A 408,368-nucleotide genomic window follows, 5' to 3' on the forward strand; every position below is an offset into this window, starting at 1 on the left:
ACCGACTGGGAGGGTGAAGCGGCCGATGTGTTCATCGACGCGATCGAGGACACCCCGTCGGACCTGACCAAGCTCGTCGACTCGTACGAACTCGCCGCGACGGCGTTGTCGGGGTGGGCGGACACGGTCGATGACACCCAGTACCGGGCTGATGGTGCGCTCGCGGACGCGAAGGACGCCTCCGGGGACCTCGCCGCGGCGCAGGACCGGCTCTCCGACGCGCAGTCGAACCTGTCGCACTACCAGTCGGCATCGTCCGACCTGTCGAAGGTCGCGGAGAAGTACCCGGCTGGCTCCGAGGTGCCCGACGGGGTGGACGTGCCGTCGCCGGCGCAGTTGCGGGCGGCGTCCGACAACGCTTCCGTCGCGCAGGGGTCCGTGTCGTCCGCGCAGGGCGACATCGCGGCGGCGCAGTCCCGGATCGACGCAGCGAGGCGGCTCGTCGCGGATGCGAAGGGTGACTGGCAGGACGCGGAGCAGCGGACCGCGACGAAGATCGGTGAAGCGGCTGACGCGGGGCTCGGGAAGCAGTCCACGTGGGACAAGATCTTCGGGTCCGAGGCGTGGGAGACCATCGTCTCCATCGCGAAGGTCGTCGTCGCCGTGGGCGGGATCATCGTCATGATCATCGGCGGGCCACTCGCCTGGATCGTGCTCGGGGCAGCCCTGCTCGTCCTCGCCGACACCCTGTACAAGATGTCGAAGGGCACCGCCGATGGGTGGGACCTCGCCTTCGCGCTGCTCGACTGCATCCCGGGGATGAAGGGGATCACCACCGCGGCGAAGATCGGCGAGGAGTTCGCGAAGGGCGCCTCACTCGCTGCCAAGTTCAGCTCGGCCGGTCGACACGTCGCCTCGGAGAGCCGACAGCTGTTCGCGCCGGGTCTGCACCTCGTCAACAACCTGCGCCACGGTGCAGCCCTCCGCTCGGTCGAGTCGCTCCGCGCCCTCGCCGTGCACGGCGGTTCCGCGGCGGTCGGTGCACTCCGACGTCCGGGCGACGGCTTCATCGCCTCGGTCCGGTCGATGCCGGAGATCGCGAACAAGGCCACGCAGGCGTACTGGGACAACGGCGGGTCCTCCCTCGCCGAGCTCGCGCGGCACTGGCAGGGTGGCAAGGGCGGCTTCCAGAGTGGCTACCTCGGTGTCGACCGCTGGGCGAACGGCGACGCCGACTCGCTCGTCGGGCAGACGCTCCAGATCAGCGGTCCTGGCCACGGCAACTTCTACGTCCCTGACGGCACCATGCACGCCGGCGGCAGCGCCTCGAACTACAGCGAGTCCGTGCAGGTGGGCGTCCAGTCCCACGCCGGTCACGACGGCGTCCCGGCAGGAGCGTCCACGCACCCCGACTACCGCAACACCGGCGACAGCTACCTGGTGAACCAACCGCTGCCACACGCCGAGGGCACCGCGCAGGCGAACACCCAGTTCGGCGGTGGCGGGCAGCACCAGCTCTTCACGGACAAGTCGACGAGCGACCTGGTGAACACCGGCGTGCTCAGCCCGGTCGACCAGGCGGGGAACGTCGTCCCCGACGGGATGAACCAGGTGCTGATGGACCCGGCCACGCGGAGTCCACAGCCGGGGGTCCTCACGACGAACCAGTACGCGAACGCGCTGCACGACCTCGGCTCGCGCGGGCCGGCCGTCGCGGCGGGCATCGTGACGGCGCCGTGGGACATCAGCGAGGCGACGCAGTCCGTCCAGGACCGACTGCGGTGACCCGCAGCGGCGTCACCCGGGCGGGTCACGAGCTCCTGGACCGTTCACCGTCCTGGAACGCCCTGCCCGAGCGCGCCGCGGACGGCCGGTGGACCATCACCGACACCGTCGACCCACTGTGGCCGGAGTACGGCGCGAGCCTGCGACTGCTCAACGCCCTGTCGGACGATGGCCACGAGGTCGAGGATCTCGACGGCACGCTGTTCGAACGCGGGCGACAGGTCGTCGTCCCGCGCGCGGCGCTCGTCCACACGACTTCCGCACCCGCGGTCCTCGAGTCGGTGGCCCTGCCGGACTCGTTCCACGTCGCATCGTTCGCCGTCGACGGCCGGACCGACGCGAACATCGAGGACGGCTGGTGGAACGAGTACGAACCGCGCCGCTTCCGCACGACGTTGAGCCCGGACCGAGCAGCGATCGACCGCCACGAACCCGGGGTGGTGCCGACGACGGTGTCCCGCATCGAGAAGACCGTGGAACCGCTGCCGGCCGATGCCCGCGGAACGTACACCGTGCCGTCGACCGGCCCGTACGAACAGGGTTGGGGCAGACTCGCTCCGATCGTCCGCACGATCGGCGACCTCGGGTACGACGTTCGTCCCGACCTCGGTGCGTACACGACGCTGTCCGGTGTCGTCCGCCCGACGTGGGGCACCGAGATCCGCGGAGCCGACGACTGGGCCGAACTGCTCGCCCGGTTCGTGTTCCCGCAGGGCGTCCAGTCAGAGGTACTCTCCGACGGGTACGCGATCATCCGCGACATCCCCCACCCCGGCGACCCGCTGCACCCGACGTTCGCGCTCGTGTTCACACCCCCGTCGGCGGCACGACCGAGCCTGTTCGCGAGGATCTTCTCCTGATGAGCACCACCACGAACCTCACCTCCGCACAGCGACGCGCCCTGATGGTGCGCTCGCGGTTCGCGTTCGCAGCTGCCGAGGTCGTCGCGCTCCGACACGACGAGCAGGGAATCCCACTCGGCGTCGTCAGCCCCGAGGGCACCCCCCTCGCGCTGGCCTTCACCGATCCCGCAGCGGCCGTCGCCCGCATCCCGGCCGGGGTCGCGGCGACGCCGCTGTCACTGCCGATGTCACGTCTGGTCGCCGGCCTGCCTGCTGACTGGGGTCTCGTGCTCGACATCGACCAGCCCTACCCGCAGGTCGTGCAGCCCGACGAGAGGCAGACGGTCATCGCCGCGGGTGGTCCGTTCCCCGACGGAGCCGAGGTCACGCTCCGCCCGGCACCGTCCGCGTCCCAGGGGTTCTCCGACGCGCTCGCGGAACGAGCTCCGCTCACACCGGGCGTGGTCCGGGTGTGGCTGTTCCGCCACGGTGTCGACATCGTGCCCGAGGACCTCATGGTCGTGGTGGCGACGGCGGACCGTGACGCCGCGTTCGCCTTCTCCGAGATCGTGTTCGAGGTCGCACGCGCGCACGACGTGCCGGTGCCGGTCCTCACCGCCTGGATCGACGAGCTCCCCGTCGAGCACGCCACGTGGGTCCGTCAGCAGCAGCCGCTCGCGCACGTCGAACGGCAGTGAGACCGATACGCCGTGGACGCCCGGCGGTCCTGGTCCAGCGGGTCGGCGTCCCGGTCGAACTGCACGTGGTCGTCGACTCGCGCGGCCGACCGGAACGGGAGCAGCTCGACCACGGTGCCGCGGTGCAGTGGGCCTACAGCGATCCGACCGACCGTCCGACCGACTTCGGTGCCGGGACGCAGCGCATCTCCAGCGACACGCTCCGCCAGCGCGAGGCCACGGGGTCGGTACGGTTCGTCATCGACCCGGCGGGCCCGTCCCGCGCCGGTACGGAGTTCCTCCCACCTCCTCGGCCGCCGGTGCTCGCCACGCTCCGGTCCGTGACATCGACGCCGCTCGGGACGGCCGCCGGCCTCTGGGCCGCGATCATCGCCGACACCGTCTCGCCCGGGCGGTCGCTCATGCTCCGTTCGGGTCGGTGGTCGCTCCCCGTGGTGCTGGCCCGAGACCCCCGGGCGACGGCTGCGGCGATCAGACCCGCCCTCGGCGACCGCCCGCACCCGGCGATCTTCGTGGTGGAACGTTCCGGAGGGCTGCCGCGGCCGTGGCGGGCTGGAGCGCAGGCAGCGATCGAGGCTGCGTTCTTGTCCTCCTGACAAATACCGTGGTACGGTCGAGCCATGGCAGTCGAACTCAGCACCTGGGACGCCCAGGGCAACCAGACGACAGCGACGTTCTCCACCATGCGGTTCCCCGCCGGTGAAGCCCACGTCAAGGTCGCGAACGACACCGCCGAGCCGGGGGGACTCACCGAGATCGCGACCCTGCGCGGCACGAGCGGCGACGACCTGATCATGCTCGGCATGTGGGCGGACGCCGTGCGGCAGCGCGGATCGAGGTCCGTCGCGCTCGTCCCCTACCTGCCCGGAGCCCGGCAAGACCGCGGCTTGCCGTTCGGCGCGAAGGTCTACGCGGATGTCCTCAACGGCTTCCACCTCGACCAGGTCATCGCGTTCGACCCGCACTCGCCGGTCATCGTCGGCCTGGTCGACAACCTGACCGTCATCACGAGCGAGCAGGTCGTCCGTGACGCCGTGGTCGGCGCACCCGAGCACGACGGCGGCGCCCCGTACACCGGCATCATCGCTCCGGACAAGGGCGCGGTCCCCCGTGCAACCGCGGTCGCCGAGGCGTGCGGGCTGCCGCTCTACCGGGCCGAGAAGCACCGCAACCCCGACACCGGCAAGCTCGACGGCTTCACCTGCGAACCCCTGCCCGACACCGGCCGGTTCCTGGTGGTCGACGACATCTGCGACGGCGGCGGCACGTTCATGGGGCTCGCGGGCTCGACGGGCCTGCCCAAGGAACGCCTCGGCCTCTGGGTCTCGCACGGCGTCTTCTCCGGGCGGGCAGCACAGCTCGCCGACCACTTCGGCGAGATCGTCACCACCGACTCGTACCCCGCGCAGAACGCCATCGACGGCCTGCGCACGATCGCACTCACCCCCTACCTGACGGAGCAGATCCGATGACGCAGACCACGAGCACCACGACCACCGCGAACGCCGGAACGACCACGGGGATCGAGCCGCGCATCACCACGGCGAGCCCGATCGCGCCGCTGCTGGCCGTCGACGGCTACAAGCACTCGCACCGGCAGGTCTACCCGGCCGGCACCACCCGCATCCTGATCAACTGGACGAACCGGTCGAACGCGCACATGCCCGAGTCGACGCACGCCGTGGTCTTCGGGCTGCAGGCGTTCATTCAGCGCTCGCTCGTCGAGGCCTGGGCACCGTTCTTCGCGGCGGACGAAGACGAGGTCGTCCGGCTCTTCGACGACGCACTGCAGAGCTACTTCGGCCCGAACCACATCGGCACCGACCACGTCCGGGCCCTGCACCGCCTCGGCTACCTGCCCCTCGAGATCCGTGCGCTGCCCGAGGGCACCCTCGCCCCGATCGGTGTCGCGACCCTCACCGTCGAGAACACGATCGACGAGTTCTACTGGCTGCCCAACTACATCGAGACTGCCCTGTCGGCGTCGATCTGGCACCCGTCGACGGTCGCGACGAAGGCGCTCGAGTACCGCGACCTGATGGAGGACTGGGCCGCCCGCACCGGCGCGGTCCCGGCCGGCATCGACTTCGCCGCGCACGACTTCTCGTTCCGTGGGCAGTCGAGCATCGAGTCGGCCGCAGCGGGTGGCGCGGGCCACCTGCTCTCGTTCCTCGGCACTGACTCGATGCCGTCGCTCGACTTCATCGACCGCTACTACCCGGGCGACAACGGTTGGGTGGCCGCGAGCGTGCCCGCCACCGAGCACAGCGTGATGTGCGTCCGCGGCGCCGACGGCGAGCTGGCGACCTTCGAGCAGATCCTCGACGTGTACCCGACGGGCATCGTCTCGGCGGTCAGCGACGGCTTCGACCTGTTCAAGGTCATCACCGAGACCCTGCCGCAGCTCAAGGACCGCATCACCGGTCGTGACGGCAAGCTCGTCATCCGACCCGACTCGGGCGACCCGGTCGACATCGTCACCGGCACCGTGCACGGTGTCGACCAGGCCGAACTGTTCGCCGCCGACCGCAGCCACGAGCAGAAGGGCGTCGTCGAACTGCTCGACGAGATCTTCGGGCACACCGTGAACGAGCAGGGCTTCAAGGTCCTCGACCAGCACATCGGCGTCATCTACGGCGACAGCATCACGCTCGACCGTGCCCGTCGCATCTACGAGCGCCTGGCCGCCAAGGGGTACTCGAGCGACAACATCGTGCTCGGCATCGGGTCGTACACGTACCAGTACATGACCCGCGACAACCTCGGCAGCGCGGTCAAGGCCACGTGGGCACTCGTCGACGGCGAGCCCGTCGACATCCAGAAGGACCCGAAGACCGGCAGCGGCAAGAAGAGCGCGAAGGGCCGCATCGCCCTGCACCGCGACGAGACCGGCGAGATCCGGCAGACCGACCAGGCCACGGCCGACGACGAGGCGACCAGCCTGCTCCAGCCGGTGTGGGTCGACGGCCGCTTCACGCGCCTCCAGTCCTTCGCCGACGTCCGCCAGACGCTCCGCGACGAGCGTTCGGCTCGTGCCACCCGCCGGGCGGCCACCGCGTGACCGATGCCGCAGCGGCGATCCGCGACCAACCGCTCATCGCGATCGACGTCGTCCCGGTGTCCTTCGTGACGACGGACGGTTTGCGGGTCGCCACCGCGCGTCGGGCGTACGCACCGTACGCCGGACAGGAAGCGCTCCCCGGCGTGCTCCTCGACGGCACCGAGATCCTCGCCGACGGTGCGCGGCGCGCCCTGCGGACCAAGACCGGCGTCGGCCCGGCAGCGGTGCGCCACCTCGCGCAGGTCGGCGCGTTCGACGGACCCGACCGCGATCCACGGAGCTCCGCGATCAGCATCGCGTTCCTCGCGGTCATCGACCCGGCAGCGCACGCCGACGCAACGTGGCACGACGTCGGCGCGCTGCCGCTCGGACTGCCGTTCGACCACGACCGGATCGTCGACTCGGCGCTCGAGCGCGCACGGGTCCTCCTCTGGTCAGACCTGCCGTTCACACGAGCGCTGCTCGGCGATCCGTTCACCACGGCGGACGCCGCTCGGCTGCGGATCGCCCTGACGGGGACCACACCGGATCCGGGCAACCTCAACCGGACGCTCCGTACGAACACCGCGCTTGCCCGGGTCGAGCTCCCAGCGAGTGCGGGACCCCGGGGCGGGCGTCCCCCGGCAGCCTGGACGTGGCAGAACTGAGCACGGTTGGGTGGACCCATGTCCTCTTCCTTGTCCGGTGACGACTCCCTGCACCTGCCCGAGTTCGACGCACCCCCGGCGTCGCCGCTCGACCTCGCGCAGCAGTGGCTGGATGCCGCGGACGAACGCGACGTCTCCGAGCCGAAGTCGATGACCCTCGCCACGGCAGGTGTGGACGGCCGAGTGTCCGCCCGCACGGTCGACGTGAAGCGACTCGACGACCGCGGGCTCGTGTTCGGCACCTCGACGCTGAGCCCGAAGGGTCGTCAGCTCGCCGACAACCCGCACGCGGCACTCCAGGTCTACTGGCGCGAGACCATGCAGCAGCTCCGGTTCGAGGGCCGGGCGGTGCAGCTGTCCGACGACGAATCCGACGCGCTGTTCGCCGACCGGTCGCCGAAGTCCCGCGCCGCCACGGCCATCGCGGACCAGTCCGCCGTGCTCGAACCGCGGACGCTGCAGGACTTGATCGACGACGCCAACGTGCTGCTCGACGAGTCCGACGACGCCGTCCCACGGCCGGCCGGGTGGGTCGCGTGGCGGCTCGAGCCCGACGTGGTGGAGTTCTGGCACGGCAGCCGCGACCGGATGCACCGCCGCTTGCAGTACGTGCTCGCCGACGGCGCCTGGTCGGCCACCCGCCTGCAGCCGTAGTCGAGTCCGCTCCCGGTCAGTCCCGCTGCCACCACGACGGCTTCGCGGACTCGACGGTGATCGTCAGCGACCGGGCGTCGTCGGACTTCCTGGCCACCACGAACACCGTCGCCGTGGGGTCGGTGGTCCGCACGCGCCACACCGGCCATGTGTGCGGACCGAGCTTCGGGTCGTACCAGGGCCCCGGTCCGTTGTCGGTCTCGACCAACACACGTCGAACGCTGGCAGGGTCGAGGTCGGGGACGCCAGCAGCCCGCGCCTGCGTGAGGACACGAGCGACACCGGCATCGACGGCCGTCGTCCGCGCAGCCCGGGCCAGCCGGAGCCGGCGTCGCGTGACCAGGTACCCGAGGGCGATGAGCCCCGCGGCAACCAGCACCGTGCCGACCAGGACCACTGCGGTACCGCGGTCTCTCGGCCGGTCCGCGACGACGACTCCCCCGACGAGGACCGCCCCGCCGAGCAACAGTCCGGCGCCTCGGATGCGCCTGACTAGCCGGAATGCACGGCGCCAGGTCTGATCCGCGTCGACAACGTGCCCGATGTCGACCGTGACCTCGTCCATCGCGCCGCCCCCGCCCGTCTGCACCAGGCCAGTCTCCCGCACCCCGCACCGGCGCCGCTCCGGCTGGTGCGAGGTTGACCACTCCGTGCGCGCTTCTTGCGCTGCACGGAGTGGTCAACCTCGCACCGAGTAGGTCCGCCGTCCGCCGCGCAGCCCCTACCGCCCGATCGGGTTCGCCATCGCCCCCGCCCGGATGAGCGACGACGACTGGTCCGCCAGGTCGACCATCGACAGGGTGTTCCGCAGCTGCAGCCGGTTCAGGCAGGAGTGCTCGAACGTCGGCACCCGCAGGTCCAACGGACGGCGGCGGTCCGGGTGCGCGGCGGCGTGCGCGTCGATGCACTCCCCCACGACCTCCCAGAACCGGCCTTCCGGCAGCACCCCGTCGTCGTCGAGGATCGCCGCGACGAACCGCAGCACCCCGTCGAACACGTCGGTGAACACCGCGAGGGCCGCTTCGTCGTCGGACACCGGGTGCACGATCCGGTCGATGTCGGCGGGCACGGGACGATCGTCGTGGCGCCCGAGCACCGCTGCCTCTTCCCCGATGTCCTTCATGACGGCACGGACAACGGCGCCGTCGCGGACGACGAGCACGAGGTTCTCGCCGTGCGGCATGAACACCAGGTCGTGCACGGTCAGGCAGTGCACGACGGGCAACAGGTACGCGTCGAGCCAGCGCCGCACCCACTCGTCGGCAGGCAGCCCCGACGCCTCGATCAGCGCTGAGACGACGGCATTCCCCGAGGCGTCCCGGTGCAGCAGCGCCGCCATGGTGAGCAGCCGTTCGCCCTCCGCCAGCCGCGGGATCGGGCTCTCCCGCCACAGTGCCGCGAGCATCTTGCGCTGCGGCGACGACACGTCGACCCGGTGGTACGCGTCGCCGGTGTAGCCGATGGCCGCGTGCTCGCGGAGCACCGAGAAGCCGGCGGCAGCCAGCGTCGGGTCCGCGCTGACGAGCGAGTCCACCCAGTCGTTCACGGCCGGAGTGTTCCGCATGTACGCGGGCGACATCCCCCGCAGGAACCCCATGTTCTGCACGGCGAGCGCCGTCTTGACGTACGAGCGGGTCGGGTCCGAGTGGTCGAACGCGGTGCGGATGGACTGCTGGGGCTGGTACTCGTCCGGCCCCTCGCCGAGGTCGACGAGGTCCTGCCGCCCCAGGTCGGGTGCGAACGTCACGGCGATCCGGTGCTGCCACTGCCAGGGGTGCACCGGGATCCACACGTAGTCGTCGGGGTCGAGGCCGCGGGACACGAGCACGGCCCGGAACCCAGCGATGGTCTGCGGGTCGAGCTCGGCCGACCAGTGGTCGCGCTCGGTCCGGTCCGCGGCGAGCGCCAGGTGCGTGTGCTCCCGTCGGGCGGCGAGCCACCGGTACCGGAACCGGCCGCCGACCTCGGGTGCGAAGGCCCGGTACTCATCGAGTCCGAACCCGATCCGCCCGTTCGCGGCGACGAAGGCCGGGTGACCCTCGGTCATCGCTGCCTCGACGTCCTGGAACGAGGCAACGACGGCCTCGACGGACGAGCCCGCAGCGGACCGACCACGCGCGAGCTGCGCGGCGGACGGCCCACCCCTCCGGTGCTTCGCAGCGGCGCTCGCCAGCGTCGACGCGATCTCCTCCAGGTACGTCCCGAGCAGCTCGTCCGGGATCCCGAGCACCTCGTGCAGTTCGAGCACGAAGTCCTGCGCGCTGAGCGACGCCGGCATCCCAGCGCGAGTGCGCGTCAGCGAGGCTTCGTCGATCGACCAGTGTTCGAGCACGTGCTGCCGTGCCCGAAACCGGTAGGTCGAGTCCCCCGCGTCGAGCCGCCACCCCTCCCCGTCCGGCACGGGTGCGATCAGCCGCTCGTGGGTGAACTCGGCGATGGCCTTCGCCACCAGGTGCCGTTCGGCGGGTTCCAGGTGCTCGGGTCGCAGGTGCGCGGCCGGACCGTCGTCGTCGGGCACGCCGATCCGGTCGGTGTCGAGCACCGACAACAGTGCCCGCTTGCCGTCGACGTCGACCTGGCGCAGCGCGCGGAAGCCCACCTCGGCGTTCTTCGCCTGCACCGCGGTGTTCCGCACGTCCGGCTCGACGACGACCCGCCGCGCGCCGAGGACGTCGCGGCAGTGCTCGACGACGGCGCGCATCACGGCGCTCGTCAGTCCGTGCACGCGGCCGCCGGCCGGCACCGGTGCGACGAGCAGGTGCATGCCGACGTCGCCGGGCTCCGCCGCCCACACGTCGGTGAGCAGGACGGCGGCGGGGTCGTAGGTCTCGACCAGGAAGCACGGCTCACCGTCGCGTCGGCCGAGCCACGCAGCCTGCGCCGGGTCCGCCTGCACGCCGGTCAGGTAGTCCCGGACGCCGTCCACGTCGAGGTCGCCCATCTCCCACCACGACGACGCCGGGTGGGCGAGCCACGACTGGACGACGGCGGCGTCGCGTTCCGGGACCACGGGTTCGACGGCCAGGAGGCCCGGAGCAGCTCCGGCAGACACCGTCGCCTCGGGCGCACCGGCCAGTGCAGTGCCCGTCAGATCGGCGCCCGTCACGTGCGCGCTCATGCGGGCACCTCCGTGCGCTCGGTCGCCTGCCGGGCCGGCGCGCGGTGCGCGCCGTCGGGTGGGGTCGTGGACTGACCCGTGGCGGGCAGGCCGAACTCCTGGAAGGCGATCCGGGCCTCCAGGCCGTACACGGGGCGACCCGTGACGGACCGGATGATCGACGCGTTCCGCCACGCACCCATGCCGAGGTCGGGCGCGGTCAGGCCGTGCGTGTGCTCCTCGGCGTTCTGCATCCAGATGCGTCCGCCGAGGGTGTCGACGTGGTGATCGCGCGCGACGGCCAGGCGACCACGGGAGTCACGGGCGACGAGGTGCTCGACGGGGTCGAGGAACCGTGGCGTGCGCGGCGTGTACCCGGTCGCCAGGACCAGCCGCTCGACCTCGTGCTCGTAGGTCTCGTCGAGCTGCTCGTGGCGGAGCGTCAGCCGGTACGTCCCCCGGTCCGCGAGCCACTCGGCGTCGACGACACTCGTCTCGGTGCGCAGGGTCGTCGGGATCGGGCCTCGAGCGCTGATCCGGTACAGCTGGTCGTAGAGCTCGTCGACCAGGTCCGCACTGATGCCCTTGTACAGCCCGCGCTGCTCGCGCCCGAGACGGTCGCGAGCATCCTCGGGCAGGCCGTGGAAGTGGTCCGTGTACTCCGGACTCGTCATCTCGAGTGTGAGCTTCGTGTCCTCCATCGGGAAGAACCGCGGCGACCGGGTGATCCAGTCGAGTCGGTAGCCGTCCTGGCGCAGGTCCTCGAGCAGCTCGCGGTAGACCTCGGCAGCGGACTGCCCGCTGCCGACCACCGCGATCGAGGCGGCACCGCGGAGCGCGTCGCGGTTCGGCAGGAACTCGGCGGAGTGGATCACCGGTCCGGCGATCCCCCGCAGCGGGGCGGGGACCGACGGCTCCGTCCCGATGCCGACCACGACGTGGCGTGCGCGGTACGTCTCGGGACCCTGATCGGTCTCGGCGTGCACCGTGAACACGTCCGTCGCCGGGTCGTGCTCGACCGCCGTGACGGACCGGCCCCACCGGAGCGTGTCGAGCCGGTCGGCGGCCCACCGGCAGTAGGCGTCGTACTCGCTGCGCAGGGGGTGGAAGTCCTCGCGGATGTAGAACGGGTACAGGCGGCCGGTCTCCTTGAGCCACGCGAGGAACGAGAACGGCGAGGTCGGGTCGGCCATCGTCACCAGGTCCGCCATGAAGGGCACCTGGATCGTGGCGTCGTCGAGCATCATGCCGTGGTGCCAGGCGAAGCCGTCGGCGGCGTCGAGGAACACGGCGTCGAGGTCGTCGAGCGGGTCGGTGAGGCAGGCGAGGCCGAGGTTGAACGGGCCGATGCCGATGCCGATCAGGTCGTGGACGGGCTGCTCAACGTGGCTCATCGGATCGCTCCTTCCGGGGTGGTGGTGGTCGCGCGGACCCGTGCTGCCGTCGCGGCGACGTGCTCGAGCGAGGCGCGCATCTGCGCCGGGGTGGTCTCGGGGTTGAGCAGCGTCAGCTTGTTGCAGGGTCGGCCGTCGATCACGGTCTTCGCGATGAGGACCCGGCCCTCGGCGAGCAGCGCCGCACGGATCGGGGCGACGAGCGCGTCGGCCTGCTCGTCGGTCACCCCGGCCGGCTGCCAGCGGAAGAGCACGGTGCTGAGCTGCGTCGGGGCGACGAGCACCAGGTCGGGGTGCTCCTCGACGATCCGGTGGGTGGCGGCGGCGAGGTCGATGACGGCGTCGAACGCGGTGCCGATCGCGTCGGCCCCGGTCGCGCGCAGGGTGGCCCAGAGCTTCAGGGCGTCGAAGCGGCGGGTGGTCTGCAGCGACTTGTCGACCTGGTTCGGCTCGGCAGCGTCCTCGGGGTTGAGGTAGTCGGCGTACCAGGCCGTCCGGCGCAGGTCGGCCGGGTCACGGACGAGCAGTGCGCTCGAGGACACCGGCTGGAAGAAGGACTTGTGCAGATCGGTCGTCACGCTGCGCGCCCGCTCGATGCCGGCGAGCAGGTGCCGACGCGTCGGGGAGACGAGCAGTCCGCAGCCGTACGCGGCGTCGACGTGCAGCCAGACGTCCTCGAGATCACACACGTCGGCGATCGGCTCGATCGGGTCGATGACCCCGCGGTCGGTGGTGCCGGCGGTCGCGACGACCGCGATCGGGGTACGGCCCGCTGCCCGGGTCGCGGCGATCGCCTCCGCGAGGGCTGCCGGCCGCATCCGACCGGCGTGGTCGGTGGCGACGTCGACCACGGCCTCGAGACCGAGGAGTCGTGCCGACTTCGCGATGCTGAAGTGGGTCTCCGCCGTCGTGAACACGGTTCCGGCAACGCCGACCGCTTCGCGCGCCAGCAGCAGCGCCTGCAGGTTGGACTGCGAACCGCCCGAGGTGAACACCCCGTCGCCGGCAGTGAACCCGGCACGACGGGCCAGCCAGTCGACGACGTGGCGTTCGATGTCCGTGCCGATGCGGGACTGGTCCCAGGTGTCGACCGACGGGTTCACCGCGGCGAGGACGGACTCGGCGGCGACCGCGGGCAGTGCGACCGGGCAGTTCAGGTGCGCGAGGTAGCCGGGGTCGTGGAACCACACGGCCTCGCGGACGAACAGGTCGTCGAGTTCGGCGAGCGCCCGTTCCGTCCCGACGGGAGCGGCGTCCAGGTCGACCGCGCGCACCCGGTCGTGGAGCGCTTCCGGGGCGGTCGCGGTCGTCGGGCGGTCGACGGTGGCGAGTCGGTCGGCGAGCTGGTCCACCGTCGACCCGACGGTCGACCGGTAGCGCTCGGCGTTGGCAGTGGTCAGCAGTTCGATGGGTGTCACGTTAGGTAAGGCTAACCTCACCTCGATTTCGGTGTCACCCGAACAGGGGTGGACTCCCAGGTCTCGGGCGTGGCGCGACGTCCTCGTACCCACGACGAACGCACCCCGCCGGGGAACCGGCGGGGTGTACGGACGTTCAGCCAGCTCTGGCTAGAGCTTCTCGATCGGCGCGATCTTGATGAGCAGCTTCTTGCGGCCCGCGGAGTCGAACGCGATCTCGGCGATGCGCTTCGCGCCCTGACCGGTCACCGCCGAGACGGTGCCCTCGCCGAAGTCGACGTGCTTGATCCGGTCGCCAGCGACGAGTTCCATGTCGCCGTTGTCGCGGACCTGGCCGGACACCCGGTTCGCCCACTCGGTCTTCGGGCGGGTCTTCGACGCAGCGGCCGCGCGGTCGTACGAGCCACCGCCCCAGCCGCCACCGCCGCGGTAACCACCGCCACCGCCGCCGCCGATGCCGCCCTCGCGCTTCGCGTTGAGCGCGCGGGGCTGCGTGCCACCACGGCTGTTCGCCATGCCCGGCGACTGCTTCCACTCGATGAGCCCCTCGGGGATCTCCTGCAGGAAGCGCGACGGCATGGCGACGTTGACGTCACCGAACTGGGCGCGGGTCATCGCCAGCGACAGGAACAGGACCTTCTTCGCGCGGGTGATGCCGACGTAGAACAGCCGGCGTTCCTCCGACGGACCACCCGGTTCGTTCGCGGACATCCGGTGCGGCAGCAGGTCTTCCTCGACGCCGGTCAGGAACACGGCCTCGTACTCCAGTCCCTTGGCCGTGTGCAGGGTCATGAGCGACACCGTGCCGGACGAGTCGTCGAGCTCGTCCGCCGCGGCCACCAACGAGACCTCGGTCAGGAAGTCCGTCAGCGTGCCCTCGGGGTTGTTCTTCTGGAACTCGCGCGTCACCGCCACGAGCTCGTCGATGTTGTCGGCCCGGGCGGCGTCCTGCGCGTCGGGCGACTTCCGCAGGTTCTCGAGCAGGTGGGAGCCGTCGAGCAGCTGGGTCAGGGTGTCGACGACCGGCTGCGTCGGGGCCTTCTCGGACACGGAGTCCAGCAGCGCCGCGAACTCGGTGATGGCGTTCCGCACCTTCGGCCCGAAGCCGAGCTCACCCGCGTGCCGCAGGGCATCGCGCATCGTGGTCTCGTGCTCGTCGGCGTAGCGCTGCAGGGTCGTCTCGGTGACGGAGCCGATGCCGCGCTTCGGCACGTTGAGCACACGACGGAGCGCCATCGGGTCGGCGGGGTTCGCCACGGTGATCAGGTACGCCATGGCGTCCTTGATCTCGGCGCGCTCGTAGAACTTCGTGCCGCCGAGCACCCGGTACGGGATCGCGGCGCGGATGAAGATCTCCTCGAGCGCACGGGTCTGCGAGTTCGTCCGGTAGAACACCGCCATGTCGCGGTAGTCCATGCCGTCCTCGCGCAGGCGCTGGATCTCGTCGGCGACGAACTGGGCCTCGTCGTGGCCGGTGTACCCGGTGAAGCCGACGATCTTCTCGCCCGCGCCGACGTCGGTGAACAGGTTCTTCGCCTGACGGTCGAAGTTGTTCGCGATGACGGCGTTCGCGGCGTCGAGGATGGTCTGCGTCGAGCGGTAGTTCTGCTCGAGCAGGATCACCTTGGAGTTCGGGAAGTCGCGCTCGAACTCGACGATGTTGCGGATGTCGGCCCCGCGGAACGCGTAGATCGACTGGTCCGAGTCGCCCACGACGGTCAGGGACGCTCCGGCGATCGACCCGTCGCGCTCGCGCATGCGGGCGACGTGCTGGCCGGAGTCCTCGAGCTTGTCGACCTGCTCGACCGGCACCGGACGCGTGAGCTCGCGGATCAGGGAGTACTGCGCGTGGTTGGTGTCCTGGTACTCGTCGACCAGGATGAAGCGGAAGCGCCGCTGGTAGAGCGCAGCGACCTCGGGGAACGCCCGGAACAGGAAGACGGTCTGGCCGATGAGGTCGTCGAAGTCGAAGGCGTTCGCCCGGCGCAGGTCGTTCGTGTACCGACGGAAGACCTCGGTGAACATGACTTCCTGCGGGTCGTTCACGTTGATGTTGCGCGCGTACGAGTCGATGTCCTGCAGCTCGTTCTTGAGCTTCGAGATCTTCGACGCCGCGGCGCCCACCGTGAGCCCGAGCGTGTCCGCCTCGAGGTCCTTGATGATCCGCTTCAGCAGGGCCTTGGAGTCGGCGGAGTCGTAGATCGTGAACGACTGCGCGAACCCGAACCGCTCCGCCTCGCGCCGGAGGATGCGCACGCACGCCGAGTGGAACGTCGAGATCCACATGCCGTCGGACTCGCCACCCACCAGGGCCCGGACGCGCTCACGCATCTCGGCCGCGGCCTTGTTCGTGAAGGTGATCGCGAGGATCTGCGACGGCCAGGCTTCACGGTTGGCGAGCAGCAGCGCGATGCGGCGCGTGAGGACGCTCGTCTTGCCGGATCCGGCACCGGCCACGATCAGCAGGGACTCGCCGCGGTACTCGACGGCTTCCTTCTGCTGGGGGTTCAGACCCGCGGTGAACGGGTCTTCGTACGCACGGGCACCGGCGCCCGGCTCGGGCGTCGATTCGAAGGGGTCGAGCACGATCGTCATGTTCTGGACAGTCTAAGCGGGACCCCCGACAGCCGACCGGGCGAGGACCGCCAGGTCGGTGTGGTCCGCGAACACCCCGTCGAGGCCGGTCCGAATCACCGAGGTGTACCAGCGCTCCCAGTCGCCGAAGGCCGCGACGTCCCCACCGCGGCGCAGCGGCCCGGGCAGGAACCGGTTCTCCGGTCGGAGCGTCCACGTGTACACCGCGAGGCCCACGGCGTGCGCACGGTCGACGATCGCGCTCCGGACCGGCGTCGGGTCCTCGAGCGCGACGCTGTCCACCCCGGCCATCAGCGTGCCGAGGTCGACGCTGATGCCGTGGAACTCGGTCGCGAACGACGCGAGCGCGTCCTCGGAACGCTCCGCGGCGTAGGTGGGGGCGAGCGATCCGTGGGACGCGACCTCGTCGGCGGCGCTGCCACGGGCCTCCTGGAGGTACACCAGCCGACCACCCGTGTGCCGCTCGCGCAGGTCGCGGAGCACGCCCTTCTCGAAGCTCTCGACCGTGAGCCGCTCGTCACGGCGCCACCCGGCGTCACCGAGCGCGCGGTCGACGAGTTCGCCCATCGGGAAGCCCGCGCGGTCGAAGAACGCCGCGTGCTTGACCTCGGCGACCAGCCCGACCGGACGAGGCGCGGCGTCGAGGATCGCGAGCAGGTCCTCGAGGCGCAGGATCGGCTCCTCGCCGTCGTGCTCGGCCGACCCGGGCCGCAGCGCGGGAAGACGTTCCCGGGTGCGGAGCGTCTGCAGCTCGGCCCAGGTGAAGTCCTCGGTGAACCAGCCGGTCAGGCTCTGGCCGTCGACGGTCTTCGTCGTGCGCAGGTGCCGGAACTCCGGGTGGTCCGCGACGTCGGTGGTGCCGGACACCTCGTTCTCGTGGCGGAGCACGAGCACGCCGTCCTTCGTGGGCACCAGGTCCGGCTCGATCGCGTCGGCACCGAGCTCGATGGCGAGTTCGTACGCGCTCCGCGAGTGCTCGGGGCGGTAGCCGGACGCACCGCGGTGGGCGATCACGAGGGTCATGGCGCGACCCTACTGGGCCAGGGTGACGGCGGACCGTCCTGTGTCGCGGGACACACGCGCCCGGCCGGAGCCCGTGCATCTCAGCATCGGCGCTGACCATCGCTGCATGACCGTCCGATCGCTCTCCACCGCCGTCGAGGCCAGGATCGACCGTGCCGCCCGCCGACTGCTCGACGCCGGGCACCAGCCGCACCGGCCCGTCCGGCTGTTCGTCACCGAGTTCCTGGTGTTCGGCGCGAAGCAGGCGTGGGCGTGCGCGTTCGGGGCGCTGCTGCTCGGTTCGATGGCCGTGGCCTCGCTGACCGTGCCGGGGGCGTTCCGGAACGACGCGCTGACCGTCGTGGCGGTGCTGCTGCAGCTCGGCATGCTCGTGTTCGGGCTCGAGACTGTGCGGGAACTCCGGGTCGTCCTGCTCTTCCACGTCGTCGGCACCGCCATGGAGGTCTTCAAGACGCACATGGGCTCGTGGTCGTACGAACCCGGCGGGCTGTTCGTGATCGCCGGGGTCCCGCTGTTCTCCGGGTTCATGTACGGCGCGGTCGGGTCGTACATGGTCCGTGTGCACCGCCTGTTCGACCTGCGGTTCGACCGGTACCCGCGGCAGTGGTTGCTCGCGGTCGTCGCTGCCGGCGTGTACCTGAACTTCTTCGGGCACCACTTCCTGCCCGACGCCCGCTGGGTCCTGCTCGCACTCGTCGTCCTGCTCTTCGCCCGCACGACCATGCACGTCCGGATCCACCGATCGACGATGCGCATGCCGGTACTCGTCGCCATGGGACTCGTCGCCGTGTTCATCTGGTTCGCCGAGAACGTCGCGACCTGGGCCGGAGCGTGGAGCTACCCCGCGCAGCTCGCCGTCTGGCACCCGGTGGCCCCGACGAAGATCGTGGCCTGGTTCCTGCTCATGACGATCTCGGTCGCGCTCGTCACCTGGCTCTACCCGGCGGTGCCGTCGGGCTCGGCGCTGCCGTCCGGCTCGGCGCGTTGGACGGCGGACTCTCGACGACTTCGAGGCGCGCGCGCAGCGGGTGCCCATAGGCTGCCGTCGTCAGGGCCTCCGGGCCCGCGTCCGCTCGCCGCGAATCCTCAGCCTTCCGCGACCGAGCGCACCTAGGCTGAGAGGACTCATATCTCCTAGGAAGAGGACACCATGGCCTTCAAGCCCGGTTTCGACCAGTCCCCCGCCTTCAACGCCCAGGGACCCAACACCTGGGGCGGGCGTGGCGCTGGTCAGCAGCAGGCCGGCTGGGGACAGACCCCGCAGCAGGCACAGGGCGGGATGACCCCCGAGCAGCTGCAGTACATGTACGACCGCCCGGCGGCATCGACGGTCGACACCGACCGCATGTCGTACGAGGACACCATCGTCAAGACGCTGCTCGCCTTCGGCGTGCTGCTCGTCGGTGCGGTGGCCGGTTGGAACCTGCCCCCGATCGTGTGGATCGTCGGCGCGATCGTCGGGTTCGTCCTGGCGCTCGTGAACACCTTCAAGAAGAAGCCGTCGCCGGGTCTGATCCTGACGTACGCGTTCTTCGAGGGGCTCTTCGTCGGCGGGATCTCGAACTTCTTCGAGTACAACTTCACCCAGACTGGCGGCATCGTCGCCCAGGCCGTGTTCGGCACCCTCGGGGTGTTCGCGGTCACGCTGCTCCTGTTCCTGTCGGGCAAGGTCCGTGCGACCCCGAAGGCCACCCGCTTCTTCCTCATCGCGATCGTCGGGTACATGGCGTTCTCGCTCGTGAACCTCGTCCTGATGTGGACCGGTGTGACCCAGAGCGCCTTCGGCCTCATGGGTGTGACGTTGTTCGGTATCCCGCTCGGCGTCCTCATCGGCATCTTCGTCGTGGTCATGGCGGCGTACTCGCTGATCCTCGACTTCGACCAGATCAAGACCGGTGTCCAGCGTGGCGCCCCGAAGATCTACGCGTGGACCGCGGCGTTCGGCCTCATCGTGACGCTCGTCTGGCTGTACCTCGAGATCCTGCGCATCCTCGCCATCGTCGCGAGCAGCGCGCGCAACTAGTACCACCGCGTACACGAAGGGCCCCGGCGCTGCCGGGGCCCTTCGTCGTTCCCGGGGTGCTGTGGGCGGGAGCGGCGGCAGCGCCAGTGGTCGCAACACCCCGCCGGTCGCCCGGCGAGTGGTCACGAAGTGTCGCCCGGGCCGGGGCCAATCGACAGTTCGTGACCGCTCGGCACCGGGCCCGCGGGGTGTTGTCGCCACTCGACCACCCCCAGCAGCACCCATTCCCCCGGCAGCGCCGCCCCCGGACGCGCGGAGGCCCGGCACGCAGGGCGTGCCGGGCCTCCGGTCGTTCAGGGGAGCGTCACTCCCACTCGATCGTCCCCGGCGGCTTCGACGTGACGTCGAGCACGACCCGGTTGACGTCGGGCACCTCGTTCGTGATGCGGTTCGAGATCTTCGCGAGCACGTCGTACGGCAGGCGCGTCCAGTCGGCGGTCATGGCGTCCTCGGACGAGACCGGACGGAGCACGATCGGGTGCCCGTAGGTCCGGCCGTCACCCTGGACACCCACGGAGCGGACGTCGGCGAGCAGGACGACCGGGCACTGCCAGATCTCCCCGTCGAGGCCCGCTGCGGAGAGTTCCTCGCGCGCGATCTTGTCGGCGGCGCGGAGCAGCTCGAGCCGCTGCTTGTCGACCGAACCCACGATGCGGATGCCGAGCCCCGGTCCGGGGAACGGCTGGCGGCCGACGATGACCTCGGGCAGACCGAGCTCGCGACCGACGGCACGGACCTCGTCCTTGAAGAGCGCACGGAGCGGCTCGACGAGCTCGAAGGTCATGTCCTCGGGCAGGCCGCCCACGTTGTGGTGCGACTTGATGTTCGCGGTACCCGCTCCGCCGCCGGACTCGACGACGTCGGGGTAGAGGGTGCCCTGCACGAGGAACTTGACCTCGCCGTCGTCACCGTCCCCACGCGCCTCGAGCACGAGTGCCTCGGCTGCGGCCTCGAACGTGCGGATGAACTCGCGCCCGATGATCTTGCGCTTCTGCTCGGGGTCGCTCACACCGGCGAGGGCGTCGAGGAACTGCTGCTCGGCGTCGATCGTGATGAGCCGGACACCGGTGGAGGCGACGTAGTCCTCTTCGACCTGCTTGCGCTCGTCGGCACGGAGGAGCCCGTGGTCGACGAAGACGCAGGTGAGCTGGTCACCGACGGCCTTGTGCACGATGGCTGCGGCGACGGCGGAGTCGACACCGCCGGACAGGCCGGCGATCACACGGTTCGACCCGACCTGGGCCTGGATCCGGGCGACCTGCTCGTCGATGACGTTGCTCGAGTTCCAGTCGCCGGGCAGACCGGCGGCGCGGTGCAGGAAGTTCTCGAGGACGGCCTGGCCGTGCTCGGAGTGCTTCACCTCGGGGTGCCACTGCACGCCGTAGAGCTTGCGCTCGTCGGACGCGAAGGCCGCGACGGGGGTCGACGCGCTCGACGCGAGGACCTCGAAGCCCTCGGGGGCCTTCGCCACGGAGTCGCCGTGCGACATCCACGTGACCTGGGACCCGGGCTGCCCGCCGAGCAGGACGCTGTCGGTGCCGCTGACGTCGACGGACGTCGCGCCGTACTCACGCAGGCCGGTGTTCGCGACCTCGCCACCGAGGGCGGTCGCCATGGCCTGGAAGCCGTAGCAGATGCCGAGCACGGGGACGCCGAGGTCGAGGATGTCGCCGTCGAGGGACGGTGCACCTTCTTCGTACACGGACGACGGACCACCGGACAGCACGATGGCTGCGGGGTCCTTCGCGCGGATCTCCTCCGCCGTGATGGAGTGCGGGACGATCTCGCTGTAGACGTTCGCTTCACGGACCCGACGCGCGATGAGCTGCGCGTACTGGGCCCCGAAGTCGACGACGAGGACGGGACGCTGTTCGGTCTCGCTCACCGAGCGGCCTCCTTCTCACGCTGCTGGGCAGCGATCAGCTCGTGGTAGGTGTCCATGGCCTTCTGCTGCATGCGGTGTTCGACCACGAAGGACATGAACGGGATGATGCCACCGAGGGCGATGAGCAGGAAGCGGGAGGGCTTCCAGCGCATGATGCTCCACAGACGGAAGTCCGTGAAGAGGTAGAGGACGTACAGCCAGCCGTGCGCGATGAGGATCGCGATCGACAGGTTGAACGTGCCGGGTGCTTCGCCGGCCGTGCCGTTCGGCACGAAGAACGGGCCGTTGCCGAGCTGCATCTCGAGCTGGAGCGGCGTGTACTTGATGATGACCTCGATCACGAGGGCCAGCAGCAGCACACCGGTGATGTACGCGGAGACGCGGTACCACTTCACCGCACCCGGGATCTTCGGGATGTCGCGGGTTCGGACGGTCAAGGCCATGACGACCAGCCTACCGTCGGTCCGCGAGGGCCCCGTCGACGCTGAGGGCAGCCTCACGCCGCTCCTCTTCCTCGCGCTCCCAGGCGTCCTTCACGAACCGGTACCAGAGGAACACCGCGAAGCCGGCGAAGACGACCCACTCGATCGCGTAGAACAGGTTCAGCCAGTCGAACTGGACCTCGCGCGACGGCGCCCGGTCGGCGATGGTGCCGAGGTCGGCGGCCTGCGCGGTGGCACCGTCGGCGACGACGTACCCGAGGTACATCCGGTCGTCGAACGCCTTCCAGGTGTTCACGAAGCGCGCGGGTGCCACGGCGGAGTACTCCGCCTGCTTGTAGGTGTCCTGGTCGGGCGACTCGGCGGGGTAGTACCGGCCCTGCACCGTGAGCGTCTGCCCGTCCGTCAGGCGGTCACCACCGGCGACCGCAGCCGACCGTTGGTCGGACCACCCGATGACGACCGGGAGGCTCGCCCCACCATCCGAGTCCACCAAGTGCCCGACGGTCTGGTACGTCCCACCCCCGGTGCGGCCGGTCAGGATCGTGGTGTCGCCGGCGACGAACGTGCCGGTGACGGTGACCTTCTGGCCGGCGATGGTCTCGCTCGCGGGTTCTTCCGGGGCGGTGACCGCCTCGAGCGTCTTGCGGGTCTCGGTGGTCGCCGGCAGCGGCTTGCCGTTGGCGATGCTCCGCTCGAGCTGCCACTTGCCCAGCCCGGCGAACACCGCCGCGAGCACGAGCGCCAGCAACAGCAGCGCGATCCACCTCGGTCGTCGGGCAACGGCCCACATCTGTATCAGTACTCCGGATCGCGCTGTCGGACCGGACGCTCAGGGCGCTCGGTGGGGATCTCGACGGGCGACGTGACGGGTTCGTCGGTCGCCTCCGGTGACCCATTCTCCTGCTCGTCCCTGCCAGCGGCCTCCACGAGCGCGAACTCCTCCGCGAACTGGCGGTCCCGCTCGGCACGGCGGACCGCGGCGGCGGACGCTGCCTCGGCCTCCTCGGCCTCTGCTGCCTCGGCGGCGGCAGCCGCAGCGACCGCACGGCGACCACCGAGTCGTCCGCGCAGGCGGGCGAGGCGGGCGGGGCGCACCACGAGGCGGCCGATCCGCTCCGAGTTCACCGCGAGCAGCGGCCCGAGGATCGCCATGACGAGGACGTAGAGGCCCGCGAACGCGGTGATCCGGGCCTCCAGTCCGGCGGCAGCCGAGAGCGTCGCGAGGATCAGCGCGAACTCGCCACGGTTCACCAGGATGACGGCAGTGTTGATCCCCTGTTGGACGTTGAAGCCGTTCATGCGCGCGACGATCTGCCCGGCGACCGCGTTGAGCACGACCGTCATGCCGATCGCACCGAGGACCGGCCAGAGCACCTCGCCGAAGGTCGACAGGTCGAGGCCGAGGCCGAAGTTCACGAAGAAGAACGCGGCGAAGACGTCACGCATCGGCAGGGCGAGCTGTTCGATGCGGTCGCGGTACCGGGTGGCGCCGCAGAGCAGCCCGATGACGAACGCGCCGATGGCGTCGGTCACGCCGAGCAGGTCGCCGATGCCACCGAACATCACGGCGAGCCCGAAGAACAGCACCGTGAAGAGTTCGTCGTCACGCGTCGCGAAGATCTTCGACACCCACTTGCCGGCGAACCGGGCGAGCGTGAACATCACGATGAGGAAGCCGAACGCGAGCGCGAGCTTGCCGACGACGGCCCAGGCGTTGGTGTCGCCGGACAGCACGACGGAGACGATCGCCAGGTAGACGGCGATGAAGACGTCCTCGATGACCGTGACGCCCAGGATCATCGGGGTCTCGTCGTTCGCGAGTCGTCGCAGCTCGATGAGGAGCTTCGTCACGATCGCGCTCGACGAGGTGGCCGTCATGCCAGCGATGATCAGGGCTTCACGGGTGCCCCAGCCGAGCGAGAACCCGAACGCGAACCCGACGCCCATGTTGATGACGACGTAGGTGCCGCCGGACACCAGGAGCTTGCCGGCGTTGCCGTAGAACTCCTCTTGGTCGAACTCCAACCCGAGGTTGAACAGCAGCAGGATGAGCCCGAACGTCGCGATGAGCTCGATCGTGTGCGACTCGACGTTCAGGCCGATCCACGGCGTGTGCGGGCTCGCGATGAGCCCGACGATCATGTAGATCGGGATCGCCGGCAGACCGATGGTCTTGCCGAGCCGCCCGAGCACGTAGGCGATGACGAACAGCACACCGATGGTGAGCAGTTCACCGCCCAGGTGCATGCGCTAGCTCTTCCGCGGGGCCTCGGCCGATGCGGCCGCAAGCTCTCCGCTGCGGTAGAAGGAGAAGGCCTTGGCGACCTTCTCGGGGGAACCGGCGACGACGATGGTGTCACCGGGGAAGACGACGAAGTCCGGCGAGGGTGCCGGGTTGGCGCTGTCGCCACGGACGACGGCCACGACGGTCAGGCCGATGAAGCCGGAGTCGTGCAGGTCGCCGAGCGGCTTGCCGGCGATCGCGTCGTCGTAGTCGACCGAGAACCAGTCGATGGACAGCCCGGGGATCTCGTCGAGCTTGTCGAGGCCCTCGGTGATCCGGGTGCCGCCCAGGAGTTCGGCGAGGGTGTGCGCCTCGTCCTCGCTGAGGCGCAGCGAGACCTTCTCGGACTTGTCCGCGCCGTCGGAGACGTCGGCGAACGAGATGAGGTCGGAGTGACCCGACCGGTGCGTGATGACACCGCACTTGCCACCGTCGTCGGTGTAGAAGCTGTGCAGCACGCCGACTCCGGGGAGTTTGACGCGATGGACGTCGACCATGATGGCTCCCTTTTCGAGTACGCCCATGCTAACCACCGCACGGCCCCGCGCATTCCGGTCGCTACTGTTCTGTGGATGGGGAGAACTCGGATCGTCGTCGGGGTCGTCGGGACGCTGGTCGTCACGCTGTACGCGGGGTTGCTGGCGCTCAACGCGCTCGTGCTCGATCCGCTCGGCGCGGTGCCGGGGCAGTCGCTCGGTGCGATCTACGGTCACCTCGACGCGCAGGGGTACCAGGTGCGGACCGACGTCGTGACAGTACTCGTCATCGCGGCGGTCGGCATCGCGTTGGCGGTCACGGTCCTGATCGTGACGCTGGTCCGGCGGACGACGGCACACGTCGCCGCCGCCTGGCTGCTGGCGATCGTGGCCGCCGGCGCCGTCCAGGTGTTCGGTTCCGGTTTCCAGCTCGGGATGGACGTGGCCGACGGCTACGGCATCGGCGGCGAGGACCACACCATCTGGGCCGGTGTCCTCTACGTCACCAGCCTCGTCGCGCTGCTCGCGATCCCCGTCGTGCTCGTCGCCGGCGAGCGACGCCGTGGCCGCACCGTGTCGGGGACGCTGGCCGTCTGACGGACGCGCCACGGGCCTCCCGTCCGGAGTTCCCGGTCTGGGCCCACGCCGCCGGTTCCGGGGCGACGCGCCAGCGGTGTCACGGCCGTGCCGGTGGGGAGAGGCCCGTGGCCCCGTCCGCAACGCGGGTCGCTACTCCGGCTCGCTCGTCTTCTCCCCCACGACCTGCTCGTCGGACGCCTTCGCGCCCTCCGCGCCGCTGCTGCGGCCGCCGCCCACGACGACGTCGTCCTCGTCGAAACCGAACGCGATGTCCGGTGCCTCGAGCCGCACCCGGTCCGCGCTCTCGTCGTCGGGCTGCAGCTGCGACTCGCGTTCCGCGGCCACACGCTTCAGGTAGTTCGACACCTCGTGCTCGGTGGTCTCCTGGTCCCAGCCGAGCACGTCGGCCATGAGCTTCGCGGCGACCGGGGCCGCCGACTCACCACGGTCCCAGGCCTCGATCGAGATGCGGGTGCGGCGGGCGAGGACGTCCTCCAGGTGCAGGGCCCCCTCGTGCGAGGCGGCGTACACGACCTCGGCACCGATGTAGTCGTCGGCTCCCGGCAGCGGCTCGGCCAGGGCAGGGTCCTGCTCGACGAGCTGCAGCACCTCGGTGGCCAGGGTGCCGTAGCGGTTCAGCAGGTGCTCGATGCGGACCTTGTGCACGTTGAAGCTGCGGGCGGTCCGTGCGCGACGGTTCCACGCGGCCGGGTAGCCCTCGGCCCCGAGCAGTGGGATGTCCTCGGTCGTCGACGCCGGGATCTTGCCGTCCATCGCGGCGACGGCCTCGTCGATGGCGTCCTTGCCCATCACCCGGTAGGTCGTCCACTTGCCGCCGGCGACCACGACGAGCCCGGGCACCGTGTGCGCCACCACGTGCTCGCGGCTCAGCTTCGAGGTCTGGTCGGACTCCCCCGCCAGCAGGGGACGGAGCCCGGCGTAGACGCCCTCGACGTCCTCACGGGTGAGCGGGACGCGGAGCACCTTGTTGACGTGCTCGAGGATGTAGTCGATGTCGGCCGCGGTCGCCGCCGGGTGCGCCTTGTCGAGGTACCAGTCGGTGTCGGTCGTGCCGACCAGCCAGTGCCGGCCCCACGGGATCACGAACAGCACGCTCTTCTCGGTGCGCAGGATCATGCCCATGTTCGACTGGAACCGGTCGCGCGGGATGACGAGGTGCACGCCCTTCGACGCCCGCACCTTGAACTGCCCGCGGGTGCCGATCATCGCCTGGGTGTCGTCCGTCCAGACGCCCGTGGCGTTCACGACCTGCTTCGCGCGGATCTCGAAGCGCTCGCCGGTCTGGATGTCGTGGGCCTGGGCGCCGACCACGCGCTCCCCGACCTTGATGAAGCCCTCGATCCGGATGCGGCTCGCCGCATGGGCGCCGTACGATGCCGCGGTGCGGACGAGCGAGGCGACGTAGCGGGCGTCGTCGACCTGGGCGTCGTAGTAGGTCATGCCGCCGACGAAGGCGTCCTTCTTGAGCGACGGCATGGAACGGAGAACCTGCGTGCGGCTGAGGTGCCGGTGGTGCGGGACCCCGGGCGGACGACCGCCGGACCAACTGAAGGCGTCGTACATCGCCATGCCGATGCCGATGTAGAACCGCTCCCACACGCGGTGGTTGAGCGGGTACAGGAAGCGCACCGGCTTCACCAGGTGCGGGGCGATCCGCTGCAGCAGCAGACCGCGTTCGATGAGGGCCTCGCGCACGAGCCCGAAGTTCAACTGCTCCAGGTAACGGATGCCACCGTGCACGAGCTTCGACGAACGGCTCGACGTGCCGGAGCCCCAGTCACGGGCCTCGACGATGCCGACGGTCAGGCCGCGGGTGACGGCGTCGAGCGCACTGCCCGCACCGACGATGCCGCCGCCCACGACCAGGACGTCGAGTTCCTTCGTCTTGAGGGTCTCGATCGCCGCCGCGCGTTCGTCGGGGCCGAGCTTGGCCGCGGGGTCGAACCCCGCCCCCGGCACGACGTCGCCAGGACGTCCGGCCGAACTGGTCTGCTTCGTGGTGCTGGACTTCGCCATCGTCGCCTCCGGGTCACGGTCGGCGCCGAAGCGTCACCCGCGTCGGTGCGCGGGTGCCACCAGGATCACTGGTGGTACGGCGCCACGACCACTTCTACTCGCTGGAACTCCTTGACGTCGGAGTATCCGGTCGTCGCCATCGAGCGGCGCAGCGCACCGACGAGGTTGGCGCGGCCGTCGAACGTCGGGGTCGGGCCGTTCAGCACGTTCTCGAGCGGGGCGATCGTGCCCACCTCGACCCGGCGGCCGCGGGGCAGCTCCGGGTGGTGCGCCTCGGCACCCCAGTGGAACCCGCCACCCGGTGCCTCGGTGGCACGGGCGAGCGCGGTGCCGAGCATGACGGCGTCCGCACCGACCGCGATCGCCTTGACGACGTCGCCGGCGGTGTCGAGACCGCCGTCGGCGATGACGTGCACGTAGCGGCCACCCGACTCGTCGAGGTAGTCACGACGAGCACCCGCGACGTCGGCGACCGCGGTGGCCATCGGCGCGTGGATGCCCAGCGCGGCACGCGTGGTGGACGCAGCGCCGCCGCCGAAGCCGACGAGGACACCGGCAGCACCCGTGCGCATGAGGTGCAGCGCCGACGTGTACGTCGAGGCACCGCCCACGATCACCGGGACGTCGAGCTCGTAGATGAACTTCTTGAGGTTGAGGGGCTCTTCGTTCTGCGACACGTGCTCGGCCGAGACCGTCGTGCCGCGGATGACGAACAGGTCGACACCGGCGTCGACGACCGTCTTCGAGAACTCCTGCGTGCGCTGCGGGCTGAGCGAGCCGGCGACCGGCACCCCGGCGGCACGGATCTCGGCCAGGCGCGCGGTTATCAGCTCCGGCTTGATCGGCTCGGAGTAGATCTCCTGCATGCGCTTGGTGACGTTGCCGTCGGTGAGCGACTTGATCTCGTCGTAGTAGGGCGTCGGGTCCTCGTAGCGGGTCCACAGCCCCTCGAGGTCGAGGACGCCCAGGATGCCGAGCTTGCCCATCTGGATGACCGTGGCCGGCGAGGACACGGAGTCCATCGGCGCGGAGAGGATCGGCGACGCGAAGGTGAACGCGTCGATCGACCACTGCACGCTGACGTCGCGCGGGTCACGCGTGCGCCTGGAGGGGACCACCGCGATGTCGTCGAACGCGTACGCCCGACGTCCGCGCTTGCCTGCACCGATCTCGACTTCGCTCACCCGGCAAGCCTACCGGGCAGGTCCGGGGGCGTGCACGGACCGGACGGTGCGGACCGGACGGCGGGGCGCGGTCAGCGGGGGCGGCGCGGGGTCCGGCGTCGCTTGCGGAGCACCCGCAGCACGAAGCCGAGCAGGAGCGCGAGCACCACGAGCACGACCAGGAGCGCAGCCGCCACCTTCACGAGCAGCGCCGCACCGACGAACAGCGCGATGAAGACCACCCACACCAGGGCGTCCATCGCGCCCGCCGACAGTCTCTGCACCTGCGGAACGATACCGACCCGGCGGACGCGGGGCGGGCCTCCCGGCAGAACCGGAGCCGGCCACGCACCGGGGCGGGCCAACAGACGACCGCACGCAGGAGCGGGGCCGTGCGGCGCGAAGCGACCACGCACGGCCCCACCCGTCGCGGATACCACCCCCACAGCGGTACCCGCAGTCGACACAGTGCGCTAGCGCCCCGCGTCGACGTCCTTGGCGAGCGTCCCGAGGTACAGCTCGATGACCTTCGGGTCGTCCGCGAGTTCCTTCCCCGTGCCCGAGTACGCGTTCCTCCCCTGGTCGAGCACGTACCCACGATCGCAGATCTGCAGACAGCGTCGCGCGTTCTGCTCCACCATGACGATCGACACACCGGCCTTGTTGATCCGGCGGGTCCGCAGGAACGTCTCGTCCTGCCGCACCGGGGACAGCCCGGCACTCGGCTCGTCGAGCAGCAGCACCTTCGGGTCCATCATCAGCGCACGCGCCATGGCGACCGACTGCCGCTCACCGCCGGACAGGGACCCCGCCCGCTGGCCGCGGCGCTGCGCGAGCACCGGGAACAGGTCGTAGATGACCTCGAGGCGCTCCGCGAACTTGCGGGGCCGCAGGTACAGCCCCATCTGCAGGTTCTCCTCGATGGACAGCGACGGGAACACGTTGTTCGTCTGCGGGACGAAGCCGACGCCGGCCTGCACGAGCTTGTTCGCCTTGAGGTTCGTGATGTCCTCACCCTGCAACGTGACCGACCCCTCGCGGATCGACACGAGACCGAACAGGGCCTTGAGCAGCGTGGACTTGCCCGCGCCGTTCGGCCCGATGATCCCGATCAGCTCACCGGGGTAGCAGTCCAGGTCGCAGCCGTTCAGGATGTTCACCCCCGGCAGGTAGCCGGCGACGAGGTTCTTCGCGCTCAGCACCGGCTCGCGTTCCAGCGTGGCGGTGCTCGCCTTCGGCGCTTCCGGACTGGAGGCGCTGCTCGCGTTCGTGGGGTCGACTGCGTCCGTCATCGGGTCTTCTCCTCTGCTGCTGCGTCCGCCGCGTCTTCTTCCGCGACTTCCTCCGCCAGTTCCTCGAAGGTCTCCTCGGTGAGGAGCGAGTCGTCACCCAGGTCGGTGTCGTGGTGCGCGCCCAGGTACGCGTCGATGACCGCCTGGTCGTCCATCACGGTGTCGGCCGGGCCCTCGGCGACGACCTTGCCCTCGGCCATCACGACCACCCAGTCCGAGATGTGCCGGACCATGTGCATGTCGTGCTCGACGAACAGCACGGTCATGCCGTCGTCGCGCAGGGACTGGATGTGCCCGAGCAGCGACTGGGTCAGCGCGGGGTTCACGCCCGCCATCGGCTCGTCGAGCATGATCATCGTCGGGTCGGACATCAGTGCCCTGGCCATCTCGAGGAGCTTCCGCTGGCCGCCCGACAGCGACCCGGCGTAGTCGTCCGCCTTGTCGTCGAGCTTGAAGCGGGCGAGGAGGTCCTCGGCCTTCGCGGTGATCTCCCGCTCGCGCTTCGCCCACACCGGCTTGATCAGCGCGGCGAAGAAGTTCTCGCCGGGCTGGTCGCGGGCGCCGAGCAGCATGTTCTGCATCACGGTGAGCCGCGACAACGCCTTCGTCAGCTGGAAGGTGCGGACCATGCCGCGGTTGGCGATGTGGGTCGCGCTGGTCTTCTGCAGCGTGGCGCCGTTGAACTGCGTCCTGGCACCGGGGCTGGGCTTGTCGAAGCCGGTCAGCAGGTTGAAGAAGGTCGTCTTGCCGGCGCCGTTCGGGCCGATCAGGGCGGTGATGGAGCCGCGCTGGACCTCGAGGTGGTCGACGTCCACGGCGGTCATGCCGCCGAAGTGCCGGGTGACGCCGTCGACCGTGAGGATCGGGTCGGCCTTCGTGTAGCCGTAGGTCTCAGACACTGAACGTCAGCTCCTTCTTGTTGCCGAGCAGGCCCTGTGGTCGGAACACGATCAGGAGCATGAGCGCGACGCCGACGAGCACGTACGAGAACTGCTCGGCCTGCTGGGCGTTCATGATCGAGTCGGGGATGAAGTCGCCGGCCAGGGTGCGGATGAAGAGCCGGACGACGAAGAACAGCACTGCGCCGAGCACCGGACCGAACACCGTCGCGGCACCGCCGAGGATGAGCGCCGTCCAGATGAAGAACGTCATCGAGCGGCCCATGGCGTCCGGTTGCACCGAACTCGGCAGGACGTAGATGATCCCCGCCAGCGCTCCGAGCGCACCACCGAAGACGAGCGCCTGCATCTTGTACGAGTAGACGTTCTTGCCGAGGGAGCGGACGGCGTCCTCGTCCTCGCGGATCGCCTTCAGGACACGGCCCCAGGGGCTGCGCATGAGCAGGAAGAGCACGAAGGTGAACAGCGCGACGAGGGCCCAGGCGGCGATGCGGATCCACCAGCCGTTGACGCCGTTGTTCGCGTAGGTGAACCAGAGGATGGTCGTGGTGCCGTCCGGCAGCGGGCTCAGGGCGGTGAACGGGTCGCGGTAGCTCGATCCGGTGATGCCGTTGGAGCCACCCGTCGTCGTGGTCAGCAGGCTGGAGCGGCCGACCATGCGGATGATCTCGGCGCCGGAGATCGTCACGATCGCCAGGTAGTCGCCGCGGAGCCGCAACGTGGGAACGCCGAGGATGATCGCGAACACGATGGCGACGAGCAGGGCGATGAGCACGGCCATCACGAACGGCAGCCCGTTCGTGATCGAGATCGCGAAGCCGTAGGCGCCGAGCAGCAGGAACGCCGCCTGCCCCATGTTCACGAGCCCGGTCAGGCCGAAGTGCACGTTCAGTCCGATGGCCGCCAGGGCGAACGCCGCCGTGGTCGGGGCGAGGGCCTCCTGGGTGAGCGAGGACAGCAGGTTGAGGATGTAGTCCATGCGCGTGCTCCCTTAGCCGACCCGCTCGGCGCGGCCGAAGATGCCCTGCGGCCGGAACAGCAGGATGAGGATGAGGATGACGAGGGCGGTGGCGTACTTGAAGTCACCGGGGAGCACGAGGTTCGTGAGCTCGACGACGACGCCGATGATCATCGACCCCACCAGCGCGCCGTAGGCCGTGCCGAGACCACCGAGGGTCACCGAGGCGAACATGAGCAGGAGCAGCTGCAGGCCGGTCTGCCAGTTCACGCCGTTCAGCACAAGGCCGAGCATCACGCCGGACAGGCCGGCGAGACCGGCGGCGAGGGTCCACACGAACCGGATGACCCGGTCGACGTCGATGCCGGACGCCGCGGCGAGCGCCGGGTTGTCCGACACTGCGCGGGTGGCCCGGCCGAAGCGGGTCTTCGCCAGGAACAGGCCGGTGGCGATCAGGACGACCAGCGCGATGCCCATCGCCACGTAGGACTGCACCGTGAGCGTGACCCCGGCGAACCGGACGGTCTCGGGGTTGCCCTGCTGGATTCGGACGGTCGCGGCGCCGAAGAAGTACTGGAACGCGTACTGGGCGGCGATCGACAGACCGATCGTCACGATCATGAGCTGCGTGAGGCTGATCCGCTTGCGCCGCAGTGGCCGCCAGATCCCGGCGTCCTGCAGGTACCCGGTCGCCGCGCACAGCAGCGTGACGACGATGCCGGTCACCCAGATGTTCCAGCCGAGCTGGTTCGCGAACACGTAGGCCAGCAGCCCGCCGAGGGTGACCTGCTCGCCGTGCGAGAAGCTCGACAGCCCCGTCGTGCCGTAGATGAGCGAGAGGCCGATCGACGCCAGCGCGATGAGCAGGCCGAGGCGGATCCCCGAGGCGAACTGCTGCCAGGCCCGCTGCGGGCTGACGCTCGACGAGTCCGTCGTGGTCGTGGCGCCCTTCTGGTCGGACAGCTGGAAGATCTGCCCGACGTTGGCGTTCAGGGTCGCCTGGACCTTGCGTTCCGCGTCCGCCGCGTTCGTCAGGTACTGGCCCTTCGGCAGGGTGTCCTGGTCGACGCTCACGGTGTACTCGCCGGCCTCGTCGACGCTGACCGACCAGCGGCCGTCGGCGTTCGTGGTGGCGGTCTCGGCGAAGCCGCCGGGCCCGTCGACGTCGACGTCGACGTCGTCGGCCGGTTCCCGCTCGGAGTCGGTGATCGTGCCCTGGATGCACCCGTTCGTCGGGCTGACGGTGCAGGCCTGGCTGGTCGCCGGTGCCGACGTGGCACTGAAGGCCGGCAGGGTGACCGCCCAGTCGATCAGGAAGGTCGCCAGGAACGCGGCGACGAGCACGGCCGCCAAGACCGGTCGTCGCCGGGCCTGGCGGAGGCGGAACAGGCGCGGCTGCGCCCGTCCCGGAGGAGTGATGGATCCCACGGAAGAGCCTCTCGTTCGGATGTCGAGTGACGCTATGGGGATTGTGTGACACCCGTGTTTCCAACTCGTTCCCGCTGTGAGTCGTCGCGCAACCGTGACCTGTGTGGAGGAGAGCCGCGATCCGTTCTCCCAGGCGGAACGCGGAATAGCGGGACGGCCCACGCGCGTTACCATGTCCTATCCGGAACCCGCCGTTGCGTTCTCGGTGTCTCGACCACTTCACTCGCCCACGAAGGGGACCCATGGACCAGCCGGATCCGTTCGGATTCATCGGACTCACGTACGACGACGTCATGCTCCTGCCGGGGCACACCGACGTCATCCCGAGCGAGGCGTCCACCGCGTCCCGGCTCACCAGGCGGATCTCCGTCAACGTCCCGCTGCTCTCCGCAGCGATGGACACCGTCACCGAAGCCCGCATGGCCATCGCCATGGCGCGGCAGGGTGGCATCGGGATCCTCCACCGCAACCTCTCCATCGAGGACCAGGCGGCCTACGTCGACAAGGTCAAGCGCTCCGAGTCGGGCATGATCACCAACCCGGTGACCACCACCCCGGACGCCACCGTGGCCGAGGTCGACGCGATCTGCGGGCAATTCCGGGTCTCCGGCCTGCCCGTGGTCGAAGCGGACGGCACCCTCGTCGGCATCATCACCAACCGCGACATGCGGTTCGTGGCGACGTTCGAGCAGTCGACCACCTTCGTGCGCGACGTCATGACCAAGGCGCCGCTGATCACCGCGATGGAGGGCATCGACCCCGAAGAAGCCATCGCGATCTTCGCGCAGCACAAGATCGAGAAGCTCCCGCTGGTGGACGCCGAGGGCAAGCTCCGCGGCCTCATCACCGTCAAGGACTTCGACAAGAGCGAGCAGTACCCGGACGCCACCAAGGACGACGAGGGCCGACTGCGCGTCGGTGCCGCGATCGGCTTCTTCGGCGACGCCTGGCAGCGTGCCGAGGCCCTGCGTGACGCGGGCGTCGACGTGCTCGTGGTCGACACCGCCAACGGCGAGAGCGAAGGCGTGCTCGACATGGTGCGCCGCCTCAAGGCAGACCCGTCCTTCGCGGACATCGACGTCATCGGCGGCAACGTCGCGACGCGTGCCGGTGCGCAGGCGCTCATCGACGCCGGTGTCGACGCCGTCAAGGTGGGCGTCGGACCCGGCTCGATCTGCACCACCCGCGTCGTCGCCGGCGTCGGCGTCCCGCAGGTCACCGCCGTGTACGAGGCGTCCCTCGCCGCGCGCGAGGCCGGCGTGCCGATCATCGCCGACGGTGGCCTGCAGTACTCGGGCGACATCGCCAAGGCCCTGGTGGCCGGTGCCGACACCGTCATGCTCGGTTCGCTGCTGGCCGGCACGGACGAGTCCCCCGGCGACCTGGTCTTCGTGGGCGGCAAGCAGTTCAAGGCGTACCGCGGGATGGGCTCCCTGGGCGCACTGCAGACCCGCGGCAAGAAGACCTCGTACTCGAAGGACCGCTACTTCCAGGCGGACGTCCCCAACGACGACAAGCTGATCCCCGAGGGCATCGAGGGCCAGGTGCCCTACCGCGGCTCGGTCGGCAACGTCGTGTACCAGCTCACCGGTGGACTCCGGCAGTCGATGTTCTACGTCGGAGGCCGGACCGTCCCGGAGCTCAAGGCCCGCGGCAAGTTCGTCCGCATCACGGCTGCCGGGCTCAAGGAGTCGCACCCGCACGACGTCCAGATGGTCGTCGAGGCACCGAACTACCGCAGCTGAGCCGACTGCACCCCGAACGCCCCGCTCCCCACCGGAGCGGGGCGGTCGTCGTCTGCCGGCAGTAGTGTCACGGCATGGTCAGCGCCGTCTCCCACACCACGATCGACTGCCGTGACGCCTTCGCTCTGTCGGAGTGGTGGAAGCAGGTCCTCGGCTACGTCGACATCGCCGACGACCCGAACGGCCCCGGGCACGAGGAGTGCATGATCACCGCTCCCGACGGCTCGCACCAGGTGCTGTTCATCCAGGTGCCCGAGGCGAAGTCCGTGAAGAACCGGATCCACTTCGACCTGCGTCCCACCGACCGCACGCGCGATGCCGAGGTGGAGCGGCTGCGGGGCATCGGTGCGACCGAACTCGCGGACCTCCGACACGACGACGGTGGGTGGGTGGTGTTCGCCGATCCGGAGGGCAACGAGTTCTGCGTGCTGCGTTCCGTGGCTGAACTCGACGGCTGACGCGCGGGCTGCGCGGCTCGCCGATCCCTGATCCTCCGCACAGAAACGATCACGGCTCGGTAACGAAACACTTTCCGTACCGCCCCGTCACACGGGCGAAACACCGGGACCCTACGTTTCTCGACATCCAGTGGAGGCGCCGCGTTCGACCCGAAGCGGCACGGCCTCCGCGCAGAGAAAGGGCTCCACGGATGATCAGAACCACCCGTGCCACCACGGCACTGGCGTTGGCAGGCGCAGCAGCCGTCCTGCTCGCCGCGTGTTCCACCACCAGCAGCGGCGACTCCCCTTCCAGCTCGGCGTCGAGCGATGCGAAGAAGGACCCCGCCGCCAGTTGCAAGGCCCCCGACACCCCCAGCACCGATGCGCTGAAGATCGGCACGATCCTGCCGCTCACCGGTTCGCTGGCGTACCTGAACCCGCCGGCCGAGTCCGGCGTCGGCCTCGCGGTGAAGGACATCAACGCCGCGGGCGGCGTCCTCGACAAGGACGTCACCATCGACCCGGCGACGGACTCGGGCGACAGCAACGACATGACCGTGTCGAGCTCGGCCGCGACGAAGCTCGTGAACGCGAAGGTCCCGGTCGCGATCGGTGCCGAGTCCTCGTCGGTCACGCTCAACGTCATCGACCAGCTCACCAGCAACTGCATCGTCGAGATCTCGCCCGCGAACACCGCGAGCGACCTGTCCGGCTACTCGTCGTACTACTACCGGACCGCTCCGCCGGACTCGGTGCAGGGCTCGGCGCTCGGTCAGCTCGTGACCGGTGACGGCAACGCCAAGGTCGCGTTCCTCGTCTTCAACGACACCTACGGCACGGGCCTCCGCAACTCGGTGCAGTCCGCGGTCGAGGCCTCGGGTGGCCAGGTCGTCTACGGCGGCAAGGGCGAGGGCCAGGAGTTCCCGCCCGGTCAGACCACGTTCTCGTCCGAGGTGACGGCCGCACTCGCAGCCAAGCCGGACGCGATCGTCGTCCTGGCCTTCGACGAGACGAAGTCGATCATCCCGGAGCTCGTCTCGCAGGGGAACACGGCGAAGATCTACATGTCCGACGGCAACACGGCCGACTACTCGAAGGACTTCGACAAGGGCACCCTGACCGGCGCCCAGGGCACCATCCCCGGTGCCTCGCCGAAGGACGACTTCAAGAAGCAGCTGTCCGCCTTCTACAAGGACTCGTCGAACAAGACGCTCGCCGACTACTCGTACGCGGCGGAGTCCTACGACGCCACCGTCCTCGCCGCGCTCGCTGCGGTGAAGGGCAAGGGCACCGACTCGGGCACGATCCAGGCCAACATGGCCGCGGTCTCCGGAGCGGACGGCGGCACCGAGTGCGCCACGTTCAAGGAGTGCGTCGCGCTCCTCGACGACGGCAAGGACATCCACTACACCGGCCCGTCCGGCATCGGTCCGTTCGACGACAACAACGACCCGTCGAGCGCCTACATCGGCATCTACAAGTTCGACGGCGACAACAAGCCCGTCTACCAGAGCGCCATCCAGGGCGCGGTCAAGAAGTAGGGCACCGGCTCCACCTCACGAAAGCGACAGTTCCCTGCGGATCATCCGCAGGGAACTGTCGCTTTCGCGTGTGGGACGGGCGGACGGGAGGCCCGGGGTGCGTCCGTCAGGCGGGCTCGGCCGGAGCAGGTGCGAGCGCTCGGCGACGGGACGCCCGCGCGGCGACGAACGAGTCCGCCGTCAGCACCACGAGCGCCAACCACACGATGCCGAAGCCGAACCAGCGCGCGGGCGGCATCGCCTCGTGCTGCACCACCACACCGACGAGCAACTGCATCACGGGCGCGAGGTACTGCGTCAGCCCGAGGGTCGACAGGCTCACCCGCCGCGCCGACGAGGCGAACAGCAGGAGCGGGACCGCCGTCGCCGGACCCGTGAGCACCGTCACGAGGACGTGCACCCAGCCCTCGCTCGTGAACGTCACGCCGCCGCCGAGCCCCGTCGCGCCGAGCACGACCAGCGCCACGACCGCGATCGGCAGCAGCCACACGGTCTCGATCGTCAGACCACTCAGCGCGTCGACCGTGCCGCCGACCCGCTTCTTCACCAGGCCGTACAGGCCGAACGAGCACGCCAGCACGAGCGAGATCCACGGCACCTGCCCGTAGCCGACGGCGATCACGACGACCGCCACGACGCTGATGCCGACCGCGGCCCACTGCGCCGGCCGCAGGCGTTCGCGGAGCACGACGACGCCGAGCGCGATCGTCACGAGCGGGTTGATGAAGTACCCGAGGGCGGCCTCGACCGTGTGGCCGGTCGTGGTCGCCAGGACGTACACGGTCCAGTTCACCAGGATGAGGACCGCGGCGAGCCCCATCACGGCCATCACCCGGCGCTGCGCCATCAGGGTGCGGGTCCGGAGCCACGAGCGGGTGACGGCGATCGCGACCGCGCAGAACACCAGCCCGAAGACGATCCGCCAGGCGACGATCTCGAACGCGCCGGCCGGGGCCATCGCCGCGAAGAGCAGGGGCATGAGGCCCCAGAGCCCGTACGCGATGATCGCCTGCACCACGCCGACGGATGCCTCGCTGCGGACGGGTCGCGCGGGACTCGGTTCACTCACGGAACCATCCTAGGAACGGCCACCGACGGGCCGGGCGTGCCACGGGCCTCCCGGTCGGAGCACGTGCACGCGACGGACCCGCCGGAAGCCCGCAGACGCACGAACGCCCCGCCGGCCGACAGGCCGAACGGGGCGTTCGCGTGGAGTACTGGACTCAGTTGACGACGACCGCGAGGACGTCGCGGGCCGACAGGACCAGCAGGTCCTCGCCCGAGTACTTGACCTCGGTTCCGCCGTACTTGGAGTAGATGACCTTGTCACCCACGGCGACGTCCAGCGGGACGCGGTTGCCGTTGTCGTCGATGCGACCGGGGCCCACGGCGACGACCTCGCCCTCCTGGGGCTTCTCCTTCGCGGTGTCGGGGATGACCAGACCGGATGCAGTGGTCTGCTCCGCCTCGACCTGGCGGATGACGATGCGATCCTCGAGCGGCTTGATGCTGACGGCCACGGTGACCTCTTCTTTCTCGGTACGGACTCGGTACAGATGAAAACCGGGTTGGCACTACGCACAGGAGAGTGCCAACGCCAACTCTAGGGGGACACTGGCACTCGGTCAATCCGAGTGCCAGCACATCAGGGGAACATCCAGCACCTGGGAGGATCGGGACATGGAAGCCGCCGAACTCGCCGCACTGCTGACCCCCGACGGGATGGCCCTGCTCGACCGTACCCCCGGCGTCTCGGACGGCGGCGAGATCGTCCGGGTGGTGTCGCGGCTCCGTGCCGAGGGGCACGACCCGCAGCTCGTCGCGGCGGTCCTGACCCAGGCAAAGCTCCGGCAGAAGGCCCGTGGCAAGTTCGGCGACTTCGCCGGACGCATGCTCTTCACCGAGGCCGGACTCGAGCAGGCCACCCGCCTGCAGGTCGCCGCGCAGCACGCCGGGCGCTTCGCCGCTGCCGGGCTGACCCGGGTCGCCGACCTCGGGTGCGGGATCGGCGGCGACGCGATGGCGATGGCGGCCCTCGACCTCGACGTCACGGCGGTCGACCGTGACGAGGTCACCGCGGCGGTCGCCACGCACAACCTCGCGGTGTGGCCGAACGCCCGGGTCGAACTGGGCGACGCGGCCTCGTTCGACGTCTCGCGCGTCGACGGCATCTGGATGGACCCCGCACGTCGGACCTCCGGCCACTCCGACACCCGCCGGCTGGCCGACCCGGACGACTGGTCACCCTCGTTGGACACCGTGTTCGCCACCGCGACGACGACGCCGACCGGCGTGAAGCTCGGGCCGGGCATCGACCGCGACCTGATCCCGGACACCGCCGAGGCGCAGTGGACGTCCGTCGACCGCGAGGTCGTCGAGCTCGCGCTGTGGTTCGGACCCCTCGCCCGGCCGGGGATCCGCCGAGCGGCGACCGTCATCGGTGCACACGGCATCGCCGAGATGACCGGCCCGGCAGACTCCGAGGACGCCGAGGTGGGGCCGCTCGGTTCCTACCTGTACGAGCCGGACGGCGCCGTCATCCGCGCACGGCTCATCGGCGACCTCGCCCGCACCCTGGACGGCCACATGCTCTCCGACGGGATCGCGTACGTCACCTCGGACCGTGCCGTGTCGACGCCCTTCGCCCAGGGCTTCCGGGTGCTCGACACCATGCCGCTCGACGTGAAGCGCCTGTCAGCGCGGCTCGCCGCCGACGGCATCGGCACCGTCGAGATCAAGAAGCGCGGCGTCGACGTCGACCCGGCGCAGTTCCGCAAGCGCCTGCGGCTGCGCGGGACCGGTCGTGTGACCCTCGTGCTCACCCGGCTGGAGGGCCGGCACACCGCGATCCTGTGCGAGCGGCTCAGCTGAGGAACGCGCCGGTCCCCGAGTCGTAGCCGTAGTCGGAGTACGAGCTCTGGCCGATCACGCCGAGGAAGATGATGAAGGCGATCCAGATCAGCCAGACGCCGGTCATCACCCAGCCGGCGATGATGCCGGTCAGGGCGAGCCCTCGGCCGGCCTCACCGTTCTGCTTGATCTTGCCGAGCGCGACGTGGCCGAGGATCGCGCCGGCGGGGCCGAGCAGGATCGCGATGAACCACATCGGGACGGCGGCGAGACCGAACACGATCGACAGGATCGCCAGGGTGTTCGTCTTCGGGCGCTGCGCGTAGGGCTGGTAGCCCGTCGCACCGTAGGCACCCGCGGGCGCGTACGGCTGCTGCTGCGGCTGCGCGTAGGGGTTCTGGCCGCCCTGCTGCTGCGCGTACGGGCTCTGCTGACCGTACGGGTTCTGGGCGGCACCGTACGGGTCCTGCGGCGCCTGCGGTGCCGAGTACGGGTTCTGCTGCGGCTGCTGCGGAGCCGCGTACGGGTTCGACGGCTGCGGCTGGCCGTACGGGTTGGACTGCTGGGGCTGGCCGTAGGGGTTCGGCTGCTGCGGTGCCGCGTACGGGTTCGACGGCTGCTGCTGCCCGTACGGGTTGGACTGCTGCGGCTGCTCGGGAGCCGACCGGGCCTGGGGTGCGTCGGGGGCCTGCGGTGCATCCGGTGCGGGCGTCCCCTCGGGCTGCCCGCCGGTCGTACCGCCCGGCGTCGTCTCGCCCGGCTTCGGCCACTCGTTCTGATCGGACACCGTCCACCCCTCTCGGCGCCCGGTCTCTCCGACGCCACGTGAATCCTCCCACAGGCACCCGAGGGCCGACCGGTCGGAGCCCGGACGGTTCAGACCTGGACGGTCGTCACCGGCAACGTCGAGTCGGCCGCGATCCCGAGGTCGCTCGGCGCGTGCCCCTCGGCGACCAGGCGTGCGCCGACGGCAGCGATCATGGCGCCGTTGTCCGTGCACAGGTCGAACGGCGGGATCCGCAGCTGCACCCCCGCAGCGGCGCACCGCTCCTCGGCGACCTGCCGTAGCCGAGCGTTCGCGACCACACCGCCACCGAGCAGGAGCCGGTCCACGCCGGTGGCGCGGCACGCGTTCAGGGCCTTGGTCAGCAGGACGTCGACGACGGCTTCTCGGAAGCTCGCCGCGACGTCGGCCACGGGCACCTCGCGCCCTTCGTCGCGGCAGCGCTCGACCCAGCGGGCGACGGCGGTCTTCAGTCCGGAGAACGAGAAGTCGTACCGGTGCGCGGCCAGGTCCTTCGGCAGCGTCAGGCCGCGGGGGAACCGGATGGCCTTCGGGTCGCCGTCCGCTGCAGCGCGGTCGATCTGCGGCCCGCCGGGGTACGGCAGGCCGAGCAGCCGTGCGACCTTGTCGAACGCTTCACCCGCGGCGTCGTCGATGGTCTCGCCGAGCAGTTCGACGTCGCCGACCAGGTCCTTCACGAGCAGCAGCGAGGTGTGCCCGCCGGACACCAGCAGCGCGATCGTCGGCAGCTCGATGTCGCTGCCGTCCGTGCGCAGGACGTCGGCGCCGACGTGCCCGACCAGGTGGTTCACGCCGTACAGGGGCTTGCCGGTGGCGACGGCGAGCGCCTTCGCGGCACCGACCCCGACCATGAGCGCGCCCGCCAGCCCCGGCCCGGCGGTGACCGCGACGGCGTCGAGTTCGTCGAGGGTGACCCCGGCCCGCTCGAGTGCCTCGTGCAGCGTCGGGGTCATCGCCTCGAGGTGGGCCCGCGCGGCGACCTCGGGCACGACGCCGCCGTACCGGGCGTGCTCGTCCATGCTCGACGCGATGACGTTCGCGAGCAGGGTGCTCCCCCGCACGATGCCCACGCCCGTCTCGTCACAGCTCGTCTCGATGCCGAGTACCAGTGGTTCAGCCACGCTCATCGAGCGCCTCCTGTCCGATCGGGCCGACGGTCGACGCCGTCGGCGTCGGCGCCGCGTCTGCTGCGACCGGCAGCTCCGCCCGCATCACCCACGCGTCGACGCCGTCCGGCTGGTAGTAGCGGGGCCGGGTCGCGATGTGCTCGAACCCGAACGCCGTGTACATCGACTGCGCCACGGGGTTGTCGGCGCGGACCTCGAGGAACACCTCGCGCACACCGCGGCGACGGGCCTCGTCGAGGAGGTCCGTGAAGAGCACCCGCCCGAGTCCCTTGCCGCGCTGCTCGGCTGCGACCGCGATGGTCTGCACGTCGGCGACCGGGTTGCCCGCCAACGAGGACAGTCCGGCGTACCCGACGACCGACGGCGCGGCCGAGTCGTCGACGGTCTCGATGACGACGTAGTACCCGTGCGGCGAGTACAGCTCGCCCGACATCTGCGACGCCGACCAGGCGTCCGTCGGGAACGAGACGTGCTCGAGCCACATGATGTCGTCGAGGTCCTGCGGGTGCGCCCGCCGCAGGCGGAGCCCGTCCGGCACCGTCACTGCTTCACCCGCTTCGGCGCACCCGGCACCGTGACGTCGGGTTCCCGCAGGTAGAGGGGGGTGTCCTGGTCGAACCCCGCGCCGGACCGCAGGCGGTCCGCGGCGAGTGATCCGAGCCTCCAGGCAGGGATGGACAGGGCCGTCACGCGGTCCCAGCCCACCGCTTCGGGCCGGGAGGCACGGATCGCCTCGTCGAGATCGGCCGGCCTGGCGAGACCCGGACCCGCAACGCGCGTGCCGGTCTGGTCGTACGCACTCCAGTAGACCTCGCGCCGGCGGGCGTCCGTCAGGACGACGAACGGTCCGTCCCGTCGGCCGTCGCGCTCGTCGGCCGCGACCGCGTCGTGGCTGACGAGCGGCAGGACGGGCACGCCGACCGCGGCGGCGAAGGTGCGGGCGGCGGCGATCCCGACGCGCAGACCGGTGAACGGGCCGGGGCCCATGCCGGCGACGACGCCCGTGACGTCCGCGCCGGTGATGCCGGCCTCGGCGAGCGCCTCGGCCAGGAACGGGCCGATCACCTCGGCGTGCCGGCGGCTGTCCTCGGTGTCGCGGGTGGCGAGGGGCGTGCCGGTGGCCGGGTCGACGACGGCCACGGACGTTCCGGCGGAGGTGTCGATGGCGAGGAGCACCCGTCCATCGTAGGCGGGGTGGGATCAGGTCTCGTCGAGGCTGCCAGCGACCGCGTTCCAGATCTCGTCGGCACGCCACCGCTCGCGTCCGCCTCGGCCCGAACGCCCCAGCGACCGGAGCCAGCCGTACTCCTCCGCGCGGCGGAGGAGGGACGAGGCCGTCGGCTGCGAGACGTCGAGCGCACGCCGGACGGACGTGACCGTCACGACCGGGTTCCTGAAGACCACGTCGACGAGCCCAGGGAGGGCCGAACGCTCCGTTCGCGAGGCCAGGCGGTACCGCTCGCGGATCTCGACGAGCTTCCGGATCCGTTCGGCGCTGTCGTTCGCCCGGACGGTCACCGCCTCCGCGAAGAACTGGATCCACTCGTCCACCTCCCCGCGCTCCCGGACAGCCTGCAACCGCTCGTAGTACTCCGTGCGGTGCTGTTCGAAGTAGCCCGAGATGTGCAGGATCGGCGCCGGCAGGATGCCGTCCGCGATGAGCGAGAAACCGATCAGGAGCCGGCCGATCCGGCCGTTACCGTCGAGGAACGGGTGGATCGTCTCGAACTGGTAGTGCAGCAGCGCACACTTCACGGTCACCGACATCGTGTCCAACCGTCCGTTCACGAACCGCTCCCAGTCGTCGAGCGTGTCCGGCAGGTGGTCCTGGTGCGGTGGGATGAAGCGTGCGGTTTCGGGCCGAGCGTTCGGTGATCCGATCCAGACCGGCGAGCGGCGGAGCTCTCCAGGAGACTTCTCGTCGCCGCGCACGTCGCGCATGAGGGTCTCGTGCAGCGCGCAGATGAACCGCTGCGTGATCGGCAGGTCCGCGAGGAGGTCGACGCCCTCGCGCGCCGCTCGTAGGTAGTTGTCGACCTCACGAAGGTCGTCGTCCAGGATCTCGTCGTCGTTCTCGACGCTGAGCACATCGCTCAGCGACGCTTTTGTGCCCTCGATCCGCGAGCTCGCAAGGGCTTCCTGTGCCATGGATGGGCCGAGCAGCAGTTCCGGCTCCTGCACGAGCTGCCCGAGCCCGGCCAACCGGCCGATGGCGATGTCGGCGCGTGACACCGCAGCGTTCGTCACGGGCTCGAGGACGAGTTCGCGTGGGAGGGGTGCAGGCAAGAAGTAGGCGTGCGGCCACTCGGACAACGGACGCGTCGTGAGTGTGCCGAACCGATCTGAACGGAAGTCTTCTCGGCGCATCTCCTCATCATAAGCAAAGTACCCTCCGCCCTATAACTTCGGGTCGAACTTCCAAGCACCCGCACGTGGGGAGCGCGGGGACGTTCGATCCGTCATGCTGTCTCGGGAGCGTCGCCCCGGCTCTGCAGATGGATCACTGGACGTCGCGATCCGCCTCAAGCCCCGTGCAGGAGGTCCAACGCCCGACGAGCGAAGGCGAGTCCTTCGCTGTCGTCCGGACACACAGCCTGCACGGCCTCGTCATCCTGATCGGGCTGACGGCGGGTACCGTGCTCGGCGGGGTGACGGGTGCGCTGCTCGCGGTCTCACTCATCGCAGCCGACTCGGGCATTGTGCAGGTCTGGAACGGCGAGGACGCACCGCCCCCCTGGCGGCAGAAGCGTCACGAGACGGTCCCGATGTGCTGAGCCGTCCCGGGGCCGCGGGGCGCAGGAGCCAGGCGCGGCGGCTAGTCGAAACGGACCGTGCTGGTGGGCGACGTCGCGCCCGTACGCGTCGCGGCCTCGTCCGCTGCTTCTCGGAGGTGCCGCAGCCGGGACCGCACACCGCCGTCTTGGCGACGCAGGACGATCGCGACGTCCGCCACGGACATCCCCGCGGCCGTCATCGCCTCGAGCCCAGTGTCCTCCTGCTGCGTCCACGGCGCGTAGGCGGCGGGCCGGTCGAGCCGAGCAGCGTCGACCTGCGGGTTGCCGGTCGGTGCAGCCCGGACCACCAGCGGGGACGGTGCTTCGTCCGTTCCGGACGTCGTGGCGACGGCCGGCGCCGGCGTCGGCGTCGACTGCGGGCCGGTCGCCCGGACGTCCAGGCAGGCGACGGCAGTCACCGGATGGCGTGCCACGACCGCTCCTGCGGGCGACCGGAACACCAACTCGGTGTCGTCACGGTCCACCGTGCCGACCTCCACGTCGCTGAAGCCGCCGGTGTCGAGGACGATGCGCATGGTTCCCCCCGTTCGCGCTCACCAGATCTGCTGCGAGGCTACCGTGCGCCGGCCGGCTCACGGTCGACGACCGCCCGACGGACACCCTCCACCGCCGCGGCGACCGCGCGCTCGCGGGCCTCGGCGTCCTCGGTCTCGGAGTCGTGCACGAACACAGTGGCGCCCCGGCGGGCACCGCAGAAGTCGACGATCCCGTGCTCGACCTGCGTCCGGAGCGCCTCGGCGTACCCGTGCCGTTCGTACACGTCGGCGTCGTCACCTGCGATCGGCACCAGGTGGACGGTGAGCCGTCCGAGCGCCCGACGGATGCCGCCGTGCGGGTCGACGTCGAACGCCCAGCCGTTCACGAACACGCGGTCGATCCACCCCTTGAGCACCGCGGGCACGGACCACCACCAGACCGGGAACACGAGGACGAGGTCGGTGGCGCGGTCGATGCGCTGCTGCTCGGCGACGACGTCGGCCGGCGCGTCCGTACCGGTCCGGTAGGTGTGCCGGTCGGCCAGCGTGAACCGCGGGTCGAACCCCTCGGCCGCCAGGTCGGCGGTCTCGACCGTCCCGGCCGGCAGGGCGTCCTGCAGGCGAGCCGCGAGGTGGTGGGTGAGCGAGTCGGGGTCCGGGTGGGCGGTCACGATGAGCGTCGGCACACCGCATCCTCCCGGAGCCGGCTGGGCGGCACCGGGACGCCCGCTGTCGCCAGGCCGTGCCGGCTCACACTGCGGTCAGGTCGAGGGACCAGGCGACCTCGTGCGCGAACTGCCCGGTCCGCCGGAACGACCGGACCTGGTGCGTGTCGGCCATCACGGCCGCCAGGTCGTCACGGTCGGCGGGGGTGAACCCGAGCGACTGCCAGAACGGACCGGAGCGCCGCGAGAACAGCCACGCCCGTCGCGCGCCCGTGGTCGCGGCGTGGTCGACGGCGAAGCGTGCGAGTCGGGTGCCATGGCCGAGCCCCCGGAGGTGCGGCGCCACCGCCACGCTGCGGACGAGCACGTGGACACCGTCGGCGCTCGTCTCGTACCCGGTGCTGCCGACCACGCGGCCGTCGTCGGCACGGTCGACCCACAGCCGGACGGTCGGCTCGAGACCGGCAGGGTCGAGGCCAGCACGGTCGAGACCAGCGACGGTCAGGTCGGCACCGACGAGGAAGGTGCGGAGGTCGTCGACCGCACCGGTGTCCACGCGCTGCAGAGTCAGAGGTCGACGCCCGTCCAGCGCGGGCCCGTCGCGGTGACGACGACCCGGCGCGGCTCGTCGGTCACGTCGTCGGGATCGACGTCGTCGTCGGCCCCGCGGTCGGCCGCGTCGGCTCCGGTGGCACGGGTGATCTCGACGTCGAGCACGCTGTCACTGATGCCGTCGACCATGCCGCGGCCCCACTCGACCACGACGATCGACGCATCCCAGTCGAGGTCGAGGTCGTCGAGCTCGACGGGGTCGGACAGCCGGTACGCGTCGACGTGCACCAGGTCCGGGCCGACGGTGGTGGGGTGCGTCCGGGCGAGGACGAAGGTCGGGCTCGACACCTGACCACGCGCGCCGAGGGCAGCGCCGAGGCCACGGGTCAGCGTCGTCTTGCCGGCGCCGAGCGGCCCGGTGAGCACGACCAGGTCCCCGGCACGCAGGACCGCGGCCAGCCGCGCCCCGAGCTGGCCCATCGCATCGGTGCCGTCGACGGCGGTGTCCAGCAGGACCCGAGCGGCGCCGGTCACGACTGGTCGCCCCGCAGGTACTCCCCGACGTGTCCCTCGATGTCGTGGCCCTCGTAGAACCGTGGCACGCGGGTCCCGATGCGGCAGACGATCTCCTCGCCGATGGTGCCGAGCGAACGGCCCCAGTCGAGGACGGTCATCTCGTCGTGCTCGCCGGTGCCGAACAGCGTCACGGTGTCGCCGGTCTGCACGTCGTCGTCGCCGACGTCCACCAGGAACTGGTCCATGGCGACACGGCCCGCGATCGGGTAGCGCTTCCCGCCGATCGCCACCTCGATGCGGCCCTGCGCCAGACGGGGGACGCCGTCCGCGTACCCGACGGGCACGAGCGCGAGGGTGGTCTCCGAGGCGGTGCGGTACGTGTAGTCGTACGAGACGCCGGTGTCGACGGGCACCCGCTTGGTCTTCGCGACCGACGCCGTCAGGGTCATCACGGGTTCGAGCCCGAGGTCGGCCGCCGAGACACCGTCCGCGCCGGGGATGCCGAACAGGTTCGCGCCCATCCGGACCATGTCCTTGCGGAACTCCTTGCGCTCCAACCCGGCGAGCGAGGCGGCGACGTGCTCCATCGGGAGGTCGAGTCCGAGGTCGTCGGCCTGCTCCACTGCGGCGTCGAAGAGCGCCACGGCGTCGGCGTCGTCCTGGTCCGAGGACTCCGCCAGGTGCGTGTACGCCGCGACGACCTCGATGCGGCCGGCACGCTGGGCGTCCAGCGCGAGCGACACGAGCGCCGGCCAGGCCGCCGGGGTCGCTCCGTCGCGGTGCAGCCCGGAGTCGAAGCCGAGGTGCACGCGCGCGGGTCGCTGGTCGACGGCGTCGATGACGCGCTGTAGCTCCGGGACGTTCGAGACACCGAGGTCGACGGCGGAGTCGATGGCGTCGCGGAAGTCCAGGGCGGGGTCGTGCTGCCAGGTGAAGAGGTGGACGTCCTCACCGACGCCGATCGACCGCAGACGCAGGGCCGCGGGGACCGTGAGCACCCCGATCCACCGGATGCCGGCGTCCACCGCGGCAAGCGCGATCGGCTCGAGACCGTGGCCGTACGCGTCGGCCTTCATGATCGCCATGACCGCGACGGGGTCCATCCACTCGCGGACCAGGTCGAGGTTCGCGCGGTAGGCGTCCAGGTCGATCCGTGCCTGGCGCAGGGGTGCGGAGCTCACGTCGTCCTCCGGTGCACGCTGTGGCCGACCCGGGCGACCACCTCGTAGTTGATGGTGCCGATCGCGGCGGCCCAGTCCTCGACCGCGGGGTCGCCGTTCGCCGGGTCGCCCCAGAGCACGGCTTCGTCGCCGATGCTGACGTCGGCGTCGCCGATGTCCACGTGCATGGCGTTCATCGCGACCCGGCCGACCACCGGGAACGTGCGGTCGCCGATGCGGACCGACACCCGGTTGCCGAAGTCGCGGTCGAAACCGTCGGCGTACCCGAGACCGATGACGGCGAGGCGGGTGTCGGTCGACGCCCGCCAGGTGTAGCCGTAGGACACGCCCTCGCCGGCGCGGACGTCGACGGTGCGGAGCACGGCAGCGGTCACACGCATCGCCGGACGGAGGCCGAGGTCGGCCGACGTGCGGTCGGTGAACGGGCTCAGGCCGTACAGGGCGAGTCCGACGCGGGACAGGTCGCGGCGCGTCTCCGGCACGGCGATGCTCGCGGCGCTCGCGGCGAGGTGCACCAGGTCGGGCACGATGCCGTTGGCGGCGAGGCCGTCGAGTGCGCGCTGCAGTGCGGCGTCCTGGTCGAGGTCGTCCGTGCGCGACGCGTTCGACAGGTGCGACATCAGCCCTTCGACACGGGTGCGGTTGCCACCACGGGCGAGAGCCCCGGCGGTCGCGAAGAGTTCGGTCCACTCGGATTCGACCGCACCGTTGCGGCTCAGGCCGGTGTCGACGCAGATGTGCACGGCGCCGACCTCGGAGTCGGCAGCGGCGGACAACTGCTCGACGCTCGACACCGCCGGGGTGATGCCGTACTGCGCTGCCCGGCGGAAGTCCTCGTCGGGGGCGTGCAACCACGCGAGGATCCGGACGTCCTCGTCGATGCCGCCCTGACGGAGCGCGACGGCCTCGTCGATGTCCGCGACGCCGAGCCACTCGGCACCGGCGTCGACGAAGGCCCGTGCGGCGTCGAGCGCGCCGTGGCCGTAGGCGTTGGCCTTCACGACCGCGATGACGCCGGCCGGTGCGACCTGCTCGGCGATCGTCGCGTAGTTCTCGATCAGCGCTTCACGATCGACCGTGATGCCGGTGAACGCACTCACTTCGTTGTTCCCTCCAGGACCACGAACGCGGTCGCGATGCCTCCATCATGCGAGAGCGACAGGTGCACGCTCGTCACGCCACGCGCATCCGCCACCTGTCGCGCCTGTTGGTGCAGCGTCAGCGACGGGTTGCGCTGGTCGTCCGACACGACCTCGAGGTCCTGCCAGCTGAGCCCCGCACTGGAGCCGAACGCCTTGATCAGGGCCTCCTTGGCCGCGAACCGCGCAGCGAGCGACGCGATCGGCCGTTGTTCGCCGTCGCGGACCTGCTCGGCCGGGGTGAACAACCGCGCACGCATCGCCGGCGTGCGCGACAGCACCCGTTCGAACCGCTCCAGGTCCACCACGTCGACCCCGATGCCGATGATCATCGTGCGACTACTCGACGGTGACCGACTTCGCGAGGTTGCGCGGCTGGTCGACGTCGAGGCCCTTGGCCGCGGCGAGCTCCATACCGAACATGTGCAGCGGTGCCACGGCGAGCAGCGGCTCGAACAGCGGGGTCGCGAGCGGGATGCGCAGCACCTCGTCGGCGAAGGGCAGCACGGCGGCGTCGCCCTCTTCCGCGATGGCGATCACGCGAGCACCACGGGCGCGGATCTCCTGGATGTTCGAAACGACCTTCGGGTGCAGCGACCGCGGGTCACGCGGCGACGGCACGATGACGAAGACGATCTGTCCGGGCTCGATGAGCGCGATCGGGCCGTGCTTGAGCTCACCTGCGGCGAAGCCCTCGGCGTGGATGTACGCGAGCTCCTTGAGCTTGAGCGCACCCTCGAGCGCGATCGGGTAGCCGACGTGGCGACCGAGGAACAGCACGCTGCGGGTGTCCGCCATCCAGCGCGCCAGGTCCTTGATGCCAGCGGCGTCCTCGATGGTCTGCTGCAGCTTCGGGGCCAGGCCCTCGAGCTCGGCGACCTGCTCGGCGATCTGCTCCGCCGTCATGGTGCCGCGAAGGGTGGCCAGGTGCAGCCCCAGGAGGTACAGCGCGACGCCCTGGGCGATGAAGGCCTTCGTCGACGCGACGGCGACCTCGGGCCCGGCGTGCGTGTAGATCACGGCGTCGGACTCGCGCGGGATCGTCGCGCCCTGGGTGTTGCAGATCGACAGCACCTGCGCGCCCTGCTCGCGGGCGTACTTGACGGCCATGAGCGTGTCCATGGTCTCGCCGGACTGGCTGATCGAGACGACGAGGGTGCGGTCGTTCAGCACCGGGTCGCGGTAGCGGAACTCGTGGGCGAGCTCGACCTCGACCGGGATCCGGGCCCACTGCTCGATGGCGTACTTGCCGAGGATGCCGGCGTACGCAGCGGTGCCGCAGGCGATCACGATGACGCGGTCGACCGTGGCCAGGCGCTCGGCGATCGGGTCGAGGTCGGTCAGGGTGACGGCACCGTCGTGCACGCGGCCGAGGATCGTCTTGGCGACGGCCTCGGGCTCCTCGCTGATCTCCTTCGCCATGAACGAGGACCAGCCGCCCTTGTCGGCCGCGGAGGCGTCCCAGTTCACCTCGAACTCGCTCGGGGTGGCCGGGGTGCCGTCGAAGTGGATGACGTCGACGCGGTCGGGGCGGATCGTGGCGATCTCGTCCTGCCCGATGGCGAGGGCACGCTGCGTGTAGGCGACGAACGCGGCGACGTCCGAGCCCATGAAGTTCTCGCCGTCGCCCAGGCCCACCACGAGCGGGGAGTTGCGACGGGCACCGACGACGACGCCGGGCTGGTCGGCGTGCACGACGAGGAGCGTGAACGCCCCGTCCAGTCGCTGCACGGCCTGCTGCATGGCGGCGGTCAGGTCACCGGTCTCGCGGAACGCCCGACCGACCAGGTGCGCGGCGACCTCGGAGTCGGTCTCGCTGCGGAACTCGATGCCCTCGGCCTGCAGCTCGGCGCGCAGCTCGGAGAAGTTCTCGATGATGCCGTTGTGGATGAGGGCGAGCTTGTCGCCGTCGGCCAGGTGCGGGTGGGCGTTGCCGTCCGTCGGGCCGCCGTGGGTCGCCCAGCGGGTGTGCCCGATGCCCGTGGTGCCGTCCGGGATCGGCGACGACTCGAGCTCGTCGACGAGGGCCTGGAGCTTGCCCGCCTTCTTGGCGGAGACGAGGTCCCCCGCAGGATCGACCACGGCGATGCCCGCCGAGTCGTAGCCGCGGTACTCGAGGCGACGGAGGCCACCGAGGAGGACGTCCTGGCTGCTGTTGCTGCCGACGTAGCCGACGATTCCACACATGGAAGCGATCCTACGGTCTGCCTGAGCGCGGACCCTGCGAAGCGGCAGGGCTGGGGATAACGTTTCGGCCATGGGACGCTTCGACGACATCGCCATCACCACGCTGCACGGTGAGGACACCACATTCGGTTCGTTCGCGGACAAGGCGGTGCTGGTCGTGAACGTGGCGTCGCGGTGCGGTCTCGCTCCGCAGTACGAGCAGCTCGAGGCCCTCCAGAAGCAGTACGGCCCACGCGGCTTCACGGTCCTCGGGTTCCCGAGCAACCAGTTCCTGCAGGAGCTCGGCTCGTCCGAGGCCATCGACGAGTACTGCTCCACCACGTGGGGCGTCACCTTCCCGATGTCCGAGAAGGTCAAGGTGAACGGCAAGAGCGCGCACCCGCTCTACCAGGCGCTCAAGGAGACCCCGGACGCCGACGGCAAGGCCGGACGGGTCAGCTGGAACTTCGAGAAGTTCCTCGTCGCCCCCGACGGCACCGTCTCGCGCTTCCGTCCGACCACGAAGCCGGACGCTCCCGAGGTGATCGCGGCCATCGAGGCCGCCCTGCCCGCCTGACGGTCACCCGTCTGTACGCTCGTCCCCATGCCGATCCCGGAGACCGCCGTCGCGCACCCGACCCCGTTCGTGGAGATCCCGCGGCACGAGTGGTCGCAGCTCGCACCCAAGGAGCACCTGTCGCTCACCGAGACCGAGATCGTGCAGCTGCGCGGGCTCGGCGACCGGTTGGACATGCAGGAGGTGCAGGAGGTCTACCTCCCGCTGTCACGGCTGCTGACGCTCTACGCCGCCGGTGCTCGGAACCTGCACGCCGAGACGAGCCGGTTCCTCGGTGACCGCGCCGGTCGCACGCCGTTCGTCATCGGCGTCGCGGGCTCCGTCGCCGTCGGCAAGTCGACCGTCGCCCGACTGCTCCGCGAGCTGACGAAGCGCTGGCCGGACACCCCGCGGGTCGAGCTGGTGACCACCGACGGCTTCCTGTACCCGAACGCCGAGCTCGAGCGTCGCGGGATCATGGACCGGAAGGGCTTCCCGGAGTCCTACGACCGTCGCTCCCTGCTGCGGTTCGTCAGCCAGGTGAAGAGCGGCGCGACCGAGGTCCGGGCACCGTACTACTCGCACCTGGTCTACGACATCGTGCCGGACGCCGAGATCGTCGTCCGCCAGCCGGACATCCTCATCGTCGAGGGCCTGAACGTGCTCGCCCCGCCGGTGCACGGGCGGCTCGCGCTGTCCGACCTGTTCGACTTCACGATCTACGTCGACGCCAAGACCAAGGACATCGAGGCCTGGTACGTCGACCGGTTCCTGGCCCTGCAGGAAGAGGCGTTCTCGAGCCCGGACTCCTTCTTCCACCGGTTCGCCTCGCTGTCGCGCGACGACGCGGTCCGGACGGCGACCGAGGTCTGGCGGGCGATCAACGAGCCGAACCTGCTCGAGAACGTCCTGCCGACCCGGTCCCGGGCGACCCTGGTGCTGAAGAAGGCCGCCGACCACAAGGTGAACTCGGTCCTGCTCCGCAAGATCTAGCGCGGGCGCGCGCGGGTGCGCGCGGGCTTGCACCCCGGTATGGGTGTCGCGCCCCCAAGAGTCGGGGCGCGACGACCGCAGCGGGGCGCGCGACGCAAGCGGGGCGCGACGCGGTCGCGTGCTCGCCCGATTGCGCCCCGGTACGGGCATCGCGCCCCCAAGAGTCGGGGCGCAACGACCGCAGCGGGGCGCGAACGCGGCGCGCGCGCAGCGCGAAGTCGCGCCCGCCCTACGCGGCGTCGAGCGCCAGGCGCTCCTGCACGACGGCGGCGAGCTCCTCGGCGATGCGCTGGGCGTCGTCCTGGGAGGCAGCCTCGACCATCACGCGCACGACCGGCTCGGTGCCCGACGGACGGAGCAGGACGCGACCGGTGTCACCGAGCGCTGCTGAAGCCGCGGCGACCGCGTCCTGCACGCCCTGGTCGGCGAGCCCGTGGCGGTCGACCCCGCGCACGTTGAGCAGCACCTGCGGGAACACCGTCATGCACGAAGCGAGCTCCTGCAGCGACTTCCCGGTGCGCGCCATCTCGGCGACCAGGTGCAGCCCGGTCAGGATGCCGTCGCCCGTGGTGGCGTACTCGTTGAAGATGATGTGGCCGGACTGCTCGCCACCGATGGAGTAGTCGCCCTCGTTCATCTTCTCGAGCACGTAGCGGTCGCCGACGCCGGCCTCGATCACGGTGATGCCCGCATCCGCCATGGCGCGCTTGAGCCCGAGGTTGGACATGACCGTCGCGACGAGGGTGTCGTCCTTCAGCCGGCCGCGCTCCTGCAACGACAGCGCCAGGATCGCCATGATCTGGTCACCGTCGATGGCGTTGCCCGCGGCGTCCACCGCCAGGCAGCGGTCGGCGTCGCCGTCGTGCGCGATGCCGATGTCCGCGCCGGCAGCCAGGACGGCGCGGGACAGGTTGTCGATGTGGGTCGAGCCGACGCCGTCGTTGATGTTCCAGCCGTCGGGCTCGGCGCCGATGAGCGTCACGCGGGCCCCGGCGTTCACGAACACCTCGGGCGAGACGCCGGCGGCAGCACCGTTGGCGCAGTCGAGCACGACGTGGATGCCGTCGAGCCGGTGCGGCAGCGTGCCGAGCAGGTGGACGACGTAGCGGTCCTCGGCGTCGGCGAACCGGGTGATCCGGCCGACGTCGATGCCGGTGGGGGTCGGCGCGGAGTGGTCGTGCATGGCCGCTTCGATGCGGTCCTCGACCTCGTCCGGCAGCTTGCGACCACCCGTGGCGAAGAACTTGATCCCGTTGTCCGGGGCGGGGTTGTGCGACGCGGAGATCATCACGCCGAAGTCGGCGTCGATGTCCGCGACGAGGAACGCCGCAGCGGGAGTGGGGATGACCCCGGCGTCGAGCACGTCGACGCCGGCGGAAGCGAGCCCGGCCGCGACGGCGGCACCGAGGAACTCGCCGGAGACGCGCGGGTCGCGCGCCAGGACCGCGCGCGGGCGCGGTCGACCGGACGCCCGGCGGGCGTCGGCATGGTGTCCGTGTGTGAGGACGGCCGCGCTCGCCTGGGCAAGACCCAGTGCGAGCGCGGCCGTCAGCTCGCCGTTGGCGAGACCACGAACCCCGTCGGTACCGAACAGACGCGGCATTGCGATCTTCAGCCGGTGACGACTAGCGCTTCGAGAACTGCGAAGCCTTGCGGGCCTTCTTGAGACCGGCCTTCTTGCGCTCGATGACGCGGGCGTCACGGGTGAGGAAGCCGGCCTTCTTGAGGGTCGCGCGGTTGTTCTCGCGGTCGATCTCGTTCAGCGTGCGGGCGATGGCGAGGCGGAGTGCGCCGGCCTGACCCGAGGGGCCGCCACCGGTGATGCGGGCGACGACGTCGTACGAGCCGAGGAGCTCGAGGACCTTGAACGGGTCGTTGATGAGCTGCTGGTGCAGCTTGTTCGGGAAGTAGTCCTCGAGCGAGCGACCGTTCACGACGAACGTGCCGGAGCCCGGAACGAGGCGAACGCGCGCGATGGCCTCCTTGCGGCGCCCGACGGCACCGCCGGAGACGTTGAGGATCTGACGGGGAGCGGCCTCGGCAGCGGCGGGTGCGCTCTCCGTGGTGAAGCTCTCCGGGGTCTGGTCGAGGGAATCAGCGATCTGAGCCATGAGTTTCTCTATGTCCTTGAAGTCGTCGTGGCCGGAACTACTGTGCGACCTGGTCGAAGATGTACGCCTTGGGCTGCTGCGCGGAGTGCGGGTGCTCCGCGCCGGCGTAGACCTTCAGCTTCTTGAGCTGCTCGCGACCGAGGGTGTTCTTCGGCAGCATGCCGCGGATCGCCTTCTCGACGGCGCGGGTGGGGTGCTTCTCGAGCATCTCCGGGTAGGAGGTCGCCGTGAGGCCGCCCGGGTAGCCCGAGTGGCGGTAGTAGACCTTCTTCGCGAGCTTCGACCCGGTCAGGGCGACCTTGTCGGCGTTCACGATGATGACGTAGTCACCCATGTCCATGTGCTGGGCGAAGGTGGCCTTGTGCTTGCCGCGCAGGAGCGCCGCGGCGTGGGTGGCGAGACGGCCGAGGACGACGTCGGTCGCGTCGATGACGATCCAGTCGTGCTGGACGTCTGCCGGCTTCGGTGAGAACGTGCGAGTCACAGGAGTGCTGCTTTCGTGTCGAGGTGAGGAGTCCGTGAATCCCACTCCGGTCGGGGTTCCCCGCGGCAGAAGCCGGCGGAACGCCCGGATGGAGGGCTCATCTGACTGTCCGGCGCGCGTGGCGCACAGACCAAGGTGAGAGCCTAGCCGACGCGGGTCGCGTCGGTCAAACGCAGCTACTGCCGGACGGGAGGCACGTGGCGGCCTGGCCACGGGCCTCCCGTCCGCACTGGGGTCGCGCCCACCCCCGCATGGTGAGCAGCAATGGTCGGGTCGCGCACGGCGAACCCGACCATTCCTGCTCACGAAGTGCGCCCGTGGGGCGTGGGGGCTACTCTGCGGCCGCCGCCTTGCGACGGCGGACGATCAGCACACCCGCGCCCGCGGCGAGCAGCAGGAACGCGATGAGCGCACCGACACCGAGGCCCTCGGCACCCGTGAACGCGAGCTGCCCGTCAGCGGTGATCGTGATCGGGGTCCAGCCGATCAGGCTCCCGTCCGCGGCCGTCACCGCGAGGCGGTGTGCACCAGCGGGGGTGTCCGACGGGATCGTGACGCGCACCGTGCCGTCAGCGCCGACCGTCACTGTGCCGAGCAGCGTCGGCGTCGAGTACAGCCACACGTTCACGACGTCACCCGCGTACTGCGTACCGACGGTCACCGTGATGGTCTCCCCCGCACGAGCCGACGACGGCGCCGAGACGCTCCCGCGGTTCGCGTCGGTCAGACCGGTCTCCGACGGGGCCACCGGCGGCACCGCTCCCGGAGCCGACGGGGTCGGAGCGGGAGTCGGCTTCGACGTGGGCGTCGGGGTCGGGGTCGTGCCGCCGTCACCCGGCGTCGGGGTCGGGGTCGGCACCGGGGTCGGGTCGGTCCCGGGGTCCGTGCCCGGGTCGGTGCCCGCAGCATCGAGGTCGAAGCCCACCAGGATCGGGTCGTGGTCGCTCGCGCGGAACACGTCGTCGGTGTACAGGTCCGACGCGTTGTAGTTGTAGCGGCTGTACTCCAGACCCACCGACTCGACCGAGTTGATGTTCCAGATGTCCACGCCCGTGACCGTCTCGGTGGCGGCCGGGGACGCGAACACGTGGTCGAGCGACCCGCTCAGGCCGGAGAACACGTACGAGTACTCGGTGGCGTCGAGCGCCGGGCCGAGGTCGGTGTAGCCGGCGTCGTCGAGGACGACCACCGGGTCCTCCTTGCTGTAGGCGTTGAAGTCGCCGAGCATGAACACCTTGTCGGTGCCGTACTGCGCCTGCATGTCGGTGGAGAAGGTCACGAGGGCCTTCGCCTGGCGCACCCGGTCGGCGTTCGAGGCGCCCTGGCCGTCACCCTGGTCGGCGTTCTCGCCGGTGCCGGAGCCCTTCGACTTGAAGTGGTTCGCGATCACCAGGAAGTCGTCGTCCGCGGTGCCGCCGACGGGGCGGAACGCGTCCGCGACGGGCTGCCGGGCGTTCGTGAAGGCGTCGTCGAGCAGGATCGTCGACTCGCCGACGGGTTCGACGCGGTCCTGCTTGTAGATGAGCGCGAGGCGGATGACGTCCTCGCTCGCCGGGACGGTCGCGGGCGACTTCGCGTAGGCCCAGGTGTCCTCGCCGGTGGCGGCGTTCAGGGCGTCGACGAGCGTGGCGACCGCGGCGTCCCGGTCCTGGCCGAAGCGCGCCGAGTTCTCGATCTCCTCGAGCGAGACGACGTCGGCACCGAGGCCGTTGATCGCCTTGACGATCTTGACCTGCTGGCGCAGGAAGTCCTCTTCCTCGGCAGCACCGCGGGCGTCGCAGCCGGAGTTCACCGTGACGGGGTCGCCCGCACGGTCGGTGTAGTACGAGCAGCCGGTGAGCTGGTCACCCGTGGTCGGGAAGTAGTTCAGCACGTTGAACCCGGCGAGCTTGAGGTCGCCGCCGACGTCCTGCGGCTTCGCCTGGCGCACGTTCGAGAACGACGCGGGCAGGTCCGCCGCCGGGGTCGCACCGGTGATCGGCGCGGTCGGCTGGAACTTCCACCCGCTGTTGCGGTAGTCGAGGACGACCGGACCCTCGAACGTGGCGGTCGCACCGACGGTGACCGGGCCCTGGGTGAGCCAGGACACCGGGATGCCCTGGTTGGCCTTCGTCAGGAAGTTGGTGCTGGCACCGTCGTCGAGCGTGACCTTGCGCGCGGCGTTGGACGCCGCGGCGGCCGTCGCCTCGGCGCTGCCCGGACGACCGACCTCGGTCGGCTGGACGAGGCGGCCTGCACCGCTGGCGAGCACGACCTCGCCGTACTGGTTCGTCGTGTAGTTGTCGGCGACCGTGAAGGAGCCCTGCGGGGCGATGAGCATGCTCTCGAGCGACTCGCGCTGCGCGTCCGACGACGGGAACGCGACCGCGGCGGGCTGCGGAGCGACGACGGCGTCGCTGAGCTTTTCGAGCGAGGATGCCCCCGACACCGTCAGCTCGGTCAGGCCGAAGTACTCGGAGACCGCACCGGTGACCCGCACGTGGTCGCCCTCGGCCACCAGCCCGGCGGTCGCGGACGAGAAGACGAAGACGGCGTCGGACGCGGTGTGGGTGCCGAAGTCGATCGCGCCGCCGGTCCCCGGGGTCTGGATCGTGTAGCCGTTGAAGCCGCCGGACGCGTACACCGCGGTGACGACACCGTCGGTGGTGACGGTCTTGCCGGCGTAGGGCGAGGTGTCCGTGGCGCCCTGCAGCTGGGCGATGGTCACGGCCTCGGCGGGGGTGCCGGGGTCCGTCGGCTCCGTCGGATCGGTCGGGTCGGTGGGCTCCGTCGGGTCGGTCGGCGCAGCCGTCTCACCCGCGGCGTTCCGCGGGGTCAGGGTCGTCGTCAACGAAAAGTCCGCGCCGTTGTCGTCGGTGTCCGCCGTGCCCTGGCGGACCAGGCCGTTCGGCATGGCGTTCGCACCCTCGACGGTACGCACGGTGCCCTCGTACGTGTTCGAGGCGCCGTAGCCGAGCAGGTCGACGACGCCAGCGGTGCCGGTCGCCACGGGACCCGCGGCGAGCGCCACCGGCGTGGCGGCGTCGGACAGCACGAGCGTGCCCGTGGTTCCGGACGGGTTCAGCGAGGCGGTGTCGTCCGCCGTCGGCAGGTCCGCACCGACCGCGGTGGCCCCACCGTTGCCGGCCATCGACACCAGGAACGTGCCCTCGGCCGGCACCGTCCCCTCGAGCGCGCTCGTCGAGAAGGCGCCGGTGCTCGTCGCCGAGCGGTACTGCAGCGACCAGCCGTCGAGCGGCACCGGGGCGTCGGTCGGGTTGCCGATCTCGATGAACTTCTGGTTGTAGAAGGCGCCGTTGCTGCCCGCCTTCAGGTAGGCCTCCTCGATGACGAGGCCACTCCCCTCGGGGTTCGCGGTCGCTGCGGTGACGGTGACGAGCGGGGCCGCGAGGAGTGTCGCGGCAGCCGTGGCGCACAGCAGAGTGCGCCCGAGGGAGTTGGGCATGCCCGCACGTTACCGACCTGCGGAGTCCCTCAGGTTTCGCGCAGGTGAATGATTGCGTTCGGCAACATCAGGGCCGGGCGTTCACTCCCGCCGCGCCCGCGTCTGCTCCGCCCGCCCCGCGAGCTCCTCGTCGGCCGGGTACCCCACCTCGGTCAGCGTCAGCCCCTTCGCCGGCGCCGTCTTGAACGCGCTCGTCCGCGTCTCGGCGACGCGGAGCTCCTCGAGCCGTTCCGGCCCGAACCGCCCCTCGCCGACGGCGATGGTCGCCCCCACCATCGCGCGCACCATGGAGTGGCAGAACGCATCGGCCTGGAGGCGCGCCACCAGCACGCCGTCCGGCTCGCGGTCCCAGCGGAACTCCTGCAACGTCCGGATGGTCGTCGCGCCCTCGCGCGGCTTGCAGAACGTCGCGAAGTCGTGCAGCCCCAACAGCGTCAGCGCACCGCGCTCCATCGCTGCCGGGTCGAGGCTCGCCCCGTGCCAGACCGTGTGCCCGCGCCGACGTGGATCGCGCGGGGCGTCGGCGTCCGCGATCCGGTACTCGTACCGTCGCCAGAGCGGCGAGAACCGTGCGTCGAACCCGTCCGGCGCGACCGACGCCCGGGTGACGACGACGTCGCCCTCGGGTGCCGCGATGCCGTTCACGCGTTTGACGAGCCCGTCCAGCGGCGAGCGCCCCGTGCCGCGCTTGGCGCTGAGCGCGTCCCACTGCTCGGCGGACAGGTCGAGGTGGGCGACCTGCCCGGTGGCGTGCACGCCGGCGTCGGTGCGTCCGGCGACGGTGAGCAGTGGCGGCTCGCCCCACCGGGTGAAGACGGTGGCGAGGGCGGCCTCGAGCGCGCCCTGCACGGTCCGCAGCCCGGGCTGCCGGGCCCACCCGGAGAACGCGGCCCCGTCGTACGCGATGTCCAGCCGCAGCCGGATCCCGGCAACCTCGCCGCCGCTCTGCGGGCCCGCCGTCTCGTCCACGCGACCACCGTACCGGGGCCGCACCGCGCCTCCCGGCAGCCGGCGGACACCCGTCTGCGCAACCGAAGGCCGCTGCGCCGCTGACGCGCGCTGTCCACCGGTGTCAGCGCCACGTCAGTGCCGCGTGAGCGCCCCGCGGCACCATCGTCCTCGACATCGACGAAAGGACATTTCGATGACCACGACACCGCTCGCGGTGGAGGCCTCCGGCCTCGTGAAGACCTTCGGGACGAACCGCGCAGTGGACGGTGTCGACCTCCGTGTGGAGGCCGGCACGGTCTACGGCGTGCTCGGTCCCAACGGCGCCGGCAAGACCACCACCATCTCCATGCTCGCGACCCTGCTCAAGGCGGACGGCGGCGAGGCCCGGATCTTCGGGCACGACGTCCGGCGCGAGGCGCAGACGGTCCGCACCCTGATCGGGGTGACCGGTCAGTACGCCAGCGTCGACGAGACGCTCAGCGCGACCGAGAACCTGGTGATCTTCGCGCGCCTGCTCGGGCTGTCCCGCGCGGACGCGAAGCGGAAGGCCGTGGAACTGCTCGAACGCTTCGGGCTGACCGAGGCCGCGTCACGCCCGCTCAAGGGCTTCTCCGGTGGCATGCGTCGCCGGCTCGACCTGGCTGCGAGCCTCATCGCGCAGCCGCCGCTGATCTTCCTCGACGAGCCGACGACGGGGCTCGACCCCCGCACCCGTGCGCAGATGTGGGACACCATCCGCGAGCTCGTGGCGACGGGTTCGACGGTGCTGCTGACGACGCAGTACCTGGATGAAGCGGACCAGCTCGCCGACCGCATCGCGGTCATCGACCACGGCAAGGTCGTCGCCGAGGGCACGAGCGACGAGCTGAAGGCCTCGATCGGCAGTTCGTCGCTGCAGCTCCGCCTGACCGATGCGCTCCGGCTCGACGCCGCGCGCACGATCGTCCGGAACACCCTCGGTGTCGACGCGGTGGCCAGCCCCGAGGGCTCGCGTCTCACCGCACCGATGTCGGACCCCGACCGCGTGACGGACCTGCTGGTGTCGTTCCGCGAGGCCGGCATCACCCTCGCCGAGATGAGCGTGCAGAAGCCCACCCTCGACGAGGTCTTCCTGAGCATCACGGGCGCGCCGTCGACCGCCGCTCCCGCTTCGGAACCCGAGCTCGCAGGGAGCATCGCATGACCACCCTCACCACCACCACGGGCACCGCTGCTCCCCGGATCACCCCGCGCCCCGGCGTCGGTGCGACCGGCCTCGGCGCCACCGTCCGGCAGTCGCTCACGATGGCGTACCGCGGGCTGATCAAGGTCCGGCGCACCCCGGAGCAGCTGTTCGACGTCACCCTGATGCCGATCATCTTCACCGTGATGTTCACGTACATCTTCGGTGGTGCGATCGCGGGTGACGTCGCGAGCTACCTGCCGATCATCATCCCCGGCATCCTGGTGCAGACGAACATCACGTCGTCGATCGTCACGGGCGTGCAGCTCCGCGAGGACATGGACAAGGGCGTCTTCGACCGCTTCAAGTCCCTGCCCATCGCCCGGATCGCCCCGCTCGCGGGTGCGCTGCTCGCCGATACCGTCCGGTACGCGATCGCCACGACGATCACCTTCACGGTCGGCATCATCATGGGTCTGCGTCCCGCCGGCGGGTTCGGTGCGGTCGTCCTGGCCGGGTTGCTGGTCATCGTCGTCGCGTGGGCGATCAGCTGGATCTTCGCCTACTTCGGCGTCGTCGCGCGGACGGCGTCGAGCGTCTCCGGCATCTCCAACATGGTGCTGTTCCCGCTGACGTTCCTGTCGAACGCGTTCGTGCCGGCGGACACCCTGCCGGACTGGCTGCGCTGGTTCTCCGAGGTGAACCCGATCTCGCACCTCATCACGGCGGTCCGCGAGCTCGTGAACCACGGCACGGTGGGCGTCGACCTCTGGATCAGCCTGCTCGGCGCAGCGGTCGTGGTCGCGGTGTTCGCGCCACTGACGGTCCGCGCGTACATGCGGAAGGCCTGACGGGCGCCGGTCAGCGCACGCGGAACCGCAGCTCCTCGAGCAGGAGCCGCGCCTCCGAGACGGCCTCGGTCCGGTTCGATCCGGCCGAGGCCGTCTCGGCGTCCGCCAGCACCGCATCGCCGAGGGCGTCGGCCAGCACCGACCGCATCCGTGGGTGCGCGAGCACGCCGAAGTCCTGCCGCGAACCGAGTCGGGTCGCCAGCCCCCAGCAGCGAGCGGCGTGCTCCGGCTGTCCGTCACGAGCGGCGGCGAGCGCCAGGCCGAGCAGGGCGGTCCCGATCACGGGCAGGTCCAGCCACCACGGGTGGACGCGCAGCATCACGAGCGCACCGACGCGCAGGCGTCTCGCGACCGCCACGTCGTCGACCGGGAGGCCCGGCGCGGCTCCGTCGGACCGGTGCACCGCCGCCTCGTCCCGCGCCGCGATCCGCGCCGAGCCCGCCATGAGCGTCCAGTGCGGCGTCTGTTTCCGCAGGGGCAGCACGGAGTCCCAGGCGCGGGCGTACTCCGCCGCAGCGTCGTCGAGGGCTCCTTCCCAGCGCGAGCACTCCGCACCGATGGCCATCGCGAGCACGCCGATCTGCACCCGGTCCTCGTCGAACCCGCCGCGGGCCTCGACCGGACGGTGCTGCAGGTCGTCAGCGACCTGCCGGGCGCGCACGACGTCGCCGGTGCTCGCGGCGCAGAGGCCGACGGTCCAGCCGATCTCGTACAGGTCGTCGTCGGCCCCGAACCGTTCGAGTTGCTCGCGGGCGACCTCGGCGGACCGCAGTGCGTCGGCGTGCCGGCCGGTCTGCGCCAGGAGCTGGGTCATGGTGACGGCGATCGACCCGGTGGTCCAGGCGTCGTCGCTCGACCGCGAGAGCGTCTCGGCGCGGGTCGCGTACCGCAGGGCGACGGCGGACTCCCCGTCGTTCTCGGCGAGCGGCGCGCTGAGCATGTTCGCCAGGCAGGCGACCCCGGGCTCCGGGTCGTCGCGGTAGCGGGCGAGCAGGGCGTACCCGTCGGCCGGTCGCCCCAGGGTGAGGAGCAGCGCTGCCTGGGCGTCGAGCACCGCGAACCCGCTGGTGCCGTCGCGCATCACGCGGCGCAGGGTCGACACGGCCAGGGCTGCGGTGCGCTTGTCGCTGAACGCGGAGGACCCGCCGGTGACGACGAGTCCGAGCACGGTCGCGGCACGGTCCTCGGTCGCCGGTCCGGTACGGCGCAGGACCGGGACGACCTCGGGGCCGAGTGCGACGACCTCACCGTGGGCACCGCGCAGCGACCAGTAGCCGCCGAGGGCCGCGAACAGGTGCGCGACCGCCGCGGTGTCGTCGGCCGCCAGGCTCCAGCGGAGCAGCGTGACGAGGTTGTCGGATTCGCGGGCGACCTCGCGGAACCGCTCGAGCTGGGCGGAACCCGTGATCGTGAGGAGGTTGCGCTCGGCCGCGAACCCACGGCCCCAGCCGATCATGGCCGCACGGACGGCCTCGGTGGCGCCGCGGTTCCCCAGCCGGGCCGCACCGAACTCCCGCACCGTCTCGAGCAGCCGGTACCGCACGGGCTCGCCCTCGTGCTCGACGAGCTGCACGAGCGACTGCTCCACGAGCTCGGCGAGGTCGTCGAGCGCGTCGGCCCGGCGGTCCGGGGCGGCGACGGCCTCGACGGCGTCGACCGCGAGTCCGTCCGGGAAGAGCGCCAGCCGGGTCAACAGGTCCTGGGCCCCGTCGTCGAGCAGGCGCCAGCTCCACTCGATCACGGCGAGCAGGGTGCGGTGCCGCTCCGGGGCGCTCCGGTCGCCGCCGCGCAGCAGCGCGAACCGGTCGTCCAGCCGGCGCTCGATCTCGTCGGCGCTCATCCCCCGGATGCGTGCGGCCGCGAGCTCGATGGCCAGCGGTGACCCGTCGAGCCGCGTGCAGATCCGGCGCACCGCGTCCACCGGCAGCACGGCTCCGGGTCGTGCGGCCCGCGCCCGCTCGGTGAACAGCCGGACGGCTGCCCCGTCGGCCTCGACGGGCAGGGGCGCGAGGGGAGCCACGACCTCGCCGGCGATGGCGAGCGGCGCGCGTGACGTCGTCAGGATCCGCAGCTCGGGCACGGTCGCGAGCAGGTCCGCGGCGAAGGCGGCGACCTCGGCAACCAGGTGTTCGCAGTTGTCCAGGACGAGCACGGTCGGCCCGTCGGCGAGCGCCCGCACGACCCGGGTGCGCAGGTCGGCCGCGACGGCGTCCCGGAGCGACCTGGTGGAACGGAACTCGGCGATCCCGAGCAGCGCGCCGAGGGCCGGCACGATGTCGTCAGCCGTGGCGAGCGGCGCGAGCTCGAACACGACGACGCCCTGTGTCGGCGGCAGGCCGGCGGCGACCGCCTGCGCGAGGCGGGTCTTCCCCAGCCCACCCGCACCGAGGATCGTGACGAGCCGTCCGGCGGACAGCAGGTCCGAGACGGCGGCGAGGTCGGCCTCCCTCCCGACCAAGGTGTTCGGCGCAGCACGCAGGCCGACGCGGCGGACGCTGCCCGTGGCGGGGCCGGACCGACGCAGCAACTCGGCGTTGAGGCGGACCAGATCGGCCGAGGGGTCGGCGCCGAGTTCGTCGGCGAGCCGGTCACGGTGCGCTGCGAAGGCGGCGATGGCCTCGCTCGTGCGGCCGGCCGCGGCGAGGGCACGCATCGAACCGGCGACCGCGACCTCGTCGTAGGGGTTGGCGACGGCCTCTGCTGCCCAGAGTGCGGCGGCCTCGTCGGCGTCGCCCTCGTCGAGCAGTGCACCGCCGAGCGCGCGTCGGAGTGTCCGCCGGAGCGCTGCCGCACGGTCCGCGAGTGCTGCGCCCAGGTCGCCGTCGACGTCGGCGCCCGGTTCACCACGCCAGAGGTCGAGGGCGGCACGGACCGCTGCCGGCTCCGCCTCGCCCACCGCACGCTCGGCGCGGGCGAGGTCGACGTCCTCGGGGTCGCCGCCCAACGCGTACCCGGTGCTCGTCGACACCACGAGGCCGTCCGCCACGCTCCGGCGCAGTCGGGACACGAGTGTCTGCAGCGCTGCACGGGCACCCCGCGGCTGCACGTCCGGCCAGAGGTCGTCGATCAGGGAATCGATGGTCAGGGCGTGGCCGCGCGCGAGCACCAGCGCGGTCAGGAACGCCCGAGCGAGCGCCCCGGGCACCGGCGACTGCCGGCCGTCCGCACCCGTCACCGTGACCGGTCCGAGGACGTTGATTCGGGGCGGGACGGTCACGGTGCGAGTCTACGGAGCGCCGGTGTCACGGGGTCCTCGCGTCAGCCGCGCGGACGGTGGAACGCCGACGGACCCGTGCGGGTGTCGAGGTTGTCCGTCGCACGGCGCTCGGACTCCACGATGCCGCGGAGCGCCACGAGCGCGGACGCCGTCACCGCGACGTGCGACGGGTTCTCGTGCGAGGCGTCGAGCGCCTGCTCGAGTCGCTCGATCGCCTTGTCGCCGTCGTCCTCGGGGGACTCCCCGCGGATCACACAGGCGAGTTGCCGGATCGCCTCGAAGAGCGGTTCGGTGAACGCGGGGTCGGGACGGCCGAGGTTCCCCGACACCGGGCCCGACCGAGCGACGAGTTCGGTGAGGTCGGTCGTGTACCAGGCGACCCGTTCGAGCGCCCGGAAGCGCGCCCCGTCCTGCTGGAGCCGGGCCCGTGACCCGCGGAGCGCTCCGCGGGGGTTGATCTTCCGGCTCTCGTGGGCGACGGACACCCGCGCGCGCACGTCGGCGATCGCACGGTCGAGCTTGTCCTGCTGCCGGTTCCAGGCGTCCTCGTCGCGCTTGCCGCTCTCCAGCACGTGTGCGAGCCCCTCGAGGTGATCGGCCAACACGGCGTTCACCTCGTCGATCCGGCGTTCGGCGTCCCAGAAGTGCAGCGGCGGGAACACCAGGAAGTTCACGAGCAGGCCGACGACCACGCCGACACCCATCTGCACCAGGTACCCGAACGAGTAGCCCTCGGCGTTCGCCCCGCCGACGAGCAGCACGAACAACGCCGCCGTCGAGACCCAGGTGCTGCCCTCGCCGAGCACCCGGAACCCGCCGACGAGTACGCCGATGCCGACCGCCAGGGCCACGGCGAGGATCCCCGGGTCGCCCACGATCATCGTGAAGCCCGCGACGGCGATGCCGAGCAGGATGCCGACGAGCGTCTGGATGCCGTTGCGCAGCCCCGCGTAGACCGTCGTCTGCATCGCGACGATCGCCCCGAGCGGTGCGTAGTACGGGTAGTCGGACGCGACCCCGGGCACGTGCCTGGCGATGAACCAGGCCAGTGCCGCGGCGCCAGCGGCCTTGGCTGCGTGCAGCAGTCGCGGCTGTGTGCCGGACGTACGGCTCCACCGCCACGCGCGGCGACCGACGCCCGCGATGTGTTGGAACTCCATGTGGTGACTCTCCCTGTCGGGCGGACACGCTACGGGGCACGCACTGGGAAGGCGACGGTCCTGCGTTCTCCGGACGTCGGGGGCAGCGGTACCGCTCCCGAACGCGACGAAGCCCCCGCGACCTGGGTCGCGGGGGCTTCGTGGTGACGCGGGGTACTACTTGGTGTCGTCGCTCTTCTCGGCGGCGTCGGCCTCGACCTCGGCGGCAGCCTCGGTCTCGGTCTCCGACTCGACCGGCGCAGACTCCTCGGTGGTCTCGGTCTCCTCGACCGGGGCCTCCTCGGTGGTCTCGTCGGCGGCCGGCTCCTCGACCGGAGCGGCGGCGGCCGGAGCCGCGGTGCGCTTCACCGGGGCGGGCGTGCCCGACACCGGCTCGAGGACGAGCTCGATCGACGCCAGCGGGGCGTTGTCGCCCTTGCGGAAGCCGAGCTTCGTGATGCGGGTGTAACCGCCCTGACGGTCCTCGACCTGCGGGGCGATCTCCGTGAACAGCGTGTGCACGACGGACTTGTCGCGCAGGGTCGCGATGACCCGACGACGAGCGTGCAGGTCGCCGCGCTTCGCGAACGTGATGAGCCGCTCGGCGACCGGACGGAGGCGCTTGGCCTTCGTCTCGGTGGTCGTGATGCGGCCGTGCGTGAAGAGGGCGTTGGCGAGGTTGCTCAGGAGCAGGCGCTCGTGAGCGGGACCGCCACCGAGGCGGGGGCCCTTGGTGGGCTTCGGCATGTCAGTTCTCCAGTGGTGAAAGTGGTGCGCGCGGTGTCAGCGCGCTTGCGCGTGAGCGCGAGATCAGTTGTTGGACTCGTCCTCGTCGTACCCGCTGTAGAAGTGGGCGCCGTCGAATCCGGGGACGGTGTCCTTGAGGGACAGGCCGAGCTCGGTGAGCTTGTCCTTGACCTCGTCCACCGACTTCTGACCGAAGTTGCGGATGTTCATGAGCTGCGTCTCCGACAGGGCGACGAGCTCGGACACCGTGTTGATGCCCTCGCGCTTCAGGCAGTTGTAGCTGCGGACCGACAGGTCGAGGTCCTCGATCGGCGTCTGCAGCTCGTTCGACAGGACAGCGTCGACCGGCGCGGGGCCGATCTCGATGCCCTCTGCGGCCGTGTTGAGCTCGCGAGCGAGCCCGAACAGCTCGACCAGCGTGCGACCGGCCGACGCGATGGCGTCGCGCGGCGTGATCGCCGGCTTCGACTCGACGTCGACGACCAGGCGGTCGAAGTCCGTGCGCTCACCGGCACGCGTCGCCTCGACGCGGTAGGTGACCTTGAGGACCGGCGAGTAGATCGAGTCGATCGGGATCTGACCGGCCTCGGAGAACTCGGAACGGTTCTGCGTGGCCGAGACGTAGCCGCGGCCGCGCTCGATCGTGAGCTCGAGCTCGAACCGCGCGGTGTCGTTCAGGGTCGCGATGACGAGGTCCGGGTTGTGGATCTCGACGCCGGCCGGAGCGGAGATGTCCGCTGCGGTGACCTGACCGGCACCCTGCTTGCGCAGGTACGCGGTGATCGGCTCGTCGTGCTCGCTGGAGACGACGAGGCTCTTGATGTTGAGGATGATCTCGGTGACGTCTTCCTTCACACCGGGAACGGTGCTGAATTCGTGGAGGACACCGTCGATGCGGATGCTGGTGACAGCCGCGCCGGGGATCGAGGAGAGGAGCGTGCGGCGCAGCGAGTTGCCGAGGGTGTAACCGAAGCCCGGCTCGAGCGGCTCGATGACGAAGCGCGAGCGGTGCTCGGAGATCGACTCCTCGGTCAGGGTGGGGCGCTGTGCAATGAGCACTGTGGGATTCCTTTCGGCGAAGTGTCCGCTATATGACACTTGGCGGTACGACGGGGCCGCGTGGGCCCCGACGGGTCTGTTGAGTTGTGATCACGCGCACCGATGTGCGCGATCGAACGACCAGGAATGGCCGCGGGCCCTGCCCGACCCCGTCAGGGGACGAGCAGGGCGCGGCCGGTTGCTCCTCGCGTCAGACGCGACGACGCTTCGGCGGGCGGCAACCGTTGTGCGCCTGCGGAGTGACGTCGTTGATCGAACCGACCTCGAGGCCAGCGGCCTGGAGCGAACGGATCGCGGTCTCGCGGCCCGAACCCGGACCCTTCACGAAGACGTCGACCTTCTTGACGCCGTGCTCCTGCGCCTGACGCGCAGCGGACTCGGCGGCGAGCTGCGCCGCGAACGGCGTCGACTTGCGCGAACCCTTGAAGCCCACGGCACCCGAGGACGCCCAGCTGAGGACGGCACCCGACGGGTCGGTGATGCTGACGATCGTGTTGTTGAACGTGCTCTTGATGTGGGCCTGGCCCACTGCGACGTTCTTCTTCTCCTTGCGGCGCGGCTTGCGCGCGGCAGTCTTGGGGGTAGCCATCGGGGTCTCCTATCGAGCCTTCTTCTTGCCTGCCACGGTGCGCTTCGGTCCCTTGCGGGTACGCGCGTTGGTCTTGGTGCGCTGACCGCGCACCGGGAGACCACGACGGTGGCGAAGACCCTCGTAGCTACCGATCTCGACCTTGCGACGGATGTCGGCTGCCACCTCGCGGCGGAGGTCACCCTCCACCTTGAAGTTGCCCTCGATGAAGTCACGGAGGGCGACGAGCTGGTCGTCGGTCAGGTCCTTGACGCGGATGTCACCGGAGATACCGGTCTCGGCGAGTGCCTGGACCGCGCGGGTACGGCCGACGCCGTAGATGTACGTGAGTGCGATCTCCACGCGCTTCTCGCGCGGGATGTCGACGCCTGCTAGACGTGCCATGTGATGGCTGCTCCTGTTGTCGATGGAGGTGTGGAGCAGTACCGGTGCCCGGGCCTCCGACCCGAGGTGTCCCCCGGTCGTCGTGCGACCGGGTTCTGGTACTGCGTTGTCGATCTTCAGTTGTGGGTCGTGCTCGAGCAGCCTGCTGTCCGAGGGACAGCGTCGGCGCCGGTCACGCGCCGGGGACTAGCCCTGGCGCTGCTTGTGACGCGGGTTGCTCTTGCAGATCACCATGACGCGGCCCTTGCGGCGAATCACTCGGCAGTGCTCGCACATGGGCTTGACGCTGGGGTTGACCTTCATTGTTCTTTCCTCGTGCTCGCTGGCTTCGTGCGCGGCAGGATTGCCGAGCCGTTCCTTTCCAGCTCGCGGATCACTTGTAGCGGTAGACGATCCGGCCGCGGGTCAGGTCGTACGGGCTCAGCTCCACGATCACGCGGTCCTCGGGGAGGATGCGGATGTAGTGCTGGCGCATCTTCCCGGAGATGTGCGCGAGGACCTTGTGTCCGTTCGTCAGCTCAACGCGGAACATCGCGTTGGGCAGAGCTTCGAGCACCGAGCCTTCGATCTCGATGACGCCGTCTTTCTTGGCCATAGCCTCACTGTCGCTTGGTTGTGGAACAGGTGTGATCCCCGAACCGGTCTGCGGGTCGGTCGCCACACCCGAGAGGGCATGACACACCAAAGATCGATCTTATGTGGTAAACCCGCAATTGCCAAGTGCAGGCGCGGCACGCCCCCTCACCTGGGGCTTCCGCTGGCACACCTGAGTGTTCCACAGTGGTTTGACGGCGTGCTCCGGGCCGGAGCTTGTGCCCGGACCGTAGCGTTGCTCCGCAGCCACGTCCGCCGCCCACGTACCCTGCGCGGACCACCGAACGGAGACCACGTGCCCGACGCCACACGACGCCCCTTCGCCGCACACGGCAAGCAGGCCCGCCGTCGCGGCTGGACCACGCTCGTGACCGTCGTGGCCTCGGCGCTGGCCGTCGTGCTCGTGAGCGGGACGAGCGTCGCCGCCATCGCCGGCGCCCAGCTGGCGACCGCACCGCAGACCGTGCAGCTCAGCACCGACGACCAGAGCACCGCGAAGACCGCCGACATCACGGCGATCAAGGGCGGGGCGAACATCCTGCTCATCGGCAGCGACACCCGCGTCGGACAGTTCGACTCCGACGAGGACGTCGAGGGCGCCCGCAACGACGTCACCATGCTCATCCACATCTCCGAGGACCACCAGCAGCTCACCGCGGTCAGCTTCCCCCGCGATCTGATGGTCCCGATCCCGGCCTGCACCAACCCCGCGAGCGGGACGACCTACCCGGCCTCGACCTCCGCCATGTTCAACACGGCGCTCGGCAACGGTGGCGTCTCGTGCGTCGTCGACACCGTCGAGAACCTCACCGGCCTGAGCATCCCCTACGCCGGGCTCATCACCTTCGACGGCGTGATCGAGATGTCGAACGCCCTGGGCGGCGTCGACGTCTGCGTCGCGGAGCCCATCGACGACACCTTCACCGGTCTGCACCTCACCGCCGGCTCGCACAACCTCGAGGGCTCCGACGCCCTCGCGTTCCTGCGCACCCGCCACGGCGTCGGCGACGGCAGCGACCTGGCCCGGATCAGCTCGCAGCAGGTGTTCCTGTCGGCGCTGCTCCGCAAGGTCACCTCCGACGGCACCCTGTCGAACCCCATCACGCTCTACAAGCTCGCCGGCGCGGCCCTGTCGAACATGACGCTGTCCGACGGCCTGGCCCAGACCCGCACCCTCGTCGGCCTTGCCTCCGCACTGCGCGGCATGAGCACCGCCAACATGCTCTTCGTGCAGTACCCCGTCGCCGACGACCCCGACGACAGCGCGCGGGTGATCGTCGACCAGGAGACCGCCCACACGCTCAACGTGGCGCTGCAGAACGACGTGAAGTCCTCGCTGAGCGACTCGAGCACCGGGCGCGCGTCCGAGGAGTCGCCGACAGCCGGGGGCACCGCGACGACCGCGCCGTCGACCGGCACCACGCCGTCCGACACGGCGTCGGCGCCCGCGTCGAGCGGCGCATCGTCGGGGACGTCGTCCGCACCGAGCTCGTCGGCCACGAGCACGGCGACGTCGACCCCGCTGCCCTCGTCGATCACCGGGCAGAGCGCCTCCGAGCAGACCTGCTCCGTCGGCAACTGACCGCACCCCAGACGCCGTCGTCCTGGCACGACACCCCCGAACGCACGAGACGCCGCCGGATCCGACGGCGTCTCGGCGTCTTGCCGGCGTCTCCGCACGACGACGGCGTCTCTCGCGGCCGTGGACGAGGGACCGCCAGGCGCGCGCTGCGGGACGGAGCTGCGCCGAGCCTCCCGGTCGGGGTGTGCGGCCGGCAGTGGCGTGTCGGACTGGAGGCCCGTCCTACGCGATCGGGACGGGCGTCACGCCCAGCGGGGCCAGGCCCGCAGCGCCGCCGTCTGCGGCCGTCAGGACCCACACGCCGTCGGCGTGCACCGCGACGCTGTGCTCCCAGTGCGCGGCATCCCCGCCGTCCATCGTGCGGACGGTCCAGTCGTCGTCGTCCGTCGAGCTGTCGATCGTGCCCGCGGTGACCATCGGCTCGATGGCCACCACCAGGCCGGGCTTCACCGCCGGACCGGCACCGCGGACGCGGTAGTTGAAGACCGGCGGGTCCTCGTGCATGGAGCGACCGATGCCGTGCCCCGTGTAGTCCTCGACGATGCCCCAGGCGCCGGTCTCGTCGATCGCGTCCTCGACCGCGGAACCGACCTCGTGCAGGTTCTTCGCGTGGGCGAGCGCCGCGATGCCGTGCCAGAGCGATCGCTCCGTGGTGTCGCAGAGGGTCTGGCGCGCCGCGGACACCTCGGCGTCACCACCGGGGACGACCGTGGTGAACGCGCTGTCGCCGTTCCAGCCGTCGACCTCGGCACCGGCGTCCACCGACACGATGTCACCGGGAGCGAGCACGCGGTCTCCGGGGATGCCGTGCACGATCTCGTCGTTAACGGACACGCACAGCGTGTGCCGGTAGCCCGGCACGAGCTGGAAGTTCGGGATCCCGCCGCCGGCGCGGATCGTCCGCTCGGCGATCGCGTCGAGCTCACCCGTCGTGATGCCGGGACGGATCGCCGCACGCACGGCGTCGAGCGCCTCGGCGGTCAGCAGCCCGGGTCGCACCATGGCGCGGAGCTCGTCCGGCGTCTTGTAGATCGAGGGCTTGCGGAAGCGGACCACGCCGGGTCAGACGCCCGCGGTGAGCCCGCGAGCCGACAGCGCGGCATGGATGCGGTCGCCGACCTCGTGGATCGCGCCGAGGCCGTCGACGTCGAGGACGAGACCGCGCTCGCCGTAGGCGCCGACGATCGGGGCGGTCTGCTCGGTGTAGACCTGCTGGCGACGACGGATCGTCTCCTCGTTGTCGTCACTGCGGCCCTGCTGCTCGGCACGCTTGAGCAACCGGCCGACGAGCTCGTCCTGGTCGGCGACGAGCTGCACGACCGCGTCGATCCCGGTGCCCTGCTCGGCGAGCAGCGCGTCGAGGTACTCGACCTGCCCGACCGTGCGGGGGTACCCGTCGAGCAGGAACCCCTCGGCTGCGTCGGCCTCGTTCAGGCGCGACTTCACGAGCTCGTTCGTCAAGGAGTCCGGCACGTACTCGCCGGCGTCCATGATCGCATTGGCCTGCACACCGAGCGGCGTGCCCTCTGCGACGTTCTTGCGGAAGATGTCGCCCGTCGAGACCGCCGGGATCCCGAAGGACTCGGCGATCCGCCCGGCCTGGGTGCCCTTCCCCGCTCCGGGGGGTCCGACGATGATGAGACGTGCGCTCAACGGAGAAGCCCTTCGTAGTGACGCTGCTGCAGCTGCGAGTCGATCTGCTTCACGGTCTCGAGACCGACACCCACGATGATCAGGATGCTCGCGCCACCGAACGGGAAGTTCTGGTTCGCGCCGAACAGCGCCAGTGCTGCCAGCGGGATGAGCGCGATGAAACCGAGGTAGAGCGAGCCGGGCAGCGTCACCCGGGTGAGGACGTAGTCGAGGTACTCGGCGGTCGGACGACCGGCACGGATGCCGGGGATGAACCCGCCGTACTTCTTCATGTTGTCGGCGACCTCTTCGGGGTTGAAGGTGATCGCCACGTAGAAGTACGTGAACCCGACGATGAGCAGGAAGTACAGCACCATGTAGAACAGGTTGTCGCCGGAGACGAGGTTGTTCTCGATCCAGGTGACCCACGCCGCGGGCTCGGAGCCGTCCGAGGGCTTGTTGAACTGCGCGACCAGGGCCGGCAGGTACAGCAGCGACGACGCGAAGATGACGGGCACGACGCCGGCCATGTTCACCTTGATCGGGATGTACGTGTTGTTACCGCCGTACGTGCGTCGGCCGACCATGCGCTTGGCGTACTGGACCGGGATCCGCCGCTGCGACTGCTCGACGAACACGACGGCCATCATGATGACCAGTCCGACCAGGATGACGAACAGGAAGAGCTCGAACGACTGCGACTGCTCGATGGCCCACAGCGCCGACGGGAACTGCGCCGCGATCGACGTGAAGATGAGGAGCGACATGCCGTTGCCGATGCCGCGCTCGGTGACGAGCTCGCCCATCCACATGATGAGGCCGGTACCGGCGGTCAGCGTGACGACCATGAGCATGATCGCGTACCAGCTGTCGTTCGAGATGATCGACGAGCAGGAGGACGACGCGTTCGTGCCGAAGAGGGCACCCGAGCGGGCGACCGTGATCAGGGTGGTGGACTGCAGCACGCCCAGCGCGATCGTGAGGTAGCGCGTGTACTGCGTCAGCTTCGCCTGACCGGACTGGCCCTCCTTGTAGAGGGAGTCGAAGTGCGGGATGACCACGCGCAGGAGCTGCACGATGATCGACGACGTGATGTACGGCATGATGCCGAGCGCGAAGACCGAGAGCTTCAGCAGCGCGCCGCCGGAGAACAGGTTGATCAGGTCGTAGAGACCGCCGGACGACGAGGCGCTGGCGAGACAGCTCTGCACGGCCGCGTAGTCGACGAACGGTGCCGGGATGTACGACCCGAGGCGGAACAGCGCGATGATCGCGAGGGTGAAGCCGATCTTCTTGCGAAGATCAGGGGTGCGCATGATGCGCGCGACCGCTCTGAACACGAGGACTCCGAACTTCTGGGACCGGGGCCGTCGATCGCGGCCGTTCCGGTGTCGGTCGGCAGGGCCGACCAGGCTGGCGGATGCCGGCCACTGTCAAGGAAACCGTAACGGCGGCCCGTGCGCAAACGCACGGGCCGCCGACGGGGGTTACTGGGAGACGGTGCCGCCAGCAGCCACGATCTTCTCGGCGGCGGACGCCGAGACCTTGTCGACCGTGACCGTGATCTTCACGGTGATGTCACCCTGACCGAGAACCTTGACCTTCTCGTTCTTGCGGACGGCGCCCTTGGCGACCAGGCCCGCAACGGTGACGTCGCCACCATCGGGGTAGAGCTCCGAGATCTTGTCCAGGTTCACGACCTGGTACTCGACCCGGAACGGGTTCTTGAACCCGCGGAGCTTCGGGGTGCGCATGTGCAGCGGCATCTGCCCACCCTCGAAGCCGACCCGGACCTGGTAGCGGGCCTTCGTGCCCTTGGTACCACGCCCAGCGGTCTTGCCCTTCGAGCCCTCACCGCGACCCACACGGGTGCGGTCCTTCTTGGCGCCCTCTGCGGGGCGGAGGTGGTGCAGCTTCAGCACCTGCACGCGCTCGTTCTTCTCGTCGCTCATGCGTCGACCTCCTCGACCTTCACGAGGTGCGCCACCGTTGCGATGTACCCGCGGTTCTGGGCGTTGTCCTCACGCTCGACCGTACGGCCGATGCGCTTGAGACCCAGGCTGCGGAGCGTGTCGCGCTGGTACTGCTTCTCGCTGATAACGGACTTGATCTGCGTGATCTTCAGCGTCGCCATCACGCACCTGCCTTCTCGGTCGCGGCACGCAGTGCTGCGGCCTCGGCCTGGAGCAGACGAGCCGGGACGACCCGCTCGACGTCGAGGCCACGACGGCTCGCGACGGCGCGGGGCTCCTCGAGCTGCTTCAGAGCCTCGACGGTCGCGTGCACGATGTTGATGGTGTTCGACGAACCGAGCGACTTGCTCAGGACGTCGTGGATGCCGGCGCACTCGAGCACGGCGCGGACGGGACCACCGGCGATGACACCGGTACCCGGGCCAGCCGGACGCAGGAGGACGACGCCAGCAGCGGCTTCACCCTGCACGGGGTGCGGGATGGTGTTGCCGACGCGGGGGACGCGGAAGAAGTTCTTCTTCGCCTCTTCGACACCCTTGGAGATCGCCGTGGGGACCTCCTTGGCCTTGCCGTAGCCGACGCCCACGAGGCCGTTGCCGTCACCCACGACGACGAGCGCCGTGAAGCTGAAGCGACGACCACCCTTGACGACCTTCGACACGCGGTTGATGGTCACCACGCGCTCGAGGAACTGGCTGTCGCCACCGCGGTTGTTGCGGTCGCGGCCCTGCTGACGGTCACGACCGCCACCACGACGGCCGCGGTTGTCAGCCGAGTCGCGGTTGTTCGATGCGGAACCGGCAGCGGTCTCGACGGGACGCTCGGCGACGGCAGGTGCCTCCGCCTCCTTGCCCTTCGCGGCGGTGTCGGTGCCCTCAGCGGCTGCCTCGGTGCCCTCAGCAGTTGCCTCGGTGCCCTCAGCGGTCGCCTCGGTGGTCTCGACGGCGTCCGTGGCCTCGACGGCCTCGGTCTTGGCGTCTTCGTTGGTGTTCGCGTTGTCGCTCACAGGTTCAGCCCTCCTTCACGGGCACCATCGGCGATCGCGGCGACGCGACCGGCGTACTTGCTGCCACCGCGGTCGAAGACCACGGCCTCGACGCCAGCCGACTTCGCGCGCTCGGCGAGGAGCTCACCGACGCGACGGGCCTTGGCGGTCTTGTCGCCGTCGAACGAGCGGAGGTCTGCCTCCATCGTCGAGGCGCTTGCGAGGGTGTGACCCTTCGCGTCGTCGATGACCTGCACGAACACGTGACGCGACGAGCGGGTGACGGCGAGACGGGGACGAGCCTCGGTGCCGGTGATCTTCTTGCGGAGACGGTTGTGACGACGCGCCTTGGCGGCCGCCTTGCTCTTGCCTCGTGTCTTGAGGAGTCCCATGATCACTTACCTGACTTTCCGGCCTTGCGGCGCACGTTCTCGCCGGCGTAACGGACACCCTTGCCCTTGTACGGCTCGGGCTTCCGGAGCTTCCGGATGTTCGCCGCCACTTCGCCGACTGCCTGCTTGTCGATGCCGGCGACCGTGACCTTGTTGTTGCCCTCGACCGCGAAGCTGATGCCCGCGGGCGGCTCGACCGTGATCGAGTGGGAGTACCCGAGCGCGAACTCGAGGTTCGAGCCCTTCGCCTGCACGCGGTAACCGGTGCCGACGACCTCGAGGCCCTTGGTGTAGCCCTGGGTCACGCCGATGATGTTGTTGGCGATGAGGGTACGGGTCAGGCCGTGGAGCGAACGCGACTCGCGCTCGTCGTCCGGACGGGTGACGAGAACCTGGTTCTCCTCGACCTTGGCCTGGATGGGCTCCGCGATGACGAGCGCGAGCTCGCCCTTCGGGCCCTTGACCGCCACGCTCTGACCGTCAACGGAGACGGTCACGCCGGCGGGGATGTCGATGGGAAGACGTCCGATTCGTGACATTGTCGATCACCACACGTAGGCGAGGACTTCCCCACCCACGCCCTTCTGCTCGGCTTCGCGGTCGGTCAGCAGGCCGGACGAGGTCGAGAGGATCGCCACGCCGAGGCCACCGAGGACCTGGGGGATCTCCGTCGACTTCGCGTAGACCCGGAGGCCCGGCTTCGACACGCGCTTGATGCCGGCGATCGAACGCTCGCGCTCGGGGCCGTACTTCAGGTCGATGGTGAGGGTCTGCCCGACTCGGGCGTCCTCCACCTTCCACTCGCTGATGTAGCCCTCACGCTTGAGGATGTCGGCGATGTTCTTCTTGAGCTTGGAGCTCGGGAGCGCGACGGCGTCGTGGTGCGCGGAGTTCGCGTTCCGCAATCTGGTCAGCATGTCTGCGACCGGATCGGTCATCGTCATGATGTTCGTCCATTTCTCGCCTGGTTTCGACACCCGTTCCACGAATGCCGACCTGAGCGATCGAGTGATCCCGGGGCGGTTCCCCAGGATCGGTGTGTTCGTGCGTGCGGGCCGGAGGACGTGAATCCTCCGGCCCGCACCGCCCGAAGTAGTTTAGACCGTCTGCTCGTTGGAGCGGAACGGGAAGCCGAGCTGACGGAGCAGCGCGCGTCCCTCGTCGTCCGTCTTCGCGGTGGTGACGACAGTGATGTCGAAGCCGCGGACACGGTCGATGCGGTCCTGGTCGATCTCGTGGAACACGGACTGCTCCGAGAGACCGAACGTGTAGTTGCCGTTCCCGTCGAACTGCTTGTCGCTGAGACCGCGGAAGTCGCGGATGCGGGGCAGTGCGAGGGAGATCAGGCGGTCGAGGAACTCCCAGGCGCGGTCACCACGGAGGGTGACGTGCGCACCGATCGCCTGACCCTCGCGCAGCTTGAACTGCGCGATGGACTTGCGAGCGATGTTGACCTGGGGCTTCTGACCCGTGATCGCCGTGAGGTCCTTGATGGCCCCCTCGATGATCTTCGAGTCGCGAGCGGCCTCGCCGACACCGGTGTTCACGACGACCTTGACCAGGCCGGGGACCTGGTTGACGTTCGCGTAGCCGAACTGCTCGGTGAGCGTGGCCTTGATCTCGTCCTTGTACTTCTGCTTGAGGCGCGGCTGGGCCTTGGGGGCCTCAGTCGTTGCAGTCGTGTCAGTCATCAGAGCGTTTCACCTGACTTCTTGGCGTAGCGGACACGGACGGTCTTCTTGACCCCGCCCTTCTCCACCTCTTCGGTACGGAAGCCGACGCGGGTCGGCTTCTTCGTCTTCGGGTCGACGAGAGCGACGTTGGACACGTGGATCGAGGCTTCGTGCTTCTCGATGCCACCCGTCTTCGAGCCGCGCTGCGTCTGGCCGACGCGGACGTGCTTCGTGACGAAGTTCACGCCCTCGACGACGACGCGCTGCTTGTCCTTGAGGACCTCGATGACCTTGCCCTGCTTGCCACGGTCGCCGCCACGCTCCTGCGTCGCGCCCGTGATGACCTGGACGAGGTCACCCTTCTTGATGTTCGCCATGGCTTACAGCACCTCCGGCGCGAGCGAGATGATCTTCATGAACTTCTTGTCACGGAGCTCGCGACCGACCGGACCGAAGATGCGCGTGCCGCGCGGGTCGCCGTCGGCCTTGAGGATCACTGCCGCGTTCTCGTCGAACTTGATGTAGGAGCCGTCCTGACGACGAGTCTCCTTCTTGGTGCGAACGATGACCGCCTTGACGACGTCACCCTTCTTCACGTTGCCGCCGGGGATGGCGTCCTTCACCGTGGCGACGATGACGTCACCGAGACCGGCGTAGCGACGACCCGAACCACCGAGCACGCGGATGGTCAAGATCTCCTTGGCACCCGTGTTGTCGGCGATCTTCAGGCGGGATTCCTGCTGAATCACTGCTGTCTCCTATTCCGAAGCAGGCCGAGGCCTACTTGGCCTTCTCGAGGATCTCGACCAGGCGCCAGCGCTTGGAAGCGCTGAGGGGACGGGTCTCGCTGATCACGACGAGGTCGCCGACACCAGCGGTGCCGAGCTCGTCGTGGGCCTTCACCTTGGACGTGCGACGGATGATCTTGCCGTAGAGCGCGTGCTTCACGCGGTCCTCGACCTCGACCACGATGGTCTTGTCCATCTTGTCGCTGGTCACGTAGCCGCGACGCGTCTTGCGGTAGCCGCGAGTGAGGGCGGCGGAGGTCTTCTCTTCGTTCGCCATTACTTCTCCTCGGCGGTCTCGGCCTCGGTCGACTCAGCCGGCTTGTCAGCCTTCTTCGTCGTCTTCTTGGCCTTGGTGGCGGTCTCGACGGGCGCGGGAGTGGCACGGATGCCGAGCTCGCGCTCGCGGAGGACGGTGTAGATGCGAGCGATGTCGCGCTTGACGGCACGGAGACGACCGTGGCTCTCCAGCTGGCCGGTGGCCGACTGGAAGCGGAGGTTGAAGAGTTCCTCCTTGGCCTTCTTCAGCTCGTCAGCGAGACGCTCGTTCTCGAACGTGTCGAGCTCCGTCGGACGGAGCTCCTTGGAACCGATCGCCATTATGCGTCGCCCTCCTCGCGCTTGATGATGCGTGCCTTGAGGGGCAGCTTGTGGATTGCACGGGTCAGCGCCTCACGGGCGATGTCCTCGGTGACGCCGGAGAGCTCGAAGAGCACACGACCCGGCTTGACGTTGGCGACCCACCACTCGGGCGAGCCCTTACCGGAACCCATGCGGGTCTCAGCCGGCTTCTTCGTGAGCGGACGGTCCGGGTAGATGTTGATCCAGACCTTGCCGCCACGCTTGATGTGACGCGTCATGGCGATACGAGCGGACTCGATCTGACGGTTGGTCACGTACGCCGGGGTGAGGGCCTGGATGCCGTAGTCGCCGAAGCTGACCTTGGTACCACCGGTTGCCTGACCCGAACGCTTCGGGTGGTGCTGCTTACGGTGCTTGACTCGACGGGGAATAAGCATGGTTACGCCTCAACTCCTGCGCCGGCCGGCGCGTCCTGCGGGGCCTGCTGCGGGCGGCGGTCACCGCGGTCGCCGCCACGACGGTCGCCGCCACGGTCGCCACGCTCACCGCGCGGGCCGCCACGACGCTCGGGGCGCGACGAACGCTGGTTCGCCTGCTCGCGAGCGAGCTCCTTGTTCGTGATGTCGCCCTTGTAGATCCAGACCTTCACGCCGATGCGGCCGAACGTGGTCCGGGCCTCGTAGAAGCCGTAGTCGATGTTCGCGCGGAGGGTGTGCAGCGGCACACGGCCTTCGCGGTAGAACTCCGAACGGGACATCTCGGCGCCGCCGAGACGGCCCGACACCTGGATGCGGACACCCTTGGCGCCGGCGCGCTGTGCACCCTGCAGGCCCTTGCGCATGGCGCGACGGAACGCGACACGAGCGGAGAGCTGCTCGGCGATGCCCTGCGCGACGAGCTGGGCCTCGGTCTCGGGGTTCTTGACCTCGAGGATGTTCAGCTGGATCTGCTTCTTGGTGAGCTTCTCGAGCTCACCGCGAACGCGCTCCGCCTCGGCGCCGCGGCGGCCGATGACGATGCCCGGACGCGCCGTGTGGATGTCCACGCGGACACGGTCACGGGTGCGCTCGAGCTCGATGCGAGCGACACCGGCGCGGTCGAGGGTCTTCTTCAGGTACTCGCGCACCTTGATGTCCTCGGCCACGTAGTCGGCGTAGCGCTGACCGGCCTTCTTGCTGTCGGTGAACCAGTGCGAGACGTGGTCCGTCGTGATCCCGAGACGGAAGCCGTACGGGTTGACCTTCTGGCCCATTAGTTGCTCGCCTTCTTGCTCGTCGCGGCAGCCTCGGCCTCTTCCGGCGTCGCGAGGACGACCGTGATGTGGCTGGTGCGCTTGTTGATGCGGAAGGCCCGGCCCTGGGCGCGCGGCTGGAACCGCTTCAGGGTCGTTCCCTCGTCGACGAAGACGCGGCTCACGTAGAGGTCGCGCTCGTCGAGGAAGCTGTTCGTCGAGTCAGCCTTCACCCGGGCGTTCGCGATCGCCGAGGCGACCAGCTTGTACACGGGCTCCGAAGCGCCCTGGGGGGCGAACTTCAGGATGGCGAGCGCCTCGTGGGCCTGCTTGCCGCGGATCAGCTCGATGACGCGACGGGCCTTCTGAGGCGTGACGCGGATGTGTCGCACGCGTGCGATCGACTCCACCATTTCGTTCCTCCTCTGCGTCCCCGCGTTAGCGGCGACGGCCCTTCTTGTCGTCCTTCACGTGACCACGGAAGGTGCGGGTCGGCGCGAACTCGCCGAGCTTGTGACCGACCATCGACTCGGTGACGAACACCGGGATGTGCTTGCGGCCGTCGTGCACCGCGATGGTGTGACCGAGCATGTTCGGGACGATCATCGACCGTCGCGACCAGGTACGGATCACGTTCTTGGTGTTGGCCTCGTTCTGCGTGACGACCTTGCGGAGCAGGTGCTCGTCGACGAAGGGGCCCTTCTTCAGACTGCGTGGCATCTTCTGAACTCCTACTTGCGCTTCTTGCCGGCGTTACGGCGACGGACGATGAGCTTGTCGCTCGGCTTGTTCGGCTTGCGCGTGCGACCCTCGGCCTGGCCCCAGGGGCTGACCGGGTGACGACCACCGGAGGTCTTGCCCTCGCCACCACCGTGGGGGTGGTCGACCGGGTTCATCGCGACACCACGCACGGTCGGGCGGACGCCCTTCCAGCGCATGCGGCCGGCCTTGCCCCAGTTGATGTTCGACTGCTCGGCGTTGCCGACCTCGCCGATCGTGGCGCGGCAGCGTGCGTCGACGTTGCGGACCTCGCCCGACGGCAGACGGAGCTGCGCGTAGGGGCCGTCCTTGGCGACGAGACGCACCGAGGCGCCGGCCGAGCGGGCCATCTTCGCGCCGCCACCGGGGCGGAGCTCGATGGCGTGCACGACGGTACCCACGGGGATGTTGCGCAGCGGCAGGTTGTTGCCGGGCTTGATGTCGGCGCCGGGGCCCTGCTCGATGACGTCGCCCTGCTTGAGCTTGTTCGGCGCGATGATGTACCGCTTCGTGCCGTCCACGTAGTGCAGGAGCGCGATGCGCGCAGTGCGGTTGGGGTCGTACTCGATGTGAGCGACCTTGGCGTCCACGCCGTCCTTGTCGGAGCGACGGAAGTCGATCACGCGGTACTGGCGCTTGTGGCCACCACCGATGTGACGCGTGGTGATGCGGCCGGAGCTGTTGCGACCACCGGTCTTCGGCAGCGGACGAAGCAGGGACTTCTCCGGAGTCGAACGGGTGATCTCAGCGAAGTCGGCGACCGACGAGCCGCGACGACCGGGGGTCGTCGGCTTGTAGTTACGAATAGCCATGATTTATCCCTCTGGTCCTCAGCCGACAGCCGTGAAGATGTCGATCGAACCGGACTTGAGCGTCACGATGGCGCGCTTGGTGTCCTTGCGCTTGCCGAGACCGAACTTGGTGCGACGGGTCTTGCCCGGGCGGTTCAGCGTGTTGATGCTCGCGACCTTGACCTCGAAGATCTTCTCGATGGCGAGCTTGATCTCGGTCTTGTTCGAACGGGGGTCCACGATGAACGTGTACTTGCCCTGGTCGATGAGCGCGTAGCTCTTCTCCGAGACGACCGGCGAGATGATGACGTCGCGCGGGTCCTTGTTGAAGCCGCTCATGCGGTGATCTCCTTCGCGGTCTTCGACGCGATGAAGGCGTCGAGGGCGCTCTTGCTGAAGACGACGGCGTCCGACTTGAGGACGTCGTAGGCGTTCAGCTGGCCGTACGAGAGCGCGTGGACGTTCGGCAGGTTGCGGATCGACTTGAGCGTCAGCTCGTCGTTCGACTCGAGCACGATCAGCACGTGCTTGACGGGCGCGACCTTCTCGAGGAGCGTGCGAGCGACCTTGGTCGACGGCACGTCGGCCTCGACGAAGCCGTCGACAGCCGAGATGCGGCCACCGCGGGCGCGGTCCGAGAGCGAGCCGAGCAGCGCTGCGGCGATCATCTTCTTGGGGGTGCGCTGCGAGTAGTCGCGGGGGGTCGGCCCGTGGACGACGCCACCACCGGTGTGCTCGGGAGCACGGACGGAACCCTGACGGGCGCGGCCGGTGCCCTTCTGCTTGAACGGCTTGCGACCGGCACCGCGGACTTCGCCGCGGTTCTTGGTCTTGTGGGTGCCCTGACGCGCGGCTGCGAGCTGCGCGGTGACGACCTGGTGGATCAGCGGGACGTTGGTCTCGACGTCGAAGAGAGCTGCGGGCAGCTCGACGGTGCCGGACTTGACACCCGATGCGTCGAGGACGTCGATCGTGGTTGCGGTCGTGGTGGCCATGATCACTTACCCTTCACGGCGGTGCGGACGAAGACGGAGCGGCCACGAGCACCGGGGACGGCGCCCTTGACGAGCAGCAGACCCTTCTCGGCGTCGACGGCGTGCACCGTGAGGTTGAGGACGGTCACGCGGTCGCCACCCATACGACCGGCCATGCGCATGCCCTTGAAGACACGCGACGGGGTCGAGGAAGCACCGATCGAGCCGGGCTTGCGGTGGTTGCGGTGTGCACCGTGCGAGGCGCCGACGCCGTGGAAGCCGTGGCGCTTCATGACACCGGCGAAGCCCTTGCCCTTGGAGGTACCGACGACGTCGACCTTCTGGCCCGCCGTGAACGTGCCGTCCACGGTGAGCTCCTGGCCGAGCGTGTACTCAGCGGAGTCGTTGGTCCGGATCTCGGTGAGGGTGCGACGCGGGGTCACGCCAGCGGCCTCGAAGTGGCCAGCGGCCGGCTTGTTGACCTTGCGCGGGTCGATGGCACCGGCGGCGATCTGGATCGCCTCGTAGCCGTCGCGCTCAGCGTTGCGGATCTGGGTGACCACGTTCGGGCCGACCTCGATCACGGTGACGGGGATGAACTTGTTGTTCTCGTCCCACACCTGGGTCATCCCGAGCTTCTTGCCGAGGAGGCCCTTGACGGTCTTGGTTGAGTTCGCCATTGGTCAGCCCCCTTACAGCTTGATCTCGATGTTGACGTCTGCCGGCAGGTCGAGTCGCATGAGCGAGTCAACGGCCTTCGGCGTCGGGTCGACGATGTCGATGACCCGCTTGTGCGTGCGCTTCTCGAAGTGCTCGCGCGAGTCCTTGTACTTGTGAGGGGAACGGATCACTGCGATCACGTTCTTCTCGGTGGGGAGTGGCACCGGGCCGACCACGGTTGCACCGGCACGGGTCACCGTGTCGACGATCTTCCGGGCCGACGTGTCGATGACCTCGTGGTCATACGACTTGAGCCGGATGCGGATCTTCTGTCCCGCCATGTGTCTCTTGTCCTCTCTCTGCGCCGCGCACCCGCAGGCCGCCTGACGCCGCTCGGCTCCGCATTGCTGCAGACCGTGCTGTTTTCCTGAACCAACCGGCCGCATCCGCTGGGGATGACCGCTGTTCACCTGTCAACCGCGCGGGCGACCTTGGCCGTCCAGCGTGGGCAATCGACTTCCTCGCACTCCGGGCGCAACAGTGTCGCGTCCGTCATGACCTCGGGGAGTCGTGTTCTGCTGCCTGCGGCCCAACCCAGCCCTGCTGAACAGGGGGGTTGTGCACTGCCAGAGCAGTGATCCTGCGGACTCGCACCCGCGGGGAATTTGGAACCGGACAAGTCTCGCATGTCCCGAGCCCACGTGCAACCCGGGCGTGTCGCGATGTGCCGGGCGTGTCGACACCGGCTCGCTTCCCCGGATCCACGCGGATCGGACGGCCTGGAGGCACGGGTCGCCGCCGCAACGCGGAGCGCCCTCCGGACATGGTCCGGAGGGCGCTCGTGGAGACGGTTACTCGGCCGTCACCGGAGGGACGAACCACGGCGGGAAGACCGCCACGCGCGGCGCGTGGCCGCCGTGGTCGGCGAGCACCGCACGGACCGTCTGACGGGCCTTGTCGTTCGGGACACCGATCACCGCGACGGACGAGAACGGCACGCTCGGCCCCGCGAGGAGCTCGAGTCCGAGCATCTCGGGGTCGGAGAAGTCGGTGCGGCGGATCAGGTTCGTCCCGGCGTCGGGGCCGACGGCGAACCGGACGTCGTCGGCGTCGGCGTCCTGGTCGGCGACGACCACCGAGTCACCGAACGCCGAGACCGGGACGACGAGCACGACGTAGTCCACCGCGCGCGTGCGTCGGGCGGCGTCGGACCACCGCTCCCCGACGGCGCCGGTGCGGAGTTCGTCCCACCGGACGGCATCCGGCGACAGGGTGAACGGCACGTGGCTCGCGATGGTGCTGCCGTCGGGCGCTTCGGCCTCGGCGCGTGCGGCCCGGGTCTCGGGGCTGCTGACGTCGACGGCGGGCTCCGCCTGGTCGGCCGCCAGGATGGCGCCGGACCCGACGATGCCGTCGAGGTTGTCGATGTGGGTCACGTGGTGCGCACGCAGCGACGCGAACACCCGAGCCTCGGGCAGGTCGGCCGACGACGACCGGAGCGACGTCGGTGAGCGCAGCGACGTCCCGGGGCCGGAGGCCGGCGGGTCGACGCGCAGGTTGGTGGTGATGCGGGTCCGCCGTGGCGCCGGAGCGGCTGGGATCGCCGACTCCTCACGCTGCCGGGGCGCGCAGATGTCGCAGAGCTCGGTGGGGAAACCGTGGATGCACTCGTCAGTCACGACTGTTGTGGGTCCTTCCGTGCCGTGTGGGGTGGTCCGGCACGTCGACCAACGCTACGTCATCCGGACGCTCCCGGGGTCATTGTCGGTAGAGCAGTGCCCGGACCTCGGACTCGGCGGCGTGGATCCGGGCCGGATCGATGGTCTCGCCGTGCTCGTAGGCGTCGAGCAGCCGCGGGTCGATGTAGCTCTGCCGGCACACCGTCGGGGTGTTGCCGAGCTCGTCGCTCGCGGCCTTCACGGCATGGGACACCGCACGCTTCCGCTTCGCCTGCGACGACAGCGGACCGGTCTGGGCAAGGTCGACGGCCGCGGCCACCGTGCCGTGCAGGGTGCGGAAGTCCTTCGCCGTGAAGTCGTCACCAGCACGCTCCTTGACGTAGGCGTTGATGTCCTCGGCGGACAACGGCTCCCACTCGTCACCGCGGCGTTCGCGGAACGACAGCAGTCGGGCGTTCGGCCCACGGCGCTTCATGCCGGCGATCACCGTCGCGAGGTCGGCGTCGTGGATCGACGACGACCACTCCTGCCCGCTCTTGCCGGGGAAGTCGAGCTCGATGTCGTCACCGGAGACGTGGGCGTGCGCGCACAGCAGGGTCGACAGTCCGCGGCTGCCGTGCTCGCTGGCGTACCGCTCCGATCCGACCCGCAGCGAGCCCTGGTCGAGCATCCGGAACGCTGCGGCCAGCGCTCGGCGGCGATCGGGTTCCGGTCGTCGGAGGTCCTGCGTGACCCCGCGCCGTGCGACCGGCAGCGACTCCGCGAGGGCGAGCGCCCGGTCGTACTTGATCCGGTCCATCCGTTCGCGCCACGACGGGTGGTACATGTACTGGCGGCGTCCGGCTCCGTCGATGCCGGTCGCGAGGACGTGCCCGTTCTCGTACGGCGAGATCCAGACGTCGTCCCAGGCCGGCGGGATGACGAGGTCCTCGAGCCGCTGACGCACCGCGGCATCGGTGACGGTCGCACCGTCGGGGTCACGGTACGAGAAGCCGCGGCCGCTCCGGACACGGTGGTAGCCACGACCGGAGGTCGTGGAACGGCGCAGACGAGTCACCCGGCCGAGCCAACTCCCCGCTGCCTGGGACGCCGTACGGGGCGGACGGACGCCGTCGTGGCGGGCGTACCCCGGGCCTCCCGTCCGCCGCCCGCCAGGGCCGTGAGCGGCCGACAGTGGCTCCGAGCGCTGCCACGTCGACCGGGGCAACGACACAGCGGGGCCGAGCCCGAAGGCTCGACCCCGCTGCGGCAGGTAACCGGAGTTACTTGAGGATCTTCTCGACCGTACCGGCGCCGACCGTACGACCACCCTCACGGATGGCGAAACGGAGGCCCTCTTCCATGGCGATCGGCTGGATCAGCTCGACGGTCATGGCGACGGTGTCACCGGGCATGACCATCTCGGTGCCCTCGGGCAGCGTGATGACGCCGGTGACGTCCGTGGTGCGGAAGTAGAACTGCGGACGGTAGTTCGCGTAGAACGGGTTGTGACGCCCGCCCTCTTCCTTGGTCAGGATGTAGGAGTTCGCCTGGAACTCGGTGTGCGGCGTGACCGAACCCGGCTTCACGACGACCTGGCCGCGCTCCACGTCCTCGCGCTTGAGGCCACGGATGAGCAGACCGGTGTTGTCACCGGCGACCGCCTGGTCGAGCAGCTTGCGGAACATCTCGATGCCCGTGACCGTGGTCTTCTGCGTCGCGCGGATGCCGACGATCTCGACCTCGGCGTTCAGGTTGAGCGTTCCACGCTCGACACGACCGGTGACGACCGTTCCACGACCGGTGATCGTGAAGACGTCCTCGATCGGCATCAGGAAGGGCTGGTCGGTGGCGCGCACCGGGTCCGGCACGTGCTCGTCGACCTGGGCCATGAGCTCCTGGACCGACTTGACCCACTTCTCGTCGCCCTCGAGCGCCTTGAGCGCCGAGACCTGCACGACGGGGGCGTCCTCGTCGAACTGCTGCGAGCCGAGGAGCTCGCGGACCTCGAGCTCGACGAGCTCCAGGATCTCCTCGTCGTCCACCATGTCGGACTTGTTCAGCGCGACGACGATGTAGGGGACGCCGACCTGGCGGGCGAGCAGCACGTGCTCACGCGTCTGGGGCATCGGGCCGTCGGTGGCGGCGACCACGAGGATCGCGCCGTCCATCTGCGCCGCACCCGTGATCATGTTCTTCACGTAGTCGGCGTGACCGGGGGCGTCGACGTGCGCGTAGTGACGCTTCTCGGTCTGGTACTCGACGTGCGAGATGTTGATCGTGATGCCGCGCTGGCGCTCCTCGGGAGCGTTGTCGATCTGCGCGAAGTCACGGGCCTCGTTGAGGTCCGGGTACTGGTCGTGCAGAACCTTGGTGATCGCCGCCGTGAGCGTGGTCTTGCCGTGGTCGACGTGACCGATGGTTCCGATGTTGACGTGCGGCTTGGTGCGCTCGAACTTGGCCTTGGCCACTGTGGGTCCTCCTCAGGACTCGGAAGCGTCATCCCCGGCCGGCCCTGGATGGGCTCGCGACCGTTGATGCGCGGTGTGTGTCTGTACTTTACTTGGTGGCGAGGGGCCCGTCGCCGGGCACCCCCGCCTGTGGAGAAGCGCTGAGCGCTACTCCCCCGCGTTCTTCGCGATGATCTCCTCGGCGACCTTGGCCGGGACCTGGCTGTAGGTCTCGAAGGTCATCGAGTAGACCGCACGACCAGAGGTCTTCGACCGCAGGTCGCCGACGTAGCCGAACATCTCGGACAGCGGCACGCTCGCGCGGACCACCTTGACGCCCGAGGCGTCCTCCATCGAGGCGATCTGGCCACGACGGGAGTTCAGGTCACCGATGACGTCGCCCATGTACTCCTCAGGAGTACGGACCTCGACGGCCATGATCGGCTCGAGGATCGCGGGACCGGCCTTGCGGGCCGCTTCCTTGTAGGCGATGGAACCGGCGATCTTGAACGCCATCTCGGACGAGTCGACGTCGTGCGCCGCGCCGTCCTTGAGGATGGCCTTCACGCCGACGGTCGGGTAGCCCGCGAGGATGCCGACCTGCATGGCGTCCTGGATACCGGCGTCGACCGAGGGGATGTACTCGCGCGGGACACGGCCACCGGAGGTCGCGTTGACGAACTCGTAGACCTTCTCGCTCGTGACCTCCATCGGCTCGAGCGCGATCTGCACCTTCGCGAACTGACCGGAACCACCGGTCTGCTTCTTGTGGGTGTAGTCGTAGCGCTCGACGATCTTGGTGAGCGTCTCGCGGTAGGCCACCTGGGGCTTGCCGACGCTCGCCTCGACGTGGAACTCGCGCTTCATGCGGTCGACGAGGATGTCGAGGTGGAGCTCGCCCATGCCCTTGATCGTCGTCTGACCGGTCTCGGCGTTGAGCTCGACGCGGAACGTCGGGTCCTCTTCGGCGAGCTTCTGGATGGCCGTGGAGAGCTTCTCCTGGTCAGCCTTCGTGTTCGGCTCGATCGCGACCTCGATGACCGGCTCCGGGAACGTCATCGACTCGAGGACGACCTGGTTGGTCGGGTCGCACAGGGTGTCACCGGTGGTGGTGTCCTTGAGGCCGATGACCGCGTAGATGTGGCCAGCGGTCACGTTGGCGACCGGGTTCTCCTTGTTGGAGTGCATCTGGAAGATCTTCCCGATGCGCTCCTTCTTGCCCTTGGTCGAGTTGATGACCTGTGCGCCGGACTCGATCGAGCCGGAGTACACGCGGACGTAGGTGAGGCGACCGAAGAAGGGGTGCACCGCGACCTTGAACGCGAGAGCCGAGAACGGCTCCGACGCGTCGGGCTTGCGGATGATCTCCTTCTCCTCGTCCTTGACGTCGTGGCCGATCATCGGCGGCACGTCGAGCGGGGACGGGAGGTAGTCGATGACGGCGTCGAGCATCGGCTGGACACCGCGGTTCTTGAACGCGGAACCGCACAGCACCGGGTAGAGCGTGCTGCTCACGGTGAGGGCGCGGATCGCGGCCTTGATCTCGTCGACCGAGAAGTCGGTGTCGCCCTCGAGGTAACGCTCCATGAGGACGTCGTCCGCCTCGGCCACGCGCTCGATGAGCTTCTCGCGGTACTCGGCGGCGCGGTCCTGCAGGTCGGCCGGGATCTCTTCGATCTCGTACTTCGCACCCATCGCGACGTCACCCTTGGCGTCGCCGCGCCAGGTGAGTGCACGCATCTGGACGAGGTCGACGACGCCTTCGAACGAGCTCTCCGAACCGATCGGCAGCTGGAGCACGAGGGGCTCCGCACCGAGGCGGTTGATGATCGTGTCGACGGTGTAGTAGAAGTCCGCGCCGAGCTTGTCCATCTTGTTGACGAAGCAGATGCGCGGGACGTTGTACTTGTCAGCCTGACGCCACACGGTCTCGGACTGGGGCTCGACGCCCTCCTTGCCGTCGAAGACGGCGACCGCACCGTCGAGGACGCGGAGCGAACGCTCCACCTCGACCGTGAAGTCCACGTGACCGGGGGTGTCGATGATGTTGATCTGGTTGTTGTCCCAGAAGCAGGTCGTCGCGGCCGACGTGATCGTGATGCCGCGCTCCTGCTCCTGCGCCATCCAGTCCATCGTGGCAGCGCCGTCGTGGACCTCACCGATCTTGTGCGTGATGCCCGTGTAGAACAGGATGCGCTCGGTCGTCGTGGTCTTGCCGGCATCGATGTGCGCCATGATGCCGATGTTGCGGACCTTGTTCAGGTCGGTGAGCACGTCCTGTGCCACAGGGTTCCTCCGGAAGAGTTGTAGGAGAGGTTGGCGGCCGTCCGGGCGCCGGGGTTCTTGACCACCGGTGCCCGGACGGTGCCGGGACTACCAGCGGTAGTGGGCGAAGGCCTTGTTCGACTCGGCCATCTTGTGCGTGTCCTCGCGGCGCTTGACCGCGGCACCGAGACCGTTCGACGCGTCGAGGATCTCGTTCATGAGACGCTCGGTCATCGTCTTCTCGCGACGGGCCTTGGCGTACGAGGTCAGCCAGCGGAGCGCGAGGGTGTTCGCGCGGTGCGGCTTGACCTCGACCGGGACCTGGTAGGTCGAGCCACCGACGCGGCGGCTGCGGACCTCGAGGGTCGGACGGACGTTGTCGAGCGCCTTCTTGAGCGTGACGACAGCATCCTGCTGGTTCTTGGCAGTGACGCCCTCGAGTGCACCGTAGACGATGCGCTCGGCGAGGCCCTTCTTGCCGTCGAGCAGGATCTTGTTGACGAGCTGGCTGACGATCGGCGCACCGTAGACCGGGTCGGCGACGACGGGACGCTTGGGGGCGGGACCCTTACGAGGCATCTAACTCAACCCTTCTTCGCGCCGTAGCGGCTACGAGCCTGCTTACGGTTCTTCACGGCCTGGGTGTCCAGGGCGCCACGGATGATCTTGTACCGCACACCGGGGAGGTCCTTCACACGACCGCCACGGACGAGCACCATCGAGTGCTCCTGGAGGTTGTGGCCCTCACCGGGGATGTACGCCGTGACCTCGGTGCCGTTCGAGAGCTTCACACGAGCGACCTTGCGCAGTGCGGAGTTCGGCTTCTTCGGGGTGGTGGTGTAGACGCGGGTGCACACACCACGCTGCTGGGGGTTCGCCTTCAGGGCGGGCGCCTTGGTCTTGGTGACCTTCGGCGTACGACCCTTGCGAACCAGCTGCTGAATAGTAGGCAACTGTTCTCCTGGTTCTTCGCTCGTGCTCTCTGGCCGGCGCGATCCGCCGGCTTCCTCGTCCCACGCTGATGACCGCCTGACGGCGGAGGAACCTGCGGGGGGACGGAGTGGTCCGACTGGGCGATCTCGCTCGCCGGACTTTTCGGGCGCGCCCGAGGGCGCACACCCAGAAGAGACTACCCGCGTAACGGGACGAAATCAATCCGGGCCGGCACCACGCCGGACACCGTCATGAGCCGGTGTCCGAGGACCCGTTGCCGACCGCCGACCGGAACGTCGCGCCCGAGCTCGAGAACCCCGTGATGTACCCGCTCGCGTTGACGTTGAGCGGTCCGGCCGTGGCCGTCCCGGTACCGCCCGCGCCGGCGATGTCCGCCGTGAAGGTGGCCCGGCCGAAGGTGGTGGTGGAGACGAGCCAGCCGTTCGTGGTCCAGCTGCCGACGGCGACGGTCGGCCGCGACTCGAGCGTCCACTTCTCGTTCGTGTAGGTGTACGCGGGGTTCTCGCCGTACGCGTAGAAGCTGCACCCGGCCGGTGCGGCGTCGTTCGAGGCGATGCAGCCGTCCACCCAGGCGTCCACGGCCCGCTTCGCCGCCTGGTCGCCCGCGTTCGTGAGCGTCGCGGTCATCTGCACGGGCGTCGAGGTGCTGCCACCGAACCCGCCCACGACGGCGCTGCCACCCGTGGCCTTCGTCCACTTGCCGCCGTCGTACGTGACCGCGTAGGTGCCGGGGAGGGCGCGGAGACCGACGGTGCCGTCCTTCGGGGTCTTCGTCGACGTGCCCGCGACCTGCACCGAGGCGCCGGCCGGACCCCGGACGCTGACGTCGACGCTGCCGAGCTCCGGCGCCTGCAGCTCCCACACCGGGAACACGCCCCAGTCGGTGCCGGTCTTGTCGAGCGTGAAGGTCGCCGCGACGTCACGGCCGGCCTGGCGCAGGTAGGCGCGGACGGTGGCGGTGTCGCCGTCCGTGCGCGTCGCGGCCACCCGGTAACCGGTGACCTTCGCGGTCGCCTTCGCGTACGCGGCGTCGGTGAGGAGCACGTCCGACTTCGTCCGGTCGATGCCCGCTGCGTCGAGGGCGTCGGTGACCTTCCCCGCGGTCAGGTCGTCGAGGAACGCCCGCACGGGGCGGTCGGCCGAGTGGGTGGCCGATCCGATCAGCGACCCGGCGATGCCGCCGACCAGGAGCAGCGACAACGCCGCGATGCCCGCGATGATCCCGACGACCTGGCCGCGGCGGAGCTTCCGGCGCGGAGCGCGCGACGCGGTCGGAGCGTACTGCGCGCCGTGCGCGGTCGTCCCGACCTGCGCCGTCGACCCGGCCTGCGCGTTCTGCGCGGTCGCTGGCGTCTCTTGCGTCCCGCGGATCGACGCCAACGACGGCACGGCTCCCCAACCGTCCTGCTGGTCCGGATCCGGCGTGTGCTGGTCGCTCATCGTTCCCCCGTTGCGTGTGCGTCGTGCCCGGGCAGACTACCGCCCGACGGTGTCGTCACCCGCGACGGTCGGCTCCTGCCGCTGCCCTGCCGTGGGTGTCGAGCCCGTCGTCCGGGCCTGGTGCCGGGCCATGGAGATCCCGCCGATCACCGACAGGAGCGCCACCACGACGGACCCGACCACGAACGGCCCGAGTGCGTAGCCGGCCGGGAAGACGAGGAGCTCGGTCACGTCGCGGCGGATCGCCGCGTACCCGACGGCGCCGACGCCGAGCATCACCAGGTAGGCGGTCGCGGCGGCGACCAGGCCGGTGACACCGGGGTTGCCCTCTCGCGCGCCGACCGCGGTCGCGAGGAACACCACCACTGCGGCGCCGATCACCATGGCCGGGCCGAGGTACGGGGTCGCGTCCGGCTGCGCGATCGCCTCGACGTCAGCGAGGAGCGCTTCGAACCCCGCGACGGCGACGACGAGCGCGATGAAGAGGACGGACGTCATCGTCGCGATCAACCACCGGGACATGAGGTGATCGTATCGCCGACGGGACCGTCAGCGGGTGGCTTCGGTCCGCTCCGCGTGGTCGGCGCCTTCAGGGGAGCCTGCGCTCTCCGCGCTGTCTGCACGCTCCACGTGCCCCTGCGCTGCGGCGACCAGGGCCAGTGCGATCGTCGCGGTGATGATCGGGACGGTCTCGGTCATCGGAGCGACCTGCGTCGTGCTCGTGGTCGGCGCTGCCTGGAGGCCCGGGGCTGCGTCCGCCTCGGAGGGCTCCTCCGGTTCGTGGTCGCGCAGGGCCGGGCCGATGATCGGCAGGACGCCGGTGGTCGACGCCGGCTCGGCGTGCAGCACGGTCGCCTCGGAGGCCGCCGGCTCGCCGCGCTTCGCCGCGCGACGGGCGCGTCCCATCTTCACCAGGACGACCACGGCGACGATCGCCCAGATGCCGTTGACGATGGTGGACGGCACCGCGTGGTGCGCGGCCACGTTGACGGCGACGGCCAGCCCGCCGACGAGGTTGAAGAACTGGTAGACCGGCCCGTTCGGGAGCTTCCCCGTGGAGAAGAGAATGTAACCAGCCAGCACGGTTACAGCGCCGAACCAACCAAGGAATTCCACGATTCCGACCAACACGCGCGACTCCGGGCACGACGGGAACGGCCGGTTCGAGCCGACCGTTCGAGAGGGGGATGAGCAGCCGCGATCACGGCGTCGTGAGCATCGTACGCACACCGACGGGTGTCGCGGAAGAGGGGTCGGCGTGGCGCGTCACACCCCAGTGGGAGGGGGTCGGATCAGCCCTTGGCCGAGGCGCTCGCCTCGGTCGTCAGGACGTACACGTACCCGCCGAAGGTCCACGTCGTCGAGGCGGCTGCGGCCTGGTCGGTGGAGTCCTGCGTGGCCGACGACGAGACGGTGTTGACGAGGAAGAGACGGGCTCCGTCCTGGAGTCCACCGACGAACGCGAGGGCTTGGTCGAAGGACCCGTCGACCGACACGGAGACCGGGATGGCGGAGAAGTTCTCGCCCGAGATCGCCGGGTCGGTGAGCGGCGTGGTGGCCGCGGCGGTGGGTTCAGCCGTCGCCCCTTCCGTCGCCTCGTCGGTCGGGGCTGCGTCAGCGTCCGTGGCGGTACCGGCCGAGACGGGTGCGGTGTAGGCGACCGCGTCCGACGTCGTGATCGCGGAGACCTTGACGCCGGAGGTGGCGGCGACCCCGTCGACCGCTCCGTAGAAGGACGACATGTTCGCCCCCGACGGCACCGAGGCCGTGAGCTTCGCGAGCTCGGCCTTGAGCGCCGGCAGGGACTTTGCGCGGTCCTTGAGCCGGGCCAACTCCGCCGCCGTCGTGCGGTTCGTCGCGTCCACCGAGGTCTGCTCGACCCGGTCGTTCGCGGCCTGAGCGAGTTGCGGCTGCACACCGAGGAAGAACCCGGCGAGCGCCACGACGACCATCGCCACCACGGCGATCAGCATGTTGAGTCGGTTGCGGGTCATCTCACTCGCCCTTGTCCTGGTACTTGCCGTCGTAGGCGGCATCGTCGACGTGGATCGTCATGTTCACCGTGTAGGTGCCGGTCGTCTCGTCGAGGGTGACCGAGTTCGCGGTCGCGTCGACGAAGCCGGTCAGCCCCTTGACGGCGTCGAGCCACTCCGGCACCGACGGCAGGGTCGGGCTCTGGGCGTCGATCGTCAGGGTCGCGACGCGCTGCCCCTGCAAGGGAGTGTCCGCCTGGGCATACGCCTCGAGCGGCGTCGCAGAATCGATGGCGACACCGGTGATCGCGACCCCGGCCGGCAGTGAGGACTTCAGCGACGTCAGGTAGGGCTGCCAGGCGATCTCGGTGGAGCCGCCGACGGACCGTGCGGCCTCGCGCAGCACCGTCCCGGTCTCGGTCTCGCGGACCTCCTTGAACTGCGCCTGCTGTCGCAGGAGGGAGAGCGTCTGGTTCTGCGCGTCCACGAGGTCGTCGTGCGACTGCGTGCTGAGGAGATCGGCGCCGCCGATCGCGATGCCGACGAGGACGGCGACCAGGACGACACCGGCCCACATGCGGCGGACCACCCTGCGCGCTCGGCGATCGGCGAGCACCTCGGTGGGCAGCAGGTCCGCACTGGGACGTCTGCCGATCACGATCTCGTTCGCGTTGCCCCGACTCTGCCGCCTGACACGCTCGGCACTGTCCACCGCCACCCGGGCGGCGGCGCTGTCCGCGTTGCCGCGTCGACGAGCAACCGTGGGCAGCATCGACTTGGTCGTCTGGCTCATGCTGCCTTCCCTCCGGCCGCGAGTCCCCAGGCGACCGCGATGGACGCGCCGTGCGCGTGCAGGTCCTCAGTCCGGACCGACTTCGCGACGGCCGCGTTGGCGAAGGGGGCACCGAACCGGACCGGCGTCCGGGTGAACTCCGACAACGCGACCGCGAATCCGGGAAGGGCCGCTCCCGCACCGCTGAGCAGGATCTCCGCGACGGGCTCCTCCGGGTGGGTGTTCGCGAAGTAGTTGATCGTGTTCCGCAGACTCGCGAGCATCTCGCCCACCGTCTCGCGGACTGCAGCGACGGCGAGCGCGTCGTCGCCCGTCTGCGCGGTGAGCGGGTCCATGCCGAGGTGTCGTTTCACGGCCTCGGCAGCGTTCTCGTTGATGGACATCCGTCCAGCGAGCATCCGCGTGATGTCGTCGCCACCCGTCGGGATGATGCGGACGAACTTCGGAACCCCGTCGGTGACGACCACCACGGTCGTCGTGTTGCCACCGCACTCGACGATGGCCACCGTTCCCCGCCTGCTCGTCGGAGCGAGCACCCGCGCGAGCGCGAACGGGATGAGGTCCACGCCGACCGGGTTGAGGCCAGCGTTCTGGACGGCGCGCACGTTCGCGAGGACCGCGTCCTTCACGGCGGCGACGAGCAGGCCGGTGACGGTGGGGCCGTTCTCCCCGAAGCCCTCACCCGTCGGGTAGAAGTCGAGGATGGCGTCGCCGACCGGCACCGGGAGCATGTCCTGCACCTGGAACGGCAGGGACTCACGGATCTGCGCGATCGGGGCACGTGGCACGGTCAGGTCCCGCGACAGCACACGCTGGTTGCCCATGCCGAGCACGACGTCCTTGGACCGGAAGCGTCCGATCGACCAGAGCTGGCGGAGTGCACCGGCGACGGTGTTGGGCTCGACCACCTCACCCTGACGCGTGGCGCCCTCGGGGACCGGGACCTCGGCGAACCGCACGATGGTCGGCTTCGGCCGATCGGCGTCCTGCACCTCGACCGCGCGGATCGCTGCGGCGCCGATGTCGACTCCGACGATGCTCTTCGGCATTGCTGGTCCTTCCGTGACCGTCTTCGGGTCGGTCTGATGGTGCGGTGCGGCGTCGTGGGTCCGACGTCAGGCGAGCCCGAGCACACCCAGGTACAGGTCCCAGACCGGCGCACCGACGGCGATGCCGAGCCAGGCGCCCGCGAGCATCCAGGGGCCGAACGGGATCCCGCTCCGGCGGCCCGCCCGGCGTACGACCAGGAGGACGATTGCGAAGGTACCGCCGAGCAGGAACGCCCCGAAAGAACCCACTGCGAGGGGTCCCCATCCGAGGTACGCGAGCACGAAGCCGAGGACGCCGGCGAGCTTCACGTCGCCGAGCCCCATCCCGCCGGGCACCGCGACCGCGAGCGCGAGGTAGGCGAACCCGAGGACGACGAGACCGATGAGGCCCCGGAGCGCAGCAGCCCAGTCACCGGAGACCGCCGACGCAGCGAGCAGGAGCAGCGGCAGCACGATGTAGGCCGGCAGCACGATGCGGTTCGGCAGCGTGTGCGTGTCGAGGTCGATCAGTGCCAGCGAGACGCTGGTCGCCATCAGGTAGAGGAACGCTGCGAGCAGCAACACGCCGTGGACGACACCCCGGGTGCCGTCGAGGTCGGCAAGCGGCGACCACGGCGCGAGCGCCGAGAAGATCGTCACCGCGACGAACAGGAGGCCCGTGGCGGTTTCCACGAGCGGGTACCGGGCCGAGATCGGCACACCGCAGTCTCGGCACCGAGCGCGCAGGAGGAGCCACGACAGCACCGGCACGTTGTCGCGTGATCGGATCTCGTGTCCGCAGCCCGGGCACGCGCTCGCCGGCGCAACGACGGACATGCCCGCAGGGACGCGGTACACGACCACGTTCAGGAAGGAGCCGATCGCCAGTCCGAGCAGCCCGACGAGGACGGTGACGAACGGTGCGACGGACGACAGCGCGGTCATGGTCACTTGCCCGTCGGGGTGCCGTCGGCGCGGTATGCCGTGGCGGACTCGGTCTCCGTGGTCACGCCGTAGGTGGTCGAGACGGGCTGCAGGAACTTGGGCGGGGCGGAGGTCTTCAGTCGTCGGTCGTAGGAGTAGGCCTTCGCGTAGCCCGTGGACCAGCTACTGCCGCCCGAGTACGAGGTACGCACCGATCCGCGGAACTGCTGCGCGATGGAACCGTAGATCGTGAGGGTGCCGAGGTTCGCGCCGAACGCGCCGTTCTGGACGTTGAAGGTCCCGAGGTTGCTCGCGATCGCGGCGTCGACCTCGATGTTGGTGGTCGCCGCCAGGTTCGCGGACGATCCGTTCGACGTGGAGCAGGCGCTGCTGGTTCCCGAGGAGCACGAGATGGGGTTGTAGATCGAGACGGCCTTCTGCCCGACGATGCCGAGCATGTCGTCCGAGCTCCGGCCGTTCTGGTAGACGATGCTGCCGGTCACGTACACGAAGTTCTCGGCCGCGAGGGTCATCTGCCCGCCGAACGAACCGGACACGAAGACGTCGCCGTTTCGGCACCCGTAGTACCCGGAGTCACCGAGACTCCCGGTGAACTCGTTGTTCTTCGGGTACCCGAGTCCGTTGCCGTAGTCGGAGGTCGTCGTCGCGTTGCTCCCGCTTCCGCTCTTGACGTTCTGCTGGCAGTACACCGGTGCCCCCGCGGTCACGGTTCCGTTGACCGTCCCGCTCGGCGTCGTGTTGGCGGCCCAGTAGTTCGGATCGCCGCTGACGCTCGGAACCGTCTGCACGTAGACGAGGTTCGCCGGCAGGGTCGGGATCACCGCACCCGAACCCCCGAGCGCCGACACGGATCCGCACAGCGCGTCATTGGTGCTGCCCCCGGTGATCGTGCCGTTCGTCGCCCCGGTCAGCTGGGTCTTCTTCGTCCACGGCGAGACGACTCGCATCTTGCCCCCGGCCAGGAAGGTGATCGAGGTCGGTCCGGTGTAGACGCACCCGGGCTTCGCGACCTTGTCCGGGATGTCGGTCCGGGCCTCTTGCTTCATGTTCGCGTTCGTGCTCGGCATCGGCAGCGTGCCCGCGGTCGTGATCGGGCCGCCGTTGAACTTCGTCGAGGTCTTGCAGGCCGAGCTGATCGCCGTTTCCTTGCTGGTGTAGAAGAAGCCGGCGGCGCCCGTGTCCTGCACGGTCGAGTTGAAGGTCGCGCCGCAGGCGGTGATCACGTCGTTCGTCCGCACCGGGCCGTCGAGTGTGTCTCCGGAGGCGAACTGGACGGCGTTGCAGCTGGTGGTCTGGTTCCAGTTGCTGTCGTTGCGGTGCGCTGACGTGCACCGCGCCGATCCGCCGGTGACGGTCTCGCCCGTGAGGCTCGGGTCCTGCGACTCGTAGTTGGTGAAGTAGAGGTAGTTGACGAACCCGTCGCCGCGCAGGTCGACGACGAGCGTGCGGGTCGCGGTGTCCGCCTTGCCGGTGACCCGCAGTCGCACCTTGCCGGTGTTCGCGTAGTCGGAGTTGTCGACCTCGTACCGGAAGAACTGGTCGGTGCTGCCGACGACCGGGGCCCAGGTCCCGCCCAGTGCGGTCCCGAACGCCTTGTTGGTGCTGTCGAGAGAGTAGGTACTCGTACTCGAGAATGCGGTGCGAACGCCGTAGTTGACGTAGGAGTTGTCCGCGGCGAGGCGGCCCTGGTAGTCGGAGAGGCCTGCGTACGCCGCGGCCATGGCCTTGTTGTAGTCGTCGTCGTTCGACGCCTTCGTCGCACCGCTCGTCGCGGTGGCGACGACGAGCGACAGCACGATCATGAGTACCGCGCCGAGGCCGATGACCGCCGCCAGAGCGACACCGCGTTCGTCGTCGCGTTCGCGCAGGGCGCGGACCAGTCGGATGAGCATCATGACTCCGTCGCTGCGCCGTAGTCGAGGTTGCGCAGGTTGATGGTGGCTTGGAACGTGGTGTCGTTCGCCGTCGTGCCCGATGCGGATGCCACCTTGAGGTTGACGTCGACGGACCGGATGGAGTCGAGGGTGGCGGACGTCGGGCTGATCGTGTCCCCCGACGCGTTGACGTAGCCGAACAGGGCGCTGTTGGCGCCGCTCGTCCGGACGACGTCGGCCAGGACGACGGTCTTCGTCGTGCCGGTGAACGTGCAGTACCCGCTCGCAGGACAGTCTCCACGCTGCAGCTGCATGCGGAGCTTGGTGCCCTGCACGTCGATGGTGACCTTGGTGAGTCCGGCTCGAGACGTCGAGAGATCGACGCCGGAGTAGAACTGCATGCTCGTCGCCGAGGCGCTCTCGAACGCCGCTCGGTTCGTCGTCTTCGTGACCTGCCACCGCGATGCTTCGCGCAGGTAGCGACTCACCTGCGTCATCGAGGTCGTTCCTTGGCGAGTGCTCTCGTTCACTGAGGAGACGGTCCGCTGCGCCTTGAGCATCGACACGAAGAAGCTGCCGACCAGCGTGAGGAGCAGCGACGTGATGAGCATCGCAACGAGGAGTTCGACGAGGGTGATCCCGCGTTGGTCGCGGTGGAGACGGCGGAGCAGCGCGCGCATCAGCCGGCCGGCCGCGGGTCGACCATGACGGCGCCACCGGTGACGACCCCGTTGGTGACCATGGCGGCGTTCTCCGTCTTGAGCGTCAGGGCGTTGGTCGTGGAACCGGCCGACGACCCCGAGTAGAGCCTCCACGTGCCCCACGGCAGCGCAATCGTCGCGGTGTCCGCCTTCAGCACGGGGAACTGCAGGGTCATGCCCACGGCGCACCCCGGGTCACCGTTCACTGGCGTTGTGGTCTTCGCGGTCAGGTACTGGCCAGCGGTGAGCTTGGAGAGTTTGACCGCGCCCATCTGCACTGCGACGGTCGACGTGTTGTTCGCAGGTTCGGACGGCGTTCCGACCTTGCCCTTCGCGTTGGGGGTCGTCCAGGATCCCGGCTCGGGGGCGATGCATGTCGTCGAGGACGCGGAGCCCGACGCATCCACGACGTAGGTGCCGGCAACCGCCCGGTAGCCGACCCCGAAGGGGAACAATGATGCGGACCCAGCCGTGTTCGTCAGTTGTGTCGTCCCCGAGGCCGGGTTGATGAGCGTGGTCGGCATGTTCGTGGGGAGGACCGCACCGACCGATGGTGTGGTCGTGTACCCGAAGGTGTACTTCGCCGCCGCGTCGAAGCTGAACGCAGCCGCTCCGGATGCGCCAGCAGCGACGGTGACCGTCTGCGATGACGGGCTGGCCTGCTGGTTCGTGTCGACGTACCCGGTCCGGGCGACCTTCACCGTGTAGGTGCCGGGTGCGACACCGGAGACGTAGGTGCACCCTTCGGCGTCCGTCGCGGGGACGGTGACGCCGTCCGGACCGGTGATCGTCGGGACGATTCCCGAGACCCCGACGCCGTTCGCGTTCGCCACGCCGATGAGGATCGAGCCCGTGGTGTCCGAGTTGATGTTCGTGAGCGGGGCGATCGCGCTGGACATCGTCACCTGCTGCGAACCAGACGACGACGCGCTCGTCTTCCAACTGACCGTGACGGTGACGGCCTTGTACGACAGCGAGCCGTCACCGGTTCCGCATGCGGTCGCGCTGCCGGAGGAACGCGTCCAGGAGACCTCCCGCGTCAACGCGAACGTCTGGTTGCCGACCGTCGGCGTCGCGGTGCCGCTCTTGATGTCGAAGATGCTGGGGAGGTCGCGGAGGCTGTCGATGTCCTCCATCGCGACCGTCGACGCGACCTCGCGAGCGCGGGTGTCCTTCGAGAGGACGAGCGACGCAGTGATGCCGGCGGCGATCCCGGCGGCGATGACGGCGAAGATGGTCATCGCGACCATCACCTCGATGATCGTGAAGCCGTCCTCGTTGCCACGGGCGGAACGCAGTCGATCGGCGATGCGCGAGATCATGGCGTTCCTTTCCTCGTGTCGGTTGCCGAGACGCCCAGAAGGGCTGCGATCCGGGGACCACAGCCCATCCGGGACTGGTTACGAGGAGGCCTTCGTGAAGACGCCTGCGCTGCACGTACCCTCAGCAACGCCCGACGCGTCGGTGGCGCCGAAGGTCTTCCCGGTGGAAGTGCTCTTCCCCTGGATGCAGAACGCGCTCTTGTCGGTGGTCACCGTGTAGGTCAGGGTCGTGTCAACGCCAGAGGTGCTCCCCGCGGCCTTGTAGTCGCCCGACGTGAGTTGATCCGCGGTCAGAGATGCCGGGAGGGTGCTCGTCGCTCCGTTCGTCATCACAGTGACGACCGCGGTCTTCGCGTTGGAGATGTCGGACTTCACAGCGGAGTTCTTCGCGTTGTTCTGCACGCTGATGTAGACCGGGATGGCGATCGCGGCGAGGATGCCGATGATGATGACGACGACCAGGAGCTCGATGAGGGTGAAGCCCTTCTCGTCGTCCTTGAGGAGACCCTTGCGGCGAGCGTCGAGCTTGCCCATGAGAGCGAAGTACATGATTGTTCCATTCTGCGGGAATGAGGATGAATTGAATTTCGGGGCTTGCTCGGCCGCCGCACATCAGCGTATTGGCGGCGAATCCACCGGGTAATCCCGAGAACGGGGGGCAACCAGGGCGCAAAACACCCCCAGTGCGGGGGATGCGGCAATTGCGCACCTCCCCCGCACTGGGGGTGGAATGACTAGGAGGCGTTCTGGACGACGTTGGTGATCTGGAAGATCGGCATGTAGAGCGCGATGATCATGCCACCCACGACGACACCCAGGAACGCGATCAGCAGCGGCTCGATCAGCGATGTCAGGGCATCAGTGGTCGCCTCGACCTCGGCGTCGTAGAACACCGCGATCTTCTCGAGCATGATCTCGAGCGATCCGGCGTCTTCACCGACAGCGACCATCTGCGTCACCATCGCCGGGAAGACTGCTTCCTTGGACAATGGCTCAGCAATTGATTCGCCTTTTCGCACGGCTTCTGCGACATTGTCGAGCGCGCGTTTCACGACGAAGTTGTTCGAGACCTCGCCGACAATGCGCAATGCCTGCAGGATGGGCACGCCGGCGCCGATCATGTTCGAGAAGTTCCGGGAGAACCGTGCGATGACGATCTTCTTCTGCAGCGGTCCGAACACCGGCAGCCTCAGGGTGATGGGGTCAACGAAGGCGCGGACCCGGTCGGTGTTCTTGTTCGCACGCCACCAGAACCAGAAGGCCGCGATGGCGATCGCGAGCGGGATCGCGATGTACCGCATGGCGTGGGACAGGTACACGAGCATCATCGTCGGCAGTGGGAGCTTGCCGCCGAGCGACGAGAACATGTCCTGGAAGATCGGCACGATGAAGATGAGCATGATCGCGACGGCGAGGAGCGACATCACGAGCACGACCACCGGGTAAGTCATCGCCGACTTGATCGTCGTCCGGAGCTTGTGCTCCTTCTCGAAGTTCGTGGCGATGGAGTCCATGGCCTGGTCGAGGAACCCACCGGTCTCGCCCGCGCGGATCATGTTGATCATGATCGGCGGGAAGTCGACCGGGAACTTCGCCACCGCGTCGGAGAACGAGACGCCGCGCTCGACGTCGTCGCGGACCTTGCCGAGGATGTCCTTGAGCTTCTTGTTCTCGGTCTGGTCGGCGAGGATCGACAGCGCGCGCAGCAGCGAGAGGCCCGAGGTGAGCATCGTCGAGGCCTGCCGCGACATGATCGCGAGGTCCTTGAGCCCGACGCCCTTCTCGAACCCGGGGATCTTGATCTCGGTCTGCAGGCCGGTGCCGGCCTTGGACTCCGTGATCGCGATCGGCGAGACACCCATGCCCCGGAGCCGCTGGACGACCGCTCCTTCGGACGAGGCGTCGAGACGGCCCTTGACGAGCTTGCCGGCACCGTCGCGCCCGCGGTAGTCGAATGCGAGGGACATCAGTAGCCTCCGGAGAACTTGTCGCCGAAGTCGATCCCGCTGGCGGCGATCGCGGCTGCCGAGGAGTCGGATGGGGACTCGACGCGCTGCACCAGCCGGTCGAAGCCCTCTTCGTCGTGCACCTTGTCCATCGCGGCCTTGCGCGAGATCGTGCCGACGTTGACCAGTTCGGCGAGGTCCTGGTCCATGGTGTGCATGCCCAGGTCACGGCCGGCCTGCATGGCGGACGTGATCTGGTAGGTCTTGCCCTCGCGGATCAGGTTGCCGATGGCGGGGGTGATCGTCATGATCTCGGTGGCGACGACCCGGCCGACACCGTTGGCCTTCGGCACCAGGGTCTGGCAGACGACGCCCTGCAGGGTCGCCGCGAGCTGCGTGCGGATCTGGCCCTGCTGGTGTGGCGGGAAGACGTCGATGACACGGTCGATCGTGCCGGGGGCGCTCTGCGTGTGCAGGGTGGCGAACACCAGGTGACCGGTCTCGGCCGCGGTGAGCGCGACCGAGATGGTCTCGAGGTCGCGGAGCTCCCCGATCAGGATGACGTCGGGGTCCTGACGCAGCACGTGCTTCAGCGCGGCGGCGAAGGAGTGCGTGTCGGCACCGACCTCGCGCTGGTTGATGATCGCCTTCTTGTGCTCGTGCATGAACTCGATCGGGTCCTCGACCGTCACGATGTGGTCGGCCCGGCTCTCGTTCACCAGGTCGATCAGGGCGGCGAGGGTCGTGGACTTGCCGGAGCCGGTCGGGCCGGTGACCAGGACGAGTCCGCGAGGCAGGCCGGCGAAGTCGCCGACGTGCTCGGGGATGCCGAGCTGCTTGAGCGTCTTGATCTTGGTGGGGATGATGCGGAAGGCGGCACCCCAGTTGCCACGCTGCTGGTAGAAGTTCACGCGGAAGCGGTACTCCGGCGACAGCGAGTAGGCGAAGTCGAGTTCCTGCTCTTGGTCGAACTGACCGGCCTGTTCGGCCGACAGCATGGTCTTGAGTGCAGCGATCACCTTGCCGCGCGACCACGCGCCGCCGGGCACCGCGGGACGGAGCGAGCCGTCGACGCGGACGGTGGGCGGTGCGTCGGCGGTGACGTGCAGGTCGGACGCGCCCTGGTACACGACCTGGGCGAGCGCGGTGATCAGGTCGGGGTCGGCGACCTCGCGCGCGTGGCGGGAGAACTCGATGTCGCCGCCGATCGTGGCGGCCGGTGCCGGGGCCGCAGGCGCCGTGGGGAGCTGCTGCGTCGGCGCCTCGGCGTAGCCGTAGGTCGCGATCGACGACGGCACGCCGGCGGGCGGCGTCGCCGGAGCGGCGAGCGGCTGCGCGACGGGCACGGCGACGGGCGACCCTGACGGTGCCGGCCATCCGGCGGTGTCGTCGCCGAGGTCGTACACCTGCTCCGGAGGGGCCGACGCTGCGGCGGCAGCCAGACGCGCTGCACGGCGGGAGCCCACCTCGGTGCCGGGGTTGCCCGGGTGCCAGCCGGCGACGGGTTCGTCGCCGGGGATCGTGATGTCGTACACGGAGTCGGTCATCTGCTGCGCTCTCTCGTGACTACGCGACCACGCGCAGGATCTCGTCGACGCTCGTGAGACCGAGCTTGACCTTCTCGAAGCCGTCCTGGCGGAGCGTGAGCATCCCCTGCGCCTGGGCGACACGGCTGATCTCGGCGCTCGAGGCGCGCGAGACGGCGAGGCGCTCGATCTCCTCGGTGACGGTCATGACCTCGTGCAGGGCGATGCGGCCGCGGTACCCGGTGTTCGAGCAGACCGCGCAGCCGATGGGGGCGAAGAACGCCGGGACCTCGTCGCCGGGGCGCAGGAACCCGAGGGTGCGGAGCTGTTCGGCCTCGTACACGGCGGGGGCCTTGCACCGGTCGCACAGCCGTCGCGCCAGACGCTGGGCCACGACGGAGTCCAACGCGGAGCCGACCAGGAAGGGCTCGATGTCCATCTCGGTCAGGCGGGTCACGGCGGAGGGGGCGTCGTTCGTGTGCAGGGTGGAGAGCACGAGGTGTCCGGTGAGGGATGCCTCGATGGCGATCTGGGCGGTCTCGTGGTCGCGGATCTCGCCGAGCAGGACGACGTCGGGGTCCGATCGCAGGATCGAGCGCAGCGCCGAGGCGAAGGTCAGCCCGGCCTTCGGGTTGACCTGCACCTGGTTGATGCCGGCCATCCGGTACTCGACCGGGTCCTCGACCGTGATGACGTTGATCTCGGGCTTCGCGACCGCGTTCAGGGTCGTGTACAGCGTCGTGGACTTGCCGGAGCCGGTGGGCCCGGTGACCAGGATCATGCCGTACGGCTTCGAGTACGACCGCTGGTACGCCTGGAAGTTCTGCTCGAGGAGGTTGAGGTCCTTGAGGGTCAGCGACGTGTTCGTGTTGTCGAGGATCCGCATGACGACCTTCTCGCCCCACACGGTGGGCAGCGTCGCCACGCGGAGGTCGATCTGGCGGCCACCGTGGCGGACCGACATGCGGCCGTCCTGCGGCTTGCGACGCTCGGCGATGTCGATGTCGCTCATGATCTTCAGGCGGCTGATGACGCCGTTCTGGATGTTCTTCGGCGCCGGGGCCATCTCGTGCAGCACACCGTCGATGCGGTAGCGGATCCGGACCTCGTGCTCACCGGGCTCGATGTGGATGTCCGAGGCGTGGTCCTGGATCGCCTGCGACACGAGCAGGTTCACGAAGCGGACGATCGGGACGTCGTCGAGGGCACCGTCGGCCAGATCCACCTGGGCCGAGGAGCTGACCGAGGCTTCTTCTTCCAGCGACGAGGTCAGGTCGTTGAGCTCGTCGTCGGCACGCAGGTAGCGGTCGAGCGCGGTGAGCAGGTCGCGCTCGTCCACCTGGAGCGGCTTGATCGGTCGGCCGGACGCAGCGCGGGCGTCGTCGATCGCGAGCACGTTGGTCGGGTTGACCATCGCGAGGATGAGCAGCTCGCCCTCGAACCCGACGCCGAGGACGCCGTGGCGCCGGCAGAGCGCAGCGGGAAGGATCGAGACCGCGGTGCCGTCGACTGGGTAGTCGGTCAACGGGACGGTGCGGGAGTTGTTCGACGCCGCGCGGGCGGTGATGAACTGCGCCTCGCTCACGACGCCCTGGTCGACCAGGCCGCGGATGGCGCGCTCGTCCAGGTCCTCGTCGCCCGTCATCGAGTCGAGGTGCTCGATCGGCAGGGCGCCGTTCAGGATGAGGATCTCGGACAGGGTCGCCATGAGTCCTGTGCCTCCTTGGACTCGCGCGCGGCGAGACGTGGTCGGGTTGCGCACCACCAGGGATGTGGCGCTCGACCACGCTACTTCTGCGACAGTCGTCGGCCGCAGTCCCAGAAGGAGGGGGCGGAGGGGGTCCGGATGCACCCAGAACTGGGGTCCAGGACCCCCGACGCGACGGTCAGAGCGACGTCGACGCGGTGACGTGGACCTCGCCGGCGACGAACCCGAGTCGCTCGTAGATGCGCCCGGCTCCGCTCGGGTTCTCGGCGTCGACGTGCAGCACCGCCGCGGACAACCCGTCGGCGCGGATCGCCTGCAGCGTGGCATCGAGGACGATCGGGGCGAGCCCCGTCCCCCGAGCTGCACGGACGACGCCGACCCAGTGCACGTACCCGTACGAACGGCCCCGGGCAGCGAACCCGTCGGGCTCCACCTCGACGATCGTGAACGCCACGACCGAGCCGTCGGCACCGACGACGACCCGCGACAGGTCCAGCCGGCTCTTGTCCGAGGTGAGGAACCCCCGCCAGTCCGACGCGACCATCGGCTGGGAACCCCAGTGGTCGCGGAAGGCGTCGTTCTTGGCCGTCCGGAGCGGTTCGATGTCGTCCGCCGTGACGGGCCGCAGGACGAGCCCGTCCCCCAGGACGGGCACTGCGTCGGTGTCCGACGCGCGGTCGTCGAACACGACCTGCATGTCGAGCCACGTGCGCACCGGCGCGAAGCCATGGTGCGCCGCCAGCCGCAGCGCCGAGGACCCCTGCCGCCCACCGACGTCGAGCGTCGCCGGCAGGTCGACGTCGAGCGTCGCCAGGCGCTGCCGGGCCCGGCCGACCTGCCAGGCCAGTACCCGCCGTCCGATCCCCTGCCCGCGCAGGTCGGGGTGGACCGCGCCGTCGAGCACGGCGCGCGCAGCAGTGACGCGGGAGGGGACGTCGATGACGATGCCGTAGGCCTGCACATGCCCTCCAGCATCGACGCCCACCACGGTGTCCCTGGTGACGTCCAGCCCCTCGGTGGACAACGACCGTTCGAGGTCGGCTGTGGAGGGACGAGCGTGCGGGTCGTCCACCGCGGCCGACGCGACCGCGACGGCGTGCATCGCGCCGACGTCGTCGAGCCCGCCCGCCCGGAACGTCAAGCCGCTGATCGGCGTGGGGAACGAGAGGGGTGCCGGGGCCGTGATCCGTTCGCGCAGGGTCGCCATCCCTCCAGCCTGCCAGTTCCGTCGCGCAGCGAGACGCCGCGGAAAGCCCCTCGACGAGCAGGCCCGACCGGGACCATGATGAGTCATGGACATCACGAGCGTGACCGTGGGGCTGCCCGTCACCGACATCGAGGCGTCCTGCCTCTGGTACGGCGCCGTCTTCGAGCGCACCGAACCAGACCTCGAACCCGAGGACGGTGTCGCCGAGTACGAGGTCGGCGGGATCTGGATCCAGCTCTACGAGGACGACTCCGCTGAGGAGAACCCGGTGAGCGTCCGGTTCGGCGTCGACGACGTCGGGGCGCAGCACGCCCGCATCGGCGCACTCGGCATCGACATCGGACCGGTCGAGTGCGTCGACGGCGCCGTGAACTGGTTCGACGTCCGCGATCCCGACGGCAACGTCCTCAGCCTGTTCTCCCTCGTGGACGAGACCGGTCGCGGTTCGGGACGCGACAACGGCGCGGACCGCGCGCTCTAGACGCACCCGCCTGACGGACTGGAGGCCCGTGGCGGCCCCGCCCCGCGCCTCCCGTCCGTCACGTGGTGACGACACGACGAAGGCCCCGCCTCCTTGCGGAGACGGGGCCTTCGTGGGATCACATCAGACTCAGTTGTACGTGCCCGGCGTGAAGTCGTCCGACGAGAAGCTGTCGAAGTCGACGAAGCTCAGGTCGGCGTCCGAGAACGACGAGTCGTCCGCGAAGATGCGGTTGGGGTACCGCTCTGCCTTCGCTTCTTCCGTCGCGTTCACGTCCACGTCGCGGTACCGGCTGAGGCCCGTCCCGGCGGGGATGAGCTTACCGATGATGACGTTCTCCTTGAGGCCGACGAGGTGGTCCTGCTTGCCCTCCATGGCCGCCTGCGTGAGCACGCGGGTGGTCTCCTGGAAGGAAGCGGCGGACAGCCACGACTCGGTCGCGAGGGACGCCTTCGTGATGCCCATGACCTCCTGGCGAGCCGAGGCGGTCTTGCGACCCTCCTGCAGCGCCGCACGGTTGAGCATGTTGTAGCGCGACCGGTCGACGAGCTCACCCGGCAGCAGGTCGGTGTCGCCGTGGTCGACGACGGTGACCTTGCGGAGCATCTGACGGACGATGACCTCGATGTGCTTGTCGTGGATCGGCACACCCTGCGAGCCGTAGACGTCCTGCACACCGTTGACCAGGTGCTTCTGGACCTCTCGGACACCCTTGACCCGGAGGACTTCCTTCGGGTCGACGGTGCCGGCGATGAACTGCTCGCCGAGCTCGACGTGCTGGTTGTCCTCGATGAGGAGCGTCGCACGCTTGAGCACCGGGTAGATGAACGGCTCGTCACCGTTGTCCGGCGTGAGGATGATCCGACGGCCCTTGTCCGTGTCCTCGACGACGACGCGGCCGGGGGCCTCGGCGATCGGGGACGCGCCCTTGGGCGTACGAGCCTCGAAGAGCTCCGTGACACGCGGCAGACCCTGGGTGATGTCGTCGGCCGAGGCCGAACCACCCGTGTGGAAGGTACGCATCGTCAGCTGGGTACCGGGCTCACCGATGGACTGCGCGGCGATGATGCCGACTGCCTCACCGATGTCGACCAGGTTGCCGGTGGCGAGCGAACGGCCGTAGCACTTCGCGCAGACACCGACGGCCGACTCGCAGGTCAGGACCGAGCGCACCTTGATGCTCTCGACACCGGCTGCCAGCAGCTTCTCGAGGAGCACGTCACCGACGTCCTCACGAGCCTCGGCGACGACCGTGCCCTTGGCGTCCACGGCCTCGGTGGCCAGGGTGCGCGAGTACACGGTGTTCTCGACGCGCGGGTCGCGGACCAGCTTGCCGTCCGCGTCCACGGTCGCGATCGGCAGCTCGAGGCCACGCGTCGTACCGCAGTCGTCCTCGCGGATGATGACGTCCTGCGAGACGTCCACGAGACGACGGGTGAGGTATCCGGAGTCCGCGGTACGGAGCGCGGTGTCGGCCAGACCCTTGCGAGCACCGTGGGTGGCGATGAAGTACTCCGCCACGGTCAGGCCCTCGCGGTACGAGTTGATGATCGGGCGGGCGATGATCTCGCCCTTCGGGTTGTTCACCAGACCACGCATACCCGCGATGTTGCGGACCTGCAGCCAGTTACCACGAGCACCCGACGACACCATGCGGTTGATCGTGTTGTCGACGGGGAAGTTGTCCCGCATCTCCTGCGCGATCTCGTTGGTGGCCTCGGTCCAGATCTTGATCAGGTCGGCGCGACGCTCGGAGTCGGTGATCAGACCCTTGTCGAACTCGCCCTGCACCTTGGCGGCCTGGATCTCGTAGCCCGCGATGATCTCCTTCTTGCGAGGAGGCGTCACGACGTCCGACAGGGCGACGGTCACACCGGAGCGCGTGCCCCAGTAGAAGCCGGCGTCCTTGATCCGGTCCAGCGCAGCGGCCGTCTCGGTCTTGGAGTACCGCTCGGCGAGGTCGTTGACGATCGCGGACAGCACACCCTTGTCAGTGACCTTCTGGACGAACGGGTAGTTCGCCGGGAGGGTCTCGTTGAAGAGCGCACGGCCCAGGGTCGTCTCGAGGAGGACGGTGTCACCCTGCTCGTAGCCCTCGGGAGCTTCACCCTCGGCGAAGTGGACACCCGTCATGCGGATCTTCGCCATGGCGTTGAGGTGCAGCGTGTGCTGGTCGTTGGCCAGGATCGCCTCGGCGACCGAGGAGAACGCACGGCCCTCACCAACGGCGCCCTCGCGGACGGTCGTCAGGTGGTGCAGACCGATGATCATGTCCTGTGCGGGCAGGGTCACCGGACGGCCGTCGGACGGCTTCAGGATGTTGTTCGAGGCGAGCATCAGGATGCGGGCCTCGGCCTGGGCCTCCACCGACAGCGGCAGGTGCACGGCCATCTGGTCACCGTCGAAGTCCGCGTTGAACGCAGCACACACGAGCGGGTGGAGCTGGATGGCCTTGCCCTCGACGAGCTGCGGCTCGAACGCCTGGATGCCCAGACGGTGCAGCGTCGGCGCACGGTTCAGCAGCACGGGGCGCTCGCGGATGATCTCCTCGAGCACGTCCCACACCTGCGGACGCGAACGCTCGACCATGCGCTTGGCCGACTTGATGTTCTGCGCGTGCGACAGGTCGATCAGGCGCTTGATCACGAACGGCTTGAAGAGCTCGAGCGCCATCTGCTTGGGCAGACCACACTGGTGCAGCTTCAGCTGCGGGCCGACGATGATGACCGAACGGCCCGAGTAGTCGACGCGCTTGCCGAGCAGGTTCTGGCGGAAACGACCCTGCTTGCCCTTGAGCATGTCGCTCAGGGACTTCAGGGCGCGGTTGCCGGTACCCGTGACCGGACGTCCACGACGACCGTTGTCGAACAGCGCGTCAACGGCTTCCTGCAGCATGCGCTTCTCGTTGTTCACGATGATCTCGGGGGCACCGAGGTCGAGCAGGCGGCGGAGACGGTTGTTGCGGTTGATCACACGACGGTAGAGGTCGTTGAGGTCCGACGTGGCGAAACGGCCACCGTCGAGCTGCACCATCGGGCGCAGCTCCGGCGGGATGACCGGCACGACGCCGAGCACCATCGCTGCCGGCGAGTTGCCGGTGGCGAGGAAGGAGCTGACGACGCGCAGACGCTTGATCGCACGGATCTTCTTCTGGCCCTTGCCCTCGGCGATCTGCAGACGCAGCGCCTCGGCCTCGGCAGCCAGGTCGAACGCCTCGAGCCGGAGCTTGATCGCCTCGGCGCCCATGTAGGCGTCGAAGTAGATCCCGAACCGGTCCTGGAGCTCGTGGAAGACGGCGTCCTCGGGCTTGAGGTCGCCCACCTTGAGGTTGCGGAAGTCCTCCCACACACGCTCGAGACGGGTGATGTCCTCGTCGAACGACTTGCGGACCTGGGACATCTCCTTCTCGGCGGTGTCCTTGGTGCGCCGCTTGACGTCGGCCTTCGCACCCTCTTCCTCAAGGGCTGCGAGGTCGTCCTCGAGCTTCTTGAGGCGGTCGGCGATGATCGAGTCGCGCTGGCCCTCGAGGGTCTTGATCTCGAGACGCATCTCGTTCTCGAGGCCCGGCATGTCCGCGTGACGGCCCTCTTCATCGATGTCGATGATCATGTACGCCGCGAAGTAGATGACCTTCTCGAGGTCCTTCGGCGCCATGTCGAGGAGGTACCCGAGGCGCGACGGGACGCCCTTGAAGTACCAGATGTGCGTGACGGGGGCAGCGAGCTCGATGTGGCCCATGCGCTCACGACGGACCGAGGACTTGGTGACCTCGACGCCGCAGCGCTCGCAGACGATGCCCTTGAACCGGACACGCTTGTACTTGCCGCAGGCGCACTCCCAGTCGCGGGAAGGACCGAAGATCTGCTCGCCGAACAGACCGTCCTTCTCGGGCTTCAGGGTGCGGTAGTTGATGGTCTCCGGCTTCTTGACCTCGCCGTACGACCACTGACGGATGTCCTCGGCGGTCGCGAGGCCGATCCGAATGGCGTCAAAGGAAGTTGCTTCGAGCAATGTTCTTCTCTCTTGCTTGATTCAGGCTTCGATGTACGGGCGGGATCAGATGTCGTCGACGGACGACGACTCGAACCGCGAGGAGATGTTGATGCCCAGCTCCTCCGCAGCGCGGAAGACCTCGTCATCGTTGTCGCGCAGGCTGACCGCCTGGCCGTCGGCCGAGAGGACCTCGACGTTCAGGCAGAGCGACTGCATCTCCTTCATGAGGACCTTGAAGGACTCGGGGATGCCGGGCTCCTGGATGTTCTCGCCCTTGACGATCGCCTCGTAGACCTTCACGCGGCCGAGGATGTCGTCGGACTTGATCGTCAGGAGCTCCTGGAGGGCGTAAGCGGCGCCGTACGCCTCGAGCGCCCACACCTCCATCTCACCGAATCGCTGGCCACCGAACTGCGCCTTACCACCCAGCGGCTGCTGCGTGATCATCGAGTACGGACCCGTCGAACGAGCGTGGATCTTGTCGTCGACCAGGTGGTGCAGCTTGAGGATGTACATGTAGCCGACCGAGACGGGCTCGGGGAACGGCTCGCCGGAGCGACCGTCGAAGAGCTGCGCCTTGCCGGACGAGCCGATCAGGCGCTCGCCGTCGCGATTCGGGAGGGTCGAGTCGAGGAGGCCCTCGATCTCGCGCTCGTACGCACCGTCGAACACCGGGGTGGCGACCTTCGTGCCCGGAGCGGCGCTGTGCGCTGCCTCGGGGAGGGCCGATGCCCACTCCTGGATGCCCTCGACGTTCCAGCCCTGCTTGGCGAGCCAACCGAGGTGGATCTCGAGGACCTGGCCGAAGTTCATGCGGCCGGGGACGCCGAGCGGGTTCAGGACGATGTCGACCGGGGTGCCGTCGGCGAGGAAGGGCATGTCCTCGACCGGGAGGATGGTCGAGATGACGCCCTTGTTGCCGTGACGACCGGCGAGCTTGTCACCCGCGGTGATCTTGCGCTTCTGGGCGATGTAGACGACCACGCGCTGGTTGACACCAGAGCCGAGTTCGTCGTCGCCGTCCTGCGAGTCGAACACCTTGACGCCGATGATCGTGCCCTCTTCACCGTGGGGCACCTTCAGCGAGGTGTCGCGCACTTCGCGCGACTTCTCGTTGAAGATGGCGCGGAGGAGGCGCTCTTCGGCGGAGAGCTCGGTCTCGCCCTTCGGCGTGACCTTGCCGACCAGGATGTCGCCGGGGCGGACCTCGGCACCGATGCGGATGATGCCGCGCTCGTCGAGGTCGGCCAGCAGGTCCGGGCTGACGTTGGGGAGGTCACGGGTGATCTCCTCCTTGCCGAGCTTCGTGTCGCGGGCGTCGACCTCGTACTCCTCGATGTGGATCGAGGAGAGCGTGTCGTCCTTGATGAGGTTCTGCGACAGGATCATCGCGTCCTCGTAGTTGTAGCCCTCCCACGGCATGAACGCGACGAGGAGGTTCTTGCCGAGCGCGAGCTCGCCGTTCTCCGTCGCGGGACCGTCGGCGATGACCTCGCCCTGCTCCACACGCTCGCCGGCCGAGACGACCACGCGGTGGTTGTAGCTCGTGCCCTGGTTGGAGCGGTCGAACTTGCGCAGGTAGAAGGTCTGCGTGCCACCCTCGTCGAGCTGCAGGGTCACGGCGTCTGCCGAGACCTCGGAGACGACACCGGCCTTGTCGGCGGTGACGACGTCACCGGCGTCGATCGCGGTGTAGCCCTCCATGCCCGTACCGACGAGCGGCGACTCGGAACGGAGCAGCGGGACGGCCTGACGCTGCATGTTCGCACCCATGAGGGCGCGGTTCGCGTCGTCGTGCTCGAGGAACGGGATGAGCGAGGTCGCGACCGACACCATCTGGCGCGGCGAGACGTCCATGTAGTCGACTTCGCCCTTGGCGACGAGTTCGACCTCGCCACCCTTCTTGCGGACGAGGACCTTGTCGTCGGCGAAGTGGAACGAGTCGGTCAGCGGCGCGTTGGCCTGCGCGACGACGAACTCGTCCTCTTCCGAGGCGGTCAGGTAGTCGATGGTCTTCGTGACCTCGCCGTCGACGACGCGACGGTAGGGGGTCTCGATGAAGCCGAACGAGTTGATCCGACCGAACGACGCGAGCGAACCGATCAGGCCGATGTTCGGGCCTTCCGGGGTCTCGATCGGGCACATGCGGCCGTAGTGCGACGGGTGGACGTCACGGACCTCGACGCCGGCACGCTCACGGGACAGACCACCCGGGCCGAGGGCCGAGAGACGACGCTTGTGCGTCAGGCCTGCGAGCGGGTTGTTCTGGTCCATGAACTGCGACAGCTGGGACGTTCCGAAGAACTCCTTGATCGCGGCGACGACCGGACGCACGTTGATGAGCGTCTGGGGCGTGATCGCCTCGATGTCCTGCGTGGTCATGCGCTCGCGGACGACGCGCTCCATGCGGGACAGACCCGTGCGGACCTGGTTCTGGATGAGCTCGCCGACGGCGCGGATGCGACGGTTGCCGAAGTGGTCGATGTCGTCCACGTCGAGGCGCAGCTGCACCGGCTCGCCGTCACGCACGCCGTTCAGCGTGGTCTTCTCGGCGTGCAGGGACACGAGGTACTTGATCGTCGCGACGATGTCCTTGACGGTCAGCACCGAGTCGGACAGCGGGGCGTCGATCCCGAGCTTGCGGTTGACCTTGTAACGGCCCACCTTCGCCAGGTCGTAGCGCTTCGAGTTGAAGTAGAAGTTGTCGAGCAGCGCACGCGCGGCCTCGGCAGCGACCTGCTCGCCCGGGCGCAGCTTGCGGTAGATGTCCTTGAGCGCCTCTTCCTTCGTGAGGATGGCGTCCTTCTCGAGGGTCGACTCGATCGAGGCGAAGCCCTGGAACTCCTCCATGATCTCCTCGCTGGTCAGACCCAGCGCCTTGAGGAAGACCGTGACCGACTGCTTGCGCTTGCGGTCGATGCGCACGCCCACCTGGTCGCGCTTGTCGATCTCGAACTCGAGCCACGCACCACGCGAGGGGATGACGCGAGCGGAGTAGATGTCCTTGTCGGACGTCTTCTCCTGCTGGCGCTCGAAGTACACGCCGGGCGAACGGACGAGCTGCGACACGACGACGCGCTCGGTGCCGTTGATGATGAACGTGCCGCGTTCGGTCATGAGCGGGAAGTCGCCCATGAAGACCGTCTGCGTCTTGATCTCACCCGTCATGTGGTTCATGAACTCGGCGTTGACGTACAGCGGAGCGGCGTAGGTCTTGCCGCGCTCCTTGCAGTCGTCGATCGAGTACTTGGGGTCCTCGAGCTCGGGCGCCGTGAACGAGAGCTGCATGGTCTCGCCGAGGTCCTCGATCGGGGAGATCTCCTCGAAGATCTCCTCCAACCCGGAGTGCAGGGCGAGGTCGGTGCGACCCTGCTCCTGTCCCTCTGCGAGACGGGCCTTCCAGACGTCGTTGCCGACGAGCCAGTCGAAGCTCTCCGTCTGGAGTGCGAGCAGATCAGGAACCGTGAGGGTGTCCGTGATCTTGGCGAACGAGAGTCGCGAGTGGTTGCGACCGTTCTTGGGGTTGGTGGATGCGTTGGGCGCAGCAGCCAAGGGTGTGACCTCCGTAGGCCCCGTCGGGCCGATACTGACGAGCAGCATGTAGGTGAGTAGATGATCGCTCGGCGATCCCCGCGAGTTCTTGCCCTGCGACCACGCCGACGCGTGCCTGACGCGGAACGTCGGTGCACGTGTGGGATGATCTCCGTGAGCGGGACCCGCCGCCATATACGGGTCCGGCTGCACCAGGGCGAGTTGAGCTTGTCCAACTCAGAACTCTGCGTCGACCGCAATATGACGACACGGATGCCAGGGAGCGCGAACTGCCATCATAGTTCGCGCCGAGTCGTGCTGTCCAGTCCTGGCTTGACCAGATTCGGCAGTGGCGTGTATAAGCCGCTCCGTGCCCGCGGAATTCCCGGCCCGCAACGGCCCGCGCCCGGCCCGCGACGGCCCGCAACAGGCCTGCGCACCCCGCCCGCGCAGTGGACCCGGCCGTGCGCTCAGCCGAGTCGCTCGCGCTCGACGTGCCCCGCGCCTCCCGGCTGGCCCTGCCGTCCCGGCCAGCGCACGGAAGGCATCCTCGGGTCGACGGGTGCGCACGAAGGTGACGCGACCACGGTCGTCGGTGAGCTCGATCCCGAGTCCGGGGGTGAGGATCAGGGCGCGCACACCGCGACCGATCCGCAGGCCGACGCCGCCGTAGGTGCGGGCGTCCGCCTCGACGAGTCGGACGTCGACGATGCGCCGACGTTCGATGCGCCGTGGCGGCAGCGGCCGGAAGTGCAGCGTGACGTGCGTGTCGGTGACAGCGAACCCGGCCCGCGCGAGCAGCAGCAGCACGCCCGCCACGACGGCGACCAGCGCCGGCACGATGAGCGCGGTCTCCGGCGCGTCGCCGGGCCAGGCGGTCACCGCCGCGGTCAGGCCGAGCCCGCCGAGGAGCAGGACCGCGCCGACGACACGCATCCAGGTGGGCGCCGCCTCGTGGTCGGCGTGGGCCGGACGGGAGGCGCGGGGCACCCGCGTCGTCCGGCTCGCGGTCGTGCGCGTGGTGTCGCGGGTCGTCGGTGCGGCCGGGCGTGCGGTGGGCACGCTCATCGTGTCAGCGGTCATGTCGGGTCTCCTGCGGCTCGGCGGAGTGTTGCATCCCGTATTTTACATGACGGGTGCGATGTGATCACGGCCAGCGCGCGCGGGTGACCGGAAGGGGCACGCGGACGCGCGCCGACGGCGCGCGCGCTCGAGCGGTGGGGGCGCTCGACGGCACGTCGTGGTCACGTCGGGAGGGCGGACGCGCGAGGTGTGGGGCACTGCACGCATCGACGCGGTCCCGCGTGACGACCGGATGAACAGTACGGAACGAGTCTTGGCGTCCGCTGGCCGTCCATGTGTACGCATTCATGTGCCGGGCCGGTCAGAGCGGGACACGCGTGGCCGCGTCAGCGCGAGACGCGCCCGGTGGCGTCAGCGCAGGACGCGCGCGACCGCCTCTGCGCGGGTGGCGACCCCGAGCTTCGCGAACACCTGGTTCACGTACGACTTCACCGTCGGCACCGTCAGGAACAACTCCGCCGCGATCTGCGGGTTCGTCCGGCCGGCCGCGATGCGCTCGAGCACGTCGGCCTCGCGCGGGGTGAGGTCCGGGAACCGGTCACGCAGCGCCGGCACAGCGGGTGTGGACCCCGTCGCCCCGCCGCCGGCGAGCTGCGCCACCAGCCGCGCTCCGACCGTCGCGTCGAACGTCGACTGCCCCGACGCGACCGCCCGGATCGCCGTCGCGATCTCGGTCCGTCCGGCGTCCTTCGTCAGGTACCCGCGCGCACCCGCCCGGAGCGCGGTCACGATCGACTCGTCGTCCGCGTAGGTCGTCAGCACGAGCACCGCCACCTGCGGGTGGTCGGCCACGATGCGCGCGGTCGCCGTCGGCCCGTCGGTGCCCGGCATGCGGAGGTCCATCAGCACGACGTCGGGAGCGTCACGGTCCACCGCTGCGATCGCCTCGGCGCCGTCGGCGGCCTCACCCGTCACCTGCAGGTCCGGCACGAGCGACAGCACCGTCACCAGGCCGTCGCGGACGATCGCCTGATCGTCGACGACGAGGACACGGATGGTCACGAGGCGTCTGCCTCGGTGGTGGCCACGGCGTCCACAGGCAGGTGCAGCGCGACGACGAACTCGTCGTCGGATCGCTCCGCTTCGACCGTCGCACCGCTGCCGAGCTCCTCGACGCGCTCGCGCATCCCGAGCAGGCCCTGGCCGCCGCCGGTGAGCGGGTTGGCCACGACCACGTCCACGGCGTCGCCGTCACGGTTGACGGACAGCGACACGGGGCGGCCGGGGGCGTGCCGGCGGGCGTTGCTGAGGGCCTCACGGACGACCTGGACGACGGCGGCGCGGTGCGCCTCGTCGAGTGCGGCCAGGGTCGTGTCGCCCTGCACCACGATGGTGCCGCCGAACGAGCGGTGGGCGGCGACCAGGGCGGTCAGGTCGGTGCGGTCCGGCACGTGGTCGGTGGACGGCCGGGAGGCGCGGCTCGCGTCCGGCACGTCGGCTCCGGTGGTCCGCGTGGCCTGGTCCAGGGCTGTGGTCCGGTCCGGTGTGGTGGCCCGGTCCGCGGGGGTGGTCGAGTCGGGGACGGCGGCCTCGACCGGGGTCACATCGGGCTCGGCGTCCGTGTCGTCGCGGAGGGCGTGCACGGCTCGGCGCGCCTCGGCGAGGCCGTCCGCCGCCAGGGTCCTGGCCTCGCCGGCACGCTTCGTCGCGTCGTCGACCCGGCCGGCCTCGAGCAGGGCCTCGACCGCGTCGAGCTGCAGCACGAGACCGCCGAGCGAGTGCGCGAGGACGTCGTGGATGTCCCGCGAGGCCCGGGACCGATCGGCGAGGAGCTGCGCCCGCTGCTGGTCCTGCTCGGCCTGCCGCGCGCGCTGCGCCGCGACCCGGAACTGCCGGCGGCTGAACCCGATGAGCACGCCGAGCAGCAGCCCGCCGCTCGTGCCGAGGACGAACTGGACCGAGGCGTGCTCGATCGTGGCGCAGACGGCGATGACCACCATCGCCCCCACCGCCGCCACCGCCGCGAGCCAGACCGGCACCCGAAGGTTCGCGCCGAGCAGGACGATCCCGACGATCACGGGGACGATCATGAGCGAGTCGGTCGCCACCACGGTCAGGGAACCGGCGACGATCATCACCACGCCCGCGACGACGAGCAGCTGCGGCGTCCGGCCGAACTCGCGGAGCGCCCACGCGGCGAGCGCCACCGCGCCGAGCACCCACACCCACGCGGGCGGCTGCAGCTCGAGTCCGTTCTTCACGAACCAGAACCCGACGATCACGATGCCGAGGGCATTGAGTCCCCAGGCGGTTGCCGAACGGGACCGACCTCCGGGGAGGTCGGTCGGGTCCTGTCCGCTCAGCAGGGTCACCGGACCATCATGCCGCGGGTGGTGCGGCCACTGGCGGTCCGGTCGCCGCCGTCTCCGCGCGGGATGCGCTGGTCGATGACGACGGCGCGTGCGGCGCGGTTCAGGGCGAGCACGAGCAGGATCGCACCGGTCGAGGTGAGCAGGTGCGCACCGAGGTGGCCGCCGAGGACGTCGAGGCCGACGCGCACGGCGATGAGCACGATCCAGAGCGACGCCCCGAGCCAGCCCGTGCGGGACTGGATCGTCCGACCCTTGCTGTCCGGGGTGGCGACGGTGCGGAACCGGGTGATGGTGCCCATCGTCAGGCCCACGCCGATCGTGATCAGGGCCTCGATGCCGAGGAACACGACGTCGGTCGTGGTGATCGTCGCCCCCGACTGCGCCAGGACCACCACGCCGACGATCGCCATGATCATCGGCGTGCGCCAGATGCGCGCCGGGTCGAGGTACTGCCAGGTGGCCTGGCGGTACCCGAGGAAGCCGACGAGGGCGACGCCGATCAGGACGTTGACGAGGAGCTGGACCGACATGGTGTGCCTTTCGAGGTGACCCGGCGGGACTTCCCCGACCGATGGATCCAGCCTCGTTCCGGTGCGCTCGCGGGCACACCAACCAGGGGTGGGGGCCCGGGTGGTGATCGCGGTGCCGGTCGGGTGGTGTTCGATTGACCGCATGGCTGATGCGTTCGACGGGTTCCGGATCGGTGCGGGCTACTCGGTGGTCGAGCCGGACCGGCACCGCCCCGGGTCCTTCACGCTCGTGGTGGACGGCACGCCGCAGTCGCACGTCGACCTCGAGGACCCGACCCACCTGGCGTTCGAGTACATCCGGCGGATCGGGCACGCCATCGACCTGCTGCCGTCCGGCCCGGTCACGGCGCTGCACCTCGGCGCCGGTGCCCTGACGCTCCCCCGGTACGTCGCGGTGACCCGGCCGGGCTCCCGCCAGCAGGTCATCGAGCTCGAGCGCGACCTGGTGGACCACGTCCGCGAGGTCCTGCCGTTCCCCCGCGGCGCGTCGATCCGGGTGCGGTACGGCGACGCGCGCGAGGTGCTCGGCAAGCTCCCCTCCGGGCTGCGCGGCACGGTGGACCTGGCGGTGGTGGACGTCTTCGGCGGCTCGCAGATCCCGGCGCACGTGACGAGCATCGAGTTCTACCGCGAGGTCGCCGCGTTCCTGTCGCCGACCGGCATCGTCGCCGTGAACGTGGCCGACGGCGCGGGTCTCGCGTTCGCACGGGGGCAGGCGTCGACGCTGCAGGCCGTGCTGCCGTCGGTCGCAGCGGTGGCGGACACCGGCATGCTCAAGGGGCGTCGGTTCGGGAACATCGTGCTGCTCGGCTCGCCGACCGACCTGCCGATCGCCGAGATGCCGCGGCGGTACTCGTCGGACCCGATGCCGGCGAAGGTCGTGCACGGGGCCGAGTTGCGGGCGTTCATCGCCGGGGCGCCGATCGTCACCGACGCGACGGCCGTGGCGTCACCGGAGCCGAACCGGAGCGTGTTCGGCGCCTGACCCTGCGGTGACGACGGGGCGGCGCGCCAGGCCGTTCCCGGGCACTCGGCGGGTGCGGCTGTCAGGATGGTCTGAACGACCGCGCAGGTGCGCGACCGAGCGATGGGATCCCCTGATGACGAACGACGACCGGAGCAACCAGGACCGGACGGGCGACGGCCAGGCGCCGAGCTGGGGCGAAGCCCCGCAGCAGCAGCCCGCCGCCGACGCACCGCGGTACGGCGAGCGGAGCGACCCGACGCCGCAGTACGGGCAGTCCGCCCCGCAGTACGGCGAGCAGCAGAACCAGTACGGGCAGCAGCAGCAGTACGGGCAGCAGCAGGACCAGTACGGGCAGCAGCAGCAGTACGGCCAGCAGCCGTACGCCGCGGCGCCCGCGAGCTCCGGTTCGCCCGCATGGCAGAGCTACGAGGAACCGAAGGCCAAGAAGAAGACCGTCGGCGTGATCGCGTTCGTGGTCGGCCTCGCCGCCCTGGTCGTCGGAGCCATCGGCGGGTACCTGTTCGGGCAGTCGTTCGGCGCTTCCGACGCCTTCCGCGACTCGATGCAGAACAGCGGAGCGACGCCGAGCGACGCGCAGATCACCGAGCTGATGACCTCGTCGAACGTCATCACGGGCTCCCTCATGTTCTACCTGGGCACGGCACTCGGCCTGTGGGCGATCGTGCAGGGCATCATCGCTGCCGTCACCAAGCGTGGCCGCGGTTGGGGCGTCTTCGCGATCGTCCTCGCCGTCGTCGCGCTCATCGTCTTCGTCGTGGCGGTCGGCGTCGCTGCGGTCGCGGCGAGCGGGATGTCCTGATCCGCTGAGCCCGTCCGGAACGGCCCGTCGTGCTCCGGCACGGCGGGCCGTTCCGCGTTCACCGGCGCGAAGCCTGAGCGCGTCGCACCGGCCGCTCCCGGCAGAGCGCGGCTACCCTCGAACCGATGTCCCTCCCGCCCGACGACCGCCAGCAGCCCGACCCGTCCGACCCGTCCCGTGAACCGCGCCACGCGGCTCCCGTGACGGCCGGGGTCAGCCCGGGCAGCACCTTCGCGCCCATCAGCCTGCGACCGGCGGTCGACGTCGACGCCGTGCACCAGCGTCTGCGCGACCTCGGTCAGAGCCGCAGCACCGAGGCGCTCGCGGAACGAGCCGAGCTGCTCAGGCTGCTCGGCCGCCTCGACGAGTCACTCGTCGTCGCGGAGGAGGTCTTCCGCCTCGCGATGTTCACGGGCGAGCGTCAGGACAAGGTCGCCGCCCGGATCCGGCGCGCGCACATCCTGCACGACCTCGGTCGCCACGAGCGTGCCGCGACCGAGGCCGCCCTGGCCCGCGACACCGCAGCCACCGAGGAGTGGCCGGAGCTCGAGGGCGCCGCCGCCGAGATCGAAGGGTGGTCGCTGTTCGAGAACGACCGCTTCGAAGAGGCCCGCGCCGCACTGTCCCGCGCCTACCAGGCGTTCCGCCAGGCCGGTGCCCCGTCCGAGCGCACCGACGCCCTGCGCACCGCGGTCGAGGCGGCGATGCGTGCCTCGATCACGCACCCCGCCGAACCCGCCGACAAGCCGCGGACGGCCCGCGAGGTCGCCGCCCGCCGTGCTGAGGACGACGAACCGACCATGCGCGTCGCCGAGCCGGTCAAGCAGGTCCCGCCGATCCGCCGCCGGGTGCTCGGGGCGCCGGACGCTGCGCGCACCGAGGCCGACGACATCTGGGGACGGATCGCCGCACGGGCAGCCAAGAAGGGCCAGGCCGACCCCCGCGCCGACCAGTGACCGCACTCGAGACGGTCCGTTCCCGAGCCGAGGCACTCATCTCCGAACACCTCGGCGCGGGCTCGTGGGCCTTCGGGTTCGACCACGCGAAGACCCGCGCAGGACAGTGCGACTTCGCCCGGAAGCGCATCACCGTCAGCCGGCACCTGGCGACACGGTTCTCGGACGACGACGTCGAGCAGGTCCTGCTGCACGAGGTCGCGCACGCCCTCGCCGGAGCACGTGCGGGCCACGGCCCGAAGTGGAAGCGGACCGCGTCCGCCATCGGGTACACGGGTTCGCGGCTGCACGACGGCCCGATCGCCAGCGAGCTCGCACCGTGGATCGGGACCTGCCCCGCCGGACACGAGCACTTCCGCTACCGAACGCCCACCCGCCAGCTCGCCTGTGCCCGGTGCTCCCGCCGGTTCGATCCCCGCAACGCCATCGTCTGGCGGCGCCGGAGCGAGGCTGACACCCCGTCGACGGTGGCCTCGACTACCGCATGAGTCCGTCCGCGCGCGGAGGCGCGCCGGTAACCCGTTAGCCTGGACGGATGCACACGGGGCAGCACATCCGCACGGACGCCGGATCCACCTGGTTCTTCGACGCCGGTCGGATCGCCCTGGACTTCGCGCACACCGGTGGGTTCGCCGACGACCCGGACGGCCGGCGTCCCCGATCGCAGCTCGGCGAGCTGCTCGCGAGCCCGGCGGACCTGGACGAGTGGCTCAGCGACCACACCGAACCGATCGACGTCGGGGCGAGCGCGCGCGAGCTGCAGGACGCACGCGCGCTCCGCGCGGCGATCGCCCGACTCGCCGTCGCCGCGGCCCCCGGCCCGGCGACCACCGCGGCCGAGCGCACCGCCGTCGCGGCGGGCCTGCGTGCCGGGACCGGCCGCACGCGCCCCGCGCCCGACGACATCGACACCGTCAACCTGTTCGCCGCCCTGCCGGACGTGCCCCCGAGCCTCCCGGGTGGCCGCCGACGTGCCGGAGCGAACCGCGTCCGCCTGGCCCAGGCACTGTCCAGCGTCGCGCGCGACGCCGTCGCGCTGTTCACCGAGGTCGGCTTCGACGACGTCGAGGCCGACGGCCGTCCGACGCGTCTGAGCCGCTGCTCGGCGGACGACTGCACGCTGGTCTTCTACGACTCCTCGCGGGGCGGGACGCGTCGCTGGTGTTCGATGCAGCGGTGCGGGAACCGCGCCAAGGTCCGTGCGCACCGCGCTCGGCGCGCGGCGGTCTGACCGCCCTCCAGCCAGCCGACAAAGGCACCGCGAAGAAAAAGATTCGGCGCGCCGAATTCCCTGGCATGCTGGGTCCCGTGACCGACACCGCCGCAGCCAGGACCACTGAGGAACCCACGGGTACCCCGAGGCGCCGCGCCGCCGGCCTCACCCTGCTCGGCCCGGCGTTCGTCGCGGCCATCGCCTACGTCGACCCCGGCAACGTGGCGGCCAACCTCACCGCCGGGGCGAAGTACGGCTACCTGCTCCTCTGGGTCCTGGTCGCCGCGAACGCGAGCGCGGTCGTCGTGCAGTACCTGTCCGCCAAGCTCGGCGTCGTCACGGGCAAGTCCCTGCCGGAGCACCTCGGCCTGCGGATGCGTCGCACCCCGAGGCTGCTGTTCTGGGGGCAGGCCGAGATCGTCGCGGCCGCGACCGACATCGCCGAGGTGATCGGCGGCGCGCTCGCCCTGCACCTGCTCTTCGGCCTGCCGCTCGTCGCCGGCGGGCTCATCACCGGCGTCGTCTCGATGCTGCTGCTGACCCTGCACAGCCGCCGCGGGACCCGCACCTTCGAAGCCGTCGTCACGGCGATGCTCGCGATCCTGACCGTCGGCTTCTGCGCCGGGCTGCTCTTCGCGCAGGTCTCCCCCGCCGAGCTCGTCAGCGGCCTGGTGCCGCGGTTCGAGGGCTCCGAGTCGGTGATGCTCGCGGCGTCGATGCTCGGCGCGACGGTCATGCCGCACGCGGTGTACCTGCACTCCGCGCTGGCCCGCGACCGGCACGGCGACGTCCCCGCCGGCCCCGAGCGCCGCCGCGTGCTCGTCGCGACCCGGTGGGACGTCGGTCTCGCGCTGGTGGTCGCCGGCGGCGTGAACATCTGCATGCTCGTCCTGGCCGCGGCGACCCTGCCCGGCGTCGCCGACACCGACTCGATCCCCGGTGCCCAGCGGGCGATCGCCGACCACGTCGGGCCCGTCGTCGGGGTGCTGTTCGCGGTGGGGTTGCTGGCGTCGGGGCTGGCCTCGACCTCGGTCGGCTGCATGGCCGGCGCCGAGATCATGAAGGGGCTGCTGCACGTCCGGATCCCGCTCGTGGCACGGCGCGTGATCACCCTGGTGCCGGCGATCGTGCTGCTCGCGATCGGTGCCGACGCGACGATGCTGCTCGTGGTGAGCCAGGTCGTGCTGAGCTTCGGGATCGCCTTCGCGATCGTCCCGCTGGTGGTCTACACGTCCCGCCGGAGCGTCATGGGCTCCGACGTGAACGCCGCGACCACCCGCGTGGTGGCGTGGGTGATCGCGGCGGTCATCGTGGCGCTCAACGTCGCGCTGATCGTGCTCACCCTGACGGGATGAGCACCGACCGTGCGCGTCGACGCGGTGCGCGACACGACGTCGGTCGTCACTCGACGACCGTGACGTCCTTCCAGAACGCGACGTAGCCCGAGTAGTCCTTGCCGACCCGGTCGAACGACGACGGGATCGGCGTCGGGTAGGACCACGCACGGTCCTGCAGCGCCTGCCCGTCGACGTTCACCGTGAAGTACTGCGTGTCGCCCTTCCACGGGCAGTGGTACTGGGTGGGGCTCTCGGTGAAGAGCTCGGACTTCACGCTCGACGGCGGGAAGTACCAGTTGCCCTCGATCTTGATGAGGTCCTCTTCCGGGGCCTCCGCGATCACCGTGTCGCCGACGACTGCCTTCATGCGTTGCTCCTTCGCTCGCTGGTGCCGGACGGCCTGGACGGCGCACCGGCCCTGTCCGCCCGAACGCTACGCCCGGCCCCGTGATTCCCGCAGGACGACCAGGTCCGGCCCGACGGCGAGTGCCGCGTGCACGTGTTCGCGTCCGAGGGCGGACGCACTCTCGGACGCCGTGACCAGGTGCTTCACCGCGCGTCGGAGCCCCGTGTACGCCGCGCAGGCGGCGGCGGCCTCCGGCGCGGTGTGGTCGATCCCGACTGCGGCGAGCGCGTCGACGACGGCGCCGGCGGCGAGCAGGTCCTCGACGGCGAAGTCGGGTGCGTCGGGCACGTCGACGGTCTCGCCCGCGGCCTCGGCCGCGTCGTCCAGCGCTCCGGGATGGTGCAGCCCGGCGGCGACGACCGCGACGACGCACCGGTCGCCACGATCGGCTTGGAGGCCCGTCACCCGTTCCGCGATCGCACTCGCGTTGCCGAGGTGGCCGAGCACGACCTCCGGACCGTCCGGCAGCTGGACGGTCGCGTTCCGCAGCGCGCGGCGCTGCGCCGCCGCGTCCGGCGAGCTCGGCAGGACGTCCACCCAGACGACGAGGTGTGCGCCGTGGGCGATGCGTGCCGCACCACCGGTGCCCCACGCGAACCGGACCTGGTACTGCTCCTGGGTGCGTTCTGCCACGTCCGTCACGATAGCCGTCCGGGCGATGCTGTCCCTCTCCACAGGGTGGCCGTCCCGACAGGCTCCACCATGGTCGACGACCGTAGGATGCACTTCCATGGAGATCGCCCCCGCGCCCACCCTGACCGGCGACCGTGTGACGCTCGAGCCCCTCGCGCAGGAGCACGCGGAAGACCTGCGGGCAGCGGTGACGGACGGCGATCTGTGGCGCACCTGGTACACCTCGATCCCGGCTCCCGCCCAGGTCGAGGACGAGATCGACCGGCGTCTCGCCGAGCACGAAGCCGGCCGCATGGTGCCCTTCGCGGTGCGTGACCGTCCGACCGGCCGCGTGGTGGGCTCGACGACCTTCATGAACATCGACGCGGGCAACCGGCACGTCGAGATCGGCAGCACGTTCCTGGCGAAGTCGGCGCAGCGATCGGGCATCAACACCGAGGCGAAGCTGCTGATGCTGTCCCACGCGTTCGAGGCCTGGCAGTGCATCGCGGTGGAGTTCCGCACGCACTGGCACAACCACCAGTCCCGCGCCGCGATCGCCGGTCTGGGCGCGAAGCAGGACGGCGTGCTGCGGAACCACTCGATCGGTCGCGACGGCACGCTCCGCGACACCGTGGTGTTCTCGATCATCGCCTCGGAGTGGCCGGCGGTCCGGCTGTCCCTGGCCGAGCGGCTCCGGCGGCACGACCGCGCCGAGGGCTCGCGTCGCCGGTCCGCCCGGCACGCCTGACCGTCAGAGCGTGTGACGGACCGTCCGGTCACCGAGCGGCTGGACCGGACGTGCGTTCTCGACGTGCGCTGCCTCGAGGTCGGCGAGCTGGTCGGCGCCGAGCTCGATCGGGTCCTCGAGCACGATCCACCGCACCCCCTCGGTGCAGGGCGGCGTGGTGAGCGAGCCCTCGTAGGTCGCGAAGGAGCGCGACGCGGGCAGCATCGCCTCGACGTCCACCGTGCTCTCCCGGCCGGCACCCGCCGTCGCCCCGGCGAGGTAGCTCTCGTAGGCGGGGTTGTGCGCGCCCCGCTCGGCGAGGACCCCGACGACGGTCAGGGCCCCGCGGTCGTCGGCGTGCACGAAGTGGAACTCCGCGTCGGCCGGGTCACCGTCGACGGTGTGCTCCGACCCCGCGTGGAAGTGCATCTGCACCAGGTCGAGGTCCGCGCCGGCGATGGTCGTCGAGGCACCGTCGCCGGCGGTGAACTGCACGGTGTGCCCGTTGTCCGCCGTCAGACCCCGGACGGCGCCCGAGCCCACGAGGTCGAGGTCGGCGCCGCCGCGGGCGGCCGGGAGGTCGATCGGGGACTGCTGGTCGCCGGTGCCGCACGTGCCGTACTCGTCGGTGAGACCACCCCAGTGCTGCGGGGCGCCTGCTCCCTCGTACGACCACGACGTGCCGGCGTCGTGCGCGTCGGCCTCGGGAGGCGTTCCGGCCGCGCAGCCGGCGAGGACGAGGAGGACGGCGGGGGCGGCGAGCAGGGGGAGGCGGGGGTGAGTGGATCGCATGCTGTACACACTCACATACTCGTATTTCACATTTGCCGAGAGCGGTCGTTGGCCGCGAGCGTAGGGTCCTCGGCATGCACGTCGGTATCCGGATCGTCCTCGATGCGCCGGTCGACGCCGTGCGCGATGCCCTGCTGTCCCCGTCCGTGATGGTCGCGGTGACGAAGCCGTTCCTGGTGTACCGCTCGCGCAGTCCCGAGGGGTTCCCCGAGCGGTGGGAACCGGGGCACCCGCACCCGATCACCGCGAGTGCGTTCGGCCTCGTGCCGAGCGGCGACACGCACGTCGACCTCGACCTGTACGAGATCGACGGCGTCCCCGTGCAGCGTGACAACGGCGGCGGTACGAGCGGGCTGTTCGGCCGCATGACGATGCGCCACCGGATGGCGGTCGTGCCGGCTCCTGGCGACCGGACGCTGCTCATCGACCGCCTGACCTACCGGATGCGGCCGTGGCCCCTCGGCGCACTGCTGTGGCCGGGGATGTGGGTCATCTGGCAGTGGCGGGCGTACCGGATGCGTGCGCTCGCGCCCACCTGGCGGACGGATGCTGCCTGACCGAGGCGAGTCGGGCCTCCCGTCCACCGCGGAGCGGGCGTAGCCTCGACCACGTGAGCCAGACGCGCCCCCAGGAGCCGACGACCGACGACCGCGTGCGCAGCACGCTGGCGACCGTGGACTGGCGGCGCATGACGTTCGACCTGTACCGCCGTCTCCGCGCGACGCCCGATCCCCAGACGGCGCACGCACTGTGGCGGGAGACCCGCGACGCGATGTTCGCGGAGCACCCCGCGTCGCCGCTCCTGGACGACGACGCCCGCGACTTCGAGTCGCTGCCCGTGCCGGACTACGACCCCGCCTGGCGGTTCCAGGTGCGCATCGAACCCGCCGAGCCCGCCGAGTTCGACTACGAGACCGGCACCGACGGCACCGTGCACTTCGACCGCCTCGGCGTCGTGACGGTCCCGGGCGTCGGCACGCTCGACGTCTGGTCGCACGGCGGCTACGGGGGCGGGCTGTTCGTCCCCGTGAAGGACTCCAGCGCCGGCAAGGCCCGCGGCACGTACGGCGGCGGACGCTACCTGCTCGACACGATCAAGGGCTCGGACCTGGGCGGCGACGATGCCGACTCGCTCGTGCTGGACTTCAACTTCGCGTACAACCCGTCGTGCGCGTACGACCCGGCGTGGGCGTGCCCGCTCGCGCCTCCCGGCAACACCGTGCCGGTGCCGATCCCGGTCGGCGAGCAGTACGACTTCTAGGGTGGAACGCATGGCAGGACTGGTCGCACTCGACGCCGGCGGACGCGTGCCGCCCTTCGAACAGGTCCGCTCGCAGATCGCGGCACAGATCGGCGCGGGGTACCTCGTCGACGGCGAACGGCTGCCGAGCGTGCGGGGGCTGGCCGACGAACTCGGGCTGGCGGCCGGCACGGTCGCGAAGGCCTACCAGCTGCTCGAGGAGGCCGGGCTCGTGCACACCGCGCGAGGTGCCGGCACCCGGGTGGTGCGGCCGGCCGAGGTGCCCGACGCCGTGGCTGATGCGGCACGTGCGCTGGCAGCCGCTGCCCGCGCGGCGGGTCTGTCGGCGGACCAGGCGGCCACCGCGCTCAAGGACGCCTGGCCCGCGTAGGCGCGGGGCTCTGGGGCGTACCTGGGGCTTCGGGGCGTACCTGGTCGGAAGTTCCGGCCCGGTACGCCCGATTCGACTTTCCATCGCGGGCGTTCTGGGAAGGAACCCGCGCTCAGCAGTGCTCGAAGACGTAGGCGTCGTCGGTCGGCGTGACCAGGTCGCGGTCGCGCAGGATCGTCATCGCCGGGCGGCTCTTCAGCGTGCAGACCGAGCCCCACGAGCGCTCGAGGGTGTCCGCGTACTCGATGTCGATGACCCGCTTGCCGTAGGCCTTCGTGTACGCCGAGCACTCCCGGTACTGCACGCACTCCTCGGCGACGACGAAGTCGAACCCGGTCTGCTTCCGGCCGGAGGCCCCGAGCTGCGGCGTGTTCTTCTGCCCGACGGCCAGGCCGTAACGGTGCCCGGTGTCGACGAGTGACTTCGCCAGCGCGAGGTTGCCGGCGCGCGTGAGCCGCTTCCCGCTCCGGGTCCACGAGTCGAGGTTGTCGAACTCGACCGCGTCGAACCCGCGGTCGCCGCAGCGGGCGATCGACTTCGCGAGCACCTTCGTGATGAGCGCGCGCTTCGCCGCCGTCCGGGTGTCGAGGAGCATCTCGTCCGGCCAGCCCGGGTCGGACACCGGCTTGCCGGCCCGGTCGCGCAGGATCGCCGACGGGTAGGACTTCGTCCACGTGCCGGCGGACTCGGGCTGGGTCTGGAACCCGTTGACGTAGCAGATGTCGTACTTGCCCTTCGCGGGCTTCGCGGTGCTGTCCCGCTCGACGATCGTCACACCGGACGGCGGCGTGTAGGAGCCGCCGAGCTGGTAGTCCGGGCGCCCCGAGGTCGGCAGGTTGCGGTAGCTCGCCGCAGCGCTGGTCGGAGCAGCTTCGGCACAGCCGGCCGTGCCGAGGACGGCCACCAGGGCCATCGCGGTGGTGATCAGGACGGTTCGCGTGCGCACCCGGGAATCCTCGCATGCGCACGGCGAACGGACCGGTCCTGGGTTCTGCGGGGTCGACACGCTATGCTGGTGGTACTCGAGACGCCGATCGTCTCGTGCGTCGTACGGACGCCCCGAACTCCCGACCACGTTCCACTGATCCTCTGGTCGATGATCGAGCACCTCCCGAAGGTGCCCAGGCTTCTCTGCTGCGGCGACTGCGCCAGCCACCTCTGTTGGCGCGCATCCCGCCCGCGCGCTGCCTCAGAGCGCGCCCACAGCCGGTCTCATCCGGCTCGAAAGGTCACCATGACCACCAATGACCTCCGTTTCTCCGACCTGGGCGTCCCCGCGCCGATGGTCGCCGTCCTCGCCGACCAGGGCAAGGAGACCGCGTTCCCGATCCAGGAGGACACGCTCCCCGACTCCCTGCAGGGCAAGGACGTCCTCGGCCGTGGCCGCACCGGCTCCGGCAAGACGATCGCCTTCGCGATCCCGCTCGTCGCCCGTCTCGCCGCCAGCGGCCGCAAGCGCCGCGCCGGCCGCCCCCGTGCCCTGGTGCTCGCCCCCACCCGTGAGCTCGCGACCCAGATCGACGTCGCCCTCGCTCCGCTCGCGAAGGCCATGGGCCTGAACACCACGACCATCTTCGGTGGCGTCGGACAGGGCCGTCAGGTCGACGCCCTGCGCGGCGGCGTGGACGTCGTCGTCGCGTGCCCTGGCCGTCTCGCCGACCTCATGCAGCAGGGCCACGTCAACCTCGGTGACATCGAGGTGACCGTCCTCGACGAGGCCGACCACATGGCCGACATGGGCTTCCTGCCCGGCGTGACCAAGATCATGCAGGCGACGCCCGAGCAGGGGCAGCGTCTGCTGTTCTCCGCCACGCTCGACAACGGCGTGGACAAGCTCGTCAAGAAGTTCCTGCACAACCCGGTGATGCACTCCGTCGACGAGGCGAACAGCCCCGTCGAGGCGATGACCCACCACCTGTTCGAGGTCGCCGACGCCGACGCGAAGAAGCACCTCGTGAGCACCCTCGCCTCGGGCAACGGTCGCCGTATCCTCTTCATGCGCACCAAGCACCACGCCAAGCGCCTCGCCAAGCAGCTCAGCAGCCAGGGGATCCCGGCCGTCGACCTGCAGGGCAACCTGTCGCAGGGCGCCCGTGAGCGGAACCTGGCGAAGTTCTCGTCCGGCGAGGCCCTCGTCCTCGTCGCCACCGACGTCGCCGCCCGTGGTGTGCACGTCGACAACGTCGAGCTCGTCGTGCACGTCGACCCGCCCACCGAGCACAAGGCGTACCTGCACCGCTCGGGCCGTACCGCCCGTGCCGGTTCCTCCGGTGACGTCGTCACGGTGACGATGCCCGCCGAGCGTCGCGACGTCGCGCAGATGATGCGTGCCGCCGCGATCAAGGTCACCCCGCAGCAGGTCACCGCGACCTCCCCGGCGGTCACCACGCTCGTCGGTGAGATCGCCCCGATCCGCCACGTCGCCGAGGACCAGCCCGCGCAGCAGCAGCGTCAGCCGAAGCAGCGCTCCGCCGATTCCGCCGGTGACCGTGGTCGTCGTGGTCGCGGCGGCCGTCCGGGAGGCTCGGGTCAGCCCGCGCGCTCCGGCTCGGCTTCCGAGTCCGCCGGTTCGGCCGGGGGCCGTCAGGGCCGTCCGGCTCGCGGCGCACGTTCCGAGGGCACCGGGCGCTCCGCCGCAGCGGGCGCGGGCTCGACGGGTGGTCGCCGCAGCGGCGGCAGCCGTCGCGCCGGCAGCGACACCGTGCGCGGTGGGTCCTCTGCCGTCTGGTCCTCGGACGGTGGCTACGCCGCGGGCCGTGGAGCCGGCCAGGAGTCGGGCGGGGGCCGTCGTGGCTCGTCGCGCCGTGCCTCCCGTCCGGCCGGCGCTGCCGACCGCCACTGATCTGTCGACCCGGCCCGCGCTGACCAGCGGGGGACAACCTTGGGGGCGCCTGCGAGGCGGACGCCCCCAAAGGCGTAGCTTCTCCTTCACCGGATGCCGCGCAAGCGGCTGACGGGGAAACGTCCGCTGTTGGAAGGAGTGCCTATGGCTGGGATCGAAGACATCAAGAACGCCGCTGAGAAGGCGGCAGGCAAGGTCAAGGAGGCCGTCGGGAACGCGACGGACAACGACCACCTCAAGGCTGAGGGCAAGACCGATCAGGTCAAGGCCGACACCAAGCAGGCGGGTACGAACGTCAAGGACGCCGCTTCCGGCGTCGCCGACAGCCTCAAGAGCGACCGCGACACGAAGTAACAAGCCGGTCAAGCACCGCGCTGCGAAGCCCCCGGATCCGATCGGATCCGGGGGCTTCGTCGTGTTCGGGGGGGGGGCTCCGTCGTGTTCGGGAACCGAGCCGGTCGCTACATGAGCGCGCCGACCGACGCGAGGCCCGCGCGCAGCAGGGCGCCGCGGCCCCCCTCCATGTCGTCGGCGACGCCGTCGGACGCGGCTTCCATCGGGGTCATCCACGTGAGCTCGAGGGCGTCCTGCCGGGGCTCGCACGTGCCGGTGACCGGGACGACGTAGGCCAGCGAGATCGCGTGCTGCCGCTCGTCGGTGTACACCGAGGCGCCGGGCAGCGGGAAGTACTCGGCCACCGTGAACGGTGTCGGGCTCGACGGCAGCTGCGGGAACGCCATCGGGCCGAGGTCCTTCTCGAGGTGACGGAAGAGCGCGGTGCGGATGGACTCGCCGAACATCACGCGACCGGACACCAGGGTGCGGACGATCGAGCCGCTCGGGGCCACACGCAGCAGCACCCCGACCTCGGTCACGACGCCGAGGCCGTCGGTGCGGACGGGGATCGCCTCGACGTAGCAGATGGGGAGTCGACGACGCGCGTTGGCGAGTTCCTCGTCGGACAGCCAGCCGGAGTCGGGGTCGGGGGTTTGCAACGAGGCCATGCACCGTGTCTACCAGGGACGGCGTCGAGTTCGGCGAAAGGCGCGGGACTTGGGGATGGTTAGCGTTGTCCACATGATCGATGCAGACCTGGTGCAGTGGACCCGTCCCGCGGAAGAACGCGCAGGGACACCGCTGCTCGTGACCATGCACGGGGTGGGGTCGAACGAACGCGACCTGCTCGGACTCGCCCCCGCGCTGCCGGCGGCCTGGACGATGGCGTCACTGCGGGCACCGATGCCGTGGGGCCAGGGGTTCAGCTGGTACCCGCTCGGGACGCCGGGCTCCCCCGCACTCGAGCCCGTCGACACCGCCGTCGCCGAGGTACTCGCGTGGGTCGACTCCGTCGCCGCCGACCACCCGCGGATCGGGCTGCTCGGGTTCTCGCAGGGCGGGTCGATGGCGCTGCAGCTGCTGCGCGCACGGCCCGCGGCGTTCGCGTTCGCGGTGTCGCTGTCCGGGTTCGTCGTACCGGGGGTGACGGACTCTCGTGACGAGGCCGTCGCCGCCGTCCGGCCGCGGGTGTTCCTCGGGCACGGCGACCTCGACCCGGTGATCCCGGCGGAGGCCACCGCGCGGACGCAGGCGTGGGCGGCGGCGAACACCACCGTGACGGACCGGGCGTACGAGGGGCTGCCGCACGCGGTGTCGGCAGCGGAGCTGTCGGACGTCGCGGCGTTCATGGGGGTGTAGGCGCGGGGCGCGCTTGGTGCGCGGCGCGGGGCGCGCTTGGTGAGCAGAAAAGGTCGAGTCCAGGCGTGCGGACTCGACCTTTTCTGCTCACGATGCGCGGGGGTTAGCCCCGGCGACGACGGACGGGAGGCACGGTGCGGGCTGGCAACGTGCCTCCCGTTCGTGGGTTCCGACGTCAGTCGGCGAGGATCTGCAGGAGGTCCTTGCGGAGCTGGTCGACCTTGGCGGTGGCGGCCTTGGCCTGGTCCTCCGTCGCGGTCGTCCGGTACATCTGCAGGACGCCCATGGTCTTCCGGAGCGCTTCGAAGAACTCGCGCTGCGCGTCCGGGATCCCGGGGGCCGCGTCGAGTGCCGCTGCGATCTCGTCGGCCTTCGCCTCGGCCTCGGCCTTGCCGGCGTCGGTGAGCTCGAAGAGGGTCTTGCGGCCGTCGCCCGACGAGACCACGAGGTCTTCGTCGACGAGCTGCTGGAGCGTCGGGTAGACCGAGCCGGGGCTCGGCTTCCAGGCGCCGCCGGTGCGCTCGGCGATGGTCTTGATCACGGCGTAGCCGTTCTGCGGCCCCTCGGCCAGCAGGCCGAGGATCGCGAGGCGGACGTCACCGCGGCGGCGGCGTTCGCGCCCGAAGCCGGGTCCGCCGAAGCCGCCGAAGCCGGGGCCGAAGCCCATGCCCGGCCCGAAGCCCGGGCCGAAGCCACGGCCGCCTCGGCCGCCGTGCTCGTGGTCACCGCGGTCGCGGCCGGGGAAGCCGGCGCCGTGGTGCTGCCGCGCGCCGCCGAAACGGGGGCCGCGCGGGTGGTGGTTGCTGTCGTTGTCGTTGTGCATGGGGCGCATGGTGCGCATGGTGCGTCCTTCCTTGTTGCTGAGTCGGCTCGCGATCGGTTCGACGGGTTTCGTCTTCGTCGTATCGCGATGTGTTTACGATAGATCGCTAACTATCGTCTTGTCAAGGGGTACTCCTCGCTCGGCCTGCTGTCGGTGGTGGCGGGCAGGATGGGCGGACCATGACGGACGTCTTCGAGCGCTTCTCCCCCGCGACCGCGGAGTGGTTCCGAGGTGCGTTCGACGCCCCGACACCGGCGCAGGCGGGCGCCTGGGACGCCATCTCGACGGGGCAGCACGCACTCGTCATCGCGCCGACCGGTTCCGGCAAGACCCTGGCCTCGTTCCTGTGGTCGATCGACCGGCTCATCAGCGCGACCGACCGGCCGCCGGCCAAGCAGCGCACACGGGTCCTGTACGTCTCGCCGCTCAAGGCCCTCGGCGTCGACGTCGAGCGGAACCTGCGCAGCCCGCTCGTCGGCATCACGCAGACGGCCAGGCGGCTCGGTACCGAACCACCAGAGGTCACCGTCGGGGTGCGCAGTGGCGACACCCCGTCGTCGGACCGGCAGAAGCTGCTCCGCCAGCCGCCGGACATCCTCATCACGACGCCCGAGTCGCTGTACCTCATGCTCACCTCGCAGGCGCGCGAGACCCTGGTCAACGTCGACACCGTCATCGTGGACGAGGTGCACGCGGTCGCCTCGACCAAGCGCGGAGCGCACCTGGCCGTCTCGCTCGAACGGCTCGACGACCTGCTCGACAAGCCGGTGCAGCGCATCGGGCTGTCCGCCACGGTCCGGCCGCCGGAAGAGGTCGCCCGGTTCCTCGGCGGCCGTGCGCCGGTGACGATCATCGCCCCGCCGGCGCAGAAGACCTTCGACCTGCGCGTGGTCGTGCCGGTCGACGACATGGCCGAGCTCGGTGCTCCGCCGGTCGGTGCGGACGCGTCCGATGCGCCCGCGAACGGCTCGATCTGGCCGCACGTCGAAGAGCGTGTGGTCGACCTCATCGAGGAGCACCGGTCGACGATCGTGTTCGCGAACTCGCGGCGACTGGCCGAGCGACTCACCGCGCGGCTGAACGAGATCCACGAAGAGCGCGTCCTCGCCGCGGCGGCTCCGGCTTCGGCCGCGGAGGGCGATGCGCTGGTGCCGGCGGGTGTCTCGCCGGCCGACGACGGACTGCCGGTGGCGCGGGGTCGCCCACAGTCGCCCGCCCGGACCTCGGCGCATGCGGTCGCACCCCAGGGCACGAAGCGGCCGCCGGCGCAGATGATCGGCGCGTCCGGGCAGACCGGTGGCGGCGGCTCCGACACTGCAGTGCCCGTGCTCGCCCGCGCCCACCACGGCTCGGTGTCGAAGGACCAGCGCGCCATCATCGAGGACGACCTGAAGTCCGGTCGGCTGCGGTGCGTCGTCGCGACGAGTTCGCTCGAGCTCGGGATCGACATGGGCGAGGTCGACCTCGTCGTCCAGGTCGAGGCGCCGCCCTCGGTCGCGAGCGGCCTGCAACGCGTCGGGCGTGCCGGGCACCAGGTGGGCGAGATCTCGCGCGGCGTGCTGTTCCCGAAGCACCGCGCCGACCTCGTCAACAGTGCGGTCACGGTCGAACGGATGATCTCCGGGCAGATCGAGTCGATCTCGGTGCCGGCGAACCCCCTCGACGTCCTGGCGCAGCACACCGTCGCCGCGGGAGCGATCGACACCGTCGACGTCGAGCAGTGGTTCGACCTGGTCCGGCGCAGCGCTCCGTTCAGCGGACTTCCCCGTTCGGCGTTCGACGCCACGCTCGACCTGGTGACCGGGCGGTACCCGAGCGACGAGTTCGCCGAGCTCCGCCCGCGCCTGGTGTGGGACCGCGTGCACGGCACCCTGACCGGACGCCCCGGCGCCCAGCGGCTCGCGGTGACGAGCGGCGGCACGATCCCGGACCGCGGCATGTTCGGCGTGTTCATGGTCGGCGAGAAGGCCTCCCGGGTCGGCGAGCTCGACGAGGAGATGGTCTACGAGTCCCGCGTCGGCGACGTCTTCGCCCTCGGAGCCACGAGCTGGCGGATCGAGGAGATCACCCACGACCGGGTCATCGTGAGCCCGGCGTTCGGACAGCCCGGTCGGGTGCCGTTCTGGAAGGGCGACGGCATCGGCCGCCCCGCCGAACTCGGTCGCGCGACGGGGGCGTTCGTGCGCGAGGTCGAGGGCGCCTCGGACGACGACGCCCGCGCCCGGATCGCCGCCGGCGGCCTCGACGAGCGTGCTGTCACGAACCTGCTGACCTTCCTGCGCGACCAGCGGGCGGCCACCGGCCACGTGCCGAACGACACGACGCTCGTGGTCGAACGCTTCCGCGACGAACTCGGCGACTGGCGGCTCATCCTGCACTCGCCGTACGGCATGCAGGTGCACGCGCCGTGGGCCCTGGCGGTCGCGGCGCGGCTGCGTGAACGCCACGGCATCGACGGCGACGCGATGGCCGCTGACGACGGCATCGTGGTGCGCATCCCCGAGACCGACGCCGAACCGCCGGGTGCCGACCTGTTCGTGTTCGAGCGCGACGACCTCGAGGCGCTCGTCACGGACGAGGTCGGTGGCTCGGCGCTGTTCGCCGCGCGGTTCCGCGAGTGTGCGGCGCGCGCCCTGCTGCTGCCCCGTCGGAACCCCGGGCAGCGATCGCCCCTGTGGCAGCAGCGGCAGCGGGCCTCGCAGCTGCTCGAGGTGGCCCGGAAGTACCCGTCGTTCCCGATCGTGCTCGAGACCGTGCGCGAAGTGCTGCAGGACGTCTACGACGTGCCCGCCCTGCTCGGCATCGCCGACGAGATCGCCGGCCGCCGCATCCGCCTGGTCGAGACCGAGACCGAGACGCCGTCCCCGTTCGCCCGCTCGATCCTGTTCGGGTACGTCGCCGCGTTCATGTACGAGGGCGATTCCCCGCTCGCCGAGCGCCGGGCCGCGGCACTGTCGCTCGACTCGACCCTGCTCGGCGAACTGCTCGGCCGCGCCGAACTGCGGGAGCTGCTCGACCCGGCGGTCATCGCCTCGGTGGAAGAGGACCTGCAGCGGCTGTCGCCGGACCGCCGGGCGCGCGACGCCGAGGGGCTGGTCGACGTGCTGCGGCTCGTCGGCGCGCTCGACCTCGACGAAGCCGTCGACCGGAGCTGGCTGGCGGCGTCGGACGACCGCTCCGCCGCTGCGACCGAGGTGCAGACCGTGCTCACCGCGCTCGAGCGCGACCGCCGTGTCCTGTCGTTCTCACACGCCGGGTCCACCCGCTGGGCCGTCATCGAGGACGCCTCGCGCCTGCGTGACGCCCTCGGGGTCCCGCTGCCGATCGGCGTGCCGACCGCGTTCGTCGAACCCGTCGCCGACCCGCTCGGTGACCTGGTCGGCCGGTACGCCCGGTCGCACGGGCCGTTCTCGGCGCAGGAGGCCGCGGGTCGCCTCGGCCTCGGGGTCGCCGTCGTGCAGGACACCCTGCGCCGTCTGGTCGCCGACCGGCGTGTGGTCGAAGGCGAGTTCCGCCCGGATCGGCAGGGCGCCGAGTGGTGCGACGCCGAGGTCCTGCGCCGGATCCGCACGAAGTCCCTCGCCGCGCTCCGCCACGAGGTCGAGCCGGTGTCGCCGGACACGCTCGCGCGCTTCCTGCCCGCCTGGCAGCACGTGCAGACCCCCGGCACCCGCGGCGGCCTGCGCGGGGTCGACGGGGTCCTGCAGGTGATCGACCAGCTCGCCGGTGTTGCCCTGCCCGCCAGCGCCTGGGAGACCCTGGTGCTGCCCGCGCGGGTGACCGACTACTCCACGAACATGCTCGACGAGCTCACCGCCACCGGCGAGGTCCTGTGGTCCGGCGGCGGGACCCTGCCCGGCAACGACGGGTGGGTGCGCCTGCACCTCGCCGAGACGGCGTCGACGACGCTCGCCGAGCCCTCCGGCGACGAGACCACCGAGCTGCAGCGCGACGTGCTCGGTGCCCTGGCCGGCGGCGGCGCGTACTTCTTCCGCCAGCTCGGGCAGGCCGTCGGCAGCACCGACGACCCGGCCCTGACGACGGCGCTGTGGGACCTCGTCTGGGCCGGACAGATCACGAACGACACGTTCGCTCCGCTCCGCTCGATGCTCGGCGGCAAGGCGAAGAGCAGCAGCGCCCCGCGGGCTCGTGCGTACCGCGGGCGCCGCCGTCCGACGATGCCGACGCAGTCCGGCCCGCCGTCCGTCGGTGGCCGCTGGTCCCTGCTCCCCCTGGCCGAGTCCGACTCGACCGTGCGGGCCGCCGCGACCGCCGAGCAGCTGCTCGAGCGCTACGGGGTCGTCACCCGCGGGGCCGTCCAGGTCGAGGGGGTCCGAGGTGGGTTCGCCGGTGTGTACCGAGTGCTCTCGCGGTTCGAGGAGTCCGGGCGGGCGCGCCGCGGCTACTTCATCGAGGGGCTCGGGGCCGCACAGTTCGCCACGGGTCCGACCATCGACCGGCTGCGGACCTACGCCCGTGACCTCGACGACGACGAACGCGTCGACCCGGACCGGAAGCGCGAGGCACTGACCCTGGCCGCGACCGACCCCGCGAACCCGTACGGCGCATCGCTGCCCTGGCCGTCCGACGACCGCGCGGCGGCCGACACGGACGTCACGGGCGCCGACGTCGCTGCTGTCGCTGCGGCTGCGCAGAAGGCCCCGGCACCGGCCACCACCGGCGCACGCGGCCACCGGCCCGGGCGCAAGGCCGGAGCACTCGTCACCACCGTCGACGGCCGGCTCGCGGTGTACGTCGAGCGCGGCGGCAAGTCGGTGTTGACCTTCACCGACGACCCCGCCGACCTGGCCGTCGCAGCGGCGTCGATCGCGGGCATCGTGCGCACCGGACTGCGGAAGCTCGCGGTCGAGCGCGTCGACGGCGAGTTCGTGCTCGGCACCCCGCTCGGCACCGCGCTGGGCGACGCCGGGTTCACCGCCACCCCGCAGGGACTCCGGCTCCGTGCCTGAGGGCGACACCGTCTACCGGGCAGCCCACCGGCTGCACACGGCGCTCGCGGGCAAGGTCCTGACCCGGAGCGACTTCCGGGTGCCCGCGTTCGCGACCGTCGACCTGGTCGGCCGCACCGTCGACGAGGTCGTGCCCCGTGGCAAGCACCTGCTGCACCGGATCGGGGACCTGACCGTGCACTCGCATCTGAAAATGGAGGGGCGGTGGGACGTCTACGCCCCCGGCGAGCGCTGGCGACGCCCGGCGCACCAGGCACGCGCGATCCTCGACACCGAGGACGTCTCGACCGTCGGGTTCACGCTCGGGGTGCTCGAGGTGATCCCCCGCGACCAGGAGTCCGAGGTCGTCGGACACCTCGGCCCGGACCTGCTCGGGCCCGACTGGGACGCCGACCTGGCACTCGAGAACCTGACGCGGGATCCTGCACGGCCGGTCGGACTGGCGCTCCTCGATCAGCGGGTGCTCGCCGGCCTCGGCAACGTCTACCGCAACGAGCTCTGCTTCCTGCGCGGGGTCCTGCCGACCCGCCCGGTGGCCGAGGTGCACGACGCCGGCCGGACGATCTCCCTGGCGAGCCGGCTCATCCTGGCGAACCGGGACCGCAGCCACCGGGTGACGACGGGGATCGATCGCCCGGGGCGTCGGTTCTGGGTCTACGGACGCGCGGGCAAGCCGTGCCTGCGGTGCGGCACCCGGATCCGGCGAGGGGACCTCGGTGACTCGGAACTCACCCTGCGGGACACCTACTGGTGCCCGCGCTGCCAGACCTGAGCCGCGGGCGCAGCGACGAGCACCGGCACGTGCCTGCTCACCGGGTGACGGGGTGCAGGCGCTCGGCGGCGGTCGACCGCACCGCGTCCGTGATCCGCTCGAGCAAGGGTGACGCCAGGTTCCACCGCTGCCACCACAGGGCGACGTCGGCTCGGCGCGTCGGGGTGAGCTCGAGCAGCTCGCCCCGCGCCAGGGCATCGAGGCACTGCGCTTCGGGCAGCATCCCCCACCCGAAGCCGAGCGAGACCGCCCGTGCGAAGTCGGCCGAGGTCGGGACGAAGTGGCGTGGACCGGAGGGCGCGTGGCCGAGCACCCGGCGGAGGTAGCCCTGCTGCAGGTCGTCGTCACGGTCGTAGTCGACGAGGGGCACCAGGTCGAGGCGGCTCAGCATCCGCCGCTCGGTGTCGGCGTCGGCCAGGTAGCGGTCGACGAACGCCGGCGACGCCACCGCCCGGTACCGGTCGATGCCGAGCGGTACCGACGAGCAGCCCTGCACGGGATCCGCCTCGGCCGTCACGGCACCCATCACCGTGCCGGCGCGCAGCAGCTCGGCGGTGCGGTCCTGGTCCTCGCGGTGCAGGTCGAAGACCACCTCGGTGTCGACACGGACGAGTGCGAGCGCGTCGAGGAACCACGTGCCGAGGGAGTCGGCGTTGACGGCGAGCGGGATCGACGGCACCGCGGTCCCCGATCCGTCGGCATCGGTCTCGCCGAGTGCGCGGGCGGTCTCGTCGTCGAGGAGCCGCACCTGGCGTGCATGCCGGAGCACGACCGCACCGTCGGCCGTCGGGGTGACCGGGGTCGTCCGTTGCAGCAGGACACGGCCGACCTGCTGCTCCATCGACTTGATGCGCTGTGAGACCGCCGACGGGGTGATCGCCAGGGCCCGGGCAGCCGCGTCGAGGGTGCCGTGGTCGACGGCGGCCAACAGGGTCTCGAGGTGCTCGCGCTGGAACCGGACCATGCAGTGCAGCTTACGGCGCTGTAGGAACGTGAGCTGGTCTACAGACGAGGGTGTCCCTAGCGTCGTGGACGTGACCGCACTCATCCCCCTGCTCGCCGGCCTCGGCACCGGACTCGCCCTGATCGTCGCGATCGGTGTGCAGAACACCTACCTGCTCCGGTTGGCGGTCAGCTCGGGCCTGCGGGTGGTGACGGCGGCGGTCGTCGTGTGCGCGGTGTCGGACGCCGTGCTCATCGTCGCCGGGGTGCTCGGCGTCGGGGCCGTGGTCGAGCGGTTCCCGGTGGCGCTCGTCGTCGTGCGGTTCGTCGGGGCCGCGTTCCTCGTGACCTACGGCGTGCTCGCCGCGCGACGGGCACTGCGGCCGTCGAGCGACGCCATACGCGTGGCCGACGAGGCGGCGGACGACGGCGTGCCGGAGCCGGCCGCGGGCAGTGGACCCGAGCGCCCGGGGACGGTGGTGGCGGGGCGGACGCGCACCGTGCCTCCCGGCCAGGCGGTGACCATGCGCACGGCAGTGGCGACCATGCTCGTCTTCACGTGGGCGAACCCGCACGTGTACCTGGACACGCTGGTGTTCCTCGGGTCCGTCGCGAACCAGCAGGGCCCGGACGACCGCTGGCTCTGGACCGTCGGCGCGGTTGCGGCGAGCTGCCTGTGGTTCGGCGCGCTCGGGTTCGGCGGGCGACTGCTCCGACCGCTGTTCGCGAAGCCGCTGACGTGGCGGGTGTTCGACGGTCTGGTCGCCGTCGCGATGCTGGGCTTCGGGGTCCTGTTGGTCGTCGGCGCATAGGACGCCGGAGCCCGCTACTGCTGGCCCTTGCCGACCCGGCTGTTGCGGCGGCTGTAGCCGAAGTAGATCGCGAAGCCGATGACGAGCCAGACGACGAAACGCAGCCAGGTCTCGACCTCGAGGTTCAGCATCAGCCAGAAGCACAGCACCGCCGACAGGATCGGGATCACCGGCGACCACGGCACCCGGAACGAGCGCGGGGCGTCCGGGCGCGACTTGCGGAGCACGATGATGCCGATCGACACCAGCACGAAGGCCGACAGCGTGCCGATGTTGATCATGCCCTCGAGCTTGTCGACCGCCGTGAACCCGGCGAGCAGCGCGACGACGACCCCCGCGACGACCTGCACGCGCACCGGCGTCTGCGTCTTCGGGTTCGTCTTCGAGAACCAGCGCGGCAGCAGACCGTCGCGGCTCATCGCGAAGACGATGCGGGACAGACCGAGCAGCAGCACCATGACGACGGTCGTCAGACCGATCAGGGAGCCGATGGCGATGATGCCGGCAGCCCACGGCAACCCGACGATGTCGAAGGCCGAGGCCAGGGACGGTGCGTCCTCCTGCGCCAGGCGCTGGTAGGAGACCATGCCGGTGATGACGATGCTGACGCCGACGTAGAGCAGCGTCACGATGCCCAGGCCGATGAAGATGCCGCGGGGCAGCGTCTTCTGCGGGTTCTCGGTCTCCTCCGCGCTGGTCGCGACGACGTCGAAGCCGATGAACGCGAAGAACACGAGCGACGCCGCGGCGAGCAGCCCGAAGACGCCGTACTGCGCGGGCTCGGAACCGGTGAACCACGACACGAGCGACTGGGTCCAGACGCTGCCCTCCGCGCCCTTGGCGGGCTCCGACGGCGGGATGAACGGGGTGAAGTTCGCGGCCTTGACGAAGAACGCGCCGGCGACGATGACGAACACCACGATGGCGACCTTGATGATCGTGATGACCGCCGAGACCCGCGACGACAGGCGGGTGCCGAAGGCGAGCAGCACCGTGAAGATACCGACGATCAGGACCGGGCCCCAGGTGAACGGGATCGGGCCGAGCTGGATCGTGCTCGGCAGGGTCACACCGAACACGTCGAACGCGGTGCTGAGGTAGATGCCCCAGTACTTCGCGATGACGGCGCTGGCGGTGAGGGTCTCGAGGATGAGGTCCCAGCCGACGATCCAGGCGAGGAGCTCGCCCATCGTGGCGTAGGTGAACGTGTAGGCGGAGCCGGCGACGGGGATCGTCGAGGCGAACTCGGCGTAGCACATGATCGCCAGGCCACACGTGACGGCGGCGAGCAGGAACGAGATGATGACGCCGGGCCCGGCGAAGTTCGCGGCGGCGTTCGCGCCGACCGAGAAGATGCCGGCGCCGACGGCGACCGCGATGCCCATCGCGGCGATGTCGAACGTCTTCAGGGAGCGTTTCAGGGACCGGCCCTGCTCCTCGGAGTCGGCCAGTGAGGCCTCGATCGACTTGATGCGGAGCTTCGTTGCCATGGGGTGGATCCCGTCATCGACTGGGCGGCGGACCCCGTGACATTACTGGTGTACCACCCCGACACGCAAACAGCGGAGCCGCTGGGCGCATGGGAACCAGGTTCCGGACGCGGAACCAGGGAACGGCGCGGTGCGGTGTCCGGAACCAGGTTCCGTGGGCAGGGCGGGTCGACCGGGAGGCCCGGCTCGGCTCAGGCGGATCGGCGCCAGTCCGCCAGGAACCGCGCTCCGGCCTCGTCGTGGATCACCCCGTCGGGTGCGGTGAGCACCGGGTACGGCGTCGCCGGCACGCCGTCCGAGGGACGGACGTCGACGTGCGCGACCTCGTGGCCGTTCGCGTGCAGCCAGTCCGCCATCGCGTAGTCGCTGCGCGAGTCGCCCATCGTGCGCCAGGCCGTCGGCAGCTCGCCGTCCTGCGCCAGGAGCTCGAGCGACCGCTCGGCGCCCATGTCCTTGCCGCTGCGGTCGGACTCGACGTCGGTCGAGATGATCGTCGGGTCGATCCGCCACTGCACGGCGCCGTCGGCGTCGGGTCGGACGTCGTCGAGACGGCGCACGCCCAGGCCGCGACGCTCGAGGGCCGCCATCGCCTTCGCGTCGAACTCTGGCTGCCGGGCCAGGTACGTGGCGTTCGGCACCTCCACCCGCTGCTCGATCGACACCATGGCGCGCTTCGTCTCGTCGAAGAACACCAGGTCGGCGTACTCGGTGCGGACGAGCTCGCGCATCTCGTCGGCGTAGTCGCGCGGGAGCGCCAGGTCGTCGGCGACGGTGAGCTCGCTCATGCCGCCCTCGTACTGCGGGCCGATCGAGCACCAGACGGCGCCCTTCTCGCAGACGGCGTGCACGCGGCCATCCTCGGCGAGACCACCGGCGAGCAGCGGACCGACCACCTCGCTCCGGATGAAGGCGTCGCTCCGGCCGGTGTTGAAGACGACGGGGATGCCCTCGGCGGCGAGGGCGACGAGGTCCTCGATGATGCTCGGGATCGCGATGGTGCGGGAGACGGGGCTGGCGATGGGCCCGTCGACGTCGAGCAGGAGTCCGAGACGAGGTGCGTTCACCACGCCATCCTCTCGCAGTCAGCTGCTCGGTGAGACGACCCGGACCAGGAACCCGTCGAGCACGGCGCCGATCGCGGCCGGGTCGGGCACGTGACCCTGCCCGGGGACCTCGACGTAGCCCGACCCCGGCACGGCCTCGACGACCGCTCGGGCCGCCTGCCGCATCCACTCGTGGCCGTCGCTGCCCGCGGCGACGAGCACCGGGACACCGACCGCTGCTGCCACCCGCTCCGGGATCGCCAGGCCGTTGAGCACCCGCACGTCGCGGCTGAGCACGTGGGCGTCGACGACGAGCGACCGCCAGAGCGCACCCTTCAGCCGCAGCGCCGAGATCTGCCCCATCGGCACCCCCAGGACGTGCGCGAGGAACGCCCGGACGGCCTGGGCGCGACGGCCGGCGGCGACGTGCTCGTCGAGCAGGTCGGCGAAGACGACGTCGTCGGCGTGCGGGTCGACCGTCGCCCGGTACGGCGGCTCCCACAGCACGGCGGCCCCGAGCGGGACGCCGGCGGCGAGGCCCCGGAGGACCACCCCCGCGCCGACGCAGAGGCCGAGCGCGGCGACGGGTCCGTCCACACTCGCGACGACGGCCGCGAGGTCCTCGACCTCGCGCTCGATCGTCCACGGGGTGGTGTCGCCGCTCGCACCGCGGCCCCGCCGGTCGTACGTGATGACCCGGTAGCGGTCCTGCAGGCCGCCGGTCAGGTGCTCGACGGTGGGGGTGCCGTGGTGGTCGAAGGCGCCACCGACCACGACGAGCGCCGGACCGGTCCCCGCGTCGGACACGGCGATCACCGTGCCGTCGGCGGAGACGACCGTGCGGTCGACGTGCTGGTCCATTGGGGGCCTTCCGAGGGTGGTTCGACGGCGCTGCGTCGGGTCCTCGGGAGGGACCGGGCGGGTCGGTCCTCGAAGCATGGCATCGGAGCGCTCCCACGTCACCACCCGCAACCAGGGGGAGACGACCGATCCGGGTCCGGCTCCGCTCAGCGGTCGCGGTAGATCGCTCGGCGGTGGCCGGCATCGACGACGATCACGATGAGTCGGCCGTCGTCGATCTCGTAGATCAGACGGTAGTCACCTGATCGCACCCGCCAACCGGGTCGGTTCACGAGCTTCCGAGCTGCCGGGGCCGCGGGTGGTCGGCGAGGATCGCGAGGAGTCCCTCGATCCGCCGACGACCGTCGGGCGGGAGCTTGCGGATGACACGTTGCGCGGACGGGATGACCTCGACCGACCAGGTCATCCGAGTCCGAGTTCGCGCTTGAGATCGTCCCACTGCACGTTCTCGCCGCCGATGCGCTTGTTCTCCGCGATGGCAGCGTCGTACGCGACCAGGTCGTCGAGGTCCTCGGCCGCCTCGAGCAGGCGGTCCAGGACATCCGCGTCCACCACCGCCGCGACGCGCTTGTTGCGCCGGGTCAGGTAGACGGGTTCGTGCCGGGCGTCGTCGATGATCGACGCCAGGCGGCCACGTGCTTCGGAGATCGACACTTCGCTCACCTGTACATTCTAGAGCATTTTGTACAACTCAGACGAGCGCCGTCGTGCCGACCGACTCCCGTTCGAGCAACGATCGCTTGACGTCGAGCCCCCATGCGAAGCCCCCGAGCGTGCCGTCCGACCGCAGCACCCGGTGGCACGGTACGAACAGTGCGGGAGCGTTCCGTGCGCACACGCTGGCGGCGGCCCGCACGGCGTCCGGACGGCCCATCGCCCCCGCGAACTCGGTGTAGGTCAGGGTGCCGCCGGCGGGGATGCGGCGGAGCTGCCGCCACCCCTCGGTGAACAGGTCGGTGCCGAACTGCCGCACCGGCACCTGCATGGCGTGCTCGACCTCGCCCGAGTAGAAGGCGTCCACGGCATCAGCGGCGGCGACCGTGCCGTCGACGATGCGACTGGGCCGGTACCGGTCGGCGAGCCGCCCGAGGATCCGGTCGACGGAGTCGGTCCAGCCCGAGGCGAGGACACGGCCCTCGGCGTCCTCGAGCACGGTGAAGGCCCCGTCCGGGGTGTCCAGGGTCTGGATGGTTGCGTCGGTCATCGTTCGTCCTTCCGAGGGTCGTTGTCTGCGTGCCGCGCACGGCCGGTGCCGTGCACCCGCGCGCCGGCGGCCGTCGCGATCGCGCGGTCGATGATCGGTCGCCAGCAGTGCATCGTCAGGTAGCTCCGCCAGGGCGCCACCTGCTCCGACCATAGGGAGAGCTCGCGCGCCGTACCGGGCAGTCCGAGTTCCTGTGCACCGTTGCGCACCGCGAGGTCGCTGTGGAGGAACACGTCGGGGTGGTGCCGGACCCGGAGCGCCACGTAGTCGGCGGTCCACGGCCCGATGCCCTTCACCGCCAGCAGCCGCTCGCGCAGCTCGTCGAGGGACTGTCCGCCGTCGATGACGAGCGACCCGTCGGTGAGCGCCGCGGCGACCCGCAGGATCGTGTCGACCCGGGCGGCCGGACCGCGCAGCACCTCGTGGCCGCGGGCGGCGATGACCTCGGCGGACGGGAACAGCAGGCCGTCCGGCAGGATCGCCGACGGCACGGCGGCACCGAGCGCCGCCACGAGCCGCGTCTGGGCCGTCCGGGCCGCGGCGACGGAGACCTGCTGCCCGATGAGGGTGCGGAACACGATCTCGTGCGCGTCGACGGCACCGGGCAGCCGCAGGCCGGGGACCCGCCGCACGGCCGCGGCCAGCTCGGGCACGGAGCCGAGCACCGCGTCGACGGCGACCGGGTCGGCATCGAGGTCGAAGTACGACCGGACGCGGGCGACGAGCGTCGGCAGGTCGGACAGGTCGGTGACGCGCACCCGCAGGTCGATCCCGGTACCGCGACCGGCGGCCGTGGAACCGGCCGTCCCCGCGACCGCGGCCGACGCGCTGAACCAGCCCGGGCCTCCCGGCAGGTCGAGCAGCCGCCCGTACGAGGTGACCCGACCGGATTCGTCGGTGTCCACCTGCTCCAGGCCCGGCAGGGCGTGCAGCGCGTGCCAGTCGAGGAGCCCCTGCGCGTCGAACGGCGGCCGCGCGGGCAGGTGCACGTGCAGTGCGCCGTCGGACGCGGGCCGGAGCGTCCGCCGGGCGCGCAGCTCGGACGGGGTGACGGCGAAGACCTCGCGGACGGTCTCGTTGAACTGGCGGACGCTCGCGAACCCGGCGGCGAAGGCGACGTCCGCGATGGGCAGGTCTGACGACGTCAGCAGCGTGCGTGCCGTCTGGGCGCGGAGTGCGCGGCTGAGTGCCTTCGGGCCGGCACCGAGCTCGGCCGTCATGATGCGGTTGAGCTGGCGTTCGGAGTAGCCGACCCGTGCGGCGAGGCCCGGGACGCCGTCGCGCTCGACGACGCCGTCGAGGACGAGGCGCATGGCGCGACCGGCGACGTCCTCGCGCAGGTCCCACTCGGGGCTGCCGGGGGTCGCTTCGGGCAGGCAGCGCTTGCAGGCGCGGAAGCCCGCCAGGTGCGCTGCGGCGCTCGTGCGGTAGAAGGTGACGCCGGCCTCGCGGGGCGTGCGTGCCGGGCAGCTCGGTCGGCAGTAGATGCCGGTGGAGTGCACGGCGGTGACGAACTGGCCGTCGAAGCGTGCGTCGCGCGAGGCGACGACGCGGTAGCGCTCGGCATGCAGCTGGTCGGTTCCGGGGATGGTCACGGGCCCAGCCTGACACGCACCACCGACCGCGACTGGCGGAAATCGGACGCCGCGGCGCGCGCGTGGTGCGGGTGGCTGGCGGGCCCGAGGTTCCGAAATCTCGGCATGTCGGCGCTCGATGTGCTCGCCCGTGGAACCTCGGCGCCACACCGACGGCGTGTTGTGGAACCTCGGCGCAGTGCCGACGAGGGCACGGCGTCGACCGGGAGGCCCGGCTAGCGTTGGGCGGGTGACCTCCGGAGACGACGTGGCCGGGTCTGACCACCGGGTCGGCTCCGACGAGCTCGCCGAGCTCGCCGACTCCGTCGACCTGCCGTTCCGGACCGACGTCGAGGTCGCGCTGCTGCTCGTGTCGCGCCGCCACCGCTACGAGGGCAGGCCGGCCGACGGTGCCCTGCCGGTCCGATCGGACGACCCCGACGAGCTGCGCGACCGCATCGAACTGCGCGCGGGACTCGGCATCGTCGGCGACCGCTACTTCGCGGCGCGGGCGCACGTGCACGCCTCGGTGACGGTCATCGGGCTCGAGGGCCTCGAGGAGGTCGGACGATCACTCGGCGTGCCGGTCGATCCCGTGGCGACCCGGCGGAACGTGTTCCTGCGAGGCGCCGACGTCGAGTCACTCCGGGGCGAGCCGTTCTCGCTCCAGAGCCCCGGCAGTGGTGTCGTGCTGTTCCGCGGGTACCGGCCGGCGAACCCGTGCGCCTGGATGGACCGCGAGGTGGCGCCGGGGACGTTCCGGGCGATGCGTGGACGGGGCGGGGTGCGGTGCGACCCCGAGTCCGACGGCGTGCTCACCCTCGGACCCGCGGTGCTCCGGACGACCCGCCCCGTCGCGCTGGGCTGACGGCGGCGCCGTCAGCGGCAGCGCCGGCAGCGGCAGGGCCGTCAGCGGAAGCGCACCGTGCTCACGCTGTCAGCGCGCTCTCGATCGCGTCGACGAAGGCCGGCAGGTCGTCGGGGTTCCGCGAGGTGATGATGCCGCCGTCGACCTGGACCTCCTGGTCGACCCACTCGGCGCCGGCGTTCCGGACGTCGGTCTGCAGCGACGGGAACGAGGTGATCGTCCGTCCGCGCAGCACACCGGCCTCGATGAGGGTCCACGGGCCGTGGCAGATCGCCGCGACGGGCTTGTTCGCCTCGACGAAGGCCGACACCAGGGAGACCGCCGAGTTGTCCTGTCGCAGGGTGTCGGCGTTGATCGTGCCACCGGGGACCACGAGCGCGTCGTACCCGGTCACGTTGACACCGGCGATGGTGGTGTCGGGTTCGAGGGACTTGCCGGGGTCCTTGTCGCCGACGAGGGTCGCGATCGAACCGGAGTCCTGCGCCGCCACGGTCACCGTCGCGCCACGCTCGCGGAGCTGGTCGACGGGCACGACGATCTCGTCCTGCTCCACGCCGTAGTTCGTCGCGATGACGAGGACCTTCTTGCCGTCCAGGGTTGCCATGGTCGCTCCTTCCGCGGCACGGTGGTTCCGGCCGCACGTGCGGCCCGGTTGTTCCGGCCGCACACCCGAGGGTCGTCGGGGAGCGCTGGACGTGCCCGCAGGACGCAGCGGGTCCTCAGCCGCGGATGCGGAAAGCGGACCCTTCGGGCTCGACGGTGATGCCCTCGTACCCCGACACCCGGTAGAGCCCGGCTGTGACGTCCGACTCGTGCGGGCCGACGACGACCGTGGTCGCTCCGGAGGCGATGGCCGACTCGAGGCCTGCGGGGGCGTCCTCGAACGCCACGCAGTCGGTTGCCGCGACACCGAGCAGTGCGGCACCGCGCAGGTACCCGTCGGGGTGCGGCTTGCCGTGCTCGACGTCCTCGGACGGCACGAACGCCGTCGGCATGGTCAGGCCCGCTGCCGCCATCCGGCCGGCGGCCAGGTCGCGCGGTGCACTCGTCACGAGCGCCACCGGCACGCCTGCGTCGAGGAGCCGGTCCACGAAAGCGGCGGCGCCCGGGATCTCGAAGATGCCCTCGCTGCTCGCGCTCTCCTCCGCGACCAGCGCGGCGGCGATGCGGAGCTGTTCGTCGCGGTCCAGTTCGGGCAGGAAGTGCTCGATCGTGCTGATCGCCTGACGGCCGTGCGAGAAGGCCAGGATCTCGGCGGGGTCGATGCCGCGGTCGTGACCGAACCGGGTCCAGGTGGCCTCGACCACCGCGGTCGAGTCGACGAGCGTCCCGTCCATGTCGAAGAGGACCCCGGACGCCACGATGTCGATCACGCGCCCGACCCTAGCCGACGCGGTCGACCGGCACCGAGACTCGGGCGGACGGCTCCGCCCGGACGTACCGGGTCAGCAGCACGTCACCCGCACCGCGGAGCACGTGCGCGGGCCGCATCCGTCGCAGCTCCGGGGAACCGCCGCGGGCGATCCGGGGCCCGGTACCGCCCTCGAGCGAAGGGTCGATCGTCAGGGTCAGCTCGTCGACGGCGTCCGCGGCGATGAGCGACCCGAGGAACGACGGGCCACCCTCGCAGTGGATCGTGACGAGCCCCCGCGCCACCAGTGCGTCGCGGACGAGCGACACGTCGACCGAGTCGGGGTCGGTGTCGGTACTGCAGGGCACGACGTCGGCGACGGACGACAGCGCGACCCCGGCGTCCGACGTCGCCGCAGCCGCGGAGGTCAGGACGACCGCCCGGACCGGGGCCTCGGTGAACACCCGGGATCCGGCGTCCAGTGACAGTGACCGCGACACGATCGCGAACACCGGGTGGTCGGGCAGGCCGTGCGCCCGGCGCCAGGCCACGTCGGCGTCGTGCAGGACCATCGGCCCGTAGCCCTCGTCGCGCACGGTGCCCGCGGCGACGAGCACGACGTCGGCGACCCGGCGGAGCAGGTCGAACACGCGCAGGTCGTCCGGGCCGCCGAGCGACCCCGAGACCCCGGCGGCCGAGGCGGACCCGTCGAGCGTCGCCACGAAGTTCACCCGCAGCCACGGCGCCGAGGCACCCGCCGTGTACAGGTCGATGAGGTCGTCGTCGGACAGGTCCGCGATCGACGGGGGCAGGAGGTTCACGTGTTGTGCCGTGCTTCCACCGGGGCGCGCCAGCCGAGTGTCGCCTCGACCATGCGCATCGCGTCGACGCTCTCGGCGACGTCGTGCATCCGGACGATCCGCGCCCCGAGCATCGCGCTCACGGCCGCGACGGCGAGCGACCCCGCCAGGCGTTCGCCGCGCGGGCGTCCGAGCGACTCCCCCACGAAGTCCTTGTTCGACACCGCCGCGAGCACCGGGTAGCCGAGCGCCACGACCTCGGGCAGGCGCCGGGTGACCTCGAGCGTGTGCACGGTGTTCTTGTTGAGGTCGTGGCCCGGGTCGACGATGATCCGCGACTCCGGGATCCCCGCGGCGAGCGCCCGGTCGACGCGCTCCCGCAGGAACCCGACGACGGACGCGGTGACGTCGTCGTACTGCGGCGGCGCTGCGAGGGGCCGTCGGGGTTCGGCGAGCGAGTGCGTGATGACGATCGTCGCCTCGGAGTCCGCGACGACGGCCGCCATCCGGGGATCGGACAGGCCGGTGGTGTCGTTGACCACACTCGCGCCAGCTGCGATCGCCGCTGCGGCGACCTCGGGGCGGAACGTGTCGACGCTGATGGTGACGTCGGACTCCTGGGCGAGCTGCTCGACGACGGGCACGACGCGGTCGACCTCGTCCGCAGCGGGCAGTTCCGGCCCCGGAGCGAACTTCACGCCGCCGATGTCGACCCAGTCGGCGCCCTGTTCGGCAGCCCGGACGGCGGCGGCGACGGCGCGGTCGAGCTCGAAGGTGGCACCGCGGTCGTGGAACGAGTCGGGCGTGCGGTTCACGATCGCCATCACGGCGATGCGGTGGTCGAAGTCGAACGTTCTGCGTCCGATCGTACGGACCGGCTGCCGCAGGTCCGGCACGACCCAGCCGGGTGCGGTCGATCCTGCCTGGAGGCCCGTGGCGGCCCCCTCAGTCGTCACGCGTCCGCCTCGGGGTCGGGCACACGCCCCGCACCGATGAGCGCGATCGCCTCGGCCCGGCCCGCGGCGTCGGCCAGCGAGCCGTTCGCCGCGACCGTGACCGTCGTCGACCCGGTCTGGCGCTCCCCCCGGGTCGTCACGCACTGGTGCTGCGCGTCGAGGACCACGAGGACCCCCTCGGCACCGAGCCCCTCGGCGATCGTGGCAGCGACCTGCTCGCCCAGCCGTTCCTGCAGCTGCGGACGCGAGGCCACGGCGTCGAGCACCCGCGAGAGCGTTCCGAGCCCGATCAGACGGTCACCCGGCGCGTAGGCCAGGTGCGCGACCCCGAGGAACGGCAGCAGGTGGTGCTCGCAGACGGACCGGAACTTCACGTCGCGGACGATGACGAGTCGGCCGCGTTCACCGTCCTCGGCGTGCACGGTGCCGTCGCGGGCGATGGCCACGGCGTCCGTGCCGATGCCGGCGAAGAACTCGGCGTACGAGTCGGCGACCCGAGCGGGTGTGCGTTCGAGTTCGGGGCGGTCGGGATCCTCGCCGATGCCGAGCAGGAGTTCGCGCACCGCGGCCTCGACGCGGGCACGGTCCATGCGTGACGTCACCGGTCCATCCAACACCAGCCATGGCCGGAGAACGCGAGCCGGCGCACGGCGTGACGTCCCCCGATCACGCGGGTCGGGCCTCCCGGTCGGACATCGGCGCACCCTGCGCGCCCTGTGAGGATCCTGTGACATGCCGGAAACCCAGCAGGCTTTAAACTTGCTCGGTGAGCGCCACGAAGACCGACACCCCACCCCGGAACCGCTTCGCGACCGGCCTCGATCGATACTTCTCCATCACGAAGCGCGGATCCACGATCCCGCGCGAGGTGCGAGGCGGACTCGTCTCGTTCGTGACGATGGCGTACATCGTCATCCTCAACCCGCTGATCCTCGGTGGGTTCAGCGCCGACCAGGCCGCCAAGGACGTCTCCGGCGGCTGGCTCGAGAACGCGCAGGTCGCCGCCGCGACCGGCCTCGTCGCCGGCCTGATGACCATCGCCATGGGCGTCATCGCGAACCTGCCGTTCGGCATCGCCGCGGGCCTCGGGATCAACTCGTTCCTGGCCGTCAGCGTCGTGCAGCAGGTCACCTGGGCCGAGGCGATGGGACTCGTCGTCATCAACGGCGTGATCATCGTGATCCTCGCGTTGACGGGGATCCGGACGATGATCTTCACCGCCGTCCCGGCACAGCTGAAGGCCGCGATCACCGTCGGGATCGGCCTGTTCATCGCCTTCATCGGACTCGTCGACTCCGGCTTCGTGCGCTCGTCCGGGCTCGCGTCCCCGCCCCTGCAGCTCGGCGAGGACGGCTCCGTCGGCGCCCTGCCGACCATCGTGTTCCTGATCGGCCTGGTGATCATCGGCACGCTCATGGCCCGCAAGGTCAAGGGTGCGCTGCTCATCGGCATCGTCGCGACCACGATCATCGCGATCATCCTGCAGGCGATCTTCCAGGTGCCGACCTCGGTCGACTCGAAGACCGGGTGGAACCTCAACGCGCCCGGCCTGCCGAGCGCCCTGTTCGCGTTCCCCGACCTGTCGCTCGTCGGCCACGCCGACCTGTTCGGCGCGTTCAGCCGCATCGGGCCGTTGGCCGCGTCGATGCTCGTCTTCACCCTCGTGTTCACGAACTTCTTCGACGCGATGGGCACCATGACCGGTCTGGCGAAGGCCGCCGGCGTCGCGAAGCCCGACGGCACGTTCCCCCGCCTGAAGTCGGCGCTCGTCGTCGAGGGCGTCGGCGCCATCGCCGGTGGTGGCGCCTCGGTGTCGTCGAACACCGTCTTCATCGACTCCGCCGCCGGCATCGGCGAGGGCGCACGCACCGGCATGGCGTCGGTCGTCACCGGCCTGCTGTTCCTGGCGTCGATGTTCCTCACCCCGCTCACGCAGGTCGTCCCGCTCGAGGTCGCCGCCGCCGGACTCGTCGTCGTCGGTGCCCTGATGGTGGCGCAGGTCGCGGACATCTCCTGGACGGACTTCGGGTCGGCCCTGCCCGCGTTCCTGACGATCGTCGTCATGCCGCTGACCTACTCGATCGCGAACGGCATCGGCGTGGGCTTCATCAGCTGGGTCCTCATCAAGCTGCTGTCCGGCCGGGGCCGCGAGGTGTCGTGGCTGCTCTACGTCGTCGCCGCGGGCTTCCTGCTGTACTTCGCACGAGGGCCGCTGGAGGCGCTGCTCGGCGTCGGCTGAGGCCGGGGGGGGCTGGGCAGGGGCTGGCCGGGCTGGGCAGGGGCTGGTCTGCAAGAGCGACAGTTCCTGTGGGGCCGTCCGAGGGTGGTCCACGAGAGCGACAGTTGTCCGCGAAACATCCGCGGAGAACTGTCGCTTTCGCGTTCGGGCCGGCCGGGAGGCCCGTGCTCAGTCCGGCAGGTCGCCCGGCGTCGCTTCGTGGTGGCGTCGACCGCCGGACCGCCGGTCCTCCTTCATGCCCGCCTCGAACAGGTGGCGGCGCCCCTGCACGAGCTCGTCCCGCGCCGTGCGCTCCAGCTCCTTCGCGAGCGCGTAGTACCCGTCGTCGTAGTCCTCGACGACCTGGAACGTCCAGCGGCCAGCGATGACGTTGCGACCCACGAGCTCGGTGTCGATGCGGTCGGCGAGTTCGGTGTGGCCGGCGTTCCGGAGCTGCTCGACGGCTTCGCCGAGGTTCAGGTCGGCGGTGCCCGTCAGGCGGTGGAAGCCGTAGAGCAGGCCGCGGGCGTGCTCGATGACCTCGACCGCTGCCGACAGTGTGCCGAGTGCCTCGACCGTGGCATCGGAGACCCCCTCGGGGACCTGGTGCTGTCCGTCGGGGCCCTGATCGTCGTTCGTCATGCACCCCGTCTACACGAGGGCGTCCGAGGTCAGGCGCAGTCACTTCGTCTGGTTGGGATGACGCGTGTGGACGTCTGTGATGCAGACGACTCGATCCGCCTCGTCCACCGTGAACCAGATCCGCGCGCCCCGCTTCAGTTCGAGCTGCCGACGTGTCCATTCGCGACCCGAGTGCCGGACGACGCCGAGCGCACCGCGGAGCGCATGGCAGGCCAGGTCTTCGGACAAGGGATCGCTGGTCAACCGCTCCCAGGCTGACACGACTGCGTTCCCCTGTGTCGCCAGGACGTCTCGCCAGCCGTGTTCTGCCGAGCGCGTACCCAGGACGACCGTGAACTCCGTCGTCCGTACCGGACGGGGGACACCGGTGCCGCGACTGACCACGGCTTCACGGCGCGTCGAGGACGATCGGGTGCTCGAGGAGTTCGGGTTCGCCGGTGCTCCAGCCCGCCGCGATCGCCTCGGCACTGCTGCGCCACGCCTGCATCTCGACGAGCAAGGCACGCGGCTGCCTGAGCGAGAACGATCCACGAGCCACGTCGACGATCTCACGTGCGAATCGCTGCTGGTCGTCTCGACTCAGGAGCTTGATCCACGGGTAGGGGATGGCGAGTCGATCGTGGAGCGGCAGCCCCTCGTTGACGGTCACTGCAGCGATCAGCTGCGCAGCGATCTCGAGGACCGCGTCGTCGTCGTCCGAGCGTTCCTTCGTGGTGAGCACGAGCGCTTTTCCATCGCGCCGCGTGACTTCGAGCGGTTCTTCTTCGGCTGCGGCGAACACGTCTTTCGAATGGCGGGAGAGGTCGGACGACTGGACGGCACGACGCGAGCGAGGAGGGGCGGTCAGGGTCATGGATCCAGCGTATTCAGAACGCGTTCTGAACACAACCCGCGGTTGCCCGCCGTTCGATTGCGATCTAGCATTCGAACACACGTTCGAACGAGGAGACCCGATGATGATCACGGAGACGGCCGCCACCGTGTGGTGGTCCGAGGGCGCACCGAGCCGGCTGGTCTGGGGCGGGCGCCGTTGGCGGGTGAGCGACACCCCGACCCGTCTGACCGTGACGCGGGCCGAGCTGCCGACCGCCATCACCCACGCCCCCGAGCGCACGGTCGGCTGGCGCTTCCAGGCCACGGCCGACGACGGGGACACGCTGGTGGTCGACATCGTGCCCGAGGGCAGCGGCTGGGGCGTCGCGCGGACGTGGACGTGAGCGCCGCCCCGGATGCGGACTACGTCGTCACGCGCTCGACCGGTGCCCGCTCCGGAGCCGGTCGTTCCATGAGACGCCAGGCGCCGCCCGTCAGCGGCGCGAGCGTCACGACGGTGTAGAGCACGACGACGGCCCCGAACGTCGCCTGCACACCAACGCCCTCGGCCGCGAACCCGGCGAGCAGTCCGCCGAGCGGGATGCCCGCCCAGGACCCGGCTCCGAGCAGCCCGAACACCCGGGCGCGCATGTGCGCCGGGATGCGCTCGAGCTCGACGGCTCCGAGGATCGGGTTGAGTGATCCGGCGGCGAGGCCCGACAGCGCCGAGGCAGCGAGCATCCACGGCAGCCCGAGGCCGAGCGCCGGCACCAGGAGCGAGGGCCCACCGGCGAGCACGAAGCACACGACGAACGTGATCCGACGGGGGACGCGGTGTGCGACGTACCCGAAGGCCACCGACCCGAGGAACGCCGCACCGCCGAAGGTCCCGGTCACGAAGCCCAGCGCCTGCGCCCCGCCGAGTGTGTCAACGGCGTAGAGCGGGAGCAACGTCGTCGACCGGGCCGCGTCCAGCAGGTTCGTGATCAGCACGAGGGCGATCACGAGCCGGAAGAACGGGTCGCGGACGCAGAACCGGAAGCCCTCGGCGATGTCCCGCCAGTACCCGTTGGTCGGAGCCGCATCAGCGCTCGCACCCGCTGCGTCGTCGCCCGCTGCGTCGTCGCCCGCTGGCCGGACCAGTACCGCAGCGAGCAGCGCTGCGGTACTGAACGCCACCGCGGTGCAGACGAGGGCGGCCATCGGTCCGGCAGCCGCGACGAGCACCCCGCCGAGTGGCGCGCCGATGAGCACCGAGAGTCGCTGGGACGCCTCGAAGTGACCGACCGCGCGCTCCAGCGGGACGCCGGCCGATCGTGCGAGCCCCGGGAGCAGGACCCGGCGTGCGGACTCCCCGGGCAGGTCGAACAGGCCGCTCACGAACACGAGCGCCAGGAGTGCCCAGAACGGCAGCCCCACCGTCCAGGCGAGGATCGGCATCGCCAGGAGGGTCGCACCGCTGACGAGGTCCGACGCCACACTCGAACGGACGAACCCGACCCGTTCGACGAGCGCCCCGCCGAAGGGGCCGCCGAGGACGATCGGTACCGTCGCGGCGAAGGCGGCGATCCCGACGTCCGTCGCCGAGCCGCCCCGGGCCAGGACGGCGAAGGGCACGGCCACGGTCGTGACGACGTTGCCGGTCCGCGAGACGACCTGGACCGCGAGCAGCGCACGCAATCGCGCCCGGGCGTTCACGGTCGCCCCATCCGGTAGCTCTGCGTGACGGCGATGACGCGCTCCGACCCGTCACCCGGCGTGTGCGCATCACTCACGGCCGTCCATCGCTCGACGACGGCACGCAGTTCGGCGCCGAGCCCGGTGAGTTCCTCGGCGGTCAGCCGCAGCACCTCGTCGGAACTGGTCGACGCCGCGACCCACTCACGGCCGAGCACCGGCGCCTGGTCGATGAACCGCCCGTACTCGGCCGCGTACGCATCGGCGACGGTGTGGTCGAGTGCCGTCGTGGCGAGCATCCGTTCCGGGTCGTCGAACGCATCGGCGAGGTCCCACGACGTGTGGTCCGCAGTCGCACGCCACCACCGTTCCCGCCGGTCCGAACCGAGCTCCGGCGCCGGCTCGATGAAGTCCGCGTCGGCCAGACGCTTGCAGTGGTAGCTGATCGTGCCGGGTGCCTCGTCGATCTCGTCGCCGAGCATCGCTGCGGTCTGCGGTCCACCGGAACGCAGGAGCCCGACGATCCGCAGTCGGGTCGGGTGGGCGAGGGCGCGCATGTGGGCGGCGTCGTCGAGTCTGCGCACGGTCATGCTCTGACGGTAGATGCACAACAACTCTTGCGCAATGCTTCTTGTGTAGTTGATCGGCTGAGACGGCTGCCACCGCGCTACGGTTCCGGCATGGCGAAGTGGATCGCGCTGCTGCGCGGAGTGAACGTCAACGGCATCACGATCAAGAACGCCGACCTCGCGGAACTGCTCCGCGGACTCGGCTTCGACGACGTCCGCGCGGTGCTCGCGTCCGGCAACGTGGTGTTCGGCACGGACGCCGACGCGCCGACCCTGAAGGCCACGATCGAGCAGGCACTCCGTGACCGCTTCGGCTACGACGCGTGGATCGTGCTCGTCCGGCACGACGGCCTCGAAGGCATCGTCGAGGGGTTCCCGTTCGACCGGGCCGACGATCGGCACGACTACGTGGTGTTCGGCTCCGACGACGACGCCCTCGACGCGCTGCTCGCCGACCTCGTGCTCGACACCACGGTCGAGCAGGTCGCCCGGGGTGACGGGGTCGTGTACTGGTCGTGCCCGAAGGGGTCGAGCACGGACACCGTGTTCGCGAAGCGGGCCGGGGCAGCACGCTTCAAGCGCACGACCACGACGCGCAACACGAACACGCTCCGGAAGCTCCTGTGACCCGGGGAGCTCTGCACCACGTCGAGCTCCGCACCGCCCACCTCGACACGACGAGCAGGGCATGGGGCTGGCTGCTCGGCGAGCTCGGGTACACGCCGTTCCAGGAGTGGCCAGCGGGCCGGAGCTGGCGACTCGGTGACGTCTACCTCGTTCTCGAGGCCGCACCGCTCGACGGCGCGCACGACCGCCGACGGCCCGGGCTGAGCCACCTCGCGTTCCACGCCGGCGACGCCGGACAGGTCGAGCAGCTGTGGACGGACGCACCGGCGCACGGCTGGACCCGCCTCTACGAGGACCGGCACCCGTACGCCGGCGGTCCAGACCACCGTGCTGCCTTCCTGGAGGACGCCGAACGCTTCAAGGTCGAGCTCGTCGCGAGCTGACCGAGTCGAGCGGGCCCCTGCCGACAGCCGGCGTGACGCCCTAAGCGGTCGTCTCGTCCACGTCGAAGTCGCGCTGGAGCGAGATCGTCGGGATCGAGGCCGTGATCACGGAGCCGTCGGCGCGGAGCGTGCCCTGGATGTCGCTCGTGGTCGGTGCGTGCCCGGACATCCGCGGCCCCTGGTGCGGCAACGGAACAACGGTCGGCTCGCCGGCCTCGATGTCCCACTGCTGGTTGTGCACCCAGGCGGTGAAACCCGTGCCGGACTCGACCGTGAAGGTCATGGCGTCCTGCCCGAGGTCGACCCGGACCCGCGACCCGCGCACGGTCAGACGGTAGGTCAATGAGTCCCAGTGCCGCGGCAGTCGCGGGTTGAACGTCATCCGGCCGCCGTGGTCGCGCATGCCGCCGAACCCGTTGACGAGCGCACCCCAGATGCCACCGGTCGACGCGATGTGCACGCCGTCCGAGGTGTTGCCGTGCAGGTCGGCCAGGTCGACGTAGAGCGCCGTCTGGAAGTACTGGTCGGCGAGGTCGTGGTACCCGACCTCGGCCGCCATGATCGACTGCACGACCGCCGACAGCGTCGAGTCGCCCGTGGTGAGCGCGTCGTAGTAGTCGAAGTCGCGGCGCTTCTCGGCCGCGGTGAACTCGTGCCCCTGCAGGAACAGCGCGAGCACGACGTCGGCCTGCTTGAGCACCTGGAACCGGTAGATGACCAGCGGGTGGTAGTGGAGCAGCAGTGGACGCTTGGACTCGGGGGTGTTCTCGAGGTCCCAGAGTTCCTTGTCGAGGAACTGGGCGTCCTGCGGGTGGATGCCACGGTGCGGGTCGAAGGGGATCTCCATCGACTCGGCGGCGTGCTCCCACTCGACGAGCTCGTCGGGGCGCAGACCGGTGCGCCGGACCATCCGGTCGTACTCTTCGACGTCGTCGGCCGCGAGTTCGCGGCACGCGTTCACCGCGAACCACAGGTTCGCCCGCGCCATGACGTTCGTGTAGAGGTTGTCGTCGACGACGGTCGTGTACTCGTCGGGCCCGGTGACGCCGTCGATGTGGAACTTCTTGTCGCCGTTGGAGCGCCAGAAGCCGAGGTCGGCCCACAGCCGGGCGGTCTCGACGAGCACGTCGATCGCCCCGCGCTTCAGGAACTCGGTGTCACCGGACGCCCGCACGTACTGCATCAGGGCATGGGCGATGTCGGCGTCGATGTGGTACTGCGCGGTGCCGGCGGCGTAGTACGCGCTCGACTCCTCGCCGTTGATCGTGCGCCACGGGAACAGGGCACCCCGCTGGTTCAGCTCGCGTGCCCGCGAGCGTGCGGCGTCGAGCATGTTGTAGCGGAACCGCAGCGCGTTCCGGGCGACGATCGGCGCCGTGTACGACAGGAACGGCAGGACGTAGATCTCCATGTCCCAGAAGTAGTGCCCGCCGTAGCCGGAGCCGGTGACGCCCTTGGCGGCGATGCCGTGCCCGTCGGTGCGGGCCGTGGCCTGTGCGAGCATGAACAGGTTCCACCGGACGGCCTGCTGGATCTCCGGCTGCCCGGCGATCTCGACGTCGCTGCGTGCCCAGTAGTCGTCGAGCCAGACGCGCTGCTTCTCGAACGTCTCGTCGATGTTCTCGGCGTGCGCCCGGTCGAGCGTGCGGTCGCAGCGGTCGGCGAGTTCGCGCACCGGGACACCGCGGGAGGTGTGGTACACCACGTGCTTGACGAGTCGGATCGGCTGCCCGGCACGCGCCTGGACGCGGTAGACGTGCTTCGCCAGGTCGTCATCGATCGACGACGACTCGTCCCAGCTGTTCTCGGTCTCGAGGTGGTGCTCCACACCGACGCAGATCGTCATGCCGGAGCTCGACGCCTGGTACCCGAGCAGCGAACGGGCGCCGGTGCTGCGCTTGAGCTTCGGTTCGAGCACCCGGTCGGTGAAGGCCTCGGCCTTCCGCGGGTCGAAGGCGTTCGCGGCCGCCCGCATCCCGGCGTGGTACTCGTCCTGCACGTCCTGGCGGTTCAGGATCTGGCTGGACAGCAGGATCGAGGCGTCCGCGTCGAGCACGGTGACCTCGTAGTCGATGACGGCGAGGTGCCGATCGGTGAACGACACCAGGCGGCGGGACCGGATCAGCACGCGCTTGCCGGACGGCGTCGACCACTCGGTCTCGCGGAACAGGTAGCCGCCGCGGAACTCGAGGCGCCGCGTGTGGTGGAGGATGTCCGCCTCGGCCAGCACCAGGGGTTCGTCGTCGACGTAGAGCCGGATCACCTTCGCGTCGGGCGCGTTGATGATCGTCTGGCCGGTCTTGGCGAACCCGAAGGCGTCTTCGGCGTGCCGGATCGGCCAGGTCTCGTGGAACCCGTTGATGTACGTGCCGTACTGCACACCGCCGCGGCCCTCGTCGAGGTTGCCGCGCAGGCCGAGGTACCCGTTGCCGACGGCGAAGTTCGTCTCGGCGACGCCCTGCTGGTCAGGGGTGTACTCGGTCTCGACGAGTGCCCACTCGTCGATCGGGTACCGGACGCGGTCGAGCGGGTCCGAGGTGATGGGGTTCATGGTGCTCCGTGGGAAGGGAGGGCGGCGTGGGGACGTCGGTTCGACCGGGAGGCGCGGCTCGCCTCCGGCGCGCTGGCTACGTCGTGCTGGTGGTCGCGTGGGGAAGGTCCGCGACCAGGTCGGCGAGATCCGTCACGACGACGTCGGCACCGTGTTCACGCAGCGCGTCGGCGCCCGCTCCGCGGTCGACTCCGACGACGAGCCCGAAGGCCCCGTTCCGGCCGGCTTCGACACCACTGGTGGCGTCCTCGACCACGACGCACTCGGCGGCGGTCAGTCCGAAGCGCCCGGCGGCGTCCAGGTAGGTGTCGGGGGCGGGCTTGCCCGCCAGGCCGTCCTGGCGGGCGACGAGCCCGTCGACCACGACGGTGAACCGGTCGAGGATGCCGGCGGTCCGCAGCACCGAGACGGCGTTCGCGGAGCTCGAGACGACCGCGACGTGGAAGCCGGCGTCGATCGCGGCGGTGAGGAACCGGAGCGAGCCGGGGTACGGCTCGACGCCGTGTTCGTCCAGCTCGGCGGTGAACTCGGCGTTCTTCCGGTTGCCGAGACCGCACACGGTGTCGTCGTCCGGCCCGTCGTCCGGGGTGCCCTGCGGCAGGTCGATGCCCCGCGACTCGAGCAGCGACCGCACGCCGTCGTACCGCGGCTTGCCGTCGATGTACGCGAAGTAGTCGGCCTGTGTGTACGGCGCGACCCCGTGCGCTTCGAGGTACGGCGTGAAGAGCCGGCTCCAGGCGCGCATGTGCACGTCGGCGGTGGGGGTGAGGACACCGTCCAGGTCGAACAGGAGCGCTCGCGTGTCCGCGAGTCGCGCGGGTGTGCGCCGGGTCGGCGTCGTCATCTGCAGCCCTTCAGGGAACGGGGTTCGTGGACGTTGCTCTCGTCGAGTCTAGGACCGCTCCAGCACGCGTGTTCAGACCGCGCCGTCAGCGCAGGCCAGGGGCCGGCGGCAGGTCGCGCGCCCATTCCTCGATCGCCGAGGAGATCTGCTCGCGGGCGGCCTCGCGGCTGACGGTCGCCGTGCGGTCGCCCGGCTGGTCCCCGTAGGCGCCGAAGTCGGCGTGGTTCGAACCCTGGACCTCGGTCATCGTCGCGGTCGACGGCAACAGGTGCCGGGCCGCGTCGACCTTGTCGGGGGTCGAGAGCCCGTCACGCGAGCCCGAGACGCTCAGCACGTCGATGTACGAGCTGCTGATGTCGTTCGCGCAGTAGCTGCCGAGCAGCAGCAGGCCGTCCGCGTCCTGCGCGAGCTGGCAGGCACGGACCCCGCCCAGCGAGTGCCCGCCGACCGCCCAGGTCGCGACGTCCGGCGCGTGCGCCTCGAAGGTCGAGAGCGGCCGGGTGTCGAAGAACGCGAGGTTGAGCGTCGGCTTCGTGATGACGACCGTCGTGCCGTTCGCGACCACCTGCCGGAAGGTCGCCATGTACGCGTACGGATCGACCTTCGCACCCGGGATGAACACGATGCCCTTGCCGTCGGCCTGCCCCGTGGGCGTCATCACCACGGAGTCACCGGCGTCCTGGACCGACACACGGTCGTCGCGCCAGACCTGCAGCGCAGCGCTCCGGGTGCCCTGCATGACGATGTGCGCCCAGACGAGGAACACCACCACGACCACCAGCAGCACGGCGACGATCCACGCGGTCCACCGCAGTACTCGGTTCATGCGACCACCGTACGACGCATCAGCACCTCGTTCCGACCGTCGGGCAGGGGAGCGCCCGGTTCGTCGAGTGCGGTGAACCCGGCGCGCTCGTAGGTGTGCCGGGCGACGGTGTTGTCGGGCATCACGGAGAGTTCGAGCGCCCCGCCACCGGAGGCCGCTGCCCACTCCGCGATCGTCTCGACCAGGGCACGTGCGACGCCTCGGCCCCGGCTGGCGGGGTCGACCCACATCGAGATGAGTTCGGCTGGCGCACCGGCGTCGGCGCCCGGGACACCGCTCGCCATCCCGACGACGTCGCCCTCGGCGGCGACCGCCAGCAGGTCGAGCGCACCGGGGATCGACAGGCGTGTCCGCCAGCGGTGCTCGGGGGCGTCCGCCCAGTCCTGCAGCGTCGAACCGAACGCGTGCGGGGAGTCGGCGAGCGCCCGCAGCCGGACGGGGCGCCAGGTCTGCCAGTCGTCCGCGGTCACCCGACGCAGCTCGATCGTCACGCCTCGACGGTACCGGCGGAGGTCCCTCGGTGAGCAGAAATGGTCGAGTGCGTGATGCGCACTCGACCATTTCTGCTCACCATCGCGGCGCGGGCGCCGCGGGCGCTACGCCGTGATCGCGGCGCGGATCTCCGCGGCTGCTGCGCCGACGTCCGACGCGCTGTAGATCGCGCTGCCGGCGACGGCGATCCGGGCACCGGCCTCCTGCACCGAGGCGACGGAGGACGCGTTCACGCCGCCGGCGATCGAGAACGGCACACCCGACTCCTTGCCGGCGTCGAGCAGTGTCGAGAACGTGAAGCCCTCTTCCGCCTGCTCGTCGAGCCCGGCGTGCACCTCGACGAACTCGGCGCCGAGGGCGACGACCTCGCGGGCACGGGCGGCCTTGTCGGAGACGCCGATCAGGTCGACGACGATGCCCTTGCCGTGCTTCTTCGCGGCCTTGACGGCGCCGACGATCGTCGAGTCGCCGGCGACACCGAGGACGGTGACCAGGTCGGCACCGGCCGAGAAGGCGATGTCGGCCTCGAGCTCACCGGCGTCCATCGTCTTGAGGTCCGCGAACACGATCTTGTCCGGGTGGGCTTCCTTGATCGCGGTGACGGCGGACAGGCCGGCGCTCTTGATCAGGGGCGTGCCGAGCTCGAGGACGTCGACGTGCGGCGCGGCCGCGGCGGCGAGTTCGAGGGCGGCTTCGGTGGTCAGGGTGTCCATGGCGAACTGGAGCTGCATGTGGATGCCTTTCATTCGAGGTTTGCGTGTCGGGGCCAGAGGTCGTCGGCGGACTGCCCGCCGCGGGACCAGAGCGTGTGGAACAGGGCGTCGCCGACCAGGGCGACGGCCTGCTCGAAGAGGCTGCCGGCGTACTGCGCCGAGGCCGTGCCGGAGCGGTCGGTCTTCGTCGCTGCCGGCAGCACGAGGGTGACGTCCGCGACCTCGGACAACGGGGAGTCGTCGGTGGTCGACAGGGCGACGACGGACGCGCCGACGTCGTGCGCGGTGCGGGCGGCCTGCACGATGCCGGTGGTCGTGCCGGAACCGCTCGCGACGAGGAGCACGTCCCCGGGCCGGATCGCGGGCGTGGTGACCTCTCCGACGACGTGGACGTCGCGACCGAGGTGCATGAGCCGCATCGCGGTCATGCGCAGCGCGAGTCCGGAACGGCCGGCACCGTGCACGAAGACACGGTGGGAGCGGTCGATCAGGTCGAGGGCGCGCTCAGCCGACGCGTCGTCGACGTTCGCGGCGAGGTCGGTGACCTCGCGCACGATCACGTCGAACGCTGCGGGGACGGTGGGTTCTGCCATGTCCACGAGCATGCCGTCGCGCGGCCCGCCGCACCGCTACCCGCGTCGGCAGGCATCCCACCCGATCGGGTGGCCCCGTCCGCACGGGTGGGACAGGTAGGTTCGGCTCCCATGGACGCCATCGCACCCGACCGGGAGGCCCGTGGCGAGCCCGCCAGTCGGCTCGCCGCCTCGGAGCACGCCCGGACCGTCGCCGAGCAGGCGGACCGTCAGGCGCTCACCCTCGAGTCCGTGCTCGCCGTGCTCCGGTCACCTCGGGTGTCCGATGCCGCCGCGCGGGCCGAGGCCGTCGAGATCGCGTCGGCAGCACTCGTCGACCTGCGCACCGAGACCGACCACCAGCGCAGCACCCTGCTGGAGCCGGTCACCGGGGCGTTTTCGCGCCTCCGAGCCGACCTGCGCCCGCTCGTCCGGTTCGGCGACCTCGACGTGCAGTTCGTCGAGCCGCCGACCACCGGCCGCGCACTGCCGGGCGACGTCGCCCACGCGGCCCGCGCCATCGTCCGGACCGCCGTGCTCGCCCTGGTCGACGGTGGTGCGGCCAAGCGGGTCCGCATCCAGTGGGACTGCGACGGCCGGAACCTGCTCATGCAGCTCCGCGACGACGGGTCCGGCACCCTCGACGTGCACGACGACGCCATGCGGCCGATCGCAGAACGGGTCGTCACCCTCGACGGCCGCGTCCAGGTGTCGAGCACGCCGGACTGGGGCTCGGTCCTCGACATCTCGCTGCCCCTCGACCCGTCGCCGACCGAGGTGGACTCGGTCGCGGACGACGACCTCACCCCGCGGGAGCGCGACGTGCTGCGGCTGCTCACGACAGGCATCGGCAACCGCGAGATCGCCGAGGGCCTGGGCATCAGCGTCAACACCGTGAAGTACCACGTGGCGAACCTGCTCCGGAAGCACGGGGCCCGCACCCGTGCCGAGCTCGCCGCCTTCAGTTCCCGGGCGTGACCCCGGAGGGGCTGAAGCGGTAGCCCATGCCGGACTCGGTCACCAGGTACCGCGGGGTCGCCGAGTCGGGCTCGAGCTTCCGCCGCAGCTGCGCCATGTACAGCCGCAGGTACCCCGAGTCGTTGCCGTGCGACGGCCCCCACACCTCGGTCAGGAGCATCTCGCGGGTCATCAGCCGGTCGGGGTTCGTGACGAGCACCTCGAGCAGGCGCCACTCCGTCGGGGTCAGCCGGATCGCGGGACCGCTGGCCGGGGTGACCTGCTTCGCGACGAGGTCCACGACGAGGTCGCCGATCCGGATCGTCGGCGCGCTGTCGACGCCGGCCGGGGCACGGCGTCGTCCGAGGGCTCGCAACCGCGCCAGCAGCTCGTCCATCTGGAACGGCTTCGTCACGTAGTCGTCCGCGCCGGCGTCGAGTGCGTCGACCTTGTCTGACGAGTCGGTCCGGCCGGACAGCACGAGCACCGGCACCTGCGACCACCCCCGGATGCCCTCGAGCACCCCGATCCCGTCGAGTCGGGGCATGCCCAGGTCGAGCAGCACCAGGTCGGGCCGTTCGGTGATGACGGCGTCGATCGCCGCGCGCCCGTCCTTCGCCGTCACGACCTCGTACCCGCGGGCGGCGAGCGTGACGGAGAGCGCTCGGACGAGTTGCGCGTCGTCGTCCGCGATCAGGACCTTCACCGGAGCTCCACTCCCACGTGCCCGGCGATCGGCAGCCGCACCACGACGGTGAGCCCACCACCCGGGGTGTCGTCGACCTCGATCGTGCCGCCCATGCCCTCGGTGAACCCCCGGGCGAGTGCGAGACCGAGTCCGAGGCCCGTCTCGTTGTCGGTGTCGCCGAGCCGCTGGAACGGCTGGAAGACCTCGTCGACCCGGTCCGACGGGATCCCCGGACCGTGGTCGGCGATCCGGAGCTCGACCCCGCCTCCGAAAGCGCTCGCCGCGACGCGCACGCGGGTGCCGTCGGGTGCGTAGCGGACGGCGTTCGCGAGCAGGTTCACGACGACCCGCTGCAGCAGGACGGGGTCGGCGAGCACCGGCGGCAGGTCCGCCGGCAGGTCGAGGTCGACGTCGTCGGGCCCGAGCTCGAGCTCGTCGAGCGCCGGTGCGACCACCGTGTCGAGGGCCAGCGGCCCGGACGCGACCGCGAGCACACCCGCCTGCACACGACTGACGTCCAGCAGGTCTGCCAACAGCACCGCCAACTGACCGAGGCTCTCGTCGGCGGTCGCGAGCAGTGCCTCCCGGTCGGCCCTGGACAGGTCGACGTCCAGCGCACGCAACGACTGGACGGCGGCCGAGGCGGCCGCGATCGGCCGACGCACGTCGTGGCCGACGGCCGCGAGGATCGCGCTGCGGACGCGGTCCGCCGCCGCGATCCGCTCCGCGTCCAGCGCGGTGCGCGTCAACGAGCGGTGTTCGACCGCGGCGTCGAGCTGCTGCTCGACGACGCGCAGCAACCGGCGCTGGGTCGGGTCGTCCGGAGCGCCAGCGAACTCGAGCACGGCACCGGACGGGAGGCTCGTGGACGCGTCCGGCGATTCGCCGAACGTCCCCGACGTGGCCGGTTCCTCGTTCCCCTGCCGGATCCGGACGCCGGCGAACCCGAAGGCCTCGCGGGTGCGGTCGAGCAGGGCCTGCAGGGCGTCGTCGCCGCGGAGGACGCTGCCGGCGATCCCCATCAACAGGCCCGACTCCGCTGCGGCGCGACGGGCAGCACGCGAACGTCTGGCGGACCGGTCGACCACGAAGCTGACGAGCACGGCGCTGATGACGTACATGACCAGGGCGAAGAGGTGCCACGGCTGCTGCACCGTGACCATGTGCAGGGGTTGGACGAAGAAGAAGTCGAGGCTCAGTCCGGACAGCACCGCCGTGAACACCGCCGGCCACATCCCGCCGACGAGCGCCACGACGAGCACCAGCAACTGGTACGCCAGGACGTCCACGGTGATCGCATCGGGGTCGCTGCCGATCGACAGGACCCACGTGAGCAGGGGCCCGACCAGGACCGAGAGCACGAACGCGGCGAGGACCCGTCCGCGCGACAGACTGCCGCCGAGCTTCGGCAGGGCGAAGCCACCACCGGCGCGCTCGTGCGTGACGACGTGCACGTCGATGTCGCCCGACTCACGGATCACCGTGTTGCCGATGCCCGGGCCGGTCAGGGCCGCGGCGAGCCGACTGCGACGGCTGACACCGATGACGATCTGGGTCGCGTCGATCGACCGCGCGAACCGCACGAGGGTCGACGGCACGTCGTCGCCGACCACCTGGTGGTACGTCCCGCCGAGCTGTTCGAGCAGGGTCCGTTGGGCACCGAGCGCCCCCGGGTGCCGCTCGCGCAGGCCGTCGTTCGTCGTCACGTGCACGGCCGCGAGTTCGCCGCCGGCGCTGCGGGCGGCGATGCGGGCACCGCGGCGCAGCAGGGTCTCACCCTCGGGGCCGCCGGTCAGGGCGACCAGCACGCGCTCCCGGGTCTCCCACCGGTGCTCGATGCCGTGCTCGGCGCGGTAGGCCTTGAGCGCGTCGTCGACCTCGTCCGCCAGCCAGAGCAGCGCGATCTCGCGCAACGCCGTCAGGTTCCCGAGCCGGAAGTAGTTCGACAGGGCCGCATCGATCCGGGCAGCCGGGTACACGAGTCCGTCGGAGAGCCGCTCGCGCAGGGCAGCCGGTGCCAGGTCGACGACCTCGATCTGGTCGGCCGCGCGCACCACGGCGTCGGGGACGGTCTCGCGCTGCACGGTGCCGGTGATCTCGCGGACCACGTCGCCGAGGGACTGCATGTGCTGCACGTTGACCGTCGAGATGACGTCGATGCCGGCGGCCCGCAGCGCTTCGACGTCCTGCCAGCGCTTCTCGTTCGCACTGCCGGGAGCGTTCGTGTGCGCGAGTTCGTCGACGAGGGCGACCTCGGGCGCTCGTCGGAGCACCGCGGCGAGGTCCAGGTCGTCGAGCTCCACACCGCGGTGGTCCACGGTGCGGCGCGGGACGACCTCGAGACCGTCGACGAGCGCAGCGGTGGCGGCACGTTCGTGCGTCTCGACCACGGCCACCACGACGTCCCGGCCCTCGTCGAGCAGCCGGCGGCCCTCCTCGAGCATGGTGAACGTCTTGCCGACGCCCGGTGCGGCACCGAGCAGGACCCGTAGCTTGCCGCGCTTCACGTGCTCATCCTCTCGCGTCGAGTTCCGCAGCGGGTGCGAAGCCGGGCGCAGGGCGGGATCGCGCCCCCGTGTGGTCATCGCGCCCCAGTGAGTCGGGGCGCGATGACCACCGCGGGGCGCGATCGATCACGAGGACGCCTTCGCCAGCGCGAGGTTCAGGGCCAGCACGTTCACGACGGGCTCGCCGAGGAACCCGAGCTGACGCGACTCGGTGTGCGATGCGACCAACTGCCGCACCGTGTCCTCGGACACGCCCCGCGCCGCCGCCACCCGCGCGACCTGCTGCGACGCGTACGCGGGGCTGATGTCCGGGTCGAGACCCGAACCCGAGGCGGTGACCGCGTCGGCGGGGACGTCCGCCTCCGAGACCCCGTCGGCCTTCGCCAGTGCCCCACGACGCTCCTTGACGGCCTTGAGCAGGTCGGGGTTGTTCGGGCCGAGGTTCGAGCCACTGGACGCGTTCGCGTCGTAGCCGTCCTCGCCAGCTGCTGACGGCCGCGACTGGAACCAGCGATCAGCCTGCTTGCCGGAGAACGACTGCCCGATGAGCGAGGACCCCACGACGGCGCCCGACGAGTCGGTGACCTCCGAGCCGTTGGCCTGGTCGTGGAACACCCCCTGGCCGACCCCCCAGACGGCGAGCGGGTAGCCGACGCCGAGCACGACGGTGGCGAGCAGGGTGAGGCGGATCGCCACACCAGCGGATCGGACGGTGGAACGTGCAGATGCCATGACTAGAACCCCGGGATGAGACCGACCACGAGGTCGATCAGTTTGATGCCGATGAAGGGGACGATCACGCCGCCGAGCCCGTAGACGAGCAGGTTCCGGCCGAGGATCGACGACGCTGCGGCCGCGCGGTACTTGACGCCACGCAGGGACAGCGGGATGAGCGCCACGATGACGAGCGCGTTGAAGACGACGGCGGACAGGATCGCGGACGACGGGCTGTGCAGCCCCATGATGTTGAGCGCTGCGAGCCCGGGGAACGCCGCCTGGAACATCGCCGGGATGATCGCGAAGTACTTCGCGACGTCGTTCGCGATGGAGAAGGTGGTCAGGGCCCCGCGGGTGATGAGGAGCTGCTTGCCGATCCGGACGACGTCGATGAGCTTGGTCGGGTCGGAGTCGAGGTCGACCATGTTGCCCGCCTCCTTCGCCGCCGTCGTGCCGGTGTTCATCGCGACGCCGACGTCCGCCTGCGCCAGGGCCGGGGCGTCGTTGGTGCCGTCCCCGGTCATCGCGACGAGGTTGCCGCCCTCCTGCTCGCGCTTGATGTACGCGAGCTTGTCCTCCGGGGTGGCCTCGGCCAGGAAGTCGTCGACGCCGGCCTCGTGCGCGATCGCGGCCGCGGTTCGGGGGTTGTCACCGGTGATCATCACCGTGCGGATGCCCATCGACCGGAGCTCGGCGAACCGTGACGCCATGCCGTCCTTGACGACGTCCTTCAGGTGCACGACGCCGAGCAGGGCGACCGCGCCGTCCGAGGAGCGGCGGCCGACGACCAGTGGGGTGCCGCCCTGGTCGGAGATCTCCGCGACGGTGGAGTCGATCGCGGCAACCAAACCGGCGTCGGGGGTGTCTGCCCAGGCCAGTACGGCCGCAGCGGCACCCTTTCGGATCTGCGACCCGTCCGGCAGGTCCAGGCCGGACATGCGCGTCTGCGCCGTGAACGGCACCTCGACGGCGCCGTCCGGCAGAGCCGGCGTGACCCCGGCCTCGGCAGCGAGCGACACGATCGAGCGGCCTTCGGGCGTCGAGTCCGCCGCGCTCGACAGGGCTGCTGCCGCCATCAGCGAGGCCTCGCTCACGCCCGGCACCGGCACCACGCGGGACGCCCGACGGTTGCCGTACGTGATCGTGCCGGTCTTGTCGAGCAGCAGGGTGGTGATGTCGCCGGCGGCCTCGACCGCGCGGCCCGACATCGCGAGCACGTTGTGCTGCACGAGCCGGTCCATGCCGGCGATGCCGATCGCGGAGAGCAGGGCCCCGATGGTGGTCGGGATCAGGCAGACGAGCAGTGCGATCAGGACGGGGACGCTGACCGTGGCACCGACGAGTCCCGCAATGGGCTGCATCGTCAGGCAGACGATCACGAAGACGATCGACAGCGAGGCGAGCAGGATGTTCAGCGCGATCTCGTTCGGCGTCTTCTGCCGGGCCGCACCCTCGACGAGGCGGATCATCCGGTCGATGAAGGTCTCACCCGGGGTCGAGGTGATGCGCACGATGATCCGGTCGGACAGCACGCGGGTGCCGCCGGTGACGGCACTGCGGTCGCCGCCGGACTCGCGGATGACGGGCGCGGACTCCCCCGTGACGGCCGACTCGTCGACGGACGCGATGCCGTCGACGACGTCACCGTCACCCGGGATCACCTCGCCGGCGACGACGACCACCACGTCACCCTTGGCCAGGTCGACCGACGCGACCTCCTCGGTCTCGTTGGCGACGGCTGCGGCGTCGGCCGGGTCGTAGCCGAGCACCCGGCGGGCGCTCGTGGTCGAGCGGGTCTTCCGCAGCGTGTCGGCCTGGGCCTTGCCCCGGCCCTCGGCGACGGACTCCGCCAGGTTCGCGAAGACGACGGTGAGCCAGAGCCACACCGCGATGGCGATGGTGAAGGCGGACGGCTCGACGACGGCGGCCGCCGTCGTCAGGGCTGCGCCGACCTCGACGATGAACATGACGGGGTTCCGCCACATCAGTCGCGGATCGAGTTTCCGCAGGGCTCCCGGGAGGCCCGCCACCAGTTGGCGGGGCCCGAATGCGGACGAGCGGGTGGCCGGCTCCACTGCGGTGCGCGGTTCCGGCTCGGTGGTCACGGTCATGACAGTCCTTCTGCGAGCGGGCCCAGTGCGAGCACCGGGAAGTAGGTGAGTGCGGTGACGATGACGGCGACGCCGCCGAGCAGCCCGATGAACAGCGGGCGGTGGGTGGGCAGGGTGCCGGCGGTCTCGGGCACGCGGTCCTGGGCGGCGAGCGACCCGGCGAGCGCCAGGACGAACACCATCGGCACGAAACGCCCGAGCAGCATCACGACGCCGAGCCCGGAGTTCATCCACGTGGTGTTCGCGGTGAGCCCGCCGAAGGCCGAGCCGTTGTTGTTCGCGCCCGAGGTGAAGGCGTAGAGCAGCTCGGACAGACCGTGGTTGCCGGGGTTGAAGATCGACGTGCCGAGCACCTGTTCCCGGACACCGGGGATCACGAGCGAGAGTCCGGTCGCGAGGAGCACGAGGGTCGGCGTCACCAGGATGTACAGCGCCGCGAAGGTCATCTCCTTGGCGCGGATCTTCTTGCCGAGGTACTCCGGCGTCCGGCCGACGAGCAGCCCGCCGATGAACACCGTGATGACGGCGAGCACGAGCATGCCGTACAGGCCGGAACCGACACCGCCGGGGGTGACCTCGCCGAGCATCATGTTGAGCATCGCCATCATCCCGCCGATCGGCGTGAAGCTGTCGAACATGCCGTTCACCGCACCGGTCGAGGTCGCGGTCGACGTCGTGCCGAACAGGGTGGTGCCGAGGATCCCGAACCGGGTCTCCTTGCCCTCCATCGCGGCACCGGCTGCGTGTGTGGCGAGCCCCCCACCGCTGAGCTCGGCGATCGACATCACCGACAGGGACACGAGGAAGATCGCGCCCATCACGGCGAGGATCGCGTAGCCCTGGCGGTCGTCGCCGACCATCCGGCCGAAGGTGCGCGGCAGCGAGAACGGGATGACGAGCATCAGGAAGACCTCGACCAGGTTCGTCCACGCCTGCGGGTTCTCGAACGGGTGCGCCGAGTTGGCGTTGGAGTAGCCACCGCCGTTCGTGCCGAGTTCCTTGATCGCCTCCTGCGACGCCACGAACCCGTCCGGCAGGTGCTGCGTGCCACCGACCAGCGTGGTGACGTCGGTGCCGCTCCCCCACGACTGGATGACGCCGCCGGCGACGAGCACGATCGCGAAGACGAACGCCCCGGGCAGCAGCAGCCGACCGACGCCGCGGACGACGTCGACCCACACGTTGCCGAGCGTTCCGGACTTGCGCCGGGCGAACCCGCGGACCAGCGCCACGGCGACGGCGAGCCCGACGGCTGCGGACAGGAAGTTCTGCACCGCGAGGCCGGCCATCTGCACGCTGTACCCGACGGTCACCTCGGGTGAGTACGACTGCCAGTTCGTGTTCGCGACGAACGACGCCGCGGTGTTGAACGCGAGCGACGGGCCCACGGCCGGCAGGCCGAGGTCGCCGGGCAGCACGACCTGGACGCGCTGCAGCAGGTAGACGAGCAGGAGCCCGACGACGCTGAAGAGCAGCACGCCGCGCAGGTACACGGGCCAGGACTGTTCGGCGTCCGGGTCGACCCCGATCAGCCGGTAGACCCCGCGCTCGACCCGGTTGTGCCGGACGGGTGTGAAGACCTTCGCCATCCAGTCGCCGAGCGGGCGATAGGCGACGACGAGCAGCAGGACGAGCGTGGCGACCTGGACGATCCCCGCCCAGACGTCCGCGGTGCCCGACGCGCCCACGGCGCCCACTAGAACCGCTCCGGACGCACGAGCGCCCAGACGAGGTACACGACTGCGGCGATGCCGAGGACGGCGGCCGCGATGGTGATGCCGATCACAGCCGTTCCACCCCCTTGGCGATCAGTGCCACCACGCCGAACACGGCGAGGACACCGGCGACGACGAACACGTCGAACACGAGGGACTCCAGAAGGTCTGCGGTGTCCGCGCCGGGCGACGCGGACGGCACCACGTGTGGTGCCTGGACCGATGCTGGATCCTGCACCGGGCCTCCTGGCCGCTCCTAACGGTTTCCTCACGCCGCCCTGGCGGACGCATGCGCCCCGCTAACGCGCGCTCGCCGTCCTACGATCGGAGCATGGTGATCCCTGCTCCCCCGACCCGCCCCGGAACGAGGGCGTCCGCCGTGGCCGGGAGCCTGCTCACCACGGCCGTGGTGTCGATCGGTGCGCTGTGGGCGGTCGTCTTCGGGCCGCTGTGGCTCTTCGGTGAGCAGCGGCAGCTCCTGCTGTGGTTCTGGGCCGTGCCGCTGGCGTTCGTGCCGTGGCTGGCCGCGATCGCGGCGCTCGTCCTCGCACTGGTGGGGTGGTCGCGCGGGCGCGGGCGGAAGCGCGCGGCGCTCGCCGTCTGCTGCGCCGTGGTCGTCCTGCTGGCACCGATCGTGATGGTGTTCGGCCCGGGCAGCGCGCTCGTCGACACGTCGGTCTGAGGCCCGAACGGGTCCGTCTTCAGTCCGCGGTCGAGGCGCTGAGTCGTGCGGACAGCGCACGGACCGAGCAGGCGAGGTCCTCGGGACCCTCGACGACGAAGTCGACCGCGAACCCCGCGAACGCTCCGGCCAGCCCCGGCCAGGACCACGAACCGAGCGTCACCCGAATCCGCGCGTCGGACAGGGGTTCGACGACGGCGTCCTCGGGCAGGTAGTGCGCGATCGTCCGGGCCTCGGCGGCCGTCATGGTGACCGCACCAACGCACGGCCACACGTCGGCCTGCGCCGATCCCTTGAAGCGCGCCGCCACGAAGACCACGGGGTCGCCACCGGGTACGGGCCGTGGGGTGAACGGCACCCGCGTACGCATCCGCGGGGTGATCCGGTCGATGCGATGGGTGCGCCAGTCGTCGCGGTCGAGGTCCCAGTCGAGCAGATACCAGCGGCCGTTCCGCGCGATCACGGCGTGCGCTTCCACCCGGTGCGGGGTCTCGTCCTCGCCGTAGCCGAAGCGGAACACCTCGCGCAGGTGGACGGCCTCGCTCACCGCCACCAGGACGTCCGGGTCGGTCGTGGTGCGGCTCGTCGCGGTCACGGCCTGCACCGCGTCAATGCGCGACCGGAGCCGCGCGGGCATGACCTGCCGGATCGTCGCCAGCGCCCGGGCGGCCGACTCGGCGATGTCCGCGCCCGAGGCGGGGGCGACGGTCAGGGCGAGCGCGATCGCCACGGCCTGGTCGTCGTCGAACAGCAGCGGCGGAAGGTCCGAGCCCGCTGCGAGCCGGTAGCCCCCGGCCGGCCCGCGGAGCGCCTCCACGCGGTACCCGAGCTCGCGGAGCCGGTCGACGTCGCGGCGGACCGTGCGGGGGCTGACCTCGAGGCGTCCGGCGAGCTCGTCGCCCGGCCAGTCACGCTGCACCTGCAACAGCGACAGCAGCACGAGCATGCGCGAGAAGGGTCCGGCCATGTCGATCATTCTCCTCGGAGAAGCGGACACGATCTGACCGCTTTGCCGGTCATCCTCGTTCCATGAGCATCGAAACGACACCCCACCTCAACTTCGACGGCAATGCCCGCGAGGCCCTCGACTTCTACGCATCGGTCTTCGGCGGCGAGGTCACCGCCGCCACGTACGGCCAGATGGGCGCCCTGGACGACCAGGCCTGGGCCGACCGCATCGTCTTCGGGCAGGTCTCCACCGACGCCGGGTTCCGGCTCATGGCCTTCGACGTCTGGCCCGGGCAGCCCTACGACCAGGGATCGAACGCGTTCTACGTGTTCGTGCACGGCGACGACACCGCCGAGATCGAGCGGTACTGGGCCGTGCTGTCCGACGGCGCCGAGATCCGGCAGCCCCTCGCTCCCTCGGCCTGGGCGCCGCTCGCCGGGCAGCTCCGCGACCGGTTCGGCGTGGTCTGGCAGCTCGACGTCGCCCCGGCCGACCGCTAGCTGTAGTTCCCCGTGGCCGCGGTCAGCGCGTCGGCGTCCACGTCGACACGGTGACCGCGGCCGTCACCGTCGCCGGGGCGAACACCGCGTCCGGTGCGACGTGGTGGTGGCTCGGCCCCATGTGCACCACGTCGTGGACGTCCTCGGCGGAGAGGTCCATCGTCCACGTCAGGTCATCGGAGGACCGCAGGACGAACGACGGCGTGAGCGAGTCGAGCAGCCGCCGCTCCTTCTCCGGGTCGACGGAGATCGTCGCCTCGGCCAGCTCCGCCAGGTGGCCGGTCCGCGGGGTCACGACGACCAGCACGCCGTCGGGGTGCAGGACACGGGCGTACTCGGTCTGGTTGCGCGGTGCGAAGACGTCGAGGACGACGGCGGCAGCGTGGTCGACGACCGGGAGGCGCTCGGTCACGTCCCCGACGACGGCTCCGGCACGTTCGTGGACGCGGGCCGCCCGTCGGATCGCGATGGCCGACAGGTCCAGCGCGACCCCGAGCCGCCCGTCCGCACCGTCCGGAACGTCCGCACCGTCCGGAACGTGCGCTGCGTCCAGCGCATGCGCCAGGTAGGTCCCCGGACCGGACCCGACGTCGAGCACGATGCCGGGCGCCGTGGCGTCCGCGACGACGTCGGCGAGCGCCCGCTCGACGGGCGCGTAGTGGCCCCGTCCCAGGAACCGCAGCCGCGCGTCGACCATCTCCGGGGTGTCCGCGGTGAGCGCTCGGCGCTTCGCCGGCAACAACGTCAGGTGCCCCTGCTTGGCCTCGTCGAACCGGTGCCCGGTCGCACAGCCGACCTGGCCGCCGGCGACCCGTCCGAGGGGCTCGGCGCACACGGGGCAGGCGAGCATCGGCAGCAGGTCGTCACGCACCGGCCCAGCGTACGGGGCCTCGCTAGCCTGGCCGGATGTCGCTGCAGCAGCACTTCGGCCTCGACGGACGCACCGCCCTGGTGACGGGAGGCAGTTCCGGCATCGGACGCGCCATCGCCACCGCACTCGCCGACGCGGATGCGCACGTGCTCGTCGCTGCTCGGACTCGGTCAACCATCGACGCGACGGTCGACGACGTCCGCGCCGCTGGAGGATCGGCCGACGGCATCGTCGCGGACCTGTCCTCGCGTGCCGGGGCACACGCCCTCGCCGACGCGGCGGGTGACGTCGACGTCCTCGTGAACTCCGCCGGGATCAACCTCCGGCCGCCGATGGCCGACCTCGACGAGGACACCTGGGACGCCACGATGGCCGTGAACCTCGACGCACCCTTCGTGCTCGGCCAGCGGCTCGCGCCCGGCATGGCCGCTCGCGGCCACGGCCGGATCATCAGCATCAGCTCGCAGCAGGCGCACCGTCCGTTCGCCTCGAGTGGCGCGTACGGGGTCTCCAAGGCCGGCCTGGAGGCACTGGCCCGGTCCCAAGCGGAGGCCTGGTCCGCGCAGGGGGTCACCTCCAACGTCCTCATCCCCGGTTTCGTACGGACGCCGCTCAACGAGCGGCTCGGTTCCGACCCGGCCGCGGTGTCAGCCCTCGCGGCGCGGACGCTGGTCGGCCGGAACGGACTCGCTTCGGACTTCGCCGCCGCTGCCGTGTTCCTCGCCGGCCCTGGTTCGGCGTACGTCACGGGGCAGTCCATCGCGGTCGACGGCGGGTTCTCCGTCCACTGACCTCGAGGTGCGCCGACGACAGGGTGCTGCGCAGCAGTACGGTCAGGACATGGCAGTCATCGAGCAGGCAACGCTCCGCCCCTCCATGGCCGAGGCGCTCGCCGCCTGGCTGCCCGACCAGGCGTGGAGCGGCGTCGTCGCGGGAGCGCCGCTGCAGGTCGTCGGGCAGTTCCGGTTCGACGACCCCGCCGGCGAGGTCGGCGTCGAAGTGCTGCTCGCCCGCACCGAGGACGGCCGGGTCCTGCAGGCGCCACTGACCTACCGGGATGCACCGCTGCCCGGCGCCGACGCGTTCCTGGTCACCGAGATGGACCACTCCGTGCTCGGGCGACGCTGGGTGTACGACGCCGTGGGCGATCCGGTCCACGCCGACGTCCTGCGCCGGGCGATCGTCACCGGCGGGCACGAAGCGGAGCTCGAACTCGCGAACGATGCCGGACGGCGGCCGAAGGACGCCTGGGCCAGCGGCAGCGGCTCCGAACCCGACTCCCCCGATGTCACCTCGGTGCACGCGACCACGACGGGCGCGGTGACGTCGATCGCGACCGACCACGGCACGATCGTCATCGCTCGGGTCGTCGGCACCGCCCTGCCCGAGGGCGAGAAGCTGACCGGTACGTGGACGGACGACTCCGGAGTGCTCGCCGTCCTGCTGCCCGAACGCGCCTGAGGTACTGGCAGGGCCTGCCTGCACCGGGGACCGGCTGGCAGGATCGTGGGCGTGAAGACACTGGAGTTGCCACAGACGGACCTCACCGCATCCGACGTCGTCGTCGGCTTGATGCGGATCAACGACATGAGCGACGATGACATCCGCGCGCTCTACAGCGCCTCGCGTGACGCGGGCGTGAACATGTTCGACCACGCCGCGGTGTACGGCGAGTGGCACGGCTGCGAGGAGCGGTTCGGTGCCGCCGTGACGCTGTCACCGTCGGAGCGTGCCGAGATCGTGCTGCAGACCAAGGTCGGCATCCGTCCGACCCCGAACGGCGCGTACTTCGACTTCTCGTACGAGCACATCCTCGAGTCGGTGGACGAATCGCTCACCGCGCTGCAGACCGACTACGTCGACGTCCTGCTGCTGCACCGTCCCGACGCCCTGGTCGAGCCGGAGGAGGTCGCGAAGGCCTTCGACGAGCTGCACGCCGCCGGCAAGGTGCACCACTTCGGGGTCTCGAACCACACCCCTGGCCAGGTCGACCTGCTCAAGAAGCACGTCCGCCAGCCGCTCGCCTTCAACCAGGTGCAGCTGAGCATCACGCACGCCAACGTCATCTCGCAGGGCCTCACGGCGAACATGGGTGGCCTCGACCAGTCGATCTCCCGCGACAACGACATCCTCAACTACTCGCGGATCAACGACATCACGCTGCAGGCCTGGTCACCGTTCCAGAAGGGGTTCTTCGACGGCGTCTTCCTCGGCGACCGCGAGCAGTACGCCGACCTCAACGACGTCCTCGAGGAGATCGCCGCCGCGCACGGGGTCACCCCGACCGGCATCGCCGTCGCCTGGATCACCCGGCACCCCGCGCACTTCCAGGTCGTCCTCGGCACGACGAACCCGCAGCGCGTCCGCGACTCGGCGGCCGGCTCGGACGTCGAGCTGTCGCGCGAGGAGTGGTACCGGATCTTCACCGCCGCGGGGCACACCGTTCCGTGAGCCCATCGGGCAGGGTGGAGTCGTGCTCCACGACCTCACCCTGCCCGTCCGCCTGTCCGCCCGCGCCGGTTCGGTGGTGGTGCGGAACGCGGTCGACGGCGACCTCGACGCCCTGATGGCGCTGTTGTCCGACGACCCGATCAGTGCCGCCCGCGGCGATGTCGCCGCCCCGGAGGACCGCCCGCAGTACGCCGCGGCCCTTCGATCGATCACCGACGACCCGGCGAACGCGCTGCTGGTCGCCGAGGACGAGTCCGGTCGGCTCGTCGGCACGCTGCAGCTCACCCGGATCCCGGGCATGGCTCGCCGGGGTTCGACGCGACTGCTCGTCGAGGCCGTCCGCGTGAGCAGTGCGCTCCGCTCGGGCGGCATCGGCAGCGCGCTGATGCGCTGGGTGACCGACGTCGCAGCGCCGGACCTCGGGACCCCGCTCGTGCAGCTCACCTCGGACGCCGCCCGGACGGATGCGCACCGGTTCTACGAGCGCCTCGGCTTCACCGCGTCCCATGTCGGCTTCAAGTACCGCGTCCCAGACTCTTCCGCGCGCTGACGTTCTTTCCCAGAGCGCGCGCGATGCAAGACGGTTTCGGGCGTACCTGGTCGAAACTTCCGACCAGGTACGCCCGATTCGACCAGGTACGCCTCAGTCGGCGGAGGCCGGGGTCCCCGAGGACGGGACACGCACGTCGACCGGGGACACCGCGGCGGGGTCGGCGGAGGCGCCACCGACGACGTCGAAGGAGATCCCGAGCATCGCCGGGTCCTCGTCGAGCTCCAGCCCGTCCTCGCGGACCTGGTCCTCCGGGATTGCACGGCCACCGGACGGGTCCCACGAGTTCGCGATCGACATGCCGACGAGCATGCCGGGCGACCTTGAGTGCCGCCTCTGAACCGCCGCAGAAGACCCGATCAGCGGTCGAGGTCAGGCACCGTCCGCCGCGATCAGCTCGAGCTGCGTCAGCGTCAGGTCGGTGCCGGCGGTGAACGTGAACGACGAGCCGCCGCCGATGATCCGGAACACCCGGGTCTGCCCGGGCCAGGTGAACTCGGCGCCGTCGACGGCCGTGACGGTCTCACCGAGGGACACCTGCCACGAGTACGACCCCGGAGTCGCCACCGTCACCGTGTACAGCGACGCGGCGGGGCAGTCCACGTCGAACGAGACCGACTCCCCCGTGGCGACCGCCGTGAGGGTCCGCCCGGTGTCGTCGGTGAGCGCCGAGGCTCCGACGGGCAGCAGGTCGACCGGGGCGTCCCGGTAGCCGTGGACCTCGGAGGCCGACACCGGCCGCGTGTCCGATGCCCAGCCCTGCGGTTCGGACGACAGCGTGAAGACGATGTGCGACGCCGACACCACCACGTGGTGCGGGATGCTGACCGATGTCCAGGGCGAGCCGTCGACCGTCACCGACGCCACGTAGGCACCTGCGGAACCGTCGGCGACCTCGATGACGGTGGGCGTTCCTCCCGGCTGCTGCAGCACCGTCCTGCGGACCGACGGCGGCACGAGCACGTAGGTGCCCGTGGACGGCGCCAGCGGGTAGAGGCCGATCGTCGCGAAGACGTACCAGGCGCTCATCTCGCCGTTGTCCTCGTCGCCGGGGTAGCCCTGGCCGAGGTCGGAGCCGACGAACAGCCGCTCGAGCGATTCGCGCACGATGCGGTGCGCGTCGTCGTGCCGACCGGTGAACATCGGGAAGAACGGGATGTGGTGCGCCGGCTGGTTGGACAGGCCGAGCATGCCCATCCGGACGTCGCGGGCCTCGGTCATCTCGTGGATGGGGAAGCCGTACGCGCCGGAGCGGACGGTCGCGCCGGTCTCAGGCGTCGCGAAGAAGGCGTCGATCGTGGCGTCGAACCGCGCCGGGCCGCCGTGCAGGTCCACGATGCCGGCACCGTCGTGGGGTGCGGTGAAGGCCGTGCCCCACGCGTTCGTCTCGGTGTAGTCGTCGCCCCAGTCGCGCGGGTCGAACTCGGTACCGACCCGCCACGAGCCGTCGGGGTCGCGGCCGATGAAGAAGCCCCGCTCGGAGTCGAACACGTGCCGGTACTGGAGGGATCGCCGGGCGAACCACTCCGCCTCGGCCTCGTACCGGGACAGGTCGGCGGGCGTGCCCGCCCGCGACGCGAGCAGCCCCGCCATCACCGCGAGGCCCCAGTCGTTGATGGCGGCGTCCAGGGTCCAGGACATGCCCTCGGACGTCGCGGTGTCGACGTGGCCGCGGAAGGCGCCCGGGAGGCTCCCCTTGCGTCCGACACGCTCGTCACGCGGCGGGACGGTCGCGTTGCGGACCGCGCTCCGGTACGCCTCGGCGAGGTCGAACCCGGTGACGCCCTTCGCCGCGAGGTCGGCGAAGACGGTGTCGCTCGTGGTGCCCGTCATGCAGTCCTCGGCGCCGGGGGCGCTCCAGCGCGGGGTCCACCCGCCGTCGTGGTGGTGCTCGACGAAGCCCTGCGCGAGCTCGCCGGCGGTCTCCGGGGTGAGGAGTCCGAGGAGCGGCCAGGCGGTGCGGTAGGTGTCCCAGAACCCGTTCGTGGTGGTGAACGATCCCTCGACGACCTCCGGCCCGGGCTCGTCGCGGATCGGGTCGGCGAGGACGGCTCCGTACGGGGAACGGTGGTGCGGCGACCCGGTCAGGGCGGTCTCGCCGGCACGGTTCGGGTAGAGGAAGAGCCGGTACAGGCCGGAGTACAGGCTCACCAGCTGGTCCGGGGTGGCTCCGTCGAACGACAGGGTCGCGAGCTTCTCCGTCCAGAGCGCCTCGGCGCGGGTGCACATGGCGTCGAAGGAGCCGGCGGCGTCGAGGTTCGCGCGGGCGTCCTCGATGGAGACGGTCGAGATGCCGAGCAGGACGTCGACCGCTCCGTCGCCGTCGACGGCTAGCCAGCCGCGCAGCTCGTGCTCGCCGATGCTGGTGTGGTCCGCGGTCACGTGCGGGATCCGGACGTGCACGTGGTGCGGCGGGGTGCCGGGGCGGTCGTCGAGCAGGGCCTCGACCACGGCGGTGCCGTCGGTCACGGTCACGGAGACGTCGGAGACCCACCCGTGGTGGTCGAGCACGATGCTGCGGGTACCGGTGAACCGGAAGCCGAGGGCGAACTCCCCCGCGGTCATCTCGGCCGTCACACCCTGGTCGAGGGCGACCCGGTACCGGTGCGGACCGTCGAGTTCGTCGTCGTGGTCGAAGCCGAGCGCGCGGGCGGCTCGGTCGACGTCGGGGGTGTCGAGCGGCGACGGCATGACCTGGAACACGCCGCGGTCCCCCATCCACGGCGACGGGATGTGGCTCGTCGCGAACGCCTGGATCGCCGGTCGGACCCGCCCGTCGGCGTCGGTGCGCGAGTGCTCCTGGTACGCGTAGGGCCAGCGGTTGCTCGACGCGTCGGTCATCGGCAGGCCGAAGACCCCGCCGTGCGGGATGCCGACGAGCGGCGCGTTGTTGCCGCGGGAGAACCGTGACGAAGCCTGCGTGCCGCGGGTCGTGCGGACGTGGTCGAGCGGCGTGACCGGTGCCGGCCGTGCCGGGGCGATCCGGACGTCGTCGAGCCAGCCGCGCAGGGCTGGACGCGCCCCGTCGGCGTCCGACGGCTGCGGGTCGGAGCCGAGCCGGGCCTCCAGTCGGTCGACGACCAGCCCCGCGAACGGCGTGAGGTCCACCGCGCGACGGTTCCACTGGTCGACCCACTGCTTGCGGGCTGCGTCCTGCGCCTCGGGCGTGAGCGCGTCGCCGTACTGGTCGCGGGTGTGTCCACCGTGCGCGGCCGCGTGCTCGCTCAGTCGCGTGCCATCGGTGAAGACGACGTCCACGGTGAAGGCCGTGGCGTCCCAGAAGTGCGGCAGGTCCGCCTCGGTGGGCTCGGCGGCGCCCTGCGGCAGCGTGCGTTCGGGGAACCAGACCCACGACAGTTCGTCGCCGGGTGCGACCACCCGGCCACCGCCCCCGGGGACGAGCGCCACGACGACACCGTCACCCGCGGGTCGTTCGACCAGCCACCCCTCCGATGATCCGAAGCCGACACCGTTCCGCGCCGCGACGGCCGTCGTCGGCCCACCGCTCCGTTGCAGTTCTCGCACGGGTCCAGCGTATTTGGTCCAGCGTCTGGACGAAAACGCTCGGCGTGTCAGCCCTTGTTCTGCCCGGGCGCGTTCTCCGAGTTGCGCGGACCCGCGTCCGCTGACGTGTCGGTCGTCGTGTCGGTCGTCGTGTCGGCTGCGCCGTCGGCTGGGTCGGCGCCGTCCTGCGGCTCCTGCACCGGGTTCGAGACCGGCGCGCTCGGCTCCGGACCGACGGAAGGCTCCTGGCTGGGCTCGGCGGGCTCGCTCGGCTGTTCAGCGGGCTCGGACGGCTGCTCGGCCGGCTCGGAGGGCTGCTGCTCAGCCGGCTCGCTCGGCTGCTGCTGCTCCTGGCTCGGCTGCTGCTCCTCGCTCGGCTGCTGCTCCTCGCTGGGCTGCTGCTCCGTCGGCGCTGTCGAGTTCGTGTCCGTCGGAGCCGGTGTGCCGTCGTCGTCGCCGTTCAGTGCGAACACTGCGACCCCGATGCCGACCAGCACCAGGACGACCACGACGATCGCCGTGATGATCGGCCCCTTGCGTCGCTTCTCGCGCTGCGCCGGGGCGTCACCGGAGCCCGGACGGACGGGCGGGGCCGCGGGTGGCACGCCGCCACCGCCGGTCGGACCGCCGGTGCCGCGCTGAGCACCGAGGACGGTGGTCGACACATCGTCCGCGGCGTTCGGCTGCTGGGCGTCCATGACGCGGGTCGCGTCGTCCGCGCCCGGCTGTCCACCCGGACGGGAGGCACCACTCGCCGGCATCACGCGGGTCGCGTCGTCCGCGTGCGCGGCCATCGGAGCTGTGGCTGCGGCGGCGGCACCGGCCGCGGCTGCTCCGGCTGCCGCGCCGGCACCGGCTGCCGTCAACGTGCCGGGACCACCGGGCAGGAGCTGCGTGGCGGGCCCGGGCTCGTCGCGGCCCAGGGCGCGGAGTCGTTCGGCTGCCTCCGCCGCGCTCGGGCGCTCGGACGGGTCCTGCGCGGTCATCACGTGCAGGAGCGTGCGCCAGGCCGTCGGCAGGTGCTGGTCGATCTCCGGGCTGCGGGTGAGTCGCGCGGTCGCGGACTCGATCGCGCTGCCCGGGAACGGTGTCCCGCCGGTCAAGCACTCGAGCAGCACCAGCCCGAGCGCGTAGACGTCGGCCTTGCCGGTGATCTCCTGCGCCAGGACCTGCTCCGGCGCGAGGTACGCGGCTGTTCCCATCACGGTGCCCGTCCCCGTCACGCGCGAGGCGTCACGGAGCAGGGCGATGCCGAAGTCGGCGAGCTTGACGTGGCTGCCGTCGCGCTCGAGCAGCACGTTGGCGGGCTTCACGTCGCGGTGGACGATGCCCTGGGCGTGCACGGCGCTCAGCCCGTCGGCCACCTGTGCGCCGACGCGGGCGGCGGTCGTGGGGTCGAGCGGTCCTTCGCGCAGCCGGGTGGCCAGGTCGCTGCCGGGCACGAGCTCCATGACGAGGTACGAGTCCCCGTCCTCGTCGTCGAGGGCGGCGTCGTACAGGGTGACGAGGGCCGGGCTGCGCAGTGTCGCGAGCGTCTGGATCTCCGACTCGGCGCGGGCGCGTTCACCGTGGTCGACCGGTCCGATGCGGAACACCTTGACGGCGACCTCGCGGCCGAGCTGCTCGTCGACCGCCCGGTACACGGACGCCATGCCACCGTGTCCGAGCGTGCCCGTGACGCGGTACCTGCCGCCGAAGACCCGTTCTTCCATGACGGGCAACCTACCGGTAGCGGCTGACGGCCCCGCTCATCCGTCGGGTCTCGGCGCTTGGTGAGCAGAAGGTGTCGAGTCCATTCGACTGACTCGACGTCTTCTGCTCACGAGATGTGCGCGAGGCTTCACTGCCGGTCGTCTCACGCCGCTCAGAGGGGAGTCGTTCAAGTTTTGGAGCAGTAACTGGAACCGGGAACGCGTCGGTTCAAGTCTTCTTGACGATGTCGCCGTCCGGGGTGGGCTCGGCGCCGTGGCGGAGCGCCGTCAGGTACAGCCGGTGCGCCGTGATCACGAGGGCGAGCCAGGCGAGCCCCAGCGCCCACGCCGCGAGGACATCGGTGAGCCAGTGGTGCCCGAGGAACACCCGCGAGGCCCCGACCGACAGCACGAACAGGGTCCCGACGACGATCGTCCACACCCGCGTGACGACCCGCGACTGCCGCAGGAGCAACAGGTACACGATCGTGCCCACGATCACCGTCGCGTTGAGGGTGTGGCCGGACGGGAACGACGGCGAGTGCTCGTACGGCGGCACCGCGTCGGAGAGCGGCGGACGCGCTCGACCGATGAGGTCCTTGCCCGCGATCGTCATCAGCAGCGAGCCGCCACTCGCCGCGACGAGCAGCACCAACGGGGTCCACGCCCGACGCTGGATGGTGAACCCGACCAGGAACCCGAGGGCGACGATGGGCATGCCGATCGTGCCCGCGATGTCGGTCCACCACGTGACCAGGCGATCCCCCACGGGCGACCGGAGGGTGAGTGCCCAGTCGAGCACCGGGCGGTCGAGCACGGCGACGTCGTCGGCTTCGCGGACGGCGTCGTAGACCTCGGAGGCGAGCCAGGTCGCGACGACGGCGATGCCGATCCCGACGGCCAGCGTGAGCAGCAGGAGCGGCATCGCGCCGTACCGGTGGCCGAGCGTGGTCCACCCCTGCGCGGTCGCCCGGCCCGCGCGGGTGCGCCAGCGGGTGAGGTCGACCTCGCCGACGGTGCGGTCGGCGGCGTCCCCGCGTTCGGTGTCCATCCGTCCAGCCTGCCCGAAGCGCCCGGGAACCGCCGAGGCCGCGACTACTGCCTGCTCGCCCGGCGAGACCGCTGGAGGATGACGAGCCCGATGGTCACACCGACCGCGGTCATGAACGGGGTCATGAACCACGCGATGACGATCGGGACGGCCCGCTCCGCCGGCGCCTCGACGTGGAGCATCAACGACAGGGCGACGATCGGCAACGCGATCGTGGCCACCCAGCAGACCACCACCAGCACCGTGAGCAGTACGGCGGCACCCCGGTGGTCTGACCTTCGGTACGGAGTCGTCACGACACCATGCAACCAGGTACCGGTCAGTCCTTCGCCTCGGAGTACGCCCCCACCACCGCGACCGACAGCGGGAACGTCACCGGGAAGTCCTGGAACAACAGCCGACCGGCGTCGACCGCGGCCTCGCGGATCTGCGTCGCCACCCACTCGGCGTGCTCCTCCGGCGCGTGCACCACGATCTCGTCGTGCACGAAGAACACCAGGTGCGGCCCGTCCGTAACCGCCCCGGGGAACCGAGCGGTGAGCCGGGAGCGCAACGACCCCATCCACGCGAGCGCCCACTCGGCCGCGGTCCCCTGCACCACGAAGTTCCGGGTGAACCTCCCCCAGCTCCGCGCCCGGGACTCGACGGCACGCTGCATCGCCGGCGTCCCCTCGACCGTGTAGGCCTGGTTCCTGGCCTCGAACCACGACGACTCCGGAACGGGTGACGTCCGACCGAGCAACGTCGTGACGGCTTCGCCCCGCTCCCCCGCGCGTGCGGCGCGTTCGACCAGGTCGAGCGCACGCGGGAACGCCCGCACCAGGCGCGGGACGAGCCGACCACCCTCGCCCTGAGTGGCGCCGTACATCGCGCCCAGCATGGCCACCTTCGCCTGCTGCCGGGTCTCGACTGCGCCCGAGGCCACGACGCCGTCGTACAGGTCGCGTCCGTCGCCCGCGGAGGCCATCGCCCGGTCGCCGGCCATCGCGGCGAGCACGCGCGGTTCCAGCTGCGCAGCGTCGGCCACGACGAGCTTCCAGCCCGGGTCGGCGATGACGGCCCCGCGGATGCCCTTCGGCAGCTGCATCGCTCCCCCGCCGTCGGCTGCCCAGCGCCCGGTGACGACGCCGCCGACCACGTACTTCGGGTGGAACCGGCCGTCGCGCACCCAGTCGTCGAGCCACGTCCAACCGTTCGCCGTCAGGAGCCGCGCGAGTCGCTTGTACTCGAGCAGCGGTTCGATGACGGGGTGCTCGATCTCCTGCAGCTCCCACTTGCGGGTGCTCGTCACCATGAGCCCGGCACGGCGCAACGACCGCAGGACGTCGGCCGGCGAGTCCGGGTTGAGCGTCGGGTCGTCGAGGCGCTCGCGGACGACGGTGGCGATCTCCTCGAGCCGGCGCGGCCGCACGCCGTACGGGACGCGCGGTCCGAGCGTCTCCTCGAGCAGTCGCTCGTGCACGTCGGCACGCCACGGCAGCCCCGCGTGCAGCATCTCCGCTGCGACGAGGGCTCCGGCGGACTCGGCCGTCGTCAGCAGGCGGAGGGCACCGGGCGACGTCGACCCCGCGACCGCCGCGAGCTGGGCCCGGAACTCGGCGACCGGGTCGACGTCGTCGTCCGGCACCGACGCGGTGAACAGGGCGTCGTCGAAGAGCTGGGCCTGCGTCGGCCGGACGACCCGGGCCTCCGCCACCGGAGCGTCGAGCGCGTCCGCCGGTGCCGCCGCGAGTGCGGAGCCACGCGCGGCCAGCGCTGCGCGGAGGATCCGTCGGCACAACCGCAGGTCGACGCAGCGCCCCACGCGTCCGCCGGCGCCGAGCACGGCCGGGTACCAGCGCGCGGTGTCGTCCCACACCCAGCGCACGCCCGAGGCATCGTGCGCCGCGACGAAGGCCGGCAGGCCCGACTCGTCCACGCGCATCGGCTCACCGTCAGCGGTCCCCGAGTCGGTCAGGGGCGTCGCGAGGACGCCGCCGTCGACGCGGCGGAGGACGAGGTGCACGGAACGATCATGCCGTGCCCCACCGTCACCGGCTGACGGGGTGACGGTTCAGGCGCGCTTCGGACCGCCGGGGCGCACGGCTGCGGTGTCGGCCACGTCGATGCGGACGTCGCCGTCCTCGGCCCGGGACACCTCGACCCGGGGGTCGGCGTCGTGCGCGTCGGACCCGGACATGCGTCGGAAGGTGTCCTGGCGTCGTTCCTCGAACGTCATGTCCACGCCGTCGTCGAGGTGGTCGTGGTCGGGCTTCGTCATGCGCTGCACGGTACGCGCTGACTGCTGCGCGCGATCAGACGACGGGTGCGGTGCCGGTCCGTTCGGTCCAGTGCGCGCCCGCCGCCCACCGGTCGAGCACCGCACGGGGCAGGCGACCGGACGCGTTCGAGGCCCGAGCCGTGGTCAGCGGCACACCGAACACGAACTTCGCCACGCCCTCGTCACCCTCGGCGCCGTCGTGCGGGCCAGGTGGCGCGAGCCGGAACCGTCGGGCGAAGCGCACCAGGTTCGCGTCGGGACCGAGCACCGTGGCCAGACCGGGATCGAGGATCCACGAGCGGCACTGCCACCGGTCGGCGGCGAGCGCCGGTACGAGGGCGCGCAGGACCTCCGGCGCGCGGGCGAAGGACCGGTCGCAGGTGTCCGGATCGAGCGGCCCGGTCTCCGGGACGTGGACGCCCCAGGCCGGCTGGCCGTCGGGCAGGTGGTCGCCGAGTTCGTACTGGAGGCGCCCCACGGCCACCACGCGACCGGTCGCCACCGCGACGAGCCAGTCCGCCCCCGTGCCACGCAGACCGTACCGGTCGAGTTTGCGGTCGACGTCCGCCACGGACGCCTCGGCGAGGCTGCGCGGGAGCCCCCGCGCCTCGAGCGCCGCGGCGTTGCCGGGCACGGCCGCGCGGAGCGCGGCGACCAGCAGGGCGTCCCGCTGGGCGGGCTCCGCGTCGGCCACGGTGGCGGCCAGTGCGGCCGCCACCGTGGCGGAGTCGTCCGGCGACCCCACGGCGGCGGCGAGGACCGCGACGGACGCGGGACGGGCCTCCTGGCCGGGGGTGTCGGCGGTCACTTCAGACCGGACGAGGCGAGCCCGTCCATCACCCGCCGCTGCAGGACGATGAACATGATGAGCACCGGGGCCATGGCCATCAGGCTCGCGGCCATGAGCACCGGGTAGTCGATCGTCCGGTCGCTCGACAGCGTCGCGAGTCCTGCGGCGAGGGGCATGTCCTCGGCATGAGTCGAGACGACGAGCGGCCAGAGCAGCTCGTTCCACGACCACAGCACCGTCGTGATCGCGAGCACGCTGATCGAGGGACGGGCGAGCGGCAGCATGATCCGCCAGAACGTCTGGAACGGGTTCGCGCCGTCCATGCGCGCAGCCTCTTCGAGCTCGGGCGGCATGTTCAGGAACGCCGTCCGCATCAGGAAGGTGCCGAACGCGCTGAACAGGCCCGGCGCGACGATCCCCATCAGGGTGTCGAGCCATCCGAGCCCCTGCACGATCTGGTACTGCGAGATCAGGTAGACCTGCGACGGCACGAGCAGGATCGACAGCACGATCGCGAGCAGGATCGCCCGGCCGCGGAACCGCATGCGGGCGAAGGCGTAGCCGGCGAGCGTGCAGAGCACGATCTGCGCGAGGGTGCGGATGATCGTGACGTACACGGACGTGCCGAGCTGGCTGAGGAACGGCAGACGCTCGAACACCTGCGCGTAGTTCTGCCACTGCAGCTCCCCCGGCCAGAACGTCGGGGTGACGGACTGCACCTGGGCGTTCGTGGACAGCGACATGATGATCTGCCAGACGAACGGGAACGCCATCGCGAAGCCGCCGACGCCGAGGACGACGTGGATCCACCAGTGACTGCCGCCGCGACGACCGGGCCGACGTGCTGCCCGTGGCGGTGTGACGGTTGCGGTCATGCCTGCACCCACTTCCGTTGGACACGGAACTGCACGAGCGTGACGATGCCGATGAGCAGGAAGATCACCATGGCGATCGCGGCCGCGAAGCCCTTGTCGTTGTCGATGAACCCGGCGCTGTAGAAGTAGAAGACGAGCGACATCGTCTTCGGGATCACCGGGTTGGTGCTGCCGAGGATGGCGTAGAGCAGGTCGAACAGCTGGAAGCTCGAGATCGTCGTGACGATGACCACGAAGAAGATGCTCGGGCTGAGCAGCGGGACCGTGACGGAGCGGAACTGCCGCCAGCGGCTCGCGCCGTCGAGCTCGGCCGCCTCGTACAGCTCCGGTGGGATGTCCTTGAGGCCTGCGCCGAGGATGATCATCGAGAACCCGAGGGACGACCACAGGCCGACGAAGCTCACCGCGACGAGCGCGAACCCGGGCGTCGAGATCCAGTACGGACCGTCGATGCCGAACAGTCCGATGAACCAGTTCACGATGCCGTAGTCGCCGTTGAACATGATCCGCCAGACGAGGGCGATCGCGGCCGGCATGGCGACGTAGGGCAGGAAGAAGAGCACCCGGTAGAACTGCGCGAACCGCAGGCCCGGGGTGTTCAGCAGGCTGGCGAGCCACACCGCGATCGGGATGCCGGCCAGCACGATGACCGTGTAGACGATCGTGTTGAGCAGCGACTGGTACAGCTGCGGGTCACCGGCGAGCCGGACGTAGTTCGCGACGCCGCTGAACGTCGCACCGCCGAACACGCCCCAGCTGGTGAAGGAGTACCCGAACGTCTGGATGATCGGCCAGATGTAGAACGTGCCGACGCCGATGAGCAGCGGCAGGACGAACAGCCACGGCCACCAGCCGTCGGTCCGTCGGGCGGCGCGCTTGCCGCCGGCCGTCGGGCCGGGGGCGCCCCGCCCGGACGAACGCGTCGTCCGGGCGGGGGTGGAGGCGGCCTGCGGCCGCTCGGTGTTGATCGTCATCGGCTCGGGACTCACTGTTCCTTGACGAGGGCGGCGTCCATCTTCTGCGCGAGCTGCTTCGCGACGTCCTCGACCGGGGTCGAACCGTCGAAGGCGTTCGGCAGGAGGTTGGTCTCGAGGGTGTTCCACGCGGCGGTGTTCTTCGACACCGGCAGGGGCTTGGCGTAGTCGACGGCGTCGAGGAACACCTGCAGGTCGGCGTCCGGCATCGTCTTCGTGAAGGCGGACTGCGTGCCCTCGTAGGCGGGGATGACGGCGCCCATGTCGCCCTGCTGCTGCTGGGCGGTCTTGCCGGCGAGGTAGACCTGGAGCGCCTGCGCCGCGGCCTTGTTCTTGCTCGCCTCGGACACGACGTTCGAGACACCGTGGATGACGGTCGCCTGCTCCTTGCCCTTCGGCAGGGGGAACACGGCGATGTCCTTCTCCATCGCGGTGCCGGTCAGGGCCGAGCGGAACCAGCTGCCGCCCTGGTACATCGCGAGCTTGCCCGACGTGAACCACTGGTCGGCGGTGGTGTCGGTGAGCTGCTTCATCGACGGCGAAGCGCCCGAGTCGATCAGGTCGGTCCAGAACTGCAGGCCCGCTTCCGATGCCTTCGAGGCGTACTCGGACTTCGTGCCGTCCGCGTTCACGACCGATCCCCCGGCCTGGAAGATCGTGTCGTAGTAGGTCGTCTGGCCGTCCATGCCGCCAGCCGCGCCGTACGCGCCGTCGGCCTCGAGCTTCTTGCTGAGCTCGGCGCCGGTCTTCTGGAAGTCGTCCCAGGTCCAGTCCTTCGACGGCAGGTCCATGCCGGCCTTCTCGAACAGGGCCTTGTTGACCCAGACGCCGATGGTGTCGAAGTCCTTCGGCACGCCGTACTGGGTGTCGTCGTACGTGTACAGGTCGTTCAGCGCGCTCGAGTACTTCGCGGGGTCGATGTCGCCGGCCTTGACCTCGCCGGTGATCGGCGCGAGCTTGCCGTTGGCCGCGTACAGCTGGAAGTTGGGGCCGTTCATCCAGAACAGGTCGGGCAGCGTGTTGCTCGAGCCCTGGGTCTGCAGCTTCGTCCAGTAGTTGGCGAACGGCGTGACGTCGACGCTGACCTTGATGTCCGGGTACTCCTCGTTGAAGCCCTTGAGGTTGGCCTTGATCGCCTTGACCTGGTTCTCGTCCCAGACGGCGTACGTCAGGTTCGCCTTGGTGTCCTTCGCGGCGGCGGTGTAGTCGCCGCCGGAGCTCGACGCCCCGGAGGACGTGGAGCACCCGGCGAGGAGTGCGGCCGCGCCGAGGGCGGCGACGGCGCCGACGAGGATCCGGCGGACGCCGGTTCCTCGGGCGGGGATGTGTGCGGTCATCGGGAGGTCCTTTCGCACGGCCGTCAGGAACCGACGGTCTGGGCGGGGTGGGTGGGGTGCGGAGCGGGTCGTGTGGAGGGTGTGGCGGGCCGGCTGAAGTGCGCGATCGTCTCGGCCGGCAGCGGCGGGACGTCGATGGGGACGGAACCGGTGCGCAGCGAACGGGTCGCCAGGGCACCGGCGGCGACCGCGGCGCGCGCCGCGATCGGGGACAGCTCCGTCGGTTCGCCGAGGGCGACGGACCGCAGGAACTCGGTCATGGTGATCAGGTCGGCGTCGGCGTGGCCGTCCTCGACGCCGTCGATCGGGTACTCGCGGTCCCCCGCGGTGTCCCAGCCACGACGGTGCGTCCAGACCTTCACGACGCCACCGCCGGTGTCGCCGATGTTCTCGAGGCGGCCCTCGGTGCCGATGACCGTGTAGTTCCGCCAGTAGTCCGGGGTGAAGTGGCACTGCTCGTAGCTGGCCTGCACGCCGTTGTCGAGCGTCATCATCACCATCGAGACGTCCTCGACGTCGACGACCGGGTTCAGCCCGGTCTGGGCGAGCGGCGGCCAGTTGTCGTGGGAGAACCAGTCCCCCATCAGCTCGCCGCTGCGGTCCCGTCGGTCGGTGACGTCGCCGTAGACCGACAGCGACCCCATGCCCACGACGCGGCTGGTGTCCCCGCCGCCGAGTGCGTGGATGACGTCCAGGTCGTGGCTGGCCTTCTGCAGGAGCAGGGAGTTGACGTTCGCGCGGTCGGCGTGCCAGTCCTTGAAGTAGTAGTCCCCGCCGTTGCCGACGAAGTGGCGGCACCAGACGGCCTTGACCTCGCCGATCTCGCCGCGGTCGACGATCTCGCGCATCAGGCGGACGACGGCCGCGTGGCGGAAGTTGTGGCCGACGTAGAGCGGGGTGCCCGTCTCGGCGGCGGCGTTGAGGACCGCGTCGGCGTCCTCGACCGTGATGGCGAGGGGCTTCTCGAGGTAGACGGCGATGCCCGCGCGGAGCAGGTCGATCGCGATCTCGGCGTGCGTCCAGTCCGGGGTGGTCACGATCGCGGCGTCGACCTGGTCGGTGAGGTCCCGGTGGTGCTCGACCACCAGCGCATCGGGGTACTCGGCCCGCCCGCGCTCGCGGCCCGCTGCGGTGACGTCCGCCACGGCGACGACCTGCGCCCGCAGTGCCGGGTCCGCGGCGACCGCTTCGGCGACGTGCCGTGCGATGGCGGACCGCTGGCCCATCCCGATCACCGCGACGCGGAGGATCCCGTTGTCAACGCCCATGCTCATCTCGCTCCCTTGCGTGATTGTGACGCCAATGATGCCGAATCGATCATGAATGCACAATAGGCGCTCACGGATCGCTCATGGGTCCACGACGGGAGGGTTTTACACGATCGAAACGTCGCGCCCCGGATCCGGGCGCTCGTCCGTCGGCTCAGTCGGCGACGACGAGCTCCACGCCGGCGCTGGCGAGGTCGGCTGCGAAGGCCGGCGGGACGGGCTGGTCGGTGACCAGGACGTCGATGCGGTCCAACGGGCAGATCCTGGCGAACGTCGACCGCTCGATCTTGGTCGAGTCGGCGACCACGATGACCCGTCGGCCGACCGAGGCGAAGTGCCGGCTGACCTCGGCCTCGCCCTCGTGCATGGTCGTGGCGCCGTACTGCCCGGTGAGCCCGTCCACCCCGAGGACCACGAGGTCGAGCGCGAACTCGTCGAGGGTGTCGCGGACGAGCGGGCCGACGAGCTCGTACGACTGCCGCCGCGCCACCCCGCCGGTGACCACGATCTTGACGTTGGCGCGGACGGACAGCTCGTACCCGACGTTGAGCGCGTTCGTCACGATGGTGATCCCGAACTCACCGTCGGCACGGATGAACCGCTCGCTCTTGCCGAGTTCTCGCGCGACCTCGGTCGTGGTGGTCCCACCGTTCAGCCCGACGGTCTCGCCCGGCTGCACCAGTCGCGCGGCGGCACGGGCGATGGCGGTCTTCGCCTCGGCCTGGCGCGCGATCTTGTACTGCAGGGGCAGTTCGTAGCCGGCCCCGAGCGCCGCGGCTCCGCCGTGCGTGCGCGTGACGAGCCGCTGGTCGGCGAGCGTCGTGAGGTCGCGTCGAGCCGTGGCGGCCGAGATCCCCAGCAGCTCGCCGATCTCGGCGATCGACACGTTGCCGCGTTCGCTCACCAGTTCGAGCAGGGCGTTCAGCCGCTGTTGGGGGGTCATGACGGCCATCCTACGGTGCCATCGCGACTGCTCGGTGATCGGAATTGACGCTTTGGTCTTCCATCGCGCACGATCGCTCGCTACGCTTCCTGATCATCGATCACCCGGATCGAACCGGACCGGAAGGCTCCCATGACCGACACCTTCGTGAGCGCCGAACTGGCCTCCCAGCCGGAGACCTGGCGCGCCGCCGCAGCACTCCTGCCGACCTTCTCGGACGCGCTCCCCCAGCCCGGTGAACGCGTCGCCGTCATCGGCTGCGGCACGAGCTGGTTCATCGCGATGAGCTACGCCGTCGCCCGTGAGCAGGCCGGCCTCGGGGTCACCGACGCCTTCGCCGGCTCCGAGTACCCCGCATCGCGCGAGTACGACCGTGTGCTCACCATCAGCCGCTCGGGCACCACGACCGAGATCGTCGACCTGCTGCAGGCCCTGCCGTCGCAGCGCACCGTCCTGATCACGGCCGTCGCGGACAGTCCCGCCGCGGCCGTCGCCGACGACGTGGTCGCACTGCCCTTCGCCGACGAGCGCTCCGTCGTGCAGACGCGGTTCGCCACCACGGCGCTCGCCCTGCTGCGCGCGTCGATCGGCGACGACGTCGAGGCCCTCGCCGCCCAGGCCGAGATCGCGCTGACCCTGCCGATCGACGACCTGCTCGACGCCGAGCAGGTCTCCTTCGTGGGCCGCGGTGCCGCCGTCGGCCTGACGTTCGAGGCCGCACTCAAGACGCGGGAGGCCGCGCAGTTCTGGGCCGAGTCCTACCCGGCGATGGACTACCGGCACGGGCCGATCGCCATCGCGCAGCCCGGCCGGCTCGTCTGGTCGCTCGGTGCCGCACCGCAGGGGCTGGCTGACGAGGTCGCCGCCACCGGTGCGCGCTTCGTGCAGCACGACCTCGACCCGATCGCCGGCCTCGTCGTCGTGCACCGGTTCGCCGTCGCCCTGGCCGAGGGTCGTGGGCTGGACCCGGACAACCCCCGTTCGCTGACGCGGTCGGTCATCCTCACCTGATGGCGGGCGCAGGCGCGGTGCTCGGGGTCGACGTCGGCGGCACGGGCACCAAGGCCCGGCTGACCGACGCCGACGGACTCGTCCTGGACGAGACCCGGGTCCCGACGCCCCGCGACGATCCGTCGGGGCTCCGACTGGCGGTGGCCGTCGCCGACCTTGCAGTGCGGGCGCTCGACCGCGGTCGGCTCGACGCCGTCGGGCTCGTCACGCCGGGTGTCGTCGACGAAGCCGCCGGCACCGTCGTCCTCGCGGTGAACCTCGGGTGGCGGGACGTGCCGGTCCGCGACCTCGTGCGGGCCGAGCTCGTCCGACGCGGTGTCGACGTTCCGATCGCCTTCGGCCACGACGTCCGCGCCGGTGCCCTCGCCGAGACCCACACCGGTGACACGGCGCTGTCCCGCGGATCGGTCGCGTTCGTACCCGTCGGCACCGGCCTGGCCAGCGCGCTGGTCTTCGACGGCCAGGTCGTGTCCGGGGGCGGATGGGCGGGGGAGATCGGCCAGGTGCTGATCCCGTCCGGACCGCACGCTGGGCGCCGGGTCGAGGAGATCGCATCGGCCGGGGGAGTCGCACGCCGCTCCGGGTCGGCATCAGCGCACGCAGCCATGCTCCGGGTGCGCGACGGCGACCCCGTGGCGACCGCCGTCTGGGACGACTGCGTCGCCGTGCTCGCGGACGCCCTCGCCTGGACGACCGCGGTCGCCGGCTGCCACACCGTCATCGTCGGCGGGGGACTCGCCGAGTCCGGCCCACTGCTGTTCGGGCCGCTCCGCGCGGCGGTTGCCGAGCGGCTCGTCGGGGTCCGCGCACCGGAGATCCTGCCGGCCGCCCACGGCGACGCCGCCGGAGCCATCGGCGCAGGTCTGCTCGCACGGCGGGTGCTCGAGAACGGGGTGCTGCTGTGACCACGCTCGTCCGTGCGCCACGCATCGTGACCGCCGCCCACGACCTGCACGACGGGTGGCTCGTCCTCGGCGACGACGCCACCGTGCTCGCGGTCGGTGCCGGCACACCGCCGCGCGCGGACTCCGCGGTCACCGTCGAGGGCACCGTCGTGCCGGGCTTCGTCGACCTGCACGCCCACGGCGCACTCGGCCACGACTTCGCGACGTGTTCCGCAGCGGACGCCCGAGCGGCGGCCGCGCACCACCGGTCACGGGGGACCACGACCCTCGTCGCCTCGATCGCGACCGGGCGTCCCGACGACACCGTCGCAGCCCTCACGCGCCTGCGACCGCTCACCTCGGACGGCACGCTGGCGGGCCTGCACCTCGAAGGGCCGTGGTTGTCCCCGGCCCGCCGCGGAGCCCACCGGGTGGACCTGCTCCACGCGCCGGACCCGCTCGAGGTCGACGCGTACCTGGCGGCCGCCGACGGCGCGCTGCGGGTCGTGACACTCGCCCCCGAGCTCCCCGGCGCCCTCGACACCGTGGCGCGGTTCGTCGCCGCCGGGGTCGTCGTGGCGATCGGGCACACCGACGCCACCGCCGAGCAGACCCGCCGCGCGATCGACGCCGGTGCCACGCTCGTCACGCACCTGTTCAACGGCATGCCACCGCTGCACCACCGCACGCCGGGGCCGGTCGGGGTCGCCCTGACCGACGACCGCGTCCTGCTCGAGTGCATCGTCGACGGACACCACCTCGACCCGACCACGATCGGGCTCGTCCAGCGGAGTGCACCGGGCCGCCTGGTGCTCGTGTCCGATGCGATGTCGGCGACGGGCTGCCCCGACGGCGACCACACCATCGCCGGGTCCGCGGTCTCGGTCCGCGGCGGTGTCGCGATGCTCGCCGACGGGTCGTCGTTGGCGGGCAGCACGATCACCGTCGCCGACGCGGTCCGTGGGCTGCTGACGAGCGGGGTCGCGGTGCCCGAGGTCGTCGCCGCCTCTGCCACACGTGCGGCTCGGCTGCTCGGTCGGCCGGCGCCGCTCACGGTCGGCGCACCCGCCGATCTCCTCGTGCTCGACCCCGACACCGGTGCGGTGCGGAACCCCCTGCGGACGGCGGTGGTCTCGTGATCGTCGTCGTCACCCCGAACCCGGCCGTCGACGTCACGTACCGGGTCGCCGAACAGCGCATCGGCGAGACCCAGCGGGTCCTCGACGTCGCACGGCACCCGGGTGGCAAGGGCCTGAACGTCGGTCGGGTCCTGGCGGCGACGGGTGTCGCGACGCACGCCGTCCTGCCCCTCGGGGAGACGCCCGGCCGCTGGGTGTCGGACGCGCTCGACGACCTCGGCCTCGGCCACACCGACGTCGTGGTGTCCGGCACGACCCGCACGACCGTCACCGTGGTCGACGACGTCGCCCACCCGACGATGTTCGGTGAGCCCGGCCCGGTGCTCACCGGCACCGAGTGGGACGCCGTCGCCGCAGCGGTCGACGGACTGCTCGGCCGCGCCGACGCCACCGGCCTCGTGGTGTCCGGTTCGCTGCCCGGCGGTGCCGCACCCGACGTCGTCGCGCGCTGGGTCGCCACGGCCCACGAGCACGGCGTCCTGAGCGTCGTGGACTGCTCCGGTGCCGCACTGCTGGCGGCGGCGAGCGCCGGTGCCATCGTCTGCAAGCCCAACCGCGAAGAGCTGCTCGAGGCCACGGGCGCCGCGGACGAACGCACCGCCGCCCTCCGGCTGCTGGAACGCGGTGCGGGCGTCGTCGTGGTCTCCCGCGGTGCGCACGGCATCGCCGCCCACACCACGGACCACGTGCTCGAGGTCCCAGCGGTGCCCGGCGTCTCGGGCAACCCGACCGGGGCGGGCGACGCAGCGACCGCCGGTCTGGTCGGTGCCCTGGTCCGCTCGGGTCACCAGCAGGGCACCGGTGCCCCGTTCACCGACGACACCCTGCTCCGAGCGCTCCGGTCCGCCGCCGCCCACGGCGCCGCCGCCGTCCTGCGCCCGGTGGCCGGCGAGGTCGACCCCGCCGACGTCCACCGCTTCCTGACCCACCCCGACCGAACGAGGACCCCAGCATGATCACCGACCTCGCCCTGACGGGCCTGCTCGACACCGCCCGCACGGCACACCGCGGCGTGGGCGCGTTCAACGTCGTGCTGCTCGAGCACGCCGAGGCCATCGTCACCGGGGCCGAGCGGGCCGGACTGCCCGTCATCCTGCAGATCAGCGAGAACTGCGTCCGGTACCACGGCGGTCTCGCACCGATCACGACCGCGACCCAGGCGATCGCCCGGGCCGCCGACGTCGACGTCCTGGTCCACCTCGACCACATCGAGGACCCGGACCTCGTCGCCGCCGGCATCGACCTGGGCGTCGACTCCGTCATGTACGACGGCTCGCACCTGGACTTCGCGGCGAACGTCGCCGCCACCCTTGACCTCGCGGTCCGGTGTCACGCCGCCGGCGTCGCCATCGAGGCCGAGCTCGGCGAGGTGGGCGGCAAGGACGGCGTGCACGCTCCGGGTGTCCGCACCGACCCCACCGATGCCGCCGCGTTCGTGGCCGACACCGGGGTGGACGCCCTGGCCGTCGCCGTCGGGACCTCGCACGCGATGCAGACCCGCGAAGCCTCGGTCGACCGCGACCTGGTGGAACGCCTGCATGTCGCGGTGCCGGTCCCGTTGGTCCTGCACGGCTCATCGGGGCTGTCCGACGACGAACTGCGCGGGGCGGTGCGCGCCGGCATGACGAAGATCAACATCTCGACGCACCTGAACGGCCTGTTCACCCGTGCCTTGCGCACCGTGCTCGACGAGCGCCCCGATCTGGTCGACCCGCGGAAGTACGTGTCGGCGGGGCGCGAGGCGATCTCCACCGAGACCGCACGACTGCTGACCCTCCTGCACGGCTGAGCGGAAGCAGCGACAGCGCGAGCAGCGCCTGCAGCGACAGGGAGCCCGTTCAGCAGAGCGGGACGTTCACCGCGAGCCCGCCCATCGCGGTCTCCTTGTACTTCGACGACATGTCCGCCCCGGTCTGCCGCATCGTCTCGACGACCTGGTCGAGTGACACGTGGTGCACGCCGTCCCCGCGCAGGGCCATCCGTGCGGCGTTGATCGCCTTGTTCGCCGCGATCGCGTTCCGCTCGATGCACGGGATCTGCACCAGGCCGCCGATGGGGTCGCACGTCAGGCCGAGGTTGTGCTCCATGGCGATCTCGGCAGCGTTCTCGACCTGTTCCGGTGTGCCCCCGAGGACCTCGGCGAGCCCGGCGGCCGCCATCGAGGCAGCGGATCCGACCTCACCCTGGCACCCGACCTCGGCCCCGGAGATCGACGCACGCTCCTTGTAGATCGAGCCGATGGCGCCCGCGGTGAGCAGGAACCGCACCACGGCGTCGTCCCGGTCGGCGGCGGTGATCGCGGGGACGTACGTCAGCGCGTAGTACAGGACCGCGGGGATGATGCCGGCGGCACCGTTGGTGGGTGCGGTGACGACCCGGCCACCGGTGGCGTTCTCCTCGTTCACCGCCATGGCGACGAGGTTCACCCACTCCATGGCGAACAGCGGGTCGTGGTCGGGGTCCTCGCGGGTGAGCTGCTCGTGCCAGGTGCTGGCGCGGCGGCGGACGTCCAGGCCGCCGGGCAGGCAGCCGTCCCGTCGGACGGAGCGCTCGACGCACGAGTCCATGACGGCGTGGATGCCGAGCAGTCCGGTGCGGACGTCGGCGTCGGTCCGGGTGACCGACTCGTTGGCGAGCGCCACTCCGCTGATCGGCAGACCGGCGGCAGCGCAGGCGGCCAGCAGCTCGGCGCCGCTCGAGAACGGGTACGGGACACGGTCGTCGACCGGGATCGCCGCCCCCGCGACCACGGCACCGTCGTCCACGGCACCGCCGTCCTCGCCGTCGCCGTCGCCGTCGCCGTCGCGAGCGATGAAGCCGCCGCCGATCGAGTAGTACGTCTCGTCGGCCAGGTCGGCACCGGCTCCGTCACGGGCTCGCAGCCGCATGGCGTTCGGGTGCCGGGGCAGCATGGTCAGGGGGTGCAGCACGATGTCGGCGAGCCGGAACGGCACGGTCGCCCCACCGTCGAGCCGGAGCAGGCCGTCGCGTTCGAGGGTGTCGAGCGCCGCGGACATCGCGTCCGGGTCGACGGTCTCGGGGTGGGACCCCATCAGGCCGGCGACCACGGCGCCGAGGGTGCCGTGGCCCTGTCCCGTCGACGCCAGTGAGCCGTACAGGTCGACGGTGACGGAGGCGACGGGCAGCCCGGCGACCAGGGACGCGAACTCGGCGCCGGCCCGCATCGGTCCGACGGTGTGCGAGCTCGAGGGACCGACACCCACGCTGAACAGATCGAAGACGGAGACCGGCACGCCGCCACACTAACCCGTCCGGACGGACCGGGTCTTGGGCTGGCCGCGCCGAGTCTCGGGCTGAGCGACAGATCACGGGCTCACGAGCGCGAGAACTGTCGCTCACCGCGAAACTCGGCCTCCAGGATCAGCGCCGGGTGTTGCCCTCCGCCGGCACCACGAACCACAGGACGACGTAGGCGATCCACAGCGGCCCGGGGAACAGGCTCAGGATCACCCAGCCGATGCGGACGAGGGTGCGGGACAAGCCGAAGCGATCGGCGAGGCCGGCGCAGACACCGGCGAGGATGCGGCCGTTGCGGGGACGGGAGAGTGTGCTCATGGGGACGACGCTACGCACCGGCGACGAGCGAGGGCATCCGGGCAGTACCCCGGATCACGGTGGGGACAACCCCCGAACGACCCCCGAACGACCCCTGAACGACCCCCGACGCCGGGCCCCCGACGCCTGATGCCCGACGCCCGTCAGGGGATCAGCACGATCTTCCCGCGGGTGTGCCGCTGCTCCAGCTGCTCGTAGGCGTCCTGCACCCGGTCGAGCGGGTAGGTCGCCGCGATCGGCACCTCGACCTCGCCGTTCGCCACCTGCATCGCCAGGGCGCCGAGGATCTCCGGGTCGGCCGTGTCCGCACTGCCGGAGGCCTTCGCACCGACCTCGGCGGCAGCCTCGAACGCGATGATCGTCTCGATGCGGTCGACCGGCACGCCCAGGGCGATCCCCAGGTGCACGTACTCCGGACCGTACGTGTCGATGACGGCGTCGATGCCGTTGGTGGCGAGCTCGGTGATGCGCTCCTGCAGGCCCTCGCCGTAGGCAACGGGCCGTGCACGCATCGACCGGAGCCACTCGTGGTTCGCCTCGGACGCGATCGCGATCACGTCGATGCCCTCGTTCGTCAGCAGCTGCGTGACGAACCCGCCGACACCACCGGCGGCACCGGACACGACGACGGTCTCGCCGGGTCGTGGGTCGACGGCACGGACGGCTGCGGCAGCGGTCGTGGCGACGATGTCGAGCCCGCCGGCGACGGTCCAGTCGAGCAGCCGCGGCTTCTGCACGACCTGTTCGGCCGGCACCGAGACGTACTCGGCCTGGCTCGCGCGGTCCCACGACCACCCGAGGACCTCTTCGCCCTCGTCGACGCCGTCGACGCCCTCGCCGACGGCCACGACGATGCCGGCGAAGTCGGTGCCCTGACCGGACGGCAGCGCGTCGGAGGACCCGCCGTCGAACAACCCCTGGCGGATCGCCGACTCGCCCGGGTTGATGCCGGCGGCGCGGACCCGGACGAGCACCCGACCGGCAGTGGCCTCGGGGACGGGGACCTCGGCGACGTGCAGCACGGAGCGGTCACCCCACTCGTCGAAGCGGACGGCGCGCATGGTCTCCGGGATCTCAGTCATCGCGTCCGACGGTACCCCGAGCATGACGAACGGTCCGCGTGGACCGCTCCATCGGTACGACGGTGGGAGACTGGCCCCATGCCCATCCTCAACAAGGACATGCAGGTCTGCATGTCGCTCGCGGCCCGGCCGAGCAACATCGGCACCCGGTTCCACAACTTCCTGTACGACGAGCTCGGGCTCAACTTCCTGTACAAGGCGTTCACCACGACCGACCTGCCCGGCGCCGTGGCCGGCATCCGCGCCCTCGGCATCCGTGGCTGCTCGGTGTCGATGCCCTTCAAGGAGGCGATCATCCCGCTCGTCGACCACGTCGAGGAGTCCGCCGCCGCCATCCAGTCGGTGAACACGGTCGTGAACGACGACGGCGTGCTCACCGCATCGAACACCGACTACGAGGCGATCGCCGCGCTGCTCGGGTCGCACGACGTCGACACCGCGTCCCGGGTGCTGCTCCGCGGCTCCGGCGGCATGGCGAAGGCCGTGACCGCGGCGTTCCGCGGTGCCGGCTTCGACCGCCTGACGGTCGTCGCCCGCAACGAGCAGACCGGTACGGCGCTCGCGTCGCAGTACGGGTACGAGTGGATCGCCGAGGAGCGCGAGGCGGGGGAGTCCGACCTGGTGGTCAACGTCACGCCCCTCGGCATGCGGGGCGACCAGCAGGACGCGCTCGCCTTCGCGCAGGACCGGATCGAGGCGGCCCACACGGTCTTCGACGTGGTCGCGTTCCCGTCGGAGACCCCGCTGGTCCGTGCGGGACGGGACGCCGGCAAGCACGTCATCACCGGCGCCGAGGTCATCGCGCTGCAGGCAGCGCGCCAGTTCGAGCGCTACACGGGCGTCGCCCTGACGGACGACCAGGTGGCGCGCGCCAGCGAGTTCTCGCGCGCCGAGTAGTCGACGCGCCCACAGGGCGGACGGGAGGCACGGGGCCAGCTGGCACCGCGCCTCCCGTCCGCCTTTGTGGGAACGTCTCAGGCGTTCGTCGCGCGCCCGACGGCCACCCACCCGAGGCGGCGCAGCGTCTCGTGGTTCCGGACCCAGATGAGCGGCTGCATGAGGAAGTCGGGGACCCAGGCGCCGGGACCGGCGACGGCGTTCTCGACGATCGTCACCTTGCAGCCCTTGCGGTGCGGCTCCACGGTCAGCTCCACGCGGGCCTCACCGATCGGCCACCCCTTCGGCTGGATCACCATGCGGTGCGGCGGATCCCACACCAACGAGGTCGTGACGTCGTCGATGACGAGCGGCCAGGCACCGAAGGAGTGGTGCAGGTGCGTGCCGACCTGCGGCCAACCGGCCTCCTGCTTCCGCATGCGCGAGGCACCGACCACCCAGGTCGTGTAGAGCCAGCCGTCGCCGAGCACGTCGAAGACGTCCTCGGGAGCGCAGTGCAGGATGCGGACGTTCTTCGCCATGGTGATCAGCCTTCCGGGGTGAGGTCGACGTCGTCGGGCAGCCCGAAGGTGTGCCGGAGTGCGCTCTTCGCGGCACGCCAACCGGCCATGCCGTGCACGCCGGGGCCGGGCGCGGACGACTCGGAGCACAGGTACATGCCGCCGCCCATCCGCCACGGGTCGCTGGACAGCACCGGGCGCTTCACGAGCTGCCAGAAGCTCGCAGCACCGGCGGCGATGTCGCCGCCGACGTAGTTCGGGTTGTGGTCCGACATGTGCGCGGCCGTCCGGCTCGACGTGTGCAGGATCGTGTCGCGGAACCCCGGTGCGAACCGTTCGACCTGGCGCGTGATCGCCTCGGTCTGGTCGACGTCGGACCCCGCCGGCACGTGCGCGTAGGCCCAGAAGACGTGCTTGCCCTTCGGCGCCCGGGTCGGGTCGACGACGGTCGGCTCGGAACCGAGCACGTACGGCCGTTCGGCGTGCTGGCCGTGCGCGACCGAGCCCTCCGCCGCGGCAATCTCGGCTCGTGTCCCGCCGATGTGCACCGTGCCGGCCCGGCGCAGCGCCTCGTTCGTCCACGGCACCGGATCGGACAGCGCGAAGTCGACCTTCGCGGCCGCGTTGCCGAACCGGAACCGGCGGAGCGCACCGCGCTTCGGCGTGGGGATCTGCGAGCCGGCGATCCGCAGCATGCCGGGGACACTCGTGTCGAAGAGCACCGCCTTCGCCGGGGTGAGGTCACCGAGCGACCGGACCTCGTGCCCGGTGACGATCCGTCCGCCGTGCGCGACGAGGTCGTCGGCGAGCGCGTCGACGATCGCCTGGCTGCCGCCGATCGGCACGGGCCAGCCGCGTGCGTGTGCGTAGGCGCCGAGCGACAGCGCCGCGGCGGCCGTCGACAGCGAGGGCATGTGCTGGATGGAGTGCGCGGCGACGCCGGAGACCATCGCCGGGGCGGCGTCCTGGCGGAAGCGAGCGTTCCAGGCGCTGCTGCCCTGCTCGAGTGCGCGCAGGCCGAACCGCAGCACCGTGAGTGGGTGCCGCGGCACGTGCAGGAGGGCGTCTGTGGCGAAGTCGGCGACCTGGTCGGCAGCGCGGGCGAGCGGGCCCATCAGGTTCCGGAAGGCCGGGCCGTCCACACCGAGCTCGGTGGCCGTCCGCTCGAGGTCCTGGTACGCGATGCCCGCGCGACCCCCGTCGAGCGGGTGCCCGTACTGCACCTCGGGCAGACGGAGCTCGATGCGCTCCTCCATCCGGAACAGCCGGAAGAACTCGGACTGCAGGGCCATCGGGTGCACCGCCGAGCAGACGTCGTGCAGGAACCCCGGCAGGGTGAGCTCGGCGGTGCGCGCACCACCGCCGATCGTGTCGTTCCGTTCGACCACTTCGACGGACAGGCCCGCACGGGCGAGCGTCACCGCCGCCGCGAGTCCGTTCGGTCCGGCCCCGACGACCACCGCATCAACCATGGTCCGAGCCTAGGGACTCGTGTCTGCGCGTGGTCCCGGTCAGATGACCGAGGCTCCGGATGAGACAGCGATCCGCTTCCGGGCGATGACGGCGTCGATCCGTTGTGCTCCGGCGATGAAGGCCGCAGCATCGTGGTCGACGTACCCCGCGATCGCGACGATGTCATCGCGGATCCGTTCGAGCGGAGCCGCGTGGACGGGCTCGTGGTGCGCGAGACGGTTGCGGAACCGGCGGACGTCATCGAGGCGACGATGCAGTTGCTTTCGGCGCACCTGCCCCAGCCGGGGGAAGGCGTGCACGAGCCGCGGTTGCCACAGCGTCGTCTCGTAGCTCCACAACGGATCTCGCGGGACCCCAGCGTCCGTGAGCCCCACCCAGAACCCGAAGCTCGTGGCCGCGACGATCTGATCCGGTTCGGGGTCGCTCACGCCACGGCGGACGAGTGTCCGGGTGGCATCGGTCACCGCCCGGCGCTCTCGCTCCAGGAGCCGTACCGTTGGGTCGTTCCACCAGTCGTCCCGGCGGGATCGTCGGAGTTGGTCGTGGAGCGCGTTCCGGACGAACACTTCGAGGCACCCGACCGGCCCCCAGAACGCCGCCGCGATCTCACAGTTCCAGGCGTACAGCCGAGATCCGAGGTCGGCACGGCCGCCGTACCGAGCCGCGTACCGGTCGAACCGCGGCGCGCTGAGCAGACGCGGCAACTCCGGCAACGTGGCTGGATCGATCATCGCGCTCCCCCCGAACCGCCCTCTGGAACAGCAATCGCCCCAGGAGTCCGGCGGTGCCGAATGGTCCTGGGGCGTTACCCGATCAGCCTAGCGACGCCCGGGTGATATCTCAAGTACCGCTTCAGGGGCGAGCGACGTCGGGGTCAGCCGGGTCGGAGCCGTCCTCGTCGCCGTCGGCATCGTCGGGCTCGTCGGCGTCGACCGGGGTCGAGCCCACGGGGTGCTCGGCCAGCAACGTCGCGAAGTCCTCTTCGAGCATCTGCTGCAGGCGGTCGTCACGGCCGATCTCGTAGTCGTCGGCCGGACGCTGGGCCCAGCCGAGGCGCCCGACGACCGTGGTGCCGATGTCGTCCCAGGCTCGGGCGCGGGCGGCGAGCACGATGCCGTCAACGAAGTGCTGGTCGTCACGGCGCTTGTCGAGCATCGTCGCGAGTTGCTCGTACGTCGCCTCTCGCGTGCGCAGCTTGAGGTCGTCACCCCGGCGGTAGTCGTGCTGGTGCCGTGAACGGCCCTTCGACTTGCTCGACGTCGACCGGATCTCCCGCATGCGCGCGGCGTCGCCCCGCTGCTCCTCGGCCATGCGGTGGAGCTCCTCGCGCGCGGCCTCGGCGATCAACGCGTGGTCGAAGTACCCCTGGTCGCGCAGCGCGTTCGTGATGATCCGGTTGCCGACCGCGATCGTGACCGCGGCCTTCGCGATGAGGAACCCCTCGTCGACGGCCCGCTTCAGTTCGACCTGGCTGATGGGTCGATCGCGCACGTCGTGGTTGCGTCGTCCGAACAAGGCCATGCTCCGACGATACCGGCGTCCGGTGACCATCCGTCGGCAGGTGGACCCGGATCACGCCCTGGAGGGACGACACGCCCCGAGTGGTTCCGTAGCGTCGGGTGCATGGTCACGTACACGGAGTCCCCCCGCACCGGTCTCGGCACCGCGAGCCTCGTCCTCGGGATCTGCTCGCTGCTCGCCGGTTGGACGTTCGTCGCGCCGATCGTCGGGCTGTGCCTGGGCGTCGCGTCGCGCAGCCGGGAACCGCTCGCCCGTGGTCGCGCGGGCTGGGGGGTCTTCCTGAACCTCATCGCGCTCGCCGTCTGGATCCTGCTGCTCGTGCTGGCGGTCGTCGGCGGTGTGTTCGCGGTCTGGCAGGGCGCGACGCAGGGCTCCTGACGCACGCGCACGCGCATGCGCACGGGGGCGGCGGGGAGTCTCGCCTAGAGCAGCAGGCCGTAGACGGCGACGTCGGCGCGGACGGGCCCGAGCGGCAGCGCGCCCCGCAGAGTGCCCTCGAGGGCGAACCCGAGCCGTTCGGCGAGCGCGCGGCTGCGGACGTTGTCGACGCCGGTCCGGATCTCGAGCCGTGCGGTGCCGCGCGCCCGCGCGACCTCGACCAGCACGCCGGCGGCCCGCCCCGCGACACCGCGGCCCTCGTGTCCGGCGTCCACCCAGTAGCCGAGTGACGCCTGGCCCAGGTACGGGTCGAAGGTCAGCGACGCGACCCCGACGATGCGGTCGTCGGAGCGGATGACGCAGGGGAGCGCGCGGTCCATCGCGAACTGGCCGAGCAGCCGTTCGGTGTGCAGTCCGATGGTCTCGCGGTCCTGCGGATCCCACGCCCAGGGTTCGGCCGCCCGGAGCCGGTCGAGGTTCGCGCACACGAGTTCCAGCACCGGGTCGACCGTCGTCAGGTCGCGCAGCGTCAGCGTGTACCCGTCGCCGAGGTCCCGCCCGAATGCCGCCACCCGTCAGAGACTATGCACGCCGGGCGCTACTCGTACCGGAGCGCCTCGATCGGGTTCTGCCGTGCGGCGCGGCGCGCGGGGAGGGTGCCGGCGAGGAACGCGATGAACATCACGACGAGGATGATCGTCGCCACCGAACTCGGCGCGAACTGCATGATCTGCAGGCCCGGCAGGTCCTTGAGCACCGTGCCCGCGAGCACGTTCGAGATGCCCGTCCCGAGCAGGATCGCGACACCGGCTCCGATCGCGCTGCCGAGGAACCCGATGAAGACCGCCTCGAGCGAGAACAGCGTGTAGACCTTGCCGCCGCCCATGCCCATCGCCTTCATCAGGCCGATCTCGCGGGTGCGTTCCTGCACGCTCATCAGCAGCGTGTTGATGATGCCGAAGCCCGCTGCCACCAGGGCGATGACGGCGAAGGCGTTCAGGACCCCGACGATGCCGCTGATGACGGTCTGGAACTGGCCGAGCTGGTCCTGGATGGTCTGCCCGAGGAACCCGTCGTCCGACAGTGCCTTCTTGACCGTGGTCGCGGAGGCCCCGGAGTCGAGCGTCGCGGTGGCGCTGGCGTACGAGGTCGCGATCGAGTCCGGCTTGCCGATCTCCTGCGCGGCCTGCATCGCGTCGGTGAGCGCGGCGTTCGCCCCGGCTCCGCCGCCGAACAGCGATTCGTTCTGCACACCGACCACCGTCGCGGTGAGGGTGTGCTCCTTGCCCTGGTAGTCGTCCACCGCGAAGGTGAGTTCCTTGCCGACGGCGGCCTTCGCGCTGCCGAGTCCGAGGTTCTCCAGGTAGTTCGTCGGCAGGATCACCTGGTTCGCGTCGGTGTCGTCGTCGAGCTGCTTCCCGCTCGCCAGGTCGGCGTCGAGCTCACCCGCGTTGGCGGTCAGGGAGACGACGTACTTACCGTCGTCGCCGTGCTCGGCGTACTTCGGCGCCAGGGCGACCGCCGGACGGATGCTCTTGATGCCGTCGATCGCACGGATGTCGTCGACGTCGGACTGCGACAGGTACGAGAACGACGCCGGACCGCGGTCGACGCTCTGGCCGGACTCGTCGGGGTCGTACTTCGCCGGCCCGCTGTCGGTCGACGTGGTGTCGACGGCCTTCGTGATGGTCAGGGAACCGGTGTCACCGATCGACGAGACCTGGGTGTCGATGTAGTTGCTGACCCCCGTGCCGATCGCCGAGGTCAGCGTGATCGTGAAGGCGCCGATGAAGATCGCGATGACGGTCAGGGTCGTGCGCAGCTTCGACCGGAAGGTGTTCGAGACCGCGGTGCGGAGCAGGTCGAGGAAGTTCATGCGGAGTGCCTTCCGTGCGTGGCCTGCTGGTCGACGTCGGCACCGGCGGTGGGTGTGCCGTCGGATCCACCGACGATGAGTCCGTCGCGGACGTTGACGCTGCGGTCGCAGCGGGCCGCGAGTTCTTCGTCGTGGGTGACCACGACGAGCGTGATCCCGCGTTCGCGCTGCAGGCCGAAGAGCATGTCCTCGACCACCTGCCCGGTGTTCGTGTCGAGGTTGCCGGTCGGCTCGTCGGCGAAGATGACGCTCGGCTCACCGACCAGCGCGCGTGCGATGACCACGCGCTGCTTCTGCCCGCCGGACAGGTCGTTGGCGTCGTTCTTCGCCTTGTCGGCCAGACCGAGGGAGTCGAGCGCCGCCATGCCGCGTCGCTTCCGCTCGGCTCCGGAGACGCCCGCGATCTTGAGCGGCAGCACGACGTTGTCGAGGACCGAGGTCTTGGGGGTCAGGAAGAACTGCTGGAACACGAACCCGAAGGTGCTGTTGCGCGTGCGGTTCACCTGCCGCGCGCCGAGGGTCGCCGCATCGGTCCCGTCGAGCAGGACCTGCCCGGTCGACGGCTTGTCGAGCAGTGCGAGCAGGTGCATGAGCGTCGACTTGCCCGATCCGGACTTGCCGACGATCGCCAGGCTCTCGCCCTGGTGCACCTGGAGTGACACCCCCTTGAGCGCGTCGAACCGCGTCGGGCCTCGGCCGTAGGTCCTGGCGAGGTCACGGGCCTCGAGCACGGGAGTGGTCATGGCCCCACCGTAGTGTCCGCTGCACGACTGCAAGTTTGCGTTTGCTGTAGATCATGTGACGTTCCGGTTACAGTCGGGCCATGCCCGACACCGCGCCCGCCACCGAGATGGGTCTGCGCGACCGCAAGCGCATCGAGACACGCCACCGCATCGCGGAGGCGGCTCGGTCCCTCGCGCTCGAGCAGGACATCGACCACACCACGATCGAACAGATCGCCGCACGCGCCGAGGTGTCACCGCGCACGTTCTTCAACTACTTCGAGAGCAAGGAGGACGCGGTCCTCGGGCACACCGAGCTCGACCTGGACGCCGAGACCCTGGCAGCGCACCTCGAGACCGTCGCGGGGGAGCCGGCTGCGCAGGCCGTGGTCGACCTGGCGTTCCTGGTGTTCGGCTCGTCGTTCGGCGACGAGCACGAGCGGCTCGCCCGGAAGGAGGTCATCGTGCGCTTCCCGCAGCTCATGCGCCGCCAGGTCAGCCGGATGACGACCGTGGCCGAGGCGATGACGGGTGCGGTGCGCACGATCCTCGAACGCGACCCGGCGTGGGGGCCGGACGCCGCGACCCCGCAGGCCGCCGAGATGCTGCTCGGCATGTGCATGACCGGGCTGCGGAGCTCGGCGCGCCACGAGGGTTCCGACCCGGAAGAGGTCCGCGCCCGCGTCGTCGCGTCGATCCGCGACACGGCTGCGCGCATCGCTGCGGCCTGAGACGCAACCACGGACGGGAGGCCGGGTGCCAGCCGGCACCGGGCCTCCCGTCCGTGACGTGGATGCGTCGAGAGCCGTCACGGCTTCGTGATGAAGCCCTCCTTCACCATCCAGTCGAACGCGACGTCGGCCGGCTCGCGCCCCTCGACGTCGACCTGACGGTTCAGCTCCTGCAGCACCGCATCGGTGAGCTTCGGCGAGATCTGGTCGTAGACGTCGGCGAGCTGCGGGTACTCCTTGAGCGTGGCCGAGTCGAGCACCGGCGCGACGTTGTACGCCGGGAAGAAGCCCTTGTCGTCCTCGAGCACGGTCAGGCCGAGCGACTTGATGCGGCCGTCGGTGGTGAAGACCTCGCCGAAGTTGCACTTGCCGCGGTCGGTGGCCGTGTAGACCGTGCCGGTGTCGAGGATGCTGACGTTGTCGCTGGGGATCCCGTTCTCCCCCGAACCGCCGAGCTCCAAGCCGTACTTCTTGAGCATCGGCTTGAACCCGTCGGCACGCGAGTTGAACTCCGACTCGACGCAGAACGTCCGCTGGTCGACCGGCAGCTTCGCGATGTCGGACAGGGTCTTGATGTCTCCGAGCTCCTTGACCGCCTCGTCCCGCACCGCGAACGCGTAGGTGTTGTTCATCGGCGCCGGGTCGAGCCACGTGAGCCCGTTGCCGGCGTCCTCCTTCTTGACCGCTTCCCACTGCTCGGTCTTGTCCGGGATCCCCTCGGCGTGGCCCATGAAGGTCAGCCAGGCGGTGCCGGTGTACTCGTACGTGAAGTCCGCACCGTGCGAGGTCATCAACTCGCGGACGGCGACGCTGCCCGGCACGTTGGTCTCGTCGGTGACGTCGAACCCGGCGGCCTTCGCGGCGAGCACGGCGATCTTGCCGAGCACGAGCTGCTCGGTGAAGTTCTTCGACGTCACGGTGATGTGGGCGCCGTCCGGCAGGTCGTCGATGCGCTCGATGGTGCCCGGACCGGCCTCGGGGACGAAGGACGTCGCGGGCTGCAGGCCGCAGCCGGCCAGGACGAGCGCGGTGGCACCGGCGAGTGCGACGGCAGCCCCGCGGCGGAGGCGGCGGGTACGGCGGTTCATCGGAGTCCCTTCGGACGTGCGACGGTCTCGACCACACGGCCGAGCCAGTCGATGGAGAGGGCGAGGAGCGCCACGAGCAGCGCACCGGCGACGAGCACCTTCGGCAGGAACAGCGTCACGCCCGTGGTGATGAGGAGACCGAGGCCGCCTGCACCGACGAAGGTGGCCAGGCTCGCGGTGCCGACGAGCAGCACGAGGGCCGTCCGGATGCCGGACAGCATGACCGGCACCGCGAGGGGCAGCTCGACGCGCATCAGGACGCTGAACGCGCTCATGCCCATGCCACGGCCGGCCTCGACGAGGCGCGAGTCGACGCTCTGCACGCCGATCATGGTGTTCCGGAGGACCGGCAGGATCGCGTAGAGCACGAGCGCGACCACGGCGGACCCGCTGTTCAGGCCGAGCCACGCGGCGAGCAGCACGATCAGGCCGACAGCGGGGGCCGCCTGCCCGAAGTTCGCGACGGCGAGCACGTACGGGCTCGCCCGACGCAGCGGTCCGCGCGTGAGGACGATGCCGAGCGGGATACCGATCACGAGCACGAGCACCGTCGCCTGCAGGGTCAGCACGAGGTGCTGCCCGGTCAGGTCGAGGATGTCGGCCGGGTTGAGCGTCGTGCGTTCGGTGGGCGTGAGGTCGGCCGTGGCGAGCCAGACCGCGAACCCGGCGAGCACGACCAGGATCGCGATCGGCTGGAACAGCAGGCCCTTCCAGGACGTGCTGGCGCCGGTGGCGGGTCCGGCGGTGACAGCACTCACAGGTCTTCCCCGGAGGGCGCGATCACGGGCGCGGCCGGCGAGGACGGCAGCGTCTCGATCTGGTTGGTGTTCGTGCCGACCGGCGTGTACGCGCGGTCGTCGGCAGCTGCCGCACGCGACCGGGTGATGGCCTCCATGACGACCTCGACCGTGATGACACCGCGGAACGCCTCGCCACGGCCGGTGACCAGTGCGGCCCCGGCGCTCGAGACGAGCATGGTGTCGAGGGCGTCGTTGAGCGTCGAGGCCTCGCCCACGATGGGCAGCTCCGGGTCGACGCCGTCCGGGATCCGGTCCAGGCGCTCGAGCTGCCGGCGCGACGGCCAGCCGATCGGCCGCTGCCGACGGTCGACCACGACGGCGTGCCCGTGACCTCCGGCCTCCTGCATGCGCTGCAGGACGGCCTTCGCCTCTTCGCCGGGGGAGCAGGTCACCGCGGAGACGACCTCGACGTCGCGGACGCGGTTCAGGGTGAGCTGCTTCAGCCCGGCGCCCGAGCCGATGAAGTTCTCCACGAACTCGTTCGCCGGCTCCGCCAGGATCCGCTCCGGGGTGTCGTACTGCACGATGTGCGCGCCCTCGGTGAAGATGACGATCCAGTCGCCGAGCTTCACGGCCTCGTCGAAGTCGTGGCTGACGATGACGATCGTCTTGTGCAGCTCTTCCTGGATCCGCAGGAGCTCGTCCTGCAGGCGCTGCCGGGTGATCGGGTCGACCGCACCGAACGGCTCGTCCATCAGCAGGACGGGCGGGTCCGCGGCGAGCGCCCGGGCGACGCCGACGCGCTGCTGCTGCCCGCCGGAGAGTTCGCGGGGGTAGCGGTCGCGGTAGGTGGCGGGGTCGAGCGAGACCAGGTCGAGCAGTTCGTCGACGCGCGCCGCGATCTTCTCCTTCGACCAGCCGAGCATCTTCGGCACGATCGCGATGTTCGCCGCGACGGTCATGTGCGGGAAGAGCCCGCCGGCCTGGATCACGTAACCCATCCGGCGGCGGAGCTCGTCGGCGTCGATGCCGGTCACGTCGTCGTCACCGACGACGATGCGGCCCTCGGTGGGCTCGATCAGGCGGTTGATCATCTTGAGGGTCGTCGTCTTGCCGCAGCCGGACGGGCCGACGAGCATGACGATCTTGCCGGCCGGGATCTCGAGGGTGATGCCGTCGACGGCGGGCTTCGACTGCCCGGGGTACCGCTTGGTGACCTCGTCGAGCAGGATGCTGCGGCCGGTGACGTCCCCGTCGGGCGCGGTGGTGGTGGCGGAGTCAGTGCTGGACACGGATACCTCTCGAGATGGTCAGGCGGCCGAGGCCGAGGAGGAGCAGGTCGAGGACGAGGGCGAGCAGGACGACGCCGACCACCCCGACGACCACGGAGTACAGGGCGTTCGCGCCGCCGAGGCGCGAGAGTCCGGAGAAGATGAAGCCGCCGAGCCCGGGGCCGAGGGCGTACGCGGCGATGGCTGCGATGCCCATCACCATCTGGGCGGACACGCGGACGCCGCTCAGGATGATCGGCCAGGCCATCGGCAGTTCGACCTGCACGAGGGTCCGGAACCGGCTCATGCCGATGCCGCGCGCGGACTCGACCACGCTCGGCGGGATCTCGGCGAGGCCGACGACCGCGTTGCGCAGGATGGGCAGGGCGGCGAAGAAGACGACCGTCACGACGGACGGCAGCACGCCGAAGCCGAGCGGGACGATGAGCAGGCCGATGACCGCGAAGGACGGCAGGGTGAGGCCGATGGCGGACACCCCGTTCGCGACGGAGGTCAGGCGGGGACTGCGGTAGACGAGTGTGGCGAGCACCACGGCGATGACCGTGGCGAGCACCGTGCACTGGACCACCAGTGAGAAGTGCTGCCACGACGAGAACCAGATCTGGCTCCATCGCTCCACGACGTACTGGAACACGGGTGGGCGCTCCCCTTCCGGTCGGCCGAACTGCCCACGGGTCGGGGCACAAGCTGCGCCAAAGCTACGCAGGGCACGGACCGGTCGCACGACGAGGTGCAGCGGAGACGATCGTTTCCTGTGCAGGTGACCGGACGAGAACCCCTGGTCAGCGGCCAGTTCGACTGTCGAGCCTGAGAGAACGGTAACGATCGTGAGGGGCCATCGGCTACATGGCCAAGCCCCGCAGGCCGGACCGCTCGGCGATGTCGACGAGCTGCTCGCGCCAGAGGACCCACTCTTCCGGGCTCTTGTCGGCCAGGTTGCCGTCCCCGTCGCCCGCCAGCCCGTCGAGCATCTCGCGCACGATGTCGGCGTGCCCTGCGTGCCGGGCCGTCTCGTACGCCATGTGCACCAGGATGCGGTGGAGCGTGACCTCGCGGAGCTCCTCCGGCCACCAGGGGACGGTGCCGCGGGCGTCGAGGTCGAGCGCTTCGATGGTGGCGTCGGCGTGCGCTGCACTGCGGTGGTGGAAGGCCACGACGTCGTCCAGGGTCTCGTCGAGCGTCGCGTACATGTCCTCGCCGTCCTCCGACTCGAGCCAGGCGGGCGGGTCCGGAAGCGGCCGACCGAACACCTCGCCGAAGTACCCGGCCTGCACACCGGCGACGTGCTTCACCAGCCCGAGCACGTTCGTGCCGGTCGGGGTCACCGGCCAGCGGGCCTGCCGTTCGGCCAGGCCGTCGAGCTTGCCGAGGAGCGCGGCGCGGTGCTTCTGCAGGTACCGGTGCAGCGTCCGCTTCACCGCAGCGGCCGAGGCCAGGGGGTCGGTGTCCGACGACGAACCCTCGTCCGACAGCGCCGAGTTCCCGCTGGACGCGAGGCCGGTGGTCGTCGCGGGGTGGACCTCGGGGACGGCGTCGGGGCTGCTCATGCCCTCGATCGTGCCACCACGACGTCCTGCAGGCGTGCCGATTCCTGCACGGCCACACGCTCCGCGGTGAGCAGCAGCCCGGCCACCTCGGCCGAGGTGCGCGCAGGGGCGTCGTTCCAGCTCGTCAGGTCACGCACGCGGCCCATCCGGACGTCGGGCGCCGGACACCAGAGCACCGGCGCGCCCTCGTCCACGGCGAGCGCGTGCCAGACCAGGTCGAGGGAGTGCTGGACCCGCGGCGAGTGCACGGCGTGCGGCCCGCCAGCGGCCGAGACGACCGCGCCGACCAGGCACGCGGCGACGAGCGGTCGCCCCTGCACGTCCATCGCGGCGGCACTCGTGGCCTTCCGCATCCGGCCGTGCTCGTCGAGGTACGCGAACCAGGCGTGCTGGATCCAGCCGCGTTCGACGACGCCACGCGCGTCGGACAGCAGGTGCTCGAGCTCGCCGAGTTCCTGCAGCCGGGCTTCGACCCGTCGGACGCGTGCTGCGGCGCGGCGCTCGGCGAGGCGGTCGAGGAACCCGCGGAGGCCGGTTCGCTCGGATCGGGTGGGGGCGGGAGAGGCGTCGGTGGCGACGTCGTGCTGGACGCGGAACTCGAGGGTCATGAGGGCCCCTCCGATCGGCTGTGCACGGATGGTGCGGTCACGATAGCCCCGCGGGGTCTCAGCCGTCCAGCACCGCGTCGATGCTGCGCCGCGCGACGCTCCGGAAGGCGCGTTCGTCGGACGTCGCGAGCGCGGAGGCGAGCGCGATCGCCCACCCGCGCGCGCGTCCCCAGGTGCCGTCCGGAGCGGCGACCAGCGTCCGGAACGCGTGGCGGGCCTCCCGGTCGAGCGTCAGCCAGGCGGTGGCGAGGTCGACGGCGGGGTCCCCCGAGGTCACGTCGCCGAAGTCGACGACCGCCGACAGGCGTTCGTCGCCGTCCGGCGTGCGGTCCACGAGCAGGTTGAACGGGTGCAGGTCGCCGTGCACCCAGACGGGAGGCCCGGTGTGCGTCGGCAGCGCCGCCGCGGTCCGCCAGACCGCTGCCAGCTCCACGGCCCGGGGCACGTCCTGCGTGGCGAGTCGCGTCAGGACGGCGTCGCTGCGCGTCGCCAGCGGCACCGCACGGAACGGGTTCGCCGGAGCATCCGCCGGAGCCGGCACGTGCAGCAGTCGCACGAACTCCGCGAGGGCCTCGGCGACCCGCACCCCGGCCGCACGCTCACCGACGGGCGCACCGGGGAGCCACGGGACGACGCTCCACGACCAGGGGTACCCGAGCGCAGGACGACCCACGCGCACCGGAGCCGGCACCGGGACCACCGGTCCGACGCGGGCAGCGATCCCCGGCAGCCACCGCTGCTCGTGCTCGACCAGGCGTGCTGCGAGTTCCCGCCGCGGCAGGCGCACGGCGTACTCGTCGCCGAGCCGCACGATGACGTTGTCCCAGCCGTTCGCGACGACCACGAGCCGGAGGTCCGCCAGGTCGGGGTGCTGGGCGCGCAGCAGGGCCCGGACGAGCGGGACGTCGACGTCGACCTCTGCCGGTGGTGTGGGCACCGGCTCAGGCTAGTGGGCCGGTGGACACATGCCCGCGAACGGGGGCGGGTGCGGAAACCGACCGCTGGGTATCCTCGTGAGGACGGTGACGTGGGTGTTTCCCTGGGGGGACCCGCGTCATTCCGGCGCGATGATGGCGACGAGTCGCGGGACCTCTGGCCGGAGGCGTTCGGTGACGAGCGCGGCGAGCAGCACCGTCCAGAGTTCCCGCAGGCGTTCGTACAGGTCGGTGCGGTCGGCGAGCACGTCCGACACCGTCTGCACGCCCGTGTACGCGGGGATGACCACGCGTCCGACCATGTCCGGGTCCCACCGCGGTTCGACCTCGCCGGCGTCGATCGCCTGGCGGACGGTCTGTGCGATGAGCGCCATCCAGTCGGTGTACGGGTCCTGACGGGGGACGTCGTGCGTCGCGACCTCGGTCGACAGACGGATGCCGGCGCTCACGACGACCTCGGTGACCATCTGGGTCGCCAGTCCCTGTGACATCCACATGAGGGCTTCGAGCGGCGTCCGGCTCCGGGCGACCGCGGCCTCGCCGTAGCGCCGCGAGACCTCGTGCTGCTGCGCGATCACGGCACCGGCGAGGTCGGCCTTCGACGCGAAGTGGAAGTACAGCGCGCCCTTGGTCAGCCCGATCCGCTCGGCGACGCCGTCCATCGACGCGCCGAGGTACCCGCGCTCGTCGAACTCGGCGGCCGCGGCCCCGATGATCGCCGCGCGGGTCTCGAGCGCCCGCTGCTGCCGGGTGCGTCCGTCCTGGGCCATCACCTGCCGATCGTAGTCCGCTCCGAGGCTGCGCACGGCCCGCGTCCGGGCGGGTGCCCTACGGTTGGCCGCCATGGACGGATGGCGGAACCCCGCGCGGTGGGCGCGGACCGGTCGGTGGCTGCTGCTGCCGATCGCGGTGCTCGACTGGGTGGCCCTCGCGCCGCAGACCATCGTCGTGCTCGCGTTCCTGATCGCCGTCGTCGGCCTCGCCGGGATGGCAGCCGCGCTCGTCGTGCACATGCTCGGGCGCTCCCGCGGGGTGATGGCGCTGCTCGGTGTCGTCCTGCTGCTCGGCGGGCTCGTGGTGTTCGGCCTCGACCCGTTCCCTGCATCGTTCCCGCTGATCGACGCGTGGTGGCCCGAGTCGATCACGCAGCCGCAGGTGGTCGGCAGTGCCTACTGGCAGCTCGCCGGCCTCGGCATCGAGCTCGCGGGCTTCGGCCTGCTGGCCACGCTGCTCGTCGTCGCGCTCACCGGTGCACCGCGATCACGGCAGGACCGCTTCCGCTCCTGACCGCGGCGCACGACTGCGGCAGCGACGTCGTCAGCGGACGGTGTTCAACTCCGCCCGAGCACGACCAGCGTCACGTCGTGGGCTGCACCGGCCGGCACCAGGGCGCGGACCCGTTCGACGACCGCGGCCCCGGTCGGCTCGGCAGCGACCAGGGCGGCCAGGTCGTCGAGGTGGCCGATCCCCTCGAGCGCCAGGACGCCCTCGGTGCAGACCACCAGCCGGTCGCCCGCGGCCAGGTCGAGCGTCGCGGGGGACCGCGGCACGGACTCCGGCTGCAGGCCGAGCGGCAGGTCGAGCGAGTGCAGCGCACGGCTGGTGCCGTCGGCGCGGACGAGTACGGCGAGGCCGTGGCCGGCGTCCCCGAAGACGACGTGCCCCGACGTCGGGTCGAGCCGCAGGTGGAAGAGCGAGCCGAGGGCGTCCGCAGCGGACAGGTCGGCGGTGATCTGGGCCTCCAGGCCGCCGATCGCGTCCTGCATGGCGGTCTCGGTGCGTGCGACGACGGCGCCGCGGACCGCGGAGGCCAGCAGGCCGGACGCGCGTCCGGCCGCCGCGACGCTGCCCATGGTGACGTGCAGCGCACCGTCGCTGGCGAGTCGCCAGTCAGCGACGTCCCCGCCGCCGTCCTCGGTCCGGAGCACCAGGGTGTCGAGGTCGTGTCCGGGGACCTCGACGGGTCCGGGGACCAGGCCCTCGAGCACGCGGGTCACCCGATCGCGGTCGATCGCGTGGCCGAGTTCGCGCTCCGCCCACCGTGCGAGGTCACGCAGCAGGTCGAGGTCGGCCGCCGACAGCTCGCGCGGGGTCGCGTCCATGATGCAGAGCGTGCCGACACGGGTGCCGTCGAGCATCGACAACGGTGCTCCGGCGTAGAACCGGATGCCCTGCTCGGTGACCGCTGCCAGGTCGCGGAACCGGGGGTCCAACAGCGCGTCCGGCACCACCATCGGCTCGTTCGTGAGCACCGTCGTCGAGCAGAAGACCTGCTCCGCCGGGGCGCTCCCGCCCTGCCGCCAGCCCTGCGTCGACTGCGCCGTCACGACGTTGCCGTGCACCAGGTTCAGGAACGTCAGCGGGACCCCGAACGCCTCTTGGGTCATGCGGGTGATGCGGTCGAACCGCTCCTCCGGACCACTGCCGAGGACACCGAGTGCCTCGACCACGGCGGTCCGGTGCGCGGCGGGGTCCGGCTGGGTCATGCGCCCTGTCTACCCGCACCCTCCGTCAGGAACCAGTCCCGCGGGTGCTGGTCGGCCGTCAACTCGCGTCGCTCGGACACCGGAGCGGCCCACGCCGCCGCGTTCGACAGCACGCGCTGGATGTCCGGGTGGTGGTAGACGGGGTACTCCTGGTCGCCGGGGGAGAAGTAGAAGACCTTCCCCAGACCGCGGCGGTAGGCGACCCCGGACCGGAAGACCTCGCCGCCGGCGAAGGTCGACAGGAAGACCTCTTCGTCGGGGCGCGGGATGTCGAAGAACTCGCCGTACATCTCCTGCCGGTCGATCACGATCGGGTGCGGCACCCCGTCGGCGATCGGGTGCTCCGGCGCGATCGTCCAGACGAGTTCGCGCTCGCCGTCGTTGCGCCACTTCAGCGAGCAGGTGGTGCCCATCAGGCGCTTGAACGGCTTCGAGTAGTGCCCGGAGTGCAGCACCACCAAGCCCATGCCGGCGTGCACGGCGTCGACGACCAGGTCGACCACGGCGTCACTGACCTCGTCGTGCGCGGCGTGGCCCCACCAGAACAGGACGTCGGTCGTGGCCAGGCGCTCGGCGGTGATGCCGTGCTCGGGCTCCTGCAGCGTCGCGGTGCTCACGGTGGCGTCGGGGTGGTGCTCGCGGAGCGCTGCCGCGATCACGGTGTGCATGCCGTCGGGGTAGTGCCCGATGACCGTCGCGTCACCGCGGGTCTCGTGCACGTTCTCGTTCCAGACGACGATGTTCAGGGGACGGTTCTCGGTCGGCACTGACATGGCTCCAACGCTAGCCTCCCCGGGCGTCGAATCGATACGACCACCGGAGTGTCGGGGGTTTCCCGGGACACGTCCGCGACGATGTGGGCATGACTCCCCGCTCCCTGTTCCGTGCCGCCGCGGTCGCCGAACTCGTGACCTGGACCATGCTCATCGCCGGGATGGTGCTCAAGTACGGCCTGGACGCCGGCGACTGGGGCGTCCGGATCGGCGGCGGGGTGCACGGCTTCGTGTTCCTGGCCTACCTCGTCGTGACGACCGTCGTCGCGGTCAACCAGCGCTGGACCCTCGGGGCACTCGTGCTCGGCTGGGCGAGTGCCGTCGTGCCGTACGCCACGGTGCCGTTCGAGGTCGCGGTCGCCCGACGCGGCATGCTCGAGGGCCCGTGGCGCCGCTCACCCGACGCGCGCTCGGGCTTCTGGGACCGTCTGCTGTTCTTCGTGGTGCGTCGCCCCGCGGTCGCGGTCGTCATCGGGGTCGTGGCGGTCGCTCTGGTCTTCGTGGTGCTGCTTGCGGCGGGCCCGCCCCGCGTGACTTCGTGAGCAGAAATGGTCGGGTTCGTGATGCGGACCCGACCATTTCTGCTCACGATGCGCGGCCCTGGTCGCGACCACGGACGGACGGGAGGCCCGGTGCCAGCTGGCACCGTGCCTCCCGTCCGTCAGGTGCGTGCGTCTAGAGCGCGGCGAGCGTCGCGTTCAACGTGGCGGACGGGCGCATGACCGCGCTCGTCTTGGCGTCGTCCGGGCGGTAGTAGCCGCCGATGTCGGCCGGGTGGCCCTGCACGCCGTTCAGCTCCTCGACGATCTGCTGCTCCTGCGCGTCGAGCTTGCCCGCGATCTCGGCGAACGACGCGGCGAGCTCGGTGTCCGTCGTCTGCGCTGCGAGCTCTTCCGCCCAGTACTTGGCCAGGTAGAAGTGGCTGCCGCGGTTGTCGATGGAGCCGAGCTTGCGGCCCGGGGACTTGTCCTGCTCGAGGAAGGTCCCGGTGGCACGGTCGAGCGTCTCACCGAGGATCTTCGCCCGCTCGTTGCCCGTCACGCCGGCGAGGTGCTCGAGGCTGACCGCCAGGGCCAGGAACTCGCCGAGGCTGTCCCAGCGCAGGTAGTTCTGCTGCACGAGCTGCTGGACGTGCTTCGGGGCGGAGCCGCCGGCACCGGTCTCGAACAGTCCACCGCCACCGAGCAGCGGGACGACGGAGAGCATCTTCGCCGAGGTGCCGAGCTCCATGATCGGGAACAGGTCCGTCAGGTAGTCGCGCAGGACGTTGCCCGTGACGGAGATGGTGTCCTCGCCGCGGCGGATGCGCTCGAGCGAGAAACGCATGGCGTCCTCCGGCGAGAGGATCTCGATCTGCAGGCCCTCGGTGTCGAGCTCGCCCAGGTACTGGCGGACCAGACCGATCAGGTTCGCGTCGTGCGCACGGGTCTCGTCGAGCCAGAACACGGCCGGGGTCTCCGAGGCGCGGGCACGGGTGACGGCGAGCTTGACCCAGTCGCGGATGGCGATGTCCTTGGTCTGGCAGGCGCGCCAGATGTCACCGGGCTCGACGTCGTGCTCGATGACGACGTCACCGGCGGCGTTCGTCACGCGGACGGCACCGGCGCCGGGGACCTCGAAGGTCTTGTCGTGCGAGCCGTACTCCTCGGCCTTCAGCGCCATGAGCCCGACGTTGGGCACGGAGCCCATCGTCGCCGGGTCGAAGGCACCGTTGACGCGGCAGTCGTCGATCACGGTCTGGTAGATGCCGGCGTAGCTCGAGTCCGGGATCACGGCGAGGGTGTCGTGCTCGTCGCCGTCCGGGCCCCACATGTGGCCGGAGGTGCGGATCATCGCGGGCATCGAGGCGTCCACGATGACGTCGCTCGGGACGTGCAGGTTCGTGATGCCCTTGTCCGAGTCGACCATCGCGAGCTCGGGGCCCGCGGCGATGCCGTCGGTGAAGGCCTGCTTGATCTCCGCGCCGTTCGGCAGGGCGTCGAGCCCCGCGAGGATCGAGCCGAGACCGTCGTTCGGGGTGAGACCGGCAGCGGCCAGGTCGGCGCCGAACCGCTCGAACACCGACGGGAAGAACGCCTTGATGACGTGGCCGAAGATGATCGGGTCGGAGACCTTCATCATCGTCGCCTTGAGGTGCACGGAGAACAGGATGTCCTCGGCGGCGGCGCGCTGGATCTGGTCCTGCAGGAATGCCTCGAGCGCGGCGACGTGCAGCACGGTGCCGTCGACGACCTCGCCCTGCACGACCGGGATCGACTGCTTGAGGACCTGGGTCTCGCCGCCCTCGGCGACGAACGTGATCGTCAGGACGTCGTCGGCAGGGGCGATCCAGGACTTCTCGTTCGAGCGGAAGTCGTCGACGCCCATCGTGACGACGTTCGTCTTCGAGTCGCCGCTCCACGCACCCATGCGGTGCGGGTGCTTCCGGGCGTAGTTCTTGACGGACAGGGGAGCGCGGCGGTCGGAGTTGCCCTCGCGCAGCACGGGGTTGACGGCGCTGCCCTGGACGCGGCCGTAGCGGGCGCGGGCGTCGCGCTGCTCGTCCGTCGTGGGCTCGTCCGGGTAGTCGGGCAGGTCGTAGCCCTGCGACTGCAGTTCCTTGATCGCGACCTTGAGCTGCGGGATCGACGCCGAGATGTTCGGCAGCTTGATGATGTTCGCCTCGGGGGTCTTCGCGAGCTCGCCGAGCTCGGCCAGGGCATCGTCCACGCGCTGCTCGTCGGTGAGCCGCTCCGGGAACTGGGCGATGATCCGGCCGGCGAGCGAGATGTCGCGGGTCTCGACGTCGACACCAGCGGTGCCGGCGAAGGCCTGGATGACCGGGAGGAAGGAGTGGGTGGCGAGGAACGGCGCCTCGTCCGTGAGGGTGTAGATGATCTTGGCCATGCTGGCGGGTACTCCCTTGTTCGACCGTCGGTACGTCCACGCTACTCGTGGTGCGGGATGTCTCGACATCAAGATACATGGTCCGGCCTGCGTCCGGCAGGTACTCGGCAGACGTCCTGGAGGCGCACTGTCGGCTCATAGGAACGCTCGGTGGACTGGTCTTCCGCAGTTCCAGAGCCGCAGGAGGGCGATCATGGCGACGACACGTGTGACACCGGAGGACTTCGGGTGGACCGCGGAGGACCTCCGTTCCGCCTACGCCTCGGACGGCAGTGGCCCCTACCGGTACGCGCCGGACGGCTCGGGGCCGTTCTCGTACGACGTCGACGGTTCCGGACCGTGGCTCGTCGGGCCGGAACCGCGCCGGGGACTGGCACGGTTCGCCCCGCGCGACCACGGTGGACGCTCCCGACTCCGCCGCATCGGCACAGCGGTGAGCGCCGGGGCGCTGGCGCTCGTGCTCGCCGTCGGCAGCGTCGCGGTCGTCGCCCACACCGCCCCTCCACACCCGTCCGTGCAGGCGGGCGTCCTCCACAGCCCGGACACCGACGGGACCTGATCGCCCGGACGGCCCCCACCGCACCGCACCGTGCCGGTTTCGTTGTTCGGTGCGAGGATGACCGCCGCGTGCGCGCCTGCTGCGCCGCACCGCGCCACCAACCGCGCACGGGATGACGACGCACGCACCGTGCGGACAGGAAGCACGCGGCCACGCCGCCACGAGCCTCCCGTCCGTCCGGCGGTCGCCCCCACCGCACCGTGCCGGCCCCGCCGCGCGGTGCGAGGATGACCGCCGCGTGCGCGCCTACTGCGCCGCACCGCGCCGCCAACCGCGCACGGGATGACGACGCACGCACCGTGGTGCCACGCTGGGCCGGTGACCGAACTCCTCGTGGTCGGCGTCATCGCCGTCATCGCCATCGCGGGTGCCGCCGTGCTCGGGCCCCGCATCGGGGTCGCGGCACCGCTCGTGCTCGTCGTCGTCGGGATCATCGCGAGCCTGCTGCCGTTCATCCCGGACGCGGAGATCGAGCCGGAGTGGATCCTCGCCGGGGTCCTGCCGCCGCTGTTGTACTCGTCGGCGGTGTCGATGCCGTCGATGAACTTCCGGCGCGAGTTCGGCGCCATCAGCGGTCTGTCCGTCCTGCTCGTCATCGCGTCGAGCCTGGTGCTCGGCCTGTTCTTCGCCTGGGTGGTCCCGGGCCTCGGCTTCTGGTGGGGGATCGCCCTCGGTGCGATCGTGAGTCCCACCGATGCCGTCGCGACGTCGATCGTCAAGCAGACCTCGGTGTCGCGCCGGGCGATCTCGATCCTCGACGGTGAATCGCTGCTCAACGACGCCACCGCGCTGGTGCTCCTGCGGACGGCCATCGTGGCCGCTGCCGCGTCGTTCTCGTTCTGGGGAGCGCTCGGCGACTTCGCGGGCGCCGTGGCCATCGCGGTGGTCATCGGCTGGTTCGTCGGCTGGCTGAACGTGTTCGTGCGCTCCCGGGTGCCGAGCGCAGCGGTGAACACGGCGCTGTCCTTCGCGGTGCCGTTCGTCGCCGCGGTACCGACCGAGCACTTCGGCGGGTCAGGGCTCGTCGCGGCTGTCGTCGCGGGGCTGTTCACCGGGATCGTCGGACCGCGCAAGCTCCCGCCGGGGCACCGACTGTCCGACGCGCAGAACTGGCAGACCATCGAGCTCGTGCTCGAGGGCGCGGTGTTCCTGACGATGGGGCTCGAACTCGCGACGATCCTCCGCGACGTGCAGGAGGACCACTCCGGCATCGGTCCGGCGCTGCTCATCGCCCTCGGCGCCCTCGTGCTGACCGTGCTCGTCCGGACCGCGTACGTCGTGCCGCTCCTGTTCGCGCTGTCGGCGGCCGCCAAGCGCGGTGAGCGGATGCAGGACCGCTTCGCCGAGATGCACGCCGGCGACCGCGACGCGATGAGCGAGGTGATCCGCGAGCACCGACCGGGCAACCGGGCGCCGTCGGAACGCGAACTCGACCGGTTCACGACACGCGTCCGGCGAACCCTGGCGGACATCGCGTACTACACGACGGCACCGCTGGGCTGGCGCGAGGGCACGGCGGTGGTCTGGGCGGGCATGCGCGGCGCGGTGACCGTCGCGGCGGCGCAGACCCTGCCGACGGACACTCCGGAACGGTCGCTCCTGGTGTTCGTCGCGTTCGCGGTGGCCCTGCTCTCGCTCGTCGTACAGGGCAGCACGATCGGCCCGCTGCTCCGTCGGATCGCCGCACCGGCACCGGACACCGCCGCGAAGGACACCGAGGAACGCGGGCGGTTGCTGGAACTCATGCGGACCGCGGCGGAGCAGGTCCCCGGTACCCGCGAAGCCGGCCCCCGGACGCGCGAGGAGCTGGAGGCAGCCGATCCGGCGGAGCTCCGCGCGTGGATGGGCCGCGAGAAGGCCCGGCGGCTCGCCGTGCTCGAGGCACAACGCGCCGCGATCCTCGACGCCCGCGACGACGGCACCTTCGACGCCGAGGTGCTCGAGTCGATGCTGCAGAACCTCGACGCCGAGCAGATCGCCCTCGTGCTCCGTGGAGCACCTGCCCGCTGACGGCAGTCCCGCCGGTCAGGTGCCGATCGAGACGCGGAACACCCGGACGCCGGCCGCCCGGAGTGCTGCGAGGCCGAGCCGCATCCGCATGCTGCGGAACGGCCGCTCGAACCCCGACGGCGCCGATGCGGCATCGATCTGGTGGAGCACCTCGGACGTCAGGGTGCGCTCGACCTTCGGCGCGAGCCGTGTCAGTCCCGAGACCGTCACCACGATCCGGACGGCGTGCGGCACGAGCAGCGGATCGATGAGCTCAGCGGCCGCCTGGGCACGGTGGAACGCGGGGTCGTCACCGGGGCGCCGGATCGCGATGACCGCGAGTTCGGCGTCCCAGGTCTCCTCGGGGTCCGGCAGGTCGTCGACCCCGATGACCCGCATGCGTGCGGCGTCGATGCCCGCGCGCACCGCGGCGGCGCGGAGCACGGGCAGGAGTTCCTGAGTGCCGGCGAGCACGACGTCGGCGGTGCCGAGGTCGACCTGCGCGGGCCGCTCTCGCGGCGATCGGGCCATGGTGCGGGTCCTTCCGTCGCTTTCCCACGACGCTACCGATGTCGGACGGTCGGGGGACGTCGGGGCCCGCGGTGATCAGGTGCCTCCCAGCCTCGCGGTAACGAAAAGATCACGGTGGGGCCTGTACAAAGCGACAGAGTCGTGCAGAATGGTGAGCGGCCATGACGACTGCACCCGAACTCGACCAGCACCCGGAGACCCCGGTGGTGCACCTGTCCCGTCGCGCTGCCCTCGAGGCCGAGCGCGCCGCAGCCCGGAAGCCCCAGCGCCGAGCGGACAAGCCGGAGAAGCCCGCCAAGGTCGCGAAGCCCGTCGGCCGCCGCGCCACCGCAGCCCGCGCGACGACCGAGCACGTCGACACCCGCATCACGCGCGTGGTCCGCCGCCCCGCTGCCACCGTGACGAGCGTCCCGAAGGCCCCACGGGCCTCCCGGTCCGGTCGTGCCGGACGGATCACCCTGACCAGCGCGGCCGCTGCGATCGCGATGTTCGCCGCCTCGGCGATGCCCGCCCACGCCAGCGCCGGCACCTCGATGGCGACCTCGACCATCGCGCCGATCGTGCGCACCCAGGACTACGCGGTCACCCAGGCGGTCACCGCGACCGGACTCGACCGCGACGGGTTCACCGTCGGCGGCGGTACGACGCGCCGGATCGTCACCAGCGGCGGCACGGCCGACACGAGTGGCATCGCGGGCGAGGCCGTCTCGTACGGCGGCGCGGTCCGCTCCCCGTTCCCCGGCCCGGTGCAGATGAGCTCGGGCTTCGGCTACCGCTCGGCACCGTGCGGCGCGTGCTCCTCGCTGCACCAGGGCCTCGACTTCACGCCCGGCATGGGCACGGCCATCGGTGCCGTCGCCGCGGGCACCGTCCGGATCTCGGGCACGTACTTCTCGTACGGCAACGCCGTGATCATCGACCACGAGATCGACGGCCGCCAGGTGTCGACGCTCTACGGGCACATGATCCCGGGGTCGTCGCCGCTCAAGGTCGGCGACCAGGTCGAGGCCGGCGAGTTCATCGGACTCGTGGGTTCCTCCGGCGTCTCGACCGGTGCGCACCTGCACCTCGAGGTCCTGATGGACGGCGTGACCCCGATCGACCCCGAGGCGTGGCTCGAAGCCCGCATCGGCCGCTCGCTGACGACGTAGCCCCCGACACCACCCACCCCGCACGCACCCGGACGCACAGCAGACGTCGAGCGCTGGTGGGGTGACGTCCCAGCTGCCCTGTGCAGACTCACAGGCATGGACGATCACCACAGACCGCCCGCCCGTCGTCGATCCGAGGAAGCTGCCCGCTGATGGGCGCCGACACCTGGATCGCCTTCGGGCTCGTCATCCTCTTCGTGCTCGTCGGCGGGGTCTTCGCCGCCGCCGAGATCGCACTCGTCTCGCTCCGTGAGTCGCAGCTGCAGCAACTCGAACGCCGGGGCTCCCGTGGCCTGCGGGTCGCCGAACTCGGGCGTGACCCGAACCGGTTCCTCGCGGCCGTGCAGATCGGTGTGACCGTCGCCGGGTTCTTCTCCGCCGCGTACGGCGCCTCGTCGATCGCGCCCGACGTCGCGCCCGTGTTCACCGGGCTCGGACTCGGCCAGGGAGCTGCCGAGACGGTGGCTCTCGTGCTGATGACCCTCGTCATCGCCTACCTGTCGCTCGTGTTCGGCGAGCTCGTGCCGAAGCGACTCGCCCTGCAACGGGCCGAGGGCTTCTCGATGCTCGTCGCACCGACCCTCGACCGCTTCGCGACCCTGATGCGCCCGGTGATCTGGGTGCTGTCGGCCTCGACGAACCTGGTCGTCCGCGCACTCGGTGGCGACCCGAACGCCCGCAGCGAGTCGATGAGCACCGAGGAGCTCCGCGGCCTCGTCGACGAGCACACCGGCGTCGACGAGCAGGGCCGCCGGATCGCCCGGAGCGCGCTGGACGCCGGTGACCGGATCCTGCGCGAGTCGATGCGCCCCTGGTACGACGTGTCCACGATCGACGCCGCACTGACCATCGCCGAGGCCACCGACCACGCGATCGAGGTCGGGCACACCCGGTACCTCGTGACCTCCGGCGGACGCGACGAGGTCGACGGCTTCGTGCACCTCCGCGACCTGCTCCGGCCGAGCGACCCGACCGCACCGGTGTCGACCCTGGTACGCCCGGTGCTGGCACTGCCGGAGACGAAGTCGCTGTCGAGCGCGATCGCGGACATGCGGACCGACGGGCACCAGATCGCCCTGGTGGTGGACGAGTACGGCGGCAGCGCGGGCATGGTCACGCTCGAGGCGCTGCTCGAGGACCTCGTCGGCCGTATCCGCGACGAGTACGACGAACCCACGGCCGAGCACGACGGCGTGGACGGGTCCACGGTGCTCGAGGACCTCGTCGCCGACGGCGGTCCGGCGCTGCCCGACGGTGACTACGAGACCGTCGGCGGCCTCGTCCAGGTCCACCTGGACCGCGTACCGGAGGTCGGCGACGTCGTCGCCGCCGGCGGACACCGCCTCGAGGTGACCGCCATGGACGGTCACCGCGTGGCGCGCGTCCGGATCACGGCCGACATAACGCTCTGAACTCCGCGCAGCTGACCTGGAGGCCCGTGGCGGCGCCGCCACGGGCCTCCCGTCCGCCCGGCGGGTACCGCCAGTGCCTGCCGGACGGACAGCGCAGCCACGTACGCTCTCCCCATGGGTATCGACGTGCGCAACGAGATCCGCGACTTCCTGTCCTCCCGGCGAGCGCGGCTCACCCCGGAGCAGGTCGGCATGCCGTCGTTCGGCGGCGGGGTCCGACGCGTCCCCGGGCTGCGGCGGCACGAGGTCGCGATGCTCGCCGGCGTGAGCGTCGACTACTACACGCGGCTCGAGCGTGGATCGCTCAAGGGCGTCTCGGACAGCGTGCTCGAGGGCCTCGCGAGCGCCCTCCAGCTCGACGAGGACGAGCGCGTCCACCTGTGGGACCTCACCCGACTGGCGAACTCCGGCGTCAAGACGATGCACCGCACCGTCCCCACCCGGGTCCGCCCCGGCGTCCAGCGCCTGCTCGACGCCATCACCGGCGCGCCTGCCTGGGTGCGGAACGAACGCGGTGACGTCGTCGCGACGAACGAGCTCGGTCGCGCGCTGTACTCGCCGATGTTCGCCGGCCCGGGGCGCCCCGTGAACACCGCGCGCTTCACGTTCCTCGACCCAGCTGCCCGTGACTTCTTCCCGGACTGGGCGCAGACCGCGAAGGACGCCGTCGCCGTGCTCCGCGCGGCCGCAGTGTCGAACCCGTGCGAGCCCGGTCTCATCACGCTCGTCGGGGAGCTGTCCACGCGCAGCGAGGAGTTCCGCGGCTGGTGGGCCGCGCACGACGTCCGGCTGCAGCGCGCCGGCGGGAAGCGCATCGACCACCCGATCGTCGGCGAGCTCCGGTTGTCGTACGAGGCGCTCGACCTGGTCGCCGACCCCGGCCTGACGTTGTTCACGTACTCGGCGGAGCCGGGCAGCGAGTCCGAGCGGTCGCTGGCCCTGCTCGGCACCTGGGCCGCGACGGAACGGGCCGAGCAGTACGCGGCCCTGCGCGCGGCGGAGTCCGAGTCCGAGTCGGTCGACTGAACCGCTGGTCGGCCCGGCGCACGGTTCGTAGGCTGGGGACGTGACCAGGACGACGGACGGATCAGCGGGGGACGCCGACTACGCCCGCATCGGGCAGGACTACCGGCAGTACCGGCGCCCCGAACCGACGTTCGCCCGGGCGATCGCGAAGGCCCTCGGCGACGCCCGCACCGTCCTCAACGTGGGTGCCGGTGCCGGGTCCTACGAGCCGACCGACCGACAGGTCACCGCGGTCGAACCCTCGGCGTCGATGCGCGCCCAACGACCGGACACCCTGTCGACGGCGATCGACGCCACCGCCGAGGACCTGCCCTTCGACGACGACACGTTCGACGCCGCGATGACGACGTTCTCGGTGCACCAGTGGGGCGACCTCGAGCGCGGGCTGGCCGAGCTGCGCCGGGTGACCCGGGGTCCGATCGTGATCCTGACGTGCGACCCGGCCCGCGTCGAGGACTTCTGGCTCGCCGAGTACGCACCAGAGGTGATGGCGACCGAGGCCCGGCGCTACCCCGCGCTCGACCGCCTCGCCGCCGCACTGGGCGACGACACCGTCACGAACACCCCGCTGCCGATCCCGTTCACGTGCGTCGACGGCTTCTCCGAGGCGTACTACGCCCGGCCGGAGCGCCTGCTCGACCCGGGCGCCCGGAAGGCGAACTCGGCGTGGAGCTTCGTCGACGAGCTCACCGCACGGCGATCGGTGGCCGCCCTCCGTACCGCGCTCGACTCCGGCGAGTGGGACCGGCGGCACGGGGCGCTGCGGATCCGGCCGACCTACGAGGGCGCCCTCGTCCTGGTGACGGCCGTCCCCACCGCTTGACACGTCGACGTAGGCTGGGCGCGTGAGCTTCCAGGAGGTGGTCGGCGCCCGTAGCGCCGGCATCAGGGCGTGAGGCCCCCGGTCGTGCCCGCAGGCACGGCCGCCCTCGTCGAACCCTGACCTCCTTCCGCCCGGTGCGGTGTGCGTCCGCACGCCCCGGGCCCGCTCGAAAGCGATGCACCATGCTCCCCATCACGGAGAAGACCCTCCGCACGTCCTTCGTCAACGCCTCCCGCAAGGAGACGACCGACATCACGCTGCCCGCCGACTTCGAGACGATCGACTGGGACGCGCTCGACTTCCTGGGCTGGCGCGACCCGAAGATCGGTCGGCGTGCGTACGCCGTCGTGCCGACGCTCGAGGGAACGCTCGTCGGCATCGTGTTCCGGCAGGCCGAGGCCTCGTCGCGCTCGCGCGCCCAGTGCTCGTGGTGCCAGGACGTCAAGCTGCCGAACGACGTCGTGTTCTACAGCGCGAAGCGGTCCGGCAAGGCGGGGCGGAACGGCGACACCGTCGGCACGCTCGTCTGCCAGGACTTCCAGTGCTCGCGGAACGTCCGGAGGCTGCCGCCGCCCGCCTACGAGGGCTACGACGTCGAGGCCGCGCGCCTGCGGCGCATCGAGGACCTGCAGCTGCGCGCCGCGTCCTTCGCCACCGACGTCTGAGACGCCGAGGTCTGAGCCACTGGCGTCTCGCGTCCGCAACGCGACGGACGGCGGACGGGAGGCGCGGTGCGGGCCGCCACGGGCCTCCCGTCCGACACAGGCGACCGTTTCAGGGCCGCGGGTCGCGTTGCGGGGGAAACCGCCCGGTAACGCGGGTGAAACGGTCGTTCCGTAGCCTCGGCACATGCACCTCGGCGACCTCGACGACGCGACCGCCCCCGACGCTGCCGCGGTGATCCGGGGATGGGCCGACGTGCCCGCGTGGGTCGACGCCCTGGTGGCCGCGCGCCCGTTCGGCACCGTGTCGGCGCTGCTCGACCGGGCACGTGCCGAGTCGGCGTCGTGGGGTGCGCCGGAGCTCGACCACGCCCTCGCGCAGCACCCGCGGATCGGTGAGCGGACGACCGATGCCTCATCGGCTCGTGAACAGTCGTCGATGCGCACCGCCGGCGACGAGGTGGCCGGCCGGATCGCCGACGGCAACGTCGCGTACGAACAGCGGTTCGGCCGCGTGTTCCTGGTGCGGGCCGCCGGACGGACGCCCGAGGAGCTGCTGGCCGAGCTCGACCGGCGCCTCGCGGGCGACCCGGCGGTCGAGACGCGTGAGGCCGCCGCTGCCCTGGCCGACATCGCCCTGCACCGCATCCGTGCGACCTTCGCCGTGCCGCACCTGACCACGCACGTGCTCGACGCCACCACCGGCACCCCGGCGGTCGGCGTCGGCCTGACGCTCAGCACCGTGGACGGTGACGTCGTCGCGACCGGCTCGACCGATACCGACGGCCGTGCGGCACTCGGCCCCGACGTGCTCGCGCGCACCGACCACGTGCTGCGCTTCGACACCGGCCCGTACTTCGCCGCCGCCGGGGTGCCGACCTTCCACCCGTTCGTGACCGTGGCGTTCCGCGTCACGGGAACCGAGCACCTGCACGTCCCGCTGCTGCTGAGCCCCTTCGCCTACAGCACCTACCGAGGGAGTTGACCGCCATGTCGGAGACCACCGTCCACCTGGGACCGAACAAGTACGGCAAGGCCGAGAACCGCCTGGTCCGCGTGACCCGGCACGGCGACCGGCACGAGATCGCCGACCTGACCGTGACGTCGCAGCTCATCGGCGAGGCGTTCGCCGGGTCGTTCACCAGCGGCGACAACTCCCGGATCGTCGCGACGGACACCCAGAAGAACACCGTGTTCGCCCTGGCGAAGGAGCACGGCGTCGGAGCTCCGGAGGACTTCCTCGCCCTGCTCGCCGACCAGTTCACCAGCGAGTTCGACTGGGTCGAGGGCGGGCTCTGGCAGGCGGAGGTGCACCCGTGGGAACGCATCACGGTCGACGGACAGCCGCACGACCACTCGTTCCGCCGCACCGGCACCGGGACCCGTCTGGCGACGGTGCACGTCGAGGGCGGCGAGCGCCACGTCACCGGCGGCGTCAAGGACCTGGTCGTCCTGAAGTCGACCGGGTCCGAGTTCCACGGGTTCCCGCGGTCGCGGTTCACGACCCTGCCGGAGACGACGGACCGGATCATGGCGACCGAGGTCACGGCGCGGTGGCGGTACCTGCCGTCCGCCGTCGCAGCGGGGATCGACTACGACGCCCTGTACGAGGAGGTCGTCGCCGTGATGCTCGAGCAGTTCGCCACGGTGCACTCGCTCGCCCTGCAGCAGACGCTGTGGGAGATGGGGCGGGCGGCGATCGAACTGCGGCCCGAACTCGCCGAGGTGCGGTTCGCGATGCCGAACAAGCACCACTTCGTCGTGGACCTCTCGCCGTTCGACCTGACGAACGAGAACGAGGTGTTCATCGCGGCCGACCGTCCCTACGGGCTGATCGAGGGGACGGTCGTCCGCGACGGCGTGGCCGAGGCGCCCCGCGCGTGGGAGCACCTGCCCGCCTTCGTCTAGGCCGAGGGCTCCTCGCGCGGCAGCGCGATCGGCGCCGTCGACCGCACCCCGTCGTACGAGCCCACCGCCGGGTCCTCGCCGTACCGCTCGGCCACGGAACGCGACCCGAGCAGCAGGTTGAGCAGGATCGCCGCGACGGCGCCGGCCGAGATCCCCGAGTCGAACACCAGCGTGAACCAGGTCGGGAACTGCCCGTAGATCTCCGGGGCGACGGTCGGCAGCAGCGCGATGCCGAGCGGCAGCGCCACGACGAGGACGTTCCGGTTGTCGAACCGCACCTTCGACAGCGTCCTGATGCCCGACGCCGCGACCATGCCGAACAGCGCGACACCGGCACCGCCGAGCACCGCGTGCGGGATCGCCTCGACCACCGCGGCCACCTTCGGCACCAGGCCGAGCACGACGAGGATGCCGCCGGCCGCCGTCGCCACGTACCGGGAGCGCACGCCGGTCAGTGCGACGAGCCCGACGTTCTGCGCGAACGCCGTGTACGGGAACGTGTTGAACACCCCGCCGACGACGGTGCCGAGTCCGTCCGCGCGCAGACCGTCGGCGAGCGTGCGCTTCGACACCGGGCGGCCGGTGACCTCGCCGACCGCGATCATGTCGCCGGTGGTCTCGGTCATGATCACCAGCCCGACGACGAGCATCGACACGATCGAGGCGAGGTCGAGCGTCGGCAGCCCGAAGTGGAACGGCGTGACGAAGGCGAACCAGCCCGCGTCGCCGATGCCCGACCCGTCGACCATGCCGGGGACGAACAGCGCCACGACCGTGCCGAGCAGCAGTCCGAACAGCACCGAGACCCGGGCGAGACCGCGCGGCGCGAACCGTTCGACCAGGACGATCGCGAGCAGGACCCCGGCGGCGAACGCGACGTCGAGCGGGTCGGCAGCACCGTCCTTGCCGCCGTCGGTGACCCAGCCCGCGGCGACGCTCATGAGCGACAGACCGATGATCAGGATGACCGTGCCGGTGACGATCGGTGGGAACAAGCGGACGAGCTGCGCGAACCACGGTGCGACGACCACCATGAAGACGCCGCAGGCGATCGTCGCCCCGTAGACGGCGGTGATGCCGTGCTCGGTGCCGATCGCGATCATCGGGCCGACGGCGGCGAACGTGACGCCCTGCACGAGCGGCAGCCGGACCCCGAACCGCCAGAAGCCGACGGACTGCACGATCGTGGCGAGGCCCGCGACGAACAGGTCTGCACTGATGAGGAAGGCCAGGTCGGCGCTGTCGAAGCCGAGGGCCCCGCCGACGATGAGCGGGACGGCGATCGCGCCCGCGTACATCGCGAGCACGTGCTGCAGGCCGAGCGGCAGGAGCCTGGCGAGCGGTGGGACGGAGTCGACGCCGTCCTCGGTCGGTGTCGCGCGCGGTGTCTTCGTGGTCGTCATGGCGTCCCCTTCGAGCGGTGGTTTCCCTGTGCTCCGGACGCTATGCACCCCGTGTTTCCCCGGGATGACGGGCGTGGGTCGCGTCGGTCACCGGACCAGCGCCCGAAACGCACGCAGAGACGGCCGGGAGGCCCGTGGCGGATCCGCCACGGGCCTCCCGGCCGTCATCCGGTTGCGTCAGCGACCGATGGTCGACATGTCGGGGTAACGGTCGCCGGTCGGGACCGGGAGCGCCGACAGGCGCGCGACCTGGTCCGCGGTGAGGGTCAGGTCGGCGGCACCGACGTTCTCCTCGAGGCGCGACACGCGCTTCGTGCCCGGGATCGGCACGACGTCGTCGCCCTGGGCGAGCAGCCAGGCGAGGGAGACCTGGGCCGGGGTCGCGTCGGCCTCGGCGGCGATCTCCTTGACGGCGTCGACGATGCGCATGTTCTGCGCGAACGCTTCCTCTTGGAAGCGCGGGTTCGCCAGGCGGAAGTCGTCGGAGTCCAGGTCGGACGGCTTCGTGATCGCACCGGTCAGGAACCCGCGGCCGAGCGGCGAGTACGGCACCAAGCCGATGCCGAGCTCGCGCAGGGTGTCGAGCACGTCGCCCTCGGGGTCCCGCGTCCACAGCGAGTACTCGCTCTGCAGGGCGGTGATCGGGTGGACCGCGTGGGCCTTCCGGATCGTCTCGGGTCCGGCCTCGGACAGGCCGATGTGCCGGATCTTGCCCTCCTGCACGAAGCCGGCGAGCTGGCCGATGACGTCCTCGATCGGGACGGCCGGGTCGACGCGGTGCTGGTAGTACAGGTCGATGTGGTCGGTGCCGAGGCGCCGCAGGGACCCCTCGAGGGCCTCGCGCACGGACTCCGGTGCGGAGCTGATGCCGCGGCCGGTGGCGGGAGTCTCCTCACCGGCGGTGTGGGTGATGAGACCGAACTTCGTCGCGATCACGACGTCGTCGCGGCGGTCGGCGAGGGCCCGGCGGAGCAGGTCCTCGTTCGTGTAGGGGCCGTACGCCTCGGCCGTGTCGAACAGGGTGACGCCGAGGTCGATCGCGCGGTGGATCGTGCGGATCGACTCCGCGTCGTCGGTGCCGGCGCCCGTGTAGAAGGCGCTCATGCCCATGGTGCCGAGGCCGATCGGTCCGACCTCGAGGTCTGCGAGCTTGCGTGTCTGCATGGTGCAGGTCTACTCCGGGTGCACCGCTCGGAGGAAGGCACTGCCCGTGCCGGTCAGACACGGGCACCGTTCGTGTGGATCCTCCAAGGTCCACGCGGGGCAGCGCGGCCTTCTGGTGTGATCGGGGCGTGAACCTGTACTTCCGGCTGTTCCTGTTGCGCCTGCGTGTCCGGCTCCGCCCGACGACGGGTGGACGGCGGCCGTCGCTCTGGGACGAGGCACGCACACCGTTCCGCGTGACCCTGACCGACCTGGACCCGCTGCGGCACGTCAACAACGGGAAGTACCTGTCGATGCTCGACCTCGGGCGGCTCGACCTGATGCTGCGGTCGGGGTTCTGGGGCGCGATCGCGGAGCGCGGCTGGTACCCGGTCGTCTCGGCGCAGACCATCACGTACAAGCGGTCCCTGACGCTCGGGCAGCGGTTCGAGCTCGTGACCCGGGTGCTCGGCGTCGACGACCGGGCCGTGTACCTGGAGCAGACGTTCGTCCGTCGCGGGGCCGTCGTCGCCCGTGCCGTCGTGCAGGCGCGGTTCCTGCGACGCTCCGGCGGGACCGTCCCGATGACGGACCTGCTCGACGCCGTCGGCGGAGCACCGGCTGACCGCGAACTGCCCGCGTGGGTGCACGGGTGGGCGGGTGCCGTCCGGATCAGCAGCGCGGCGTAGACACGGCGGCGGTACGCTCGGGGGACGGGGTGGACGCCCCGGGACGGAAGGGGAACGTCATGGTCGTCATGTGGATCGTCATCGGAGTGGTCGTGGCCATCGCCGCGCTGCTCACCGCGCTCGAGGTGCAGAACCGCCGTCGTGCGAAGCGCCTCGCCCACCTCGAACCCGTCGACCCGACCCTCGGCGCCCGCTCCCTCGCCGACGCCGAGGCAGCGCACTCGATGACCGAGGGCCTCGCGAAGTCCGCACACCCAGGCATCACCGGTGCCAGCGGGGGACTCGCCGGCTCGTGAGCCGCACGTCGACTCGGCGCACTCTGCTCGCGGGGGGCGTCGGACTCGGGCTCGCCGGGGTCCTGGCAGCGTGCAGCCGGCCGAGCCCCGCTCCGTCGAGTTCGCCGCGGCCGACCTCCAGCGGCCCCGCACAGCCGACGAGGACGCCTTCGAGCACGCCGACGCCCGGCGGCCCCGACTCGTGGGACGCCCTCGCCGCCGCCGTCTCCGGCACGGTGCTCCGGTCCGGGTCGAACGGCTGGGACAGCGCCCGCGTGCTCGAGAACCCGCGGTACGACGACGCCGACCCGCAGGGCATCCTGCGCGCCGCCGGCGTGGCCGACGTGCAGGCCGGTCTCGCGTTCGCGCGGAACACCCGCACCCCCGTCGCACTGCGAGCGGGCGGGCACTCGTACACGGGCTGGTCGGCCGGCGGCGCACCCGGGACCGACGTCCCGCGGTCGCTCGTGATCAGCACGCAGGACCTCGACGGCATCGAACTGCACGACGACGACACCGTCACGATCGGCCCGGGTGCGCAGCTCGGGGACGTCTACGCCGCGCTGGCGAAGGCCGGACGGGCGATCGGCGCCGGCTCCTGTCCGACCGTCGGCATCGGCGGGCTCACCCTCGGCGGCGGGGTCGGCGTGCTCGTCCGCTCGTTCGGGCTGACCTGCGACCAGCTCACCGGCGTCACGCTCGTCACTCCGGACGGCGCCGTGCACGAGGTCTCGACGTCCAGCGAACCGGACCTGTTCTGGGCCTGCCGCGGTGGGGGCGGTGGAACCGTCGGCGTCGTGACCGCACTGACGTACAGGACGCAGGCCGCGCCTCCCGTCCTCCTCTTCAGCATCACGTTCGCGTGGTCGGCCGCCGCTGCCGTGGTGCGCGCCTGGCAGGACTGGGCGCCCACCGCCGACCCGAAGCTGTGGTCGACGCTCAAGCTGCTGAACGGCAGTCGGCACACCGCGCCGACGGTCACCGTGACCGGCGTGTGGACCGGATCGAAGACCGGCGCCGACACCTCCGTCGACGGTTTCATCGCCGCCGCCGGCGCGAAGCCCCTCGCCCACACCGGGCAGGTGCTCACCTACGGCGCCGCGATGTCCGCGCTGGCGGGGAAGCCGCAGCGGGTGTCCGAGGCAGCGACGTCGTCGATCGGATCGGCGAAGCTCACCGACGCACAGATCGACGTGCTCGTCGCCCGGGCGGCCGCGGCGGGCGACGTCGACGGCAACCTCGAGGGCGGGGTCGCGCTCGATGCCCTCGGCGGGGTCGTGGCGGACGTCGGCCGGACCGACTCGGCGTTCCCGTGGCGGTCCGCGCTCATGACCGTGCAGTACACCGCGGTCTTCGCCGACGGCGCGGACCCTGCACCGTTCGACGCGTACGTGCGGGGGTTCCGTCGAGCCATGCGGCCGGCGTGGGGCGACGCGGCGTACGCGAACTACTGCGACGCGGCGATCACGGACCCGTCGGCGTACTTCGGGGACAACACCTCGCGCCTGCACCGCATCGCCGAGCAGGCCGATCCGACGGGCGTGCTCGACCAGCCGAACTGGGTCTGACGCACGCACGAGTCTCGGCCCGACGCACGCGAGTCTCGGTGTGGGCGACGGTTCTCGTGGCGCGCACCGCGAGGACTGTCGCCCACGCCGAGTCTCGGGCAGGAGCCGGGGCGGCCGGCCGGCCGCGTCCTACGATGACCGCATGGACATCGTCGACCTGGTGCTGCCGGACGTCGCCGCGTGGCGTGCCTGGCTCGACGCGCACGAGGGCGACGCCGACGGGGTGTGGCTCGTGCTCGCGAAGAAGGGCGTCACCGAGCCGACGACCCTGACCTACGACACCGCCCTCGATGAGGCGCTGTGCTCCGGGTGGATCGACGGGCAGCGGCGTGGGCGGGACGACACGACCTACCGCCAGCGGTTCACCCCGCGGCGGAAGGCCTCACTCTGGTCGCAGCGCAACCTCGGACTCGTCGCGACGCTCATCGCCGACGGCCGGATGCGCGAGCGCGGGCAGGCCGAGATCGACCGGGCGAAGGGCGACGGCCGGTGGGACCGCGCGTACGCCGGGCCGGCGACCGCCACCGTCCCCGAGGACCTGCAGGCGGCGCTCGACGCGTCACCCGCGGCAGCCGCCCTGTTCGCCGAGCTCGACGGCACGAACCGGTACGCCGTGCTGCACCGGATCACGACCGCGCCGAGTGCGACCTCGCGGACGAACCGGCTGACGAAGCTCGTCTCCGGACTGGCACGCGGCGAGACGCCGCACCCGCGTCCGGACCGGTCGGAGCGCCGGGGGACACCGACTCAGGGACCGGCAACGCCTCCGGCGTAGACCGGGGACATGACCACTGACACCGACACCACGAACCGCCCGGCCGCGGCCTCCGGCACCTTCCGCATCGGTGGCGACCTCGAGGTCCACCGCCTCGGCTACGGCACCATGCAGCTCACCGGCCCCGGCGTCTGGGGACCCCCGAAGGACCACGACGAGGCCGTCCGCGTGCTGCAGCGCGCCGTCGAGCTCGGCGTGGACTTCTTCGACACCGCGGACTCGTACGGCCCGTACGTCGCCGAGGAGCTCCTGCACGAGGCGCTCCACCCCTACGGCGACGACGTCGTCATCGCGACGAAGGCCGGACTCACCCGGACCGGCCCGAACGAGTGGCCGCCGGTCGGCCGTCCGGAGTACCTGCGTCAGGAGGCCGAGATGAGCCTCCGCCGTCTGGGCCTCGAGCGCATCGACCTGTTCCAGCTGCACCGCATCGACCCGAAGGTCCCGCTCGAGGACCAGGTCGGCGAGCTGAAGAAGCTGCAGGACGAGGGCAAGATCCGGCACATCGGCCTGTCCGAGGTGTCGGTCGACGACGTCAAGGCTGCCCAGGAGATCGCGACGATCGTCTCCGTGCAGAACCTGTACAACCTGCAGAAGCGCGACGCCGAGGAGCTCCTCGACTGGTCGACCGAGCAGGGCATCGCGTTCATCCCGTGGTTCCCGCTCGCGACCGGCGGGCTGACCGGCGAGGACTCGCCGCTCACCGAGATCGCCGACCGGAAGGGTGCGTCGCCGGCGCAGCTCGCCCTCGCCTGGCTGCTCAAGCGCTCGCCCGTCGTGCTCCCGATCCCCGGCACCTCGAGCGTCTCGCACCTGGAGGACAACCTGCAGGGCGCGACCATCGAGCTGACCGACGACGAGTTCGAGGAGCTGTCGAAGCTGGGTTCCTGACCCGGGGTCGCGGACGCGACCGAACGGCGGACTGGAGGCCCGTGGCGACACCGCCACGGGCCTCCAGTCCGTGTTCTGGTTGCGCATGCATACGCGGTATGGGCATACTCGGTATGTCCATGTTGGACGAGAGACGGGGGAAGTGTCATGAGCGTACGGATGGGCGTACTCGCGCTGCTGGTGGGGGGACCCGGTTACGGGTACCAGCTCCGGGGGGAGTTCGAGCACCGCACCGGCGGGAGCTGGCCGCTGAACATCGGCCAGGTCTACACGACGCTCGACCGCCTGGAACGCGACGGCCTCGTGGCCCGCGGCGACACCGACGACGACGGCCACGTCGTCTACACGGTGACCGACGCGGGTCGCGGGGAAGTGGCGCGCTGGTTCAGCGAGCCGGTGCCCGCCAAGCGCGGGCGTGACGAGCTCGCGATCAAGTTCGCCCTGGCCGTGACGGTGCCCGGCGTCGACGTCGCGCGCCTGGTGCAGGTGCAGCGCGGTGCCGCGATCCGGAACCTGCAGGACCTGACCCGGCTCAAGCGCACGACCGATCCCGCGACGGACCTGGCGTGGTCGCTCGTGCTCGAGTCGATGGTGTTCCAGGCCGAGGCCGAGGTGCGGTGGCTCGACCACGTGGAGTCGACCGTGGCGCGGTACCGGCCGGAGGAGCATCCGGCGGCGGACGCTGGCTCCTCGTCCGCGACCGCTGCCGACACCGCGCGGAGTGCACGGTGAGCGCCGCACCGCTCCTGCAGCTCGACGCCGTCAGCGTGCACTACGGCTCCGGCGCGAAGGCCGTCACGGCGCTGGCCGGCATCGACCTGGCCGTCCAGCGCGGCGAGATGGTCGCCGTCATGGGGACCTCGGGTTCCGGCAAGTCGACGCTGCTCGCCTGCGCCGGCACCCTGCTGCCGCCGACGAGCGGCGAAGTGCTGATCGACGGCGAGTTCGTGTCCGACCGGCCGGCCAAGGAACTCGCGGCCCTCCGCCGTCGCCTCATCGGGTTCGTGTTCCAGGACTTCAACCTGATCCCATCGCTCACCGCGGTCGAGAACGTGGCGCTGCCGCTCGAGCTCGACGGCTGGAAGGCCTCGCAGGCCCGCCGCGCCGCGGAGCTGGCACTCGACAACGTCGAACTCGCACACCGCGGCGACGCCTACCCGGACGACCTGTCCGGCGGGCAGCAGCAGCGCGTCGCGATCGCCCGGGGCGTGGTCGGCGAACGTCGGCTCGTGCTGGCGGACGAACCGACCGGCGCCCTCGACTCGCAGACCGGCGAGGTCGTGCTCCGCATGCTCCGACGGCACGTCGATGCCGGAGCCGGCGCGCTGCTCGTCACCCACGACGCCCGGCACGCTGCCTGGGCGGACCGGATCGTCTTCCTGCGCGACGGTCGCGTGGTCGACGAGACCGTGTACTCGGGCGTGGAGCTCGCCCTGTCGGACCGGACCGCGTCGTGAGCCGGCGTCGGCGTCCGGGTACCGGCCGGACGCCGTTCGCCCTCCGACCGGCGTTCCGTCTGGGGCGTCGACTGGCGTTCGCGAAGGTCGGTCGGGCGGCGCTGATCATCGCGCTCATCGGCATCCCCACCGCCGGGTTCGCCGCGGTGGCGGTCGTCGTGCAGTCGACGCAGCCCACGACCGCGGAGTCGCTGGACTACGACCTCGGCAAGGCAGCCGCGCAGATGCGGGTCTCCGGCCCGGACCTGCCCGGCATGCGGCAGGACCCGGTGCAGTGGCAGTTCACCGATGCGAAGCGGAACAGCCCGGTCACGGAGGCCGACGAGGACCCGCCGTTCGCGAACGTGCTCGCCCACGTGCCGGACGGTGCGCTGTCCATCCCGGTCGGCGGCACGCCCGTCGTGGTGCAGGGACCCAAGGGACCTGTCGGCCTGGCCGCGGTGGAGGGCAGCGTCTGGGACCCGTCGCTCGAGGGCCACTGGCGTGTCCTCGACGGTTCGGCGCCGACCGCGCGCAACCAACTCATGGTCACGCCGGCGACGCTCGACCGGCTCGACGCCCACATCGGTGACACCGTCGACATCACCGATCCCGTCACGAAGCGGTTCACGATCACCGGGACGATGCGCGACCTCGGCTCGGCGCCCAGCGAGCAGGGCGTGTTCCTGCCGTGGGGGACGACCCTGTCGACGACCGAGACCACTGACGACGCGGGTCTGACCGACGTCACCGTCTACCTGCCGTCGGACGCGCCGACCTGGTCGGAGATCCGGCAGCTCAACGCGCACGGCATCGTCGTGCAGTCCCGCCCGGTCGTGCTCGATCCGCCGGATGCCCGCCTGCCCGGCGGCCAGATGAGCTCGTCACTCGGCTGGTACCTCGGCGCGATGGCACTGCTCGGGGTCTTCGCGATGTTCGAGGTCGCGCTGCTCGCCGGGGCCGCGTTCCTGGTCGGCACCCGGGCGGACACCCGTTCGTACGCGATCGTCACGAGCGTCGGCGGGGACAAGCGGTTCGTCCGGACGATCGTCGCCGGGTCCGGCCTCGTGCTCGGGTCCATCGGCGCCGTCCTCGGCGTCGCGGTGGGCACCGGGATCGGCGTCGCGGTGTTCCGCCTGATCGACAACGGCGACGTCGTGTCGTTCCCCGGCTTGCACGTGCCACCGCTCCTGCTGCTCGTGGTCGCGGCCGCCGGCGTCCTCGCCGGGCTGGTCTCCGCACTCGTCGCCGCCCGGGCCGCCACCCGCATCAACGTGCTCGCGGCGCTGCGGGGTTCACTCCGACCCGCGCCCGTCGACCGTCCTGCTCGTCGTCGGCGACGCATCTGGGGGCCGGTGCTCATCATCGCCGGTGCCGTGATGACGCTGGCCTGCGGCGCCGGGGTGCTCATGCTCAACGACCGCCGGGTGCAGGACGACCACTGGGCGTGGGCGGCCGGTGCCGGGGTCGCGCTCGGGCCGTGCCTGATGCAGCTCGGCATCGCGATCTGCTCGCCGTGGCTCCTGGCCCTGGTGTCCCGGATGTCCGCACGCCTGGGCCTGTCGGCTCGGTTGGCCGCCCGCGATGCCCGGCGCAACCCGGTCCGGACGGTGCCGGTGCTCGCCAGTGTGATGAGCGTCGTGTTCGTCGCGTCGGTCGTGATCACGTGGAGTGCGTCGAGCCACGCGCAGTACGTCCGCGGGTACGAGTACACGACGGCGGTCGGGGTCGCGACGTCCGAGGTGCAGCTGTCCAGCGAGGACGGTGCCGCCAGCGGGCACGACGCGGCGTTGACGGCGCACGCGGCGAAGGTCGTGGCGCGGGTGCTCGACCACGACCGGATCCGGGTGCTCGGCGTGGCCGAGGGCTGGGCGGGCGACACCCCGTCGTCCGTGACGATGCCGCACCGGTGGACGGACTTCGACTGCGACGGCTACGACTCCACGTCGTGCTCGTACTACCTCGACACCGCTGACGCGACCGTCCCGCACATCTGGACGGGCACCGTCGACGACTACGCGGTGCTCACCGGACACCGACCGTCTGCTGCCGTGCGGGATGCGCTCGAGGGCGGCAAGGCGGTGTCACTGTGGCCGGAGTACGCCCACGACGGTGCGGTCCGCATCGACACGTTCCACGACCGCACGTGGGAGAGCCCGACGATCACGACGACGACGAAACCGGACGCCAGCGTGTCGATCCCGGCCGTGCTCGACGTGCAGTCGCCGCGGATCCAGGTCGGCGTCTTCATGACGAAGGCGACCGCGGCGCACTACGGGGTGCGCGCCGTCGACGGCATGCTCGTCACGACGCTGCCCGGGGACATCGCGCCCGAGCAGTGGGACGAGCTGAGTTCCGCCTGGCAGAGCTTCGGCGGCGCGGACCGCGCTCGGTGGGACGGCCCGCAGTTCGCCTACGAGGCCGGGCCGGTCGACAACGGCGCGCTCATCCGGGCGATCGTGCTCGCGCTCGCTGCGGCGGTGACGATCGGTGCGACGGCGGTGGCCATCGGGCTCGCGCGGTCCGACGGGCGCCGGGACGACGAGGTGCTCGACGCGATCGGTGCCGCACCACGACTGCGACGGCGGGTGTCGACCTGGCAGGCGGCGATCCTGGCCTCGGTGGGCGCGGTGATCGGCACCCTGCTGGGGCTGCTGCCGATGCGGGCACTCACCCTGCGGTTCACGGAGCCAGCGGTCGGGTCGAACCACATGCCGTTCGTGCCGGACTGGTCGATGCTGGCCGTGCTCGGGATCGGGTTGCCGCTCCTGGTGACGGCCGGGGCATGGCTCACCGCGCACGGCCGACGCCGGGTGGCGGTGCGGCGGGCGCACTGAGGTGTGGGGCGGCGCTGCACGTGGCGCCGCCCCGGTGCAGCCCGGTCAGGCGCCGGGCTGCACCACCATGAGCACGGCGACGACGACCCACACCAGGTTGAACAGGCCGACCAGGGCAGCGAGCTTCCGCGGCGAGCGCTCGGTCCCGTTCCCGCGCAGGACCTCGCGCTGCTCCGGCAGGACCCCGAGCGCGAGGATCCCCGCAGCCACCGCGGTCAGACCGATCGAGACGAGCAGCCACGCCTCGTCGAGTGCCCCGACCTCGAACGCCAGGGCCATGCCGAACGTCGGGACGGCGAGCGAGATGATCGAGTACACGTGGCAGATCCGGTGCAGGACCCTGGCGACCGCTCGGGCCACCTGGTCGCCCGGATCGGCGACGAGCGCGCGAGCCGGCTTCGGGAACATGCTCCCGGCGACCGCGACGGGTCCGAGGGTGAGCAGCGCCGCCACGACGTGCACGGTGAGGAGGACGCTGGACATCGCTTCCAGCCTAGGGCGCGGTACTTCGTGAGCAGAAATGGTCGGGTGGCCGTCGGCGGACTCGACCATTTCTGCTCACGAAGTGGTCACACGTTCGGGATGGGCACCTCGGCCAGTACGACCTCGGCGTCCATCGGGATCGGACCGCGCACCCGGGGGAGACCGTCGACCCACTCGACCGGCACCCCCGCAGCCGCGAGCCCCTCGACGCTCAGGTCGATCCGGAGCAGGGGCAGCGCGAGGTCGCCGTACCGCTCGGTGACGACCTCGGCCACCCGGTCGGGCGTGGTGGCGCGGACGTACCCGCCCGGCTCGAGCGGCACCCCGCGAGTGGACACCTCGTACTCGCCGAACCCGCGGCTCATCTCCCAGTCGTCGGCGATCGCCACGTGACAGACCACATCGGTCATGGACCCTCCTCGGTAATGAAACGGGAGCGTATCATTACCGCTAGGATGGGTCTGTGAACAAGCGTGGACGTCCGACCGCCGACGAGCGGATCGCCCGTGACGAGCGGATCCTCGACGTCGCGACCGACCTGTTCCTGGAGCACGGGTTCGCGGGCGTCGCACTCGACCGCGTCGCCGCCGAGGCCGGGGTCACCAAGCGCACGCTCTACACGGCGTTCGGCGACAAGCCCGCGATCCTCCGAGCGGTCGTCCGGCGGCAGCACCCGTACGCCGCGCAGCCCGCCGCGGACCTCGTGTCCACGGCCACGGCGATCGGCAGCGCGTTGCTCTCGGACCGCGCCGTCGCCCTGCACCGGCTCGTCATCGCCGAGTCGGCGCGATCACCCGAGCTCGCCCGTGAGTTCCACGAGGCCGGCCCGCTCGCCGCGCAGCAGGCCCTGGTCCGCGCCGGAGCCACTCCGGAGACCGCCGCCGAGCTCTTCACCCTGCTGCTCGGGGAGCTCCACCGCGAGCGCCTGCTCGGCCTGGCTCCGGCCCCGACGGCGGCCGCGGTCGCCGCACGCGCCGCGCGTGCCGTCGCGGTGCTCTCGACGTGACCCCAGGGCGGACGGGAGGCCCGTGGCCAGCTGGCACCGGGCCTCCCGTCCGCCACGGAGTGAGCAGAAGGCGACGGGTCACGCGCTCGGACTCGTCGCCTTCTGCTCACTCGATGCGGCGCGAACCGCGCTCAAGCGGGGTCGGGCAGCGCCTCCGCGTACGTGCGGAACTCGCCGCGCTCCGAGTGGATCGCCCACAGACGATCCGCGATGGACTCGCCGGAGTGCTCCGGCTGCCCGTCGTCGATGCCGAACGGGATGATGAGCTGACCGACGTGGACCTGCTCGTCGCGCACGGCGTCGTGCAGGAGCTGGGCGTAGGCGCTCTCGGCAGCGAAGGCGACCGAGGTGCCGGTGACCCGAGCGCCGGGACGCACCGCACTGCCGCCGTTCACGAACAGGATCGTGCCGTGGCCGATCGCGCGCATGCCGGGCAGCACCTGGCGGACCGCGTTGACCGAGCCGTAGACCGAGAACTCGATCGGGCCGACCAGGTCCTCCGCGGTGGTCTCGAGCACCGGGCGCATGTACTCCTTGGCGGGGAGCGGGCTGTACTGCAGCACCTCGATGGGACCGAGCTGCTCGGTCGCACGCTCGAGGGCGCTGCGGAGCGAATCGCCGTCACGGACGTTCGCGGCGAACCCGGCGGCCGTGATGCCCTGCTCGCGCAGCGACGCGGCGAGGCCGTCCAGGCGGTCCTGGTTGCGGGAGACGAGGGCGATCGAGAAGCCCTCGCGGCCGAAGCGTTCGGCGACGGCGAGACCGAGGCCCTTGCCGGCCCCGATGATGGCGATGGTGGTCATGCGGAGTACTCCTCGTCGGTGACGTGCTCGAGCCAGGTGGTGGTGGTCGCCGGGTCGTCGGCGAGGTCGAGCATCGCGAGGTGCTCCATGTAGTCCGTCGGGGTCGCACCGTGCCAGTGCTCCTCACCCGCAGGCGTGTAGACGGTCTGGCCCGGCTGGACCTCGACCACGCCGCCGTCACGGGTGCCCATGCGCGCGACACCCTCGGTGACGTGCAGGGTCTGGCCGTTGGCGTGCGAGTGCCAGGCGGTGCGGGCGCCGGGCAGGAACCGGACCTTCGCGACGGTCATCGACTGGCCGGCTTCCTTCGGGCTGGCGATGGCGTCGAGGTACACGTCGCCGGTGAACTGCGCGGCCGGGTTCTTGACGGTCGGCTGCTTCGGTTGGATCTCCATGGCCCCGACGGTAGGCCGATGTGCGCACCGGAGGGAGGTGCCGGCCGTACCCCTCAGCCGTTTCCCGAACACGACGTGTGTGATCGACGCACGATCCGGGAGGACCACCGTGGACAGCAGCGAACACCCGAACCCGCACCCGAGCCCGAACCCCACCCGAGCCCGACGCGGCTGGTCCGCTGCGGGCATCGCCGCGGTGGCCGCCCTCGCCCTGGGCGGCTGCGCCGATGCCGCACCGGACGACGACCGCGGCTCGTCGGCGAGCGCCCGCGCCACCGCCCCCGCCGACCTGCCCACCGGGCAGATCGCGCTCGACGGCGACACCAGCGACGTGGTCACCGGACTCGAAGCACCGTGGTCGGTCGTCCGCACCGGCGACGACGGCGACGCCCTGGTCAGCGAACGCGACTCCGCGAAGGTCCTCGAGCTGCAGGACGACGGCACGACGCGCGAGGTCGGCACCGTCGACGGCGTCAGCCACGGCGGCGAGGGCGGGCTGCTCGGGCTGGCCCTGCACGACGACGACCTGTTCGTGTACTCGACGGCCGAAGACGGCAACCGGATCCAGCGGTTCGAACTGACGGGCAGCGCCGGGTCGTGGGCGCTCGGCGACGCCACGACGATCATCGACGGACTGCCGTCGAACACGTTCCACGACGGCGGCCGCATCGCGTTCGGCCCCGACGACATGCTCTACGCCAGCGTCGGGGACGCCGGCACGAGCAGTGACGCGCAGGACGAGGACTCGCTCGCGGGCAAGATCCTGCGGCTCACCCCGGACGGCGACGTGCCGGACGACAACCCGTTCGACGGGTCACCCGTCTGGAGCCTCGGGCACCGCAACGTGCAGGGCCTGGGGTGGTCCTCCGACGGCACGATGTTCGCGTCGGAGTTCGGCGAGAACACCCTCGACGAGCTGAACGTGATCGAGGCGGGCGAGAACTACGGCTGGCCCGAGGTCGAGGGTGAGGGCGGCGAGGACCAGGGCTTCGTCGACCCGGTGCAGCAGTGGTCGACGGACGAGGCGTCCCCGAGCGGCCTGACGGTCGTCGACGACACCGTGTTCGTGGCCAACCTGCGCGGCGAGGTGCTCCGGGCGATCCCGGCGGACGACCCGGGGACGTCGACCGAGTACTTCCAGGGCGACTTCGGCCGGATCCGGACCGTGCTCGAGGGGCCGTCGGACACGCTGTGGTTCGTCACGAACAACACCGACGGCCGTGGTGACCCTGCGGAGGGCGACGACCGCATCGTGTCCGTGCCGCTGACCCGCGCCGAGGGGTGAGCCGACGGAGCGCTGCCACAGGGGTTCCGGCAGCCCCTCGCTCGCACGCTGTCCAGCGGGTTACCGTGACGGCATGAACCACCGCGACGAAGCCCGCGACTTCCTGTCCAGCCGTCGCGCCCGCATCACCCCCGAGCAGGCCGGGGTCGAGACGTTCGGAACCCGCCGTCGGGTCACGGGGCTCCGGCGCGAAGAGGTCGCACGGCTGGCAGGCGTCAGCATCGACTACTACACGCGGCTGGAGCGGGGGAACCTGCAGGGCGTCTCGGACAGCGTGCTCGAGGCCGTCGCCGGCGCACTGCAGCTCGACGCCGCCGAGCTCGAGCACCTGCGCGACCTGTCCCGGCACCAGAACGCGACACCGCGGCGCGCGGGCAAGGTGGTGCCGGTGGCCGCCGTCCGCCCGGAGCTGCAGTACCTGCTCGACGTCATCACCGATGCGCCGGCGATGATCATCAACAACCGGCAGGACATCGTCGCCGCCAACGCGCTCGGCTACGCGATGCACTCGGACCTGGTCTCGGCACCGGCCCGGCCGATGAACTTCTCGCGCTTCATCTTCCTCGACCCGCAGGCCCGGAACTTCTACCAGGACTGGCAGCGGGCGGCGCACACGAACGTCGCGATCCTGCGGCGCGAGGCCGGCCGTACACCGAACGACCGCGACCTCGCAGCACTCATCGGCGAGCTGTCGATGCGGAGCGACGACTTCCGCGCCCTGTGGGCCGCGCACGACGTCCGCCGCCACTACGCCGGCGTGAAATCCTTCCGGCACGCCGTCGTCGGTCCGCTCGAGCTGCACTTCCAGACGCTCGAACTCGCCGAGGACCCCGGGCTCGCGCTCACGATCTACCCGGCGACCCCGGGCAGCCCGACCGCCGACGCGCTCCGCCTGCTCGCATCGTGGGCGGCGACGGAGCAGATCGCGGAACGTGCGCGCAGCGCGGTCAGCCCCGGATGAGCGGTGCCCCGCGGAGCGTCAGCCCCGGATGATGTCGTCCGCGATCCGTGCGGCGTCGTCGATGGGCACCGCGAAGCCGATGCCGATGTTGCCGGAGGAGTAGCCGAGCGTCGCGATCGACGTGTTCACCCCCACGACGCGGCCGTCGAGCCCGACGAGCGGCCCGCCGGAGTTGCCGGGGTTGATCGACGCGTCGGTCTGCACGAGCGGCTGCGCGGATCGCTGCGAGGTCCGTTCGAGGGCGCTGATGATGCCCGAGGTGACGGTGCCGTTCAGGCCGAGCGGGGACCCGACCGCGATGACGGACTCGCCGATCCGCAGGTCGGCGCTGCGTCCGAGGTCGGCTGCGGGCACGGTCAGGCCGGTCGCCTCGATGACCGCGATGTCGCTGTCCTCGTCGCTGCCGACGACCCGGCCGTCGGTGCTGGTGCCGTCGGGCAGTACGAGCCGGACGGCCGACGAACCGTCGACGACGTGGTGGTTCGTCATGACGTGTCCGGCATCGTCGATGACGAAGCCGGAGCCGCTCCCGCCGGTCGTGCGGACCTGCACGACGCTCTGCAGCATCCGCTGGGCGGCGTCCTCGGCGTCGGTCGCAGTACCGCCGGACGAGCCGGACGTCCCCGACGAGCCGGACGTGCCGGACTGCTGCCGCCCGGCCACCGGGGCGCTGACCGGGGAGTCCGGGGTGACGAGCAGGGCGCCGGTGACCCCCGCGGTGCCGCCGAGGACGAGCGCGGCGACGAGGACGGTCGCGGTCCGGCCGCCGCCCCGCCGCTCGCGGCGCGGTGCCGGCTCGTCGAACTCGGACCGGCGGGTGGCCGGGTCCGGTGGGGGGCCCTGGACGGGCGTGGGGACGGACGGGAGGCCCGTTGCGAGCTGGTCCCGGGCCTCCCGTCCGCCGTCTGGTCGCGCAGATCGCTCGGGCGGTGCGCCGGTGGACCAGTGCTGTGGACCTGCGGGCCGGCCGATGCCGGGAGGGGTGTCACTCATGGTCGTGTCCTCGTGTTCAGACGATGCGGGCGAACCAGCGGAGGGAGAGCGCGCCGGCGGTGAGGGCGAGGAGCATGCCGAGCAGGGCGAGCCATGGTGTGATCTCGACGGGTTCCTCGTGCCAACCGATCGACGAGCCGATGTCCTGGTAGACCTCGCGGAGTTCGTCGGTGCTGGACGCCCGGTAGAACCGTCCGTCGGTCTCGTCCGCGAGCTGGCGGAGGGAGGTCTCGTCGACGGGGACGGCCTGCTGCGTCCCCCACAGGTTCGCGACCCCGGAATCGGTGCCGTAGGCGATGGTGGAGACGGGCATGCCGGCTTCGCGAGCTGCTTCGGCGGCCGCGGCGGGTTCGCGCCCGGTGGTGTTCGCGCCGTCGGAGAGCAGCACGAGTCGCGCCGGGATGCGCTCCGGTTCCCCGGACCCGCCGGGGGTCGGGGACGGCGACGCCGAGCCGGTGGCACCCTCGTCACTGAGGCGGTCGACCTCGCCGACCGCCTCGAAGACGGCCTCGCCGATCGCCGTCCCACCGCCGCCGTCGTCCATCCCGGCGATGGCCTCCCGGACCGCTTCGTGGTCGCGGGTGGCCGGAGCCAGGACGTCCGCGCCGCCGGCGAAGGCGATCGCCCCGACGTTGAACGTCTCCGGCATCTCGGCGACGAAGGACTCGGCGGCGGACTTGGCGGCCTCGAGCCGGTTCGGGTCGACGTCGTCGGCCTGCATCGAGCCGGACGTGTCGATCGCGACGATCACCGTGGCACGCTCGTAGGGCACCCGGACGTCGATCTCGGGGCGCGCACCGGCGAAGCCGAGGGCGGTCAGGCCGACCAGGACGAGCGCCGCGGGCAGGTGCCGACGCCACCGGGGCTGCTTCGGGACGAGCTTGTCGAGCATCGGCAGGGTCGCGAAGCGCACGGCGTACCGCCGGCGTCGGCGCTGGACGAGCAGGTGCGCGACGGCGAGCGCCGCCACCGGCACCAGGGCGAGCAGGAACCAGGGTGTGAGGAAGGTCATCGGGTCCTCCGTGCCGATCGGGCGGGCGTGCGGTGCCGGCGGTGGATGAAGCGGGTGAGTTCGCGGCCGAGGTCATCGTCGGTGCGCAGGACCAGGTGGTCGGCCCCGGCGGCGCGGACGGCGGTGGCGGTGGCCGCGCGGTGGGCGGCTGCTCCGGCGGCGTAAGCGGTGCGGAGTGCCCGGTCCGAGGTGGCGACGACGCGCTGGGCGCCGGACTCCGGGTCGACGAAGACGACGTCGCCGACGTCGGGCAGGTCGAGTTCGCGGGGGTCGAGCACCTCGACGACGATGACCTCGTGGCGTGCCGACAGCCGACGCAGGGCGGGCTCCCACGGCAGCCGCGCGCTGTCGGTCGCCGGCTGGTCGAGCAGGTCACTGATGACGACCCGCAGACCGCGGCGGGGCGCCTGGGCGGCGAACACGCGGAGCGCTGCGGACAGGTCGGTCGTCGGGACGCCGTCGCGGGGGCCTGGATCGGCACGGAGCACGCGGCGGGCGGTGGTGCGACCGGCGCGCGGAGGGGTCCAGCGGATCCCCTCGGTGCCGACGACGCCGAGTCCCACCCGGTCACCCGCGCCGGTGGTGAGCAGGCCGATCGCCGCCGCCGTCCAGGTGGCGACGTCGGCCTTCTCACGGTCGGTGGTGCCGAAGGCCATGCTCGGCGAACGGTCGACCAGCACCCACGTCTCGAGGGCGTGCTCAGCGCGGGTGAGCCAGACGTACGGTTCGCCGGCGCGAGCCGTGGCGTTCCAGTCGATCCGGCGGACGTCGTGCCCGGGCTGGTAGCGCACGAGTTCCTCGGGGTCGCTGCCCGTGCCGAGGGACAGGCCCTGGTGGTCGCCGTGCACCGTGCCGTCGACACGGCGCCGGACGGTGAGCTCGAGGCGGCGGAGCCGTGCGTCGTCGCTCACGGCGTCGCCTCGTACGGGGTGGAAGCGGCCGCGGCGGGGGTCGGTGCGGCTGGGGGGTACCGCACGTCACCGCCCGCCGCGACCGCGCTCGGGTCCTCGGACGCCGCGATCCGAGGCTGCGGGACGGCCGCGAGCACGGCCTCCACAGCGGTCCTGGGGTCGACCCCGTCGGCGACGGCGTCGAAGGTGAGCACGAGGCGGTGCGCGAGCACGTCGGAGGCGACGTCCGCGATGTCACCGGGCAGCACGTAGTCGCGGCCCCGGAGGAGCGCGAGCGCACGGGCCGCGGCGACCAGGCCGAGCGACCCGCGAGCACTGACGCCGTACTCGAGTACTCCGTCGAAGGTGTGCACGCCGTACCGGTGCGGGTGGCGGGTCGCCATCACGAGCTGCACGGCGTACATGGCGACCGCGTGGTGCACGAAGACCTGCTCGGCTTCGGCCTGCAGCCGGACGATGTCCGGCACCGTCAGGATCTGCTGCGCGCGTGGCCGGTCGGCGCTCATCCGCTGCACGATGGTCAGCTCCCCGAGCTCGTCGGCATGGTCGACGTCGACCTTGAGCAGGAAGCGGTCGCGCTGCGCTTCGGGGAGCGCGTACACGCCGTCGTTCTCGATCGGGTTCTGGGTGGCGAGCACGATGAAGGGGTCGGGGAGCCGGTGGGTCTGCCCACCGATCGAGACCTGCTGCTCGGCCATCGCCTCGAGCAGCGCCGACTGCACCTTGGCGGGAGCGCGGTTGATCTCGTCCGCGAGCACGAGGTTGGCGAACACCGGTCCGGGTTCGACGTCGAAGGTCTCGGTGGACGGCCGCCAGACCCGCGTGCCGACGATGTCGGACGGCATCAGGTCGGGGGTGAACTGCAGGCGGACGAAGTCCCCGCCGACGACGGTGGCCAGGGTGCGCACCGCGAGGGTCTTCGCGACGCCGGGGACGCCCTCGAGCAGCACGTGGCCCCGGGCGAGCAGCCCGATCATCATCCGTTCGACCATGGCGTCCTGGCCGACGACCACGTGCTTGACCTCGAACAGTGCGCGTTCGAGGACGGCTGACGCGGACGGCGTCGTGTACGGGTCGGCGTGGGCGGCTTCGGTCATGGTGTCCTCCTGTCGTTCGGGTGCGTCCCACTCCAGTCGCCAGGGGCGAAAACGACGGGAAGCCGGATCGAAACCGGACCGAAAAGGGGGAACGGACAGTACCTGTCAGTCGCCCAGCCGCCCTGGTTACCGTGAGGCATGCGCGTGCTGATGGTGGAGGACGAAGCCGGTCTGGTGACCGCGTTGCGCGTCGCCCTGCAGCGTGAGGGGTACGCGGTCGACGCCGCCGGCACGCTCGGGGACGCCCGCGGGAAGCTCGCCGTCACGGACTACGACATCGTCCTGCTCGACGTGAACCTGCCGGACGGGGACGGCTTCGAGCTCGCCGGCGAACTCCGGTCGACCGGCGAACCCGGTGGGTCCGGTGGCCCCGGCCCACGGATCCTCATGCTCACCGCCCGCGGCCAGCTGCGCGATCGGGTCCGCGGGCTCGACCTCGGTGCCGACGACTACCTGGTGAAACCGTTCGCGCTCGTCGAGCTCACCGCCCGGATGCGCGCACTCACCCGGCGCTCGGGCGAGGCCGCGTCCTCCGTGCTCGTCGACGGCCCGATCGTCGTCGACACCGCGCGGCAGCTCGCGCGCCGTGGCGACCGCGAACTCGCGCTGACCCTGAAGGAGTTCGGGGTGCTCCGGTACCTGCTCGGCCGTGTCGGCTACGTGGTGTCGGCAGAGGAACTGCTCGAGCACGTGTGGGACGAGAACGCCGACCCGTTCACGCAGACCGTCCGGGTCACGGTGGGCACGCTCCGCCGGAAGCTCAGCGTCGCGGACGAAGAGCCGGCGATCGAGACCGTCGTCGGCCGCGGGTACCGGCTCCGGGAACTCACCGAGGACGGCACCGGGGACTCGTCGACGCTCGGAGCGCCAGCCGCGCCGGTACGGGCGGTCGGCGCGGCCGGCGCTGCCGGCGCTGCGTCGTGAGCGCGCTCGACCGCGCCAGGCGCGAGGTCGGCCACCGCCGGTTCCTCCGCCTGCCGGCCTGGGCACGCACGATCCGGATGCGCCTGACCCTGACGTACAGCGCCGTCCTGTTCGGGATCACCGCACTCGCCCTCGCCGCCGTCTACGTCGCCCTGTCGAGCACGGTCAGCGCCGAGCCCCTCAACCCCGTCACGGTGAAGAAGTTCTACAAGGCCGCCGACGGCACGATCGTCTACAAGCCCGGCGAGCAGTTCCAGGTCGCCGACCTCGAGACGGTGCAGCGCGCCGTCAACTACACGTCCCTGCAGTCGCTGCAGCAGTACTCGATCATCGCCCTCGTCGTGATGTTCGTCCTGAGCCTGGCGATCGGCTGGTGGGTCGCCGGCCGCGCGCTCCGCCCCGTCGGTGCGATCACCCGGGCGACGCAGGAGATCACCGCGACCGACCTGTCACGCCGCATCGACGCGTCAGGACCTCCCGACGAGCTGCACACCCTCGCCGACACCATCGACGGGATGCTCGACCGGCTCGACCGCGCGTTCCGGGCCGAACGGATGCTCGTCGAGGACGTCTCCCACGAACTGCGGAACCCCGTCGCCGTCGTGCAGTCGAACGTCGAGGCCGTCCTCGCGGACGACGCCGCTACCCCGGCCGAACGGCAGGCGTCAGCCGACGTCGTGCTGCAGTCCACCCGGCGGATGAGCCGCCTGCTCGAGGACCTGCTCGCGACCGCCCGCACCCGGTCCGAGGCCTTCACCGACCGCGACGTCGACGTCGCGCGGCTGGCCGCGTCCGCTGCTGCGGAGTACGGGATCCTGGCGAGCCGCCGCGACCTCACGATCCGCGAGCGGATCCACGGCGGCCCGGTGGTGTTCGCCGATCCCGACGCCCTGTCGCGCGCACTCGGCAACCTGCTCTCGAACGCCGTCCGGCTCGCACCCGTCGGCTCCACCGTGACGATCGGCGTCGGGAGCGTCCGCGGGTGGGCGTGGCTCGCGGTGCGTGACGAGGGCCCCGGCATCGGCGACGATGCCCGGCCACGGGTGTTCGACCGCTTCTACCGGGAGTCCTCGGACGCCTCCACCGGCAGCGGCCTCGGGCTGTCGATCGCGCGCCAGATCGTGGAGAGCCACGAGGGCCGCCTCCGCCTCGAGAGTCGCGGCTCCGACGGGTCGACCTTCGTCATCTGGTTGCCGGAGCGCGCCGTGCCGGGCGCGCCGACGAGGACGGACGAGCCGCCGGACGGCGACCCGCTCGCCTGAGTGCCGACCCCGTGACGGCCAGGAGGCCCGTGGCGGCGCCGCCACGGGCCTCCTGGCCGTCTCCTGGTCCGCGTCAGGCCTCCGGGATCACCCGCTCGAAGCGGCTCGTGTCCGCACCGTCGGGGTCCGGGCCGTTCCGGCGGCCCGTGTCGAGCTCGTCCAAGGCCCTGAGGTCGTCGTCGGACAGTACGAAGTCGAAGACGTCGAAGTTCTCCGCGATCCGTCCGGGGTTCGTCGACTTCGGGATCGCGTTCCGCCCCTGCTGCACGTGCCAGCGGAGCATCACCTGCGCCGGCGTCTTGCCGTGCGTCTGGGCGATGGTCCGGATCGTCGGGTCGTCCATCACGCTGACCCGCTCGTCACCCCAGCCCGGGTAGAAGGTGATCCCGCCGATGGGGGACCACGCCTGGTCGAGGACCCCGTGCTCCGCGTCGGCGCGCTGCACGTCCGGCTGCGTGAAGTACGGGTGCAGCTCGACCTGGTTGAGCGCCGGGATGACGTCGGTCGCGTCGAGCAGCGACTGCAGGTGGTGCGGCATGAAGTTGCTCACGCCGATCGCTCCGACCCGACCGTCGGCGTACAGCGTCTCGAGCGCCTTGTACGCCTGCACCGTCCGTTCGAAGCGGTCCGGCGCGGGCTGGTGCAGGATCAGCACGTCGACGCGGTCGAACCCGAGCTTGCCGGTGGCCTTCTCGAACGCGTGCAGGGTCTCGTCGTAGCCGTAGTCGGAGACCCAGATCTTCGTCTCGACCACGATCTCGTCGCGGTCGACGCCGGAGGCGCGGATGCCCTCGCCGACCTCGCGTTCGTTGCCGTACGCGGCGGCGGTGTCGATGTGGCGGTACCCGGTCTCCAGTGCCGTGCGGACCGCGTCCACGGTCTCGTCGGGTGCGCTCTGGAACACGCCGAAGCCGATCGCGGGGATCTCGAGTCCGTTGTTGAGGGTGAGTGTGTCCATGCCCACGACGCTAGGCCGGTGCCCCTGACCCTGACGGGTACCAGCAGCCCCTTCTTCCCCGCCCGGCACCGTCCTACCGTGGACGCATGGACACCAAGAGCGAAGTGCGCGACTTCCTCCGCACCCGCCGCGAACGCGTCACGCCGCAGCAGGTCGGGCTGCCCGACTTCGGTGGCGCCCGACGGGTCAAGGGTCTCCGCCGCGAGGAGCTCGCGCTCGTCGCCGGCATGAGCGTCGACTACTACATCCGCCTCGAGCGCGGGAACCTCACCGGCGTCTCGGAGAGCGTGCTCGAGTCGCTGTCGCGCGCGTTGCGCCTCGACGACGCCGAGCACGCGCACCTGTTCGACCTGGCCCGCGTGCAGAACGCCTCGGCGACCACGCGGCGGAAGCCCCCGACGTCGAAGGTCCGACCGAACGTGCAGCGCATGCTCGACGGCATGACGATGCCCGCGTGGGTCCGGAACGGCCGCTCGGACTTCCTGGCCGGCAACGCCTTGGCACGTGCGCTCTACTCGCCGCTCTTCCTCGACCCCGCCGGCACCCCGAACACCGCCCGCTTCGCGTTCCTCGACCCGCGCGGTCAGGAGTTCTGGCGCGACTGGGACGTCGTCGCGAGCGACATGGTGGCCGTGCTCCGTGCCGAGGCCGCCCGGTCGCCGTACGACAAGGGGCTGACCGACCTGATCGGCGAGCTCTCCACCCGCAGCGAGGAGTTCCGGCAGCGCTGGGCCGCGCACGGCGTCATGCGGCACCTGAACGGCTCGAAGCGGGTGCACCACCCCGAGGTCGGCGACCTCGACCTGACGTACGAGACGATGGAGCTCGCGACCGACACCGGTCTGACGCTCATCGCCTACGGCACCGAGCCGGGCTCACCGTCCGAGGAGCGCCTGCAGCTGCTCGCGAACCTCGTCGCCACGACGGCCGCAGCCGTCCCGGAACCGGAGGACGCATGAGCGAGACCGAGTCCGTCCCGACGACCGCAGCCGCCGCGCCGCTCGGGTTCCTGGGCCGGTTGCGGTTCCGCTGGCGCGCGGAGCAGGAGATCCACGACCTGACCCGCGACCGTGCGCTCGAGGAGCGCGTGCGTGCCGAGGCCGCTGTGCGGCTCGCGCCCGGCCCGTGGCACCTCGGCGAGCTGTTCCGACGTCGCTGACGTTGCGCGCGTGCCCAGATGGCGGACGGGAGGCCCGTGGCCAGCTGGCCGCGGGCCTCCCGTCCGTCAGTCGGTCGCGTTCACCGGCGACGTGCGGCGGGCACCAGGGTGTGCTGCCCGTAGCTGTTGTCGTCGGGGTTGATCGTGACGCCCGGTGCGACGAGCTCGTCGATGCGGTCCAGGACCTCGTCGCTGAGCACGCGGTCGGCGGCAGGGAGCTGCGACTCGAGCTGCTCCATGGTGCGCGGGCCGATGATCGCGCTCGTGACGCCGGGGTGCCGGATCGCCCACGCCAGCGACATCTCGATGAGGGACATGTCCTGCGACTCGGCCAGGAGTGCGAGTTCCTCGACGATGTCGAGCTTCCGCTGGTTCGCGGGCGTCGACATGTCGAACCGGGCCGCGGGGCGGTGCTTCGCCGTCGGGGTGCCGGGAGCGTCCTTGCGCCAGCGGCCACTGAGCCAGCCGCCGCCGAGCGGGCTGTAGACGAGGGTGCCCATGCCGTAGCGCTGCGTGGTCGGCAGGACGTCCTCCTCGATGCCACGCACCAGGATCGAGTACGGCGGCTGCTCGGTGCGGAAGCGCTCCAGGCCACGGCGCTCCGAGGTCCACTGGGCCTCGACGATCTCGGCGCCCGAGTACGACGACGATCCGATGTTCCGGACCTTGCCCTGGCGGACCAGGTCGGTCAGGGCGCCCAGGGTCTCCTCGACGTCCGTCGTCGGGGACGGGCGGTGCACCTGGTACAGGTCGATGTGGTCCGTGCCGAGGCGGCGCAGGGAGTTCTCGACCTCCTGCATGATCCAGCGGCGCGAGCCCCCGGAGCGGTTCGGGCCCTCACCCATCGGCATGAAGAACTTGGTGGCGAGCACGACGTCGTCACGGCGGTCCTTGATGGCCTTGCCGACGATCTCCTCGGAGACGCCGTCCGAGTAGGCGTCGGCGGTGTCGACGAAGTTGATGCCCGCGTCGAGGGCGCGGTGGATGATCCGGATCGAGTCGTCGACGTCGGCGTTCGCCCACGGACCGAACATCATGGTGCCCAGAGCGAGCGGGCTCACCTCGACGCCGGTGCGTCCGAGCTGGCGGTACTCCATGGTTTCCTCTCCGTGCCCGCGGGTCTCGCCGGGCACGGCTGCCACGCTAGGCCGGTCACCCACGGCGAAAGGGGGGAGGCCCTTACCTCCCTCGGCCGGCGGAGCGGTCGTAGCGTCGGGGACATGACGTTCGCCGAGACCGACCCCGAGTTCGCCCAGTACCACGCCGACTTCGTGGACGAGACGCTGCAGCACGCGTCGCTCAGCAGCCACGACCGCGCGGTCGTGCAGCTCGGCGCGATGATCGCCGCCGGCGCGCAGACCGCCTTCCGACAGCTGCTCGGCGCCGCGCTCGACGAATCACTGACCCCGGTCGAGGCGAAGGAGATCGGGTACCAGGCCGTCGCCTACGTCGGGTCCGCACGCGCCTCGGACTTCCTCACGATCACCAACGACGTGCTGATCGCGCGCGGTGTCGAGTTGCCGCTCCCGGGCCAGTCGACGACCACCCCCGACGACCGACTCGAACGGGGCCGTGCGGTCCAGAGCGCCGTCGTCGGCGCCGGACGTGTCGACGCGATGTACGAGAACGCGGCCGACGACACCGTGCACCTCCAGCGGTTCCTGTCCGGCAACTGCTTCGGCGACACCGTCGGACGGGACGGGCTCGACCTGCCGACGCGTGAGCTGCTGACGTTCGCGGTCCTCGTCGCGCTCGGTGGTGCGGACGCGCAGGTCACGGGACACGTCGCGGGCAACCTGCACGTCGGGAACACCCGGCAGCAGCTGCTCGACGTGCTCACCGTCCTGGTGCCGGTGATCGGCTACCCGCGGACGCTCAACGGGCTCGCCGCCGTGAACGAGGGTGCGCCCGCCGCTTGAGGTCGCGGCCGGTCCCTCAGGCGACGAGGGGGCCGGCGACCTCGAGCTGGTCGTGGTCGACCTGCCAACGGACGGCGTCGAGCACCGTCTGTTCGGCGGTGAAGCCCGGCGTGTAGCCGAGCAGACGGCGGGCCTTCTCGACGCTGAACACCTGGCTGCGTGACAGGTGCTCCCAGCTGGCGCCAGCGTGCTCTGGAGTGGTGGTCTCGCGGAACCGGTCCCAGCTGACGGGCTCGAGCCGGGCCTCCTGGCCGAACCACGACGCTGCCAGGTGGGCGTACCCACGCGCGGTGAGCGCCGTCGGGGCCGTGATGAAGAAGTCCTCGCCGACCGCCGCCTCGCGGTGTTCGACGGCGAGCTGGAAGGCCTGCGCGACGTCGTCCGCGTGCACGTGGGCCATGGTCTCGGCACCGAGACCGGGGACCTCGATCGCCTCGCCGGCGGACAGCCTCGTCAGCACCGACGGGTCGAGGTTGCCGAGCGGACCGATCGGCATCCAGCCCGGACCGCTGATGTGACCCGGGTGCAGCGTCGTCGTCGCCAAACCCCCTGACACGGTTTCTTCCTTGAGCATCCGCGCGATCGCGTCCTTCTGCACGCCGTAGTCGCCGAAGGGCGGCGTGAAGTCGTCCTCGGTGATCGGCAGCACACGGGATGCACCCGCGCGCCAGATCGAGCCGCAGTGCACGAGGTGCGTGCCCGTGCCGCGGAGCGCTTCGACGAGGGCGGCGGCGGACGACTCGGTGAAGCAGACCAGGTCGACGACGGCATCGGCGTCGAGCGCAGCGATCCGCGTTCCGAACGTGCCGTCGCGGTCCTCCTGCTCACGGTCCGCGGTGACGCGTTCGACCCGCTGCCACTCGGGGGAGTCGGCGTAGGGGGTGCTGGTGCCGCGACTGATGGCGACGACCTCGTGACCGGCGCGGACGAGGCGGGGGACGAGGAACGTGCCGATGTGGCCGGTGGCTCCGATGACGACGATGCGCATCAGTCGGCGGTGATGACCTTCACGGAGCCGGCGATGGTCGCGGCGTCCTCGGCGAGCGCCACGACCGGGTCGGGCAGGCGGGTGGTGGCACCGACGAGCTTGCGGGCACCCCACCCGACGAACGACCCGACGATCGCACCGACGCCGCCGAGGATCGCGCCCTCGATGCGCAGGTCGCGCTTGCCGGTCGTGCCGAGTGCTGCGCCGACGAGCGCACCGGACCCGATGCGGCCGATCAGGCCGGCGGGGGAGATGCGGTTCGGGGTCATCGGCAGCTTGTCGCCGATGAGTTCACCGACGGCCGAGGCGACGAGGAGTCCGCGGCCGAGCGGGGTGCTGAAGACCTTCCAGTCCTGCCACGACCCCTTCAGCGAGGACCGGTCGTGGTTCAGCGCCAGCACCGCGAGCGGGGTGGCGCTGCGGCCGCCGCTCAGGATGCCGAGCACCAGGGTGCGGACCAGGGTGTGCTGCTCGTGCTGCGTGCTCATCGTGTCTCCAGTCGTGATCAGGTCCGACCGTACGCACGCGGGCCGCGAGCGCTCCGAGGGTCCTCACGGACTGCGGGTACTGAGCCGGCCCGAGTAGCGTCCGCCGCATGAGCAACGTCATCGTCTTCGGCGGCCACGGCAAGGTCGCACTCCTCACCACCCGCATCCTCAGCGACCGCGGCCACTCGGTCACCTCGGTCATCCGCGACGCGGACCAGTCCGACGAGATCCGTGCCCACGGCGGCGAACCCCGTGTCGCGGACATCCAGCAGCAGTCCCTGACCGACTTCGCGGAGCTCGTCCACGGGCACGACGCCGTCGTGTGGTCGGCCGGTGCCGGCGGCGGGTCCGTCGACCGCACCTGGGCGATCGACCGCGACGCCGCGATCCTGTCGGTGCAGGGCGCGAAGCAGGCTGGCGTCGACCGCTACGTCATGGTGTCGTGGTCCGGGTCGCAGCTCGACCACGGGGTACCGCAGGACAACGACTTCTTCGCCTACGCGCAGTCGAAGGCGATCGCCGACGCCGTGGTGCGCGACTCCGGTCTGCAGTGGACCATCGTGGCGCCGAGCACCCTGACGGACGACGACGCCACCGGTTCGGTCGACTGGGCGGGCTCGTCGAGCGACGTGCCGCGCGGCGACGTCGCACACGTGATCGCCGACGTGCTCGAGACCCCCGGCACGGCGGGCAACACCATCCGGTTCAACTCGGGATCGACCCCGATCGCGGACTTCCTGCGCGCCGACGCGGTCTGAGGACCCCGACGGGGTCTGACGACGGCCCGCGGCCCGCAGCCGCGCTTCAGTAGATCGCTGCGATGCCGGTCATGTCGCCGAGCCCGAGCGTGCGTGAGCCGGTGTCGCAGTACCCGCCGGACGGCTCCATGACCTGACCGGTTCCGGTCTTGACGTGGCCGAGTCCGTACAGGTGTCCCCACTCGTGGGTGGCGACGGCCTGGGTGTCGAACCGTGCGCCCGAGCAGGTGGTCGTCGAGCTCCACTTGTAGCTGGTGGCGTACCGCTGGTCGGACTCCTTCGCGACGCCGTTGCCGTCGTACCAGACGCACGTCACGCCGAGGGTGCCGGAGGGCAGCTTGCCCCATCCGACGACGCTGTAGCCGTTGCTCTTCGAGCAGCCGCCCTTGTCGGTGAGCCCGGGCACCTGGGTCGCCAGGCGCACGTAGGAGTTCCGGGCCGACGAGGTCACGGTGCGGTCGCACGACGCGATCGTGCCGGTCCACGCGTTCGCCGCCTTGCGCAGGGCGTCCTTGGCGTACGACGACTTCTGGCCGGACTCGTTGTAGTACCACTGCACCGTGCTCGACCAGCGGTACTTGTTCCGTACGTTGGCCGTGCTGGTGCACTTGGTGGTGGCCGCGGTCGTGGCGGCCGGCGCTGCGGGTGCGCCGGCGGCACCGCTGGCTGCCGCGCTCCTCGCCTGCTCGCGGCGCACGGCGGGCGCCGAACCGCTCCAGGTCTCGTCGATGCGGACCGCGACACCGCCGGTGCCGGTGTTCGCGATGACGACCTCCGCAAGCTCCGGAGCACCCGGCGCCGCGGAGCTGCTCGCCATCACGCTCTCACCGGGCGCCGGCACGGCGAAGGTGCGGCCGTCGGGCAGCGCGACCGTGCCCGACGAGACCGTGCACCCCGACCGGAGCGTCTGCACCGAGAGCGTCCCCGTGGCGCAGCGGGTTCCGGCGGCCGGCGTCGATGCCCCCGGCGTCGCCGCCTGCGCGGGTGCCGCCGTCGCGGTGAGGCCGACGACGAGTGCGATGACCGCCCCGGTGGTGAGCGTGTTCCTGACAGGACGCATGGTTGCCCTTCCCGCGGTGGGCCCCTGTGCCCGCCGTCCCTGATCGGGTCCATGCTCGCCGATGAGCCCCGTCAGGTCCAGGGCTGCGCCAACAGGACAGGAAGCGCCCAGCCGTCGCGGTCGGTCAGCGCAGCCGCTCGACCATCGGACACGCGAACGGGTCGCGAGCCGCCAGACCGACCTCGTTGAGGTAGCGGACCACGATGACGTAGGAGTGCACCAGCGTCGTCTCGGTGTACGGCACGCCCTGGTCCGCGCAGTACTTCCGGACCATGTCCCGGGCGGCCCGCAGGTTCGGTCGGGCCATGCTCGGGAACAGGTGGTGCTCGACCTGGTGGTTCAGGCCGCCCATGAAGTACTCGACCCAGGCGCCGCCACCGATGTCGCGCGAGGTCAGGACCTGGCGCGAGAAGAAGTCCACGCGGCGGCCGGGTTCGATGACGGGCATGCCCTTGTGGTTCGGCGCGAACGCGATCCCCATGAGGAACCCGAACACGGCGAGCTGGACACCGAGGAACGCGAAGGCCAGGCCGACCGGCAGGAACCAGAACACGACACCCAGGTAGAGCACGAACCGGCCGACGAAGACCGATCCCTCGGCCCACCGTCGCTTCACCGGGCCACGGCTCGTGTACGTGCGGATCGACTGCCAGTGCAGGTTCACGCCCTCGACCAGGAGCATCGGGAAGAACGCGTAGCCCTGCACGCGGACGAGCACACGCAGGAACCCGGTCCGGCTGGCAGCGTCCTCGGGTCGGAACGAGATCGCGTCGAACGAGATGTCGGGGTCCTTGCCGACGGTGTTCGGGTTGGCGTGGTGCCGGGTGTGCTTGTTCATCCACCACGCGTAGCTGATGCCGGTCAGGAACGTGCCGGCGTACCGGGCCGCTCGGTCGTTCCAGTGGTGCGACGCGAAAACCTGTCGGTGGGCAGCCTCGTGCGACAGGAACGCGAACTGCGTGAACAGTGCGCCCAGCACCCCCGCGACGATCAACTGGTACCAGGAGCCGCCGAGCACGGCGAACGCCCCGCCGGTGATGCCGAGCAGCGCGGCGAGCACTGCGATGAGGCCCCAGTACCAGCCCGTGCGGCGACCGAGGAGCCCAGCGGTGCGGACCTGCGCGAGCAGCGCGGTGTACGTGGAGGTGGTGTCGGTCCGAGGCGACCGTCGTTCGGTCTTCCGGTAGCCCGTCGGTACGACCAGTTCGTCGCCCATGCTTTCCTCCTGGATCCAGTGCTGCGCCTGCAACCGGGGTCCGGGGCTACGACTTGCTCGTGATCGTACGCCGGCCCGGACCGGGGACACACGGGATCAGGCGGGGAGGACCAGGCGGCGTTCGACGATGGCCCGGGCGACGTCGGCGAGGCGCTCCTGGTTCGACCGCGCGTACTGCCGCAGCAGTTCGAACGCCGCCTCGGTGTCGACCGAGTGCGTGTACGCCACGAATCCCTTGGCCTGCTCGATCACGACCCGGCTGTCGAGGGCTCGCTGCAACTGCGCCTGCGTCAGCGCCGCGTGTTGCAGGGTCCGCTGCTGCAGGATGCTGATGGTCGCGACGTCGGTCAGGGCCTGAGCAGCCAAGGCATCGTCGCGGTTCAGCGCACCCTCGGTCTCGCGGAACAGGTTGAGCGACCCGAGCGTGGTGTCCCGCAACCGCATCGGGATCGCGTGCACCGACGCGTACCCCGACTCGGCGGACGCGGCGGCGAACGTCGGCCACCGGCGTTGCATCTCCGCCTGGTCACTGACGGACACCGGACGCCCGGTCGCGAAGCACTCCACGCACGGCCCTTCGCCGGCGTCGAGCTGGAGGAGTCCGACGAAGCTGGACCGCTCACTGGTCGACGCCACGACCTCGAGTTCCTGGTGCTGGTTGGCCAGCAGGATGCCGGCCGCCGAGGCGTCGAAGATGTCGACGACGCTGTCGACCAGGTTCTGCAGCAGGTCGACGACGTCGTACTCGTCGACGAGGGTGTCGGTCAGCGTGACGAAGGTGTCGATGAGCCGGCGCTCGCGGGTCGGTGCCATGGTGCGTGCTCCTCAGTTCTCGGAACCGTACGGCCGGGCGAGGTCGATGCGGCGAGCGATGACGTCGGTGGCGACGTCGCGGACGGTGCGTTCGGTGGCGAAGGCGTGCGCCTGCAGCACGAGGAGGGCGTCGGTGACGTCCACCCCGAGCTGTGCTGCGACCATGCCGGTCGCCTGGTGCACCTCTCGTCGGGAGTAGCGGCTGGTGCCCATGTCGGCACGACCGTCGGCGGCCGCAGCGAGCAGGGCACCACGGAGCACCCGACGGGCTGCGACCTCGGTGAGCTCCACGGCGCCGCGGATCTGCCCCACGGTCAGGGTGCGCTCGCTGTCCACGGACAGGTCGACGGCGCCGACGGGGATCGTCCCGATGCGCATCGGGAACGAGAACACCGCCCCGACCCCGGCGCGCAGGAGTTCCTCGAGCGCGAGGGGCCAGTCGGTGTTCGTCGTGCCGGACAGGTCGGACTCCAGGACCGGGCGGCGGGTCGTCAACGCCTGCCAGCACGGGCCCTCGCCGAGGTCGAACTGGATCTCGTCGATCCGCGCGGCGCGCGCGTCGCTCGCGCACACCGTCGCCGACCCGAGTGGGTTGCCGAGGGTGGAGATGCCGACCCCGGTCACGGGCAGCGTCGTCAGGAACGGCGGGCACATGTCGGTGCCGTCGGGTGCGGCCTGCAGTGCGGAGACTGCCGTCGTGAAGTCGTTCATCGCGAGGAAACCATCCGGGTCCGTGAACACGGGGCTGATCCGGTCCCCGCGTGCTGCAACGCTAGCGCAGTGCCCCGCTGGCGTCGCCCGCCGGGCACGTCGACCCGCGCGGACACGGTCAGCCCGCGCTGACGCGCGACGGCTCCGGCACGAAGTGGATCCGCTCCGCCGCTCGCGTGACCTCGCGGGCCCGGGCCGTGCGGTCGTCGAACTCGATGCGCGCTGCGTCACGGACCTGCTCCTTGTCGAACAACGACGCCCGGCTCACGACGTCGACGATCGTCGCCACCACCGTGGCGAGACCGCGTTCGAGCTGTCCGAGGTTCGTGTTGCCGATGACGAGACGACGGTCCTGCACGTCGAGCGTGACGTCGGGGTAGCCGGCCGTCACGAGCTGCGCGTGTCCGTCGGCACCGCGGAGGCCGGCCATCTCGGCTGCGTCGGGTCGGCGGTTGAACACCGCCGGGACGTCGTAGTACTTCGCCGCCGTGGGCTTGCCGAGCTCGGTGGGCAGGCCGGAGGCCACCACACTCGTGAGCGCGAGCGGCGTCGAGGCCGCCTCGGACTGGTCCGTCATGATGACTCCCTTGGCGGATCCCCGCGGGAGCTCGAGAGGATCTCGGACTCGGTACGGCGACACCGTGGCGTCAGTGTGGGACCCGCGGATGTGAGCACTCCCAGCCGCGGCCCGACGCCGGGGCTCCACCACGCCCAGGCGTCACCCTGCTCAGGCGAACTGCGCGTAGAACGCCGACGGGTCCTGCGACAGCGACGCCTTCACCGCGCTGCTCCACTCGTCGACGACGACCTCGGCCGCGCCCCGCTCGACGCCGTCCAGCGCGGCCCGCGCCACGTCGGCCGGGTCGACCTTCGGCCCCTCGTAGCCGTCCATCATGTCCGTGTCCGCCGCCCCGAGGTGCAGCCCTTGCACGCTGATCCCCTTGCCGGCGAGCTCCAACCGGACGGCGTTCGTCAGGTTCCACTCGGCGGCCTTCGCCGCCGCGTACGCGCCGGATCCCGGGTAGACGAACCAGGACAGTGCGGACAGGACGTTCACGATGCCGCCGCCGCCGTTCCGCTCGATCACCGGTGCGAACGCCCGGATCATCGCGAGGTTCCCCCAGTAGTGCGTGTCCATCTCGCGGCGCGCATCGGTCAGGTCGTCGGTGAGCAGCGAGCCCGTCGTCGAGATGCCCGCGTTGTTCACGAGCAGGGTGACGTCGCCGGCGGCTGCGGCCGCCGCCTCGACCGACGCCGGGTCGGTGATGTCGAGCGGCAGCGCCACGACGCCCTCGATGTCCACGAGCTCGGGTCGGCGTGCGGTCGCGTAGACCTTGGTGGCGCCGCGCTCCAGCAGCTGCAGGGCGAAGCGGCGTCCGATGCCCCGGTTCGAGCCGGTGACGAGTGCGACCGATCCAGCGATGTCCATGGTGTCTCCTCCTGCCGCGCGGGTGTCTCCCGCAGCGGCTCGGTTACGCTAAGACCTCACATCCATGTCAGGGGCAAGCCCCGGATCGGAGTCCGCATGCGGATCGGCGACCTCGCCGCGGAGACGGGTGCCAGCGTGCGCTCGCTGCGGTACTACGAGGAGCAGGGACTGCTCGCCGCGTCGCGGACCACCAGCGGGCAGCGCGTCTACGACGCCCCGGCGGTCGAGCGCGTCCAGCTCGTGCAGCAGCTGTTCGCCGCCGGCCTGCCGAGCCGCACCATCGTGCAGCTGTTGCCGTGCGTGGACAGCGGCCACGCGACACCGGAGTCGTTCGCGCTGCTCGTCGCCGAGCGCGACCGGATCACGGCGCAGATGGCGGAGCTCGAGGCCGCGCGTGGCCGGCTCGACGAGGTCATCGCCATCAGCGAGCACCCGACTGCCGAGCACTGCCCGGCCCTGCGTGAGCCGACAGACGGAGCGGTCGCGGCCTGAGACGTGGTGTGGGGCGGACGGGAGGCGCGGGACCGACCCGACCCGCGCCTCCCGTCCTCAGGTGGTCGCCGACAGGGCCGCTGCCACGGCTCGTTCCTGCCGCGCATGCGCGGCGAAGGCGTCGGCGACCGGGGTGCGACGGCGGTCGAGCCCGCCGTCGCCGTCTTCGACGAGGTCGAAGAGGCCCATCGTGAGCAGGTGCTCCTGGCGGGGTGCGTCCGTGTGCCGCCAGGTCCACTCGTACATGTCGAACAGCGGCCACCAGGTGTACCCGACCACCGGGACGCCCTCGGCACGGAGCTCGTGCACGGCGGCCACGGAGGCGTCGAGCCAGCCGATGCGTTCGTCGACGGACCCGGTGACGCACGTCTCGGTCAGCATGACCGGGGCGCCGTACCGCTCGGCGTACGTCGTCAGCACGTCGCGGAGTCCCTCGGCCCCCGTGTCCCGGTACGGACGCGGGTCGGCGAAGCCGCCGCCGTGGTGGACGCCGGCCTCGAAGACCTCGGTGGAGTGCAGGGGGTAGTAGTTGACGCCCATCACGTCCGGCCGGACCGCGTGCTGGCGGAACCAGTCCAGGTCCGCGTCGGTGACCCCGCCGGAGCGGAGCCGTCCGACGAGCGGGTGGTGGTCGTCGACCCCGCCGGTCACGAGGTCCTCGACCAGGAACGTCTGGGCGCGGAGCCGCGCCACGGTGTCGCGGTGCTCGGGGGCATCGACGTCGCCGACGTACCGGATGCCGGCGTCGACGTGCACGAAGGTGGCGGCGTCACCGAGTTCACGGGCGATCGCGTGCTGGGTGGAGACGAACCCCTTCGCCAGCGCCGAGGCGATCCGGGCAGAACCCTCGGCACCGGTCAGGTACGGGGGCCAGTACCCGTACTCACCCGAGAACAGGGCGTGGATGACGGGCTCGTTGACGGGCGTGTAGTCGGTCGCGACGTCGCCGTACCGGGCGGCGAACCGGGCGGCGTACTCCGTGACGTGCGCCGGGTAGTCGGGGTTCGCGAACTGACCGTCGAGCCAGAGCGGTGTGCCGTAGTGCAGCAGGTCGATGACGGGCCGCAGGCCGGTCTCACGGAAGCGCTGCATGACATCGTCGACCCACGACCAGTCCCACAGACCGGGCTCGGGGGCGACCCGGTACCAGGGCACGCCCCAGCGGAGCAGCTCGGCGCCGACGTCGACGGCCAGGCCGAGGTCGGCGGCGTACTGCCGGTAGTGGTCGGTGAGTTCGTACTCGTCGATGGGGCGCTCGCCCGGACGGGCCTGCGGGACGAAGGTGTCCTCGATGCCCAGGGCGAAGTGCAGCCGTCCGTCGTCGGACCAGTGCATGGTGTCTCGTTTCGTGGTGGGCGCGTCCCCGAGGGGACCGCGCGGGGTCGTCGTCACTTGAGCCCGGTGCTGGCGACGCTCTCGATGAAGCGGCGTTGCACGAGCAGGAACATGACGGCGAGGGGCAGCACGGCGATCAGGGCGCCGGCCATCATCACGCCCTGCGGGATGATGCCGCCGGGTCCGGTCAGCAGGGTCAGCCCCGAGGTGATGGTCCCCATGTCCTGGTCCGTGGTGAACACCAGCGGCCAGAGCAGGTCGTTCCAGTTGTTGACGAAGGTGAAGATGCCGAGGGTGAGCAGTGCCGGTACGGCGTTCGGCAGGATGATGCTCCGGAAGATCCGCCACTCGGACGCACCGTCGATGCGCGCCGCGTTGTCGAGGTCGCGGGGGAGCGACACGAAGAACTGCCGGAGGAAGAAGATGCCGAAGGCGTCCGCCGCCCGCGGTGCGATGAGGCCGGCGAAGGTGTTCACCCACCCGAGGTCGGACACGAGCTGGTAGATCGGGATCAGGGTGGCCTGGAACGGGATCATCAGGCTGGCGATGATCACGATGAGCAGGACCTTGCTGCCCCGGAAGTCGAGCCGGGCCAGCGCGTAGGCGGCGAGCGCGTCGAACGCCAGCGCGAAGACGGTCACCCCGCCGGCGAAGGCGAAGCTGTTCAGGATGAGCCGGCCGAACGGCAGCTGTGTGAAGATCGCTCGGAAGTTGTCGAGCGTCCACGTGTGCGGGAACAGCGTCGGCGGGTAGGCGTTCACCTCGCTCGCCGGCTTGAACGCCGTGAACACGATGACGAGCACGGGGAGCAGCACCGCGAGGGTGACGATGAGCACCGCGGCGAAGCCGAGCCAGCGCATCGACGGTGCGCGACGGGCGACGGTCCTGCGCCGGACCGCGGTGGCCGGACGGGGGAGTGCGGTCATGATGCGGTGTCCTCTCCGCGCTTGCCGAAGAACAGGAACTGCACGAGGCTCAGCAGCAGGGTCGCGATCAGCAGCACGTACGCCAGTGCGGATGCGAAGCCGAGGTCGAGGTCCTTGAACCCGGACTGGTAGATCTGCATGACGATCGTCTCGGTGGACCGGTACGGCCCGCCGCCGGTCAGGACGTAGATCTGGTCGAACGCCTGCAGTGCGGCGATGAGCGCGACGATGACGACGAACGCCATGGTGTTGCTGAGCATCGGGAACGTCACGTTCGCGAACCGCTGGCGGCCGTTCGCGCCGTCCAGCTGCGCCGCCTCGTACAGGCTGGTCGGGATCTCCTGCAGCCCCGCCAGGAAGATGACCATGTAGAAGCCGAAGTTCTTCCAGACCGCGACGAGCACCACGGTCGGCATCGCCAGGGCCGGGTCCTGCAGGACGTTGCCGAGCCGGATGCCGCCCACCTGGAGCCAGTGGTTCAGCAGGCCGATCTGCGGGTCGAGCAGGTACGACCACGCGAACGCGGCGACCGCCAGGGACACGATGAACGGCAGGAACAGCGCCGAGCGGAAGAAGCCGCGGAACGGCAACGCCGGGTGGTTGAGCGCCAGGGCCAGCACCAGCGCCACGGCGATCGCGACCGGGGTGAACAGCACCGAGTACAGCGCCGTGTTGCCGATCGAGCGGACCACGTCCGGGTCGGTGAAGACCCGGACGTAGTTCGCGAAGCCGACCCAGCTCGGGTCACCGAAGCCGCTGGCGTCCGTGAAGGACAGCCGCAGTGCCGAGAGCATCGGCCACAGGACGAACGCCCCGAGGATGACGATCGCGGGTGCGAGGAAGCCGACGACGGTCGCACGGCGGCGGAAGGTCCCGTTCAGGGGCGTCCGGCCGCCGAGCTGTCCCGGGGGTCGGTACCGACGGCGTCGGCCGAGTTGCTGCGTGGTCATCGTGGTCCTCTACTTCAGGGCTGACTGCACGTCGGTGTCTGCGGTGCCGAGGAGCGACTCCGGGTCGCCGCCCGCGATCGACTTCTGCGTCGCGGTGTCGAGCGCGGTGAGCACGTCACCGCTGTTCACGACGCCCGGGAGGAGCGGGATCGTCGTGCCGGGCAGACCGGTCAGCGCCGCGACGGTGGGGTTCGCGTCGACGTCGGCGGCGGTCACGTCGGTGCGCAGGGACGGCCAACCCGACCCGAGCGCCCACTTGGTCGCGACGTTCTTCTCGTTGAAGTACCGCAGGAAGTCCTCGGCAGCGGCCTGCTTCGGGTCGTCGGTCTGTGCGGTCACGCCGAGCGAGATGCCGATGGCGGAGGCCACCTGCGCCTTCGGCCCGGCCGGGATCGCGGCGATCCCGTAGTCGATGTCGGACGACTTCGCGACGCCGGCCATCCACGGGCCGCCGATCTCCATGGCGGTCTTGCCGGCGGTGAAGAGCTTGTCGGCCGCGATGCCGTCGACACCGGTCGGCGAGATCTTGTCCTGCCGGATCGCCTTCGCCCAGTACTCGAGCGTCTCGACGTTCGCAGCGGAGTCGATGGTCGACTTGGTCCCGGCGTCGTTCGTGATCGAGCCGCCGTTGCCGGCGAACAGGCTCGGCCAGATGCCGTTGCCGACCGTCTGGTGGTCCGGCAGCACGAGCCCGTACTGCTCCGGGGTGCCGTCGCCGTTCTCGTCCTTCGTCAGCTTCTTCGCGTCGGCGACCCACTCGTCCCACGTCGTCGGGAACGCGTCGATGCCGGCCTCGGCGAAGAGCTTCTTGTTGTAGATCACGGACAGGGGCACGAAGCCACTCGGGACGCCGTACTCCTTGCCGTCGACCTGCTCCATCGCGACGGCCTGCTCCTTGAGCTCGCCGGTGTTGCTGGTGTCGTCGTCGTAGAAGTCGCTCAGGTCGACGAGGGCCTTCTTCTCGGCGTAGACGGGCAGTCGGTCCGAGGTCATCGCGACGATGTCCGGGCCCTTCTTCGCCGTCAGCGCGGGGAGCATCGTGTCGTCGATGACCGCCCACGTCTTCGTCTGGGTCGTGATCGTGACCTTGTCCTGCGACTCGTTGAAGTCCTTGACGATGCCGTCCAGGACCTTGCCGTCAGCCTCGGTGTACCCGTGCCAGAACCTCAGGTCGACGTGGGCGTTCGCGGACGATCCGGGGGAGCCGGCGCACCCGGCCAGGGAGATCGCCGCCGCTGTTGCGAGCGCGACGACCGCGATGTGCTTCTTCATCGAAAACCTGCCATCCGTCCCGCACTTCGGTGTGCGGGACCTCGTCCATGCCGGATTTACACCGGTGTAAATCTGGACAGTAGTCGGTGCTCGACGGGCAGGTCAAGACCTCAGGCGGAGACCGTGCGTTCCACGGCGACGGGCGCCGAAGACGCCCGCACGACCAGCGCATGCGGCGAGCGCAGCACGCCCGGACCGACGGCCGCGTCCTCCTCGAGCTGCTCGACGAGGACCCCGACCGCCGTCGCCGCGACCCGGTCCAGGTCGGCCGACACCGTGGTCAGCGCGGGCGTCGCGTACGCCGACTCCTCGATGTCGTCGAAGCCGACGACCGCGACGTCGTCCGGCACGGTCCGACCGGCGAGCTGCAACGCGCTCATCGCCCCGAGCGCCAGGGCGTCGTTGCAGCAGACGATCCCGTCGACCTCGACGCCGGAGTCGAGCAGCGCCCGCGCCGCCGCTGCCCCCTCGGCCCGGTGCCAGAGCGCCGTGGGGACGACGAGTTCGGGTCGGAACGCCACGCCCTGCTCGGCGAGCGCCTCGCGGTACCCGCGGAGCCGCTCCTGCGCCGTCCGTACCGGCCCCGACGGTTCGGAACCGATGAAGGCGATCGAACGACGGCCCGCGTCGAGCAGGTGCGCCGTCGCGTCGTGCAGCGCGTCCGCGTTCGACATCGTGATGAACGTGACCGGGCTGTCCGGGATCGGCTCGCCGAGCACCACGAGGGGGAACTTCACCTCGAGCGCAGGAGCATCGCTCGACCGCACCGTCAGCGGGCTGTAGATGATGCCGTCGATCGAGTGTTCGCGCATCCGGGTGATCGCGTCCGCCTCGCGCACGCCGCTCGCGGTCTGCTCGATGAGCACCGTGTAGCCCACGGCACCGGCGGCGCGGATGACGGCGTCGGCGAGCTCGGCGAAGTACGCCTGCCGTAGCTCCGGCACCGCCAGGCCGATGACCTTCGACCGGCCGGCGCGGAAGTTCCGGGCCGAAACGTTGAGCTCGTAGCCGAGTTCGTCCACCGCGGCCATCACCCGGTCGTGGGTGCGGGCGGAGACGTGCTCGTAGCCGGAGAGGACGTTCGAGACGGTCTTCTTCGAGACGCCGGCGACGGCTGCGACGTCACTCATCGTGGGGGGCGAGCGGTGTCCCTGGGCCATCCGCGCTCCCCTCTCGCGTCCGGAATGCGTTGGGCAGGAACCTACCGCACCAGCGTGGTGCGGCCCGGACGTGTCGGTCCGGTCACGGCTGGCGGGCCCTGGGCGGCGTCCACGCCGGAGCTGCGTCCACTGCGTCGCCGATGCTCCGCGCGATGACCCCGAGCTGCCGCGTCTGGGTTTCGGTGAGCGTGTCGAACACCAGGCGCTCGACCAGGGCATGGTGCGCGGGCGTCGACTCGAGGACCTTGCCGTGCCCGTCATCCGTCAAGACCGCGAGGGTGAAGCGGCCGTCCGTCGGGTCGACCACACGGCGCACCCACCCCTTCGCCTCGAGCCGAGTCACCGCGCGGGACAGTCGTGAGAGCGTCGAGCTCGCGTACCCGGCGAGCGTGCTCATCCGCAGGGTCCTGTCCGGCGCGGCGTCGAGGGCGGTGAGGACCCCGAGTTCGAAGTGCGTGAGGCCACTGTCTCGTTGGAGTTGGGCGTCCAGGGCGACCGGGAGCCGTTCGAGCATCGTCGCCACGGCTGCCCAGATCTCGAGTCGTTCGCCGCGCAGGCCGTGTGGTTCATCGGGCGGTGCCATCACGGCATCGTACATCCGGTGACTTGCCTGAGCAAGTAAACGGACGTACGGTGACTTGCTCAGGCAAGTCACCGGGTCGAGTGACGCGAGACGACGAAGGAGGATCCATGGACCTGCAACTCCGAGGCAGAACGGCGTTCATCAGCGGATCGACGCAGGGCATCGGGTACGCGATCGCCTCCGCACTCGCGGCCGAGGGCATGCGCGTGATCGTCAACGGCCGGGAGGACGCCCGGGTCGAAGCAACCGTCGATCGCCTGCGGCGTGACCAGCCGGGAACCACGGTGTCCGGCATCGCGGCCGACTTCGGAGACCCGGGCGACGTCACCCGACTGCTCGGGTCCCTCGACGACGTCGACGTCCTCGTCAACAACGTCGGACTCTTCGGCCTCGCCACCTTCGAGTCGATCGCCGACGAGGACTGGTCCCGGTACTTCGAGGTCAACGTGATGAGCGGGGTCCGCCTGTCGCGGCACCTGCTCGGCGGGATGCTCGAACGCGGGTGGGGTCGCATCGTGTTCATCGGGAGCGAGTCCGGCGTGAACGTCCCCGCGGACATGGTGCACTACGGCGTGACCAAGGCCGCGGTGATCGCGCTCGCGAACGGACTCGCGAAGCAGACACGTGGGACCTCGGTCACGATCAACACCGTCCTCGGCGGTCCCACGTACTCCGACGGTGTCGCGACGACGGTCGAGGCGATCGCCGAGGCGCAGGCTCTTCCGGTCGAGGCGATGCAGGCCGCGATCATCGGTCAGAACCGGACCAGCCTGCTCGAGCGCTTCATCGACCCTGCCGAGATCGCGGCGCTCGTCACCTACCTCGCGAGCCCGCTGTCCTCCGCGACGAACGGCGCCGCGATCCGGGCTGACGGCGGCGTCCTGACCGGGCTCCTGTAGGTGGCACGTCAGCCGAGGTGTGCGTAGTCCGGCAGGTCGATCGCGTCGGCCGGTGGCGTGAAGAACCGGTCGCCGAGCCGACCGATGAACGGGGTGGAGGCGACCCGAACCGCAGCACCGAACGCGGCGATCCCGAGCCGGCTCTTCGGGTTCGCGACCCGCGGCACCCCCGGCGGCAGCTGCTGCGCCTGGGTGACGTACGGCCGCATGATGCGCTCGTAGCCCCGGAATGCATCGCGGTGGTCGACGTGGGCGGCGAGTTCACCGGCCAACACGTACGCCCCGGTGAGCGACAGGCTCGTACCCATGCCACTGACCGGTGAGGCGCAGTAGGCGGCGTCGCCGACGAGCGCGACCCGACCCTCGGACCACCGCGGCGCACGGACCTGCCCGATCGACTCGGAGTACAGGTCGTCAGCGGCGTCGATGCCCGCGAGCACACGACGTGCTTCCCAGCCGGCATCGGCGAAGACCTCGTGTAGTCGCCGGCGCTGCTCCTCGATCGACCGTCGCTCGGAGCCGGCGCGCTCCCGTGTCCGGTCGGTCACGAACGACAGCGTCGCCCGGATCGTGCCGTGCGGGTCCGGACGGAGGGTGACCGACCGACCACCCGGTGCGTTGTACCAGCGCCACCAGTCGTCGTCGGCATCGGTGCGGGGGATCGTCGCGTAGGAGGTCTCGAGGCCGAGGGACCGGATCTCGGGCTCGTCGCCGAAGACCAGTCGCCGGGTGCTCGACCCGATGCCGTCCGCCGCCACCACCAGGTCGAACCGCTCGTCGGCGGCGTGCTCGAACTGCACGGTCACGCCGTCGCCGGCGCCGTCGTTGTCCGCGATGCCGGTGATGCGGTCGCCGAACCAGTACTCGGTGGTGTCGGTGGTCCGGCCGACCAGCAGCTGCGCGAGGTCACCGCGCAGGATCTCGAGCTCCGCGGTGGCGCCGCCCGAGTCCGTGGTTCCGGCCGGGAACTCCGCGATGACCGAACCGGAGCGGCCGATGAACCGCGTGCCGACCTCACCGGTCGTGGCGGCACGGATGTCGTCCTCGATCCCCATCCGCCGCGAGACCTCGCGCCCGGCGCCCCGCACGTCGACGTTCTGGCCGCCGGTCCGGAGCTCCGGCGCGCGCTCGACGATCGTCGTGTCGTAGCCGTACCGGTGCAGCCAGTAGGCCAGGGCGGGTCCGGCGATGCTCGCACCGGAGATGAGGACGCGCTTGCGGTCGGTCGACATGTTGCCTCGAATCTTGATTACCAATGAGATTGGCAATCTACACGACTACCATCGACCTCGTGCCGCACGACGAACCGACAGCGCCCACCGACGGACGACGAGACCGCGACGCCCGGAGCGACCGCGACGATCGACGCGACCGCGAAGCCGCCCGTCGCGACGGACGACCGCTGCCCGACGACGACATCCGCGCCCGGGTCCAACAGGTCGGGGTCCGCCAGCAGCGCTTCGAGCGACACCTGGCCCGGGCACTCGACGTCGACGCGGCCGGGCTCGAGGCGATGGACCACCTCATCACCCACGGACGGTCCACCCCGACCGAGCTCGCGCGGCGACTGGAGATCTCCACCGCCGCCATGACCCTCGTGCTCAACCGACTCGAGTCCGCCGGCCACGTCACGCGCGAGCGGCACCCCAGCGACGGCCGGAAGCTCGTGGTCACCGCAGCCGAGCGGTCGTCCGATCGTGCGTACGACCTGGTGCTGCCGCTGATCGAGGGGATCGAGGACGTCGTCGCCGACATGGACGACAGCGAGCGCGCCACGGTGCAGGCGTTCCTCGACCGCCTGATCGGGATCTACGACGACGCGATGGACTGATCAGTCGACTCCGTCGGGTGACCACGGTCGCTCACCGAGGCTCCACCGCGCCATCGCCTCGACCTGTGCCTTCGCGCTCTCCAGGCTCGTGTGGTCGCCGAAGACCTCGCCCGACCACCCACGGACCTCGTACCGGTTCGTGAAGACGACTGTTCCGATGTGGGACCGGCCGGAGCGGGCTTCCCACCGGCCGACCTCGAGCGCGGTCCAGCTCGTCGGGTCGTGCTGGTGTGGGAGATCGGTCTGCGAGGAGGACATGGCGTTTCCGGTCGGCATCGGACGAAGAGATCGTGCCGGCAGCCGGGGGCCTGGGTCACCTGCGGTCGACGGTAGTCCCTCCTCGTGCGGGTGGCCCAACGTCGACCGATTGACATCGGTTACTGAGTGCACTCAGAATTGAGTCTTCTCATCGACCCTCAGGAGCACCACCATGCGCGCCTTCGCGTTCGACCAGTACAAGCAGCCCCTCCGCGAGACCGACGTCCCCGAACCGGTCGTCGGCGACCACGACGTCCTCGTGGCCGTCGCCGCCGCCGGCCTGAACCAGCTCGACGAGAAGATCCGCCAGGGCGAGTTCAAGCTGATCCTGCCGTACAAGACCCCGCTCGTCCTCGGCCACGACGTCGCCGGCACCGTGATCGCGGTCGGCGCAGGCGTCCGACGGATCAAGCCCGGCGACGAGGTCTTCGCCCGCCCCCGTGACCACCGCATCGGCACGTTCGCCGAGCGCATCGCCGTCGACGAAGCCGACGTCGCCCGCGCGCCGTCGAACGTGAGCGCAGCCGAGGCTGCCTCGATGCCGCTCGTCGCCCTGACCGCGTGGCAGGCGCTCGTCGAGAAGGGCAGGGTCGGACCGGGCACGAAGGTGCTCGTCCACGCGGGCTCCGGTGGCGTGGGGACGATCGCGATCCAGCTCGCCAAGCACCTCGGTGCCCACGTCGCCACCACGGTGTCGGCCGCCAACGCCGACTTCGTCCGCGAGCTCGGTGCCGACGTGGTGATCGACTACCGCACCCAGGACTTCGAGCAGGAACTGTCCGACTACGACTTCGTCCTCGACAGTCTGGGCGGCGAGAACCTCGAGAAGTCCCTGCGCGTGCTGCGCCCCGGCGGCAAGGTCGTGAGCATCAACGGCACCCCTGACCCCGCCTTCGCGAAGGAGGCCGGGCTGGGCCCGGTGATCCGACTGGTCATCGCCGGCATCAGCCGCGGGGTCCGCGCGCAGGCGAAGCGACTCGGGGTCACGTACGAGTTCCTGTTCATGCGAGCGGACGGCGCGCAGCTCCAGCAGATCGCCGACCTCGTGCAGGCCGGCGCGATCCGCCCGGTGGTCGGCGCCACGTTCGCCTTCGACCAGACCCCCGAAGCGCTCGCGTCGATCGGGACGAGCCGCGTGCGCGGCAAGACCGTCGTCACCGTCGCCTGACGGGAGTCCGGCTCAGCGCGGCAGGACCGCCCCGAGCTGCGCCCGGATCGACTCGACGACGCTCGCCACGCTGGTCTCGGGGTCGACGTGCGACACCATGGTGACGAACACCACCGCCGAGACCACGTGCGCGAGCGTCGCGGCCCGTGCGTCGTCGAGACCACCGCGGTCGATCAGGATCTCCGCGACCGCCTGCTCGGTCATCCCCGAGATCGCGAGCGCTCGCGCATGGTGCGGCTCGCCAGGGTCCCCGAAGGCCATCTCCCGCAGGTAGGTCCGCCCGTTGGACACCTGCACCCGGTTGCAGGCGACGATCGGCGTCACGAGCGCGAGCACCGCATCGAGCGCGTCGTCGGTCGCCTCAGCAGCTCGACGGCCCTGTTCGAGCGCTTCGTCGTACTTCGCGTTCTGCACCAGCAGCAGCAACTCGCCCTTGGTCTTCGCGTACAGGAAGAGCGTGCCGGCTCCGATGTCCGCGCGCTCCGCGATCTGCTGCGTCGTCACGTCGTCGACGCCGTGCTCGGCGAACAACTCGCCGGCAGCAGCCGTGATCCGGTCGAGCTTGTCCTGCCGGTTCCGCTCACGCCGACCTGGGACCTGTGTCACGTGCACACTCCGGATCTGATCGGCGATGGGGTCGACCCATCCTGCCATCCGCAGGAGAACCCCGGGACCGCCGTCGGTCGTCGACGTGGCGCGCAGTGCGGACGGGAGGCCCGTGGCGGGCCCGCACCGTTCCTCCCGTCCGCCGCCCCCTGCGTTCAGTGCCCCCGGCGGTCAGCGCGCCGCCCGCGTGAACGTGCGGTGCACGACGTCCGACGGCGACGCGACCGTCTCGACGTCGAAGCGCTCCTCGATCCCCTCGAGTCCGTCCCAGAGCCGCTCGCCGCGGCCGAGCACGATCGGCACCTCGACCAGGTGCAGGTGGTCGACGAGGTCGGCCTGCAGGAACTCGCGGACGGTCTCGACCCCGCCGCCGATCCGGACGTCCCGGCCCGGTGCGGCCTGGCGGGCGAGCTCGAGCGCTTCCGCCGGGGTCGCGTCGACGAAGTGGAAGGTCGTCCCGCCCGCCATCTCGAGGGGCTCGCGCGGGTGGTGGGTGAGCACGAACACGGGCGTGTGGAACGGCGGTTCGTCGCCCCACCACCCGGTCCAGCCGTCGTCGGGCCACGGTCCGCGCTGGGGTCCGAACTTGTTCCGCCCCATGATCTCGACACCGATCTCCGGTCCCCAGGCGCGAGCGAACTCGTCGTCGACATCGGTGGTCCCGCCGGACGCTCCTTGCATCGCGCGGAAGGTGGCCGTGGCGGCGAACCACCCCATGAGTCGGCCGTCGGCGTGCCCGAACGGCCGGTCGATCGACTGGTCGGCTCCGGCACCGTACCCGTCGAGCGAGATTGCGAAGTTGTGGACCCTGACCGTCGACATGGTGCTCCTGTCCTGCTTCAGAGGGTGATGCCCGTCGCCGTCGCCAGGGCGCCGACGAGTTGGCGGCGGAACTGCGGGTCAGCGACCGCCTGGTGCGGCTCCTGCCGCTGTCCGTGGAACCAGTAACCGCCGCTGAGGGTTGCGTCGGGGTCGGTCACGAGGGCCTCTTGGGTGCGGTGCCCGAGCTCGAGGTCGTCCGACGCCCCCGCGCCGCCCATCTTGGTCGGGACCCAACCCGGGTCGACGGCGTTGCTCAGGACGCCGGGCCGGCGCTCGGCGACCTCGGCGGCGAGCGCGGTCACGAAGAGCTTGGTGTCCGAGTAGGTGTTGGTCTCCGCGGTGCCGTCCCAGTCGACGCCGTCCAGTCGGGGCCGGCCGCCGCGGTGCATCCCGCTGCTCAGGTACACGTGCCGGGTCGGCGCGTGGAGCAGCGCGGTGAACAGGTACGGCGCGACGACGTTGACCGGGATCAGCGCACGGCCGGAGATCACGCCGGCGTTGTGCACGACCGCGTCGATCGGGTCGCCGGCGTCGAGGTCGCGCGCAGCGGCGATCACGGCGTCGCGGTCGGACAGGTCGGCGACGACGAGCGTGGCACCACGGTCGAGCAGGTCGGCGACTGCCTCCGCCCGTGCCGTGCTCCGGGCGTGCACGACGACGTCGTGCCCGTCGCGGAGCAGGGTGTCGGCGGTCGCCCACCCGAGGCCGTCGGTCGATCCGGTGACGAGGATGCGGGACATGCGTTCATCATGCGCCGGGTGGCGCGGGCGCGTGCGGCGCGACACCGCGGCCTCAGCCGATGACGCCCGTGTGCTCGAGCACGATGTTCACGCCGATCAGGATGAGCACCACACCGCCGGCGATCTCGGCCGGCTTGCCGAACCGGGCTCCGACACGGCGCCCGACGACCACGCCGGCGAAGGACAGCACCGCCGTCGTCACACCGATGAGCAGCACCGCGCCGCCGATCGACACCGGCAGGAACGCCAACGTGACACCGACGGCCAGGGCGTCGATGCTCGTCGCGATCGCCAGGACCAGGAGTTCGCGGACCGGCAGACGGTCGGTGTCCTGCTCGGTGTCCTCGTGCTTCGAGAACGCCTCCCACAGCATCTTGCCGCCGATCAGCGCGAGCAGCCCGAACGCGATCCAGTGGTCGAAGGCGGCGATGTACTGCGCGAACGCCGAACCGAGCAGCCATCCGAGCAGGGGCATGAGCGCCTGGAACGCACCGAACGTCAGCGCGATGACGAGCGCGTGCCGCACGTCGAAGCGCTTCATGTGCAGGCCCTTGCCGAGGGCGACGGCGAAGGCGTCTGCGGAGACGCCGAGCGCGATGAGGAAGAGGGCCCAGAACGACATGGGGGCGGCGCCTTTCGAGACGGTCGGACGGAGACGCCGACGTCTCAGGACCTGACGATCCTGGCATGGTTCCGAGGACGAAAAGGCCTGATCAGCGGTATTCGTCGTGCCGAATCCGGGGGTTGGTGCGCCCGCCCCGGACCCCCGTGGTCGCCGCCGGTCGCGCCTCCGGTCCTCAGCGAGCGACGGACAGAGCGAAGGGCGCGAAACCGATTGCGCCGAGCAGGCTCGGCACCATCAGCGCCATCGACTCCGGGCCGGACGCGGTGGCGATCGGGCCGAGGTCCACGACCCACCCGTCCTGCCAACCCAGGCTGCGAAGCAGGTCGCCCACCGTGGCCTTCGCCGCGGCGTCGTCCCCGGAAACGAAGGCGGTCGGCGGGGTGGCGAGTGCCGCCGGCGCGGTCATGACCGAGAACAGCATCGTGTTGAGGCTCTTCACCACCCGGGTCTCCGGCAGGGCGGCCTGCAGCCGCTCGCCGAGGCTGCCGTCGAGGTAGGCGAGTCCACCCGGCAACCCGTCGGCGGTCCGCGTGGTCGCGTTCGAGACATCGAGCAGGGTCCGTCCGGCGAGTCCGGGCCGCAGTGCGGTCATCCGCTCCAGGGTTGTGTCGCCCGGTGTGGCGTTGACCACGACCGCGGCGGTCCGGATGGCGGTCGCGACGTCGGCGACCTCGACCCCGGTGTCGGCCCAGTGCGGCCGGACGGACTCGGGGTCGCGGACGCCGATGGTGACGGGGTGGCCGGCGGCGACGAGGCCGCGCGCGAGCGTGCTCCCGACACGTCCGGATCCGAGGACGGAGATGGTCGTGGTCGTGGTCATGGGGGTGTCCTTCGTGGTCAGGTGCGACGGGTGGGTCAAGGGGTTGGGGTCAGCGGCTCAGCGGCTCAACGGGTGAGCACTGCTGCGATCTGGCGGGCGAGGTCCGGGGCCGCCGCGATGCAGTCCTCGCTCGCCAGCGTCCAGGGGGCACCGCTCGTGTCGGTGACGGCACCGCCCGCCTCGTGCACCAGGAGCGCTCCTGCAGCCAGGCCGGACCGCACCTGCCCGAACTGCCAGAAGCCGTCGACGTGCCCGGTGGCGACCTGCACGAGCTGCACCGTCGCGGGGACCGAGGCCGACACGAGCAGGGCTGCGTCGAGCATCCGGTCGATCGAGTCGCTCATCCGGCCACGGATCTCGGATGCCTCGCCCGGCTTCGCCTGACCGGTACCGACCAGGGCGGCTCCGAGCTCCGTCTTCCGTGAGGTACTGATCGGGGTGCCGTTCAACCGCGCACCGGCCCCGCGGACGGCCGTGAACACCTGGTCGAGTGCGGGCAGGACCACGGCGGTCAGGACGGGGACGTCGTCGCGCACGAGCGTCGCGGTCACGCCCCAGTTCGCGGATCCGTGGACCAGGTTGACGTTGCCCTCGGCGGCGTCGGTCACCCACCATTCGCCCGGGCCGAGCGTGCCGGCGCCCTCTTCGTCGTCGTCCCACTGCGCATCGGGCCGGAGGCGCTCGAGCGCCGGTCGGAGCACCGCCGTCGAGGCCGCGTCGTTCGCGTCGATCGCGGCGAGTAGCGAGCGCCCGTCGTCGACCCGGTTCGCGGTCGAGAAGCGCTCGAGGAGCACCTGCGCGGCCGCGGTCACCGCCTCCGTCGCGCCGGCGAGCAGCTGGTGGTCGTCCATGGTCGTCTCCTGTCCCGGCCGACGCGGTCCGTCGATCCGGGAGCAACGCTACGAACGTCGATCATTGCGCGCCAGTACATTCCGCGCACCGGTAGATTGCGTCTTGTGCAACTGGATCTGAACCTGCTCACCGCGCTCGACGCCCTGCTCGAAGAGGAGAGTGTGACGGGCGCCGCCGACCGACTGCACCTGTCGGCACCGGCCATGAGCCGCGCGCTCGGCCGCATCCGGATCGCCGTCGGAGACGAGGTCCTGGTGCGCAGCGGCCGGGTCATGCGGCCCACGCCACGCGCCCTCGCGATGCGCGAGGAGGTCCGGTCGCTCGTGCTGCGCAGCCGGCAGGTCCTGACACCCGAGACGACCTTCGACGCCGGCGCCCTGCACCGGACCTTCACGATCCGTGCGCACGACGCCCTGGTCTCCGTGCTCGCCCCGTGGCTCGTCGAGCACACGCACCGGGCCGCCCCCGGCGTCGGCCTGCGGTTCCTCGGCGAACCGGACGACGACACCACGGACCTGCGGCGGGGCGTCGTGGACCTGGAGATCGGTTCCGCCGAGCCCGCGACCGCCGAGATCGACCACCGGCACATCGCGACCGACCCCCTGGTCGGGCTGGCACGCCGCGGGCACCCGCTCCTGGCCTCGGGCACCGCCGACGTCGACCTGGCTGCGTGGGCAGGTGTGCCGCACGTCGTCGTCTCCCGCCGCGGCCGGTTCGGCGATCGGATCGACGAGCTGCTCGCCGCGACCGGGCGGTCACGGTCGGTGGTCGCGTCGGTCGCGTCCACGAGCGCCGCCGTCGAGATCGTGCGCGAGACGGACGCGGTCGTCGTCATCCCGGCGTCGGTGGCGTCACGTGCCGTCCGCGCGGACGACACCGTGGTCTTCACGCCGCCCGTCGAGCTGCCGGCGGTGTCGGTCGTCCTGACCTGGCACCAGCGCTCCACGTCCGACCAGGGGCACCGGTGGCTGCGCAGCCTCGTCGAGCAGGCGCTCGTCGGCACGCTGGAACCCTGACCGGCTTCGGCGACCCGGCTCACGTCTTCGACGTCAGCCGGATCGGACGGGAGGCCCGTGGCGGGCCCGCCACGGGCCTCCCGTCCGGTCTGCGGCGCGTCAGCGACCGGCTGCTGCGTGGGCGGCGACCTGGGCGGCGGACAGTTCCGTCCCGTAGACGGCCGCGTACCGCATGGACCCGGTGAAGTAGGCGTTGGCGGGCGAACCCGGCCATCCGCCGATGGTGTCGTAGCCGATCCGGAACCAGCCGGTGTAGTTCTCCGGCGTCTTGTACGCCGCGTTCGACGCGACCAGCGTGCCGTCGACGTACAGGCGCATGCCGTTGGCCGGTGACATCGTCGTCACGGCGTGGTGCCATGCGCCGTCGGTGTAGGCCTTCGGCGACGAGACGACCTGGGTCGTGCCGCTGTACGTCCCGAACGCGAGCTGCCCGCTCGTGTTGAGGTAGAGCTTGCGGTCGTGCTGCCCGGACCCGCCGGTCTGGCTGCTGCCGAAGCCGATGAGCTGTCCACCGGCGACCGTCGTCTTGAACCAGACCTCCTCGCTGAAGGTGGTCGGGTTGGCGTACGAGCGCGAGGTGGAGACGTAGCTCGTGGAGCCGTTCAGCACGTAGGCACTGCCGGTGTCGCGCGGGCAGGCGTTCGGGTCGGGCGTGACCGCCGTCATCGATCCCTGGTAGGTGCCGTTCACGCCGCGGCCCGACCAGTCCGTGGCGGTCTTCGCGTTCGTCGACTCGGTGAGCCGGTACGCGAACAGGGCGTTCGCGGTGTCGGCTCCGACGGCGCCCGTGCAGGTGAAGTACGGGGCGGTCGCGGCGGTGTTCGTGTCGTTCCGGACGGTGGCGCTGTAGGCGGAGCGCGTCGGCGCGAACTGGTTCAGCAGGACGACGACAGCCAGGGCGACCACGAGCAGGAGGGCGACGACGCGGCCGTCACGCAGGCGACGGAGGATCACGAGGGACGCACCGCCTCGACGCGGCCGACGGCCAGGCAGGCCACGAGCGGCACCAGGCACATGGCGATGAGCGCCACCCACCCGAGCGGGTCGAGGTCGATGTTCGAGGTCAGCTGGTAGTGCCCGTTCTTCGTGAGTTCGTGGATGACCACGCGGCCGACCTCACCGTCGACCAGGTGCACGGTGTTGCCGCCGTGGGCGTCGACGCGCACCGGGAAGATGCCGGACGAGATGACGGTGGCCTCGACGCCCGTGGGGCTCGAGGTGTTCGTGATGGTCGTCACGTTGACGAACGGCTTGAGCACGAACGCGGCGTACGAGACCGTCAGGGCGGAGCCGGCGATCCGGAGGCAGGTGCGGGTCACCCGGTCCGTGAAGGCACTGGTCAGGGTCAGGATCAGGAGCGTGCCGATGAGCAGGATCGGGGCGGCGCGGAACAGCCAGCCGAGGTGCGGGACCAGGAGCGCCGGGGTGCCGATCACGTCGGCCTGCGACAGCGTCCACGGGTCGACCGCGCCGTTCACGTCGCCGCGGGTGTGCAGGCCGCCGTCGGCGTCGATCGCGATGATGCGGTGCGTGTAGACGACGTCGGGGTTGGCGGAGGTCTCGAACGAGACGACGTCGCCGACGCGCAGGGTCGTGACGTCGACCGGCAGGTCGAGCACGAGGGTCCCCACCGGGGCTGCTTCACCCATCGAGGGCGTCTCGACGACGAACCAGCGGCCACCGGCGGACAGGAACAGCACCGCGGCGGTGAGCAGCAGTGCGGCGACCAGGGCGAGCAACCAGGCGAGGACGGTCTCGGACCGGGTGACCGCGCGACCGCGGAGGACCGGACGGTCGAGCGTGCCGCTGAGCGGGATCGCTGCGGTCTGGCTCATGTCGTGCTCCTGCGGCTCGGTGGGGTGCGGCTACTGCGCGTGGTGGAACGGGGGTGGCGACGCTCGGCCGGAGGGGGGTCGGTCGAGCGTCGCCGGTCTGGGGTCACGGGACGTCCCGGGACGGCTGGGGGAGCCGGCCCGGAGCGGGATCAGGCCGTGAACGTCCAGGTCATGGGGACCGAGGCTGCGAGGCCCTGGTAGGTGTTGCCCGCCGAGGAGTCGAGGGTCACCGCGAAGTTGAACGGCGTCGAGGCGCCGGCGGCCGGAGCTGCGGGCATCGTGAAGGCCGACGCTGCGGCGCCCTTGAAGCTGGCGAGCGTGCCGCTGAAGACCGTGGTCGAGCCCGAGGTGATGACGAGGTTCATCTTGGCGCAGAGGTCGGTCGCGGTCCCGTTCGAGGAGCCGTTGTTCGACTGGGTGCACGTGCTGCCCGGCGTCAGGGTGAAGGTGCTCGCGGCAGCGGTGCCGGTGTTCTTGATCGAGATCGCCGTGTTGACCGTGTTGCCCGGCGTCATCGTCGTGCTGCCGCCGAACTTGTTGATCGTCGAGCAGGTCGCGGAGTTCGTCGAGACCGAGCCGCCGTCGGTGCTGAGGCAGGTGACGGTCGCGCCGGCGTTCTGCTCCTGCATGATCAGCGTGCCACTGGCGGCGGTGTTGCTGCTGTTCGTGATGCTCGCCGCGAACCCGGACAGGGTGCCGGTGAGCGAGAGGGAGAGGAGCACGGCGGCGAAGATGCCGGCGAGGAGCGCCACGGGGGCGAAACGGATCCGCTTCAGCGCGGAGGTGCGGAGCTTGGTGGACACGGTGTACCTCATCGGTTCGGTGGTTCGCAGTGGTTGGGGGAAGCAAGTCACTCGGGCGGATTTGCTTCAATCATTAAGATAGTCACCGGTTGACCAAGTTGGCCACTCGCACACCTACCCCAGTGCGGGGGACGCTCCCGTCCCCCGGGTTCCCGACATGGAAGGATTCCCCCCGTGACCCCCGCCGCACCCGATGACGACGCCGCCGACCTGATGGCCGCGTTCACCGCTGTCGTGCGCGCGAACGCGAGCCTGGTGAACCAGCTCAGTGCCCGAGCCGGGGTGCACGAGAACGCCCTGCGAGCACTCGTGCTCATCAGCGACACCGGGTACTCCACGCCGACGGAGGTCGCTGGCTACCTCGGCCTGACCTCGGGCGCGGTGACGAACATGATCGACCGGATGAGCACCGCCGGACTCCTCGAGCGCGCGCCGAACCCGAACGACCGTCGTGGGTCGTTGCTGCGGCTGCTGCCGAGTGGCGACGACGTCGTCGCGGACTACCGGCAGCGCTACGCCGCCATGCTCCGGGCGGTCGACGGCGCGCACGGCGGCGAGCTGCACGAGGTGCTCAACGACCTGGCGACGAGTTTGTACCAGCAGGCCGCGGCAACGGGGGAGTAGGGGCTCGTCAGACCGGCTGGAGCGCCTGCTGCTCGCCGGCGGGGAGCTCGACACGGATGCGGTCACCCGTCCGGACGACACCGCCGGTCACGACGACGCTCATCACGCCGCCCTTCCGCACCACCGCACCGTCCTCGTCCCGCCCGAGCACCTCACGCAACAGACCCGGTTCGAACCCGTTGATCTGCTGGCACGGGTTCCGCAGGCCCGTCACCCGGACGCACGCCTCGTCGCCGAGGTGCAGCACGGTGCCGGTCGGCAGGCCGAGCAGGTCGACGCCGCGGGTCGTGACGTTCTCGCCCATCTGGCCCGGCTCGAGGTGGTACCCGGCGTCGGCGACCTCGTCGAACACCTCGGCGTGGAGCAGGTGGACCTGCCGCAGGTTCGGCTGGGAGGGGTCACGTGCCACGCGGGAACGATGTTGGACGGTCGTCCCGGCGTGGGCGTCGCCCTCGATGCCCCAGCCCTCGACCAGGGTCACCTCGTCGACGACGGGCTTGCTGAACCGATGGACGTCGTCCCGGCTCACGGCGATCACACGCGGATGGTCGTCACGGTTGTCGGTCATGGTGCGATTCTGGCGCAGGTCGGGGTCCGGCGCAGCACAGATCTGGTCACGCGCTCACGCGCTCACGCGCTCACGCGCTCAGCTTCGCGAACGCGGATCGGTGCCAGACCAGCGGGCTGTGCGAGAAGTCCGACATCAGACCGTTCACCCGGAGGACCACGATGTAGTGGTCACCCGCCGGGTAGGTGTGCTCGACCGAGCACTCCAGCCAGATCGGGGCTCCTTCGAGGAACACCGCGCCGGTGTCGGAGACCATCGTCTCGATGCCGACGAACCGGACGGACTTGTCGCGCGACGCGAGCTGCCGCGTGACGGGTTCGTGGCGCTCCCCGAGGACCGAGACGCCGATCGTCCGTGCGCCCGCGAGCGCGGGCCAGGTGGTCGAGGTGTGCTGCACGGCGAACATCACCAGCGGCGGGTCCTGGGAGACACCCACCGTGAACGAGGACGCGACGAGGACGGTCGGCTCGTCGTCGACGACGGCGGACAGCGCGGCGACGCCGCACGGGAAGCCGGAGAACGCCTGGCGGAGCAGGGCCGGATCGGCGGTGGACGGTGCGGTGAACATCGGGACTCCTTCGAGGGTGGGCGGGCAGAGGGTCAGGCAGCGTCCGCGTGTGCGGTGAGTCCGGACCGGTCGAGGGCGGTGGTCACGGCGCGGACGAACTCGTCCGTCGCGAGGGCCGGGAACTGACCGGTCGAGGGCATCGCCACGACGTCGGTGCCCGGGACCACACCGAACGTGATCGGGTCGTCCGAGGTGAACTGCGCGGTCGGCGGCTCGAGGACGGTGAGGTGCACGCCGGCCGCCACGAGCGCGTGCATGTCCTCCCACGTCTGCCGGTGCCCGCGGAACACCGCGGGGTAGACCGAGGCGTACCGATCGGCGTTCGCGATCGTGTCCGCGACGGCTTCGTAGAGCACCCGTGGGTTGTCGCTGCCGTACAGGCCGACGTTCTTCGCGTAGAGCTTCGTCAGCGTCGACCCGTCCGCCGGGAACGCGATCGGTGGCGCCCAGTCGTTGGCCCAGTGCTCGAACGCTGCGTCGTCCGGCTCCTCCTGCGCGTAGAGCACGGCGCCGGGGACCCGGTCCGCCCCGGCCGCGACCGCCATCGCGGTGACGAGTGCCGACCCGGTCTTCATCCCGACCGGCAGGAACCGTCCGACCCCGAGCCCGTCGAGGGCCTGCAGCAGCACGGTCGCGTAGTCACCCAGGGGTCGGTCTGCCGGTGCGTCGTCGGACTGTCCGAACCCCGGGGTGTCGAAGGCGAGCACGGCGACGCCGTCCGGGAACGCCTCGAGGACGGGGTCGTAGACCGCCGAGGTGCGAGGTGACTCGTGGTACATCGCGATGACGCGCTCGGCGTCCCCCGGGGTCGGTCCGCCGGCGCGGAAGTGCACCTGGCCCCAGTCGGTGTCGACGTAACCGCGCATGATGGTTCCTCTCGTCGGGCCGATGCCCGGTCAGAACGCCCGCAGGTTGTCCCGCAGGTGCTCGTGGTCGTACTCGGTGCGGGTCAGCCCGCGAGCCTGGAGCTCCGGGACGAGCCCGTCGCACACCTCGGCGATGAACCGCCGGGTGACACCGTTCGTCCCGATCAGGAAGCCGTCCCCACCGGACACGTCCGCGAACGCCTCGAGCTGGTCCGCGACCTGCTCGACGGACCCGACAAGCGCCGGACCGGCGCCACCGGCCTCCTTCGCGACCGCCTGCCGCAGCGTCAGCGTGGCGTTGCGGTCCCGGTAGAGCGCGAAGTTCTGGGTACCGTTCGTCGCCAGGTCGAGTTCGCCGAGCGGGGTGTCGAGCGGCACGGTCGAGAAGTCGATGTCGGTGGACTTCGACATCGTTGCGAGCGGGATGTCGATGTTGTCCATCGCGAGCTGGACGCGGTCGTCGGCACGTTGCCGCGCCTCCGCCTCGCTGGACCCGACGATCGGCCAGACCCCGAACAGCACCTTGACGTCGTCCGGGTCGCGCCCGACCGCCGCGGCGGCGTCACGGACGCGGTTCCGGTAGTCGCGCGCCTTCTCGGGGGACGAGTGGATGGCGACGATGGTGTCCGCGTACTGCGCTGCGAACGCGATGCCGCGCGGCGAACCACCGGCCTGCGAGATCACCGGGCGGCCCTGTGGCGAGGGCCCGGAGTTCAGCGGCCCCCGGGTCGAGAAGTGGCTTCCCCGGTGGTCGGCGTACCGGACCTTCGTGTGGTCGGCGAAGGTCGCCGTGCGACGATCCGCCACCACCGCCCCGGGCTCCCACGTGTCGAACAGCGCGGTCATCGAGCGGACGAAGTCCTCGGCCACGTCGTACCGGGAGTCGTGCTCGTCCATCCCGTCGTGGCCGTAGTTCTGCAGCGCACGGTCGCTCGTGCCGGTCACCACGTTGACGCCGAACCGGCCCTTCGACAACTGGTCGAGCGTGCCCGCCATCCGCGCGAGCAGGTAGGGGTGGTACGCGAAGGTCCCGGCCGTCGCGATGATCCCGAGCCGTTCGGTCGCCTGCGCGAGCAGTGTCGCGACGATCATCGGGTCTTGCCGCGGCGCCTGCATGGCGTACTTCAGGTAGACCTCCATCGAGTCGCCGTAGCGGTCGCCGACGAAGGTGTTGTCCTCGATGAGCACGTAGTCGAACTTCGCGCGCTCCATGGCCCGGGCCAGGTCGACGAAGATCTGCGCGTCCTGCCAGTCGTCGCCGATCGAACCGGAGAACGGCTGTGCCCAAGCGGGTACCGAGGTCCCGTTGCAGAACCACCCGAGGTGGAATGGTGAGGCGGTCATGAGTGCTCCAGTCCCGACGCTCAGAACGCGGCGAGGTTCGCTTTGAACGTGGACTCGGGGTAGTCGCTGCGGATGAGCCCGCGCTTGCGGAGCTCCGGCGCCAGACCCGATGCGATCTCGTCGATGTACCGGCGCGAGTGCGTCCGCACCGGTTCGCCGCGGATCAGGAACCCGTCACCGCCGACGGCCTCCATGACCTCGTCCATCTGCTCCGCGACCGACGCCGGTGTGCCGACGAGCTCGACGGCCTCGGTCTGCTGCCCCATCAGCGCCTCGCGGATGGTCTTGCCCTGCGTGCGCTTCCGGAACTGCTCGAGCCCGGACTGGTGCCCGTTCGTCGAGACGTCGTCGGGCAGCGGGGCGTCCAGGTCGAACTGCTTGAAGTCGACCTCGGTGGTGATCGACATGATGCCGAGGATGGTCTCGATCTGGTCCTGGGTCAGCTCGTTCCGGCGGCGCGCGATCTCCTCGGCGTCGGCCAGCGTCTCGCCGAGGACGGGCTGGATGATGTACATGACCTTGACGTCGTCGGCGTCCCGCCCGTGACCGACGGCACGCGAACGGATGTCGTCGCGGTACTCGCGCATCTGGTCGACGCCCTTGGGCGCCGAGAGCAGCACGTTGGCGTGCCGCGAGGCGAAGTCACGCCCCTTCGGCGAACCACCGGCCTGGCAGATGACGGGGTGGCCCTGCGGCCCGGCCGGCAGGTTGAGCGGTCCGCGGACCTTGAAGTACTTGCCGTCGTGGTGGATGGGGTGCACCTTCGTGTGGTCGGCGAGGTACCCGGACTCGCGGTCGGCGACGATCGCGCCCGGTTCCCAGGAGTCCCAGAGGTCCTTCACCACGGTGATGAACTCGTCCGCCATCACGTAGCGCTCGTCGTGTGGCAGCAGGTGGTCGAGGCCGTAGTTCTTGCCGGCGAGGTCCTCGGAACTCGTCACGACGTTCCAGCCGACGCGCCCCTTGGTCAGGTGGTCCATCGTCGCCATCACCCGTGCGACGAGGAACGGCGGGTAGAACGAGGTCGACATCGTGGCGATGAAGCCCATGTGCTGGGTGACCTGCGCCAGCATCGGCAGCAGCGGCACCGGGTCACCCTTGGGGGAGTGCAGCCCGTGCTTCAGGTCGTTCTCGGTGCTGCCGCCGTAGGTGTCACTGACGAGCGTGGAGTCCTCGAACATCATGAAGTCGAAGCCGGCGCGCTCGAGCGAGCGGGCCATGTCCATGTAGTACTCGCCGTTGAGCCAGGTGAGCGGGGTGTCGGCCGCCCAAGGGGACTTCCACGCGGGCGTCTTGAACGGGGTGAACCACGCGAGGTGGAAGGGTTCGGCTGCCATTCGTGCTCCAGAGGGGGACTGAGGTGGTGGTGCGACCAGTCGATCAGTGCGCGATTTCGCCGCGGCTGCGCCACCGTGAGGATTCGATTACGCGTGCACCCGATCGCTCGGACCACCCGCTGATCGGGGGTTTCAGGCGGACGTGGAGATTTCCGCCTGCGGTTCGGGCGTGCCGGTGGTCCGGTCCGCCACCGCGCCCGCCAATACGCCGGAGCGGTGGCCGGCGAGCACGGCGTCGGCGGACGGCACCGGGATCCGGTAGGCCGACGTGATGGTCGTGTAGAGCGCGCCGCCGAGGCGGCCGACGGGGCGGTAGCGCTCGATGTCGATGCGCCCACGGTCGTCGAGGACCCCGTCGTCGGTGTGCACACCGACCACCTCGGCGAAGACGAGCGTCGCGCCGGGCATCTCCTTCTCCTCGGTCGCACGACACTCCAGGGCGACCTTGGCACCCGCCAGGCGTGGCGGCGTGACGACGGTGCTCGGGGTGGTGTCGAGTCCGAGCAGGGCCGCTTCGTCGACGTCGGCGTCGAACAGCGCGGCCGTGTCCGTCTGGTCGGCCTCGAAGCCCTCCGTGACCAGGTTGACAACGAAGTCGCCGGTGTGCCGGATGTTGTCGAGCGTGTCCTTGCTGCCGGTGAAGGACACCATGAGCATCGGTGGGTCCATCGTGACGAGCTGGAAGTAGCTGTACGGGGCCAGGTTGTACCCGCCGGCGAGCGAGACCGAACCGATCCAGGCGATCGGCCGCGGCACGACCGCGTTCTTGATCATCCAGATGAAGTCGACGTGTTCGGACGAGGTGTCGAGGTACATGCGGTGGCCTCCTGGCGCGCGTTCGTGGGTCGAGATCTGACGGGAGGCTCGGTGCAGGTCCGGTGGGTCGGCGCGCCTCCCGGGGCAGCCGGTCGCAGGGCCCGGCTCAGGCCGCGCGGTCGTCGTCCAGCACGCGGGCTCCGGGGATCGCCCGGAGGAGCGTCCGGGTGTACTCGTGCTGCGGGGCACCGAAGATCTGGTCGGGGGTGCCGGACTCGACGATCTGCCCGTGGTCCATGACGTGCACGCGGTGCGACACCATCCGGACGACGGCGAGGTCGTGGCTGATGAACAGGTACGCCAGACCGAGTTCCTGCTGCAGCTCGACGAGGAGCTCGAGGATCTGCTCCTGCACCACGACGTCGAGCGCGGAGACGGCCTCGTCGAGGACGACCAGGTCGGTCTGGAGTGCGAGGGCGCGGGCGATGGCGACGCGCTGGAGCTGCCCGCCGGACATCTCGTTCGGCAGCTTGTCCGCGGTCGCCGCCGGCAGAGCGACCCGGTCGAGCAGGTCGAGGGCGCGGGCCTTCCGCGTTGCGGCGTCGCCGATGTCGTGCAGCACCATCGGTTCCTCGATGCTCCGACGGACGGTCCAGCGGGCGTCGAGCGAGCCGTACGGGTTCTGGAACACCGGCTGCACGCGACTGCGGAACCGCATCAGGTCGCCGCCGCGCAGCCCGGAGAGCTCGGCGCCGTCGAAGGTGATCGAGCCGCTCGTCTGGTGCTCGAGCGCGAGGACCATCTTCGCCGTCGTGGACTTGCCGGACCCCGAGCCGCCCACGACCGCGACCGTCTCACCGCGTGCGATGTCGAAGGTCGAGCCGGTCACTGCGACGAAGGGGTCCTGCCGCCGCCAGCCGCTCGAGCGGATCGGGTACTCCTTGCGGACGTCGGTGAGCCGGACGAGCGGTTCGGCCGCCGCCACCGCGAGGTCGGGGCCGGTCGGACGGTGAACCGTCGTCGCAGGGCCGTCCCCGACGAGGCGGACGGATCCGAAGTCCGGGGCGGCCGCGAGGAGCCGCTGCGTGTACTCGTGCTGCGGACGCGCCAGGATCCCGGCGGCGCGGCCCTGCTCGACGACGTCCCCGCGGTACATGACGAGGATCGTGTCGGCACGTTCGGCGGCGAGCGGCAGGTCGTGGGTGATCAGGAGCACGGCGGTGCCGAGTTCACTGGTCAGCCGGTCGAGCTCGTCGAGGATGGTCCGCTGCACGGTGACGTCGAGGGCACTCGTCGGCTCGTCGGCGATGAGGAGCTTGGGACGACAGGCGAGCCCCATCGCGATGAGCACCCGCTGCCGCATGCCGCCGGAGAGCTCGTGGGGGTACTGGCGTGCACGGCGCTCCGGCTCGGGGATCCCGACCATCTCGAGCAGCTCGACGACACGGGTCCGTGCCGCCGCGCCCTTGGCGATGCCGTGCACCTCGAGTGCCTCGCGGATCTGCGTGCCGACACGGTGGATCGGGTCGAGGTTCGACATCGGGTCCTGTGGCACCAGGCCGACGCCCTTGCCCCGGATACCGACCATCGTGCGCTCGGGGGCATCGTGGATCGACACCCCGTCGAAGGTGATGCTGCCGTCCGAGATCCGGCCGTTCTCGGCGAGCAGGCGGTTCACGCTGGCCGCCGTCGTCGACTTGCCGGAGCCGGACTCGCCGACGATCGCCAGGGTCTCCCCGGCGGCGAGGTCGAACGACACCCGGCGGATCGCCTCGAACTCACCGGACGGGGTCGTGAACGTCACGGCCAGGTCGCGGACGGACAGGAGCGGCTGCTGCGTCATGGGGGCTGCCTTCGGGACAGGAGCGGAGCGTGCGAGGAGAGGGGCGCGGGCCGGCCGTTGCGGCCGGCCCGCGCTGGGGTGGTGACTAGACCGCGACGGTGGGGAGCGGGGTCTCCACACGCGGCTGGGGCGTGCCTGCGAAGGACGGTGTGCCGCCCCACGAGGTCTCGACGTCGGCGAGCTCGACGACCTCGCCGAACGACCAGCCCATGCCGAACAGGGCGAAGTGGTTGCGCTCCGGCGTGAACTCGGCGACCGCGTCCCGCACGACGTACGTGGCGTAGTCACGCTGTCCCGCGTCGCGGACGGTGGTCTCGACGCAGATGTTCGTCGTCACACCGCAGACCACGAGGTTGCGGACACCCATGCCGGTCAGGACGGGTTCGAGCCGGGTGCCGTAGAACGCACTCGGGCGGGACTTGTCGATCACGACCTCGTCGGGTCGGGCTCCGAGCTCGGGGATGAGCTCGATCTCGTCGGTGCCGTACCCGAGCGAGTTCGCGGCGATCCGGTCGGTTGCCTTCGCACCCTTCGTGACACCGAAGTCGACCATGCCAGGGCTGTAGACGTAGCGGGTGAAGATCACCGGCACGCCGGCAGCACGTGCGGCGTCGACGAGGGCGACGGTGCCGGGGATCGCGTGCCGCAGCGGGGTGACGTCGATGCCGGCGCGGCCGAGCGAGTCGTCGTTGTCGAAGAACGCGCGCTGCATGTCGACGACGATGACGGCGGTGTTCTCGGTGGGGATGGTGGTGGTCATCGTGCGACTCCTAGTTGAAGAGGATCATGCCGTTGGGACGGGGCGTCCAGTCGAGCCCCTTGGTGACGCCGTACGTGTAGGTGTCGGCGATGAGCGGTGCGTAGTACGTGTTCTCGTCGACGATCGCCGAGACCTGCCCGAGGTCGGCGTTCCGGGCGTCCTCGTCGGGTTCTGCGAGCTCCTTCTCGAGCAGCGCGTCGATCTCTGCGTTCTTCGCGTAGCCCTGGCCGCCGGACTTGGTGAGCATGGTCAGGGGAAGGTCGGCGTCGAGCACCGACGGGGCGAACGCGTAGATGTACAGACCGGAGAACTTGTTCGAGAACCAGTTCGACGAGAACGTCGAGAACTCCTGGCCGTCGAGCTCCACCGTGATGCCGACCGCTTCGAGGTACTGCTGGATCGACTGTGCGAGCTGCTGGATCTGCGGCAGGGTCGTCGTCGGGTAGCTCAGCGTGATGGCGGACCCGTCGTACCCGGAGGCCTCGACGAGCTGCTTCGCCTTCGCGACGTCCTGCTCCGTCGGCTCGATGGAGTCGTCGTAGCCCTGGGTCACCGAGGCGACGAGCTGGCTGGCCGGCTCGGTGGTCCCGGCCATCAGCTTCTCGGAGATCGCGTCGCGGTCGACAGCCAGGCTGACGGCCTTGCGGAAGTCGGCGTCGTCGAGCCACTTCGCGGTCGCGTTGAAGCCGGTGTAGATGACCCGGTTCGACTTCGTGTCGACGACGTCGATCGCGTCGGACGACTCCGCGGTGTCGACGCTGGCCGGTCCGAGCAGCGCGATGTCCAGGTCGCCGGACTGCACCGAGTTCGCGCGGGTGGTCTCGTCCGGCACGAACTGGAAGACGACGTTCTCGTAGGTGCCCTGCTTGCCCCAGTAGTCCGGGTTCCGCTTCAGGGTGATGGAGTCGCCGCGGGTCCACTTCACCACCTCGTAGGGACCGGAGCCGACCGGCTTCTGCCCGAACGCCTTCGCACCCTCGGCGTAGATCGCCTCCGGCAGGATCGACACGAGTGTGACCTGGCGGTCGAACGGCGCGTACGCGGTGTTGAGGTGGAACACGACGGTGGTGTCGTCGGTCGCTTCGAGGGAGTCGATCGCGGTCATGTAGCCGCCGAGGTTCGACTCGGGGTCCTTCATCGCCGTCTCGTAGGTGTACACGACGTCGTCGGCGGTGACGGGGGAGCCGTCGGAGAACTCGGCGTCGTCACGGAGCGTGAACGTCCACGTCGTCAGGGCGTCGTCGTGGGTCCACTCGGTCGCCAGGCCCGGCTCGACGCTGCCGTCCGCCCCGATGGTCGTCAGCTGGTCGAAGACGTTCTCGAAGACGTTGAGCGACTGCAGGTTCGTGTCGAACACCGGGTCGAGGGTCGACGGTTCGGCGGTCAGGGCGGCGGTGACGGTGTCCTTGGTGGTCGAGCCGCTGCCGGTGTCGGCGGACGAGAAGCCCGAGCAGCCGGTGAGCACGAGTGCTGCGGTGCCGGTGAGGCCGACCGCAGCGAGGAGTCGGTGGATCCGGGGTGATGCCATGAGGGGGTGGTCCCTTCCGGGTCAGGGGTGCGGGGGTGGGACGAGCGGTCAGCGACGCGAACGGCGCGCGGACAGGCCCTGCGAGACGAACTGGACCCCACCGATGACCATCAGGATCATCAGGGCGGGCAGGACGACGAGCGCTGGGTTGGTCTGCAGGTAGTTCTGGCCGTCGGCGATGAGTCCGCCGAGGCTGGGGGTCGGCGGCTGGATGCCGAGGCCGAGGAAGGACAGGGACGACTCGATCGTGATCACGGTGCCGACCTCGAACGCCGCGAGGATCGCGATCTGCGGGAGCACGTTCGGCAGCAGGTGGCGGCTGATGACCCACCATCCGGACCCGCCGGCCGCGGTCACGGCGGTGACGAACTCGCGTTCCCGCAGCGACACCGCGATGGAGCGCGAGACGCGGCCGTAGCCGACCCAGTTCGTCAGGCCGAGCATCACCACCAGCAGGGTGGTGCTCGAACCGAGCGCGGCGACCAGCACGATGAGGAGCAGGACGACCGGGATCGACAGCTGCACGTCGGCAACGCCCATCAGGAACGCGTCGAGACGACCGCGGCGCCACCCGGCGACGAGCCCGATCGCCAGCCCGAGGACCATCGAGATGAGCACGGCGCCGAAGGCCACGACGAGCGACGTCCGGGTCGCCACGGACAGCCGGCTGAGCAGGTCACGGCCCAGTGCGTCCGTCCCCATCAGGTGGGCACCACTCGTGAAGGGCGTCTGCTGCGCACTCGCGAGGTCCTGCGTGTACGGGTTGAAGCCGGGCAGGAACGGCACCACCACCACGACGAGTGCGACGATCACGAGCATGACGGTCGCGACGACGAGCGAGGGCGCCGCGCCGACGAGTCCCGCGGTGAGGGACCTTGCCTGGGTGCGGGAACGGAGCCGGTTCGTTGCCTGGGTCATGAGAGCCTCACTCGCGGGTCGAGCACCGCGTAGAGCATGTCGACGATGAAGTTGATGCCGACGAAGAGCACGGCGATCAGCACGACGCCGGCCTGCACGATCGGGTAGTCGCGCTCCGTCACGCCCTGCACGATCAGCCGGCCGAGGCCCGGCCAGTTGAAGACCATCTCGAGCACGACCGTGCCGCCCATCAGCACCCCGAGGTTGATGCCGGCGATCGTGATGACGGGCAGCAGGGCGTTCGGAAGCATGTGCCGCGCGACGATCCGGCCTCGGGGGACGCCCTTCGCGCGGGCGGTCCGGACGTAGTCCAGGGTCCGTGACTCGTCGAACGAGGACGAGATCAGCCGCAGGTACAGCGCCACTTCGAACGTCGCCATCGTCGCGACGGGGAGCACGAAGCTCGCGTAGCTCGTGCGGCCGATCGCGGGGAGCAGCCCCAGGGAGACCGAGAACACGAGCACCAGCAGGATGCCGAACAGGTACGGCGGGATCGCCTGCCGGACCGTCGCGAGCCACATCAGCGTCGACCGGAGCCGCTTGCTGCCGGTCGTCTCGGCGACGACCGCCAGGGCCACCGCGAGCGCGAACCCGATGACGAACGAGGTCAGGGCGAGCTCGACGGTGTTCGGCAGCCGCTCGAGCACGAGGCCGAGTGCTGACTGACCCTGCCGGATCGAGTCGCCCAGGTCGCCCCGGAACGCACCCGCCATGAAGTCGACGTACTGCACGAGCAGCGGCCGGTCGAGCCCGAGGCTGTGCCGGGCGGCGTCCACGTCGGCCTGCGTCGCCTGGTCCGGCAGCATGAGCCGGACCGGGTCCCCGGTCAGCCGGGCGAGCACGAACGCGAACGTGAGCACCGCGAGGACCGTGACGACGATCCGCGCGACGCGGGAGCCGATGAACCGCACCATGTGACGGTCCTTCCTTGAGCGGGTACGAGGTGGTCACCTCGGTGTGCAGGTGACGCTACGGACCGATTGATTCCGCACCGTGACCTGTCGGTAACGGTTGATTGCGCGCCGTCGATCCGCATGGGCAAGCCGATCGAGGGCGTTTCCGCCGCTGTCGGCGGTCTTGGTTCGTACCGCGTTGCTCAGCGCGGAGGCGTCGGTGTCTTGAGCATCGCGGGAACGTCGTCGTGCTTCGCCCACAGCGCCACACGGTCGCCGCGGTAGTGGCCGTAGGCGAGCATGCCGACGCGACCGTCCGCACCGCGCACGAGCGTCTCGCGCACCAGGATCGCGGCACCGACCGCGACCTTCAGGACCTTGGCGGTGCGCTCGTCGCAGTTCACCGCCTCCACGGTCGCCTCGACGTGCGACAACGCGACCTGCCGCATCGCGTTGAGCCGGGCGTCCCGGTCGTCGTCGTCGACGAGCAGGTCCGGCGCGTCCATCGGGTAGTACCCGACGAGCACGCCGAGCGGTTCGCCACCGCGGGTGACGAGGTCCTCGCGCATGAGCACGTACTCATCGTCGATCTCCAGCCGGCTCCGGATGTGCTCGTCGGCCAGCACGGGCGCGCGCTCCAGCTCGGTCAGTTCGAGGGACACGGAGGGCCGGTCCGGGTCCTCCTCGGCGCGGGTCCATCCGCCGATCGGCAGGAGTTCCAGCAGCGGCAGCTCGGAGATCGAGGCCACGACGCTCGTCCCGATGCGCTGTCGTCGTTCGATGAGCCCCTCGGCACCGAGCATCGACAGCGCCGACCGGATGCTGCTCCGGCTCATCATCATCGACATGGTGAGGCTCTGCTCCTCGACCGGACGCCCGGCCGCGAGCACGCCGCGCCGGATGCTCGCCCGCAGGAGCACGTGGGCCCGTCGCGGGGAGGACTGCAGGAGTTCGCGGATCCGCTGGCCACTGCCGCTCCGGGCTCGGGCGATGGCCTCGGTGAGTTCGGTCTGCGTGTACACGTCGATCCTCCGGTCCGGAGCCGACAGTGCCAGCGGCCCCTCGGTGGAGGCGAGCTTATGGACGACGCGTGTCGTGCAACTACCCCGGAGCGTTACGTGTTGATTACGCCGTGCAGCCGGCCGAGCGCAGGGGTCAGTGTCCGAGCTCGACTAGGAACACCCCGGCGATGATCAGCGCGATGCCGCCCAGCATGAGCAACGTCAAGGGTTCGCGGAAGAGCACCCGGCCCAGGATCGCCGTCAGTGCGACACCGGTCGCGGCCCAGATCCCGTAGGCGACACCGATCGGCAGGCCGAGCGTCAGGGCCACGGCGAGCAGGCTGAAGGCGACGAGGTACCCCAGGACGACGGGCACGAAGAACAGCTTCTTGCCGTCGGTGGCGAGCTTGAGGCTGATCGTGGCACCGACCTCGGAGACGATCGCGACGGCGAGCAGGACCCAGGCCATCAGAACGCCTCGCGCTCTGGCGTCTGGCGCTTCCGTGCGGCGAGGGCTCGCTGCGAGCCGATCTCGACCAGCAGCACGCCGGCAGCGATCAGCACGATGCCGACGACCATGGTGAGCGTGAGTGCCTGCCCGAACAGCACGGCCGCGAGCACGGCGGTCAGGGCGACGCCGGAGGCTCCCCAGATGCCGTAGGCGACCCCGACCGCCATCCCCGCGCGGAGCACCAGGATCAGCATCGCGAACGCGGCGACGTAGCCCACGGCGACGAGCGCGTACCACCCGGGCTGGTCGACGGCAGCCTGCATCGAGAGCGCTCCAGTGACCTCGGCGACGATCGCAGTCCCGAGGAACAGCCACCTCATGCGCCGGTCCCGTCCGCCAGGGCCGCGATCGCCCGTGCCGCGACCCGGACGGTGGCCTGTGCGGCCCTGTCGTCCCGGTCGGCGAGCCACGTCGAGCTGATGCCGTCGGCCGTCGCGATGAGCAGCCGGACGACGTGCTCGACCGGCACTGCCCAGCGGATGCCGTCCTCCGCGGTCCACTCGTCGACCTGCTCGCGGACCGCATCGAGGTACGCGTGCTGCTCCCAGGCGGCGAGGTCCTGCAGGTCGGGGTCGCGTCGCGAGTAGGTGACCAGCTCGACGACGGCGAGTGCGGTCGCTGGGTCGTCGCGCGTCTGCGCGAGGTGGGCCGACAGGCCGGAGGCGATCCGGGCCTCCAGGTCGAGCCGCGTGACCGGCGGTGCGAACGCGACCGCCATGGCCGTGCGGAGCTGGCGTTCGAGCACGGCACGGAAGAGCGGCGCCTTCGATGCGAAGCAGTAGTGGAAGGCGCCGTGCGGCAGACCGGCGCGGGCGGTGACCGCGCGGGTGGTCACGGCGCTGATGCCGCCGTCGCGCAGGACGGCGATCGCGGCGTCGACGAGCTGCTCGCGCCGTTCCTCGACGCTGCGGTGCTCTTGCTGGAGGGTCATGGTCCGACCGTAACGCCGTACTTGGCCATGTGGCCAAGTCGGCGGTGAACTCTCAGCGTGGGATGGGTTCGCCCCAGCACCCCGGTCCACCACAGAACGACCCTCAGCCCACCGGCTGAGGGTCGTTCTGTGGTGCGACGCGCCTACTTGCGGAGCAAGAGGCTGGCCACGCCGAGGGCGGCGAGGGTGATCTTGTAGCTGCGAGGAGACATCAGACCGTCCTTGCTTGCACTAGCTGGCACTCTTGTCAGCTGGCGGGCGGCACCCGCCCTACTGCGGCATGTCCACGAACCGCGAGAACATCCCGTGGAACGCCACGGTGATGGTGTCCGTCGGCCCGTTACGGTGCTTCGCCACGATCAGGTCGGCCTCACCCTGGCGCGGGTTGTCCTTCTCGTACGCCGACTCGCGGTGCAGCAGGATGACCATGTCGGCGTCCTGCTCGATCGAGCCGGACTCACGCAGGTCGGAGATCGCCGGCTTCTTGTCGGCACGCTGCTCGGGACCACGGTTCAGCTGGGACAGCGCGATGACGGGGACCTGGAGCTCCTTCGCCATCAGCTTCAGGGCACGTGAGAACTCGGAGACCTCTTGCTGGCGGCTCTCGACCTTCTTGCCCGAGGTCATCAGCTGCAGGTAGTCGATGACGACGAGCTTGAGGTTGTGCTGCTGCTTGAGTCGACGGCACTTGGCGCGGATCTCGACCAGCGTCATGTTGGGGGAGTCGTCGATGAAGAACGGCGCGTCGTTGATGCGCCCGCGGGTCTGCGCGATGGTGGTCCAGTCGCGGGAGTCCACGGTGCCCTTGCGCATGTTCTGCAGCGGCACGCTGGTCTCGGCGGACAGCAGACGCATGGCGATCTCGGCGCGACCCATCTCGAGCGAGAAGAAGGCGGCGGTCTGGTCGTGCTTGATCGCCGCGGCGCGGCACAGGTCGAGCGCGAGCGTGGACTTACCGAGGGCGGGTCGTGCGGCGACGATGATGAGCTGGCCGGGGTGGAAGCCGTTCGTCAGGCCGTCGAGCTGCGCGAAACCGGTCGGCACGCCGGTCATCTGGCCGTCACGCCCCTTGGCGGCCTCGATCTCGTCGAGGGCGGCGGAGATGGCGTCGGTCAGGGGGACGTAGTCCTCGGTCTGCACGCCACCAGCGACGTTGTAGACCTCGGCCTGCGCGCTGTTGACGAGGTCGGTGACCTCGCCTTCGGAGGCGTAGCCCATCTGCACGATGCGGGTACCGGCGTCGACGAGGCGACGGAGCACGGCCTTCTCGGCGACGATCCCGGCGTAGTACCCCGCGTTGGCCGCGGTCGGCACCATGCTCGTCACGCTGTGCAGGTACTCGGCGCCGCCACCGCGGGAGAGCAGACCGGTCTTGGTCAGCTCGTCGGTGACCGCGATGACGTCGGTGGGCTCGCCGTGCGAGTAGAGCGACAGGATTGCGTCGAAGATGACCTCGTGCTTCGGGACGTAGAAGTCCACGCCACGAGCGGTCTCGATGACGTCGGCGACGGCGTCCTTCGACAGGAGCATGCCGCCGATGGTCGACTGTTCGGCCAACAGGTCGTGCGGCGGGGTGCGTTCCATGCCGCGCTCCGCGTACTCCTGCGGTGCGGGCTCAAGATGCGCGATCGACACACTTTCTCCTCTGTTGAACGACGCAGGGCTGGACACGGTGGTCCGACACCTGCAACGACTTTCTACCCCCAGCGACTGACATCCCCGAGTCGCTGGGCCAAGCTACGGCCGCAGAGTTATCCCCAACAAACGGCCCTGTGGATAACTCTGTGGAGGGATTGCGGAACACGCCGGAATGCTGTGTGGAGAACTGTGGACGAGCCTGTGGAAACATGGCCATGGGAACACACTTTCGACCACCTGACCGGGGGTTTTCATGTTCACACGGTGTGTGGAAAAGTGGGGTTCAAGTACGCCTTGAAGGTTCCGATTTGACACGTTTCTGCTGTGTAAAACGACTTGACAAGCACCCCTCCTGTGGGAAGTGTTCTCGGGCCGTTCCCAGCAAGCCGGGCCGTGCCTGAGAGGTAACCGGCCAGCCAAGCCGAACCCGCCCGTGCAAGCCGAGCCGGGCCTCCCGGCCGTTCTGGACGACCGTGCGTTGATGGTGAGCAGAAGATGTCGAGTGGGGGATCGGGACCCGACCTTTTCTGCTCACCAAGTGAACCCCGCACGCCCCGCGCCCCGCGCCCCGCCCCACACCCCACCAACGCAACGACGGGCGGGCCTCCCGGAGGAGACCCGCCCGTCGTGGAGCGGAACGTCAGTGCTACTTGGCAGCGACGACCTTGAGCGAGATCACGGCAGTGATGTCCTCGCGCAGACGCACGGTGGCCTCGTGGTCACCGACGGTCTTGATGGTCGCGGGGACCTCGACCTTGCGCTTGTCGAGCGAGCCGACGCCCTGCGCCTGGACGGCGTCAGCGACGTCGCCCGGACGGACGGAGCCGAACAGACGACCGTCCTTGCCGGCCTTGACCGCCAGGGAGATGGTCGCGTTCTCGAGCTTCATCTTGAGGTCCTGTGCCTCTTCGATGGTGGCGAGCTCACGCGCGGTGCGCGCGGCACGGATCGACTCGACCTGCTTCTCGCCGCCCTTGGACCACGCGACAGCGAAGCCCTGGGGGATGAGGTAGTTGCGGGCGTAGCCGTTCTTGACGTCGACGACGTCACCAGCGGAACCGAGGCCGGAGACCTCGTGGGTGAGGATGAGCTTCGACATGTGTCGACCTCCGATCAGCGGCCGGAGCCGGCGTAGGGGAGGAGCGCCATCTCACGGGCGTTCTTCACGGCACGGGCGATGAGGCGCTGCTCCTGGACGGAGACGCCGGTGATGCGACGGGCGCGGATCTTTCCACGCTCCGAGATGAACTTGCGAAGGGTCGCAACGTCCTTGTAGTCGATGACGCCGACCTTGATCGACTTCGCGGGAGCGGCGTTCTTGCCGCCCTTGCCGCGAGGCTTCCGGCGGTCGCCGGTGCTCTTTCCAGCCATAGTGATTTGTCCTTAGAAGAAAAGTTGTGTGTCCGTCGGAACCAGGAGGATCAGAACGGGGTCTCGTCGTCGAAGTTGCCGCCGGGGGTGCTCCACACGTCGTTCGACTGTGCGTTGCCGCCGCCCTGCTGGCCACCCTGCGGGGACCACGGCTCGTCCGACTGGCCGCCAGCGGAGGCGTTGCCGCCACCGTTGTTGTTCCAGCCGCCATTGCCGCCGCCCTGCTGACCGCCGCCGTTGCCTCCGCCGACCTGGCCACGACCGCCGCCGCCACCCGCTGCGCGGGTGATCTGTGCGGTCGCGTACCGGAGCGACGGGCCGATCTCGTCGACCTCGAGCTCGATGCTCGTGCGCTGCTGACCCTCACGGTCCTGGTAGGAACGCTGACGCAGACGACCCTGCGCGATGACGCGCGAGCCCTTCGTCAGCGACCCCGCCACGTGCTCGGCGAACTCCCGCCACACACTCGCCCGGAGGAACAGCGCGTCGCCGTCCTTCCACTCGTTCGCCTGACGGTCGAACGTGCGAGGCGTGGAGGCGATGGTGAAGTTCGCCACTGCGAGCCCGTTCTGCGTGTACCGCAGCTCGGGGTCCGCGGTGAGGTTGCCCACCACCGTGATGACGGTTTCGCCGGCCACGGGTTACTCGGCGCTCGCGGTCGCGGTTGCGGAGGCGTTGGCAGCCTTGCGGGCTGCGCGTGCCTCGTCGCGCTGCTTCTGGGCGGCGACCTGCGCGATGCCCTCTTCGGCGCGGAGGACCTTCGTGCGGAGCACGGCCTCGGAGAGACCGAGCTGACGGTCGAGCTCCTTGGCGGCCTCGGGCGAGGACGTGAAGTCGACGACGGCGTAGATGCCCTCGGACTTCTTGGCGATCTCGTAAGCGAGCCGGCGACGGCCCCAGACGTCCACGTTGTCGACGGTGCCACCGTCGTTGCGGATGACAGCGAGGAACTTGTCCAGGCTGGGAGCGACGGTGCGCTCATCGATCTCGGGGTCGAGGATCGCCATCAGTTCGTACTGGTGCATGCGGAACCCACCTCCTCTGGTCTCAGCGGCCCCGGGCAGTTCCCGGGGCAGGAGGGTTGATGCATGTGCCACGGCACGCAGACACGCGCCGGGCAACCTGCACAGACTACCCGACGGCCTGGAGGCGCGCCACCGGTCTGTGGAGAACCGTCGCGTCCGTCAGGCGGTCGCGTCCCGAGCGGCCCACCAGTCGCGCAGGCGCGCCTCGGCAGCGTCGGCGCCGAGCGGCCCGTCGTCCATCCGCGCCTCGAGCAGGAAGCGGTAGGCCTCGCCCACGGCACGCCCCGGCGGGATGTCGAGGATCCGCATGATGTCGTCGCCGGTCAGGTCGGGCCGGATCGAGTCCAGCTCCTCTTGGTCGGCCAGGACGCGGATCCGCTCCTCGAGGTCGTCGTACGCGAACGCCAGGCGATCGGCCTTGCGACGGTTCCGCGTGGTGACGTCCGAGCGGGTGAGCTCGTGCAGCCGTTCGAGCTGCGGGCCGGCGTCGCGGACGTAGCGCCGGACGGCCGAGTCGGTCCAGGCACCGTCGGTGTACCCGAAGAACCGCAGGTGCAGCTCGATCAGGCGGGACACCGCGGCGATGGTGTCGTTGTCGAAGCGCAGGGCCCGGAGCCGCTTCTTCGCGAGCTTCGAGCCGACCAGGTCGTGGTGGTGGAAGCTGACGGCGCCGCCCGGCTCGAGCTTGCGGGTGGCGGGCTTGCCGATGTCGTGCAGCAGCGCCGCGAGCCGCAGCACGGTGTCCGGGGGGTCGCCCGCGTGCCGCTCGGCCTCGTAGCCGATCGCCTGTTCGAGCACGGTCAGGGAGTGCTCGTAGACGTCCTTGTGGTGGTGGTGCTCGTCGATCTCGAGCTGCATCTCGGGCAGCTCGGGCAGGAACCGCTGCGCCAGCCCGGTGTCCACGAGCAGGCGGATGCCCGGCACGGGGTCGCCCGTGCCGAGCAGCTTGACGAGTTCGTCGCGCACCCGCTCGGCGGACACGATGTCGATGGAGTCGACGAGGTCCTGCATGGCGGCACGGACGTCGTCGTCGACGGTGAACCCGAGCTGCGAGGTGAACCGCGCAGCCCGCATCATCCGGAGCGGGTCGTCGCGGAACGACACCACGGCGGCCTGCGGGGTGCGGAGTCGTGCGGCCAGCAGGTCCTCGACGCCGCCGTGCACGTCGACGAGCTCCCGAGCGGGCAGCCGGAGCGCCATCGCGTTGACGGTGAAGTCGCGGCGGAGCAGGTCGTCCTCGATGGTGTCGCCGAACGCGACCTCGGGCTTGCGGGTCTCGCCGTCGTACACGTCGCTGCGGTAGGTGGTGATCTCGACCTGTTCGCCGCGGACCAGAGCGGCGATCGTGCCGAACTGCCGCCCGACGTCCCACGTGGTGCTCGCGATCGGCTCCACGATCGCCAGGATCTCGTCCGGACGCGCACTCGTCGTGAAGTCGAGGTCGGTGACGGGACGACCGAGGAAGGCGTCCCGCACGGGTCCACCGACCAGGGCCAGCTCGTGTCCGGCGTCGGCGAAGGCCCGAGCGAGGAGGTCGACGGGCTCGGTGGTGGCGAGTGCGTCGAGTCGTTCGACGGCCTGGGCAACGGACTGCATGACGGTGCTCATCCTCCCAGATCGAGGCCCCGAGTTCTCCACAACCCCGCGCGCACGGGACCTGTTCATGGTCACGCCTCATACACTCGTGCTCGGCCCGAACCGACCCCGTGGCCCGCTTCCGTATGCACATCCTCCGCACCACGCTCGCCGCAGCCGCGTCGACCCTCGTCGCGCTCGGCCTGGTCGTCGCGCCCGTCAGCGCCCCGCACGCCGATGCTGCGACGGTGTCGTCGGCCAAGACCCACCTCGCCGATCCGGCTGCTGCCGATGCGGGCAAGGCCACGATCTCGGTCGCCCCCGCGCACCGTGGGATCGTCCAGCGCGACCAGGACCTCACCCTCTCGGTGACCGTCACGAACGACACCGACGCCGCGCTGCCCGCCGGCACCGCGGAGTTCGACATCTTCCGCTCCGTGAGCACGCGGGACGTCCTCGCCGACTGGCTCGCCGACACCACCACGACCGGTTACCTCGGCGCCCCGATGGACTCCGTGGACATCCCGGAGGTCCCGGCGCACCGATCGGTCACCATCGACTCGGTCGAGATCGTCTCGGGCAACGTGGCACTCGGCGGGTACTCCTCGTTCGGTGCGCGGCGCATCGCGGCGGAGTACACGGCCGGTGAGACCTTCGCCGTCGCCCGCTCCGCGATCACCTGGTACCCGGACTTCGAGCAGGTGCCGGTCAGCGTCTCCGTCGCGATGCCGGTGACGGTCCCGAAGTCCACGGACGGCATCCTCAGCGCGGCCGTCCTCGCCGCCGCGACCTCGGTGGACGGCACCCTCACCCAGCAGCTCGACGCCGCCGAGGACCACAACGTCGCCGTCGCGGTCGACCCCCGCATCATCGCCTCGATCCGGATCCTCGGCGAGAACGCGCCGTCCGCGGCGACCGCGTGGCTCCAGCGCCTCGAGTCCCTGCGCAACGAGACCTTCGCGTTGTCCTACGCCGACGCCGACGTCACCGGGCTGCGCCAAGCCGGGTCGGACGGCATCCTCGCCCCGATCTCGCTCGACCAGTCCGTGAAGACCGAGAACTTCCCCGGCGCCGAGACCCCCGCACCGACCCCGACCGCGACGCCCGGGCAGACGACGACCCCGAGCAGCACCGCGTCCCCGAGCGACGACGCCACCACCGACGCCGGCTCGGGCGAGACCGCGGAGACGCTGCCGACGACCGAGCAGCTGCTGGACTTCCCGTACTCGATGGACTCCATCGCGTGGCCGGCGGACGGCACCGTGACCGCGGCCGACCTCACGGCACTGCAGCGGGCCGACAAGGACACCACCATCGTGTCGAGCGGGAACACCTCCGCCGGCGCGAACGCCACGGTCTCGGCGTCGGAGAAGATCGGCGACGACCACGTCCTCGTGTCGGACCAGTCGATGTCGTCCCTGCTGCGCGACGCCGCGACCGCACCGGACCGCCAGAGCTGGTCGTCGGCGATGTCCGAGCTCACGGCGACGCTCGCCACCTCGGCGCGCGACGGCACCGCCACGGGGCCGATCTTGCTGACCCTCGGTCGCGACTGGCCCTCGGACTCCACACGCCTCAGCCAGACCCTCGACGCCCTCGAGAGCACCGCCTGGGTGGCACCGGCCGACCTCTCCACGGCGTCGGACGCCACGGCGGGGTCGCTCACGCTCAACAGTGCGTCCACCGGGGCCGACCGCATCGCACAACTCAAGCGCCTCGTGCAGGGCGAACAGGGGCTCTCCGCGTTCGCCACCATCCTCGACACCCCCGCTGAACTGACGGCTCCCGCACGCCTCCGGCTGCTCGCCATCGCCTCGAACGCGTGGCGCGGGGACGACGACGGGCTCCAGGCCGCGGTCGACGTCCGCACAGCGGCCTGGGCGAAGCAGACCACCGAGGTCGGGATCGTCGACTCGAGCAGCCTGACCCTGCTCGGCGACCGGTCCTCGCTGCCGGTGTCCATCCGCAACAGCTCGGACTACCCGGTGACGGTGCACCTGGCCGTCCAGCCGTCGAACTCCGCCCTCCGGATCGTCCGCAACGACATCGTCGTCGAGATCCAACCGGACTCCTCGACCCGAGCGACCGTCCCCGTGCAGTCCGTCGCGAACGGCAAGGTCGAGCTGACGATGTCCCTGTCGAGCCCGACCGGCGTCGCCATCGCGCAGCCGGCCACCGTCGAACTCAACGTCCAGGCGCAGTGGGAGACGGTCATCACCGCCGCCGCAGCGGTCGCCCTGATCGCGATCTTCGGCTTCGGGATCTTCCGCAGCATCCGGAAGCGCATCCGTCGTCGCAACGGCGAACTCGACGACGAGGACGACGACGACCCCAACCGCCCGCTCGCCGTGCAGCCGGGTGCGCCCGGCGCGGCTGCTCCGTCCGCGGGATCGGTCGCCGGACCGGGAGGCCCGGATCACCGCGCCGAGGCGCCCACCGCGTTCGCCGTGGCCGGCTCCGGAACGGCCGCTGTCGCGGCTCCTGGTGGCGACCGCCTGCAGGACGCGATCGCCCGTGCCGGGGCCGAGCCGGGCCTCCCGTCCGACGCCCGTACCAGCCGCGTCGCGGACGCCCGCGACCCCGAGGAGCCGACCATCAGCGCCACCCAGCCCCAGCCCGACGTCGACGCGGAACCGGTCGCGGAGCGAAGCCTGGGGCGTGCGAGTGCGATGCTCGCGGCGGGGACGATGGTGAGCCGGATCCTCGGCTTCGCGAAGACCTTCGTGCTCGCGTACGCCATCGGGCAGAACAAGAGCCCCTCGGCGAACGCGTTCGCCGTCGCGAACCAGCTGCCGAACAACATCTACGCGCTCATCGCGGGTGGCCTGCTGTCGGCCGTGCTCATCCCGCAGATCGTCCGCGCCATGAAGAACGGCACGGACGGCGGACAGGCGTACGTCAACAAGATCGTGACGCTCGGCGGGTCGGTCTTCATCGTCATCACGATCGTCGCGACGGCACTGGCGCCGCTCCTGGTCCGCCTGTACACGACGTCCTCGGACACCCGGAGTCCCGCTGCGACCGACCTCGCCATCGCCTTCGCGTTCTGGTGCCTGCCGCAGATCCTGTTCTACGCGATGTACTCGCTGCTCGGTGAGGTCCTCAACGCCAAGCAGGTGTTCGGTCCGTTCACCTGGGCACCGCTGCTCAACAACGTCATCGCGATCGCCGGGCTCGTGGTGTTCATCGCCCTGTACGGCACGAGCGGCAGCGCCCTCGACGATTGGACGCCGGCGAAGATCGCGCTCCTCGCCGGCAGCGCCTCGTTCGGTGTGTTCGCCCAGGCGGCGTTCCTCCCGCTGTTCTGGCGGCGAGCAGGGCTGTCCTTCCGGCCGGACTTCCGGTGGCGCGGCGTCGGCCTGAAGTCGACGGGAACCGCTGCCGGCTGGCTCTTCGCGATGATCCTGGTGACCCAGGTCGCCGGCATCGTGCAGTCCGCGGTCGCGTGGAAGGGTCAGGGCGACGGACCCGGCAACGCGGTACTCGGCAACGCGTGGCTCATCTTCATGCTGCCGCACTCGATCATCACGGTCTCCATCGCGACGGCGTACTTCACCCGGATGAGCCACGATGCTGCACGCGGCGACCTGGCATCAGTCCGACGGAACCTGTCGCTGTCCCTGCGCATCGTCGGACTCTTCACGGTCTTCGCGTCCGTGGCGCTGGTCGTCGTCGCGGTGCCGTTCGGCCGGCTCTACGAGGGCACGTTCGAGAGCGCCCTGCAGGTCGGTGCCGTCCTGGTCGCCTACATGCCGGGCCTGGTGCTGTTCAGCATGTTGTTCATCATCCAGCGCGTGTTCTGGGCCATGCACGACCACCGGACCCCGTTCCTGATGCAGTGCATCCAGTCCGTCCTGTTCGTCATCGGTGCCCTCGCGGTGTCGACGTTCCCGACCTCCGTGATCGGCATCGGTGTGGCCGCGTGCACGACGCTCGCCGGCACCGCGCAGACGATCGTCGCGCTCGTCCTGGTGCGTCGCAAGCTCGGCAGCATCGAAGGACCGGTCGTGACCCGCTCGCACGTGCAGTTCGTCATCGCCGCGCTGATCGCCGGGGTGGTCGGCCTGCTGGTCGTGAACTTCTTCGGGGCGTTCTCCGCGGCCGGGTTCGCGATGTCGGACCGCACCGGGGCACTCATCACCATCGTCCTGACCGGCGCCGTCATGGTCCTCGTGTACTTCGGGGCGCTCGTCGTCGCCAAGAACGGCGAGATCAAGAACGCCGTCGGCATGGTGAAGAGCAAGCTCGGTCGCTGACCGCACGCTTCCCGGACGTCGCGGAATGCCGCGCCGGTACCATGTGTTGACCCGGTCAGCACGCAACGGAAGGGCAGTCAGGCATGCGCCAGCTCATCATCATCGGTTCCGGTCCGGCCGGGTTCACCGCCGGCATCTACGCCGCGCGCGCAGAGCTCAAGCCGCTCATCGTCGCGTCCAGCGTCGAGACGGGCGGGGAACTCACCAAGACGACCGAGGTCGAGAACTTCCCGGGCTTCCCCGAGGGGATCCAGGGCCCCGACCTCATGATCAAGATGCAGGAACAGGCCGAGAAGTTCGGCGCTGAGGTCCTGTACGACGACGCCGTCTCCGTCGACCTCACCGGCGACGTGAAGAAGGTCACCGTCGGCTCCGGCGAGACGTACGAAGCCCTCGCGGTCATCTACGCGACCGGTTCGGCGTACCGCCACCTCGGCATCGCCGACGAAGAGCGCCTCTCGGGCCACGGTGTCTCGTGGTGCGCGACCTGCGACGGCTTCTTCTTCCGCCAGAAGAACATCGCCGTGGTCGGCGGTGGCGACTCCGCGATGGAAGAGGCGACGTTCCTCACGCGCTTCGCCGACAAGGTCACCGTGATCCACCGCAAGGACACCCTCCGCGCGTCGAAGATCATGCAGGACCGCGCCCACAACGACCCGAAGATCGAGTTCGCGTGGAACAAGGAGGTCATCGGCATCCAGGGTGACTCCGCCGTGACCGGCGTGACGCTCAAGGACACCGTGGACGGCACCGAGAGCGAACTCGCCCTCGACGGTCTGTTCATCGCGATCGGCAACGACCCCCGCGTGCACCTCGTGCACGGTCAGCTCGAGCTCGCTCCCGAGGGCACCATCGCCGTCGAGGGCCGCACGTCCAAGGCCGTCGGCGTCCCCGGGGTCTTCGTCGCGGGCGACGTGCTCGACCACACCTACCGCCAGGCCATCACGGCTGCTGGGTCCGGTGCCGTCGCTGCGCTCGACGCCGAGAAGTACCTCGCCGACCTCGAGGACTCGCTGACCGACGCTGCTGCGGGCGAGACCCCGGTCGAGCCGGTCACCATCTCCGCCTGACCCTTACGGCCCCCGGAATGCCGGGGGAGCGTCCGCGGTTCCACATCCAGTACCGACTTCTCACGAAAGGACACCCATGTCCAACGCAAAGGCTGTCACCGACGCCACCTTCTCGGACGAGGTCCTCAAGTCCGACAAGACGATCCTCGTCGACTTCTGGGCCGAGTGGTGCGGCCCGTGTCGCGCCGTCTCGCCGATCCTCGACCAGATCGCCGAAGAGCACGCCGGCAAGATCGAGATCGTGAAGCTCAACGTGGACGACAACCCCCAGTCGGCCATGAACTACCAGATCACGTCGATCCCGGCGATGAAGGTCTTCAAGGGCGGCGAGGTCGTCAAGACCGTCATCGGCGCCAAGCCGAAGCCCGCGCTCGAGGCCGACCTCGCCGAGTTCCTCGCGTAGGTCGCACCAGCTCCACCGAACGCCCCGTCCTCGTCCTGCTCAGCAGGCGCCGGCGGGGCGTTCGCATGTCACCCGTTGCGGATCGGCCCCCGCCGCGGAGCCCGGGTTTCCGGGGTCGATGTCGTAGTGTGGCGGGAATGTCTCACTGATCGGAGCACGGTATGACGAACGGCAACAGCCTCGACCCCTGGTACGACTCCTACGCCCAGCGCACCGCCGGGCTGAGCGCCTCCGAGGTCCGAGCCCTGTTCGCCGTCGCCTCGCGCCCCGAGGTGGTCTCGCTGGCCGGCGGCATGCCGTTCGTCTCCGCGCTGCCGAGGGAGCTCGTCACGGGCTCCCTGGACCGCGTGATGAACGAGCACGCAGCCATGGCACTGCAGTACGGCGGCGGACAGGGTCTGCGGTCCCTCCGCGAGCACATCGTGGACGTCATGAGCCTCGAGGGCATCCGTGCCAGTGCCGAGGACGTCGTCGTGACGACGGGCTCGCAGCACGCGCTCGACCTCGTCACGCGGCTGTTCATCGATCCGGGCGACGTCGTCCTCGCCGAGTCCCCGTCCTACGTCGGTGCGATCGGTGTGTTCCGGTCGTACCAGGCCGAGACCGTCCACGTGACGACCGACGAGCTCGGGCTGGTGCCCGAGGCACTGCGCGAGGCGATCGCGAACCTCCGGACGCAGGGCAAGCGGATCAAGTTCCTCTACACGATCCCGAACTTCCACAACCCGGCCGGCGTCACCATGAGCCGGGAGCGCCGCATCGAGGTGCTCGACATCTGCCGGTCGAACAACATCCTGGTGCTCGAGGACAACCCCTACGGACTCCTCTGGTTCGACGAGCCGGCACCGCAGGCGATCCGTTCCATCGACGAAGAGGGCGTCGTGTACCTGGGGTCCTTCTCCAAGACCCTCGCACCCGGTTTCCGCGTCGGCTGGGCGCTCGCACCGCACGCCATCCGCGAGAAGCTCGTGCTCGCCAACGAGTCCGCCGTCCTCGCCCCGAACTCCTTCGGTCAGTACGTCGTGAACGCCTACCTGGACGCCGCGGACTGGAAGGGTCAGGTCGACACCTTCCGGGGCATCTACGCAGCGCGCCGTGACGCCATGCTGTCCGCTCTGGGGGAGTTCCTGCCGGACCTGTCCTGGACGAAGCCGAACGGTGGCTTCTTCGTCTGGCTGACGCTCCCCGAGTCCCTCGACTCGAAGGGCATGCTTCCGCGCGCCGTGAAGGAGCTCGTCGCCTACACGCCGGGGACGGCCTTCTACGCCGACGGTCGTGGCGGCGGGCACATCCGTCTGTCGTTCTGCTACCCGACCCCCGAGCAGATCCGCGTCGGCGTGAAGCGGCTCGCCAACGTCGTCAACGACGAACTCGAGCTGATCGAGACGTTCGGTCCGACGACTCGGCCGAACAGCGTCGTCCGCGAGACGTCCTCGGTCAGCGCTCCGCCGCCGAACATCTCCTGATCAGCGCTTTTCCGCGGTGCGTGGCCCACCAGCACCGTCGTTCCACACCGGAGGACCCCCATGGCTGAGCTCACTCGTCGTCACGTCGTCGTCGTCGCCGGAGGGATCTCGCACGAGCGTGACGTCTCCCTGCGCTCCGGTCGGCGGGTCGCCGACTCGCTGACCGGGTACGGCTGGCAGGTCGATCTCCGCGACGCCGACGCGCTGCTGCTGCCGGCTCTCGCCGAGTCCCGCCCGGATGTCGTGTGGCCGGCTCTGCACGGCGCCTCCGGTGAAGACGGGGCCCTGCGGGGCATCCTGGAGGCGGTGGACATCCCGTTCGTCGGCTCACGTTCCACGTCGGCCCGGTTGGCATGGGACAAGCCCACGGCGTCAGCGCTGGTCGCGCGGGCAGGCGTCCGCACCCCTCGCTCCGTCACGCTGTCCCACGACGTGTTCCGCGAGCTCGGCGCCGTCGGGGTCCTCGAGGCCATCGCGGGGGAGCACCCGGTTCCGCTCGCCGTGAAGCCGGCACGCGGCGGCAGCGCGCAGGGAGTGACCCTCGTCGACGACGTCAACGACCTCCCGCGTGCCATGGTCACGGCCTACACGTACTGCGACGACGTCGTGGTCGAGCAGCTCATCCGCGGCACCGAGGTCGCAGTCGGCATCATCGACACGGGCGACGACCCGGTGGCGCTCTCCGCGGTGGAGATCGTCCCGCGGAACGGCATCTACGGCTTCGAGGCGCGGTACAACGCGGGGGAGACGACGTTCTACACCCCCGCCCGACTGTCTGACGAGTTCGCGACCGCTGCAGCCGATGCCGCCGTCGCGGCGCACACAGCCCTCGGCCTCCGCCACCTGTCCCGTGTGGACCTCATCATCGACGGCGCCGGAACGCCGTGGTTCCTCGAAGCCAACGTACTCCCGGGTCTGACCGAGACATCCCTGCTGCCGCAGGCACTCTCCGCATCGGGGTTCGATCTCGGGTGGACGTACGCCGAGCTCGCCGAGCAGGCGATCCGCGACCACCACGCCTGATCCTCAGCTCGACGTTCCACGTGGAACATCGGAGTGGGTGAGAGTCGATGTTCCACGTGGAACGTCGCACTCGTGGTTTGCTGCTGAGAGCTGATCCGCTCTGAGCAGCAACGGGTGCCTCGGGTCATCTGCGGGCGCACGGTGGACGCATGACTGATTCACCACCCCCCGCAGCCTTCACGACCGAGTACCGGCGTGCCCTCTTCGACCAACGCGTGCTCGTACTCGACGGTGCCCTCGACGACGACAACGGCACCGTCTTGATGACGCAGTTGGTACAGCTCGCGACGGCGGACCCCTGGAACGACATCGCGCTCTGGATCCATTCGCCCGGAGGATCGGTTCCAGCGATGCTCGCACTCCGGGACCTCATGCGGGTGATCCCCAACGACGTCAGCACGCTCGCGTTCGGGATCGCTTGCAGCGCGGGGCAGTTCCTGCTGTCCTCGGGTACCCCTGGCAAGCGACGAGCGCTGCCGCACAGCCGGATCCTGATGCACCAGGGATCCGCAGGGATCGGGGGGAGTGCGGTGGACGTGGCGCTACAGGCGGACCACCTCCGTGACACCCGCGACACCGTGCTCGGACTCATCGCAGCGGACACCGGGCAGACGGTCGACCGCATCTTCGAGGACTCGCTGCACGACCACTGGTACTCCGCGGAGGAGGCCCTCGACTACGGGTTCGTCGACCTGATCGTCGACGACTTCTCGGTGATCCGGCCCCAGCAGCCGCGTTCCACGGTGACAGGCTTCGGCGGGCCTGCCGCAGGGGAGGGAGACCGATGAGCGCGTACACGATCCCGAACGTCATCGCGCGGGACGCTCGCGGCGACCGGGTCTTGGACGTCTACTCGCACCTGCTCACCGAGCGGATCATCTACATCGGGACCGCGATCGATGCTGGCGTCGCCAATGCCCTCATCGCGCAACTCCTCTTCCTCGAGTCGGACAACCCGGACTCGGACGTGCAGCTCTACGTCAACTGCGACGGCGGCGATCCGAGTGCCATGCTCGCTGTCTACGACACCATGCGGTTCATCCGCCCCGCCGTCGCGACCACCTGCGTTGGGCAGGCAATCGGTGTCGGAGCCGTGCTGCTCGCCGCGGGCGCCGAAGGAAAGCGGTCGGCCCTGCCGCATGCTCGGGTCGTGCTCCACCAACCCGCGGCGCAAGGGCAGGGGGCCATTCCCGAGCTCATCTTGCAGGCCGACGAGGTCGTCCGGATCCGGGCCGAGATCGAGCACCTGCTCACCGAGCACAGCGGCCAGAGTGTCGACCAACTCCGAGCCGACACGGACCACGATCGGGTCTTCACGGCCCGTCAGGCCCAGCAGTACGGGCTCGTGGACCACGTGATCACTCGACGCTGACCGACGGCGCTCCCGGACGCCTCAGGCTGCGAGGAGGAAACTACTCCGCAGCTGTTCGCCACCAGTACCTGCGGAACGTGCTCGCTCGCGGAGCTGTTCTGCTGCCGCCGCCGTCAAGTCCAGCAAGGAGCTCTCGAGCGCGCCGGCCACTGCTGCCAACATCTCGCTCGAAGGCTCCTTCCGCCCCCGTTCCATCTCCGACAAGTACTGCGGCGACACCCCTGCGCGACGGGCGACATCTTGCAGGGTGTCCCCGCGGACGCGGCGACGAGCGCGGAGTTCTTGACCGACGACATCACGCCAGAGCGGCTCGGGATTGCGGGATCTCATGATGCGAGCCTGGCAGTGTTCCACGTGAAACGTACGGGCTTCCCGTTCGCTGCTCGTGAACTCGAACCAGCGGAACGGCTACGCGCCCCGTGTCGGGCCGAACGACCCGTCGCTGCTCCAGGCACCCGCGCCGGGAATGCGAGGCCCGCTACGGGGCGCACAGCGCCATTGACAAGCCGTCAGGACGAGACTTCGCTGATCCCCAGCTCCGACAGAATGCGATTGAGGTCGTCGCCGTTCGCGAAGTCGATCGTCACGGAGCTCTTCCGGGCACCGACGGCGATCTTGACCCGTGTGTTCAGCCGGTCACCGATGCGCTCAGCAAGGTCGTTGAAGTGCGCCTGGTTCTTGGAGGGCTGCGGCGTCGTCTTCGGAGGGGTCTTCGTCGCCAACTGCTGCGCGATCGCTTCGGCAGCGCGCACCGACAGGTCCTCGTTGACGATCTTCTCGGCGAGGTACTCCATCGCCTCCGCGTCCGGGGCAGCAAGGATCGCGCGGGCGTGACCGGCCGACAGCACGCCGGCAGCCACTCGACGCTGCACGGGGGAGGGGAGCCGCAGCAGACGGATGGTGTTGGTGATCTGCGGACGCGAGCGACCGATGCGCTGGCCGAGCTGTTCCTGCGTGATCCCGAAGTCCGCCAGGAGCTGCTGGTACGCCGAAGCCTCTTCGAGCGGGTTGAGCTGCGCCCGGTGCAGGTTCTCGAGCAGGGCATCCCGGAGCATCGCGTCGTCCGGCGTCTCCTTGACGATCGCCGGGATGGTCGTGAGCCCGAGTTCCTTGGTGGCGCGGAGGCGCCGCTCACCCATGATCAGCTCGTACTGCGGCTCCGTCCCCGCAGCCCCGGGGATCGGACGGACCACGATGGGCTGCAGCACCCCGATCTCACGGATGGAGTGGACGAGCTCCTGCAACTCCTCTTCGCGGAACTCCTTGCGCGGCTGCTGCCCGTTCGGGATCACGTCCAGCGGGTTGAGGTTCGCGAGTCGGGCTCCCGGAACAGCGACGAGCTCGTCCGCGGTGGGTGCCGACGCCGGCGACCCACCAGTCGGGAAGAACACGTCGACCGGGCGGTCCTGCTGGTCCGTCGCCGTCGGGATGAGCGCGCCGATGCCGCGGCCGAGTCCGGTTCGCTTGGGTGCCATCAGTCTTACGCTCCTCGTGCTGCGATCTCGGCGGCCGCTTCCAAGTAGGAGAGCGACCCGGTGGAGTTCACGTCGTACGCGACGACGCTCTGTCCGTAACTCGGCGCTTCACTCACCCGGACGGACCGGGGGATCATCGCCTTCAACACTTGACCACCGAAGTGCTCGCGGACGTCGTTCGCCACCTGGTTCGCCAGGTTGGTCCGACCGTCGTACATGGTGAGCAGGATCGTCGAGACCCTGAGGTTCGGGTTGAGGTGCCGCTCGATGAGCTCGATGTTGCGCAACAGCTGGCTGAGTCCCTCGAGCGCGTAGTACTCGCACTGGATCGGGATCAGGACTTCCTGGGCCGCCACGAACGCATTGATGGTGAGGAGACCGAGCGACGGCGGGCAGTCGATGAAGACGTAGTGGTACGGCTCGTCCAGCGACTGGAGGTACAGATCGAGCGCCGTGCGCAGCCGCTGCTCTCGAGCGACCAAGGAGACGAGCTCGATCTCAGCACCCGCGAGGTGGATCGTCGCCGGGACGCACCAGAGGGTGTCGGACTCGGGGGACCGCTGCACGGTGTCGGCCATCGCGGCCTCATCGACGATGACGTCGTAGATGCTCGCGACTTCAGCCTGGTGGTCGACGCCCAGGGCCGTCGACGCGTTGCCCTGCGGGTCGAGGTCGATCACGAGCACCCGTGCGCCACCGTGGGCGAGGCCGGCGGCCAAGTTGACGGTCGTCGTGGTCTTCCCGACGCCGCCCTTCTGGTTCGACACGGTGATGATCCGCGTCTTCGGGGGCAACGGGAACTGCTGCGTCGCGATCGCACGTCGCCGGCGGTTCAGGTCGGCGATCTCGCGAGCAAGCGGAGTCGACGCGTCGTAATCGGTCGATGAGCTCAACGAGTGCCTCTTCCCCGGTTCGATGTTTCACGTGAAACGTGGAGCAGCACGCGATCAGTTGTCCCGATCCGAGCCGCAGGGTCAGTCAACTGTAGCCCGGAAGACCCGCGTGGTCTCTGCGACCACACCGTCCCCGAGCTCGAGGACCTCGACGTCCGACAGGTGCTGGCGCAGGATGACCTTGCGTGCCTTCTCGATCTCGTCGTCGACGCGCGCACCCTTCATGAGGATGAGCTGCCCGCCCGAGCGGACGAGTGGAACCGTCATCGGGATGAGCTTCGACAACGCACTGACCGCGCGGGCCGTGACCTGGTCGACGACGATGTCGTCGGAGACGTCCTCGGCGCGGCCGCGGACCACCGTCACGTTGGACAGCCCGAGCCGGCTCGCCTCGTTGGTGAGCCAGTCCACTCGACGCTCCATCGGCTCGATGAGCGTGAAGTGCACGTCCGGACGGGCGATCGCGAGCACGAGACCGGGCAATCCCGCACCCGAGCCGACGTCGGCAACCCGACCACGGGCCGCCAGGAGGGGCGCCAGCAAGGCTGAGTTGAGGATGTGTCGTGTCCAGAGTCGAGGCAGTTCGAGCGGGCCGATCAGGCCCAGCTCCTCACCGCGACGAGCCAACTCGTTCGTGAACGACCGAGCCGTCTCGATCCGGTCGCCGAAGAGCGCGGACGCAGCCGCAGGCTCGGCCTCGAGCACCGGAGCAGCGTCCGGAGCTGTGGGAGCGGTGGCCGAGGACACCGACTCGTCCGTCATCGGGTGACGACCGTGTGGCGGTCCCGACCCTCACCCTCGGACTCCGAGTGGAAGCCCTTCTCAGCGACGAGGTCGTGGACCAGCTTGCGCTCGTACGACGACATCGGGGGGAGTGCTGCGGACGACGATCCGGCTTCGATGCGCTCGACGGCGGTGTCGACCAGTCGCTGCAGCTCGTCGGCACGAGCGTCACGGGAGCCGCCCACGTCGAGGATGAGCCGGCTGAACTCGCCCGTCTCGGCCTGGACGGCGATGCGGGTGAGTTCCTGCAGCGCGGTCACGGTGTCCGGCTTGGAGAGGACGCGGAGCGCCTCTCCGTCATCGGTGACCGACAGGTACACGCGACCGGCGCGCTCCTCGATCTCGATGTCCCCGTCGAGGTCGCAGATGTCGAGGAGTTCCTCGATGTAGTCCGCAGCGATGTCAGCCTCGTCACGGGCGTCCTCGTCCGGGACCTCGGTGGTGTCGACGGCTGCGGCGGTGTCCTGCTCGGTCACTTACTTCTTCCCGTTCTTCTTCGAGCGCTGCTTGCCGACCGGCTGCGAACGCTGGGTGGTGACGCGCACGGCCTCGATCTCGGCGGCGCCAGCACCGGCACCAGCCTCGGCGAGGACCGGGTTGGCGATCCCGCGACGCTGGGCCTTCTTGGCCAGACGCGCCTCACGTGCCAGGGCCGCCTCGGAACCGGGCGTCGGCATGCTGCGGATGACGAAGTACTGCTGCGCCATCGTCCAGACGTTCGAGGCGAGCCAGTAGAACATGACGCCGAGGGGGAAGCTCAGACCCGAGATCACGAAGACCAGCGGGAGGATGTACAGCATCATCTTCTGCTGGCGGTACATCGGCGACGCCTTGGTCTCCGGCGACATGTTCTTGGCGACGAGCTGCAGCTGCGTGATGAACTGCGACGCGGTCATGACGACGATCATGAAGCCGGCGATCGCACGGACTTCCCACCCGGAGGCGTTGGTGAACGTCTCGTGCAGGGGAGCACCGAACAGGGCCGCGTTGCCGAACGACGCCGCGAGGTCGTTCGTCAGCAGGCCGATGCCCGTCTTGTTGATCTGGGCTTCGTGCAGCACCGAGTACAGCGAGAAGAAGATCGGCATCTGCAGCAGCAGCGGCAGGCAGGAGCTCAGCGGGTTGGTGCCCGTCTCCTTGTACAGGGCCATGGTCTCGCGGCTCATGGCCTCACGCGAGAACTGGTCCTTCTTGCCCTTGTACTTGTCCTGGATCTTCTTCAGCTGCGGCGCGACCTCGAGCATGCGGCGCTGCGACTTGATCTGCCGCACGAAGATCGGGATCAGCGCGGCGCGGACCACGAAGGTCAGGAAGATGATGGAGAGGACCCAGGTGATACCCGCGCCCGGGTCCATGCCGATGCTCTCGAAGATCCAGTGGAAGCCGACGAGGATGGCGGAGACCACCCATTTGAGCGGCCAGAGGATCGTACCGATGATGTCCATGGGGACGGCTACGCCTTTCGAGTGCGCTGGGGGAGCAGGACCGGCCGGGCCGTTCCGACCGCGGGGTGCGGCTGCTGCGGGATCGGCGCGAGGACGAACCCGAACCGGTTGACGACGAACGGGCGACGACGTTCCGTGACGTCGTCGATCCCGCCTGCAGCCCAGGGGTTGCAGCGAGCGATGCGCCAGGCGCCCATCGCGGATCCGCGGACGACGCCGTACTGCTGGATCGCTTCGAGGGCGTACCGGGAGCACGACGGGTGGTACCGGCAGACGTTGCCGTACAACGGGGAGATCACTGCACGGTAGGCGCGGAGCACGACGACGCACGCGTTGCGTGGGAGCAACGCGGCGACCCAGGCCAGCCGGGTCCACAGGGTGCGGTTCATGCTGCCTTCTCCACCCCGCGCGCGAAGGAGCGCACGACGTCTTCGAGCAGGGTAGGCCATCCGGCCTGCGATGCGGCTGGCAGTGCGCGCACCACCACGTCGTACCCCACGGGGGAGTCGGCGAGGATGCCGTGCGCGATCGCCTTGAGCCGCCGCCTGATCAGGTTCCGGGTCACGGCGTTGCCCACCGTCTTCGCGACGATGAACCCGAACCGCGACGGTCCGGCAGGGTCCGTCGAGCGACGGACCACGGACACGACGACGTGCGCCGTGGCGCTCTTGCGACCACGACGCACGACGTTCCGGTAGTCGTCCCCGCGGACGATGCGGTTGGCGCTGGCCAACACTGCGATGCCGGGGTCAGACCGAGGACCGGATCAGGCGGTGAGCCTGATCAGGCCGAGAGCTCGGTGCGGCCCTTGGCGCGACGCGCCGACAGGATGGCGCGGCCGGCACGCGTCCGCATGCGGAGGCGGAAGCCGTGCTTCTTGGCGCGGCGACGGTTGTTCGGCTGGAAGGTGCGCTTGCTCATGATCTCTCCACACGGCTGCTCGCGGCGAGCCGTCACGTATGTATGTGTCATCGCTCGGTGTCGAACGACGCAGATGGGCGCGACCAATCGGCCGCAGTCAACTGGTTAACGGTACGTGACAGCAGCGAGCAGGTCAAACGCCGATCGGGCCGGCCTCGGTGCCGGAGGCGTCGAGGACACCGCTGCGGTCCATTCTCCACATTGGGGACAACTTCCGTTCGGTGCCACCCGGCCCGGTCCTTTACAGTGGGGTCATCGATCGGCCCCGCGCCCCGGTACGACAGGGAAGTACTCCTGTCCGACGGATCCGGGCGGTCGTGGACAACACTGTGGACAACCCTGTGGGAACACGCGCGGTACGAGGCGTCGACGAAGCCCCCGAGACCCCGACGAACCGCCGGCGCACGACACGGTCCGCTGAGCGCCACACCCCGCGGCACTCCGGCACGTCCGACCCAGCAGGACGCACCCCGGTCCGGCACCGAACGCACGACACACACCTGGAGACGAGCGCGACATGACGATGCCGGCCGACCCCGTCGAGGACCTCTGGTCATCCGTACTCGGAATCCTCAGCGAAGACCCCCGCATCACGCCGCAGCTCCACGGGTTCCTCAACCTGGTCGAACCGAAGGGCGTCCTCGCCGGCACCCTGTACCTCGAGGTCCCCAACGACCTGACCCGCGGCATGCTCGAGCAGCGGATCCGCATCCCGATCACCGAGGCCGTCGCCCGCATCGGTGACGACTCGGTCGCGAACTTCGCCATCACGGTGAACCCGGACATGGCGTCCGAGCCGCGCGTCGACCCGAACGTGCCGGAGTACGCCGAGCCCGTGCAGGAAGCGGTGGAGCAGAGCGCTGCACCCCGTCAGTACATCGAGGCACCCTTCGTGCCGAGCCAGATCGACTCCCCGGGCACGAGCGGCCGGCCGGAGTCGCGGCTGAACCCGAAGTACAACTTCGACAACTTCGTCATCGGCTCGTCGAACCGCTTCGCCCACGCCGCAGCGGTCGCGGTGGCCGAGGCTCCGGCGAAGGCCTACAACCCGCTCTTCATCTACGGCGACTCCGGGCTGGGCAAGACCCACCTGCTCCACGCCATCGGGCACTACGCCGAGAGCCTCTACCCGGGGATCCGCGTCCGGTACGTGTCGAGCGAGGAGTTCACCAACGACTTCATCAACTCGATCGCGAACAACCGCTCGAACCAGTTCCAGCAGCGCTACCGCGACATCGACATCCTGCTGATCGACGACATCCAGTTCCTGCAGGGGAAGGACTCCACGCAGGAGGCGTTCTTCCACACGTTCAACACGCTGCACGACCACAACAAGCAGGTCGTCATCACGTCCGACGTCGCACCGAAGCACCTCACCGGCTTCGAGGACCGCATGCGGTCGCGCTTCGAGTGGGGTCTGATCACGGACGTCCAGGCGCCCGAGCTCGAGACGCGCATCGCGATCCTCCGCAAGAAGGCGCAGTCCGACCACCTGCAGGTGCCGGACGACATCCTCGAGTTCATGGCCTCGAAGGTGTCGAGCAACATCCGGGAGCTCGAGGGGACGCTCATCCGCGTCACGGCGTTCGCGAGCCTGAACCGGACGGCCGTCGACATGGCCCTGGTGCAGACCGTCCTCAAGGACCTGATCACCCTCGACGAGGACAACGTCGTCGCGCCGACGGACATCATCAACCACACCGCCGAGTACTTCAAGCTCTCCGTCGACGACCTGTACGGCTCGTCCCGCTCGCAGGCGATCGCCACCGCGCGACAGATCGCGATGTACCTGTGCCGCGAGCTCACGAGCCTGTCGCTCCCGAAGATCGGGCAGCTGTTCGGCAACCGCGACCACACCACGGTCATGTACGCGAACAAGAAGATCACCGAGCTCATGAAGGAGCGGCGGTCGATCTACAACCAGGTCACCGAGCTCACGAGCCGCATCAAACAGGACCGCCGCTACCGCTGAGATCGGTACGTCTCCGGGCGTATCCACCATCTGAGACGGTTCCATGGGCCGGAGTTCTCACAGTGTGGATAGCCTGTGGATAACTGTGGAGGACACGCCGCCCGGTTGTTCACAGCGAGGGGGCCTCCTGTGGAAACTGGGGATGGAAGTGGATAGATGAGATTCATTCATCCCGACGTCGCCCACAGCTCGCCCACAAGTCACAACGGTGTAGTTCCCTACGGCCGAGCGGCATGCACAGGGTTATCCACAGTGTGCACAGGCGTTAACACCATTACTCCTGGTTAACGATCCATCTCCGCGGGACAACCTTGTGGACGGCGGGATGACAAGAAATCCGGCCCACGTCCGCCTGTGCCAGAATGGGGCGGCCGGACAGTCCAAGCCGATCGACAGGGGTTCCAGCTGTGAAGTTCGAGGTCAACCGGGACGTCTTCTCCGAAGCCGTCTCCTTCGCGGTGAAACTCCTCCCACAGCGCACGACCCTCCCGATCCTGTCGGGCGTCCTGATCCACGCCGACGGCGATCGTCTGACGCTCTCGTCGTTCGACTACGAGGTCTCGGCGCAGACGTCCATCTCGGCGCAGATCGACGACCCGGGCACGGTCCTGGTCAGCGGTCGCCTGCTGAACGACATCGCGAGCCGACTGCCGAACGCCCCGGTGACCTTCACGACCGAGGACTCCAAGATCTCGGTCTCCTGCGGATCGGCGCACTTCACGCTGCTGTCCATGCCGGTCGAGGAGTACCCGACGCTGCCCGAGATCGGTCCGCAGACCGGTGTCATCCCCGGCGATGCCTTCTCCGAGGCCGTGTCGCAGGTTGCCGTCGCCGCGAGCCGCGACGACGTCACCCCCGTCATCACTGGTGTCCAGCTCGAGGTCGGTGACAACGACCTGTCGCTCATCGCCACGGACCGGTACCGCGTGGCCGTCCGGACCATCGCGTGGGACTCCGGCCGCGTCGGCTCGGACCCGCTGCACGCCCTCGTCCCCGCGCGCACGCTGCAGGAGGTCGGTCGCACCTTCGGGTCGGCGTCCACCGTCTCGGTCTCGATCAGCGGCAACTCCGACCGTGAGCTCATCGCGTTCCACGCCGACGACAAGACCGTCACCTCGCTGCTGATCAAGGGCAACTACCCGCCGGTCCGCCGGCTCTTCCCCGAGAACGTCAACGACCACGCGGTGATCAACACCGCTGAGCTGGTCGAAGCCGTCCGACGGGTCTCACTCGTCCTGGAGCGCGAAGCAGCGCTCCGGTTCTCCTTCACGGTCGACGGGCTCACGCTCGAGGCGATCGGATCCGAACAAGCGCAGGCGTCAGAGTCGATCAGTGCGTTGCTGACCGGAGAGGAAACGGTGGTCTCGCTGAAGCCCGCCTTCCTCCTCGACGGACTGAACGCGGTGCACTCCGAGTTCGTCCGCATCTCCTTCACCAAGACGGAGAACCCCAACAAGCCGGGCCCGGTGCTGATCACCGGCCAGACTTCGCAAGAGGCTGCCGCGACCGATGGATACCGGTACCTGCTGCAGCCCAACCTGCTGCTGCGATAGGCGCAACAGGAACACTGCGCTGACGCACCAGCTGCGGCCTCAGCGCGACGACGAAACAGAAGAGGAAATCATGCACATCGGTCTTGTCGGCCTTGGTCGCATGGGCAACAACATGCGTGCCCGTCTCCGCAACGCAGGGATCGAGGTCACCGGTTACGACGCGAACCCCGCCGTCTCCGACGTCGCGAGCCTCGCAGACCTGGCGGGCGCCCTGCCCGAGGGTCAGCGACTCGTCTGGGTGATGGTGCCGCACGGCAAGATCACCGACGACGTCATCACCGAGCTCGCCGGTGTCCTGAACGAGGGCGACCTCGTCATCGACGGTGGCAACTCGAAGTGGCTCGACGACACCACGCACGCCGAGCAGCTCCGCGCGCGCGGCATCCGCTACATGGATGCCGGTGTCTCCGGCGGCGTGTGGGGCAAGGACAACGGCTACGGCCTCATGGTCGGCGGTGACGTCAAGGACGTCGAGTTCGCCATGCCGGTCTTCGACGCACTGCGCCCCGAGGGGCCGCGCGAAGAGGGCTTCTCGCACGCCGGTCCGATCGGCGCGGGGCACTACGCCAAGATGGTCCACAACGGCATCGAGTACGCGATCATGCAGGCCTACGGCGAGGGCTACGAGCTCCTCGAGGCCAAGGACCTGATCACCGACGTCCCCGCCGTGTTCGCCGGGTGGCAGCGCGGGACGGTCGTCCGTTCCTGGCTGCTCGACCTCATGGTCCTGGCCCTGAACGAAGACCCGAAGCTCGACGAGCTCGAGGGCTACGTCGAGGACTCGGGCGAGGGCCGCTGGACGCTGGAAGAGGGCATCGAGCTCGCCGTTCCGATGCCGGCGCTGTCGGCGTCGATCTTCGCGCGCTTCGTCTCGCGTCAGGGCAGCGCGTCCCCGACGATGAAGGCCGTCGCGGCGCTCCGCAACCAGTTCGGCGGTCACGCCGTCAAGAAGTCCTAGGACCACCCGGGGAAACCCGGACTCGGCCCGCGTGCACGTCGACCATCTCCAACTCACCGACTTCCGGAACTACCGGGAGGCGGACGTCGACCTCGCACGCGGGCCGAACCTGTTCGTCGGGCGGAACGGGCAGGGCAAGACCAACCTGGTCGAGGCGATCGGGTACCTGTCGACGCTCGGTTCTCACCGGGTCCCGACGGATGCAGCGCTCGTCCGCCAGGGTTGCGACGCCGCGATCGTCCGGGCCCGCCTGGCGCACGAGGACCGCAGCATCCTCGCCGAGGTGCAGATCAACCGCACGGGGGCGAACCGTGCGCAGGTGAACCGGTCGGCGATCAAGCCCCGTGAACTCCCGCGCTACTGCACCTCCGTCCTCTTCGCTCCCGAGGACCTCGCCCTGGTCCGTGGCGAACCGGCCGGTCGCCGACGCATGCTCGACGAACTGCTCGGCCAGATCGCGCCGCGGATGCAGGGGGTCCTGGCCGACTACGACCGCACGCTCCGCCAGCGGAACACCCTGCTCAAGTCGGCCCGTGCCACCGGCGCCAAGGCCAACGCGCTGTCGACGCTCGACGTCTGGGACGACCGCCTCGTCGGACTCGGTGCCGAGATCGTCGCCGCGCGCGACCACCTGACCCGCCGGCTCGCACCGTTCGTCGCCGAGGCGTACGCCACCGTCGCGGGCGAGGACCACGATGCCTCGATCGCCGGTGTGCTCTCGATCCGTGGCGGAGACCCGGAGGCCGCCGCCGCGACGGACCCGGTCCTCGGCACCCCCGACGAGCCGGTGAGCGTGACCGCCGCAGCCGAGGCGTTCGCGGCTGCCCTCGAGCGGCGTCGTCGTGACGAACTCGACCGCGGGTTGACCCTGGTCGGGCCGCACCGGGACGACGTCCTGTTCCAGCTCAACGGGTTACCTGCCCGCGGGTACGCCAGTCACGGGGAGTCCTGGTCGTTCGCGCTCGCGATCCAGCTGGCGAGCGCGTCGATCCTGCGGGCGGAGTCGAACCTCGGTGACCCGATCATCATCCTCGACGACGTGTTCGCCGAACTCGACGAATCCCGGCGCGAACGCCTCGGGAACGCCGTGGCCGACTACGAGCAGGTCCTCATCACGGCCGCGGTGTTCGGCGACGTCCCCTCGCAGCTGGCCGCGCACACGGTGCGGATCGAGGCGGGCACGATCGTGACCGACGCGACCCCGCCGGAAGCCGACGCCTGATGCCCCGCCCGTGGAAGCCGACCGAGCCGTCGCGGCTGTACCGGCACCTCCGTGCCGTCTTCGGTGACCCCTCGAAGCGCGGGGTCGACGCCCGCCGCCGTCGCTCCCGCGAGTTCGACGCCGACACCGTCCCGTACGGCCGTGGCCGCGAACCCCGTGGGCTCGGTGACGTGGTCGGATCCCTGGCCAACGAGCTCGGCTGGACCGAACCCCTGGCCCGCTCGGAGCTGTTCGTGGACTGGCCGAGCGTCGTCGGTGAGGAACTCGCGAAGCACTCCACGCCGGTCACCATCGACGACGGTGCGCTGGTCATCCGGTGTGACTCGACGGCCTGGGCGACGCAGCTCCGTCTCATGCGGGCCAGCGTCACGACGACCATCGCCGAGCGGCACCCGGAAGCCGGGGTCGAGTCGATCCGGGTTTCGGGGCCGGACGTCCCCACCTGGAAACGCGGCCCCAGGACGGTCCAGGGGCGCGGTCCTCGCGACACCTACGGTTGAGCCGACGAAATCATCCTGTGGTGCCAAAAAAGCCCGCCTGTGGGCCGGATGAGCCCTCGAAAGAGGGGCCTCTGCGGTAGACTGGGAGGTGCAGTGCGCGGGCGTTCCGCGCGCAGGCAGGAGCACGCTCGACATGGCATCAGAATCTGAAGACGACCCGCAGAACCCGCTCGACGCGGAGACCCCGCAGAGCGAACCGTCCTACGGAGCAGACCAGATTCAGGTGCTCGAGGGGCTCGAGGCGGTCCGCAAGCGTCCCGGTATGTACATCGGTTCGACGGGGCCCCGCGGTCTGCACCACCTGGTCCAGGAGATCGTCGACAACTCCGTCGACGAAGCCCTCGCCGGGTACTGCGACACCATCGACGTCACCATCCGTGAAGACGGCGGTGTCCGCGTGGTCGACAACGGCCGTGGCATCCCGGTCGGCATCCACGCGGCCGAAGGCGTCTCGACCGTCCAGGTCGTCCTGACCGTCCTGCACGCCGGCGGCAAGTTCGGCGGCGGCGCGTACGCGGTGTCCGGTGGTCTGCACGGTGTCGGTTCCTCCGTCGTGAACGCGCTGAGCTCCGAGCTCGACGTCGAGGTCCGACAGCAGGGCCACGTCTGGCGCCAGAGCTACACCGACGGCGTCCCGGTCGCACCGCTGACCAAGGACGAACCGTCCGACGAGCACGGCACCACGATCACCTTCTGGCCGAACGCCGAGATCTTCGAGACCGTCGTCTTCGACTACGAGACCCTGCGCACCCGGTTCCAGCAGATGGCCTTCCTCAACAAGGGCCTGCGGATCAACCTGCGCGACGAGCGCACCCCGGAAGAAGGGGAAGAGGCGCGGAACGACTCCTTCATGTACGAGCGCGGTCTCGCCGACTACGTCGAGTACATCAACGCGCAGAAGAAGGCCGACCTCGTCCACCCGGACGTCATCGGCTTCGAGTCCGAGGACACCGAGCGCAAGATCGCGCTCGAGGTCGCGATGCAGTGGAACACCTCGTACCAGGAGAGCGTCCACACCTTCGCGAACACGATCAACACGCACGAGGGCGGCACCCACGAAGAGGGCTTCCGCGCGGCGCTGACGTACCTGGTGAACAAGTACGCGCGCGAGACGAAGATCATCAAGGAGAAGGACGACAACCTGACGGGTGACGACATCCGTGAAGGGTTGACGGCCGTCATCTCCGTGAAGCTCGGCGAACCGCAGTTCGAGGGCCAGACGAAGACGAAGCTCGGCAACACCGAGGCGAAGGGCTTCGTGCAGCGCGTCGTCGGCGCCGAGCTCACGCACTGGTTCGAGAGCAACCCGACCCAGGCCCGCGACGTCGTCCGCAAGGCGATCCAGGCGTCGCAGGCGCGGCTCGCGGCCCGCAAGGCCCGCGAGACCACGCGTCGCAAGGGGCTGCTCGAGTCGGGTGGCATGCCCGGCAAACTGAAGGACTGCCAGTCGAAGGACCCGACCCTGTCGGAGATCTTCATGGTCGAGGGCGACTCCGCCGGCGGTTCCGCGGTGCAGGGCCGCAACCCGATGACCCAGGCGATCCTGCCCCTGCGCGGCAAGATCCTGAACGTCGAGAAGGCGCGGCTCGACCGCGCGCTCGCCAACCAGGAGATCCAGTCGATGATCACGGCGTTCGGCGCCGGCATCGGTGAGGACTTCGACCCGGACAAGGCCCGGTACCACAAGATCGTGCTGATGGCCGATGCCGACGTCGACGGCCAGCACATCACCACGCTGCTGCTGACCCTGCTGTTCCGCTACATGCGGCCGCTCATCGAGCGCGGTTACGTGTACCTCGCGCAGCCGCCGCTGTACCGCCTCAAGTGGTCGAACGCGGCGCACGAGTACGTGTTCAGCGACCGGGAGCGCGACGCCCTGATGCAGTCGGGCATCGCCGCCGGCAAGCGGATCCCAAAGGACAACGGCATCCAGCGCTACAAGGGCCTCGGCGAGATGGACTACAAGGAGCTCTGGGACACCACGATGAACCCGGACACCCGCACGCTCCTGCAGGTCACGCTCGAGGACGCCGCCGCGGTGGACAGCACCTTCTCGACGCTGATGGGTGAAGACGTCGACGCACGTCGCCAGTTCATCCAGCAGAACGCCAAGGACGTCCGCTTCTTGGACATCTGAACAGACTCGACATCTCGACCCTGGCCTGGAGGCGCGGTGCCAGCCGCGTGCTCTGGTCCGGACCACTTGTGGTCGCGTCCACCGCGACGAACGTCACCACGGCCTCCCGGCCGTCAGAAAGGTAACGCAAGCCAATGGCTGACGACAACGAGAACGCCCCCGACGAGCAGCCCGAGATCGTCCACGGCGACAGCGGGGACATCGTCGTCTCCGGTGACCGCATCTCGCAGGTCGACCTGCAGCTCGAGATGCAGCGTTCCTACCTCGACTACGCGATGTCGGTCATCGTCGGCCGTGCGCTGCCCGAGGTCCGTGACGGCCTGAAGCCGGTGCACCGCCGCGTGATCTACGCGATGTTCGACGGCGGCTACCGTCCGGACCGCGCGTTCTCGAAGTGCTCCCGCGTCGTCGGCGACGTCATGGGGCAGTTCCACCCGCACGGCGACTCGGCGATCTACGACGCGCTGGTCCGTCTGGTGCAGCCGTGGTCGCTGCGCTACCCGCTCGCACTCGGTCAGGGCAACTTCGGCTCGCCGGGCAACGACGGCGCAGCAGCCCCGCGGTACACCGAGACCAAGATGGCGCCGCTCGCCATGGAGATGGTCCGGGACATCGACGAGGACACCGTCGACTTCCAGGACAACTACGACGGTCGGACCCAGGAACCCGCGATCCTGCCGGCACGGTTCCCGAACCTGCTCGTCAACGGCTCGGTCGGCATCGCGGTCGGCATGGCGACGAACATCCCGCCGCACAACCTGCGCGAGGTGGCCGAGGGCGCGAAGTGGGCCCTCGACAACCCCGAGGCGACGCGCGAAGAGCTCCTCGCCGCGCTCATGCAGCGCATCAAGGGGCCGGACTTCCCGACCGGTGCGCAGATCCTGGGCACCAAGGGCATCCAGGACGCCTACCTCACCGGTCGTGGTTCGATCACGATGCGCGCCGTCGTCAACGTCGAGGAGATCCAGGGTCGCACCTGCCTCGTCGTCACCGAGCTGCCGTACCAGGTCAACCCGGACAACCTCGCGATCAAGATCGCCGACCTGGTCAAGGACGGCAAGCTCGCCGGCGTCGCGGACATCCGCGACGAGACCTCGGGTCGCACCGGCCAGCGCCTGGTGATCGTGCTCAAGCGCGACGCCGTGGCCAAGGTCGTGCTGAACAACCTGTACAAGCACACGCAGCTGCAGGAGAACTTCGGCGCGAACATGCTCGCGATCGTCGACAGTGTCCCGCGGACCCTGCCGCTCGACGGGTTCATCTCGGCGTGGGTCGCGCACCAGGTCGACGTCATCGTCCGCCGCACCCAGTTCCGCCTGCGCGAGGCCGAGAAGCGCGCGCACATCCTGCGCGGCTACCTCGCAGCGCTCGACGCCCTCGACGAGGTCATCGCGCTCATCCGTCGGTCGCCCGACGTCGAAGAGGCCCGCTCCGGCCTGATGGACCTGCTGTCCGTCGACGAGATCCAGGCGCGCGCGATCCTCGAGCTCCAGCTCCGTCGACTGGCCGCCCTCGAGCGCCAGAAGATCCACGACGAGGCCGAAGAACTCGAGCGCAAGATCGCCGACTTCCAGGACATCCTGGCGTCGGAGACCCGGCAGCGCACGATCATCCGCGACGAGCTCGAGGAGATCGTCGACCGCTTCGGCGACGACCGGCGCACCGAGATCATGCTCGGCTACGACGGCGACATGTCGATGGAAGACCTCATCCCCGAAGAGGAGATGGTCGTCACCATCACCCGCGGTGGGTACGTCAAGCGCACGCGCAGCGACCAGTACCGCTCGCAGCACCGCGGTGGCCGTGGTGTCCGTGGCGCCCAGCTCCGCGCGGACGACATCGTCGAGCACTTCTTCGTCACGACGACGCACCACTGGCTGCTGTTCCTCACCGACCAGGGCCGGGTCTACCGCGCCAAGGCGTACGAGCTGCAGGAAGCCGGCCGCGACGCCAAGGGCCAGCACGTGGCGAACCTGCTCGCGATGCAGCCGGACGAGCAGATCCAGCAGGTGCTCGACATCCGTGACTACGAGGTCGCGCAGTACCTCGTCCTCGCGACCGAGCACGGGCTGGTGAAGAAGACCGCGCTCACCGAGTACGACACCAACCGCACCGGTGGCATCATCGCGATCAACCTGCGCGACGGGGACAAGCTCCGCCAGGCGCTGCTCGTCGACGAGCACGACGACCTGCTGCTCGTCTCACGACAGGGCATGTCGCTCCGCTTCACCGCGACGAACGACACCCTGCGGCCGATGGGTCGGTCGACCTCCGGCGTGAAGGGCATGTCCTTCCGCGACGGCGACTCGCTCCTGGCCGCACGCGTGGTGGCGGACGACGGTTTCGTCTGGGTGATGACCGAGGGCGGGTACGCCAAGCGCACCGCCGTCGACCAGTACCGCATCCAGGGACGCGGTGGTCTCGGCATCAAGGTGGCGAAGTTGGCGACCGACCGAGGCGACCTTGTGGGTGCTCTCATCGTCGGTGAGGACGACGAAGTGCTCGTCGTGCTGCAATCGGGCAAGGTGGTAAGGTCTGCCGTGGCCGAGGTCCCTGCCAAGGGTCGCGACACCATGGGTGTCGTCTTCGCCAGGTTCGCGGCGAACGACAAGATCATCGCAGTGGCCCAGAACACCGAGCGGAACCTGGTCGACCAGGACGACGCCGAGATCGAGCCAGCGGGCCCGGTGGAGACGGTCAGCCCTTCCGAAGCGGCCCCGGACTCCACTGATCCCATCGACACCGAGCCCGTCGCGGACGAGGCCGGAGAGGACCAGTCAAGCAATGAGTAGTGTCGCCGAGAAGCTCCAGAAGAAGGCGAAGCGACCCGTCGGCACCCGCCAAGTGCGGCTGCGGTTGGTCTACGTCGACTTCTGGTCGATGGTGAAGCTCAGCTTCCTCATCGCCCTGGCCGGCAGCATCGTGATCGTGGTCGCCACGGCGCTGGTGTGGGTCATCCTCAACCAGACGGGCGTGTTCACGCAGGTGGACGCCTTGTTGAAGGACGTCACCGGTCAGAACAGTTACTCGATCATGGACCAGTTCTCACTGGGCCAGGTGCTCGGGTTCTCCATCGTCGTGGGCATCCTCAACGTGGTCGTCGGCACCGTGCTCGGCGCCATCGTGAGCGTCCTCTACAACCTCAGTGTCCGCATCACCGGCGGCTTGCTCGTCGGCTTCACGAACAACTGACACACCCGGGCCGGGTGAGCCGACCGCTCGATTTCGTTCTGCGAGATCCGTGGGGTAGGCTTTCATCCGGTCTGAGGGGCTATAGCTCAGGCGGTTAGAGCGCTTCGCTGATAACGAAGAGGTCCAAGGTTCAAGTCCTTGTAGCCCCACCAGTTCTTCGGAACACACGACAATTCCATCCCGCCGCCGATCACCTCGGTGGCACCCGGGGCCTTAGCTCAGTTGGTAGAGCGCCTGCTTTGCAAGCAGGATGTCGGGAGTTCGATTCTCCCAGGCTCCACTCCACTCCGGGATGACCCTGCTGCGGTCGTTCCTTCCTCCGCCGGATCGTTCCGCCGTGCTGGTCTCGTGCCTTCGGCACGGGCCGCTCCGCGATAGCCGTCTCTGTGCGACATCGTGCGTTCGTCGTCGTCGTCGTGCGTGCTGGGCTTGGGCGGGTGTTGGTGCCCCGAGGTCTCGCGGCGCCGAGGTTCCGAAATCACGGCATCTCGAGCGCTCCAGGGGACGGCCGTGGAACCTCGGCGGCTGGCGTGCGGCATGTCGCGGAACCTCGGCGTCGGCCGGCCGGCCGGCCAGCCAGTTGGTGCCTCGTCGCAGACCCGAGGCCGGGAACGACGAAGGGCCCCGGCGGCGTGCCGGGGCCCTTCGTACGAACCGTGGAGGTCAGGCGGCAGGCTTCTCCGCCGTGTCAGCGTCGTCGGCAACCCACAGGTCGTCGTCGGCGCGGAGCGTCTGGTACGCGGCGTACGCGGCACCAGCAACGGCGACGACGCCGACGATGATGAGTGCGACACCACCGAAGCCGATGCCCTTCTTCTGCTGTGACGGAACGTACTTCACAGCAGCCTTCTTGGCCTTCTTGCCCTTCTTCTGGGCGTTCTTCACGATCTTCTTGACCCGGGGGTCCTTCGCGAGGTCGGTGACGCTCAGCACGGAGCCAGCGGTCGACACCAGTCCGGGGATGACCTCGGACTGGAACTTGTGCGAAGCGTTCTGTGCTGCGGACGTCGCAGCGTGGACCCCGGTCGCGACCGCGGGACGGATCCCGTTGTCGATCGCGTTCTGCACACGAGGGGCGATGTCCTTGCGGGCTGCGTCGGCTGCGTTCGACCGGGCTTCCGCCAGGATCGCGTTCGCGTGCTCGAGGACCTTGCGCTGCTCTCCGAGGAGCGAGGCGGTCTGGCCCTTGAGCTTCTTGATCTGCTTCCGACGCTTGCGCGGGATCTCGATCGTCGTCATCTGGTACCTCCATCGGATCGGCGTGACCCCATCCTGCCACCAGAGTCCCTGACAGGTCACGGAGCCTCACCTGTGGGTCCGGTCCGTACGCAGCCGGTACATGCGAGAATCGGAACATGTCTCTGCACACCGCTGTCGCAACGATCCACACCAACAAGGGCGACATCCGCGTCAACCTGTTCGGCAACCACGCACCGAAGACCGTCAAGAACTTCGTCGACCTCGCCACGGGCAAGCAGGAGTGGACCCACCCGGGTACGGGCAAGGTCTCCACCGACAAGCTCTACGACGGCGTCGTCTTCCACCGCATCATCAAGGACTTCATGATCCAGGGCGGCGACCCGCTCGGCCAGGGCATCGGCGGTCCGGGCTACCGCTTCGACGACGAGATCTCCCCCGAGCTCACGTTCCAGAACCCCTACATCTTCGCCATGGCCAACGCCGGCATCCAGGGCGGGCGTGGCACCAACGGCTCGCAGTTCTTCATCACCACGGTGGCGACGCCGTGGCTGCAGGGCAAGCACACCATCTTCGGTGAGGTCGCCGACGACGAGTCGCGTGCCGTGGTCGACGCCATCGAGGGTGTCCCCACCGACGGCCGTGACAAGCCCGTCGAGGACGTGGTCATCCAGAGCATCGACGTCGAAGGCGTCTGATCCACACGTGACCGACCAGGCGTACAACCCGAACAACACCTGCTACCGGCATCCGGACCGGCAGAGCTTCGTGCTCTGCCAGCGCTGTGGGCGGACGATCTGCCCGGAGTGCCAGACGCCGGCGGCAGTCGGGGTGCACTGCCCGGAGTGCGTGCGTGAACAGCGCGCACAGTTCGCAGCGAACCGTCGCGCGTCCGGAGCCCCCAGCGGGCTGACGGTCGCGCGACGGCGCTTCGCGATGCTCGACCAGAAGGCGACGGTCGTCATCGTGGCGATCACGGTCGCCATCTGGCTGCTGGACCAGGTGAGTGGTCGGTTCTTCACCGGCCTGCTCGCCTACAACTCGTTCTTGCTGCCCACGGAGCCGTGGCGGGTCGTGACCGTGCTCTTCGTCCACTCGGGCATCCTCCACATCGTGTTCAACATGTGGGCGTTGTGGATCTTCGGCCGGATGCTCGAGAACATGCTCGGTGCCTGGCGATTCGTGGCGCTGTACTTCATCACGGGGGTCTTCGGTTCGATGCTCGTCACGTTCCTCGCTCCCGGTACCTGGGTGGTCGGGGCGTCCGGTGCGATCTTCGGGCTCTTCGCGGCGTTCTTCGTGCTGCAGCGGAGCCTCGGGCAGAACGCAGTGCAGCTCCTCGTGATCATGGGCCTCAACCTGGTCGTCGGGTTCCTCCCGGGGACGAACATCTCGTGGCAGGCGCACGTCGGTGGCATCATCGGCGGCTTCCTGGTGGGTTTCGTGTTCGCCAAGACCCGGAACATCCGGCAGCGGCCCCTGCAGATCGGCCTGCTCGTCGCCACCGCCTTGGTGGGCATCGTCCTCACCGCAGTCGGGTACGCGGTCACCATCGGCTGACCCGACCCGGACACACGTCCACCGAACGCCCCGTCGCATCAGCGGCGGGGCGTTCGTCGTTCCGAGACATCCGTGCGCCCAGCCCGTCGTGCGGTCACTCTCCCGCGGAAGCGACAGTCTGTCGCCGACCTTTCGGCGACATCTGACGCTTTCGCAGGCGGAACGGCGCAGCCAGCCGCGCATTCGTCGCTCCCGCGACTGGACGGCGGACGGGAGGCACGGTGCCAGGCCGCCACGGGTCTCCAGTCCGCCGTCCACAAGGCGTCCGCAGAGTTATCCACAGGTGTGGAGAAACCGGTGAGTTACACGCGTGTGATTATCCCCATTGTGGACTCAGCTGTGGATAACTCCGGGGTCGGGGTGTGGATGACGATGTGGAGAGTGTGTAGAAGTGTGGAGAACCGCCCGGATCCTCGATGATCCGGGGATCAGCGGCAGCAAGTCCTGTGGAGAACGACAACGCCCGCCGCACCAAGTGGTGCGACGGGCGTCGGAGTGTCTCGAGGCTGCGGATCAGCGCCAGCGGGTGGTCATGAGGAAGCCGATGAACATGATGCCGAAGCCGACCAGGATGTTCCACGAGCCGAGGCTCGGCACCGGCAGGGTCGCGTTCGAGATGTAGAAGACGATCACCCAGACGAGGCCGATGAGCATGAAGCCGAACATGACCGGCTTGAACCACACCGGGTTCGGGGCGTCCCCCGCGGTGTCGACCGAGTCGGCTCGGGTCCTCCGGGCGGGCTTGGTGCGGTCCTTGTCACTGGCCATGGCCGGTATCCTACCGTGACCACGTGTGTGGATCGGCCCGCAGACCGCTGCACACATCCCCCACGAGTACGGTGAACCGCCATGACCAGGATCCTCGTCGTCGACAACTACGACAGCTTCGTCTACACGCTGAACGGGTACGTCCAGCAGCTCGGAGCCGAGACGGACGTGGTGCGCAACGACGCCTTCCCCGAGTCGGAGATCGCGGACCGCATCGCCGACTACGACGGCATCCTGCTGTCGCCCGGCCCAGGCACCCCGGCCGACGCCGGCGTCTCGATCCCCACGGTGCACGCGGCGATCGCGTCCGGCACCCCCCTGCTCGGGGTCTGCCTCGGCCACCAGGCGATCGCAGAAGCCCTCGGCGCCACGGTCACGCACGCCGACGAACTCATGCACGGCAAGACCTCGCAGGTCGACCACGACGACAGCACGCTCTTCGCGGGCGTTCCGCACCCGTTCACGGCGACGCGGTACCACTCCCTCGCAATCGTCGACGGCACGGTGCCCGACGAGCTCACCGTCACGGCCCGGACCGGCGGCGGCGTCATCATGGGAGTCCAGCACCGCGCCCACCCGCTGTACGGGGTGCAGTTCCACCCCGAGTCGGTCCTGACCGAGGGTGGCTACCGCATGGTCGGCAACTGGCTCGAGACCACCGGTCTCTCCGGGGCTGCCGAGCGCGCCGACGGGCTCGGCCCGCTCATCGCGACGCACCGCGGCTGACTCGTCAGAGCGCACTCGACGGCGTCGCGTGTCGACGTGCTTGGAGCAGTGGACGCGACGACCTGGCGGGCCCGCGGACGCGTGGCGGGGGTGCGCCGGGCCTCCTGGCCGTCAGCGTGCCGACGGGAGGCCCGTCACCGGTCCGTCAGGCCACACGCGTGTGCGTGTGGTCGGCGCGACGGCCGCGGTGGCGTCGTTCCTGATCGGGACGGTCAGCGACCGTCGCCGTTGTCGCCGCCGGTGTCCCCATTGTCTCCACCGGTGTCCCCGTTGTCGCCCTTGTCGTTCCCGTTGTCGGACGACGGGGCGTGGGTCGGCTGGCTCGACGCGGCGCAGTAGGTCAGGGCGACGGCACTGCCCTGGGCGACATCGCCCTGCGGGGTGTCCTGCTGCGTCACGAGGCCACCCGTGCACGAGTACGACGGCGACGGCGTCACGGTGAGACCGAGCTGCTCGAGCGACGCCTTCGCCTCGGAGAACTGCTGGTTCGTGACGTTCGGCAGCTGCACCTTGCCGTTGGACACCGTGAGGTTGATCACGATGCCCTTGGTGTGGAGCGAACCGGACTCGGGGTCGGAACTCATCACGGTGCCCTCTGGCACGTCGGACGAGTAGTCGGAACTGATCGCGCCGACGCGGAAGCCGGCATCGTCCAGTGCCTGCTGTGCCGCTGCCTGGGACTGCCCGTTCAGCTCGGGGACCGGGACCCGCTCGGGGCCGAGGGAGACGACCACGTTCACGCTGGACTTCCGGCCCACGTTGATGCCGGAGCCCGGGTCGGTGCGGATGACCGTGCCCTTGTCGACCGAGTCGGAGTTCTCCTCGACCTTGACGGCCGTCAGGTCCTTCTTCTCGAGGGCGGTGGACGCGGCACTGAAGGTCGACCCGGTGACGTTCGGCACGCTCACGGACGACGACACCGGTGGCTTGCCCGGCTGCAGGTTCGCGACGAAGAACACGACCCCGACGATGACCGCGACCGTCAGCAGGATGCCGACCCAGATCCACGCCACCGGCGGACGGTTCTGCGTGCGCTGCGGGCGGTGCTCAGCGGTGTCGTCGTCGAGCTCGCGGAACGCCGCGGCGGGGTTCGACGTGGTGCGCGGGTCGACCCCGAACAGCACCGTCGAGGCGTCGTTCGCCGCGTTCTGCTGGATCTTCTTGGTGGATGCCGGGACTCGGCCCGCAGCGGCCTGCTGCAGGTCCGAGCGGAACTCGGCGGCGTTCTGGAAGCGGCGCGTGCGGTCCTTGACCAGGGCGTGCAGGGTCACGGCATCGAGTGCCGGGGACACCTCTGGTGTGATCGACGACGGGGCGACGGGCTGCTCGCTGACGTGCTGGTAGGCCACCGCCACCGGGGTGTCACCGAGGAAGGGCGCGCGGCCGGTGAGCAGCTCGAACAGCACGACACCGGTGGAGTAGATGTCCGTACGGGCGTCGACGGTCTCGCCACGGGCCTGCTCCGGCGAGAAGTACGACGCAGTGCCGAGGATCGACGTGGTCTGCGCGACCGTGGCGGAGGTGTCGGTGATGGCTCGGGCGATGCCGAAGTCCATGACCTTGACCTGGCCGCTGTGCGTGACCATGACGTTGGCGGGCTTGATGTCGCGGTGCACGACGCCGGCGCGGTGGGAGTACTCGAGCGCGGTGAGGATGCCCTCGGTGATGCGGACGGCCTCGGCCGGAGCGACGGCGCCCTCGGCGATGATGTCGGAGAGCGGGCGGCCCTCGACGTACTCCATCACGATGAAGGGGACCTGCACCTCGGCGCCCGAGGTCTCGGTCACGGTCTCTTCGCCGGCGTCGTACACGCGGACGACCGTGGGGTGCGCCATACGTGCGGCGGCCTGGGCTTCCTGCCGGAACCGGGTGCGGAACGCCGGGTCGTTGGCCAGGCTCGGCTTCAGGAGCTTCACCGCGACCTTGCGACCGAGACGGGTGTCGTTGCCGAGGTGCACGGTTGCCATGCCGCCTCGGCCGATGACATCACCGATCTCGTAACGGTTGGCGAGGAGGGTGATCCCCGCGGTCACACCTTCTGGCACGTACTCCTCCGTCTGTCCGTCCGGGCTAGTGTACGGCAGCACCACCTGGTGAGACGCTGGTCAGGGAGGGGTCGACCGAACCGTTACCGAACGGTGTCGACAGTCCCCGTCCGGGGGTCGTTCAGTTGCCGTCCATCGGGGCGTCGGTCGGGTCGATGCCGTCGTTCGGGTCGGTCGTGGGCTCCTCGGTGGGCTCGGTCCAGGTGACCTGCGCAGCCTCCGAGGAGTTCGACACCGCTGACCCACCGCCGACGGACGAGCACGCAACCGTGTACGTGAACGTGGTCGGCGCGCCGGGCGTGGCGGCGGCGATCGTCACAGCCGTTCCGGTCGTCGACCCTTCGCTGCTGCCGTTCGAGACCACCGTCCCGTTCGTCACCGTGTACGCGTACGTCGTCTTACTGGTGTACCCAGTGGGGCACTTCTCGTACGTGGGCCAGGTAAAGGTCACACGCCCTGACTCGGACACCGCTCCGGGCGTCGCAGCAGCGGGTGCATCTGGCGTCGGGATGGCCTTGTACGCCTTGATTGAGATTGTCGTCCCAGGCTCGAGACTTCCCTCGGGTGTGAGGGATTGAACGGTCCCGACGAGATCCTCGGAAGGCGCGTTGTCACCGTCCGTGACGTTGACGGTAAAGCCTTGAGCTCGAAGCTGATTGGCGACGTCCTGGGCGTCCTGGCCGTTGTAATCCGAGGCGTTGACCGTGATTCGGGTGTCGACCGGCGTCTGGGACGGGGTCTCCGACGGGGTCTGCGACGGACGCGAGGTCTTCGAGGCGGACTTCGACGGGCTCGGGTCGGGGTCAGCCGGGTTGTTCAGGGCGTACACACCGAAGCCACCCGCGATGGCGAGCACCACGACGATGCCGACGACCCACCAGATCCAGGCGCGCTTCTTCTTCGGTTCCTCGGGCTCGTCCGTCGCCGGGGAGCGCGGTCCGACGGGTCCACCGGCACCGCCGGCGGCTGCACCGGACTGGGTGCCGAGCAGCGCGGTGGCAGCGTCGTTGCCCTGACCCTGCGGCGGGTTGAACGCGACGGTGCCGCCCTGTGCGATGGCGGGGACGGCGACGGTGGCCGCTGCGACGTCACCACGGCGGAGCGCCTGTGCGGCGCGCGCCAGGTTGGCGGCGGTGGCGGGACGATCGGCGGGCTTCTTCGCGATGCACGAGATCACGAGGGCGGCGACGGGCTCGGGGATGTCCCCGGGCAACGCCGGCGGCTGCTCGTTGATGTGCGCCATCGCGATCGCGACCTGCGACTCGCCCGTGAAGGGACGACGACCCGCCAGGGCTTCGTACGCGACGATGCCGAGCGAGTAGATGTCGGTCGACGGCGACGCCGGGTGTCCGCTCGCCTGCTCGGGCGAGAGGTACTGCACGGTGCCCATGACCTGGCCGGTCGCGGTGAGCGGGACCTGGTCGGCGATGCGTGCGATGCCGAAGTCGGTGATCTTGACGCGGCCGTCCGGCGTGATGAGCAGGTTGCCGGGCTTGATGTCGCGGTGCACGAGACCGACCGCGTGCGCGGCCTGCAGGGCGTTCGCGGTCTGCGCGACGATGTCCAGGACCTTGTCGACCGGCAGCGTGTGCTCGCGCTCGATCATGGTCGAGAGCGCTTCGCCGGGGACGAGCTCCATCACGAGGTAGGCGCTGCCGTCCTCTTCGCCGTAGTCGAAGACGTTGGCGATGCCCTCGTGGTTGACGAGCGCAGCGTGGCGGGCCTCGGCGCGGAAGCGCTCGAGGAACCCGGGGTCGCCGAGGTACTCGTCCTTGAGGATCTTGAGTGCGACGGTTCGGCCGATGACGAGGTCGGTGGCCTGCCACACCTCTCCCATGCCGCCGATGGCGACCCGGGACGAGAGCTGGTACCGCCCACCGAAGGTGAGTCCGCTGGTGGGTCTCATTTGTTCAGCACCGCCTCCATGACTTTCTTCGCGACCGGGGCCGCGACTGTGTTGCCGACTCCCGACTGGCCGAGCCCGCCGCCGTCTCCGACGACGACCGCCACGGCGACCTCCGGGTCCTTCGCGGGCGCGAACCCGGTGAACCAGAGGGTGTAGGGATCGCCTGTTCCGCCCTCGGCCGTGCCCGTCTTCCCTGCGACGTCGACACCGTCGATCTTGGCATTCGTTCCGGTCCCGGCGTTCACGACGCTCTGCATGGCCTCGGTGAGGTCAGCGGACTCGGAGGAGGACAGCGGATCACTGTACTGCCTCGGGGAGAAGGACTCGACCGTCTTCAGGTCGCTCGTGGTGATCGAGTCGACGAGCGAGGGCTGCATGACCTTGCCACCGTTCGCGATACCAGCCGACACCATGGCCATCTGCAGCGGGGACACCCGGACGCTCGCCTGGCCGAACGCGCTGAGCATGAGCTGCGCGGTGGAGTCGACCTCGGGGTACTGGCTGGCGGTCGCGGACATCGGGACCTCGATGGCGTCACCGAAGCCGTACTTGTCGGCCATGCTCTTGATCGCGTCGTACCCGAGCTTCTGTCCGAGCTCGGCGAACGGGATGTTGCACGAGTACTGGATGGCCGTGCGGAGCTTGACCTTGTCGCCGCCGCCGCACGTGCCACCCTCGGCGTTGTTGATGTACGAGCTCGTACCGGGGAGCTGCAGGCGCGACGGGTTCGGGAACGTCGAGTCGAGGTTGTACTTGCCGCCCTCGAGCGCCGCCGATGCCACGACGAGCTTGAAGACGGATCCGGGCGTGTAGAGGTCGCCGCCGATGGCGCGGTTCTGCAGCGGGGACGACGAGGCGCCGAGCAGGGCGTCGTACTGCTCCTTGACCTTCGCGGTGTCGTGCGAGGTGAGGGTGTTCGGGTCGTAGCTCGGCTTCGAGACCATCGCGAGGATCTTGCCGGTCTTCGGCTGGATGGCCACGACGGCGCCGCTGTTCGTGCCGAGGGCGTCGTACGCGGCCTGCTGCACGGCGGGGTCGATCGTCAGGTTGACGTTGTCGCCCTGGACGTCCTGGCCGGTGAGGATCGAGTTGAGGTTCTGGAAGAACGAGGCGTCGGAGTTGCCGGAGAGCACGGTGTTCTCCGCGCTCTCGATGCCGGTGTTGCCCTGGCCGATGGTGAAGTACCCGGTGACCGCCGAGTACAGGTCGCCGTTCGTGTACTTGCGCTGGTACTCGTACTGGTCGTCCACGGGGGTCGACTCGGCGATCGGGCTGCCGTCGACGAGGATCGCACCGCGCTTGGTCGAGTAACTGTCCAAGATGGTGCGTGAGTTGCGGGAGTCGGCGCGGAGCGTGTCCGCCGAGAAGAACTGGATCGAGGTCGTCGACACGAAGAGTGCGACGAACATGAGCACGATGACGGTCGAGACACCGCGGAGCTGTCGGTTCATCGACGACGCTCCTTCCTGGTCGCGCGCGCGGACCGCCCGCTCGCGGCGGGGATCGCACCCTGCTGGACGCGTTGTTCGGCTGGGATGGAATCGGTGAGTCGCAGCAGCATCGCGGCGATGATCCAGTTGGCGATGAGCGAGGAACCACCCGCGGCCATGAACGGCGTGGTGAGGCCGGTCACCGGGATCACGCGGGTGATGCCACCGACGACGACGAACACCTGCAGGGCGATCACGAAGCCGAAGCCGACGCCGAGCAGCTTGCCGAAGTCGTCCTGCGCCATGAACCCGACGCGGATGCCGCGCGAGGCCAGCACGATGAAGAGCGCCAGGATCGCGAAGACACCGATCAGGCCGAGCTCCTCGCCGAGTGAGGCGATGATGTAGTCCGCGTTGGCGACGGGCGTGATGTACGGGCGCCCCTGGCCGAGGCCGGTGCCCGTGATGCCGCCGTTCGCGAAGCCGAACAGTCCCTGCACCAGCTGGTAGCTCGCCTGGGTGTCGCGGCTGAAGACCTCTTGGTTGAACGGGTCGAGCCACTGCTCGAAGCGGCCGTGCACGTACTCGAGGGCGCTCTGCGCGACGAGGGCACCACCGACGAACAGCGCCAGACCGATGACGACCCAGCTGATCCGCGCGGTCGCGACGTAGATCATCACGAGGAACAGGCCGAAGTACAGCAGCGCCGTGCCGAGGTCGCGCTGGAAGACGAGGACCGCCATCGCGGCGCCCCACATCACCAGGATCGGGCCGAGGTCGCGGGCACGCGGGAACGTCATGCCGAGGAACTTCTTGCCGACGATCGACAGCGAGTCGCGCGCGGTGACGAGGTACCCGGCGAAGAACAGCGCCATGGTGATCTTCGCGAGCTCGCCCGGCTGGAACGAGAACGGTCCGATCTTGATCCAGACCCGTGCACCACCGATGTTCTGACCGATGCCGGGCAGGATCGGCAGCAGCAGCAGCGCGATCGTCAGGAACATGAAGATGTAGCGGTAGCGCTGCAGGAACCGGTGGTTCCGGACCAGCAGCAGCGTGATGATCGCCAGGACCATCGCGAGCATCGTCCAGACGATCTGCTTCACACCGATGGCGTCCCAGCCGGTCAGGCCGTTGTGGACGTCGATGCGGTAGATCTCCGCGATGCCGATGCCGTTCAGCACGAGGGCGATCGGCAGGATGAACGGGTCGGCGTTCTTGGCGACGACCCGCAGCACGACGTGCATCACGAGCCCCAGCCCGAGGATGCCCCCGCCGACCCACAGCACCGAGGTGTCGAACAGTCGCCCCTTGGTGCCGAGCTGCACGAGCACCATCGCGCCGGCGCAGATGCCGCAGGCGATGACGAGCAGCACGAGCTCGAGGTTCCGAGCACGTGCGGGTTCACGGAGCTTGATCGTGATCGCCTGCGTGAACGACTGGGCGGTGGCGTTGCTCATCGCGAGCCCCGGGTCGGGGACGGCGTGGGCGTCGACGACCGGGTCGGCGACGGCGAGGGTGACGAGGTGGATCCGCCGTCACCGCCGGTACCGGCTTGGTCCTGCCCGGTCTCGGCAGCCTTCCGCAGTCGGTCGACGATGTCCCGCGCGTCGTCGAGCGACTGCGCGTTGATCGTCGAGCGGACGTTCTCGCGGGTGTAGTCCGGCAGCATCGACACGGTGATGTCGGTGTCCTCGTAGACGTCCGACAGCGCCAGTGGTCCGATCGACTGCTGGACGCCCTTGTAGATCGCGACCGTGCCGCGGTCGGTGCCGACGTAGTAGTGGTCCTGGGTGATCCGCCAGCCGAGGAACACGGCCCCGACCAGGGCAGCGACCGCCACCACGAGCGCGACCGTCCACGAGACCCGGCGTCGGATGCGGCGTCGGCGGTCCTCGGCGATGAGCTCCGCGAAGAACTGGTCGGACTCGGGCTCGAAGTGCGAGTCCTCCGGGGCGGTGGTGACCTTGAGCGGGTGCAGCAGGATCGTGGGGAGGCGGATCGGCTTGCGACCGGTCGACGCCTCGAAGGTCAGGGGAGCGGCCGCGGACCCGACGGTGGTGGCCGCGTCGTCGTCGTCGTCGACCTCGTCCGCGGTGACGTCCATGACGACGACGGTGACGTTGTCGGGGGCGCCGTGGTCGAGCGTCTCCTTGACCAGGCGCTGTGTGACCTGGTTGGCGTCCATGTTCGACGCCAGGGCGTGCCGGATGCGCTCTTCGGCCAGGTACGACGACAGGCCGTCGGAGCACAGCAGCCAGCGGTCGCCCGGCTGGATGTCCATGATCGCGGTGTCGACCTCTGGTGCGGCATCGACGTCGCCGAGCACCCGCATGAGCACCGAGCGACGGGGGTGGACCGCGGCTTCCTCCGGGGTGATCCGGCCGCTGTCGACCAGGCGCTGCACGAAGGTGTGGTCCGACGTGATCTGCTGCAGCTCACCGTCACGGTGGCGGTAGATGCGCGAGTCACCGATGTGCGCGATCGCGATCTGTTCGCCGACCCGGATCATCGCGGACACCGTGGTGCCCATGCCGGTGAGTTCCTGGTGCTCGAAGACCGTCTCGGTGATGAGCTGGTTCGCCGCGATCAGGGCCGACTGCAAGGCGAACTCGGCGTCGTGGGCCGAGGGGAACTCGCGGTCCACCTCCCTGATGCGCCGGATCGCGATCGCCGAGGCGACGTCGCCGCCGGCGTGCCCACCCATGCCGTCCGCGACCGCGAACAGGTGCGCCCCGGCGTAGCCGGAGTCCTGGTTGTTCGCGCGGATGCGGCCCACGTGGGACACAGCGGCGCTCAACGTGCGAGCGGTCATGCCGGGTTACCGCCGCAGCTCGAACGTCGTCGTCCCGATCGTGATCGGCGTGCGCTCCGCGACGATCAGGGGAGCGCTCACCTTCTGACCGTTGACGAAGGTGCCGTTCGTGGACTCGAGGTCGGTGAGGAGCCAGCCGTCGGCGCGCAGGTCGAGCCGGGCGTGGTTGGTCGAGGTGTAGTCGTCGCGGATCACGACGTTGGACTCGCTGGAGCGGCCGATCGTGATCGGCCCGCCGCCGAGCGGCATCTCCATGCCCTCACGCGCGCCCTCGGTGATCACGAGGCGCACCGCTGCCGGCGAGGGCGACTGCGTCGCCGCCGTGGGTTGCCCGATGAGGTCGGTGAACGCGCCGCCCGAGGCCGCTGCCGGCGCCGCCGCTGCGGGGATCGTCGGGGTCGTCGGACCGGAGGGAGCCGACTTGGAATCCGTGGGGATCGTGCGCACGCGCTGGCCGAAGAGATCACTGCGCAGGGCGAAGACGATCACGAAGACGAACAGCCAGAGCACCGCGAGGAACGCGAAGCGCAGGACGAGCAGGGTCAGGCCTGTGGTCATCGAGCACCTCCGTCGTTCTCCGGGATCACCCGGAACACCATACGGGTACGACCGATCTCGATGGTGGAGTCCGGCTCCACGATCGCCTGTTGGAAGTGCTGTCCGTTCAGCTTCGAGCCGTTCGTCGAGCCCAGATCCGTGGCCTGGGCGTGCTTGCCGTCCCACAGGACCTCGACGTGCTTCCGGCTCGTCCCGGTGTCCGCGATCGTGATGTCGGCGTCGCTGCCGCGGCCGATCACGGTACGTCCGCGCTGCAGGCGGTGGCGCTGCGAGCCGATGTCGAGGACGGCGATCCAGGCGACGTCGCGCTGCACCGTGGTGGAGTCGATCTGCAGGATGCCCGTCGACAGGGTGCCGTCCTGCTGCAGCCGGATGGTGACCGGTCCGGAGAACGAGTAGTTCTGCGCGACGGCGTGCTGGTGGGCCATCTGCGTGAGTTCGTCGATGAGCGGACGACCGACGTCGTTCATGCGCGTGAAGTCCGGCGGTGCGAGGCGCACGGTGAACTCGTTCGGCACCAGGATGCGCTCTCGCGACACCACGGCGGCCTTCGTGTCGAGCTCACGGCGCAGGGCGCTGGAGATCTCGACCGGCTGCACACCGGAGCGGAAGGTCTTCGCGAACGCGCCGTTCACGGCGCGCTCCAGCCCTCGCTCGAAGTTGTCCAGCAGGCCCATGTGTCTCCAGAGTCGTCGGTCGTCAACCACTGCATGGTAGTGGTTGGCGCAGGGGGCAGTCTGTGCGTGGTAGTGTTTTGGGGCTGGCGCGAGTGGCGGAATTGGTAGACGCGCACGGTTCAGGTCCGTGTGCTGGAAACGGCGTGGGGGTTCAAGTCCCCCCTCGCGCACCAGGCGAAACAGCGAAAGGCCCCGGAGGAATCCGGGGCCTTTCGTGTTCTTCCAGGACGCACCGGACCGGCCGTCGCCGGTGGGCGGATCAGGTCCGATCTGCGTCCGTCGCGTGGTCGGGATCCGGCCAGGAGGCGCGGCTCGACCCCGACACGCCGGGTCCGGAGAACCCGTGGTCGGTTCTTCCCGCATCACTGCGGGCGAAGAACGGGCGCGCGCTGGGCAGGAAGAGGAGGACCGCGGCGACGACCGACAGCGCGATCGTCAGGAGTCCGAGTTCGCCGCTCGTGAGGCTGAGCACCGCACGGGCCACGGCGACGACGACCAGCACGATGCGTGCCACCCGCGACCCGGCGGCCATGCGGAGGACCGCCCACCCGACGAGTCCCCAGACCACGACCGCGACGAGCACCGTCAGGACCGTGCCGATGGCGTTGCTGCCCGTACCCGCCACGAACTGCAGGACGGTCGCCACCAGGCAGATCGCGACCCAGACGAGCCAGAGCACGAACGACACGGTGACGACCTGCGGTCGGTCCGGGCGACGGGTGAACAGTGTCCTGGTCATGGCTGCACGGTACCGGGCGGGCAGGTCGTGCGAGCAGCCGCCCCGCTAGCGTGACCAGGTGACCGATGATCGTGCAGCAGCTCCTCGTCCCGGCGTCGACGTCCCCGATGCCCGTGGGCGGACCGGACTCGACGCCGTCGGCCGTGACCTCGACCGCAACCCCGACGTCGTCGTGCGGGACGTCGAGGTCGTGTCGGACGGCTGGCATGTGCTCCGTCGCACCACGCTCGACGTCCGGCGCCGGGACGGCCGGTGGGACCGGCAGCAGCGCGAGACCTACGACCGCGGGAACGGTGCCACCGTGCTGCCGTACGACGCCGAGCGCCGTACCGTCCTGCTCACCCGGCAGTTCCGCTGGCCGGCGTACGTGAACGGGCACCCGGACGGCATGCTCATCGAGGCAGCGGCGGGGCTGCTCGACGAGGACGACCCCGAGACCGCCGTCCGCCGCGAGGCCGCCGAGGAGCTCGGCATCCGGCTGGGCGACCTGGTGCGCGTCGGCGACGTCTTCATGAGCCCCGGCTCGGTCACCGAGCGTGTCCACTTCTACGTCGGTGCCTACACACCGGCGGACCGGGTCGAGGCGGGCGGCGGGGTCGAGGACGAGGGCGAGGACATCGAGGTGCTCGAGCTGGCACTCGACGAGGCGCTCGCGATGGTCGAGGACGGCCGGATCGCCGACGGCAAGACGATCATGCTGCTGCAGTGGGTGGCACTGCGGTCAGTGGCACCGCGGCGGGTGTCACCCCGACAGGGCTGACCCGTCCAGGCCCACCGCTCGGGCGATCGTCGTGCGGACCAGGCCCTCGCGGGTCGGTCGGTCGAGGTAGTCGACCAGGGCGTACCCGTTGGTGGCGTCGACGAGCGCGAAGAGCAGGCGTCCCACGCCGTCCGGGTCGTCGGTCCGCAGCACGCCCGCGCGCACCCCGTCGACGACGACCGTGGTCGCGAGGAGCTGCCAGTCGTCCATGACGTCCCGTGCCGCGGTCGCCAGCGCCGCGTTCGTGCGGCCGATGCTCCACGCGTCGGCCCACAGGGTGGCGACGTCGTCGCGCGCGGGATCGGCGATGCAGCCGAGCAGGGTGCGGAGGCCGGAGACGGGGTCGGGCGCAGCGCCGACGATCGCGCGGACCTCGGCGACCTCGGCTGCCGCGACGGTGCGGAACGTCTCGCCGACCAGGTCCTCCATGCTCGGGCGGTAGTGGGCGACGAGCGACGGCGCGACCCCGATCACGGCGGCGACCCCGCGGAGCGTCACCGCCGCGAGGCCCTCGGCGCGCGCCAGGTCGACGGCGGCCGCCGTGATCTGGGATCCGCGTTCGGCCGGGCTCAGGCGCCGGCGGGCCGGTGTCGACGGCATCGTCCCACCGTATCCGCGGGTCACGCGCCCTCGACGACGAAGGCCGCCCACAGGTCGGCACGGGTCGCGAAGACGGTGAGGTCGCGGTCGAGGAGTCGGCCGGCGTGCTCGACCCGGGAGCGTGCGGTGTGGCGGTGGATGCCGAGCACCTGGGCGGCGCGGTCGTACTCGCAGTTCTGCTCGAGCCAGGCGCGGACGGTGCGGGTGAGCTCGGTGCCCGCCGACCGGTCGTGTTCGAGCAGGGGAGCGAGGAACGCGCGGGCGACGGCGCCGGCGTCCACGTCGACGTGGGCCAGGTGTGCGAGGACGCCCTCCCGGGCGAGGTCGCCGAACTCGGTGGTGCCCGGTCGTCCTTCGCGCCGACGGTCCAGGGCCTGCACGGCCTCGGTGCGAGCGCGGCCGAACGACCGGTACGCAGCACCGTCCGACAGGCCGGCCCGGAGGTCGAAGCGCCCGACCAGTTCCTCGACGATCGCGGTGTCGTCGGCGCTCACGCACAGGAAGAGGGCGTCGTCGACGGCGAAGAAGAGCTGTCCGGGCCGGTCCTGCACCCACAGTTCGAGCAGGTCGACGACGGTGTCGAGATCGTGGTCGTCGACGTCGAGGGCCGCGATCCGGACGGGTTCGGCGGGCAGGGGCCCCCACACCTCGCGCGACGTCGACTGGACCACCTCCGGATCGCCGACCGAGAGCATGGTGAGCAGGCCGGTGCGCAGGAGCCCGCGTGCCCGGGCCAGCTCACGGTTCTGCTGCAGCGCGAGTCCGGCGAGGGCGATGACGGACGTCACCACCTCACGACCGGCGCGGTCGAGCGCACCGCCGTTCGCGATCGCGAGCACGCCGCTCAGGTGGCCCCCGCTGCCGAGGGTCTGCAGGGTGAACCCGGTGTGGTGCTCGGTGGTCACCGGCAGGCTCGCCCGCTGTCCCGCGCGCAGCAGGCGCAGTGCCTCGGTCCGGAGCAGCTCGAGGTCCTGCGCGGGCACGCCGTCCGCCGGGTGCCCACGGTCCAGGCGCCCCGACACGTCGAAGAGCCCGACCCAGCCGTCGAGCTGCCCGGAGAGCTCGGCGATCGTGGCGCCGAGCCCGTCCGGGCGCATCGCCGCGAGCGAGATCGCCCGTTGTGCGGCGAGGGCCCAGGCGTTCCGGGCGTTCGCGTCGCGGGCGACCGCTTCGGCGTTCGCCTGCGCGACCGCGATGAACGAGGTCTCGTAGGGCACCTCGAACAAGGGGAGTCCGTACAGCGAACAGGCGGCGACGAGGGCGTCCGGGGTGCCGGCGCGGACGACCTCGGTGCCGAACCCGAGTGCGACGACGCCCCGCTCGACGAGTCGGCGGACGTAGGGGCCGGCGACGTCCTCCGGGACCTCGGCCTCGGCGCCGAACTGGGTGCCCGTGGTCAGCAGTCCCTGCCCGTCGGCCAGGAACGGCGTCGGGTCCTCGAGGTCGGAGCTGTGCAGCCACGACAGCGGTGCGTCGAGGGCGTCCGTGTCCGCGTCGGTCAGCGGGCGGAGGCGGAGGTCGGCACGGTGCAACAGGGAACGCAGCGTCGCGGGCATGGGAGCACCTTATCCACCGGGGCGATCGGACCGGTGCTCGATGTACACGGTGGACAGCCGCCGTGGTCCCCGCAGGCTCCTACCATCGCCGCATGTCCTCCACCGCAGCACCCTCGATCAGTGCGCCCACCGGCGGCCCCTCGCTGCCCCAGGAACGACGGCTCGTCACGGCTGTCCCCGGCCCGCGATCACGCGAGCTCATGGCGCGGAAGGCCGGAGCCGTCGCGGCCGGGGTCGGGGTCGCCGTGCCGATCGCCGTCGTCGCAGCCGGTGGCGGGGTCGTCGTGGACGCGGACGACAACTCGTTCGTCGACCTGGGGTCCGGGATCGCCGTGACCAGCGTCGGCAACGCGCACCCCGCCGTCGTCGCCGCGGTCACCGTGCAGGTCGCTGCCTTCACCCACACGTGCTTCACGATCGCCGCCTACGACGGGTACGTCGCGGTCGCCGAGGCACTCAACCGGCTGACCCCCGGTGACCACGAGAAGCGCACGGCGCTGTTCAACTCCGGCGCCGAGGCCGTCGAGAACGCCGTGAAGATCGCGCGCAAGCACACCGGTCGGCAGGCCGTCGTGGTGTTCGACCACGCGTACCACGGCCGCACGAACCTCACGATGGCGCTCACCGCCAAGAACCAGCCCTACAAGGACGGCTTCGGCCCGTTCGCGCCCGAGGTCTACCGGGTGCCGATGTCCTACCCGTTCCACGACGGGCTCTCCGGGCCCGAGGCGGCGAAGCGTGCGATCAGCCAGATCGAGAAGCAGGTCGGCGCGGCGAACACCGCGGCGCTGCTCATCGAGCCGATCCAGGGGGAGGGCGGGTTCGTCGTCCCCGCGCCCGGGTTCCTCACCGCCCTGTCCGAGTGGACCACGGCGAACGGCGTCGTGCTCATCGCCGACGAGGTGCAGACCGGCTTCGCGCGCACCGGGTCGATGTTCGCGAGCGAGCACGAGGGGATCGTGCCGGACGTCGTCACGACCGCGAAGGGCATGGCCGGCGGTCTGCCCCTGTCCGCCGTGACCGGGCGCGCCGAGATCATGGACTCCGCGCACGTCGGCGGGCTCGGCGGCACCTACGGCGGCAACCCGATCGCGTGCGCCGCCGCCCTCGCCGCGATCGACGCGTTCGAGCACGACGGCCTGGTCGACCGAGCCCGCGAGATCGGGGACGTGCTGCTCGGACGACTCCGTGCCGCACAGAGGACCGACCCGCGGATCGGCGACGTCCGCGGACGCGGCGCGATGGTCGCGATGGAACTCGTGGACCCCGCCACCGGAGAACCGGACGCAGCACTGACCGGGAAGGTGGTGCGGTCCGCGTTCGAGCACGGCGTCATCGCGCTGACCGCCGGCACGTACGGCAACGTCGTCCGGTTCCTGCCCCCTCTGTCGATCGACGACGCCCTGCTCCACGAGGGACTCGACGTCGTCCTGGAAGGACTCGCAACAGCATGACCACCGGCACCACCACCGCCCCTGCGGCCGACCGCACCGACGCCGAACGCGAGTTGCTCGCCCGCGTTCCCACGGGCCTCCTGGTCGACGGCGCATGGCAGCCGTCGGCCGACGGCCGGACCTTCGCCGTCGTCGACCCCGCCACCGGCGAGACGCTGCTCGACATCGCCGATGCAACCCCCGAGGACGGTGTCCGAGCCCTCGACGCCGCGGAAGCAGCCAAGACGGGCTGGGCGAGCACACCGCCGCGGCACCGTGCCGAGCTGCTCCGTCGCGCGTTCGACCTGCTGCAGGAACGCCGCGAGGAGTTCGCGCTGCTCATGACGCTCGAGATGGGCAAGCCGCTCGCCGAGGCCCGCGGCGAGGTCGCGTACGGCGGGGAGTTCCTGCGCTGGTTCTCGGAGGAAGCCGTCCGGATCGGCGGCTCGTACGGCACCAACCCGGAGGGCACCGGCCGTGCCACCGTCTCCCACAAGCCCGTCGGCCCCGCGTTCCTCATCACGCCGTGGAACTTCCCGCTGGCGATGGCGACCCGGAAGATCGCACCGGCGCTCGCCGCCGGGTGCACCGTCGTCGTGAAGCCGGCCGAGCTCACGCCGCTCACGACCCTGCTCTTCGTCGACCTGCTGCGCGAGGTCGGTCTGCCCGCCGGGGTGGTCAACGTGGTGCAGACCACGCGGGCCGCCGACGTCTCCGCGCCGGTGATCGCCGACCCGCGCCTCCGGAAGCTGTCGTTCACGGGCTCGACGCCGGTCGGACGCACGCTCTTGGCCCAGGCGGCGCAGAACGTGCTCCGGACGAGCATGGAGCTGGGTGGCAACGCCCCGTTCCTGGTGTTCGCCGACGCCGACCTCGACCTGGCCGTGGAGGGCGCGCTCGCCGCCAAGTTCCGCAACACCGGGCAGGCCTGCACCGCCGCGAACCGGTTCCTGGTGCACGAGGACGTCGTCGACGAGTTCACGCGCCGGGTGACCGCACGCGTCGAGGCCATGCGCGTCGGACGCGGCACCGAGGACGGCGTCGCCATCGGACCGCTCATCGACGACCGTGCCGTCGACAAGGCGCACCGCCTGGTCACCGACGCGCTCGACCGCGGGGCGACGCTCCGCACCGGCGGACACCCGGTCGACGGCCCCGGCACCTTCTACGCGCCCACGGTCCTGACCGACGTGCAGCCCGGCAGCGACCTGCTCCGCGACGAGATCTTCGGACCCGTCCTGGCGATCCGGACCTTCCGGACCGAGGACGAGGCCGTGGCCGCCGCCAACGACACCGAGTACGGTCTGGTCGGCTACGCGTTCACCGAGGACCCGGCCCGCGGCCAGCGCCTGATGGAGCGGCTCGAGACCGGCATGCTCGGACTCAACACCGGGGTCGTCTCGAACGCGTCGGCCCCGTTCGGCGGGGTGAAGCAGTCCGGCCTCGGCCGCGAGGGCGGCGGCGAGGGCATCGCCGAGTACCTCGAGACCATGTACACGCTGACCCCGGACCCGTTCCGGAGCACCACCACCGAAGGAGCAGCACGATGATCGAGAGCGACGTCGTCGTCATCGGAGCCGGTGTCACCGGCCTGACCGCCGCGAACCGCCTGCGCGCCGCAGGACTGACCGTCACGGTGCTCGAGGCGCGCGACCGCGTGGGCGGCCGCACCTGGACGAACGACATCGACGGGGTCACGCTCGAGATCGGTGGCCAGTGGGTCTCGCCCGACCAGACGGCGCTGCTCGAGACCCTCGACGAACTCGGACTCGACACGTACGACCGGTACCGCGAGGGCTCCAGCGTCTACGTCGACGCCCAGGGCACCCGCACCGAGTACACCGGCGACATCTTCCCGCTGCCCGAGGCGACGGCGAACGAGATCGAGCGACTCGTGACGGTCGTCGACGAGTACGTTGCGGCGGTCGACCCCGCGCGCCCCTGGGAGTCCTCGCACGCGGCGGCACTCGACGAGGTCTCCTTCCGCGCCTGGCTCCACACGCTGAGCGACGACCGCGTCGCCACGGACAACGTCGAACTGTTCATCGCGGGCGCCATGCTCACGAAGCCGGCACACGCGTTCTCGGCACTGCAGGCCCTGCTGATGGCTGCCTCTGCCGGGAGCTTCACGAACCTGGTCGACGCCGACTTCATCCTGGACAAGCGCGTCGTCGGCGGCATGCAGCAGGTGTCGGAACGCCTCGCGGAGCGCCTCGGAGACGCCGTGCTCCTGAACGCGCCGGTGCGCACCCTGCGCTGGACCGACGACGGGGTCGTCGCGCTCGCCGACGGCGGCCTCGAGGTCCACGCCCGGCAGGCGCTCGTCGCCGTGCCGCCGCCCCTGTACTCGCGGATCTCGTACGAACCCCCGCTGCCCCGTCGCCAGCACCAGCTGCACCAGCACCTGTCGATGGGCTTCGTCATCAAGGTGCACGCCGTCTACGACCGGCCGTTCTGGCGCGGCGCCGGGCTCTCCGGCACCGCGTTCAGCCCGTACGAGGTCGTGCACGAGGCGTACGACAACACCGAGCACGGCTCGGAGCAGGGCACGCTCGTCGGGTTCGTCTCCGACCAGCACGCGGACGACCTGTTCGAGCTGTCGGCCGAGGAACGGAAGGCCCGCGTGCTCGCATCGCTCGCGCACTACTACGGCGACGAGGCCCTGCGCCCGGTCGTGTACTACGAGAGCGACTGGGGCACCGAGGAGTGGACCCGCGGCGCCTACGCGGCGAGCTTCGACCTGGGCGGGCTCGTCCGCTACGGAGCCGACCAGCGTGCAGCCGTCGGTCCGATCCGGTTCGCGTCGAGCGACCTGGCCGGGCAGGGGTACCAGCACGTCGACGGTGCGGTGCGGATCGGGCGCGAGGTCGCCGACGAGATCCTGGCCGTGACCCCGGTCGCCGCCGGCTCGGGCGCTGCCGCCTCGTCCGTCTGAACGGGTGCAGCGCCGACCGCGCGTAGCGTCCGGGCCATGAGCGACACGACGGCGAACGGATCCAGCGACCCCAGCGAGGCCGAAGCGCAGTACACCGAGGACCTGCCGGACGGGTCGCCCACGGGCGACGCGACGAAGGACCCCGCGCAGGACAGCGACACGGACTCCGGCGGCGAGCCCGCCGACCCGCAGCAGTAGCGGCGACCGACGAGCAGACGGGAGGCACGGTGCCAGCTGGCACCGTGCCTCCCGTCCGTCGTGGAGCCGGGTCCAGAGCGTCCGTCAGCCGATGCGGATCAGCTTCTTGTTGACGAACTCGTCGGCCCCCAGGGGGCCGAGCTCGCGGCCGAAGCCGCTCGCCTTGACGCCGCCGAACGGCAGTTCGGGGCTGTCCGCGCCGACGATGTTGACGTAGACCATGCCGGCCTCGAGCCGGTCCGCGACGCGGAGTGCCTGGTCGGCGTCGGTCGTGAACAGGTACGAGCCGAGGCCGTACGGGGTGTCGTTGGCGAGTGCGACGGCGGCGTCCTCGTCGGCGACGCGGTACACGGCGGCGACGGGGCCGAAGAACTCCTCGCGGTACGCGTCGTTGTCCGGCGTGACGTCGGTGAGGATCGTCGGCACGAAGGCGTTGCCCTGGCGGTCACCACCGGTGACGACGGTCGCACCCTGCGCGACGGCGGACGCGAGCTGCTCCTGCAGCCGGTCCGCGGCGGTCGGGGACGACAGCGGGCCGAGCTCGGCACCGGGCACGGACGGGTCGGTCGGCGAAACCGCCGACATGGCCGTCGTGAACTTCGCCAGGAAGTCGTCGTACAGGTCGTCCACCACCAGGAAGCGCTTCGGGGCGTTGCAGACCTGCCCGTTGCCCTCGAGGCGGGTCGTGACGGCGCACTCGACGACGGAGTCGAGATCGTCGGTGGACAGCACGATGAAGGGGTCCGACCCACCGAGCTCGAGCACGACCTTCGTGAGGTTCCGGCCGGCGATCTCGGCGACGGCGGCACCGGCGCGGGCGGACCCGGTCAGCGAAACCCCCTGCACGCGCGGGTCGGCGATGACGTCTGCGGCCTGGTCGTTCGTCGCGAAGACGTTCGTGTACGCGCCCTCGGGGAACCCGGCGTCGTGGAAGATGCGCTCGATCGCCAGGGCCGACTCGGGGCACTGCGGTGCGTGCTTGAGCAGGACCGTGTTGCCGATGAGCAGGTTCGGACCGGCGAACCGGGCGATCTGGTAGGCGGGGAAGTTCCACGGCATGATGCCGAGCAGCACGCCGATCGACGACTTCCGGATGAAGGCGCTGCCCTCGGAGCCGTCGGCCAGGGTGATCGGCTGGTCGGCGAGGAACTCCTCGGCGTGGTCGGCGTAGTAGTCGTAGATGTCGGCGCAGAAGTCCACCTCGCCCTCGGCCTGGTCGATCGGCTTCGCCATCTCGCGCACGATCGTGGCGGCGAGGTCGGCGTGACGCTCCCGGTACAGGTCCGCGACGCGGTGGAGCAGGGCCGCGCGGTCGGCGACGGTGCTGGTGCGGCCCCACTCGCCGTGGGTCTGGTGGGCGGTGGTGACGGCGGCGCGCAGCTCGTCGTCGGTGATGGTCGGGAACGTCTCGAGGGTCGTGCCCGTGGTGGGGTCGGTGACGGCGTACATGGCGTCCTCTCGTGGTGGGTCAGGCCTGGTCGGTCAGCTGCTTGTTGACGCCGGTGACCGGCTGGTTCTCGTCGAAGCTCTTCGGCAGCACCCGGAAGCCCTTCGTGATGACGAGCAGGTAGGCGAAGCCGATCGCAGCCCACACTCCTCCTGCGATCAGTGCGTCGGCGTGGAGCTGCGACCAGAGCACACCCGTCAGGACCATCGCGAGGCCGGGCAGGACGATGTACTTCCACCGGTCACCCGCGGTGTGGCGGCGGCCCTGCCGAACGGCGAAGTGCACGATGACGCTCGCGTTGACGAAGGTGAAGGCGACGAGCGCGCCGAAGTTGATGTACGACGAGATGGTGTCGAGCGAGAAGCTCATCGCGAGCAGCGTGACCGCCCCGACGAAGACCACGTTGAACACCGGGGTGTGCGTGCGCGGGTTGACGTAGCCGAACACCCGCTTCGGCAGGACGTTGTTCCGACCCATCACCATGAGCATGCGGGCGACGCTCGCGTGCGAGGCGAGCCCCGACGCCAACGCGGCGACGAACCCGGCCGACACCAGGACCGCCTGGAACACCGGGCCACCGACGAGCAGGCCGATCTGGGGGAGCGGGTCGTCGGTGAACTCGCCGAACGGGGTGTTCGTCGGGAACCGCAGCTGCGCGAAGTACGCGGACACCAGGAAGATCGCGCCGCCGAGCAGCACCGTCAGCATGATCGCCTTCGGCATGATCCGGATCGACTTCGCCTCTTCCGTGTACATCGTCACGGCGTCGAAGCCGATGAACGAGAAGCAGACCACCGTCGCACCGGTGAGCAGGGCGGACATCGTCACGCCGTCGTGCACGAACGGCTCGGTGCTCGCGATCGTGCCGGCGCCGGCGCCGTGGACGAGTTCGATGACCGTGAAGACCACGAACGCGATCATCGCCAGGATCGCGCCGATGAGCAGCACCATGTTGAGGTTCGACGTGCCGCGCATCGACAGGCAGATCACCGTCGTCACGAACACCGTGTAGACGACGACCGTCACCCACGACGGCAGCGCCGGGAACACCTGCTCCAGGTAGAGCCGGATGATCAGGGCGTTCACCATCGGCAGCAGCAGGTAGTCGAGCAGGGACGCCCAGCCGACCATGAACCCGAGGTTCGGGTGCATCGACTCCCGCACGTACGTGTAGGCCGAACCGGCTGCCGGGTAGACCCGGACCATCTTCCCGTAGCTGATCGCCGTCAGGGCCATGATGACCAGCGCGATCAGGTACGCGCTCGGCACGGCGCCGTCGGTCTGCCCGGAGACGATGCCGAAGGTGTCGAACACCACCGTCGGGGTCATGTAGCCGAGGCCCAGGCCGACGATCGCCCAGAGTCCGAGGCTCCGCTTCAGGGAACCGCCGCGCGCAGGTGTTGCCGGTGCTGTCGGTGTGGGGACCGCGGTCGGTGATGCCATGTGCGTGGACTTCCCTGCTGGGTCGGAGGTGGGCAGCGCCGGAGCTGGGCTGGGCAGCGTCGCCCGGACTGGTTCGGAGCAACATACCGATGTGCGAGTGCTCGGTGGACCGGCCGCGGTGTACAGACGTCGGGCAGTTGCTGTACACCGCGGCGATGGATCAGACCGCCGGCTGTTGCTGCGTGATGCAGTGCAGGCCGCCGCCGCGCGCGAAGACCTGACGAGCGTCGATCGAACGCACCTGACGACCCGGGTACACGTCGGCGAGGATGCCGCGGGCGTGGTCGTCGGCGACGGCGTCACCGAACGCGCAGGCGATCACGGCGCCGTTCACCACCACGTGGTTGACGTAGTTCCAGTCGACCGGGCCGTCGTCGTCGGTCAGGGTCGACGGGGCCGGCAGTTCGACGATGGTCGCGTCCGTGGCCTGCTCGAGCGCCCGACGGATCTGCGGCATCACCAGGTGGTCCGGGTGGCCGGCGTCGGGCTGCGCGTGCAGCAGGACCGTGCCCGGATCGGCGAAGGTCGCGACCATGTCGACGTGGCCCCGGGTCCCGAACCCGTCGTAGTCACGGGTCAGGCCGCGGGGCAGCCAGACCACGTCCGTCGCGCCGATCGTCCGGGCGAGCTCGAGTTCGACGCGCTCGCGGTCGGCGTACGGGTTCCGTCGCGGATCGAGCTGCACGGTCTCCGTCACCAGGACCGTGCCCGTGCCGTCGACGTGGATCGCCCCGCCCTCGTTCACGAGCAGCGACGGGATCCGCCGCGCACCGGCGGCGGCCGCGACCGTGGCGGCGACCTCGGCGTCACGGGTCCACGTCGACCAGGAGTTCGCGCCCCAGCCGTTGAAGACCCAGTCCACGGCGCCGAGCTCGCCGGTCACGTCGTCGACGACGAACGTCGGCCCGATGTCGCGCATCCAGAAGTCGTCGAGGGGCGCTTCGAGCACCTCGACCGCGGTCGACAGCAGGCGACGAGCGTCGGCTCGCGCGACCGGGTCCACGACGATCGTGACGGGCTGGTGCTCGCTGATCGTGTTGGCGGTGGTCGCCCACGTCCGTCGCGCCGCCTCGGCGCTCGCCGCGTCGTCACCGAGTGTCAGGCCGGGGCGCGGGAACGCCATCCAGGTGCGTTCCTGCGGAGCCGTCTCGGGAGGCATCACCCACGTCATGCGCGCACCTCCGGTCCGGCGTCGGTCGCCGCCACCCCGATGGCCGCGTCGATCGCGTCGCGTGCGCCGTACGCGTGGCGGTCCTCGTCGACCGGGGCGACGAGCCCCGCGTAGAGGTCGGGGCGACGGGTCACGTAGAAGGGGAACAGTCGGAGCCACTCCGTCCGGGCCTCGAGGTCGAGGTCCGCCACGAGCACCGCGTCGGCGTCACGCGGCGCCTCGGCGAGCACGCGGCCGAACGGGTCCGAGATGAACGACGACCCGTAGAACGTGATGTCGCCCTCGTCGCCCCAGCGGTTCGGGACGACCATGAACTGGCCGGCGGTGATGCCGTTCGCGACGATGACCTGACGCCAGATCGGCGCGGTGTCGAAGTCCGGGAACGTCGGCTCGGAGCCGATCGCCGTCGGGTACACCAGGACCTCGGACCCGGCGAGGCCGTAGGACCGGGCCACCTCGGGGAACCACTCGTCCCAGCAGGTCGGCAGCCCGAGGCGTGCGCCGAGTCCCGCCGGCTCGAACACCGGGAAGGCGTCGTCGTCCGTCCCCGCGCGGAAGTACGTGTCCTCGTAGTAGCCGGCGCTGATCGGGATGTGGGTCTTGCGGGTCCGACCGACCAGGGTGCCGTCGGGGGCGACGAGGACGGCGGTGTTGTAGCCGCGGGGGTCGTCGGGCTGGTCGTCGTCGGCAGGGCGCTCGTACAGCGAGGCATGGACGAACACCCCGTGCTCGATCGCCTGTGCGCGGGCGAAGGTGACCGTCGGACCGTCCTGCAGCGACTCGGCGAGGTCCTTCGGGACACCACTGGCCGGAGTGTCGCCGGGGTAGCGGCGCAGGGTGAGCTCGGGCAGGAACACCGCCGCGGCGCCGTTGGCCGCGGCGGTGGCGATGCCGTCGGTGAGTTGTGCGCGGTGGGCAGCGGGGTCCGCGAGCCAACGCACCTGCACGAGGGCGACGCGGGTCGAGCGGCGGGGGGTGCCGGTGTCCTGGTGCAGCGGAGACGGGTGCGGGGGAGCGATGACGACGTCCATCCCGACATTGTTGATCGCATGGTCAATGAGCGCAAGGCCAAGGGGGAGTTGGGTGGGGTGATGAGCGAACCCATCGTCACGCCGCTCGGCTTCTCGCACGTGCGCCTCACGGTCACGGACATCCGCCGGAGCAAGGCCTTCTACGAGCAGCTGTTCGGCATGTCGCCCGGCAGTGACTTCAGCGACCAGATCGACGACCCGACGATCCACGACGACCCGTGGCGGACCTACGGCGGGTGCTCGTTCACGTTCGGCGGGCAGACGCTCGGCCTGCGACCGGTCGCCCCCGCCGAGGACCGGTTCGATCCCGATCGAGTCGGCCTCGACCACGTGTCGTTCCGCGTCGGGTCCGTCGACGACCTGCACGCCGCCGTCGAGCGGCTGGACGCCGCCGGCATCGAGCACGGCGACGTCACCGACCTGCCGCCGTTCGGCCTGGTGATCCTGTCCGTGCAGGACCCCGACGACGTCAACCTGGAGTTCGCGGCACCTCGACCCTGAGTCGCGGTCCGCTGGTGTCCGCTTGCCGCGTCCGTCACCCGGACCTCCAGGTGCCACGGAAGCGGGGAGCGTTGCCTGATCGCGTCAGATCTCAGGAGGAGACAGCATGAGCAAGACCTGGTTCATCACCGGAGCGTCGAAGGGCTTCGGCCGCGAGTGGGCGGAAGCCGCCCTCGAACGTGGAGACTCCGTAGCCGGCACGGCCCGCGACACCGACGACGTGCAAGCACTCGTCGACCAGTACCCGGACACGTTCCTCGGACTGCAGCTCGACGTGACCGACCGTGCCGCGGACTTCGCGGCCGTGCAGCGTGCGGCGGAGCACTTCGGCTCGCTCGACGTCGTCGTGAACAACGCCGGCTACGGCCACTTCGGCATGGTCGAGGAACTCACCGAGGACGAGGTCCGAGCCCAGCTCGAGACGAACCTGTTCGGAGCGCTCTGGGTGACCCAGGCCGCGCTGCCGATCATGCGGGAGCAGGGCTCCGGGCACGTCATCCAGGTGTCGAGCATCGGCGGGATCAGCGCGTTCCCGACGGTCGGCGCCTACCACGCATCGAAGTGGGCGCTCGAGGGGCTGTCGCAGTCCCTGTCGCAGGAGGTCGCCGGCTTCGGCATCCACGTGACGCTCATCGAGCCGGGCGGCTTCTCGACCGACTGGTCCGGACCGTCGTTGAAGAAGAGCGACGAGATCGCCGCGTACGCCGACGTCCGCGAGGCCGCGTCGAAGCGCCCGTCGGCCGCCGACCCCGGCAAGCCCGAGGCGACCCGCTCGGCGATCCTGAAGGTCGTCGACGCCGAGCAGCCGCCCCTGCGCGTCTTCTTCGGCAAGGCGCCGCTCGGCATCGCCGAGCAGGACTACGCGTCCCGCCTGGCGACCTGGCGCGAGTGGCAGCCGGTGTCGGAGGAAGCACACGGCGCCTGACGGCCCGGCGGTCAGTGCCGCGTGCTCGTCGCGCCGATCACGGACAGCAGCCGGAGCCGCTCCGCGCTCTCGCTGCCGGGCTCCGCGGTGTGGACCAGCAGCGTCTGGGAACTCTCGGGGTCGTTCAGCACCTGACACTGCAGCGTGAGCAGGCCGACCTCCGGGTGACGGTACCGCTTCACGTCACGGGGTCGCACGCCGACCTCGTGACGTGCCCAGACGTCGCGGAACTCCGCACTCGTCCCGAGCAGGTGTTCAGCCAGGCGCGCTGCGCGGGATCCAGGGCCTCGGCGTGCGAGGACGCCCCGGAGCCCCGAGGCGTACATCCGAGACAGGAACGCGTGGTCCTCGACCGGGTGCACGTCGCGGGACCCCGGGTCGGCGAACCACCGATAGCCGATGCTCCGGTCGTCGCCCCGGCGGCCGCGCGCGTCACCGGTCAGCTCGACGGCGAGCGGCGTCTGTTGCAGTGTCTCGCCCAGCTCGGTGACGATCTCGGCGGGGCTGTCGGCGAGCCGGTCGAAGATGCGCATCATCCCCGGGCTGACGTGGTCCCCTCCGGAGGCGGCCGCTGGTGGCTCGTGTCCGGCGAGGCGGAAGAGGTGGTCGCGCTCGGCGATCGTGAGCCGCAGTCCCTGCGCGATGGACGCGAGCATCTGGTCGGACGGCTGCGGGCCGCGCTCCCGCTCCAACCGCGCGTAGTAGTCGACGGACATGTTGCTCAGCAGCGCCGCCTCCTCACGCCGCAGCCCGCTCGTGCGACGGCGCTGGCCCCGGGGCAGTCCGACGTCCTCGGGCTGCAGGGCCGTCCGACGGCTGCGGAGGAAGTCCGCGAGGGACGCTCGGTCGATCATGCGCCCATCCTCTCCCGGAGCGTCGACCGCAGCCACGGATCGTCAGGCCGTGGTTGCGTGTGCACGACGCGGCGACGATCGTCTCGGGTGCCGGATCGGGTGCTCACCACGACGGAAGAGGCGGACCATGGCACGGAACGAACGACTCACCCTCCCGGACCTCGGCCGACGCCGGGTCCTGGTGACCGGAGCGAGCGACGGCATCGGGCTCGAGATCGCCGCGCGCTTCGCCGGCGCCAGCGCGGAGGTGGTCGTGCCGGTGCGTAACCGCGACAAGGGAGCGGCGGCCGTCGCCCGGATCACGGCGCAGCACCCGGATGCCTCCGTGCTGCTCGAGGACCTGGACCTCTCCTCGTTGGAGTCCGTGTCGACGCTTGGGGAGCGGTTGCGGTCCGGGGGCACGCCGATCGACGTCTTCGTGGGGAACGCCGGCGTGATGAACCCGCCGGAGCGGCAGACGACCCGGGACGGCTTCGAGCTGCAGTTCGGCACGAACCACCTCGGGCACGTCGCACTCGTCGGCGCCCTGCTCCCCCTGCTCCGTGCCGCCAACGGACGGGTCGTGATGCAGTCGAGCGTGGCGGCGCAGCGGGCTTCGATCCGGTGGGACGACCTGCAGTCCGAGCGGGACTACGACGTCGCGCGGGCGTACGGGCAGTCGAAGCTCGCGGGCGCGCTCTTCGCCCTCGAGCTCGGTCGGAGGAGCCGGGCCGGTGGGTGGGGGATCACGAGTGCGGTCAGCCACCCCGGCGTCGCACCCACGAGCCTGCTCGCCGCACGCCCGGAGATCGGACGGTCGGGCGACACCGTGGCCGTCCGGATGATCCGCTGGCTGTCGGCGCGCCGGCTCCTCGTTGGGACGCCCGCCTCGGCGGCGGAGCCGGCCCTGCTCGCGGCGACCGACACGGACCTCGACGGAGGCTTCGTCGGTCCGACCGGACCCGGGCAGCTCGGCGGACCGGCAGGCCGTCGGAAGCCGTGGGCGCCGTTGCTCCGCGATGACGACGCCGCTCGCCTCTGGGACGTGTCGGAATCACTCGTCGGGAGTGCGGTCAGCTGATGATGTTCACCGCGCGAGAGATCACGAGCGCCAGCAGGATGAACCCGCCGAGTGCCTGGTAGGCCATGATCATCTTCGCGCGCACGGTCATCGGCATCGTGTCCGTCGGGCTGAACGCGACCATGTTCGTCATCGCGACGTAGAGGTAGTCGAGGTAGACCGGTCGCCACGCAGCGGTCTTCGGGTCGGTCTCCTGTGGGAACTGGAAGTCTGCCTCGTCACTCGTCCACAGCTCCGGACGCCGTCGGGCCACCGGCCCGCCCCGGTCGAGCTCCCAGTACACGAGCCCGAACGCGATGATCGTGCTCACCCACACCTGCAGGGCGGTGAGCAGCACGGCACCGCCGTCCGCGTGGCCGCCGAGGAGCAGCTCGATCGTCCGGACCACGGTCAGCTGGTTCGCGACGGTGAGCAGGATCGCCAACGAGAAGGACACCCACCGCGACCAGGTCGTCTCGCGGGTCAGTCGCCGGGGGTTGAAGACGACGAGCGGGATCAGCAGCAGGACGCCGAGCACCGGGACCACCCATGACGGGAAGAACAGCACCTCGCTCGGCAGGAACAGGCTGAGCCCGAGGTTCACCAGGACGGCGATCGCCACCGGCGCGCGGTGCTCGTGCCGGGGTGTGGTCCGCGTCGTCGTCACGGCTCCGAGTGTGGCACTCGAACATCGTTCCGGGCCCGTGCGACCCGTGAGGGTCCGGTCAGTAGGACACCCGTGTCTCTCTCACCGGCACCTGGAACATCAGTAGGCTGGTGGCGGGCCGCGTCACCGCCGGAGCGTGGCCCGAGCAAGGATGAAGCCCACCGCTGGGCAAACAGCGATGGGCTTCGATTTGCTCTCCGAGTGGAGAACAGGGACAGAACGCGTCCCGAGCTTGAACTCGGAACCAGTGTAACTCGATCACCGTCGGGTCGCACGTCCCTCGGCCCCTGCTCTTCGTGTCCGCCGGCGCTGACACGGAAGGTGGTTCGGATGTCCTCCGACGACGAACCGCGTCGACGCCGTCAGGTGCCGTGGTTGGGGATCGCGACGTTGCTCGTGACCCTGGCCCGGTTCCTGCACGACGTGTGGCGCAAGGGTTGAGCCCAGGGTGTCCCGCGCTCTTGCCGGCGCGGGACACCCGTCGGGAGCCGCTCAGTCGACGCGCGCCGGCACCCGGTCGTCCTCGACGTCCGCCCGGATCACCGCGGGCGCCAACCCGCGCCGGCCGCGGGTCGCCCACACCGCGGTGACCGGGCGCGGGGCGTCCGCGTCGGTGGCCCGCCCCGACCCGGCGAGCAGTCCCACGAGCGGAGCGAGGAGCGTGCCGACCACGGCGCCGGTGGTGTTCGCGAGCAGGCCGGCGAACACGCGCCTCCGGGCGACCGCGTGCCGGGCGAGAGCACCGAGGGGCACGAAGAGCAGCACGTTTGAACAGGACCTGCGCGGACGCCGGGTCGACGGTACTGACCGCCAGGGCGGACGGAGCCGATGTCAACCGCTCGGAGGACCCGGGATCGATCCGTCGTCGCACGGGGTCGCGTCGCCCGGGGGACGATCCGCGGGCGCTCGGTGCGCAGGCTGATGGCATGTCCGAACGCAACCGTCCCACCGTCCGTCTCCTCGCCGCCGTTGTGGTCGCCGGCTCCGTCGCGGTGCTCGCGACCGGGTGCAGCTTCGTCCAGCAGCAGACGGGCGATGCCTGGTCCGTGACCTACGAGGTCAGCGTCGACCAGCCGAGCGGGGCCGCGCTCACCGACGTGCGCGTCGAGGGCGCGGAGAAGCGCGGCGACGCCCCGGAGGTGCACCGGCTCGGCACGCAGGAGACGGGCACGCAGGAGACGAGCACGCAGAAGACGGGTACCTGGGTGCACGAGTCGATCGTCCTCGCCGAGCAGCGCGCCTCGGTCCGGGCGACCCCGGCGCGGGGTGCGACGGCGACCTGCCGGATCCTGCTCGACGGCAAGCGCGAGATCGCCACGGAGACCGCTGCCGCGGGCGAGCCCGTGACGTGCTCGGTCGACACCCCCGCCTTCGACTGAGTGGATCAGCCGCCGACGGGCGTCGCGAGCACGAGCGGCTCGACCTCGGAGCCGAGCAACCGCCCGGCCGCCCGCAGTCCGGACAGCAGCGCGCCGTGCACGGTCGCCGGGTCGTCTCCCCACGTGGCCTCGCCGGCGAGTTGCACCCGGCCGGACGGCGCCCCGAGCAGGTCGTGGTCGTCCGGTGACGCCCCGACGTGCAGGTACGAGTACGAGCCGCGTGCGAACGGGTCGTCGGCCCACCGGGTGATGCGGAACGCCTCGGGTTCGGGGACCGACGGGCCGAACATCCGCCGCAGGCCGCCGACGCCCTCTTCGACGATCATGGCGTCCGGCAGGGTCTCGAGGCGCCGGGCCCCGGTCCCGCCGACCAGTGCGGCCAGTACCGGCGCTCCGGTGACGCGGGACATGTCGTACCAGGAGTGCCAGTCGACACCGGCCGACCCCTGCTGGCGGACCACCCACGACTCGCCCCAGAACCGCTCCGGGAACCGCAGGAACACCTTGTCGTAGACGCCCATCCCGAGTCGGCCCATCGCACCGGTGACCGTCTCGGCGAGCGGTGGGTCGAACGTCACGTCGCCGGCCTGCAGCACCCCGAGCGGGACGGTCACGACGACGTCGTCCGCCGTGACCGACGAACCGTCGGCGAGTCCGACCACGACACCCGTCGCGGACTGCGTCACCGACCGCACGACCGCGGACAGCCGGACGTCGAGCCCCTCGGCCAGGGCGGCGGCGTACTGCGCGTAGCCGCCGGGGAACACCACCTCGTCGCCGGGGACGTGTTCCTCTTCGAGGCCGCGGGCGTCGAGGACGGTCACGGGTGCGCCGCAGAGGTCCTCGGAGCGGTGCGCCATGTACTCGCGGACCCGCGCGGCCCGGTCGCCCTGCCACTGCAGGGACCGCAGCACGGTGTCGACGGCGGCCGCGTACGTCGAGGGCGGTGGAGCGTGTGCGACGACGGTGTCCAGGGCGGCGTCGACGGTGTGCAGGTCCGCGACGAACGCCGAGGCCGAGGCCTCGGACAGCGGTGCGCCGGAGGGGCCGTGCCACGCGATCGGCCGGCCGTCGAACTGGAAGCTCCCGACGGTGAACTCGACGGTCTCGATGCCGAACCGGGGCGCCAGGGCCCAGAGCGGGTTGCCGTCGACGCCGTGGATCCACGAGGCGCCGAGGTCGACGGACACGCCGAGCGCGGTGTCGGTCCAGGTGCGGCCGCCGATCCGGTCGCGGGCCTCGAGCACGACGACCCGCTGGCCGTCGAGTGCGAGCGCCCGGGCAGCGGCGAGCCCGGCGACCCCGGCTCCCACGACGACGACGTCGGCATCGAGTGCAGCCATCAGTGGCCTCCGGTCAGGGGTGCCATCAGCCGCGCCGCCAGGCTCGGCCGTCCGGTCAGGGCTTCTTCGCGGTCGGCCAGGTCGGTCGCCACGAGCCCGGCGTTCGCCCCGAGGAACCGGAGCGGCTCGGGCTCCCAGTCGGGCGAGCGGTGGTTCACCCACGGCAGCGCGGTGAGCGGCGACGCGACCCCGCGCACGAGGTCGGCGAGCGTCCGCCCGGCCAGGTTCGTCGTGGAGAGTCCGTCACCGACGTAGCCGCCGGCGGTGCCGACGTGCCCGTCCCAGGTGACGGACGCGCACCAGTCGCGCGGCACCCCGAGCGGGCCGCCCCACGTGTGGGTGATCGGGGCGTCGGCGACGCTGGGGAACAACTCCACCAGGGACTTCCGCAGGTGCTCGAAGACGCGTGGCACCCGGTCGTAGCCGGGGGTGATCGCGGACCCCCAGTGGTAGCGGGCTCCGCGTCCGCCGAACGCCAGTCGGTCGTCCACCGTGCGCTGCCCGTACACGAGCAGGTGCCGGTAGTCGGAGAACGTCTGCCCGTGCTCCAGGCCGATGCGGGCCCACACCGCCCCGGGCAGCGGAGCGGTCGCGATCATGAGCGAGTAGAGCGGCAGGATCCGTCGCTTCGTCTGTTCGAGCTGTGCGCCGTACCCCTCGACCGCGATGACGACCGCGCCGGCCGTGACGGTCCCCCGCGACGTGACCACACGCCCGTGGCCCCACGTCGAGGCGGGCGTGTGCTCCGCGATCCGGACGCCCCGGGCCTCCAGGGCGGCCGCCAGGCCACGCACCAGTGCGGCGGGCTGCACCCGCGCGCAGTCCGGGGTCCACGCGACCCCCGCCGATCCGGCGGCGTCGCCGGGCCGAGCCGGGCGCCAGGTCATGGCGTCGCCCCACTCGGCCGACGAGGCGACCTCGTCGTGCGCCGCGCGTTCCTGCACGGCGGAGCGCGCGTAGAGGACGGTGCCGCCCTTCACGTAGTCGCAGTCGACCCCGGCCTCGGCCGCTGCGCGTCCGACCTCGTCGACGGTGTCGCGCATCGCTGCGCGCAGCGCGAGTGCGGCGTCGCGGCCGTGCTCGCGCGCGACGGACTCGGCGGATCGCGGGAACAGCGCCGAGCACCAGCCCCCGTTGCGACCGGAGGCGCCGAACCCGGCGATCTCGCGTTCCAGGACGACGATCTGGAGGCCCGGGTCGGCCTGGTGCAGGTACCAGGCGGTCCAGAGACCCGTCAGCCCACCGCCGACGATCGCGACGTCCGCGGTCGTGTCGCCGTCGAGCGGCGGCCGGGGCGCCAGGTCGTCGCGTCCGGTGGACGCGAGCTGGTCGAGCCAGAACGAGACGCCCCGGTAGCCGCTCACGGTCAGATCTTCGACGAGGCCTCGGACAGGACGCTCCGCAGGATCGAGGTGATCTCGCGGAACTCCGGCTGCCCGATGGTCAGCGGCGGAGCGAGCTGCACGACCGGGTCGCCGCGGTCGTCCGCCCGGCAGTACAGCCCGGCGTCGAACAGCGCCTTCGACAGGAACCCGCGCAGCAGCCGCTCGGACTCGTCGTCGTCGAAGGTCGTCTTGGTGGCCTTGTCCTTGACGAGCTCGATGCCGTAGAAGTAGCCGTCACCGCGGACGTCCCCGACGATCGGCAGGTCCTTCAGGGTGTCGAGCTCGGCCTTGAACAGCGGGGCGTTCTGCCGCACGTTCGCGAGCAGGCCCTCTTCCTCGAAGATGTCGAGGTTCTCCATCGCGACGGCGGCCGACACCGGGTGCCCGCCGAACGTGTACCCGTGGTAGAAGGTCGTGTCGCCCTTGGAGAACGGCTCGAAGAGCTTGTCGCTGATGATGGTCGCGCCGATGGGGGAGTACCCCGAGGTCATCGCCTTGGCGCACGTGATCATGTCCGGCACGAAGTCGTAGGTGTCGCAGGCGAACATGGTGCCGATCCGGCCGAAGGCGCAGATGACCTCGTCGGAGACGAGCAGGACGTCGTACTCGTCGCAGATCTCGCGCACGCGCTGGAAGTACCCGGGCGGCGGCGTGAAGCACCCGCCGGAGTTCTGCACCGGCTCGAGGAAGACCGCGGCGACGGTGTCGGGGCCCTCGAACTCGATCATCTCGCGGATGCGTTCGGCCGCCCAGACCCCGAACTGCTCCTCGGTGCCGCCCGGGAAGCCCATCTCCTCGGCGCGGTAGTAGTTCGTGTTCGGCACCCGGAAGCCGCCGGGCGTCAGCGGCTCGAACATCTGCTTCATCGCCGGGATGCCGGTGATCGCGAGGGCACCCTGCGGGGTGCCGTGGTAGGCCACCGCACGCGAGATCACCTTGTGCTTCATGGGCTTGCCCTGGAGCTTCCAGTAGTACTTCGCGAGCTTGAAGGCGGTCTCCACCGCCTCGCCGCCGCCCGTCGAGTAGAAGACCTTGTTGAGATCGCCGGGGGCGTGCTCGGCCAGGCGGTCGGCGAGCTCGATGGCGGCCGGGTGCGCGTAGGACCAGATCGGGAAGAAGCTCAGCGTCTCCGCCTGCTTCGCGGCCATCTCGGCCAAGCGCTTCCGACCGTGGCCGGCGGCGACGACGAACAGGCCGGAGAGCCCGTCGATGTAGCCCTTGCCGTGGCTGTCGTAGACGTGGTGGCCCTCGCCGCGCACCATGATCGGCACGTCGGCACCGGCCTGGTTCGCACCGTGCCGGGCGAAGTGCATCCACAGGTGGTCCCGGGACTTCCGCTGCAGGTCGGCGTCGTCGACCGGGGCGAACGGGTCGTAGGAGTGGAGCCGCGTGGGCTGTCCGGTCGTCTGGTCTGAGATGGTCATCGCGTTCCCCAGTCGTAGAGCTGTTTGCGGAGTTGCAGGTAGACGAAGGTCTCGGTGCCGGCGACGCCCGGGATGGCCCGGATCGTGCCGTTGAGCAGTTCGATCAGGTCGTCGTCGTCCTCGCAGACGACCTCGACCATCAGGTCGAAGCTGCCGGCGGTCATGACGAGGTAGTCGACCGCCGGCAGCTGTTCGAGGGCATCGGCGACTGTTCGGGTGTCGCCGCTGACCCGGATGCCGATCATCGCCTGCCGGTGGAAGCCGAGCTGCATCGGGTCGGTGACCGCGACGATCTGCATGACGCCGGTCTCGGTGAGCTTCTGGACTCGTTGCCGGACCGCCGCCTCGCTGAGACCGACGGCCTTGCCGATCTCGCCGTACGGACGGCGGCCGTCCGCCTGGAGTTGTTCGATGATCCGCTTCGAGGTGTCGTCGATCGGTCCCGGACGTCGTGGTGCTGCCGCCATGCCGGACAGCATGGCAGCGAGGCCCGGAGCGCGCAAGGGATTCCGTTGTGAACACCGTGTTTCGCGACGATTTCCGTTGTTACGGTTCTCCACAACCTCCGAATCCGTCTTCCGAACCGCTGGAATCCGTGTCAGGATCACCGCCATGCTGGACACGACGGAAACGGTGACCACGACGCACGAGGTGCGCAACTTCGTCGGTGGGTCGTTCGTCGAGTCGGGCGCGGACACCCGGTTCGATCTGGTCGACCCCACCACCGAGCAGGTCTACGGCACGTCCCCCGTGTCCACGGCTGCCGACGTCGACGCCGCGTTCACGAGCGCGAGCACCGCCTTCGCGACCTGGCGCCGCACGACCCCCGGCGAACGACAGCTCGCGCTGTTCCGGATCGCGGACGCCATGGAGCAGCGGGCATCGGAGTTCGCCGACCTCGAGTCCCTCGACACCGGCAAGCCCCGGGCCACCCTGGTCGAGGACGAGATCCTGCTGTCCGTCGACCAGATCCGCTTCTTCGCCGGAGCCGCCCGCAACCTCGAGGGCCGCAGCGCCGGCGAGTACATGGCCGACCACACCTCGTTCGTCCGGCGCGAGCCCATCGGCGTCGTCGCCCAGGTCACCCCCTGGAACTACCCGCTCAACATGGCGGTGTGGAAGTTCGCCCCGGCGCTCGCCGCGGGGAACACCACCGTGCTCAAGCCGAGCGACACCACCCCGCTCTCCACCCTGCTGCTCGCCGAGGTCGCCGCCGAGTTCCTGCCGCCCGGCGTGCTCAACGTCGTCGTCGGCGACCGCACCACCGGCGCCGCGATGATCGACCACCCCACTCCACAGCTCGTGTCCATCACCGGGTCGGTCCGCGCCGGCATGGAGGTCGCCCGCGCCGCCGCCGGCGACCTGAAGCGCACCCACCTCGAGCTCGGCGGCAAGGCCCCGGTGATCGTGTTCGACGACGCCGACATCCCGTCCGCCGTCGCCGGCATCGTCGCCGCGGGGTTCTTCAACGCCGGGCAGGACTGCACCGCCGCCACCCGGGTGCTCGTGCAGGACGGCATCCACGACGAGTTCGTGGCGGCGCTCGCCGCCTCGGCACGTGCGACCGCGACCACCGGCGCCGACACGGCCACCCCGTACTTCGGCCCGGTGAACAACGCGAACCAGCTCGCCCAGGTCCGGTCCTTCGTCGACACCCTCCCCGACCACGCCACGATCGAGCTCGGCGGCGGGCGGCAGGGCGACGTCGGCTACTTCCACCAGGCCACGATCGTGTCCGGCCTGCGTCAGACCGACCGCATCGTGCAGCAGGAGGTGTTCGGCCCCGTGCAGACCGTGCAGCGCTTCACGACCGAGGACGAAGCACTGCGCGCCGCGAACGACGTCGAGTACGGGCTCGCGAGCTCGGTGTGGACGACCGACCACTCGCGGGCGATGCGCTTCGCCCGTGACCTGGACTTCGGGTGCGTGTGGATCAACACCCACATCCCGATCGTCGCCGAGATGCCGCACGGCGGCTTCAAGCACTCCGGCTACGGCAAGGACCTGTCCCAGTACGGGTTCGACGACTACACCCGCATCAAGCACGTCATGTCCTACATCGGCTGACCCCGATCCTTCCGAAGCAGCAGGAGGCACCATGGCAATGACCGGCACGTTCGCCGAATCCGGAGCCGATCTCCGACTCGAGCAGATCACCAAGTCGTTCCCCGGCCACACCGCGGTCGACGCGCTGGACCTGACGGTGCCGGCCGGCTCGTTCTTCGCCCTGCTCGGCCCCTCCGGCTGCGGCAAGACCACGACCCTGCGACTGGTCGCCGGGCTCGAGGAGCCCACGAGCGGCACCATCACGATCGGCGGCGAGGACGTCACCGACACGAAGCCGTACCAGCGGCCCGTCAACACGGTGTTCCAGAACTACGCGCTGTTCCCGCACATGAGCGTGCTCGACAACGTCGCGTTCGGTCTGAAGCGGCGACGGATCCCGGACCCGATGACGAAGGCGCGCGAGGCCCTGCACCTGGTCGAGCTCGACGCCTCGGCCGACAAGCGCCCCGCCTCCCTGTCCGGCGGCATGCAGCAGCGCGTCGCGCTGGCACGCGCGATCGTGAACCGGCCGGCACTCCTCCTGCTCGACGAGCCACTCGGTGCGCTCGACCTGAAGCTCCGGCACCAGATGCAGCTCGAACTCAAGACGATCCAGGCCGAGGTCGGGCTCACCTTCCTGCACGTCACCCACGACCAGGAAGAAGCGATGACGATGGCCGACACGGTCGCCGTCATGAACGGTGGCCGGATCGAGCAGATGGGCAGCCCCCAGGACCTGTACGAGCTGCCCCGCACCGCGTTCGTGGCGAACTTCCTCGGCCAGTCGAACCTGCTCGAGGGCGAGGTCCGCGGCACCGACGGCCCGCTGCTCGTGGTCGCGACCCCGGCGGGCACCATCGCCGTCCCGGCCGACCGCGCCGTCCGCACCTCGGGCAGCGTCGTCGTCGGCGTCCGTCCCGAGAAGCTCAAGATCCGCACCTCGGAGCCCACCCCCGAAGCCGGCCGCAACATCCTCGGCCCCGGCCGCGTGGTCGACGTCTCGTTCTCCGGCGTCAGCACGCAGTACCTGGTGGACGTCCCCGGCGCCGGCCGCGTCTCCGTCTTCGCGCAGAACTCGAAGGGCGGACCGCGGATCGCGACCGGCACCGAGGTCTGGCTCACGTGGGGCGTCGACCACGGATTCGGCCTGGAGGCGCACCCCGCGTCCGACCAGACCGTCACCACCCACGCCGCCACGGGCCTCCAGTCCGCACCCGCCACGGCAGGATCGCTCGCGTGACCGGCGGGGGACCCGGCCCGGACCTGTTGCGCGGACTGACGTCCGCGCGCGTCAGCCGACGCGGCCTGCTCGCCGGCGGAGGAGCCGCCGCGCTCGCGGCGCTGCTCACCGGGTGCAGCATCAAGGGCTCAGCCGCCTCCGGCGCCGAGAACGCCGTCGACTGGACCGCGTTCTGGAAGGACGCCACGGCGACGAAGCAGCTGAACTTCGCGAACTGGCCGCTCTACATCGACTCCGACCACGGAAAGTCCGAGTCGCTCGCGCTGTTCCAGAAGGCCACCGGCATCAGCGTCGACTACCAGGCGGTGATCCAGGACAACGCGACGTTCTACGCGACCGTCTCGCCGATCCTGCGGGCGCAGGGTGCCACCGGCTACGACCTGGTCGTGATGACCAACGGGTTCGAGCTGACCCAGATGATCAAGAACGGCTTCGTGTGCGAGCTCGACCACTCGCGGCTGCCGAACTTCGCGGCGAACGCGGGTGACTCGGTGAAGGACCCGACGTACGACCCCGGCAACAAGCACTCCGTCGTCTGGCAGACCGGGTTCACCGGGATCGCCTACAACCCGAAGTACATCGACCGCGAGATCACGTCGTTCCAGGACCTGCTCGACCCGGCGTTCGCGGGCCGCGTCGGGCTGATGAGCGACAACACCGAGCTCGGTTCCCTCGGGCTGCTCGCGAACGGCATCGCCCCGGAGACGTCCACCCCGGCGGACTGGCGGAAAGCGCAGGCGTGGTTGCGGAAACTGCGCCCGAGCGTGACCGGCTTCTACGACCAGAGCTACATCAACAAGCTCGAGAACGGCGACACCTGGATCACCCAGGCGTGGTCCGGCGACGTCTTCCAGGCGCAGCAGTCCGGGTTCGAGGACCTGAAGTTCGTCACGCCGGAGGAGGGCCAGATGATGTGGCACGACAACCTCATGATCCCCCGGCAGGCAGCGAACCCGGTGGCCGCCCTCGAGTGGATGGACTTCTACTACACGCCGAAGATCGCGGGCATCGTCGAGGACTGGGTCAACTACGTCTGCCCGGTCCCCAGCGCCGAGGCCTACGTCCGTGACGAGCTCGACGACGCGACGGTGGCGGACAGTCCGCTGGTGTTCCCGGACTCCGACGTGCTGGACCGGTCGCACGAGTTCCGGGTGTTCGAGAACTACGACGAGTACTCGGAGTGGAACGGCATCTTCAACGCGGTGGTGCAGTCGTGACCGCCGTCGGGGTCGCCGGCCCGGGTGCCGCACCGGCACCGGGTGCTGGTCCGGCACCGGGTGCTGGTCCGGCGCCGGTCCGCCGGGGACGCCGTCGCAGCACGCCCTTCCTGCTCGCGCTGGTCGGGACCGCGTACCTCTGCGTGTTCTTCGTCATCCCGCTCGTGTCGGGGCTCATCGTCTCGCTCATGTCGGGCAACCCGGACGACGGGTACACCTTCACGTGGAACTGGGGGATCTACGGCTCCCTGTTCATCGACCCGCAGGTGCCCTACCTGACGTTCCTGCTCCGGTCCCTCTGGTACGGCGCCGCCGCCACGGTCGTGACCATCATCGTCGGCTACCCGGTGGCGTACTTCATCGCGTTCCGGGTCTCGCCGCGGTGGAAGAACCCGCTGCTCATGCTCGTGTTCGTGAGCTTCCTGGTGTCGTTCATCATCCGCACCGACATGTGGGCGTTCGTGCTCGCGTCGCAGGGTCCGGTCGTCACCTTCCTGCAGGCGATCGGCCTGGCGGGCAAGGACTTCCACATCCTCGGCACCGGCGGCGCGGTGATCTTCGGCGACGCCTACAACGACCTGGCGTTCATGGTGCTGCCGATCTACGCCGCGCTCGAACGCATCGACCCGCGACTCGGCGAGGCCGCCAACGACCTGTACGCCGGCAAGTTCCGGGCGTTCTGGCACACCACCCTGCCGCTGTCCCGCTCGGGCATCTTCGCCGGCGTCCTGCTCGTGTTCATCGACAGCGTCGGCGACCCGGTGAACTCGGCGCTGCTCGGCGGCACGAACACCTACACGATCGGTCAGGCGATCCAGGACGCCTACTCCGGCAACCAGCAGTACAACGTCGCCGCGGCACTGTCGACCGTGCTCATGGTCGTGCTCGGCATCATCCTGTTCATCTACGCCCGCGTCTCCGGCACCGACGACCTCGAGGACCTCGTATGACCGCCGTCGCACCGTCTCGTCCGTCCACCGCGACCACCTCGTCGCCCGTCGTCCGCCGCCACGGCGTGAACCGTCGCGGGCCCTGGCTCGCGATCGTCTACTGGGTCACCATCGCGATCACACTCGTCCCGATCGTCTACATGATCGTGTACTCGTTCAACGATGCCCCGACGAACCGGCTGTCGTTCGCGTGGAACGGCTTCACGACGTACTGGTACGCGAACCTGGTCAACGTGTCCGGGCTCGGAGCCGCGTTCGTCACCTCGGTCGTCGTCGCGTTCCTGGCCGCGATCATCTCGGTCGCGATCGGGCTGCCGCTGGCCCTGGCGCTGGAGCGGTACCGGTTCCCCGGCCGCGGTGCCGTGAACGCCGTCGTCTTCGCGGACATCGCGGCGCCCTCGATCGTGGTCGGCTCGGCGTCGCTGTCGTTCTTCTTGTCGGTGGGCCTCGGCACCGGGTTCCTGACCGTGCTCATCACCCACGTGGCGTTCGACGTCGCGTACGTCGTGGTGGTGCTCCGCGCTCGGATCTCCGGCACGTCGCGGGTGCTCGAAGAGGCCGCGAGCGACCTCGGTGCGACGCCGTTCCAGGCCTTCCGGCTCGTGACGCTGCCGTTGCTCGCGCCGGGCATGCTCGCGGCCGGGCTGCTCGCGCTCGCGATGTCGATCGACGACTACGTCATCACCTCGTTCGTCGCCGGGCCCGCCGTCACGTTCCCCCTGTTCGTCTACGGCGCCGCGAAGGCCGGGATGCCGCCGCAGGTGCTGTGCTTCGGGACGCTCGTGTTCGCGGTGGGGCTGCTCGTGGCGCTGCTGAACGGTGCGCTGAACCGGCGCCTGGCCCGGACGCGCGGGTAGGCGCCGCACGCACGGTGCGAGGTGCGTGGCCTGGTGCGAGGTTCCGTACTCGGTGCGAGCCCGCGCGCCTCGCACCGAGCACGGAACCTCGCACGGGGTGACGAAGCGTGCACGGTGCGGACGGGAGGCGCGTGGCGGGCTGGCGTCGTGCCTCCCGTCCGGCGGGTGGTGTGCGTCCACAGCACGGTGCGGCTTTCGCGGGCTGGTGCGGGGTTGCGCGCGTGGTGCGCGCTTGTAACCGGGCACGGTGCGTGGAACCTCGCACGGGGTGGCGAGGTGCGCACGGTGCGGACGGGAGGCGCGTGGCGGGCTGGCGCCGTGCCTCCCGTCCGGCGGGTGGTGTGCGTCCACAGCACGGTGCGGCTTTCGCGGGCCGGTGCGGGGTTGCGCGCGTGGTGCGCGCTTGTTACCGGGCACGGTGCGTGGAACCTCGCACGGGGTGGCGAGGTGCGCACGGTGCGGGCGGGAGGCGCGTGGCGGGCTGGCGCCGTGCCTCCCGTCCGGCGGGTGGTGTGCGTCCACAGCACGGTGCGGCTTTCGCGGGCCGGTGCGCGATCGGCGCGGGTCGCACGGTGCGAGTTGCGTGAGCTGGTGCGAGGTTGCGCGCGTGGTGCGCGCTTGTAACCGGGCACGGAGCGTGCAACCTCGCACGGGGCGGCGACGGGCGCACGGTGCGGCCGGGAGGCGCAGCGCTCGTGACGCTCGATTGACGGGCGTGTTACGGACGCGAGTCAGGCGGTGTGCCGCGGCGCACGCCACAGCGGCCGCGCGTAGGTTCCAGCCATGAGTGCAGAGCTGACGCTCGGCGCCGAGGAAGAGCTGCACCTCATCGACCTCGAGTCCGGCCGACTTTCCGCGAAGGCCCCGCGCCTTCTGCCCAAGCTGCCCGCCGACCGCTTCGGCGCGGAACTGCAGCGCACGACCATCGAGACGAACACCCCCGTGGTGCGCACCCTCGACGACCTGCGGCGGGTGATCGTCGACCTGCGCCGGGAGCTCAGCGCCGCGATCGCACCGGCGGGGGTCACCATCGCGTCGGTCGGTACGGCGCCGCGGTCCGAGTACGCCGACTTCGAACTGACCAGCGGCGGGCGCTACGGCCGGATGCAGGAGCAGTACCGGATGCTCGTCGACGAGCAGCTCATCTGCGGCCTGCAGGTGCACGTCGGTGTGAGCGACCGCGACCTGGCGGTGCAGATCGCCCAACGGGTCGCGCCGGTGCTGCCGGTGCTGCTGGCCCTGAGCGCGTCGAGTCCGTTCTGGAACGGGCAGGACACCGGGTACTCGTCGTTCCGCAGCATCATCTGGCAGCGGTGGCCGTCGGCCGGTAGCTTCGGACGGGTGTCGAACGCGGCGGAGTACGACAAGGTGCTCGACGACCTGATCGCCTCGGGGGTGATCGCCGACAAGAAGATGGCGTACTTCGACGTGCGGCCGTCGTCGCACGCTCCGACGCTCGAACTCCGGGTCTGCGACGCCACCCCGATCGTCGACGACGCGGTGCTCATCGCCGGCCTGTTCCGGGCAGCGGTGCGGAAGGCCGAGGTCGCCGTCGAGTCCGGCGCCGAGTGGCACCCCCGCAGCGAACCCCTGCACCGTGCAGCGATGTGGCAGGCGGCGCGCACGGGGCTGAGCGGCGAACTGCTCGGCCTCGGGCAGCACCCGGACCGCCTGCCCGCCGAGGTCGCCGTCCGGCAACTGGTGTCCCGCCTGCGCCCGGAACTCGAGGAGCTCGGCGACTGGGGCACCGTCACGGACCTGCTCGAGGACACCCTGGCCCGCGGCAACTCCACCGATCGACAGCGCACCGCGTACGCCGAGCGCGGGGAGCTCGACGACGTCGTCGCCCTGGTGGTCGAGGACACCGCCGGCACGCCGTCCGGTCGTGACGAGGACCCGGCGGTCGCGGTCCCCGGCTACCGGGTGCGCGCCGGCGACGAAGCGGTCGGCCCCGGTGCCCGCCCCCGTCCGGCGTTCCGCGACCTGGCGACGTACTTCACCGCCTGGGACGCCGACACCACGAACGAGCACTGTGCCGCGCGCGACGCCTGGACGCGCGAGCACGAGGTCGGCTTCGTCGTGGACGGCGGCGTGCAGGCGTTCGGGTGCGACCTGGTGCCGCGGACGATCAGCGCGTACGAGTGGTCGCAGCTGGAGCGTGGCCTCGGGCAGCGCGCACGGGCGATCGAGCTGTTCCTGCGCGACGTGTACGGCGAGCGGCGGATCGTGGCCGACGGGGTCATGGACGAGCACCAGTTCGTCGGGGCGAACGGCTGGGACCCCGACGCTGCGCGCCTGCCCGGTCACGCGGTGCGGGCACCCGTGCTCGGCTTCGACCTGGTGCGGAACGAGTTCGGCGGTTGGCGGGTGCTCGAGGACAACGTGCGTTCGCCCTCCGGGGTCGCGTACGGCATCGCGCTCCGCGAGCTCATGGACGACGTCGTGCCGGACGCTCCACGTCCGGCGCTGTTGCGCGACCCGCACGGCGTGACCGACCGCCTGCGCGAGACCCTGCGCACGAACGCGACCGCGGTGACCGGCAACCCGGACCCGGTGCTCGCACTCGTCAGCGACGGCCCCGCCGCCGGCGCGTGGTTCGAGCACCGCAGGCTGGCCGACGGAGCCGGGCTGCGCCTCCTGGCCGGGTCCGACCTGGACGTCCGTGACGGACGTGTGGTCGACGCGACGACCGGCGACGTGCTCGACGGGCTGTACCTGCGGATCGACCGCGACGTGCGGGCCCTGACCGCGGACCACGCGCCGGAGCTGGGCGCCCGCATCCTCGACGTGGCCGAGGCCGGACACGTCCACCTGTCGAACGCCCCGGGCAACGCCCTGGTCGACGACAAGGCGATGTACGTCAACGTGCCGGACCTGATCTGGTACTACCTGGACGAGAAGCCGCTGCTCGAGTCGGTGCCGACGTACCGCACGAGCATCGAGGGCGAACGCCTGTCGGTGCTCGACCGGGTCGGCGAACTCGTGACGAAGCCGGTCGACGGCGAAGGCGGACGCGGGGTCCTGATCGGGCCGAGCGCGAGTGCCCCGGAGGTCGCCGAACGACGGCGCGAGATCGCTGCCGACCCAGCAGGTTGGGTCGGACAGGAAGTGGTGCAGCTGTCGTCGCACCCGACAATCGGACCGGCGGGCCTCGACCCACGGCACGTCGACCTGCGCGCGTTCGTCTACCTGACCGGGACCGGAGAGGACGACGCGCACCTGGCCGACGTCGCGCTGACCCGGGTGGCGCCCGAGGGCAGCATGGTCGTGAACTCGTCGCGCGGCGGCGGCGCCAAGGACACCTGGATCGTGGGATCCGCCGCGAAGGCGGCGGCCGAGGGAGAGCGCTGATGTGTGGACTCGCGGGCGAGATCCGGTTCGACGGCACGGCCCCGGACGTCGGAGCAGTGGCGCGGATGACCGGGTGCATGGTGCACCGCGGCCCCGACGGTGACGGGCTCTGGGCGCGCGGTCCGGTCGCGCTCGGACACCGACGGCTGTCGATCGTCGACCTGTCCACCGCCGGTGCGCAGCCGATGGTGCTGCCCCGGGCCGGACTGACGATCGCCTACAACGGCATGGTCTACAACTACGAGCAGCTGCGTGACGAGCTGCGCGGCAAGGGCCACGAGTTCTTCTCGACGTCGGACACCGAGGTCATCGCCGTCGCCTACGCCGAGTGGGGCACGGCCTTCGTCGAGCACCTGATCGGCATGTTCGCCATCGCGATCTGGGAGCACGCCAGCGGCCGACTCGTGCTCGCGCGGGACCGGCTCGGCATCAAGCCGTTGTACGTGGCACAGGTACCGGGCGGGCTGCGGTTCGCGTCGTCCCTGCCTGCGGTGCTGGCCGGCGGCGGCATCGACACGTCCATCGACCCCGTCGCCTTCGCGTCCTACATGAGCTTCCACTCGATCGTGCCGGCACCCCGCACGATCCTGTCCGGTGTCGGCAAGCTCCCGCCCGCCACCGTCCGGGTGATCGAGCGCGACGGCACGTCCCGCGACACCGTCTACTGGGAGCCGCGGTTCGAGCGCGACCCCGCCAGGGCCGACTGGACCGACCAGGACTGGGAGCAGGCGTTCATCGGGTCGCTCCGCACCGCGGTCGAGCGCCGCATGGTGGCCGACGTCCCCGTGGGCGTGCTGCTGTCCGGCGGCATCGACTCGTCCCTGGTCGTCGGACTGCTCGCCGAGGCCGGGCAGCAGGACCTCGCGACGTTCAGCATCGGCTTCGAGGCCGCTGGCGGTGAGTCCGGCGACGAGTTCGAGTACTCGGACCAGGTCGCGAAGCACTTCGGTACCGACCACCACCGCATCCACATCCCCTCGACGCGCCTGCTCGACGGCATCGACGGTGCGGTCGCCGCCATGAGCGAGCCGATGGTCAGCCACGACTGCGTCGCGTTCTACCTGCTGTCGCAGGAGGTCTCGCAGCACGTCAAGGTCGTGCAGTCCGGCCAGGGTGCCGACGAGGTGCTCGCCGGCTACGACTGGTACCCGCCGCTCGCCGACGTCCCCCGCGACCAGGCCGCCGAGGCCTACCGCTCCGTGTTCATGGACCGCAGGTGGCCGGCGCTGCAGGGGCTGCTCGCGGAGCGCTGGAAGAGCGACGACGACACCCCGTCGGCGTTCGTGGACGCTGCGTTCGCGGTTCCGGGCGCGGAGACGAGCGTCGATGCTGCGCTCCGCAGCGACACGATGACGATGCTCGTCGACGACCCGGTCAAGCGGGTCGACAACATGACGATGGCGTGGGGCCTCGAGGCCCGCGTGCCGTTCCTGGACCACGAGTTCGTCGAGCTCGCCGGCGCGATCCCGCCCGCGCTCAAGCTGTCGGACGGCGGCAAGGGCGTCATGAAGCGGGCGTCGCGCGGCATCGTCCCCGACAGCGTCATCGACCGCAGCAAGGGGTCGTTCCCGGTGCCCGCGATCCGGCAGCTCGAGGGCCCGTACCTGGAGCGGGTGCGCACGGCACTGCACGCGCCGGAAGCACGTGAGCGCGGCCTGTTCGACCCGGGTACGGTCGAGCGGATGCTCCAGGACCCGAACAGCACGCGGACCGAGATCGGCGCGAACGCGCTCTGGCAGCTCGGCCTGATCGAGATGTGGCTGCAGCAGCAGGGGGTGCGGTGAACGTGGGTTCCACCCGGACTGGAGGCTCGGCGAGCGTCGCGTCGTCGGCCGACGTCCGTCCCTCGGCCACGACCAGGGCCGCGGCCGACCTGGGCGAGCGGCTCGCCGCCGCCTGGGGGTCGTGGGGCCCCACCATGACCCGGAACGCCCGGCGCGTGGCGTTCGTGTCCGACCGGCACGGCACCCCCGAGGTGTTCGTGCAGGACGTCGTCGTCGACGGCGAACTGCCCGAACCGGTCCGGATCGCGCTGTCCGACGACCCAGTGATCCGGGTGTCGTGGTCGTCCGACGGGGAGTGGCTCGCCGTGGCGATCGCGACCGACGGCGGCGTGAAGCAGCAGGTCTGGGTGGTCCGGCCGGACGGCACCGACGCCGCGCAGATCGCCGGTTCGCGGTACCAGCACGCCGAGCTCGGCCCGTGGAGCCGCAGCGGGCACCGGGTCGTCATCACGCTGCCCTCGACCGAAGCCGACCAGCCGGCCCGCTCGTACCTGGTCGACCCGGTGTCCGGCGACCGCGACGACCTGGCCGTCGGCGAACTCATCCACATCCTCGACCTGTCGGTGGAGGAACGCCTCGTCGTGCTCAGTGACGGGCAGCGCGGCCAGGAGTTCGTCGTCGTGGTCGACCGGCTGACCGACGAGAGCCACGCCCTGTTCGCCGACGACCCCGACGGGTCCGCTGACATCGCGTTCCTGCGGCCCTCGCCCGCGAGCGAGACCAGCCCCCTCGTCGCCTACGTCGCCACCGAGGCCGGACTGCCCCGCCGCGGACTCGTCGCCCAGCCCGTCGGACCACACGGCTGGCGCGGCACACCCCGACGGATCATCGAGCGCGCCGACGCCGAACTCGAGTACCTCGACGCCGACGACGCCGGCCGCACGCTGCTGCTCGTCTGGAACGTCGACGGGCGCAGCGAACTCGACCTCATCAACACCCACGACGCCTCGCGCACCCCGGTGCCCGACCTGCCCGGGTACGTCGTCACCGATCCCGTGCTGAGCCGCGACGGCCGGAGCGTCCTGCTCGCCGTCGAGGGACCGACCCGACCGCGAGAACTCTGGCGGCTCGACACGAACGCGCTCACCTGGAGCCGGGTCACCGACGTCCCCGCGCTGCCGGACCTGCAGCTGGTCGAGCCGACGCTCGAGCGGTTCACCGCCCGTGACGGACTGGAGCTGACCGCCTGGCTGTACCGGGCGGTGGAGCCGGCCACGTCGTCAGCCGTCGGCGCTCGTGCTGCTGCTGCCGTGCCTCCCGGCCCGCGAGCAGCGCTCGTCCACCTGCACGGCGGACCGGAGTCGCAGGAACGACCCACGTTCTCGCCCCAGCACCAGGCGCTCGCCGCAGCGGGCGTGACCGTCCTCGCCCCGAACATCCGCGGATCGTCCGGGTACGGACACGAGTTCGTGCACGCCGACGACCTGGCCCTGCGCTGGAACGCGCTCGCCGACGTCGTGGACTGCGCACGGTTCCTGGTGTCGAACGGGTACGCCGACCGCTCCCGGGTGGCCGTCGAGGGCCGCTCCTACGGCGGGTACGCGACCCTCGCATCCCTGGCGTTCACGCCCGACGTGTTCGCGGCAGGTGTCGCCGTGTGCGGGATGAGCGACTTCGCCACGTTCTACCGGGACACCGAACCGTGGATCGCCTCGGCGGCTGCGACGAAGTACGGGCACCCCGTCGACGACGAAGCGCTGCTCGCGGCCCTGTCGCCGATGCGGGCGATCGACGACGTCACGGCGCCGTTGCTCGTCGTGCACGGTGAGCTCGACACGAACGTCCCCATCGGCGAGGCGCACCAGGTGGTCGCGGCGCTGCGGGAGCGGGCGCACGACGTCGAGTACCTGGAGCTCGCGGGTGAGGGGCACGAGTACCGACGGGCGTCGTCGCGGGCGTTGCTGGTGCGGCGGATGGTGGAGTTCGTGGCGTCGCGGCTGGGGTGAGGCGGGGCGCTCGGTCTGGTGGGGGTGCTCGCTGGTGCGAGGTTTCACACTCGGTGCGAGGTTGTTTCCTCGCACCAGGTGAACAACCTCGCACTGTGCCGTCACGGGGTGCAACGATGCGGTGGCGGCGCTCGCCGCGGGCAGAGAATGGTGGGATGACGACGACTGCGCCGACCTCGACCGCGCTGCCCCGACCGGGAGAGGTCCTCGTGGCCTCGGCAGCGGACGTCGAGCAGGTCGTCCAACGCGCCACGAACCACTACGCCTCCGGTGTCGTCGCGGACACCGCCGGGTGGGCGGACGGCGATCGTCGGCGGATCGAGGACCTCGGGTTCCGCGGTGGTGATGCCCGCGGCGAAGCACTCCGGACCCTCGACCTGACGATCGCCGACGACGGCACCCCGACGCGCGTGCTCGACGCACCCGCCATGGCCGCGCTGAACAGCCACCACGCACGGTTCGCCGAGCGGCGCGGCGACGTGGTCCGTTACCAGACCGACGTGTCGGTGTGGACAGGGATCCCCGAGCAACCCACTGCGCAGGACTGGGAGGACGTCCGGGCACTGCTCGGATCGGGCGGGATGCTCGGCGTCGGTGCGGCTGCCGTCCTGCCGTCGGGGTGGGAGCTCGTCGAGGGTGCCGGCGGCGTGCAGCTCACCGGCGAGGCGATCGAGGGGGCGCCCGACGACGAAGCCGTCGTGCTGACACCCGACGACGTGCCGGAGATGACCGCCCTGGTGGAGCGGACGAAGCCGGGGCCGTTCCTGCCGCGCACCATCGAGCTCGGCACGTACCTGGGCATCCGGCGGGACGGACGGCTCGTCGCCATGGCGGGGGAGCGGTTGCACCCGCCGGGGTGGACCGAGATCAGCGCCGTGTGCACCGATGCGGAGTACCGAGGCCAGGGGTTCGGGCGGCGGCTGGTGCTCGCCGTCGCGCACGGGATCCGCGAGCGTGGGGAGACGCCGCTCATGCACGCGGCCGCCGGGAACACCGGGGCGATCGGGTTGTACCAGCACCTCGGGTTCCGGCTGCGGGATCGCGGGGCGCCGCGGTTCGTGCGGGTGCCGTGAGCTGGGCTCGTTCCTGACCGTCAGAAGGCGGTGAGGGCGCGCCGGAGCATGTCGTGGCCCTGCGCCTCGAAGCCCTCGTCGCCGACGGCGTAGGCCCAGGTCGCGGTGCCGACGGCCTCGCGGAGTTGCAGCCAGCGCCAGGCGTCCGACTCGCGCGGATCGTCGCCGTAGCCGTCGAAGAACGCCGCTTCGAGGGCCGGATCGTCCTGCCAGTGCAGCACCGCGAGGCGGGTGAGGTCGAAGGAGGCCGGGCGCCAGCCGAAGCGGCCGAAGTCGATGACGCGGAGCCTGCCGTGGCCGTGGCCGTGGCCGTGGCCGTCGCCTTCGTCGTCGACGATCCAGTTGCGCGGGTGGAAGTCGCCGTGGGTCGGGACCAGGGGCTCGTCCGGGTGGTCGGTGGGGAGCATCTCGAGTGCCGCGCGGGTCCGGGCGACGACGTCGGACGAGATCCGGTGCGGGGTATCGAGGGCACGGAAGGCCTTCGCCTGTTCGTGCAGCAGGAACGTCGGGTCGTGCCGGGTGCCGTGGTCGTGCAGACGCCGGAGGACTGCGCCGGCCTGCCGGTGGACGTCAGGGGCGTGCTCGTCCGGGGTCCCGAGGGCGAGGTAACCGGGGACGCGCTCGAGGATCAGGACCCGGTGCTGTTCGTCCGCGGCCACGAGGGCACCGGTGTCCCCGGCGGCGCACAGGTCGTCGGTCACGGTCCGGTGCGCGTCGAGTTCGCGGGGAAAGTGGGTGTTGTCCTGGCCCGAGGCCTTCACGGTGTAGCCGACGTCGCCGTCGACGACGTGCAGGACCCTCGTGTCGAGCAGGCCCCACGAGTCGTCCGCCACGAGGACGGCATCGGGGAGCGTGTGGAGCACGAACGCGATCTGGTGGTCGTCGAGTCCGGTGTCGCCCCAGTGCATGGCGGCACGTTACCCGGTCCGCTCTGCGCACCGCGGCCGTTCTGGGGGCTTGTCGACCCTTCCGCACCCTCGGACACTGATGCAGCCGTCCGCCACCGGGGTGCGGGTGCGGCGTGATCAAGGAGGCGCTGTGCGCACGTCGTCGAAGGCCGCAGCCGCGGTCGCACTCGGGCTCGCCCTGACGGCGGTCGTCGCCGCACCGGGAATCGCGGGAGCGCCAAGCTGCCAGGGGAGCAGCATCTCGATCCACGACCTGGCGTCCGGGTGTCGCGTCAGCTCCGGCGTGGTCGCGCTCGAGGACGGCCGGACCTTCGCGGTACCCGCAGCCGGCGTCACGCTCACCGCTGCCCCGGTCGCCGAAGGGGACACCGACCCCGGTGACGTGGTGATCGCGAACCGTGGTGCCGCGGGCATCGCCGTGCAGGTCGACGAGGTGTGGGCCGGATCGCCCACCGCCGTCCGGCAAGAACGCGCAGCCCAGCAGCGCCGAGCGCTCGGAGCGACGATCCGTGGCACCGTCTCGCACAGCGGCGCCACGACGTCCGCGAGCTGCGGGAGCAAGGCGTACGTGCTGACCGGCGCGCACTGGGAGTCCACCGTCCAGTGGCGGTACAACCCGACGGGGTCGAAGGTGTCGAACGTCGCAGCGATCCAGCGCGGTGCTGAGGCCTGGACCGGCACGATCACGGCGTGCGGTGAGAAAGTCCAGTCGACGGCGGCCCAGGAGTACCTCGGCACCGCGACGCAGAAGCCTGCGGTCACCGCCGATGGTGGCTGCGGGACCTCGAACCGGACGAGCGTCGTCGGGTGGGGCAAGCTGCCGTCGAAGACCCTGGCGCTGACGTGCATCTGGTCCTTCACGGGCGGGGTCGCATTCGAGACCGACCAGCGGTACTCGACGAGCCACCGGTGGGCATCGACCAGCACCTGCTCGGGCAACCGGTTCGACCTGCGCGGCATCGCGACGCACGAGTGGGGGCACTCGTACGGGCTCGGGCACACGGCGCAGAAGTCGGGGCTCGTGATGAAGCCGTCGTCCACGGTGTGCGACACAGCGCAGCGGACGCTCGGGCTCGGCGATCTGCGGGGGATCGCGGTGCTGTACTGAGCGGACGCGACGGCGTCGTCGATCTGTCCACAGGATCAGCTGGACGGGCCCGCTGACCGCGCGCACTGGCTACGGTCGTTCGCGATGACCCAACCTGCCCTGCCCGAGAATTACGCGGCAACGCTCGATGCGCTGAAGAAGCGCGTCCAATCCGCCAGGTTCACGGCGCAGCGCCGTGTCAACACAGAGCTGGTCCGCCTCTACTGGCAGATCGGCGCAATGATTCTCGACCGCCAGCAAACCGCAGGGTGGGGGAGTGGGCTCGTGGACCAGTTGGCGCGTGATCTCCGGACCGCCTTTCCTGAGATGAAGGGCTTCTCACGGCGGAACGTGTTCTACATGCGCAGTTTCGCGGCAGCGTGGCCTGGTCCGGATGTCGTGCAACAGCCTGTTGCACAACTTCCGTGGGGTCACATCACCGTGTTGCTCGGTCGCCTCGACGGCCGAGAGCGCCGTGACCGGTACGCGGCGCAAGCGCTCGAGCACGGTTGGTCCCGGAACGTCCTCGAGCACCACGTCGCGACGAACGCCCACGAGCGATTCACCTCAGCACTGACCAACTTCGACCGTGTCCTCGACGAGGCTGACTCCGATCTGGCGCAGCAGATCACGCGCGATCCGTACGTGCTCGACTTCTTGGCGCTCGACGCAGGTGCAACGGAGCGACAGCTGGAGGAGCGGCTCGTCGACCGCATCATCGACACGCTCCGGGAGCTCGGCACTGGGTTTTCGTTCGTCGGGCGGCAAGTCCACTTCGAGGTTCACGGTGACGACTTCTTCGTCGATCTTCTCTTCTTCCACGTCGACCAGCTCCGGTACGTCGTCGTCGAACTCAAGAGCGGCAAGTTCAAACCCGAACACCTCGGCCAGCTGTCGTTCTACGTGTCCCTGGTAGACGACCGGCTCCGGCGCCAACAGCACTCGGGCACCGTTGGGCTCCTGCTCGTGGCTGACAAGAACGACCCGGTCGTGCGGTACGCCCTCAGCGGGCACGGAGCCCCGGTCGGCGTCGCTCGGTACGACCTCCTTCCATCGACGCTTCGTGCGGCACTGCCCTCGGAGGACGACCTGACGGGGATGCTCGCCGATTCTGCCGTCAACTGATCAGGGTCGAGCTGTCGGATTCGTGGATTCTCTAGGATCGACCCATGTCCACGACCATGCCCGGCTTCGGGACCGAACGCATCTCGCAGCTCGGCCTGCGTGACCGCGTCTACGACCGGGTGCTCGAGGTCCTGATGGGCCACGACGTCGAACCCGGCATGCGGCTGTCGATCGATGGGCTCGCCCGAACCCTCGGCGTCTCCCCGACGCCGGTGCGCGAAGCCCTCGTGCAGCTCGAACGCACCGGCCTCGTCACCCGTGAAGCGAACAAGGGGTACCGGGTCTCCCCACCCCTGGCCGGCGACCAACTCGAGGCCCTGTTCGACGCCCGACTCATCGTGGAGAGCGGCGCCGTCGAGCTCGCTGCGCGCGGTGACGTCGACGCCCTGCGGGAGCGGCTCGGCATTGCGCTCGACGAGCAGACTGCGGTGGCCGACGAGGTCGCGGCGGTCGGTGCGGCTGAGGCGTCGGAGGAACTCATGGCCCGCTTCTTCCGGAGCGACTGGCAGTTCCACCAGCTGATCTTCGATGCCACGCGGAACCCGTTCCTCGAGGAGATGTCCGAGATCATCACGACGCGGGTGCACCGTATGCGGCAGATCGTCGAGGGCGGCGGGGACGACACCGACCGCGCCGTGCACGAGCACCGAGCGGTGGTCGATGCCCTCGCGGTCGGGCCGGCTGAAGCGGTCGCGGCGATGCGGCACCACATCGACGCCGTCCGGCTCCGGTCGCGCGAGGACGCTTCGCACACGAGCTGATCCCGCAGGGGTTGCGCTCTGTCGAGGTGCGAGTATCTTTCCTATAGGAAAGAGGTTCACCGCCGAACCCCGACATGCGAAGGAGCATTCCGTGAGCACACCGCAGGACTGGGTCGACCAGGATTGGGACCCCACCACCTGGACGTCGGACACCTGGCCGATCGCCGCCTGTCTGCACGGCTTCGCCCAGGTCACGCGCGACGGCACTGCGTTCCACGATGCCCCGGCTGAGGTCTGGGACGACGTGTTCGCACAGATCGCAGCCGCAGGGTTCTCGCTCGCTGAACTCGCCGACAGCCACATCCGCCCCGCGGACCTCGAGCGCTCCCGCCGCGACGAGCTGTTCGCCGTCGCGAAGGTGCACGGCATCGGGATCCCCTCGGTGCACCTGCAGCGCAAGAGCGTCATCCAGCCCGGGCACGAGGAGGACAACCTCGCCTACGCCCACCGCACCATCGACGCGGCGGCCGAGTGGGGCATGCAGGTGTTCTCGACGGGCCTGCACCAGCCGTTCACCGAGGCCCAGAAGCGCGCGCTGTGGTTCTGGACAGCGCAGGGCCCGAAGGACCCGGACGACCCCGAGGTCTGGAACGCGGCGGTCAAGCGCCTGCGGGAGCTCGGTGAGCACGCTGCGAGCGTCGGACTGCCGATGGCCCTCGAGCTGTACGAGGACACCTACCTCGGCACCGCCGACAGCGCCGTGCGCCTGGTCGAGGACATCGGGCTCGACAACGTCGGCTTGAACGCGGACGTCGCGAACCTCATCCGCCTCCACCGGCCGATCGAGGACTGGCGGGAGCTCTTCGCGAAGACCATGCCGCACACGAACTACCTGCACGTGAAGAACTACACGCGTGACGAGGCCGGCGACGGCAGCTGGGCGACGAGCGCGCCGAGCACCATGGAGACGGGCCTCATCAACTACCGCCAGGTCCTGCGCGACGCTGTCGCCGACGGGTTCCGCGGGATCGTCATGACCGAGCAGTACGGCGGGGACAGCCTCGGCGTCTGCGCCACGAACCAGCAGTACATCCGATCCGTCCTCGCGACGACGAAGCTCGACGCGACGGCGACGGCGACGGCGACGGCGACCCCGACTGCAGCAACCAGCACCGAAGGAGCAACCCGATGAGCACCCTCGACATCGCCGTCGTCGGATCCGGCTACATGGGCGGCGGGATCGCCCAGGTCCTCGCCCTCGCTGGCCACACCGTCCGGATCGCCGACGTCTCGGCCGAGATCGCCGCTTCCAACCGAGCCCGGCTCATCGCAGAGACCGAGCAGTTCGTCGCGGACGGCCTGTTCCCCGCGGACGCCGTGGCACGCGTCGACGCCCACCTCAGCGCAGCCGCCTCCATCGAGGAAGCAGTCGCGGAGGCCGACTTCATCGAGGAGGCCGTCCCCGAGAAGATCGAGATCAAGCACGCGACCCTCCGCCGCATCAGCGAAGCCGCCCGCCCCGACGCGATCATCGGCTCGAACACCTCGACGATCCTGATCGAGTCGCTGGCCGAGGCGGTCGTCGGCCCGGAGCGGTTCCTCGGCGTGCACTTCTCGAACCCGGCGCCGTTCATCCCCGGCGTCGAGCTCATCCCGCACCCGACCACGAACGAGCACGCGATCGCGGTCGGCGAGACCGTCGTCGCCGCGACCGGCAAGCAGTCGGCGCGGGTGAAGGACTCGACCGGGTTCGTGCTGAACCGCCTGCAGTACGCGCTGTTCGAGGAGGCCACGAAGATCGCCGACGAGGGCATCGCCACCCCCGACGACATCGACACCATCGTGCGGACCACGTTCGGGTTCCGCCTGCCGTTCTTCGGCCCGTTCGCGATCGCCGACATGGCCGGTCTCGACGTCTACGCGTTCTGCTTCGAGTCGCTGCAGACCCGCTGGCCCGAGCGCTTCGCCACCCCGCCGTCGCTGCAGCAGCACGTCGACGCGGGCGAGCTCGGCACGAAGTCCGGCGCCGGGTACCTCGAGGTGCCGGCCGACCGCACGCCGGAGCTCGTCGCCTACCGCAACAAGGCCTACGTCGCGATGCAGAAGCTGCTCGACGACCTCGGCCCGGCGCCGATCCACTGAGGGGGACGAGCATGAACACGAACACGAACACGCAGAACCAGCCCCGCACCGCCGTCCTGACCGGAGCGGCATCACCGCGGGGCATCGGTCGTGCCACCGCCCACCACCTGGCCGAGGCCGGCTGGGACATCGGCATCATCGACCTCGACCAGACGGCCAGCGAACATGTCGCCACCGAGATCCGCGAGCGGCACGGCGTCCGTGCGGTCGGCGTCGGCGCGAACGTCGCCGACGAGACCGCGGTCCGGGCAGCGTTCGACACGATCGAGGCCGAACTCGATCCCGTCGTCGCCCTCGTCAACCTGGCCGGCGTCTCGTCCGCGCACGCCTACCTCGACCTGCCCGAGGGGGAGTGGCACCGCGTGCTGTCGATCAACCTCGACGGCGTGCACTTCGCCAGCCTGCGGGCAGCGGAGTCGATGGTGCAGCACGGCTACGGCCGCATCGTGAACCTGTCGTCGGTCTCGGCCCAGCGCGGTGGCGGCACCTTCAGCAAGACCCCGTACACGGTGGCGAAGGCCGGCGTGATCGGCCTGACCCGTGGCCTGGCCCGCGAGCTCGGCCCGCGCGGCGTCACCGTCAACGCGATCGCTCCCGGCCCGATCGACACCGACATCATGGGCGGCACCCTGACCGAGGAGCGCAAGACCGAGATGGCAGCGGACGGCGTGCTGCCGCGCATCGGTACGCCGCGGGACATCGCCGCGGCGATCGCGTACCTGATCAGCGAGGACGCCGGGTTCGTCACCGGCCAGACGCTGAACGTCGACGGCGGCCTGTACATGCACTAGAGCCGACCGGCCACGGATCGCGCGCCGTCCGCGCGACGCGATCCGTGCCTCCCGTCCGACAGGCCGAACGGCCAAACGGCCACCAGGCCCCACCGCCGGACGCCCCGAAACCGCACCGTGCTCGCAAAGGAGCGAACCCGTGTCACTTCCCCCTGCCCCCGCGCTCGGGTCAACGAACGACCCCGGCCTCAAGTCCGCCATCGGCAAGGCGACGAAGCACCTCATGCCGATGCTCGTCATCCTGTACTTCGTCGCGTTCCTCGACCGCACCAACGTCGGGTTCGCCGAAGAGGCCCTGAGCGTCGACCGCGGCATCTCCGACGCGGCCTTCGCGCTCGGCGCCGGCATCTTCTTCATCGGCTACGCGATCTTCGAGATCCCGTCGAACCTGCTGCTCAAGCGCTTCGGTGCCCGGTTCTGGCTCGCCCGCATCGCGGTCACGTGGGGCATCGTCGCCGCGCTGTTCGCCTTCACGACGAACGACACGATGTTCATCGTCCTGCGCTTCATCCTCGGTGTGACCGAAGCGGGGCTGTTCCCGGGCGTGATCATGTACCTGTCGGAGTGGTTCCCGAACAAGGTGCGCGTGCGGATGTTCGCGATCTTCTACCTGGCGCAGCCGTTCTCGCAGATGATCGGTGCCCCGTTGTCCGGCGGGCTGCTGAGCTTCGGTGACCAGGCGACCCCGTTCCACGGCTGGCAGGTCATGTTCTTCGGCGAGGGGATCCTCGCGGTGCTCGCCGGCATCGCGGCCCTGGTGTTCCTGACGAACAGCCCGCAGCAGGCGAAGTGGCTCGAACCGGGCGAGAAGCAGTCGCTCACCGCGGCGATGGCGCGCGAGGACACCGCCCGCAGCGCGGACGGCCCGACCGGCATCTGGAAGGCCATGGCGAGCGGCCGGGTCTGGTACTTCACGATCATCTACTTCTGCCTGCAGGTCGCCGTGTACGGCACGACGTTCTACCTGCCGCAGCAGGTCTCCTCGCTGCTCGGGCAGGACGTCGGGTGGCAGGTCGGCCTCGTGACCGCGATCCCGTGGCTCGTCGGACTCGTCGCTTGCTACCTGGTCGGCTCGAAGGCGGACTCCGTCGGTCGTCGTCGTCGCTGGGGCACCATGTTCTACATCACGACCGGACTGTCGATCCTCGGGTCGGCGTGGGCCGGTGCGAACGGGCAACCGATCCTGGGCATCGTGTTCATCACGCTGGCGGTCGCGAGCTTCCTGGCCGTCGGCCCGATCACCTGGGCGTACCCGACGGCGTTCCTCACCGGGGCCGCCGCTGCGGCGGGCATCGGCCTGATCAACTCGCTCGGCAACCTCGGCGGGTTCGTCGCCCCGATCATGCGCACGGCGATCAACGAGGTGGTGCCGACCGACAGCGGTGCGTTCGGGATCGTCTCGCTCGGGGTCCTGGCGTTCGTCGCGGCCGTGATGATCTTCTGCACGAAGTTCTTCCGGGGGTCGAAGGCGGATGACCTCCTCGACACCTCGCATGTCCGCACCACGACGTCGAAGGAGACGAACGCGTGACCAGACTGTTCAACGACCCGGTGGACTTCGCCGACGAGGCGACCGACGGCTTCGTCGCCGCGAACGAACGATGGGTGCGGAAGGTGCACGGCGGCGTTGCCCGCGCCACCACCAGCCCCGACGGCACGGTCGCCGTCGTGATCGGTGGCGGCTCGGGCCACTACCCCGCGTTCGGCGGGCTGGTCGGACACGGCCTGGCCGCCGGTGCCGCGATGGGCAACCTGTTCGCCAGCCCCAGCGCCCAGCAGGTGGCCGGCGTCGCGCGGGCCGCCGAGCACGGCGGCGGGGTGCTGCTGAGTTACGGCAACTACGCCGGTGACGTCCTGAACTTCGACGCCGCGGCCCGCACACTCGAGGCCGACGGCATCCCGGTCCGGACCGTTCGCGTCACCGACGACGTGGTGAGTGCGCCCGCGGACCGCCCGCAGGAGCGGCGTGGCATCGCGGGCGACCTCTGCGTCTTCAAGGTCGCCGGCGCCGCCGCCGAGCAGGGCCGCAGCCTCGACGAGGTCACGGCCGTCGCCGAGCGCGCCAACAACCGCACGCGGTCGTTCGGCGTCGCGTTCTCCGGGTGCTCCCTGCCCGGTGCCGACGAACCCCTGTTCACGGTGCCCGAGGGTCGGATGGCCATCGGCATGGGCATCCACGGCGAACGCGGGATCGACGAGACGGACGTTCCCACCGCGGACGGCCTGGCGTCGCTGCTGGTGACCCGACTGCTCGACGAGCTGCCGGAGGGCGTGACACCCGACGGCGCGCGCGTCGTCCCGATCCTGAACGGGCTGGGCAGCGTCAAGTACGAGGAGCTCTTCGTCGTCTACCGCTCGGTCCAGCAGCGGCTCGCCGACGCGGGGGTCGTCATCGTCGAGCCCGAGGTCGGCGAACTCGTCACGAGCTTCGACATGGCCGGTGTCTCGCTCACCCTGTTCTGGCTCGACGGCGAACTCGAGGAACTCTGGGCAGCAGCCGCGGACACCCCCGCGTACCGCAAGGGCGGCGCCGTCCCGCAGGAACGCGTCGACCCCTCCACCGTGGAAGCGGACGCCGAGGGCGTCGCCATCGGCGCTGCGAGCGACGACTCGCGCGCGGTCGGCGAGCAGGCTGCGGCCGGCTTCGCCGCCGTCCGCGCGCTCCTCGACGAGCACGCCGACGAGCTCGGCCGGATCGACGCCGTCGCGGGTGACGGCGACCACGGCATCGGCATGCAGCGGGGCGCGCACGCCGCAGCGGCCGCAGCCACCGACGCAGTAACCGCCGGCGCAGGTGTCGGTTCCGTCCTGCGGATCGCCGCAGACGCCTGGTCCGACAAGGCCGGCGGCACGTCCGGTGCGATCTGGGGAGCCGCCCTGGAGGCCCTGGGTCGCGTCCTCGGGGACGACGAGCGTCCGTCGGCCGCCACGGTCCAGAGCGCGGTGCACGCCGCCACCGAGGCGGTCCTCGCGTTCGGCGCGACCGTCGGCGACAAGACCATGGTCGACGCGCTCGTGCCGTTCGACGAGGTGCTCCGCACCCGGGTCGACGCGGGAGCGTCGCTCGCGGACGCCTGGGCCGACGCCGTCAGCGCCGCTCGCGAGGCCGCCGACGCCACCGCGTCGCTCGTGCCGAAGATGGGCCGCGCACGCACCCACGCCGAGCAAGCCGTCGGCACACCGGATCCCGGAGCGGTGTCGTTCGCGCTCATCGTGGAGACCCTCGCACCGTGATCACCATCGGTGTGTCGCTGAAGACGTACTTCTCGCACGCTCGGACCCTGGAGTGGTCGGGGGCCGTCGCCGAGATCGCGCGGAGGCACCCCGCGACGCGGTGCGGAGCGGCCACGCTGTTCGTCGCGCCGACGTTCCCGGCGCTCGTGCCCGTGCGTGACGTGCTGGCCGGGTCGGGGGTGCTCCTCGCCGCGCAGGACCTGTCGTGGGCCGACGAAGGAGCGTTCACCGGCGAGGTCTCCGGCGCCGAACTGCGGGAGATCGGGGTCGACCTGGTCGAGATCGGGCACGCCGAACGACGCTCCCTGTTCCACGAGGACGACGTGACCGTCACCGCGAAGGTGCACGCGGCCTTCCGCAACCACCTGCGTCCGCTCCTCTGTGTCGGGGAGACGACCCGGGCCTCCCGGTTGGCGGAAGCCGTGGCGGAGGTGACCGCGCAGCTCGACCGTGGTGTCTCGACGGCCATCGCTGACGGACTGGCCGGGGCGCTGACCGTCGCCTACGAGCCGGTGTGGGCGATCGGTGCGCCCGCACCGGCGCCGGACGACCACATCGTGGCGGTGCTCGCGGGGATCGAGCAGCACCTCGCCACGCGACCCGAGCTGCGCGGGAGCACGGTCCTGTACGGGGGCAGCGCCGGGCCCGGTCTGCTCACCCGTGGGCAGGGGCGGCTCGGCGGGTTGTTCCTCGGTCGGTTCGCGCACGACCCGGCTGCGGTCGAGGCGATCCTCGACGAGGTCGCAGCCCTCAGCTGAACTGGTCCTCGACCGTGCGCGGTGCACGTCCGAGGAGTTCACCGAGCAGGGGATCGGTGCCGGCGAACAGGCCCTGTGCTGCAGCCTCGTACATGCCAAGCAGGAACCCCACCATGTGCGGGTCCTGTCCGGCGGCGACCGCGCGAGCTCGCCACTCGTCCTCTCCGAGGGCCTCGAAGCCGATGGTCCGGCCGGTGCGCTCCGATGCGGAGCCGGCGAGGTCGGCGAAGGTCGGGGCCGCCGGCGCGGTGAGCGTCACCGGGCCGTCGAAGGGCTGCTCGGCGAGCAGGATGCGAGCGGCTGCCTCGGCGGCGTCCTCACGCGCGGTCCACGACACCGGGCCGTCGACGGGCACGGACACGGTGCCGGTGGTCTGCCACGGTCCCATCAGCCACGTGGTGCTGTGGGCGTAGAACCCGTTCCGCAGGCTCGTCCAGGGCAGGCCAGACTCGCGGAGCAGGTCCTCGGTCGCGGCGTGGTGGGCCGCGGGGACGAACGGCGACCCGTGCGCTGCACCTTGGTGGCTCGTGTACAGGACGCGGCCGACGCCGGCGGTCACGGCCGCGGCCACGGCGGAACGGTGCAGCGCGACGGCGTCTGCACCCGGGTCGTTCGACGAGACGAGCAGGAGCTGGTCGGCACCGGCGAAGGCGCGGGCGAGCGTGTCGGGCTCGGCGTAGTCGCCGCGGCGGACCTCGACGCCCTGGTCGGCGAACCGCTGGCCCTTCGCCGGATCGCGGGTGACGACCACGAGCTCGCTCGGGTCGACCTGTCCGAGCAGGTGGTCGGTGGTGGCGCCGTTGAGTGCGCCCGTGGCGCCGGTGATGACGATCATGGGATCTCCGAATCAGTGGTAACGGCCAAGTTGTATCGACGGTAACACACTGATAGCAGTGATCCGTTATCGTTGTTCCGTGATCGACCAGGGAACCCAGCGCGAGGAGACACGAGCGCGCATCGTCGAGGTCGCCGGCTCGATGCTGCGGGAACTCGGCGCGGCAGCGGTGACCACCCGCGCAGTCGCCGACGGCGCAGGCGTGCAGGCGCCGACGATCTACCGGCTGTTCGGCGACAAGGACGGGCTGCTCGAAGCGGTGGCTGAGCACGCGATGACGACCTTCGCTGCGGTGAAGGCGGACGCGGTGCGGGCAGCGCGTGACGGACGGACGGACCCCGTCGACGACCTGCGCGCCGGGTGGTCGATGACGATCGGGTTCGGGCTCGCCAACCCGCACCTGTTCGTGCTGTTGAGCGACCCCGAGCGTGGTCGGCGCTCAGCAGCGGCGCGGGCCGGCACGGCGTTGCTCGCCGAACGGATCCAGCGCGTGGCCGAGGCCGGGCGGCTCGCCGTGCCGGAACGACGTGCCGTGGAACTCGTGCACGCGGCCGGCACCGGCGCAGTCCTCGCGGTCCTGGCCGCCCCGGTGGACGAGCGGGACCCGTCGCTCGCCGACGACGTGCTCGACGCCGTGCTCGGCCGGATCCTCGTGCCGAGCGCGTCGACGACGGACGACGGTGGCACGGGCGGCGACGCCGTGACGAGCGCCGCGATCACGCTCCGTGCTGCTGCACCCCGGCTGGATCGGCTGTCGGCTGCCGAGCGGACGATGCTCGCGGAGTGGCTCGATCGGATCGCGACCGGCTAGGACCCGTCGCGGGTGCCCGCCAGTCCGTGGTCGTGCGCGTAGACCACGAGCTGCACGCGGTCCCGCAGCGAGAGCTTGCCGAGGATGCTCGAGATCTGCGTCTTCACGGTCGACTCGGTGACGTACTCCTTCGTCGCGATCTCGGCGTTCGAGAGCCCGCGGGACGCCCAGCCGAACACCACCCGCTCCCGCTCGGTCAGCGCCTGGAACTCGGGCGGCTGCGGCGCCGGTGCCCTCGCGACGTCGGCCCCGAACAGCTGCGCGAGGTCGTTCGGGGCGATGACGGAGCTGCCCTCGTGGACCGCCCGGACCGCCGCGAACAGGAACGTCGGGGTGGCGTCCTTGAGCAGGAACCCGCTCGCACCGAGCCGGATCGCGGTCGCGGCGGCGGGGTCGAGGCCGAACGTGGTGAGCACGACGACCCGGGGGAGCGGGCCCTCGACGGCGCCGGAGAACAGCTGCCGGACGGTCTCGACGCCGTCCATGCCGGCCATCCGCATGTCGAGCAGCATCACGTCGGGTCGGAGTTCCTGGATGCGGGCGAGGGCCTCGGCACCGTCCGCGGCCTCGCCCACCACCTGCATGTCGTCCTGCGCGTCGAGCACCACGCGCAGACCGGCGCGGAACAGCGCCTGGTCGTCGGTGAGCAGGATCGTGATCGGTTCGGTCATCGGACGGGTCCCCCTTGGACGTCGAACGGGATGCGGGCGCGTGCGGCGAACACGTCGTCCAGCGCGGCGGCGTCGAAGGACCCGCCGAGTGCGGTGAGGCGGGTGTGCATGCCGTCGATCCCCCGGCCGGAGCCCCCGGTGGTGCCGTCACCCACGACGTTCTCGACCTCGAGCACGACGTCGGCGCTCCGCCAGGTCTCACGGACCACGACGGGCAGCCCCGGCGCACCGTGCCGGAGCGCGTTGGTCAGCATCTCCTGCAGCACGCGCCGTGCTGCCGTGCCGGTGTCCGGGCGGAGCGGGACCGGGACGCCGCGCACCGTGCGGTCGACGTCGACTCCGGCGTCGCGGATGCCCTGCACGATCTCCTCGAGCGAGCCGGGATCGGTCGTCTCCCCGGAGCCGTCGATGTGCCCGAGGACCTGCCGGACCTCGAGCAGGGAGCTGCGGGCGGTGCTGGCGATGGTGGCACTGACCTCGCGGATGCGGGCCTCGTCGGCCAGGAACGGCACCGAGTCGGCCTGCGCGATGATCACCGCGAGCGAGTGGCCGACGACGTCGTGCACGTCACGGGCGATGTCGGCGCGGATGCGTTCGGACTCCGCGACGTCGATGGCACGGGTGGCGGTCGCCTCGGCCTCGCTGGCCACCGCCTCGGCGCGCGACGCAGCAGCCTCGGCATCGGCTCGACGGACGGATTCGCGGTCGCGCGACCGGAAGGCCCGGACGGCGACCCCGCCCGCCCACACCCCGAGGAGGGCGGCGACCGGTGCGGCCATCGCGAGGAACGCCTGGTCGCGGGGACCGTTGAGCAGCACCAGGTACCGGAAGCCGGTGACGGCGAGGTAGAACGTCGCACCGACACCCGCGACGAGCGCGAGCACCCCGGAGAGGATGACCTCGGTCCGGGTCCCGACGACCGCCGCGGTGCCGATGACGACGAAGATGGCGAGGTCGACGAGTGACGGGCGCTCGCCGCCGCCGACCTGGATGATCCCGAGGACGACCACCATGAGCATCGCCGCCGACGGGGAGACCCGACGGAGGGCGATCGCGCCGGCGGCAGCGAGCACGGCGAAGAAGCTCGCGTGCTCGAGCTCGACCTCGAGCGGCAGCAGGAAGACCAACGCCGCGAGGACCGCCCACGCCACGTCGACGACGATCGAACGGGTGGCGAGCGGCCGGATGAACGTGCGCCGGTCCGTCACGGCTCGATCATCGCATGCCGCCCACGCCGGGCAGCGCGGACCGACGTCACGCGCCCGGGGTCATGGCGGCGAGGGCGATGACGGTCGTGGCGACGATCGCGGCGCAGAGCAGCAGCGTGGCGATCGTGTGTTTCGTCGAGGACTCCATGTCACCAGACTCGCGGTCCGGAGTCGCCGGGGCATCGGGCGCACGGGCGAAGCGCTTCGTCCCTGCGGGTGAAGCGAGGGGCGAGCACCCGGTACTCGGCGTCGACGAAGACACCCGCAGTTGGGCGACCGGTCGTCCTGCACGGTCCCCGCGCGGAGCCGCGTTCCTTCCGGTGTGTGCCGCCGTGCGTGCTGGTCAGCTCAGGAAGGCGTCGATCGCGGCCCAGGTCGCTTCGGGTGATTCGAGGTGCGGGAGGTGGCCCGCGGCCGGGATCTCGGCGTAGGCCGCACCCGGTACCGCCGCGGCGACTGTTCGCCCGTAGGCCGGAGTGACGACGCGATCGCTTGCGCCCCAGACGACGAACGTCGGCACGTTGACCGCATGGAGTCGGCTGAGCAACGTCGGGTCGCTCATCGCCGCGCCGGCGACCGCTGCCATCGTGCGGCCGTTGGACTGCTGTACCGCTCGTTGCTCTTCGGTGGAGTCGGCGGGATCCGTGTACCCGCGTTCGGGGTCGTGCCACGCGACCTCGGCCAGGCCGCGAGCATCGAGGGCGAAGAAGTCGGCGATCGGCTCCCCGTCGACGATGGCACCAACGGTGTCGATGACCACCACGGCCCCGATGAGGCCGGCGAACCGCTGGTCGGCTGCGGCCTGGACGGCCATCTCGAGCGCGATCCATCCGCCGATCGAGGACCCGACCACGACCACGTCGCGGTCGCCGTGTTCGGTGAGCCGCGCGAGGTACGCGTGGGCGAGCTCGGCAACGGAAGCGATCGACTCAGGGCGTGCGGTTCCGTCCCAGCCCGGGTGGGTCGGGGCGAGGGCGTGCATGGTCGCCGACAGGTGTCCGACGATCGGCGCCACGGTCCTCGGCCCCCCGCCACCGTGCAGGACGAGGGCGGTGCGAGCGGTCGAGCTGCCGGCCTCGATGACCGGCAGGGGTTCGGGGAGGGAGCTGTTCATGATCGTCCTGTCTAAACATGTTGATGTAAGCGTGTTGATACAGTAACACCATGGCGGCGGACCTCGAGGTACTCGGACAGATGATCAAGCGCGCGCAGTACCGGAACCACCGGACGATGGACGCGGCGCTCAAGGACGTCGGCGTCTCTCTCGTGCAGTGGGATGCGCTCCGTGCCATCGATCGGATGCCCGGCGCATCGGGCCACGAGCTGGCCGTCGCGACCTTCCAGAGCGACCAGGCATTCGGGACCCTCGCGACACGGCTGGTCGAACGAGGGCTCATCACCCGGTCGGCAGGGCGCGGACGGCGTCTCGAGCACGCGCTGAGTGGTGCCGGTCGGACTGCGCTCCAGGACGGCCACTCGGTGGCGTCGAGCGTCCTCGATGTCCTCTTCGCTCCGCTCGACGGCGACCAGCGCAGCGACCTGCTCCACACGCTGCGCCTGCTCACCGAAGCGGACTGAACCGGAACGGCGGCGAGACGTCGCTCAGGCTTGGCCGCGATCGAAGACCCGGACAAGGCCGCTCCGCTGGCGTCGCCAGTACGATCGCACGATGTCGAGCATCGCCGGAAGCCGTTGGGTCGTCACCGGTGCTGCCGGGAACATCGGGTCTGCGCTCCGGTCGGCGCTGTTGGAGCGCCATGCGGTCCTCGTCTCCACCGACATCCGTCCGATCACCTCCAGCAGCCCACAGGAGTCCGTCGCATCGGTCGACCTCGCCGACCTGGAGAACCTGGTGGAACTCTTCGCCGGAGCTGACGGTGTGGTCCATCTGGGCGGAATCGCGGACGAGGCTGACTTCCACGACCTGGCCGAGGTGAACATCGTCGGGACCTACCACGTGCTCGAGGCCGCCCGGCGGGCACGGGTACGTCGGGTCGTGTACGCGAGCAGCAACCGCCTGACGGGCTCGTACACCGCGGGTCACCACGTGACGCCCGACATGCCGCCACGACCTGACGGCTTCTACGGAGTGTCGAAGGCCGCGGGGGAAGCACTCTGCCGGCTGTACGCGGACAAGTTCGGCATGAGCACCATCTCGTTGCGCATCGGCAGTTACGAGGAGCAGCCGTCTTCGGCTCGAGAGCAGCAGACGTGGCTCAGCCCCGCGGACGCGATCCGCGCCTTCGTCGCGGCGATGACGACCACCGAACACACGGCAGTGTTCTACGCCGTCTCCGCGAACACCGATGGATGGTGGGACCTCCAGCCCGGGGAAGCCGTCGGCTTCTTCCCGCAGGACGACGCGGCTGCGTGGAGCACGCGCGCGCCCCTTGCCCCGGACGTGCCGCAAGGTGGGAGGTACGCCACACCCGAGTACTCAACCGACCGCATGCGCCGGTAGTGGAGCGTCCATCCGACGCTTCACAGTGCCGTCGACCGCTGTTCCGATCGACGCGAGAGGTTCCGAAGTCGACGGCCGGAGAGACCCTCGCTCCAGCGCGCCGTGGACCCGGGCAGCACGGCGACGTGCATCCCGTCGTGCGCGGGGGCCAGCCCGCAGCGCCACCGATCGAAGACGCTGCCGCACCACTCCTGCGGGCAGGCTCCAGGGACCGACGGCGCTCCGTCGGCAATCGAGGGTGGACCGCCGGCGCCATCGGATCCAGGAGCGGGCAAGAGGTTCTCGGTCATTCATGATGAAGACGGGGAGCGGCCCCGATTCGTCACGAACTCGGCGTGCCGGTCAGCGCTCCGTGGCACGGCACCGCCTGGCGTGCGCGAGCGGCACGTCGACGCAGCACGGACGGACGTGGGGCTCGCCTCCGGAAGCCCACCTGCGGTGCACCGGTACTTCTGCAGGCAAGAGCAGATCCTGACACTCGTACTCGGGATCAGATGACGACGGATCCCCGCTGGCGGTGCGCGATCGAGACGGACTCGCCGGACACCGCGTTCAGCGGCGACGACAGGAACGCGATGAGATCAGCGATCTGCTGCGGGGTCGAGTCGCCGGGGCCGCCCGGGCGGACCTCGGCGGACGGGGTGTCCGTCACCGTCCCGGGGTTGACGACGTTCACCGTGACCCCGGTCCCCGCCACGTCGTCGGCCAGGTTCTTCGCGATGACGCTCACCGCGGTGTTCCGGAGCGACGCCGTGATGTTGCCGGAGAAGTAGGCGTTCTGCCCGCTCACGACGACCACGCGGCCGAACCCGGCCTCGCGCTGAGCGGGGAGCACGGCGTTCGCGACGCGGAGGAACCCGAGCGCCTTGCCGTCGATCGCGTCGAGGACCTGCTCCGGGTCGGACTTCCGAGCCGGGTCGAGGGTGCTCGCGCTCGGGGCAGCGGTCACGACGAGCACGTCGATGCGCCCGTGCCGCTCGAGGACGGTGGCGATGCCCGCGTCCACGGAGTCCTGCGAGGCGGTGTCGATCGACACGCTGCCGTCGGAGTCGTCGGCGCTGCGGGACGCGACGACGACGGTCGCCCCCTCGGTACGGAGACGATCGGCGACAGCGGTACCGATGTACCCCTTGCCTCCGACGACGAGTGCGACACGGTTCTTGAGTTCGAGGTCCACGCGCCCACGCTATGCCGGGGCGCTGCAGTCTGCCCGCCCGTCGCGGCTCGCCGGTCGACGAGCACATGCTCTTCTCGTAGTGTCGGTGGGTATCGCAACGGAACGAGGTGGACATGGGCTCACGATCAGCTGGCAACGTCGCGACGATCATCGCCGCAGGGTGTTTGGTCCTGCTCCTCGTCGTCGTGTGGCTCGGCGGACAGCAGTCGATCGGAGACGCGTTCGCGATCCCGGTCGTGTCCGCGCTCGTTCTCGGGTTCGCCGGCTGCACGGTCTGGGCCGGTGTCGTCGCCTTGCGTCGACGCGGATCCGGGCGCTGAGTACCGTGCACTGCGGTTCGCGGCGGGCCGCAGCGACATCGGACGTGTGACCACGCCTCACCCGAGCAGCGGCTCGAGCCGCGTCACTGCCCGGCGCAGGTGCACCAACGCGTCACCCGGCGACGACACCCGGGCCGCCGGCGCCGACAGGGTCAGCCCCGCCACGAGCTCTCCGCGCTCGCCGCGGACGGGCAGCGCCAGGCACCCGAACCCCGCCGTGAACGCGCCGACCTGGTGCACCGGTCCGAGGCCCCCTTCGGCGTGCAACCGCCCCATTGCACTCGACCCGGGTGTGGCCCGCAGCGCGGCCTCGTCGAGCAGCGGGAAGTCCGGGTCGACGTCGATGTCGCGCACACCGGCGGCGTCGTAGCGCGCCAGGTGCACGCCCGCCCGGACGGCGGAGCGGACGTCGGCGAGCACCGACCGCACGGCCCGGGGCAGCGGTGCGAGTACCGGAGCCGGCGACACCCCGGCCAGGTCGGCGACCTTGTGGCCGAGGGCGAAGCCGCGCAGGTCCGGCAACCGGACGAGGTACTCGTCCTCGACGAGCAGCGTGATGAGCCGGTAGGTGGTGGCCCGCGGCATCCCGAGGGCCTCCGAGATCTGCTGGGCGGTGACGCCCGGTCCCGCGTGCGCGGCGGCCTCCAGCACCGCGAGGGCATTCTGGATCGCCTTCGGCTGCCGTGCGCGGAGTCCGGGTTCGCTCACCGCACCTCCGCCTGGTGGCCGGTTCCGGCGGACGGACGGGAGGCCCCCAGCAGGTCCGTCTCGACCGGCACGTCGTACACGGCGCGGCTCCGACCCCGCCGCCAGGGTCGCCGACGCGTGGCCACCAGGAACGCGACCACCACCGCGGCGACCGTCCCGACGGCGAGGGCGACGGCCGGCCAACGGGACGACGCGGCCTCGACCCCGAGGTAGGTGAGCAGGACGGCGGTCAGCAGGACCCCGGTCGTGACGGCGACGACCGCCACCCCCGCCGTCAGCTCGCCGATGCGCCGCAGGAACACCGGGGCCGCGAAGCACGTCAGGGCGTACGCGGCGATGTACCCGAGGGCGGCGACGACGAGCTCGGCCTCCATCAGCGTCCACGTCGGGATCCCGCTCGCCAGGCCCAGGACCGGCAGCACCGTGAGCATGCCGCACGCGACCGCGCCAGCCACGAACGGGGTCCGGAAGCGCGGCGACGCCCGACCGAGCACCCGGGGGAGGACCCCCTCGCGGCCCATCGCGAACAGGACCCGCACGAGCGCCGTGGTCGAGGCGATCGCGCACGCCGCGAACGACGCCGCGATCCCGAGGTCGAGCGCCCACCCGATCCACTGCATGCCGAAGGCGTTCGCCAGCTCGTTCACGGGCGAGGCGCTCGACGCGAGGTCGGCGCCCACGGCGGCGAACCCCATCTGCTGAGCCGCAGCGCTGACCACGTAGAGGACGCCGGCGACCAGGACGGTCCACGAGATCGCGCGGGGGATCGCCTGGAACGGGCGCCGGGCCTCCACACCGAGCACCGACGCGCTCTCGAACCCGACGAACGCGGTCACGGCGAGGGCGGTGCCGACCGCGAACGACGCCGGCTGCGTCGGCCCGAGGGCGACGGCGGAGGCGTCGGCCGGGTGCAGGCGCGCGACCAGCGCGACGATCAGGACCACGATGACCGCCACCGACAGCGACTCGACGAGCAACGTCAGCCGGGTCGACAACCGGACCCCGAGCGCGATCACCGCGAAGACGGCCGCGCCCATCACCAGCACCACGACGATCGTGACCAGGGCGTCGTCGCCGGCGGCCGGAACGAAGCGGGACAGCAGGTAGTCGAGGTAGTAGCCGCTGCCGGTGAGCGAGAACATCGCGATGAAGCCGTACCCGAGCAGGAGTGCTGCGCCCGCGACGACCCCGGCGACCGGGCCGAGCCCGAGCGAGACGTAGGTGTAGAGCGACCCCGTGCCGGCGACGCGTCGGACGAACTGGTTCACCGTCCGCCCGACCAGGAACGACAGCGCCATCGCTGCCAGGAGCGACCACGTGGCCCCCTGGCCGGCGACCGTCGCGACGAGGACCGGGATCGTGGTCGCGGCAGCGGACGGTGCCACGGCGGACACCGACTGCGCGAGCACGTCGACCGGGCCGATGCTCCGCCGCGACAACCCGTCGACGGGGGAGCGCGTGCCGACGCCGGGTACCCGTGGCGGGTCGGCGATGGCTCGGTCGAGCGCGGTCATGCGGCAACCGTAGGGCTGCGCCGTTGCGGCCGTGTCTCCGTGGTGTTTCGACGGCGTCTCACGCAAATGAGACGCCTCCGACGAGCACGTCCCATTCGACGGCGACAGGGCTTCACGCCGGTGGAACGGCACCGCAACGGCGGCACGGGACCGTGGTCACACCCAGCACCACCACCTGCGATCCCCACCCACCCCGTCCCACCCGAACCGGAAGGCCACGATGTCCAGCATCACGAAGGACCCCGCGTCACTCGGAGCCGCACCCGCGCCGCAGCGGACCATGCGCGGCTCGCTCGGCGTCACCGCGATCGTGTTCATGGTCGTCGCGGCCGCCGCCCCGCTCACCGTCGTCGGCGGCGCCGCCCCGCTCGGCATGCTGCTCGGCAACGGGGTCGGATTCCCGTCGCTGTACGCCGCGTCGGCCGTCGTGCTGCTGCTGTTCTCGGTGGGGTTGGCGGCGATGACCCGGCACGTGCCGCGGCCCGGCGCGTTCTTCACGTTCGTCGGACACGGGCTCGGGCGTCCGGCCGGCGCGGGAGCCGCCACGCTGGCGCTCCTGACCTACACGACCATCCAGGTCAGTGTGCACGGCTACATCGGGTACCTGCTCGGGGTCACCGTCACGGGTCTCGGCGGACCGGACATCCCCTGGTACGTCTGGTCGCTCGTCGTCGTGGCCCTGGTCGGGATGCTCGGCTACCGGCACATCGACCTGTCGAGCAAGGTGCTCGGCGTGATGCTCGTCGGCGAGGTCGGCATCGTGCTCGTCCTGGTCGCGGCGATCGTGTTCCGCGGCGGGGCCGACGGCCTGTCCCTCGCACCGTTCGAGCCGACGCAGATCATGTCCGGGTCGCCCGGCGTCGGGCTGATGTTCGCCATCGCCGCGTTCATCGGGTTCGAGGCCACCGCGATCTTCCGCGACGAGGCGAAGGACCCGGAGCGGACCATCCCGCGTGCGACCTACACGGCCGTGATCGGCATCGGTGTCTTCTACACACTCGCGTCGTGGGGGCTCGTGATGGCGTGGGGCCCCGACGGCATCCTCGCCGAGGTCGCGAAGGACCCGGGGTCGCTCATCCTCACCACCGCCGCGCAGTACATCGGCAGCGCCGGGGAAGCCGTCCTCAACGTGCTGCTGCTGACGAGCATGTTCGCCTGCGTCCTGTCGTTCCACAACGTGATCACCCGGTACCAGCACTCGATGGCGAACGCGTCGCTGCTGCCCGGCCGGCTCGGCGACGTGCACCGGAAGCACGCGTCGCCGCACACCTCGAGCCTGGTGCAGACCGTCACCGCCGCAGTGCTGATGGTGCTGTTCGCGGTGCTCGGCCTGGACCCGGTGCTGCAGGTGTTCAGCTGGTTCGCCGGCGTCGCCACCCTGGGCGTCGCGATCCTGATGGCCGCGACGAGCCTCGCCGTCATCGTGTACTTCCGCCGCAACCCCGGTGACCGGCGGGTCTGGAACACCATCGTGGCCCCCGTCCTCGGGTTCCTCGGGCTCGTCGCCGCTGCCGTCCTGATCTGGGTGAACTTCCCGACGCTCGTCGGCGACGTCGACGCCTCGGGCGCGAGCGTCTTCGGCGTCGTGAGCATCGTGCTCACCGGCCTGGTCGTGGTCGTCCCCGTCATCGGCGTGGTGCAGGCCGTGGTGCTGCGACGCCGCAGTCGGAGCCGCTACGAGCTGATGCTCGACCGTCTCGCCACCGAGAGCTGACCCGCCGGGCGCACCACGCGCCTCCCGGCCGAACCGACCCGACCCCACGCACGACGCAACGCGCAAGGAGCACCACGCACATGACGATCACCGACCCGACCACCGTGACCACCGACGCAGACACCACCGCGCACCCGCTCGGCAGCCTGACGCCCGACGAGTTCACCGCCGTCCGCGACCTCGTCACGGCGCAGCCGGACTGGACCGACACCACCCGCTTCGCCTACGTCGGCCTCGAGGAGCCGCACAAGCAGGAGGTCCTGGCGTGGCAGGCCGGCGACGGCCCCCTGCCGGACCGCACGGCCCGGGTGATGCTGCTCGACATGGCGACCGGTCGCTCCACCGACCGCGTCGTGTCGATCACCACCGGCACGGTGCTGCGGACCGACGTGCTCGACGGGTCCCGTGGCCAGCTGCCCGTCCTGATCGAGGAGTTCGACGCCGTCGGCGAGATCGCGAACGCGGACGAGCGCTGGGTCGCTGCCCTGGCGAAGCGCGGACTGTCCGCCGACGAGGTCAAGTGCGTGCCGCTGTCCGCCGGGTACTACGACTACCCGGAGGAGCAGGGGCGGCGCATCCTGCGCGTGCTCGCCTTCAAGCAGGACCACCCGGCCGACCACGTGTGGGCGCACCCCGTCGACGGCCTGTCGGCGTACGTCGACGCGGCGAACCGGGCCGTCACGCGGATCGTGGACGTGGCGGACATGCCCGTTCCGACCACCTCGGGGAACTTCGACGACCCCGCGATGCAGGGCGAACCGCTCGACCTCAAGCCGATCGTCATCACCCAGCCCGAGGGGCCGTCGTTCCGCGTCGACGGCGAGTTCGTCGAGTGGGCGAACTGGCGGTTCCAGGTCGGCTTCGACGCCCGCGAGGGACTCGTGCTCCGCCAGCTCTCGTGGCAGGACGGCGAGCGGCTGCGCCCGATCGTGTACCGGGCGTCGATCGACGAGATGCTCGTGCCGTACGGCGACCCGTCTCCGGTGCGGTTCTGGCAGAACTACTTCGACACCGGCGAGTACCTGTTCGGGCGGTTCACGAACTCGCTCGAGCTCGGCTGCGACTGCGTCGGCGAGATCCAGTACTTCGACGCCGTCCTGGCCGACGAGCTCGGCAACCCGCAGACCATCCGCAACGGCATCTGCATGCACGAGGAGGACTTCGGCACGCTCTGGAAGCACGGCGACATCTACACCGGCTCGCAGGAGGTCCGTCGATCCCGCCGCCTGGTGATCTCGTTCTTCACCACCGTCGGCAACTACGACTACGGCTTCTACTGGTACCTCTACCTGGACGGCACGATCGAGTGTGAGGCGAAGCTCACCGGCGTGCTCTTCACCAGCTCGTACCCGGGGCGCTCGGAGTCCGGCGACGACTACCCCTACGCCTCCGAGGTCGCCCCCGGCCTCGGTGCCCCGTACCACCAGCACCTGTTCTCGGCGCGACTCGACATGATGGTCGACGGGCTGTCGAACGCCGTGGACGAGGTCGACGCCGTGCGGGTGCCGGTCGGACCGGGCAACGAGCACGGCAACGCGTTCACGAAGTCGGTGGCCCGGATCGCGTCGGAGTCGTCGTCGGGTCGTCTCGCCGACGCGTCCAAGGCGCGCACGTGGTTCGTCTCGAACACCGAGGAGCGCAACCACCTCGACCGCCCCACCGGCTACGTGCTGTACCCGCAGGACGCCCCGGTGCTGCTCGCCGACGACTCGTCCTCCGTCGCCGCCCGTGCCGAGTTCGCGCGCAAGCACCTGTACGTCACGCAGTACGACCCGGCGGAGCGCTTCGCCGCCGGCGACTTCGTGCACCAGAACCCCGGCGGCGACGGGGTCGCCCGCTACGTCGAGGGGGACCGACCGCTCGACGGCGAGGACATCGTGCTCTGGCACACCTTCGGCCCGACGCACTTCCCGCGGCCCGAGGACTGGCCCGTCATGCCGGTCGACTACGCCAAGTTCACGCTCAAGCCGTACGGGTTCTTCCCGCGGAACCCGGCGCTGAACGTGCCGGCGGCCATCGGCGCGACGGCGGCGTCGCACTGCTCGCACCACGCGTCCGGTGGCGTCGAGGCGGCGCACGACGCCGTCGCACACGACCACGGGCACGGACACTGACGTGACCGACCTGCTCGGGCTCGCCGCGATCGTGCCGGCGTCCGCCGGGGCCTGCTGCACGGTCGGGGCGTGGCGCCCCGGCCGTGCGGTCGACGTGGTGGCGGCAGTGGTGATGGTGGCCGCGATGGTGGACGGGGCCTTCGGGCCGCGCGTGCTGCCCGGGGTGCTCTGGTTCGTGGTGCTCGCGCTGCTGGCCGTCGTGGTCGCCGCGGTGCACCGGGTACAGAGTGCATCTGGTGCGTCTGGTGCGTCTGGTGCGTCTGGTGCGTCTGGTGCGTCTGGTGCGTCCGGTGCGTCCGGTTCGGACGGGAGGCCCGGGTCGGCTCCGTCGGTCCGGGTCGCGTCGGCGCACGGTCGGTTCGGGCGACTGCACGCGGCGCTCGGTCTGCTGGTGATGGGCGCGCTGGGCGTCGGCATGGCGCACGACCCCGGCATGACCGGCATGACGGGTGTCGGCGTGCACGGGCACGGTGGTGCGGTCGCCGTGACGTGGCAGGTCGTCCTCGGCGGCCTGACCACCGGCTACCTGCTGCTCACCGCCCACATGGTGCGGGACGGCATCCGGCGTCGGACCCGCGCGCTCCCCGTCGTCGAGACGCTCGCCATGGGGATCGCGGTCGCGGTGATGGCCGCAGCGATGGTCTGACGGCTCCGGAAGGCATCCCGCGACGATGGAACCGCCGCGGGATGCCTCGAGCACCTAGCCCTTCCGCCCCAGGTCGTACAAGAACCGCGCCACGGTCACGAGCAAGCTCGCGATCCCCAACCACGGAACCTGACGCCTGCGGTCGGACTCGTTGTCCTTCGACATCGAGTCCTCCTCTCGGTGTCAGCCGGCCGACACGAAAGAGCGGAGAGCCAGGGATGCGTACGCGAGCGTGCCCGCGTACACTTGCTCCCGAGCGCTCAGCTCGGGAAGACTTGTTTCCCTGGCTTTCCACTCGGAGAGCTGATCGAAGCCCACCACCGTTGCTGCGGTGGTGGGCTTCAACTTTGCCCGGATGCACTCCCCGGCGAGAGTGGCATCTGATGTGCAGCGTATCGGAGGGTCTTCGACCGCAGGCCCCCACCGCGCGCTGATGTGCGAAGCGAACGGTTCGGTGCGCGAAACGTACAGTTTGCGAATCGTTCGTTGCGAAAAACGTTCACGTCGTGAAAGAGTTCGAGCGTCCGCAGGGGACGAACGGCCGCAGAAGGGCGGGATCAGACATGCACAGCACGTACTCCGGGATGCCTCGGGCGGCACGGATCGGTGGCAGCCACACCCGCATCGGTCTGACCGACCCGGCCGTCATCGACGCCTACGTCGAGCGCCGCATCGAGGACCCGTCGCTCCTCGCCGGGCGCGCCGAGCCGGCGTACGCCGACTTCTTCACCGTCCCCGCCGCGTAGCAAGGAGCGCATGATCACATGCCGTTGACCGTCGTCCGTCGAGAGCACGTCCACCTCTACGCCCACGAGCCCCGATCCGAGGCCGCGAAGACCGCCGTCGACGCCCTGCTGCGCCTCCAGCACGCCGAGGAGCAGCAGATCGAGTCCGCACGCATCGAGAGCGGGCTGAGCAAGAACGAGTCGCTGGCGATCCGGTACATGCTCCAGGCCCACCGCGACGGCCGCACCATGGGCCCCAAGGACCTCGCCGTCATGCTGACCGTGTCGAACGCCTCGGTCACGAAGCTCGTGGACGCGCTCGTCGACAAGGAACTCCTCGTCCGCACCGCGCACCCCACCGACCGTCGTGCGCAGGTCCTCGAACCCACCGACCTCGCCGCCGAGAAGATCGATGCCTCGTACGCCCGCTTCCACGAGGCCGTGGTCGGGGTCCTCGACCACCTGTCCGATGCCGACAACGCCGTCCTCGCGGAGTCGCTGACCAGGATCGTCGACGCGCTCGCCGACGGTGAGCCGGCACCGGTCGACGAGTACACCGTCGACGACCAGGACTGACGAGCCCGGGCTGAAGCGAGCCGGGCCGACGCGACCGGACCGACGCGACCGAGGCGGTCGACGCGACCACCCGTCGACGGGAGGCGCGGTACCTGTGAACTGGTCCCGGTTTGTTGGACCGTGAAGTCAGATTAGGCCGCGAGGGCGTGAGCTCGGTATTGAACCGGGCTCATGCCCTCGAGTCGTGCCTGGGAGC

414 protein-coding genes, 3 tRNA genes and 1 pseudogene are annotated in these 408,368 nt (G+C 70.5%); 149 read left to right on the forward strand and 269 right to left on the reverse strand.

What is annotated here, in order from left to right; genetic code table 11:
• The 8 genes from EDF51_RS19815 to EDF51_RS06795 all read left to right on the forward strand — a co-directional run.
• Nucleotides 1-1,725 (forward strand): putative T7SS-secreted protein (locus EDF51_RS19815; protein ID WP_208321827.1); only part of this gene is annotated, 1,725 nt, incomplete at its 5' end.
• A complete protein-coding gene (locus EDF51_RS06765) occupies nucleotides 1,722-2,585 on the forward strand; it encodes a hypothetical protein (protein ID WP_134194327.1) in 864 nt (287 codons plus the stop codon). The genes EDF51_RS19815 and EDF51_RS06765, both read left to right, overlap by 4 nt.
• Complete coding sequence (locus EDF51_RS06770) at nucleotides 2,585-3,265, forward strand: hypothetical protein (RefSeq protein WP_133937302.1); 681 nt, start codon at nucleotides 2,585-2,587, stop codon at nucleotides 3,263-3,265. The genes EDF51_RS06765 and EDF51_RS06770 overlap by 1 nt, the downstream gene beginning before the upstream one ends.
• Nucleotides 3,262-3,861, forward strand: a complete 600-nt coding sequence (locus tag EDF51_RS06775) for a hypothetical protein (protein ID WP_133937304.1) — start codon at nucleotides 3,262-3,264, stop codon at nucleotides 3,859-3,861. The genes EDF51_RS06770 and EDF51_RS06775 overlap by 4 nt, the downstream gene beginning before the upstream one ends.
• 24 nt (nucleotides 3,862-3,885) lie before the next feature.
• Nucleotides 3,886-4,737: a phosphoribosyltransferase family protein gene (locus EDF51_RS06780; protein ID WP_133937306.1), complete on the forward strand. Its 852-nt coding sequence runs from the start codon at nucleotides 3,886-3,888 to the stop codon at nucleotides 4,735-4,737.
• On the forward strand, nucleotides 4,734-6,326 hold the full coding sequence (locus tag EDF51_RS06785) for a nicotinate phosphoribosyltransferase (protein WP_133937308.1): 1,593 nt from the start codon (nucleotides 4,734-4,736) through the stop codon (nucleotides 6,324-6,326). The genes EDF51_RS06780 and EDF51_RS06785 overlap by 4 nt, the downstream gene beginning before the upstream one ends.
• Nucleotides 6,323-6,973 (forward strand): NUDIX hydrolase, encoded by a 651-nt coding sequence (locus EDF51_RS06790; protein ID WP_131845983.1) that lies wholly within the window; start codon nucleotides 6,323-6,325, stop codon nucleotides 6,971-6,973. The genes EDF51_RS06785 and EDF51_RS06790 overlap by 4 nt, the downstream gene beginning before the upstream one ends.
• An 18-nt stretch (nucleotides 6,974-6,991) precedes the next feature.
• Entirely contained in the window at nucleotides 6,992-7,627 is a 636-nt protein-coding gene (locus tag EDF51_RS06795) for a pyridoxal 5'-phosphate synthase (protein ID WP_131922731.1), read from the forward strand.
• Nucleotides 7,628-7,643: 16 nt separating this feature from the next.
• On the opposite strand, the gene EDF51_RS06800 is transcribed toward EDF51_RS06795, so the two are convergent.
• From EDF51_RS06800 to EDF51_RS06825, 6 genes are all read right to left on the reverse strand, one after another.
• A complete protein-coding gene (locus EDF51_RS06800) occupies nucleotides 7,644-8,216 on the reverse strand; it encodes a hypothetical protein (protein WP_133937310.1) in 573 nt (190 codons plus the stop codon).
• 132 nt (nucleotides 8,217-8,348) lie between these two features.
• Nucleotides 8,349-10,745, reverse strand: coding sequence for a GNAT family N-acetyltransferase (locus EDF51_RS06805; protein ID WP_134194329.1), 2,397 nt, complete (start codon nucleotides 10,743-10,745; stop codon nucleotides 8,349-8,351).
• Entirely contained in the window at nucleotides 10,742-12,118 is a 1,377-nt protein-coding gene (locus EDF51_RS06810; protein ID WP_133937314.1) for a SidA/IucD/PvdA family monooxygenase, read from the reverse strand. The genes EDF51_RS06805 and EDF51_RS06810 overlap by 4 nt, the downstream gene beginning before the upstream one ends.
• Nucleotides 12,115-13,536 (reverse strand): pyridoxal-dependent decarboxylase, encoded by a 1,422-nt coding sequence (locus EDF51_RS06815; protein ID WP_133937316.1) that lies wholly within the window; start codon nucleotides 13,534-13,536, stop codon nucleotides 12,115-12,117. Before EDF51_RS06815 ends, EDF51_RS06810 begins: the two co-directional genes overlap by 4 nt.
• Before the next feature lie 150 nt (nucleotides 13,537-13,686).
• The gene (locus EDF51_RS06820) at nucleotides 13,687-16,131 is read right to left on the reverse strand and encodes a UvrD-helicase domain-containing protein (RefSeq protein ID WP_123293192.1); all 2,445 of its coding nucleotides are present in this window, start codon (nucleotides 16,129-16,131) and stop codon (nucleotides 13,687-13,689) included.
• A 12-nt stretch (nucleotides 16,132-16,143) separates the two neighbouring features.
• Nucleotides 16,144-17,154, reverse strand: coding sequence for a glycerophosphodiester phosphodiesterase family protein (locus EDF51_RS06825; protein ID WP_131877618.1), 1,011 nt, complete (start codon nucleotides 17,152-17,154; stop codon nucleotides 16,144-16,146).
• Between the two features lie 106 nt (nucleotides 17,155-17,260).
• Here EDF51_RS06825 and EDF51_RS06830 point away from each other — a divergent pair, with 106 nt between their 5' ends.
• Together EDF51_RS06830 and EDF51_RS06835 are read left to right on the forward strand one after the other, a co-directional pair.
• On the forward strand, nucleotides 17,261-18,268 hold the full coding sequence (locus EDF51_RS06830; RefSeq protein ID WP_133937320.1) for a DUF817 domain-containing protein: 1,008 nt from the start codon (nucleotides 17,261-17,263) through the stop codon (nucleotides 18,266-18,268).
• 36 nt (nucleotides 18,269-18,304) lie between these two features.
• On the forward strand, nucleotides 18,305-19,177 hold the full coding sequence (locus tag EDF51_RS06835) for a Bax inhibitor-1/YccA family protein (protein ID WP_111083414.1): 873 nt from the start codon (nucleotides 18,305-18,307) through the stop codon (nucleotides 19,175-19,177).
• A 304-nt stretch (nucleotides 19,178-19,481) separates the two neighbouring features.
• Here the strand turns inward: EDF51_RS06835 and guaA are convergent, their stop codons facing one another.
• From guaA to EDF51_RS06860, 5 genes are read right to left on the reverse strand one after another with little or no spacing between them, the layout of a single operon-like run.
• The gene (guaA, locus tag EDF51_RS06840) at nucleotides 19,482-21,062 is read right to left on the reverse strand and encodes a glutamine-hydrolyzing GMP synthase (RefSeq protein ID WP_111083415.1); all 1,581 of its coding nucleotides are present in this window, start codon (nucleotides 21,060-21,062) and stop codon (nucleotides 19,482-19,484) included.
• Nucleotides 21,059-21,505, reverse strand: a complete 447-nt coding sequence (locus EDF51_RS06845; protein ID WP_111083416.1) for a DUF3817 domain-containing protein — start codon at nucleotides 21,503-21,505, stop codon at nucleotides 21,059-21,061. The genes guaA and EDF51_RS06845 overlap by 4 nt, the downstream gene beginning before the upstream one ends.
• Nucleotides 21,506-21,515: 10 nt before the next feature.
• The gene (locus EDF51_RS06850; protein WP_123671443.1) at nucleotides 21,516-22,295 is read right to left on the reverse strand and encodes an SURF1 family cytochrome oxidase biogenesis protein; all 780 of its coding nucleotides are present in this window, start codon (nucleotides 22,293-22,295) and stop codon (nucleotides 21,516-21,518) included.
• A gap of 5 nt (nucleotides 22,296-22,300) precedes the next feature.
• Entirely contained in the window at nucleotides 22,301-23,752 is a 1,452-nt protein-coding gene (locus EDF51_RS06855; protein WP_132099123.1) for a cation:proton antiporter, read from the reverse strand.
• A gap of 3 nt (nucleotides 23,753-23,755) precedes the next feature.
• On the reverse strand, nucleotides 23,756-24,286 hold the full coding sequence (locus tag EDF51_RS06860) for a TrkA C-terminal domain-containing protein (protein WP_071260110.1): 531 nt from the start codon (nucleotides 24,284-24,286) through the stop codon (nucleotides 23,756-23,758).
• 75 nt (nucleotides 24,287-24,361) lie between these two features.
• Here EDF51_RS06860 and EDF51_RS06865 point away from each other — a divergent pair, with 75 nt between their 5' ends.
• A complete protein-coding gene (locus EDF51_RS06865; RefSeq protein WP_131877626.1) occupies nucleotides 24,362-24,862 on the forward strand; it encodes a hypothetical protein in 501 nt (166 codons plus the stop codon).
• A gap of 132 nt (nucleotides 24,863-24,994) precedes the next feature.
• Here EDF51_RS06865 and EDF51_RS06870 read toward each other — a convergent pair whose 3' ends face one another.
• The 7 genes from EDF51_RS06870 to EDF51_RS06900 all read right to left on the reverse strand — a co-directional run bounded on the left by EDF51_RS06870 (nucleotide 24,995) and on the right by EDF51_RS06900 (nucleotide 32,621).
• Nucleotides 24,995-26,881 (reverse strand): glycerol-3-phosphate dehydrogenase/oxidase, encoded by a 1,887-nt coding sequence (locus EDF51_RS06870; RefSeq protein WP_123293182.1) that lies wholly within the window; start codon nucleotides 26,879-26,881, stop codon nucleotides 24,995-24,997.
• Between the two features lie 65 nt (nucleotides 26,882-26,946).
• The gene (locus EDF51_RS06875; RefSeq protein ID WP_123293181.1) at nucleotides 26,947-28,065 is read right to left on the reverse strand and encodes a GuaB3 family IMP dehydrogenase-related protein; all 1,119 of its coding nucleotides are present in this window, start codon (nucleotides 28,063-28,065) and stop codon (nucleotides 26,947-26,949) included.
• Between the two features lie 71 nt (nucleotides 28,066-28,136).
• On the reverse strand, nucleotides 28,137-28,328 hold the full coding sequence (locus EDF51_RS06880; RefSeq protein WP_123936942.1) for a hypothetical protein: 192 nt from the start codon (nucleotides 28,326-28,328) through the stop codon (nucleotides 28,137-28,139).
• A 189-nt stretch (nucleotides 28,329-28,517) separates the two neighbouring features.
• Nucleotides 28,518-29,336: an ABC transporter ATP-binding protein gene (locus EDF51_RS06885; protein WP_123293180.1), complete on the reverse strand. Its 819-nt coding sequence runs from the start codon at nucleotides 29,334-29,336 to the stop codon at nucleotides 28,518-28,520.
• Entirely contained in the window at nucleotides 29,333-30,235 is a 903-nt protein-coding gene (locus tag EDF51_RS06890; RefSeq protein ID WP_123293178.1) for an ABC transporter ATP-binding protein, read from the reverse strand. Before EDF51_RS06890 ends, EDF51_RS06885 begins: the two co-directional genes overlap by 4 nt.
• Nucleotides 30,228-31,214 carry a branched-chain amino acid ABC transporter permease gene (locus EDF51_RS06895; RefSeq protein ID WP_123293176.1) on the reverse strand — a complete coding sequence of 329 codons (987 nt, stop codon included), beginning with the start codon at nucleotides 31,212-31,214 and terminating at the stop codon, nucleotides 30,228-30,230. Before EDF51_RS06895 ends, EDF51_RS06890 begins: the two co-directional genes overlap by 8 nt.
• A 12-nt stretch (nucleotides 31,215-31,226) precedes the next feature.
• On the reverse strand, nucleotides 31,227-32,621 hold the full coding sequence (locus EDF51_RS06900; RefSeq protein WP_243837088.1) for a branched-chain amino acid ABC transporter permease: 1,395 nt from the start codon (nucleotides 32,619-32,621) through the stop codon (nucleotides 31,227-31,229).
• A gap of 242 nt (nucleotides 32,622-32,863) precedes the next feature.
• Between EDF51_RS06900 and guaB the strand changes: the two genes are divergently transcribed.
• The 3 genes from guaB (at nucleotide 32,864) to EDF51_RS06915 (ending at nucleotide 36,347) form a co-directional block, all read left to right on the forward strand.
• Entirely contained in the window at nucleotides 32,864-34,366 is a 1,503-nt protein-coding gene (guaB, locus tag EDF51_RS06905; protein ID WP_134194331.1) for an IMP dehydrogenase, read from the forward strand.
• Nucleotides 34,367-34,440: 74 nt separating this feature from the next.
• Nucleotides 34,441-34,824, forward strand: a complete 384-nt coding sequence (locus EDF51_RS06910) for a VOC family protein (protein ID WP_123293171.1) — start codon at nucleotides 34,441-34,443, stop codon at nucleotides 34,822-34,824.
• A gap of 191 nt (nucleotides 34,825-35,015) precedes the next feature.
• Complete coding sequence (locus EDF51_RS06915) at nucleotides 35,016-36,347, forward strand: ABC transporter substrate-binding protein (protein WP_123936943.1); 1,332 nt, start codon at nucleotides 35,016-35,018, stop codon at nucleotides 36,345-36,347.
• A gap of 106 nt (nucleotides 36,348-36,453) precedes the next feature.
• Here EDF51_RS06915 and rarD read toward each other — a convergent pair whose 3' ends face one another.
• Nucleotides 36,454-37,416 (reverse strand): EamA family transporter RarD, encoded by a 963-nt coding sequence (gene rarD / locus EDF51_RS06920; protein WP_185094108.1) that lies wholly within the window; start codon nucleotides 37,414-37,416, stop codon nucleotides 36,454-36,456.
• A gap of 154 nt (nucleotides 37,417-37,570) precedes the next feature.
• The gene (gene groES, locus EDF51_RS06925; protein ID WP_110893972.1) at nucleotides 37,571-37,867 is read right to left on the reverse strand and encodes a co-chaperone GroES; all 297 of its coding nucleotides are present in this window, start codon (nucleotides 37,865-37,867) and stop codon (nucleotides 37,571-37,573) included.
• Nucleotides 37,868-38,027: 160 nt separating this feature from the next.
• Here groES and EDF51_RS06930 point away from each other — a divergent pair, with 160 nt between their 5' ends.
• Entirely contained in the window at nucleotides 38,028-39,218 is a 1,191-nt protein-coding gene (locus EDF51_RS06930; protein ID WP_134194333.1) for a class I SAM-dependent methyltransferase, read from the forward strand.
• Here EDF51_RS06930 and EDF51_RS20410 read toward each other — a convergent pair.
• From EDF51_RS20410 to EDF51_RS06955, 5 genes are all read right to left on the reverse strand, one after another.
• A complete protein-coding gene (locus EDF51_RS20410; protein WP_134194334.1) occupies nucleotides 39,211-39,984 on the reverse strand; it encodes a DUF4190 domain-containing protein in 774 nt (257 codons plus the stop codon). The two genes, EDF51_RS06930 and EDF51_RS20410, sit on opposite strands and share 8 nt — an antisense overlap.
• An 89-nt stretch (nucleotides 39,985-40,073) precedes the next feature.
• Nucleotides 40,074-41,129: a tRNA (adenosine(37)-N6)-threonylcarbamoyltransferase complex transferase subunit TsaD gene (tsaD, locus tag EDF51_RS06940; protein ID WP_134194335.1), complete on the reverse strand. Its 1,056-nt coding sequence runs from the start codon at nucleotides 41,127-41,129 to the stop codon at nucleotides 40,074-40,076.
• Entirely contained in the window at nucleotides 41,116-41,673 is a 558-nt protein-coding gene (gene rimI, locus EDF51_RS06945) for a ribosomal protein S18-alanine N-acetyltransferase (protein WP_243837089.1), read from the reverse strand. Before rimI ends, tsaD begins: the two co-directional genes overlap by 14 nt.
• On the reverse strand, nucleotides 41,670-42,305 hold the full coding sequence (tsaB, locus tag EDF51_RS06950; protein ID WP_111083432.1) for a tRNA (adenosine(37)-N6)-threonylcarbamoyltransferase complex dimerization subunit type 1 TsaB: 636 nt from the start codon (nucleotides 42,303-42,305) through the stop codon (nucleotides 41,670-41,672). Before tsaB ends, rimI begins: the two co-directional genes overlap by 4 nt.
• 24 nt (nucleotides 42,306-42,329) lie before the next feature.
• Nucleotides 42,330-43,496, reverse strand: coding sequence for a Fic/DOC family N-terminal domain-containing protein (locus EDF51_RS06955; RefSeq protein WP_134194336.1), 1,167 nt, complete (start codon nucleotides 43,494-43,496; stop codon nucleotides 42,330-42,332).
• Between the two features lie 164 nt (nucleotides 43,497-43,660).
• Here EDF51_RS06955 and EDF51_RS06960 point away from each other — a divergent pair, with 164 nt between their 5' ends.
• Nucleotides 43,661-43,903, forward strand: a complete 243-nt coding sequence (locus tag EDF51_RS06960) for a hypothetical protein (RefSeq protein WP_131845965.1) — start codon at nucleotides 43,661-43,663, stop codon at nucleotides 43,901-43,903.
• A gap of 41 nt (nucleotides 43,904-43,944) precedes the next feature.
• On the opposite strand, the gene EDF51_RS06965 is transcribed toward EDF51_RS06960, so the two are convergent.
• The 8 genes from EDF51_RS06965 to glmS all read right to left on the reverse strand — a co-directional run bounded on the left by EDF51_RS06965 (nucleotide 43,945) and on the right by glmS (nucleotide 50,640).
• Nucleotides 43,945-44,439 (reverse strand): hypothetical protein, encoded by a 495-nt coding sequence (locus EDF51_RS06965; RefSeq protein ID WP_131845964.1) that lies wholly within the window; start codon nucleotides 44,437-44,439, stop codon nucleotides 43,945-43,947.
• 38 nt (nucleotides 44,440-44,477) lie between these two features.
• Nucleotides 44,478-45,086, reverse strand: a complete 609-nt coding sequence (locus tag EDF51_RS06970; RefSeq protein WP_134194337.1) for an NAD(P)H-dependent oxidoreductase — start codon at nucleotides 45,084-45,086, stop codon at nucleotides 44,478-44,480.
• 64 nt (nucleotides 45,087-45,150) lie between these two features.
• Nucleotides 45,151-45,621, reverse strand: a complete 471-nt coding sequence (locus EDF51_RS06975; protein WP_134194339.1) for a GNAT family N-acetyltransferase — start codon at nucleotides 45,619-45,621, stop codon at nucleotides 45,151-45,153.
• Between the two features lie 11 nt (nucleotides 45,622-45,632).
• A complete protein-coding gene (tsaE, locus tag EDF51_RS06980) occupies nucleotides 45,633-46,151 on the reverse strand; it encodes a tRNA (adenosine(37)-N6)-threonylcarbamoyltransferase complex ATPase subunit type 1 TsaE (RefSeq protein WP_235035784.1) in 519 nt (172 codons plus the stop codon).
• Nucleotides 46,148-47,314 (reverse strand): alanine racemase, encoded by a 1,167-nt coding sequence (gene alr / locus EDF51_RS06985; protein WP_166673506.1) that lies wholly within the window; start codon nucleotides 47,312-47,314, stop codon nucleotides 46,148-46,150. Before alr (EDF51_RS06985) ends, tsaE begins: the two co-directional genes overlap by 4 nt.
• On the reverse strand, nucleotides 47,311-48,414 hold the full coding sequence (gene alr / locus EDF51_RS06990) for an alanine racemase (protein ID WP_134194341.1): 1,104 nt from the start codon (nucleotides 48,412-48,414) through the stop codon (nucleotides 47,311-47,313). Before alr (EDF51_RS06990) ends, alr (EDF51_RS06985) begins: the two co-directional genes overlap by 4 nt.
• Nucleotides 48,411-48,785 (reverse strand): holo-ACP synthase, encoded by a 375-nt coding sequence (locus tag EDF51_RS06995; RefSeq protein WP_123293157.1) that lies wholly within the window; start codon nucleotides 48,783-48,785, stop codon nucleotides 48,411-48,413. Before EDF51_RS06995 ends, alr (EDF51_RS06990) begins: the two co-directional genes overlap by 4 nt.
• 7 nt (nucleotides 48,786-48,792) lie before the next feature.
• On the reverse strand, nucleotides 48,793-50,640 hold the full coding sequence (glmS, locus tag EDF51_RS07000) for a glutamine--fructose-6-phosphate transaminase (isomerizing) (RefSeq protein ID WP_123936953.1): 1,848 nt from the start codon (nucleotides 50,638-50,640) through the stop codon (nucleotides 48,793-48,795).
• Nucleotides 50,641-50,710: 70 nt separating this feature from the next.
• On the opposite strand from glmS, the gene EDF51_RS07005 reads away from it, so the two are divergent.
• Nucleotides 50,711-51,196 carry a glutathione peroxidase gene (locus EDF51_RS07005; RefSeq protein ID WP_111083439.1) on the forward strand — a complete coding sequence of 162 codons (486 nt, stop codon included), beginning with the start codon at nucleotides 50,711-50,713 and terminating at the stop codon, nucleotides 51,194-51,196.
• Between the two features lie 27 nt (nucleotides 51,197-51,223).
• The gene (gene coaA / locus EDF51_RS07010) at nucleotides 51,224-52,168 is read left to right on the forward strand and encodes a type I pantothenate kinase (protein ID WP_123293155.1); all 945 of its coding nucleotides are present in this window, start codon (nucleotides 51,224-51,226) and stop codon (nucleotides 52,166-52,168) included.
• A 229-nt stretch (nucleotides 52,169-52,397) separates the two neighbouring features.
• On the opposite strand, the gene glmM is transcribed toward coaA, so the two are convergent.
• The 5 genes from glmM to truA form a co-directional block, all read right to left on the reverse strand.
• Complete coding sequence (glmM, locus tag EDF51_RS07015; protein ID WP_123936954.1) at nucleotides 52,398-53,771, reverse strand: phosphoglucosamine mutase; 1,374 nt, start codon at nucleotides 53,769-53,771, stop codon at nucleotides 52,398-52,400.
• A gap of 22 nt (nucleotides 53,772-53,793) precedes the next feature.
• Nucleotides 53,794-54,279 (reverse strand): 30S ribosomal protein S9, encoded by a 486-nt coding sequence (gene rpsI, locus EDF51_RS07020; RefSeq protein WP_111083442.1) that lies wholly within the window; start codon nucleotides 54,277-54,279, stop codon nucleotides 53,794-53,796.
• 37 nt (nucleotides 54,280-54,316) lie between these two features.
• Nucleotides 54,317-54,763 carry a 50S ribosomal protein L13 gene (gene rplM, locus EDF51_RS07025; RefSeq protein WP_071259898.1) on the reverse strand — a complete coding sequence of 149 codons (447 nt, stop codon included), beginning with the start codon at nucleotides 54,761-54,763 and terminating at the stop codon, nucleotides 54,317-54,319.
• Nucleotides 54,764-55,094: 331 nt separating this feature from the next.
• Nucleotides 55,095-58,208 (reverse strand): ExeM/NucH family extracellular endonuclease, encoded by a 3,114-nt coding sequence (locus EDF51_RS07030; RefSeq protein ID WP_208321828.1) that lies wholly within the window; start codon nucleotides 58,206-58,208, stop codon nucleotides 55,095-55,097.
• Nucleotides 58,209-58,289: 81 nt separating this feature from the next.
• Nucleotides 58,290-59,177, reverse strand: coding sequence for a tRNA pseudouridine(38-40) synthase TruA (truA, locus tag EDF51_RS07035; protein ID WP_235035853.1), 888 nt, complete (start codon nucleotides 59,175-59,177; stop codon nucleotides 58,290-58,292).
• A 175-nt stretch (nucleotides 59,178-59,352) separates the two neighbouring features.
• On the opposite strand from truA, the gene EDF51_RS07040 reads away from it, so the two are divergent.
• Nucleotides 59,353-60,342: an ATP-binding cassette domain-containing protein gene (locus EDF51_RS07040; protein ID WP_134194343.1), complete on the forward strand. Its 990-nt coding sequence runs from the start codon at nucleotides 59,353-59,355 to the stop codon at nucleotides 60,340-60,342.
• Nucleotides 60,339-61,172 carry an ABC transporter permease gene (locus EDF51_RS07045; RefSeq protein WP_134194345.1) on the forward strand — a complete coding sequence of 278 codons (834 nt, stop codon included), beginning with the start codon at nucleotides 60,339-60,341 and terminating at the stop codon, nucleotides 61,170-61,172. Before EDF51_RS07040 ends, EDF51_RS07045 begins: the two co-directional genes overlap by 4 nt.
• Nucleotides 61,173-61,182: 10 nt before the next feature.
• On the opposite strand, the gene EDF51_RS07050 is transcribed toward EDF51_RS07045, so the two are convergent.
• The 8 genes from EDF51_RS07050 to infA all read right to left on the reverse strand — a co-directional run bounded on the left by EDF51_RS07050 (nucleotide 61,183) and on the right by infA (nucleotide 68,902).
• On the reverse strand, nucleotides 61,183-64,389 hold the full coding sequence (locus EDF51_RS07050; protein ID WP_134194347.1) for a BTAD domain-containing putative transcriptional regulator: 3,207 nt from the start codon (nucleotides 64,387-64,389) through the stop codon (nucleotides 61,183-61,185).
• Nucleotides 64,390-64,430: 41 nt separating this feature from the next.
• The gene (locus EDF51_RS07055; protein WP_134194349.1) at nucleotides 64,431-65,549 is read right to left on the reverse strand and encodes an aromatic acid exporter family protein; all 1,119 of its coding nucleotides are present in this window, start codon (nucleotides 65,547-65,549) and stop codon (nucleotides 64,431-64,433) included.
• Nucleotides 65,550-65,705: 156 nt separating this feature from the next.
• Complete coding sequence (gene rplQ, locus EDF51_RS07060; RefSeq protein WP_131845954.1) at nucleotides 65,706-66,275, reverse strand: 50S ribosomal protein L17; 570 nt, start codon at nucleotides 66,273-66,275, stop codon at nucleotides 65,706-65,708.
• A gap of 63 nt (nucleotides 66,276-66,338) precedes the next feature.
• Nucleotides 66,339-67,334: a DNA-directed RNA polymerase subunit alpha gene (locus EDF51_RS07065; protein ID WP_066656999.1), complete on the reverse strand. Its 996-nt coding sequence runs from the start codon at nucleotides 67,332-67,334 to the stop codon at nucleotides 66,339-66,341.
• 190 nt (nucleotides 67,335-67,524) lie between these two features.
• The gene (rpsK, locus tag EDF51_RS07070; RefSeq protein WP_017885507.1) at nucleotides 67,525-67,923 is read right to left on the reverse strand and encodes a 30S ribosomal protein S11; all 399 of its coding nucleotides are present in this window, start codon (nucleotides 67,921-67,923) and stop codon (nucleotides 67,525-67,527) included.
• Nucleotides 67,924-67,932: 9 nt separating this feature from the next.
• Nucleotides 67,933-68,307 carry a 30S ribosomal protein S13 gene (gene rpsM / locus EDF51_RS07075; protein WP_058728274.1) on the reverse strand — a complete coding sequence of 125 codons (375 nt, stop codon included), beginning with the start codon at nucleotides 68,305-68,307 and terminating at the stop codon, nucleotides 67,933-67,935.
• A gap of 186 nt (nucleotides 68,308-68,493) precedes the next feature.
• Nucleotides 68,494-68,610 (reverse strand): 50S ribosomal protein L36, encoded by a 117-nt coding sequence (gene rpmJ / locus EDF51_RS07080; RefSeq protein ID WP_071276701.1) that lies wholly within the window; start codon nucleotides 68,608-68,610, stop codon nucleotides 68,494-68,496.
• A gap of 70 nt (nucleotides 68,611-68,680) precedes the next feature.
• Nucleotides 68,681-68,902 (reverse strand): translation initiation factor IF-1, encoded by a 222-nt coding sequence (gene infA / locus EDF51_RS07085; protein ID WP_017885509.1) that lies wholly within the window; start codon nucleotides 68,900-68,902, stop codon nucleotides 68,681-68,683.
• Between the two features lie 294 nt (nucleotides 68,903-69,196).
• On the opposite strand from infA, the gene EDF51_RS07090 reads away from it, so the two are divergent.
• A complete protein-coding gene (locus EDF51_RS07090) occupies nucleotides 69,197-70,483 on the forward strand; it encodes an LCP family protein (protein WP_165901022.1) in 1,287 nt (428 codons plus the stop codon).
• A 222-nt stretch (nucleotides 70,484-70,705) separates the two neighbouring features.
• Here the strand turns inward: EDF51_RS07090 and map are convergent, their stop codons facing one another.
• The 44 genes from map to EDF51_RS07310 all read right to left on the reverse strand — a co-directional run bounded on the left by map (nucleotide 70,706) and on the right by EDF51_RS07310 (nucleotide 106,710).
• A complete protein-coding gene (gene map, locus EDF51_RS07095) occupies nucleotides 70,706-71,539 on the reverse strand; it encodes a type I methionyl aminopeptidase (protein ID WP_134194351.1) in 834 nt (277 codons plus the stop codon).
• Nucleotides 71,540-71,545: 6 nt separating this feature from the next.
• The gene (locus EDF51_RS07100; protein ID WP_134194353.1) at nucleotides 71,546-72,136 is read right to left on the reverse strand and encodes an adenylate kinase; all 591 of its coding nucleotides are present in this window, start codon (nucleotides 72,134-72,136) and stop codon (nucleotides 71,546-71,548) included.
• Nucleotides 72,133-73,455: a preprotein translocase subunit SecY gene (gene secY / locus EDF51_RS07105; protein ID WP_111083457.1), complete on the reverse strand. Its 1,323-nt coding sequence runs from the start codon at nucleotides 73,453-73,455 to the stop codon at nucleotides 72,133-72,135. Before secY ends, EDF51_RS07100 begins: the two co-directional genes overlap by 4 nt.
• A 147-nt stretch (nucleotides 73,456-73,602) precedes the next feature.
• Complete coding sequence (rplO, locus tag EDF51_RS07110; RefSeq protein ID WP_027466723.1) at nucleotides 73,603-74,067, reverse strand: 50S ribosomal protein L15; 465 nt, start codon at nucleotides 74,065-74,067, stop codon at nucleotides 73,603-73,605.
• Nucleotides 74,064-74,249: a 50S ribosomal protein L30 gene (gene rpmD, locus EDF51_RS07115; protein WP_173168934.1), complete on the reverse strand. Its 186-nt coding sequence runs from the start codon at nucleotides 74,247-74,249 to the stop codon at nucleotides 74,064-74,066. Before rpmD ends, rplO begins: the two co-directional genes overlap by 4 nt.
• On the reverse strand, nucleotides 74,249-75,094 hold the full coding sequence (rpsE, locus tag EDF51_RS07120) for a 30S ribosomal protein S5 (RefSeq protein WP_131877654.1): 846 nt from the start codon (nucleotides 75,092-75,094) through the stop codon (nucleotides 74,249-74,251). Before rpsE ends, rpmD begins: the two co-directional genes overlap by 1 nt.
• Complete coding sequence (gene rplR, locus EDF51_RS07125; RefSeq protein ID WP_031259041.1) at nucleotides 75,091-75,465, reverse strand: 50S ribosomal protein L18; 375 nt, start codon at nucleotides 75,463-75,465, stop codon at nucleotides 75,091-75,093. Before rplR ends, rpsE begins: the two co-directional genes overlap by 4 nt.
• Nucleotides 75,466-75,467: 2 nt before the next feature.
• A complete protein-coding gene (gene rplF / locus EDF51_RS07130; protein ID WP_111083459.1) occupies nucleotides 75,468-76,004 on the reverse strand; it encodes a 50S ribosomal protein L6 in 537 nt (178 codons plus the stop codon).
• A 6-nt stretch (nucleotides 76,005-76,010) separates the two neighbouring features.
• Nucleotides 76,011-76,409: a 30S ribosomal protein S8 gene (rpsH, locus tag EDF51_RS07135; RefSeq protein ID WP_017885519.1), complete on the reverse strand. Its 399-nt coding sequence runs from the start codon at nucleotides 76,407-76,409 to the stop codon at nucleotides 76,011-76,013.
• A 153-nt stretch (nucleotides 76,410-76,562) separates the two neighbouring features.
• Nucleotides 76,563-77,156 carry a 50S ribosomal protein L5 gene (rplE, locus tag EDF51_RS07140; RefSeq protein ID WP_111083460.1) on the reverse strand — a complete coding sequence of 198 codons (594 nt, stop codon included), beginning with the start codon at nucleotides 77,154-77,156 and terminating at the stop codon, nucleotides 76,563-76,565.
• Entirely contained in the window at nucleotides 77,156-77,515 is a 360-nt protein-coding gene (gene rplX / locus EDF51_RS07145) for a 50S ribosomal protein L24 (RefSeq protein WP_111083461.1), read from the reverse strand. Before rplX ends, rplE begins: the two co-directional genes overlap by 1 nt.
• Nucleotides 77,516-77,518: 3 nt before the next feature.
• Nucleotides 77,519-77,887 (reverse strand): 50S ribosomal protein L14, encoded by a 369-nt coding sequence (rplN, locus tag EDF51_RS07150; protein WP_111083462.1) that lies wholly within the window; start codon nucleotides 77,885-77,887, stop codon nucleotides 77,519-77,521.
• 31 nt (nucleotides 77,888-77,918) lie between these two features.
• Nucleotides 77,919-78,203 (reverse strand): 30S ribosomal protein S17, encoded by a 285-nt coding sequence (gene rpsQ, locus EDF51_RS07155; RefSeq protein WP_111083463.1) that lies wholly within the window; start codon nucleotides 78,201-78,203, stop codon nucleotides 77,919-77,921.
• Complete coding sequence (rpmC, locus tag EDF51_RS20415; RefSeq protein WP_111083464.1) at nucleotides 78,203-78,523, reverse strand: 50S ribosomal protein L29; 321 nt, start codon at nucleotides 78,521-78,523, stop codon at nucleotides 78,203-78,205. Before rpmC ends, rpsQ begins: the two co-directional genes overlap by 1 nt.
• A complete protein-coding gene (rplP, locus tag EDF51_RS07165) occupies nucleotides 78,523-78,942 on the reverse strand; it encodes a 50S ribosomal protein L16 (protein WP_111083465.1) in 420 nt (139 codons plus the stop codon). Before rplP ends, rpmC begins: the two co-directional genes overlap by 1 nt.
• A 2-nt stretch (nucleotides 78,943-78,944) precedes the next feature.
• A complete protein-coding gene (gene rpsC / locus EDF51_RS07170; protein WP_017885527.1) occupies nucleotides 78,945-79,757 on the reverse strand; it encodes a 30S ribosomal protein S3 in 813 nt (270 codons plus the stop codon).
• Nucleotides 79,757-80,149, reverse strand: coding sequence for a 50S ribosomal protein L22 (rplV, locus tag EDF51_RS07175; RefSeq protein ID WP_111083466.1), 393 nt, complete (start codon nucleotides 80,147-80,149; stop codon nucleotides 79,757-79,759). The genes rpsC and rplV overlap by 1 nt, the downstream gene beginning before the upstream one ends.
• A 25-nt stretch (nucleotides 80,150-80,174) precedes the next feature.
• The gene (rpsS, locus tag EDF51_RS07180; protein ID WP_017885529.1) at nucleotides 80,175-80,456 is read right to left on the reverse strand and encodes a 30S ribosomal protein S19; all 282 of its coding nucleotides are present in this window, start codon (nucleotides 80,454-80,456) and stop codon (nucleotides 80,175-80,177) included.
• 11 nt (nucleotides 80,457-80,467) lie between these two features.
• On the reverse strand, nucleotides 80,468-81,307 hold the full coding sequence (rplB, locus tag EDF51_RS07185) for a 50S ribosomal protein L2 (RefSeq protein ID WP_111083467.1): 840 nt from the start codon (nucleotides 81,305-81,307) through the stop codon (nucleotides 80,468-80,470).
• Nucleotides 81,308-81,325: 18 nt separating this feature from the next.
• On the reverse strand, nucleotides 81,326-81,625 hold the full coding sequence (gene rplW / locus EDF51_RS07190) for a 50S ribosomal protein L23 (RefSeq protein WP_111083468.1): 300 nt from the start codon (nucleotides 81,623-81,625) through the stop codon (nucleotides 81,326-81,328).
• Entirely contained in the window at nucleotides 81,622-82,281 is a 660-nt protein-coding gene (gene rplD / locus EDF51_RS07195) for a 50S ribosomal protein L4 (RefSeq protein ID WP_111083469.1), read from the reverse strand. The genes rplW and rplD overlap by 4 nt, the downstream gene beginning before the upstream one ends.
• A gap of 2 nt (nucleotides 82,282-82,283) precedes the next feature.
• The gene (rplC, locus tag EDF51_RS07200; protein WP_027466731.1) at nucleotides 82,284-82,940 is read right to left on the reverse strand and encodes a 50S ribosomal protein L3; all 657 of its coding nucleotides are present in this window, start codon (nucleotides 82,938-82,940) and stop codon (nucleotides 82,284-82,286) included.
• Nucleotides 82,941-82,952: 12 nt separating this feature from the next.
• On the reverse strand, nucleotides 82,953-83,261 hold the full coding sequence (gene rpsJ / locus EDF51_RS07205; protein ID WP_017885534.1) for a 30S ribosomal protein S10: 309 nt from the start codon (nucleotides 83,259-83,261) through the stop codon (nucleotides 82,953-82,955).
• 510 nt (nucleotides 83,262-83,771) lie between these two features.
• A complete protein-coding gene (locus tag EDF51_RS07210; RefSeq protein ID WP_123293140.1) occupies nucleotides 83,772-84,599 on the reverse strand; it encodes a DarT ssDNA thymidine ADP-ribosyltransferase family protein in 828 nt (275 codons plus the stop codon).
• 79 nt (nucleotides 84,600-84,678) lie between these two features.
• Complete coding sequence (locus tag EDF51_RS07215) at nucleotides 84,679-85,656, reverse strand: DNA topoisomerase IB (RefSeq protein ID WP_123293138.1); 978 nt, start codon at nucleotides 85,654-85,656, stop codon at nucleotides 84,679-84,681.
• Between the two features lie 205 nt (nucleotides 85,657-85,861).
• A complete protein-coding gene (gene tuf, locus EDF51_RS07220; RefSeq protein ID WP_123293136.1) occupies nucleotides 85,862-87,049 on the reverse strand; it encodes an elongation factor Tu in 1,188 nt (395 codons plus the stop codon).
• 147 nt (nucleotides 87,050-87,196) lie between these two features.
• Nucleotides 87,197-89,314 (reverse strand): elongation factor G, encoded by a 2,118-nt coding sequence (fusA, locus tag EDF51_RS07225; protein ID WP_111083473.1) that lies wholly within the window; start codon nucleotides 89,312-89,314, stop codon nucleotides 87,197-87,199.
• Between the two features lie 87 nt (nucleotides 89,315-89,401).
• Nucleotides 89,402-89,872 (reverse strand): 30S ribosomal protein S7, encoded by a 471-nt coding sequence (gene rpsG, locus EDF51_RS07230; protein WP_055950927.1) that lies wholly within the window; start codon nucleotides 89,870-89,872, stop codon nucleotides 89,402-89,404.
• 5 nt (nucleotides 89,873-89,877) lie between these two features.
• On the reverse strand, nucleotides 89,878-90,246 hold the full coding sequence (rpsL, locus tag EDF51_RS07235) for a 30S ribosomal protein S12 (RefSeq protein ID WP_017885540.1): 369 nt from the start codon (nucleotides 90,244-90,246) through the stop codon (nucleotides 89,878-89,880).
• A 229-nt stretch (nucleotides 90,247-90,475) separates the two neighbouring features.
• Nucleotides 90,476-91,687, reverse strand: a complete 1,212-nt coding sequence (locus EDF51_RS07240; RefSeq protein ID WP_133937340.1) for a hypothetical protein — start codon at nucleotides 91,685-91,687, stop codon at nucleotides 90,476-90,478.
• Between the two features lie 36 nt (nucleotides 91,688-91,723).
• Nucleotides 91,724-92,209 (reverse strand): DUF6121 family protein, encoded by a 486-nt coding sequence (locus EDF51_RS07245; protein ID WP_133937342.1) that lies wholly within the window; start codon nucleotides 92,207-92,209, stop codon nucleotides 91,724-91,726.
• A 27-nt stretch (nucleotides 92,210-92,236) separates the two neighbouring features.
• Entirely contained in the window at nucleotides 92,237-92,770 is a 534-nt protein-coding gene (locus EDF51_RS07250) for a hypothetical protein (RefSeq protein WP_166673193.1), read from the reverse strand.
• A 209-nt stretch (nucleotides 92,771-92,979) separates the two neighbouring features.
• Complete coding sequence (locus EDF51_RS07255) at nucleotides 92,980-93,681, reverse strand: hypothetical protein (protein ID WP_132099132.1); 702 nt, start codon at nucleotides 93,679-93,681, stop codon at nucleotides 92,980-92,982.
• Between the two features lies 1 nt (nucleotide 93,682).
• Nucleotides 93,683-94,453 carry a hypothetical protein gene (locus EDF51_RS07260; protein WP_132099133.1) on the reverse strand — a complete coding sequence of 257 codons (771 nt, stop codon included), beginning with the start codon at nucleotides 94,451-94,453 and terminating at the stop codon, nucleotides 93,683-93,685.
• Nucleotides 94,450-95,502 carry a type IV pilus assembly protein PilM gene (gene pilM / locus EDF51_RS07265; RefSeq protein WP_132099134.1) on the reverse strand — a complete coding sequence of 351 codons (1,053 nt, stop codon included), beginning with the start codon at nucleotides 95,500-95,502 and terminating at the stop codon, nucleotides 94,450-94,452. The genes EDF51_RS07260 and pilM overlap by 4 nt, the downstream gene beginning before the upstream one ends.
• A 66-nt stretch (nucleotides 95,503-95,568) precedes the next feature.
• Entirely contained in the window at nucleotides 95,569-96,426 is an 858-nt protein-coding gene (locus EDF51_RS07270; RefSeq protein ID WP_166673192.1) for an A24 family peptidase, read from the reverse strand.
• A 2-nt stretch (nucleotides 96,427-96,428) separates the two neighbouring features.
• Nucleotides 96,429-98,321 carry a hypothetical protein gene (locus EDF51_RS07275; protein WP_133937350.1) on the reverse strand — a complete coding sequence of 631 codons (1,893 nt, stop codon included), beginning with the start codon at nucleotides 98,319-98,321 and terminating at the stop codon, nucleotides 96,429-96,431.
• A complete protein-coding gene (locus EDF51_RS07280) occupies nucleotides 98,318-98,980 on the reverse strand; it encodes a prepilin-type N-terminal cleavage/methylation domain-containing protein (RefSeq protein WP_132099137.1) in 663 nt (220 codons plus the stop codon). Before EDF51_RS07280 ends, EDF51_RS07275 begins: the two co-directional genes overlap by 4 nt.
• A complete protein-coding gene (locus EDF51_RS07285) occupies nucleotides 98,980-100,323 on the reverse strand; it encodes a prepilin-type N-terminal cleavage/methylation domain-containing protein (protein ID WP_132099138.1) in 1,344 nt (447 codons plus the stop codon). Before EDF51_RS07285 ends, EDF51_RS07280 begins: the two co-directional genes overlap by 1 nt.
• A gap of 78 nt (nucleotides 100,324-100,401) precedes the next feature.
• Nucleotides 100,402-100,872 (reverse strand): prepilin-type N-terminal cleavage/methylation domain-containing protein, encoded by a 471-nt coding sequence (locus tag EDF51_RS20420; protein ID WP_279388033.1) that lies wholly within the window; start codon nucleotides 100,870-100,872, stop codon nucleotides 100,402-100,404.
• A 185-nt stretch (nucleotides 100,873-101,057) separates the two neighbouring features.
• Nucleotides 101,058-102,290, reverse strand: a complete 1,233-nt coding sequence (locus EDF51_RS07295) for a type II secretion system F family protein (protein WP_132099139.1) — start codon at nucleotides 102,288-102,290, stop codon at nucleotides 101,058-101,060.
• Entirely contained in the window at nucleotides 102,290-103,816 is a 1,527-nt protein-coding gene (locus EDF51_RS07300) for a type IV pilus twitching motility protein PilT (RefSeq protein WP_133937352.1), read from the reverse strand. Before EDF51_RS07300 ends, EDF51_RS07295 begins: the two co-directional genes overlap by 1 nt.
• Before the next feature lie 19 nt (nucleotides 103,817-103,835).
• Nucleotides 103,836-105,503 carry an ATPase, T2SS/T4P/T4SS family gene (locus tag EDF51_RS07305; RefSeq protein WP_111083486.1) on the reverse strand — a complete coding sequence of 556 codons (1,668 nt, stop codon included), beginning with the start codon at nucleotides 105,501-105,503 and terminating at the stop codon, nucleotides 103,836-103,838.
• 178 nt (nucleotides 105,504-105,681) lie between these two features.
• Entirely contained in the window at nucleotides 105,682-106,710 is a 1,029-nt protein-coding gene (locus EDF51_RS07310) for a GNAT family N-acetyltransferase (RefSeq protein ID WP_133937353.1), read from the reverse strand.
• Nucleotides 106,711-106,795: 85 nt separating this feature from the next.
• Between EDF51_RS07310 and EDF51_RS07315 the strand changes: the two genes are divergently transcribed.
• Entirely contained in the window at nucleotides 106,796-107,191 is a 396-nt protein-coding gene (locus EDF51_RS07315; RefSeq protein ID WP_111083488.1) for a VOC family protein, read from the forward strand.
• Nucleotides 107,192-107,320: 129 nt separating this feature from the next.
• Here the strand turns inward: EDF51_RS07315 and rpoC are convergent, their stop codons facing one another.
• The 6 genes from rpoC to EDF51_RS07345 form a co-directional block, all read right to left on the reverse strand.
• The gene (gene rpoC, locus EDF51_RS07320; protein WP_111083489.1) at nucleotides 107,321-111,202 is read right to left on the reverse strand and encodes a DNA-directed RNA polymerase subunit beta'; all 3,882 of its coding nucleotides are present in this window, start codon (nucleotides 111,200-111,202) and stop codon (nucleotides 107,321-107,323) included.
• Between the two features lie 45 nt (nucleotides 111,203-111,247).
• Nucleotides 111,248-114,736, reverse strand: coding sequence for a DNA-directed RNA polymerase subunit beta (gene rpoB, locus EDF51_RS07325; RefSeq protein WP_134194355.1), 3,489 nt, complete (start codon nucleotides 114,734-114,736; stop codon nucleotides 111,248-111,250).
• A 216-nt stretch (nucleotides 114,737-114,952) separates the two neighbouring features.
• A complete protein-coding gene (locus EDF51_RS07330; protein ID WP_134194357.1) occupies nucleotides 114,953-115,798 on the reverse strand; it encodes a hypothetical protein in 846 nt (281 codons plus the stop codon).
• 351 nt (nucleotides 115,799-116,149) lie between these two features.
• Nucleotides 116,150-116,800, reverse strand: coding sequence for a response regulator transcription factor (locus EDF51_RS07335; RefSeq protein WP_131845933.1), 651 nt, complete (start codon nucleotides 116,798-116,800; stop codon nucleotides 116,150-116,152).
• Nucleotides 116,797-118,110 (reverse strand): histidine kinase, encoded by a 1,314-nt coding sequence (locus EDF51_RS07340; RefSeq protein ID WP_134194359.1) that lies wholly within the window; start codon nucleotides 118,108-118,110, stop codon nucleotides 116,797-116,799. The genes EDF51_RS07335 and EDF51_RS07340 overlap by 4 nt, the downstream gene beginning before the upstream one ends.
• On the reverse strand, nucleotides 118,107-118,640 hold the full coding sequence (locus EDF51_RS07345) for a hypothetical protein (RefSeq protein WP_134194361.1): 534 nt from the start codon (nucleotides 118,638-118,640) through the stop codon (nucleotides 118,107-118,109). The genes EDF51_RS07340 and EDF51_RS07345 overlap by 4 nt, the downstream gene beginning before the upstream one ends.
• Before the next feature lie 142 nt (nucleotides 118,641-118,782).
• Between EDF51_RS07345 and EDF51_RS07350 the strand changes: the two genes are divergently transcribed.
• From EDF51_RS07350 to EDF51_RS07375, 6 genes are all read left to right on the forward strand, one after another.
• Nucleotides 118,783-119,625: a fused MFS/spermidine synthase gene (locus EDF51_RS07350; RefSeq protein WP_123339452.1), complete on the forward strand. Its 843-nt coding sequence runs from the start codon at nucleotides 118,783-118,785 to the stop codon at nucleotides 119,623-119,625.
• Nucleotides 119,626-119,740: 115 nt separating this feature from the next.
• The gene (locus EDF51_RS07355; RefSeq protein WP_123339451.1) at nucleotides 119,741-120,427 is read left to right on the forward strand and encodes a DUF4064 domain-containing protein; all 687 of its coding nucleotides are present in this window, start codon (nucleotides 119,741-119,743) and stop codon (nucleotides 120,425-120,427) included.
• Nucleotides 120,428-120,552: 125 nt separating this feature from the next.
• On the forward strand, nucleotides 120,553-121,383 hold the full coding sequence (locus EDF51_RS07360) for a hypothetical protein (protein WP_111083497.1): 831 nt from the start codon (nucleotides 120,553-120,555) through the stop codon (nucleotides 121,381-121,383).
• Nucleotides 121,380-121,871 (forward strand): SprT-like domain-containing protein, encoded by a 492-nt coding sequence (locus EDF51_RS07365; protein ID WP_134194363.1) that lies wholly within the window; start codon nucleotides 121,380-121,382, stop codon nucleotides 121,869-121,871. The genes EDF51_RS07360 and EDF51_RS07365 overlap by 4 nt, the downstream gene beginning before the upstream one ends.
• A 47-nt stretch (nucleotides 121,872-121,918) precedes the next feature.
• Nucleotides 121,919-122,614, forward strand: a complete 696-nt coding sequence (locus EDF51_RS07370; protein WP_134194365.1) for a CGNR zinc finger domain-containing protein — start codon at nucleotides 121,919-121,921, stop codon at nucleotides 122,612-122,614.
• A 77-nt stretch (nucleotides 122,615-122,691) separates the two neighbouring features.
• A complete protein-coding gene (locus EDF51_RS07375; RefSeq protein WP_208321829.1) occupies nucleotides 122,692-123,951 on the forward strand; it encodes an Nramp family divalent metal transporter in 1,260 nt (419 codons plus the stop codon).
• A 46-nt stretch (nucleotides 123,952-123,997) separates the two neighbouring features.
• Here the strand turns inward: EDF51_RS07375 and EDF51_RS07380 are convergent, their stop codons facing one another.
• Both EDF51_RS07380 and EDF51_RS07385 read right to left on the reverse strand, forming a co-directional pair.
• Nucleotides 123,998-124,300, reverse strand: coding sequence for a DUF427 domain-containing protein (locus EDF51_RS07380; RefSeq protein ID WP_111083501.1), 303 nt, complete (start codon nucleotides 124,298-124,300; stop codon nucleotides 123,998-124,000).
• A gap of 66 nt (nucleotides 124,301-124,366) precedes the next feature.
• Nucleotides 124,367-124,972 carry a hypothetical protein gene (locus tag EDF51_RS07385; protein WP_243837090.1) on the reverse strand — a complete coding sequence of 202 codons (606 nt, stop codon included), beginning with the start codon at nucleotides 124,970-124,972 and terminating at the stop codon, nucleotides 124,367-124,369.
• A 97-nt stretch (nucleotides 124,973-125,069) separates the two neighbouring features.
• Between EDF51_RS07385 and EDF51_RS07390 the strand changes: the two genes are divergently transcribed.
• Entirely contained in the window at nucleotides 125,070-125,702 is a 633-nt protein-coding gene (locus tag EDF51_RS07390; protein WP_134194369.1) for a GNAT family protein, read from the forward strand.
• Nucleotides 125,703-125,705: 3 nt separating this feature from the next.
• On the opposite strand, the gene EDF51_RS07395 is transcribed toward EDF51_RS07390, so the two are convergent.
• Nucleotides 125,706-126,473 carry a carbonic anhydrase family protein gene (locus tag EDF51_RS07395; RefSeq protein WP_134194371.1) on the reverse strand — a complete coding sequence of 256 codons (768 nt, stop codon included), beginning with the start codon at nucleotides 126,471-126,473 and terminating at the stop codon, nucleotides 125,706-125,708.
• A 74-nt stretch (nucleotides 126,474-126,547) separates the two neighbouring features.
• Here EDF51_RS07395 and EDF51_RS07400 point away from each other — a divergent pair, with 74 nt between their 5' ends.
• The 3 genes from EDF51_RS07400 (at nucleotide 126,548) to EDF51_RS07410 (ending at nucleotide 128,104) form a co-directional block, all read left to right on the forward strand.
• Nucleotides 126,548-127,030, forward strand: coding sequence for a hypothetical protein (locus EDF51_RS07400; protein ID WP_123293092.1), 483 nt, complete (start codon nucleotides 126,548-126,550; stop codon nucleotides 127,028-127,030).
• A gap of 131 nt (nucleotides 127,031-127,161) precedes the next feature.
• Nucleotides 127,162-127,734: a DUF1684 domain-containing protein gene (locus tag EDF51_RS07405; RefSeq protein WP_134194514.1), complete on the forward strand. Its 573-nt coding sequence runs from the start codon at nucleotides 127,162-127,164 to the stop codon at nucleotides 127,732-127,734.
• Nucleotides 127,735-127,744: 10 nt separating this feature from the next.
• Nucleotides 127,745-128,104, forward strand: coding sequence for a GntR family transcriptional regulator (locus tag EDF51_RS07410; RefSeq protein ID WP_165901018.1), 360 nt, complete (start codon nucleotides 127,745-127,747; stop codon nucleotides 128,102-128,104).
• A 112-nt stretch (nucleotides 128,105-128,216) separates the two neighbouring features.
• Here the strand turns inward: EDF51_RS07410 and EDF51_RS07415 are convergent, their stop codons facing one another.
• The gene (locus EDF51_RS07415) at nucleotides 128,217-129,050 is read right to left on the reverse strand and encodes an endo alpha-1,4 polygalactosaminidase (RefSeq protein WP_134194373.1); all 834 of its coding nucleotides are present in this window, start codon (nucleotides 129,048-129,050) and stop codon (nucleotides 128,217-128,219) included.
• A 288-nt stretch (nucleotides 129,051-129,338) separates the two neighbouring features.
• Between EDF51_RS07415 and EDF51_RS07420 the strand changes: the two genes are divergently transcribed.
• Both EDF51_RS07420 and EDF51_RS07425 read left to right on the forward strand, forming a co-directional pair.
• Nucleotides 129,339-130,946, forward strand: a complete 1,608-nt coding sequence (locus EDF51_RS07420) for a DEAD/DEAH box helicase (RefSeq protein WP_134194375.1) — start codon at nucleotides 129,339-129,341, stop codon at nucleotides 130,944-130,946.
• Nucleotides 130,947-131,090: 144 nt separating this feature from the next.
• A complete protein-coding gene (locus EDF51_RS07425; RefSeq protein ID WP_111083508.1) occupies nucleotides 131,091-131,300 on the forward strand; it encodes a CsbD family protein in 210 nt (69 codons plus the stop codon).
• A gap of 107 nt (nucleotides 131,301-131,407) precedes the next feature.
• Here the strand turns inward: EDF51_RS07425 and EDF51_RS07430 are convergent, their stop codons facing one another.
• Nucleotides 131,408-131,950 (reverse strand): NUDIX hydrolase family protein, encoded by a 543-nt coding sequence (locus EDF51_RS07430; protein ID WP_111083509.1) that lies wholly within the window; start codon nucleotides 131,948-131,950, stop codon nucleotides 131,408-131,410.
• A gap of 73 nt (nucleotides 131,951-132,023) precedes the next feature.
• On the opposite strand from EDF51_RS07430, the gene EDF51_RS07435 reads away from it, so the two are divergent.
• Nucleotides 132,024-132,641 (forward strand): alpha/beta hydrolase-fold protein, encoded by a 618-nt coding sequence (locus tag EDF51_RS07435; RefSeq protein ID WP_166673507.1) that lies wholly within the window; start codon nucleotides 132,024-132,026, stop codon nucleotides 132,639-132,641.
• Between the two features lie 175 nt (nucleotides 132,642-132,816).
• Here the strand turns inward: EDF51_RS07435 and EDF51_RS07440 are convergent, their stop codons facing one another.
• Entirely contained in the window at nucleotides 132,817-133,464 is a 648-nt protein-coding gene (locus tag EDF51_RS07440; RefSeq protein WP_235035855.1) for a PadR family transcriptional regulator, read from the reverse strand.
• 179 nt (nucleotides 133,465-133,643) lie between these two features.
• On the opposite strand from EDF51_RS07440, the gene EDF51_RS07445 reads away from it, so the two are divergent.
• On the forward strand, nucleotides 133,644-138,434 hold the full coding sequence (locus tag EDF51_RS07445; RefSeq protein ID WP_134194381.1) for a DEAD/DEAH box helicase: 4,791 nt from the start codon (nucleotides 133,644-133,646) through the stop codon (nucleotides 138,432-138,434).
• Nucleotides 138,427-139,206, forward strand: coding sequence for a DNA-formamidopyrimidine glycosylase family protein (locus tag EDF51_RS07450; protein ID WP_123671403.1), 780 nt, complete (start codon nucleotides 138,427-138,429; stop codon nucleotides 139,204-139,206). Before EDF51_RS07445 ends, EDF51_RS07450 begins: the two co-directional genes overlap by 8 nt.
• Before the next feature lie 37 nt (nucleotides 139,207-139,243).
• Here the strand turns inward: EDF51_RS07450 and EDF51_RS07455 are convergent, their stop codons facing one another.
• Nucleotides 139,244-140,170: a LysR family transcriptional regulator ArgP gene (locus tag EDF51_RS07455; protein ID WP_133937373.1), complete on the reverse strand. Its 927-nt coding sequence runs from the start codon at nucleotides 140,168-140,170 to the stop codon at nucleotides 139,244-139,246.
• A gap of 70 nt (nucleotides 140,171-140,240) precedes the next feature.
• Here EDF51_RS07455 and EDF51_RS07460 point away from each other — a divergent pair, with 70 nt between their 5' ends.
• Entirely contained in the window at nucleotides 140,241-140,960 is a 720-nt protein-coding gene (locus tag EDF51_RS07460; protein ID WP_243837091.1) for a LysE family transporter, read from the forward strand.
• A 14-nt stretch (nucleotides 140,961-140,974) separates the two neighbouring features.
• Here the strand turns inward: EDF51_RS07460 and EDF51_RS07465 are convergent, their stop codons facing one another.
• From EDF51_RS07465 to EDF51_RS07495, 8 genes are all read right to left on the reverse strand, one after another.
• Nucleotides 140,975-142,450, reverse strand: coding sequence for an amino acid permease (locus tag EDF51_RS07465; RefSeq protein ID WP_123293079.1), 1,476 nt, complete (start codon nucleotides 142,448-142,450; stop codon nucleotides 140,975-140,977).
• Nucleotides 142,451-142,641: 191 nt separating this feature from the next.
• Entirely contained in the window at nucleotides 142,642-143,514 is an 873-nt protein-coding gene (locus EDF51_RS07470) for a hypothetical protein (RefSeq protein WP_208321830.1), read from the reverse strand.
• An 18-nt stretch (nucleotides 143,515-143,532) separates the two neighbouring features.
• Nucleotides 143,533-144,354 (reverse strand): alpha/beta fold hydrolase, encoded by an 822-nt coding sequence (locus tag EDF51_RS07475; protein WP_165918691.1) that lies wholly within the window; start codon nucleotides 144,352-144,354, stop codon nucleotides 143,533-143,535.
• A 146-nt stretch (nucleotides 144,355-144,500) separates the two neighbouring features.
• Nucleotides 144,501-144,605, reverse strand: coding sequence for a type II toxin-antitoxin system RelE/ParE family toxin (locus EDF51_RS20265; RefSeq protein WP_243837092.1), 105 nt, complete (start codon nucleotides 144,603-144,605; stop codon nucleotides 144,501-144,503).
• A gap of 17 nt (nucleotides 144,606-144,622) precedes the next feature.
• Complete coding sequence (locus EDF51_RS20270) at nucleotides 144,623-144,760, reverse strand: hypothetical protein (protein ID WP_243837093.1); 138 nt, start codon at nucleotides 144,758-144,760, stop codon at nucleotides 144,623-144,625.
• Nucleotides 144,757-145,017, reverse strand: a complete 261-nt coding sequence (locus tag EDF51_RS07485; protein WP_123293073.1) for a type II toxin-antitoxin system Phd/YefM family antitoxin — start codon at nucleotides 145,015-145,017, stop codon at nucleotides 144,757-144,759. The genes EDF51_RS20270 and EDF51_RS07485 overlap by 4 nt, the downstream gene beginning before the upstream one ends.
• A gap of 28 nt (nucleotides 145,018-145,045) precedes the next feature.
• Entirely contained in the window at nucleotides 145,046-145,558 is a 513-nt protein-coding gene (locus tag EDF51_RS07490; RefSeq protein ID WP_111083519.1) for an MGMT family protein, read from the reverse strand.
• The gene (locus EDF51_RS07495) at nucleotides 145,555-147,153 is read right to left on the reverse strand and encodes an AlkA N-terminal domain-containing protein (protein WP_243837094.1); all 1,599 of its coding nucleotides are present in this window, start codon (nucleotides 147,151-147,153) and stop codon (nucleotides 145,555-145,557) included. Before EDF51_RS07495 ends, EDF51_RS07490 begins: the two co-directional genes overlap by 4 nt.
• Before the next feature lie 310 nt (nucleotides 147,154-147,463).
• Between EDF51_RS07495 and EDF51_RS07500 the strand changes: the two genes are divergently transcribed.
• Entirely contained in the window at nucleotides 147,464-148,000 is a 537-nt protein-coding gene (locus tag EDF51_RS07500) for a molybdenum cofactor biosysynthesis protein (protein WP_134194516.1), read from the forward strand.
• 61 nt (nucleotides 148,001-148,061) lie between these two features.
• On the opposite strand, the gene EDF51_RS07505 is transcribed toward EDF51_RS07500, so the two are convergent.
• The 5 genes from EDF51_RS07505 to folE form a co-directional block, all read right to left on the reverse strand.
• A complete protein-coding gene (locus tag EDF51_RS07505; RefSeq protein WP_134194387.1) occupies nucleotides 148,062-148,604 on the reverse strand; it encodes a type 1 glutamine amidotransferase domain-containing protein in 543 nt (180 codons plus the stop codon).
• A gap of 115 nt (nucleotides 148,605-148,719) precedes the next feature.
• Nucleotides 148,720-149,373, reverse strand: a complete 654-nt coding sequence (locus EDF51_RS07510) for an HAD-IA family hydrolase (protein ID WP_134194389.1) — start codon at nucleotides 149,371-149,373, stop codon at nucleotides 148,720-148,722.
• A 10-nt stretch (nucleotides 149,374-149,383) separates the two neighbouring features.
• Nucleotides 149,384-150,172, reverse strand: a complete 789-nt coding sequence (locus tag EDF51_RS07515; protein ID WP_134194391.1) for a pyrimidine reductase family protein — start codon at nucleotides 150,170-150,172, stop codon at nucleotides 149,384-149,386.
• A complete protein-coding gene (gene folP, locus EDF51_RS07520) occupies nucleotides 150,169-151,107 on the reverse strand; it encodes a dihydropteroate synthase (protein WP_134194393.1) in 939 nt (312 codons plus the stop codon). The genes EDF51_RS07515 and folP overlap by 4 nt, the downstream gene beginning before the upstream one ends.
• Nucleotides 151,104-151,697 carry a GTP cyclohydrolase I gene (gene folE / locus EDF51_RS07525; RefSeq protein WP_123293064.1) on the reverse strand — a complete coding sequence of 198 codons (594 nt, stop codon included), beginning with the start codon at nucleotides 151,695-151,697 and terminating at the stop codon, nucleotides 151,104-151,106. The genes folP and folE overlap by 4 nt, the downstream gene beginning before the upstream one ends.
• 176 nt (nucleotides 151,698-151,873) lie before the next feature.
• Here folE and EDF51_RS07530 point away from each other — a divergent pair, with 176 nt between their 5' ends.
• Nucleotides 151,874-153,346: an NCS2 family permease gene (locus tag EDF51_RS07530; RefSeq protein ID WP_134194395.1), complete on the forward strand. Its 1,473-nt coding sequence runs from the start codon at nucleotides 151,874-151,876 to the stop codon at nucleotides 153,344-153,346.
• Nucleotides 153,347-153,514: 168 nt separating this feature from the next.
• Here the strand turns inward: EDF51_RS07530 and EDF51_RS07535 are convergent, their stop codons facing one another.
• From EDF51_RS07535 to EDF51_RS07545, 3 genes are all read right to left on the reverse strand, one after another.
• Nucleotides 153,515-153,967: a hypothetical protein gene (locus EDF51_RS07535; RefSeq protein ID WP_134194397.1), complete on the reverse strand. Its 453-nt coding sequence runs from the start codon at nucleotides 153,965-153,967 to the stop codon at nucleotides 153,515-153,517.
• 39 nt (nucleotides 153,968-154,006) lie between these two features.
• Nucleotides 154,007-154,210, reverse strand: a complete 204-nt coding sequence (locus tag EDF51_RS20275; RefSeq protein ID WP_228504467.1) for a hypothetical protein — start codon at nucleotides 154,208-154,210, stop codon at nucleotides 154,007-154,009.
• A 145-nt stretch (nucleotides 154,211-154,355) separates the two neighbouring features.
• The gene (locus tag EDF51_RS07545; protein ID WP_134194401.1) at nucleotides 154,356-154,820 is read right to left on the reverse strand and encodes a prevent-host-death protein; all 465 of its coding nucleotides are present in this window, start codon (nucleotides 154,818-154,820) and stop codon (nucleotides 154,356-154,358) included.
• A gap of 100 nt (nucleotides 154,821-154,920) precedes the next feature.
• Between EDF51_RS07545 and EDF51_RS07550 the strand changes: the two genes are divergently transcribed.
• Complete coding sequence (locus EDF51_RS07550) at nucleotides 154,921-155,184, forward strand: hypothetical protein (protein WP_111083527.1); 264 nt, start codon at nucleotides 154,921-154,923, stop codon at nucleotides 155,182-155,184.
• A gap of 19 nt (nucleotides 155,185-155,203) precedes the next feature.
• Here EDF51_RS07550 and EDF51_RS07555 read toward each other — a convergent pair whose 3' ends face one another.
• Both EDF51_RS07555 and EDF51_RS07560 read right to left on the reverse strand, forming a co-directional pair.
• Nucleotides 155,204-156,478 (reverse strand): MFS transporter, encoded by a 1,275-nt coding sequence (locus tag EDF51_RS07555; protein WP_134194403.1) that lies wholly within the window; start codon nucleotides 156,476-156,478, stop codon nucleotides 155,204-155,206.
• Nucleotides 156,475-157,047 (reverse strand): helix-turn-helix domain-containing protein, encoded by a 573-nt coding sequence (locus EDF51_RS07560; RefSeq protein WP_123671389.1) that lies wholly within the window; start codon nucleotides 157,045-157,047, stop codon nucleotides 156,475-156,477. The genes EDF51_RS07555 and EDF51_RS07560 overlap by 4 nt, the downstream gene beginning before the upstream one ends.
• Nucleotides 157,048-157,137: 90 nt before the next feature.
• Between EDF51_RS07560 and EDF51_RS07565 the strand changes: the two genes are divergently transcribed.
• Nucleotides 157,138-157,653: a DUF1697 domain-containing protein gene (locus EDF51_RS07565; RefSeq protein WP_134194405.1), complete on the forward strand. Its 516-nt coding sequence runs from the start codon at nucleotides 157,138-157,140 to the stop codon at nucleotides 157,651-157,653.
• Entirely contained in the window at nucleotides 157,650-158,036 is a 387-nt protein-coding gene (locus EDF51_RS07570) for a VOC family protein (protein WP_134194407.1), read from the forward strand. The genes EDF51_RS07565 and EDF51_RS07570 overlap by 4 nt, the downstream gene beginning before the upstream one ends.
• Before the next feature lie 40 nt (nucleotides 158,037-158,076).
• Here EDF51_RS07570 and EDF51_RS07575 read toward each other — a convergent pair whose 3' ends face one another.
• The 6 genes from EDF51_RS07575 to hxlB all read right to left on the reverse strand — a co-directional run bounded on the left by EDF51_RS07575 (nucleotide 158,077) and on the right by hxlB (nucleotide 164,055).
• The gene (locus tag EDF51_RS07575) at nucleotides 158,077-160,587 is read right to left on the reverse strand and encodes a glycosyl hydrolase family 65 protein (protein ID WP_131845909.1); all 2,511 of its coding nucleotides are present in this window, start codon (nucleotides 160,585-160,587) and stop codon (nucleotides 158,077-158,079) included.
• A gap of 76 nt (nucleotides 160,588-160,663) precedes the next feature.
• Nucleotides 160,664-161,431 (reverse strand): HAD-IA family hydrolase, encoded by a 768-nt coding sequence (locus tag EDF51_RS07580; protein ID WP_111083533.1) that lies wholly within the window; start codon nucleotides 161,429-161,431, stop codon nucleotides 160,664-160,666.
• 85 nt (nucleotides 161,432-161,516) lie between these two features.
• Nucleotides 161,517-162,257 (reverse strand): alpha/beta hydrolase, encoded by a 741-nt coding sequence (locus EDF51_RS07585; protein WP_134194409.1) that lies wholly within the window; start codon nucleotides 162,255-162,257, stop codon nucleotides 161,517-161,519.
• Nucleotides 162,254-162,748 (reverse strand): GNAT family N-acetyltransferase, encoded by a 495-nt coding sequence (locus EDF51_RS07590; RefSeq protein ID WP_134194411.1) that lies wholly within the window; start codon nucleotides 162,746-162,748, stop codon nucleotides 162,254-162,256. Before EDF51_RS07590 ends, EDF51_RS07585 begins: the two co-directional genes overlap by 4 nt.
• A 105-nt stretch (nucleotides 162,749-162,853) precedes the next feature.
• Nucleotides 162,854-163,480: a 3-hexulose-6-phosphate synthase gene (gene hxlA / locus EDF51_RS07595; protein WP_111083537.1), complete on the reverse strand. Its 627-nt coding sequence runs from the start codon at nucleotides 163,478-163,480 to the stop codon at nucleotides 162,854-162,856.
• An 11-nt stretch (nucleotides 163,481-163,491) separates the two neighbouring features.
• Nucleotides 163,492-164,055: a 6-phospho-3-hexuloisomerase gene (hxlB, locus tag EDF51_RS07600; protein WP_123339553.1), complete on the reverse strand. Its 564-nt coding sequence runs from the start codon at nucleotides 164,053-164,055 to the stop codon at nucleotides 163,492-163,494.
• Between the two features lie 111 nt (nucleotides 164,056-164,166).
• Here hxlB and EDF51_RS07605 point away from each other — a divergent pair, with 111 nt between their 5' ends.
• Nucleotides 164,167-165,012 carry a LuxR C-terminal-related transcriptional regulator gene (locus tag EDF51_RS07605; protein ID WP_134194413.1) on the forward strand — a complete coding sequence of 282 codons (846 nt, stop codon included), beginning with the start codon at nucleotides 164,167-164,169 and terminating at the stop codon, nucleotides 165,010-165,012.
• Here the strand turns inward: EDF51_RS07605 and EDF51_RS07610 are convergent.
• The 7 genes from EDF51_RS07610 to EDF51_RS19820 all read right to left on the reverse strand — a co-directional run bounded on the left by EDF51_RS07610 (nucleotide 164,996) and on the right by EDF51_RS19820 (nucleotide 172,967).
• A complete protein-coding gene (locus tag EDF51_RS07610; protein WP_123937009.1) occupies nucleotides 164,996-165,697 on the reverse strand; it encodes a response regulator transcription factor in 702 nt (233 codons plus the stop codon). The genes EDF51_RS07605 and EDF51_RS07610 overlap by 17 nt on opposite strands.
• On the reverse strand, nucleotides 165,694-168,186 hold the full coding sequence (locus tag EDF51_RS07615; protein WP_134194415.1) for an ATP-binding protein: 2,493 nt from the start codon (nucleotides 168,184-168,186) through the stop codon (nucleotides 165,694-165,696). The genes EDF51_RS07610 and EDF51_RS07615 overlap by 4 nt, the downstream gene beginning before the upstream one ends.
• Nucleotides 168,187-168,312: 126 nt before the next feature.
• Nucleotides 168,313-168,918, reverse strand: a complete 606-nt coding sequence (gene kdpC / locus EDF51_RS07620; RefSeq protein WP_134194417.1) for a potassium-transporting ATPase subunit KdpC — start codon at nucleotides 168,916-168,918, stop codon at nucleotides 168,313-168,315.
• Nucleotides 168,919-168,920: 2 nt separating this feature from the next.
• Nucleotides 168,921-171,014 carry a potassium-transporting ATPase subunit KdpB gene (gene kdpB, locus EDF51_RS07625; RefSeq protein ID WP_134194419.1) on the reverse strand — a complete coding sequence of 698 codons (2,094 nt, stop codon included), beginning with the start codon at nucleotides 171,012-171,014 and terminating at the stop codon, nucleotides 168,921-168,923.
• Complete coding sequence (kdpA, locus tag EDF51_RS07630; protein WP_134194421.1) at nucleotides 171,011-172,702, reverse strand: potassium-transporting ATPase subunit KdpA; 1,692 nt, start codon at nucleotides 172,700-172,702, stop codon at nucleotides 171,011-171,013. The genes kdpB and kdpA overlap by 4 nt, the downstream gene beginning before the upstream one ends.
• A gap of 8 nt (nucleotides 172,703-172,710) precedes the next feature.
• Entirely contained in the window at nucleotides 172,711-172,800 is a 90-nt protein-coding gene (locus EDF51_RS07635; RefSeq protein ID WP_017887940.1) for a potassium-transporting ATPase subunit F, read from the reverse strand.
• On the reverse strand, nucleotides 172,797-172,967 hold the full coding sequence (locus EDF51_RS19820; protein ID WP_166673509.1) for a hypothetical protein: 171 nt from the start codon (nucleotides 172,965-172,967) through the stop codon (nucleotides 172,797-172,799). Before EDF51_RS19820 ends, EDF51_RS07635 begins: the two co-directional genes overlap by 4 nt.
• Before the next feature lie 93 nt (nucleotides 172,968-173,060).
• On the opposite strand from EDF51_RS19820, the gene EDF51_RS07640 reads away from it, so the two are divergent.
• On the forward strand, nucleotides 173,061-173,411 hold the full coding sequence (locus EDF51_RS07640) for a hypothetical protein (protein WP_131845902.1): 351 nt from the start codon (nucleotides 173,061-173,063) through the stop codon (nucleotides 173,409-173,411).
• 19 nt (nucleotides 173,412-173,430) lie between these two features.
• Here EDF51_RS07640 and EDF51_RS07645 read toward each other — a convergent pair whose 3' ends face one another.
• Nucleotides 173,431-174,378 carry a WYL domain-containing protein gene (locus EDF51_RS07645; RefSeq protein WP_134194423.1) on the reverse strand — a complete coding sequence of 316 codons (948 nt, stop codon included), beginning with the start codon at nucleotides 174,376-174,378 and terminating at the stop codon, nucleotides 173,431-173,433.
• A 62-nt stretch (nucleotides 174,379-174,440) separates the two neighbouring features.
• On the opposite strand from EDF51_RS07645, the gene EDF51_RS07650 reads away from it, so the two are divergent.
• Entirely contained in the window at nucleotides 174,441-174,860 is a 420-nt protein-coding gene (locus tag EDF51_RS07650) for a VOC family protein (RefSeq protein WP_134194425.1), read from the forward strand.
• 22 nt (nucleotides 174,861-174,882) lie between these two features.
• Here EDF51_RS07650 and EDF51_RS07655 read toward each other — a convergent pair whose 3' ends face one another.
• Nucleotides 174,883-175,731, reverse strand: coding sequence for a putative RNA methyltransferase (locus EDF51_RS07655; RefSeq protein ID WP_134194427.1), 849 nt, complete (start codon nucleotides 175,729-175,731; stop codon nucleotides 174,883-174,885).
• Between the two features lie 35 nt (nucleotides 175,732-175,766).
• Between EDF51_RS07655 and EDF51_RS07660 the strand changes: the two genes are divergently transcribed.
• Genes EDF51_RS07660 through EDF51_RS07675 form a run of 4 tightly spaced genes read left to right on the forward strand, consistent with a single transcriptional unit; the run spans nucleotide 175,767 to nucleotide 178,732 of the window.
• Nucleotides 175,767-176,522 (forward strand): SDR family oxidoreductase, encoded by a 756-nt coding sequence (locus tag EDF51_RS07660; RefSeq protein WP_134194429.1) that lies wholly within the window; start codon nucleotides 175,767-175,769, stop codon nucleotides 176,520-176,522.
• Between the two features lie 49 nt (nucleotides 176,523-176,571).
• Entirely contained in the window at nucleotides 176,572-177,192 is a 621-nt protein-coding gene (locus tag EDF51_RS07665; protein ID WP_134194431.1) for a hypothetical protein, read from the forward strand.
• 51 nt (nucleotides 177,193-177,243) lie between these two features.
• The gene (locus EDF51_RS07670) at nucleotides 177,244-178,182 is read left to right on the forward strand and encodes an aldo/keto reductase (protein ID WP_134194433.1); all 939 of its coding nucleotides are present in this window, start codon (nucleotides 177,244-177,246) and stop codon (nucleotides 178,180-178,182) included.
• Nucleotides 178,183-178,204: 22 nt separating this feature from the next.
• Nucleotides 178,205-178,732: a GNAT family N-acetyltransferase gene (locus EDF51_RS07675; RefSeq protein ID WP_134194434.1), complete on the forward strand. Its 528-nt coding sequence runs from the start codon at nucleotides 178,205-178,207 to the stop codon at nucleotides 178,730-178,732.
• A gap of 93 nt (nucleotides 178,733-178,825) precedes the next feature.
• Here EDF51_RS07675 and EDF51_RS07680 read toward each other — a convergent pair whose 3' ends face one another.
• From EDF51_RS07680 to EDF51_RS07740, 13 genes are all read right to left on the reverse strand, one after another.
• Nucleotides 178,826-179,044, reverse strand: a complete 219-nt coding sequence (locus EDF51_RS07680) for a hypothetical protein (protein WP_133937413.1) — start codon at nucleotides 179,042-179,044, stop codon at nucleotides 178,826-178,828.
• A gap of 60 nt (nucleotides 179,045-179,104) precedes the next feature.
• Nucleotides 179,105-182,257, reverse strand: coding sequence for a GH92 family glycosyl hydrolase (locus tag EDF51_RS07685; protein WP_243837095.1), 3,153 nt, complete (start codon nucleotides 182,255-182,257; stop codon nucleotides 179,105-179,107).
• 47 nt (nucleotides 182,258-182,304) lie between these two features.
• Nucleotides 182,305-183,948, reverse strand: a complete 1,644-nt coding sequence (locus tag EDF51_RS07690) for a serine/threonine-protein kinase (RefSeq protein WP_134194436.1) — start codon at nucleotides 183,946-183,948, stop codon at nucleotides 182,305-182,307.
• A gap of 208 nt (nucleotides 183,949-184,156) precedes the next feature.
• The gene (locus EDF51_RS07695; protein WP_131877758.1) at nucleotides 184,157-184,978 is read right to left on the reverse strand and encodes a phosphatase PAP2 family protein; all 822 of its coding nucleotides are present in this window, start codon (nucleotides 184,976-184,978) and stop codon (nucleotides 184,157-184,159) included.
• Between the two features lie 44 nt (nucleotides 184,979-185,022).
• Nucleotides 185,023-185,274 carry a hypothetical protein gene (locus tag EDF51_RS07700; protein WP_131877760.1) on the reverse strand — a complete coding sequence of 84 codons (252 nt, stop codon included), beginning with the start codon at nucleotides 185,272-185,274 and terminating at the stop codon, nucleotides 185,023-185,025.
• 23 nt (nucleotides 185,275-185,297) lie between these two features.
• A complete protein-coding gene (locus tag EDF51_RS07705; RefSeq protein ID WP_134194438.1) occupies nucleotides 185,298-186,983 on the reverse strand; it encodes a bifunctional 3'-5' exonuclease/DNA polymerase in 1,686 nt (561 codons plus the stop codon).
• Between the two features lie 48 nt (nucleotides 186,984-187,031).
• Entirely contained in the window at nucleotides 187,032-187,238 is a 207-nt protein-coding gene (locus tag EDF51_RS07710; protein WP_111083557.1) for a hypothetical protein, read from the reverse strand.
• A 34-nt stretch (nucleotides 187,239-187,272) separates the two neighbouring features.
• Nucleotides 187,273-188,046, reverse strand: a complete 774-nt coding sequence (locus EDF51_RS07715) for a hypothetical protein (RefSeq protein WP_134194440.1) — start codon at nucleotides 188,044-188,046, stop codon at nucleotides 187,273-187,275.
• Complete coding sequence (locus tag EDF51_RS07720) at nucleotides 188,043-188,903, reverse strand: carbohydrate ABC transporter permease (RefSeq protein ID WP_166673510.1); 861 nt, start codon at nucleotides 188,901-188,903, stop codon at nucleotides 188,043-188,045. The genes EDF51_RS07715 and EDF51_RS07720 overlap by 4 nt, the downstream gene beginning before the upstream one ends.
• Entirely contained in the window at nucleotides 188,900-189,877 is a 978-nt protein-coding gene (locus EDF51_RS07725; protein ID WP_134194442.1) for a sugar ABC transporter permease, read from the reverse strand. Before EDF51_RS07725 ends, EDF51_RS07720 begins: the two co-directional genes overlap by 4 nt.
• 11 nt (nucleotides 189,878-189,888) lie before the next feature.
• On the reverse strand, nucleotides 189,889-191,214 hold the full coding sequence (locus EDF51_RS07730; RefSeq protein WP_134194444.1) for a sugar ABC transporter substrate-binding protein: 1,326 nt from the start codon (nucleotides 191,212-191,214) through the stop codon (nucleotides 189,889-189,891).
• 23 nt (nucleotides 191,215-191,237) lie between these two features.
• Nucleotides 191,238-192,488, reverse strand: a complete 1,251-nt coding sequence (locus EDF51_RS07735; RefSeq protein WP_134194446.1) for a Gfo/Idh/MocA family oxidoreductase — start codon at nucleotides 192,486-192,488, stop codon at nucleotides 191,238-191,240.
• 148 nt (nucleotides 192,489-192,636) lie between these two features.
• Entirely contained in the window at nucleotides 192,637-193,425 is a 789-nt protein-coding gene (locus EDF51_RS07740) for a DeoR/GlpR family DNA-binding transcription regulator (protein WP_165901013.1), read from the reverse strand.
• 132 nt (nucleotides 193,426-193,557) lie between these two features.
• Between EDF51_RS07740 and EDF51_RS07745 the strand changes: the two genes are divergently transcribed.
• Genes EDF51_RS07745 through EDF51_RS07765 form a run of 5 tightly spaced genes read left to right on the forward strand, consistent with a single transcriptional unit; the run spans nucleotide 193,558 to nucleotide 198,248 of the window.
• The gene (locus EDF51_RS07745) at nucleotides 193,558-194,436 is read left to right on the forward strand and encodes an SIS domain-containing protein (RefSeq protein WP_123293030.1); all 879 of its coding nucleotides are present in this window, start codon (nucleotides 193,558-193,560) and stop codon (nucleotides 194,434-194,436) included.
• Nucleotides 194,436-195,341 (forward strand): ROK family protein, encoded by a 906-nt coding sequence (locus EDF51_RS07750; RefSeq protein ID WP_134194448.1) that lies wholly within the window; start codon nucleotides 194,436-194,438, stop codon nucleotides 195,339-195,341. Before EDF51_RS07745 ends, EDF51_RS07750 begins: the two co-directional genes overlap by 1 nt.
• Nucleotides 195,338-196,459, forward strand: coding sequence for an N-acetylglucosamine-6-phosphate deacetylase (gene nagA / locus EDF51_RS07755; protein WP_123293028.1), 1,122 nt, complete (start codon nucleotides 195,338-195,340; stop codon nucleotides 196,457-196,459). Before EDF51_RS07750 ends, nagA begins: the two co-directional genes overlap by 4 nt.
• Nucleotides 196,456-197,415, forward strand: a complete 960-nt coding sequence (locus tag EDF51_RS07760) for a PfkB family carbohydrate kinase (RefSeq protein WP_131845885.1) — start codon at nucleotides 196,456-196,458, stop codon at nucleotides 197,413-197,415. Before nagA ends, EDF51_RS07760 begins: the two co-directional genes overlap by 4 nt.
• Nucleotides 197,412-198,248 carry a class II fructose-bisphosphate aldolase gene (locus EDF51_RS07765; RefSeq protein ID WP_134194450.1) on the forward strand — a complete coding sequence of 279 codons (837 nt, stop codon included), beginning with the start codon at nucleotides 197,412-197,414 and terminating at the stop codon, nucleotides 198,246-198,248. Before EDF51_RS07760 ends, EDF51_RS07765 begins: the two co-directional genes overlap by 4 nt.
• A gap of 49 nt (nucleotides 198,249-198,297) precedes the next feature.
• On the opposite strand, the gene EDF51_RS07770 is transcribed toward EDF51_RS07765, so the two are convergent.
• The 3 genes from EDF51_RS07770 to EDF51_RS07780 all read right to left on the reverse strand — a co-directional run bounded on the left by EDF51_RS07770 (nucleotide 198,298) and on the right by EDF51_RS07780 (nucleotide 201,117).
• Nucleotides 198,298-199,713, reverse strand: coding sequence for an L-serine ammonia-lyase (locus EDF51_RS07770; protein WP_134194452.1), 1,416 nt, complete (start codon nucleotides 199,711-199,713; stop codon nucleotides 198,298-198,300).
• A 127-nt stretch (nucleotides 199,714-199,840) separates the two neighbouring features.
• A complete protein-coding gene (locus tag EDF51_RS07775; protein WP_111083567.1) occupies nucleotides 199,841-200,035 on the reverse strand; it encodes a PspC domain-containing protein in 195 nt (64 codons plus the stop codon).
• A gap of 143 nt (nucleotides 200,036-200,178) precedes the next feature.
• Complete coding sequence (locus EDF51_RS07780; protein ID WP_243837096.1) at nucleotides 200,179-201,117, reverse strand: NADP-dependent oxidoreductase; 939 nt, start codon at nucleotides 201,115-201,117, stop codon at nucleotides 200,179-200,181.
• A gap of 78 nt (nucleotides 201,118-201,195) precedes the next feature.
• Between EDF51_RS07780 and EDF51_RS07785 the strand changes: the two genes are divergently transcribed.
• A complete protein-coding gene (locus tag EDF51_RS07785) occupies nucleotides 201,196-202,014 on the forward strand; it encodes a shikimate 5-dehydrogenase (RefSeq protein WP_134194454.1) in 819 nt (272 codons plus the stop codon).
• 77 nt (nucleotides 202,015-202,091) lie between these two features.
• Here the strand turns inward: EDF51_RS07785 and EDF51_RS07790 are convergent, their stop codons facing one another.
• The 4 genes from EDF51_RS07790 to EDF51_RS07805 all read right to left on the reverse strand — a co-directional run bounded on the left by EDF51_RS07790 (nucleotide 202,092) and on the right by EDF51_RS07805 (nucleotide 205,508).
• Nucleotides 202,092-202,535, reverse strand: a complete 444-nt coding sequence (locus tag EDF51_RS07790; protein WP_123293024.1) for an SRPBCC family protein — start codon at nucleotides 202,533-202,535, stop codon at nucleotides 202,092-202,094.
• Nucleotides 202,536-202,540: 5 nt separating this feature from the next.
• Nucleotides 202,541-203,986 carry an NAD(P)/FAD-dependent oxidoreductase gene (locus EDF51_RS07795; protein WP_134194456.1) on the reverse strand — a complete coding sequence of 482 codons (1,446 nt, stop codon included), beginning with the start codon at nucleotides 203,984-203,986 and terminating at the stop codon, nucleotides 202,541-202,543.
• A gap of 39 nt (nucleotides 203,987-204,025) precedes the next feature.
• Nucleotides 204,026-204,718, reverse strand: coding sequence for a hypothetical protein (locus tag EDF51_RS07800; protein ID WP_134194457.1), 693 nt, complete (start codon nucleotides 204,716-204,718; stop codon nucleotides 204,026-204,028).
• A 121-nt stretch (nucleotides 204,719-204,839) separates the two neighbouring features.
• Nucleotides 204,840-205,508, reverse strand: coding sequence for a hypothetical protein (locus EDF51_RS07805; protein ID WP_134194459.1), 669 nt, complete (start codon nucleotides 205,506-205,508; stop codon nucleotides 204,840-204,842).
• A gap of 102 nt (nucleotides 205,509-205,610) precedes the next feature.
• Between EDF51_RS07805 and EDF51_RS07810 the strand changes: the two genes are divergently transcribed.
• Nucleotides 205,611-205,886, forward strand: coding sequence for a hypothetical protein (locus EDF51_RS07810; protein ID WP_131845882.1), 276 nt, complete (start codon nucleotides 205,611-205,613; stop codon nucleotides 205,884-205,886).
• A 44-nt stretch (nucleotides 205,887-205,930) separates the two neighbouring features.
• Here the strand turns inward: EDF51_RS07810 and EDF51_RS07815 are convergent, their stop codons facing one another.
• From EDF51_RS07815 to EDF51_RS07825, 3 genes are read right to left on the reverse strand one after another with little or no spacing between them, the layout of a single operon-like run.
• On the reverse strand, nucleotides 205,931-206,458 hold the full coding sequence (locus EDF51_RS07815; RefSeq protein WP_131845881.1) for a GNAT family protein: 528 nt from the start codon (nucleotides 206,456-206,458) through the stop codon (nucleotides 205,931-205,933).
• Nucleotides 206,459-206,484: 26 nt separating this feature from the next.
• On the reverse strand, nucleotides 206,485-207,762 hold the full coding sequence (locus tag EDF51_RS07820) for an ABC transporter permease (protein ID WP_133938169.1): 1,278 nt from the start codon (nucleotides 207,760-207,762) through the stop codon (nucleotides 206,485-206,487).
• Nucleotides 207,759-208,505, reverse strand: coding sequence for an ABC transporter ATP-binding protein (locus tag EDF51_RS07825; protein ID WP_131920926.1), 747 nt, complete (start codon nucleotides 208,503-208,505; stop codon nucleotides 207,759-207,761). Before EDF51_RS07825 ends, EDF51_RS07820 begins: the two co-directional genes overlap by 4 nt.
• A gap of 80 nt (nucleotides 208,506-208,585) precedes the next feature.
• Between EDF51_RS07825 and EDF51_RS07830 the strand changes: the two genes are divergently transcribed.
• Entirely contained in the window at nucleotides 208,586-209,215 is a 630-nt protein-coding gene (locus EDF51_RS07830) for a TetR/AcrR family transcriptional regulator (protein WP_123293018.1), read from the forward strand.
• A 77-nt stretch (nucleotides 209,216-209,292) separates the two neighbouring features.
• Here the strand turns inward: EDF51_RS07830 and EDF51_RS07835 are convergent, their stop codons facing one another.
• From EDF51_RS07835 to EDF51_RS07870, 8 genes are all read right to left on the reverse strand, one after another.
• On the reverse strand, nucleotides 209,293-210,303 hold the full coding sequence (locus EDF51_RS07835; protein WP_131845880.1) for a glycine betaine ABC transporter substrate-binding protein: 1,011 nt from the start codon (nucleotides 210,301-210,303) through the stop codon (nucleotides 209,293-209,295).
• The gene (locus EDF51_RS07840; protein ID WP_134194461.1) at nucleotides 210,300-211,061 is read right to left on the reverse strand and encodes an ABC transporter permease; all 762 of its coding nucleotides are present in this window, start codon (nucleotides 211,059-211,061) and stop codon (nucleotides 210,300-210,302) included. Before EDF51_RS07840 ends, EDF51_RS07835 begins: the two co-directional genes overlap by 4 nt.
• Entirely contained in the window at nucleotides 211,058-212,335 is a 1,278-nt protein-coding gene (locus tag EDF51_RS07845; protein ID WP_123339391.1) for an ATP-binding cassette domain-containing protein, read from the reverse strand. Before EDF51_RS07845 ends, EDF51_RS07840 begins: the two co-directional genes overlap by 4 nt.
• The gene (locus EDF51_RS07850; RefSeq protein ID WP_111083581.1) at nucleotides 212,322-212,969 is read right to left on the reverse strand and encodes an ABC transporter permease; all 648 of its coding nucleotides are present in this window, start codon (nucleotides 212,967-212,969) and stop codon (nucleotides 212,322-212,324) included. Before EDF51_RS07850 ends, EDF51_RS07845 begins: the two co-directional genes overlap by 14 nt.
• A 208-nt stretch (nucleotides 212,970-213,177) precedes the next feature.
• The gene (locus EDF51_RS07855; RefSeq protein WP_134194463.1) at nucleotides 213,178-213,882 is read right to left on the reverse strand and encodes a DinB family protein; all 705 of its coding nucleotides are present in this window, start codon (nucleotides 213,880-213,882) and stop codon (nucleotides 213,178-213,180) included.
• A complete protein-coding gene (locus tag EDF51_RS07860) occupies nucleotides 213,879-214,490 on the reverse strand; it encodes a hypothetical protein (protein WP_123339389.1) in 612 nt (203 codons plus the stop codon). The genes EDF51_RS07855 and EDF51_RS07860 overlap by 4 nt, the downstream gene beginning before the upstream one ends.
• 58 nt (nucleotides 214,491-214,548) lie before the next feature.
• Entirely contained in the window at nucleotides 214,549-215,427 is an 879-nt protein-coding gene (locus EDF51_RS07865) for an aminoglycoside phosphotransferase family protein (protein ID WP_134194465.1), read from the reverse strand.
• A gap of 117 nt (nucleotides 215,428-215,544) precedes the next feature.
• Entirely contained in the window at nucleotides 215,545-216,195 is a 651-nt protein-coding gene (locus tag EDF51_RS07870; protein ID WP_132099180.1) for a ScbR family autoregulator-binding transcription factor, read from the reverse strand.
• A gap of 73 nt (nucleotides 216,196-216,268) precedes the next feature.
• On the opposite strand from EDF51_RS07870, the gene EDF51_RS07875 reads away from it, so the two are divergent.
• Nucleotides 216,269-216,712: a hypothetical protein gene (locus tag EDF51_RS07875; RefSeq protein WP_123293011.1), complete on the forward strand. Its 444-nt coding sequence runs from the start codon at nucleotides 216,269-216,271 to the stop codon at nucleotides 216,710-216,712.
• Nucleotides 216,713-216,756: 44 nt separating this feature from the next.
• On the opposite strand, the gene EDF51_RS07880 is transcribed toward EDF51_RS07875, so the two are convergent.
• Both EDF51_RS07880 and EDF51_RS07885 read right to left on the reverse strand, forming a co-directional pair.
• Nucleotides 216,757-217,911 (reverse strand): GAF domain-containing protein, encoded by a 1,155-nt coding sequence (locus EDF51_RS07880; protein ID WP_134194469.1) that lies wholly within the window; start codon nucleotides 217,909-217,911, stop codon nucleotides 216,757-216,759.
• On the reverse strand, nucleotides 217,908-218,684 hold the full coding sequence (locus tag EDF51_RS07885) for a ThuA domain-containing protein (RefSeq protein ID WP_243649950.1): 777 nt from the start codon (nucleotides 218,682-218,684) through the stop codon (nucleotides 217,908-217,910). Before EDF51_RS07885 ends, EDF51_RS07880 begins: the two co-directional genes overlap by 4 nt.
• An 89-nt stretch (nucleotides 218,685-218,773) precedes the next feature.
• On the opposite strand from EDF51_RS07885, the gene EDF51_RS07890 reads away from it, so the two are divergent.
• Nucleotides 218,774-219,226, forward strand: coding sequence for a DUF3817 domain-containing protein (locus EDF51_RS07890; protein ID WP_131877800.1), 453 nt, complete (start codon nucleotides 218,774-218,776; stop codon nucleotides 219,224-219,226).
• Nucleotides 219,227-219,359: 133 nt separating this feature from the next.
• On the opposite strand, the gene EDF51_RS07895 is transcribed toward EDF51_RS07890, so the two are convergent.
• Nucleotides 219,360-221,570 (reverse strand): NADP-dependent isocitrate dehydrogenase, encoded by a 2,211-nt coding sequence (locus EDF51_RS07895; RefSeq protein ID WP_123937051.1) that lies wholly within the window; start codon nucleotides 221,568-221,570, stop codon nucleotides 219,360-219,362.
• Nucleotides 221,571-221,763: 193 nt separating this feature from the next.
• Between EDF51_RS07895 and EDF51_RS07900 the strand changes: the two genes are divergently transcribed.
• Together EDF51_RS07900 and EDF51_RS07905 are read left to right on the forward strand one after the other, a co-directional pair.
• Nucleotides 221,764-222,129 carry a hypothetical protein gene (locus EDF51_RS07900; protein ID WP_131845161.1) on the forward strand — a complete coding sequence of 122 codons (366 nt, stop codon included), beginning with the start codon at nucleotides 221,764-221,766 and terminating at the stop codon, nucleotides 222,127-222,129.
• A 318-nt stretch (nucleotides 222,130-222,447) separates the two neighbouring features.
• Nucleotides 222,448-224,139: a cation:proton antiporter gene (locus EDF51_RS07905; protein WP_131845160.1), complete on the forward strand. Its 1,692-nt coding sequence runs from the start codon at nucleotides 222,448-222,450 to the stop codon at nucleotides 224,137-224,139.
• 15 nt (nucleotides 224,140-224,154) lie between these two features.
• On the opposite strand, the gene EDF51_RS07910 is transcribed toward EDF51_RS07905, so the two are convergent.
• Nucleotides 224,155-224,649 carry a hypothetical protein gene (locus EDF51_RS07910; protein ID WP_111083592.1) on the reverse strand — a complete coding sequence of 165 codons (495 nt, stop codon included), beginning with the start codon at nucleotides 224,647-224,649 and terminating at the stop codon, nucleotides 224,155-224,157.
• Nucleotides 224,650-224,810: 161 nt separating this feature from the next.
• Between EDF51_RS07910 and EDF51_RS07915 the strand changes: the two genes are divergently transcribed.
• From EDF51_RS07915 to pucL, 7 genes are all read left to right on the forward strand, one after another.
• Entirely contained in the window at nucleotides 224,811-225,800 is a 990-nt protein-coding gene (locus EDF51_RS07915) for a M23 family metallopeptidase (protein ID WP_131845159.1), read from the forward strand.
• Between the two features lie 152 nt (nucleotides 225,801-225,952).
• Nucleotides 225,953-227,212, forward strand: coding sequence for a hemolysin family protein (locus tag EDF51_RS07920; RefSeq protein ID WP_131845158.1), 1,260 nt, complete (start codon nucleotides 225,953-225,955; stop codon nucleotides 227,210-227,212).
• A gap of 114 nt (nucleotides 227,213-227,326) precedes the next feature.
• A complete protein-coding gene (locus EDF51_RS07925; RefSeq protein WP_123293003.1) occupies nucleotides 227,327-228,238 on the forward strand; it encodes a helix-turn-helix transcriptional regulator in 912 nt (303 codons plus the stop codon).
• A 40-nt stretch (nucleotides 228,239-228,278) separates the two neighbouring features.
• On the forward strand, nucleotides 228,279-229,061 hold the full coding sequence (locus EDF51_RS07930; protein ID WP_131845157.1) for a class I SAM-dependent methyltransferase: 783 nt from the start codon (nucleotides 228,279-228,281) through the stop codon (nucleotides 229,059-229,061).
• A gap of 182 nt (nucleotides 229,062-229,243) precedes the next feature.
• On the forward strand, nucleotides 229,244-229,726 hold the full coding sequence (locus EDF51_RS07935; RefSeq protein ID WP_131845156.1) for an FBP domain-containing protein: 483 nt from the start codon (nucleotides 229,244-229,246) through the stop codon (nucleotides 229,724-229,726).
• A gap of 184 nt (nucleotides 229,727-229,910) precedes the next feature.
• Entirely contained in the window at nucleotides 229,911-230,708 is a 798-nt protein-coding gene (gene uraD / locus EDF51_RS20485) for a 2-oxo-4-hydroxy-4-carboxy-5-ureidoimidazoline decarboxylase (RefSeq protein ID WP_131845155.1), read from the forward strand.
• Between the two features lie 5 nt (nucleotides 230,709-230,713).
• Entirely contained in the window at nucleotides 230,714-231,631 is a 918-nt protein-coding gene (pucL, locus tag EDF51_RS07945) for a factor-independent urate hydroxylase (RefSeq protein WP_134194472.1), read from the forward strand.
• On the opposite strand, the gene EDF51_RS07950 is transcribed toward pucL, so the two are convergent.
• Both EDF51_RS07950 and EDF51_RS07955 read right to left on the reverse strand, forming a co-directional pair.
• Nucleotides 231,628-233,034 (reverse strand): nucleobase:cation symporter-2 family protein, encoded by a 1,407-nt coding sequence (locus EDF51_RS07950; protein WP_243837097.1) that lies wholly within the window; start codon nucleotides 233,032-233,034, stop codon nucleotides 231,628-231,630. The genes pucL and EDF51_RS07950 overlap by 4 nt on opposite strands.
• Before the next feature lie 177 nt (nucleotides 233,035-233,211).
• Nucleotides 233,212-234,198 (reverse strand): aldo/keto reductase, encoded by a 987-nt coding sequence (locus EDF51_RS07955; protein WP_131845152.1) that lies wholly within the window; start codon nucleotides 234,196-234,198, stop codon nucleotides 233,212-233,214.
• A gap of 128 nt (nucleotides 234,199-234,326) precedes the next feature.
• Here EDF51_RS07955 and EDF51_RS07960 point away from each other — a divergent pair, with 128 nt between their 5' ends.
• From EDF51_RS07960 to EDF51_RS07995, 8 genes are all read left to right on the forward strand, one after another.
• The gene (locus tag EDF51_RS07960) at nucleotides 234,327-234,866 is read left to right on the forward strand and encodes an acyl-CoA thioesterase (protein ID WP_134194474.1); all 540 of its coding nucleotides are present in this window, start codon (nucleotides 234,327-234,329) and stop codon (nucleotides 234,864-234,866) included.
• Nucleotides 234,867-234,925: 59 nt separating this feature from the next.
• Nucleotides 234,926-235,162: a hypothetical protein gene (locus EDF51_RS07965; RefSeq protein WP_131845150.1), complete on the forward strand. Its 237-nt coding sequence runs from the start codon at nucleotides 234,926-234,928 to the stop codon at nucleotides 235,160-235,162.
• A complete protein-coding gene (locus EDF51_RS07970) occupies nucleotides 235,159-236,709 on the forward strand; it encodes an FAD-binding protein (RefSeq protein ID WP_131845149.1) in 1,551 nt (516 codons plus the stop codon). Before EDF51_RS07965 ends, EDF51_RS07970 begins: the two co-directional genes overlap by 4 nt.
• Nucleotides 236,710-236,851: 142 nt before the next feature.
• Nucleotides 236,852-237,484, forward strand: a complete 633-nt coding sequence (locus EDF51_RS07975) for a YdeI/OmpD-associated family protein (protein WP_131845148.1) — start codon at nucleotides 236,852-236,854, stop codon at nucleotides 237,482-237,484.
• Nucleotides 237,485-237,493: 9 nt separating this feature from the next.
• A complete protein-coding gene (locus EDF51_RS07980) occupies nucleotides 237,494-238,375 on the forward strand; it encodes an aldo/keto reductase (protein ID WP_131845147.1) in 882 nt (293 codons plus the stop codon).
• A 147-nt stretch (nucleotides 238,376-238,522) separates the two neighbouring features.
• Complete coding sequence (locus tag EDF51_RS07985; protein ID WP_243692331.1) at nucleotides 238,523-239,107, forward strand: PadR family transcriptional regulator; 585 nt, start codon at nucleotides 238,523-238,525, stop codon at nucleotides 239,105-239,107.
• Nucleotides 239,104-239,832, forward strand: a complete 729-nt coding sequence (locus EDF51_RS07990; protein WP_123292992.1) for an ABC transporter ATP-binding protein — start codon at nucleotides 239,104-239,106, stop codon at nucleotides 239,830-239,832. The genes EDF51_RS07985 and EDF51_RS07990 overlap by 4 nt, the downstream gene beginning before the upstream one ends.
• A complete protein-coding gene (locus EDF51_RS07995) occupies nucleotides 239,829-242,648 on the forward strand; it encodes an FtsX-like permease family protein (protein WP_131877825.1) in 2,820 nt (939 codons plus the stop codon). The genes EDF51_RS07990 and EDF51_RS07995 overlap by 4 nt, the downstream gene beginning before the upstream one ends.
• Nucleotides 242,649-242,693: 45 nt before the next feature.
• On the opposite strand, the gene EDF51_RS08000 is transcribed toward EDF51_RS07995, so the two are convergent.
• Both EDF51_RS08000 and EDF51_RS08005 read right to left on the reverse strand, forming a co-directional pair.
• On the reverse strand, nucleotides 242,694-243,131 hold the full coding sequence (locus tag EDF51_RS08000; protein WP_131877827.1) for a hypothetical protein: 438 nt from the start codon (nucleotides 243,129-243,131) through the stop codon (nucleotides 242,694-242,696).
• An 86-nt stretch (nucleotides 243,132-243,217) separates the two neighbouring features.
• Nucleotides 243,218-243,541 (reverse strand): DUF952 domain-containing protein, encoded by a 324-nt coding sequence (locus tag EDF51_RS08005; protein WP_131877829.1) that lies wholly within the window; start codon nucleotides 243,539-243,541, stop codon nucleotides 243,218-243,220.
• Nucleotides 243,542-243,594: 53 nt separating this feature from the next.
• Here EDF51_RS08005 and EDF51_RS08010 point away from each other — a divergent pair, with 53 nt between their 5' ends.
• On the forward strand, nucleotides 243,595-244,137 hold the full coding sequence (locus tag EDF51_RS08010) for a TetR/AcrR family transcriptional regulator (protein ID WP_131877831.1): 543 nt from the start codon (nucleotides 243,595-243,597) through the stop codon (nucleotides 244,135-244,137).
• A gap of 131 nt (nucleotides 244,138-244,268) precedes the next feature.
• Here EDF51_RS08010 and EDF51_RS08015 read toward each other — a convergent pair whose 3' ends face one another.
• Both EDF51_RS08015 and EDF51_RS08020 read right to left on the reverse strand, forming a co-directional pair.
• Complete coding sequence (locus EDF51_RS08015) at nucleotides 244,269-244,940, reverse strand: SDR family NAD(P)-dependent oxidoreductase (RefSeq protein ID WP_131877833.1); 672 nt, start codon at nucleotides 244,938-244,940, stop codon at nucleotides 244,269-244,271.
• Entirely contained in the window at nucleotides 244,937-245,335 is a 399-nt protein-coding gene (locus tag EDF51_RS08020; protein ID WP_131877835.1) for a cupin domain-containing protein, read from the reverse strand. Before EDF51_RS08020 ends, EDF51_RS08015 begins: the two co-directional genes overlap by 4 nt.
• A 109-nt stretch (nucleotides 245,336-245,444) precedes the next feature.
• Here EDF51_RS08020 and EDF51_RS08025 point away from each other — a divergent pair, with 109 nt between their 5' ends.
• The gene (locus EDF51_RS08025) at nucleotides 245,445-246,620 is read left to right on the forward strand and encodes a PQQ-dependent sugar dehydrogenase (protein ID WP_243648812.1); all 1,176 of its coding nucleotides are present in this window, start codon (nucleotides 245,445-245,447) and stop codon (nucleotides 246,618-246,620) included.
• Nucleotides 246,621-246,693: 73 nt separating this feature from the next.
• Complete coding sequence (locus EDF51_RS08030; protein ID WP_133938155.1) at nucleotides 246,694-247,581, forward strand: helix-turn-helix transcriptional regulator; 888 nt, start codon at nucleotides 246,694-246,696, stop codon at nucleotides 247,579-247,581.
• Between the two features lie 18 nt (nucleotides 247,582-247,599).
• On the opposite strand, the gene EDF51_RS08035 is transcribed toward EDF51_RS08030, so the two are convergent.
• The 4 genes from EDF51_RS08035 to EDF51_RS08050 are packed head-to-tail and all read right to left on the reverse strand — an operon-like array spanning nucleotide 247,600 to nucleotide 251,594.
• Complete coding sequence (locus EDF51_RS08035; RefSeq protein WP_131877841.1) at nucleotides 247,600-248,574, reverse strand: trypsin-like peptidase domain-containing protein; 975 nt, start codon at nucleotides 248,572-248,574, stop codon at nucleotides 247,600-247,602.
• Nucleotides 248,575-248,590: 16 nt separating this feature from the next.
• Nucleotides 248,591-249,586 carry a VWA domain-containing protein gene (locus tag EDF51_RS08040; protein WP_131877843.1) on the reverse strand — a complete coding sequence of 332 codons (996 nt, stop codon included), beginning with the start codon at nucleotides 249,584-249,586 and terminating at the stop codon, nucleotides 248,591-248,593.
• A complete protein-coding gene (locus tag EDF51_RS08045) occupies nucleotides 249,583-250,497 on the reverse strand; it encodes a DUF58 domain-containing protein (RefSeq protein WP_133938153.1) in 915 nt (304 codons plus the stop codon). The genes EDF51_RS08040 and EDF51_RS08045 overlap by 4 nt, the downstream gene beginning before the upstream one ends.
• Nucleotides 250,494-251,594 carry an AAA family ATPase gene (locus EDF51_RS08050; protein WP_133938151.1) on the reverse strand — a complete coding sequence of 367 codons (1,101 nt, stop codon included), beginning with the start codon at nucleotides 251,592-251,594 and terminating at the stop codon, nucleotides 250,494-250,496. Before EDF51_RS08050 ends, EDF51_RS08045 begins: the two co-directional genes overlap by 4 nt.
• 138 nt (nucleotides 251,595-251,732) lie before the next feature.
• Here EDF51_RS08050 and EDF51_RS08055 point away from each other — a divergent pair.
• Nucleotides 251,733-252,413 (forward strand): annotated as a pseudogene (locus EDF51_RS08055) (response regulator transcription factor); the annotation flags it as partial.
• A gap of 101 nt (nucleotides 252,414-252,514) precedes the next feature.
• Complete coding sequence (locus tag EDF51_RS08060) at nucleotides 252,515-253,780, forward strand: HAMP domain-containing sensor histidine kinase (RefSeq protein WP_208320978.1); 1,266 nt, start codon at nucleotides 252,515-252,517, stop codon at nucleotides 253,778-253,780.
• 73 nt (nucleotides 253,781-253,853) lie between these two features.
• On the opposite strand, the gene EDF51_RS08065 is transcribed toward EDF51_RS08060, so the two are convergent.
• Nucleotides 253,854-254,738 carry an aldo/keto reductase gene (locus EDF51_RS08065; protein ID WP_133938147.1) on the reverse strand — a complete coding sequence of 295 codons (885 nt, stop codon included), beginning with the start codon at nucleotides 254,736-254,738 and terminating at the stop codon, nucleotides 253,854-253,856.
• 86 nt (nucleotides 254,739-254,824) lie between these two features.
• Here EDF51_RS08065 and EDF51_RS08070 point away from each other — a divergent pair, with 86 nt between their 5' ends.
• On the forward strand, nucleotides 254,825-255,697 hold the full coding sequence (locus tag EDF51_RS08070) for a helix-turn-helix transcriptional regulator (RefSeq protein ID WP_165901010.1): 873 nt from the start codon (nucleotides 254,825-254,827) through the stop codon (nucleotides 255,695-255,697).
• On the forward strand, nucleotides 255,694-255,897 hold the full coding sequence (locus tag EDF51_RS08075) for a hypothetical protein (RefSeq protein WP_123671333.1): 204 nt from the start codon (nucleotides 255,694-255,696) through the stop codon (nucleotides 255,895-255,897). The genes EDF51_RS08070 and EDF51_RS08075 overlap by 4 nt, the downstream gene beginning before the upstream one ends.
• 80 nt (nucleotides 255,898-255,977) lie before the next feature.
• Here the strand turns inward: EDF51_RS08075 and EDF51_RS08080 are convergent, their stop codons facing one another.
• Nucleotides 255,978-256,994 (reverse strand): aldo/keto reductase, encoded by a 1,017-nt coding sequence (locus EDF51_RS08080; RefSeq protein ID WP_132099730.1) that lies wholly within the window; start codon nucleotides 256,992-256,994, stop codon nucleotides 255,978-255,980.
• A 123-nt stretch (nucleotides 256,995-257,117) separates the two neighbouring features.
• On the opposite strand from EDF51_RS08080, the gene EDF51_RS08085 reads away from it, so the two are divergent.
• Nucleotides 257,118-257,816 (forward strand): carboxymuconolactone decarboxylase family protein, encoded by a 699-nt coding sequence (locus EDF51_RS08085; protein WP_133938145.1) that lies wholly within the window; start codon nucleotides 257,118-257,120, stop codon nucleotides 257,814-257,816.
• A gap of 16 nt (nucleotides 257,817-257,832) precedes the next feature.
• Here the strand turns inward: EDF51_RS08085 and EDF51_RS08090 are convergent, their stop codons facing one another.
• Together EDF51_RS08090 and EDF51_RS08095 are read right to left on the reverse strand one after the other, a co-directional pair.
• A complete protein-coding gene (locus EDF51_RS08090; RefSeq protein ID WP_134194476.1) occupies nucleotides 257,833-258,804 on the reverse strand; it encodes an NAD(P)-dependent oxidoreductase in 972 nt (323 codons plus the stop codon).
• Nucleotides 258,804-259,292, reverse strand: coding sequence for a DUF4126 family protein (locus tag EDF51_RS08095; RefSeq protein ID WP_123671330.1), 489 nt, complete (start codon nucleotides 259,290-259,292; stop codon nucleotides 258,804-258,806). The genes EDF51_RS08090 and EDF51_RS08095 overlap by 1 nt, the downstream gene beginning before the upstream one ends.
• A gap of 107 nt (nucleotides 259,293-259,399) precedes the next feature.
• On the opposite strand from EDF51_RS08095, the gene EDF51_RS08100 reads away from it, so the two are divergent.
• Nucleotides 259,400-260,050, forward strand: coding sequence for an SDR family oxidoreductase (locus EDF51_RS08100; RefSeq protein ID WP_123292977.1), 651 nt, complete (start codon nucleotides 259,400-259,402; stop codon nucleotides 260,048-260,050).
• 46 nt (nucleotides 260,051-260,096) lie between these two features.
• Here the strand turns inward: EDF51_RS08100 and EDF51_RS08105 are convergent, their stop codons facing one another.
• The 6 genes from EDF51_RS08105 to EDF51_RS08130 all read right to left on the reverse strand — a co-directional run bounded on the left by EDF51_RS08105 (nucleotide 260,097) and on the right by EDF51_RS08130 (nucleotide 265,279).
• Nucleotides 260,097-261,110: a matrixin family metalloprotease gene (locus EDF51_RS08105; protein WP_123292976.1), complete on the reverse strand. Its 1,014-nt coding sequence runs from the start codon at nucleotides 261,108-261,110 to the stop codon at nucleotides 260,097-260,099.
• Nucleotides 261,111-261,234: 124 nt separating this feature from the next.
• Nucleotides 261,235-262,326: an acyl-CoA desaturase gene (locus EDF51_RS08110; RefSeq protein WP_131877861.1), complete on the reverse strand. Its 1,092-nt coding sequence runs from the start codon at nucleotides 262,324-262,326 to the stop codon at nucleotides 261,235-261,237.
• 96 nt (nucleotides 262,327-262,422) lie between these two features.
• Nucleotides 262,423-263,139, reverse strand: a complete 717-nt coding sequence (locus EDF51_RS08115; protein WP_123339354.1) for a GAF and ANTAR domain-containing protein — start codon at nucleotides 263,137-263,139, stop codon at nucleotides 262,423-262,425.
• Nucleotides 263,140-263,151: 12 nt separating this feature from the next.
• Nucleotides 263,152-263,850, reverse strand: coding sequence for a GAF and ANTAR domain-containing protein (locus tag EDF51_RS08120; RefSeq protein ID WP_131845127.1), 699 nt, complete (start codon nucleotides 263,848-263,850; stop codon nucleotides 263,152-263,154).
• Between the two features lie 118 nt (nucleotides 263,851-263,968).
• Nucleotides 263,969-264,427 (reverse strand): hypothetical protein, encoded by a 459-nt coding sequence (locus EDF51_RS08125; RefSeq protein WP_123339352.1) that lies wholly within the window; start codon nucleotides 264,425-264,427, stop codon nucleotides 263,969-263,971.
• Nucleotides 264,428-264,577: 150 nt separating this feature from the next.
• A complete protein-coding gene (locus EDF51_RS08130) occupies nucleotides 264,578-265,279 on the reverse strand; it encodes an SDR family oxidoreductase (RefSeq protein ID WP_123292971.1) in 702 nt (233 codons plus the stop codon).
• A gap of 96 nt (nucleotides 265,280-265,375) precedes the next feature.
• Here EDF51_RS08130 and EDF51_RS08135 point away from each other — a divergent pair, with 96 nt between their 5' ends.
• Nucleotides 265,376-265,771: a MerR family transcriptional regulator gene (locus EDF51_RS08135; RefSeq protein ID WP_133938141.1), complete on the forward strand. Its 396-nt coding sequence runs from the start codon at nucleotides 265,376-265,378 to the stop codon at nucleotides 265,769-265,771.
• A 57-nt stretch (nucleotides 265,772-265,828) separates the two neighbouring features.
• On the opposite strand, the gene EDF51_RS08140 is transcribed toward EDF51_RS08135, so the two are convergent.
• The 6 genes from EDF51_RS08140 to EDF51_RS08165 all read right to left on the reverse strand — a co-directional run bounded on the left by EDF51_RS08140 (nucleotide 265,829) and on the right by EDF51_RS08165 (nucleotide 271,997).
• Nucleotides 265,829-267,106, reverse strand: coding sequence for a family 1 glycosylhydrolase (locus tag EDF51_RS08140; protein ID WP_133938139.1), 1,278 nt, complete (start codon nucleotides 267,104-267,106; stop codon nucleotides 265,829-265,831).
• 53 nt (nucleotides 267,107-267,159) lie between these two features.
• Nucleotides 267,160-268,032 (reverse strand): carbohydrate ABC transporter permease, encoded by an 873-nt coding sequence (locus EDF51_RS08145; RefSeq protein WP_133938137.1) that lies wholly within the window; start codon nucleotides 268,030-268,032, stop codon nucleotides 267,160-267,162.
• A complete protein-coding gene (locus EDF51_RS08150; protein ID WP_132099213.1) occupies nucleotides 268,029-268,982 on the reverse strand; it encodes a sugar ABC transporter permease in 954 nt (317 codons plus the stop codon). The genes EDF51_RS08145 and EDF51_RS08150 overlap by 4 nt, the downstream gene beginning before the upstream one ends.
• 9 nt (nucleotides 268,983-268,991) lie before the next feature.
• Nucleotides 268,992-270,254 (reverse strand): ABC transporter substrate-binding protein, encoded by a 1,263-nt coding sequence (locus tag EDF51_RS08155; RefSeq protein WP_133938135.1) that lies wholly within the window; start codon nucleotides 270,252-270,254, stop codon nucleotides 268,992-268,994.
• 110 nt (nucleotides 270,255-270,364) lie between these two features.
• The gene (locus EDF51_RS08160; RefSeq protein ID WP_166673221.1) at nucleotides 270,365-271,384 is read right to left on the reverse strand and encodes a LacI family DNA-binding transcriptional regulator; all 1,020 of its coding nucleotides are present in this window, start codon (nucleotides 271,382-271,384) and stop codon (nucleotides 270,365-270,367) included.
• A gap of 112 nt (nucleotides 271,385-271,496) precedes the next feature.
• Nucleotides 271,497-271,997, reverse strand: a complete 501-nt coding sequence (locus tag EDF51_RS08165) for a MarR family transcriptional regulator (protein ID WP_132099214.1) — start codon at nucleotides 271,995-271,997, stop codon at nucleotides 271,497-271,499.
• A 107-nt stretch (nucleotides 271,998-272,104) separates the two neighbouring features.
• On the opposite strand from EDF51_RS08165, the gene EDF51_RS08170 reads away from it, so the two are divergent.
• Nucleotides 272,105-272,896, forward strand: coding sequence for an SDR family NAD(P)-dependent oxidoreductase (locus EDF51_RS08170; protein WP_132099215.1), 792 nt, complete (start codon nucleotides 272,105-272,107; stop codon nucleotides 272,894-272,896).
• 8 nt (nucleotides 272,897-272,904) lie between these two features.
• On the opposite strand, the gene EDF51_RS08175 is transcribed toward EDF51_RS08170, so the two are convergent.
• Nucleotides 272,905-274,128, reverse strand: a complete 1,224-nt coding sequence (locus EDF51_RS08175) for an FAD-dependent monooxygenase (RefSeq protein WP_133938129.1) — start codon at nucleotides 274,126-274,128, stop codon at nucleotides 272,905-272,907.
• A 59-nt stretch (nucleotides 274,129-274,187) separates the two neighbouring features.
• Here EDF51_RS08175 and EDF51_RS08180 point away from each other — a divergent pair, with 59 nt between their 5' ends.
• Nucleotides 274,188-274,727: a MarR family transcriptional regulator gene (locus EDF51_RS08180; RefSeq protein WP_243692333.1), complete on the forward strand. Its 540-nt coding sequence runs from the start codon at nucleotides 274,188-274,190 to the stop codon at nucleotides 274,725-274,727.
• On the opposite strand, the gene EDF51_RS08185 is transcribed toward EDF51_RS08180, so the two are convergent.
• Complete coding sequence (locus EDF51_RS08185; RefSeq protein WP_131920855.1) at nucleotides 274,728-274,985, reverse strand: hypothetical protein; 258 nt, start codon at nucleotides 274,983-274,985, stop codon at nucleotides 274,728-274,730.
• Between the two features lie 172 nt (nucleotides 274,986-275,157).
• Between EDF51_RS08185 and EDF51_RS08190 the strand changes: the two genes are divergently transcribed.
• The gene (locus EDF51_RS08190) at nucleotides 275,158-276,153 is read left to right on the forward strand and encodes an NADP-dependent oxidoreductase (protein ID WP_133938127.1); all 996 of its coding nucleotides are present in this window, start codon (nucleotides 275,158-275,160) and stop codon (nucleotides 276,151-276,153) included.
• A gap of 12 nt (nucleotides 276,154-276,165) precedes the next feature.
• Here EDF51_RS08190 and EDF51_RS08195 read toward each other — a convergent pair whose 3' ends face one another.
• The 6 genes from EDF51_RS08195 to EDF51_RS08220 form a co-directional block, all read right to left on the reverse strand.
• A complete protein-coding gene (locus EDF51_RS08195; protein WP_243648810.1) occupies nucleotides 276,166-276,765 on the reverse strand; it encodes a TetR/AcrR family transcriptional regulator in 600 nt (199 codons plus the stop codon).
• A gap of 165 nt (nucleotides 276,766-276,930) precedes the next feature.
• The gene (locus EDF51_RS08200; protein ID WP_134194480.1) at nucleotides 276,931-277,581 is read right to left on the reverse strand and encodes a dihydrofolate reductase family protein; all 651 of its coding nucleotides are present in this window, start codon (nucleotides 277,579-277,581) and stop codon (nucleotides 276,931-276,933) included.
• Between the two features lie 17 nt (nucleotides 277,582-277,598).
• Nucleotides 277,599-278,321, reverse strand: a complete 723-nt coding sequence (locus tag EDF51_RS08205; RefSeq protein WP_133938123.1) for an SDR family NAD(P)-dependent oxidoreductase — start codon at nucleotides 278,319-278,321, stop codon at nucleotides 277,599-277,601.
• A 52-nt stretch (nucleotides 278,322-278,373) separates the two neighbouring features.
• Nucleotides 278,374-278,943, reverse strand: coding sequence for a manganese efflux pump MntP family protein (locus tag EDF51_RS08210; RefSeq protein ID WP_133938121.1), 570 nt, complete (start codon nucleotides 278,941-278,943; stop codon nucleotides 278,374-278,376).
• 175 nt (nucleotides 278,944-279,118) lie between these two features.
• Nucleotides 279,119-279,766 (reverse strand): NAD(P)-binding domain-containing protein, encoded by a 648-nt coding sequence (locus EDF51_RS08215; protein WP_133938119.1) that lies wholly within the window; start codon nucleotides 279,764-279,766, stop codon nucleotides 279,119-279,121.
• Between the two features lie 65 nt (nucleotides 279,767-279,831).
• Entirely contained in the window at nucleotides 279,832-280,617 is a 786-nt protein-coding gene (locus tag EDF51_RS08220; protein ID WP_133938117.1) for an inositol monophosphatase family protein, read from the reverse strand.
• Between the two features lie 105 nt (nucleotides 280,618-280,722).
• On the opposite strand from EDF51_RS08220, the gene EDF51_RS08225 reads away from it, so the two are divergent.
• Nucleotides 280,723-281,634, forward strand: coding sequence for a LysR family transcriptional regulator (locus EDF51_RS08225; protein ID WP_173169042.1), 912 nt, complete (start codon nucleotides 280,723-280,725; stop codon nucleotides 281,632-281,634).
• Nucleotides 281,635-281,733: 99 nt separating this feature from the next.
• Here the strand turns inward: EDF51_RS08225 and EDF51_RS08230 are convergent, their stop codons facing one another.
• The 3 genes from EDF51_RS08230 to EDF51_RS08240 all read right to left on the reverse strand — a co-directional run bounded on the left by EDF51_RS08230 (nucleotide 281,734) and on the right by EDF51_RS08240 (nucleotide 284,272).
• Nucleotides 281,734-282,588 (reverse strand): LamG domain-containing protein, encoded by an 855-nt coding sequence (locus EDF51_RS08230; protein WP_131920838.1) that lies wholly within the window; start codon nucleotides 282,586-282,588, stop codon nucleotides 281,734-281,736.
• Nucleotides 282,585-283,469, reverse strand: a complete 885-nt coding sequence (locus EDF51_RS08235) for a S26 family signal peptidase (RefSeq protein WP_123292956.1) — start codon at nucleotides 283,467-283,469, stop codon at nucleotides 282,585-282,587. Before EDF51_RS08235 ends, EDF51_RS08230 begins: the two co-directional genes overlap by 4 nt.
• A 149-nt stretch (nucleotides 283,470-283,618) precedes the next feature.
• A complete protein-coding gene (locus tag EDF51_RS08240; protein ID WP_123293393.1) occupies nucleotides 283,619-284,272 on the reverse strand; it encodes a hypothetical protein in 654 nt (217 codons plus the stop codon).
• A 174-nt stretch (nucleotides 284,273-284,446) separates the two neighbouring features.
• Between EDF51_RS08240 and EDF51_RS08245 the strand changes: the two genes are divergently transcribed.
• Nucleotides 284,447-284,896, forward strand: a complete 450-nt coding sequence (locus EDF51_RS08245; RefSeq protein ID WP_207913211.1) for a MarR family winged helix-turn-helix transcriptional regulator — start codon at nucleotides 284,447-284,449, stop codon at nucleotides 284,894-284,896.
• Between the two features lie 7 nt (nucleotides 284,897-284,903).
• Here EDF51_RS08245 and EDF51_RS08250 read toward each other — a convergent pair whose 3' ends face one another.
• The 21 genes from EDF51_RS08250 to EDF51_RS08350 form a co-directional block, all read right to left on the reverse strand.
• Entirely contained in the window at nucleotides 284,904-285,464 is a 561-nt protein-coding gene (locus tag EDF51_RS08250) for an MOSC domain-containing protein (RefSeq protein WP_131877885.1), read from the reverse strand.
• 70 nt (nucleotides 285,465-285,534) lie between these two features.
• Nucleotides 285,535-286,032, reverse strand: coding sequence for a flavin reductase family protein (locus tag EDF51_RS08255; protein WP_131877887.1), 498 nt, complete (start codon nucleotides 286,030-286,032; stop codon nucleotides 285,535-285,537).
• A 32-nt stretch (nucleotides 286,033-286,064) separates the two neighbouring features.
• Nucleotides 286,065-286,898 carry an alpha/beta fold hydrolase gene (locus EDF51_RS08260; protein WP_133938115.1) on the reverse strand — a complete coding sequence of 278 codons (834 nt, stop codon included), beginning with the start codon at nucleotides 286,896-286,898 and terminating at the stop codon, nucleotides 286,065-286,067.
• Between the two features lie 30 nt (nucleotides 286,899-286,928).
• A complete protein-coding gene (locus EDF51_RS08265; RefSeq protein WP_131877891.1) occupies nucleotides 286,929-288,242 on the reverse strand; it encodes an NtaA/DmoA family FMN-dependent monooxygenase in 1,314 nt (437 codons plus the stop codon).
• A 20-nt stretch (nucleotides 288,243-288,262) separates the two neighbouring features.
• The gene (locus tag EDF51_RS08270; protein WP_131877893.1) at nucleotides 288,263-289,579 is read right to left on the reverse strand and encodes an NtaA/DmoA family FMN-dependent monooxygenase; all 1,317 of its coding nucleotides are present in this window, start codon (nucleotides 289,577-289,579) and stop codon (nucleotides 288,263-288,265) included.
• A gap of 132 nt (nucleotides 289,580-289,711) precedes the next feature.
• Nucleotides 289,712-290,395, reverse strand: coding sequence for a flavin reductase family protein (locus tag EDF51_RS08275; RefSeq protein ID WP_131877895.1), 684 nt, complete (start codon nucleotides 290,393-290,395; stop codon nucleotides 289,712-289,714).
• 106 nt (nucleotides 290,396-290,501) lie between these two features.
• Entirely contained in the window at nucleotides 290,502-292,178 is a 1,677-nt protein-coding gene (locus tag EDF51_RS08280; protein ID WP_131877897.1) for an ABC transporter ATP-binding protein, read from the reverse strand.
• An 85-nt stretch (nucleotides 292,179-292,263) separates the two neighbouring features.
• The gene (locus tag EDF51_RS08285) at nucleotides 292,264-292,938 is read right to left on the reverse strand and encodes an isochorismatase family cysteine hydrolase (RefSeq protein WP_131877899.1); all 675 of its coding nucleotides are present in this window, start codon (nucleotides 292,936-292,938) and stop codon (nucleotides 292,264-292,266) included.
• Nucleotides 292,939-292,948: 10 nt separating this feature from the next.
• Nucleotides 292,949-294,466 carry an ABC transporter substrate-binding protein gene (locus tag EDF51_RS08290; RefSeq protein ID WP_131877901.1) on the reverse strand — a complete coding sequence of 506 codons (1,518 nt, stop codon included), beginning with the start codon at nucleotides 294,464-294,466 and terminating at the stop codon, nucleotides 292,949-292,951.
• Between the two features lie 48 nt (nucleotides 294,467-294,514).
• Nucleotides 294,515-295,384: an ABC transporter permease gene (locus tag EDF51_RS08295; RefSeq protein WP_131877903.1), complete on the reverse strand. Its 870-nt coding sequence runs from the start codon at nucleotides 295,382-295,384 to the stop codon at nucleotides 294,515-294,517.
• On the reverse strand, nucleotides 295,381-296,298 hold the full coding sequence (locus EDF51_RS08300) for an ABC transporter permease (protein WP_131877905.1): 918 nt from the start codon (nucleotides 296,296-296,298) through the stop codon (nucleotides 295,381-295,383). The genes EDF51_RS08295 and EDF51_RS08300 overlap by 4 nt, the downstream gene beginning before the upstream one ends.
• 182 nt (nucleotides 296,299-296,480) lie before the next feature.
• Nucleotides 296,481-297,299, reverse strand: coding sequence for a UTRA domain-containing protein (locus tag EDF51_RS08305; RefSeq protein ID WP_131877907.1), 819 nt, complete (start codon nucleotides 297,297-297,299; stop codon nucleotides 296,481-296,483).
• Nucleotides 297,300-297,432: 133 nt separating this feature from the next.
• A complete protein-coding gene (locus tag EDF51_RS08310) occupies nucleotides 297,433-297,747 on the reverse strand; it encodes an SMR family transporter (protein ID WP_131845112.1) in 315 nt (104 codons plus the stop codon).
• The gene (locus EDF51_RS08315) at nucleotides 297,747-298,109 is read right to left on the reverse strand and encodes an SMR family transporter (RefSeq protein ID WP_131877909.1); all 363 of its coding nucleotides are present in this window, start codon (nucleotides 298,107-298,109) and stop codon (nucleotides 297,747-297,749) included. Before EDF51_RS08315 ends, EDF51_RS08310 begins: the two co-directional genes overlap by 1 nt.
• Complete coding sequence (locus EDF51_RS08320; RefSeq protein ID WP_131877911.1) at nucleotides 298,106-298,720, reverse strand: TetR/AcrR family transcriptional regulator; 615 nt, start codon at nucleotides 298,718-298,720, stop codon at nucleotides 298,106-298,108. Before EDF51_RS08320 ends, EDF51_RS08315 begins: the two co-directional genes overlap by 4 nt.
• Nucleotides 298,721-298,990: 270 nt before the next feature.
• Nucleotides 298,991-300,355, reverse strand: a complete 1,365-nt coding sequence (dnaB, locus tag EDF51_RS08325) for a replicative DNA helicase (RefSeq protein WP_111083664.1) — start codon at nucleotides 300,353-300,355, stop codon at nucleotides 298,991-298,993.
• 649 nt (nucleotides 300,356-301,004) lie between these two features.
• Entirely contained in the window at nucleotides 301,005-301,457 is a 453-nt protein-coding gene (gene rplI / locus EDF51_RS08330; RefSeq protein WP_111083665.1) for a 50S ribosomal protein L9, read from the reverse strand.
• A 14-nt stretch (nucleotides 301,458-301,471) separates the two neighbouring features.
• Complete coding sequence (gene rpsR / locus EDF51_RS08335) at nucleotides 301,472-301,729, reverse strand: 30S ribosomal protein S18 (RefSeq protein ID WP_017887834.1); 258 nt, start codon at nucleotides 301,727-301,729, stop codon at nucleotides 301,472-301,474.
• Between the two features lie 50 nt (nucleotides 301,730-301,779).
• A complete protein-coding gene (locus EDF51_RS08340; protein ID WP_123311310.1) occupies nucleotides 301,780-302,367 on the reverse strand; it encodes a single-stranded DNA-binding protein in 588 nt (195 codons plus the stop codon).
• A gap of 3 nt (nucleotides 302,368-302,370) precedes the next feature.
• Entirely contained in the window at nucleotides 302,371-302,754 is a 384-nt protein-coding gene (gene rpsF / locus EDF51_RS08345) for a 30S ribosomal protein S6 (protein ID WP_111083667.1), read from the reverse strand.
• A 159-nt stretch (nucleotides 302,755-302,913) separates the two neighbouring features.
• Nucleotides 302,914-304,350, reverse strand: coding sequence for a CCA tRNA nucleotidyltransferase (locus EDF51_RS08350; RefSeq protein ID WP_123937113.1), 1,437 nt, complete (start codon nucleotides 304,348-304,350; stop codon nucleotides 302,914-302,916).
• 110 nt (nucleotides 304,351-304,460) lie between these two features.
• Here EDF51_RS08350 and EDF51_RS20290 point away from each other — a divergent pair, with 110 nt between their 5' ends.
• The 7 genes from EDF51_RS20290 (at nucleotide 304,461) to EDF51_RS08385 (ending at nucleotide 313,919) form a co-directional block, all read left to right on the forward strand.
• On the forward strand, nucleotides 304,461-308,585 hold the full coding sequence (locus EDF51_RS20290; protein ID WP_243698015.1) for a DUF6049 family protein: 4,125 nt from the start codon (nucleotides 304,461-304,463) through the stop codon (nucleotides 308,583-308,585).
• A gap of 83 nt (nucleotides 308,586-308,668) precedes the next feature.
• Nucleotides 308,669-309,655: a thioredoxin-disulfide reductase gene (trxB, locus tag EDF51_RS08360; protein WP_131877913.1), complete on the forward strand. Its 987-nt coding sequence runs from the start codon at nucleotides 308,669-308,671 to the stop codon at nucleotides 309,653-309,655.
• Nucleotides 309,656-309,731: 76 nt separating this feature from the next.
• On the forward strand, nucleotides 309,732-310,058 hold the full coding sequence (gene trxA, locus EDF51_RS08365; RefSeq protein WP_017887828.1) for a thioredoxin: 327 nt from the start codon (nucleotides 309,732-309,734) through the stop codon (nucleotides 310,056-310,058).
• A 161-nt stretch (nucleotides 310,059-310,219) separates the two neighbouring features.
• Nucleotides 310,220-311,524: a PLP-dependent aminotransferase family protein gene (locus tag EDF51_RS08370; protein WP_131877915.1), complete on the forward strand. Its 1,305-nt coding sequence runs from the start codon at nucleotides 310,220-310,222 to the stop codon at nucleotides 311,522-311,524.
• A 60-nt stretch (nucleotides 311,525-311,584) separates the two neighbouring features.
• Nucleotides 311,585-312,547 (forward strand): D-alanine--D-alanine ligase, encoded by a 963-nt coding sequence (locus EDF51_RS08375; protein WP_133938107.1) that lies wholly within the window; start codon nucleotides 311,585-311,587, stop codon nucleotides 312,545-312,547.
• 149 nt (nucleotides 312,548-312,696) lie between these two features.
• Nucleotides 312,697-313,335 carry an ATP-dependent Clp protease proteolytic subunit gene (locus EDF51_RS08380; RefSeq protein WP_131877919.1) on the forward strand — a complete coding sequence of 213 codons (639 nt, stop codon included), beginning with the start codon at nucleotides 312,697-312,699 and terminating at the stop codon, nucleotides 313,333-313,335.
• Nucleotides 313,332-313,919 carry an ATP-dependent Clp protease proteolytic subunit gene (locus EDF51_RS08385; RefSeq protein WP_131877921.1) on the forward strand — a complete coding sequence of 196 codons (588 nt, stop codon included), beginning with the start codon at nucleotides 313,332-313,334 and terminating at the stop codon, nucleotides 313,917-313,919. The genes EDF51_RS08380 and EDF51_RS08385 overlap by 4 nt, the downstream gene beginning before the upstream one ends.
• A 21-nt stretch (nucleotides 313,920-313,940) precedes the next feature.
• Here the strand turns inward: EDF51_RS08385 and EDF51_RS08390 are convergent, their stop codons facing one another.
• The 9 genes from EDF51_RS08390 to rpmH all read right to left on the reverse strand — a co-directional run bounded on the left by EDF51_RS08390 (nucleotide 313,941) and on the right by rpmH (nucleotide 319,436).
• A complete protein-coding gene (locus EDF51_RS08390) occupies nucleotides 313,941-314,249 on the reverse strand; it encodes a helix-turn-helix transcriptional regulator (RefSeq protein WP_131877923.1) in 309 nt (102 codons plus the stop codon).
• A gap of 179 nt (nucleotides 314,250-314,428) precedes the next feature.
• Nucleotides 314,429-315,394 carry a ParB/RepB/Spo0J family partition protein gene (locus tag EDF51_RS08395; protein ID WP_132099236.1) on the reverse strand — a complete coding sequence of 322 codons (966 nt, stop codon included), beginning with the start codon at nucleotides 315,392-315,394 and terminating at the stop codon, nucleotides 314,429-314,431.
• A 5-nt stretch (nucleotides 315,395-315,399) separates the two neighbouring features.
• A complete protein-coding gene (locus EDF51_RS08400; protein WP_279586152.1) occupies nucleotides 315,400-316,287 on the reverse strand; it encodes a ParA family protein in 888 nt (295 codons plus the stop codon).
• A gap of 81 nt (nucleotides 316,288-316,368) precedes the next feature.
• Entirely contained in the window at nucleotides 316,369-317,049 is a 681-nt protein-coding gene (gene rsmG, locus EDF51_RS08405) for a 16S rRNA (guanine(527)-N(7))-methyltransferase RsmG (protein ID WP_134194482.1), read from the reverse strand.
• Nucleotides 317,046-317,546 (reverse strand): R3H domain-containing nucleic acid-binding protein, encoded by a 501-nt coding sequence (locus tag EDF51_RS08410; RefSeq protein ID WP_111083678.1) that lies wholly within the window; start codon nucleotides 317,544-317,546, stop codon nucleotides 317,046-317,048. The genes rsmG and EDF51_RS08410 overlap by 4 nt, the downstream gene beginning before the upstream one ends.
• Nucleotides 317,547-318,515 (reverse strand): membrane protein insertase YidC, encoded by a 969-nt coding sequence (gene yidC, locus EDF51_RS08415; RefSeq protein ID WP_123292941.1) that lies wholly within the window; start codon nucleotides 318,513-318,515, stop codon nucleotides 317,547-317,549. It abuts the gene before it with no gap.
• Nucleotides 318,516-318,523: 8 nt separating this feature from the next.
• Nucleotides 318,524-318,904 (reverse strand): membrane protein insertion efficiency factor YidD, encoded by a 381-nt coding sequence (gene yidD / locus EDF51_RS08420; RefSeq protein ID WP_165901008.1) that lies wholly within the window; start codon nucleotides 318,902-318,904, stop codon nucleotides 318,524-318,526.
• Entirely contained in the window at nucleotides 318,901-319,251 is a 351-nt protein-coding gene (gene rnpA, locus EDF51_RS08425) for a ribonuclease P protein component (RefSeq protein ID WP_123292940.1), read from the reverse strand. Before rnpA ends, yidD begins: the two co-directional genes overlap by 4 nt.
• Before the next feature lie 47 nt (nucleotides 319,252-319,298).
• A complete protein-coding gene (gene rpmH / locus EDF51_RS08430; RefSeq protein ID WP_022889115.1) occupies nucleotides 319,299-319,436 on the reverse strand; it encodes a 50S ribosomal protein L34 in 138 nt (45 codons plus the stop codon).
• A gap of 517 nt (nucleotides 319,437-319,953) precedes the next feature.
• Here rpmH and dnaA point away from each other — a divergent pair.
• The 10 genes from dnaA (at nucleotide 319,954) to EDF51_RS08480 (ending at nucleotide 331,250) form a co-directional block, all read left to right on the forward strand.
• Complete coding sequence (gene dnaA, locus EDF51_RS08435) at nucleotides 319,954-321,408, forward strand: chromosomal replication initiator protein DnaA (RefSeq protein ID WP_111083682.1); 1,455 nt, start codon at nucleotides 319,954-319,956, stop codon at nucleotides 321,406-321,408.
• A gap of 407 nt (nucleotides 321,409-321,815) precedes the next feature.
• On the forward strand, nucleotides 321,816-322,961 hold the full coding sequence (gene dnaN / locus EDF51_RS08440) for a DNA polymerase III subunit beta (RefSeq protein ID WP_111083683.1): 1,146 nt from the start codon (nucleotides 321,816-321,818) through the stop codon (nucleotides 322,959-322,961).
• Between the two features lie 70 nt (nucleotides 322,962-323,031).
• Nucleotides 323,032-323,919 carry a phosphogluconate dehydrogenase (NAD(+)-dependent, decarboxylating) gene (gene gnd / locus EDF51_RS08445; RefSeq protein ID WP_131877931.1) on the forward strand — a complete coding sequence of 296 codons (888 nt, stop codon included), beginning with the start codon at nucleotides 323,032-323,034 and terminating at the stop codon, nucleotides 323,917-323,919.
• Between the two features lie 31 nt (nucleotides 323,920-323,950).
• On the forward strand, nucleotides 323,951-325,141 hold the full coding sequence (gene recF / locus EDF51_RS08450) for a DNA replication/repair protein RecF (RefSeq protein ID WP_131877933.1): 1,191 nt from the start codon (nucleotides 323,951-323,953) through the stop codon (nucleotides 325,139-325,141).
• Nucleotides 325,141-325,641 (forward strand): DciA family protein, encoded by a 501-nt coding sequence (locus EDF51_RS08455; RefSeq protein WP_111083686.1) that lies wholly within the window; start codon nucleotides 325,141-325,143, stop codon nucleotides 325,639-325,641. Before recF ends, EDF51_RS08455 begins: the two co-directional genes overlap by 1 nt.
• A gap of 133 nt (nucleotides 325,642-325,774) precedes the next feature.
• Entirely contained in the window at nucleotides 325,775-327,778 is a 2,004-nt protein-coding gene (gyrB, locus tag EDF51_RS08460) for a DNA topoisomerase (ATP-hydrolyzing) subunit B (RefSeq protein WP_123292937.1), read from the forward strand.
• A gap of 134 nt (nucleotides 327,779-327,912) precedes the next feature.
• Complete coding sequence (gyrA, locus tag EDF51_RS08465; RefSeq protein ID WP_243698016.1) at nucleotides 327,913-330,570, forward strand: DNA gyrase subunit A; 2,658 nt, start codon at nucleotides 327,913-327,915, stop codon at nucleotides 330,568-330,570.
• Nucleotides 330,563-330,970, forward strand: coding sequence for a DUF3566 domain-containing protein (locus tag EDF51_RS08470; protein ID WP_027466922.1), 408 nt, complete (start codon nucleotides 330,563-330,565; stop codon nucleotides 330,968-330,970). Before gyrA ends, EDF51_RS08470 begins: the two co-directional genes overlap by 8 nt.
• A gap of 75 nt (nucleotides 330,971-331,045) precedes the next feature.
• Nucleotides 331,046-331,122: transfer RNA gene (locus EDF51_RS08475), tRNA-Ile, on the forward strand.
• 55 nt (nucleotides 331,123-331,177) lie between these two features.
• Nucleotides 331,178-331,250, forward strand: a tRNA-Ala gene (locus EDF51_RS08480).
• Nucleotides 331,251-331,633: 383 nt separating this feature from the next.
• On the opposite strand, the gene EDF51_RS08485 is transcribed toward EDF51_RS08480, so the two are convergent.
• On the reverse strand, nucleotides 331,634-332,209 hold the full coding sequence (locus EDF51_RS08485; protein ID WP_111083687.1) for a hypothetical protein: 576 nt from the start codon (nucleotides 332,207-332,209) through the stop codon (nucleotides 331,634-331,636).
• 116 nt (nucleotides 332,210-332,325) lie between these two features.
• On the opposite strand from EDF51_RS08485, the gene EDF51_RS08490 reads away from it, so the two are divergent.
• Both EDF51_RS08490 and EDF51_RS08495 read left to right on the forward strand, forming a co-directional pair.
• The gene (locus tag EDF51_RS08490) at nucleotides 332,326-332,865 is read left to right on the forward strand and encodes a peptidylprolyl isomerase (protein WP_111083688.1); all 540 of its coding nucleotides are present in this window, start codon (nucleotides 332,326-332,328) and stop codon (nucleotides 332,863-332,865) included.
• A 7-nt stretch (nucleotides 332,866-332,872) separates the two neighbouring features.
• Complete coding sequence (locus EDF51_RS08495) at nucleotides 332,873-333,727, forward strand: rhomboid family intramembrane serine protease (RefSeq protein WP_131877935.1); 855 nt, start codon at nucleotides 332,873-332,875, stop codon at nucleotides 333,725-333,727.
• Nucleotides 333,728-334,240: 513 nt separating this feature from the next.
• Here the strand turns inward: EDF51_RS08495 and EDF51_RS08500 are convergent.
• A complete protein-coding gene (locus tag EDF51_RS08500) occupies nucleotides 334,241-334,495 on the reverse strand; it encodes a cell division protein CrgA (protein ID WP_123292935.1) in 255 nt (84 codons plus the stop codon).
• 81 nt (nucleotides 334,496-334,576) lie between these two features.
• On the opposite strand from EDF51_RS08500, the gene EDF51_RS08505 reads away from it, so the two are divergent.
• Entirely contained in the window at nucleotides 334,577-335,221 is a 645-nt protein-coding gene (locus tag EDF51_RS08505) for a gamma-glutamyl-gamma-aminobutyrate hydrolase family protein (protein WP_131877937.1), read from the forward strand.
• Between the two features lie 212 nt (nucleotides 335,222-335,433).
• Here EDF51_RS08505 and pknB read toward each other — a convergent pair whose 3' ends face one another.
• From pknB to EDF51_RS08540, 7 genes are all read right to left on the reverse strand, one after another.
• On the reverse strand, nucleotides 335,434-337,254 hold the full coding sequence (gene pknB / locus EDF51_RS08510; RefSeq protein WP_131845192.1) for a Stk1 family PASTA domain-containing Ser/Thr kinase: 1,821 nt from the start codon (nucleotides 337,252-337,254) through the stop codon (nucleotides 335,434-335,436).
• Between the two features lie 133 nt (nucleotides 337,255-337,387).
• Nucleotides 337,388-339,172 (reverse strand): serine/threonine-protein kinase, encoded by a 1,785-nt coding sequence (locus tag EDF51_RS08515; RefSeq protein WP_133938101.1) that lies wholly within the window; start codon nucleotides 339,170-339,172, stop codon nucleotides 337,388-337,390.
• Nucleotides 339,169-340,623: a penicillin-binding protein 2 gene (locus EDF51_RS08520; protein ID WP_111083694.1), complete on the reverse strand. Its 1,455-nt coding sequence runs from the start codon at nucleotides 340,621-340,623 to the stop codon at nucleotides 339,169-339,171. The genes EDF51_RS08515 and EDF51_RS08520 overlap by 4 nt, the downstream gene beginning before the upstream one ends.
• Complete coding sequence (locus EDF51_RS08525; RefSeq protein WP_134194484.1) at nucleotides 340,620-342,062, reverse strand: FtsW/RodA/SpoVE family cell cycle protein; 1,443 nt, start codon at nucleotides 342,060-342,062, stop codon at nucleotides 340,620-340,622. The genes EDF51_RS08520 and EDF51_RS08525 overlap by 4 nt, the downstream gene beginning before the upstream one ends.
• Nucleotides 342,059-343,417, reverse strand: coding sequence for a Stp1/IreP family PP2C-type Ser/Thr phosphatase (locus tag EDF51_RS08530; RefSeq protein ID WP_131845063.1), 1,359 nt, complete (start codon nucleotides 343,415-343,417; stop codon nucleotides 342,059-342,061). The genes EDF51_RS08525 and EDF51_RS08530 overlap by 4 nt, the downstream gene beginning before the upstream one ends.
• A gap of 6 nt (nucleotides 343,418-343,423) precedes the next feature.
• A complete protein-coding gene (locus EDF51_RS08535; protein WP_111083697.1) occupies nucleotides 343,424-343,975 on the reverse strand; it encodes an FHA domain-containing protein in 552 nt (183 codons plus the stop codon).
• The gene (locus EDF51_RS08540) at nucleotides 343,972-344,652 is read right to left on the reverse strand and encodes a DUF3662 and FHA domain-containing protein (protein ID WP_123292929.1); all 681 of its coding nucleotides are present in this window, start codon (nucleotides 344,650-344,652) and stop codon (nucleotides 343,972-343,974) included. Before EDF51_RS08540 ends, EDF51_RS08535 begins: the two co-directional genes overlap by 4 nt.
• Nucleotides 344,653-344,738: 86 nt before the next feature.
• Between EDF51_RS08540 and EDF51_RS08545 the strand changes: the two genes are divergently transcribed.
• Nucleotides 344,739-344,825: transfer RNA gene (locus tag EDF51_RS08545), tRNA-Leu, on the forward strand.
• 86 nt (nucleotides 344,826-344,911) lie between these two features.
• On the opposite strand, the gene EDF51_RS08550 is transcribed toward EDF51_RS08545, so the two are convergent.
• Entirely contained in the window at nucleotides 344,912-345,391 is a 480-nt protein-coding gene (locus EDF51_RS08550) for a hypothetical protein (protein WP_131845062.1), read from the reverse strand.
• 58 nt (nucleotides 345,392-345,449) lie between these two features.
• Here EDF51_RS08550 and EDF51_RS08555 point away from each other — a divergent pair, with 58 nt between their 5' ends.
• Nucleotides 345,450-346,151 (forward strand): NUDIX domain-containing protein, encoded by a 702-nt coding sequence (locus EDF51_RS08555; RefSeq protein WP_131920786.1) that lies wholly within the window; start codon nucleotides 345,450-345,452, stop codon nucleotides 346,149-346,151.
• On the opposite strand, the gene EDF51_RS08560 is transcribed toward EDF51_RS08555, so the two are convergent.
• Together EDF51_RS08560 and EDF51_RS08565 are read right to left on the reverse strand one after the other, a co-directional pair.
• Nucleotides 346,134-346,751 (reverse strand): TetR/AcrR family transcriptional regulator, encoded by a 618-nt coding sequence (locus tag EDF51_RS08560; RefSeq protein ID WP_131845060.1) that lies wholly within the window; start codon nucleotides 346,749-346,751, stop codon nucleotides 346,134-346,136. The genes EDF51_RS08555 and EDF51_RS08560 overlap by 18 nt on opposite strands.
• Before the next feature lie 20 nt (nucleotides 346,752-346,771).
• Nucleotides 346,772-348,307 carry a PucR family transcriptional regulator gene (locus tag EDF51_RS08565; protein WP_131845059.1) on the reverse strand — a complete coding sequence of 512 codons (1,536 nt, stop codon included), beginning with the start codon at nucleotides 348,305-348,307 and terminating at the stop codon, nucleotides 346,772-346,774.
• Nucleotides 348,308-348,399: 92 nt separating this feature from the next.
• On the opposite strand from EDF51_RS08565, the gene gabT reads away from it, so the two are divergent.
• From gabT to EDF51_RS19835, 4 genes are read left to right on the forward strand one after another with little or no spacing between them, the layout of a single operon-like run.
• Nucleotides 348,400-349,761 (forward strand): 4-aminobutyrate--2-oxoglutarate transaminase, encoded by a 1,362-nt coding sequence (gene gabT / locus EDF51_RS08570; RefSeq protein WP_131845058.1) that lies wholly within the window; start codon nucleotides 348,400-348,402, stop codon nucleotides 349,759-349,761.
• The gene (locus EDF51_RS08575) at nucleotides 349,758-351,290 is read left to right on the forward strand and encodes an NAD-dependent succinate-semialdehyde dehydrogenase (protein ID WP_131845057.1); all 1,533 of its coding nucleotides are present in this window, start codon (nucleotides 349,758-349,760) and stop codon (nucleotides 351,288-351,290) included. Before gabT ends, EDF51_RS08575 begins: the two co-directional genes overlap by 4 nt.
• Nucleotides 351,287-352,675 carry an NAD(P)/FAD-dependent oxidoreductase gene (locus tag EDF51_RS08580; RefSeq protein WP_134194486.1) on the forward strand — a complete coding sequence of 463 codons (1,389 nt, stop codon included), beginning with the start codon at nucleotides 351,287-351,289 and terminating at the stop codon, nucleotides 352,673-352,675. Before EDF51_RS08575 ends, EDF51_RS08580 begins: the two co-directional genes overlap by 4 nt.
• A gap of 36 nt (nucleotides 352,676-352,711) precedes the next feature.
• On the forward strand, nucleotides 352,712-352,873 hold the full coding sequence (locus tag EDF51_RS19835) for a hypothetical protein (protein WP_159572952.1): 162 nt from the start codon (nucleotides 352,712-352,714) through the stop codon (nucleotides 352,871-352,873).
• A gap of 84 nt (nucleotides 352,874-352,957) precedes the next feature.
• Here EDF51_RS19835 and EDF51_RS08585 read toward each other — a convergent pair whose 3' ends face one another.
• The 4 genes from EDF51_RS08585 to EDF51_RS08600 all read right to left on the reverse strand — a co-directional run bounded on the left by EDF51_RS08585 (nucleotide 352,958) and on the right by EDF51_RS08600 (nucleotide 357,965).
• Complete coding sequence (locus tag EDF51_RS08585; RefSeq protein WP_134194488.1) at nucleotides 352,958-354,322, reverse strand: NAD-dependent succinate-semialdehyde dehydrogenase; 1,365 nt, start codon at nucleotides 354,320-354,322, stop codon at nucleotides 352,958-352,960.
• 19 nt (nucleotides 354,323-354,341) lie between these two features.
• Entirely contained in the window at nucleotides 354,342-355,763 is a 1,422-nt protein-coding gene (locus EDF51_RS08590) for an APC family permease (protein WP_123937135.1), read from the reverse strand.
• Nucleotides 355,764-355,923: 160 nt separating this feature from the next.
• Nucleotides 355,924-356,934: an agmatine deiminase family protein gene (locus EDF51_RS08595; RefSeq protein ID WP_131877958.1), complete on the reverse strand. Its 1,011-nt coding sequence runs from the start codon at nucleotides 356,932-356,934 to the stop codon at nucleotides 355,924-355,926.
• Nucleotides 356,931-357,965 (reverse strand): nitrilase-related carbon-nitrogen hydrolase, encoded by a 1,035-nt coding sequence (locus EDF51_RS08600; RefSeq protein WP_131877960.1) that lies wholly within the window; start codon nucleotides 357,963-357,965, stop codon nucleotides 356,931-356,933. Before EDF51_RS08600 ends, EDF51_RS08595 begins: the two co-directional genes overlap by 4 nt.
• Before the next feature lie 60 nt (nucleotides 357,966-358,025).
• On the opposite strand from EDF51_RS08600, the gene EDF51_RS08605 reads away from it, so the two are divergent.
• The gene (locus EDF51_RS08605) at nucleotides 358,026-358,466 is read left to right on the forward strand and encodes a VOC family protein (RefSeq protein WP_123339303.1); all 441 of its coding nucleotides are present in this window, start codon (nucleotides 358,026-358,028) and stop codon (nucleotides 358,464-358,466) included.
• Between the two features lie 106 nt (nucleotides 358,467-358,572).
• The gene (locus tag EDF51_RS08610; RefSeq protein ID WP_131877962.1) at nucleotides 358,573-359,391 is read left to right on the forward strand and encodes an SDR family oxidoreductase; all 819 of its coding nucleotides are present in this window, start codon (nucleotides 358,573-358,575) and stop codon (nucleotides 359,389-359,391) included.
• A gap of 11 nt (nucleotides 359,392-359,402) precedes the next feature.
• Here EDF51_RS08610 and EDF51_RS08615 read toward each other — a convergent pair whose 3' ends face one another.
• Nucleotides 359,403-360,245, reverse strand: a complete 843-nt coding sequence (locus EDF51_RS08615; RefSeq protein WP_134194490.1) for a helix-turn-helix transcriptional regulator — start codon at nucleotides 360,243-360,245, stop codon at nucleotides 359,403-359,405.
• Between the two features lie 127 nt (nucleotides 360,246-360,372).
• Between EDF51_RS08615 and EDF51_RS08620 the strand changes: the two genes are divergently transcribed.
• Entirely contained in the window at nucleotides 360,373-361,305 is a 933-nt protein-coding gene (locus EDF51_RS08620) for an SDR family oxidoreductase (RefSeq protein WP_131877966.1), read from the forward strand.
• Here EDF51_RS08620 and EDF51_RS08625 read toward each other — a convergent pair.
• Complete coding sequence (locus EDF51_RS08625; RefSeq protein ID WP_123937138.1) at nucleotides 361,298-361,951, reverse strand: DUF1345 domain-containing protein; 654 nt, start codon at nucleotides 361,949-361,951, stop codon at nucleotides 361,298-361,300. The genes EDF51_RS08620 and EDF51_RS08625 overlap by 8 nt on opposite strands.
• 492 nt (nucleotides 361,952-362,443) lie before the next feature.
• Complete coding sequence (locus tag EDF51_RS08630) at nucleotides 362,444-362,716, reverse strand: hypothetical protein (protein ID WP_131877968.1); 273 nt, start codon at nucleotides 362,714-362,716, stop codon at nucleotides 362,444-362,446.
• Nucleotides 362,717-362,877: 161 nt separating this feature from the next.
• Between EDF51_RS08630 and EDF51_RS08635 the strand changes: the two genes are divergently transcribed.
• Entirely contained in the window at nucleotides 362,878-363,330 is a 453-nt protein-coding gene (locus EDF51_RS08635; RefSeq protein ID WP_131877970.1) for a hypothetical protein, read from the forward strand.
• Nucleotides 363,331-363,335: 5 nt separating this feature from the next.
• Here the strand turns inward: EDF51_RS08635 and EDF51_RS08640 are convergent, their stop codons facing one another.
• Genes EDF51_RS08640 through EDF51_RS08655 form a run of 4 tightly spaced genes read right to left on the reverse strand, consistent with a single transcriptional unit; the run spans nucleotide 363,336 to nucleotide 367,949 of the window.
• Entirely contained in the window at nucleotides 363,336-364,673 is a 1,338-nt protein-coding gene (locus tag EDF51_RS08640) for an NAD(P)/FAD-dependent oxidoreductase (protein ID WP_131877972.1), read from the reverse strand.
• Nucleotides 364,673-366,037, reverse strand: coding sequence for an FAD-dependent oxidoreductase (locus tag EDF51_RS08645; RefSeq protein ID WP_131877974.1), 1,365 nt, complete (start codon nucleotides 366,035-366,037; stop codon nucleotides 364,673-364,675). The genes EDF51_RS08640 and EDF51_RS08645 overlap by 1 nt, the downstream gene beginning before the upstream one ends.
• A 2-nt stretch (nucleotides 366,038-366,039) precedes the next feature.
• Nucleotides 366,040-367,482, reverse strand: coding sequence for an aspartate aminotransferase family protein (locus tag EDF51_RS08650; RefSeq protein ID WP_131877976.1), 1,443 nt, complete (start codon nucleotides 367,480-367,482; stop codon nucleotides 366,040-366,042).
• Nucleotides 367,479-367,949 (reverse strand): Lrp/AsnC family transcriptional regulator, encoded by a 471-nt coding sequence (locus EDF51_RS08655; protein WP_027466949.1) that lies wholly within the window; start codon nucleotides 367,947-367,949, stop codon nucleotides 367,479-367,481. Before EDF51_RS08655 ends, EDF51_RS08650 begins: the two co-directional genes overlap by 4 nt.
• 145 nt (nucleotides 367,950-368,094) lie before the next feature.
• Between EDF51_RS08655 and EDF51_RS08660 the strand changes: the two genes are divergently transcribed.
• The 9 genes from EDF51_RS08660 (at nucleotide 368,095) to EDF51_RS08705 (ending at nucleotide 381,946) form a co-directional block, all read left to right on the forward strand.
• A complete protein-coding gene (locus EDF51_RS08660; RefSeq protein ID WP_131877978.1) occupies nucleotides 368,095-369,549 on the forward strand; it encodes a gamma-aminobutyraldehyde dehydrogenase in 1,455 nt (484 codons plus the stop codon).
• Nucleotides 369,550-369,580: 31 nt separating this feature from the next.
• Complete coding sequence (locus EDF51_RS08665; protein WP_123292904.1) at nucleotides 369,581-370,768, forward strand: ABC transporter ATP-binding protein; 1,188 nt, start codon at nucleotides 369,581-369,583, stop codon at nucleotides 370,766-370,768.
• Nucleotides 370,765-371,985 carry a spermidine/putrescine ABC transporter substrate-binding protein gene (locus EDF51_RS08670; protein WP_207896083.1) on the forward strand — a complete coding sequence of 407 codons (1,221 nt, stop codon included), beginning with the start codon at nucleotides 370,765-370,767 and terminating at the stop codon, nucleotides 371,983-371,985. Before EDF51_RS08665 ends, EDF51_RS08670 begins: the two co-directional genes overlap by 4 nt.
• The gene (locus EDF51_RS08680; protein ID WP_165932304.1) at nucleotides 371,982-372,935 is read left to right on the forward strand and encodes an ABC transporter permease; all 954 of its coding nucleotides are present in this window, start codon (nucleotides 371,982-371,984) and stop codon (nucleotides 372,933-372,935) included. Before EDF51_RS08670 ends, EDF51_RS08680 begins: the two co-directional genes overlap by 4 nt.
• A complete protein-coding gene (locus EDF51_RS08685) occupies nucleotides 372,932-373,792 on the forward strand; it encodes an ABC transporter permease (RefSeq protein ID WP_131877984.1) in 861 nt (286 codons plus the stop codon). The genes EDF51_RS08680 and EDF51_RS08685 overlap by 4 nt, the downstream gene beginning before the upstream one ends.
• A gap of 783 nt (nucleotides 373,793-374,575) precedes the next feature.
• Nucleotides 374,576-377,143, forward strand: a complete 2,568-nt coding sequence (locus EDF51_RS08690) for a carboxylate--amine ligase/circularly permuted type 2 ATP-grasp protein (RefSeq protein ID WP_134194492.1) — start codon at nucleotides 374,576-374,578, stop codon at nucleotides 377,141-377,143.
• Nucleotides 377,143-378,927 carry an N-acetylglutaminylglutamine amidotransferase gene (locus EDF51_RS08695; RefSeq protein WP_134194494.1) on the forward strand — a complete coding sequence of 595 codons (1,785 nt, stop codon included), beginning with the start codon at nucleotides 377,143-377,145 and terminating at the stop codon, nucleotides 378,925-378,927. Before EDF51_RS08690 ends, EDF51_RS08695 begins: the two co-directional genes overlap by 1 nt.
• Nucleotides 378,924-380,873: a prolyl oligopeptidase family serine peptidase gene (locus tag EDF51_RS08700; RefSeq protein WP_134194496.1), complete on the forward strand. Its 1,950-nt coding sequence runs from the start codon at nucleotides 378,924-378,926 to the stop codon at nucleotides 380,871-380,873. Before EDF51_RS08695 ends, EDF51_RS08700 begins: the two co-directional genes overlap by 4 nt.
• 155 nt (nucleotides 380,874-381,028) lie before the next feature.
• On the forward strand, nucleotides 381,029-381,946 hold the full coding sequence (locus EDF51_RS08705; protein ID WP_207906618.1) for a GNAT family N-acetyltransferase: 918 nt from the start codon (nucleotides 381,029-381,031) through the stop codon (nucleotides 381,944-381,946).
• Nucleotides 381,947-381,966: 20 nt separating this feature from the next.
• Here the strand turns inward: EDF51_RS08705 and EDF51_RS08710 are convergent, their stop codons facing one another.
• Nucleotides 381,967-382,854, reverse strand: coding sequence for an aminoglycoside phosphotransferase family protein (locus EDF51_RS08710; protein ID WP_131877992.1), 888 nt, complete (start codon nucleotides 382,852-382,854; stop codon nucleotides 381,967-381,969).
• Nucleotides 382,855-382,984: 130 nt separating this feature from the next.
• Between EDF51_RS08710 and EDF51_RS08715 the strand changes: the two genes are divergently transcribed.
• The 9 genes from EDF51_RS08715 to EDF51_RS08755 all read left to right on the forward strand — a co-directional run bounded on the left by EDF51_RS08715 (nucleotide 382,985) and on the right by EDF51_RS08755 (nucleotide 392,692).
• Nucleotides 382,985-383,962, forward strand: a complete 978-nt coding sequence (locus tag EDF51_RS08715; RefSeq protein WP_165918698.1) for a matrixin family metalloprotease — start codon at nucleotides 382,985-382,987, stop codon at nucleotides 383,960-383,962.
• Between the two features lie 84 nt (nucleotides 383,963-384,046).
• On the forward strand, nucleotides 384,047-385,066 hold the full coding sequence (locus EDF51_RS08720; protein ID WP_131877996.1) for a PDDEXK nuclease domain-containing protein: 1,020 nt from the start codon (nucleotides 384,047-384,049) through the stop codon (nucleotides 385,064-385,066).
• A 44-nt stretch (nucleotides 385,067-385,110) separates the two neighbouring features.
• On the forward strand, nucleotides 385,111-385,827 hold the full coding sequence (locus EDF51_RS08725) for a GntR family transcriptional regulator (RefSeq protein ID WP_131877998.1): 717 nt from the start codon (nucleotides 385,111-385,113) through the stop codon (nucleotides 385,825-385,827).
• A 91-nt stretch (nucleotides 385,828-385,918) separates the two neighbouring features.
• Complete coding sequence (locus EDF51_RS08730; RefSeq protein ID WP_131878000.1) at nucleotides 385,919-386,959, forward strand: TIM barrel protein; 1,041 nt, start codon at nucleotides 385,919-385,921, stop codon at nucleotides 386,957-386,959.
• Nucleotides 386,956-387,909, forward strand: coding sequence for a 3-hydroxyacyl-CoA dehydrogenase family protein (locus tag EDF51_RS08735; RefSeq protein WP_131878002.1), 954 nt, complete (start codon nucleotides 386,956-386,958; stop codon nucleotides 387,907-387,909). Before EDF51_RS08730 ends, EDF51_RS08735 begins: the two co-directional genes overlap by 4 nt.
• Nucleotides 387,910-387,920: 11 nt before the next feature.
• Nucleotides 387,921-388,700: an SDR family NAD(P)-dependent oxidoreductase gene (locus EDF51_RS08740; protein ID WP_123292891.1), complete on the forward strand. Its 780-nt coding sequence runs from the start codon at nucleotides 387,921-387,923 to the stop codon at nucleotides 388,698-388,700.
• A gap of 139 nt (nucleotides 388,701-388,839) precedes the next feature.
• Nucleotides 388,840-390,231: an MFS transporter gene (locus tag EDF51_RS08745; RefSeq protein WP_123339283.1), complete on the forward strand. Its 1,392-nt coding sequence runs from the start codon at nucleotides 388,840-388,842 to the stop codon at nucleotides 390,229-390,231.
• On the forward strand, nucleotides 390,228-391,934 hold the full coding sequence (locus EDF51_RS08750; protein WP_132099262.1) for a dihydroxyacetone kinase family protein: 1,707 nt from the start codon (nucleotides 390,228-390,230) through the stop codon (nucleotides 391,932-391,934). Before EDF51_RS08745 ends, EDF51_RS08750 begins: the two co-directional genes overlap by 4 nt.
• Nucleotides 391,931-392,692 carry a triose-phosphate isomerase family protein gene (locus EDF51_RS08755; protein ID WP_132099263.1) on the forward strand — a complete coding sequence of 254 codons (762 nt, stop codon included), beginning with the start codon at nucleotides 391,931-391,933 and terminating at the stop codon, nucleotides 392,690-392,692. Before EDF51_RS08750 ends, EDF51_RS08755 begins: the two co-directional genes overlap by 4 nt.
• On the opposite strand, the gene EDF51_RS08760 is transcribed toward EDF51_RS08755, so the two are convergent.
• Nucleotides 392,685-393,527 (reverse strand): NAD(P)H-binding protein, encoded by an 843-nt coding sequence (locus EDF51_RS08760; protein WP_132099264.1) that lies wholly within the window; start codon nucleotides 393,525-393,527, stop codon nucleotides 392,685-392,687. The two genes, EDF51_RS08755 and EDF51_RS08760, sit on opposite strands and share 8 nt — an antisense overlap.
• Nucleotides 393,528-393,606: 79 nt before the next feature.
• Here EDF51_RS08760 and EDF51_RS08765 point away from each other — a divergent pair, with 79 nt between their 5' ends.
• Nucleotides 393,607-394,338, forward strand: a complete 732-nt coding sequence (locus tag EDF51_RS08765) for a TetR/AcrR family transcriptional regulator (RefSeq protein WP_235036037.1) — start codon at nucleotides 393,607-393,609, stop codon at nucleotides 394,336-394,338.
• Here EDF51_RS08765 and EDF51_RS08770 read toward each other — a convergent pair.
• From EDF51_RS08770 to EDF51_RS08780, 3 genes are all read right to left on the reverse strand, one after another.
• Nucleotides 394,335-395,009, reverse strand: coding sequence for a response regulator transcription factor (locus EDF51_RS08770; protein ID WP_132099265.1), 675 nt, complete (start codon nucleotides 395,007-395,009; stop codon nucleotides 394,335-394,337). The genes EDF51_RS08765 and EDF51_RS08770 overlap by 4 nt on opposite strands.
• Nucleotides 395,006-396,217 (reverse strand): histidine kinase, encoded by a 1,212-nt coding sequence (locus EDF51_RS08775; protein WP_131878012.1) that lies wholly within the window; start codon nucleotides 396,215-396,217, stop codon nucleotides 395,006-395,008. The genes EDF51_RS08770 and EDF51_RS08775 overlap by 4 nt, the downstream gene beginning before the upstream one ends.
• A gap of 343 nt (nucleotides 396,218-396,560) precedes the next feature.
• Complete coding sequence (locus EDF51_RS08780) at nucleotides 396,561-397,331, reverse strand: alpha/beta fold hydrolase (RefSeq protein ID WP_131878014.1); 771 nt, start codon at nucleotides 397,329-397,331, stop codon at nucleotides 396,561-396,563.
• Nucleotides 397,332-397,381: 50 nt separating this feature from the next.
• Between EDF51_RS08780 and EDF51_RS08785 the strand changes: the two genes are divergently transcribed.
• Both EDF51_RS08785 and EDF51_RS08790 read left to right on the forward strand, forming a co-directional pair.
• Nucleotides 397,382-397,795, forward strand: a complete 414-nt coding sequence (locus EDF51_RS08785; protein ID WP_131878016.1) for a helix-turn-helix domain-containing protein — start codon at nucleotides 397,382-397,384, stop codon at nucleotides 397,793-397,795.
• Nucleotides 397,796-397,886: 91 nt separating this feature from the next.
• Nucleotides 397,887-398,678 (forward strand): NAD(P)-dependent oxidoreductase, encoded by a 792-nt coding sequence (locus EDF51_RS08790; RefSeq protein ID WP_131878018.1) that lies wholly within the window; start codon nucleotides 397,887-397,889, stop codon nucleotides 398,676-398,678.
• Nucleotides 398,679-399,168: 490 nt separating this feature from the next.
• Here the strand turns inward: EDF51_RS08790 and EDF51_RS08795 are convergent, their stop codons facing one another.
• On the reverse strand, nucleotides 399,169-399,855 hold the full coding sequence (locus tag EDF51_RS08795; protein WP_131878020.1) for an SDR family oxidoreductase: 687 nt from the start codon (nucleotides 399,853-399,855) through the stop codon (nucleotides 399,169-399,171).
• A 113-nt stretch (nucleotides 399,856-399,968) separates the two neighbouring features.
• Between EDF51_RS08795 and EDF51_RS08800 the strand changes: the two genes are divergently transcribed.
• Complete coding sequence (locus EDF51_RS08800) at nucleotides 399,969-400,175, forward strand: hypothetical protein (protein WP_131878022.1); 207 nt, start codon at nucleotides 399,969-399,971, stop codon at nucleotides 400,173-400,175.
• A gap of 57 nt (nucleotides 400,176-400,232) precedes the next feature.
• Here EDF51_RS08800 and EDF51_RS08805 read toward each other — a convergent pair whose 3' ends face one another.
• Together EDF51_RS08805 and EDF51_RS08810 are read right to left on the reverse strand one after the other, a co-directional pair.
• Nucleotides 400,233-400,883 (reverse strand): helix-turn-helix domain-containing protein, encoded by a 651-nt coding sequence (locus EDF51_RS08805; RefSeq protein ID WP_243648806.1) that lies wholly within the window; start codon nucleotides 400,881-400,883, stop codon nucleotides 400,233-400,235.
• On the reverse strand, nucleotides 400,880-402,397 hold the full coding sequence (locus EDF51_RS08810) for an APC family permease (protein ID WP_134194498.1): 1,518 nt from the start codon (nucleotides 402,395-402,397) through the stop codon (nucleotides 400,880-400,882). Before EDF51_RS08810 ends, EDF51_RS08805 begins: the two co-directional genes overlap by 4 nt.
• 220 nt (nucleotides 402,398-402,617) lie before the next feature.
• Between EDF51_RS08810 and EDF51_RS08815 the strand changes: the two genes are divergently transcribed.
• From EDF51_RS08815 to EDF51_RS08835, 5 genes are all read left to right on the forward strand, one after another.
• Nucleotides 402,618-404,111 carry an APC family permease gene (locus tag EDF51_RS08815; RefSeq protein WP_123292882.1) on the forward strand — a complete coding sequence of 498 codons (1,494 nt, stop codon included), beginning with the start codon at nucleotides 402,618-402,620 and terminating at the stop codon, nucleotides 404,109-404,111.
• Between the two features lie 80 nt (nucleotides 404,112-404,191).
• On the forward strand, nucleotides 404,192-406,225 hold the full coding sequence (locus EDF51_RS08820; protein WP_131878026.1) for a primary-amine oxidase: 2,034 nt from the start codon (nucleotides 404,192-404,194) through the stop codon (nucleotides 406,223-406,225).
• A 1-nt stretch (nucleotide 406,226) separates the two neighbouring features.
• The gene (locus EDF51_RS08825; RefSeq protein WP_134194500.1) at nucleotides 406,227-406,871 is read left to right on the forward strand and encodes a hypothetical protein; all 645 of its coding nucleotides are present in this window, start codon (nucleotides 406,227-406,229) and stop codon (nucleotides 406,869-406,871) included.
• Nucleotides 406,872-407,434: 563 nt separating this feature from the next.
• Complete coding sequence (locus EDF51_RS08830) at nucleotides 407,435-407,617, forward strand: hypothetical protein (RefSeq protein ID WP_123292879.1); 183 nt, start codon at nucleotides 407,435-407,437, stop codon at nucleotides 407,615-407,617.
• A gap of 18 nt (nucleotides 407,618-407,635) precedes the next feature.
• Nucleotides 407,636-408,172, forward strand: coding sequence for a MarR family transcriptional regulator (locus tag EDF51_RS08835; protein ID WP_123292878.1), 537 nt, complete (start codon nucleotides 407,636-407,638; stop codon nucleotides 408,170-408,172).
• Nucleotides 408,173-408,368 lie beyond the last annotated feature (196 nt).

Source organism: Curtobacterium sp. PhB25 (assembly GCF_004365375.1).
Classification (GTDB): domain Bacteria; phylum Actinomycetota; class Actinomycetes; order Actinomycetales; family Microbacteriaceae; genus Curtobacterium.

Excerpts from the sequence above, each read along its gene's own strand:
- EDF51_RS06770 (WP_133937302.1), top strand. The coding sequence starts at position 2,585 with ATGAGCACCACCACGAACCTCACCTCCGCACAGCGACGCGCCCTGATG.
- EDF51_RS06780 (WP_133937306.1), top strand. The coding sequence starts at position 3,886 with ATGGCAGTCGAACTCAGCACCTGGGACGCCCAGGGCAACCAGACGACA.
- EDF51_RS06785 (WP_133937308.1), top strand. The coding sequence starts at position 4,734 with ATGACGCAGACCACGAGCACCACGACCACCGCGAACGCCGGAACGACC.
- EDF51_RS06795 (WP_131922731.1), top strand. The coding sequence starts at position 6,992 with ATGTCCTCTTCCTTGTCCGGTGACGACTCCCTGCACCTGCCCGAGTTC.
- EDF51_RS06805 (WP_134194329.1), bottom strand. The coding sequence starts at position 10,745 with ATGAGCGCGCACGTGACGGGCGCCGATCTGACGGGCACTGCACTGGCC.
- EDF51_RS06810 (WP_133937314.1), bottom strand. The coding sequence starts at position 12,118 with ATGAGCCACGTTGAGCAGCCCGTCCACGACCTGATCGGCATCGGCATC.
- EDF51_RS06820 (WP_123293192.1), bottom strand. The coding sequence starts at position 16,131 with ATGACGATCGTGCTCGACCCCTTCGAATCGACGCCCGAGCCGGGCGCC.
- EDF51_RS06825 (WP_131877618.1), bottom strand. The coding sequence starts at position 17,154 with ATGACCCTCGTGATCGCCCACCGCGGTGCGTCCGGCTACCGCCCCGAG.
- EDF51_RS06830 (WP_133937320.1), top strand. The coding sequence starts at position 17,261 with ATGACCGTCCGATCGCTCTCCACCGCCGTCGAGGCCAGGATCGACCGT.
- EDF51_RS06835 (WP_111083414.1), top strand. The coding sequence starts at position 18,305 with ATGGCCTTCAAGCCCGGTTTCGACCAGTCCCCCGCCTTCAACGCCCAG.
- EDF51_RS06845 (WP_111083416.1), bottom strand. The coding sequence starts at position 21,505 with ATGGCCTTGACCGTCCGAACCCGCGACATCCCGAAGATCCCGGGTGCG.
- EDF51_RS06850 (WP_123671443.1), bottom strand. The coding sequence starts at position 22,295 with ATGTGGGCCGTTGCCCGACGACCGAGGTGGATCGCGCTGCTGTTGCTG.
- EDF51_RS06855 (WP_132099123.1), bottom strand. The coding sequence starts at position 23,752 with ATGCACCTGGGCGGTGAACTGCTCACCATCGGTGTGCTGTTCGTCATC.
- EDF51_RS06860 (WP_071260110.1), bottom strand. The coding sequence starts at position 24,286 with ATGGTCGACGTCCATCGCGTCAAACTCCCCGGAGTCGGCGTGCTGCAC.
- EDF51_RS06865 (WP_131877626.1), top strand. The coding sequence starts at position 24,362 with ATGGGGAGAACTCGGATCGTCGTCGGGGTCGTCGGGACGCTGGTCGTC.
- EDF51_RS06870 (WP_123293182.1), bottom strand. The coding sequence starts at position 26,881 with ATGGCGAAGTCCAGCACCACGAAGCAGACCAGTTCGGCCGGACGTCCT.
- EDF51_RS06885 (WP_123293180.1), bottom strand. The coding sequence starts at position 29,336 with ATGACGGACGCAGTCGACCCCACGAACGCGAGCAGCGCCTCCAGTCCG.
- EDF51_RS06895 (WP_123293176.1), bottom strand. The coding sequence starts at position 31,214 with ATGGACTACATCCTCAACCTGCTGTCCTCGCTCACCCAGGAGGCCCTC.
- guaB (WP_134194331.1), top strand. The coding sequence starts at position 32,864 with ATGGACCAGCCGGATCCGTTCGGATTCATCGGACTCACGTACGACGAC.
- EDF51_RS06910 (WP_123293171.1), top strand. The coding sequence starts at position 34,441 with ATGGTCAGCGCCGTCTCCCACACCACGATCGACTGCCGTGACGCCTTC.
- EDF51_RS06915 (WP_123936943.1), top strand. The coding sequence starts at position 35,016 with ATGATCAGAACCACCCGTGCCACCACGGCACTGGCGTTGGCAGGCGCA.
- EDF51_RS06930 (WP_134194333.1), top strand. The coding sequence starts at position 38,028 with ATGGAAGCCGCCGAACTCGCCGCACTGCTGACCCCCGACGGGATGGCC.
- tsaD (WP_134194335.1), bottom strand. The coding sequence starts at position 41,129 with ATGAGCGTGGCTGAACCACTGGTACTCGGCATCGAGACGAGCTGTGAC.
- EDF51_RS06955 (WP_134194336.1), bottom strand. The coding sequence starts at position 43,496 with ATGCGCCGAGAAGACTTCCGTTCAGATCGGTTCGGCACACTCACGACG.
- EDF51_RS06965 (WP_131845964.1), bottom strand. The coding sequence starts at position 44,439 with ATGCGCATCGTCCTCGACACCGGCGGCTTCAGCGACGTGGAGGTCGGC.
- EDF51_RS06995 (WP_123293157.1), bottom strand. The coding sequence starts at position 48,785 with ATGATCATCGGCATCGGGGTCGACGTGGTGGACCTGGAGCGGTTCGAA.
- glmS (WP_123936953.1), bottom strand. The coding sequence starts at position 50,640 with ATGTGTGGAATCGTCGGCTACGTCGGCAGCAACAGCAGCCAGGACGTC.
- EDF51_RS07005 (WP_111083439.1), top strand. The coding sequence starts at position 50,711 with ATGGGACGCTTCGACGACATCGCCATCACCACGCTGCACGGTGAGGAC.
- coaA (WP_123293155.1), top strand. The coding sequence starts at position 51,224 with ATGCCGATCCCGGAGACCGCCGTCGCGCACCCGACCCCGTTCGTGGAG.
- glmM (WP_123936954.1), bottom strand. The coding sequence starts at position 53,771 with ATGCCGCGTCTGTTCGGTACCGACGGGGTTCGTGGTCTCGCCAACGGC.
- rpsI (WP_111083442.1), bottom strand. The coding sequence starts at position 54,279 with ATGGCTCAGATCGCTGATTCCCTCGACCAGACCCCGGAGAGCTTCACC.
- EDF51_RS07030 (WP_208321828.1), bottom strand. The coding sequence starts at position 58,208 with ATGCCCAACTCCCTCGGGCGCACTCTGCTGTGCGCCACGGCTGCCGCG.
- EDF51_RS07040 (WP_134194343.1), top strand. The coding sequence starts at position 59,353 with ATGACCACGACACCGCTCGCGGTGGAGGCCTCCGGCCTCGTGAAGACC.
- EDF51_RS07045 (WP_134194345.1), top strand. The coding sequence starts at position 60,339 with ATGACCACCCTCACCACCACCACGGGCACCGCTGCTCCCCGGATCACC.
- EDF51_RS07055 (WP_134194349.1), bottom strand. The coding sequence starts at position 65,549 with ATGGAGTTCCAACACATCGCGGGCGTCGGTCGCCGCGCGTGGCGGTGG.
- rplQ (WP_131845954.1), bottom strand. The coding sequence starts at position 66,275 with ATGCCGAAGCCCACCAAGGGCCCCCGCCTCGGTGGCGGTCCCGCTCAC.
- rpsK (WP_017885507.1), bottom strand. The coding sequence starts at position 67,923 with ATGGCTACCCCCAAGACTGCCGCGCGCAAGCCGCGCCGCAAGGAGAAG.
- rpsM (WP_058728274.1), bottom strand. The coding sequence starts at position 68,307 with ATGGCACGTCTAGCAGGCGTCGACATCCCGCGCGAGAAGCGCGTGGAG.
- rpmJ (WP_071276701.1), bottom strand. The coding sequence starts at position 68,610 with ATGAAGGTCAACCCCAGCGTCAAGCCCATGTGCGAGCACTGCCGAGTG.
- infA (WP_017885509.1), bottom strand. The coding sequence starts at position 68,902 with ATGGCCAAGAAAGACGGCGTCATCGAGATCGAAGGCTCGGTGCTCGAA.
- rplO (WP_027466723.1), bottom strand. The coding sequence starts at position 74,067 with ATGAGCGACGAGAAGAACGAGCGCGTGCAGGTGCTGAAGCTGCACCAC.
- rpmD (WP_173168934.1), bottom strand. The coding sequence starts at position 74,249 with ATGGCGACGCTGAAGATCACGCAGATCAAGTCCGTTATCAGCGAGAAG.
- rplR (WP_031259041.1), bottom strand. The coding sequence starts at position 75,465 with ATGGGACTCCTCAAGACACGAGGCAAGAGCAAGGCGGCCGCCAAGGCG.
- rplF (WP_111083459.1), bottom strand. The coding sequence starts at position 76,004 with ATGTCACGAATCGGACGTCTTCCCATCGACATCCCCGCCGGCGTGACC.
- rpsH (WP_017885519.1), bottom strand. The coding sequence starts at position 76,409 with ATGACGATGACCGATCCGGTCGCAGACATGCTGACCAGATTGCGGAAC.
- rplE (WP_111083460.1), bottom strand. The coding sequence starts at position 77,156 with ATGACTGACACGACTGCAACGACTGAGGCCCCCAAGGCCCAGCCGCGC.
- rplX (WP_111083461.1), bottom strand. The coding sequence starts at position 77,515 with ATGGCGAACATCAAGAAGGGTGACCTCGTCCAGGTCATCACGGGCGCG.
- rpsQ (WP_111083463.1), bottom strand. The coding sequence starts at position 78,203 with ATGGCGAACGAAGAGAAGACCTCCGCCGCCCTCACTCGCGGCTACCGC.
- rpmC (WP_111083464.1), bottom strand. The coding sequence starts at position 78,523 with ATGGCGATCGGTTCCAAGGAGCTCCGTCCGACGGAGCTCGACACGTTC.
- rplP (WP_111083465.1), bottom strand. The coding sequence starts at position 78,942 with ATGCTTATTCCCCGTCGAGTCAAGCACCGTAAGCAGCACCACCCGAAG.
- rpsC (WP_017885527.1), bottom strand. The coding sequence starts at position 79,757 with ATGGGCCAGAAGGTCAACCCGTACGGCTTCCGTCTCGGGATCACGACG.
- rplV (WP_111083466.1), bottom strand. The coding sequence starts at position 80,149 with ATGGTGGAGTCGATCGCACGCGTGCGACACATCCGCGTCACGCCTCAG.
- rpsS (WP_017885529.1), bottom strand. The coding sequence starts at position 80,456 with ATGCCACGCAGTCTGAAGAAGGGCCCCTTCGTCGACGAGCACCTGCTC.
- rplB (WP_111083467.1), bottom strand. The coding sequence starts at position 81,307 with ATGGCTATTCGTAACTACAAGCCGACGACCCCCGGTCGTCGCGGCTCG.
- rplW (WP_111083468.1), bottom strand. The coding sequence starts at position 81,625 with ATGAGCGGCTTCAACAAGGACCCGCGCGACGTCATCATCTCGCCGGTC.
- rplD (WP_111083469.1), bottom strand. The coding sequence starts at position 82,281 with ATGGCCACCACGACCGCAACCACGATCGACGTCCTCGACGCATCGGGT.
- rplC (WP_027466731.1), bottom strand. The coding sequence starts at position 82,940 with ATGGCGAACTCAACCAAGACCGTCAAGGGCCTCCTCGGCAAGAAGCTC.
- rpsJ (WP_017885534.1), bottom strand. The coding sequence starts at position 83,261 with ATGGCGGGACAGAAGATCCGCATCCGGCTCAAGTCGTATGACCACGAG.
- rpsG (WP_055950927.1), bottom strand. The coding sequence starts at position 89,872 with ATGCCTCGTAAGGGTCCCGCCCCCAAGCGTCCCGTCGTCGCCGACCCG.
- EDF51_RS07240 (WP_133937340.1), bottom strand. The coding sequence starts at position 91,687 with ATGAGCGACCAGCACACGCCGGATCCGGACCAGCAGGACGGTTGGGGA.
- EDF51_RS07245 (WP_133937342.1), bottom strand. The coding sequence starts at position 92,209 with ATGTCCCGGTGGTTGATCGCGACGATGACGTCCGTCCTCTTCATCGCG.
- EDF51_RS07255 (WP_132099132.1), bottom strand. The coding sequence starts at position 93,681 with ATGACCCGCAACCGACTCAACATGCTGATCGCCGTGGTGGCGATGGTC.
- EDF51_RS07260 (WP_132099133.1), bottom strand. The coding sequence starts at position 94,453 with ATGAGCCAGACGACCAAGTCGATGCTGCCCACGGTTGCTCGTCGACGC.
- pilM (WP_132099134.1), bottom strand. The coding sequence starts at position 95,502 with ATGCCGAAGAGCATCGTCGGAGTCGACATCGGCGCCGCAGCGATCCGC.
- EDF51_RS07270 (WP_166673192.1), bottom strand. The coding sequence starts at position 96,426 with ATGACCGCGCTGTCGTCCGTCGCACCGTTCGTCACCGTCCTCGTCGGG.
- EDF51_RS07275 (WP_133937350.1), bottom strand. The coding sequence starts at position 98,321 with ATGATGCTCATCCGACTGGTCCGCGCCCTGCGCGAACGCGACGACGAA.
- EDF51_RS07280 (WP_132099137.1), bottom strand. The coding sequence starts at position 98,980 with ATGCGCGCGCTGCTCCGCCGTCTCCACCGCGACCAACGCGGGATCACC.
- EDF51_RS07285 (WP_132099138.1), bottom strand. The coding sequence starts at position 100,323 with ATGATCTCGCGCATCGCCGATCGACTGCGTTCCGCCCGTGGCAACGAG.
- EDF51_RS20420 (WP_279388033.1), bottom strand. The coding sequence starts at position 100,872 with ATGTACTTCGCTCTCATGGGCAAGCTCGACGCTCGCCGCAAGGGTCTC.
- EDF51_RS07295 (WP_132099139.1), bottom strand. The coding sequence starts at position 102,290 with ATGTCCCTCGCATTCGACTACCGCGGGCGCGACGGTGCCGGCAAGCTC.
- EDF51_RS07300 (WP_133937352.1), bottom strand. The coding sequence starts at position 103,816 with ATGACCGACTCCGTGTACGACATCACGATCCCCGGCGACGAACCCGTC.
- EDF51_RS07305 (WP_111083486.1), bottom strand. The coding sequence starts at position 105,503 with ATGGCGACCCTGTCCGAGATCCTCATCCTGAACGGCGCCCTGCCGATC.
- EDF51_RS07310 (WP_133937353.1), bottom strand. The coding sequence starts at position 106,710 with ATGGCGACCCTGCGCGAACGGATCACGGCCCCGGCACCCCTCTCGTTC.
- EDF51_RS07315 (WP_111083488.1), top strand. The coding sequence starts at position 106,796 with ATGGACATCACGAGCGTGACCGTGGGGCTGCCCGTCACCGACATCGAG.
- EDF51_RS07330 (WP_134194357.1), bottom strand. The coding sequence starts at position 115,798 with ATGACCGCTGACACGATGAGCGTGCCCACCGCACGCCCGGCCGCACCG.
- EDF51_RS07345 (WP_134194361.1), bottom strand. The coding sequence starts at position 118,640 with ATGTCGGTCCAGCTCCTCGTCAACGTCCTGATCGGCGTCGCCCTCGTC.
- EDF51_RS07350 (WP_123339452.1), top strand. The coding sequence starts at position 118,783 with ATGGCTGATGCGTTCGACGGGTTCCGGATCGGTGCGGGCTACTCGGTG.
- EDF51_RS07355 (WP_123339451.1), top strand. The coding sequence starts at position 119,741 with ATGACGAACGACGACCGGAGCAACCAGGACCGGACGGGCGACGGCCAG.
- EDF51_RS07360 (WP_111083497.1), top strand. The coding sequence starts at position 120,553 with ATGTCCCTCCCGCCCGACGACCGCCAGCAGCCCGACCCGTCCGACCCG.
- EDF51_RS07370 (WP_134194365.1), top strand. The coding sequence starts at position 121,919 with ATGCACACGGGGCAGCACATCCGCACGGACGCCGGATCCACCTGGTTC.
- EDF51_RS07380 (WP_111083501.1), bottom strand. The coding sequence starts at position 124,300 with ATGAAGGCAGTCGTCGGCGACACGGTGATCGCGGAGGCCCCGGAAGAG.
- EDF51_RS07390 (WP_134194369.1), top strand. The coding sequence starts at position 125,070 with ATGGAGATCGCCCCCGCGCCCACCCTGACCGGCGACCGTGTGACGCTC.
- EDF51_RS07395 (WP_134194371.1), bottom strand. The coding sequence starts at position 126,473 with ATGCGATCCACTCACCCCCGCCTCCCCCTGCTCGCCGCCCCCGCCGTC.
- EDF51_RS07400 (WP_123293092.1), top strand. The coding sequence starts at position 126,548 with ATGCACGTCGGTATCCGGATCGTCCTCGATGCGCCGGTCGACGCCGTG.
- EDF51_RS07405 (WP_134194514.1), top strand. The coding sequence starts at position 127,162 with ATGACGTTCGACCTGTACCGCCGTCTCCGCGCGACGCCCGATCCCCAG.
- EDF51_RS07410 (WP_165901018.1), top strand. The coding sequence starts at position 127,745 with ATGGCAGGACTGGTCGCACTCGACGCCGGCGGACGCGTGCCGCCCTTC.
- EDF51_RS07420 (WP_134194375.1), top strand. The coding sequence starts at position 129,339 with ATGACCACCAATGACCTCCGTTTCTCCGACCTGGGCGTCCCCGCGCCG.
- EDF51_RS07425 (WP_111083508.1), top strand. The coding sequence starts at position 131,091 with ATGGCTGGGATCGAAGACATCAAGAACGCCGCTGAGAAGGCGGCAGGC.
- EDF51_RS07430 (WP_111083509.1), bottom strand. The coding sequence starts at position 131,950 with ATGGCCTCGTTGCAAACCCCCGACCCCGACTCCGGCTGGCTGTCCGAC.
- EDF51_RS07435 (WP_166673507.1), top strand. The coding sequence starts at position 132,024 with ATGATCGATGCAGACCTGGTGCAGTGGACCCGTCCCGCGGAAGAACGC.
- EDF51_RS07440 (WP_235035855.1), bottom strand. The coding sequence starts at position 133,464 with ATGCACAACGACAACGACAGCAACCACCACCCGCGCGGCCCCCGTTTC.
- EDF51_RS07445 (WP_134194381.1), top strand. The coding sequence starts at position 133,644 with ATGACGGACGTCTTCGAGCGCTTCTCCCCCGCGACCGCGGAGTGGTTC.
- EDF51_RS07455 (WP_133937373.1), bottom strand. The coding sequence starts at position 140,170 with ATGGTCCGGTTCCAGCGCGAGCACCTCGAGACCCTGTTGGCCGCCGTC.
- EDF51_RS07465 (WP_123293079.1), bottom strand. The coding sequence starts at position 142,450 with ATGGCAACGAAGCTCCGCATCAAGTCGATCGAGGCCTCACTGGCCGAC.
- EDF51_RS07475 (WP_165918691.1), bottom strand. The coding sequence starts at position 144,354 with ATGGACCAGCACGTCGACCGCACGGTCGTCTCCGCCGACGGCACGGTG.
- EDF51_RS20270 (WP_243837093.1), bottom strand. The coding sequence starts at position 144,760 with ATGACCTGGTCGGTCGAGGTCATCCCGTCCGCGCAACGTGTCATCCGC.
- EDF51_RS07490 (WP_111083519.1), bottom strand. The coding sequence starts at position 145,558 with ATGACCGACGCAACCATCCAGACCCTGGACACCCCGGACGGGGCCTTC.
- EDF51_RS07505 (WP_134194387.1), bottom strand. The coding sequence starts at position 148,604 with ATGGCAACCCTGGACGGCAAGAAGGTCCTCGTCATCGCGACGAACTAC.
- folE (WP_123293064.1), bottom strand. The coding sequence starts at position 151,697 with ATGGACCGTGCCCGCGTCGAGGCCGCGGTGCGCGAACTCCTGCTCGGC.
- EDF51_RS07535 (WP_134194397.1), bottom strand. The coding sequence starts at position 153,967 with ATGACGAACGACGATCAGGGCCCCGACGGACAGCACCAGGTCCCCGAG.
- EDF51_RS07545 (WP_134194401.1), bottom strand. The coding sequence starts at position 154,820 with ATGACCCTGACCGCCCCTCCTCGCTCGCGTCGTGCCGTCCAGTCGTCC.
- EDF51_RS07550 (WP_111083527.1), top strand. The coding sequence starts at position 154,921 with ATGATGATCACGGAGACGGCCGCCACCGTGTGGTGGTCCGAGGGCGCA.
- EDF51_RS07560 (WP_123671389.1), bottom strand. The coding sequence starts at position 157,047 with ATGACCGTGCGCAGACTCGACGACGCCGCCCACATGCGCGCCCTCGCC.
- EDF51_RS07565 (WP_134194405.1), top strand. The coding sequence starts at position 157,138 with ATGGCGAAGTGGATCGCGCTGCTGCGCGGAGTGAACGTCAACGGCATC.
- EDF51_RS07575 (WP_131845909.1), bottom strand. The coding sequence starts at position 160,587 with ATGAACCCCATCACCTCGGACCCGCTCGACCGCGTCCGGTACCCGATC.
- EDF51_RS07580 (WP_111083533.1), bottom strand. The coding sequence starts at position 161,431 with ATGACGACGCCGACCCGGCGCACACCCGCGCGACTCGCGGACACGCGA.
- EDF51_RS07585 (WP_134194409.1), bottom strand. The coding sequence starts at position 162,257 with ATGAACCGAGTACTGCGGTGGACCGCGTGGATCGTCGCCGTGCTGCTG.
- hxlA (WP_111083537.1), bottom strand. The coding sequence starts at position 163,480 with ATGCAGCTCCAGTTCGCCATGGACACCCTGACCACCGAAGCCGCCCTC.
- hxlB (WP_123339553.1), bottom strand. The coding sequence starts at position 164,055 with ATGGCAGAACCCACCGTCCCCGCAGCGTTCGACGTGATCGTGCGCGAG.
- EDF51_RS07605 (WP_134194413.1), top strand. The coding sequence starts at position 164,167 with ATGGACGCCATCGCACCCGACCGGGAGGCCCGTGGCGAGCCCGCCAGT.
- kdpC (WP_134194417.1), bottom strand. The coding sequence starts at position 168,918 with ATGGCATCTGCACGTTCCACCGTCCGATCCGCTGGTGTGGCGATCCGC.
- kdpB (WP_134194419.1), bottom strand. The coding sequence starts at position 171,014 with ATGACCGTGACCACCGAGCCGGAACCGCGCACCGCAGTGGAGCCGGCC.
- EDF51_RS07640 (WP_131845902.1), top strand. The coding sequence starts at position 173,061 with ATGGTGATCCCTGCTCCCCCGACCCGCCCCGGAACGAGGGCGTCCGCC.
- EDF51_RS07645 (WP_134194423.1), bottom strand. The coding sequence starts at position 174,378 with ATGGCCGGACCCTTCTCGCGCATGCTCGTGCTGCTGTCGCTGTTGCAG.
- EDF51_RS07650 (WP_134194425.1), top strand. The coding sequence starts at position 174,441 with ATGAGCATCGAAACGACACCCCACCTCAACTTCGACGGCAATGCCCGC.
- EDF51_RS07660 (WP_134194429.1), top strand. The coding sequence starts at position 175,767 with ATGTCGCTGCAGCAGCACTTCGGCCTCGACGGACGCACCGCCCTGGTG.
- EDF51_RS07665 (WP_134194431.1), top strand. The coding sequence starts at position 176,572 with ATGGCAGTCATCGAGCAGGCAACGCTCCGCCCCTCCATGGCCGAGGCG.
- EDF51_RS07680 (WP_133937413.1), bottom strand. The coding sequence starts at position 179,044 with ATGCTCGTCGGCATGTCGATCGCGAACTCGTGGGACCCGTCCGGTGGC.
- EDF51_RS07690 (WP_134194436.1), bottom strand. The coding sequence starts at position 183,948 with ATGGAAGAACGGGTCTTCGGCGGCAGGTACCGCGTCACGGGCACGCTC.
- EDF51_RS07695 (WP_131877758.1), bottom strand. The coding sequence starts at position 184,978 with ATGGACACCGAACGCGGGGACGCCGCCGACCGCACCGTCGGCGAGGTC.
- EDF51_RS07710 (WP_111083557.1), bottom strand. The coding sequence starts at position 187,238 with ATGACGAAGCCCGACCACGACCACCTCGACGACGGCGTGGACATGACG.
- EDF51_RS07720 (WP_166673510.1), bottom strand. The coding sequence starts at position 188,903 with ATGACCGCAACCGTCACACCGCCACGGGCAGCACGTCGGCCCGGTCGT.
- EDF51_RS07725 (WP_134194442.1), bottom strand. The coding sequence starts at position 189,877 with ATGACGATCAACACCGAGCGGCCGCAGGCCGCCTCCACCCCCGCCCGG.
- EDF51_RS07730 (WP_134194444.1), bottom strand. The coding sequence starts at position 191,214 with ATGACCGCACACATCCCCGCCCGAGGAACCGGCGTCCGCCGGATCCTC.
- EDF51_RS07735 (WP_134194446.1), bottom strand. The coding sequence starts at position 192,488 with ATGAGCATGGGCGTTGACAACGGGATCCTCCGCGTCGCGGTGATCGGG.
- EDF51_RS07740 (WP_165901013.1), bottom strand. The coding sequence starts at position 193,425 with ATGACCCCCCAACAGCGGCTGAACGCCCTGCTCGAACTGGTGAGCGAA.
- EDF51_RS07745 (WP_123293030.1), top strand. The coding sequence starts at position 193,558 with ATGACCGACACCTTCGTGAGCGCCGAACTGGCCTCCCAGCCGGAGACC.
- EDF51_RS07750 (WP_134194448.1), top strand. The coding sequence starts at position 194,436 with ATGGCGGGCGCAGGCGCGGTGCTCGGGGTCGACGTCGGCGGCACGGGC.
- EDF51_RS07765 (WP_134194450.1), top strand. The coding sequence starts at position 197,412 with ATGATCACCGACCTCGCCCTGACGGGCCTGCTCGACACCGCCCGCACG.
- EDF51_RS07775 (WP_111083567.1), bottom strand. The coding sequence starts at position 200,035 with ATGAGCACACTCTCCCGTCCCCGCAACGGCCGCATCCTCGCCGGTGTC.
- EDF51_RS07780 (WP_243837096.1), bottom strand. The coding sequence starts at position 201,117 with ATGACTGAGATCCCGGAGACCATGCGCGCCGTCCGCTTCGACGAGTGG.
- EDF51_RS07785 (WP_134194454.1), top strand. The coding sequence starts at position 201,196 with ATGCCCATCCTCAACAAGGACATGCAGGTCTGCATGTCGCTCGCGGCC.
- EDF51_RS07790 (WP_123293024.1), bottom strand. The coding sequence starts at position 202,535 with ATGGCGAAGAACGTCCGCATCCTGCACTGCGCTCCCGAGGACGTCTTC.
- EDF51_RS07795 (WP_134194456.1), bottom strand. The coding sequence starts at position 203,986 with ATGGTTGATGCGGTGGTCGTCGGGGCCGGACCGAACGGACTCGCGGCG.
- EDF51_RS07800 (WP_134194457.1), bottom strand. The coding sequence starts at position 204,718 with ATGATCGATCCAGCCACGTTGCCGGAGTTGCCGCGTCTGCTCAGCGCG.
- EDF51_RS07805 (WP_134194459.1), bottom strand. The coding sequence starts at position 205,508 with ATGGCCTTGTTCGGACGACGCAACCACGACGTGCGCGATCGACCCATC.
- EDF51_RS07810 (WP_131845882.1), top strand. The coding sequence starts at position 205,611 with ATGGTCACGTACACGGAGTCCCCCCGCACCGGTCTCGGCACCGCGAGC.
- EDF51_RS07820 (WP_133938169.1), bottom strand. The coding sequence starts at position 207,762 with ATGAACTTCCTCGACCTGCTCCGCACCGCGGTCTCGAACACCTTCCGG.
- EDF51_RS07825 (WP_131920926.1), bottom strand. The coding sequence starts at position 208,505 with ATGACCACTCCCGTGCTCGAGGCCCGTGACCTCGCCAGGACCTACGGC.
- EDF51_RS07830 (WP_123293018.1), top strand. The coding sequence starts at position 208,586 with ATGCCCGACACCGCGCCCGCCACCGAGATGGGTCTGCGCGACCGCAAG.
- EDF51_RS07835 (WP_131845880.1), bottom strand. The coding sequence starts at position 210,303 with ATGAACCGCCGTACCCGCCGCCTCCGCCGCGGGGCTGCCGTCGCACTC.
- EDF51_RS07855 (WP_134194463.1), bottom strand. The coding sequence starts at position 213,882 with ATGAGCAGCCCCGACGCCGTCCCCGAGGTCCACCCCGCGACGACCACC.
- EDF51_RS07860 (WP_123339389.1), bottom strand. The coding sequence starts at position 214,490 with ATGACCCTCGAGTTCCGCGTCCAGCACGACGTCGCCACCGACGCCTCT.
- EDF51_RS07870 (WP_132099180.1), bottom strand. The coding sequence starts at position 216,195 with ATGGCCCAGGACGGACGCACCCGGCAGCAGCGGGCGCTCGAGACCCGC.
- EDF51_RS07875 (WP_123293011.1), top strand. The coding sequence starts at position 216,269 with ATGGACGGATGGCGGAACCCCGCGCGGTGGGCGCGGACCGGTCGGTGG.
- EDF51_RS07880 (WP_134194469.1), bottom strand. The coding sequence starts at position 217,911 with ATGACCCAGCCGGACCCCGCCGCGCACCGGACCGCCGTGGTCGAGGCA.
- EDF51_RS07885 (WP_243649950.1), bottom strand. The coding sequence starts at position 218,684 with ATGTCAGTGCCGACCGAGAACCGTCCCCTGAACATCGTCGTCTGGAAC.
- EDF51_RS07890 (WP_131877800.1), top strand. The coding sequence starts at position 218,774 with ATGACTCCCCGCTCCCTGTTCCGTGCCGCCGCGGTCGCCGAACTCGTG.
- EDF51_RS07895 (WP_123937051.1), bottom strand. The coding sequence starts at position 221,570 with ATGGCCAAGATCATCTACACCCTCACGGACGAGGCGCCGTTCCTCGCC.
- EDF51_RS07900 (WP_131845161.1), top strand. The coding sequence starts at position 221,764 with ATGGCGACGACACGTGTGACACCGGAGGACTTCGGGTGGACCGCGGAG.
- EDF51_RS07910 (WP_111083592.1), bottom strand. The coding sequence starts at position 224,649 with ATGGCCCGATCGCCGCGAGAGCGGCCCGCGCAGGTCGACCTCGGCACC.
- EDF51_RS07915 (WP_131845159.1), top strand. The coding sequence starts at position 224,811 with ATGACGACTGCACCCGAACTCGACCAGCACCCGGAGACCCCGGTGGTG.
- EDF51_RS07920 (WP_131845158.1), top strand. The coding sequence starts at position 225,953 with ATGGGCGCCGACACCTGGATCGCCTTCGGGCTCGTCATCCTCTTCGTG.
- EDF51_RS07925 (WP_123293003.1), top strand. The coding sequence starts at position 227,327 with ATGGGTATCGACGTGCGCAACGAGATCCGCGACTTCCTGTCCTCCCGG.
- EDF51_RS07935 (WP_131845156.1), top strand. The coding sequence starts at position 229,244 with ATGCTCCCCATCACGGAGAAGACCCTCCGCACGTCCTTCGTCAACGCC.
- uraD (WP_131845155.1), top strand. The coding sequence starts at position 229,911 with ATGCACCTCGGCGACCTCGACGACGCGACCGCCCCCGACGCTGCCGCG.
- pucL (WP_134194472.1), top strand. The coding sequence starts at position 230,714 with ATGTCGGAGACCACCGTCCACCTGGGACCGAACAAGTACGGCAAGGCC.
- EDF51_RS07950 (WP_243837097.1), bottom strand. The coding sequence starts at position 233,034 with ATGACGACCACGAAGACACCGCGCGCGACACCGACCGAGGACGGCGTC.
- EDF51_RS07955 (WP_131845152.1), bottom strand. The coding sequence starts at position 234,198 with ATGCAGACACGCAAGCTCGCAGACCTCGAGGTCGGACCGATCGGCCTC.
- EDF51_RS07965 (WP_131845150.1), top strand. The coding sequence starts at position 234,926 with ATGGTCGTCATGTGGATCGTCATCGGAGTGGTCGTGGCCATCGCCGCG.
- EDF51_RS07975 (WP_131845148.1), top strand. The coding sequence starts at position 236,852 with ATGGACATCGTCGACCTGGTGCTGCCGGACGTCGCCGCGTGGCGTGCC.
- EDF51_RS07980 (WP_131845147.1), top strand. The coding sequence starts at position 237,494 with ATGACCACTGACACCGACACCACGAACCGCCCGGCCGCGGCCTCCGGC.
- EDF51_RS07985 (WP_243692331.1), top strand. The coding sequence starts at position 238,523 with ATGAGCGTACGGATGGGCGTACTCGCGCTGCTGGTGGGGGGACCCGGT.
- EDF51_RS08000 (WP_131877827.1), bottom strand. The coding sequence starts at position 243,131 with ATGTCCAGCGTCCTCCTCACCGTGCACGTCGTGGCGGCGCTGCTCACC.
- EDF51_RS08005 (WP_131877829.1), bottom strand. The coding sequence starts at position 243,541 with ATGACCGATGTGGTCTGTCACGTGGCGATCGCCGACGACTGGGAGATG.
- EDF51_RS08015 (WP_131877833.1), bottom strand. The coding sequence starts at position 244,940 with ATGACCACCATCGCCATCATCGGGGCCGGCAAGGGCCTCGGTCTCGCC.
- EDF51_RS08020 (WP_131877835.1), bottom strand. The coding sequence starts at position 245,335 with ATGGAGATCCAACCGAAGCAGCCGACCGTCAAGAACCCGGCCGCGCAG.
- EDF51_RS08030 (WP_133938155.1), top strand. The coding sequence starts at position 246,694 with ATGAACCACCGCGACGAAGCCCGCGACTTCCTGTCCAGCCGTCGCGCC.
- EDF51_RS08035 (WP_131877841.1), bottom strand. The coding sequence starts at position 248,574 with ATGAGTGACACCCCTCCCGGCATCGGCCGGCCCGCAGGTCCACAGCAC.
- EDF51_RS08040 (WP_131877843.1), bottom strand. The coding sequence starts at position 249,586 with ATGACCTTCCTCACACCCTGGTTCCTGCTCGCCCTGGTGCCGGTGGCG.
- EDF51_RS08050 (WP_133938151.1), bottom strand. The coding sequence starts at position 251,594 with ATGACCGAAGCCGCCCACGCCGACCCGTACACGACGCCGTCCGCGTCA.
- EDF51_RS08065 (WP_133938147.1), bottom strand. The coding sequence starts at position 254,738 with ATGGACACACTCACCCTCAACAACGGACTCGAGATCCCCGCGATCGGC.
- EDF51_RS08070 (WP_165901010.1), top strand. The coding sequence starts at position 254,825 with ATGGACACCAAGAGCGAAGTGCGCGACTTCCTCCGCACCCGCCGCGAA.
- EDF51_RS08075 (WP_123671333.1), top strand. The coding sequence starts at position 255,694 with ATGAGCGAGACCGAGTCCGTCCCGACGACCGCAGCCGCCGCGCCGCTC.
- EDF51_RS08080 (WP_132099730.1), bottom strand. The coding sequence starts at position 256,994 with ATGGAGTACCGCCAGCTCGGACGCACCGGCGTCGAGGTGAGCCCGCTC.
- EDF51_RS08085 (WP_133938145.1), top strand. The coding sequence starts at position 257,118 with ATGACGTTCGCCGAGACCGACCCCGAGTTCGCCCAGTACCACGCCGAC.
- EDF51_RS08090 (WP_134194476.1), bottom strand. The coding sequence starts at position 258,804 with ATGCGCATCGTCGTCATCGGAGCCACCGGCCACATCGGCACGTTCCTC.
- EDF51_RS08095 (WP_123671330.1), bottom strand. The coding sequence starts at position 259,292 with ATGAGCACGCAGCACGAGCAGCACACCCTGGTCCGCACCCTGGTGCTC.
- EDF51_RS08100 (WP_123292977.1), top strand. The coding sequence starts at position 259,400 with ATGAGCAACGTCATCGTCTTCGGCGGCCACGGCAAGGTCGCACTCCTC.
- EDF51_RS08105 (WP_123292976.1), bottom strand. The coding sequence starts at position 261,110 with ATGCGTCCTGTCAGGAACACGCTCACCACCGGGGCGGTCATCGCACTC.
- EDF51_RS08110 (WP_131877861.1), bottom strand. The coding sequence starts at position 262,326 with ATGGGCGACGAACTGGTCGTACCGACGGGCTACCGGAAGACCGAACGA.
- EDF51_RS08115 (WP_123339354.1), bottom strand. The coding sequence starts at position 263,139 with ATGGCACCGACCCGCGAGCGCCGGCTCATCGACACCTTCGTCACGCTG.
- EDF51_RS08120 (WP_131845127.1), bottom strand. The coding sequence starts at position 263,850 with ATGAACGACTTCACGACGGCAGTCTCCGCACTGCAGGCCGCACCCGAC.
- EDF51_RS08125 (WP_123339352.1), bottom strand. The coding sequence starts at position 264,427 with ATGACGGACCAGTCCGAGGCGGCCTCGACGCCGCTCGCGCTCACGAGT.
- EDF51_RS08130 (WP_123292971.1), bottom strand. The coding sequence starts at position 265,279 with ATGGACATCGCTGGATCGGTCGCACTCGTCACCGGCTCGAACCGGGGC.
- EDF51_RS08135 (WP_133938141.1), top strand. The coding sequence starts at position 265,376 with ATGCGGATCGGCGACCTCGCCGCGGAGACGGGTGCCAGCGTGCGCTCG.
- EDF51_RS08140 (WP_133938139.1), bottom strand. The coding sequence starts at position 267,106 with ATGCACTGGTCCGACGACGGACGGCTGCACTTCGCCCTGGGCATCGAG.
- EDF51_RS08145 (WP_133938137.1), bottom strand. The coding sequence starts at position 268,032 with ATGACCGCACTCCCCCGTCCGGCCACCGCGGTCCGGCGCAGGACCGTC.
- EDF51_RS08150 (WP_132099213.1), bottom strand. The coding sequence starts at position 268,982 with ATGACCACGCAGCAACTCGGCCGACGCCGTCGGTACCGACCCCCGGGA.
- EDF51_RS08155 (WP_133938135.1), bottom strand. The coding sequence starts at position 270,254 with ATGAAGAAGCACATCGCGGTCGTCGCGCTCGCAACAGCGGCGGCGATC.
- EDF51_RS08160 (WP_166673221.1), bottom strand. The coding sequence starts at position 271,384 with ATGAGTGACGTCGCAGCCGTCGCCGGCGTCTCGAAGAAGACCGTCTCG.
- EDF51_RS08165 (WP_132099214.1), bottom strand. The coding sequence starts at position 271,997 with ATGGCACCGCCCGATGAACCACACGGCCTGCGCGGCGAACGACTCGAG.
- EDF51_RS08170 (WP_132099215.1), top strand. The coding sequence starts at position 272,105 with ATGGACCTGCAACTCCGAGGCAGAACGGCGTTCATCAGCGGATCGACG.
- EDF51_RS08175 (WP_133938129.1), bottom strand. The coding sequence starts at position 274,128 with ATGTCGACCGACCGCAAGCGCGTCCTCATCTCCGGTGCGAGCATCGCC.
- EDF51_RS08185 (WP_131920855.1), bottom strand. The coding sequence starts at position 274,985 with ATGTCCTCCTCGCAGACCGATCTCCCACACCAGCACGACCCGACGAGC.
- EDF51_RS08190 (WP_133938127.1), top strand. The coding sequence starts at position 275,158 with ATGCGCGCCTTCGCGTTCGACCAGTACAAGCAGCCCCTCCGCGAGACC.
- EDF51_RS08200 (WP_134194480.1), bottom strand. The coding sequence starts at position 277,581 with ATGTCGACGGTCAGGGTCCACAACTTCGCAATCTCGCTCGACGGGTAC.
- EDF51_RS08205 (WP_133938123.1), bottom strand. The coding sequence starts at position 278,321 with ATGTCCCGCATCCTCGTCACCGGATCGACCGACGGCCTCGGGTGGGCG.
- EDF51_RS08210 (WP_133938121.1), bottom strand. The coding sequence starts at position 278,943 with ATGTCGTTCTGGGCCCTCTTCCTCATCGCGCTCGGCGTCTCCGCAGAC.
- EDF51_RS08215 (WP_133938119.1), bottom strand. The coding sequence starts at position 279,766 with ATGACCACGACCACGACCATCTCCGTCCTCGGATCCGGACGTGTCGGG.
- EDF51_RS08220 (WP_133938117.1), bottom strand. The coding sequence starts at position 280,617 with ATGGACGACCACCAGCTGCTCGCCGGCGCGACGGAGGCGGTGACCGCG.
- EDF51_RS08235 (WP_123292956.1), bottom strand. The coding sequence starts at position 283,469 with ATGAGCCAGACCGCAGCGATCCCGCTCAGCGGCACGCTCGACCGTCCG.
- EDF51_RS08250 (WP_131877885.1), bottom strand. The coding sequence starts at position 285,464 with ATGACCGACAACCGTGACGACCATCCGCGTGTGATCGCCGTGAGCCGG.
- EDF51_RS08255 (WP_131877887.1), bottom strand. The coding sequence starts at position 286,032 with ATGTTCACCGCACCGTCCACCGCCGATCCGGCCCTGCTCCGCCAGGCG.
- EDF51_RS08260 (WP_133938115.1), bottom strand. The coding sequence starts at position 286,898 with ATGCGCGGTTACGTCGACACCGACTGGGGCCAGGTGCACTTCCGCGCC.
- EDF51_RS08265 (WP_131877891.1), bottom strand. The coding sequence starts at position 288,242 with ATGACCGCCTCACCATTCCACCTCGGGTGGTTCTGCAACGGGACCTCG.
- EDF51_RS08270 (WP_131877893.1), bottom strand. The coding sequence starts at position 289,579 with ATGGCAGCCGAACCCTTCCACCTCGCGTGGTTCACCCCGTTCAAGACG.
- EDF51_RS08275 (WP_131877895.1), bottom strand. The coding sequence starts at position 290,395 with ATGTACCTCGACACCTCGTCCGAACACGTCGACTTCATCTGGATGATC.
- EDF51_RS08280 (WP_131877897.1), bottom strand. The coding sequence starts at position 292,178 with ATGACGCAGCAGCCGCTCCTGTCCGTCCGCGACCTGGCCGTGACGTTC.
- EDF51_RS08285 (WP_131877899.1), bottom strand. The coding sequence starts at position 292,938 with ATGACCACCACCATCCCCACCGAGAACACCGCCGTCATCGTCGTCGAC.
- EDF51_RS08290 (WP_131877901.1), bottom strand. The coding sequence starts at position 294,466 with ATGGCATCACCCCGGATCCACCGACTCCTCGCTGCGGTCGGCCTCACC.
- EDF51_RS08295 (WP_131877903.1), bottom strand. The coding sequence starts at position 295,384 with ATGACCCAGGCAACGAACCGGCTCCGTTCCCGCACCCAGGCAAGGTCC.
- EDF51_RS08300 (WP_131877905.1), bottom strand. The coding sequence starts at position 296,298 with ATGGTGCGGTTCATCGGCTCCCGCGTCGCGCGGATCGTCGTCACGGTC.
- EDF51_RS08310 (WP_131845112.1), bottom strand. The coding sequence starts at position 297,747 with ATGGCCTGGGTCCTGCTCGCCGTCGCGATCGTCTCCGAGGTCGGTGCC.
- EDF51_RS08315 (WP_131877909.1), bottom strand. The coding sequence starts at position 298,109 with ATGAGGTGGCTGTTCCTCGGGACTGCGATCGTCGCCGAGGTCACTGGA.
- EDF51_RS08320 (WP_131877911.1), bottom strand. The coding sequence starts at position 298,720 with ATGACCCTCCAGCAAGAGCACCGCAGCGTCGAGGAACGGCGCGAGCAG.
- rplI (WP_111083665.1), bottom strand. The coding sequence starts at position 301,457 with ATGTCGAAGCTCATCCTCACCCACGAGGTCTCCGGCCTCGGTTCCGCT.
- rpsR (WP_017887834.1), bottom strand. The coding sequence starts at position 301,729 with ATGGCTGGAAAGAGCACCGGCGACCGCCGGAAGCCTCGCGGCAAGGGC.
- rpsF (WP_111083667.1), bottom strand. The coding sequence starts at position 302,754 with ATGCACCAGTACGAACTGATGGCGATCCTCGACCCCGAGATCGATGAG.
- EDF51_RS08350 (WP_123937113.1), bottom strand. The coding sequence starts at position 304,350 with ATGCAGTCCGTTGCCCAGGCCGTCGAACGACTCGACGCACTCGCCACC.
- trxB (WP_131877913.1), top strand. The coding sequence starts at position 308,669 with ATGCGCCAGCTCATCATCATCGGTTCCGGTCCGGCCGGGTTCACCGCC.
- trxA (WP_017887828.1), top strand. The coding sequence starts at position 309,732 with ATGTCCAACGCAAAGGCTGTCACCGACGCCACCTTCTCGGACGAGGTC.
- EDF51_RS08370 (WP_131877915.1), top strand. The coding sequence starts at position 310,220 with ATGACGAACGGCAACAGCCTCGACCCCTGGTACGACTCCTACGCCCAG.
- EDF51_RS08375 (WP_133938107.1), top strand. The coding sequence starts at position 311,585 with ATGGCTGAGCTCACTCGTCGTCACGTCGTCGTCGTCGCCGGAGGGATC.
- EDF51_RS08380 (WP_131877919.1), top strand. The coding sequence starts at position 312,697 with ATGACTGATTCACCACCCCCCGCAGCCTTCACGACCGAGTACCGGCGT.
- EDF51_RS08385 (WP_131877921.1), top strand. The coding sequence starts at position 313,332 with ATGAGCGCGTACACGATCCCGAACGTCATCGCGCGGGACGCTCGCGGC.
- EDF51_RS08390 (WP_131877923.1), bottom strand. The coding sequence starts at position 314,249 with ATGAGATCCCGCAATCCCGAGCCGCTCTGGCGTGATGTCGTCGGTCAA.
- EDF51_RS08395 (WP_132099236.1), bottom strand. The coding sequence starts at position 315,394 with ATGGCACCCAAGCGAACCGGACTCGGCCGCGGCATCGGCGCGCTCATC.
- rsmG (WP_134194482.1), bottom strand. The coding sequence starts at position 317,049 with ATGACGGACGAGTCGGTGTCCTCGGCCACCGCTCCCACAGCTCCGGAC.
- yidC (WP_123292941.1), bottom strand. The coding sequence starts at position 318,515 with ATGGACATCATCGGTACGATCCTCTGGCCGCTCAAATGGGTGGTCTCC.
- yidD (WP_165901008.1), bottom strand. The coding sequence starts at position 318,904 with ATGAACCGCACCCTGTGGACCCGGCTGGCCTGGGTCGCCGCGTTGCTC.
- rpmH (WP_022889115.1), bottom strand. The coding sequence starts at position 319,436 with ATGAGCAAGCGCACCTTCCAGCCGAACAACCGTCGCCGCGCCAAGAAG.
- dnaA (WP_111083682.1), top strand. The coding sequence starts at position 319,954 with ATGACGATGCCGGCCGACCCCGTCGAGGACCTCTGGTCATCCGTACTC.
- gnd (WP_131877931.1), top strand. The coding sequence starts at position 323,032 with ATGCACATCGGTCTTGTCGGCCTTGGTCGCATGGGCAACAACATGCGT.
- EDF51_RS08455 (WP_111083686.1), top strand. The coding sequence starts at position 325,141 with ATGCCCCGCCCGTGGAAGCCGACCGAGCCGTCGCGGCTGTACCGGCAC.
- gyrB (WP_123292937.1), top strand. The coding sequence starts at position 325,775 with ATGGCATCAGAATCTGAAGACGACCCGCAGAACCCGCTCGACGCGGAG.
- gyrA (WP_243698016.1), top strand. The coding sequence starts at position 327,913 with ATGGCTGACGACAACGAGAACGCCCCCGACGAGCAGCCCGAGATCGTC.
- EDF51_RS08470 (WP_027466922.1), top strand. The coding sequence starts at position 330,563 with ATGAGTAGTGTCGCCGAGAAGCTCCAGAAGAAGGCGAAGCGACCCGTC.
- EDF51_RS08485 (WP_111083687.1), bottom strand. The coding sequence starts at position 332,209 with ATGACGACGATCGAGATCCCGCGCAAGCGTCGGAAGCAGATCAAGAAG.
- EDF51_RS08490 (WP_111083688.1), top strand. The coding sequence starts at position 332,326 with ATGTCTCTGCACACCGCTGTCGCAACGATCCACACCAACAAGGGCGAC.
- EDF51_RS08500 (WP_123292935.1), bottom strand. The coding sequence starts at position 334,495 with ATGGCCAGTGACAAGGACCGCACCAAGCCCGCCCGGAGGACCCGAGCC.
- EDF51_RS08505 (WP_131877937.1), top strand. The coding sequence starts at position 334,577 with ATGACCAGGATCCTCGTCGTCGACAACTACGACAGCTTCGTCTACACG.
- EDF51_RS08515 (WP_133938101.1), bottom strand. The coding sequence starts at position 339,172 with ATGAGACCCACCAGCGGACTCACCTTCGGTGGGCGGTACCAGCTCTCG.
- EDF51_RS08520 (WP_111083694.1), bottom strand. The coding sequence starts at position 340,623 with ATGAACCGACAGCTCCGCGGTGTCTCGACCGTCATCGTGCTCATGTTC.
- EDF51_RS08525 (WP_134194484.1), bottom strand. The coding sequence starts at position 342,062 with ATGAGCAACGCCACCGCCCAGTCGTTCACGCAGGCGATCACGATCAAG.
- EDF51_RS08530 (WP_131845063.1), bottom strand. The coding sequence starts at position 343,417 with ATGACCGCTCGCACGTTGAGCGCCGCTGTGTCCCACGTGGGCCGCATC.
- EDF51_RS08535 (WP_111083697.1), bottom strand. The coding sequence starts at position 343,975 with ATGACCACAGGCCTGACCCTGCTCGTCCTGCGCTTCGCGTTCCTCGCG.
- EDF51_RS08540 (WP_123292929.1), bottom strand. The coding sequence starts at position 344,652 with ATGGGCCTGCTGGACAACTTCGAGCGAGGGCTGGAGCGCGCCGTGAAC.
- EDF51_RS08550 (WP_131845062.1), bottom strand. The coding sequence starts at position 345,391 with ATGACCAGGACACTGTTCACCCGTCGCCCGGACCGACCGCAGGTCGTC.
- EDF51_RS08560 (WP_131845060.1), bottom strand. The coding sequence starts at position 346,751 with ATGCCGTCGACACCGGCCCGCCGGCGCCTGAGCCCGGCCGAACGCGGA.
- EDF51_RS08565 (WP_131845059.1), bottom strand. The coding sequence starts at position 348,307 with ATGCCCGCGACGCTGCGTTCCCTGTTGCACCGTGCCGACCTCCGCCTC.
- gabT (WP_131845058.1), top strand. The coding sequence starts at position 348,400 with ATGTCCTCCACCGCAGCACCCTCGATCAGTGCGCCCACCGGCGGCCCC.
- EDF51_RS08575 (WP_131845057.1), top strand. The coding sequence starts at position 349,758 with ATGACCACCGGCACCACCACCGCCCCTGCGGCCGACCGCACCGACGCC.
- EDF51_RS08580 (WP_134194486.1), top strand. The coding sequence starts at position 351,287 with ATGATCGAGAGCGACGTCGTCGTCATCGGAGCCGGTGTCACCGGCCTG.
- EDF51_RS19835 (WP_159572952.1), top strand. The coding sequence starts at position 352,712 with ATGAGCGACACGACGGCGAACGGATCCAGCGACCCCAGCGAGGCCGAA.
- EDF51_RS08585 (WP_134194488.1), bottom strand. The coding sequence starts at position 354,322 with ATGTACGCCGTCACCGACCCCACCACGGGCACGACCCTCGAGACGTTC.
- EDF51_RS08590 (WP_123937135.1), bottom strand. The coding sequence starts at position 355,763 with ATGGCATCACCGACCGCGGTCCCCACACCGACAGCACCGGCAACACCT.
- EDF51_RS08595 (WP_131877958.1), bottom strand. The coding sequence starts at position 356,934 with ATGACGTGGGTGATGCCTCCCGAGACGGCTCCGCAGGAACGCACCTGG.
- EDF51_RS08600 (WP_131877960.1), bottom strand. The coding sequence starts at position 357,965 with ATGGACGTCGTCATCGCTCCCCCGCACCCGTCTCCGCTGCACCAGGAC.
- EDF51_RS08605 (WP_123339303.1), top strand. The coding sequence starts at position 358,026 with ATGAGCGAACCCATCGTCACGCCGCTCGGCTTCTCGCACGTGCGCCTC.
- EDF51_RS08610 (WP_131877962.1), top strand. The coding sequence starts at position 358,573 with ATGAGCAAGACCTGGTTCATCACCGGAGCGTCGAAGGGCTTCGGCCGC.
- EDF51_RS08615 (WP_134194490.1), bottom strand. The coding sequence starts at position 360,245 with ATGATCGACCGAGCGTCCCTCGCGGACTTCCTCCGCAGCCGTCGGACG.
- EDF51_RS08620 (WP_131877966.1), top strand. The coding sequence starts at position 360,373 with ATGGCACGGAACGAACGACTCACCCTCCCGGACCTCGGCCGACGCCGG.
- EDF51_RS08635 (WP_131877970.1), top strand. The coding sequence starts at position 362,878 with ATGTCCGAACGCAACCGTCCCACCGTCCGTCTCCTCGCCGCCGTTGTG.
- EDF51_RS08640 (WP_131877972.1), bottom strand. The coding sequence starts at position 364,673 with ATGGCTGCACTCGATGCCGACGTCGTCGTCGTGGGAGCCGGGGTCGCC.
- EDF51_RS08650 (WP_131877976.1), bottom strand. The coding sequence starts at position 367,482 with ATGACCATCTCAGACCAGACGACCGGACAGCCCACGCGGCTCCACTCC.
- EDF51_RS08655 (WP_027466949.1), bottom strand. The coding sequence starts at position 367,949 with ATGGCGGCAGCACCACGACGTCCGGGACCGATCGACGACACCTCGAAG.
- EDF51_RS08660 (WP_131877978.1), top strand. The coding sequence starts at position 368,095 with ATGCTGGACACGACGGAAACGGTGACCACGACGCACGAGGTGCGCAAC.
- EDF51_RS08665 (WP_123292904.1), top strand. The coding sequence starts at position 369,581 with ATGGCAATGACCGGCACGTTCGCCGAATCCGGAGCCGATCTCCGACTC.
- EDF51_RS08685 (WP_131877984.1), top strand. The coding sequence starts at position 372,932 with ATGACCGCCGTCGCACCGTCTCGTCCGTCCACCGCGACCACCTCGTCG.
- EDF51_RS08690 (WP_134194492.1), top strand. The coding sequence starts at position 374,576 with ATGAGTGCAGAGCTGACGCTCGGCGCCGAGGAAGAGCTGCACCTCATC.
- EDF51_RS08695 (WP_134194494.1), top strand. The coding sequence starts at position 377,143 with ATGTGTGGACTCGCGGGCGAGATCCGGTTCGACGGCACGGCCCCGGAC.
- EDF51_RS08705 (WP_207906618.1), top strand. The coding sequence starts at position 381,029 with ATGACGACGACTGCGCCGACCTCGACCGCGCTGCCCCGACCGGGAGAG.
- EDF51_RS08710 (WP_131877992.1), bottom strand. The coding sequence starts at position 382,854 with ATGCACTGGGGCGACACCGGACTCGACGACCACCAGATCGCGTTCGTG.
- EDF51_RS08720 (WP_131877996.1), top strand. The coding sequence starts at position 384,047 with ATGACCCAACCTGCCCTGCCCGAGAATTACGCGGCAACGCTCGATGCG.
- EDF51_RS08725 (WP_131877998.1), top strand. The coding sequence starts at position 385,111 with ATGTCCACGACCATGCCCGGCTTCGGGACCGAACGCATCTCGCAGCTC.
- EDF51_RS08735 (WP_131878002.1), top strand. The coding sequence starts at position 386,956 with ATGAGCACCCTCGACATCGCCGTCGTCGGATCCGGCTACATGGGCGGC.
- EDF51_RS08740 (WP_123292891.1), top strand. The coding sequence starts at position 387,921 with ATGAACACGAACACGAACACGCAGAACCAGCCCCGCACCGCCGTCCTG.
- EDF51_RS08760 (WP_132099264.1), bottom strand. The coding sequence starts at position 393,527 with ATGATCGTCATCACCGGCGCCACGGGCGCACTCAACGGCGCCACCACC.
- EDF51_RS08770 (WP_132099265.1), bottom strand. The coding sequence starts at position 395,009 with ATGACCGAACCGATCACGATCCTGCTCACCGACGACCAGGCGCTGTTC.
- EDF51_RS08780 (WP_131878014.1), bottom strand. The coding sequence starts at position 397,331 with ATGAACAGCTCCCTCCCCGAACCCCTGCCGGTCATCGAGGCCGGCAGC.
- EDF51_RS08785 (WP_131878016.1), top strand. The coding sequence starts at position 397,382 with ATGGCGGCGGACCTCGAGGTACTCGGACAGATGATCAAGCGCGCGCAG.
- EDF51_RS08790 (WP_131878018.1), top strand. The coding sequence starts at position 397,887 with ATGTCGAGCATCGCCGGAAGCCGTTGGGTCGTCACCGGTGCTGCCGGG.
- EDF51_RS08800 (WP_131878022.1), top strand. The coding sequence starts at position 399,969 with ATGGGCTCACGATCAGCTGGCAACGTCGCGACGATCATCGCCGCAGGG.
- EDF51_RS08810 (WP_134194498.1), bottom strand. The coding sequence starts at position 402,397 with ATGACCGCGCTCGACCGAGCCATCGCCGACCCGCCACGGGTACCCGGC.
- EDF51_RS08815 (WP_123292882.1), top strand. The coding sequence starts at position 402,618 with ATGTCCAGCATCACGAAGGACCCCGCGTCACTCGGAGCCGCACCCGCG.
- EDF51_RS08820 (WP_131878026.1), top strand. The coding sequence starts at position 404,192 with ATGACGATCACCGACCCGACCACCGTGACCACCGACGCAGACACCACC.
- EDF51_RS08830 (WP_123292879.1), top strand. The coding sequence starts at position 407,435 with ATGCACAGCACGTACTCCGGGATGCCTCGGGCGGCACGGATCGGTGGC.
- EDF51_RS08835 (WP_123292878.1), top strand. The coding sequence starts at position 407,636 with ATGCCGTTGACCGTCGTCCGTCGAGAGCACGTCCACCTCTACGCCCAC.